This is a genomic window from Vibrio crassostreae (genome assembly GCF_024347415.1).
In the GTDB taxonomy this organism is placed as follows: domain Bacteria; phylum Pseudomonadota; class Gammaproteobacteria; order Enterobacterales; family Vibrionaceae; genus Vibrio; species Vibrio crassostreae.
Genome location: NZ_AP025476.1, coordinates 1,268,774 through 1,730,146, shown reverse-complemented (window position 1 = coordinate 1,730,146; position 461,373 = coordinate 1,268,774). Strand labels below are relative to the sequence as shown.

The window sequence follows — 461,373 nt, the reverse complement described above, 5'->3', positions numbered from 1 at the left end:
CTTAATAGCTAAGGCATAGAACGCCTCTTGGATATCCGCGACTAAGATTCCAGAACCGATCACCCAGTTCCATTCTGGAAACAACTGAACGTATGAGATCTTGTCTTTGAGTTCACCTTGCGGGCTCATCCATTGGTAATCAAGAAAGCCTTTCTCTTCAGGAGTGCGAGAAATGGTGACCATCTCGCGCCAGTGATGCTTACCTGCGCCATCTCTAAGGTTTCCGGCATTGGTGCCATCAAGCTCTGGTTTTAACGGATGACTAATGATGTTGAGCTGCTGGTTTAGAATCCAGAAGTAATTAGTGTTGTCATAACGAAGCGTTTTGATGGCTTGTAGCGCACGATCCTTTGCGACCTCTTCACCCAGCACACTGCGTTGGCTGTAATAGTAGTTTGCCAAACTTACCGCGGTTTCAACTTGAGCGCTGAGTTTATCTTGCCGCTCTTCCATCGAACTAGCACGCTGTTGCATTAAATTAAAGGTGGATGCCATTACCAGTAGAACGACCGATAAAATGACGATGGAGACGAGTTTTAATTTGATAGATAGGTTACTTAATTTCATAGCTGACTGACTTTATTATTTGTTTTGATTATGGATTTTCGACCAAGTTATCAAAAATTCGTACAGTTCAGATGATATGCATCAAGATCGAAAGATATACACCGTGTTACATAACTAAAAAGAGGTGTACGTCAAACAGGCGGAGGTTGAGATTTGGCTGGCGATAGATTAGTAGTGCGGAATCTTCGTGCTTGGGCTAAAACGTTCGTGTAATAGCCCAAGCGCGTTAGAAATATTATCGGGTGATAATATCGGTGAATTGGCTGTTAGAGCTTATAGATTTGATACTAGCAATTGAGGCGTGGCTTTTTGTTGAAGGTAGATACTAAATCGACTTCCTTTACCTACTTCGGATTCAACACGTATCTCACCGCCCGTTTGGCTCAAGATACTTTGAGAAACGGATAAGCCTAAGCCTGTACCATCTCGCTTGGTCGTGTAGAAAGGCGAGAAAATGCGTTTCAGCTGCTCTTCCTTGATACCGCAACCTTCATCTTCCACATGAACAATCGCCCCATGAGACACGCCATTCTCTATCCAGTCTTCACTTGAGATCGTCAATGTGCCCTGTCCTTCCATCGCATGAATCGCGTTCATTTGTAGGTTAACCAGAATCTGTAGCAATTGGTTGCGGTTCACTTCGACCGAGGTTTTAGCATTCAATTTTAAGACATACACAATGCCTTTCTTTTTCGCCCCTGTTTTTACGAGCGTAATACTTTCATCGACAATTGGATTGATATGTTGCCACGTAATTTCATCTTGCACGCCGCCGTGACGGCTGTATTGAAGCAGGCTTCGCGTTATGTTTCGAATTCGGTCTATCTGCTCCATGATGGCGTGGACTTCTTCGTCTACACGGCTCACGTCATCGCCTAGTTCAAACTTCATCAATTCTACGTTGCCAAGAATCACTGCAGTTGGGTTATTGATCTCATGAGCAATGCCTGCGGTTAATTCACCTAATGCGGCTAATTTCTCATTGACCACCAGCTTATCTCTGGCTTGATTAAGTAGTTTGATGTGCAATTCGAGCTCTTCAGTTTTCTCTTTTAAACTCGCGGTACGAGAGTGAACCTTACACTCAAGTTCAGACGCAGCTTGTTGAATCTCTTGATTACGTTCGTGGAGCAAATCTAGCATCTTGTCGAACTGTTTAGCGAGCAGTGTAAGTTCGTGTTGATCATCCAAACCTAACGTGCCAATGCGCTTGTCTTGCCCCATCTGGACTAGCTTGACGACCTTGTGGATGCGTTCTATTGGATTGAAAAGATCACGCGCACCACGGTGAACGATCAAACCTGATACCAATAACAGCAACACAATGGTAATGCTAATTTCACCAAGGTTGGTCAGGTACGTTTCTATCAGCGGCCAAATCAAATAACCGGTGTAAAGCATACCAATCACGTTATCGAACTGGTCATGGATTGGTTGATAAGCCGTGATGTACCAAGCATCGTAAACATACGCTCGATCTAGCCACTCTTTACCTTCATTTAAAACTTTTGAGTGAACCTCATTAGAAACACGAGTACCAATTGCACGCCCAGCTTGTTCTTCACTGCTTAAAGGTACATTGGTACTGACGCGAAGGTCATCGAGGAAGACCGTGACCGTACCTATATGACGATTAAAGCCTTCTCTTTTTGGGTAGATAAGATTACTAATTTGGTCGACTAGTTGAGTACTGTTATTAAGTAAGATCCCGCCATCCAGAAAACCAATCACATGATCACGTTCATCTTTTATGGATACAACGGTTCGGCTTACCAGTCCGCGAGTCTCAACTTCTTGCCCATTGAGCATCGGAACTTCCGCTTTTTTAGCGAGGTCACTATCGAGGTAGTTGAGTTCGTTACGGCTTAACACGCTGAAAAACGAAGACTTGTGAGTCAAATTTAGATATTCGAGTTTCTTAGCCATACTCTCGACACTGCGCCAGCGTAGAAAGTCGAGTTCATAACGAGATTTGTTTTCAGACACCCATCTCGTTAGCTCTTCGTGTGAAAGATCGCTCGCCAGTTTGGTTTGAAAGTTATAAGACTCGGCAAACGCTCGAACGTTGTATGCTTGCTGATTTTGAATTAGATGGATACTGTTGTCGGCAACATCTAAACGCTCATCGACATCAATCAAAGCGCCCTGCCACGTGTAATGAACAGACCAATACAATGTGATAGCTACAAGTGCACATAAAGTCAGAATGATCGGAGCAGATGTTAGGAACAATAAGCGGTAACGCACCATGGTTTTGAATCGGAACGTCCACTTTGACCACCAATGACGTCTAATCGGCATATTCAGAGCCTTCTGTGTTCCAATCTTTGTATTTACGCTCTAGCGTTTTACGTGCCACGCCAAGATCTCTCGCAGCAGCCGACTTATTACCATCATGGAAACTAACAAGCTGTTCTATATGAGATTTTTCCACTTCTTTAAGTGTCCAAGTGTTTGGATAACCCTCGGCAACATCTGCATTATTCAAGTTTGGCATTTCTGCTCCATGTGACACCGTCACTGAAATGTTAGCCGGTACAGGATCGCCATTAATCTCTCGCCAGTAGTGTGCTGGTGGCTTGTCTAAAAGAATGCATCGTTCGACTAAGTTTTTAAGCTCACGAATATTCCCTGGCCATTCGTATTCGTTCATGGCCAATATATCTTCATGAGCCCAATTTGGAACAGGCATCCCAAGCTCGCTTGATAAAAGACGAGTAAAATATGGAACAAGCTCAATTAAATCTGATGGACGCTCTCTCAACGGCACAACATCAATCTTAAGTACATTAAGTCGGTAGAATAGATCGCGACGGAAGTGCCCTTTATCGACCTCTTCCTGAAGGTTTCGGTTGGTCGCCGCTACAACGCGTACATCCACAGAGATCTCTTTCTCACTACCAACAGGACGAATGGTTCTTTGTTCTAACACACGTAGTAGCGCTGCTTGCATTGGCAGCGGCATTTCACCGATTTCATCAAGGAACAAGGTGCCACCACTTGCGACTCGGAAAAGGCCTTCACGGTTTTTCTTCGCACCGGTAAATGCGCCAGAGGTGTGTCCAAACAGTTCACTTTCTAGAAGCTCTGGAGCAATCGCGCCACAGTTAATTGGCACAAATGGACCAGTACGTTTACTGGCTTCATGTACACCACGCGCAACCAACTCTTTACCTGTACCCGACTCGCCTTCTATCAAAACGGAAGCTCGAGATGGTGCAAATTGACTGATAAGCAGTTTAAGCTGTTTGGTTTTGTCTGAATTGCCGATTAATTCGGTCTTGATATGACGGCTAACATCACGCTTCAACGCGTACTGCATTCTTTGGTCAAGCCGCTTGTCCATACAACGCAGAACGGCTTGTATCATCTGTTCTAGGTTGAAGGGCTTAAGAATAAAGTCTGAAGCACCAAGCTTAAGTGCAGATATGGTCATCTCTAGATCGGCGTAACCCGTCATGAAAATCACATCGGCGCGTTTGTCGTTGTCGTTAAACGCCTCTTCCCACTCAATACCAGAGCGACCTGGTAAGTTGATATCAAGAACAATCAGATCAAAATGTTCACTCGAGCGCAGCGTTTCAGCCTCTTCAACCGACCCTGCACTCGACACCTTGCCAAAGAACTTACCTAGTGCTTTCTTTAAGATAGCCTGCATACCCAACTCATCATCGACGACCAAAACGGAAAACGCCTGATACTGAGTCAATGTGTTCGGGTTGAGATTGGATGCAGATGAACTAGGTAAAGACATAATGATTAGCCGGTGAGGAAAGTTGGGACAGAGTGTACCAATTAACCTTTTGTCCAACAGGGACAATGTGCGACATTTTGTCCTAGCTCATGTTTTGATTCATTTTAACGGGGTAAATGGCGCAGTTTTGTCCGAAATAACAGCAATTTAATGAGATCTGATGCATGATTTATTGGCATTAAGATTGCTTGTAAGGTGTAGATTTCTAATTACAACAATTAGCGTCTTATGCACATGCCCTTCTTTGAGCCCTTTAAATCTGAAGGCATGTCATTCATTTATAACAGAATGGACATAATAATAATGAAAGCAATTCCCTTAACTATTGCAGCTCTATCTATCGTCAGTTACACGGCTAGCAGTGCGGAAGACACCACTCATATCAAGTTGGCGACAACCACAAGCACTTATCACTCTGGTCTACTGGACTACCTACTGCCTGAGTTCGAAAAAGATTCTGGCATCAAAGTAGATGTTCTGGCTGCGGGTACAGGTAAATCACTTCGCATGGGTGAAAATGGTGACGTGGATTTGGTGATGACTCACGCACCAAAGGCTGAAGCGAATTTCGTAGAAAAAGGTTACGGCGTTTTACCTCGTAAGCTGATGTATAACGACTTTGTCATCGTTGGCCCACAAAGCGACCCTGCAAAAATTGAATCTCAAAAAGCAGTGGTAGATGTGTTCAAAGCGATCGCGACTAATAACGTGACGTTTGTGTCTCGTGGCGACGACTCTGGTACTCATAAGAAAGAGATGGGTATTTGGGCGCAAACTAAAATCGAACCAAACTTTGGTGGCTACCGCAGTGTTGGTCAAGGTATGGGCCCAACTCTGAACATGGCGTCTGAAATGCAAGGCTACACCATGACAGACCGTGGTACGTGGTTGGCTTACCAAAACAAACTGGATCTTAAAATCCTTTTCCAAGGTGATAAGAACCTATTTAACCCTTACCAAGTGATTCTTGTTAACCCTGAACGCTACCCAAGCATCAATTACCAAGCTGCGAAAGTATTCAGTGATTGGCTAGTTAACCCTAAAGGCCAGAAACTGATTAACGACTTTAAACTGCATGGCAAACAACTGTTCGTTGCAAGTGCAGAATAGTTTGTTCTAAGTCGTGAGTCGTTGGCTGTAAGTAAAGAGTAGTGTTGAAGAGGTGGTCCAAACCAACAAACACTACACTTAACGAATCAGTTATGATCACGCTTAAAAACAATAGCTGACCAATACAGGCTCAAATATATTGTGTCAGCTATGATTAACATCAGTCATTACCGATAAAAACCTATTATCGATTCACACGAGATACTTCATGACCCTATGGCAAACAACGATTGATGCAATGAATCTACTAGTGAGTTTTGACCACGAATTGTGGCAAATCGTTGCGGTATCCTTCAGCGTGTCTTTGTCCGCCATCTCATTAGTGATTGTTCCTGCAATCCTTATGGCTTTCTTATTGGCTTATACCGAGTTCCCCGGGAAATGGGCTCTGCTTTCAGTGATCAACACCCTGCAAGCGATCCCTACCGTGGTTATCGGTTTGTTGATGTACATGATGCTTTCTCGCTCTGGCCCGTTAGGTGATTGGCAATTACTGTTCACCCAAAAGGCGATGATTTTAGGTCAGATGCTGATCTGTTTCCCTATTCTAGTTGCGATGATGCATGGTGCTCTGCAGGCCAGTGACCGCCGAGCGGTAGAAACAGCGCGCACACTTGGCGTATCAACAACACGCGTTGCGTGTACCTTGATTTGGGAAACACGTTTTCCTCTATTGGCTGCAACCATTGCTGCCTTTTCTCGTATCGTAACAGAAGTAGGTTGTTCAATGATGGTCGGTGGCAACATTATGGGGATGACAAGAAACATCCCAACGGCTATCGCCATGGAAAGCCACAAAGGCGCATTCGCTCAAGGTGTCGCCCTCGGTATGGTGTTATTAGCATTGGCATTAGCCCTTAACTTTTTCCTTTCCAGTGTGAGAGGAAAAGGCTATCTAAGAACTTAGGAACGCTGTCATGAGTATAAAAATAACAACGCAGCAAATTTCAATGCGCTACAAAGAGCGTGTTTTGTTCCACATTCCCGAATTGTCGATCGGCCCCAACGATGCCATTTATCTCAAAGGAGACAACGGTGTTGGCAAAACGACCCTACTTAAAATCTTGTCAGGTTTGATCAAACCAAGCTCTGGTCGTATTCAATGTCCGACACAAAGTTGGCAACATAACCTGTTTCCTAGACTAAAATTCAAAGACATCATCTATCTACATCAAACCCCTTACCTATTTGATGGCTCTGTGTACCAAAATGTCGCTTATGGCATTCGCTTTAACAAAGAGAGCCAAAAAGATAAGCGAGCTCAAATAATTAATGCATTGAGAATGGTAGGTTTAGAAACCCTGGCAGATGAGCACATCTCTGTGTTGTCTGGGGGGGAGCGTCAACGCGTAGCAATGGCTCGAGCTTGGATTCTTAAGCCTTCAATCTTGCTTATGGATGAACCAAGTGCTTCTTTAGACAAAGAATCTATTGAAAGATTGGTGATTATGGCCGAAGATCTTCTTCAGAGAGGCGCGAGTTTAGTCATCACCAGTCACCAAACTAACGCGTTAACCGATTTATGTAAGAAGCAGTGGTGGATTAAAGACAATACTTTGACCGAATCCCCGCTTCTGCAAGTTATTCAGAAAGATAAAGCACAAGAGAATATTTATGCTGCTTCCAACGCAAACTAGTTGGGTTATTTTGGCTGGCGGACAGGCCAGCCGTATGGGCGGAAAAGATAAAGGACTCGTTGAGCTCAACGGTTCTCCGCTTATTCAATATGTTATAAACAAGCTGTCACAACAAGATGTCAGCATCACTATCAATGCCAATCGTAACTTAGACAGTTACCAAGCATTTGCTCCGGTTGTTTCCGATTCTTTCCCTGACTACCCTGGTCCGCTGGGTGGCATACATGCAGGCCTTAAAAACGCTAGCACCGACTGGGTTGGCTTTGTTCCTTGCGACAGCCCACAAATCAGTGACGACCTTGTTGAGCGCTTTTGTTCTGCGGTTAAAGAAGACAGTGACATTCTTGTCGCTCATGATGGCGAATTTAAGCAACCTGTATTCACCCTATTCCACAAACGTGTTCTGCCAAAGTTAGAAGCGTTTTTAGAACGTGGTGATCGTAAAATCATCTTGCTATACAAAGAGTGTGTTACCGAATACGTTGATTTTAGCGATTCTCCTAACTGCTTTGTCAATCTCAACACGCCAGAAGAACTCACCCAATTCGGAACGCTTCAATAATGAAAGATTCAAAACAACGCCCTAACCTTCCTCTATTGGGCTTTGCTGCTTATAGCGGTACAGGCAAAACGACCGTACTTGAAGCCTTGTTACCTTTGTTAACCGACGCAGGTTTAAAAGTTGGCGTTCTTAAACACGCTCACCATGATTTCGATGTCGATAAGCCGGGTAAAGACAGCTATCGCCTACGCAAAGCAGGCGCGAATCAAATGTTGATCAGCTCTCGTAACCGTCATGTCATGATGACAGAAACGCCAGAAGCCGAAGCGGACTTTGATTACCTGCTTACACGTTTCAATACCAACACGTTGGACTTAATTCTGGTTGAAGGCTGCAAGAACATCGCCTTCCCTAAGATTGAGCTTCACCGCGACGAAGTGGGTAAACCTTGGCTTTATCCAAACGATGACAACATTATTGCTATCGCCGCAGACAGCAAAGTTGAATCTGAACTGCCGCAAATGGCGATCAGCGACTTAGAAGCAATTCGTGATTTCATCATTGAATACGCTCAATCGTTCGACTCTACTTCGAAAAAAGATAAAGTCGCTTCATGTGCATCTTCAAAAGACAACACGCCAGTTGTGTGTTGCGACTCTTTCTCTCCAGCCGGCCTAACGGTTACTCAGGGTCAGCAAAAAATTGTTGATAGCATTGATGCTCTAGAATTGACGGAATCTGTTTCCTTAGAGCAAGGCTATGGCCGTGTTCTGGCTGAAGATGTTATCTCGCCAATCAACGTGCCTCAGAACACCAACTCTGCAATGGACGGCTATGCCATTCGTAGTGAAGACCTAGAATTGGACAGCTACAACATTGTTGCTGAAGTCATGGCGGGTCACAGCTACGAGCACACCGTGCAACAAGGTGAAGCCGTTAAGATCATGACAGGTGCGCCAATGCCAGAAGGCGTTGATGTTGTTGTGATGCGTGAGCAAGCTGTTCAGGAAGGTGACAAGGTTAGCTTCCCTGACGCGAAAATCTCGGTTGGACAAAATGTCCGTATGGCGGGTGAAGATCTAGAAATTGGCCAACCTGTCTTTACGCGAGGCACACGAATCGAAGCGCCAGAAATGGGCATGATGGCATCGTTAGGTTTTGGTACATGCCCTGTTCTGCGTAAAGTTAAAGTCGGTGTGTTCTCTACGGGTGATGAAGTTCAAGCACCGGGTAGTGAGCAGAAGCCGAACTCTATCTATGACTCGAACCGTTTTACTATTATCGGTATGCTTCAAAAGCTAGGTTGCGACATCGTTGATTACGGCATTATCGAAGATGACGAACAAAAGATGATGGATGTACTTCATGCTGCGTCGTTAGAGACCGACATGGTTCTGACTTCTGGTGGTGTGTCTGTTGGTGATGCTGACTACATCAAACTCGCGTTAGATAAGTTGGGTGAGATTAACTTCTGGCGTATCAACATGCGTCCAGGCCGCCCTCTTGCTTACGGAAAAATTGAAGATAAACCTTTCTTCGGTTTACCTGGCAACCCAGTAGCCGTGATGGTGTCGTTCATTAACTTTGTAGAACCAGCAATCCGCAAGCTACAAGGTCAAACTAACTGGACACCAGTGAAAGCGAACGCGATAGCAACTGAGCAATTACGTTCTCGTCAAGGTCGTACTGAGTTCAGCCGTGGAGTGTTCTCAATGAACGAATCAGGTGTACTTGAAGTGAAAACAACCGGTAAGCAAGGTTCAGGTATTTTACGTTCAATGAGCGAAGCGAACTGCTTAATCGAAATCTCGCCAGCGGTTGATACCGTGAAAGTCGGCGAAACAGTGACGATCATACCTCTGCAAGGTCGTGTTTAACTCAAAGCAATTACCTAAATTGACTTAGCTGCTTTTTAGTTGATTTGGAAGATCTTCGCCAAGACATAGACTAAGCCCCTATATTGATTTTTCAATGTTAAGGGGCTTTTTGTTATTTTCGTTTGGTGAAAAACAACTTGTTCGTTTCCTAAAAGGCAAATAGCTTAAATTACGCTAAACGTTTAGAACGATAATCTTAAGATTTATTACCATTACCTTGAGCCACGTACGGTTTTTATGTAGAGTGCGCGCAAAGTAATAATTCTATTGGAGAGCACCATGGCTCGTACCATTCTGTACACTTACAAAGACGAAGACAAAGAATTACTGTTTTCAAAACAAGAACACCGCACGATCCAAGAAGCTGTTGCTGCAGCGGAAGGCATCGACATCTCTGAGTATCTAAAAACTGAGCAACAGCTTGAGTTGATTTCTGATACTAAAGCGGTTCGTAACTACCAAGACAACTACTTCCGCAAGCTTGGCTTTACTAAGCTTACGTTGAAGCAAAAAGACAACCTTGGTGTTGGTAAAAAGAAGAAGTAAGCCCTCTGGCTCTTTTCTTGATAGGTCGCTTTTCGTTTGTAGTTAGAGCTAAGAGCTAACTAAACGAAAACACCAAACAATAAAGAATGCCGCAACCTCTTTCGAGATTGCGGCATTTTTATTAACTATCTAACCTTAGCTAGCTTAACGTTAAGTCGCGATTACTTAATGTTAAGGAATGCAGCACCACGAACGCCGCCTGAATCACCGTGTTTTGCTTTAATGATTTTAGGACACTTCGCTACAGACAGCAGGTACTTAGGCACACGCTTTGGCATCTCTTCGTAGATCAGTTCAAAGTTTGAAAGACCGCCGCCCAGTGCAACAACATGTGGGTCAAGACCTGTAAACAGGTTCGCGAAACAGATAGCCAATAGCTCCATGAAGCGATCAACGTGCTCTGCAGCTTTTGCTTCACCTTCATTGTATGCTTGGATGATCTCAATCGCTTTCTTCTTCTCACCGAAGTAGTGCTCGTAAATCAACTCAAAGCCACGACCAGATAGGTAGCTGTCAAGACAACCTTTCTTGCCACAACCACAGCCTAGTAGCGGTGCGTTCTCGCCAAGGTGGAACCATGCATCGATAGGAAGGCGCATATGGCCAAGCTCACCTGCAACGTGGTTACGACCAGAGAACACTTTACCTTCGTAAACTAAACCACCACCGAAGCCAGTACCTAAAATTAGGCCTGCAACTGATGGTTCATCTTTAAGCTCATCATCCCACGCTTCTGAAAGCGCAAAACAGTTTGCGTCGTTCTCAATTTTTACACTACGACCAATAAGCGCTTCTAAATCTTTACGTAGTGGCTTACCTGTTGAAGCTGGTACGTTAACAACAAGCATTGTGCCGTCGTCTGCGTTTTCCATGCCAGGAAGACCAAGGCCAATTTTGCCTTCGCAAGAGAATTCGCTATCGTACTTTTTTACCAAACCAGCAATTGTATCAAGCAGTAACTGATAATCGTCCGTTGGTGTTGGAACACGCTCTGTTGCTACTCGCTCAAGTTTCTCATTGAATGCACCAAATTCAATTTTTGTGCCGCCAACATCGAAGCCGTAATACATGAAATCTCTCCAATTTTTCCCTAAATTCGGGCAAATAAATTCTTTAAATAAAACAACTGAGGAACATTATCCATAACACTCCCCCTACAAACCGTGATAGATAACAAACTTATCTTGTGTTCGAGTCTGTTTGAACAACAAGTCAGCACAAAGCGGTTAAAGGTTAGAGTGAAGTCTCACTTTTAGTGTGCTCTATGAAAGCGTTCAGGCTAGGTTTGGTCGGATCCGACTTATAACGCGTCTTACTTAGCATGTAGCTTTCGCGAAATGCTTCGAACCAAAGTTGTAAAGTCTTCGCGCCCTGCTCTTCACCAGCTTGCTTTAATACCAAGCTCGCTACTTCTGCCGTTGAAAGGTGTTGGTCGTTGTCTGACTTACGCATCATGTATTGAGAAACCGATTCAGGCTCAATCGATAACACAGGTAGATCTTGAAGGTATTCCGAGCGTCTGAAAATACGTCTTGCTTCACGCCAGCTACCGTCGATGAAAATCAACAACAGCTTTTTATTTGGATCACGCATTTGTGGCAGATCTTGAACCACTCGCGATTTGTCATCGGTATAGTCTTCCGGGAACACAATCACAGGCTGGTATTTCTCGTCTTTCAGAACATCCAACATCTCTACATTGGGCTCAGTTCGATGCCAAAGATAAACATGGCTGTCTTTCACTGTGTCCACAATCAAACGGCCGGTGTTACTTGGCTTTAAGATTTCGTTGTCTGACAAGATCAACATGGTCGCGACGTTCGTATCTATGTTCGGTTGGTGCTCACAGATACAGCTGTCTTGTTTGATTTTGCAGTACTCACACCGAACCACTTTACATCCGCGCGCGTTAAACGGTTTGGTGGAAAGAGATAAACGGTGTTGGTATAAACGGTGGAAAGCGTGAATTCTCATGGACAATAACGACAGATAGAACTAGAAAAGTGGCACGATTGTACTTACAGTGGCTTGATAATGATAGAAGGAATTCTTATGCAGGACCCATCGCTACTTCGCCTTGTTTGTTTTATCACCGCTTTCATCTTGTGTGCGCTGTGGGAGTACCGTGCTCCTAGAAAAGCACTTACTCAAAACAAGTGGTTTCGTTGGGGAAATAACTTCTCATTGATGGCGGTTAATAGCATTTTGTTGGCAACATTAATCCCCGTTGCAGCGTTTGAAGCGGCGCTGATTGCTGAACAAAATCAATGGGGTCTGTTTAATAACATCATGCTTCCTTTTGAAGTCACCGTGTTTCTCTGTGTCGTGTTGTTAGACCTTGCCATTTACACGCAACATCTCGTGTTCCACCGTATTCCCCTGCTTTGGAAACTTCATCGTGTTCATCATGCAGACTTGGATATTGATGTAACGACAGGCACACGCTTCCACCCGATTGAAATGATCTTATCGATGCTGATTAAAGTGGCGTTGATTTTTGTACTGGGCGTACCGGCTTTAGCGGTCGTGATCTTCGAAGTGGTGTTGAATGTGAGTGCGATGTTCAATCATAGCAATGGTCGTTTGCCATTATGGTTCGATAAGCAATTACGCAAAGTGATTGTGACGCCTGACATGCATCGAGTTCATCACTCTATAATCATCAAAGAAACGCATTCGAATTTTGGTTTCTTTTTATCGGTGTGGGACATTTGGTTCAAAACCTATCGCGCTCAACCTAAGCTTGGTCACGACAAGGTAACCATTGGCGTCCCTGAGATACGCGATGGGAAAGAACAAAGGCTAGATTTGATGCTGCGTCAGCCATTTGCACGATTCCCGACAACGAAAGACTAAGTTCTAATTCAGTTGAGTCTCAAACTTGTATTGAGATGAACTTATCTTAATACCAAAGTTATCTTAATCCGAAAACAAAACGCCCTTAGATTCTTGTGAGAATTTAAGGGCGTTTGTGTATCGATAGGGATATAAGCGCAGGTAGTGCTTCAACTCTTGTGTTGTAAGGCTTAACTCAGCACGCTTGTTTACTTCAACCAGCTCGTTTATTTCATTACGTATTTATGAAGCATAGCTTGTTGGTGCCCTGCTATCTCTCCGACTTGCTCTGAGCTTTCAATCATGGATTCAAGCTGTAATTTAGTATTCTCACCCTGTTCCGAAACCCGAGTGATGGAATGCGTCACATCTACTGTTGCACGTGCTTGTTGCTCTGTCGCCACCATGATTTGTTCAACACGTCCTTTAATCTGGCTAACCGCAACCTCAATCTTTTCAAAAGCTTGCTTCACATCGCCACTGGTTTGCAGTGCATTGACCATTTCACTTCGAGATTCAGTAACAGACGTTCGAGAGCGATCAGCCGCAGCCACCAGCTCATTCATCATATTGCGAATGTTGGTGGTTTGTTGAGACGTGCCACTCGCTAATTTGCGTACTTCGTCGGCAACGACAGCAAAGCCTCGTCCTTGCTCTCCTGCTCGCGCTGCTTCAATTGCCGCATTCAGTGCTAACAAGTTGGTGTTTTCTGCAATGCCACTGATCATATCGACCATTTCACGAATCTGTTTTACACGGCCATCAAGGTCGGCCATTGATTCTTCGTTCATGCTTAGTGAATGTTCTAACGCATGCAAACGTTGCTGGTTCAGCCCAACGACTTGGCTGCCATTGACTGACTCATCTTCTGCTATTTGTGCATCATCGTTAGATGCGTTAGAGATACGAGCAATCTCACCAATGGATGCTTCCAGTTCAGTAATCGTGGTGATCATGTTCTGAAGTGATTCGTTCTGTTCGTTCAAGCTCGAATTGGTTTGCTCCGCAGCGTCGTGACTTACTTCAGCCGTCTGGTAAAGTGTTTCACAGTTACGAGTCACCAAGCGAACCGAGTCGGCGGTCGAATCGACAACGGTATTCAGTTTCGAAGCAATCACTTGTAACTCTAATGGCCCTACCAATGCACTGTGCTTAGAGAAATCGTGCTCTGCAAGCAAGCTCAATTGTTGAGTAATGTTTTTCAGTCCTTTGTTTACCCAGCGGCGCAGTACTAACCATGAGATCACAATGATCACAGCAATCACTAGTCCACTAATAAACAACACACGATCAATGTTGGTGATGGTTTGATTTACGACCAGTTCGCTTTCATCAATCAGGTGTGCAGCAGTCGAAGATAATTGGTTAAGGGTGCTAATTACGGTATTCGCCAAGGTAATCACTTCGGCTAGGTTGTGCTCTTGCTGTTTAACCAGTTCCAATTTAAGCAATATTTGTCTAATCACACCTTCTTCTGTGAAGCCCTCTTTTACCATCTCATAAGGTGCGGTAAGGCTTGCGAACTCCGCGATGTCTGGATGCCAATCAGCAAAGTCGCTATAAGCCAAGTTAAGGCCCGCGATTCGGTTTCTTAATTGGCGATATTCGTCTTGTGCTTTTTCGATGTCAGACTGCATCATTAGCATCAAGAAGGTGTTCGCCATTGCCGACGCGCTCGATGTAAAACGATTTGCGGCATCGCTCGCTTCTGGGTTGTCTTCGACTAAGAATGAGCTGATACGGTTCATTTCTGGTCCGATAGATCCAACGCCATAACGGAACTCGCCCATTTTACTATCGATCAAATTTTGCTTACTTTGAATCTCTATTTGCGCCAGCAGTACCGTGTTGGTCATAGCTTGCAGTTGTGCCATGTCATCGACAAGGTTTTGTTGTTGCTCTAAAGAGATCGCTTCAGGAAAAGACTGGGAGATAAAAAGGAGTTCCTCTAGCGTGGTATTACTCTCTGTGGCAAGTTGGTCAATTGAGCCCCTTGTGGCATTCAGTGTATCTAAGTCGGTTGATTGGGTGCTGTATGTGAGAAGTTTTACTTGTTCTAAAACGCTTTGCGTTAATTCGGCATTATGTAGAGCAAGGGGTAATGCTTGTTCCGAGAGTGCGTCAAAGTGTCCCCCGACCCGTTCAACGCCCCGAATGCTAACCATTGATAAAAAACTAACAAGTAAAAGAATGGAAATAAATACAGCAGTGACGGTTTGAATGAGCGAGAATGTATAACATGAGGGTTTTATTGATAAATTTGTGTCGGGCATGTGCAATCCAGTTTGACTACGAAAAGAGATATCCTTAAGTTATTCCGTATACTAGAAGTCCTTGATGACGTTTTTATTTCAGTTTTTTGTCAGAAGAGTTACATATGAAAATCAAAAAAATGGCTGTAGTTACAATAACTTTAGCAACATTGGCTGCTTGTAGCTCGTCACCATCGCCTTCTCAGCTTAGTCAAACAGCACAGAATCCTCTGTCAAAATCAGAACAATTGACTACAAACGCTTATATGAGCGTGTATGAACAGTGGAAAGGCGTGCCATACCATTTCGGGGGGACCTCATTTAGAGGTATAGATTGCTCTGCTTTTGTACAGATAGCCGTCCAAAATGCGACTCAACAAGCCCTGCCAAGAACCACAATAGACCAGAGTAAAAAGGGAAAAGAAATAGCGTATGGGCAGGCAACGAGTGGCGACTTGGTGTTTTTTAAGACATCGATGACAGTGCGACACGTTGGAGTTTACTTAGGAAATAATCAATTCCTACATGCTTCTACATCGAAAGGTGTGATTATATCGAGGCTGGACAACCCTTATTGGGCTTCCAAGTTTTGGCACTTTAGGCGTTTATAGCGATTCAAAAGATTCACCGCTGAACGACATAACATGAAACGTTACGGCTTAAACGCCTTTTACTATTTTAGAGTGATACGCGAATAGCTAGTCGTATTTAGCAACAGCCGTATCAAACAGGTTCTTCACTAACGCGATATATTCATCAAGAAATACAATTTGTTCGTTGGTCGCTTTCTTAGCCCAAACACCCGCTAATACTTCACCAAGGTCAGCTACTACGGCATCTGCTTCTTTCAATAGCTGAAAACGAACGCTCGAATGCAACTCTGGGTTTTGCTCGAAAATAGCCATGATGTTCGTTGAAATCATGTCTGTGATGATGTCTTCAACACTCTCGTTACCTGTATCGCCATTACTATTGGTAAAGACGTCCAGATTAAATGATAGGTGCTCGATCAAAGCCAAATAGCCATCGGTTTCTACAACCACAATAATTCTCCGTTTTAAGCTCTAAAGCAGATTAATACGTACTTGCCTAATACTATGTAAATGACGCTATTTGTCATCACTTTATTGCCCAAAACCGCATTAAAATGATCCTAGTTAGTATTTCAGCTTAAATTTAAATCGATATAGCTCTATGCGGTGTACCTGCCCACTTAAACCAAAAGTAAATTCACGCCTAACAAAGTTTAAGACAAACTTTGAAGTAAAGTATTGCGCCAGTTAACAATAGCCCTTTCAGCTTACTCTAAAAGTTCATCTAAATTGGTGGGGAGACAATAACAAGCTCAAACCACTTTTCCAGTTTGTGGCGATTAAAACGGTTTCGATTGTGAGACCACTTCCAAACTGTTTCACCACGTCAGGGTTTCAATTTATGTTTGTATTTCAACGAGCTTGTATCAGCTCGAGTTCACAATTCGGCCAATTGATTCTGCATAAGCTGAAGAAGAGCTAAGAACATTGACGAGTGCGTCTATAAATTGCTCAGATTTATCCTAAACTATTGCTATTAAACAAACAGTATTTCTAACCTTCAATCTTTTTAACTTTCAGTCTTTGAGGATTTCCTATGTGGCAGGCCATTTCTCAACAACTTTCAGATACTCTTCTATTTAACTTTCAGATTACTGAGCGTACCAAGGTTTCTGGTGGCGACATTAACGATTGCTATATGATCAGCGATGGTAATGAACGTTACTTTGTGAAAGTGAATCAGCGAGAATTTTTACCTAAGTTTGAAATTGAAGCTGAGAACTTGCGCTTGTTGAGAGAAACCTCCACCGTTTACGTACCTGAATTAGTGCTTATTGGCAAAACCAAGGAGTGCTCGTTCATTATTCTCAATTACTTGCCAACCAAGCCGCTGGAGACGGGCAACAATAGCTTCGATTTCGGCGTACAGCTTGCACAGCTTCATCAATGGGGCGAGCAAAAAGAGTTTGGTTGCGATCAAGATAACTACATCGGCAGTACGCTTCAACCTAACCCTTGGCATAAGAAATGGGGTCGTTTTTTCTCTGAGCAGCGTATTGGTTTCCAGTTACAACTGCTAAAAGAAAAAGGCATCGAATTCGGTGATATTGATGACATCGTTGATGTGGTGAATATGCGTCTTGCTGGCCACAACCCTCGCCCGTCTTTGCTTCATGGTGATCTTTGGAATGGCAACGTTGCAAACTCAGCCTTTGGACCAATCTGTTACGACCCGGCTTGTTATTGGGGCGATCATGAATGTGACTTAGCTTTAACGGAATTGTTTGAAGGGTTTCCAAAAGAGTTTTATGACGGTTACCAGAGCGTAAATCCACTAGACGTTGGCTATACTGATCGCAAAGACATTTATAACTTGTACCATCTTCTCAACCACTGCAATCAATTTGGCGGCGAGTATTTAGCTCAAACTGAGGCATGCATTCAGAAGATACAGGCCGTTTAATACCAATCGCAGCTAGCTAAGTCGTTCTATAAAGCTACTACGAACTATACAAGCTATTGCGATCTATAAAGCTACTAGGATTGGGACGAGTTACAGTGAGGAGAATTTGCTATGCATAAATACACAGAAAAACATGTCTCCTGCCCCCACTGTGGGCATGCAATCAGCATAACGCTAGATGCTTCAAATGGAAGCCAAGATTTTTATGACGATTGCCCAGCGTGTTGCAATGCTATTCATCTCGACATGCAAGTAGACGAAGTAAGAGACAGAATCAACCTCTCGATTGATGCAGACGACGAACAAGTCTTCTAACACACTTACTCTCTTGTCGAGTTAGATCTACTCTCGATTTCTAGGCTAACCTAGAAATACACAAAAATAGAAAAAGAGCACTAAATGTGCTCTTTTTTAATGTCTTCGACGTTTGCTTAGTCAGCGCTTTTGAGGCAAACGCTGTTGATAAACTGCTACCACTATTTTTGGTTTGCTAGTACGCGTTCAACAGTATCAACAATTGCTTGTGTTTGAGGATCAAACTCAATGTTTACTTGGTCGCCTACTTCACGGCCGCCAAACAGAGTACGATTCAGCGTTTCTGGGATTAGATGGACAGAGAAACGGCTCTCTTCCACTTCACCAATGGTCAATGAACAACCATCAACGCCAATGTAACCCTTGCTTAACACATACTTCATTGATTCTTGCGGCAGCTCGAACCAAAGCGTGCGGTTGTTTTCTGTCTTAATCACATCAACGAGATTAGCCATCAGAGTAATGTGGCCAGACATGCTATGCCCGCCAATTTCGTCACCAAACTTTGCTGCACGCTCAACATTCACTTTGTCACCAACATTCAATTGGCCTAAGTTCGTCAATCGCAATGTCGCTTGCATTAAATCAAAAGCAATCTGGTTACCTGAAATTTCCGTTACCGTTAAGCAACAACCGTTATGAGCTACTGAAGCACCAATGGCTAATCCTTCAACCATTTCGTCACTTAACTCAATGGTATGCGTTTGAAACGACTCTTTTTTGTTGATAGCAACGAGTGTTGCCATGCCTTGAACGATACCTGTAAACATAAGATTCCTATTTATCATTCTAATAACAGTTTTTCATAGCAGTTATTGTGACATTTCTTTATGATTCGTCCAGTGGAAGCTTAAGATCATTGTCTCTGATTCCTTCAGAATGTCCTTTCCTACACTATTATTCTAATTTTCCCTTTTGTTTGGAGTTGTTTGTGCATCGTTACAAAGAAGAATCCTCGAATCTAATCAAGCTTGCGACCCCAGTATTAATCGCATCCGTTGCACAAACTGGAATGGGTTTTGTTGATACCGTAATGGCCGGTGGCGTAAGTGCTATAGATATGGCGGCGGTTTCAATTGCAGCAAGTATCTGGCTACCATCAATATTATTTGGTGTTGGTTTATTGATGGCGTTGGTTCCTGTCGTTGCACAACTGAATGGTTCTGGTCGACAAGTAAAAATACCATTTGAGATTCAACAAGGTGCGTTTTTAGCGCTCGTCATCTCCCTTCCTATCATTGGCGTGCTGTTCCAGACGCAATTGATATTGGAGTGGATGGACATTGAACACCTCATGGCAGAAAAGACCATCGGCTATATGAATGCGGTGATGTTTGCTGTCCCTGCATTTTTGTTGTTCCAAACATTGAGAAGCTTTACTGATGGTATGTCTTTAACTAAGCCTGCAATGGTGATTGGTTTTATTGGCTTGCTATTGAACATCCCGCTTAACTGGATGTTCGTATACGGAAAACTTGGTGCTCCTGCGCTGGGTGGTGTTGGCTGTGGCGTTGCAACGGCTATCGTATATTGGGTGATGTTTGCACTGCTGTTTGCTTACGTTTTAACATCAAAACGTTTAGCGAAAATCAACATCTTCGGCACATTCCATAAGCCTCAGCTCAAAGCGCAAATCCGCCTGTTTAGACTTGGTTTCCCTGTCGCTGCCGCTATCTTCTTCGAGGTAACCTTGTTCGCAGTGGTTTCTCTGTTGGTTGCTCCGCTCGGCTCATTGATAGTTGCCGCGCACCAAGTCGCGATCAACTTCTCTTCGCTAGTCTTCATGATTCCAATGAGTATCGGTGCGGCTGTGAGTATTCGTGTTGGCCATAAGTTGGGTGAAAACAACACCGAAGGAGCAAAAATCGCGACACACGTAGGTATCATTGTTGGTTTAGTCACAGCCTTAATGACGGCGGCATTAACTGTATTGTTCAGAGAGCAGGTGTCATTACTCTACACAGAGAACACCGCGGTAATTACCGTTGCAATGCAATTACTTTTGTTCGCTGCGGTTTATCAGTGCACCGACGCCATCCAAGTTATCGCAGCAGGTGCTCTACGTGGCTACAAAGACATGCGCTCGATCTTCAACATTACCTTCGTGGCTTACTGGTTGCTTGGTCTTCCTATCGGCTACATTTTAGGAATGAAAGATTGGATTGTTGAACCTATGGGCGCGCACGGTTTCTGGATTGGTTTCATTGTCGGTCTAACATCGGCCGCGATTATGCTGGGTATGCGCCTACACTGGATGCATAAACAAAGTGATGAAGTGCAACTAGAGTTCAGTTCTCGATAATCTAGCTAGCAACAATTGTGATAACTAGCATTCGTGTACCTCGCTAAGACGTCAAAAAAGAGCTCTGATTTTCAGGGCTCTTTTGCTTTCTAAATTATTAAAATCACACTATCGAACGACTCAATAGTCACTCTTCTCTCTGACAAACCTTGCGAACTTTGGTTTTCCGTTTTGAGTGAGGCCGTTGTAGCGAAAAGTAATACGGCTGCCAATCTCGGGTGGCGATAATCTCATTTTGTCAGTAAACCCGCTGCCAATGTAAAACTCTACGCCCTGTTCGTTGTGAACTAAGATGGAACCCATCATTCCTTTGTATTTGCCCGTTCCGGTTTTATAACCAATCACTGTGGCTTCAGCATCATGGTGCCTTTTGAGTTTTAATAAGTCATTGCTGCGACCTGCTTGATAGCGGCTAGTGATCTTGCGAAGCATCAAACCCTCGCCATGTCGCTCATCTACGTTGTCGAGTTGGTGAAACAACGCTTCTTCATTCTTAATTGGTGAATGTTCAACATAACCGACGTGTGACTCATCGATTACGCTCACCCAATGCAAGATGTTGTAATAACGCTTTTGGTAATCTCCGGCTGCACCTGGCATATCGAAGAGCATGAAGTCGATCTGTCGCCAAGCGGTATCGCTAGGAGTGTGGTCTAACACCGTAGATTGAACAAGATGGAACTTCCCTCGTCCAGCCCACAACTCTCCTTCTAAGTGCACTTCTGGCAAGCTCTCTGTAAACCACCTTGGTGCGTAAATTCGATTACCATTTCTTGTATAAAGATGCTTTCCATCCCATAAGGCTCGAATACCATCGAGTTTCTCACTTGTCCAATACTCAGAAACGTCTATCCCTTGTTTATAGGTATTGGCTAATACTAACTGTTCAGGCGGTAAATAAGATGAGTGAGATGGCAAGGAGAATGCCCAGAGTGTTGCAACCGCCAATTTGGTTAATCTCATCATCTAATCCTTATCCGCTTTCTGTTTTGATCTGCTATTTACTCGAGTACTTTTTCCTTCAAGTATTTTTATCCTATGTGGTCTCGAATTACGGTACATGAGATTTCCTTAGAGATGCGATCCAATCTTCAGTCTTATTTAACTTAACGTTTCATTCGCAATATCAATCAATTGTGACTCTCAAAAATCCATTCATTTTTACTTCTCATATTGAGAAGTGGCGTTTCTCAATATGACACCCACCCAAAGAAAAACTCTAACTCATTGAAAATAAACAACATAAAAGTTGGCACATTCAGTGCAATTCTAAACTCATGCATTCAAGGAGATATCATTATGGAATTACGCAAAATTGACCTAAACACAACAACGCTGACTCTTTCTATTTTCGGTGATTTAGACGCAGCGGGTAGCCGCGATGCACAGACAGACATTGACGATGTGATTTCAAATGATGGTCACCAAGAGATCGAAGTCGATTTCAGTGAAGTGCAGTTTTTGGACTCTTCAGGTGTAGGCGCGATTGTTTATATGTTCAAACGCCTAACTGAACGTGAAAGAAATATGCGCTTGGAAAACGTATCAGGTCAGCCACTAGAAATTATGAATCTACTGCGTATTGGCCACGCTATCCCGGTTAACTCAAAAAATCCTACCAATTCATGAAGATCCACTAAGCTAGAAGTAACTAAAAATAATAATAAAAAGAAAAACAAAGGACGTTGGCATGAAAAAACTTAAAAACTACATAGCCCTTTCTCTGTCTGTCCTAGTTCTGGGTTGCACAAGTTACCCAGAACAAGGCACCGGAGGTTTAGCGGAAAGTTATGATTCCATCAACTATCAGAACTCTGACTTCTCTCCTGTCATGCCCGATGAGCCGCTTGGTCCTGAACACGGACTACGTTTTGATTGGCAACTAGCAAAACTACATTTAGATGCCCTAATCCAAGAAGGTGCGCGCTGGTGCTTCCCTGCTGCCGTTGTTCAAGCCATTGAAAAGCAAAATCGTATTGCACGAGAACTGCAAGGTGGTCTGTTGCTCGATGCCGCCAACGACCTTGTTATCCAAAGAAAACGCCTTAATGAACTTGAATTCCAACTCGACTACGTTACCTCGCAAGCTCGCTGTGAACCGCCTCAAAATGAAAACCAGTTCCGTATGCGGTTATCTGTGATTGAACAGCTGTATGACCTGTTAAATGTTGATAACCAATTCGCGCAAGACTCTACCGAAGTAAACCCTAAGTACATGGGAAAACTGGCTGAAGCGTCTTACATTCTAAAAGAAAACAAATCGTTAGATTTAATTGTTACTGGGCACGCAGACGCGACAGGCTCAGAAGAGTACAACGACAAGCTAGCACTTGGACGAGCAAAACAGGTCGAACGTTACCTCACCATCTTTGGCCTTAGCCCACAACGAATCAAGGCTGTGTCTGTTGGTGAAACGGTACCGCTTTTTGAGGGTGAAACCGCAGGCACTCTATTAACGAACCGCCGAGTGAGCATTGAAATTATCTCGCCTAAGAACGCAGCGAAGATGGGAGGTGCACTATGAAAACACTGATCACATTGTTCATCACATTCTCACTTTTCTCTGCGAATTTTGTTCAAGCTAATGACGAGTTTTCAGACGCTGTGCAAGTCGGTGACCTTATCCAAGTTAATGTTCCCGGCGAAAGCAGCCTAAACACAGGCTTTCAAGTCGATAAACGTGGTCGTATCACCCTTCCAGAAGTCGGAACGGTATTCGTTGCTGGATACGACACTGAGCAGCTGAACAAAGTTGTCCTAGAGGCTCTGGCTACGGCTTATAAAGATCTTTCTAACGCATCTGTGTATGTGAAAGAACAACAAATCATTATTTATGTTCAAGGCTATGTAGAACAGCCGGGCGAATACACGCTTGCATTGGGTTCTAGTATCCAAATGGCATTGTATGCAGCGGGCGGTTTACGTCCGGGCGCACAGCTCGACAAACTGATCTTAAAACGTGGTGCCGACAAAAAAGAGTTCAATTACAAACGTTTTCTAGATTCCGGTGACGAAGCTAACCTACCGACACTGCAATCGCTAGACTCTCTGTTTGTTCCAGCTTCCCCACTTGTGGGGAATATCGAACAAGAGTTTGATGCAGCAAAGCTTGCAAATTCTGGCGACAGTGCAGATTCTCGCAACGCCATCAAGGTGTTTGGTGAGGTGAACGCACCCGGCTCGTTTACTTACAAAGAAAACACTGACCTAGTTGATGTGCTGATGCGCTCTGGAGGCGTAACCCGTTATGCCAGTGTCGAGCAAATTCGCGTAATTTCAAACAACACACCTACTCTGTTCAACCTTAAGCGCTACCTGGATTCTGGCGATGAAAGCTTGTTGCCAACTCTGCAACCCGGCTCAACCATTTTTGTTCCGAAACAAGAAGAAGAGATTAAATCGGGGGCGAACATGGTTTACGTAATGGGTGAAGTTGCTGCTCCCGGCGCTTTCGAAGGCAAACGCGATGCGACCTTCATGGACATCCTTGCGAACGCAGGCGGCCCAACTCGATTCGCAGAGTCACGACAAATCCGAGTAATTAAAGCGGATGGCAGAGTGCTTAAGTTTGACTTAGCGGCTTACACAGAAGGCCTACCGAACTCTAACCCACCGAGCATAAAAGCGGGTGACGCGATTTTCGTTCCTGAGAAAACCGACATGAATGAGAAGTCTTGGTTGAAGATTACCCCAGACAGAGCGGTTAATGTTATTGGTGAGGTAAACCGACCTGGTCGTATTGAATGGTCAGATGAAATGAACTTTATGGGATTACTCGCTCACGTTGGTGGCCCTACGCTGCGTGCTGATACATCAAAAATTGAAGTTGTGACGGGTAGAAAGCTAGTCGTATTTAACCTAGATGATTTTATCCGTAATGGTGCGCCACGAGACCAAATGCCTCAAATCCGAGCTGGTTCTATTGTGCGTGTTCACGACTTACCACAAGATCCTTCAGACAATAAATCACAATGGGTTCGTCAAAGCTCAGATGCTTCGATCTACATCTTCGGGCAAGTGAATGCACCTGGTCGTTACCGCTTCACTAAAGATATGCACTTTCTAGATATCTTGTCTGCAGCCGATGGCCCAACTAAAGATGCCGACATACACAATGTACGTGTGACTCACCGTGATAAAACCTACTCTCAAGTCAGTAAGTTAAACCTATCACTATACTTCGAAACGGGTGATGAATCATTGCTGCCAAACGTTACCACTGGCGACACCATCTACATCCCTGAGAAAGGTAAAAACTGGTTAGATACGCCAAAAGAAGAAACGGTTCGAGTACTGGGCGCGATCAATAACCCGGGTCGTTACGTGTTTAACGACAACATGACTATCTTAGATATCTTGGCAGAAGCGGCAGGCCCTACTGACAATGCTTATGTGGAGAAGATTACTATTGTGAACATGTCTTGTTGCCAAGGCCAAGCTCGTACCTTCGACCTTGTTGAGTTCAGTAAAACGGCGAACATCTACAACCTACCAGTGCTGCGTGCAGGTGATACGATTTACATTCCAGACCGTCGTGAAAGCTTTATTGAGAAAGCCCGTGTTGGCTTAGATGACATCCTACGTATTACCACCACTATCGTGTTAATAGGAGCGTTATAATGACTATTTCAGCAACGCATGCCGAAGTTGAACAACTGTACTTAGCTTCCGAATTGAATGGACAACGCTCTATCTGTGTGACGGCTTGCCATTCAGGTGACGGCGTAACATCTATCGCAACAGCATTGGCCGAACGCTTCTTGTTAGCGGGTCACTCTACCTTGTATGTTGACCTCAACCTTTTCAACTCTGCGTTTAAGAACTTGCATATGCTTGAAGAAGAACACACAGCGCAGCTTATTGAGCACGTAGAGTCTCAACGAACGTTTATTGGTGTCCCTGCTCCACAAGTTGCATCAACTCAGTTAGCTTACAAAGATCCAGCGACGCTTAAAAAAGCGGTGACCCAGTGGTTAAGTAAATACGACCGTGTAGTCATTGATACGTCGCCACTACTTAATATCAACAAAGGTAATATTCCTGCTCAATCTGTGGCGAGCGCGTGTGATTGTGCGTTACTTGTCGTTGCTTATGGTGAAACGTCGAGTCATCACCTAGAGCAAGCCAAGAAGCTTCTCGATGCACAAAGCATTTCATTGATGGGTTGTGTAATGAACATGAAGAGTAATCCAAGCTTCGCCCAAGAACTGATTAGACAAATCAATCGAATGAAGTTTCTTCCGTCTAAGCTTCGCGACCGCCTAGCCAACAAGCTTTATCAAAATGAGTTTTTGAACCTACCTATGTAGCATCTCCTATTAGGTATGTCCGCTCTCATTTTAAAAGTGACAGACTCCACTCAGGTTGGCGTTAGAAGCACCTTCCTCTCTGCCCGAACAAATCTTAGTTTGTTATTTTTGACGAAATTAATGCTAAAAATAAGATTTTCAAGAACATTCAACGCATTTCACACACGCCAATTATGGTCTTACCACCTTCAATTCCACTCAAAGATCAACAGCCCCTAGCCTAACTTTCGCGGTAATGTGACACAGACTGTTAAAGCGCCATGTAAATCGCATCAAAGATGGAATTCGTACGATTATTCCCTAAGATTATAAATAGAGGTGGTTTTTGACGAATTTGTAATAGTTTGACAAAGTTATCCGATGGCTGTGAAACACAGTGGATAAATCAAGCAAATCACACTTTATGCTTTGTTGGTTTACCTACTCATCTCCCGCTATCCCTCCTTCTGCTCAAATGGTTCAAGTACACGGAAAGGATCACCATCGAGCAATTTAGTTAGTCAACAGACCTTGATTAGCTTGGTTGTATTATTAAAGAGAAAGGAAACTCAATATGAAATACAAGTTAAGCTCCGTATTTTTGTTAGTTGCAGCAGCCAGTGGTCATGCTAACGCTGGAGAATGTGGCAGCGTAACAATCGCAGACATGAACTGGAACTCTGCAACTTTAATCGCCAACATTGACCAATTTATCCTAGAACACGGATACGGTTGTGATGCTGAACTTATCCCTGGCGACACAATGCCAACTGGCACGTCGATGATTGAGAAAGGCCAACCGGATGTTGCACCAGAACTTTGGAGTAACAGCCTGAAAGATGCCCTTGATAAAGGTGTTGAAGAAAAACGTCTTCGCTACGCAGGTAAAGCACTTGTGAATGGTGGTGAAGAAGGTTTTTGGGTTCCAGCCTACCTCGTTAAACAAAACCCAGAAATGGCAACCATTGAAGGTGTACGTAAAAACGCATCTTTGTTTAAGCACCCTGAAGACCCAGATACATCCGCATTTTACAGCTGCCCAGCAGGTTGGAACTGTCAAATCAGTGCCGCTAACTTGTTTGACGCACTTAACCTAGAAGACAGTGGTTTTACCATTGTTGACCCAGGCTCGAGTGCCGGTTTATCTGGTTCTATCGCGAAAGCTTACGAACGTGAAGAAGCTTGGTTTGGTTACTACTGGGCACCGACTGCGGTTCTTGGTAAGTACGACATGGTGAAAGTCGACTTTGGCAGTGGCGTTGATAAAGAAGAATTCATCAACTGTACGACTCAAGAAGGCTGTGAATCACCTAAAGCGACCATGTACCCGCCTTCACCTGTCCACACTATTACCACTGAAAGTTTTGCGTCACGCGCACCGGAAGCGTATGACTACTTTACAAAACGTGGTTTCACTAACGACAAAATGAACGCACTTCTTGCTTGGATGGAAGACAACCAAGCTGATGGTGAAGAAGCGAGTATACATTTCTTAAGCGAATTCCCAGAAGTATGGCACCCATGGGTTTCAGACGAAGTCGCTAAGAAAATTGAAGCTGAGCTGTAACTGCTAGATTTTAAAACTAGCTATATTTCAGCAAAAACTAGACTTCATTAAAACGGAAATAACGTCGCTATACTTGATGTTATTCATAATTCGGAGCCTTGTTCTTACTCATATTCAACGAATGGTAAGGACAAGTTACTCCGAACTATAAGGATATAAAATGGCCGACAGCAATTGGTTATCAAGCTTTCCAGAGATGGAACGCTCTGATTTACGAGCAATAAAAAAAGCGCTAGATGGTGCTTACCGCGAATTTTCCCGTGAATACGGCGAAACGATTGAATCATTATTTGACCCTCTTCTCTCTTTCCTTGTTTGGTTTGAAAAACTCCTCATTTCTACTCCATGGCTGATCGTTCTTGGTGTGTGTACTGCCTTAGTGTACGCCGCGAGTCGATCATGGAAACTGGCATTAGGTTGTGTCGTTTCACTGCTTCTCATTGGTTATTTTGGAATGTGGGAAGATACAATGCGGACACTCAGTATCATTACTGTGTGTACCTTAGTCTCGATTTTCCTCGGTATCCCGATTGGTATTGCGATGGCACGTTCTAATCGTGTGCAATCCGTCGTGACCCCGTTACTCGATATCATGCAGACCATGCCTGCATTCGTTTACTTGATCCCAGTGGTTATGCTGCTTGGTATTGGTAAAATCCCAGGTCTAATCGCTGTAGTTATCTACGCAATCCCTCCTGTTATTCGCCTAACTAACCTAGGCATCCGCTTGGTTGATAAAGAAGTGTTAGAAGCGGCAACCGCATTTGGTGCGAGCAAGAAACAGCGTTTGTGGGGTGTTCAATTGCCGCTAGCTATGCCAACGATTATGGCAGGCATCAACCAAACCATTATGATGGCACTGTCGATGGTGGTTATTGCGTCTATGATTGGTGTTAAAGGCTTAGGCCAACCGGTTCTTAAATCGATTACCAACCAATACTTCACTTTGGGCTTAATGAACGGCTTTGCCATCGTTGCCCTCGCGATTCTATTTGACCGAGCTTCACAGGCTTATGCGCGAAGAACCAATGCGCACCTAGGAGGATTCAAACATGACTAAACCATTAATCGAAATTAGTGGCCTGTTTAAAGTGTTTGGCCCTAAGCCGCAGTCGGTGATGAACCGAGTTAAAAACGGTGAACACAAAGACGAGATTCTTGCAGATACTGGCCATACCGTTGGTTTGAAAGAGATTAACCTCGAAATCAATCGTGGCGAAATCTTCGTTATCATGGGTCTTTCAGGCTCTGGTAAGTCGACTTTGATTCGACACTTCAACCGTTTGATTGACCCAACTGAAGGCAAAATCACGGTTGAAGGCATAGATGTAATGAGCCTTAACACGAAAGAGCTGGAAGAGTTCCGCCGTCATAAAATGTCGATGGTATTCCAGCGCTTTGGCCTAATGCCTCACCGAACTGTGGTTGAAAACGTTGCATACGGATTGGAAGTTCAAGGCATCAAGAAAGAAGATCGTTTAGCGAAAGCCAACGAGTGGTTAGAAACTGTGGGTTTGAAAGGCTACGGTAATCAGTACCCTGCCCAACTTTCTGGTGGTCAGCAACAACGTGTCGGCTTATCACGCGCTCTGTGTACCAACGCTGAAATCTTGCTGATGGATGAAGCCTTCTCGGCTCTCGATCCTTTAATTCGTAGCGAAATGCAGGATCAACTTATCGAGCTTCAAGAAAAGCTTCATAAGACGATTGTTTTTATCACCCATGACTTGGACGAAGCTCTACGTTTAGGTGACCGAATCGCAATTTTGAAAGACGGTGAGCTGGTACAACAAGGCACGCCACATGAGATTCTTTTGAATCCTGCCGACGATTATGTTGAAGCGTTCGTAAAAGACGTTAACCGAGCTCGAGCATTGACTGTAGAAACAGTGATGCAGCCTCCTCTATACCGAATCACAGCAGAAACCATTGAAGGCGCATTAGCGCAAATGAAGATGCTTAAACACGATTACGCATACCACGTAACCGATGATGGTTATCAAGGGCTTGTGACCAAAGAGAGCCTGCAAGATGCGGTAGAAGATTCAACGGTGCACGACTTCAGCGACGAGATATATGAAGAAGTGCCAGCGGTTCTACCCGATGCTGTGATTGAAGAAGTACTGCCAGACACCATGTCTTGTGACTACTCGCTCCCTGTTGTCGATGAGGAAGGTAACCTTAAAGGTGAACTTGAGAGAAGTGCTGTAGCGGATATCTTCTCTGAAAATAGCGAGGAAGATGTAGAACCTTCCCCAAAGCCAAAGATTGATAAAGCCTCTTAGCTTAACAAGGTACTACTTACAAACTTAACCTAGGCCACTGTATTGATTTGATGCAGTGGCCTTTTGTTTTGTTCAGCCTTTCCGTTATGTCGGCTCTCTATACGAATCGCTCATTAGACACTTAAGTGCATATTTCATGAGTAAAAACACATGAAATCAACTCGTTACATCCATAGCTTGAGTGCGCAAAAACGTCTATCAGCACGATTCAATGCGATAGTTTTTAAGGCAAGCAGTTGAAATTATTCTAGAAAATGACTAAAACTTAATAGTACCTATGGATATTAAGCTCAAGCAGACGTATTGGATTACGACTTAACAAAAGGACTTCGTTTGATGAATTCGACTTTAACGTCAGACACACCTCAAAATGTAACAAACCAAGTAGACCTCGAGCTTGTTGATGAAAGCGTTCTGGAGCAAATGATTCGGGACACCAGTGCGGACATCATCCCCATATTAATCGACCATTACGTGACGGAATCACAAACTCGTTTATTAGCGATCAGAGAAGCAACAAGTAATCGAGACGCTCAAACACTAGAGTTTGAGGTACATACCCTCGGCAGCACTGCGCTTTCGTTAGGTAACCGTCCATTGGGCGAGTTATCACGTGCTTTAGAGCAACAATGTTTAGAGCAGGAACATGACGAAGCGTTTCTTCGAATTGATGAGTTGCTCGAACTTGCAGACCGCTCAATCAAAGCCCTACTTGAACGAAAAGAAGTGGGATTCAGCTGATCGTTTTCTCACAGCTCATGTATCTATTTACAGCGCACTCCCACAACACAAAGTGATATTAAGAGATTGCATGCGGTAGATAACAATTACATTCGAATCGTATTGATGGTTACATGTCACTATGTTATTGATTGGTTAGGATAAAGTTTCAAAAGGAATACACAATGCGCCCTAAAGTATTGTTAGTTGAAGACTCCACCTCCCTCGCCGTACTGTACAAACAGTACGTTAAAGACGAGCCCTACGACATATTCCATGTCGAGACAGGTGCGGAAGCCAAAACATTTATTGAAAGACATTCTCCACAGCTGGTTATTCTAGATTTGAAACTGCCCGACATGCCGGGAGAAGAAGTTTTGGATTGGATCAGCGAAAATGATATTCCAACGGCCGTTATCATCGCAACGGCGCACGGCTCGGTGAATATCGCCGTAGACCTCATTCAGCGCGGTGCGGAAGACTTTTTAGAAAAGCCCATTCAAGCCGACCGTTTAAAAACGTCTGTGAGTTTGCATCTACGTAGAGCCAAGCTCGAAAACCTTGTCGACAACATTCAAAGCAAATTCGACCGCGACCGTTTTCATAACTTCATTGGTTCATGTTTACCAATGCAAGCCGTCTACAAGATTATTGATTCCGTCGCCCCTACTACTGCTAGTGTATTCATCAATGGCGAAAGTGGTACTGGTAAAGAAGTGTGTGCTGAAGCCATCCACCAAGAGAGCCAACGTGGTGACAAGCCTTTCATTGCCATTAACTGTGGTGCTATTCCTCGTGACTTGATGGAAAGTGAAATTTTCGGCCACGTTAAAGGTGCGTTTACCGGAGCGACAACAGACCGTAAAGGCGCAGCAATGCAAGCACACGGTGGCACACTGTTTCTCGATGAACTTTGTGAAATGGAATTGGAGATGCAGAAAAAGCTTCTTAGATTCCTACAAACCGGTACTTTCACGCCACTGGGCGGTAACCGTGAGATTAAAGTCGATGTCAGAATTATCTGTGCGACAAACCGAGATCCATTAGTCGAAGTGGAAGAAGGTCGATTCCGTGAAGATCTCTACTACCGCGTACATGTAGTGCCTATCGAGATGCCACCATTACGTGAAAGAGGAAGTGACATTGTCACTCTGTCAAATCACTTCTTGAAGCTGTACGCGAAACAAGACAAGAAGAAATTCAAATCTATCGACAAAGAAACTCAAGCGCTTCTTAAACGCTACACGTGGCCAGGTAATGTTCGTCAATTGCAAAACATCATTCGTAACATCGTGGTGTTGAACAATGAAACGAGCGTAACCAAAGAGATGCTGCCTCCGCCGATTAATAAAGCAGAAAGCACAAAACCAAAGAGTGTCACACCGATACGAAACGTCGCGCCAGTAGCTGCTAACACCCCTGCTCCTGTAGCCGAAACTAAACTGCCACCTATCACACCTGAAGAGTTGGAACAGACATCAGCACCTCAAGCTCAAAGCGAACCGATGACACCTGCGTTTACTACTACGGAAGGTGCTATTCGTCCAATGTGGCAGATTGAACGTGAGGCCATTCAACATGCTATTAATCATTGCGATGGCAACGTGTTGAATGCGGCCGTGTTATTGGAGCTCAGCCCTTCTACGGTTTATCGTAAGAAACAGGCTTGGGAATCGGAAGATGAGTACAATCAAGCCTAACCTTGAAGGGCTTAACCAAGTCCATTCTGTTCAAGCTCAGGAGGTTACAACCCCTGAGCCACAAGAGATTTGGCTGTTAATCGACAGCCAAACCTTTGGAGGAATCGAAACTCATGTTATTGAGTTAGCATCAGGCTTGATTGAGCATCAATGTAAAGCACGAGTGATACTGCTTACCAAGTTCGAACCTCTTCCTCCTATCATCACTCGTTTGACTCAACTTAAACTTCCTTTTTGTCATCTCAGCGACATCGCACCAAGTCAGGGTAATGCATTGTCACAGCTGAAACTGGCTATTACTGAATTCCAACCATCACACATCCATGCTCATGGCTACAAAGCGAGTATTGTCGCTAAGCTGGCCAAGTTAACGATGAGTAGTTCCGATAAAACACGTCAAATATCAACCTATCACGCAGGCGAAACTCCAACTGGAAAAGTGTGGCTCTATGACTTTTTAGATCGATACACGAGCGTGATTTCTGATCATTCATTGGTGGTAAGCGATAAAATTAAAGAAAAGCTCCCTTCGAAAACCACGCTACTCAACAATTTCATCGCGATTCCTGAACGTCCACGCTCACCTCATGTTTCTGACGAGACTCAGATTGCAGATTCGACTTATCACGTTGGATTCGTAGGTCGCTTAAGTCATGAAAAAGCACCAGACCGATTTGTTACGCTTGCTCAAGCTAACCCTGCTCACCATTTTCATCTATTTGGTGATGGTCCGGAAAGACAAGCGTTAGAAACCAGTAACTGCAAAAATCTCACGTTTCATGGTCATCAAACCAACATGAGTAGTGCATGGCAAACCATTGATGTTTTGGTTATTCCATCCAGATACGAAGGGTTACCCATGGCAGCGCTCGAGGCCATGGCGCGTGGAATACCTGTTATCGCAACAAACGTTGGTAATCTTCCACAGTTGATTGAACATCAAACCAACGGCTATATCGCACAAAGCGAAACACAACTCCAAACATGCTTAATTGAATGGCTTGGTCTTTCTAGCCAAGAGAAATACGTCATGAGCCAAAAGGCTAGAAACACGATTATTGAACAGTACTCCCCGCAAGCTGTCATTCCACAAATATTGGCGTGCTACGGTAACTAAACACCTTAAACTCCGCATGCCTCTGTGAATAATCTTTGACTCATACCGCTGCCAATTTGATTCTCATTTTGAATTACGCTCAAATAGGTGATTCCGTTACCTAAAATAGCCATTAAATACAGATAGTTAAATATAAAACATATTTGGCATTCACCTTGCTATAACTTTATTTAGTTGGAATTTAGCTAGGTGAAGGAAAATACAATGCGAGACCAAGTGAATCGAACACCGTTGATTGTCGGGCTCTCCTTCTTGAGCCTTATTATTGGCGTTGCTTGGTATCTGGTCCCTCACCCAGTAGTAGTGATTGTCCTTGCTTTCATTCCTTTGGGTGCTCTTTTCGTTATCAACAAAGCGTTTTGGTTTGTACTTTTGTTTGTGGTGTTTTCCTTCTTCCGTATTCATGAGGCGTTACCACAACTTTATCCGCTTAAAATACCTCTACTGTTATCGATGGGCGCTCTGTCAGCCCTTTTATGGCATTCACTGGTCAGCAGAGAACTGAAGATCTTTTGGCACCATTCATTCAATTGGCTGGCGATATTCTGGGCTTTAACCACCATAGGGGTTGTCTTTGCCTCTAATAGACCTATCGCATTAGCAGAATTCACGGGCGTTTATTGGAAGATAATAGTCATGACCCTAGCGATTGCTTGGCTCGTGAATACCACAGAGAATTTGGCGAAAACGGCGATGACTATCATTTACGCCGGCGCCTTAGTAAGCGCGATTGCGGTCTACAACTCCATAAACGGTATTGGGTTGGTTGAAGGTTCAAGGGTCACCATAGGACGAGATTTTGGTTCTATGCTCGGCGACCCGAACGATCTGTCGCTCGTACTTATGTTCCCACTCGCCTTCACAATCAGCCAAGCGAGTACACCGGGTATTTCCTATTTCAAACGAATTATCAGTGCTTTAGTTTGTGTTTTGTTGCTTGCAGCAATCATAGCAACTCAAAGCCGTGGTGGATTATTGGGGTGCATCGCTGTAATTGGTATCTTTGCCTGGAAGTTGGTTCGTTCTAAAGTCTTGTTGATTTCGTTAGGTTCAGTTGCCGCCGTTGTGCTTTATCTGGTTGCGGGAATCTCTGATCGCGCGTCTGGCGGCGCAGCAGAGCAAGGCATCGATGAATCCGCCATGGGTAGGATATATGCGTGGGAAGCGGCGATAAAAATGGCGATAGACAACCCGCTGACTGGCGTTGGGCTAAACAACTTCTTCTCTAACTACTTCTTTTACAGCTCTCATTGGGACGGTCTGAACCACGCTGTTCACAGTACTTGGTTTGGCGTATTGGCCGAAACGGGCTTCATCGGCCTGATTGTTTTTGTCATTCTGATTGTCTCATTGATCAAAACTTCGCGCGTAACTCTCGAAAGGCTTTCAAATTCTACGACACACGTGCCACCAGAACTTAACGCGGTAGCTTACGCTGTTTACGCCGGCCTTATCGGTACTATTGTGTCGGGAACCTTCCTAACTCAGGGTTTCAACTGGCCCATTTACATACTCGCTGCACTCACTGTATGTGTTTCCAACGTATCCCAAACTGCTTGTCAAAATGAGAAAATCTAAAGGCCTTATTTTAACCCATTGAAAAATAGTGAGTTAGTTTGTGGCACAGTATATGAAAGTACTCCTATATAACAATACATAAGGAGTTTCATTATGACGTCAGCATCTATCCACCAATTCAAACATTGGCTTAAGTTCCACCCGAATTCTCGAATTCGGAATGTGTTTTTCATTTTGAAAAATATCAGAAGTGCCGAATTACCGACCCCACAAATTTTCAATCGCGCTCTATACCAAGTACACAAACTTATTGTGAACATCATCGGCGGGGTTACGCGCTTTTGTTATTGGACGCCTGCATTCAAAGGTCGAGTAGCCCAAAGTGGTAAACGTTTATATCTGTATGGCGGTCTTCCGTTCGTCAGCGGCCCACTACAAATTTCTATCGGCGATGATTGTCGAGTGTCTGGCCACACAACATTTTCTGGGTGTACCCAGCCACTAGAAGGTTTAGAGCACCCGCTGTTGTCTATTGGTAACAATGTCGACATCGGTTGGCAGTCAACGATTGCAGTTGGTAAGCGCGTCATCATCTCAGATAACGTTCGTATTGCAGGTGGCGCATTCCTGTTTGGTTATTCTGGTCACCCTCTTGATGCAAAACGCAGAGCACTAGGTGAAGGCGACGACCCACAACAAATCGGCGATATCATTCTTGAACAAGATGTATGGCTAGGCACAAATGTTACGGTAAAAGGCGGAGTGACCATTGGTGAAGGCGCTGTGATTGCTGCCGGCAGTGTCGTAACGAAAAGTATCCCTGCTTTTGCTATTGCTGCGGGTAACCCCGCACGAGTGGTAGGACAGATAAAGTCAGTAGAAGTGACAGAGTCAGACGTATTTGATTCATTAGAAACTCATGGAGGTGACCATGCGTGATCTCATTGTATTCGGAGAAGACTTCGGTGGCCTTCCATCATCAACACAACATCTCGTGCGTCATTTGGCACTGCGTCATAAAGTGTTATGGGTTAACTCGATTGGTTTAAGACAACCGAAGCTGTCAGCTAAAGATGCTACACGAGCGTTCAACAAGTTGTTTGGCAAGACTAAAGCGGTAACGCAGAACATGCTTGATTCTGAGGGGCACGACAACATTACAGTCGTTAACTTAAAAACAATACCCGCACCAGACTCCGCAATCTCAAGAAAGCTAGCCAAGTTTATGATGTTACATCAGTTAAAACCGATCATTGCTGAACTCAAACTGGAAGCGCCGATTCTATGGACCTCCCTTCCGACAGCGGTTGATTTGTGTGGACACTTAGGTGAGTCATCGGTGGTTTATTACTGTGGTGACGATTTTAGTGCGTTAGCTGGTGTCGATCATGACACGGTAGCCAAGCATGAATCTGAGCTGATAGAAAAAGCAGACCTGATCTTTGCGGCTAGCGATAAGTTGATGACTAAGTTCCCAGAAGACAAAACACAGCTTTTGCCACATGGTGTTGATGTGAGTCTTTTTTCAACTCCCGCACCTCGAGCAACAGATCTACCAAGCAGCCATCGCCCTGTTGCTGGTTTCTACGGCAGTCTTTCAAAGTGGCTCGATTACGACATGATAGAACGCGTCGCCAGTGCAGCGCCTGAATGGGACTTTGTATTCATTGGCCCAAACGAGCTTGATACGCTAATGCTGCCAAAGTTGAGTAATGTGCATTACTTAGGCCCTCGCCCACACCACACTCTGCCAAGCTATTCGCAGCACTGGGATGTGAGCTTATTACCCTTCGTTGATAACGAGCAGATCCGAGCTTGCAGTCCACTCAAATTAATGGAATACCTTGCGGCTGGTACACCAATTATCGCAACACCGTTCCCTGCTTTGCTTCCATACCAAGAGCACGTAACCACGGTTGGCAGTGCCAACCAAATGATTTGGGCGCTTGATCATGCGCGCCAGCTAAGCAATTCACCTATCTCTGTCGTCGAACAAGACAGCTGGCAGAACCGTGGTAACTTCGTACATTGGATGTTGGAGCTATTATGAATAACCTAAAACTACGACTGTTGGTTCTATTAAACGCAGCTTGGCGTCAACGTTACGTTATCTTGGTGCCGATTCTAATTCTTCCTTTCGTCGGGTTTGGCGTGAGTAAGTTAGCACCAACCAAATACGACGCGCACACCAGTATGTTGATTCAAGAAACCGCTAAGATGAACCCTTTTCTTGAAGACATCGCGGTATCCACCATGCTGAAAGACCGCATGAGTGCACTTCGCACCTTATTGCACAGTCGACATGTACTTTATTCTGTGGCGCAAGAACTTGAACTAACGACACCTGATATGTCGGACATCGAAAAACAAGAGATCATTACTGACTTATCTCAACGTTTGTCCGTCACACAACTAGGGAAAGACTTCCTAAAGATAAGCCTAAGTTCGGATACGCCAGTTGGTATGGAGGCAACGCTGCGTTCGGTTAGTGAACATTTCATTGAGCAGTTGTTGGCACCAGAACGTTCTTCTATCCAAGACTCAAGCAGTTTCCTTAAAATTCACATAGATGAACGAAGCGCTGAGCTCGCTCAAGCAGAAGAAGCACTCGCGGTATATGTGAACGAAAACGTGCATTCAACTCCAGAAGTTCAGAGCCAAAGTTTGAATCGATTGGCCTCGTTGAAACAAACACTGGCTGAAAAAGAAGCCGAACTATCAGGCGTTCAAAAAAGCTTAGGTTCAATAGACCAACAACTTTCAAAAACGAATCCTGTTATCGGACGATTAGAAGATCAGATCATCGATATCCGTAGCGCTTTGACTTTGCTACAAGCCAAATACACTGACCAACACAGCGCAGTGCAGGCAAAAGTTCGCGAGTTAGAACGACTTGAAAATGAAAGAAAAGTGTTATTAGAACTAAAACAACCAAGCATGAATAATGACCAGTTGTGGGACATAGCAAGTAGTACAACATTGAACAAGCTTTCTGACACGCAACCCTTGTTAGTAACACAGCTTCACAGCTTGCAATTGGTTCGCGCACGTTTTGAATCATTAAAAGAAGAAACAAAAAGCCTTCGCACCATGATTTTTGAACTGGAAAACAAAGCCAATAACTTTGGTGAAAACGCCAAAGAAATGTATCGATTGCAACGTGATGTGAATATCAAACGTCAACTTTATGATGAACTGACTGAGCGTTACGAAATGGCGCAGTTAACGGGATCTCTCGGTGTATTTGAGGAAAACAAACGTGTGAAGATCATTGATTTACCCTTTACGCCGAGCATCAAATCTAACATGCCGACTTTCATATTTATCCTTGCTGGTTTAATTGCGGGTATTGGCTTAGGTGCAGGGTTAGCAATCCTGTTCGAACTTTTCGACTCTTCAATCAAACGTAAAAGCGAAATTGAAGATATTTTGGGTGTTTCTGTTATAACCGTTATTCCCAAAATGAGTTAAATCTTTGAGTCCTAGTTAACCTGCTAATCACGTATGCGAAAACACCAACAACACGTTGGTGTTTTCGTTTCTGATATGGCTTATTAAGGTCAGGCTCCTCCTAAGGTTTCACACCCTTCAACCTTCTTTCCACAGCTCCATATTTACCTTCTGTTTTGATTCCCATTTTGAGAATTGATCACCACGTAACGACCGGCAATCGTAACCCATTGAAAAATAGAAACTAATTATTTGGCACGCCGCGTGCAATGTTAACTTCAGAACAATTTTGGAAGCTGAAAAGAAACATTAGAACGTTAGCGTAAGGGACGAAATTATGGGAAAGCAACTCACAAAGAATGGCAAAAAGATAATACATGTTGTTCAGCACCTTGCACCGGGCGGCTTGGAGACTCTGACCCTAGACCTACTGCGCCTTGCTAAACCAACAGACCAAGTGTTGATTGTCAGTCTAGAAGGAACAAAACAAGACTCGATCAACAACTGGCCTAAGTTAGAGCAGTACCAAAATCAGATCGTCTTTTTGGATAAGTCCCCAGGTGTGCAATTCAATATCATCATCAAATTGATTAAAGCATTTAATGGTATTCAACCTGATGTGGTTCATACCCATCACATCGGCCCCCTGCTTTATGCTGGATATGCCGCACGCGTAACGGGTGTTCCAACTCGAATTCATACTGAACATGATGCTTGGCACCTAAACAATAGTAAACGTCGTCGTTTACAAGCGCTTGCTTTAAAAGCTGCTCAGCCAACGTTGGTTGCCGACGCGACACGTGTTTACAACCAGCTCCACACCGCTTTTTCTTACGAGAACATCATTACCATCAAAAATGGTGTGGATTGTGAGAAATTTAAGCCAATGTCGAAAGAGCATGCAAGAGCAAACCTGAACCTACCAACAGACAAACACATCATCGGCTGTGCAGGTCGATTAGAACACGTCAAAGGCCAAGACCAACTCATCAAAGCGTTGACTCTTCTACCTGAAAACATGGTTGTTGCATTTGCTGGCGGCGGTACGAAACGCAATCAACTAGAGCAACTCACTAGCCGATTGAATCTCAGTGACCGAGTCATCTTCCTCGGCCTAGTCGACGACATGACCACGTTTTACGGAGCGTTGGATACTTTCTGCCTTCCTTCTCGCCACGAGGGGTTGCCTCTTTCAACACTCGAAGCTCAAGCGTGCAATATTCCAACCGTCGCAATGGACGTTGGCGCTGTCGATGAAACCTTATGCCCAGTCAGTGGAACACTCGTTAAAAAAGGCAGTATTACAGGATTAGCCAATGCGTTGTTAGAGAATCAAAATGAACGCTTTTTATCACCTCGACGCTACGTGCTTGAGAACTTCGACATCATCGAAATGGTTTCGTCTTACAACGACATCTCAGAAGGAGCTTACGCATGATAGATTGGTTACTTGCCGGACTTTGTTTATTTTCAGGTGCGTTGATTGTCTATCATCACGCAGCCTACCCTTTATTGCTGCGCTGGTACGCGAAAAACCACCCTGCACGTCAAGTTCAAGAGAGTCATCGTTGTTATAAAGAGGCACAACAAGACTGCACACTTCCTACTATCACCATTCTTGTTCCCGCTTTTAATGAGGAGCAATGGATAGCAGACAAGATTCGTAATCTCGCTTCGTTAGATTACCCAAAGAAGAAGTTGGAAGTGATCATCGCTTGTGATGGCTGTACCGATAAAACCGTCGACATTGCTCAGATGACCATCCAAGAGGCGATGTGTAGCGACATTCATTTTGAGATACACGACCACACACAAAACAGAGGTAAAGTGGCCGTAGTTAACGAAGAAGTGACAAATATTAATAGCGACATTACAGCGCTTAGTGATGTTTCAGCATTGATTTCATTGGATGCGTTGTTAATTGCAGCTGCTCACTTTGAAAGTGACGCGGTGGGTGTAGTAAATGCAACATACCAATTATGCCCAACAGGTAACGAGGGAGAAAACACCTACTGGGAATATCAAACAGCCGTTAAACAGTGTGAGGCATCACTGGGGTCTAGCTTAGGTTCTCATGGCGCCTTCTACTTGTTCAGAACACACCTCTTTGAACTACTTCCATTAAATACCATCAATGATGATTTCATTTTACCTATGCAAATCGTAAAACAAGGTTACATTGCTGAGTATGAAACCCAAATGGTGGCACTAGAGCTAGAAGAATCGAACCTAGAAACAGACTTCAAAAGAAGACTTCGTATTTCAGCGGGCAACATGCAACAAGCGATTCGATTGTTTGGCTTGTTCAGCCCGAAGTTCAAAGGCATCGCGTTTGCGTTCTTCTCAGGCAAAGGACTTCGCCTACTAACACCATATTTAATGATTGTGTGCTTAGTGTGTTCAATTTTACTTAAAGAATACCTGCTATTTGAAGTTCTGCTTTGGGCGCAAGTGGTTGTATACAGCATCGGTTTATTGGGATGTATTCTGCCGAAAAGCCTAATAATCAAACCTATTTCGTTAATTTCATACTTAGTCGTTGGTCATTACGCCAACTTTATTGGTGGCTTACGTTACCTATTTGGACTAGAAAACTCACCTTGGACTCGAGCTAATCGTTAAGGACTGACCATGATAAACATTGACCAATTATCAAACCAAAACCTATACCAAAACAAAATCTCTCGTGCGAAACGTACGTTCGACTTTGTCAGCTCTTTGCTAGCACTGATTATCTTGTCTCCGGTGTTTCCATTTATTGCGCTGGCCATTGTCCTTACGTCACGAGGCCCAATCTTTTATCGTCAACTTCGTGTGGGTAAATCAACACCGGAGAAAATGGAGATATTTGAAATCATGAAGTTCCGCAGCATGTATCAAGATGCAGAGTCTCGTTCTGGTGCGGTTTGGGCTACACAAAATGACCCACGAATCACACCCGTTGGCCGCTTTTTGAGAAAGACTCGTCTTGATGAACTGCCACAACTGATCAATGTATTGAAAGGTGAAATGTCTCTAATTGGCCCACGCCCTGAACGCCCTACTTTTTACACCAAACTAGAGAACGAAATTCCTTACTTCGCTGACCGTACATATGGCGTAATGCCTGGTATCACTGGGCTTGCACAAGTGAATCAAGGTTACGACACCTGCATTGATGATGTACGTCGTAAAGTTGGCTTCGATCATAGCTATGCATTAAGCCTGTGTTCAATGAAATCTTGGATTGCGGCTGACCTAAGCATCATCACTAAGACGATTGTTGTGATGGTCGATGGTCGAGGCCGTTAAAACTAGACTTTGCAGCCAATTGTCAGTTTCCGTTCGCCTTAGTCCCACGGTTTTTGATTCAAGTCCTATTAAAACCAATGAGTCGTTAATTACTCATTGGTTTTTTTCGATTTTATATACCATTTGATATACGATACCGCGAAACATTCTTAGCCTGTGTTCGAAGGACCTTTCAATGAAAATCGAAGATCTTAAATTGTTCACCACCGTGGTTGAGCTGGGTAGCTTTACCGCTGCTGCGAATGCATTAGACCTGCCAAGAGCGAACGTTAGTCGCCGCATCAATGACTTAGAGAAGTCTTTGAACATTCAGTTGTTCTTTCGTACAACACGCAGTTTGTCAGTCACAAAATCTGGCGAACTCTATTACAACGAGCTATTGAAAGCCTTAAGCGCACTTGAAAAGGCCAATCACATGGCTTCCAACTTGTTGGAAGTACCACATGGTCGAGTCAAAATAGGTTTGCTGCCTGAAACCGGTGACATCGTTCAAGCCACCCTATTCAAATTCCAAGACCTTTACCCAGAGATTGAACTTGATATTCGCAGCATCAGTAACGGTTTTATCGACATGTATCGACAAGGGTTAGACCTTGCAATGCATGGAGGTCGTCTGAGTGACTCTAATGTTGTCGCGCGTAAGGTAATGGATTTGCAGCGTATTTTCGTTGCTAGCCCTGAATACATTGCTAAATCAGGTAAACCTACAACGCTTGAAGAGCTGTCTAAATTTCCGTTTGTCTGTTTCCGTTGGCCAAGTGGTGATGTTGATAAGGAATGGGAAATATCAGGCCAAGTTGTAAAGGTAGAACCGTCTATCGTTAGTGACAGTATTGGTTTTGTGAAAGGTGCGTCTACCCGTCATCGAGGTATCGCGTTATTGCCTCAATTGATGGTGAGACAAGAACTTAAAGAAGGCTCACTGATCAATCTTTTTCCTGATCACACCATGCAACAAGAAGAAGCTTGGTTATTGTATCCACAACGCAAAGCTCTCAGCCACGCTAGCCAATTATTGATTGATTTCTTATTACAAGAATTACCAAATCTCTAATTATTGTCATGAATAGTGTGACAGTGTTATACCGTTAGCACTGATTATCTCTAGACTTCATCTCGATAGAATTGCTCCATCAATATTTAGGAGCAATTCATGATGTCCATCTATCGCTACTCTCTACTCGCAGCCACTCTTCTCCCTCTTATCGGTTGCAACCAGTCTGTTTCTACGGAACCAACTGCAGATTCATCTAAAGTAACGGAAGAGCGTCCAATTCAAGTCGTACAACTCGAATCTAAACCTCAACAAGCCAGCAAAGCCTTCACAGGCAAACTTCAGTCGGTTGAAACGGCAGGTGTGGCTTTTCGTGTTCCCGGCACCATTCAAGAATTGTTAGTCAAAACTGGCGATAGCGTGAAAAAGGGTCAAGCGATTGCTCAGTTAGACCCACACGATTACCAAGTGGCGTTAGAAGAATTACAAGCCCGCGCGTTAGAAGCCAAATCAGCACATAAACTCGCAAGAGCCGAATTAGCTCGCGTAAAACAAGCGATTGATGACAATGCAATTGCGGACGTGAACTTAGACCGAGCGATCAGCGGCTACGAACGCAGTGAAGCCGCCGTAAAAGTGGTTGAACAAAACATACGCCGAGCAAAAGACTCGGTTCGCTACACTCGCCTGCTTGCCCCATTCGATGGTGTGGTTGCCTCTTCTAATTTTGACCAATACGAACAAGTGCTGCCGGGTGTCTCGGTTTTCACTATCCACAAGCCAGAACAGCTTGAGGTGACCATTGATGTGCCTGAAAACCTGATTCATCAATTCGAAGCCGAACAGCAAGCCACCATCAGTTGGTATCACGCAAAGAAGTCTATTACTGGTCATGCGACTGAGATTTCTACACTCCCTCACCCAATCAAACAAACCTATTCGGTCACCTATCGTCTAGACGATTTGGCAAATGACGACACACTCAGTCTGTTGCCAGGTAAAGCAGTTACCCTCACCACACAACTGGGGGAAAGCAGCGACAATTTCTGCCTGCCTTATTCCTCCATCGTTAACCAATCAGGCAACGAACAGGTCTTCACCATCAAAAACTCACAAGCCATCTCTGTGCCCGTCAATGTAGCGTCATTCGGTAAGAATACCGCGTGTGTCGAATCAGAACTTCGAAATGGCGACTATGTGGTGGTGAGTAGCGCGCAGTACGTGCAAGAAGGTCAACATTTCTCATCAATCCAAGTAAAAGATCTGTAGGTACGCACCATGAACTTAGCTGATTTTGCTATAAAGCAACGAACCTTCGTCCTGTTCTTCACTGTGTTGAGTGTCATCGCTGGTCTGTACTCATATTTTGATCTCGGTAAGCTCGAAGACCCTAGCTTCACTGTCAAAACGGCCGTTGTTGTTACGCTCTACCCCGGCGCCTCAGCCGAAGAAGTGGAACAACAGGTAACAGATACGGTAGAAACCAAGCTTCAAGAAATGGCGAACTTAAACCGCCTGCGCTCTTTGTCTCGTCCGGGCATGTCGATGGTGTTTGTCGATTTAAAAGAGTCTTTGAACTCAAAAGAACTGCCACAAGATTGGGATTTACTGCGCCGTAAAGTATCAGACATGAAAATGCTTCTACCGAGCACAGCACAAATCAGCATTGTGCAAGATGAGTTTTCTGAAGTGTACGGCATGCTTTTCTCTGTGTACGGTGAAGACGCTTCTCCTTCAGAACTACGCACTTATGCAGAAGAGTTACAACGTCGCATTAAAACCGTCGACGGCATTAAAAAAGTAGAGCTGCATGGCGTTCAACCTCGCGTAGTGCATATCGATATTCCGGACGAACGTTTAGCGCAATATGGTTTGTCGATGGCTCAGGTTTGGAGTCAACTCAATACACAAAACGCAACATTTGATGCGGGTAAATTTGCTGCGGGCAGTGAGCGTATTCGTGTTCAGCAATCTAGCCAATTCACTTCACTCGCTGATATTAACAACCTTATGATCAAAGGTGGTGTCAGTGATTTGGGGACAGGTCTAATTCGACTTGGTGACATTGCTGATGTGACTATGGGTTACCAAGAACCAATGATGACGGAAAACCGCTACAACGGCGTACCAGCCGTAACTCTTGCAATGAGCCCTGTCTCTGGCGTGAACGTTGTATCTTTGGGTGACGATATCAATCGAGTGGTTGACGAGTTCCAAGCATCACTGCCCTTAGGTGTTGAAGTCGCGACCGTTGCTAACCAACCTGAAGAAGTTCAGAAATCGATAGATAACTTCGTAAGCAACTTGCTTGAAAGTGTCGCGATTGTGTTTGTTGTGTTGTCGATTTTCATGGGTCTAAAGAGTGCAACGATTGTTGGTTCAAGCCTGCTATTGACGATTCTACTCACGCTTATCTACATGAACATTGCGGCGATCGATTTGCATCGTGTGTCTCTGGGTACGTTTATCCTTGCGCTCGGCATGTTAGTTGATAACGCAATTGTGATTACCGATATGATGATCGTGAAGATCAACAAAGGTATCGACCGAACTGCAGCAGCCATTGATTCTGTGAAAGAGACAGCGACACCCTTGTTTGGTGCAACAGTAATCGCGATTATGGGTGCGAGTCCGGTTATCTTCTCTCAGACCGATGCCGCTGAATTTGCCAGTTCAGTATTCTTAATCATTGCCTCTTCGCTACTGTTGTCTTGGTTTGTAGCAATGACCTTCACCGCTCTTATGTGCTGGATGTTCATCAAACCAACCAAACAAAAAACCGACTCTAAAGTGAGCTTATACCGCAAAAGCGTGAACTGGACGGTCGATAATCCAATCAAAGCGTTGACTGCCCTCGTCCCACTTATTCTGGTCACCGCGTTGGCGATTCCGAACATAGCGATTAACTTCATCCCGCAAGCGGATCGCCCTATCTTGTTCCTTGATTACTGGCTTCCGAATGGCGCGAAGATAGAGCAAACCTCACAAGACATGGAACGCATTGAAGCATGGTTACTTGAACAGCCAGAAGTGACCAATATTTCAACCTATGTGGGCGCTGGCGCACCGCGTTTCTCGGTAACCATTGAGCCTGAACCGTTCGACCCTGCTTATGGTCAGATCTTGATTAACGCTGTTGATTACCCATCGCTCAGCACACTGATTGCTCGTGGTGACAAATGGCTAGCGAAAGAGTTTCCTGACGCCGATCCGCGATTCCGAGGTTTAAAACTGGCGACCTCAGATAAATTCAGTGTCGAAGCTCGCTTTTCAGGCCCAGATGTAGCCGTGCTGCATGACCTGTCGAATCAAGCGAAAGCCATCTTAAAAGCGCACCCTGATACCAAATACGTGCGTGACGATTGGCGACAAAAAAGCAAAGTGCTTGAGCCAATCATCAACCAAGACAAGATTCGTCTGGCTGGTATCAACCGAGCAGACATCGCATTCGCAATGAAGCGCGCCTCTGAAGGCATGCCACTGGGTCGAATGAACCTAAACGATGAGCTGATCACCATTCAGCTTCGAGGCACATATAACAACCTAGAATCACTAGAAACATTGCCTGTTCGTTCGCTATTGGGCTTACACAGCGTGCCTTTAGGGCAAGTGGTGGATGGTTTTGAACTAACAAGCGAAGAAACTATGATTTGGCGTCGTGACCGAGTGAAAACCATTACTGCACAAGCCGGTGTTGGCCGTTATACCACTCCTGCTGCTGTTAGAAACTCAGTAATCGATGACATTGAAGCCATCGCACTTCCACCGGGCTACAGCCTTGAATGGGGTGGCGAATACTACGACGAGCATAAGGCGGTGAGTGACATCCTAAAACAACTGCCTAAAGCGATGCTGTTGATGGTGATTATTCTGGTCGCGATGTTTAACGGCTTTAAACAACCAGTGATTATTCTGACCACTCTACCGCTTGCGGCGACGGGGGCGACGTTCAGCTTGTTGTTATTGGATAAACCGTTCGGCTTTATGGCATTGATCGGCGCAGTAACCCTGACAGGCATGATCATCAAAAACGGTATTGTACTGATGGACCAGATTGAACTTGAACGTAAAGACGGTCGCACACTGTCGGATGCCATCAAAGAAGCGACGGTAAACCGTACTATGGCAATCTCAATGGGCGCACTCACCACAGCACTTGGCATGATCCCGCTACTTACGGATCTCCTGTTCGACCAAATGGCCGCAACGATTATCGGTGGCTTGGCGGCTGCAACCGTGTTGTCTCTGTTCGTTATGCCTGCGTTGTACAAACTCTTCTACCGAGGAGAAGAAAAGGTAAGCGTGTCAGACGCGATTAAAGATGCGGTGGTCATGCTTGATACAACGCCTAGCAATACAGACAACCAGCGAACCAACATCACTCAATAAGGAGCAGTAAACATGTATCTATTACCTAAGTTTAAAGTGGCTCCTATTGCCCTAGCCTTGTTACTTACTGGCTGTGCGGTTGGTCCTGATTACGAAGAGCCGAAAACCACCATTGCAGAAACCTTCTTGTATAGCCAAGACAGTGAAAGCCATAGTGAGACAAACCAACAACATAATCATTGGTGGACGCAGTTCAATGATCTAACGCTTAACCAATTGGTGACCGATGTTCAAAACCAGAACATCCCGCTCAAACTGGCAGCTGAGCGAATCAACATTGCCAACTCATATAAGAGTGTCGTTGAATCTTTCAAAGTGCCGACTGTGAATGTTGGCGGTGGTTACTACAACTATCAATTGAGTGAGAACGACTCCCTACTCGGCCCTGTATTTGGCGCGTCAGACGCGGTTGAATCAGCCACAGGTATGTCGTTGCTTGAAGCACAACACGATGGTGGCTTTTTAGGCGCGAGCATTGCGTGGGAAATGGACTTGTTTGGACGTATCGACAGACAATCCAACGCAGCAACAATTCGAGTAGAACAAGCTGAGATATTCCAATCGGGTTTGAACACTTTAATTACCGCAGACGTGATTCACAACTACCTGCAATACCGCGGCGCGCAAGAACGCAAAGCGATAGCAATGGAAAACATCCAAGACCAACAACGCACACTTGAGTTGGTAACCAAAGTGGTTCGCAGCGGTTATGGCTCTGAGTTAGATCTCGCTCAAGCCAAAGCGATGCTCGCAGCCACAGAGTCGATAGTTCCGCAGTTAGAAATTGCCGAACAAGTTCACAAGCAGCGTATGGCGGTGTTGTTGGGGGAATCGCTAGCGAACGTCAACCAACGTTTAGCGGGCGAATTTACCTTGCCAAGAATGAAAGATGTGATCCCAACAGGCATACCTTCAGATTTGTTAGAGCAACGCCCAGACATCAGAATCGCCGAACGTGAAATGGCTGCGATTAACGAAGAGCTTGGGGCGAGTATTGCCAATCGCTATCCAAAGTTCTTCCTAACTGGCACACCAGGCGTAACAGCGGGAAGCTTTGATGACTTGTTCAGTAGCGACTCATTTGGTTGGGCTGCGTCTGTAGGCATCAGTTGGAATGTGTTTGATGGTGGCCGAGGTGAAGCTTTGGTAGATATGAACGAGGCAAGATTTCGCTCGGCAGCACTCAACTACCAACATTCGGTAGACAGCGCATTCGCTGAAGTAGATTCAAGCTTGTTCGCGTACGGTCGCAGCCAAGAGAACCAAAAGCGCATCGATGAAGCCACCCTCGCCGTCGATAACGCGGTGAGCAAGGCAAAGTCGCTCTACAAAGCGGGCCTAGTCGATTACTTGTCGGTATTGGATGCTCAAAGGCAACAAAAGATGATGCAAGATCGCCAAGTGGCCGCTAAATTGCAAACAGCCAATACCACGATTGCAGTGTATAAAGCGTTAGGTGGCGATTGGAAAGTCGCTAATGAAACACAGAGTGTCGAATTAGCCCACGTTAACTAATCTTTCTGTTCTCAGCTGAACGATGCAATAAGCCTAATAAAAAATACCGCCGATATCGTCGGCGGTATTTTTGTTACTGAAAGTCGCTGTGGCAATTGTGCACCCATGTTTAACGGATACGTACCTTTCCTATTGGGTTTAAACGACTAAATCGGTATTTAGGGTAATAGACCCAAAACAGTTCTTCGTTCTTAGAGTCTTGAGCTATCAATAACTCAACCTCGCCAGAGTTAATAACAATACGAACTTTACTTTTTGACAAAGGTTTCGTTCTATTCATCGTTACGTAGTTACTACTTCTCAAAGAATCTAACAATTTAGATTCCTCAAACTCCTCATGAGCCTCCACAACGAAACTCGACACGCTCAGCTCTTGAGCGAGGATCTTTCGGATTTGATACTTCTGAGAGAGAAACAGAACGATACTGATTGCTGCGACTCCACTTAATAGAATCAACGCTTTTATATTTTTACGCCAGACCCCAACAAAAAGAGCTGAAAGTAAGCTTACAATAAAAACTAAGGAGGTAACCGTAAACCAAATATCTAAATAATCGCCCATAATTACCCTATTCACCTCAACCTAGTTTAAGTACCCCTGTTCATGTCTTCCATGACGAAAGTGAACTATTTACGCAACAACCAGTGACTAGGAATTAGACGCATCGTTGCTGTCTGTATCTACGGTTTTGATCAGAGGACCTGCGCACTCGACAAAATCACCGATATCAAAAGTATCTGGCGCATCCGCTCCCCCCGTCACACCAAAACTGCCTTTCACCGTTGGATCCTTCTCAGTCTTATCTACGTCTAAAATGATCTCTACTTTATACGTGTGACCGTCAGGAAGAAGTTTGGCACACTCTTCCAGTGTTGAAGCGGTAGCACTCATGCTGAAACCGAATAAACACATCGTAAGTACACTACTTTTCATTTTCAACATCATAAAACCTCTCGAATACTATAGATACATCATACCAATAACCGGCTCATCTTCACGGGAATTACCATAAAACGTCTAAAAACATAATGTTGGTTATCTATGAACGCTATTTTGGCGCTTCTGACTCTGTAAAATTGGTTTTAAAAGTGAAGGTATACGGCGTATCACCGATTTCTCTGAGGTGTTCAAGTCGCTCTATCGCTTCTTCGAGTGTGGGAATATGGTCTTCTTCGATCCACCAAAGAACATAAGTATCTTCAGGTAAACGATGAAACCAGTCCCCCTTTCGGCGCATGAAATCACGGTGATGTGTGCGGAACATGAAGTCCTTTAACGAATCCACAGAATCCCACACCGACATGTTCACAATCATATTAGGATCATCAAAAGCTTGGATGTTGGTGGCGTCACCAGATTCATCTTTCAGACGCCAAACGAACCCTTCACTGCTTTCTGCGATTCCGTTAACCAACTCTAAGTTATCGACAAACTCTTTGATTTCCGGCGCATCTAACGGGTATTTAGCCAGAGCGATATTTAACTGAGCTAATTTCATAATGTTCCTTCCTTGATAAATTATGAGTAGAAAATTTCAAACGCACCGACTGATACTAAGACAACTAAAGAACAGCCACGCCTTCAACTTCAATCACTGAGTTCACATTAGCGCGCTCGATTATCTTGAGTAACGTCGTTTGGATTAGTTCATTATGTCGGATTTCGGTTTCACAAGAAAAACGCTCTTCTTGGACACCATCGCCCTCACTCAGCATAAATTGAACTGCGACTTCCGTTGCGAGATCTTTGGTCGTTCCGTAGTACGCTAACGTGATTTTAGGGTATCCGTGGTCGCCTTTTTTAACCTGCTTTGCGATACGTTTCTTGGCTTTATCTAAATTCATACAACTTCCTTTTAAGTCTGAAATACAAGGTGACTAGAACAACTTTTTAAACGGTAAGCAATACAATCAGCGTTGGTTATAGAGCTTCCCTAGCCTCTTGATACTAATCAAGATGGTACAGTCTTAACGCTTTAAAGAGTGATAGCTAGAACACAGATAACCAGTTTAAGAAATATAATGACAGCGCGTAAGAATTACGCGCCAAGAAGCGGTAGATGTTTTCGTTGTTGATAAGTTAAGGCTAACTCTAAGCACTGCTTGATTGGTGCTTTAGGAAGTGGTTCAGTTAGGTTCAAGATGATTGCCCGATTACCTTGAAATGCCAATGTGCCATCGTGCAATTCTCTGAATGTGTCGATTAGCTTCGTTTGACAGTTAAAGAACAAGTAATAGTTATTTGGCGATTTTAATTTCCAATCGATTCGAATTGGACTGCCCGTCTTAACGCTGTAACTCGGCTCGCCCCATTTCAGAGACTCTTCGACTTCACCTAATTCCAAATCAGAGCAAAGCTCAAAGATTAACGAACGCAACTCTTCAAGCCGAGATAGAACATCATCTGGATACTCGTCGAAATGTGTTTTGAGTGCTCTGTCCATTCAATCTCCGATTCACTTATTGCGATATTAAGATGCAGCCAACTTAAAACATAGCGCCTTAAACATTAGTCCAATTTTAAATGAAAAGTGCCAAGCGTAGTAAATCATTTTTCAGTTATCTGTTCGTTAGCGGTTTTCAAGGCCAGCTTTAAACCGTCCGTATCCTTACAACCAATGTAAACATGCTTTCCATTGCTCAAGCTTAACTTCAGCGCTGAACCTATCGATGCATTATACAACCAGCCATCGCTCAGCATTCGGATGCCAATACCTTGATACCACTTGCTTTGATAGAACGATGTCTCTGCAATGTCTGATACTTCTACATTCTTACGCCAAAAGCCAAAACCAAAATACCAGCTTAGTACATTGTCTTTGACCTCAATTGTCATCGAGAAAAAGAGCAAAGCGATTAAACCGTTGATGACGTGAGCGACTAATGTCCCGGGGTTATTCTCAGAGGTAACGACAACGAAAGCACTTATCGCAACAAGGATGAGCAGCAATCCCTTGTTGAATTCCTTACTATAAAACACAGCGACAACTCCTATAGAAAACGAAACAACCCATTAACTAGCCAACAGCTATCTTACTGCGGCCTTTCTAAATAATCGTAACAAGTAATACAGGCATACTCCCACAACCAAACCAAGTAGCATCGCCTTGATACTACCAACCCAAAGTATCAAACCAGAATAACCTTGTCCCGGACCTAAGCCTTGTTTATTAATCACATCGACAAACATAAAACCGTTCCACAGCAGATGCAGTGAGGCTGTAAATGCATGCACACAAATGGCGACGGTTCCAAGTAACTTGTACCTGTTAGTGATTGGTGCGCCACAAAAAATGACAACAAGCGCAAAAGTGAAAATTAGAGGGCCCGACAGTACTAAAGTGAGTGTTATTACTTCAACGTGGCTCTCTGTCCCATAACTGTATGTACAAAATACCATTGTCATTGAAAACAAAAGCGAAATGAGTGCGAACCATAGCGTTCTATTCATTGGGGCTCCCTGCCTTATAGTGGGTTTAGGACAAATTCGATAATCGACAGGAAGAACTAATTACCAAAAATACGGCATGAGAAATGCCCTTGTTACACGACTATTCGATGGACGACTCAGACTTTCATAAACCCAATGTAACGTGAGACTTAGAACACAAGCTAGATAACAAAAACGCCACTCACCTTCGCGCCTGACTACATACGTTATCGAGCTTCCTATTAAACCCAAACAACATTTTCATTTGAAGTGGGAACCTCAAACCAAGACCAAAACAGATCTAACATTTCAGGTGTCATTTCATAAGACTTACCATTCAATTCCGAGTTACGGTTAAATGCTCTCTGCTTACAAGTCTCAAAGGGAACATCAAGGTAGTGAACTTCGCTGTCCACACCTAGTTTTGATGCCCAGCTTGTAAAAGAATCTCGCTCAGACTCACGCCAAAAACCGAAGTCAAAAATTACCGGAATCCCCAAGGAAAACAGCTGCATTGCGGAGTCTTTGAATAAACCTTGTAGCGTAGCCACCCGGCGATCAAAAACCTCACGCTCCATATGCTCGCCATACAAAGGAATCATCCACTCATCAATCGAGAAACGAAAGGCGCCATGCTTTTCTGCAAGCGCTTTAGAGTAAGTCGTTTTACCTGAACCTATAAAGCCACACACGAAATAGATTTTAGTCATGATGCCCCTTTAGTCTCCTTGTTACGCATGATTCTATCTTTCAGAAGTGTACCAATACTGCTAACGACAAACGTAAACCCAAGCGCCACAATTGGTCGATAGAAATCAAACGCACTATCCGTGATAAAAAGTACTGATGAATGGCGACACCCAAACCAACACCTAATGCCAGCTTCAGATTCTTGAAAATCCCTTGATTCATGTTCAATCCCTCTTAGAAAGCAAAACTATGTATAGGTGTAAGTGACGTTACGACCAGACCTTAAACCAAGGCGGTCGAGCGCAAGTACGCACAGTGTTATATATGGCAATGATGTCGGCTATGCAACCCCGTATTCGAGGCAACTTATGTTCTACTTTTAGCTGCCAGGAAGCCTAAGAAAGTCGCAATAATCGCGTGTGTACGAAAGATGGTTGTGACCCTTAATTCTATGTTGAGAGGTGACGCCATGTGGGATAAAAATACAGCCAAAACTAATCATTGACGTCAAAGTCGTTTGTTAGCCTAAGTAAACTGAAATTCCCCACCATGCTCTTCCATCATAAATGAAAGGTCTTGTGCGGCATTTTGGAATATTTCTTGGATGATTCCTTGAATCCCATACCACTGCTGAGACAGCTGATAATCAGAATGTATTGTGTCATCAGAAAAATCGACGCCGCCCAAATGAGCAACTTTGGCTAAACCAAAGATTAAATCAAAAGTAATGGGCTCACCTAAACGATGCGCTAACCTGTTTCTAATACGATTCATTTCGATCAAGAAATCAGCCATTGATTGACCAATTAAACCGCGATTTAGCGCTAACTTAACCTTATTAGGAAAACTCATGTTAAATGGGTTTATCTTCTCACTATCGTCAAGCTTCAACTCTATTAATTGAACAAGTACTGACTCAAGCAATAAATGACCTGTTAGATATGCACCCAACTCAGCGTTGTTGAATAATTCGAGAATGTGCTCAAGATCTGGTGTTTCTCTATCTTCCCAAATGTTATCTGTCATATAGACTCACTTACTATTGGATTAGGCTAACAGCTATTAGACTGAAAAATTCTGCATCTAAATACAGAATCATTCCCATCCAGTTTCATATGAGAGGAACTCTACCACAATTAATTTCATAATTTCAGTGACTTAAAGCACAGATAAACACGCAAAATAATGGGTAGCAAGATATTCATGTACCGTATGGACCTGACAAAGCCCCTCCTAAACTGGATATAAACACAGCACCCCTACACATCCCCCAAAACACAAAAAAGCCTGCCATCTATGGGACATAAATGGCAGGCTTTACACGTTAGTTAAGCTTGTGGGTGGCTAGCTTACGCCGCTTCGAATGCGAGGGCCTTCTTCTCTACCTGACGGAAGATCAACGTTAGTATGCCGTTTACTGCTAAGTAGAATGCGCCAGCAATACCGAACACGGTAAGTGTGTCGTAGGTTTGGCCGTTGATACGCTGAGCGTAGCCCATCAAATCCATGATGGTAATGGTGCTGGCCAGTGACGTACCTTTGAAGACTAGAATCACTTCGTTCGAATAAGCTGGAACAGCGCGGCGCAAAGCGTATGGCAGTAACACTTTAAGCGTTGCTACTTTGTCCATGCCAAGTGCGCGACATGCTTCCCACTGCCCTGCTGGAATCGCGTTGAATGCGCCTCTGAACAGTAGCGTGCTGTATGCGGCAGTGTTCAAAGCTAATGCTAGCATCGCACAGAACCATGGTTGGCTTAACCAAGTCCACATGAAGCTTTCACGAACCCAATCGAACTGACCCGGGCCGTAATACACCAAGAAGATCTGCACCAATAATGGTGTGCCGGTGAACAGCGTGATGATGCCACGAGTGAACCAGTGAATCGCAGGTATTCTTAGGATTAGCGTTACCGTCATCAGCAGTGACAAGATACAGCCAACAAGTAATGAAGCACCTGTGAGTTGTAGACTGGTTACTAAGCCTTCAAGCATTTGAGAGAGGTATTGTTGATTCATGCCATTGCCCCTTTGTTACCCAAACCTTGAATAGAGAACTTACCATCAATCACTTTTACCAATCTTTGTGTGATTAAAGTGATGACCAAGTAGATTGCTGCTGCTGTCGCGTACCAAGTAAATGCTTCGTGCGTTGCCGCTGATGTTAGTTGTGCTTGTTTCAGCAAATCTGTTACACCAATCAGCGAAACTAATGCAGTGTCTTTCAGTAACACTAACCATTGGTTGGTTAACCCTGGTAGTGCGTGTCTTACCGCTTGAGGTAACACGATACGAAAGAATGCACGAGACTGAGAAATACCAAGCGCGCTTGATGCTTCTCTCTGCCCTTTGCTTACTGCTTTTAATGCACCACGCAAGGTTTGCGAAGCGTAAGAAGCAAAAATAAGTGACAGTGCAACAACACCAGATAAGAACGGGCTCACTTCTATGAAATCGCCAGTGATCATGAACAGAACTTGTGTCGAACCAAAGTAGATAAACAGTACGACCAGAATTTCTGGTAAACCACGAACAATCGTCACAAATGCAGTCGTTGGCCATTTGATTGCAATACGACGAGACATCTCACCACTTGCAAACAAAACTGCTAGAACCAATCCAACCAATAGGCTTACGAACGCAAGCTGAACAGTCATCCAGCTTGCTTCGACGAGCCCTAAAGAGTAACCCGTTAATTCCATAAATTACTTACCGAAGTACTTGTTGAAGATCTTGTCGTATTCGCCGTTCGCTTTCACTGCTGCAAGTGCAACGTTAAGCTGGTCTACAAGTTCTTGGTTGCTCTTGTTTACTGCGATACCAAAGCCGTTACCGAAGTACTCTTGGTTTGTTACTTGGTCGCCAACGTACGTTAGGTTGTCTTCTTTCTTGAACCATTCTGCTACAACGGCTGTGTCACCGAATACAGAATCGATACGACCGTTCTTCATGTCGATGAATGCATCTTGGTAGCTTGAGTAAGGTACTGCTGTTACGCCAGTCATTTGCTCAAGTAGGTAGCTCTGGTGAGTCGAACCATTTTGAACACCAACACGCTTGCCTTCTAGAGCGGCTTGGTCTGCTACTTTGCCTTCGAAAGAGATGAATGCTGCAGAGTTATCGTAGTAAGCGTTAGAGAAGTTTACTTGTTGAAGACGCGCTTCAGTGATGTCCATTGCTGAGATAGCGGCATCGTAACGTTTGAATTTAAGTGCAGGGATCAAGCTATCGAACGCTTGGTTGTGGAAAGTACATGTCGCTTTCATCTCTTCACAAAGTGCGTTTGCTAGATCTACATCAAAACCTTGGATTTGGTTGTTCTCATCCATGTATTCGAATGGTGCGTAAGTTGCTTCCATTGCGAATTTGATTTCTTCTTGAGCTGCTGCGTTGAAAGAAGCAAGGCCGATAAGTGAAGCTAGTAGAATCTTTTTCATTTTGTTACTCCGAATACTGTGTAATAGCGGCCTGTGGCCATTCTTATAATTTGATTGTTTTAATTGATGTTGTGTTTAGCTAAATCTAGTGAGTCAACTTTCTTTAATAACTGACTTACTTAATGAGTAAGATACTCAGCAAACTCTGGAGTCTGCGGGTTAATAAATGCGTCGCTGGTGCCGTGTTCCACGATGTACCCTTTCTCTAGGTACAGAACGTGGCTAGCAATTTTCTTCGCGAAATCGACTTCGTGCGTTACGACCACTTGGGTAATGCCCGTTCCGCTCAATTCTTTAATAATGCTCACGACTTGGTTGGTGATCTCAGGATCAAGCGCCGCTGTTGGTTCATCAAACAACAACACATCCGGTTTCATCATCAGCGCACGTGCAATCGCAACACGCTGTTGTTGACCGCCAGACAGTTGAAGTGGCCAAGCGTCTGCTTTGTCAGCAAGTTGAAGTGTCTTTAGTACTTCTTGAGCTTGCTTAATCGCTTCTTGCTTATCCAAACCCGCCACTTTGGTTGGTGCTTCAATCAAGTTCTCCATCACCGTCATGTGTGGCCATAAGTTGTATTGCTGGAACACCATGCCGACTTTACGACGAAGTTTAAGCCCCTGCTTCTCTTGGATTTGGCTTGAAAAGTCGAATTGCTCGTTCGCAATGTCTAACTCGCCGTTGTCCGCGATTTCTAGCAGGTTCAATACACGCAGTAATGAACTCTTGCCCGCGCCGCTTGGGCCAAGCAATACCAAGGTTTCGCCACTCTCACAGTCGAAACTGATGTCGTGAAGAACTTGGGTATCACCGTATGATTTGTTGATGCTCTTTACTTGAATACTCATGCCACAATACTGCATTAATTGTCATTTGTTGGTTATTCTATTCAATCCGAGGTTTTATGCAAGAAAAATGTATAAAAAACTACTTTGTTGAATTTTTGTAACAAATATTGCACAAAAAACAGTCGCTATAACTGGTCTTACAACCAAAAGTTGCAAGTCATTGATAAAGTTAATATCGAGACAAAAAGCAATCGTTTCGCTATCAATTTATAAATCATCGTTCGATTGGTAACTTATGAGTTCACTCTCCTATAAACGCCAATTTACTTGCATAAAAATTAGGGGTAACTCCCCTACTTTAGTATCGAACTGACTGAATCAGAATGCTTAGTTTTCCTTTCAGGTCGTTTCGAATTATTCATTTATAGGTGAGGAAATATTGGAAATTGAGTTTCCTAGGGAGCGTCACAGCGCAATAAATGCTTTAATGGGTTCTATTCTCAACAGCAATTACTTCCCAGCGAACAACGCGCAGTACAGGCAATAAGTCATAAGCAATAAGTAACAAGTAACAAGTAACAAGCCATCTATTTTAAAGCGACAACACATTAAGGCAGTCATATGCAAAACGATGTCTCTTCTACGCTCGACTCAAACCAGCGACAGACTCAACGATCGACTCAACAAGCGCCAGAACCCAAACCTGAGAAGAAAAGCCTCAGTATTCTGTTCGAGCTCAGTAAATTCATTCAGCCTTATAAAGGTCGTGTTATTGCTGCGTTGATCGCGTTGATCTTCACAGCTAGCTTAACCCTTTCAGTCGGACACGGTATTCGCCTTCTCATCGACCAAGGTTTTAGCCAACAATCACTCTCAGATTTAGGCAGCGCAATTCAATTCATCATGGTCGTGGTCGTGTTGATTTCGATTGGTACCTTCTTCCGCTTCTACTTGGTGTCTTCTGTTGGGGAACGTGTGAGTGCGGATATTCGTTTATCAGTATTCAATCACGTTGTGACACTGCACCCGAGTTACTTTGAAACCAATGGCAGTGGCGACATCATGTCACGCATAACAACAGACACGACTCTGCTCCAAAGCATTATTGGTTCATCGTTCTCTATGGCGATGCGCAGCGCGCTGATGTGTGCTGGTGCAATCATCATGTTGTTCGCGACCAACATTAAGCTAACGCTGATCGTGTTGGCCTCTGTTCCGTTTATCTTGATTCCGATTTTGGTATACGGACGACGTGTAAGAGCGCTCTCTCGTCAAAGCCAAGATTCAATGTCTGATGTGGGTTCTTACGCTGGTGAAGCTATTGAGCATATCAAAACGGTGCAAAGCTACAGTCGAGAAGCACAAGAGAAAGCATCGTTCGCGATTGAAGTAGAAAAGGCTTATGAGATTGGTCGTCAACGTGTAAAACAGCGCGCGATCCTTATTTCTGGCGTGATTGTTATCGTGTTCAGTGCGATTGCTGGCATGCTTTGGGTTGGCGGTAGCGATGTGATTAACGGCACGATGTCGGCGGGCGATCTGGCAGCGTTTGTGTTCTACGCGATTATGGTCGCTTCATCGCTAGGAACGATCTCTGAAGTGATGGGCGAACTGCAACGAGCGGCAGGTGCGACCGAGCGATTAATCGAGATCCTACAAGTTGAAAGCCATATTGTTGCGCCAGTTGCGAATCCAACTTCGCTTGCTAACGTAACGCCAGAGGTCGCATTTGATGATGTGACCTTCTGTTACCCATCAAGACCGGACCAGCCCGCAACAAGCAACCTCACGCTCACTGCCCATGAAGGCAAAGTATTGGCACTGGTTGGCCCATCTGGCGCAGGTAAAACTACCCTATTCGAGCTGCTGCAACGTTTCTACGACCCACAAGTGGGTAAAGTGACGTTAGGCGGCGTTGAACTAAATCAGTTTGATCCTAACGAGCTAAGACAGCAGATGGCATTGGTGCCGCAGCAACCTGCTCTGTTCAGTAATGATGTGTTCCATAACATTCGCTACGGCAACCCGCAGGCAACAGACGAGCAAGTTATCGAAGCGGCTAAGAAAGCACACGCGCACGAGTTTATTCAGAACCTACCAGATGGCTACAACAGCTTTCTTGGTGAGCGTGGTGTAAGGCTTTCTGGCGGACAGAGACAGCGTATTGCTATCGCACGTGCCATCTTGAAAGATCCGAATATTCTATTGTTGGATGAAGCAACCAGTGCACTAGACAGCGAAAGTGAGCATCACGTACAACAAGCGTTAGAAGAGTTAATGCGTGGCAGAACGACGATCATTATCGCCCATCGATTATCAACAATTAAACACGCCGACCAGATTGCGGTGCTCGATAAAGGACAGCTAGTAGACATCGGCGACCACCAGTCTCTCATCAATAGCTGCGAATTGTACCAACGCTTGGTTGAGCTGCAATTCAAACACCTTAGTGCCTAACCATTGCGTGCAGGTGTAACTAAGTGACTGACATTGTGTGGTTTCGAGCTTCAAAAACTTGAATCACACGTGTTGCAGTTTTGTTAATTTGGCGGTAGGGTTTTTATTCCAATAACAACTTATCCCGATGAAGGGTAAGTCGATAACGTTAATTACACAGATAAGCATAAGAGAGTTCGCATGGAAGCACTATTATCTGACTACCCGGTAGTAACAGAAATCCCTGTCGCTTGGGGAGAAATGGACGCACTCAATCACGTTAACAACGCCGTATATTTTCGCTATTTCGAAACCGCTCGCTTAGATTTTTTCAAACACGTCGAGCTAATGGAAGAGATGGCGATTACCAAAGTTGGTCCTGTTCTAGGTGACACTTACTGTAAGTATTTCCGCCCAGTCACGTATCCAGATACCTTGATGGTTGGCTCACGTGTTACCGACATTCAAGATGACCGGTTCACTATGGAATACGCGATTGTCAGTAAGGCTCAGCAGAAACTGACGACCATCGGCACCGCAACTATCGTGATGTTTGATTTTGCTTCAAACCAAAAAGCCCTGCTCTCGTTACGCTTAACCAATGAAATCGAAAAGATGAACACGTTGAAAAGCCCATGCTTCAAACAAGAAGCCGTGACAGAATAACGTATTCGCTGATTGAGAAAGACTCAGAAAGTTTCAGACATTAAAAAGGCCACTCGATTGAGTGGCCTTTTGTTTATTGGTTCAGAATGCTTATCAGCGGTTAAGACTTATAGACCTTGAGTGCTCTCGACCTTGGAAGCTATAAACCTTGAACCCTATAGACCTTGGACGTACTGAGCGTTAGTTCGAACTTCAACCATCTGCTCTAGGTTCTGTTGTGAACCTTCTACGCCGTTCAGTAGCGCTTCGAAATGCTTGATAAGCTCGACTTTATCTTTCACTTCTTTAGAACCTGCACCGATGTTGGTTAGGTCAATGAAGAACTCGTCGAACAGACCAGAGAAATCTGTCACTGCATCATGGTTTAAGAACTGTTCGTGGTTGTAAATGCTTGGGTAGCCACCCTTCTGTTTATCAACCGCGAAAGAGATGCCCTTCACGTTAGTAATCGTGGTCGCTTTCTCACACTTCAGCATACAACCTGCTTCAATGCTTGGTTTGTTACAGCCTACCGTTCTTTGGAAGAAACACTGACGGCTGGTCATCATCAAGATTGGGTGGTAGATGCTGTAGAACAGTTTGAAGTTCTCTGGGCGGCGAATATGACGAATCTGACCTTTGTTGATCTCGTTCGAAATGAATGCACCTGCACAGTTAAGTTCTTCTTTCAGCGTCACTAATGCGTGAGAGTTGGTCGTGTTCATGAATGGACCAGCAACCCACTCGATACCCATCTCGTAAGCCTTGTACGCAATACCCGTGTTGTTGGTCACGATGCGCGCCGGCTTGATCTCTTCAAGGATACGAACCGCTTCGTCGTAATCTTTGCCGATCAATACCGCTGGGAACCAAGGAATCAAACGTGGGTTTGCTGCCAAGATGTCGATGTATTTGTTACAACGCTTCTTGAAGCTTTCTGGCAGTTTGAAGTAAACATCCGCGTCAGTCACATCACATAGGTGTAAGTCTTCAACGTCAGCGATAAGCATCGACATAGTCGGCTTCTCGTTCACTTTAGGGTGTTGAGGCAGTGCAGGCACTTCAACGTGCTTAATCACTTCCACAGAGCCGTTCAGAATGAAGTCGATCTCGTCTTTCAGGTCCGAAACCTCTTTAAGAGGAATCAGCAAGTCCGCATCCAATTCACTAAAATCGTGGCTTTCTAGTGTGTGAACCGCGCTCTTCACGTTTTTGAATCGCTTCTCAAGCAGTTCTTGAGTGATCGCCTTCTCTTCAACCGCTTTCAATAGCGATTTAGATTGAAGAGTAAAGTTCTCTTTAGGCGTATTCACAGTCACCGTAAATAGTTGACCCACTTTTGCGCCGAACGACAGTACTACTGGTGTTTTGCGAATATCAAGGAACTCGATCTTGTCACGCATTTCGTTACCAAGAACGTCTTTCGCTTGGTGAAGTTCGTTGGTCACTTCTTGAATTTGTACTACTGAGATTTCGTTGTTCTGCTCCGTCGCTTTCTCAACAGCGTAGTTCATGCTGTTGTCGCGCGGGTTATCGATGAACATGTCTTTCGTTAGGTTGCCCTTTAGAAAAGAGTTGGTGAAATCACGGTTGAATACTTTGTGCAGGTTCGAATCGTCTTCTATCAACAAACCACTTTCCACAAAGCTATCAATCTGTTTACGCCATGTGTCTACCACGGTGTAAACGTAGTGTGCGCCTTTAATGCGGCCTTCTACTTTCAGTGAGTCGACTTTCGCGTCAACTAATTCAGGTAGGTCGTAGTATGCTGAGTTATCTTTCAGGTTGAGTGGGAACTTGTTGCCCGCGTTGGTAATTTCGTACTCATCACGACACGCTTGGCTACAACGACCACGGTTACCTGAGTTACCCACACTTACTGAGCTTGAGTAACATTGACCAGAGAATGCGATACACAGAGCGCCGTGTACGAACACTTCGGTTAATACGTCGTGATCGTGTGCCACTTCCGTCAGCATCTTGATTTCAGGCAGGTTCAATTCACGAGATAAGTTAACGCGTGTCGCGCCAATCTTAGACAAGAACTTAATCTGGCCTTCGTTGTGCGTTGTTAACTGAGTCGATGCGTGAACGTCTAACGATGGGAAATGCTTCTTCACTAGGTTGAACAAACCTAAGTCTTGAACGATGATGCCGTCGACTTTGGTGTTCACAAGCTGGTTCAGCAGCTTGGTGATGCTCTTTGTCTCATGCTCCAATAGCACAACGTTAAGAGTCAGGAACACTTCACAGCCGTATTCATGAGCAAGGCGAATCACACCATTCAATTCGTCTAACGATAGGTTAGAGGCTCTGTTACGAGCGTTGAAGGTGTCTAAACCACAATAAACTGCATTAGCACCCGCTACGATGGCGGCTTTTATCGCTTCTACATCGCCACCTGGGGCTAATAACTCAATTTTTCTGCTCATTTTTGAAGTCGCTCACTTACTTATAATTTTTAAGCCGCGTATTCTACCCACATCACGATCTCTTTACCACCGTACAACACTTTTCAAACTAAATGACCTCAATAATGCCGAACGAATCCGATCTACCTATCCTTTATTCTTTGCGCCGTTGCCCTTATGCAATGCGCGGACGAATGGGCATCGCACTATCACAGCAAAAAGTGTTACTTCGAGAAATCATTACCAAAGACAAGCCTAGCGAACTATTAGCCAGTTCGCCAAAAGGGACAGTACCGGTATTGGTGTTACCCAACGGACAAGTCATTGAACAAAGCTTGGATGTGATGAACTGGGCACTTCAACAGAACGATCCTCAAGATCTTCTGCGTTCAAGTGAGCCAATACTTAGCGAACAAGTGCAACAACTCATTAAAACCAACGATGAAGAATTTATTGGCTATTTAGAAAAGTATCGTGCATCGGTTCGTTACCGAAACATCGATGTTGAACAACGCCGACAAGCCTGCGAAACCTTCATTAGTCAGCTGGAAGCGCGACTCACCGATCAGCCCTACTTTTTTGGAGAAACCCCAAGCTTGGCCGATTTTGCGGTGATGCCTTTTGTCAGCCAGTTTGTGCGAGTCGAAAAGAAGTGGTTTGTGAAATCGGAATATCAAAACGTAGGACGTTGGTTAAGAGCGCATCTCGAAAGTAAGCTCTACACCCAAGTAATGAAGCAATACCCTTTGTGGAATGAAACTAAGCAAGATTGTCTTTTTGGTGGATAAGGGTAATTCAAGGATAGAGACAGCATGGCAACCAAGGTAATTACGTGACACTGTATCTTCTTTGTAATGAGCAGATATTCAAAGGCTTAACTGGGGTTCCGTTGTCTCTTTACCGGTAACTACTGTCTCTTAACTAGCGACCACAGTCTAAGCTAAGCCTTTTGTTCATTTTAAACCAATCACTTAATCGCAATCGAAATCTCGACTTCAGTTTCACCTTTGTAGAATTCGAAATCTGTTGTGTAAGCTCGAACATGTGGGCAGTCTGCTGCGTTGAAATACGCCCACACTTCACCCCATAGGTCGATCACAGCTTGCGGTAATTCACCCTCAGCAGAAAACGTTAAGTACTTGCCTGCTTCGATATTGGTTTCAACTAGATTATCTAAACTATTATCGGTAAGCGCATTGGTACACGCGATAACATCAAACTCGCCCGTAAAATCTGACTCGTAGTTGGTGTAAACGCCGTAGACCTTTGAGTCTGGGGTCAGCTTAGGAAAAGCTTGTTCGAAAAAGCCTTGCCACAATTGCCCAATTTGCGCCTTAGCCGGATCAACCTCATCGGTATTGTTGGTTCTTACCGAGAAACCATATGCTTTTACCGCTTCTAATATTTGTTCTTTCATTCTTCTATTTCCTAAGCCATTTTCTTAAACCAGAAGGTTCAGTACGCGTTGAATCGAATTCTAATCTTGAATCTCTTTGTGTCCGCACTTTTCACACACAACATGACGAGAAAACTCATCCATAGAGGCGATAAAAGGCCCAAAAAACCACCCTTTAATTACGCCTGCGATAAATTCATGTCGCTTTTGGTTTGGCTTGCCTGCAAATGCACTTTCCTTTCTCACCAAAACAACAACATGTTGCGTACGTTCACGACAAGATGTGCAGTAGCCTTGCTCTATTGAATTATTCATATGTCACCCTATGACGTTTTGAAAGATATTTGCTTAAAATGAGGGTTGTCGACACACACTTCTAATTCGATAATTTCAGTCAACACAACAAGTTGTTCTCGACCTTCAACACTTAGCTTGATGCACTCTTCTCGGTCTTGGTTACGCTTAGTATCTAAAGCAACACCTTCAATCCATTCACCAGAATTCAAAGTCAGCTTAATTGGGTACCGGTGCATACACACAATTTCAATATAATCGTAATCACTGCAACTAATCATAATGCCTCCCATTCATCCATCACGCTAATGCGGCACGCTGTACTATGCAAACTGTTTATAATCAATCATTTACTTAGATCACATTGCTTACCTTTAATCACATAAGCGAATTTAAGTTAAGTTTAGTTTAGTCTCGCTGTAGTCATTCACGTTTCTTTTACTCACGCTTATTTATTCTTGCACCGTTAAATAACAATCGAGAATAAAACAATGAAATACATCAACCAGTTACACGTGTTAGCTTTCTTGGGTTTAGTCGCTTCAATGATGGCGTTTAGTGCGAGTGCTGCCTCAGAAGTCGATGCGAGCCACTTCGCCAATGGCAAAACCAAATATCGACAACTTTGTCAGGTGTGTCATGGCGACAAAGGTCACGGAGACGGGCCTACAGCCGCTTCATTGCCACACAAGCCCGCTAACATCGCTAATAAATTGAGCGGCTTTTTTACCAGTCCAAGTTCTTTGGCGGATGACATTTTAGAAGGCGATGTAGAGCAAGGCAGGCCAGCGTGGCAAGGTGTAATCACAAAGCAAGATACTCTGGATATTCTGACGTACGTAGAAGCAATTCAGTAAGTTTTCACTTGTTTGAGTATTCTTGTATAAACATCATGTGGGAATATATTTTCACGCGAAGCTATATCGGGAAGGCGACTACTTGAGTGCCTTCCAATATTGGTAAAGTCCACCGATATCTGAAGAACACATCAGCGACATTGCACCTTTGATTTGCTCTTCGCTCCACTCCCACCATTTCATTTCTAGTAGCTGTGTAATTTCCGCTTCGCTAAAGCGGTATCGAATGTGGCGTGCTGGGTTCGAACCGACAATCGAGTATGGTGCAACGTCTTTAGTCACAACCGCTCGACTTGCAATGATAGCCCCATCACCGACCTTAACACCGCTCATAATCATGGCCTCTGTGCCAATCCACACATCGTTACCAATCACAGTGTCGCCTGAGCGTTCAAAGCCGTCTATCGCACCTTCAAACTTCTCATCCTCTTGATAGAAAAACGGGAATGTACTCACCCACTGGTTTTGATGCCCTTGGTTGCCCGCCATCATGAACACGGCACCAGAGCCAATCGAGCAATAACTGCCGATGATTAACTTATCGATGTCTGTTCTATCAGGTAAAAGATATCGCGCACAATCATCAAAGCTGTGGTTGTGGTAATAACCTGAGTAATAGCTGTGTTCGCCCACAATGATGTTTGGGTTAGTCACTTGTTCTTTGAGTGACTTGCCAACAAACGGGCTTTCAAAATAGTTTTTCATGTTTGTACTCTTAGTTTCGTTCTTTTAGTTAGGTACTTTTGTTGCGTGGTTCTTCACAAGCGTTTTTTAGAGCCTACGTTCTCTTAATTTTAGAGCCCCTAGGCCCTATCGACCGCCCGCAATATCAATAAATGAGCCAGTGACATATGAAGCTTCATCTGATAACAACCAAGCGATAGAGTTCGCGACTTCTTCTGGTGTGCCACCTCGTTGTAACGGTAGCTGCGAAGCTAGTCTGTCTACGCGATCAGGCTCTCCGCCGTCTGCGTGCATCTCAGTATAAATACAACCTGGCCTTACGCCATTCACTCGGATGTTACGCGCTGCAAGCTCAAGTGATAGTCCTTTGGTCAGTGAATCCATCGCACCTTTCGATGCTGCGTAATCCACATACTCAAACGGTGCACCTGTGCGAGAAGCGGCAGACGATACATTCACAATCGACCCTGCACCATCGGCTTGTTTGATAAAGGCTTTACTGCATAAGAAACAGCTTGAGACATTCGATTTCATGACCTTTTCAAAGCGATCAATTTCGATGTCTTCTAGTGCAGATTGGGTAAACAAGATCCCGGCGTTATTGACCAAGTGGGTAATTGGCCCAAGCTTATGACGTGCAATTTCGAACAGAGATTTTACGTCCGACTCTACTGACACATCGGCACGCACACAGATAGCAGTACCGCCCTGCTCGCGTATCTCATTCACCAGTTCATCAGCTTTTGATTCATTGTGTATGAAATTGACACACACCGCATAGCCTTGTTTTGCTAATAGCTTCGATGTAGCGGCACCAATACCTCGGCTTCCGCCTGTAACGATTACGACCTTGTTCATGAAATCTCCTAACTCGCTGACTTTTAATTTATCTCATTGTTGTTATGCACATACTCTATTGTGAGCTTCGAGTTATTTTATTTGGTGTTCTGCATTTGGCCTTGTTACTTGAGTGATTCAGGGCTCGCTATCTGAACCCACTTTGCACGCCACTCTTGTGCAGCAAAGCCATCTGGCCAAAACTCAGTTTGCTTTTGGATTAAACCATCAACAACCGTGTGAAAGGTAATCACGCGATCGTTTAATACGCTGTCCGTCACTGATACATCTGTCACGACAGTATCACCTTCGCAAACAATCGAGTTCAGCTCAAACTTCCAAATCCCATTCGCTGGGTATTCAGAGTTGATCGCTGTGAAGTTATCACGCCCTACCGTCAATTCAGACGACTGAGGCCAATACCCTTGAAAATCTTCCGCTAGCCATTCGGCCGCTTTGGCAAAGTCGTTGGTGCGCATTGCATCCCAATATCCTAATACCACTTGTTTTGGTGTCATTATTCTTCCTTAAAGCCATTCAGGTGTGGTGATTTGTAAACGTCTGCTTCGTTATGCGGACTTAGCTTTCTATGCGTACTTACCGATGATCGTTAAAAGGTCATCGACACTGTTAGCGATGTAATCGGGCTTGGTTTGCCAATTTTCAGGTTCCGATCGGCTATAACCTGCGGCTACGGCAATCACTTTTGCATTGTTACCCAGCGCGGCTTCAATATTGCGAGCAAACTGTGTGTCTGCTTCATGGTCACCGATATACATCAAACAATGCTCGTTAGTCTGATTAACGCCAAATATGTTCTCGACACATTTCACACCACCAAATGGATGGGGTTTTTGGTTGCCGTTCGAGACATCGTCATAACCCACGACCGATTTAAACAAATCGCCGATGCCATAACTGTCGAGCACACCACGAATATTCAATTGAGAGTTTTGAGAGCAGATCCCATGTGGAAGATGAGCGAACTGACTAACCACGGTTTCCATTCCTTCAAACAAGGCAACGGCTGTTTGGTTTTTCTCTTGATGCTCAGCCCACATTCCACCAGCGACCAACATTTCGTCATGGGATAAGCCGTAATAGTCGACATATAAGGCTTGCCAGTTTTTAGCCCCGTGGTTGGCTTCATGATAAAGCGCTTCGCTAAGCAAATATTTAGGTAAGTTGTCACCTGACAAGTGTGGCGCGACTAAAGAGATGATGTCTTTTGTGATTGCGATATTCTTTGGAACGGAATTAACTAAGGTTCCATCGTAATCCCACAGGATGGCATCTAACTTCATACATTATCTCTTTGTTTAAATTAACAATTTGAATTTATCATTCAAAAGCGTATTAAGGGAAATCTTATTGTCTTGAATTTCAAAATTTATCTAATCAGAGCAAAGCTAGATAACAATCCGTTGCTCGCGAGCAAAAACCAAACAGCCTTTACTCACATCACTGCTTTATCAATTGCAATATATGCGTATAATCCCCGCTCCATTGCGCTATCGCCATTAAAAATAGCGCCTTTCAACATTTTTAATGAGTACCCAATGTCGAAACTATTTTTCAAAGGCCGTATCGAAACAAGACAGAACCACGTTCTTGCAGGCTACAACGTAAACCGCGATGTGAAAGCGGGTACTGAAGAATCTCCAATTGCTGTAATGGTTCAAACTGACGCACGCAAAGCAGAAGTCGAAGCACTAGCTGCTGAAAATACTATCTTCGTTACCGTTACAGTAAACGCGGACAAAGAAGAGAACACCATCGAGCTTGATACTCTACTAAACAAGCCAAAAACGATGACGTTTGAAAAGACCCCTAACCGTAATGATCCATGCTCTTGCGGTAGCGGTAAGAAATACAAGAAGTGTTGCGCATAAGGCTTCTCACTAAAACTACCAATAGCGCGATGAATTAAGTAATACCTAACGGGAAGATCATTGAGGTCTTCCCGTTTTTATTTGTATAAGCCAAACTCAGTCTAAGTTGTCTGGTGTACGTAAATTGGTTCCACACTTTGTACATTTATAGTCACCGTTTCCGCCACTTGAAGATAGCGACGATAAAATCATTCCAAGCAACCCTGGCTTCTTTTCATGTTGTGGCGCTTTTTCGGCTTGGTTACTGAACATAGTGTACTTGTGGAGTGTCAGTTCCTTACAGTTACAGCAGAACGCTCTCGTCTTCTCACTTCCATACATAATATCTATCGCCTTAATTCAAAGCACAAACCACATATATGACAAATATGCTACACGTTGAATTAAATCTAAACATATTCATGAAGTTATGAGCAAACCAAAACGTTGAAAGCAACGCGCGGCATTAATGACCATTACACGTGTCGATGAACAAAGTTATTCAATTCACTCACGCTTCTGATTATGTGAACCTCTTTCTCTTTTGCGTGAAATTCTAATCGCGCTCTAAAGTCATCATTCCAAAATTTTGGGCAGAGTTTTAGTGTCTTATAACTTTGTATCGTACCTTTTATAACTGAACTTCCATCAGGCCAGCCTTCAGGTTTAACGAACATCCCTTTTAGCATTCGCTTTGTGACGAACCAGTAACTAATGGGATAAGGAAGGTCGATATAAACCAAAGTATCAGCGGCATCTAAACGTGCGTTGAATGAACCTAATGGGCCAAATCCATCAATGATCCAGCTTTCTGACTTAAGTATACTCTCATGGGCCTGCTCGAATACTTCACGTTCAACAAACTCTCCACTGGCCTTATAAACAATAGAGTCCAACTGGTGAAGCTCTATACCTGTAGCTAGCGCTAACGCTTTGCTGACTGTGGACTTTCCACTCCCAGGCTTGCCAAAAACCGCGATCTTTTTCATATGACTTCCTCTCTATTCAGATAAAACCCATAAGACAGATACAAAAAACCCACCTTACGGGTGGGTTCGATAAACAAAGCGCATCAACAATCCCACCATTCCTATGGAATGATGATAATTCGTTGGTTAGATGGCGCTAAGTTCAGTTTCATAGAACCACTTTTATATATTGCGCTTATATTGTCAACGACACAGAGAGACAATCGAGTAAGTTCTCTAAGGCGTATGGCACTTAATCAAGATTTCGTTTTAGCAACCGTCGCTTCCGATAACTTACTAAGCACACCTGAAATCTTCTTAATCACTTCATCACAGCCATTAATCGCATGACGATTTACCAAGTAATTAGGATCGTTGTAAGATAACCATACCTTCTTACTAGAATCTTCAGTGACTAACACCTTCTGCGGTAAATCTATCGCGACTTCTTGAGCACATTGCATTAATGGTGTCCCTACTTTCGGGTTACCAAAGATGATGACTTCGGTTGGTCTCAATTCAAGATCGACCTTACTCGCGTTTTTCTGATGGTCGATTCTCGCAAACAAGGTCAAGCCTTTGCTTTTGGCGATTTCTTCAAAGCGGTCAGCAGTCTCTTTCACTGAGTAATTACTTTGGTATTTAATCAAACCATCAGAAGCCGCAGCTGAAAATGATGCCGAGAGTAAAATGGCGCATAGTGGTAGTAATTTTTTCATCGTCACCTCTGAGATTTAACCTAATCAAACTTACATTCATAGCGCCACCTCTAAAATCAGCGACGTAACCCATGTCAGTATAGACGCGTTTCCATTCTCAGTTTGCAGAGAGGATCACTTTTCTAATGCGTCTTATTATCATCAGTTTAGCTAAGCGTTCTTCCATTCGTTAGCTCATGGAGTCACTTCAAAGAAGAGAGCTAATACATATAGCCAAGCCAATCAACATCCCCTAAACACCATTGCTTTCCGTTCAATGACTTTACATATAGGTCATTAATCTCTTCAACAGCGACGCCATAACTAAGGTGCTCATGAAGCCTTAACCAAGAGTTAGTACTTGGAGTTTGGACATAGCCTTGTGAGGAATAGAAATCATGAAGGTCTGATATCAAAATAATGAAATCGACATCCCTATTCTTTGCATACTCATCCAATTCAGACAGCATAGATGTACCAACACCTTGCCCTCGGACATTCTCAGCAACACAAAAATCAATAACACCTAATACTTTGTACGCACTGTCACCAACACTGATCATACGGTAATCAAGACCAAGATAACCTGCGAGTCGTCCTTCACGGTATTCTAGAGCTCGCATATGAGGGAGCTGTTTATAATAAGAACGCTCTACCTGATGATCGGGGAAGGCGCTATTTCTCAGGTCAGTAATGGCTTGATGTTGCTCTTTAGACACTTCAATTTCGGATATGATTTCCATACAGTCCCTTGTGGTTTCTGACTCATATTTATTGTTGTCAGGAGATTTACATCAAATTTTCATACCCAATTAATGCCACGATTTAGTCCCACATTTTTCACACTGGTATTCGTAATCACTGTCGACATAAATACCGGGAACATTATGGTCACCTTTAAACAATAACGTCATCAGGTACTCCATCAACACACCTAACTTCCATTGGTTCTTTTCAGATTCAGCTTCCGCTTTAGATTGAGCATCGGAAGCGTTAACAGCAAGGTGCGGGGTAAGTGCGTTACACTGTTCACAGTGATAAGGGTGTTTAATATACTTATTATCAAGCATTTATATAAACCAACTAATATTTATAAAGTTGATGCATACTAACAACTTATCACTCGGTTCTCGAACTTATTGTGGTCCAATAGCGTTTTATTAGAAAGAAATGAGACGTACGAGAAGTGCCATACATCTTGAATCAGTTACCATCGTGATTTCCCTCATTGAACCACTAAAGCTAATCTTACGCTAAGGTATGAAATTAACTTTTACTTTAATAACCCCTTGTCCGCAGCCCCTTCAAGTTGCACTTCTAGTTCTTTCCATAGAGCACGACTGCCTTTAGAAATACGCTCGCCATTGAAACTCAGTACTTTGTCTTTGGATATGTTGTGCTTCTTCCAGCTGTGGCCACCACCATGGATGTTATGAAGCAAAGGCGGCACTCTATCCATCGCCTTACCAAATCGAGCTTCCGCTGACTCGCCCGCTTCGAACTCAAGCCATAATTCTAAATACTCGCTTCTTGAATGGCTCGGCAATGATTTCAACAGGCGCTCGACGCAGTTTCTCTCTTTGAGCTTGTTTTCTTCGGTTTCACTGGCATAAATAATAGTGTCTCCGGCATCGATTTCCCCAAGGTCATGAATCAGCAGCATCTTCATCACTCGCGTAATATCGATTTCTTCATTGGCATAGTCTTTCAACATGAGCGCGCTCAAACAGACGTGCCAACTGTGCTCTGTCGAGTTTTCATATCGGTCCAATCCAACCGGCTTTGTCTGTCGATGAACATCCTTTAATTGTTCAATTTCGACCATGAATTGCAGAATGCCTTTGATTTCTTCCACGATGAGCTTCCTTAACTTAAGTTGATGATTTATCGGAGCTGAGGGTTAAAAGAGCGACAAAGGGTCGTTACTCCCAATGAACCGACATTTTGTAATACGCAACGCCCGATTTTTCAAATTCAGAGCCTTCTACAGCCATCCCAAACTTTTGATAAAAACCTAAAGCCGTTGTACGCGCATCACACCAAAAATATTGGATGTTTGAATCTTTGAGGTTAGAGGTTGCATGCTCAATCACGTTTGAACCGATTCCCTGCCCTTGGAATTCAGGCAGCGTGGCAAACTTTCTCAGCCTCGCTTCATTGCCTTGGATATAGATAGACGCGACACAAACCAACTGCTCACCAACAAACGCGCCGTAATGCGTTGCTTGTTCGTCATTTGCCACCATACAAAACGACATCGGTTTATCAGGCCAAAGCACTTGATGCCTAACCGGAAGTACCTCCGTCGCTGAAAGCTGTTTTATTTCCATATTCTTGGTTTAACTCCCGACTTGATGACCCTTGTTGTAATTGCAGCGCTTGTGATTGCCATGATTGTTATTACTAAGCTTATTATTACTAAAATTGGTAAGTCATTAAGTGATAACGCTCTAATCCCTCTCCCTTTGTGGATGAGATAACAAAGCCTTGCGACTGATAAAAGCCAATGGCGTTTTCATTAGCAGTCAAGCACTTCAAAGTCAGATCAGAGTAATGTTGTTTGCAGGTATTGAGTAAAGCAGAGCCTGCCCCAGAACGTAGCGTTCGCGGGCAAACATAGAGGTGATGGATGAAGCTTTCAGGTTTCCAAATAGAGGCAAAACCTAAAACCTTATTGCCAGAAACGGCGACCCATATTTCTTCACCTTTTGTATCTAAATCGAAATCGGATAACTTAAAAGCGTCAGTATCAGCCCAATGAAAGGTGTCCTGTCTTGATTCTAGATAGAGCGTCTGTAAAGCGGTTAAATACTTGGGTTGATACCTTGTAACTTCCATGTCGCTCCTGCCAATCCATATGACTAGAATTAAGGTTGTGGGTTAAGCTTTTCTACCTATTAGCCATAGGGTGTTCAGGGTTTAACTGAAGCAGATCCCACAAGTTGCCGTAAAGATCTTCAAACACAGCAACGGTGCCGTAGCCTTGCTCTTTTGGCTCTCGGACAAAGTTAATGCCCAAAGACGTCATACGTTCGTAATCACGCCAGAAATCATCGGTGTTTAAGAATAGGAATACGCGTCCACCAGCTTGGTTACCGATAAAATCAAGCTGCTCTGGCTTGGAAGCTCTAGCAAGTAATAGGCTTACACCGGTTGAATTTGGTGGAGCAACAACAACCCAACGCTTATCTTCTTCTGGTAAATACGTATCTTCAATGAGCTCAAACTTGAGCTTGTTTACGTAGAAATCAAGCGCTTCATCGTAGTCTTTTACCACGAGTGCAATGTGGACAATATTCTGTTTCATAACATATCTTGTTGGGGTTTTAACTGCGTGGAATGATGCCACGAAGCAGGAAAAGACACTAGGTGTCGCATCGTCAATCGTCGTAGCCGCCCTTAATAATCTAAAAGCTACGCATCACCTATAACTGCCAGAATCCGAGCTCGACGCCACCCTGAATAACAATAGCACACATGCCGTGACGTGGTAACTCCATTGGCGGCACCGCAACTTCGGCGCCTAGTTTCACGGCTGCATTTACTGCAGACTGAATGTCCTCAACCAGTGTGTAATGACGAACAGTTGGTTCTTCAGTTTCACGAAGCGGTGCTCGAATGCCTATTACCCCACCATTAGATAGCTTTGCAGTGCGCGCCCCACCAAGGTTAACATCAGCACCACTGAACTTCACGTTATAGAGCTGAGCGTATGTAGCACAAACGACATCGACTTCTGAGGTAACCACTTCAAGATATTGAACCTTCATCAAATTTCCTTCTCGTGTTCTTTAAGACTCTCAATCTGCATACAGCTGTGCAGGTGTTTCTCATCAACAATTAATCGGTTTCATATTACTAAGCAATTCGACCGCGCATGATAAATTGCGGGCCTGCTGCGCCACCTAGATACTGTTCATTGGTATCTTCGAAGCCGCCTTTCTTATAACAGTTAAATGCTGCGGGATTTTTACAATTCACAGTTAAGTAAATGGACTCATACGCTGAGTAATTCGCTTTTAAATACGGAAACAAAGCCTTCACCGTGCCTGTTCCTAAACCTTTACCTTGCTGGTTTTTATCAAGCACAAAAGCTCTTAACCCAATGCTTCCTTCAGGGCAAAACTCATAAAAATCTGGGTAAGCGATATCCAGCTTAAAGAAGCCAACGACTTCGTTATCAGACTTAATCACGTGCAAGTGCGTCGTTTCACTGCCGTCTAATAAAAACTCCGCAGCGGTACCTGCGAACTTAACCTGTTCATCGGCGAGTTGGATAGCCTGAACTAACGCCACATGTGATTCTTCAAGCCTTTCGATAGTTATCATTGTTGTTCCTTCTGTATAACACGCACGAAAAAGCACTAAAGCTCATCGCTGGTGTCTCGAGAACCGTAGTTTGGGAAGTTGATATTAAGAACGTTATCGTCCTCAAGAGTGAATAGAACACTTCCATTCTCTACACCGGTTTCGTTCCTATCCGAACAACCTAGAAACAACTCCCAATCAAACGAATATTGAAGTCGGTATTGATTCGCATTGATGTATAGAACGTCTTTGATTTTAATGCCGTTCACTACATGCGCCATATCATCGATATATGACAGATCAGGGATTAACTTTTCTTCGAAATCACTCTTATGCTCGGTTAAGAAATTGAGCAGTTCAGGACATAACTCGGAGCCATGAACCAATGGTTTAGACAGACGAGAAAACAACATTTCTAAATACTCCAAGTATTGGGCAGCCACGCGCGAGTCTGTTACATATTCAAGCACAGCCAGCACGAACCGTTAAGGCTAAACGTTACTATTATCCGAGCTATTAAACGAGTACATTCGAACTTCATCTCGAGGAAACCAACCCAACTTTTCGTAAAACTGTTGAGCGTTGATGTTGTCGTTATAGACAAACAAGTGGGTCTTCGGGATGCCTAACTCTGCAAGTGCGTTGACCGCCTCTGCGACAAGTTTACAACCTAACTTTTGCCCTCTAAAGTTGGCCGAGACAGCTAGGTGCTGTAAATACCCACGACGTCCATCCGTTCCGACCAACACAGCACCAATGATCTCGTTGTTTCTCACAGCCACAAAACTCAAACCAGGGTTACGTTCTAAATAGCTCGCAATACTTTCTTTTGAATCAGCATCGCGAATACTCATGCCTTCTGTCTGGCACCACAACACGATCACTGAGTCATAGTCTGAAATAGCCATTTCTCGAATATTGACCACTGTACTCTCCTTGTATATACGGGTATTTAGTTAGCCGTGTGTCTCATAAGAATTGAATAGCCAATAAGGTTTATGTGTTAAAGAATATCTTGGCAGAACCTAAACAAATAGCCGTCTGGAGTTTGAACGATGAACTGCTTCTGAGTCGCAATCGAATCACCACACTGATAAGACTTCGACTCTAACGCTAAGTAAATAGAATCAGCGGCGCTTTCGTTAACTCTCTGATAAAGAGGTTCGATGTCGATAACATCCCATTGGAAGTTAACACCACGCCCTAACGGAAACACTAGGTCACCTGAAAGCCATTTTCGACTTTTGCCCGCAATCCCTTCAAGCATCACATCAACACCATCAAGCGTTAGATAAGCAAACTCCTCATCTGGGCGCTCGTATTTAACTTCAAACCCTAACACATCGACAAAGAAGGATTTGCTCACATTAATATCGAAACAATAAAGCTCCGGAACTACTCGTAACGTCATGATTTACCTGTCTCATTATTTTATTACTGATTAGTCCTCTTCTTTTAATGCTAGAGGGCTATTGCGTTACTTTCTTTATTGGCTGACACACAAACAACACGTAAAACAATGTAAAACTAAGCACCATGGCACCAAAAGTGCTAAACCCAGCATAATTCATTGAAGTCGAAACCGTAAAAGGAGCAACAAAAAAGAGTGAGTAGTAATAAATAGTAAAAGGCTTCAATACTTGAGCGCATTGTCTACATGGTATGTGCTTGGAAGGATGCAACTTTGATTTCTCTTTAATAGAAACCGACGCCCCACAATTTGGACACTTGAACATCGAACATCTCCTTAATACGACCAAACCTACCGTTTCAATACTGCAAGGCGCAGTGAGAGTACCTTGTTAGTTGACTTAGTACGTTGCGCCATTGATCTTACGAACTGGGATACTTGCAAGCACTTCATTTTCGGCCATTCTCATGTTCACGGCCAAAATATCTGCGGAGCATTTCTCTGTCGTTACATAGTGCGTCAAACATCCACATGACTTACAACGATGAAATTCGACTTCTTTATCACCCCAACAATAAAACTCAGTTTTCTCGCTCAAGTTGATCAGAACTTGCTCTGGAGAAAAATACGCCCAAGCGGCAGCATAACGACGACAGATAGAACAATTACACTCCCCGACTTCGTCTGGAAGCGAGCTCAGTTCTAAGCTCACATTTCCACAGTGACACTTTAATTCCATTTGATTATTCCCTGTATTCACATAGCAACGAACTAACAATTTGTATTACTGCGCTAGCTTCCCAAGGATGACCTGATCGCTCAACAGATTCGTCAGAGGAAGAAACAATGGCTCAGGTAACTCATCTAGCTTAAACCATTTCCATTGCTTACATTTATCTGGCTCTGTCACCTCTGGTTCGCCGCTAGCGTCAGAAGTAACAACAAACAGCGTTATATAGTGCTTGTTCTCATTCTCAAAAATATCATTGGTAAAAGAGAGCTTCTCAAATGCACTAACGACTAAGCCCGTCTCTTCAAGTGTTTCGCGTTTGGCACACTCTTCAATGCTTTCCCCCCATTCAAGGTGTCCGCCCGGCGTTGCCCAAGTATGAGCCCCATGAGAACCAATTCGTTCTCCAAGTAACACTCGCCCTTCACGTAGAATAACCGCAGCGACACCTACTCTTACTTCCTGACTCACTTAAAACTCCTTAATTCTTACTAAAAGACAAACGAACAGCTAAGTGACTAACAATTCTGAGATTGCGTTCAAATTTACCACTAACGCCGAGCCGAGTTAAATACCAAATGTTGAGAATCATCTCGTAAAGCTCTATCGATCAATCCCAAAGGAATACTTTTACTTGCTGCCATCGGGCCTTATAACCAGCCGTCATTTTGTTGTAGTTCGCTTCTGTCATTGCTCGCTTATTCGGTTTAATCAGCATATCAAACGCATCCTCTACACCGTATGGTGAAAACACCTTGATGCCGCCTGAATCATCCAAAGTAAACCCGATAGCAAATGCAGAAAGCCAAGACTCGATACCTTGTTCAACACGATCGTATGGTTGAATGAAGCAACCGAACTTCTTAGCGTAATGCTCATGAATGGTCGCTTGGTTCTTTACGTCCACGTCGACACAATGGCTTAACCGCGAACGAATGCGGTTTTTGAATTCGTCCTCAGTGAGGGCTGAAGCATTATTGAAATAGACAACATCGAAGTCTTTAACTTGGTCTAGAAGCGGTTTGTTTTCGATATCATTCCAGATGATTTGAGTGATAGCACCGCCTGCAATATAGAAGTTTGGCAAGCCCACCTCACGACATACTTTTGCTGTTTCGATTAGCTCAGGAACTTGTTGAATGAGGTTCTTTAGTTTTTTTTTATTCATCGTGACCTAACTAACATCCATCTAAGGTTTGACCAACGCTACACATGAATACGCCGACCTGTCGGCATTGCTTCCAGACGCTCGCCTAATACTTCTTTCAACAAGCCATAAACTTTCTTGCCTGTGCAGTGCCCTGTATACAGTTTATTAATGGGGTATTGAGACAACGTCAATCCAAGATCTCTAATGTCTTGCTTTGTGCCACCAATACTATTGAACAATGGTAACCCCACTAGATGGAAGCCCCCGACAACGGCTTTTATTCTCTCTCCTGGGAACAGAGTAACCGCTGTATCAATCATATTGAGAACGCCACTATGAGCACAACCGGTAAATATAACTAAACCGTCTGACTCTTTAATCACTAACAGTAATTCATGATCAAATGAGTCACGCTTTCGTTGATTTTTCGACTGCGTATATAGGTATTTATTGCCCTTAGGTTGTTCGTGTTTCGCGCTAATATCAGTAATAGCAAAGACATTGGGAGCGATCTCGGTCGTACGATTGACGAAGACTAACCGTTCATTGCTGTTTTCTAATAAACCCGTATTGATCCCGACGTCACTTTTTAAACCGAAAGCCCGGAAATGATAGCTTTTCTGTTCGCAATTTTTCAGAAACACTTTGGCTTTAGAGTTATGAGCAACAAAATCGGCAGCACCATTACAATGGTCATGGTGCCTGTGTGATATGACGGCGAGGTCTACATCTTTGATATCAATCCCCAATAACGGTGCGTTTTGACAAAACGTATTGCCACTTCCCATATCGAATAAAATCTTTAGCGATTCAGTTTCAATATGCAATGATAGCCCGCGCTCAACGGCTAAGTCTTTCCTGTTATCCAGTCGAGAGTTATCAACCAGCGTCGTTATTTTCATAGTTCTCTTTTTATTTGATCACGAGTCGTACATTACCCAACGGAAATAAGGTCTTTGACCATCAATTCGCTCAACCTCTGCACCCAACCTTTTGTAAAAATCATGCGCTTTCTTATTGTACGGACTTGCCGTCCATGAGATGTGAGAGGCAGACGATGACTCCGCTTGTGACTTTAAAGCCAACATAAGTTCACGGCCATACCCTTTTGACCTTTGATTTCCTATAACCAGTAGGTCGTCAAGCCAGATTGATGGCTCTCCACTGAAGGATGAATATCGATAGTGATACAGTGCGAAGCCAAGAGGGTCACTATTCCGTTCCAATATTAAAGCATGGGCAAATGCGTAATCACTAAATAGTGTGCGTTCGATTCTCTCTATAGTTGTCGAGATTTCACCGCTAAACCCTTTCATACTTCGGTCAAAGTCAGCTTTTTGTTCAATAAACTCTAACAAGACACTTGAGTCTTCTTTCGTCGCAGTCCGTACGATCACTCTCTTCTCCATGGGTGAATTTATTCGTTATTGTCTAACGCTTGTTAATAGATAGAAATGCCGCGCATTGCGAATCAGCTTAAAGTGCTTTCAGATTTTTGTTTCGCAGACGTTATTGCTTGGGCTATTTTAGCCCTGTGACTTTCTTCCCACTCAGAGAGTGTTAGTGACGCCTCTTTACTTGCTTTCTTTGAAGCAATTAAAAACACTTCGTCTTTTCTGGATCTAGGAATAACGACAATACCTTCTGCATCAGCAACAATGATATCTCCCGTAGAGACCTTTGCTCCCCCGCAAGTGATTGGAGCGCCCAATTCAGAATAAACCTCTTTCTTTCCCGGAACTGGATGAACACCTTTCGCAAAAACTGGAAACTTCATATCTGAAATTTCACTCAAATCTCGAATGACACCATCAATAATAAAGCCTTTGATACCTCGACTCTTCGCGACTGCGCATACATTACCACCAGCTACTGCATATTCGCTATCAGCTCCATCCACTACAATGATGGAACCTTCTGGTGCTTCGTATATGGCTGAATGAAGCATTAAATTATCACCAGACGTTAACTGGACAGTAAACGCTTCTCCACAAATTCGCGGCATTCCTCGCCAAAGAGGACCAATGCTAAAGTTAATAAAGTGGTCGTTACTTAGTATGTTGCCGTACTCGGTTGTCGCTAGTTTAGAAAAATCTGTCTTCATATTTACTCTCCACTTTCAAAGTGGGCAAATACTTCTGCACCAGTCATATTTTGTGTTTCATTTTTAAATTCGTAGTATTCGGGCTTTTCATCGATGAATATCTGATGAGTTAACTTGTAGTCATCCCCAGGCATCAATAAACCGACAGGAAGATGATATTGATTATTTGGCACCAAAAAGTAAAACAAGTGCGTACCACATTTACCGCAGAATCCTCTTTCCGCCCAATCTGATGACTTATATCTCACTACATTTGATTCACCTGATATTTTAACTGAGTCAGCGCAATCAATGGCTAACATAGGGCCGCCAGACCAATTTCTACACATACTACAATGACAAGTCCCCAATTCATTACTGGCGTACTCAACTTCCAACTCAACCGAGCCACATAGGCACTTTCCTTTACCTTTCATGAAACCTCCAATCTTTGCAATGTGTGTAAAATGAATAGCAGATAACGCTTTTTATACCGATGACTTAATAAGAAAGGTTATTTTTTGTTTTCCTTCTCCGACAGAAACGCGGCATACTTCTTAGAGATCCAATTATGAATATGAAGCCCTGTTTTACGAACAAGATACCAATCTATAGCAGCTAAAATCACCAAACCGGTTACAGTTCCCATTACAAAACCTCTATGCTCATTGAAATCTCACTCTAGCAAATGGTTCAGAAAAGCACCGTGAACCTAAACAAACTATTAAGACTAGATATGGATAGTTACTTTAATTCAGGAAGTATGATGCGCGCTTAAGTGTTGAACGTGATACCACCTTCAACACTTGAACCTACGCATAGTGCGAATGCCAAGCATTGTGAATTTTATTAAGCTGTATTGGTTCATGTTGATACTAAGTTTTTTAGTAAACTATTCAGGCGTTCACAATGAAATGATATTTACAATTTTAGGAGTGTCTCTTTTCACATCTGCGGTCATTACTTGGTTTTTACCACTCATAATCGTACTAGCTAACAATGAAGTTCAGAGAAAAGGACTGATACTATTCTTATAATTAGGCTTCCCCGTCTTCGGTGGAATCATTAGCTATTTGATTCTAAGTAAACAGGTAAGAACGACGACAATGTAAGGGCGAACCACTTGTGCATATAACACCAACACCTTACCTAAACCAATGTGCTATAAAAACTAAGCCGGCTTGAAGTAAAAGTGCCGAGCATTGTGTATCACTATTAAATTTGTTGTTATAGCTTTAACTTTGCATAAAAGCTTTAAGGATATTATCTGCTACGGAGTTACTTTCTAAATAGTACTCTAACGAAACGTATGGGGATTTTTCATAAACTGAGCATGAAGCACCAACTCGCAAATCTCCAACCGTTTTCGAGTAGTTCGACTTACCTGCCTCAAACTGAAATACTGGATAGTGAACCTGTAGCTTCTTGACCAAGGTGCCTAGTGCAGCAATACACTCGCTCTTAGTAACAAAACCTCGCTCGATTTTAACTCGCCCCACCAAGCCAGACTCGTTATCTATTGTAACTTCGAAGTCTGTTAGAAAACTAAGCTGAGGGTCGCTTTCTATCGCTAAAGGAACTCGAAAGGTAGTAATTGGACTATCAGTTGTAATATTGAATTTTTCCAGAGGTTTTACAGGGAAATGGCTGGCAACTTTGACTTCAAATAAAGGGAAACCTTCACCTTGAATCCTTGTGTGTCGTTCACCAGAGTAGAAGCCAGCCCCCAACATAAAACCGAGAGCAATCATGCAGACCATGACTAAAACTATTGGTATTTTGTTCATCTGATTCCTTTAATTATGGATATGCTATAACACCTTGTTATGTGCAATTTTCACCTGTTACTCTAACGTTTGTTACTGTTTTGTTACTGTTAGCTATAACATCTATCGAAATCCATTTTCCACTTTTCAGCCAATCTCTAAGGCCTGCGCTGCTACATACCCTCTTAGGAAAAACTCGATGTGAGTTCTGAGAAAACTTGGTTTTCATTGATTCAGTCAACAAGACATTGTGAATATTGATTTTCAATGAAATTACATTTTCATATATGGATACCGAACTGACGGATGCATTATTGTCATCTCCCCCCAGTAAAAGTTCTTGGAATTGTTCTTTCTGGTTTTCGTTACTTCTTTTAGCTGCGAAATCGGGGTAGTAGATTTTTGCCAGCATTACTAACGGTATTAATACCATTAAAGCTACTCTTAGTTTCTTCAAAGTGCCTCCATGCACATAACAGCTATCAGACAGAAAAATTCTGCACTTAAACCCAGAATAATTCTGACTAGTTTCTAAGATGCACAAGTAATATTCAACTAAACCATTGCATAACAATGGCTTATGTCACAGCTGATTTCAGATAAGTGAAAAATCGCTTACTTTAGTTCATCAGGAATGCGGCGATCTTTGTGGTAATACTCTCGGTCGCGTTCGTTGATTTCGCGAACCACACGGCATGGGTTGCCGACTGCGACGACATTGGCTGGGATGTCTTTGGTGACGATGCTCCCTGCGCCTATTACTGAGTTTTCACCAATGGTGACACCGGGAAGCACGACGGTGTGCGCGCCAAGCCATACGTTGTTGCCAATACGAACGGGAACATTGAACTGCGCTGCTTTTAGCCTGAGTTCTGGGCTGATGGGATGTGTGCCAGTGGCAATGGTCACGTTCGGCGCAATCATCACGTTGTCGCCGATGAATACGTCTGTGTCGTCAACCAGAGTTAGATTGAAGTTCACGTATACGTTATTGCCTAGGTGCGTGTGACGCCCCCAGTTCGCATGTAATGGTGGTTCAATGTAGCAGCCCTCACCGACTTCGGCGAACAACTGCTTCATGATCTGCTGGCGTTTATCACCTTCGCTCGGGCGAGTGTGGTTGAAGTCGTATAGCACTTCTAAGCATTGAGTTTGCTCAGCAACCAAATCAACGTCGTCACAGTAGTAAACGTCTTGGCTGTGCATTTTAGCCTTTATATCCATGTTTGAACCTATTTGATCATTGCCTTATGTCGGCATAAATAAAGAAACAGATGGATAATTTGAAGTTTTCACTGGCCTTAATGCAAGTTGGATGAATTAACGCGGCCTAATGTTTTCAGCCACACGCCACAACACACCACTTGGGTCAGTGATACAAAACTCAAGCATTCCCCAAGGCTGTTCAACAACCTCGGAAATGCTAACTTCAAATTCCGACACTACATTAGAGTTTTGGATGTGTTGATACCAACTTTTTACGTCTTCAACCAGCAAGTGCATCATGTAATTGTGACAGTGCGCAGGTTCATAAAAGTTTTGCAGAAGAAACGCACAACCGCCGTAACGCAGATAGGCGATATCGTGAAATTCAGACATCACTTCGAAGCCGATTGACTGGTAAAAACGCTTGGATAAATCGAAGTCTTTCGCGGGTACGAAAGACTTAATTTCTGAGACTTTTAGGTTTTCCATCCTACATCCTTATAGTACTGATACTCCGGTGCTGACACCCTTAACGCTTTAAGTGGTTACGGCGCTTATTCAGAGCTCTTATTCAGAGCCTTGTTGAAATGAGTCGACTTCGGCTTTAGTTAGATAACGCCACTGGCCTGCTTCAACATCCAAACGAACGTCACCAATCTGTTCACGGTGTAGGCCAACAACTCGATTCCCTACTGCAGCAAACATTCGTTTCACTTGATGAAACTTACCTTCTGTAATGGTCAACAGCACTTCTTTACTGGTAATCACTTCGAGCTCTGCTGGACGCGTCGGTTTTTGCTCGCCCTGCAATTGAATGCCCGCTTTGAACTTGTCAGCGACATCGTCTTTGACATCTCGTGACAATGTCACGCGATACGCCTTCTTACACGACTTGGTTGGCAGCGTAATGTTGAATGACCAGCGCCCATCATCGGTAATCAAAACTAAGCCTGTGGTGTCGGCATCTAAGCGGCCTGCGATGTGCAGTTCTGATGCTTTGTCTATCTCGATGTAGTTGAACAATGAAGGATAAACTTCATCGATATTGGAGCAAATAGTACCCGCTGGCTTGTGCATCAAAAGGTATCGAAATTCACGCAACTTAAGCGGTGTGCCATTCAACAAGATGGCGTTGCTTTCATGAACCTGAGTCGATTCATCGGTGACTGTTTCACTGTTTACGTTCACTTCGCCATTATGGATGCGTTCAATCGCTTCAGGCTTGGTTAGGTCAGTGCTTTTACATAGGTATTTATCAAGGCGCATTAATCGTCGGCACCACATTTAGCACAAGGCTTGTAAGTTCGTTCACCTTGCTCGATAACCACATAGCCACCAACACACTTGTCACATAGCGCCAACTTTGGGTAAGCGTCTTTCTGTTTCTTTGCGTTGATGTTGCCTTCGGTGGTGTATACGGTTCTCATTTTGATGCCTTTGCTTGAATTACGTGAGAGACGCAAATTGTATCACTTTTTACAGCTTTTATTGGAGTGGTGGTACATAGATAAATTGACTTTAAGCGCCGTAATTCCAAGCTCCCGCCCCGTAACGGCTTAACCATGAACAACAAAGTCAACGTGCCACGCCTATCAGTGGTAAAATGATAAAAGCTCACCAACTTATGAAGTCGATAATGAAAGATTGTAATCAATGCGGAAAATGCTGTATCAAATACGGAGATGGCGACCTTGCCGCGACTCAAGAAGAGATCGATTTGTGGGAGCTGTTCAACCCAGCCATCTTTGAATATGTTCGAGGAAGCGAGATATGGTTTGACCCTGAATCTGGCGAACGTTTATCTCGCTGCCCTTTTCTGGAACTGGTTCCGACGAAAGACACCATGGCTCAAGCCAAGTACACATGCAGTATTTACTTAGACCGACCAGAAGATTGCCGACACTACCCAAGCCGAATTAATGAGATGGTACGAGATGAGTGTGAAATGATTGAGGTGGTGGATTTACAAGACACGAAGAAAGCCCAAAGAAAACTCGACCTGCTGATGAAAGACAGCCGCCCTTCAAGCTATTCGTAATCGATGATCTTTTGAAGATCAATCTTCAGCATTAACTAATATGTAATAATACAGCTAATAGCAGCTAAAACCTTAAGCCAAATACTGGTTCGCTTCTAACCAATCAAGCGCAACCAGTGCTGCCAATGAACATACCGCTCTATCGTTGCCATCAATAAACTTAAGCTCTTCGATTTCAGCATCTGGAGACAGTTCGCCCGTATAATCAGCAAGGTAACAAGTCAATTGCACCGATACGCCTTCCGCTTTGCCATCAGCTTGTCCTGTAAACGTCTCGATGTATTTGATGGAATCAGGCACTAAGTCAACTGAGATCTCTTCTTTGATTTCGCGAAGCAGTGCTTGTTCATCACTTTCGCCAGCTTCACGCTTACCACCCGGTAGGTAGAACAGTTCTTTGCCTTTGGATCTCACCATCAACAGCTTGCCGTCTTTGATGAATATCCAAGCCAGCTTATCAATTACCTTATGCATGTCGTTAGACCTTATTTCTGTTTTAGTTCTCGTTATTACTGAATCTAGCCACACCATTAGTCGCGACCAAACAAAGCCTGGGTATGTTACACGCTGCAATGAATATACTCTATTGAATCGAATAGGAAATATCATTGCCAAACCGAAAAATGACAGCGTTCGAGACAATGCTCGTCAACTGTCATTGGCGTTGTTTACGGATTGCTTTCTAGTTGTTCGTAGATAGAATCAATCGACTAACCACTTAAGCGCAGAGGCATGGTCTTCGAATGACTTAATCTCACCAGACACAAACCAGCTCCCTACTTTTGAAGCGAATTCTTGCCAGCTTTTATCACCATAAATCGCGATTTTGTCTATCTTCGAATTGAGCTCTAATCCCAGTTTGAAATCATCCCAAGCAGCACGTAACTCCCAACCCGTTAAGGTGGAGATATCGACCAGCATCTTGAGTTTAGATGAATCGAGCTCTTCTAGCGTGGTTTTTAGAATTGGCATCATTGCTTGATAGTCATCGTGTGTGAGTTTGCCTTTCGCTTTGAACACAACAATGGTTTCACCGCTAACACGTTCAATTCCAACCGATATTCCGTGACGTTCGATACTCATAACCTAGCCCTCATAGTGGAAACTAGACTTAGCTTAGAGGATTAGACAGCAAAGAGATGAGAGATTGGCGTCAAAACAGACAAGCGCTTTATCTGAACTTAATATCAGAGAATTAATCGCGCTTCTCCAACAGTTCGCTTAGGCTTTTAACTTGCACGATACGTGGATGCTGTGACTTAACCTCAACTCCTTCCGTGTTCAACCACACCGCTTGCAAACCCGCTTCAAGTGCTGGGTAAATGTCTTTTTCTAAGGTGTCGCCAACCATGGTGATGTCTTGTGGTGCAACACCGAGCTTAGAAATAATGGCAGGATAGAACCCCGACTCGAACTTAGAAAAGCCAATGCTCGCCTTACAAAAGTAACCCAAGATATATTGAGATAGGCCAACGCGCTCAAAGGCACGAATGATGTCGTCTTTACTGGAGTCACCGGCATTGGTAGCAACATAAACTTGGTGAGTTTTCGATAGTTCAGCCAGTAATGCGCGAGCACCACTCACTTCTTGTACGGTTTCCCAGTCACACATCTTCCCTTGTGCGTCTGGGAAATCGACCATCAGCGTATTGCCCCAGTCGAATAGGACTATTTCTGTTAATTCGATTAGCTTTGTCATCTTGCCTCCTGCATACGATGAGTTCTCTAGTGTTTAAGCGAGCCTATAAAAACTTCTCGATAAGGATCTCGTCAAAGTACTGGTCGCCAATCTTACCGTGTTTCTTAGCCGTTCCGACGATTTCAAAACCTTGCTTAAGGTATACCGCTAACGCGCGCTCGTTGTCTGCTCTTACATAGGCGAATAGCTTTTCGTAACCTTTCGCTTTGGCTGCTTTAAATGTGTAATCAAACAACTGTTTTGCAACGCCTTGCCCACGGCTATTTGCATCAACATAAGTGCCAATAATACCAACGTGGTCAAAGGCCTTAGTGTAAGTAGCAAATGGTTCGACATTCTGAAAACCAAGTAACTGGTTGGTCGTTTCGTTGACTGCAACGCTAAACACACCACGTTTTGGGAACGACTCAATGAATCCCTTTTCTTCAACAACAGTAAAAGTCTGATCCAAGATCGTATAACGCGCTTCGATAATGATTGGATTCAATACATCAATAATGCCTTGTGCATCTTCTACCGCGACTTCTCTGATTGTTAAGCTCATACTTCTCTGCCTTTTTATTTCTTTGGGCGGATTCTATCGCTATATGCCACCCTTTTGATAGGACAGAATGTTGTCGAAGGCGATATCGAAGTAGAGTTGGTAGCTATTTTGTTCAACATAGCCCAAATGTGGAGTTGCAGTGATGTTTGCCAAGGACAGTAGCGGTTCGGAGTCTAGCTATCTTGATTTAGTCAAAGATAGCTAAAGTGCCACGCCTTGAGATTCAACATGATACTCACTGGGACTTCACTATTGATGAACCACTTTGAAACGCTCAAGTACCAGCATCATGTCTTCACTTGGGTTTATATTGAGTTCTTCACACTCACGAGAGAAGAAATTCCAGTGCGCTTCTCGCCACCATTCGAGTGTTTTATCGCCCTCTCCTTCGGCGGCAGCAAACTCCGCAGTCACTTCGTTGTATTTGCACTGTGAGACTGAAGTGATCTCTACAATGCAAACCGGTTTGCCATCCCAATCGGTGACGACTTGTAAATGCCCTACGACAGGCATCGCTTCTCCTTCGTGGCTATACCAATATTCAAGGCTACAAGATGCTTGCTTCTCACCTTTGAGTATCAGCTGCGCGCATAGGTTGGCGTTGTATTCGTCGGCGCAATAATAGTCTGTACTAAAGGAGGTGTATTGCGAGGCAACGTCTGCTGACAATGTATTGAGGTAGCTATCGAGATAAGCTTTGCTTCTTTCTTCCATGATCTTTCCAAATTCAATATAAGGTCGAGTCGATAAATACTTATAGATTAAGCATTTGACTGCATTGGAAGTAACCTATCAAGTCAGGTTATCGCTGTAAACCGAGTGAATATCAAAATGTGGGCTGAGAAAGAAGAACATGGATTGGATTTTAAGGCTTATACAGAAAGAGCTAAAAGCGTCTTTAGGCTGTGCTTTTAGCTCTGAATATCTCGTTACTAGTCGCTCGTAATTGGCAGGATACTAACGGTTCAAGAAGTCGACCGCTTTGTCTGGGAAATCGGTAAACACACCATCGACTTTGACTTGGTTGTAAAAGACATCCAACATGCCATCAAAGTTATCAGCATAAGCTGGGATTCTTCCTGGGTCGGCACGGAACGTGTACGGGTGAACATCTAAGCCCGCGTCTTTTGCTGACTTCATTAACGGTTTAATAATGATGTTATCTTTGGTCGATGCATCGTCTACCAACATTGGCTTCCAAGGACCAATTCCTTCCGCATAAGTCGCCACTTTTTCCATGCCACCAGCTTCAAACATCCAGTCGTAACTGTAAGGCGTTTCTTTGTCACCTTGGTACGTCATGGTTTCATTCCAATCTGTATAGGCCATCAACTGAACGAGCTTGAGATCCATTTCCATCGCTGGCATGAGCTCATCGTTAATGCGCTGAAGTTCATTGGCGTCGAAACACTGCAAATACACTTTGTCGTCTTTCGATAGGTAACCATATTGATGCAAGGTCGCAAGCACAGCTTTAGAGATGTCTTTGCCTTCGTGGCGATGGAACCAAGGTGCTTTGATTTCTGGGTAGATACCCACGTTATAACCAAGGGTCTTATTCAAGCCTTGGATCAGCTCGATTTCTTCAGCAAAGGTAGCGACACGGAAATCAGACTGCCACATTGGGAAGCGCGTTGGATACCCTGCCACTCTGTTACCTTGCTCATCAAGGTTAAAACCTTCAGTCACCTTTAATGATTTGATCTCAGCAAGCGTAAAATCTATCGCGTAGTAACGGCCATCTGCACGAGCGCGTGTTGGAAAGCGATCCGCGACATCGGTGACTCGGTCTAGATAGTGATCATGCAAAACCACCAATTGGTCGTCTTTGGTCATCACGACATCTTGTTCGATGTAGTCAGGTTTCATCGCATAAGCGAGCGCTTTAGCGGGCAATGTGTGTTCAGGCAAATAACCAGAAGCACCGCGATGCGCAATCACTAAAGGATCGGCGAATACATTTGCAGATAAGCTTAGTGCTAATAAGGTCAGAGACAGTGACGTTGTTTTCATTATTGTTTTCCTTGATAAAACAGAAGCAGGATATACCTGCCTCTGTTGTTATTTATAGATGTGATTCAGTAAATACACTACTGAGCTAGCGCTTCTTTCTCTCGTTCGAGATCTTTTTGTTTATGGTGCGCACGCTCACCTAAGAAGGCGTAAAGCAGACAGATGATTGAAGCCACACAAGCGCCGACCAAAATAATGAAGCCGCCATCCCAACCGTAATGGTCAACCATAAAGCCGAGTATTGCGTTCGCAGCAACCGCGCCACCTAAGTAACCAAACAAACCAGTTAGACCAGCAGCTGTACCTGCTGCTTTCTTAGGTGCAAGTTCCAGTGCATACAAGCCGATCAGCATTACAGGGCCATAGATAAGGAAACCAATCGCAACCAATGCCAACATATCAACCGTTGGGTTACCCGCTGGATTTAACCAATATACCAACACAGCGACTGTCACTAGAACCATGAACAAGATTCCTGCAGGTGCGCGTCGGCCTTTGAATAACTTATCTGAAATCCAACCACATAATAACGTGCCAGGAATACCAGCCCACTCATACAGGAAGTAAGCCCATGATGATTTATCTACTGAGAAGTCTTTTGCTTCTTTTAAATAAACCGGAGCCCAATCGAGTACGCCATAACGGATAAGGTAAACAAACGCGTTAGCAATCGCGATTGACCACAACAACTTATTATTGAATACATACTTAAAGAAGATCTCTTTAGCCGTCATCTCTGTCTCGTGAGACTTATCGTAATCATCTGGGTAATCGTCTTTGTGTTCTTCAATCGGTGGTAACCCACAAGATTGAGGCGTATCTCTTACGGTAAACCAAACAAAGATAGCAACGAGAGTGGCAAAAAATGCAGGAACATAAAAAGCGGTTCGCCAATCGTCGTTAAAAGCCCACAGCCCCAACAAGAACATTGGACCAATCAAACCGCCACCCACGTTGTGAGCAACGTTCCATACCGACACGATCTCACCACGTTCTTTACGTGACCACCAGTGAACCATGGTTCGCCCACAAGCTGGCCAACCCATACCTTGGAACCAACCATTCAAGAACAGCAGAATAAACATCGCAGTGATGCTGCCTGTTGCCCAAGGCATAAAGCCAAAGCAGAACATCACCAGTGCCGACATTAACAAGCCACCGCTGAGGAAGTAACGAGGATTAGAACGGTCAGAAACACTGCCCATTAAGAACTTAGATAAGCCGTAAGCGATAGATACCGCCGCTAATGCAACCCCTAGCTCTCCGCGGCTAAAACCTTGTTCAATGAGATAAGGCATCGCCAAACTAAAGTTTTTACGGACTAAGTAGTACCCCGCATAGCCAACGAAGATACCGAGAAACAGCTGCCATCGTAGTCGTGTGTAGGTGCTATCAATCTTATCTGATGACAAGCGATCGATATGCGCCATAGGTTTGAATATTCCAAACATAGGAACCTCATGTTATTGGGCGAAGGAAGAATAAAACGCTCGAACGAAAAAATTTACGCTCATTCGAAAACAGGAGGGATTGTATGTGCTTCAGGGATAATTTCTGTGATGCATATAGCCATTAACAATAAAATTGTTTAAATACAGCAAATTAGTTTCATTTAATTAGACCACGCTTCATATTTTTGACGTTCCGTTTACTATTCAACCAATCGTTAACCGAACAATGGCTAGCCCAAATTGAGCAATCGAGCACAAAACAAGCACAACACGTCGTATTATTGTTCTGGCTGCATATTGAGTGCTGAGTTTTGTGGGTTATTACCGCGAACAACAGACCGCAGTCTCCTACTCTCCATATACAACTCATCCCCACTAGCGTTCTTTTAGCCAGGTAAAACATAACTAATCGTGATGTCATAACTATGATTCAGTTTATTTATTGAACACTCATGTTTGCGTATCGTTCACTTCAAGCGATGTAGCAGAGCAACTAAGTCAAACTTATTGGCATTCGAGACACACTTTCTGCGCATCAACTGTTTAGAACAAACCCAACGATAGGAAACATCATGAACAAATCACTTATCGCGCTTGTCCTTACTGCCGTTCTTGCGGGTTGCTCATCTGGCGGAACCTCAGATCCCGCACAACCACAATTCGATGGGGATCACGGCTATGAAAATATCGACCCTGGCTTTGGAGACACAGACGTTGATGGCGGATACGAGAATCCTGAATCTGACCCAGGTTACGGTGCTGATGCCCCGACATTGAAAGATAAAATCGATCAAGCGGATCTCGGGTTTGTACACATCCCAGAGTTAGGTGATATTCCTTTCTTCAATCGTGACAACGGAAATGCGCATATTTCAGCAACAAAGCTCAGGTCAGATGAAAATGAAACCTTATATGGTATTCATGTGAATGACCGCTTTGTCGGAGAAATCTTGGTTAAAGGTGACGAAGTTACCGTCTCGGTTGGCGATAAAGAAATTAAGGGTAGCAAAGAGAATTACCAAGATACTGAATACACGTTTTGGACAGTGAGAGACACCAACGGCGACGTGGTTGGAGACTTTAAACGATTAGACGATGGTGTTTGGGTGTTCCGTGAAGAGATGAATCGAGAGACATTTGTGGTTAAGTATCACGACGGTCAGTGGAACTTCATCCCAGTCGCTGATATTAAGAACAAGGTAAAAGATAACTTACCTTCGCAAGCAGAAGTTACCAAAGTTCGTGCAAAGATGCAGGTCAATAAGCTACGTACTTTGAAGTAACAATTACCCCCATTCCCATATCAAAAAGGCATCCTCAAATCCAAGAGGATGCCGCTCAAGCATCAACCAAGAATACATAACTAAAAAGCTCAAGGAAGATCCGGACTAGGTTACTAATTTACTGGCATTCAATACTTTGAATTCGCCGATATTTTGTATACACAAGCGAGAGATCCAATGACCATCAAAAAGCTTCCCCTTCTGACATTAACCGCTGTCTTGCTGTTCACTGTGGCTAACGCTCAAGCCTATGAACAAAACCAAGAAGAAACTGCGATTACATTTGGTCTATCGGCTGAACGTGGGTGGAGAGATTGGTCTGCTTCTTACATCAAATATCGCGGCCCGGGAAGCATAGGTTATGGCATTGAGTTTACCCGATCAGCTTATAACGAAGATGAAGGCTCGTACGAATACAAACAACGCGATAACGAATATCAGTTTCACGCCCCTATTGGTATCACCGAAAACTTATACATCACCCCAGGTTACGGGATTAAGCGTACCCACACGGACGTAACTTTAGATAGCCGTGAGTTCTCTGATAGCTCAACCAAACAAGTGGGTGGCTTAGATGCAACCTACATTATGGACAGTGGCTTTGTTGTGACCGCAGGTTTCGATAAAGCAGAAGGTGAAGACTTGGAGTTCTCAATTGGTGCAGGTATCGCTTGGTAACAGTAATAGCCCAATGGATTTGAAAAACAAAAAGGGTCTAGATTTCTCTAGACCCTTTTAGGTAATAACGCTTGGTGGTTTTGTATTGACTAATTAGACCAACATTAGCTAATTACACGAAGTATTAGCTCACCACACGAAATGATTATGCGTCGATGTAAAAAGCTTCTACAGTGCCTTTTAGAGTAATAAGCATTGGCTGACCAAAACGATCTAGCGCTTTTGGAGAAGGGATCTTAACCCAACCTTCGCTGATGCAGTATTCTTCAACATCAGTACGCTCTTTACCATTTAGACGAATGCCAATTGGGTATTCGAAACACTCAGCAACGTGGTGTGGGCTGCGTGGGTTACCTGCAAGATGATCTGGTAAAGCTGGTCTTGAATTAGTATCGCTCATGTTCATTACCTGTATGTACGTAAATAAAAAAAGTGCGTCATTCTAGTCAATATAGGCTTTGTGCTCAACAACTGCTGCAATAAATCGTATTGATCGTTTTATTCAGCATCTAGTTGTCTGATTTAGCAGCGATAGTTGCTCTGTTTGAATGCGAAATGTCCTGTGAGGAAAATGAATACATCAAATTCCCCATTCGCTTAACACAGCGCTGATATTGACTTGATACCAATGCTCAGTGAAGCGTATGCTGTTAAACGTATTTAACGCATAAAGCCCCTTTTCAAATTTTCATATTGGGAACATTTCAATGAAGAGCCACACGAGTGAAGCCATTGTTATCAGCCCTTTGTTCGCTAAACCGATTATCAACCATGCTCGTAAAATTGGGCTAGGTCTCGAACGTCATTTTCAAGAGAAGGGCTTTGAAGACTACTTACAACTGGTATTCGCTCCGCATTGCAAAACCGTTCCTGCCTTTCCTGTTCGTTCCATTATGGGGTTAGCCGAAGAGAATAATATAGCCGAGTTCGGTTTTCATACGGCCATTGAATCTGGAAAGCCCCTGCTCGCAGAAGATCTGGATGATTTATTCTGTGGCAGCCGGAGCTTATATGAATTCATTACCCGATTTTGTCACTTTGCCAATCAACACCTTTCTCTTTTCAATTACTTTGATTTAGAAAGTGATTCTGATGGCCTGTTCATTCGCCGCAATCATCACTATCAAACCACACTTGCGAACGATGCCATGGATACGTACGTGCTGACTTTATTTATTGAACTTATCGGACACTATCTACAAAAAAATTGGAGGCCAAAGCTCATCTGGCTGGCTTCAAAAAGTAAACCAGAGCCGGAATTTGCCAAATATTTAGGTGATCAGCACGTATTTTCTGGTCGCGCCGTCAGTAAGATATTCGTACAAAATGACACGTTATCGCAAGTGAGCCCGCTATTTCGAAGCAAAACCAACGACGCCAAGCATCCTTCCCAAACCATGAGATCTCAAACGTTCGGGTCCTCGGCAGCTATCAGCGACAATCAGCCTGACAACACTAGGGAGGTCATTGAACTGGCTCTAACTCCCTATGCGCTCGATAAACTGCCCACTTTAGAGACCTTAAGCAACCTACTTGGCATCCATCCGAAGCAGATACAGTTGAAATTAGCCAAAGAACACACCCACTATCGCGACTTGATACTCGCGATCAAGGCTAAGAGAGCGGAAGAACTAATGCTGCATACCGACTTCGACATGAACCGAATCGCCATTGAAGTCGGATATCAGAACTCCACCCATTTCGCACGAGCAATGAAAAAGCTTTGGGGTATGACGCCGTTAAAGTATTCGAAACAGCTCACGTTATAACGACCGACTCTTAAATTAATCGTGCCAAAATGCTCACTGTAGAATGAATTACTTTAATAAGAACGAACAATTAAACCTTCCAGTTAGCTTGATACACTCGCATCAAGTTTTCGCCCAAAAAACCTAGTACCTCTTTTTCGTTCCAGCCGTATTTGTCTTCAAGAATCGCTGCAACATCCCAGATATTTTCAGCCGCAATATTACTAATAGGTGCACCAAAACCTAACTCTGGTGGATAAACGTCGGTATTAGCGATGTCACGCTTGTAATAGTCCAAGATATTGTGCACGTAATCCGTTGAGAAGCAGACTTTGTCCTTGCCAATCATATCTGCGATATAAACGACGTGTTCAACGTAACGTTCTGGTGAAGCATCAGCCTCTTTATTTAAGAACATGCCGACGCCTGTCGGACAGATCGCACCACCCGTTGAACCAATGGCTCTAATGGCTTCGTCTGAAATGTTACGTGATACATCCCACAAACCTTTCGCGTTAGAGTGCGATGCTATGATCGGTTTTGTCGCGACTTTAGCGGCTTCAATCGCAGCTTGATTAGATGAGTGAGATACATCCACAACAATATTATTACTTTGCGCTGTCGTCACCCACTCTTGACCAAGTTCAGTTAAACCAAGGTTTTGCTCGGTGCCGCCGCCTGCCAACATGTTGTTATTGTTGTATGTGAAATTCATGGTGCGGATGCCCTTTTCATAGGCATGGTGCGCGTGGTAATCCATGTCTTCCGCAACAAAGTCAGCACCTTGCGTGTTATACATCACCGCCATGTTGCCTTCTTGCTTCGCACTTCGAATGTCATCTGCCGTGTCGACTTTCTTCATATTTTGTTCTGCAACAACTTCATCTGAAGCAGCAATCACATCGTAAGCCGTGATACCTTCATCTAGCGAACCTGGAAACGCATAAACGGTTGCAGACGCCAGTGTGATGCCTGCATCCCGATTACGTTTTACTGCCTTGGTGAAGTTGTCATGTGTATTACCAATGATTCCAACAGATGATGGCAGAATAGAGTTGATAGCGATGGCCTTTTCATATTTTCTTCGAGCCTTGTTCGCTCTCGCCACTTGTTCAGGGGTGCGTTTTAAGTCGTATTTTTCCGCGAGCCAAATCGAACGCTTGATAATGGTTTCTTCATCTTTACCACGGGTGTTAAACAGGTTTGCCTGATAATCGACATCCGAAACGAACCCGGCTTTGCTATTCCAGCCACCGTCAACGTGTTCATGCTCGTGACCAATATCGTGAGCGAACACGCTCATTGATAGAGAAGCCGTTAGTGCGATTGTGATTTGACTCAATTTCATGTCTTTACCTCTAAGTGCTTTGCGTTGGATCCAATATATATGGGACAACCAACAAAAATGACCACTTTATGAATCCAAGGGGGAGTAGTTTGTAATGGCGGGGCCTATTTCGAGTAAGCGTGGAATTAAGCTAAATTGATCACCGTAGAGGCGGTAAGAATCAAACTTCGCCGTTAACTATAGATTGTTCTTGGTTCTTGGTTCTTAGAACTTGGATCTTGAATCTAAAACGAAACGCTCATTACATGATGATTGGGGTCGGTTGCAATCTCGACAATTGACCAACCGAGAGATAGGTACAAAGGCGCAATATTGGTGTAGGCGTATAAGTTAGGCGTTGAATCTTTCAAGGATTGAGGTTGAGATCGATAGTATTCTGGCATTTGCGCGACTGCACGCTTAATCAATTCACTCGCAATACCTTGGCCACGCCACTGGGAATCCACATAAACAGCATTAACCCACACCACATCCCGAACTTTATGAGGTTCCTGAAAATAGGAATACGCCAAACCACCAATGACCACATTATCGCGAAGTACTGTGATTACCGGAGGGAGATTTACGTTTTCTTCATAGGTGTCTTTAAACTTGAAATCCGACCATTCGCTTTGAAATAAGTCTTCTAATTCACTCCAATAAGGAGAGCTTTCATCGCAATTTCTAAAGATTACTTTCTGCATTTTTTCCGTCCTTTGAAAAGGGTGATTTAGCCATCCTAGCCTTAGTTTATATCAGAGTCGATAAAGCTACTCTTCTTCGTCATAGTCGTCTGCAGGGTCTTGATTGATCTCTTCGCCACACCCTAAACACTCACCTTGTAGATCCGTAGGCATCACAATAATCAAACCACAATGCGGGCAAAGATCGCCTTGTTGAAACATCCTGTATTCCTTCTACTTCATAGCTATTGCTTAGGATACTGTTGCTTACTCGCTTCTAACCAGTCGTGAATAACTTGGCGAGCGGATTCCGACGGCGGTGCATTTCGTTTCCCACAGATCTGGTCAATCTCAAACGGAAAGGCTTTGCTTGGAACACGGCGTAGGCCAATGGTTAAGCGCTGAGGCTTAAACATTCGAAACACCACATAACGGTCGCTCATGATCCGATTGTGATAAACGCCAATACAATGTTTTTGTTCCACGCCCTCTTGTTCAAGGTCGTAGTAATCAGATAGCGGATGAATGTTGTCATTACCGAGTAAAGGAACTGGATAAGGGATGTCCATGTCAACAGGGCGATTTCCCTCTAGACGACGTAATTGACGCTGTTCTGTCCATCTATCGTGCAATTGCTCAAACATAGCAAAGGAATTTTGACTCGTGATAGCGCGCAATGGATCGTCCATCTCCAAATCTTGCCCCAGTAAAATCGCATCTTGGAACATAGCCATCTTTGAAGGTGCATTGAGCCTGCCCTCTTCAACCATCGCAATGCCTAATCGACTGCCGGTTAAAAACGGATGAACCTGATCCAAACGCAGCGCTGTGTAACCTACTTTAGAGTAATGTTTGAATTTGAGCACACGCCTTTGCAGCGGTTCAAGAATTCGCACAATATGGTCAAGCTCATCACCGACGTTGTAATGCAGCTCTAACTTGTCGATAAACTTGAGCGTCGCTTTACTGCCGTCTAAGCCCAGTTTGGCTAAGATTCTCTTTTGTCCTAGGCGACTCAGTTCCAATGCTTTCTGATTATCGACGCTGTATTTCATACAGATCAACGCAAGAATAACAGGCCTTAATTCAAGTAGCTGTGCAGCTTCGTAAGTGTTCGCAGCTAACCACAACATTTGGTATTGATACTCAGGAAAGTCATCGGTGATTTCACGATAACGAGCAGGCAACGAATCTAACCAGCGACCATTCACATCAAACTGCTCAACGAGGTTTAGGCTAAGCCCAATGCCCCCATCAAGTGGTCGTCTACCATCTTCGAACACATGAAAGCCGACGAGTTTTTGAGACCAATCTCGGATCTCAATATCGTAGTCGAAACCTAATGTTCGAGTGGGAATGGTTAGTAGTGCTGTCATTGATGCCTCTTCGTTATTGGCGCATTGAACTATCAAGCCTATCTAAGAGCATAAGCTAACGCTTGAACCACTATATCAACCTTTTGTAAATTTCTTATCAATCAAAGCGATATAAATACGATAGTGCTTAGAAGAACATTGAATGATAATTTTACGCAATATGAGATCTCTTCGATATCATTTGCTCTAACAAAAACTATGCTTATTACATAACTCACAACAAGAGGCTTTAATTATGGATTACCGACATATTCTGGTCGCACTTGAACTGTCTGACGACACCAAGATTCTCATTGATAGAGCGACTTTCTTCGCAGACAAGCTCGAGGCTGGCATTTCGTTTGTTTATATCGATGGTACACATGGAGAAATTTACCCAGAACTCGTTGACATTCAAGCAAATGATGGTGATTTACCGATCAATGAAGATGCCGTTAAGCATTTGAAAGAGTTTGAGGCCTACGCCAAGCACCCAATCAAGCACATTTTCGTGGGAACCGGCGATTTGAACGATAAGCTCAAAAATGTCATCGAAGCAAACGGCATCGACCTATTGCTATGTGGTCATCACCATGATTTCTGGCATAAGCTCATATCCCATTCTAAACAGATCATCGATACGTCTCCTATCGATATTCTCGTTATTCCTATGGAATAGAAGCTGCAGTTAGAAACTCAAAAATAGCCTGCATTGCCAACCTCTATCGGTATTATTGGTTGGCTTGATACCCTCTTAAACTCCCTTATCCTGGCCGAAACCTGCTATTACCCACTCAGAGTGTTCATTTGTGATCTTGTCAGCCTATCAACTCGTAAGCGTCTAATAATTAACAAAACACGAGTGTAGGCAATGAAAAAGATTGGTCTCTATCTTTTTACCAACGACTTAAGAATTAACGACAACACACTACTTAATCAAGCAAGCCAGATCGTCGATGAGCTTGTTTGTGTCGCTGTCGAACCAGTTCTGTCTCACTATTCTTCACAATTCGCTCAAGAAGAACAATATGGCGCTCGCCGCGCGGCTTTCATTTCACAGTCGATAAGCGACCTTGCAATTAATCTCAACGCGCTAGAACAAACACTCATCGTCCTAACACAAGGCCGAGACAACAGCGATAACGTAAAAGAATCGCTAATCGAAATGATCTCTGAACTAAACGTGACTCACTTATTTGCGAATGCTCACTGTGGCTATGACGAGCAAAAGCTAATGCAGTCAACGCTGACTTGCTGCCCCAACTTAACTGCGATTCAATCTCATAACTCGCCTCTGTTTGAACTCGATGACTTCCCTTTCACGTTAGAGAAACTCCCCCGCTCGTTTACCAAATTCAGAAAGCTCATTGAGCCTCTGGCTATAGATACACAAAGTTTGACCATAACCGATTTACCACCGGCACCAGACCTAACAAAAATGTCACACTGTCACTCCAAAGAAACCCTTTTCAAGATTGGCAACGTGGCACGAGACCACAGCTTCAAAGGCGGTGAAACATCGGGATTACTGCATCTCGAACACTACTTCTCACAGGATTACGCGAGCTGCTATAAACAGACAAGAAATGCACTGGACGGTATCGAAAACTCGACCAAGTTTTCACCGTGGCTCGCATTAGGTTGTGTCTCACCTAAAACAATATGCAGGCACCTCACGCGATTTGAGTCGCATCATGGGCCCAACGATTCAACCTATTGGATCTATTTCGAGCTGTTGTGGCGTGAGTATTTTTATTGGAAGAGCATGTCGTTGAAGGCATCTCTATTTACGGGCTCATACACAAAACCCGTTACAGCAGAAAATATCACTCAATCAGCAAGCCTTAATTTTGCCAAATGGAAGAGCGCTAACACCAACTATCCGATTGTCGATGCATGTATGCGCCAGCTTAATGAAACAGGCTACATGTCTAATCGCGGAAGGCAGTTAGCCGCAAGCTGTTTGATTTACGAGTTGGGCGTCGACTGGCAACACGGCGCAGCCTATTTTGAGAGCCAACTTATCGACTATGACGTGGGCTCAAACTGGGGTAACTGGGCGTATATTGCAGGAGAGCTAAGACCTCAGGTAAGCGCTCAAACCAACAAGCAAAAGAATGCCAACCAAGCACAACCGAAATCGCACCATTTCGACTTGGCTAGGCAGACCGATATGTATGACCCAGACCATGTGTTTATCAACAAGTGGAATACGTTCAACAAAGAACCTGTCTTAACCAACAATCAGGATGTGTTATGAACTTCAAAACCGTGCGCCTTGTCTTAGGCGACCAACTCAATATCCAGCACTCTTGGTTTCAACAGGTTGATGATGACGTCATTTATATCATTGCCGAACTTAAACAAGAGACTGACTACGTTGCATCACACATCCAAAAGGTGGCGGCTTTTTTCTCTGCAATGGGCTACTTTGCCAACGAACTCAAACAACAAGGCCATCAAGTACTTCACTTGACCTTAGATGACACAGCCCAATTTGAAAACCTAGATACACTTCTAAAGCACTATGTACATGAATTCGGCGCAGAGAAGTTTGAATATCAAAGGCCAGATGAATATCGCCTCTTAGAGCAGATGAACAAGCTCAAACTCACCAATGCAGCCAAAGGCTGTTGTGATACTGAACACTTCCTCTTTCCATTCGAAGAGATCGAACAACAGTTTCCGAAAGATAAGCGCATCATGATGGAACACTTCTATCGCCGAATGAGAAAGCGTTTCGACATTTTGCTAGAAGACGGAAAGCCCGTTGGTGGCAAATGGAATTACGACGCGAGCAATCGAAAGAAGCTCAGGAAGCAAGACATTGAAAAACTGCCTCAACCTCTGATGTTTACCAATGACATAACCGACATTTTGCAGCGAATAGAACGCCACCACGTACAAACCATTGGTCAAGTCGGCAACCAATTATTATGGCCAGTTAACCGCGCACAAAGTTTGTCTCTGCTCGCGCATTTCTGCCAAGTCTGCTTACCGTTATTTGGGCACTTTCAAGATGCGATGACCACAGAACACGACTCTAAATGGAGCTTGTATCACAGCCGTATTTCGTTCTCTCTGAACAGTAAACTTGTTAGCCCCAAAGAAGTCATTGATGCTGCACTCTCCGCCTACCAAGCCTCTTCTAAGTCAAACGCTCCAACTATCGATATTGCACAAGTCGAAGGCTTCGTTCGTCAAATTCTGGGGTGGCGTGAATACATACGTGCGGTGTATTGGGCGAACATGCCTGCGTACGCTAACAAAAACCACTACGCCGCCGATCGCCAATTGCCGCATTACTTTTGGGATGGCCAAACCAAAATGAATTGCATGAAGCACGCGATTGGTCAGTCATTAGAGTTTGCTTACGCGCATCATATTCAAAGGCTCATGGTCACTGGCAATTTCTGCTTAATCACAGGGATTGCGCCCGACCAAGTCGACAGTTGGTACCTTGGCATTTACGTTGACGCGATTGAATGGGTTGAAATGCCAAATACGCGAGGTATGGCACTGTTTGCGGATGGCGGGATCGTAGGAACCAAACCATACTCTGCCAGCGGTTCGTACATTAATCGCATGAGTGACTACTGCAAAGGCTGTCATTATCAGATCAAAGAACGCAGTGGCGAAAGCTCGTGTCCATTCAATAGCTTGTACTGGCGTTTTATGAATCAACACCGTGACGCATTAAATCGTAACCCACGAATGGGGATGTTGTATCGCTCTTGGGACAACATGGATGAACAAGACCAGCAAGCAATACTTGATACAGCAGAACAACGACTGACTAACTTGGAGGACTTATAATGGTGGAGCAACTCAGATTACACATATTGGTTATTGGTGGAAGCGGCGGCATCGGTTTTGCCGTGGTTAAGCACCTATTGTCTGAGCTGTCTCGCTTTGATTTTCTCGATGTGCATGTCGACGCCACTTATCACTCGCAACAACCTGATCTAGAAGATCACAGGCTACATTGGCACCAAGTCGATGCGACTAGCGAAGTAGATATAAAAGAGCTCAGCACTCAATTTGAAAGGTTGGATTGGTTAATAAACTGCGTCGGTATGCTGCATACGCCAGACTCAGGGCCAGAAAAGAATCTGTCGTCTATCGACCCAGAGTTCTTTTTGAAAAATATCTCCGTCAATACCCTACCTAGCTTACTATTGGCTAAGCACTTCACTCCAATCCTTAAAGCCAGCGACAATCCAAAATTTGCCGTGATATCAGCTAAAGTAGGCAGCATTTCAGATAACAGATTAGGCGGTTGGTACAGCTATCGCTCATCTAAAGCGGCGCTTAACATGTTCATAAAAACTATGTCGATTGAATGGCAACGAACACTCAAGAAAGGTACCGTGTTAGCACTGCACCCCGGTACAACCGACACCGCTCTATCGAAACCTTTCCAAAACAATGTGCCGCAAGGAAAGCTGTTTGAGTCGAGTTATGTCGCCCATCAATTGGTTGATATTATTCGCACTGCGACGCCTGAACAAACCGGACATTTATACGCATACGATGGTGAACAACTGACTTGGTAAGAACGAATAAAAGAAAACCCAACAGAGCAGTTGTTCTGTTGGGTTAATTCGTTTTAAGAAGAGATGGTTCGGAACAAAGAATAGCGCAAAGGCTTAAGATTCAGCCCAATTGAACTTACTCTCGTCCACTCCGTCTTTCTCTTCCTTAGCACGTTCACGTCGGTGTTGCTCTTCAATTCTGGCCGCGTCTATCTCATGCATAATCGCATCGATATCTGCCAAAGCATCACTTTCTGTAAACTCACCAGTTAACTTGTTGTCTGGCTTAAGGTCGCCTTTTTCGTAGAGCGCCCACATTTCCTTGGCGTACTCTGTTTTCGCCAGTTCAGGGGCAAACTGCGCGTAATAGTCACGAATGTTATTGATATCACGAGTCAGCATCCACTCGGCATTGTTATTCGCCGAAGCATCAACCGCTTGTGGCAGATCGATAATCACCGGACCGTATTCATCAACCAAGACGTTGAATTCAGACAAATCTCCATGGATCAAACCGACACACAACATCTTAACCACGTAGGTCATCATCACTGCGTGATCTTCGATGGCTTGCTCAGGTGACATAACAACATCATTAAGTCGTGGGGCAACGTAACCTTCGTCGTCCGTAACCAATTCCATCAGCAATACGCCGTCAAAACAGCCATAAGGGACAGGCACACGAACACCCGCTTCTGCCAGTTTATACAAGGCATCCACTTCAGCGCTTTGCCAAACCTTTTCTTGTTGCTCACGGCCAAAACCAGAACCTTTTTCCATCGCTCTAGCACGGCGGCTGTTTCGTACTTTTCGGCCTTCACGATACGCAGTCGCTTTTTTGAAACTACGTTGGCTAATTTCCTTATATACCTTGGCACAACGGATCGTATCGCCGCAGCGCACAATGTACACCGATGCTTCTTTGCCACTCATGAGTTGGCTTGTCACCTCGTCGACCAAACCATCGTCAACTAAAGGCTGTATTCTTTTAGGTATCTTCATGCCGCCTTTATACATCACTTATCTTACAGATAGAAATATTAACTTAAGAAATGAATGACCAAACGATTAAAGGAACATCAAAATGATAACAAAGGAAGGAAATATCGGTTTACCGGACTTGGCTGATAGAGAATAGAGTGTATGAAGACTAAGACTTGTTGCGACGACAACGTTCTGAACAGTAAATAACACCGTCCCAACAACGCTGCCACTTTTTACGCCATGCAAAAGGCTTTTGGCAAACGGGACATGTCTTGGTCGGTAAATGAGGCTTCTTGTGCATGGTCGTTTCCTTTTGGATGAGTCCACTTCCTGCGTTTACTGGAGATTCCCTATTACGCTCGTTTCTCATTTTAGGGAGTGACGGCTACTTTTTGAACGCTCCTGACTTTAAGGAGTGGCGGCGGAATGATTGATAACAGCCCCCGACTCCGTCATCCTCGAGAAGGAGGAAAGACTGAGTCGGGGGATCTGCTTCATCTAGCTATGTTTCTATTTCTGCACTGATGAATATAGCAAGAACCTAAGCGACAACTTTGTACTGCTTCTCCATCTCACTCACACCTAAGCCAGAGTGTTTTGTCACTTTAAGCTGAACGGGCACTCGCTCCTTCAGTGCTTCAACGTGGCTAATAACACCAATCATCTTTCCAGACGCATTCAGGTTATCGAGAGCGTTTAGGGCAATGTCCAATGTGTCACTATCAAGGGTGCCGAAACCTTCATCCAAGAACAAAGAATCAATACTGGTTTTGTAGCTGACAAGATCAGAAAGCGCTAATGCCAACGCTAAACTCACCAAGAAGCTTTCGCCACCTGATAACGTCTTCGTGTCACGCATCACATCGCCCTGCCATGTGTCCAGCACTTGCAGTTCTAACCCATCGTCGGCTTTACGTTTAAGTTCGTAACGACCATGCAAACGCTGCAACTGCTTATTCGCAAGGTACACCAAATTTTCCAGCGTTAGACCTTGGGCAAACTTACGGAATTTGTCGCCGTTCTTAGAACCAATAAGCGAGTTAAGACGTGAGATATCATCAAACTCGACTTGTTGCTCATCGATTTGCTTGAACAGATCTTGCTGATTGCTGCGGTTCTGGCTATCAGTTTCAAGATTGGCAGAAATCGCGCCGATCTTTGTTGCATGACTTTGTTGTGCGTTTTGGCATTCAGTCGTCGCAAGTTCAACTTGTTGTTGGTCTTGCTCTTGCCATGTTTTAGCATTTTCGTGGTTTTGTAGCTCCACCTCCGTCGCCTTGACAGTGTTCAACCTAGCTTGTGCACTGACAATCGCTTCATCTATAGACTTCTTGAGGCTTTGAAGCTGAGTTCTAACCTCTTCGTCTAATAATGCTGCTTCAAAATCAGCCTCTCCTTCAAATGGGCTAGTTTTCAGCGCTTCTAGCCAAGCATTCGACACTTGTGTGTGATTTGACTGCTTGCTGGTCAGCTCTTCAGAGAAGCTGGTATGTTTAGTTTGCTCGGTTCGATGTTCAAGTTCGCAACGGTTAAGCACCAACTGAGCGGCATCAAATACACTAACCGCTTCAGTGACTTTTTGCTTCATCGCATTACTGGTGGTTTGAATGTCTTTGTCACCAAATAACTTTGTTCTTTCGGCAGTTACACGAGTGAGCTCTGACACTAGAGACTCACTCTCTTGCGTCAATGTCGCGAGCTCTTTCTCTGCGCTACTTAGCTTGTCATCTAAGGTTTTCAATTCGGCATTTTGAGTAATCAGTTGCTTCTCAATATCGGCCTGTTGCTGTTTGGTTTGCTGCCATGTGCTTGATGCTTGTGATTTCGCAGTAAACCAATCATCGATATGTTCAAGTTCAGGTGCTTCGATAGCGGTTTGAACAATGCTCTCTTTCAACGAATGCCATTGCTGATCTTTCGCTTGAGCTGTCTTAGCTACTTGTTCGTTTGTAATGTGGTTTTGTTTATTCAGATCAGCTAAGCGTTGCTCAGCCAACTCAAGGTTAGATTGCGCCTTGTCAGCCATAACACTTACAGACAAGCGTTGTTTCTCAGCTTCCGCATAGTGCGCTTTGGCATCACCCAATGCCTTCAGTTGCTGCGAGATCTGACTTAGTTGAAGTTCACACTGCTGAGCAAAGGTCGCGACCGTAGCTTCATTGCCTAAATCGTTAATCGTTAGCAGAGCTAGCTCTGGAGCCGTGCCAGCGAAATCTGATAAGCCCTGTTGAAGCTTACCAACAATGCCTTGCCAATTCAGTTGGGCTTGTTGAATATCCGCTTGTGCACGCAGGATGTCATCGTTAAGCGCTGCAATCATAGGGGCAAGAGAATCTAATTGCTGACGATGCTCTTGGCCTTCTTTCTTAATGGCTGCCAACTCTAGGTTTTCCCGATCTTTTTGCGAGACCAGATTTGCAATATCTTGCGACTGCTCGATCGAATGGTCTGTTGAACCACACAGTGGGCACTCAGATCCAGATTCTAAAGCTGCACGGTATTTCGCTAATTCGCCTTCTTGATCAATCAAACGCGTTAATCGCTCAAGAGACGTCTCTTTCTCTTTATATCGATCCACCAGCACTTCACGTTCTTTCGAAAGTTTGTCGACCAACTGATTGTTAGTTTGATGTGCCTGTGTTTTCGCGTGCAACTGTTGTTGAGCATTTAGGAAGCCACGATTAATTTCCAATAACGAGTGCGTATTGCGATTCCAGAACTCCAGCAGGTCTTTTTGCGCATTCAACACTTGTTCGCTAGTGTTGCCTTGTAAGGCTTCCCATTGCTGCTTGGTATTATTTTCTGTCACAACCGATTCTGCTAATGCTTTGTCTTGCGTTACTTTTACTTCTTGAGCAGTTTTGATAGTCGCTTGCTGAGCATCCACTGCGGACAAAGCTTGCTTCGCTGAGTTTAGTAGTTCTGAATGCTGACGCTCTAGGATACGAACTTGTTCAACTTTGGCTTGCCACTGACCTAAGTATTTTTCTAAATATTGGTCAGCTTGATGTGTATTTAGGTACTCAGTGCTGAGTTGGTCCTGTTGCTTCAGTACCTCTGTTTTTTGGACTATAACAGCCTGTTGATTGCGCTGCTGAGTATGTTGCTCGTTCAGCGTATTCGCTGCATTAACGGCCACAGTTTGTTTATCTTTAAGCACGGCAATTTGGTTATCTAGCGGACGCACGAGATCAATGATCTTCTCTTGATCTTGTTGCTCGCGTTTAACCTGTTCGACAATCACACCGCTTTGCGTCAGTTTCGTTTGCGCATCTTGCTTTTCTTCATCACGAACAATAAGTAACTTGATGCTGTTATCTAAGTGAGCTTGAGTAGTGCTCACCTCTTGTTCGCAACGCTTTAAATCTTTGTGCATTGGGCGCAGCTTTTCAGCCGGTTCACTGTTTGCTAAACGCTCGAGTGAAGGTTGATTACGGTCTAGTTCATCTTGAGCTGTTTTAAGATCGTGCTCACTGGTCGCAATAGTTTGCTCAGCTTTGGTCATATCTTTCCACCAGCTTAGATGCGCTTGCCACTCTTTTAACTGCTCAGACAAACGCTTCTGCTCGGCTTCTAACGTTTCTCGATCTGCGGTTAGCTCTTGGATTTGCTCTTCAGACAGTAAGCTCACACCTTCGGCTTTCGCTTTAAGGTGATTAAGCGACTCTTCACTCGACTTAAAATGATCGTAGATACGCTCTGAAATCAGGCTATAAACTTCGGTTCCCGTCAGCTCTTCAAGTAGCTCTGCACGGTCGTTAGCATTGGCATTTAAGAACGCCGCAAACTCACCCTGAGACAACATGATGGATTTAGTGAAGCGTGAAAAATCGAGACCTGTTACCTGCTCCACCAATTTGGTTTTCTTGGTCAGCATGGTCTCTAAGACTTTGTCGGTGTCCGCATCCGCAAATTCACACGTTGGCGTTTGTAATGCGCCATCGTGTTTTCCACGCGCTCGCTTTTGGTGGAAGTTCGAGCGGTAAGTTTTGCCCTGTACTTCAAATTCCAGTTCAGCGAAACACTCACCCGTACCACGCGTCATTAATTCGTTGTTGCCTTTAGCGATACTTTTCAAACGCGGTGTGCGGTGGAACAGTGCCAAACAAATCGCATCAAGAATGGTGGTTTTACCCGCACCTGTTGGGCCAGTAATCGCGAACAGGCCATTTTCTGCAAACGGTGATTGGGTGAAGTCGAGCTTCCAACGTCCTTTCAAAGAGTTCAGGTTTTCAAATTCTAGGCTTAAAATCTTCATACTGGTTACTCTTCTACTTTGTTTGGCGCTTGAGCGCTCTCAGACACTTCAACCATCACTTGTTTAAACTTCACTGTCATTCGCTCTAAACGCGCTTTTTCAGAATCCGTTTCAAACTCTTCTAAGGCAATACGCTTGCTAAACACGTCCATCGGGCTCAGTTCAGATAAGGTCTCTGCCGACTCTTGCTCTAATGCTTGATTACGACGCTCTCTTGCTCGGCGCAGTTGAAGTACTTCCACATTCAAACCGTCAGTTAATGAACGCATGCGCTCTTGTAGATCCGACAAGTAATCTTGCGCTTGCACTTCTATCGATAACCACACGCTTTGGTCGCTATCTAAACCTATGTATTGGTTAAGCTGAGATTCAATCTCGCTCAAGTCACCTTTGATTTCAGCTAGAGGTTGGAATGTAGGAACGGGCAATTGAGAAATGGTGCGCTCACCCTCAACAAACTCAACCACACATACCTGCTTTTGAGATTTAAGTTCATCAAAGCTTAGTGGGATTGGAGAGCCTGAATAACGAATGTATTCACGCTTTGCCACCACTTGTGGGCGGTGGATATGTCCAAGTGCAATATAGTCTGCGTCTGGGAAGCCATCAGCGGCGAAACCATCAAGATTGCCGACATAGATATCACGTACCGAATCCGATTGTTGGACACCCATAGCCGTTAAATGACCGGTAGCGATAATCGGCATGTGCTCGCTGTTTTCAAACGTCGCGCGCTTAGCAACCGCCGCATCATAAACATTTTGGTAGTGCTGTTTAATCGCATCACCAAGTTGCTTCTGACGCTCAACGCCTGTGACACCTGCCTGACTGGTCAACACATCGCGAGGGCGAATAAAAGGAATGGCACAAACCAGCGCTTCTACATCGCCGCTCTTGCCTTTTAGTTCGACAACCTGAGTCGCATGATCTTCATTGGTGTTTGGGATCACGTCTGCACCCATGTATTTGAGCAGCTGTTGGGTCTCTTTAAGCACAGAGACTGAATCGTGATTTCCACCTAATAACACCAATTGGCAGCCGATCTTGTTCGAATCGACCACAAACTTGTTATACATCTCACGAGCGTAACTCGGTGGTGTACTGGTATCGAAAATGTCGCCAGCAACAATGATCGCGTCAATGTCGTGCTCTGTAACTTGCTCAAGTAACCATTGTAAAAACCGTTCATGTTCATTCTTACGGCTTTTATTGTAGAAGTTTTGGCCAAGGTGCCAATCGGACGTGTGAAGAATCTTCATTGCTGCTCACTGGAAGTCTGTAATACTTTTAATCTACCAAAATAGTCGAGATAATTCCCTTTTATAAGCTTGTGAAAACCAACTAATTTCAGGCTTTGGACCAACTCCGCCCATAGCGTGAGCAATCGTTATTTTTGACATAAAAAAACCGCTCAACGTTAGAGCGGTTTTAGGTGTCAGTGGCCATACGCATAAATTACTTAATTCGTTATTTCTAGAAATAATTAAATACTGAAGTAACTAAAGGTAGTCACTTTAAGTAGTCACTTTAGATAATATGTTTGAATGCCTAATTACGCGCAGCTAGACGATCAAAGATATTGCAATAGACACCATGATCACGCCAACGACAAATTCCAACACCTTCCACACTCTCGGGTTCTTAAACATTGGAGCCAAGAAGCGTGCGCCATATCCAAGTGAAAAGAAGAACACAAACGACGCAGATACGGCACCAGCACCAAACAACATTTGATTAGGTTGATATTGAGTTGAGATAGAACCCAGCAATACCACAGTATCCAAATACACATGCGGATTAAGCCAAGTGAACGCCAAACACATCGCAATCGCTTTAGTTAATGAGTCTTTGGTTTTTACACTTGCTTCTAAAGCGTGATTTTCAGTGAATGCCGACCGAAAACTTAAGAAAGAGTACATACCTAAAAAGATCGCTCCGCCAAAACGAGCAAATTGCTCTATTAGAGGAAACTGCTTAACGATGGAGCCAAAGCCTGTTACACCAAAACTAATGAGTAAGGCATCAGAAATTGCACATACAGCGCAAACTGCCAATACGTGTTGATTCTTGAGACCTTGTTTTAAAACAAACGCATTTTGAGAACCAATCGCAAGGATCAGCGAAAGTCCAAGGGAGAAACCTGCAAAGTAAGTCGACATCTAAGGCTATCCTCTTAACGCAACTCAATACTCATAAACTGGCTGTGCGGGTCCAATATATAATCTGCAAATGGTTCACAGTATCCAAAGCCAAACTTTTCATACAGGTTACGCGCTGCCTTAAAGTAGTCTTCTGAACCTGTCTCTAAACTGATTGTTTGATACTTGCGAATGGCTGCGGTATCCAATACATGTTGTAAAAGTTGGCTAGCAACACCTGACTTTCGAGCAAACTGTGAGGTTCTCATCGATTTGAGTTCAGCGTGTTGGGTATCAAGCTCTTTAATCGCGACACATCCAAGCAATTGACTGTCTTTCCAAGCACTAAAAAAGGTAATCTCTGGCGACTTGAGCCCATCCAGATCCAGGGCATGAACGCTTTCGGGTGGTGATGTTGCGTACATATCAGCGAGGTGCTCTTCTAGTAAGCCTATTACTTCCCCACCCGATAAATCATCAAGCTTGATGATTATTGAAGTGCCGATTTCCACAGAGTCCTTTGCGTTTGGTGCTGATTCCATTGTCTTAACTTTCCTTGTTTAGCTCGCTTATTTAGCTTTAATTACGGACCTACTTTCCTGAATTGTTTCCTTTTCAAGAACTGGGTTAAAACCAGTAAAATTACTGATTTATCATAAAATTGTAAATGTCACACTTAGTTTACCTAGATACCATAATTTTCCAATCTAGTCTCGTCATAAAGCGCTCCCAAAGCCCTTGGGGTCGCAACATCGAGGGAGAAAAACCTATTTCAGTTAACGAATAAGTAGTCAGAGCAAAGGGAATAGCGATGACACGCGTACTGATGTTGTTGGCAGCTTAAACGTCCCTTTAATCGGTCCCATTTAAAACGACCATAAGTTAGAAAATAAAACGCTTTCATTGATCTAATATTTGATTGCGATTTTCCAATTTCGATATATGATGCGCCACCCCAATTTTTTCAGCAAATGCTGCAGGCAAACATGTCCGCCAACGCGCTCTATACCGACCTATCTGGTTACTATGATTTAATGTGTGTTGATATTGACTACCAAGCGCAAAGTCACTGCGTTCGTAGGCTACATCAGATTTTTGGAAATGAAGGAAAAACTCACCTAGACCTCGGTTGTGGTACTGGACCACACGTTCGTCACTTTATTGATTATGGTTATCAAAGTAACGGGCTTGACTTAAACCAACCCATGTTAGATATCGCTCAACTACGCTGCCCTGAAGCTAGCTTTTCTGTGCAGAACATGAGTAATTTTGAAGTCTCTGAGCCGTTCGACCTTATTACTTGTTTCTTGTATTCGATCCACTACAACGATGGCATCGAGAAGTTAAAAGAGTGCATTGCTAGCGTTCACAAAGCGCTAAAACAAGGCGGTGTGTTCTGCTTTAACGTTGTCGATAAAGATAAGATCAGCAATGATCTGTTTGTTCGACACACCACAAACCAAGAACAAGATGATTTTACCTTCCGATCGGGTTGGTATTACTCTGGTGAGGGTGATAAGCAAGCGCTAATGCTTAGTATCGAAAAAACGACTGCAGGTGAAACTCAAGTTTGGAATGATGAACACCCGATGGTGGCATTCTCGTTTAAGGAGTTAATCGAGATATTGAAGCCATACTTTGAGGTTAATATCTTCGAGCACGATTACGACAAGCTGATTCCTTGGGATACTCAGTCCGGCAATGCTCTTGTCACTTGTGTAAAAATCTAACACTCTTCGATACCTATGTGCACTCAATTACGAGCGCCCAAATCAAAAGAACCCACACGACGTTAAGTCATGTGGGTTCTTTGTTTTATATGTATCTACCTACCGAATCAAACACAGATTGATTAGAAGTCAGCGGTCATACCTATGTAGTAGGTACGTGGCTCTTCAACATAACCAATGTACTCTAACTCATCTGATACTGACTCATCCGTTAGGTTTGAGATACCTGCACGTAGTCGTACTGAGTCATTCACATTGTAAACCGTACCGATGTTCAATGTTGTGTAAGCGTCTTGCGTTAGGTCGCTGTCAATCTGGCGCTCGCCACGGTAACGTGCACTCACGAAAGTGCTTAGATCGTAAGTTGGGTTCCAGTTAAGTTTCACAAAGCCTGAATGCTTGTAACGCTCAAGTAGCTCTTCACCTGTCGACTTGTCTTCTGTATCTAGGTAAGTGTAGTTACCAGAAACGGCCCACTCGTCAGAGATTTGGTACATACCGCCAAGCTCAACACCTTGAATGATAGCTTCAGACACGTTTTGGTACGTCTTCGCGCCCAAATCTCCCGTTGGTGTACCGTCAGGGTTTTCACATTGAAGAGCACTTTCGTTCCAATCACCACCTTGCGGGCAGTAACCTTGTGTTCTTTCGATAAGGTCATTAATCTCATTGCGGAATAACGCCGCTTCTACATTCCAACGTGGCTGTGTGTATACCGTCGCAAGTTCGTAGTTAATGCTTGTCTCTGGATTTAGATCTTCATTACCCACCAACGCACAACCACCCTTGCAGCTTGAAACTGTGTAGTCAGATTGGTTTTGAGTCAATGTTGGGGCCTTGAATGCCTTGCCTACACCACCTTTAATGATTAGGTCGTTCGTTGTTTGGTGAACCAAGTACACACGTGGGCTGAACTCTTCGCCGTACAGTTCGTGTTTATCCAAACGACCACCGAACGTTGCGGTTAGGCTGTCTGTCATGACCCATTGGTCTTGCACAAACAATGCGCCTTGATATGCTTCCGACGTTCCGCTCGATAGGTTTTCTTTGTTAGTTAGTTCACTTAACTGGTAGTCCATTCCAAATGTCAGCGTGTGGCTGTCACCAAGGTAAGTGGTAGCAGATGCTTCAACAATTTGAGTGAGCTCTTCGATATCGCTGCTGAAGTTATTGCCTAGATCGGCTGCATCGTTATCAGTCACGTTCTCGCGCGAATAACGAACTTGAGTATCACCCCAGCTCCAGAAACCACTGTGTGTAATTGCTTGGCTGTGACGCACGACACGAGTGTCTGACTCAATAACCGATTTCGCACTTTCTGCCGCTGATTCACGTTCGTCATCGCTGTAACCAAAATCAAAATCGATGGTTTGGTTATCTGTCATGTGCCATGTCAGGCTTGCAAGCATGCTTAGCGTGTCGCGTTCTTCTAGAGCTGTTACGTCTGAACGGTCGTAGCCAGAACTGTGTGTACCAGAATATGGTTGCCATGCATTACGGCTTGTTTGATTAACAGAAAGTCGAGCGAACAACTCATCTTCAATCAATGCACCAGACGTTGTGAAGCCCATTGAGTACTCTTCGCCCCCATCACCATCAAGCGGCGATGAAGTGTCCATACTCAATGTAGAGCTCCAATCGTTTTCCGGAGCCTTAGTGATGATGTTGATTGTACCGCCCATACCATCTGAACCATAAAGTGCAGACATTGGGCCACGGATGATTTCAACACGTTCGATGGAATCAGCAGGGATAGTAGAAAGGTCGAAGTCATTACCACGGATGATGGCACTTGCCGAGCTGAGACGACGGCCATTTACCATGATAAGCGTATAATCAGAATCCATACCACGAATAGAGATCATCTGACGACCAGCTCGTGTGCTATCGAAGTCAGACTCAACACTGGTTGATTCAGCAACGATGTCAGCCAAGGTAATACCAGGGCTGTCTTCAATGTCTTGTGCAGTGATAACCGACATTGAAGCTGGCGCTTGTTTTAGTGCCATTTCGGTACGAGTTGCCGTAACTACCATTTGCTCATCTGTTGCTTGCGCTTCTTCCTGCGCTAACACGTTAGCTGAAAGCGAGGTACAAATAACAGCGACTGCGATCGAAAGGGGTTTGCGAATCAAAAGAGATCTCTCAGACATGATATTTATTCTTATATGTGATTGGTAATGATAATGGTTTGCATTAAACAACCGGTCACCATTCTTATCAACGAAAGTTTCATACCAAAAATCGATTCTCGCTATTCACCATTCAAATAACAAAAGAGATCTATATTCAATTCGATAAGTACCTATAACTTCCATTCACCTTGTGGATGGAAGTTATGTATAGAGCTCTTTAAATATATTGCGAACCCAGCGACACATAGGGTCGTTATGAAAGCGCTTATGCCAGTATAAGTAGACATCTTCTGATGGGTGGCGCAACGCTTTAGGCACTCGTTTACAAACAAGATCTCTTTGCTTAGCGGCTTGTTGAGCAAAAGGTGTCGGTAAATGGAAAATGATGTCGGTTGCTTCAGCCATATCCGGTGCAACGTTAAAATTGGAAAGCTGAATTGGAATGGACAACTGGCGTTGCTTATCAATTAAGCCAAGATCTTTAAATCGACTTTCGATCGAGAGCTTCTTATCCCCTTGCAGTGAGATTTGACCAAGTTGACTATTCAACAGGTCATCAACTGTGATCTCTTTATCTGCCAACGGATGGTCTTTGCTCATCAATAAACGGTAATCACGGCTTATCACGAACATTCGATACAAGTTTTGCTCTGAACTTAAAGGTTCATGGGTCGACAATACAAAATGCGCATCCCCCGACAACAAAGGTTCGAAATGTCGTTTCGGAATAGAATCGATATCAACGACCATGTTTGGCGCTTGCTTGCGGATCTCCGCCACTACCTTTGGCAATAAATGCGAAACCTGAGGAACCAAACCGAAGAAACGAACAGTACTGTCACTCGTTTGTGGTTCGAACACATCGCCATGAACCAACTTTTCTAAGCGTGTAAGGACAGAATTGAGGTCTTGCTTAATGGCTTCTGCTTTTGGTGTTAGCTCATAGCCGTAAGCCGCTCGCACCAATAGGTCATCATTGAAAACGGTACGCAGTTTTTGAAGTGATCGGCTCACCGTAGGTTGGCTCATATCCAGTGCCAATGCCGTGTTGGAAACGTGCTTCTCTTCAAGAAGGTGTTTAAGAATAACGAGTAGATTGAGGTCGACTTGAGCAAGATTCATTTTGCAAATATTAATAATATAGAAAATTCAATGAGCGCATAGTGCAACTTACTAACAAGTAATACAATTGATAATCACTCTTATTTTGATCTAGAGCAATATGCAGAGCCGAGTTTAAGATTAGGTAAGGTTTTGAAGTTCTCAGTGAAAAAGCATTAAACAAAAAAAGAGAGGCACAATGGCCTCTCTTTGATCGTCTACTTTATATTGCTAGCGTTGAGCTACAAGACTAAAGCTTTGTCCAAGCATCTTGCCAATATTGACTGTCTGCTGGAGCGTAAGATGCGCTTGCGCACCATGCTGTGTATGGCCAAGGCTTACATTCGTATAAGCCATTATCGCTGCCTACTACAATATCGCCCGCTTCGTAATTCGTTCCGGCTTCATACGGAGGGTAATCACCTGGAGGTGGTGTTGTACCGCCCTCTTCTTTTACCGAGAACGAGTTATCTACCATCACCATTTCGCCGTCTTTCGCAGTACCAACCACTTCAAGTTTATACTGACCTTCTGCTACGTCGTACAAATCCATGGTAACGGTACGATTATCAGTCAGATTCACTTTTGTCTGTTCAACAACAGTGCCTGCGTTATTGATTACCATTGCAGTGACATCAAGTGCTTCATTTGACGTTAGTGTGAACTCTAAATGTACATTGCCATTATCTAGAATGTATTCAGACTGAAGGCCAGTTACGTTTAGCTCTAGATCGCCGCCTGGGTCTGGGTTGCCACCACATGAACTGTCTGACGCTTTTTTCCAAACGCCCCATTCACCTGTTGTTCCCGGCTCTTCGCCACGAGTATACCAACCCGCACCCCACGTTGCGCCGTCGTGTGACACTTGGTCACCTTCAACATAAACGGTGTCAGCATCCCATGCTGCTGCACAGTTAGAACCATCAGTCACAGACACTTTACGTTCAGCAGTGATAGTTTGATGTGCACTGTCAGTAACACTATATACAAGCGTGTAGTTGCCCATTTCATTCACATCGACACTGCCCGTGTGTGTAATAGAACTCGTTAGGTCACCATCTTCAGCATCATTGGCAGTCACACCCGCCATTGGGTCAAATGCGTTACCTAGCACAACAGTAGTATCAGATACGCCATCGAAGACTGGTTTCTGGCTGTAAACTTCTACCGTTCTTGCTTTAGTGGTTTCGTTGTTATCGCTATCTTTTACTCGGTAGGTTAGAACATAAGTACCGATAACACTGGTTTCAACGTAACCTTCAACATCAATTGATGATGTTAAGTCGCCATCTTCTTTATCTGTTGCCGTTACGCCTTCCATTGGGTCGAAAGCCGTTCCATGCAGAATGCGCGAGTTCTCAACACCTTTCAGTACGGGTTCACCTTCAACTGGTGGGGGTGTCACTTGACCATGAACAAACGGGCCGTAGTCTTTAATAAACTGTTCGTTGTATTGCTGACCGTTCTTGTTAGTGCCCATGTCCCAGTTGATAGACCACGTCATCACACCACGCAAAGGCTGACCTTGCGCCGTTAGGCTATCGAACGCGTCGTACAAATCTTGTGGCTCTTGAACAAAACCGGTTGCTGCTGCATCGATACTTGAAGGGATACCAAACACAAGTTTGTCGTGTGGGATCTTGTGGAAGCCACGCGTACCGTTGATTAGAGAATCAGAAATGTAGTAGATGAACTCTTCTTTTAGCGCATCATTGTTTTGAGCGATCCAACCGACACCTTCAACCCAGATGCCGTCGCCACCTTGGTTGTAAAACTGCGGGTTAATCCAGTCGTAGTAACCTTCTAGGTTGTCGATGTAGGGAACGTACTTACCGCCCGTCGTTAGATAAGGGAACTCAGGCGCCATAGTAATAAGGAAGTTTTTGCCTTCAGCACGGTAGTGATCTTTCACTAGCTTAAGTGCATCAGGAATTACCGTTTGGTTGTTTGCTGCAGTTACCGCGGCTTGTTCAAGGTCGATATCTAGACCATCGAAGCCATAGCGCTCCGTAAGACGAATGATCTCATCAGCAAAGGCTCTTTCATCACCGGTTTCTAGCTCTACGTGTGCATCTGCACCACCCAGCGCTATCAGTACAGAGCGACCTTGCTTGTTGAGTTCAGAGATTTGGTCAATAAATTGTTCTTCTGAAAGCCCAATGGTTGGGTCCAGTTTAAAAGTTGGGATTCGACCATCAGCCACATCGTAAACCTTCATGAATGATACATTCACGATGTTGTACATTGGGTTCACTTCATCCAGCGTCACACATGGCGCATTACCACCTTGGTAGCCACCGCCGTCACACCAGTTATGCCAATAGCCAACCACGACGCCAGAGTCTGGATTCGTCATATCTGAACCATTCGCATAAACAGCGCCAGACATGGCCGCCATGCCGACCGATACTGCTAATTGTAGAGCTTTACGTTTCAACATTAGTCCCACTTCCTTACTTAACAGCTGTGCCAATCACAACCGAACCAATTCATTGTAATCATGAATATTTATAGAGAAGTAATAGAATTTATAGGAAAAGATGACCTTTGATTTAACTTGTGATTTTAAGTCACGGATTGAATATTAGAATCAATATGATTTTGACTTTTCATTCAAATTAAAATGTTAAAAGCAGATATTTATAGCAAAAGACATTTACCTGGAGAATAAGTAAAACAACTTAATTCACCAAGGTAATTAAGTGATATCTAAATTAATAAAATTAGAAAAAATGTTTAGCTAACTAATGAACATTAACCCTCGCACACTCCGTTACCATTGGCTCTATGAGGTTTCACATTGCGAGTGATATCACTAAAAACAATGAGAACTAATAACTAGAAATATGCTAGTGAATTAAATCGGAAATTGAAAATTAAGATAATAATGCATGCTTTCTGGCGGGTTAAATCTTAAACTTTTAGTCTATTTACTCGCCAGGTGGTGAATAATAAGTCTCAATTTTAGAAATAAAATTCATCTTGTCGAGTTCACTAAGTTGATTAATACCAGCCGCTGCTTTGCGTCCTCCACCAGTTGCAAAGCTTGAGCAAATTTGGTCAGCACCCGTCCTATTGGATAACGGCGCTCGCAAACTCACGGTATAAGATTCGTCATCTTGGTTTTTCGTTAATACGGCTTGCGCTCGATTTGGATCTTGATTAACAATTTCATTGCCAAATACACCACTGATGCGCCTTGCCCAAGTCTCACCAGGCAATTCAAACACACGTGCGACTTCACTTTCATAAACAGGAACAAGGTTTGATAGCTGCTGGCGATCATTTTGATAAGCAGCGCGTAGTCGGTAAAACACAGAGTTTTTATCATCAAAAAGATCAAACGGATTCGGGTATTGGTAAAGAGTTTGGTAGAGCTCAATGGGTGTGAAGTGTAAATCACTCAATGACGAGCCATATCCGTTGTAGTTAACCAAGATACCTAACTCTTCTAAGAACTCTGTTTGAGGTTGATCGAATCCACTTTCATTCGCTAGCTGTACGGCCACAGTTTTTAGATTATCACCAAAGGCAGCCGCGATTGCCCAGGCCACATACGCACCATTTAGCTTTTGGTTAATCAGTAAGCTCGTGCAACTCTCTGGCGCGGTATCAATCAGAGTATCCAAATGGCTAGAGTCCGGTATTTCCCCAGTTCGATGATGGTCGCAATAAAATACATTGATGTTGGCGTCTAGCAGTGAGTGTAATGCAGGTAGGTTTTTTTCCATCGATACATCTAAAACGGTAACGGAAGAAACGTCACCTTGCTTACCCGGTTCCATAATTTGAGTAACAACTTGAGAGACCAACTTAATATCACGCTTTACACCAGTAATGAGTACGGTCTCTCTTGGCTCACTTAATCGCAGTTGTAACAACGCGATTATGCCGTCTGCGTCTCCGTTGAATACGTCGTAGTGCATGTTATCCCTCTTCCTATAGATTTAACCGTTTGTCAGAAACGCGCCAGTACGTTCGTTCATTCATTCATTCATTCATTCGATAGTCTGTCATTATTTTACTTATATATCACAGATACTTAAGTCTATTTTGGAATGCCTTATTCTTATTTCTATCTGTTCATGAACTTGCCTATCCATTAGGTACAAAAAAGCGCAGATAATCCGCGCCTTTCGCTTGAGTTGTTTGGCTGCACTTCTTTAATGCAACTAGGTTGATTCTAAGATGTCTTAAACTGCGCGACCGCTTGGTCCATATCGTTTGCTTGCTCAGCGACTTTATCCACTTCGACTAAACAGTGCTGCGCCGAAGCGTTATTATCATTCGAGATAGTGTTCAGCTCAGTGATTGAGTCGCTTACTTGTGTCATCACTGCGCCCTGCTCTTCAATTGCAGAAGCAATACGTTCAGAGTTACCTTGAATACTCTCCATATCACTTAGGATGAGCTGTAGGCTTGCATCAAGCTCTTCTGAATCTTTCAGAGTCAATTGGCCTTGCTGGTTACACTCGCCAATCTCAGTCATAGAAGCGTTCATTTGGCTTTGGATTGCGGTAACAACGCTGGTGATTTCAGTGGTTGATTGATGAGTCCGGCTTGCTAGTGCACGTACTTCGTCTGCTACAACGGCAAAGCCTCGGCCTTGTTCACCCGCACGTGCCGCTTCAATCGCCGCGTTCAATGCCAATAGGTTGGTTTGTTCTGCAATGCCTTGGATGATGTTTACTGCATCGCCAATTTGATCAACATGATGGTTCAGTGAGCTAATCGAATCTTGGCTGCTTGAAAGGCGTTCAGACAACTGAGTAATATTATCGATGGTCGCGACAACCACTTCGCGGCCCTTGTCAGCATTCACTTTTGCTTGATGAACACCTTCTGCAGCAACCGATGTGCTTTCAGAAATCTCACCAATCGTCAGTACCATCTCTTGTACTGACGTTGTCATTGTTGAGGTGTGATTAGCTTGAACTTCGAACTGTTTAATCACCGATTCAAGCTCATCATGCATGTTAGATGTGCTTTGAGTTAGCTGCAGAGATTTTGACTGAGACGCCGCAATCAAGCCTTCAAGTTGATCCAACAGTTGATTAAAGTACTCGCCTAGTGTACCAAGTTCATCTTTGCCATTTTCGGTTGAACGGATAGACACATCGTTAGAGTCAACAATGTTACGAATCACTGATAGCAGCGACTCAATTTTACCGATGATAGAACGGACAATTAACCAGCTGAACAGAATGATCGACACAAGCAACGTGACGCAAAGGATGTTGTTGATCAGCGATAGTTTGTCCATCTCTTGCTGCGTTTGTTGGTCTAGCACCGCCGAGAATTCTTTAAACTGACTTTCGATAGCGTGTGAACCAGAGCGGGCTTCACCTAGCAGGCCTTCGTTATGTTTTAAACCGATCACTCGCTTCTGTTCAACCACTTGACGCGCAGCATCTATCAAAGCACTTGAGCTTCCAGCGTTAGAAGTAATAGAAAGAACACTCGGATCGAACTCACCCTTTTCAATTAAGTCATTGAACAGGTAAAGCTCGATTTTTTGTTCAGCACTGGCTGTCGCACTGATGTTATCTAGCAAAACATGAAACTCCCCTAACAGGCCTTTGTCACGTGCTAGCCCATAAACTTCGCTCGCTTTTACTAGGTTAACAAAGCTGGTGTGGTAGGTTTCGATGTCTTCACGTAGGTGTGTACTGTTGGCTAAGCCCAAATCTTTCAGCACGACGTCGAGCTCAGATTCAGACGCTAAGAATTTGTTGTAGTTTACGTCAAACTTGTCGAGGTATTTCATATCGCTACGCAGTAAGAAATCTTTCTCGTTACGGCGAAGGTTGAGCAGTCGTACTTCAAGTTCTTTGGTGAGTTGTTTGGCTTCGCTCATTTGAGCGGTGGTGTCTGCAAATTGTGATGTAGTAAACAGCAGTGAAATCATACCGACGATGGAGAACATCCCCAACGAATAAAGCTTTTTCTTTATATTCATATACATGGCTCGTCTTTACTAATTAACTATGAGTATCTAAATGAGTCGCATCAAAGAATGGATATTCAACTCGTGCGATCTGGTTATTGTTATGGTTTTTATATCGATAATGAGCGTCTAAAACTGTGGCTTCTAAGTCCACTAGCGATGACGTTCTCAATTACATTTAAACAGCAAATGAAATAGCCAACTAAAGTTAATTTTATCAATAACACAAATCGATTACATGTACATTAGTTGAATGATAAAAGTGAGAGACAGCTATTTGACGGAGTGTGAAGCCCTGAATGGCTTGCTATGTAAGACTTTGAATTAAAACACTTTGTACCATTATTGACCTTGAGGTTAGAAGTGACAATTTTTTGGCTCACCAGAGGAGCACGAGCGAAGAGTAATATTAGAGGTTTTGACTTGTTTTTTTAAACGGGAAACCCATCGATTGGTGATTGTAACGTTGAGCGTAAACGGCGAAAAAAATGGACCTACTCAATTCGAGTCTGGTCCATTTTTGGATTTCTTAATCAATCGCTTTGCGGCTAATAAGTTATGCTGCGAACTTAAGGCCGACTAAAACGCTTTCACCATCTTGGTTAGGCACTTCAATAACACCGCTTTCTCGTCTTCTTCGATGTCTTGCGTCAGCTCATTAACCAAATTCAAGTGAAGTTGGTTGTGGTGAACATGGATCTTCTGACCTTCATCGGTCAAAGCCACCACAATCGCACGACGATCCGTTGGGTGTTCATGGCGTTCAATCAATTCTGCCTTAACCAACTTCTCAATTTGAACAGTAAGTGTGCCAGTAGTAATGCCAAGCTTTTCTGCCAATTCTTTCATTCTTAACGCACCATGCATACCAAGCACTTCGATGGTATGTACTTGCGCTAGGGAGTAACCCGTTTCTTTGACAACAGATTGCTCCCACGAAGACATTTTATCGTAGAACTCAGTCAGTATTTGATTAAGCTGTTCTATATTTCGCATGGCCGTTTGAGTGCACTTCAAGAGTAAGATGGTTAATCTTATCAAACTTGGCGAGCATTTGTTTATATTCAGAGACGCTTTTATCACTGTTTGATTCAAGAGTAATCGCCGCTGAGTAGTGATGCCCGCTCACCTTCCACATGTGTAAGTCGGTTACGGCGGCATAAGGAGCTAAGGCTTCAGTTATGCCGTTGCGGTACTCATCGTCAATATTCTGATCGAGTAAGATTGGACTTGTCTGTTTCATGAGGTTCATTGTCCATTTGGCAATCACAACCGCACCAACCATACCCATTGCGGCATCCAACCAGTTCCAACCGTAAAACTTACCAAATAGTAGAGCAACAATCGCCAACAGAGAAGTCAATGTATCGGCCAAGACGTGCATGTAGGCCGCACGCAAGTTGTGATCGTGATGATGTCCTTTGTGAGCTGCGTGTTCTTGATGTTCACCATGTTGATGGCTATGGTCGTGGCTGTGTCCCTTATGTTCAGAATGAGAGTGGTCGTGTCCATGATCGTGTCCGTGGTCATGATGATGATCCCCTAGCAAAAACATACTCACGACATTTACCGTCAAACCAATACACGCAACGATAATTGCTTCATTAAATTGAATCGCTTGTGGGTTAAACAAGCGATGTACTGACTCCACCAGCATCAATAACGCAACAATACCCAATGCAATCGCGCTGGTGTAGCCCCCTAGCACACTGACTTTGCCAGTACCGAAAGAGAAACGTTCACTGTCAGCATGCTTCTTGGCGTAACGGTATGCGAACAAGGTGATACCAAACGCTGCAGCATGCGTTCCCATGTGCCAACCATCGGCAAGTAACGCCATAGAACCGTAAATGGTACCTGCAACGATCTCGACAACCATGGTGATGATAGTTAACAAGAGAACATAGAAAGTACGTTTTTCACCTTTTTGATTATGTGAAGAAAAGTTGTGTTGATGTCGTGTTGGAAAACTCAAAATGGCGTCCTTAGATTGTGTTAGTAGTTAGACGATCTTTCTCAATAAGAGAACTTTGATTGACAAGTAGTTTGACAATCAAAGCAATTGATTGAAATTTAGTTTGATAATCAAACTTTGTCAACGATGAATTTTAAGGCTCTGATTTACAGAAGGAATGGATGATGAGAGATTTAAGTTATTTCTGTAGCCTATTGCTTTGAGCAAGAACGGTGATTTACCGACACAGAAAAGCCCACGCTAGGTAGGCTTAGATAGATCTGACTTGGCGATGGAATTATTGGTTTTGCAACAGGTTAATCTCATCATTCACCCATCCTAACAACTGCTTGGTCGCTTTCGACAAGACTTGATTCTGCCTCACAATATAGCCAAGGCTCGTACTAGAAAAGTTCGCCAATGGTGTGACTTTTGATTTCAGATGTTGCTTGGTTGATATTGCAAATTCAGGGACAATCGCCACACCAAAACCGGCTTCTGCCCAATCGATTTGAGCGTCTACGCTCCCTACTTCCATGACTCTGTGATTGGGTAGGTTTAAACTTGGTAAACCTTCATCGATGAAGTCACGTGTTCTCGTATCATGGCCTAGTAGAATCAAAGTGAGCTCTGCATCAGAATCTTGGATATCAAACCCATCGCCAAGTGCACACCAAGAAAGCTCTTGAAGCTTAGTGAAATATAATGACTCGTTGTGCTGTTCTTTGGCGATAACAAAGCCAATATCCGCCTGAGCATTTTTAACTAAACTCGATGCTTGAGATGACGTGGTATTCAATAGCGTAAGATCAATACCGGGATACTGCGCTTTAAACTTCTGGAACGGGCGAATCAACAAAAATCGAGAAATGATGTCACTCACGGCAATAGTTAACGTCCCGATTTTAAGGTCGTTAATGGCATTGAGATCGGCCTGACAAATTTGCAGTTCAAGTAACGTTCTTTGACTTGTTTCCAATAGTCGCTCACCCGCTTGAGTCAATTGAAATGGGCTTCTCTCAATCAACTTTATACGTGTTTGTTGTTCTAGTTGTTTTAGGTGCAAACTTACGTTGGGTTGCGTCATATGAAGTGCATTGGCCGCTTTCCCAAAATGCTTGTACTCCGCAAGCGTCACAAACGTCTTCAACAAATTAATATCGAGCATCATGTCTCTCCCTCGTGTTACTTACACCAATCCCCAAAATAAGGGACTACCCCAACCCGTCATTCCCTACAGTGAGGGACGAACGTGATAGGGAATCTCGCTTGTGGTTTAAGATCTTAGGGTTATATGGAATCCTTATCAAGATAATAAAGATAATTAATTTCTCTTATCCACTTTGTAGGCCTAACATGATTTCTCAATCAGTCAGGAGAAAAATTATGCCATCTATTGTTGTTGTAGGCGCAAACTGGGGCGACGAAGGCAAAGGCCGTATCGTTGATTTTTTAGCAGACCAAGCTTCTGCTAGCATTCGCTTTCAAGGCGGAAACAATGCTGGCCATACCGTAGTAAACGACTTCGGTACATTCAAACTGCATCAACTACCGAGTGGTATTTTTAATCCTGATTGTACGGCGGTTCTTGGCCCGGGCATGGTGATCAGCCCTGCTGCGTTAACTGAAGAGATCGCAGAAGTACAAGCGGCTGGCATCAAAGTGAAAATGGCGATTTCAGACCGTGCGACATTGTGTCTACCTTTACACGCCCTTGAAGATACGCTTGAAGAAGAGCGTTTAGGCGATGGTGCTTATGGCTCGACACGTCAAGGTATTGCACCAGCGTACGGCGATCGCGTGATGAAGAAAGGCATTCTTGTGGGTTGGTTAAATCAACCTGAGATTTTAGAGCAGCGCATTCAATTCCTGCTTGATTGGAAGATGCCTCAACTTAAAGCGCTATACCCTCAATGTGATTTCACTCAGACAGCTTCTGAAATGACAGAATGGCTACTTGAAGTGACTAAAGCTTGGCGCCCATTCATCTGCAACGTAACTGAGCCGCTTAAAGCACTGCAATCTCAAGACGCCAACTTACTGTTTGAAGCTCAATTAGGCGCAGGTCGCGATCTTGTCTACGGTGAATATCCTTGGACAACATCTTCAAATGTAACCGCAGCTTATGCAGGCATTGGTAGTGGTTTACCTGCCCTTCGCCCTGAGCGTGTTATTGCCGTTGCTAAATCGTTCAGTTCGTCTGTTGGTACTGGCACGCTAGTAACTGCAATGGAAGAGCAAGACAGCTTCCGCGAAAGCTCTAACGAATACGGCGCAACAACAGGTCGCCCACGTGATATGGGTTACTTTGATGCAGTGGCAACTCGTAACGGCGTTGACCTGCAAGCTGCAACGGAAATCGCACTAACTAAGATTGATTGCCTGTCTGGTTTGTCTGAACTTAAGATCTGTACTGCTTACTCAGGTGAGCACACTGAGAACCCGATTTGGCCACAAACGGCTGAGCTAAAACCTGTGTATGAAGATATGGCAGGTTGGAATGAAGACATCACGGGCTGTCGAACCTTTGAAAGCCTTCCTCAAGCGGCACAAGATTACGTTACTCGTATCGAAGAACTGATGGGCGTGCCAATTGTAATGGTATCAGTCGGTCCAGAGCGTGAGCAAATGATCATTAGAGGCTAGGATTCACTTCCAAAGAAAGCTTCTTTAGACAGTATTTTAGCTCACCTAAGACAGTCACTTAGCTCACCCAAAAGCCTCGTAAACGCGAGGCTTTTTTACGAGCGTTTCAAATGAACCACCAATACTGAAGAAGATAAGTGCCTTAATTGCACAGGAATGCACCACCTCATAAACCATTGAGTCGTTTCTGTACTTTTGGGGTCATACATCCCTCATGAAATCATCAGACATTAACAGTCGTAACGTTAGATTAAAGTAAACCTAGCGAGTGGTCGTCATGCTGACACATTTTCGAGCAAAAATGAGTTTGCGTCATTCGCGTTGAACACTACAATGAAAGACTCTCAATAGTTAAGAGCTGACGATGAAAGAACTTCGCGATTTAGATTTAAACCTACTGAAACTATTGCAAGCGGTCGTAGAGACACGCAATACACACCTAGCCGCAGACAAATTAGGGATATCTCAAACCAGTGTCAGCCGCGGTCTGGCTAAGCTAAGAGAAACGTTTGGTGATCAACTTTTTATTCGTAAAGCTCATGGTGTCGAGCCTTCTGAGCTTGCTGAAAAACTAGCTGAAGCAGCCGACCAAATGTTCACGCCATTATTAAAAGTTGTTGAGTCGTATAATAATTTTGAACCACTGCAATTTACCGGCGAAATTACTATTGCGATGAACATTAATTTACTCGAACAATACGGCGATGGCATTTTTAGTGCATTAAGAGAAGCACTACCTACTGCCAGCTTTAAACTGGTTTACTGGCAAGAACAAAGCTTGAGTGAAATACTGAGTGGTCAAATAGATTACATGCTCCATTTTTCTGAGTTTCCGTTGCCACAAGAAATTTATCAACACAGTTTAAAAGAAATCAAACTCAGTATCGTGGCTCGTAAAAACCATCCGATACTTAGCACGAGTAGCGCCTTAGAAGATATCCATCACCTCCCTATTACTCGTATAGTCGCGGATGGAATCAACTCCAAACGAGCTCCCGCTGAAGACTTTTATTTAACAAAAGGTTTTAAGGCCAATATTGTTTTGACTACCCACAGTATTCGAGTTTTACTCAACAAGTTGAAGAACTCTGATGCGATTTTATTTGGTAGTTCATTTCTGACGAAGGGGGACCCAGAACTAAGCTGTTACCCTCTTCCTACTCTTCCAAAAGAGATGAGAACGATACAAATCAATGGTGGTTACTTACAATCAAAACGTGGTTTTCCATTGAACCAACTGTTACACCAAACCATGCAAAGTTTTTTCGATAACGTTGTTCAGCCTGAGATATAACAATTTAGTCCATAGCGTAATTTAGTTTATGGAATAGCTTAGCTCATAGACTAACTTAACCCATTGAATAATAGCGCGACTATAGAGTGACCCCATCACTACGGAGTCACTCGACATCACATCTGCTGTCGGTCGTTTTTCAGGCGTGCCCGTTATACATCCATTAATATAACCTCCATGACACAGACCATCTGCATAGGATGGTTCCCCCTACATCAGCCTTGTGCGGTAAAGACTGTATTCCAACGGTTCTCCACCAGCATATAAGTCAAACGTTCCACTTCTGATTTCGTAAATTCAACATCAAACATATTGAAAACAAACTGAATGGCCAACGACCTTAAGCCAATATTGAAACCTAAAAACTAGAACTCGCCGAATTAGAGAAATTCAGCGTTGGGGTAGATATAAACGCATTTATGAATTTCTCAAATTCATACTCAGGCTTTCCGAACCACCATAAACTGCGAGTCGATCACTACCTTATGGAGGACGTAGTGAACATTCGCGAATTAACAAAGTCAATGGGAACTGACGATGTTGGTGCCAACGAAAAGCTCAAAATGTATAAGACTTTGAAGCAAGAAAAAACACTGCTCCTCGGTATTTTGACTGTTATATTTTTCAAGACTTTTGGTGAAAGCATGCTGACCTCAAGTCTCTCAATCTTCTCTTATGTCATCACTACTGCCGTACTCTTTTATATCACAATGACCGCAATTTTCGCGGTTGTACGTCACTCAGACTCCCTAGCAATCAAGCTAGGAGACCCATTTGGTACACTCATTCTGACATTGTCGGTAATCTCATTAGAAGTGATTATGATCTCTTCCGTGATGCTGACTGGCGATCCAAATCCTGTCCTTGCCCGAGATACGATGTTCGCTGTGATCATGGCGGTATTGAATGGATTTGTCGGTATTACTTTATTAGTGGGTGGGATGAAGTATCACACTCAGTCCTATAATTTGGATGGCATTAAAGCGTATTTGGTTGCCATTATTCCACTCGCAATGCTTTGTTTGATCTTGCCAAACTTTACCAGCAGCAGTGAGAACGGAAACATGTCATTGAGCTTAATGGGCACACTGGTTCTCGCATCCATTGCGTTGTATGGCGTATTTCTGTTCGTACAAACACGTAGCCATATTCACTTCTTCATTGATGCCGACAATAAAAGTGGACACGACCACCACGGCCCGGTAAGTAGCAATCTATTTCACACCATGATGTTGATTGGCTACTTGATCATCGTGATACTTCTTGCAAAAAGCTTAGCCATACCAATTAACGACAGCATTAGCGTTATGGGCGCCCCGCCAGCGCTTGGCGGCCTTATCGTTGCGCTTATTATTCTTGCACCAGAGGCCGTCGGAGCCGTCAAAGCAGCCCTCACAAACCAACTGCAGCGTGCTATCAACCTGTTCTTTGGTTCGGTATTAGCAACGATTGCGCTGACCGTACCGGCCGTTTTACTCATCTCAGGAGTATTGGACCAACCCATTAAATTAGGCCTAAAGCCTGCAGAAATGGTGTTACTGGCCGCCACACTTCTCATGACAAGCGTTAGCTTTAGTAGCGGCAGGACAAACTCACTTAATGGCGCGACCCACCTTGTTCTCTTTTTCGCCTATTTGATTTTGATGTTCGATTAATACCACACGTACCAGCCAAACCATTCGATTTGGCTGGTACGTTGTTTTATGCCACTAAGGAAAGAGTATGAATGAAATATTATCCGCCATTTGGGTACAAGATTTTGACACGCTACTCGAGATCAACTCACTCCATATCTTGCTGCTACTGCTTGCGATGGTGTTATTTCTAGAATCGAGTTTTGTATTTTTACCTCTCCCAGGTGATGGGCTCGTGTTATTTGTTGGAGGGCTGGTTGGATTAGGTGCTGTGGATTTCTATACCGCCCTTACTATTCTAAGCCTATCTGCTTGCTTAGGTACGATTGTCGGTTATCTACAAGGGCGTTGGTTAGAAGGTTCACGCTGGATGGACAAAGTTGAAGTCGTATTACCCGACGAATCATTACCGAGAGCAAGGCACCTTCTCAATAAATTTGGGTTCCTATCGTTGTTCGTATCTCGCTTTGTTCCATTCGTTCGTGTGTTAACCCCTATGCTGATGGGCATTGCACGCCTGAGTTTTATCCGCACAGTCATGATCAGCATGACCAGTTCAATCGTGTGGGCGTTAACACTGCTTTATGCAGGAAAATCCATTATGCGTCATCCATTTCTAAACCAATATCAAGAGCTAATCACTAGGTGGTTTCTCTTCACCAGCTTGTCACTGATGGCAATTGCTTTCATCACCCTATTTATCCGACTTATCCGTAAACGAAACCACATTGCAATGTAGCCAATTACTATGACCTTGATAGCCGTACCACTACCTAACACTGAAGCCGAACGACTGTATTCCAAGTTGATCACAGCGATACAATCCACCAATAGCACTGACATTATCAAGCAGATCGACAATGCTAACCTTACCGATCTTCCATTCGTTATTCGAAAATTCAGCGACCAGCAGCGAGAACAATTTTGGGTATTAATCTGCTCTCAAAAGCCTAAACTTGCTGCTGACTTTCTGGATTACTTAACAGAACCAGAACGTGAACTGTTATTTACAAAACTACCTATCGACAGTGCAAAAGATATTCTTTTGCACATGCGATCTGACGTTCGCCGCTCATTATTACGTGGCTTACCTAAACAGCTTCATCAAGCCCTCGAAGCTTCACTGCCTGAGACTTGGGAGAATGAAGAGAAAGCGTCAATGTCTTTTCCTAGCGGATCCGTTGGGCGTATTTGCAAGAATGAAATCATTAAATTAGAAAGTTGGGCCACCATTTCAGACTTGGAGGCCATTTTACGTGAAGGTGAGCAAAGCTCTGAGCTAATTGAATGGCGCTACATTTACCTGCACGACAAACGTGGTAACTACTTAGGTACGGTCAAAACTCGTAAATTGTTTCTCGCCCAATCTTGGGAAAAGGTGGTTGACCATATCGATAACAGCATCCCAACAGTGCGTGCAGATTTTGACCTTCGATCATTAAAAAGCATTCTCGATTCCACATCACACGCAACTGTGCCTGTTATCAACGAACATGGGTTTCAAATAGGCATTGTTGGCTACACTCAATTGAATAAAGCGTTATACGAAAAATCCAAACAACAACAACGCGAAGCAAGCGGTATATTTGGTGGCGACGAGTTTCGTACCATGCCACTACTGCAGCGTAATATCCGACGCCTTACCTTTTTGTTGCCATCAGTCATATTGAGCTATGCCGCCGTATCGATCATAGCTTCTTTCGAACACATTATTGAACAAATTGCGGTTTTGGCAGCCATTTTACCCTTAGTCGCCAACTTATCAGGTGCTGCTGGGAATCAATCCGTCGCAGTTTCTATTCGAGAGTTATCTACAGAACATATTTCGGCCAAAGATTGGTTGTTTGTTGTCATAAAAGAGCTCCCGATAGGTGTACTCAATGGCATCGCTATTGGTTTGGTCATCGCCCTTCTTATGTTACTCACTCATGGCCAGCAAAGTCACTTGTTACCAGTTATTGTCGCCATTGCCTATACGGTATCGTCAACGCTAGCAGTAATGATCGGTGGCGCTTTACCCCTAGCCCTCAAACGCGCAAACCTCGATCCAGCTATGTTATCGAGTCCGTTACTCACCACATTAACCGATGCAATTTCGTTCTTTAGTGTTCTGTATCTTGCTCAACTAATGCTTCTCTAGCTTGGTCATTTGGTCATTTGGTCATTTGGTCATTTGGTCATTTGGTCATTTGGTCATTTGGTCATTATTTTGATTCTAGATTAAGTCATTACCTAATTATTTAGCCGCCGCTCAAATACACATAAACCCCAAAATATAAAAGGGAACCGTATGCATTTAGAAACGTTATTCACTTATTTGACTCTCACCGTTCTTGGCTTATTGCCGATGATGAACCCTCCAGCCGCCGCTACTGTTCTTCTTGGTTTAAGTAAAGGACGAGACAAAAGTTACATCGTTTCACAAGCGAAAACTGTTGGGATTTACCTGTTCATTGCTATGTGTGTCACCTTCTTCATTGGTGCTTCCGTTTTAGAACTGTTTAGTATTTCAATTCCGAGCTTACGCTTAGGTGGCGGGATTATCATTTGTGCTATTGGCTTTAACATGCTGTTTCCAAAACCAGAAAGCATGGATGGCAGTGTCGGGCAAGATTCCATCGCATTGGTGCCGCTTACCATTCCATCGTTGTGTGGCCCCGGAACAATGGCACTGATCATTAGCCTTGCCGCTGAAATCGCGTCTAGCGAGGAAGAGTTAGAAAAGATAAGTATTTATACAGGGGTAATTGGAGGGTTTGGTGTCGTTAGCTTAGTCGCCGCTTTTATTCTGAGTATGGCTTACCCGTTACTTAAAGCTTTGGGACAGAATGGTATTAACGCCTTTACTCGTATTATGGGCTTTCTGCTTATCTGCATGGGTGTGCAGTTCTTTACTATCGGTATCACTGAAATCGTACAAGACATCAGCGTATTGCTGTAATTTTCGTATCCCCCACACTGTAGGTTAGCGATCTGTGTGGGGTTTTCTGTTTAAATAAAAGCATCCAGTTTCCACTCCAGCAGATCACAATGCTATCCCCTCAAGATACACACTCAATCTTCTAATCACCCCATGACTTTTTGTTCTCACATTTAAAGCCCCTGTCTACCCGGTAAAGGCTTACACCTTCAACGAAATCTGCCTAGGTTTTCCTCACAAAGATTCGATAGCAAGGTATGGACGTTTTAAGGCTGTCACACAGGTAGCTTTCTAACTGATTCAGTTGATACATTGATGACAGCATGTATCTTCAATCGAGTTTGAATACTAAATCGTTCATTTTTCCTAGCTAATACAAACGAAAAAGCTGATACCAACATTGTTAGCATCAGCTTTATATTGAACAACTCTGGACGTTCTTTCCTAATGAGAGGTATTGAACATTGAGGTGTTAACGATAGCTTACTCGGTACAGCAAGGCGTAAATCACAGGCAATACGATTAATGTTAATAAAGTAGCAAACCCTAGCCCAAATATAATGGTCACCGCCATCGACTGGAAGAAGGCATCAAAAACCAATGGAACCATACCAAGCATGGTGGTAATTGCTGCCATACAGACAGGTCGAACACGACTTACACTGGCATCCACAATCGCATGGCTAAGGTTCGAACCTTGGTCGGTTTCGATATTGATTTGCTCTACCAACACAATGCCATTCTTCACAATCATGCCTGATAAACTTAACAACCCTAGTAATGCCGTGAACGAGAACGGGATATTCATTAACAGTAAGCCCGCACTCACACCAATCAATGCTAACGGTACGGTTAGCCAAATCGCCAAAGGCTGGCGAATGGTGTTAAACAATAATACCGTAATCAAGAACATGATCAGATAGCCCATTGGCAATGAACCCATTAGGTTATTGGTGGCCTTTTGCTGACTTTCGTATTCACCGCCCCACTCAAAATGATAACCTTGAGGGAGTTTAATCGCTTCGATCTTTGGTGCGACCAAACGGCGTAAAGACTCAGCCGTATCATCACCAAATGGTGTCACATCTGCCATAACAGAAATCACGCGTTTAAAGTTTCGGCGAACAATTAATGAGTCTTCCGTCGTCAGGTTAAAGTCGGAAACCACCTGTGTTATTGGGATATAACGGCTTTGGTCTTGGCTCCAAACTTGTAGCTCAGGTAATCTGTCAATATCAAAACGTTCTCCATCTGGCGCACGCATAACAATCGGCATGATATGGCTACCATCTCTGAACAGCCCTATTTGCTCTCCATCTAAATTGCGTAACAAGGTTCTATCAAGATCACTCTTGGTTATCCCTACCCGCCTTGCCGCGGCACCATCAAGTTGCGGTTCAAGCACCTGAGTCTTTTCTCGCCACGAGTGACGAACTGCGGTTGCTTTTGGCTCATTGCGCATAATCTCATTCGCTTGGGCAGCAAGTTTTCTCAATACTTGTGGATCTGAACCATAAAAACGCGCTTCAACCTTAGCGGCGGGGGCTGGCCCTAAGTCCATTAACTTAAACTTAAAATCACTGTCTGGATGTAGACTTTCAAGTTTTGATCTCATCTGGGGCAACATACTTTCGATCGCGGCTAAATCTTTAGCTTCAACAATCAATTGCCCGTAACTGCTGTATGACTTTTCAGGTGCATAAGTCAGAATGAATCGCTGTGCACCGGTTCCTATGACGGTCGTGACATTATGAACATCATTAAACTCACTCACGGTATGTTCAATCTGTTCTAGGCGTTGTTCGGTTTCACGAATGTCAGTGCCTTGTTGCAGCCACACATCTACATAAAAAATGGGGGTATTCGATGGTGGGAAAAAAGCTTGTTTTACAGAGCCAAAACCAATCACAGCGGAGATGAGCAATGTCAGAGTGATGAGCATAGTCGCAATACGGTTTTTCAATGCGGTATTGAGAACCGTGCGATACAAGGTAAATATCAATCCTCGATAAGGGTCGACCTGCTCTGAGTCCCCTTTGGCTATTTCTTCTTTAAACATCAGCTCGCAGAAGAAAGGCGTTAACGTGATCGCCAGTACCCAACTTAACACCAACGAGATCGCTAATACTTGGAATAAAGACCCTAAGAAATCTCCCGTTGCGTCGGCAGACAATCCAATCGGAGCAAACGCGATAATACCGATCAGTGTCGCGCCAAGCAGTGGCCACTGCGTTTGTTTAACTACAGATTCAATTGCTTGACGTTTGGTAAGCCCACGCTTAAGACCAATCAATACGCCTTCCGTTATCACTATTGCATTATCAACGAGCATTCCGAGTGCAATGATCAAAGCACCAAGCGAAATGATTTGAATCTCAACGCCTAGAATACTCATTCCAATGAAGGTACCGAGGATAGTCAGTAATAAAATAGCCCCCATTAAAATCCCTGAACGCAAACCCATTGCAAATAACAACACGACAATAACAATCAATACCGCTTCCACTAAGCTCATCACAAAGTCAGACACCGATTTATCAACCGCATCGCCTTGGTCGTACACTTTGTTCAATTCAATGCCGATTGGGCGAGCAAAGTCGAGTTCAGACAATTTATTACTGACACGTTCACTCACATCAACCACATTGACGCTGTTCGCAAACGAGATCCCAAGAGAAATGGCTTGTTCACCATTGTTACGATACAAGGTATAAGCTTTATCCTGAAACTGACGGCTTACCTCTGCGATATCACCTAATTGGATCAGATCATTGCTTCCCGGCGGGCTAAATTTAAATGACTTTAACGCTTCAACTTCATTAAACTCACCAGAGGAATGGATTCGGATCGATTGTCCATCAAGTAGTAAATCACCACCATTGGACACCATGTTCTGATTTTGAATCAAACGAGAAAGCCAAGCAGGATCGAGATTCAACGTATTAAGATCTTGCTGGGCAATCTCAATCACAATATGTTCAGAGACTAGCCCGGCCAAGTTAACTTTCTTTACCCCTTTAATGGCAAGAAGCTCACGTTGAAGGTATTCACCGTAATTTTGCAGCTCGCGATAAGTGTATTCATTACTCGTAATGTTGTAGAGAATGCCATACACATCGCTAAAATCATCAATGACTTGCGATGGATTCACTCCCGGGGACATTCTAGGCTGAATATCATTCACCTTACGGCGCAATTCATCCCATACCTGAGGTTGTTGTTCTGCTTGTATGGTCTCTTTTAATATCACCGCAATCTGAGAAAGTCCCGCAGTCGTAAAAGATTCAACATCTCTAACGTATTCAAGCTGAGAAATCGCACGTTCAAGCGGTAAGGTGACTTCCTCCTCAACTTGCATTGCAGAGGCACCAGGGTACGTGGTGTTGACCATGGCTTGTGGAATAGGGAATGCTGGAAATTCCAATTGCCCTAAACCACGAAAAGAAAGTACACCGCCCACTAATAGGATGACAACCACTAGCCAACTTATGACTTTGTTTTTAATTGCGTAATTAGTCAGGTTCATTATAAACCTCGCTCACGAACAATAGGCGTAACTCTCATACCCTGTGACAATTGACTCACACCGGCACTCACCACATAACTGTTCTGAGATAAATCTCCAGAAACCACTGCACCACGCGACGACACGCCTTGAATTTTGATATCTAACGGAAAGACTTGTCCATCCTTGTATACCCAAACTTGCGATTGCCCCAAAAGGTCATTATCCAAAATGGCACTGGCAGGAATGACAAAACGTTGCGTACCTTGCTTATCGGCAATGATTTTATCGATATCAAGATGAAGCGTCGCTCCCATACCTGGGTACACTGTGTGATTATCTTTTGGTGTGTCCAGTGTAAAGGTCACCTCATAGCTTTGTGTGCCTGCTGTTGCTTGCGTTTTGTGCTGCTTATAAGCGACAGGATAGGAAACCGCCGATCCATTAAAGGTCGCTAATGGCTTGTAAGATGGGTCGATTCTCTTTGCATCCATCTGGCTGAGTACGTTCTCCGGTAACTGGATAGTAAGATCAATCATTTCATGATCTTGCAAAAGAACGATACCTTGGTGAGCTTGCACTTGTTGATGATTTTCAATGTGAGTCGTTGCTATTCGACCACTGTAAGGTGCAGTAATGACAGTATCTTTCAGCCTATCTTCAGCTAGTTGTAGAGAACCTTGTGCAACTTGAAGGCGAGCATGAATGCCATCAAATTCAGCTTGAGCCAATAGATTTTTATTCATCATTTGCGTTGCGCGATCTAATTCTCTTTTGACTAAATCAAACTCCGACTTTTTTAACGCAACTTCCGTTTTAAAATCTCGCTGATCAAGTCGAGCAATGATCTCTCCTTTTGTTACTCGTTGAGATGGCTTTAAGTTAAATTCCACCACTTCACCACCCACTCGGAAAGCAAGCTCAACTTCCTTAGACGCAGAGACTTGGGCTGGAAAACGTCTTATTTCTTGATGACCCACGGTTTGGACTTCAGTCAAACGAACAGGGCGAGGAGTATCGCCTATGAGTGGTGAATCTTCGGTCGAACATCCTGTTGACATAAGTAAAACAGATAAAGAAAGAAGTATGCGCGAAGGACGAACACGAGGCATAGATATCTCCAAAGTAGCTTAAATATTTGACGCTACTTTGGAGTAAATAGAAGGTAAACACGATGAATTAGAGAAATTCAAATTAGCGATAATAGCCTTAGGTAAAGCGTGTTTTTCTAGCCATTAGCGTGTTCTTCTAGCCATTAGCATTTGCTCGAACTGCTGAACTCTTGGCTGGATACATAATGCTGTCTTTAATCCCATCTTTAAATTCATAACTAAAGTCAGGAAACGGATAGTTATTATTATCTTGCCATTGCTTAACTGTTTCGCTCGCTTTCTCTTTTAGTTCCTCATCAATGGGTTTAAGTCCCTGCGTAAGTTGGTATTGATTGGAGAACGCCAACTGGGCACCGACGGCTTCAATTTGCTGCATCACCGAAAACATCACGTCCTCTTGAACAGCAAGAAACTCGTCATGGTCTTTGCATATAATATAAGCGAGTAAATCGATATGTATCGCAAACTCACCGACACCTACAAACCTTGCCCTCACCGGATCTTCATCGAGTTTAGGATGTTGTAATAGCAGCCGCCTTATACCAACAACAAGGAGTTTCAGTTGATCTTGAGTCAGCTCAGAACGTAACCTCAAACGGTGATTCATCCGGCGCTTGTCACGGCGTTCTAGATTATCAATTTCCATGTTGGCAAACTCGGAATTGGGAATAGTGATTAAAGAGCGTTCTAATGTTCTGATTCGCGTAGAACGTAGCCCTATGCTCTCAATCGTTCCTAAATTGTCACCATAGCGACACAGCTCACCAATTTTAATTCCACCGTCAGCATACAAAGTCAGTCCATTAATCACGTTTTCCAATACCGGGCGAATAGCGAGCGCCACCGCTAAACCACCAACGCCTAAGCCCGTAACAATTGGAGAAATTGAAAAGCCCATGAAATCGACCACGTAAATGCCCAAAATGGCAATCGTAAGGCCACCAAAAATACGCGCGAGTACCGTAATTAAAGAGGAATCAACATACTTGCCTTCGTGTTTATTAAATACATACAGCTCAGCAAAGTAATTGAAGATGGTCATAATCAACCACGAAACGAAGAAAAACTGCCCAATTAGAAAAGAGGTAGACAAAAACTGGTAGATACCTCCAGTGATCCAGATTCCGTCATCAATCACTTTTCGGGTAATAAACAGTATAAAGACAACCCCAACGAGAGATAACTGGCGGCCAATTTGCCATTTCAACCCATTTCGATACCAATGTAAGTTCCAGCGTTCACCAAAAGAAAAACTTAACTTAATCATAAATCGACATAGTAAAAATACGCTTACTAAAGCGAACCACTGCCAAAGAGGAATCGATGCGTACAAGGTATTAAAGCTTTCTGGTAAAGACTGAATCACTGAGATTGAAAACAGCGGGCCAGGGAGAATTAGAAACTCATGGTATAGATCAATGTCATGTTCATTTTTCTCAGTGGACATTGATATCAAACGATACCATTTAGATAAGCTGTTAACGGATGTGGCCGTAAATAGATATTGGCCGACTTTCTCACCACTCATCTGCTTAGCGATTAAGATGTCGGTGTTCGCAAGACGCCACTGGCTCCCAGACTCACCTTCTGTCGACGTAGTTTCTGAAGGGTGTAATTGAACGTCTTGCCCTAACCTATTTAGAATTTCGTGGAGCAAAATGATTCTTTCCATCACGACTACGGTTCTACTGCGATTAGGAAGATGTGACAGATCCATGGTACGAATTACTTGAGCATAAGCATGTTGGGCTTCAGGTAAATGGAGTTGTTCAAGCTGCCAATAATGGAGCACGTGCTCAGAATACGTAATAAAACCAGACAAGGTGCTATTGGGCGTTGAGGTATCTACAAAGCCGAGCTTGTCTTGACCGTGAACCAATGAACTAAGCAAAAGAATTTGGGTTGAAAAGAAAAGAGTTACAAGTCGAGTGACCATAATTGACCTTTGATTTAGTAGAGAGGCTCTATCTGGGTTCATACAGTTTCACTGATGGCGCCAATAATAATTAACATAAATCAAGAACGGTTCTTTGCGACTTGAGTAATAATGAATTTCTCTAATTCATGTTTCACTCGAAGAAATCATGCGATAAATAGTCATCAGAAAATTGATGGAGATAATCCATGAAATACTTTCCACTTATTGCCATTATTCTTGGTTATTTGATTTTCATGTCATTTTTAACGTTACGGATATAATCATAAATAGATTTAATTAACCTTCGCATAGTGGCTTACTTCACTATGCGATTAAACGTCACAGTACGATTCAACGTCTCTATTTGGTACAAATCGTTTCAACTCATTCCCCCTATCACAAACAAGAACCCACACATAACCACCACATAAGAAGACAACCAAAAGTAGATGTATTTAAAGGGTACTTTCCCGTAGAGAATTAATGGTTGATCGGTTATTATTTTCATGCATGAAAACCTTTATTCTTTAAATATTTAATAAAAATTCATTGATGGACAGAATTCGCGTTAACTATTAACTATTAACTATTAACTATTAACTATTAACTATTAACTATTAACTATTAAACAGCGACTATTAAACAGCGACTAGTTAAGAGACTGTACACTTCATCAATGAAATAAATACAGCAACTTAACAATGGAGGCTTGTCTGTTAAAATCTCATGTTGTAGCGGATACCTGTATAATGATCATTATTTTCATCGTAGCGGTATGTTGTTTCAACAAACTGATTCGGTGTCACTTTGAAGCCTAGATTGGTTTCAATGGATGAATCTCGGTAACTATCTTTACCGCCGACTTTCTGTTTTTGATCATTAAAGCTGTAAGTATATTCTGGTGTAATATCAAGCCAAACGACACGATTAAATGCGTAGGTCATGGTCAGTGCCGCACTCGCTAGATAACTTGTATTTTTTGATAGGTCATTGTTATTTAAACCTAAACCTAATTTTGGAGAGATGCTGAAATTAGAGTCAATCGATGTTGTATTTATCGCATTAATAAAAACCGTACGTGAATTTTTGCTTGTATCGCGATAATCCGTATCCCAAAGATAATCCAGTTGCAATGCTGCATCACGATTGCTATTCGCTAATGTCGCAATAAAGTTATGTTGATAAAAATCATTCGCTCCAATGTACTCAAGCATGGCTGAACCATTGCTAAAATCCTGACTTGCAGCAATACCTGCGGTAAACCCATCACTATCATAACCTAGGTTTGCATAAGAATACGTCGACACTGGGTTTGAAAAATCGATGTCCTGATTTGCATTTGCAGCAACTGAAAGAGTTAAAGGTAAAATAGCAGAGATAGTTAATACGATTTTTTTCACAATGTATTCCTTAATATTTAATGTCGAGGTAATTGTACTCAATCGCATCTTGTTTACGACGAATTACAGAAATTCAAAATAGAGGTCACTGTAAATCATTACTAATACAAAATTAATGATAGAGACATACTATTATCTTTACTTTATATTTAAATCCAACAGCATTATTATTAGATAATATTAAATGTAATGACGACAATAACATTTAGACACTGATTAAATTTTCTTAGGCAAAAGAAAGGCTCCAATATAGGAGCCATAAAGCTTAAATTTGCTATTAGTTATTAGTTATTGACTATTAGTTATTGGCTATGAATAGGGTGACCGCCTTCATCTAACAAAGGAGCTTTGGGCTTATAATGATCAGCTGACAAACCAATCCTTTCCGGTATTGCGGTTCCAATCACCAGCGAAGACCAAGTACCCACAATAATCCCGGCAAACAATGCAAACGCAAAGCCACTTAATGTGCCACCTGCGATAAGGCCGATACTGCTTACTGTCAATAACGTCGTTCCAGATGTCACTAAAGTCCTAAACAACGACGCCCTTATCGCCTGATCCGTTGACTCACTGGTACTTTGATTCGGTCTACGGGTCAGGTACTCACGGATTCGATCTCCGATCACAATAGAGTCATTGAGTGAATACCCCACGACCGCAAGCAATGCCGCCAGTGCCGTCAGATTAAATTCAATCGAAAACAAGACAAACAACGCTAAAACCACCAGCACATCATGTAACAGAGCAACAATCGCTCCCAAGGCTAATCGCCATTCAAACCGCACGGTTAAATAAAACATAATAGCGATAGATGCAACGAGCAGAGCCAAACCACCTTGTTCAAATAATTGCTCACCGACTTGCGCACCAACAACCGAGCTAGACACTAGATTAAGGGGATGACCTAGTTCCAATTCCACGGCTCTCAACCACTGCAACAACTCCAACTCACCCGTTCCGCCGATAGGAAACTGTAACTGCCAAGTTTGGTAGGTAACATCGGGCACTAGATTGGGTAATTCATCAAATACCGTATTCAAAGCTGACTGCATCGCTTCCAAAGTCACTGGAATATCTGTATTGACAACATGAGAGATACCACCGGTAAACTCAAGCCCAAGCGTGAAACTTTTGGTCGATATCAGGACAATTGATATAAACATCAACCCAAGTGAAACCAATAAACCGTTCCACCTTACTTTTGACCACTGAATATCAGCGACCAACTGGTCAAACTTTGTCATTCTCATACCCCCAAAGTTTTGTCATCCACATTTGGCTATAAAATAATCCCGTAAACATACTGGTCAACAGTCCAATCCCGAGTGTTATGGCAAAGCCCTTCACGGCACCATAACCAATCGCAAACAGAATAATCGCAGTGATCAACGACGTAAGGTTTGCGTCAATAATCGTACTTCTAGCCTCTTTATAACCTCTCGGTATCGCACTCGATAGCGATCTTCCTGAACGCATTTCTTCTTTGATTCGTTCAAACACCAGAACGTTAGTATCAACCGCCATGCCCATGGTGAGTACAAGGCCCGCAATACCCGGCAAAGTAAGCGTTGCTCCCGGTATCAATGATAAGAAACCCACAATCATGACAATATTGGTGATAAGCGCGGCACAAGCAATAACGCCAAATCTTCGGTACAAAACAAGCATCGACAAAAATGTCAGAGCTAAACCAACCAATACAGCAAGTAGACCTTTTTGAATGTTTTCTTCACCTAGGCTTGGACCAATCACTTGCTCATCAATAATGGTTACAGGTACGGTCAATGAGCCAGAACGTAAAATTAGCGCCAAGTCTTGAGCGTCAGAAATCTGCCCGATCCCCGTAATTCTAAAACGACTTCCTAATTGGCTTTGGATGGTAGCGATGTTGATCACTTCATGCCGTTGAACAAGTTGGTTGTTGTGATCTTGATGATATTCGCTGTATAAGGTCACCATAGGTTTACCGATGTTGCTCCGTGAGAAGTCAGACATTTTGCTGCCTCCCGCACTGCTCAACACTAGGTTCACTTCAGGTTGTCCAAACTCGCCAACCGATGCGGATGCACCAATAATGTACTCTCCCGTTAACACCGGCTGCCTAGACAGACGTACAGGTTCTCCATCACGCGTGTCATGAACCTGTGCAGCTTGGCTTGAATCTACAACCGTATGAAAAGAGATTGTCGCCGTCGCACCAATAACACGCTTTGCAATTTGCGGGTCTTGAACTCCAGGAAGCTCAATCAATATACGGTCAGCGCCCTGACGTTGGGTTACAGCTTCAGTGATGCCTAAACTTTCAATACGCTGACGCATGATATTTAAGGTTTGCTGCATAGCGAGGCTTGCTTGCTCCTCCTGGACACTTTCTTCAAGCGTAAAACGCAATACATTCTCATTTACGCTGACTTTCCATTCGGGAAACTGCGAACGCATTTGATCGGTTAAGCTTTGAGTATTGTTGGAATCCTTTCTATTCGAGTTGGTAAGAATTACCGAAAATCCATTGTTATCGATATCAGTAATTCGACTACGTATTCCTTGTGCACTAGCCAAATGTCGGACATTGGTAGACGTCGCTTCGACCAAACTTCTCGCACTTTCATTGACTTCTACTTGCAACATAAACTGCACGCCACCACGCAGATCCAACCCAAGATTGATCGGCGTTAGCCCTATGTGACTGAAGAGTTGAGGAGCGGCACTGACGAATGAAAAATGAGAATGAGCCAAAGGAAACGCCAATGACAATGCCTGTTGCGCTTCTCGTTGTTCTGCTTTGCTTTCAAAGATTAACGTAGTTTCGTCTTGTCGATTATCAATACCTAACGGAGTTATCTGATTTTCAACTAACGTGCTTAGTAAAGGCTCAATGGATAAGGTGCTGTCAGCGTGATTTAGAACCAAAGCAGGCTTTTCGCCAAAAAAGCTCGGTATTGCGCTAATCAGTAAGAGAATCAGCAAGAAATAAGCAAATATTCTTTTCATTTCTCTATCCTATAAGTACACATACTTCACAAGGTAAAAACTGCCTTCTGGTGCCTTTAACCAGTTCGTCGTATTTACATCGCCTGGTCGGTGCTTCGATATTTTGATGAGTAAGCTGCCGTCAAGTTCTCGATGAAAATTCATGTTGTCGATATTGGTAAGTAATTTCTGACCACCGTCTGCCATCTCATCACTTTGTCCATCAATAATAACGATCGACCACAAATCGCTTTCCGCTTCTTCCTTTGTAATTCGGTACGTCAGAGATTGATTATTCTTGATTTGTTTAACGTCGCTCGTTGCTTGAACTTGAGGGTCACTGTCATAAATAAGCTTCGCTATTGCCGAAATATCATCCAACATTACGCTCGAAGACCATGCAAGGCTTGAGAAGAAACCGCTGACTAGAAGAGTGAATGGCAAAAGGTTTGTTCTGAATTTTTTCATTAGGTTAACAACTGTGACTTGATGCTAATTAGGCTCTTATTTGAACCTATCTCCTTTGCTGCATTAGGTTTCCTTTCCTAGAAAACCATGAATGCGGTGATCATAAATAGCCAACAGTATTCTGAATACGGTTTACAGAAATTCAAATATGACTTGAGAGGTCCACATTTGAATTTCTCTAATTCTTTGAGTCATTCAGTCAAGTAGAGCAAACTCAATTCAAACGACATTGAGTTAAAAATTAACGTCTAATCCCAACTCAACATTTTTATTTTGGCGGATTATTTAAATCCCGAGGAATCGATAACATGAAATTCAATATTATTTACCTCAATGATCGACGTTATAAAATCTACGATATCGGAGAGGGGCAAAGTGTGATGATTATTTTCCATCGAGAGAAAAGCATGGCCGATTTGGAAGATATTGTAAAACGGAAGCTAAAAAAGCACGAACGAGTAATAATTGTCGATCTCAGTGATGACTTCCCTAGTGATATTTCAGAAGTTACTGAAGACAATGGCCAAGCATTGATTGAAGATCTTCATCTTCTTGCTGATATATACTGGCTTGACAACATAGCCGTAGAAAGCGGGTAGCAGGTGCGTGGCTTTGACGACGCTCTAGTTACTTTGACTACTCTATAGCTATATAGACCAATATTTAACTATATAGACCAATATCTAGCTATATAGACCAGCATCTAGATATAACGGGCACTTGGCCTCTACATTTCGGCCGTTATTCACATCCGGTAGAGGCGTTAAATGTAGAAGACGTATAGAAAATAGATAATTCGAAAAATAGACTACGTCTTATTCTTCTTATTGAGATACATATTTTCATCGGACGACTTTATTAAATTAATAATGTTGAAACTTCGAGAATCCGCCGTACCGAAACCATATGAAAAACCTAGAGAAACCTCATCATCGCAGCGAAAACCTTCAATGAAGTCATCGAATTCAGCGTGAATTTTATTGACCAACTTAGAAGCATAACCCGTCTCTTCTGAATGTATGACGACAATGAACTCATCACCGCCGACCCTAGCCGATATAATGTTGTACTTTGAATTATTTTTTATGCATGACGCAAAGCCAGAGATATAGTCATCGCCTTTGAAGTGACCATAGGTGTCATTGATATATTTCAAATTATCCAAATCAAAATATAAACAAACGATCTCGCCATCACTGATGTTTGCTTTGTTGAATTCATGGAAGAATCCCCTTCTATTGAGAAGCGTAGTCATGATATCAAAATGACTGTTTTTGTATAAAATCCTGCTCTCTTCTTTTAATAGGATTTCAGAACGCAATAGAGTCGATATGTTCTCAATCAAGTTAACTTGGCTTTCGGTATATGTTGTTGGGCTTAAATCAAACACTAAGAGCACCGCAAACACTTCTTCATCTATATCCCTAACAGGAACGCCGCAAAAAGACTTATAGGCATCTATTCCTGTTGCAGAGGCGGATTCGCCACCAGCATAACCACTCAAATAGACCGTGCGATTTTCGTTATGCACATACTCACAAAAACAGCTAATTCTGCTCTTATGTTGGTTACACGATATGTTTGAGGAGCTCCACACACTCTCAGAACCAGAGCAACTCAAATCAGAGATCATGATGATGCCCGCATTCGATGCGTCCATTATGTCTCGTATGTTATCCAATATAGATACCCAAGTATCGACATCGATATTTCTTTGCATCCCTTCAGAAGAGAACTTATCAAAAAGCATTAATATTTCTTTAGTATCAGACGGTTAAACTTAATCGAATATTCATTAGTATACGTTGTAACAAAAATCCCAAGAGCGACAATCTAGGCCGGTTATTACCTAGTACTAAGCAGCAACCAAGCACTAAGCACTAAGCAACAACCAAGCCCTACATCCTAATTTTCTAAGTCAGCGGCATCGTTCACAGAGGCCCAAATTTCTGAGCGTCGATTCTTGGCTCTACCCTCTGCGGTTGAGTTAGAGGCGATAGGTTCACTTTCACCAAATGAACGAATAACAAGACGGTTTTTCTCGACACCATCGGCAATTAAGCCATCCGACGTAGTCAGCGCTCTTTGTAGGCCTAGAGCTTGGTTATAACCTTCTTCGCCTGTGCTGTCGGTGTGGCCATCCACCGTAATTGAACTGCCGTTAGTCTTTAACTCACCAGCTAATTGACTCAATGCTTTGCTGCCCATCGGCGTTAAGTTGTGTTGATCAAAACCAAAATGAAGACGGGCCAACAACCCTTGACGCTCTTGATTACTGATCCAAGTCTTACATCCCGATTGATTCATCCCCAGATTAGATTGACTGGCCAAAGTTTGCTTCAACTCGTTGCTATCAGAAGGCTGCTCTATTTGTAGAAAGCTCTGTCTATGCTGTGCGATGCCGACGACATCATCAACTCTTACACTATGCTGATATTCACTGGATGCCGTGTCGCAATAAACGTTGATACCTTCTTCCGCATTAGCGATAAAACTAAGTTGCAATGTCGATAGGACGATTGAACTGATCATTAACTTTTTCATATTTTCCTCTAGTACAACTTAGTGATTCCGCTTGTTTTTGAGCCTTTACGGATGAGTTCTTCTATCTTTTCAATCAATTCATCTAGGTTAGATACATCGATAATGTCTTCATTTGGATCGACAACACAGTCTTGAAATCCACTCTGTTGGGACGCTCGAAAATCGATACCAATAACACCTATGTATAAGCCCGGTATCTCTTCTCTTGCTTTGTCACACATACCTCTGTCGACTAACCCTCTGAGGATGCCGTTATCAGGACTTTCCTGCCCATCACTTAAAATGAGCAGCATCTTGATTTTTTTGTTGTAAGCCTGTTGTTCTTCTTGATCGGAACTGTTCGGGTCACCGTCATGGAGAACTTGAGAACCTCTCAAAATGCCTTGAAAAGCAGCCGTACCACCATCTGCCCACATCGAATTAATCGGATTCAAGTCTGAAAGCTTGTTCGATAGGCGAATGTTGGAAAACTGCGATGAATCGGAAGAACCATGCGCGTTAAATAGACGAGTTCCACTCACACCATAGAAATCAGGCTGTAACCCCGACTTATCAGTAAACATCGTCGACACTGATGTCGATAAATCTACATAGTTGTATACGTCAGCAACTCGGTAATTATCTTGATTAATCACATCCTTGATACGTTTGGCGTACTTTTGATTGTCCGATTTTGGGTTTGGGCAATATGATTTCCAGTACGCACAATCAAGCACATAATCTTGCGAATAGGTACGCCAGTAATCCCAGTTAACATCGTTGTAAGAATAAGGCGATACGTTGGTTTTATAGTTATCTTTGTAGCTCAATTGGCTTGTCGCGTTGGCTCTATTACCCGAGACAATTTCCCTCGTTCGAACGTTAAATGGCACAAAGCCAACTCGGTTAAGCAGCTTGTCTCCGGTGGTATCTTCTCCGGGCTCATCACAAACGTATTTCCACTCTCCATCGACATAGTCCTGTTTAATCGATGTGCAAAGAATTTTGCTGGATATTTCATCGATGGCGGTTTTCAAATCGTCGATTTTTCTGTTTCGATTTGAACCCCATCTGTCGTTCATTGAACCGGAAAAGTCCGACACAAAAACAATGTCGATGTTGTTATCACCAAGATACACCGGGTACTTTCTCGCTAACGAACGGCCCGCCAGGTCTTGCTGCTCATCAAAAGACGGGATAAAGCTACTCGCAAACCAAGAGTCGTGTGTCGTCTTGGCATTCACTGTGTATTGGATGTATTCAAGAACCCCAGCACCCTCGTCTTCCGCTTGGTGGAAACGGTCTGCAGAAAGGTTGGTTGATTTGATGTCTCGAACATAGTTTTCGACATACTTGGTCGCCAATCCACGGGCCTGATCCGGTTGATCTTCAATAGTCACTGCTATGGCTGCAGCCTCTGCGGAATCTCGTAATCGACTGGTCTCTTGAACATAACGTGTGCCTTCAACCGCCCAAAAGGTCATGCCCATGATTGGAACAAGCAATAAGCCCATCCACACCGCGGCAACCCCTTGTTGTCTTTGGAGCCTGATATGCTGGCGATTGATATGACGCCCATACTGCCTTTTCATTTCATTATCTCCCTGGCATTATTGAAGAAGAGCCAATCTTAACGGTGGTACTCGTGCCACCGTTGAAGAAGGGTTTGAACCAAGAGCTTTCCTCTTCACAAAGACTGATTCGGTACAATGGATACACAACCCCCTTCTCTACAGGCGCTAGATCCGCATGATCGAGAATCGAATCGGTTTGGCAATTTAAGCTTCGATACTTGCTGGTTGAGAATTCAGCGACATTCGTTTTATTGGTCAACGCTTCAATCTTGATGGCCACATTGTCTACTGGTGTATTGAGCATTCGGCTTGCTACTTTCGTCATGTCTTCTAACTCTGCGTTGGTCACAGATAGGTTCGTTCCTGCCAACACATCGGCTTCAAAATAACGAGTACGCTCTTTGATAACATTGACTAAGGCAAAGCTGGATCGATCAAGCTTGGCACGTGCGAGCAATTGATAGCTCAAGTCAGCCCCAAACAGATAAACGCCCCATAAGGCCACAAGAATGAAAACTAACTCAATGGTGTACGAGCCTTGCTGGCGTCTTTTGGAAAGCACGCATTGCTTACGGAGCATCATCTTTCCACCCCTCGTGCTCTAAGTTCAAAACCATGGTGCGTGAGATATCTCTGTCAACGGCACCGGTCAGTTTAATTACGGGTGTGTAGCGGTAAGTCACTGTAATTTCTGCCAAGTCATAGTTGAAGTTCAAGCCTTGATCTGAGTGTCCCCTGTTCGCGATAAAGTCGTCATAGGTTTTGAAGTACTGACCCGCGATAGAAAAACGAGAGCTATCAATTAAGAAACTCCACAGGTTGTCATCGTCTTCAATTAACGACCTAAACTTATTCTCGTACTGTTCGTTGATCCCTTTACCTTCATAGATTTTGGTATTCCTGATAGTTTCTCTCAGCGAATACTCGGTCATGTTCACAACGTAGATTTGGTAACTCGATTCGAAGATCGCAAAGGTGGCAAAAAACAGAACAAGCGCACCTAATACAAACTCAATCGCCGTCACGCCCTTCTGCTTGTTAAGACGCTTCATCATTAACTCCCAATTGAGTCAATTCAGCAGCGATGTTCTGAATCTCTTCTGCTGAGAAGTCACCTTTGAGCAACTTTTTGGCCGAGTCAATTTGCTGAGTTTTCATCAGAGCAATAGCCAGATTAGCTTTAACGGTTTTATTCGCTGGGTCTTCTTTTAAAACCGGAGCCAATGTTTGAATCGCTTGTTGGTACTCGCCATTAGCCATTTGAATCATTGCGATGTTGTTCTTAACGACGACATCGTCATAACCGCGTAAACGTGCTTGGTTGAGCTCTTGTTGTGCTTCATCGTATTTCCCAACTTTGGTGTAAGACACACCAAGCAAGACGTGAATTTGCCCTGCTCTATTTCCTGCCTCGATAGAAGTTACATATGCAGCAATCGCACTTTCAATGTCATTTTTTGCATCAAACACTTGCCCTTCTAACTGGTACAAGTTGGGATTTTTAACCCCCTCTTTTTGCAAGTGTTGAACATAGAAGTCAGCCGATTCGATATCTCCTTTGTGAAAATATGCCCAAGCCAGTTTTTCTTTCACCTCTGGATCTTCGAAGCCTTGCTCTAGCTGGGATTTGTAATAACTAATCAAGCCATCATAGTTCTTCACTTTTTCCATACTAGTGACATCGGCAAGCTGTAAGTCTTGTTGTGACGGTGCCGATTGACACCCCGTCAACACACTCAACGTGAGCAAAATGAAGCCGATACGTTTTCCAATCATTCTTAATTCTCCCTAGATGCTCAATGTCATTTGCATGATGCTCGGCGCGAGAATCAGGATAACGATCGGGAACATGATGAAGAGGATCAAAGGCACACTCATCTTCGCAGAGAGCTTACCCACCTTCTCCTCAACAGTAAGAATTTGCACTTTTCGCATGTCTTCAGCGAGATCACTTAACACACTCGCCACAGATGTTCCGTATTGCAGGTTTTGGATAATCGTCAACACAAAGCTTCGTACTGGTGGCGTTGGGATGCGTTCACTCAGATCATTGAGCGCTTTCTCAAGTCCGTGTATTTTCGCCGAATCGGATGTACGCTTGATTTGGTAACAAAGGTCTGAGTCAAACTCAGCAAGCTCTTTTCCCAAATAGACCAATGCGGCTTCAATCGTCATACCGGTTTGCACACATACCGACATCATGTCGAGTAAATACGGCAGTTGAGCTGAGGTTCTACTGATCAACATCTTGCGTCGCATTTGCAGCAAGGTATCTGGCACGACGATGACGGCAATCAGCGAGAAAATAACGACGAGCAACTTGTTAGTTGATGTCATATCCCCCAACAGCACCAACCCTGAAATCAACGCCAATACCAATAACTTGGCAGGGAAATAAAATTTCGCCCATTCGGTGTTGTAATAGCCCGCCTCAATCATCTTTTGCTCGAGCTCGTGTCGATGCTCTTTACCAAAACGAACAAAAAATCGGTTTACACGCGAAGGTGCACGAACAGCATCGTCTCCAATATAGAGCGCAACTTTCTTATGTCGTTGCTCTTTACGAATCGAATCGACAATTAAAAAGAGTAACGAAAAGAACAGCACAATAAGGGAGGCCAGTAACATCATGCGCGTACTCCTCTTACTAATAACCAAACAATGAACAAACCAAAAAGCTCACTACCCAACACGTAAAACAATATGATTCTTCCCTCTGGGTCATAGAGAACAAAATCCACATTAGCGGGATTAACGTAGTTGAGAATAATCATAAAAATCAAAGGAATGGCTGCAACGATTTTGGCTGAAATTCGGGCTTCCGACGTCATCGCCATCTTCTTTTTCTCAAGTGTTCGAGAGTCAACCAAAACCCTAATCAGACGAGCTAACACGCCCTTTAGTTGCCCCCCGCGAGCGATGTTTGCCCTGATCGTCACGGTAAAGAACAGAAACTCTGGGTACGGGTAGTTTTTGCATGAGCGTTGAAGCACCACTTCTGGAGACTCACCTAGCTTCAGTCGCTCTCCCATTAGCTTGAACTCGCGCCCAATGGGGTTGTGCATCACATCACCCACATAACTAATGGCTTGCATTAAACTGTCACCCGCAGTAACCGCACTCATTAGGATATTCAACGCATCAGGGAACGTATTCTCAAAGTCTCGACGCCTTCTTGTGACCAGAAAACGATAGCCGAAAAAGGTAAACATCAAAGATGAACCCAGTACCAGCCAAGAATTGGTGATGGATAGTAGATCAGTAACGATGTACCAAGACGCGATAAGACTGCCCGTTATATATAAGGCGATGTACAACGACGATCTCGGGCCCAACACCATTAATGTTGGTGAGATGGAATCTTTGAATTTTTGCCAGCCTTGCTTGCGTACCAATGACTTCACGTTAATCGCATTAAAGTTTTCAGCTTCCGCTTCTTCGATATTGAAAAATTGGTAGACCTTTTTGACCTTTGAATCTCGGATCAAAAGCAGCACAAACGCAAATAGGATTAATGAAATCCAAAGCATGCTATGCCCCCTTAAACGCGGCGATGAGCTCATCATAGAGCCCGAAAAATTGCGCTTTTTTCACAAGCTCAGATCGTTGCATAATGCCGTCGGTGACGAATTCGCCTTTAACAGTTTCTCCGTAATGCGCATCGTCATAACGAAAGCGATAAATCTCTTCCATCACTACGCTCTCACCTTCAAGACCCACGATTTCAGAGATGCTCGTGATCTTGCGAGACCCATCGCGCAGCCTGTTAACCTGAACAATCATTTGCACGGCACTGACGATCGTTCTTCTGATCGCATCAAGAGGCTGATTTAGGTTAGCCATCATCACCATCGATTCAACACGAGCAATCGCATCGCGCGGCGTGTTGGCGTGCAACGTAGACATCGAACCATCGTGCCCGGTGTTCATGGCTTGCAGCATTTCGAACGCTTCAGAGCCACGACACTCACCAAGAATAATGCGGTCTGGACGCATACGAAGTGCATTGATCACTAGCTCACGCTGAGTCACCGCTCCAGTTTGTTCAACACTCGATGTACGTGTTTCGAGTCGAACCAAGTTAGGTTGTTGCAGACGCAGTTCAGCCGCATCTTCAATGGTGACAATACGTTCATCTTCGGCAATGTATTGAGATAACGCGTTAAGCAATGTCGTTTTACCTGAGCCAGTACCGCCAGATATCAGTACATTGATGCGGCAGCGAGAAGCGATCATCAGCACTCGCGCCATGTCTGGAGACATAGACCCGAAACCAATCAAATCTTCAAAGCCAATCTTCTGCTCTCTGAACTTACGAATAGAGATAGATGTGCCATCCAATGAAATAGGCGGAATCACAATATTCACACGGCTGCCATCTTCAAGCCTGGCATCGACTGTTGGAGAAAGCTCATCCACTCGTCTTCCAACACGTGAAGCAATACGTTTTGCTATGGCTAACAACTGCTCTTCATTCACAAACGAAACTTCGGATTTTTTGACCTTGCCGTGTCGTTCGAAAAAGATGTTGTTTGGCCCATTCACCATGATGTCGGAAATGGACTGATCTTCGACCAAAGGCTGCAAAGGCCCCAAACCAAACAGTTCATCGATTAAGCTTTTCACCAAGCCTGACTTCATCATCGAAGTGATCGGCCTTTGGTAGCTGTTCGCGAGCAAATCTACCGCTGCTTGTATCTGGGATTCGAGGTCTCGGCGGCTCATTTTCTGAACCGCTTCTGCATCTAGGGCTTCAAAGATTTGGCCACGAAACGCGAGGTATAAGTCTTTATTAGAACTCATTTAGCACGCACCTTTTTCAGCCAAGAATTCATGCCCTTCTGATCCATAGGTTGACCATTAATCAGCTTCACCAGCTGCTCCATAGAACGACTGATATGGCGGTCGTGCTTGTGCCCGCGTTTACCATCAATAATGATGTGCGCTAACGCTTTGCAGTAATCCACTTCTAGATCGACATTGGCGCCCAAATACTTGGTAAGGTCGGGCTTTTGTAAAACGTAAGCATTTTCCGGGCGGTGATAGTTCACCACTGTTATCACGCGCGTGCGGGAAGATAACGAAAGCTGTAAGTTGGACACTTTCTCAAACAATCGCTTCGCACTTCTTACCGAAGACACCGACGCATCTAAAACCAGTACCACCACATCAAAGTTTTCTACCAAGAGTTGAGGTTCAACTTTGAAATCCACACCACCTGAAAAGTCTTCAATAATGAAGTTAGCGTTACGCGCTAACAACTCACACAAAGTTTGGTTGTAATTAAGAACATCGGTTTGACTCATGTCGCCATCAATCGCCAACAGACGTAAATTCTTGCGAGCGTTAATTAAGTAACTCAGCGCTCCTTCTTCATCCATTTCATGCAATGGCGCAGTAAACTCATCAATGGTTCTCGGCTTAAAGTCTTTTAGCCCAAGCAAAACGTCAATATTGGTATCGGCATATTGATGGTCGACAAGAATCGTGTCCGAGCCTTGAGTCGACAACAGTGAACCCAACTCAGTAGTGATAAACGACGCACCTACGCCACCTTTAGCGCCGACAATCGCTACTCGCTTAGCTTTACGTTTTTGGCTCACACCAGAGAAAGTCTTAAGGTTCTTGCTCACGTGAGTTAAGAAGTCCGCAAACTCCTGCTTGTTCACCGGCCAGAAAACGTAGTAAAAACCCATGTCTTTGAGCGAACGCAGCGTAGAAATGGCGTCCTCTTTGCCAATCACCACGACCCCTTTGTGTGTAGGCAGTTTGCTAGCAAAGGATTTAGCATCTTCAACAACATTGGTTGATTCGTTTAGCTCTAGAATCACAATGTGGCTGCTTTGTTGCTCTGTCAGTTTGGTTAAACCGGCTTTGGCTTTGACACAAGCAGGATCATTCCATCCTTCAAATCGAAAGACTTCTTGAACAAGGTCTAAACACTCTTGAGATTGATAGAACAATGTACATCCGGCAACACCTGTCGCTCCGGTCTGAACTGGCTTGGCCTTGGTTGTTAATGCTTTCGTTAGGTCAAACATTATTGCTCTCCTACCAAACGAGACTTGTAAGCCACTTGCTTCAAACGCATCGATTCAGCAAAGCAATCTTGCTGCCTCAACCGAACGTGAATCTGCGCTGGTTTGCATTCTTGAGTCTTCAAACGCGTTAACGTCACCTGAATATTGAGATCAGTAGGCAACAATTGAGCGCTTCGATACGTCACTCTTTGTGGCGCGATAAGGTGTGAAGGATATTGTTTAAAGATCGCCTGCAACATCTGTTTGGTGCGGGGAGATTTGTAATCCACGACATAGGTCGCTTCTTTGTCCATCGACTCAATATCTTGAATTAAAGCAGTAATCTGTTTGGTCGTTTCAGCGCGGTTTTTCATCGCAAACTCAAAACTGTGGTGCTCTTTGTACACCAAGGCTTCAGAACCCTGTCCGACAAAGTATTGCTCAGAGGCGCAGCCGAAAAGTGACGTGGTAAATAACGCCATCAATAATAATTTCTTCATTGGATAAACCCTCCTTGCGACAACAGGCGAATCGTTGCATCAGATGACGTCACCGACTTGCCATCCCATTCGACGTTAAGCCAACGCGCCAATGTAGAGGTCTTTTTGATGTAAGGCAGCTGAATGTCTTTCGGCTTAATTGGCTCGACGAGATTCACGGTAGCAACGATGATCAGCTCAGTTCGCTTTCTTTCTGTGGTTGCTTTTCTGAATGCAGCACCAAGTACAGGAATATCGCCAACGAAAGGGATTTTTTGCATTTTTTCCAAATCAGCACTGCTCATCAAGCCACCAAGAACGAAGCTGTCGCCATCGGCCAGTTCAACGGTTGTCATGGCACGTCGTGAAGCCAATTGTGGGACTTTGATTCCTGCCGCTTCAACATAACCTTCGACTTCGCTCACTTCAGGCGCTAATTGCATGCGGATCTTGTCTTGACTAAGCACTTTCGCCGTTAGGTCGAGTTTGATGCCGAACTCTTTGAATGAAATGTTGACGTTGCTGCTGGTAGAAACGATAACGGGCACTTCGCCACCCACAAGAAAGCTTGCAGATTCACCAGATAACACGGTTAAGTTAGGCTCAGCCAATACCTCTGCAATCTGATCATTGCCTAACGCTGTGATTAACGTGCTCAGGTTTGCCGCATCGAACTGGTCGAAAACAAATTCACCAACACTTGAGCCCACAGAACTCCAATCAACACCAACGGTTTGTCCAAACGATTCCGTTACCTGAGCAACTGAGATTTTGACGTTCACCTGTTGAGTGGTCGCAACTTCAATACGTTCGATGATCCCTTCCCACGTCATATTGCGGGCAAATACCATGCTTTCGGGTTCTTCGTAATTTGAGCTGTCAGATTTAAATTCTAGCTTCTGAGTTTTTTCCCATTTCTCGGTTTTTTCTCGTCCCAATAGAGTCGCTACCAAACGATAGATGTCGTCACGAGTCGCTTCGGAATCAACAAGGCCACTGACAGCGACTTGCTCTCCTACAGACTGAACCTTGACCTTAGCGTCAGGGAAATGAAATTTGAGTTGGCGTCTAATATCCGTCAGATCCAAATCGACAATAATACGATCGGACAGCAACACCTCATCGTCAATTCCATAGACAATTAAACGTGATTGCCCAATGCTATTGGCGAAGACTACCAAGGTGTTGTCGTTGATCACTTTGTAGTCAACGATATCAGGGTTATTGATGAACACTTGACCAATCGGGCTTTTGAATTTGATGTGCTGACCATCGTTGAGCGTGATTGAGCGATCAGCGGCAAAAGCGTTTGTTATAGAAAGTAAGCCAATCAGCGGCACTAGAATGGAAGCAAACAGTACTTGCTTGATTCGATGGTGAATCATCATCACAAAGCCTCTCTCGGGTTGCTCTCGTTACCACGTAACTCAGCAATCCCGGTATAGTTATCGATAATATTGCGCACCTCTGCATACTCAGGTTGCGTGTAGGTTTGGCTTCGGTAAATTTCGATGTGCATTGTTCGTTGCGCTAATGCAAGTTTTGGTAACTCGTCGGGGCTAACTTCGATGACCACCGTAGTCAGTCCATCCTCTTTACTCGGAGCGCGAGCGGTAATTGAACTGTCGCCAGTTTCGTCATTTCCGATGTTGAGGACTTTGACATTTTTAAGAAACATCGAGGCCTTCACCCCTCGAAAGCGCTTTGGCTTATCGATATTTCCAGCCAAGTTGGCATTAGGAGAACTCACTGTGAGAATATCGATGTACGAACCTGGTCGGATGTAATCGTTGATTAGGTTTTTATCACTGACTTTAAGTGGGTATAACGTCATGCCTTCTGTTATCAAAAGATCTACATATCCTGGCTGTCCTGGTGTCACTTGATATTCAGGCAGTACCACCTCACTGGCGTTAAGGTCGCGATTTAACAAAGTGGAAGGAGCAAAGCTGATTTGAGCGTCTTCTCTAACACCCAGCGTTAAAGCTTCACTTAAAGGAAGCTGTTGTTTGACGACACCTTGTGCGTCGATTGCACGCCCTTTTTCGTAGGCTTTGGTGGTCATCCAAACGGCAACATGTTTTTCATTTTTTTCAATGATCGTTTCAGCCGCTACTTTCGGTTGGGGCTCACTCTTGAACAGGTCGATAACGCCTAGCGCACCCACGATTAAGGCAGCAATGGCCACAAGTAATACCAGTCGGGATCTCATAATGTGCTCATTTTTTGGAGGTTCATATATGTGGCGTAGATTGAGTTAAAATTACTAAGTAAAATCCAATGCTAATTGCTATTCCATATGGAATACCCTCTTGGTTATGGGCATTTCCTCTTATTAATTTTTTACTTATTAGATAAGTAAGCGCTAAAATACCACCAGCAAAAGCCGTCAGAATATACGCCAATAATAAGTCATCAACAGGGATGGCAAGAGACAAAATAACGACGTATTTAATATCACCCGCTCCAATCCAAATCAGCTTATAAAGAATAAGTCCTCCACCTAACATCAGTAAAAAACTCATAATTTGGATATCTAATGGGGATATGAAACACTGCAAGAAGAGTAGTACGAGCAAGGCGTAATTTTGTATCTTACGATAGAGAAAATCAGTAGCCGACGCATATATACTCAATATTGCCAAAGTCACTAAATACAATTCATGACTAAAAATTGGAAATACCACCTAAGTTTGGTTAAAACAAATCTTATTTTACACCGTAAATTAACCAAGCCAGACCAATGTAAACACAGGTCTGGCATGAATATCTCTCGATATCTTCTACATTAGCCAATAAGGCTTGATGTTAGCTGCTAGCAGTATCAATAGCCGTAGCTACATCTTCAAAAGCACCTTCTAGCTTACCAATGAAGCCATCAGCACCTACCGCTGTAGTTACTAGCACAGCCATTGCAACAGCAATAAGACCATATTCAATCGCAGTTACGCCGCGCTCATCGTTCTTGAATTGTGATAAAAACATGCTTGTTTTCACGTATAGCTTAGTAATCATTATTTGTTCCTATAAGGGCTGTTGAAAATTCGTCGCCATTATAATTAGCCCACCCACTCTGGGGAAAATACCCCCTATCGACTTTATCAATAGGTAGAGCGAAAATTGATCAAAATAAAAACACTAAAATTAAAAGAAAACGTAACAAATCTTTTATCAACAATGAGTTACAGTTAAAATCACTGTCAGAAATCTATATTAATTTAAATTTATAAACTTGAAAAAGTAAGATGTAGCTCAATCTTTTTTGTTATATACAACTTATATAACCTTTAGACATAACCCAATTGATAATTTATTAGGCTTTATTATTCATTATAAAACCTGTTGAAATACAAGTATCATCACGCTATTGTTCTTCGAATCAACAAACAATAATAAATATAATTTCTTTGTGTCAAAGGTTAGTCGAATCATGAAACTACATTTCGAAAATATTGTTTCGTTCATAGCAGTAGTTGAAGAAGGTTCATTTAGCTCTGCTGCACGCAAGCTTGGAAAATCACAGTCAACAGTTAGCACAGCTGTTCAAAATCTTGAGTCAGACTTAGGTTTCAACGTATTTAATAGAGAGCACTCTAAAGTCTGGTTAACAAAGAAAGGGGAACGCCTATTCCAATTATCTTTACCTGTGGTATCAAAATATCGGGAATTAATCACCGTTGCCCAGCAGATGAATATATCTGACCAGATAGTTTACCGCGTGGGTATCGATCCATTGGTGTTCAATAAAAACGTAAAGAAGACACTACTAGCATTCTCGGAAGCATTCCCGAATGTAGACTTACTTGTAGTGACGAAACCCAGCTTCGTGTTAGGTAACTATATAAACGAAGGGAAGATAGACCTAGCGTTGGGTAATCCTTACCACAAGACCAATTACGACTTCAACATCGAGGAGCTATTCCACGTTAACTGCTGGTGGGTGGCTCATGAAGACTTAGTCACCTTAAAGTCTCACGCACCGTCACAGCGAGTGCTATTAATGGACGGTTGTGAAGAGCTGCTTAACTTGTCTAACATCGCAGCATATAACCTATGGCGGCTCGATGATTTAGGAACCATCATCGATTTATGTAAAGCTCAAAAAGGCATTGCTTTTGTACCGGGGTTTCTTATTGAAGGTAATATCAAAGAACATAAACTTAAGGTTATTACCGATCACCCTGACTTTTTTGGTAAACGAGTTATTGCTTCCCTTTTCTGGCAAATACATTCTGACTTTAGCTTGTTTAATCAGTGGATCAAAAAGGAGCTACAAACCAGTACTCAATATAAACAAACATTTGTTGCTGATTTAGCTCAATAACGTTCTCGTAAAATCTGGCAATTACATTCTGTGTACATTAGCCAGCTTCGGGGTTAATACAAGTAAAGCTATACATCTTGATATAGTTCCGAAACGATCCATAGATAATAAATATGATTGGCGTCGTTATATTTTGTTTATTCTATAGCTCATCAATCAAAACTTAACGACAGCTATAACCTTTCATTGCTTCGATTTAATTGATAGAAACAACTTCAGAGTATTTATCGCTTTACTCGTCATTTGTTGATCGCGAAATCTAGATTTAAGTGCTTGGTAGTAAATCTACGAGAGTGATTGTCGATTGGTCGTCTACAAGCTCACTACGGGGTTATTTAGGATAATACCCGCATCTTGCCACTCTGGGGCGACTTAGCTTTCGCTTAACCTCATACAAGCGATTTAGACAGGCAAAAGATAGGTTGATGAAAGAGACTACACTCCCCTAGATACAAGCCTAATTAGGTCTACAACGCCAGCTAGCAAGAGACACAGGGAATCACAAGAACTGGAAGCCTGTATATGAAATATGAGAGGAATTATAGGCACAAAAAAGCCCACACTAGGTGGGCTTTTTGCTTGTTCATAAAGAACGAATTTGGTGCCCGCTACTGGACTCGAACCAGTGACACCTTGCATGTCATGCAAGTACTCTAACCAACTGAGCTAAGCGGGCGATGTTCTAATTTTTTATTACTACCATTGTGACAAACTCAATAGTTATGCAATAAAAACTAAAGAAGGAATGGTGCGTCCGAGTGAACTCGAATCACCGACCCCCGCCATGTCAAGGCGGTACTCTAACCAACTGAGCTACGGACGCATTCCTTTAGAACGAGGAAGATATTAACGACTGATTTATTGCGGCGCAAGTAGAAATTACACTTGAATCAACCGTTTGCTCTTATTCGCACCAATACGTTGAATTTTTAGACGTGAAACGTAAATAAAGTTGAGTTACATCACACTAAGTATTGAGTGTTGCTTTACGTTATTCCTCATCTACATCGAATACAACGTTGTAGTTTTCGGTATAGGTACAGTTGGGCTGGCGGCTACAAGTGAAGAATCGTCGACCTTTGTAATCGCCTTGGCTTGCCAGTTTGATGATCATCGGGCTACCACATTTCTTACAAAATCGAACTTCTTTGGATGGTTCGATTAAATCAATGTGCGCTGCCAGTAACCTCTTCAAACGGCTTACTTGGTAGCTGTGTTTAATCGAAGCACCAATCAAAGGTAAACCTGCCGATTTACAGACGTGAATCAGTAGCTTTTCGCGGTCGACCTTCCCTTTATTGAGCTCTTTACCGTTATCGAGTTCGATGATCACACGGGGTTCTAACGTTCGTGGGTCGCAGACGACAAAATCAAAGTAACTACGAGAGATCTTGTTGTTGGCGATAAACCAATTCTTCTTGTTGTTCGTCTTAGCAGGAACAAGTACGTTCGACATGCTGACTTTGGCAAACACTTCCCCATGGTTACCCACAGCGGATTTAAGCGCATTATAGAATGTCGCCTGTTGCGCCGACATCAACGCCCCTTTCTTCTGATAAGCATGGTCTTTGGTGTCATCATGTTTCACCACATACTTTTGAATAAAGTAAAAGAATACAACCAGAACAATTACAACGATAAAGATATTAGTCATTTTCCAACACAATCAAGTCTGCATAGGGATTAAGAGATTGGCTAGCGTATGTAGAAAAGCATCACCTGGCAAGCAAAAGAGCGAGAGTTACCAACCAGAATCACGACCTTTGAGCGCTGCAATCACCGAGAGCTCGCTCCCACGCTAGACACATCTCTCCTATTTGATATTCAAATCATCAATTACACTCTAGATTGATTTAGATCAATTTACCTTAACTTGTGATCAACTAGTCTGAAAAACGTTAGGCAAATGTTAATAAGGAAATTGATATGGAACTCAAACAAGACCCAAGATGTTATACCGATGTATGTGTAGACGGTAAGTGGTTCCACTATGACCACTGCGGAACTCGAGCTTACATGTTAAAAGGTGGCGCTTCCGCTGTTATTGAACTAGCAAGAGAACCTTCTACAGAGGGCGAACTGGTTGAAATGCTGCAAGGCGTCGCTAAATAACTCATATAGATAAACTCGATATACCGCTAAGTAAACCACACCTTTAACTCAAACTTTGATATTAGCGTTTTCAGAGTATCCCAGAAGCCATTCTTATCTCTCGAAGATCAGAATGGTTTTTTGTTTCCTGATGAGCGATTAATTTTCAACGATGATAACTTGGTTCCTACCCGACTCCTTCGCTTGATATAATGCATCATCCGCGGCTTTGAGGTACTTCTTGCAAGTATCATGGTTGAGTTGCTCTTGAGTAATACCAATCGACGCCCCTATCGATGTGGTGAGGTTTAAAAAGCCGGAGTGTGTATCAATTGGCGTTTCAGAAATAGCTAAACGGATAACGTTCAACTGTTGCTCAGGCTCAATGGAACCAGACAACAGCATTACAAATTCTTCACCACCCCAGCGAGCCACGACGTCATTCGGGGATAAATGTTGTTTTACTCGCCTTGCTACTTCCACTAAAACCTCATCACCAATATCATGGCCAAAAGTGTCATTAACGCGTTTAAAATGGTCAAGATCTAGAATAACCAGACTGATTCCAAACTGTGAAGTATTAAATGACATTGGTTGTGTTAGAAGTTGTTCCAAGTAACGTCGGTTATATAAGCCTGTCAGTTCGCATCTTGTAGATTGCTTGAGTAACTCTTTGTTGGTCTTCTGGATCGAGCGCAACCTTATCAAAAGTAATGTGGCACTTATCATCACCATGATACCCAAGGCGACAACAATTCGATTCCGTAGCTGCTGCTTATCTAATGTCAGCTCACCAAGCTCCTTCTCTGCATTTAGCAGTTCATTCTCTTTAGCTAAAGATGCCGTTGCAAAATCTTGTTCGAGCAAGAAAATATCGCTCTGTCGCTTGTCAAACAACAGTGCCTTGTTACCCTTGTAGTAGAGCTTAAAGTAGCGAAGCGCGTTCTCGCTGTCGCCTCTCGAGTCATAATATTCTGCGAGTGTTCTTAAACCGAGGACTTTCCAGCTGCGAGAGCCAACAATATCGAACATTGCATGCGACCGCTTAAGATCAGCAAAGACAAAATTGTCTCGATTCAAACCAATGTTAGCTAAGGCTCTGTTTAAATAACACTGACCCAGTTGAAGTGTGTATTTGTCCACTCCCGGATATCTAAGGCACAGGTTTGCGACTTGCCGTGCTGACTCAAAGTTCTTTTCCGCCAACAACACATCACTCTCTGCTTTTAACAAGATAATTTTGTATCGCTCGCTGACGTTATCGCCATTGAGTTTGGCGGCACTTTGATACGCCTCTCGGCCTTTAACTAACTCACCACTTCGCAGATAGGCAAAAGACTCATTCACATGTAACACACCGATGGTAGAAGCTTCGAGGAGCCCGCTGTTGTAATAGAGTTTTTTGGCTTTTTGAATCAGCTCGAGCGCTTTAGGCCAATCTTCCAAATAGATATAAAGTAATGCCATGTTAGACACTAACTTGCTGTTGTAGATGTGATGAGGGTACTTCTTGCCCAGATCTAAGCCTTTATGGAAAAAGTATTGAGCCTCAGGAAAGTCATTGCGGATATTGTTGATGACACCAGCCGTATTATAGGCCTTAATCAACAACTCTTCATAGTGGAGCGATTCCGCGATATCTATCGCTGCTCTGATTTGGATTTCAGATTCCGCTAGCTCCCCTTTACTGATGTATTCGATCGCCAATTCAACCAATGATTGGGCCTTTAGCCAACCCATGTGTTCGTGTTGTGCGAGTGCTTTAATCTGTCTGACGTATTCTGAAACCGCTTCGGTATCCAACTTATGTTGCGCGAGGTTTGACAGAATCATCAATTCGTAAGCACGATAGATGGCTTTATCTTGGTCTGGAAACTTGGCTTGGAGAGCCTCAAGTTGTTGGGAAGCTAAATTAGGGTCACCACGAGATACATCGAGAATATCAATCAATGTAGATCCATACTGAGAGAGTAATAACTCTTTCTCGGGACTATACACACTCGGATTTTCAGGGCGAATATGCTTTAAATCGTCATCATAAGTTGGGTAGAGCAAATACAACCCAAGTACAACGCTCATAAGCACGACTAGAAGGAATGAACCTAACACATTGTTTCTATTCATTTATAAGTGCCATTATTGATTGCATTCCAATTTTATCGACGGGTTTTCAAAGCGGTTAAACATTATACCCGACAGATATACAGATTAAAATCCTGCGCATCGGTGGATCTGAGTTGGGTTTTTCTCATTAATTAGAATAATCAGGCGACTTTCTTGATTTAACTCAGACAATCATCTATCTCATTGGCGTTATAGTGATTTTCCTGTTCCTACCTCCGCGGCTTCTTTTCGAACAAGCGGAAGCATAATGAGAATTAACAATGACCCAAATTAATGAACAACGTCTAGTCAACCATTTCTGTGATCTTGTGAAAATCGATAGTGAATCACGCAACGAAAAAGCTATCGCTGAAGCGCTGGCTGAGCAGCTAGGCGAACTAGGCTTTGACGTACACAAACTGGCAGTTCCGGAAGAAGTATCGAACGGTTTCAACATCTACGCACGTTTAGATGGCACACTTCCAGGTAGCACAGTATTCAGCTGCCACATGGACACAGTAACGCCAGGTATCGGCATTGAGCCAATCATCGAAGACGGTATCATCCGTTCAAAAGGCAACACGATCCTAGGCGGTGACGATAAGTCTGGTATTGCGGCTATCATGGAAGCGGTTCGCGTAATCCAAGCTGAAGGCCAAGCACACAAAACGATTGAAATCGCATTCACCGTATTCGAAGAAGGCGGTCTATTCGGTTCTCTGAACTTCGATATGTCTTACATCCAATCTGAGCACGCTATTGTGCTAGATACAGGCGGTCCGATCGGTACTATCGTAAATGCAGCACCTGGCCAACAAAAAGTCGTTGCGAAGATCAAAGGTCGCCCTGCTCACGCTGGTTTAGCACCAGAAGAAGGCATCAGTGCGATTCAAGTGGCAGCAGACGCTATCACTAAGATGAACCTGCTTCGTATCGATGAAGAAACAACAGCAAACGTGGGTATTGTTGAAGGCGGTCAAGCAACTAACATCGTAATGCCAGAGCTTAAAGTCGTGGCTGAGGCTCGCTCTCTAAACGGTGAAAAACTAACAGCACAAGTTGAACACATGATCTCGACATTCCAAGAGAGTGCAAAACAGTTCGGCGCTGAAGTAGAAATCGAATCAACGCGCGCTTACGATGCATTCGTTATTGCAGACGATCACCCGCACATTCTTTCTATCAAATCAGCGTTTGAGAAGCTTGGCGTAACAGCGAACACTAAACGCACTGGCGGCGGTAGTGATGCAAACAACTTCAACGCGAAAGGCCTAACAACAGTTAACCTTTCTACTGGTATGGCGAAAGTTCACACCACTGAAGAGTACATTGCAGTGAAAGACATGGTCGCTATAACTGAGTTTGTTGTGGCTTATGTAACGCAATAATCGAATCCATTAGTTAGGTAGTCACTTCTATCTAGCACAATGAAAAAAGCCGAGACATCATCACGATGCTCGGCTTTTTGCTGTTTAGGTGAACATGGAAGGTCGAACCTAAAACCCCCTACGCTTCCAGAATTGGCCTTCGTCTTTTGCTACTAGGTCGAATGTCTTGTCGGCGATGATGTTGCCTTTTAGCTCAACCGTCATACGCCATTTTCCTAGTTTGTTCGAGACAGGTGCCCAGATAGTGTCACCTAAGTAGAAATCCCAATCATTGTTGCCGACATACTCTTCACCATCGAACGGTTCGAGCACTTCACCTTTGTCTGTGGTGATGTTCGGGTGATAAATGCAGTAACGAATCTTCTCACCTTTGGCTTTTTTTATATTCAGGATATAGCCAAACTCCACGTCGATTTCAGCATCAACGATGGTGGTGAACTCTTGGATTTTTGGAAGATCTTTAGATTTGGAATCCCATGTAGAATAGATACCATAAGAAGTCATGTCGACCACAACAGAGCGCTTTGCCATTTCAATCGTTACCTTGGAGTTGTTCTATTAATTTAATTCTATTTACCATACAGCCATGCAAGCAGAGGAAGAACGAGGCTATTCTTGCCAATCTTTCGACATACGCTTAATCACAGACGGTTCGATGTCGTGAATAGTGCCATATTGCTCTCGGCAGACTTCGATAATCAATTCTGCTTTATATTTGCGTGCTAGTTGGCGGTAAGCCTTCATTTCCCAGTGCTTAATAAAGGTATTTGAGACCACGACATCAAGACCTTGCTTTAGACCATTTTCAGCCGTGTTTTGGCACCACTCATGTGCCTGTTGCAGCTGTCTAGGGTCAAAGTGATATTCACCTTGCTCATTCACATAATACATATCGGCTTCAACGTGTAACGCATCGTAGGTTTTGGCTTTTGTTGACTTGCCCGAACCAGGCAACCCTCGAATGAGTATTAACTTCATCTGTCACTTTACAGGCTAATTCGAAAGCTCAAGTTTATCTCAAATACTAACGAGTTTCTCTGATAACTGCCTTTGCTCAATATCCGAAAACCAAGTACTTACACTCGACTCAGACAATCACTGAATGCTATGAGACTCCCCTCTATGCCCGTGGATTGCTTCTGATAGAAAACACAAATAATTTACATCTATCCATTTTGCATATCGACAAGCGTATCAAACTACTATAGATTTAGATGTATAGACGTCTACATATCTAGCTTAGGGAGAAAGCTGTGCCTATTCGCATTCCAGACCAATTGCCAGCATCCGATGTTCTTCGTGAAGAAAACATCTTCGTTATGCCGTTATCAAGAGCATCGACACAGGAAATTCGTCCACTTCGAGTCTTGATCCTCAACCTAATGCCGAAGAAGATTGAAACCGAAACTCAATTCTTACGCCTACTATCAAACAGCCCATTGCAAGTGGACGTAGAGCTGCTGCGCATTGATGACCGACCGAGCAAAAACACACCGACTGAACACCTTGATAACTTCTACCGCCAATTTGAAATGGTCAAAGGAAGAAACTTTGATGGATTGATCATCACTGGCGCGCCGCTTGGCTTGGTTCAATTTGAAGATGTTATCTACTGGGATCACCTGAAAACCATCATGGAATGGGCAAACAAGCACGTTACTTCAACGCTATACGTATGTTGGGCGGCTCAGGCTGGTTTGAAGTTATTGTATGATTTGCCAAAACGCACTCGTAAAGAGAAGCTGTCTGGTGTTTATAACCACGAGATACATAACCCATACCATCCTATTCTGCGTGGCTTCGACGATACATTTTTGGCACCGCACTCTCGCTATGCGGACTTCTCTCAAGAGTACTTAGCTGAACATACCGACCTTGATGTTCTTGCGACTTCTGATGTTGCGGGTGTATATCTAGCAGCAACCAAAGATAAGCGAAACGTGTTTGTAACGGGTCACCCTGAATACGACTCCCATACACTTCACAATGAATACATTCGTGATTTAGGTGAAGGCATGGAGCCTGTTATTCCAATCAACTATTACCCGAACAACAATCCAGACAACAAGCCTGTTGCAAGCTGGCGTAGTCATGGCCACTTGTTATTCTCTAACTGGCTAAACTACTGCGTTTACCAACAAACGCCTTACGATCTGGAGCATTTCAGCGAAGACAACTTTACCAAAGACGATTAAGTTCTCTCTTCCGATTCACAAACACATAAAGCCGTGTTCAATAGGTTGTTGATAAGACTCCAAATTGGACGCGGTTTTTTTATGGTGGTTGAGTCGCATTCCATAATAGATTTACCACTTCAATGGGTTTGATTTCATATGATGGGTTGGTGTTCATAAGGAGCTTCACATGCCTGCCAAGCCGTCATTCTCAAATCCGATTTCGTTGCACCGCCCCCTTTCGTTATCAAGTTTGGTACTACTCACCTCGCTTTCGTTGGTCGGTTGCGTCTCTGTCACTGAAGGACCACCAAAAATTGAAAGCGATCCTATTGCGATGTCTGAATCTCGAATCGAATTAGGTTTGGGCTATATGGGACAAGGCAATATGGTAAGAGCGCGTGAAAATCTTGAGCTGGCTATCAAGCACGCACCTAGCTACTACCGTGCTCGACTTTCAATGGCGCATTACTACGAACAAGTGGGCGAAGTAGACGAAGCGAGAACCACTTACCGCAAAGCACTCAGTCTCGATTCTAGAAACGGTAATGTATTGAACAACTACGGTACATTTTTGTGTAAACAGGGCGAATACGAACAAGCCGACAAGTACTTCAATCGAGCCATCGACCAACCCTACTACTACTTGGTGTCTGCAAGTTATGAAAACGCGGCATTTTGCGCATTTAAGGCTGGCAATACTGACCAAGCGAAGTACTACTTCACTCGCGCCATTGACCATGACCCAAATCGAGTAAAGTCGATATTACAGCTTTCTAAAATCGAAGTAAGTGAAGCCGATTACAATGAAGCTCGACTTCGTTTATTCAAATTCCACCAGCGTTATGGCTATCAAATTCCATCACTTCAAATCTTGGTCGATCTCGAAAACAAAGCCGGGAACAAAGCCCTAGAGCAGAAATATCAGAGTAAGTTAGATGAGTTGCTTTCTGCTTAGCGAATATGCAAAACACAAAAAACGGGCTTGTTGCGTTAACAACAAGCCCGTTCATAATTTCGACTTAATATCTTAATTAAGTGCAGTCGTTACTTAAGCGCGATCCACTCTTGTCTTTGTTCATCGTCCATAAAGGTCCATGCGATAAAACGACTCACCTTCTGGCCTTGCGACATCTCGACAACTTTCACTTGTTTAGCTCGTAGCTTACCCAGCTCTGAACGAACCATATCGACGTTATCTTTCTTAGAGATCAATGTCGTAAACCACAAAACTTGAGTAGCAAAAAGCTGGCTCTCTCTCGCCATTTTCATGATGAAAGCAGCTTCGCCACCCGGGCACCAAAGCTCGGCTTTTTGACCACCAAAGTTTAAGGTTGGTTTATCTTGCTTAGTTGATTTATTTTGCTTGGCTGGCTTCTTGTTCATTTCTGGCTTAAATGACTGACCTGCCTTCTTAGCACGGTTCGCCGCTAGGTTATCCAGTTTACGTTGTGACCCCTTTTCCGCTTCTTCAAGGGAGCTATGGAATGGAGGGTTACAAATAGTGACATCGTAACGTTCATTACCCTTAATCACGCCCTTAAAGATAGATTCAGAGTCAGCTTGTAGGCGAACTCGGATCTTACCTTTTAGATTAACGTTGCTTTCCGCAATGAAGTTCGCTGTTTTGATGGAAACAGGATCAACATCTGTACCTGTGCAACGCCATTTGTATTCCGTGGTGCCAATGATCGGGTAGATACAGTTTGCACCAACCCCAATATCTAATGCTTTCACAGACGCGTGGTTATATGGTTCGCCTTGGCCATCGCTATTAAGGATGTCGGCCACTCTGTGAATGTAGTCTGCACGGCCAGGAATTGGCGGGCACAAGTAACCAGCAGGAATATCCCAATGTTTAACGCCGTAGTGGTGTGCTAACAAAGCTTTGTTGAGTAGCTTAACGGCCAATGGATCAGAGAAGTTAATGGTGTCTTCTCCTACTGGGTTCTTGATCAGGTGCTCTTTTAGCTCAGGCAACGAGGCAACCAACAACTCAAAGTCATAACGACCAGTGTGCTGGTTTCTTGGGTGTAATCCACCTTGAGGTTTTTCAGAAGAACGTCTTTTCTGAGCTGCGTTCTTGTTAAAAGCCGTTTTATTAAAAGAACCCTTATTTGATGATCCTTTATTCGCGCCCTGCTTCCCTTTGCTATCTTTTGCAAAAGGTCGCTTTGCTTTGTTATTGCCCGTACCTTTCGGTGCACTACTCTTGCGGCTTTTATCTGATGTGTTCTTTGTAGAAATACGCTTGTCGCTGCTTGGCTTAGCTGTACTTGGCTTAACATCAGCTTGATTGTCTTTTGTTTTTGCTGATGAAGTACTGTTTTTCGACAGGCTTAGCGTCTTTCTATTTTGTGATTGGCTCATTGGGCTACTTCTTTAAATCTAAATACATCATGAATAAACGGGCATCCAACTCAAGTTGATGATATTCCGGTTCCATGTGACAGCATAGTTGGTAAAAGGCTTTGTCGTGCTCTTTCTCTTTGATATGCGCCAGTTCGTGTACCACCAGCATTCTAAGTAAAGGTTCTGGTGCATTTTTAAAAACACTGGCAATACGAATTTCATTCTTTGATTTGATCTTTCCACCGTGATTCTTCGCAACGTAAGAATGAAGACCTAACGCATTATTGATTAGGTGTATCTTGCCGTCGTAAATCACTTTGCTGATCGGTGGTGTTTTTTTCATGTAGCGATTTTTTATCTCAATCGCATAGTCAAACAGGGCTTTCTCGCTTTTTATTTCATGATTCTTTGGGTAGCGAGCTTCAAACCAAGGCACCAATTTACCCGACTCGACAAGTTGAGTCACAGGATCAAGAATGTGCTTAGGATAGCCTTGAATATAGCGTAAAGAAGGATGCATGCTGAAAGACCGTACAAGTTACACCACGACAATACGTTGTGGTCTTGAAAATTGAGCCGCATAGTGTAACTGATCACACTTTTCTAATCACCTAGGATTCGTTACACTTTAACGAGATTCACCAAGAGAATGAAAAAATGAAACGTGTTGTATTGTACGTCGCAGACAAATGCCCGCACTGTAAAGATGCCCAAAGGTATTTAGACTCTAAGAAAATTGTTTACCGCCTGACGAATGCAAAGATGCAGCGTGGCCGTAAAGAATTGCAAGCGATGGGTGCTCGTTCTATCCCCGTGCTTAAGATCGGCGATCAGGTGATGGTCGGCTGGAATCAGAAGAACTTCGATAAGATGTATAACTCTAAGAACACTTAACGTGCTCTAGAGACTTATATTTCTACAAACAAAGCCCGAATGTCCAACCAAGGATGTTCGGGCTTTGTTTATTTATATCTGACTTAATCACACATACTGCTTCACGAAATCAATAAAGGTTCTATCTGCTTTTGATAAGTAACCTTCTTTTCTCCAAGCTAGAGACAAATTCAATTTAACCGGATCTTTAAATGGTAGCCCCACCACATCTGACTCATATTCTGTAACTAAGCTAAGCAGCGCAGTAATGGCAAACTCTCGCTTCACGATAGAAAGGATCATCGGCAATAAATTGGTTTCGAACGCGATGGTCATATCGAGGTTGTACTTCTTACAAGTCGCATCGATAAAATCACGGTGGAAGTAGCCTGATTTGAACATGATCAGCTCTTGAGCAAAAAACTCTTCAAAGGTGATGGATGGTTGCGTTGCCAGTGGGTGATCTTTGCCAACGACCGCTAACATTTCTGAGCTTAACAGGTGGTCAGTTTCAAGGTCATCTGGCACATTTTCATGGTTGATTACACCAATATCCAGTTCGCCGTTTAACAACATTTCTCGAATAGATGCGGTGCCAGCATCAATCAAGGTCAACTTTAGGTTTGGGTATTGGCTTTTAAATGCCATCACGACTTGCGGGAAAAAGTAACTGCCCATCATGCTTGGAGCGCCTAACCGCACTTCTCCTTTCTCCAACCCCTTTAACTCGTTCATTGCGAGTTGAGCATCATCGAACTGTTGAGCAATCCTCTTGGCGTGTTCGAACAATACTTTTCCCTCTTCCGTTAATGTTACGTATTTATCTCCTCGACGGAAGAGAATCAACTCAAGCGTCTGTTCGAGTTTTTTAATAGAAATACTCAATGCAGGCTGTGCGATATGCAGCGCTTTGGCGGCCTGGGTGAAGTTACCAAACTGCGCAACAGCCAGAAAATGTCGAAGTGGTTTTGATTCAAGCATGGCGATATATTAAATATATAGAGGTGATATTTTTAATATATTTCTTTAATTACACTTGTACTGATAACTTGTTCACAAATAGCTTACTAACTCGTGCAGGCACAACGTAAATGTTTGATAAAGGCAGTCCTCAATACAAACGCATCACCCAATCATTGGCGATTGGCTCGTTTATCATTTTCTGTAACCTTTACCTCTTTCAGCCAATCTTGCCGCACATGGCGGAGCACTTCCAAGTATCTGAAACTCAAATCAACTGGCTGTTTGCCGCGACAACACTTGGGCTTTCCATCAGCTTGGTGCCTTGGGCGATCGCTTCTGAAACCTTCGGTCGAAAACCCATCATTCTGTTCAGCTTATTTGCTATCCCGCTAATCGGGCTGAGCATGGTGTTCACAACCACTCTACTGCAACTTGTTATTGCCCGAGCATTCATGGGAATCGCAGTCGCTGCTTTTGCGGGCGTGGCGGTTGCCTATATGGTCGAAGAGTTATCACCCAAAGCATTCGCAGTCGCGATTGGAGGATATATTGCGGCTAATTCTTTAGGTGGCATCTTCGGGCGTGTATTGGGTGGCTTGATTACGGATTATTTCGACTGGCACGCAACGGTTTTGTTTTTCGTTGTCGGATCTTTGCTTGGCGCGCTCTATATCGCCTTTAGATTGCCTGATCAACAAAACTTCAAACCACAGAAAGGGTTGTTCTTTCATCATAACCGCTCGGTTGTGATGCACTTAAGAAACCGTACCTTGTGGCTCGCGATGTTGATTGGTGGTGCTAACTTCGCGTTGTTCGTTAACCTGTATTCGGTAATGGGCTTTAGGCTAGTATCTGCGCCTCACTCTGTGCCAGTGGGTTTAGCTTCGCTTATATTCCTATGTTACTTGGCCGGAACGGTAAGCTCTAAGCTCTCCAACAAATGGACACTTCGCTTTGATCCGTTAAACGGTATATTAATGGGCGTGTGTATTAGCCTGATTGGGATGCTAATTTCTGCCGTCGATAAAGTCCCGTTCATGTTAGCTGGCTTGTTATTGATTAGTGGCGGTGCATTCTTCGCCCACACTCTTGCCTACTCTTGGGTGAGCCAAAAAGCACCGAGCGCCAAAGCGACAGCAACGGCACTTTACTTAGTACACTACTACATAGGTGGCAGTTTAGGAGGCTTCTTACTCCTATATTGCTGGCAACTGTTCGGTTGGAATGGCGTGATTGCAGGCGGCTCGATCTTCTATGTCGCAATATTTGCTTGGGTCTACCAGTTAAAACAGCAGCAAGTATCGGCGTCCAAACTCGCACAAGCATAAGTACGACTGAGGTTGTAACTCAATTATTGCTTTTGATTAACGACCGTTCTGATATCCTACGAAAAATTTCATTTCGGAACCTGTTATGTCGAACACTCAAAGCACAGATCTTCAAATCATCCACGACCAAGTAAAGCAGTGGTTAGACGATGTCGTTATTGGCCTAAACCTGTGTCCATTCGCAGCCAAGCCACAACGTAATAAACAGATTAAGATCTTTGTGAGTGAAGCAAATACGGAAGAAGTGTTGTTGCAAGACATCATGACGCATTTCGTAGAGTTAGATAACACACCAGTCGCGGAATTAGAGACGACTTTGGTGGTTGTACCTAACATGCTGCAAGATTTTTTCGACTACAACATGTTCATTGATTGGATTGAAGCGCTGATCAAGCAAGAAGATTGGGAAGGTGTTTACCAAGTTGCAACCTTCCACCCAGACTATTGCTTTGGTGGTGCAGCTCCAGAAGACGATGAAAACCTAACCAACCGCTCTCCGTATCCGGTTTATCATTTAATTCGTGAAGCGAGTATGGAAAAGGTGCTGAAGCACTACCCTAACCCTGAAGCGATTCCTGATACCAACATCGCAAGAGTTGAGTCGTTAACACCTGAAGAACGCCGTAAATTATTCCCTTACCTGTTCAGTTAATCGCTAACATGCTGGCTCATATTCCTGAGCGCTCTTGATGATATGGACGAGAAATGAACTGATCTCGTCCATTTTGTTTCGCAATGTACAGACATTCATCGGCAACTTTGATTAGCTTATCTAACGCCGACATCCTTTCCCCTTTGGTATCCCCTGTACTCAACTCAAAATGACACGCACCGATTGATATAGTAACAGGCTTTCTATCCAGCGTGATTTTCTTCATCTCTTGCAAAAGAGTCATGAACTTATCTTCTACACAACTTGGTGTTTTATTTGGGTACCAAAGAATAAACTCTTCACCACCAAAACGCGCCACAAACTCACCCTCTTGAGTGTTATTACTTAGCACGTTCGCCACTTTCTTTAAGACAACATCACCCATTTGGTGGCCATAAGTGTCATTGACCTGTTTAAAGAAATCGATGTCGACAATTGCCAAGGTTCCTTTTCCTAAAGAGCCTTTTAACTGCTCGACTTCCGCATTCAACGTTTTGAACAAGCAACGTCTATTTGGTAAATGTGTCAAAGGATCGTACATAGCTTGGTACTCTAACTTCTCATTGAGCTCTTTGAGTTTTCGTTCTTGTTGTCTTCTAACCAGCTCTACTTCGATCCATGAGGCCATTAGCCTCATCACGTCGATATCGAACTCTTTGAACTCACGATGATAAGGCTCTGGGCTTGAAAAGTTTAAGGTGCCATAAAGCTCATCATTAACGAAAATGGGAATACCAATGTATGACTCCAAACCAAAAGACTGATAGGCAGGATGAGTCGCATACTTATCGTGCTTACCACAATGCTCAATGCAGATAGGACCAATCGATTTACAAGTAATTTCGCAATAAGTCGAACGATAATCGAAGGTGTCACCGCTATTGAGTGCTACCCCTTCAGGTGTAACGCAGTGCTCAACTAAATAAGAATTACCATCGACTTTCGATAAGATACCAATATCAAGGTTGAAGCGTTCAAGCCCCATAATAAGCAGCTGAGCGATCTGAATATCGAAGCCCTTTCGATAATCATTGGTGATTTGATACAAACGGCGTATAACAATTTCGCTTTCACTGGCTTGGTACATAACGGAGATCCCACTGCTGACGAGATAAATGACAACACCAATATTGAGTTTATTACTAATAAAGGGCAGAAAACATAATAATCAATCGGTTTGTATGCAAAATACCTCATTGGTCCAATGAATAAAAGTCGACTTCTTCGACTTTGCGTTAGCACCCTATTCCGAGCTTTGATAAAATAATCCATTAACGAAACAGAATGGATAGGAAAATGAACCTTTCTCAACTAAGCCAAGAAATCTACGATCACCTTTACCGCGACATTGAAGAGTTCCGCAGTACTTTTGATCTGCCTGTTGCTGCTCCTGAAACAATGGACGAAAAAGGCGATACGCTACATACCTCTCTAGCGATCGAAGAACTAACAGAACTTGCAGAAGCTGACTCTAAAATCGAACAAGCGGACGCTATTGTAGACAGCGTTTATGTTTTGATGGGACGTTTAGTCCACCTTGGTCAGTCGAAAGTAGAAGACAACCTAGCAATCAGCTACCTGATCGACCTACTGTTGAATGTTTCTAAAAACCGTTCAATCGACTTTCTACCTTGTTGGGACGAAGTACACTCAAGCAACATGAGCAAAGTGTGTCGTAACGAAACAGAATACGCAGAAACGGAAGCTTTCTATGCTGAGCAGAGCATCAAACTGATGGCGGTTCAAAAAGGCGAATACATCATCGCGAAGTGTGCGGAAGATTTCGTATCTGAAGGCAAGACAGTTCGCCAAGGTAAAGTACTAAAATCGGTACACTACCGCCCTGCGAACCTTGAGCCACTAACGGCTTAACTAAGTTTACGGCTGAACTTAGGTTATGGCTGTAGCGGTTTGAAGTACTAGCGAACCAAAATAGCAAACGCCACGTTTAAATAACGTGGCGTTTTATTATCTGTCAATGATTTGTAACTGTGTAAATTGCAGCTGTGTATTAATTGTAGCCGAGTGTCAGTTGTAGCCGAGTGCTATACCAGTCGCGCCATGTGGTAAGCCGCCACATATTCGCCATTTCTGAAAGCGAACCCTGCAGACTCTCCTTCAATCACGAATCCAAACTTCTTATACAGGCTGATGGCTCTTTCGTTATCGGTATAGACGGTGAGTTCCATTCGCTTGATGTTAATCCAGTTATCACACAAATCGATTGCTGTTGCGAGCAGTTGGCTACCAACACCTTTGCCTAGTACATCATCTTTAACACCCATACCAAATGAAGCGACATGTCGTCTCCTTGGGTTCACACACACTTCCATTCCCAAGTTGCCAACAATCTCATCGTCAATCATTGCGACATACGAGTATACGTTGTCGGGAATATTAGAGATTCGTTTCTGCCAGCTTTCCAGAGATGGATTTGGGAGTTGCAGCGTACCGGTATAAGCATTAGTGCATTCGTAAACTTCTTTTATTCCCTTTGCATCTGACGGTTCAGACCGTCTCACTATAATACTCATCGCAACTCCTACTATTATTCTTCGCTAAATGTGATGCACATCCTCAATGTGCAACTAGACACATTACCAAATAGTAAATATTTAACAATAGGTTAGATGAAATTGTTTTTATTGGGGCTGACGTGAGGAATGTATCTGGATGTTCTGAAGAAATAAATTCGTGGAATCAAGGTTAGTTAAACTCGAGGTCATTAGATATGGGCACCTCAGGTGTGCCCATATCGTGAAACCTATGGAGTTATTGAGCTGGACGCCAAACGCCCCATTTTTCATTTTCGTAGGTCGCTTTAGGGTTTGTACCACCTTGAACCCACCATTGCGCTTTCCATGACTGGTTCGAGTAAGTCACGACTTCGCCACCAAGGTAAGTCGCTGATGAGTCCCAAGTGCCATTGTCTGGGTCAGGAGTCGGATCAGGATCCGGCGTTGGATCGGGGTCTGGTGTTACACCACCGTCATCAGCAATCACTTCGAACGTGAAGGTTTCAACACTGTCGTTTTCAATTGAGCTAGCCATAAACGATAAAGTTTCGTTTGCAGTGATGCTAGCGGTATCAACTACGATAGAAGCCGTGCCGTTATTCTGGATACTTACTGAAGAACCTTGAGTTTGAGTCAATGTCGCCGCTTCGCTTGTTGCAATCACAACTTTATCGCCAGCATTCACAACATTGTCACTCTTCACTAGCTCGTAGATGTCACCTTTCAGTGGTTCAACACCACCGTCGCCACCATCAATCAGCGTTAACTGACCAGAAGCACGGCTATCTTTTGAGTTGAAGAAGTTACGTGAAGGATCGTTTTGGAAGTACATGTAGTGCTGCATTTCAGCGTGCCAGTCACCAATGAAGATCGCGCCATCTTTAAACTCTTCATGCCAACCATTGATTTCTGAAGCCAACAAACGAGCCCAATCGTTAATGTTTGAAGCATCGATGACGATGTCGAAGCTACGCGCTACTTCACCATACTTGTTGATGATGTCGTACTTAACTGTATCACCAACTTCTGGCGTTCCAAATTGGTCTGAAACAAACAGATCACCACGCACTAGATCGGGCTCTGGACCCGGCTCTGGTGGAGGGGTTGTGCCACCCGCGATAGTGATGTCTGAACAGTTGTAGAAGCCTTCGCCCGCAGCATCATCACGTTGCCAGCGAACGAATAGAATCGCATCGCCAGAACGGTCTGAAGGGATAGTGACGTTAATGCGGTACTTACCACCATTAACCGGAACGTTACCCTCTTCTTGGATAAGCTCTAAGTCTCCCCACGCTAAGCCTTTGCTTAGGTCTGCGTTTGGTTTCGTTAGGTAGAACTCCCAAAAAGAAGGGTTGTGTGGCGCAGTCGCATTGAATACATATTCAAACGTACCAGTATTTAGTTCAGTACGAGTCCAACCAGTATGAGGCGCACCCATACCGCGTTTTTGCGAATCATTGGCGTAACATAACGTGCCGTCAGGAATCGCCGCTTTTACAGCATTGATATTATTGAAATCCTGAACATTTTTAGCGTATTCGTTACGTTGAACAAACGGATATGAACCAGAAATGTCTTTTGCTTGAGCACACGCAGCATTAGGTGGTGTACCCGACCAGATTCCGCCTTGCTCGTAACACGTGTTCTGACGCGCACTTGGAAATTCAGACCAACCATGAGCATTTGCCACTGAAGGCACACTCGATAGCATAGCCATACCTACTGCTACTTTTAGAATATTATTATTTATTGTTGTCACTTTCCCACTCTCTATTATTTTACCCTGCACATCACATCAATTGGTCACTTACCAATCAAAATTGCACTTCGAGGGTTTATAGTTTTTATTTGAAGAACAACGAAAAATATATACGTCAATTTTATCAATAACAGCGGGTTTTATATTGATAGGAATCAGAGTCACACAACTCAAAGAAATGCGTTGTCGATAGATGATGTTGCTTCGAATTATCGGATCTCAGTATTCCGTCTTGATTGACGCAACATTATTCAAAGTGAATAAAAAAGCGGCTTAATGATTAAGCCGCTTCCAATATATACATTAAGTATGCTGCACGAGTTGTACACAAGTTGAGTAATGATAAGGCAATTAATAACGGCTATTCATGCCCATACGATGCGACATGTCATCGTCCATACGACCGCCCTTCCAACCGCCGCCACCCAATAGATTGAGTACATCTCGCGCTGTGTACTCTTCTCCACCGAAGAAGTCATTCGACACATCATTACGTAACAGCTAGATAGTGGGAGCCAATTCAACAGCAAGGTCTTTTGGATCCGCAAACAAGGCTAAAGCAATCTGTTGTTGGCGCTTGCTCAGTTCATTAGAGCTCGTCTCAACCTGTCCAATCGAGAAGAAATCACGGCTTCCGTAGCTCTTCACCATCTTTGCAGACAATGACTTAATCACCTTTTTGATTCTTCTTCTTTGGATGTATCTAAACATATTCGCTTCCTTTACTAACTCGTCTTGAACCCAAGAATCCGCTTAACCAAATAACCTTTTAGCAAATACTCTTTCTAGACAAACGCCCTATCTAACCAAACAGCAGATAGGTTTGATTATCGACTGAGATACTTTTGACTTCAGTGTTGAACACGGACTCTAGTTGTTCTGGAATAAGCACTGCTGTAGCGGTACCTGATGCTTGCAGTACGCCCTTATCGAGCAGCAACACTTGGTCTGCGTGTCTTAGGGTTCTGTTCAAATCATGGTTAGCCATGATAACTGCGATCCCCTTCTCTGCTACTCGTTCAATGAGCTTGTACAACAAGGCTTCTTGTGCAATATCCAACGGAGCGGCAGGTTCGTCGAGGATCAGCAGCTTCGCGTAGGGGTTAAGTGTCGGCCAGATTTGCAGACACATGCCCGCCAAGCGAACGCGTTGCCATTCACCACCAGACAGTGTCTGAATTGAACGATGAAGTTTGTCTGCAATGTCTAACATATGGCTGATTTCTTCCAAAGCTGCGTTGATTTCAGCCTCAAGGCCATGCGATGAACTTGGCAATGACAACGCAAGGTATTGGAATACTTCCAAGTTGAAGGCTGGCCTTGCGCTTTGGCATAAATAAGCACGATGTAATGATAAATCTTGTAGCGACAGTTGTGACAAATCCTGCCCGTCGAACTTTATATCACCTTTATAGCCATCACCAATGCCAGATATCGCTTCGAGTAAGGTACTTTTACCGCTGCCATTCGGGCCGATAACATGAGTCACCTGCCCTTGCTTGAGCTCAAATGATAGTGGTAATAAACGAGCGCCGACGCTCAGGCTCTTAATTTGAATCATGATTTTTAATTAACATCCAAATGAAGATAGGCGCACCAATACTGGTGGTCATCACACCCAAAGGCAGCTCTGCGGAATCTAATAAGGTTCTTGCACAGATATCAGCAAATACAAGCAATGCAGCACCAGCAACGGCAGACAAAGGAAGCAGATATTTGTTATCAGTACCAATCGCTAAACGCAATAAGTGTGGCACAACCAAGCCAACAAAGCTGATCACGCCGCCTAATGCCACGGCACAACCGACTAAAATTGAGACAGCAAAGATTAAACGCCAACGTAATCTCGGAACATTCACGCCTAACTGTGCGGCATGCGTTTCGCCTATCATCAGTTTGTCTAGTTTGCTGCCTTGCAAACACAACCAGATAATAACGGGGATCATCACTAACGTGAGCGAGTGTTGGTACCAAGTTACACCACCCAAGCTACCCATCAGCCAATACATCAACAAGCGTAGACTTAAGTCATCACTAAAATAGAACGCCCATGTCACCATCGCGCCAGAAAGAATGCCTAATGCAACACCCACCAGCAGTAATTTAGCCGTGGTGAGTCGCATCGTTTTTACCATGCTCACCAGTATCACGGTGAAACAGAGCGAGCCTAAAACCGCAGCAATCATGAACAGTTCTGGGGTCGGCGCAAACGGCAAGAAGAACAGCACAATCACCATGGCGAGGCTTGCGCCCCCAGAAATGCCGAGCACTCCTGGCTCTGCTAATACGTTGCCTAATAAGACTTGCAAGCTAGCGCCAGATACAGCTAGCCCTGCCCCGATCGCAATCGCTGCTAATAATCGAGGTAAGCGTAAATCAATCAGTAGTTTTTGTTCTAACGTGGATAAGGTGTCCAGAGGGGAAATGAAGAGATCGCCAACCATTAGGTAAATCGCACTCAGCGTGACAAGCAGTGCTGTCATCAGATAAATGGCTCTGTTCCATTTGCGCTGTTTTTGGTGAAGAAGTTGTTGGAAATCCATATCAAGCTACTTTGAAATTGTTCGCGTAACCTTACCTGTATCCCTAAATAAACTCAAGGCTCACACCGTAATGTGAACCTTGATATTTCAACCAGTTGAGAGGTTGTTTTCGTTGCTATAACTCGACTCGGTATTAATCGTACACAAGCTGACCGTGGTCGAATCGTGTTTCAACTTCACACACCATTAAGGCCGCTCGTTGACCGATAGCCACGTTACGATTTGGGAATACCACTGCTTCGTTTTCATTCTTCGCCATCAATGGCTTATCACCATCATGACCAAACACTTCTCCGTGCTTGAACGCGGTAAAGTTCTCCACGTCATCAGAGAACATGAAATCAAAGTCATCGTGCAAACGAACAATCGTTCGGCTTACGCGATATGTAATGGTTTTCTTCGGCAAATGCTCTGGTTCTATTTCAGCAATCAGATTGCGCATTGCCAAATCGAAAGCAGTTAGCTTATCAAGTTGGTTCTCACCAATTCTTGCTACCTGCCCTAGCTCCATTGTCAGTGCTTGGGCTTCGAAGTTTTCAGCACTGTACCAACTGAAAGTGCTCGTTGGCGCATTCGATAACAACACAGCTTCAACGTGAGCACTGTTGATGAAGTCGAACAAAGCTTTGCTGCGAACTTCGTGGCGAACCTTAGGGCTTACGGCGAAAGAGTAATGCTTAGACAAACGGATCGCACAGTGCAGATCTAAGTGCCAACGAGTGGCAGGTACCGTTTCTTTGTAAAACTCAGTCACCAAGTACTTAAGGTTCTTCGCGATATCCACTTCTCGGTTGCTTTCGTGCTGTTTTTCATCAAACAGACGGTTCATATTCACATCAAGAAAACGAGTATGCGCATTGGTTGCTTCCGGGTGAGCAATGATGAATAAACATCTTGCTGTCACTACTTGGAAGCCTGTTTCAATATCCTCAATGAGCTTATCAATCAGCTCCATTGGTGAAGTTTCGTCGCCATGAACACCTGTTGAAAAGATGATATTCTTGGTTTCAGAATTGTACTCTGCGGGAATCACTTCCAATACACCGCGTTGATGAAGCTTAATTTGAACACCGTTACTCAGTACGGTCTGTCCTGCAACCACTTCTTGCTCAAGATCTAGGCTGTCAAAAAGAAATGATTGGCGAAAGAGGGTCTTCGTCATGCGCTACTCCTTAATTGCACGGCCGTATGTTAATAAATTGTACATAGAAATTGTGTTGCTAGGATCGCACTTATCAATAGAAACTCCGTTATCACTCACAAATACTACCCATATATTTTTGTATTACCTGCTGATTTTACTAACCGACATCTGTTCCAAATAACTTTCGCTATTTAGAGCAGCTTTTGGTTGTCTCAGGTCATCTCAGCAAGATAAGAGCCACGTAAGCTAACACAGCTCTTACCTGCCATGAACAGATTGAGATCAATTAATCTTCCTGATCGAGTAATCTTTCAAATTCATCGATTTGAACTTTGACCATGTCGATGCTTTGTTGCCAAAAATCCGCTTGAGTCAGATCCATACCAAGGTGCTTTTGAACGACTTCTTCCGCCATCATGCTGCCTGTATCACGAAGCAACGACACGTAATCGCCGTAAAATTGCTCGCCTTTCGCATCTCGCTGAGCATAAACACCTTTACTGAATAGGTAACCAAACAAGTATGGGTAGTTGTAGAAGCTTACTTGAGAGATGCTGAAGTGCAGCTTGCTCGCCCAGAAGTAAGGGTCGGCTTCTGTCATTGCATCGCCGTACCACTCTTTCCAAGTCGTTTCCATCAAGTCACACAGCTGCTGAGCCGTTAGCTCACCTTTTTCACGCTGCTCGTAGAAAGCTTTTTCAAACTCAAAACGCACAGGAATGTTCACCATTAATGCCAAAGAAGAAGAAAGCTCTTCCCATAGCATTTCAAGTTTCTCATTGCGTGTTTTTGCTTGCTTCAATAGATGGTCACGAACGATGTTTTCAGCAAAGATCGAAGCCGTTTCTGCTAGCGTCATTGGGTAGCGTGTTTGACACAACGGCATGTCTTTCATCACCCAGTTGTGGAACGCGTGGCCTAGTTCGTGCGCCAATGTCATTAAGTTTGAGCGGCTGCCACTCCATGTCATGAACACAAGTGGTGTGCGTGTCGCTGCAAACTTGGTGCAGTACGCACCTAGACGTTTGTTCGCAGCTGGAGCTGCATCAATCCAACCGTTCTCAACCATCAAAGCGACGAAATCAGCCATCTCTGGATTTACTTCAGCGAACGCAGTTTTGATCACTTCGATCGCTTCATCAAATGGGTAGATCTTAGATTCAGCGTCACCGAGTGGTAGCATTGCTGCTAAATGATTCCAAGGCTTCATTTCATCTAAACCGTGAACTCTTGCCATCAACAAACCCGCTTTCTGGCCAACCGTTCGATTAGCTTTCGCAACAGACATCATGGTGTCTAACGTTTCAGGTACGATGCGGCTGCCGTGTAGGCTTGGATCTAAGAAATGCACATCGCTAATCTTCGAGCGCTTTTTGTTTTCAGTCAGTCGCCAACCCGCCAATGCATTTAGGATCGAAGCAAAAGACTCTTGATGCGTTTTCATCGCACCTTGAACGGCGCGCCATGCCGGTTCTTGTTTGTCGAATTCGCTGCCATACAACAAGCTCGCCGCTTGAGAAAAGCCCAGAGCTTCCTCTTCACCGTCCAGCTTTAGTGACAGCTTTAAAGAACCGGTTAGGTTGTCGTATAAACGCCCCCACCCATCACGGCCATCAACCTTCATAGCCGCTAACAACTGCTCTTCAGCAACACTGAGTCGGCTGCTTGCTAATTTACGTGAGCTCTCAATCGCGAAGCGTTGGCCTGCAACATCGGCACTCTCGTGTTCTAAAACCGCATCAATAAACTCTGGTTCAGCGTGAATCAGGGTGTCTTCATAAGGGCTGAACGCTTGAGACATTTCAGAGTTCAGCTTCGCAACACGACCAAGCAGTGCTTTCGCTTCTGTGTGTGTCGCGTCAACCGATGCGTGGCAATTAGCGAAAGTGTTGATCGTGCTGAGTAACGTGCCTGCCGCTTCTGAAGTCTGAATCGCGTTTTGCATCGCTAAAATTATGTGACGCTTTTCAACGTGTAAGTTCAACAGCTCAATACACTGCTGAATGAGTTCAATGTCCTGTTCGATTTTTGCATCATTAAGATCGCTGTAAGCAATGCTTAGATCCCAACTCGGTGTTGTCATGACTAAATTCCTTTCACGTAGGTAGTAATACCAATCAGGTATAACGGCTGTGAGCGCCGCTTTATATTTCGATCTATTAGATCTGTGTCTATTTACAGATCTAATAGATTGTTAATTCTTAAACTGTGTTTTTTGAACACTCAGAGAACAGGCAGCCCTATCGATTTAACGCTGATAACACTCTGTGCAAACTGAGTGATTTGAATATGAGTTATCGACGCGTTTTCTATCGATAACTTCGAGTACAAACTCGGATTTTTCCAATCGATATCAAGGCATTCCGCTAACAGAATACGAATCACACCACCATGAGTAACCAACAATATATTGTCACTTGGATTGTTCAAAAGTTGCGACCAAGCTTGAGTTACTCTGTCGTGGAAGCTCTGTAAACTTTCTGCGCCAGTCAATTGATGATTTGCTGGGTTTTGCCAAAAGGTTTCTAGCATTCCCCACTTGTCTTCAAGTTCATCAAATGGGACACCATCGACTTCACCGAAGTTCATTTCCTGAAAGCCAGGTGCAACCGACAAAGGCACAGACATACGCTCTGCATACAAGCTCGCGAGACCACCACATCGTCTTAATGGCGAGGTAACCACGCTATCAAAGGTAATGTCTTGTGTAGCAAGCGCCTGACATATCTGTTCTTGAAGCTCAGGGCTCACCAATACATCAGATAAACCATTGAGTGCAGCTTTTCCTTCGACTTTGCCATGTCTTAGCAGATAGATGTTTTTGGTTGTTCCATTGACCATGTGCGTGACCTAGGCTTGAGTATCAAGCAAGTGATTGGATGGTTTTAAGCTTAGTGGTAACCCTGCTGCGACCAGAGTGACTCGTTCAACAACGCGAGCTAGCGCTTGGTTCATTCGCCCAGCATTGTCAACAAACAAGCGCGACACTTTACCCAGTGGCACCACACCTAAACCGACCTCATTAGACACCATGATAATTTGTGCCGGACTTTGCTCGACGCTTTTTACCAAAACTTCAACCACGGCTTCAATCTGCTCATTGGTTGCATCATCACCCAGTTCAAAGATGACGTTGTTCAACCACAATGTTAGGCAGTCAATCAACACCACATCTTCTTTCTCAAAAGACTGCAGTTTTTCGGCTAACTCAACGGGTACTTCATGCTCGATCCACTGTTCTCCACGACGTTGTTGATGGTGCGAGATTCGTTCTCGCATTTCGTCATCAAGATACGTCGCTGTCGCAATATAATTGAGGCGTCCATTTGAACATGCTTCAAACGCACATAATGCTTGTTGCTCTGCAAAACTCGACTTACCTGAACGAGCCCCGCCCAATACCAGATAGCTGTTTCGCTGTCTTGTTTGACTAATTTGATTCGTGTTTGTCATAGGAAACCGTTATAGAAAGCCATTGTAAAATGCAGTAATGAATACCAGGTAAATCAATAACTCCATCAACTGCTGTGCTGCCCCCAAGCAGTCGCCAGTAAAGCCACCGATTCGAGCCGTTAACCACTTTTTGAAACCTGCTCTGAACAGATAGGCGACGACCGATAAAACCATTGCGAATTCAAGACCAAACCACAGGCTAGGCAGTACGCCCACAAACAATAAAAAGACAAGTTCACCTTTAGTTTGCTTGTTGGCCAATGGCTTACTCTTGCTCGTGTCCAAATCACTGACATAAGGCATGTCGTAAATCAGCGATGCTGCGATCGCTCGGCTAAAGGTGTAGCTCGTCACGATGACCATAAACACCCCAGTCAAGCTGACGAGCTCTTGCAGCAGAACCCACTTACCAAGCAATGCCATGATCAGCGCAGACGCACCATATGTACCAATTCGGCTGTCTTTCATGATGTTCAAGCGGCGTTCAAGTGTCATACCGCCACCGATGCCATCCGCCATGTCAGTCAAGCCGTCTTCATGGAAAGCGCCGGTGAGCATTAAGCTGAAACTCATCATCAAGAAGATGGCAATCGAACTCGGTAATACCGTATTAAGCAACAAGAACACACCGCCACACAACACACCAAGTAACAAACCAACCGTTGAAAAGTAGCGACCAGAACGATTCATTCGCTCTGTTGAATAAGGCGTGTTCTTTGGCATTGGCAATCGAGAAAAGAAACCCATCGCCAGCGCAAACAGCTCCCATTGATAAGTGACTCGATCTTTCAACGATCCTTCTGGAGTATCACTCATTAAACCGTGACTCCAGCGCTTTCGAAGCTCGCCATGTTGTTATAAAACTCGGCTGCCGCACGAATAATTGGCATCGCCAGAGCTGCACCAGTGCCCTCGCCCAATCTCAATCCAAGATCGAGCAGAGGCTCAGCTCTTAGCAGCTCTAACAGAATTTTGTGCCCTGACTCTTCAGAGCGATGTGCAAAGATCATATAGTCACGGCAGTTCGGTTCAATTAAGGTCGCGACATACGCCGCAACCGACACGATAAAGCCATCGACTAATACTGGTGTTCTGTTTTGGTAAGCACCAAGGAAACCACCGACCATTTGAACGATTTCATAACCGCCGACTTGTGCTAGTACCTCTTTAATATCTTTAACTTCAGTCGCATCTAAACCTTTGCAACGCGCAACACCTTGCTCAACCACAGCCACTTTACGTGCAAGCTGTTCATTGTTGATGCCTGTTCCTAGGCCAACACACTCCGCTGCAGCACGATTCGCTAATGCACTTAAGATCGCTGATGCGCTGCTGGTATTTCCGATGCCCATTTCACCAAACATGATGATATTGGTGCCATTAGAAATGGTTCTAGATACAAGCTCGCTACCTAGGTCAATCCCACGTTCCACCGTTTCTAAACTCATTGCCGCTTCATTGGCAAAGTTATTGGTTCGCGTACCTAAACGCTGAGAGATCAGCATTGGGCTATCAGATTCGACTGGTAACAAAATCCCAGTATCTACAACCGTAATATCGATGTGGTTCACAGCACAAAAACAGTTAATCGCCGCTCCGCCGTTTAAGAAGTTCAACACCATCTGCTGTGTTACCGCGCTTGGAGCAATACTCACACCTTCATCTGCTATGCCATGGTCGCCAGCAAATATAATGATACTTGGCGTATTCAATTCGATGTGTTCAACCGCAGCTTGTTTGCCTTGGCTCTGAATCAATGCCAGTTGATGCGCGACTTTTTCTAGTAAGCCAAGCGCGCCATGTGGCTTGGTTTTTTGGTCAATACGGTGTTGGATGTACTGCGAGTATTGGGTATCTAACATAGTTTTTATAAACGCTTATTCTGGGTACGGTTTAGTTAGGAAAGCTATTTAGGGCGTGCTACAGAGAACACATTAGAAAGCGTCGCGTATTCACCGCCGCCCAGTCGAGATAAAGGATCAAGTGCTAGTGCATCAATCTTCAAGCGCTCGCTCTCTTTATCGATCACACCTCCAGAGATATACACCTGTTCAACTTGAGCAAAGATAAGGCATTGCGGTACTTCACCGACTTCTTTAACTTCATACAATGTGCAGCCAAAAGCCACGGCGCACTCTTTAACTCTCGGTAAAGAAAAGCCCTCAAATTCAACCAGCTCAATATTATTCGCGGTTACTTCAGAATCACCATGATCGAGAGTGGCAGCTGTTGCCGTCATTATTTCTGCAGAACTTGAAGACGCGATATGGATCACCAGCTTACCCGTTTCAAGGGCGTTACGTGTGGTATCTTTGATTTCGCCCGATGGCTTCTTCCCGACCGACAACATCAGTAGCGGTGGATTGCTGGAAACGGGTGTGAAATAAGAGAAAGGCGCTAGGTTGTACTCTTGGTCAGAAGATTCCGTCAATGCCCACGCAATAGGGCGAGGAACAACGGTTTGTGTCATCAGGTGATAAATCTGAGTGGGAGCAAGAGTATCAAGCTTGAAGTTCATAGCACGTCCTTGGTCTATGTGAATTACGACTCAGTTTACGTGTTAAGAAGAGTCGTATCTATGGCTAAGTACTAGAAACCGCAGAGAGTGTTCTTAATTTAGACAGATCACGTTGGTTTTTTCTCAAATTGACAATCAAATTGACGAACCCTATAACGCCAACAATTCTGATAACAGATTTATCAATAACTTACATTTTGGCATCGTTTATGCTTTATCTTAAGCACTTGTTAATCTCTCCATTGATAAGTACCCATACAGTGAATTCCCACAACACTGACGCTACACAAAGAAACACAAGCGATAGAAATACTCAACAGAACAGCGATTTGGGAGGTGTAATGATTCCGAACTCAAGTAAAAGAAAGCCAAATAAATCAAGTAAGAAAACCAGCAAAAAGGTAAGGAAAATCCCACTGTCCTTCACCTAGTAAGCAGCAAAGCAAGTAACAAAGCCCGTCGCCCAGCGGGCTTTGTTATGTTTGAGACTCAACCAATACCGGATTCAGATCCCTTCTATATTAAATACGTCATTAGCCACTCAGCATTCGCCCCTCATTTATCAAACTTTTATTCGCTTAAAATTCAAACACTGTTTATATTAAACAAGCACTTGTGAAGCGAGTAAGGGGTTAGGATGAGCATTTCTGGAGACAAAACATCGGTCGTTGTGGCTGGTGCTACTGGGCTAATTGGCCAACATGTGATGAAACTGCTCACCGACGAACCTGCCGTCGATCATATCTATGCCCTATCTCGAAGAGCACTAAATTCACAGTTTGACTCCAACAAGCTCCACACGCTTATTCACAGCGACCTGCAAGTCACCAGTTGGGACGATACCCAAGCCACGCCAAATCTTGGCGTTATCTGCTTAGGTACGACTAAGAAAAAGGCAGGATCAAAAGAAGCACTGCGCAAAATCGATGTGGAGCTGGTTAGCCAAGTCGCTCAGTCGATGAAATTTCTTGGGGTTCAACGCGTCGCGGTCGTTTCTAGCTATGGCGCTTCACCAGATTCCTATTCGCACTACCTTCGTTGCAAGGGGCAAATGGAGCAAAACTTAAAACGTATTGGCTTCAAGCAACTTTTCATCGCACGCCCCGGGCCACTGGTGGGTGAACGAGAAGAACCAAGAGTCGATGAAAAACTGCTACAGAGCATCTTTCCTCTGCTGTCACCATTTATGTTCGGCAAGTTCAAAAACCTGCGCCCGATTCAGTCGAAAGACGTCGCACAAGCCATGTTGTTTCGATTGTTCGAAAATAATTTCCAAAATATCGAAATTTACTCGTCAAGCGACATGCTTAATTTATTGGCAAAATATCGCTAAAAAGCTCATCTATTCACCACAATGTTGGATATCCACTCATTCCATTCAGTGGATATTACCTATCGTTCTATTTAATTACTTTTCCTTATTTTACGTTTTGTTACAGGTCGCTACTGTAGCTAACAGTATTTGCGCCCATATATCTAAGCGCCCTATCGATCCAAAGAAATTCATAAGGAAAACAAATGACATTTTCAGCTATCGCTGCCTTAGCGGTATTCACTGGTATCCTCTTCTTTCTCTACGGACAGCAGAAAAAAGAAAACACGTTATCGCGCTTAGTTCTATTAGGTTTAGTTTTTGGTAGTGCTTTCGGCCTAGGTCTTCAGCTGCTATTTGGTGAAGGCAACCCTGTTATTAAAGAAACGCTAGACTGGGTAAACATTGTTGGTCGTGGTTACGTTGGCCTACTGAAAATGGTGATCATGCCATTAGTATTGATTTCAATGATTGCTGCGGTAGTGAAGCTTGAAAAAGGCGGCTCACTGGGCAAAATCTCTGGCATCACAATCTCTGTATTGCTAGCAACCACAGCGATTTCTGCGATTGTCGGTATTATTGTGACTCAAGCGTTCGGCCTATCTGCTGAAGGTTTAACAGAAGGTGCTCGCGAAACAGCACGTATCGCAACGCTAGAAAGCCGCATTGGCAGCGTTTCAGACCTAACAATTCCGCAGATGCTGGTTAGCTTCATTCCAACCAACCCATTTGCAGACCTAACGGGCGCTCGCTCTACGTCTATCATCGCGGTTGTTATCTTTGGTGTGCTAACGGGTATTGCTGCACGCAAAGTAATGGCAGAGAAAGAAGAGCTAGAATCTCCAATTCGTACGTTCGTTGAAGCGGCTCAATCTATCGTGATGCGCTTAGTTAAGATGATCATGGCACTAACGCCATACGGCATCGCAGCATTAATGGCGAAAGTAGTTGCAACATCAAGCGCTTCTGACATCTTAAGCCTACTCGGTTTCATCGTAGCGTCTTACGTTGCAATTCTATTGATGTTCGTTGTTCACGGTGTGTTGGTTTCTTTTGTTGGTGTAAACCCGAAAGAATACTTCCAAAAAATCTGGCCTGTTCTAACGTTCGCTTTCACTTCGCGTAGTTCTGCAGCAACGATTCCACTGAACGTTGAAGCTCAAATCACGAAGCTAAACGTGCCACCAGCAATTGCTAACCTATCAGCCTCTTTCGGCGCGACAATTGGTCAAAACGGCTGTGCGGGTATCTACCCTGCAATGCTAGCAGTTATGGTTGCACCTACGGTTGGTATCGACCCAATGGACATTAACTTCATTCTGTCTCTAATTGCAATTATCACGGTTAGCTCTTTTGGTATCGCAGGTGTGGGTGGCGGTGCAACGTTCGCAGCACTTATCGTACTGCCAGCTATGGGCCTTCCAGTAACGATTGCAGCACTGCTTATCTCTATCGAACCACTTATCGATATGGCTCGTACAGCGCTTAACGTATCTGGTGCGATGACAGCCGGTACAATCACAAGTCGCCTATTAGGTAAGAAAGACAAGCAACAAGATTTGGAACAAGCAAACGCTTAATTCTGAATCGAACAGCTCGACCAACAAAAAAACCGATGCATGTGCATCGGTTTTTTATTGTCTGTCTTATGTCAGAGCCACTTTGTAAACAGTGGTACTTAAAGCACCAATCGAATTACTTTCTCAGCTAATGCTTCATCGTCGTCTTCACTCAATCCGCTGATACCAATAGCGCCAATCACCTGCCCTTGATGTTCAATTGGAACACCACCTTTGAAGCCAGTGATCTTTGAATCGGTCCAGTAACTGAGGTCTTTGCCTGTTTCTCTTGCCCAAGCGCCCAAGTTACCACTCGGTTGTCTGTCTCTAGCAGAGGTATAAGCCTTATTCTGAGCCAACAAACCCGCTTGAACGCTGACGTTGTCCATTCGGGAGAACGCTAGCAGTTCACCATGTGTATCACATACACTCACCGCGATGGCCTGGTCGTTGTGCCCTGCAATGTCGAGTGCGCTGTACACGAGTTGCTGTACGATTTTTTGATTCAACATGTTCATCCCCTATGGCAACGCCTGACCACGTGAGTACACGTATAAGTTGTACCACTCTTCACGAGTGAGATTAATCTGAGTCGCAACCGCAGACGCCTTGATTCGATTTAGATTCGTAGTGCCGATGACAGGCTGAATACCTGCTGAATGACGAAGTAAAAACGCCAACACAATCGCTTCACTTTCTACGCCATATTGATTCGCTAACTGCGCGACATAATGCGCGGTCTTTTTCACGTCCTCTTGTTCTGAATACAGCCCTTGCTCTGCAAAACGACCTTGTGCCAAGCAGCCCCAAGCTTGCAATTGAATGCCCTTCATTTGGCAATGTTCAAGCGTGCCTGCAGCAAAATCAGATTGATGATGCCCTTGCGAGTTAATCATCACGCCATCATTAAGCCAATCAAGCTTTGCCAAGCTCATTTCAATTTGGTTCGCGACAATAGGCTGACCGAGCGCCGACTGTAGATACTGGATTTGGTGACTGTTCATGTTAGATACACCAAAGAAATCCACCTTGCCTTGAGCTTTCAGGTTCTCAAGCGTTCTTGCCAGTTCATCCAACTCCATCAACGGATCAGGACGATGCAAAAGCAACACGTCGAGCTTTTCTGCATTTAAACGGTTCAGAATGCCTTCTACCGATTGGCTTACCCAATTTGCCGAAAAATCATAACGGCCAACGTTGCCCTCACCTTCAAAGCGAATACCACACTTGGATTGAATGAACATCTGGTCACGCAGTTCGGGGGCTTGCTGTAATGCTTGACCAAAAGCTTGCTCTGCCTTACTGAAGGTATAAATATCAGCATGGTCAAACAGGTTGATTCCCGACTCAAGTGCTGTGTCGATTACGCTACGTGTTTGAGCTACATCAGACGCCGTTACCGGGTTGTCGTTCCAGCCACCTCCAAGCCCCATACATCCATAGGCGATTTGCCCAACACCCTCTAGATGGTTTGATAGTGGGATGTTCTTTTGATTATCGTTCTTGTTTGTTGAATCAATGCTGTTCGTCATACCTGCTCTCGCTTAGAAGGTTTGATGCCAATAAATATGCCTCTATCATATTGTTCTTTTAAAAAAACAGAATATGCTAGTTACGAAATGATTGTTTGGTATAGCGAACAATATAAATAGGCAGCTTTGAAGGAATACGCGAATGAACGAGCACAAAAGAATAGAACGATTGATCCTATTTGTAGAACTTGCTCAACAACTTAACTTTACCAAGGCAGCGGAAAAGCTTGGTATATCCAAGAGCTACCTTTCAGAGCAAATCAAACGACTAGAAAGCGACTTGCAGTGCCCTCTTCTTGTAAGAACCACGCGCAGTGTTCGACTAACCCAAGAAGGCGAACGTGCCCTACAGCAAGGCTTAACCATTCGCTCGCAAGTATTGCAGCTTGAGCGCAGTGTTTCGGAGCAGCACGACATCGTAAAAGGCACTTTACGCCTTACGGCACCCAAGATGTTTACAGAGGTGTTCTTGTTCGATATCTGCCAGCAGTTTAGACAGCAATACCCTGAGGTTCGCTTTGAGATTAATAGTAGTTACACCAACTTTAATCTCAACCAAGATGATATCGATATCGCCTTTCGTGCCACTAATACCCCGCCAGACAACATGATCGCGAAACGATTGATTACCTACCAACACGATTTGGTTGCAACTCCCAGCTATCTTAATCAATTTGGTCGCCCCACCAGCGTGAGTGATTTAAGCAACCATCAATGTTTAGCGACACTGCATCAAACCGAGTGGCCTTTAAAATCGGCGAATATCGATGTGTCAGGCTGGCTCTCAAGCAATGACAATCACTTACTCAAGCAACAAGCCATGGTAGGAAGCGGTATTATTCGTATCGCAAGTTATTACGTTGACAAAGAAGTTGAACGTGGCGAGTTAGAGCGAGTATTACCTGACGAGTGCTTACAACAAGGGAACAGTATTTATCTGTTCTATCCACAAGTCATCTACCCTGCTAAAAAGCATCAAGTGTTTATTAAGTTTGTTCAGAATTACTTTGAAAATTTGAGTCGATAAATGATGAGTTAGTGATTTAAGGCAAGCGAAAGTAACTAAATTAAATAACACGAAATAGGGTTAAAATAATCCCCTCAGTTTATATACCTATATTTTAATAGGGGTTATTGGACAATAATAAAGCGCTTTTACTCGTGCTCCGATTAGTGATCGTATTTAATCGCAATAAATCGTGCATTTGTTCAATAATACAATGAGTTAACTATGAAGCATCATCATGATTGATATATGATGCAACACCTCAATATGCTGCATCAAATTGACACCAGTTCGGTAACGGGATCACCATGAGCTTTATTATACTTTTACTTCTTCTACTCTTCGTTTTGATAACACGCTTACTTCAATGGCGAGCAACTTCCACCTTTTTGTCTCTTGTTCTTATATCGTCATTTGTGTTGATTGGTTCAGGTTTTATCCCTAGCTATTTATTAGACGACCTGCAAGCGAATTACGAAAGTAAGCCTGAGATCCAGTGGTCGGATAATAATGCAATTGTTCTTTTGGGTGCAGGAACGCAGCTAATTAAAAGTACACAAGAGTTCGAACCCGCTTTTTTCTCTTATGGCCGAATCAGTGAAACGGCAAGCCAATATAAAGACTGTGCAAAAACGCAAACTGCATGCAAAGTGATCATCAGTGGTGGTGACGCTCAGAACAATGGTGTCACAGAGGCTGAAATTTACGAGCAACAACTGCTTAGGCTTGGCGTTCCAATGGGAGACCTTATCCAAGAGCCGAACAGCGTGAACACTTGGAAAAATGCGCAACTGACCAGCGACCTGATGAAACATCACCAATTCGACAACATTGTGCTGGTTTCATCTGGCCTACACATTCGCCGTAGTGAACTTTACTTCAACCACTTTGGATTGAACGTGATTCCAGTAAGAGCCGATTACATGGCGGCTCAAATTTCATGGCTGCCACTGTGGTATAACTTTGCGGTAACAGACTTTGCTCTGCACGAACAAATCGGGTTTGCTCGTTACAACATCTACAACCTTATAGGTTGGAACAGCAAACGGGAAAAGCCTGGGGATGCTTAATCGCGTCCAATTAAGTTAATTCGCTCGATACACACAAAAAGCAGCAATAATCGAAAGGTTGTTTGCTGCTTTTTTGATCCTACCTATCACAATATTCTTTCTTATTTAGGCTTACGTCTCCACTCCCCAATCCGTAAGCAATAATTCTTTCTAATCAATCTTGCTGACTTATTTTTCCAAATCCATTTCCTAAATAACAAAGTTACAGAAACACAAACGTTCAACAATTAACCGCCCATTAATTGGATGGCTGAAAGTATTTGAAATCAATCAAGATAAGTCTTTATCAAACGACAAGTTGATCAGTACAACCCTCTGATATCTATAAGTATTTATTTTCAATTCATTTCAGTACTTTTGGCTTTGTTTTATATGACAGAGTACACCCCGCTAGAGTCCCTCGGCTGTAAAAAACACTCATAAAAACACATATAAATCGCATCTAAAAACAATAGCCAAATAATGGCACCTAGGAATTAATTCATGCTCAACGTCAGTAAAACCATTCTATTTAGCACTGCCCTATCGTTAATACCTTTGACGGCTCATTCAAAAATATACTCAGACCAAATTGTCTTGGACAAACTTGGGGAAGATGTGTGTCGCTCCGACTATCGCCCACTAACTCATACCGAAGCACAAGAACACAAAACAGCGCTTATCTCTCGCATGAACGTGTGGGATATAGCAGGCCTTCAAGATGATTGGGTAATCATGGGCTCAGGCTATCACGGCCTCATTAAACGAGACCAAGACAGTGACGACACATGGTGTTATCCCAACCGCCCAGACGCAGGTTTGCCTTACTATCAGGAACAAGCCATTGAAGAGCACAACAACGTTGAGGTTCAACGAGCCTTAGTCAGCGATAATGCGAGCTTTATTCGCCCATTAAGTTACTTAGCACACAACCTTGGTTACGCTTGGGTTGGCGGCGACAATGGACGCTACGTCGGCCAAGATATGGGGATCAAACAGCTTAACGATGGTTGGGAGATAAAGGGTAACAGCGATGGTTCATGCTCTGGTGAACGCTGTGACGAAAAGACAACAATCACGGTCGATAACTTCTCTTACACACTTGATAGCACGGCATTTTCTCATGGTGAGGTTAGCGAACCAGAACAAGCGCTGATTAATACAGTGTCGGCTTACGCGATTAATGACGACGATGAACCAAAGCAGATCATCGTTGACCTTCATTTTGAGCAATCTACCCAGTGGCGTAAAACCAACAGCTTTGACCTCTCAGAATCAGTAGTGATCAACGAGAACTTTACTTGGCCTCAGGTTGGGAAAACAGATGTAACCGTAGTGCTTGAACAAGACCAACGTTTCTCTGACACCAACAATGGTTCTCGCTCTGAACCAACAGAGCGACAAGCCATCATCACAGTGCCAGCTAATTCTGTATTACCTTTTAGAGTCGAGTTTTATCGCTCAAGTATCTCTTATCCGTACCGCATCAAAGCGAACATGAGTTACGACGTCAACTTCACCGGCTTCTTACGCTATAGCGGCAATGCACTAAGTTCGCACCCAACAAACCGTCCAACAATCTCACACACCTTCACCATGGGTGCTAACAGCGAAGAACAAGCGAACATTCGCTATCAATGGGATCACCGTTATATTCCTGGTGAGATGAAATGGTGGGATTGGAGTTGGGCGATTAACGCGAATGGCTTAAGCAGCATGCAATATGCCGCGGGAGCAAGTGTTCGTCCCTTCTACACTCACATAACGGGCCAGTTTAGCGCTGAGTCTCAATATTCAGGCATGATCGATATTGGAGAACAGCACCCTGTGGACTCATTTGATGTTATAGCAACGCTTGGTGACCACACAACCTACCACGCAGGTGAGATTGAGGTCGTGACTGACTTCGACCCAGAAGCTTTAGCACAACTTGGGTACCAAGAGGCTCAGCTGATGATTAATCCTGTTCAACACTAGTTGGGTCAAGCTTTAAGTTCCTTGTCTGACTCAATAATTGCTAGCACGCGTCTAATCATCACGTTTTTGAATTGGTCAACGCTGACTTAAAAGTGCAATCACAACGACACAAAAGTTTGAGTTAATGAAGCCGGCTAAAGACAGAGACCCCTAACAGGAGGAGCTATGAAATACTGTCCATGTTGCTCAACAGAGCTCATCTCACGAGATGATGTACACATTTGTCCACGTAACGAAATCGGTGACTGCTATTTTGACGGGTATGAGCAATCTCATATTGAATATCATCAGCTCAAAGACTACCCACAAGATTCAGCGTTAGATATTGCCGAGATTATTGCTGATTAACGCTTAATACGTGAGAAAGTTTAAAGCACATCTCAATTAAAGAGCGTAAGCACACTGACATGTCGGCTAAAATTAAAAGGCCCTGATGGTAGTACCATCAGGGCCTTTTATGATCTTTCTACGCCATAAAGTACAGCGGATCCAGAAGTAATTAGTTAACCATTACCACATTAGATCATCTGGGATCACGAAGTCTTTGTACGGGTCATCTTCGTCGATTTCATCTGTGCTACCTGCCTGCGTATCAACGATAGATTCTTCGTCGCGCATAGCAATCTTGTTCGCTACTGCTGTTGGAATAACCACATAGCTTTCGCCCTGACGCGCAATACTTAAGATACCTTTACTTAGTTGCTTTTGAGTCAGCTCTTCTACGTAAAGGTATTTAACTAGCGTACCGTCGGTGAAGTTGTATTTGATCTCACCGTTCTTCTGTTCGAGCTTGTTCATCTCAATCAGTTGCTTCACTTGAGCTTTAATTTCTTTGCTCAATTGCTGTTCTTTGAGCTGTTGGTTTAGCTCTTTGTCTTTCGCTTGCTGCGCCAGTTTAGTTTCTTCAGCTGCCGCTTTTGCTTCACGAGACTGAACGCGAGACTTTTTAGAGCCTTTCTTCGCCTTCTTTAATTTTTTCTCATTTACCAAGCCAGCTTTAAGCATTTGCTCTTGGAGTGTTAACTTTGCCATGACTTTCCCAGTTCAGGATTAAAAACGACACTATCATACCTGTTTTTGAGGAATCTGTTTACTGAACAATGGCAAAATTTATGCTGATAGAGCAAGGCGGTTAGCGTTTTCCCTTATCGTGATTCACAGCATCCATTTCTGGTTATTTACCGACCTATGATTTCCACGAAAACAACCAATAGTGACTTACCCTCAAACCCAAATCGTTCCTCTATTTTTTAGCGTGCGCGCGTATCACTTATCATTCAGGCAAAGCAATATGTTAATTTTCAATGAGTAATCTAATTTATAAAACCATGGCATATATCTAATATTTGGATAATTCCCATAGAGCTATAACTCCAATGTCACAACTCTTTACTACGTTATTCTTTAAACCAATCAGTAAGGATAACGTGAAAATGAAAACTCAATGGACTTGCCTGAGTGCAATACTTGCATCAGCTTCATTCATTTCAACCTCGGCTATTGCAGACACCGATGTGTACCTGACCAATAACACTAGCCAAGTAATGACGATTCAAACCAATCACACGGGTACCGACCAGCTTCAATTCGGTGATGAGTGGCAGCAACATGTTGAACAGATTGGCCCTTGGGAGACGAAGAAGCTGATCAGTTTCAATCGCTGGACTGGTGTGAAATCTGGGAAGACCTATGAGTTTGACACTGTGGTATCGAACGCTGTGGGTGAGAGTGTCACGCTCAACCAAACCATGAAGGGACATTGGTACAACTCGACACTGCAACATGGCTTGAGTGCCGCAGACGTCAACTTAACGTTGCATGACGATCGTAATATTCATCGCAGCACAACCGATGCATTCGGGGTCAATGCAGAGCTAGCACTTAAAGCCGATTCTACGGCGCGCTACGATGATATTTATTACACCATCACTCCACCAAAAGTGGATGAGCAACCAGAGCCAGATGCCAATACACTCAAAGTCATGACTTATAACATCTGGGCGCTGCCTGCCATCGCTTCGCATATTGGTGACCGCTATGACCTGATCCCTCAATACGTAAAGGGCTATGACGTGTTGGCGCTACAAGAGGTGTTTGCTAACGGCAGAGATGAATTCTTGCGTGAACTTGCAAAAGAGTATCCTTATCAGACCAAAATGCTCGATAAAGACGGGATTAACATCTATGACGGCGGCGTGATCATTGTCAGCCGCTACCCTATCGTCAACGAAGCGCAATACGTGTTCCCTGATTGTACAGGCACAGATTGTTTCGCTGATAAGGGCGTGAATTACGCCGAGGTCATCAAGAATGGTCAGGCTTACCATGTGTTTGGCACTCACACCGCATCATTCGATACGGACACAGCGCGTGACTATCGTCAGCGTCAATTTAGACAGATGCGTGAACTTGCTCAATCACTGAATATACCAACCTCAGAAACGGTGATTTACAGCGGCGATTTCAACGTGAACAAGCTGAAGTTCCCAGGCGACTACCAAGAGATGTTCGCTAACCTGCAAGCTGAAGAGCCACAATATTCAGGTTACACCGCGTCTACTTTTGACCCTCGCATCAACAACTTTGCAGGCGAACCTATGTCGGGTGGCGAGAATGTTGAGTATCTCGATTATGTAGTGGTGAGTTCAGAGTATGCTGCTAAAGCTCATAACGACAATCGTGTGGATGTCCCAAGATCAACAAGCAGTGAGTTATGGAAGCACTACAACCTTTCAGACCACTTCCCTGTTAGCGCCCTCATTAAGTAACTCGGTGAACCCATAATGCATCGAGTCATCTTAATCCTAATGCTCGTCTTAACGACGGGCATTATTGGCTATTCTTGGTCATCAAAATCCACTGAAACACCGCTATCTTCTGCTCAACACACAGAAGCAAAACAACGGGTTTCTACGACAACTGCTGACGACAATTCCACGCCAACTGCAACCGCCCGTTCGGAAAATGCAGCATCGCAGAACAAACAAGCCGAAGCAGAATCATCGGGCGGAGAAACGCATGTTAAAAACTTAAGCGAACTTGAAGGTAAAGCTCTATTCGATGAACTCAATGAGTTTTGGACGCTTTGCCAACAAACAGGAAATTGCACTGAACAACTCGCACAGTTGAAATCTGAGTTACCGATGGAATGGTTTGAGCTATTAAGTAATTACCCAAAGCTCTCGGCCGATTGGCAAGTAAGAGAAAGCACAATACCACTCGAATCCATCGACTCTTTGGAAGCACGTGTTGAACTGTTTAAGCAGGCTGCACAAGAGATTTGGGGAGAGTTAGCCAACCAGTTATTTGCCGATCAATTTGCGCATTTGGATTTTACGCTTAGCACAAACACATTTGAGGAAGTCGTAGCGACTGAGTTTGTCTCACACTATCAAGCTTTGCTCTCGGAATGGGAAGGTACAACGGGAACGATAAACGCCGAAACTCCGGCTCAACAATACGAGCTTGCTGTCTCGCTGCTGCCAAACAACTACAGTTCTGCCGAGCTGGCGACTATTAAGGCTGAACTTCAAGAGACATATCTAGATGCAGAACAAGCCGATAATATCGCCGCGCGTGAACAACAAGTGGAGCAACAACAGCAGACGGTGATGAGTTATCACGAGCAACTTGAGCAACTCAAAGCGACCTTAGACTCTCAGCGAACCTCAAGTTATGCCACTTGGACTCAGCAAGATTGGGACAGTTACTATCAGCAGCAAGTCACCGATTTCAGAGAGCAGTTTTTTAGTAAGTAACGCTTTAACTTAAGCCATCCCGAAACTGCGCGGGCGTTTTACTCAGCCACCCTTTAAACGCCCTTCTGAAGTTTGCAGGATCGCTATAACCAAGCCTTTCACCGATGTCATCAATACTCATGCTTGTACCGAGTAATAGCTCTTTGGCTAATTCGACTCGGACTTCAGTAAGTAAGGCTTGATAACTGGAATTATGAGAGACCAGTTCTCGCCTGAGTGTGCGAGAACTGCAACCAAACTCTAGTGCGAGTTGCTCTATAGTCGGAAAGCTACCTGCGGTTTGATAAAAGATCGTTTTGATTTGGTTAGTCAGCAGATGCTCAGAGTCCAGCGTCTCGACTATCGACTGGCAAGACGTAAGATAGCGCTTCAGTGTCGCGGCATCATGAGTCAATAAGGTTTGTGACAAAACCGAGACATCAAAACGCAGTTCACAATGGCTTTGTTCAAAAATCACCGGACACTGGAAACGCTCGTCATAAAGCTTGGCGTAATTGGGGCGAGCATAAGGCAAAGCCAAAGTGTGAATATCCAACTCATGACCAGTCAGTTCTTTGAACAAAGAGACGATTGAACTCAAGAAATACTCACTGCAGAAAGGCAGGAGATCGCCCACTTCCAAGGTGTTCTCAATCTGAATCACTGCTTGCTCGGAATCTAGAAACAATTTAACCGAGAAAATAGGCCCGTTCAGGCGCAGATATTTAAAGCCCGACTTGATGGCCTCCCCGACATTTTGACTGGTCGATAGCGCATAACCCAACACACCAAAGTGGCTCAAGCTAGCGTGGTCCCCCAGCCAAAGCCCTAAGCCATCGTGAGGAAAGCTCTGATTCGCCACGCTAAATAACGCAAGTTTATCCGCGTAAGTCAGCTTCCCATTTGGGTCTCGCCAATCCATGTTCGGCAAACCCACATCATTGAGTAGCCTTTCAATATCGAGACCTCGTTGCTCTAACGTATTCAACAGCAGCGCGATATCTAATGTACCCAACTGATGCCGATGTCCGGTCGGCTTATACTCCGCGATAATCTCCAATCGTCTCTCCTTATATCGAGCCCATTCCCATAAACATGACTACTCAGCTTCAACAACACTACTGACAAAATCGTGATTGATAACCTGCTCTTGTCCGATTATGACCTCCCAATTTTACGTTACTCATTGCACAATGCTGTTAATTGTTAAATTTATGTGAACCATCGCAATGATAAAAACAACCCCTGCTCCACACAGTTTGATTGGTTCTAATGGTCAGCCGACGGTTGGGCATTTCGATGGCATCCCAAAACACCTGAACATCGAGAACTTTGACTACCGAAACTCGATGGATTCAAAAGCAGCTCCTTGGCAGAAGCACTTCCACTACAAACAATTCCAATTTGTCAGCATCGTCACCGACACACACATTATTGGTGTCGCTATCGCGGATATTCGCTACTTGGGCTCGGCATTTTGTTATCTGTACGATATTGAAAACAACCACCTGGAAGAGTCGTCTTGGTTGAGGCCGTTTGGGTTTGATAAACAAGTAACGCCTTCACCATACGAAGGAACAACAAGCATCGCAAGCCAAAGCATTGCTTTCGATATCGAAGGCGGACAATGGCGAGTTCGTTTGAATACCAAACTCATCAAGGCCGATATCGTTTTAGAGCCTGAAGCCGACAGCTTGCCCATGTCGATGTGCAGCCCAACGGGTTATTCAGGTTGGACTTACACCCAAAAGCACAATGCTTTGCGCATCAGCGGCGACATCCAAGTCAAGGGAACATCATTAAAGCTCACGCAAGCTCGTGCCGGGTATGACTTTTCAGCGGGTTACATGAGGCGTGAAACCAGTTGGCGCTGGGCAAGCATCAACGCGCAATCCAATGGCACTGATATTGGCCTGAACCTCGCAGCGGGCGTCAATGAAACCGGAGGCTGCGAAAACGTTTTATGGGTGAATGGAAGCAGACACTTACTTCATCCGGTGCAGTTTACGTTTAATCGCCAAGACACGAATTTACCTTGGCAGATAACATCACAAGATGGACGTATAAACCTGACCTTTACGCCCTTAAATAATCGCAGCGAAAAGCTCAATTTATGGCTGTTAAAAAGTAACTTTCGTCAGTTCGTTGGTCACTTTTCTGGCTCGATTGAAGACAACAATGGAGTGACACATCAACTCGATGATGTTCTTGGTCTAACAGAAGATCACTTTGCTCGCTGGTAGCGAAATTCTGCTGACTGAATCTCAGACGATCAAGTCTAAGTAAGCTTGATACTAAGAACGCGTATGGCGTCTCAACAAGGATAAAACATGAATATCGACGCATTAATCAATCACCCAGAATGGCTACTGCTGGTATTAGCGCCCTTATTCGTGGTGTGCATGTTGGCTGAGTATTTTATCGGTCAGAAGCAAGGTCGACTACCAGATAATTCCAGCTATAAACTTTCAGAAGTGATGTGTAACTTCACGCTTGCGGGAATGCATCAACTCTCCGATTTGCTCACCGGGTTATTGGTCGTGCAGTTGTATCTCTTGATGTTTGGTTGGCGTTTAATGGACATTGAAATGGGCGTGCTGAGTTTCATTGTGTTGATGGTGTTGCAAGACTTTTGCTATTACTGGTTCCATAGAGCAAGCCATCGTGTTCGCTGGATGTGGGCAGCACACGTCGCGCACCACAGCTCAGAACAGATGAACTTCAGTACGGCTTTCCGTCAAAGCTTAATGTACCCACTTGCTGGGATGTGGCTATTCTGGGTACCGTTGGTCATCATAGGTTTTGACCCTAAATGGGTCATCTTTGTGGTGCTTCTGAATCTAGGTTTGCAGTTCTTTGTACATACTCAATGGATACGAAGCTTAGGACCACTTGAATACATCTTTAACACCCCATCACACCACCGTGTGCATCACGGCAAAAACCCGCAATACATAGATAAGAACTACGCCGGTGTTTTGATCATTTGGGATAAGTTGTTTGGTACGTTCGAACCTGAAGTTGAAACCGTACGTTACGGCGTCACCAAGCCTGTAAACAGTTTTAACCCGATAGTGGTCACCTTTCAAGAATGGAAGGCCATATTCAAAGATTTGAAGAACCGAGAGTTAACCATGAAACAGAAAGTGCGATTGATACTCTCACCTCCATCAGACTAATCAAAGCGATCGGATCTAGTACACCTTATGAAAATCAATGAGGTTGAATGTGAGGTCGCTTACCCAGAAATCGCCGTCCAAGTCGGCACCTTGCACGTATCGCTTGTCTCCCATTTCTAAAGTCACAATGTATTTGCCCGCGATGAGCCCCTCTACCATGTAAAAGCCATCGCTCTCAATCTCGCTCGAATACTCGGTGCCTTTCTGGATATGTTTAAAGTGCAGATAAGCACTGTTTTCTAGGTCACCTTCTACCGTGCCATCAACGCCAAACGACACTACCATTTCGATATGCGCGTGGGTCAGTCCTACCTGTTTGGTATTTACAAACACAGGGTTTTGAATCGGTGTAAGGTTAAGGTCGAGTGCCCCTTCATCAATATAGATAGGCAGATTATCTCGAGCCGGAACACTTGAGAATTCAAATCGGCCTTTTGCATCACTGACCGCTCGTTGATCCAAGATTTGTAGGCTTACACCTTGTATGGGCTGTTTGTGGTGATCGTAAACAATGCCCGTCAGCTTAGAATGGTTGTATCGATTCCACTCAACAAACTCACCAATGCTTTCATCAAAGTAAGTCTTCGCGCCGAATTCGGTCGTCATCTCGACACCGTATCGGTCTTCAGTTCCTTCCAATTTAAAGAGCAAATAAGGATTCACTCGAGCTTCCAAAGAAGCCGTAAACGAAACCTCCTGCTTTTGATAGCGAGCTGATACATTAGTGGTGAGCTCTTGAAAAACCTCCAACGGATCTAACAGGCACTCTTTGCACGCATTCCTTAGGGATAATTCCGTTCGTTCATGATGACCCGAGCCATCAACAGTTCCAGAGATATTCCACGATGTATCCGAAAACCCACTTTTTGCCAAGCCAATAGTGTGTAGATAATCATCTTGGTGAGAAGCTTTGGTATATCGATAATCACCGGCGTATGAGACAAACAAATTACGAGCCACTTTCGAGTTGAGCTTAGGTTCAACGTTCAATTCGTCGTCATCATCTCTCACCGTCAAAAAGGCCGTTAGGTTTGAAAGCGACAAGTTATATTTGAAAACGTCGTACTCCATCGACTCTAAGTCCAATTCATCGGTTTTATTGAGCTCTATCGATGCCGACTGATCGCCGTTGATCAAGATATCAAACTCCATTGGAAAGCGATTGAACTCCGGCAACCAACCGATATCGCCCGCAAACCAGTGCGCTGGTAAATATCGTCCTTGAAAGCCAATCAGATCTTTGCCGTGTTGCCTCATAAAGGCGCTACCCACGGTGAAGTAATCGGCGAGCCCATATTCAAGTGACACTGCGCCCGCTCGGTCTGCGCCTTCATTACCGACCACTTGCACGCCCCACTCGTTGCGTGGCAGAAACGCATCTTCTAAACCGGCGACGGTGATCTCTTCTTCCTGCCAAACCCCTTTCGACAAGTAGTAGCGAAACTTGATGGTGTCACCGGGGGAAATATTGTCTTCTTCAACAACGAAGCGTCCAAACTCATCAGAGCGATAAGTGGTTTGATAGATGCCATTAACCAAAACATCGATGCTGATGTTAGGTTGAGTGGTTCGTTCGAGTTGAAGGTTGCCGAACTCTGTCTGTCGCTTTCGATTGGTGTAATAGAGCCCGTCTTCGAGGGTTTGATTCACGGTAAAGACGCTGCCATCTAATAACACATGGCCGACTTCCAGAGAGCCTTCACCGTCATGAGCTTCTACCGCAATGTTGTAATAAACGATGGGGTTATCTTCTCGTGAATCAATCGACAAGCGAGACAAGAAGTGTTCAGAGCTTAATATGGTGTCTGAAATTGCGTAAATATCACCGCCAGTTTCACTGTCGTGATAAACCGAAGTCGCTAACCGAGTCGCCAAACCCACGGCGGCAACAGGTTCGAAAGCTGGCGTGTTTTCAGCTCGCTTGAGATCCTCGGCCTTCTTACGTGATTCATTTTTCATCTTAGAAATAGCCGCTTCCAACTCAGTCAATGAGCTAAATTCTGGAGAAACGGTGAGTCGGTAATCATCAATATCCCAACGCACTTTAGCCGGGATACAAGCTTGTAAGCTGTACCAGTGGATGTAAGTTTCTGAGTCGATGACTTGATATTTGATCGACTGGATATTGTTGTCATCGCGATAGCAGGCGGCTTGCTCAGTATCAACGATATAAGGGGGAGACTCTCGCCCAACGTCTTGTGGCAAGTAGATTTCGCAATAGCCGTTCTCATCGCACTGCCCATTCATCTCTAGCAGAGAAAACGCGGCATTTGATATCGAAATAAACGGCTCTTCGTAATCATCCATCATGACACGATAGAAACTATCACCGACTTGCCCTACTCGAACTTCGATATGAGCAGGATAAAGCTCAATCGCCTCACTTTCCCCTTCTGACTGTGAAAGAGCGACAAATGGAAACAGTGAACAAAGCAAGGCAACTCGACAAGCCAAATGTTGAAACATGGATCTTGTCGTCACTCAGTTGAGCGCACAATCACTGGCAACACACAGTTCAAGCTACAGAACACATTCGTACAAAGGCTGGTCGTTCTGCACCAATGAAACCTTTGAGCCCTTCGGTAGCGGTTTGGTTAACTCTGCATTACGAAGTAACACCACCTTTTCACTGTGTTCATCGACATTCAGTTTAGCGCTGAACTGGAAATTGCCGTCATTCGTGATCTTTAGGTTCTGACCATCACATTGAAACTTCACATCTTGTACCTGCTCACCTTTTTGCACGTAAACCGGTACATAACTGTTGATATGAAAGTTAAGTTGAAACGCAGAACCGTTGTTAGAACGAACCTTTCTGGATAAATCAGGCGGTGAGGCTTCAACAGCCTTCGCGATAGGCGAAAACCATAGGTAAGCTCGATATTCGCCATCTGGCATGTCGTCTGGCAATGCGTTCATGCGTAAGCGAACAGTGCGTCTTTGGTTGGGTTTCAATTCACGAATTATTGGTGGTGACACTTTAATCCAACTCGCGATATCTTCTGATTGCGAGATATTAGCGTCAGTTCGAACTAAGCCACTCGCCTTTACCGGGCGATAAATCGGTTTTATCTCCAAGCGAATCGGTTGATCTGAATTGTTTTCGACGACGATTTTTTCAGTCACTGAAGTGTCGGCATCCAGCACAAAACGAGTCGGTGCGATGAGTAACTGAGCATAGGCTTGTGTTGTGAAGATTAAGCCGAGAACACATGAGATAAACAACTTCATTTATAATTAACCTCAAAAGGGATTGTACTGGTGTAAAGGCCTGCTGGGTGGTTAGCGCCGATTTTCACTTTGGCACCAATACACAATAATTTGCTTCTTCCATTCCCTTTGATTTTGGCTCTACCACGCTTTGATAAGCCACAACCAAAATAGAACTTTCTAATACGCAGGCGTTTGGATTTACGAGAATGGTTTAGATATTGCTTGGAAGGGAGAGAAACCACGATTTTTTTACCAGGCTCACCTTCAACATAAAAACGAACCACATAAACCTGACTATTGGATGGGTTTGAATCCGCATTCTGGCCCGACCCAGAGATATACATGCCCGGAAATTTCACTTCCATATTCTCAGGAATAATTTCTAGCGCATGAAAAGGGCTGGAGTAAATCATCAGACCAATATAAATCGCGTATTTGAATAGAACACTCATAGTAAAAGCGGCTGCTTTATAGCAGCCACAATATTACACTGGTTTCATTTAATTACTGGTAAGTTACATCTACTGCAACGTTAGCAGTATATGTACCAGCAACTAATGTCGCACTTGAAGTACGTGCAGTACCACCAATATTAAGGTTCGCATTACCCCCCGTAAGAGTAATAGCGTTATTAAAGTCGAATTCAGCTGCAATCGTATTTACGCCGTTTACCAAGTTAGTATCAGAAATACTTACTGTTACTGCATCACCAGATTCTCCAGAAAGAGTAAATGCCGCAGCTCCAGCATCACCTTGAGCGATAACAACGTCCGTTGTGTTGTCTGAAGTGATGATACCGAAGTCAAGATCACTTGTTTTTGTCATTGTAATTGCTTGTTTTACTTCTAGTGTTGCATCAAAAGTGTCACTCACAGCGAAAACGTTCGCTGAAGAGATAGAAAGTGCAGATACAGCAACAACCTTAAAGACTTTGTTCATTTCTTTAATCCTTTATATAAAATCGGCTTTATTATTAGGGTTACCTAATAGTTAATCAGAGTTAACAATTAAGTAACAGCAATCCTATTTATAAAATATATACATTGACACTAATTTATAAAGAAATGAGGCGCAGTGAGAATAAGATCACGCAAATTGATATAAATAACACTAACAAAAATAGTGGTATTTAGGTGTTTTTATTAATTATATATAAAACTGGTTTTACACTTAATCCCTTTAATTTTATACGTCATTATTTTTATAAAACACGTTTTATTTAAAATGTCTGCACAATAAACAAAAGTAATAACCAAGCATTTTATTTAAATGAATCACTATATAGATCACCGTGTTGCAATATAGTCTCACAAATGAAACAAACCAGTATTAACATTGTTCTGTAATAAAAATGAAATAATAAGTTTCTGTATTAGCCAGTTTAAACATAAGTTTTAAACAGTATTAAAAATGAGACACGTAGAACTATCCAACATGATTACCCCTACACTCATTAATAATCAATAAATCGTCAAAGCTAAGTGAATTATATTGCCGAAAGACAACTAAATTGGGGAGAGCATTAGGCATGAAGATGTAACGGTTTAAACGGTCGTCTGATAGCTTAAACATCTGTACCTTGATAGTGACCCTGACTCTCCACCACCGCCGCTCATCTGAACCGTAAACAGGCAGAACCGTTACGAAGAAATCGCCACAATTCGATTCAAAAGCTTCCCTGTTGACTCGATTGAATAGTAAAGCACCGTTTTCCGGCAATTTATTTGTGATCTGGGTTGCACGCGTACCGCATACTATCAGATACTGAACAAAACTAACCTTCAGCCACAGTAAACGTCGTCCGCTTACTGTTCAGGAAATTCAATGAGTTCAGATAATCAGCCAACCTACTTCTTTTTCGATTACGAAACATGGGGCGTGAGCCCAGCGAAAGATCGTCCGAGTCAATTCGCAGGTGTTCGTACCGACCAAGATTTCAATGTTATCGGAGAACCTTTGGTTATCTACTGCCAACCTCCTGCTGATTATCTTCCTGCACCTGAAGCTGCGCTGATCACTCGCATCACACCACAAAAAGCCATGTCTCAAGGCTTACCTGAGCCTGAGTTTATCGCCAAGATTCATGCAGAGCTGGCAAAACCAAACACCACAAGCCTTGGCTACAACAGCATTCGATTCGATGACGAAGTAACGCGTTACACCTGTTACCGTAACTTCATCGACCCATATGCGTGGAGCTGGCAGAACGGCAACTCACGTTGGGATCTACTGGATGTAATGCGCGCTGTTCACGCACTGCGTCCTGAAGGCATTGTTTGGCCAGAGAATGAAGAAGGTTACCCAAGTTTTAAACTGGAACACCTATCTGTGGCAAATGGCATTGAACATGAGAACGCGCACGATGCAATGGCCGATGTTATCGCAACTATCGAACTCGCGAAAAAGCTGAAAGCCGCACAACCTAAGATGTTTGATTACCTCTACAACATGCGCCACAAGCGTAAGTTGAATGAGCTTGTCGACATCGTCAACATGACACCGTTAATGCACGTGTCAGGCATGTTTGGTCGTGATTGTAATTACACAAGCTGGGTGGTGCCTATGGCGTGGCATCCGACTAACCAAAACGCGGTTATTGTGGTCGACCTAGCGAAAGACCCAAGCCCTTTACTGGAAATGGATGCGGATGAACTAAGAGAAAGGCTTTATACCAAGCGCAGCGAGCTTGCTGAAGACGAACTGCCAGTACCAATCAAACTGGTACAACTCAACAAGTGCCCTATTCTCGCGCCAGCAAAAACGCTCACCGCTGAAAATGCTGAAACGATCGGTATCGATCGTCAACAGTGTTTGAAGAATCTAGCCCTATTACGTGAACATCCAGAGATTCGTGAAAAGTTGATTGGCTTGTACTCACAAGAGCGTGAATACGAAAAAAGCGATGATGTAGACACACACCTTTACGATGGCTTCTTCTCTCCAGCAGATAAGACCGCGATGAACATCATTCGTGAAACTGACCCGAACAACTTGGCCGCTTTAGACATCACTTTCAGTGACGAGCGTATTAAGCCGTTGTTGTTCCGTTACCGCGCTCGTCATTTCCCATGGACACTTGATGAAGCTGAGCAGCTGAAATGGGCGAACCATTGTCGTGAGTTTTACGAGAGTCGCTTAGAAGAGTACATGCTGAATCTAGAAAACCTCGCGCATGAACATGAAAGCGACGAGAAGAAAATGGCTATCTTGAAAGCGGTTTATCAATACGTAGAAAAGCTAGCTAGTTAATTCATTATCAAGAGATGTGACACTTTGAAAGAAAGATTGATCAAACTCGTTTACTGCTTAATCTCCTTCACCTTAATCATAGGTGCTCTCACTGCAGGCAACGCGTTACAACAATATCTAGAGACCTCAATTCCAGGCAGTATTTTTGGCATGTTGATTCTGTTTACCGCCATGGTGATAGGTATTGTTCCATCACACTGGGTACAACCCGGTGCCAGTCTGATTATTCGTTTGATGATCTTATTGTTCGTCCCAATCAGTGTTGGGTTAATGGATCACTTCGACATGCTTATTGCCAATGCATTGCCAATCATGGCCAGTGCCGTTGGCGGTACGCTCATCGTATTGGTGTCTTTATCATGGTTCTTAGACCGCTTACTTTCGAGAGGTAAATAATCATGTGGATTCTACTCACTATTGTAGTGTTCCTGTTTGCTCGCTGGGTAAGCCAAAAAGTGAACTCACCACTGTGTAACCCGTTATTGATCAGCATTGGCATCATTATTCCAATTCTGTTGTTCTTCAAAGTCCCTTTCGAGACCTACTACGCAGACAACACTTGGATTACTTACATGCTTCAGCCTGCGGTTGTGGCGCTTGCTTATCCGCTATATGAACAGTTACCTCAAATTCGAGCGAACTGGCGCATCATCACCTTTGCTTGCACGCTGGGCAGTGTGATGTCGATGACAACAACAGCACTGATTGCGGTCGCCTTTAAAGCAGATCTGAGCCTAATTGCCAGCCTACTAGGTAAATCGGTCACTACACCTATAGCAATGGAAGTCTCAAGTCATTTAGGTGGTGAAGCGGCTATTGCTGCGATTCTGGTTTTGATTGTTGGTCTGTTTGGGGCAATTTTTGCTTACCCAATCTATAACCTGATTGGTATTAAGAGCCCAATCGCCAGAGGGTTAACAATGGGAACGGTATCTCACGCATTAGGTACTGCGACATGTGCTGAAAAGAATCAAGAAGATGCGGCATTCAGTTCTCTAGCGCTTGTTCTCTGTGGCGTCATTACCTCGATTATCGCACCGAGTATATTTTCGCTTGTAGTTTGGTTCTATTCTTAATCGAAACAATCACTACGCGATTCAGCCCAACCAGAATGCTGTTACTTACAGTGTCTGTTTGGGCTTTTTATTCGCATTTATTCAGCAAGAGCAGTCAAGTCACGGTCTTTTACGAGCAATAAGTGCGATATCAACTGTATAAATGGCTCTTGTAATCGATTTCAAGTGTGACCTCACTCTAATTATGCAAACCAATGTAACAACAACAATTCAATAGTGATCCTTGTCACAGAAAATTCCTGAGTATTGCATAAACTTAAAGCCTAAGGTCAATTAAGGATTCAACATGAACAGTCGTATTACCCTGGCGCTGGAAAGTGCTCCAACAGAAATCAAAGCACTTTTGAGTGACATCGTATTAGCAGACAACTTTGACGCGACATTGTCTCCAGAACAATTTGCTAGCTTACTGCAAGCAAGTGGTTTAGCGGATGACGAGCTACGTATTGCGCTACTTCCTTTTGCCGCAGCGTATTCTTACGCTCCGTTATCTGACTTTTATGTTGGTGCAATCGTGCGCGGTTTGTCTGGTACTCTGTATTTTGGTGCAAACCTTGAAATCGCCGGAGCTCAACTTGGTCAAACGGTTCACGCAGAGCAATCTGCAATCAGCCACGCTTGGATGAAAGGCGAACAAGGTATCTCAGATATCACGATCAACTTCAGTCCTTGTGGTCACTGTCGTCAATTCATGAACGAACTGACAACAGCAAAAGAACTTAAAGTTCAGCTTCCACAGCGTGATGAAATGTCTCTGCAGGAGTACCTGCCAGACTCGTTCGGCCCTGCAGACTTAGGTGTAACAACTGGCCTAATGACTAAGCTTGATCATAAGTACACGACCGAAGAAACAACGCCTATTGTTGTAGAAGCGCTAGCAGCACTAAACCGCAGCCATGCTCCTTACACCAAAAACCTAAGCGGTGTTTCACTACAACTAACGTCAGGTGAGATCTTCACGGGTGCTTACGCAGAAAATGCTGCGTTTAACCCGAGCCTGCCCCCTCTGCAAGTGGCATTGATTCAACTTAAACTGGCGGGCTTCGATTTTGAACAAATTGAAAGTGCTGCTTTGGTTGAAATCGCAGAAGGTAGCATCAGCCACCTAGCGGATACGCAATCTACATTAGAAGCGATTAATCCCGACATTCCAGTGACTTACTTAGCAATCTAAGTACATCTAATTAACAAAAATTTAAATAAGCAGCCCTATTTAACAGGGCTGCTTTTTTTATATCTGTAATTAACGCAACAACTTGCGCAAACGTTTGCTTTTGTCATTGAAATAAGTATGATCACCCCGTTTTCAATCAATCGTTCAAAAGATCGGAAGGAATTTCTATGTTTGGTACTGCTACTCGTGAAAATGCTACTCGTGTACTTCTATTAGGTTCAGGTGAACTCGGAAAAGAAGTTGCTATCGAGTGCCAACGTTTAGGTTTGGAAGTTATTGCTTGTGACCGTTATGCAGACGCACCAGCAATGCAAGTTGCGCATCGTAGCCATGTATTAGACATGTTAGACGGCGATGCACTGCAAGCTATCATAGAGCTAGAAAAGCCAGATTATGTGGTTCCTGAAATTGAAGCTATCGCGACCAGCAAGTTGGTAGAGCTAGAAGCGCAAGGCTTAAATGTCGTTCCAACGGCCAATGCAACCAAGCTAACGATGAACCGTGAAGGTATTCGCCGTTTAGCCGCTGAAGAGTTGAAACTAAGCACTTCGCCTTACCGCTTTGCCGACACCTTTGAAGATTTCGCCGCTGCCGTTGAGTTCGTAGGTATGCCTTGCGTTGTTAAGCCAGTAATGAGTTCTTCAGGTAAAGGCCAAAGCGTTATCAAAACCGAAGAAGATATCCAAAAATCTTGGGACTACGCGCAAGAAGGTGGTCGTACTGGCGCGGGTCGTGTGATCGTCGAAGGCTTCATCGACTTTGATTACGAAATCACACTACTTACCGTTCGTGCAGTCGACGGTGTGCACTTCTGCGCCCCTATCGGCCACCGCCAAGAAGACGGTGATTACCGTGAATCATGGCAGCCACAGATCATGTCAGACAACGCACTGAAAGCCGCGCAATACACGGCAGAGCAAGTGGTTAACGCGCTAGGCGGTCACGGCATCTTTGGTGTTGAACTGTTCGTTAAAGGCGACCACGTGATCTTCAATGAAGTGTCCCCTCGCCCACACGACACTGGCTTGGTTACTTTGATGTCTCAAGACTCGTCGGAATTCGCACTACACGTTCGTGCCTTTACAGGTATGCCAATTAAGTCAATTACTCAATACGGCCCATGTGCATCAGCGGTTATCTTAGGCCAAGGCACATCAACGAATATCCGTTTTGAAGGCCTTGCAGAGGCGCTAGACGCACCACAAACGCAAGTCCGTCTGTTTGGTAAGCCTGACATTGATGGTCGCCGTCGTCTTGGTGTGGCGTTAACTCGTCGCAACAGCACAGAAACAGCGATCGAAGATGCCATTGAAAGCGCGGCAAAAGTAAAAGTGATTTACTAACCAGCTATTCAATTCTGAACAATCACAACTTCAAATCTGAACAATAAAAAAGACGGGCTATCGAGCCCGTCTTTTTGTTCGTTTTAGCTGTTGGCTTAAAAGAAAACTCAGCTTAAGCGTCAGACTCAATCAAATACACTTCTTCACTGAATCGAGACAAGCCTTTCTTCGCAATCTTAGGATGTTCATCATCTGCAATATCTTGATTCAACAAAGTGATGTTATAACCTGCAAATAACTGATCGATCTCTAGCTTAGGCACGCTAAACGGAGGCCCTGCCATTTCGCTTTGGTCGTAATCCAATGTCACCAATAAGATCTTGCCGCCTGGCTTTAACAGTTGCTTCAAACGTTCCACATATTGCACGCGCATCTCAGCAGGTAAAGCCACCAAAGAAGCTCGATCATAAATGGTATCGACAGGCTGGATTGGCGCTGTGAAGTAGTCGCCTGTATAGATGTTCAATTCATCGAATTGGTACAGCTCGTGCTGACCGCTAATTTGAGTCACAGTCGGCGTGTAAAGGTGCTCGGCAAAAAATGCGCGAACTGCGATCTGGCTTAATTCGACACCTTGAACTTCTTCATGTTTGGTCGCTAACCAAATCAAATCTTCACTCTTACCACAAAGAGGCACGAAGACACTCTTGTCGTAACTAGGGTTAGTCTTTTGCCAAAATTCGATAAGAAGCGGATTTACATCTTCAAGGTGGAAACCAATTTGGTTGGCTGCCCATTTATTGTGCCAAAATTCAGGATTATTCATCTTTCGTTCATGTTAAACAGTCATAATGCAAGGGTACAGTATAGAGAAGTAAGAGCAACCTTCGCTTGATTCAAACTTGAAAACGACATGAGTCAGAGTAGAAAACAACGCGAGTTAGCAAAGAAGATTGCCGAGGTTCAAAGTTCTCAAAATTTGGGAACAAACGCTTAAATGATTTGTCTATATCTTCACATTTTAAAGCAATATTAAACGTTAGAGTTGGTTTCGGTCTTAACTAGCCCCATCTAATATATAGCGAGATTGGTTAGTGTAGTTAAGCTGTTTTTACTCTTATGCGTTACTGGTTACCCCTTTTGATTTACCCGTTTTTGTAACCTTGTATTTTGGAGTTTGAATGAGTGTATTTCTCCGTACGACGGCCCTAATGCTTCTAGTATTGAGCCGAGCGCCTGCATTCGCAGCAGCACCTGTTTCAACAAGTTCAACTGATCAATCGCGCACTCCTGCGCAAAACCAAGTTTCATCAAACGTATTCCGCCACAGCCTTAGCGGCTTATACGGCATCAAAGCATTCGACTCACGTCCGACTCAGCCTTATACCGACTTCGATATTCTGTACAGCAAAGCTCACCAAGCACAGGCTGAACTAGAAACCATCTGTAAAAGTACTGCCCTACTGACTAACTCAGACGCACTCTTCGCTGGCGTTAAATCTCAAGCTCGAGCAGAAGAGAAAATTGAACTTGAGTTAGATGGCGATGTATCAAGAATTACCGACTTAGCCCGTGCAACCATCATCGCTAACGATGTAGAAAGCTTGGTCGAAGTTTACGAAGCCCTAAGCCGCGAAGCGGATGTGGTAAAAGTGAAAAACAAATTCAAATCACCGGCTGATTCTGGCTATCGTGATTTGAACCTTTTGGTTCGTTTACCTAAAACTAATGTTATTGCTGAAGTTCAACTTCACTTGAGAGCCATCGCTGATGTGAAAAGTGGCCCTGAACACGAGCTTTACGAAATTATCCAAGGCATTGAGCGTCACGCTATTGCAGAAAAACGCCCAATCAACGATATCGAAGCGGCGCAAATCAATAGCCTAAGACGTCAATCTTTAGAGCTTTACCAACAAGCATGGCAACCGTACATTACAACGCACATCAAAGCAGCTTAGTCACTGACGAAGCAATTATCATAAACAAGAACGACAAAGGGCTGCATAATCGCAGCCTTTTCTTGTTATTGGCGTTCTCGATTTGCTTTCCTTACTCCATTCCTATCAGACAGCAAAATATAGAGATGTCACTAATGGTGATTAACGAGGAGAGCAACTAAGAAAAAAGAGTAAGGTCATACTACTAAGGGGAACTAGCGACAAGAAAGTCAACAGACGATGTATGAACCACAAAAACAAAAAGACCACGCTTGGCGTGGTCTATTGCTTGGCTACTTCTCGATTTTAATATTCTCGACTCGGGCCTTTAATTTTTGTCCCGGTCTAAAAGTAACAACACGTCGAGCAGAAATTGGAATGTCTTCACCAGTTTTCGGGTTACGACCAGGTCGCTCGTTTTTCTCGCGAAGATCAAAGTTACCAAAACCAGACAGTTTTACCTGTTCGCCATTTTCGAGTGCTTTACGAACTTCTTCGAAAAACACTTCCACCGTTTCCTTGGCATCCCGCTTGCTGTATCCGAGTGTCTCAAACAGGTTCTCAGCCAAATCGGCCTTCGTGAGTGCCATAAAACTTTCCTCAAAGCTATGTTAAACATTGCTACTATCGCCAGTAGCGCCAAAGCATTTACCCTATTCAATCAATGAGATAAGGTCATTTACAAGGAAAGTGTATGCCAAGCTTCTGATTTTCGCCAACTTTTTTATCTGAACTATTGAATTATTCTTTCAAATCAGAAAGATAACTCGCTCCTAAATTCACACATATAGCTGAAAAACCTCTACTTCCCGGCCATCAAACAGAGTTATACTCCAGCCAAATCAAATTAACCAATATTTAAAACTTTAGTTTTCTAAATATTAATTTCTGAGACTTTTCTCCGATACCCAATAAAATCAGCCACTTGATTTGATATCGAACTCAACAGAGGTTACTAAATAAGCGTTATTAAATATGAGATTCGTATCATTTCAGCATTTAATTCGATTGGGTCAATATCGGAATGCAGATATGCGTCACGCTCGTTGACGTTTTAAAACGGTATTACCCAACGGAACCTCCGCATCCAACCTAAAAACGTCGCATTTCCTTACTTCATTTAAAACTAATAATAGTCACACTTAGTACTAACAAAACCAAAAGTACGTTTCACCACTTAAATTGTTATGTTATAACATCTCTATATTATTTTTAATTTAGTGGATTGAATGCGAGACGTCGAAGCGATCATTAAGCATGTAAAACACGGCTGCAAAACCAATGGCAAACAGTTTACGGCAAAGAGACTGTTGATATTGCGTGCGTTGGTACACGCTGACAAAGCGCTGTCTGCCTATGAAATTGTCGATTACTGTAAAGAGCACTTTGATCAGAATGTTCAGGCGATGTCGGTTTATCGAGTGTTGGAGTTCTTAGAAGAGCACCACTTGGCGCATAAACTGAAAGTCTCCAATAAATTCATACTTTGCGACCATATTCTTTGTGAACATGAACATGGCATCCCCCAATTTTTGATCTGCTCCAAATGCGACAAGATCAGCGAGCAAACCATCCACCCTGCCATTATTCGCGACCTTCAATCTCACGCTAAGCAAGAAGGCTTCACCGTTGTTAGCCCTCAGTTAGAGATAAGTTGTGTGTGCGATGAATGCGCTAACCAAGATGCGACCGCTTCCACTTAATGATGCTCCTACTCTCTTAACCATTCCCAATAGTATTTGCCCCATCAACAAGGAGAAAGTGAAACGTTATGTCTGCAACGCTCATAAAGAATGCCCGCGTGGTTAACGAAGGCATCGTCACCGAAACGGATGTATTGGTCGTCGACCAGCGAATCGAAAAGATCGCAAACCACATTTCACCGAGCCCAAACGATGAGGTCATCGATGCTCAAGGCTGTTACTTAATCCCTGGAATGATTGACGACCAAGTTCACTTTCGTGAGCCGGGTTTAACACACAAAGGCTCAATCGCCACTGAGTCACGAGCTGCGGTTGCAGGCGGTATTACCAGCTATATGGAGATGCCAAACGTAAACCCTGCCACAACGACCATTGAAGCCTTAGAAAAAAAATTCGATATTGCAGCACAAAGCTCGCTGGCAAATTACTCGTTTTATCTCGGAGCAACCGAAGACAACCTAGAACAAATCAAGCAACTCGACCCAACCAAGCACTGTGGTGTAAAGGTGTTTATGGGCGCTTCAACAGGTAACCTGTTGGTTGAAGATCCTCAAGCACTCGATGCCATATTTCGTGATTCTCCCGTCCTGATTGTCACCCATTGTGAAAGCGGGCCTGTTATCGCGAAAAACCAAGAACAATTAAGAAAAGAGAAAGCAGTTTTCACGATTGAAGATCACCCTATTCTAAGAGACGACAACGCCTGCTATGCCTCTTCTTCTTATGCGATTGAGCTAGCTACAAAACACAATAGCCAACTTCATGTGTTGCATATCACGACAGAAAAAGAACTCGCTCAGTTTGAAGCCGGACCCATTCAGGGAAAACGTATTACCGCAGAAGCTTGTGTCCATCACTTATGGTTTAGCAATAAAGATTACACAACGCTCGGTAACCAAATTAAGTGTAATCCAGCCGTCAAATACCCTAGTGATAGAGACGCTCTATTAACAGCGTTGAGCACGGGCCAAATCGACATCATCGCAACAGACCACGCGCCACATACATGGGAAGAGAAACAAGTTCCTTACGAACAAGCACCAGCAGGGTTACCTCTGGTACAGCACGCCTTGTTGAGCCTATTTGACCACGTACATGCTGGAACCTTGACTGTCGATCAGGTAGTCGAGAAAACCGCACATAACCCAGCGACCCGTTATGCGATACAGGAACGCGGCTATATCCGTGAGGGCTACTTCGCCGATTTAGTATTAGTCGACCCACAGACACCAACTCTAGTCAGCAATGAAAATAGTTTGTATCAATGTGGATGGTCACCGTTCGCAGGGCACGAATTCTCTGCTCAGATCAAGCACACCTGGGTCAATGGCGCCAAGGTATATAGCAATCCAGAATCCCCTGAGAACCAAGATACGCATACCGCTGATACATCAAAACAAATATCGAGTGACATGGTCACTCCTGCAATGAGGCTCTCATTTGAGCGTTAGTTCAGCAGTTATTACCATCAATAAAAAGAAATCAATATGTTAAGAAGAAATCCAAGCGGTCACATGCCAGAAGTATCGGAGACCGCTTTCATTGACCCGACTGCCATTATTTGTGGCAAGGTAATCATTGAAGACAACGTGTTTATTGGCCCTTACGCTGTGATTCGAGCTGACGAGGTCAACGAACACGGTGACATGGAAGCCATCGTGATTAAGCGCGACACCAACATTCAAGATGGTGTGGTTATTCATTCAAAAGCTGGCGCAGCCGTCACTATTGGTGAACGCTCATCCATCGCTCACCGAACGATCATTCATGGTCCTTGTCAGGTCTGTGACGACGTATTTATTGGCTTCAACTCAGTAGTCTTTAATGCGGTGATTGGCAAAGGTTGTGTAATTCGCCATAACTGTGTGGTGGACGGGAACGACTTACCTGAAAGCTTCCATGTACCACCAATGACCAACATCGGTTCAGGGTTTGATTTGAACAATATCTCAAAGGTACCACCTGAGTATTCTGCGTTTTCAGAGTCTGTTGTTTCGGCCAACCATACCCTTGTGCAAGGTTATAGGAGAATTGCCAATGAGCTCTGATAACAAACCTCTCTTGGGTATTCCAACCAATATCATTACCGGTTTTCTCGGCGTAGGTAAAACTACCGCGATTCTCAACCTAATGAAGAACAAACCCGAAGATGAAAACTGGGCTATTTTGGTAAATGAATTTGGAGAAATTGGCGTCGATAGAAGCTTATTCGAAGGCAATCAAACCAAACAGCAGCGAGTTTTTATTCGTGAAGTACCCGGTGGCTGCATGTGTTGTGCCGCAGGGCTACCGATGCAGATAGCACTCAATCAATTGCTTTCTGAGGCGAAACCAGACCGCTTACTGATTGAACCTACTGGACTCGGCCACCCAAAAGAAGTGTTAGAAGTATTATCTTCAGAGCATTATCGTAAAGTGCTGTCACTACAAAAGAACATCACCTTGGTCGATGCTCGTAAACTGTCTGATACAAGTTATTCAGAGAATGATACTTTCAACCAACAAATTACCATTGCCGATACGATTATCGGTAATAAAGTAGACCTATATAACAATGGCGATGCAGAAAAGCTGGCCGAGTACATTGCTCAGGTTTGTCACCCTGACACTAAGCTGATCTTTGCTCATCATGGTAAGATCCCATACGACGAGTTTGATGGAAACAGTAATTTCTATCACCACCAAGCTCATGGGCACCATCACCACCATCATAAGCAAGATAAGCCACTCGCTTCAGAATTACCGATGCCAGAGAGCGGTATGATAAAGGCGAGTAACCAAGGTGAAGGGTTTGAAAGTATTGGTTGGCGATTCGCGGCTGACAAACTGTTCGACCACCAGCGTTTACGACGATTTCTAGTCGGCTTGAAAGTCAAACGCATGAAAGCAGTGTTCATTACTCCAAATGGTATCTTTGGCTACAACTTAACAGAGGATGGTTTGACCGAATCAGAACTCGATGAGTGTGCCGAAACTAGAATTGAAGTGATCGGGCACCAAATGGATGAAGAACTAGAGTGCCAATTACTCAAGTGTATGGTGACTTGATCGCTTAGTTAATAGAGTTATTAATTAAGAGCTAGTTCATTGAGAGCAAGTGAATAGAGTGCTGTTAATTAATTCTTTAAGTAACTTCACTTCTTCGACATAGAGTAAGACCTCGCAAGTGCGAGGCCTTATTGTTATTCAAAGCATTTGAACTCTATCCGTTTCATTGAATACTGTCCGATTATCAATCACTTTTGTTCTGCGAGTTTCGTTGTAGCTTGAGAATTAGAAGCCTTCGCAGGCTTCACTATCAAACCAATCCCGACTAAAAACAGCACCGATGCAACCACTTGAGCGACTGACAATACTTCGTCATACATAAAGTAACCGCTGATCAATGCAAAGATTGGTACTAGTAAGGTTAACGGTGCCGTTGTGCTTAAAGGATATTGGATTAACAACTTATTCCACACCCAGTAACCAAACAAGGTGGTCGGGTAAGCCTGAAACAGAACAGCAATCGTCGTATTCCAATCCCATTGTTCGATGCCCTGCCAGATAATTTGATCACCGTGTAGCATCACTGCAAATAACACTAATGGTACTGGAGCAAACAACATCCCCCAGACATTGAACGCAAAAGCTTGAGTGGTTTTAGATGCCTTAACAATCACGCCCATTAGCGTCCAACTACACGCTGCAATCATAATCAAGATCACGCCATTAACGGTGATATTACCCTGTGCCGCCGAGACTAAGACTGCGAGTGCAAACATGGCTAACATCGCACCAACTAACTTACGAACCGACGTACTTTCTTTGAAAACCCATACCCCAACGGCCATACCAATTAATACGTTGGTAGAAAGCAATACAGACGACAACCCTGATGAGAGCCCCGCTGTGATTGACCATGAAGCCATGCCCCAAATACCCACACCGAACACAAAGCCATAACTGACTAAATAGCGCCAAGCGACATTCGGTCTCGCCACAAAAAATATCACTGGAATCACCGCTAGCGAGAAACGCGCAGCCGTTGCCAACAAAGGGTGCACATTGGTCACGCCCATTTTGATCATCGAGAAATTGAATCCCCAAATTGCCATGACGAACACCGCTAACAACAAATCATTTCTTTTCATACTGACCCCTCCTTTGTTTTAAAAGAGTATCCCTTGAACAATAAAACCGGTACAGATACAATTTTTACAATAAAAACCAGTACAGTTAATAACGGTCGTGACAATGAGCATCTACAGAAAACTTGCCAATCAGTTTATTAATGAGATTGAAAGTGGGAAAAGACCTGAAGGTGGGCGTATGCCTTCGCTTCGTCAATTGGCTAAGCAACAAACCGTCAGCATGTCGACTGTAGTGAGCTGTTACCAAGAGTTAGAATCACAGGGTTGGATTCATTCTCGCCCGCAAGCGGGGTATTTTGTCTCGCCTCACAAGCCTGTTCATTCAACACCTGAGTGGGCGCAGTTTGAAAGTAAGATTTCCAAAGTTAAGCAAACTTCATCGACTCACAACTCAATCAATGGGCCTTTAGGGGTCTCTAGCACCACTAATGATGAACAATCGATTGTTGAACTAGAACGCAGTTTCCGCCGTTCTATCAAACGTATGGGCGACAGGCTTAATCACTACCCTGATACGCAGGGCGAGCCGATGTTAAGACAAGCTTTGTCCACCCACTTTGCCAAGCTTGATGTCCACTTTGGACCTGACGAAATGGTGATCACGGCAGGCTGTATGTCGGCGATTAAAGCCGCTCTCGAATCCTGCACCAAAGAAGGTGACACCATTGCCATCAGCTCTCCTTGCTTCAACGGTATTCTGGAGTTGCTCGGCAAGATGTCACGCCAGATCATCGAGATCCCGTCTTTGGATGACGGTGTCGACCTAAAACAGCTAGAAACACATCTGAAAAACAAACGTGTGGATGCAGCAATCTTCTGTACCTCCCATATGAATCCTCAAGGGATCAATATGTCTGCCAGTCAAAAGCAAAAACTGGCTGAATTAGCGAACCACTATCGAGTACCCATCATTGAAGACGATGTGTATTTGGAGCTGTCATACTCATCACACACGCCTCTGCCAGCAAAATACTATGACAAAGGCGGATACGTGATGTGGTGTGGGTCGGTATCGAAAAGCCTTTCACCCAGTTATCGTTTAGGCTGGTGTTTGCCTGGCAGATACATAGACGAGTACAAGGCTCAGTTTTCTGCTGCTAGCTATGGCGTCGCCCTGCCGACTCAACTCGCGGTTGCTGACTTTATCGAATCAGGCCAATACGCCAAACACGTTAGAAGAAGATGCTCTCAAATCCTCTCTTTGCGCCAACAATACCTCAGCTATTTAACTCAACACCTTCCTCAAGATGTGAAGATCAGTAACCCACAAGGTGGCATGGTGCTTTGGTTACAAATACCCAATCTAAATCAACAAGCATTTACTCAAGCGGTCGCCGAACAAAACCTTGATATCAGGCTTGGGCATCTGTTCAGCACTCTTGATCTCTACAGCAACTGTCTACGCATCAATTTTGGTTATTCGTTAGAGGGAGAAGCCAAACAGCAGTTGGATGACTTGATTAAACTTATCCATCAATGTGTCAGTGGTTAGCCTTTTCTAAGAGCTTTCTCTCACGGCTTTGACTCTTAGTCCCTTCATCGCTATTTGTTATAAAAGAGGCGGTTATTATTCTGATTGGAATTGGGTTAAAGCTCGTTACCGTAAGGAAATCCATTCGCCTCAAAACCCTTAAATGCTGAGTTTGCAAGCACCCACAAAATTATGCAACTTGGCTAATGACACACCACTTTTTATCTTCAATATACAGCCGTCAGCGCTGGCGTTTTCCTATATTTGAAGAGAACTATTATGAGTGATAAAACCAAAAACAAAACATTACCTTCCTTTATTGAAGAACGCTTGAGCTTCTATATTCAAGACCTAATCACCCAGAACCAAAGCCAAAAACACTTGGTGTTGGGTAAACGTCCATCGCGCGACTCCGTTGTCATGCAGAGCAATGATTATTTGTCTTTGTCACATAACAAAGCAATCCAACAAGCTCACCAAGCGGCGATCAGCGACCACGACGACAATGTGGTAATGTCTGCGATTTTCTTACAAGATGCAGAGTCTAAACCTGCGTTTGAAACCGAACTCGCCAACTATGTTGGAATGGAAACCTGCCTGCTTTCTCAGTCTGGTTGGGCAGCCAATATTGGGTTGCTTCAAACGATCTGTCCGCCAAATACGCCGGTGTATATCGACTTCTTTGCACATATGTCGCTATGGGAAGGTATTCGCGCAGCAGGCGCGGCAGCTCATCCATTTATGCATAACAATATGAGTCACTTACGTAAGCAACTGGGACGTCATGGTTCTGGTGTGATTGTTGTCGACTCGATTTACAGCACCATTGGTACCATTGCCCCGCTCCGCGACATCTACGAAATGGCGCAAGAGTTTGATTGCGCTGTTATCGTCGATGAATCGCACTCATTAGGGACACACGGTGAAAAAGGTGCAGGCTTAGTGCAAGCTCTCGGGCTCACTGACCAAGTCGACTTTATCACGGTCAGCTTAGCCAAAACCTTCGCTTATCGTGCAGGCGCGATCCTTGGGCCCAAACAGCTCTCTGATACTTTGCCGTTTGTTGCTTATCCTGCCATTTTTAGCTCAACCGTATTGCCGCAAGAAGTGATTCGTTTAGAGAAAACATTGGAGGTGATTAAAGGTGCAGATGACAAACGACAAGCCCTGTTTAAGCGAGCACAGTCGCTCATTACGGGTCTAAAACGGATTGGCTTTAACATCCGTAGTGAATCTCAAATCGTCTCGCTAGAGTGTGGTAATGAAAGAAATACAGAGCGAGTGCGCGATTTCCTTGAAGAACGTGATGTGTTCGGTGCAGTGTTCTGCCGCCCAGCGACAGGGAAGAATAAGAACATCATCCGATTTTCAGTGAATGCCGACATGACTCCACGAGACATTGACCATGTGCTCACGGTTTGTCATGAGGCGTACCATCACCCAGAGTTAGAATTCGTATAGCTCTGAACACACTAATTCTTTAACTAAAAACGGCAGGACTGAATGGACGCTACCATGTCGCTAAACAAAAAGAGCCCAGCAATTCGCTGAGCTCTTTCTTGCATTTGAGTCGCCGACACGATGGTCGTGTAGCTCAAACTATGACATTCACTAGATCCAGTGAGCAATCTTATCGAACAGTCGGTTTTTATCTGCGGGTTTGACGATGAAATCAGACATGCCTGATGATTCCATTTTTTCCAAAGTGACGGGCGAACTATCACCGGTATGGGCAATAATCGGCACTGAAGAGTATGCCTTGTTGGCACTTCGAATTCGGCGAGACGCTTCCACACCATCCATGATTGGCATTTCGATATCCATGAGAATCAGGTCAATATCGTCGCTATCCAACGCATCTAACGCTTGCTGACCATCTTCTTTCTGCACCACATCAAAGCCCTGCTTTTCCAATAACATAGCAGTAAAACGGCGCAAAGATTCATTGTCATCCACCACCATAATCGTACGTTTGTTCGCAGCCTCTAACGGTTTTACTGGCACAGACGGCATCACGTAATTGGAATCGAACAGTAAACGGTCGATGGTCGCTTTGGTATTGAGTAGCCAAACTTGTGTTTCCACCCAAATAGGCTCGAAAGTGACGTTACATACACGCCTAATCGGATGATGCTCATAGAGGTAAATGATTCGAGCTTCGGTAAACGAAAGCAGTGATTCAATCCTCTCCAAGCAGCTAGCTCGTAGATCCAAGCTCTCCATATCAACGAAAACCAAATCAAATTCGAACTGATATTCCTTATTTTTAAGCGCAGAAGCGACATCCATAATAGTGAGGTCAAAGCCCATAAAACGCGACATCTCGGTCATTTTACTGGTCAGAACCTTCTGATCACTGATCATCACCACGCCCTTTAACTTAGTCAGTTCGCTCTTAATCTCTTTCACTGAGTTGGATGTCAGAGCTGGAAACGTCATCGTGAATTGCGTCCATTGCTCCACTTCCGACTGACATTTGATTTCGCCACCAAACGAGCGCATTACCTTCTGACAAAATGGCAAGCCTAAACCGTAGTTACCTGATTGGCCTGTGGTGTAGAAGTCTTGGAAGATACGGCGAATCACATCACTTGATATGCCAGAGCCGTTATCCGTCACCATGATTTGATTGGTTACTTCATCACTGCACATCGTGACATGAATATGGAAATCTTCAGGGCTGCGATGATGGAATGCGTTCTTGAACAGGTTATACATCACGTACTTCAACAAGGTATCGCTTCCTAAGAAGTCAAAGTCGCTTTGTACGTCTAAAGAAATTGCAGATTTATCGGCTGCGCGCTTGTAATTAAAGCTGGCAATCGAACCCTCCACGACCGCTTGCGCCGAATGCTTTTTAAAGGTCGAGCGAGAGACTCGGTTTTCGTCAATTGAAGTCAATAACAGATCAATCGTTTCGTTACCTGAGTGAATGATCTCCATCGCTTCATCACCCACTTCTCGCAACTGGATAACGTCTTCATTACTCAGCGCATATTGCCCTTTGTGGTCGCCACTTTTAGGGTTCGGTAGTATGGATTGCATGACATCAATAGAGGTCAACAAACCACTTAATGGGTTTCGCATTTCGTGGGCAATACCGGCACCAAAAGACTTCGCCAGTGACACTTTGTTCTCGTGTTCCACCTGATTACGGAAGTAGAACAAGTTACCGAACAAGTAGATAAACAAGAAGATGGGCACATGCGTCCAGTCCATTGTAATTTCTAGGTAGAAACCTTGTGCCACCCAAGCGCATAACGTCGCAATTCCGATTCCGGCAAAAGTTTGAGCGAACATGACTTTAGTGACGTGCACCAACAAAATATGCAGGAATATAGCTGACATGAAAGACATGACCCAAACATTGGACCAATTGTTCATCAGCAGCATGTAAAAGAAGAAACACGGCAAGCAGAGGGTTACCGCAACTTGGTAATAAGCCGGAAGGTATTTGCGCCATTCAAATGGCACACGATTACGGAAAATGATGCCTAAGAACAGTACCGAACACGTTAGACGCAGCGGTAGGTTTTCATAAGGTTGTGGGAACAAAAATTCCCACACAATGTAGTAAATGGGAAAGCCGACAAAGCCCATCCAACCTACAAGGGTGAGATTAGGTTCTGCGTATTGATAAACTTTGCGAATAGCGTTCATACGAAATACTTTGTTCTCTAAGCCCTAACGTTTACTGGTTCTATGGTTTAATTTTTATTCTTATATTTAGGCGCCGATTATATTACACATCACCTCCGAGCAGTGAGGTTTGAATCAAATATATATCAAGGTTTTTGCTTTTAAACTTGAATTTGGAGTCAGTATAAATACTGACAAAAGTAACAAAAGCCTTTAGCGGATTCAGAATAACTAAAGAGCCTTTGGCCGACTCTGAATAAACGAAGAGTCTTTGGTCATGCGTGCTCAGCGATCACAGCCGAGCACACACAACTCATCAATGTTATATCGAGTCAACTGGCGAGCGCAGCTAACCAAGATTTTTAGCAAACTAACACGCGCAGCTAATTGAAATTTACAACTAATTGATATGTAGAACTAACTGATATGTAAAGCTAACGAAGCTCCAATTTCATATTGATAGTTTCTATTTCTTGCTGCCATTTATGTTGAAGATCTGGCTTTTGATGTTTTGCTTTTCGAGACTGGTCTTGTGTCAGTAACTCTTCCAACTCCAACAGCCTTTCCAAAAGCAACTCTTCATCGTTTTGTGTCGTATTTGAGTGGTGATTTTCGATAAACTCAGATTTGGATAACAACACCGAGCTTGGCGCTGTGTCATTCGCCTCTAAGCTAACGACCTGATTACCGACAGACATCGCCTCATACACCGCATCTAAGTAAGTCATTTCCACAAGTTGACCATCATTGATGTACCAGAATCGATTGCATGATTTTTCAATCAACTCTCGATCATGGCTGACCAACAGTAGCCCCCCTTCGAATTGAGTTAAGCAGTTCACCAACTCTTCCTTACCTTCAATATCCAGGTGGTTCGTTGGTTCATCAAGCAACAAGAAGTGATACTTAGCCAAAGATAGCCCGACAAACAGTAGCCGGGAACGTTCACCACCACTCAGTTCAGCGATCTTTTGATCGTGTCTTTCATAAGAAAAACCCGCGCTGATCAAAGCCATTTTTCTAGCTTCCTGAGAAACAGGATAAAACGGGTACAACGAATCTATCAAAGAATGTTCATCGCACAGTTGGTTCAAGCTTTGGTCGTAATAACCCACTTCAGCTTGAGGATGGAAGTAACCATTATCTTCAAGTTGAGAGGCTTGATAGCTTGCCCATAGCACTTTCAACAATGAAGATTTCCCTGCGCCGTTCTTACCTAAGATAGCGACTCGATCACCACTCTTAATCTGCTGGAACAGAACTTCGAACAATGGCGCTTGATCTTGTGCGGCGGCGATTGGCACCGAAGCTAGTTCAAGTAAGCGATTAGCCTTCATTGACTCACCTGACAGGCTTAGTGTCCATGGTTCAATCGTATCCAAACGCGTCATGGTCGTTCGTAAACCCGCGGCACGTTTCTCCATGCTTTTGGCTTTGCGTGCGAGGCCTTCGTTATCGAAATCCCTACCCCAAATAGCTAATCGCTGCGCACTCTTTTCAATGCGGTTAATCTCCTTTTGTTCCGCCTCTTGCCTTTCAGCATCAGCTCGGTCCTTCTCCTCTAAAGCCTTCCTTGCTTGTGTGCAGGTTTGACTAAAGGTTTGCAGTTTTTTATCACGCAGTACCCAAGTACAGTTGGTTACATGATCGAGTAACCTTTGGTCATGTGACACCATCACAAAAGTGCCCTTCCAATCCATCAGAAACTGCTCTAACCAAAGCAAGGTTGGCAAATCTAAGTGGTTACTCGGTTCGTCCAGTAGTAGAACGTCGGGTTCGACAATTAGGGCTCTTGCCACCAGTACTCGTGCGTATTGACCGCCACTTAAGGTGCCAATCGGCTGATCCCAATAGCTTTCGTCAAAGCCTAAATTAGACAAGATGATTTGAGCACGCCATTGCTCGGATAATTGGATCTCTGGTGGCAGGTTATCGACAACGGCATCAAGCATCGACATAGTCAGCAGTCGTTTAGGGAGATGTTGCTCAATAAGCGCGACTTCAGCATACGAGGCGAATGAAACACTACCAACATAGTCTGGTAAATCTTTGTTTAATAGACGTAGTAAGGTGCTTTTGCCACAGCCATTACTGCCAATAAGGCCAATGCGGTCACCTTTCTTAATGGTAAAGGAAAGCCCATCAAATAATCGGCATGATGTTAGATCGTAAGAAATGGATGATGTAGATATTAATGTAGTCATTTGTTTACTCAAGTTTCAAGCGCAAAAAAGCGCTGTCGTCATTCGCTGACAACAACCAAGTAAACTAGAGTGAAGAAACTCTATTGAAGGTTATATTGAAATGCTTCGCTCAAGTTTTGGTTATCGCAGCACGATAGTGTTAAAACTTGAGTTTTGGTCGTACCAAAAAATATGCGCGAAGTTAAATTCACACACTTTCATAAAAATCCTCCTTATGTTTGTCTTGAGTTGAACATTAGCGCTAAAAATAAATCACATTAACCGATGAGTCAAAATATTTAGGCGCTTCGACTTGTACTTGATTTACAACCTTAGGTCACTGTTACTCGGTGCATTTTTCTTGGCGTATCACCGTAATCAATCACAGCATAATGCTGAGTGACCCTGTTGTCCCATATCGCCATTGAGCCCCTGTTCCATTTGAAACGCACTTGATACTCTGGTCGTCGTGCAATTTCAAAAAGCTGGCGAAGTAGTGAATCACTCTCTTCACGCTTGAGTTCATTGATGTAACGGGTAAATTGCTCGTTGATATATAGCGTCTCTTTGCCCGTTTCTGGATGAACTTGTACTAAAGGATGTTCTACTGGCGGATTTTCTTGCGCGGTTTTCAGCAACGACTTATGCCAATCTAGCTCAATTTGGTCCGATTCAATACCCTCAAACGCGACTAACGAATGCGTTGCCGATAAGCCTCTTAGCTTTTCTTTCATGCTTTCATCTAATGAATCGAACACTGAGGTCATCGAACACCAAATCGTGTCGCCACCGACATCCGGTACATGTTGAGCATGCAATAGAGAGGCTTTAGATGGTAGCTCCCGCCAGGTTAAGTCGGTATGCCAATAACTTTCCATCGGGGCATTACCACGTGTTGTTTCTATCACACAGACCTGAGGCACATGTTCGACGCGAGGAAAAAACGGATGCGCTGGTTCGAGTTGCCCAAACCGCTTTGCAATCATCAAATGCTGTTGTGGCGAAAGGGTTTGAGCATCGAGAAAAATCACTTCATGGGTTAGAAGCGCCTGATAAACCTCATCAAGTTCAGTCGCACTGCATGTAGCGAGATCGACGCCGTGGATACGAGCACCGATGTGAGGGGTAATAGATTCGATTTTCAACATAAACTCGCTTATTGATGATGTGACATTTCAGAGTCAATTTAGATACTGACTATTAAACCGGATAATGGCGAGTTTTCTTTCCACACGCTGCTAAAACATCAAAAAAAAGAGCTCCTAAATAGGCGCTCTTTTTGTTTTTTGATACTTCCTGTATCCGTAGACAAGTCCAATCTGTAGTACTTTCACCGAAAGCCAGATCATCGATATCTCCAGTTGTGTATCACCAATAAATCTAGCACACAATCTTCAGGCTTTTCTGAGACACAACCGAGATATTCAACTTAGTGCCATTCCATCTCACCGCTTAGCACTTTGGCACCCAGTTCTAGATCGCCTTCCGTCGCCTTAAATTGTGGGTATGCTTTCTTCATGTAATCACTGATATCAACAGACGTTGGCTTACTTGTACTTACCAACGCATCTTCAATGTCAGCTACGTAATCCAATGTAAATTGCACGCCATTTGTACCCGTTGGCATTTCACCTAAGTAGTGACCCGGAATCACCACCTCAGGCTCAAGTGCTTTCATGCGTTCCAAAGATTGTGACCACTGGCTACGAATCTCTTTCGATGCGGTATCTGCCATCCATACATGCACGCCGCTATACACCGACACACCACCAAACACAGTTTTCTCAGACGGAATCCATAAGTAAGCCTGGTGTGTGTTGATTTCTCTCACCTCTATAGTTTCACCTTCAATGCTTAGCGTAGTGTCGTTAAGAACGGTTGGCACAATGACTTTAGACGGTGCGTTGTCTTCTAAGATTGGCCCCCAGTATTCGAGCTTGGCATCTTTGGTGCGCTTGATATGTGCAACAACTGCTTCACTGGCAACGATCTCTACGTGTGGAAATGCCGCCACAATCGGTTCTAAGCCAAAGTAAAAATCTGGGTCACCGCTGCTGATGTAAATCATCGATAGTTCTTTGCCAGTCGCTTTGATTTGATCCACCAGATTTTGCCCGTCTGCGACACTAAATTGTGCATCAAACAGAATCACTTCCCTCTCTCCCGAAACCAGCACAGAGGTTGCTGGGAATATTGCATTTTCGCCCGGATTGTAATGAGTGATGTTTAACTCCGCTGCAGAGACAACACTCGATTCAGCTAGCATAGCTCCTAAACTCATTGTTCCTAAAAGCGCGGTTCTTGATAAAAGGTTTTTAGATAACTTCTTCATAGTTTTATTCCATTATTCGGAGCTGAACGCCTGCCAACTCATTGAGTGTGCAAATATCTTATTTGATTGAATTTAGATGAAATAGACATCAAATTGACTTTCACTGTTGCAGTTTTCGGACATATACTTATTTTCTGGCAGCGATTAGATTCAAAAAACATTTGGGTAATAAGAACAATGGATAAACTCGAGGCAATGAATGTCTTTGTCACCATCGTTGAGCGCGGCAGTTTGAGTGCGGCAGCCGAACACCTTGAGCTTTCTCGAACCAAAGTCACGCGCTATTTGGGTGAGCTCGAGAACTGGATGGACACGCGCCTGCTTCATAGAACCACTCGAAGCTTGAGCTTAACCAGTGCGGGTAAAGAGACGCTTGAAGTCGCGCGAGAACTGCTTGCCCTTGAAGCATCTTTAGCAGGTATCAGAAACCAGAGCCGAGAACACTTGAAGGGCCAACTGCGTATTACCGCGAGTTATTCGATTGTCGACAGTTTCTTGATGGACGTGATCAGCCGCTTCATCGGCAAGTGGCCAAAGGTCTCAATTGATATCGTCTCTACCGATCAAACCGTCAACCTTGTTGAATCACGCATCGATTTAGCCATTCGCATAACCAACGAACTAACACCCAATATTGTCGCGAAGCAGCTCGGTGAATGTCGTTCAGTGATTTGTGCGTCGCCTCAATATCTAAAAGAGAAAGGCACACCCAAAGACGCGCAAGATCTAGCTCACCACAACTGTTTGTCATTCAGTTATTTTGGTAAAACCGCATGGACGTTTAATGGCCCGAATGGATTGGAATCAGTGCCGATTAAAGGGAACATCAGTGCGAATACGTCTGAGGTTCTGCTTTCTGCCACACTCAAAGGCAACGGTATCTGCTTACTGCCGCTTCCTTCGGTGGAAGGCTTAATTGAAAACGGGCTATTGGTTCCTCTACTCTCTGAATGGAAACCGAAAACGCTAGGTGTGCACGCGGTTTATGGAACACGTAAACAAGTCACACCGCTGTTAAGAGCCTTTATCGATCACCTATCTAACGAGATGGAACAATCGACAAGTTGGTAGGTAAGCCTTGTCATTAACAAAGCTGATGCGGAATAAGGATTATTCATTTTACTTATCTTCCACCCGACTCTATCGTGGTTAGATTATCCAATCCGCATCAACGAGTGCGTTAATACTATTAGGGAAATATTTATGGCTGCCATTACCGATTTAGATGTTCTTCTCAAATCGATGTCACCTGAGCTCATCGAAGGTAATTATGTTTTCTGTACTGTCGACGGAGCGTTGGCAGATTATATTCAACTCGACCCAATCGCGACCTTTCGTGAAAAAGAAGGCTTAACCTTGGTGCTCGCTGAGGATGCAGCACACCAAGCTCAACTCGATTTCGATGGCGTGTTTAGCTTGATTACTTTGTCGGTACACTCAAGCCTTGAAGCGGTGGGGTTAACTGCTGCTTTTGCTACCAAGCTAGGCTCATACGACATTAGCGCCAATGTGATTGCTGGCTATTACCATGACCATATCTTCGTTCAAAAAGACAAAGCAGACGAAGCAATGAGCGCGCTTAGAGAGTTTTCAAAAGCGAGCTAAAAAAGCGTTCACCAGATACAAAAAAAGCGACGTAATCTACGTCGCTTTGGCTTATTGCTTACTGTTCATTCACTGATCAGGCATCAGAGAACAAGACCGTTAAGCAAGCTTAAAAGTCGCCACTTTGTCACTTAAACCAGCGGCTTGGCTCTTAAGTTCGTTCGACTCAGTTAAGCTGTCCTGCGCGCCCACAACCAAGTGGTCAGTGACATCTTTAATGGTCGTAATGTTTTGGGTAATTTCACCCGTCACGTGCGTTTGCTCTTCAGCGGCAGTCGCGATTTGAGTCGCCATATCACTGATCAAAGCAACTGCCGTATTGATCTCTTCAAGCGCATGCGAAGCTCTGTCGGCATCTTCTACTGAATGTATTGCCAGTTTAGAACTGCTCTCCATCAGCTCAACGGCTTGGGTCGTTGTGCGCTGTAGGATATCAATCGTTGATTTGATCTCTTCTGTTGAAGAGTGAGTACGCTGCGAAAGCACACGTACTTCATCAGCAACCACAGCAAAGCCACGACCTTGTTCGCCAGCACGAGCCGCCTCAATTGCAGCATTCAAAGCAAGCAAGTTGGTTTGCTCTGCAATGCCTTGAATCGTTGCGAGTACAGTCGAGATCTCTTGAGCATGCTTGTTAAGTTCGCTAATCACACTACCCGCTTCGTTCACTTCATTGGCTAGATTATTGATTGAACCTTTGGTATCTACAACCAGTGCGTGACCGCTGTTAGTGCTTGTCGCTGAATCTTGCGCCGCTTTTGCTGTTTGCTCGGCATGCGATGCGATCTCTTGCGTTGCGCTCGCCATTTCAGTTACAGCCGTCGCGACCATAGTGATTTCTTGCTGCTGATGATTAAGCTCACCCACAGAACGGTTCGCACGCTGAGCACTTTGCTCTGACTGGCTGTTTAGCTGCTCTGACTGCCCACGGATATGGCCAATCAACTGCTGTAAACTTCCAACAAAAGTATTGAAGTTATGAGCCAACTCGCCCACTTCATCTTGGTTTTCAACATGAATGCGTTGAGTTAAATCACCACTACCATTCGCGATTTGCGCCAGTGCTTGAGATACGTGGTTCAACGGACGGAATAGAATCGTACACAACAGGTTAAACAGTATGGTACATACGATTACCACAAGTAGCGTCACCAACACTTGACCAATCACTGCATCAAATAGTGGCGCAACCAATGAATCATGGTTAACAACGCTCACAGTAATCAGGCTCGTTCCATCAATCGCACGTGCGTACAGAACATAGTCGCTGCCGTTCAACTCGATAGAAGTGTCTTTACCGCTAGTCAGCGCCTTTTGTACATCCGCAAAATCTAACCCAAGTGAGCTGATATTTTTGTTCAGTAACTTGGTGTCAGGGTGCGTATAAACCGTGCCTTTATTGGTCGCGATGAACATGTAACCTTCACCCGGAAGAATCACTTGCTCTAGGCTATTAAGAATGTCGGTAATTTCAACATCCGCGCCTAACACAACCTGTTGACCATGTAATTGCATGGCAGTACCCAACGACACAACATTCGCCCCAGTTGCAGCTGCAACCGTTGGGTTGTCCATAAACACTTTACTTGGGTTTGCTACCGCATTGGTGTACCAACCCCATAAACGTGGGTCATCATTACCCGGCGGCAGTACCACTCCGTTCGCATTCTTTTGCGAACCGTCAGGAAACGCTAAGAAGACATTATCAAAAGACGCAGAATCACGAACCTGTTTTAGGTGAGTCACCAAGCTTTCTTGTTTGGATTCTTTCGAAAGAGAAGTAAGCGCACGCTCTTTGGATAAGATCCAATCCGATACATATTGATTGTAAGAAGCCGATGCGCCCTCTAAGCGCTGCTCAACTTCAGTATCCAACCTTTGCAGTGAAGCACGAAAAGACAATGCCTCGACCAAAATCCCCCCCAGGATAATGGCCATACTGGCTGAGATCGCCAGTTTATTTTTAAGCGAGAGTTTCTTGAACATAGGAAACCTATAATGTGGAAGTAAAGAACCGTGGCGAACAAATTGGTTGCCAAAGCGGTTTGCAAGCGCGATATATTTTACGCTTTAAAATAAATTAAGAAACCGATGAGGAACTGAAATATTGATATATGTGAGTAAGTGCACGCATCGTAACCCATTGATTTAGAGAATGGTAAACTCTAAATTTTGAATTAATGTATTAAACAGAGTCAGTTGGTGGTGTCTTTCTTTGGGAAGAATAACGGCACAGGTTGATCAACCAAAGTCCAACGTTAACAGCAAACTCAGGAGCACAAAGCCATAAATCAAATATCAAATAAGTTCAGAGGTGTCGTTGATGTCACATGTCGTTACACAGCATGGTGTCTTAAGGCTTTACATCTTGCGCAAGGTAAACAACAATCCCTGAGAATAAATCCATAACATAATGTATTTAGAAATTATGAGTAGCACAGAAAACAAAAAATCGAGTCCTCTTTTCGAAGTTGTATTTAACGTCCTTCTTCCTTCATTCATTTTAATGAAGTTCAGTGGAGATGAGCATCTCGGAACAGGCTTAGCATTACTTGTCGCACTAGCCTTCCCTATTGCTTACGGTGGCATGGAGTTGATCCGCAACAAGAAGTTCAACTTCATAGCAGCGCTTGGCTTTGTCAGTGTACTTTTAACAGGTGGCATTGGTTTCTTTGAGCTAGACACTCGTTGGTTAGCGCTAAAAGAAGCATTAATCCCAGGTCTAATTGGTTTAGCGGTCCTTGGCTCAACCTTCACCCGCTATCCGTTTATTCAGAAAGTTATCTTCACACCAGCTCTGTTAAATATCTCTCTTATCGAAGAGCGTTTAAAGCAGTTTGGTAAGCAGGCGCAGTTCGACCGTTGCTTAATGACATCAAACTACCTATTCGCGAGTACTTTCGCATTTTCTTCTGCGATGAACTACTTCCTAGCAACTTGGATTGTGACTAGCCCTGCTGGCACCGCTGCCTTCAATGAAGAACTTGGCAAGCTGACACTTTACAGCTACCCAGCAATCGCCATCCCAAGCATGTTGATGATGTTGGGTATTTTCTACTACATTTGGCGTCAAGTTCGCTCTATGACTTCGCTAGAAACAGAACAAATTTTTATTACTAAATAGTTCTGAATTAACAAATCTCTCTGACAACACAACAAGAAGCCCAGCAATTAAGCTGGGCTTCTTTGTTTTTACTCTTTCGTTTGTAAACATGACAGATGACAGTTTCGACTTGGATTATGAACCTCACGGACAATCCGAATGACTTTTCTCAAGTTAATTTGGGCGACATGTCTATAAACCAATAATAATCAATGAATTGCATTGATTGAACCGACAGATGCTTTTATAGTCAATCCTGTTGGTTACTTTACAAAGCTCTACCGAACCACTGACAATATTTCAGTTGCCGTTGATAAGATCGCATAAGCTAGGTGCTAAAGGTAGACGCCAGCCGTACTCAATAAGGAATATAGATTATGAACAAATCTCAATTAGTTGAACACATCGCGACTTCTGCAGACATCTCAAAAGACCAAGCTGGCACAGCGCTCAATGCGCTAGTTGAAGGTATATCTTCTTCGCTTGCTAACGGTGATGACGTATCGATCCTTGGATTTGGTAGCTTTAAAGTTAACTCTCGTGCCGCTCGAACTGGTCGCAACCCGCGTACCGGAGAAGAGATTCAGATTGCAGCATCAAAGACGCCAGCATTTAAAGCAGGCAAAGCACTAAAAGAGACGTGCAACCTGTAACACAGAAAAACACAAGGAAGATTACGATGACGACTAAGGAAAAAGCGAAAACGAGCCGAAGCAAAAAAGCTGGCAAGTCGACTAAAGCACAAGCCGAAACACCTAAGACTCGTCAACGCATTGAAGAGCTTCTTGAAGAGCGTGAATTGGCCAAACTGTTAGAACTATAGTTTATGTAAGAACTAAAGTTTAAGTTTAAGCAAAGTGATAGTTTGTTATCGTTCTAATGCCACTTCAGATTTGTAGTGGCATTTTTGGTTTTAGAAACAGGTTCCTATAGCAAACAATCGCTTCCTAGCTCTTCTACCCACTAAAACACGACCCCAACCGTCCAAAATATGAACACTAAGTAACTGGCTTAGTTACATTGTCATACATACCCATACATACCCAAATCGCATTTTTCACTATCATCATTTTCTTGTTATTGGTGAGATTATTGGAAGGGTTCGTAACACAACTGTGTTCGAACAATACTTCTTCTTTGAGGTGATTATGAATGTCGTTCGCATGGGGATTGAAGCCAATACCCATAAAAATAAGGGTAAATACAAAGCCATAATTAAGTTTACCATTCGAGCTCTGTTTTATTATTCAGCCACTCGAAAAATGAGTGATAACTTCAACTCTGAAGAGAGAAAGTTGTTATTTATCAAGCAGCCCAACTTCTTGTCTAAATTTGTGACTCCCTACCTATGTACTGGCTTTAGCAATAAAGAAAAGATCGACATCTTGTCCAAGCACTACGACTGGTTTGAAAACACCTTCGCAACAGAAGCACGTCAACAAATCTACAATGAAAGACTCAATCTTCTAAAACTAGACATCGATGACCGCATCTATCTAGTTAATCTCAGCTTTGAAAGAAACGCGAGAAAAGAAGGTGAACTCACAGTTTCATTGACCAATTCTCAACTCGAAAAAATGTATACCATTTCATTTACTGTTTTCGACAACAACATCTACATCGGCGGTATTCAGGGTGGAGCCAATGACAATGGATTTAGCCGCACATTCACCAAAGCTTTTTACGGTTTAAGACCTAAATCCTTCATGGTAGAAACACTACGATTGCTCGCTATTAACTTGGGTCTCGACAATATCTATGCGGTAAAAGAGTCTGGCCATGTGTCGAACTCATTGCGCTACGGCAAGAAAAACAAAGATATCAGCCTTAAATACGACAGTCTGTGGGAAGAACACGATGGACAGGTGCATGATGACTATTTTTATCGTCTACCGACAAACCCAAACAGGAAAGATCTTGAGGGGCTAAAACGTCAAAAGCGTAAGCTATATCGCGAGCGTTATGCTTGGCTAGATCAGTATGAACAAGACCTCAAAAATGAAATGAACCACTATACCCATGGTTCTGTTAATTATGCTCATTCGAGTTAATTTGGCTAACCTGTACTCAACTAGCTAACGCGTATTACCTTCACTAGCGTGCTTTAGTCTAATCACTGCTCTTAGACCAAACGCTCAAACCCGAGGTGACAGCTTCAAACTAAACCTCTCCCCTCACCGACTAAGGCGTCTTTCAATAGAATAGAGTCGTCTTAGTCGGCAATGCATTTTCAAATAATCCTAATTTAATGCGCGCCAAAGTAATCACCTTAATTAGGTTTACAGCCTTATAAATTAGAAAAAACTAATAAAACAAACATTAGACAATGCTAATTTACGTCTTTATAGTATCTAGGTATTTCGAAAACTACTCAATCGCCGGCGACTAACCAGTCCTGATCATTAGGAAGATACAAGCTCTATGCTCGGCAATTTGTATAGTTAAACTTAGAGACAGTAATAGGTAAACGTATGACTAAAATTGTAATCATCGGAGGCGTAGCTGGAGGTGCTTCAGCTGCTGCACGCGCTCGTCGCCTTAGTGAAGATGCAGAAATCATCATGTTCGAAAGAGGAAGTTTCGTCTCGTTCGCCAATTGCGGCTTGCCATACCGGCGACATTAAGGATAGAAGTAAACTCCTCTTGCAAACTCCAGAAAGCTTCTTAGCTCGATTTAACGTTGATGTTCGTGTTATGAACGAAGTCATATCCATTGATCGACACAACAAGCAGGTTACTGTTAAGAATCTATTGGATAATAGCGAGTATACTGAAAGCTACGACTTCTTGCTCCTTAGCCCAGGCGCAGGCCCTATCGTACCGCCAATCCCTGGTATTGATAACCCACTAACCCATTCGCTGCGTAACATCCCAGACATGGATCGTATCATTCAAACGATCCAGATGAACAAGCCAGAGCACGCAACGGTTGTCGGTGGTGGATTCATCGGTCTAGAAATGATGGAAGCCTTCCACCAATTGGGAGTTAAAACCACGCTAATTGAGATGGCAGATCAGGTGATGACACCTGTCGACCGTGAAATGGCGGGCTTTGCTCACTCTGAAATTCGCGTGAAAGGTATTGACCTTAAACTAGGCGTTGCGCTTCAAGCTATCGAGTACGTACCGAACGAACATATAGCCAGCATCGGTTCTGGTGAAGATACCGAACACCAGCATATTGAAGGGGAACTAAACCTTACTCTCAGCAATGGTGAGTCACTAACCACTGACATCTTAATCATGGCTATCGGTGTGCGCCCTGAGACTAAGTTGGCAAAAGAAGCAGGACTTCAAATTGGTGAACTCGGTGGTATCTACACCAATGAAATGATGCAGACTAGCGATCCTAGCATCTACGCTGTGGGTGATGCAGTCGAAGAAAAAGACTTTGTTACGGGTGCACAAACTCTCGTTCCACTTGCTGGCCCTGCAAACCGTCAAGGTCGTATGGCTGCCGACAACATGCTAGGCCGCAGTGAAACCTATCAAGGTACACAAGGCACCGCTATCTGTAAGATTTTTGACCTCGCGGTTGCTTCAACGGGCAAAAACGAGAAACAACTTAAACGTGATGGTGTTGAGTACGAAAAGGTCTACGTTCATACTGCAAGCCACGCGAGCTACTACCCCGGCGCACAAGTTGTCTCGTTCAAGATGTTATTCGATCCTAAGACAGGGAAAATACTGGGTGCGCAAGCCGTCGGTAAAGATGGCGTTGATAAGCGCATTGATATTATGGCAGTAGCTCAACGTGCAGGTATGACCGTTGATCAACTTCAACACCTAGAATTAACCTATGCACCACCTTACGGGAGTGCCAAGGACGTGATTAACCAAGCCGCATTTGTTGCCAACAATATTATTACAGGTGACGCGACACCTATTCATTTCAATGAGATTGAAACATTAAGCGACAACCAACTCCTACTCGATGTTCGTAACCCTGGCGAACTAGAAAGTGGTGGTTTTATTGAAGGAGCAATCAACATTCCAGTCGACCAACTACGTCATCGAATGAGTGAGCTTCCAATAGACAAAGAGATTGTAATCTACTGCCAAGTCGGGTTACGTGGTAACGTGGCTTATCGCCAACTCGTCAACAACGGCTTTAAAGCACGTAACTTAATCGGTGGTTATAGAACACTCATGTATGCAAAAGCTTAAGGATTAATACTTAGTCGCCGGTAATGGTTCGCGGACACTTACCGGCTAGTTGCTAGTTGCTAGTTGCTAGTAGTAAGTCGCTCATAAATAGATATGAGTAGTTAATAGTAAACATTGAAAACAGAGCTTGGCATTTGAGTAAGTGCCAAGCTCTTTTATTATTCGTAGGAGCCAATAAAGGCTTGCAGTGCTTGCTGGTCGATAATCTCCAACCCTTGTTGCCCTTTCTTGATGAAACCTCTATCGAGTAAGTCTTTGACTGCTCTGCGGTACACCCTGCTTGATGTGCCAAAGCGTTCCGCTTCTTGGTTCACTTTATCGAAGCCGCCTAACACGGTATTGGTCTGGCTTTGCACCAGTAAATCGTAGGCAATGTTGTAGGTAATCGAATGTAAAAGACGATTGGTGTAAATGCCCATCGAGTCTTGATAATCTTCGGCTAGTGCTGAGGCGAAAAAGAACATCATCTCCGGCTTATCATGCAATGCTTCTGATAGTTTCTGGATACAAATAACATCAACCTGCATATGTTCATCTGCCACTACATTCCATTGGCAAGGTGTTTGAGTGAAGAACTCCATCTCGCCAAAGATATGATAGTCGCAGCTCACCTCCCCTAACTGAAAGCGTCGCCCGTTAGCTGCAGAGATACTCATGGAGACTTTCCCAGCAGGCACAACATAGAGGTGTTGAAGCTGTTCACCTTGGCGCAGAATTTCATCATTCTTATCAAAATAGCGCGAACTGACTTGGTGTTGGTAAATGAGAGCTTTGAATTCAGAGCTTTTCTGTTCTAGGTAGTTTTTAAAACGTCCGCTTGAATATGGTTCGATCTTCATACTAACTGTCTCTCATTGCATGAACTGCTGTTGATGTTATAGCGATTGTAGCGGCTTAAACCAATGGAGAGAACAATAAAAAAGCGACGGTCTCCCATCGCTTTTATCTTCAGTTTATTGCAGCTCTTACTGAGCGGTTAACGCTTCCAAAGCGGCTAGTGATGCAAGTCGTTCACCGTCCATCATCACTTTTGCTTCATCAACATACTGTCCAACACCGTCTTTTACATCTTGTTCGTACAAGACAACATTGTTCAAGATGGAAGCTACGTTAACCCCTCTCAAGCGACCGACAGTAAACAGTGCCGATGTTTCCATGTCTGCACCTAATATACCTTTGCCGTTCCAGTACTGACAAAGCACCTGTTCGTCATCCGTATAAAAGCTGTCGTGTGAGCGAACCGTTCCTAAATAGTAAGGTGTCGATTGCTGCTGCAAGAACCCATCTAACTCTTTCAGCAGAGAGAAGCTCGCATAAGCCGGATACGACGGTTTAACGTAAGCTGCAGAGCCCCCCTCATCGCGCACCGCACCTTCTGCGACAATCAATTCCCCAAGCCCGATGTGTGATTGCATCGCACCCGCAGAGCCGACTCTTACGATATGAGTCACGCCACAAAATTTAAGCTCTTCGACTGCAATAATCATCGAAGGAGCACCAATGCCAGTACTACAAACCGATATTGCTTTGTCTTGGTAAGTACCAGTGAAAATTCGATATTCACGGTTTTCAGACACCAGTTCAGCATGCTCAAGTAAATTCGCAATGCGATTCGCTCTATCTGGCTCGCCACAAACAATGACTAACGGAGCAATTTGCGTTTCATCAACACCAATATGAGGTTGCTTTGCCATTTTAACTCCTAAGAAGCCGTTGCTTGAGTCAGTGATTTATCACTGTTACGTTTAGCTGTACGAGCCCACTCACGAGTACCGTTCGCCGCAATAAACATCAAAATAGCGTATTGGACAGACATTGCGTAAACGCCCTGCGTCGCGTAAATACCAACACTGATAATATTAATCACAATCCAAAGGATCCAGTTTTCAACATACTTACGTGTCATAAGAACTTGAGCAACAATCGATAGAATGGTCATGGTCGCATCCCAGAATGGGAACGCATCCGGTTCAAGCACTGGCTCCGCTAAATCCGCACCAAATAGGTTCAGACTATCAACCGCGATGTTTGCTAGCGCAAAAAAGAATGGGTCGATGTACATAGTTAGCAAAGCAATCGAAATCGCACACGCTGCAGCCGTTGCTACGAGCTTATTTTGGCTCAACCAACGAACTTCTAATGTTTCACCTTGCTCATTAGGTCGTGTCCATGCGTACCAACCGTAAATGTTGGCACAGAAGAAAAAGAGTTGAAGAAGTAAAAGTCCGTATAACTGAATTTGGAAAAAGATAACCGCAAATAAGGTGACATTCAGTAATCCGAACAAGTAGTTAATGGTTTTCTCTTGGCTTGCAAACCAAATACACAACAGGCCAAATACTGTGCCGAACGCTTCGATCCAGCTCATTGCATAGCCACCCCCTATTGGGATATTGACTAGAGTATTGTTGATATCAAGTAGGGCGAATAGGTCCATAGGGATGTCCTTTATTATTTATTTTTTTAGTAGCACCTATCTTATTGCGCCGACAGAAACAAACAGGAGGACATTTGTCCCCCTAAGATTGCATACGATCATAAATCAGAATAATAAACAAAGAAAAACAAATCTCTCATCATCAAGATCGCTCCCTTTTAGCTGTCTATTTGCGTAGCTATTCATTTAAACGAGCATCTTCGAAAAGCAACCCTAATTACCTACTCTAGGCTTGAAGAATGTATAACCAAAACCAGCTAACCACTTGCTCAATTAAGTTTAAAATCGAGCCACTCCTTTTCTTAGCTCATTCAAACTAAGTACACTTTGCTCATACTGCTTTTTACTGTCTTCCATAAGGTCGTGAGAAGCTTCAGCTTTACTGTGTATGGAAAGAATATTCTGGTTAATCTCCTCTGAGACATTAACTTGCTCTTCAATAGCGACCGCTATTTGATTATTCCTATCAACTACTCCTTGAACCTTTTCACTCAATAATGTGAGGCTTTCTAGAGTCGATTGAATCGTCGTTTGAGTGCGTTTCGCTTTTTCAGTACCGTTTTTAACGGCCGTTACTGACTGACCACTGCCTGTGCACAGCTTTTCGATAACCGCTTGAATCTCTGTTGTTGCTTCTTGTGTTTTCTGAGCAAGCACTCTTACTTCATCTGCCACAACCGAAAACCCTCTTCCTGAATCACCAGCTCGTGCAGCTTCTATCGCAGCATTCAGTGCTAATAGGTTGGTTTGATCGGCAATCGCGTTGATCATCTCGATGACGGAGCTTATTTGTTGTGTCTCCCTCTCCACAGATAGCGATATTGTCGATATGTTGTCTAATTCATTGGTGAGCTCAACGAAGTTCTCTTCGACTTGATTTAGCTCGTTCTGACAAGATAAAAGCTCCTGTTGAGTGCTAAAGGTAGAATCGAGAGTTCCTTGCGCATTTTGAGAAATTTCACTTGAAGCCGCCTGCATTTCGTTGATGGCGGTTGCTGCCATATCGATTTCTGTTTTTTGATTTTCAAGGTTTTCAGACACGGTTGCGTTCGATTCAGCGGTTTTATTCGCCTGCTTTAGGGTCATTTCACATGAATCACTCACCGAAATTCGAATTCTGCCTAATAACGCTTTGGCATATTGTTTCCGAACTTTCATTCCCAGAGCAATTTCGGAGATATCGTCCACCTTGCCAAAATAAATATGTTCCATTAAAGGGTTGTTGAATTCATCTTTTGCTATTTTACAAATGCTCTCCAAGCGACGCGTAAGGATATAAATTGATATCGAACTACCCATAAAAATTAACAACAAAATTTGCGGTAAGGTTACGAATTGATTAACGTGAAGCGCATAAACGAGCCCGATTAACAATATTGAAATGAACGTCTGACGTTGCCAAAGTCTTGTTTTCGGTAACATGAGCTTGAATGGTGTTTTTCCTCTATTTAAAGTTCCATACGCTTTTTCTGCTCGTTCAACGTATTCTCTTTTGGGTTTAAACCGAACAGACTGGTACTCGACAATTTCGTTATCTTCTTTTAACGGAGAAGCAAAAGCATCAACCCAATAATAACCACCACCTTTCCGTTGATTTTTCACCATACCCATCCAGTTACTTCCTGACTGAATATGGCCCCATAGGTCTTTAAATGCGGCTTTAGGCATATCACTATGACGAACTACGTTGTGATACTCACCTACGAGCTCTCCTTCTTGATAGCCTGCTACTTCATTAAAATGGGGACTTGCATACTTGATTTTACTGGAAGGGTCTGTCACTGAAATTAGATTGTACGACTCTGGGTAATCATACTCTTGCTCTGTCATAATATTTCCCTATTTAAACTAGATAACAATCAACTTGTTGTGTGGGTCATCCATGCCACACCGCGCTGAAAAGGAAGACACTTGATCCTTTTCTCATTCAAAAACCAACCATTAGCCATTGATTCAATTGGATTTTAATGTAAGTAAAACGAACATCAGACCTACCCAATGGTTAGATAAACAAATCCAAGAGCAAGCACAACGCATAAATGCAGTCAATTTCATATCAACATAAAATAATACTAGCCTATCAAAAATAAAGAGGGAGAAATCAACATTAAAAGCATTAAGGCTATAGCGTATTTATCTAAGAACGCCTTTACATTCAAACTTTATAACCAAAAACTAATATACTTATATAATTAATCCCTAATATATCGTTGAAATAAAAATATTCCTTTGTAAGCAAGCCCTCTATTCTCACGTGTACTGGTCAATCACCCTTTCAGGTTCACCGAAAAAAGTTCGTCATACCTTCACAATAGTTGGTTTGTTTTTTGCTATTAATTGATGGTTTTCAAGATAGGTAAAATACAAAGCACAATATAGTAGATGTTCAGATTTTATTATGATTAAGAAGTATAGAGACACGTGATTTATACGAAAAATATTCTTTCGCTTTCCTTGATAATGACGGGAACCTGTTCTTTAATATGCATCTGCAACCACATTGTATTTAGGAAAACTTATGAATGTATTAGACAAGGATTGCTTATTACAGTTAGTCATTGATAATTTTCAAGAAGATGTCGCAAAATCCGTTGATTTCAACACGGGAGAAGTTGGTATTAAGTATACCTGCCTTGAACATAACCTTATATTTTGCATGGCCTTATCGGTAGTCGAAAAGATATATCCGACACGGTAAGATCCGAATAATCTGATCTCGTTAAGCAATATTATCTTTGAAGTTGATAATTCTAAATGAGTTGTAAATTTCAAAGATAATAACTTGACAAATACTCAGCGTACTGCTTTGGCTACGTTAGTAATAAACCAATACATTGACATAACTATTGTAGATTCCTTAACTCCTTTAATGGTCCCGTGCTCTAACTGCATCTGACAGAACAACCCTCTTCCAAAAACGAAATTTTAGCTTACTGGCTTTAGACCGATATCGCGTTGACGGTGACGTTTGAGAAGCGCATGCTTTTATTTCCAAGCAGAACCGTTCTTGGTCGCGTTGATAACCTAACCCGCCGATAATTTGTTCTGTGTAACGTATCTCATTGAAAGGCAGGTCACATGAATAAAGTTATTATGTTAGTTATGGGGCTGCTGTTCACCAGTCGGTTGTTTGCGAGTATTGTTCCTCACGTTAGCCAACTTGAACATGATGCGCCTATTCTCCTTCGCTCTGCATTGATTGTGGGCGTTGCGGCTTATGTCGTTTGGACAGCGTTCAAATACTTCAAGAAAAACAAAGTCTCTAATTCTGACCAGCTGTAACGATAAATACCCAGAAAGCTCAAAGCTTGTCACTGGTGTCGATTACTTATCCGCAAAATATTCGACTAAGATTTTACGCCACTTCCTAGATTCCCGAATTTGCAGCAGTGCGCGGTTAATCTCTTCTTCATACGGGTTATTTTCCGTGATGATGAATCCATAGTTTTGTTTCTCTAGTTGATACGGTAACACCTCTAAGTCTTCAAACTGCCCGCTCATTCTGCCGTTACCTATCATATATTTGAGCACTACATCATCGGCTACAATTGCATCTACCTCCCCTTCCTCTAGAGCAACCAAAAGCCTTGGCATATCGATGTAGTTCTCGTGTCTGATGCCAAAGCTAGTCAATAACAGAGAGGATGTGGTCGCGACCTTGACGCCCACTTTGACATTGGCAAGATCATTAATACCTTTAATCTGTGAAGAGCCCTGGCTAAGCGTGAGTTTGCTCGCTAACACAGCGGTAATACTGGCGATAAAAAGCATGCTGAATACACCAATGAACACTGTCGCAATTCGGCCAGTTAAGCTCTTAAATTCAAAATAATTGAAGGGACCGCGGGTAATAAAAAGCAAACCTAAGATAAAGCTTTCTAGCCAACGCCCCGTACGGCTTTTCATGGAATAGAGCTTTTCGTTTTCTCCATGTTCCAATGCATAGAAAAATGCGCCAATAGCCCCAGCGACAAACACGATCACTCCAATAATGAGCCACAACGCAGGGTTCAAGAATATCGAATGTAAAGTCTCTAGGTAGCCTTTCTTCTTCACTGCGATAGCAAGGTGGGTTTCGTAGAATGAGTGTGAGAAATCGGCGAACAGTTCACGTTCTGGCGTGATTGAAATACAAGAGACACCAATATCGATTTGCCCCGCTTCAATGGAGCTGAGTAAATCATCGAGAGGATGATTTTCTACTGTGAACTCAACGTCCATGTCTTGGGCTATCTTTTCCCACAGCTCAATGCTGAGTCCATCCCACTCATTATCCATAGAGCCAATAACAAAAGGCGGACAAGGGTAAACACCAACTTTAAGCGAAGCAGATGAAGCAAAAGTGCTGAAGAATGGAAAAAGTAAAACGATTGAAAGAGCACAGTATCGAAGTGTCGATTTGAAGAATTTTTGCATCAGCAGCCCTCCAGAAAAAGGCAGCGATGAATTGAATCGAGTGCAAAGGCTCGCCTAACGAACACACCTTAGCGTCCTCAGAAGTGAAAAGAGTTTGTGATAAATTCAATGCTGCCCTAGCTTTAATAGTTGTTACTTTAACTATAGAGAACCCTAATTATTCTGCAAAATATTGGGCTGTAAACCTAAGACATAAACTGACTTTGTGCCGATGAACACAGCTTCCCATTCTGAGTGATTTTGCTCTCTAAGAAGTGAATGTTGCGTCTGCTTTTGACCCATTGAGCGCGAATTTCTAACTCTTGACCAATAGCTATTGGATGATGAAAGCGAGACGTTAAACTCACCGTCATTGCATTGATACTATTTTGGAACAAACAATGCAGCATAGCGCTGTCGTGTAATGTGGTAACAATACCGCCCTGCATGATGCCATCGTAGCCCTCAACTTTATCTGTTGGTACAATCTTGGCAAAAGCTTCATATTTTATTAAAGTTTCATACTTAATTGAAGCTTCATGATTGGCCAAGGCTTTATGATTGACTAAAGTCTCGCGCTCGCCAACGGCTTCAAAACAAATGGGGCTGTCTGCGAAAAAACCTTGGCTGCATACTTGGCAGCGCCGATGGTTGTGAGGAATGAAAACCTTCATACTTACCCTTATTCCTTTTTACCCTTAGATTCCTAGAGATTGATATGGCTCGACCAAAAAAACATCGCCAGTTATGTACCCGTGCGGCTTACTCTTGTTTTAAGCCTAATGGCATTCCTATGGACGAGCTTCATAAAGAAGAACTGTTATTAGAAGAGTTAGAAGCCTTACGCTTGGCTGATCAAGAAGGATTGAGCCAGCTTGAAGCCGCCGAACAAATGCAGGTGTCTCGCCAAACGTTCGGCAATATCATTAAGCGAGCACGAGCCAAAGTCGCCAAATGCATCGTCAACGGCCATGCGTTGGTCATTCAAGGCGCTTAACTCGTGTCCTAACCAGAAATGATTTAGCGTAAGACCACTGATTCCCAAGACTTAACTTGATGGCTCAGTGATCTGATACAACGTTCGGCTATGCTCTTCGCACACATCCTTGCAATTGCATTCGCGCTCGATGTCTAACTGCGCGAGCCCTCCACAACTCCCTTTGATTGGCTTACGTGAAAAAATCACGCCTATTGCCATTAATGCCACAACACCAACAAAAGCCATGAGTGTAAGTAAGAAGGTCATTTCCTGATACCTCGAATAACACTGAATCTGTTCAACTGGGGCGTGAGAATCGACGTTTCTTTCTTGTGTCCTTTCTCGACGCACGTTTTTTTGCTACACCCGCTATTTCTCGACTCTCGACCATAATCAAGCTCGGTCACTTCTTGCAGATTGTTGAAGTCCAAAGTAACCAGTTCCGCCTTTCCTTTAGACGCAAAGACACGAATATCGTTGTTGAACAAGTGCGCCAACATCTTCTTCCCTATGTGTCGAACCACCACAGCCTTCACATCGTAAGATTTAACAACAGACATCCATTGTTTCTTCTTATTGCACGGGCTATCTAACTCAACCAAAGGGATAAGATGCTTGATTTGTTGTCGCTCATCGACAATAGCTATCTCCGGAGAACGAGCAAAGTGATTGCCGACATGAAGGTCGCGGCAAGGTACTGCATATAACATGGTAACTCCCTGTTATTGATGGTCAGGAGCTCAGAATACGCCTAGTTATTAGCATATGCCAATAACTATCGTGTGAAAAATTAGATTTACGGAATCGATAAGTACGCTCTGAAATCAAGAATCGAAGGCATCTCACAACGAATGCTCACTCAAACCCTAAGAGATTTAGAACGAGATGGTTATGTGAGTAGAACGGTATATCCAGAAGTACCTGTTCGAGTTGAATACGAGCTAACATCATTAGGCAGCGATATTGTGAAGCCGCTCTACGCGCTAGTATGTTGGGCTGACACACACAAGCAACAAGTCGAACAAGCAAGACAAGCGTACGACGATAGAAATAAAAATTAGTTGCTAGATTAATTAAGCCGTTTACACGAATGGGCAGCTGATTAAACCCTAGGCAGAGTCAATATTGCCAGTAGTATTGATTTACAAAAGAGCCTCAAAACCGCTAAAGAAAAATACCGAGAAGCGATACAATGCTCAAGTTGCAAGAGCGCAGCATGGAATGCCTAATTGAAAGAAAGTCCACTCACAGAGAACCTTAAAGTAACCACACATGTCAAAAGAATCCGGTTTCACCACAGAATATACCCTCGACAAGACGTTTTTCGCAGAGTGTTATGATCAAACAAGCCTTCCGACTCAATTTCCAAAAGCCTACTTAAAAGGAATACTGTTTCTTATTTTTGGTGTGGCTCTACTGGAGTTTGAACTATTACCTAACGGCTATGTTGGCTGGTTCTTTATTGTTTTGAGTGTGATTGAAGCATTCAGCGTGTACTGCAAAAGAACCTGGTGGCTGTGGAGACAAAGAATCAGCTCTGGCGCTGGTAGCAAAATAGTCTTTCAAGGTGATGCTAACGGGGTGAGTTACAAAAACCACAAAGCCACCAACACTATCGCGTGGAGTGACATCGACCAACTTGAGCAGACCGATCTCGGCTTTATCCTTCATATTGGAAAACAGCGCCAATATGTGAGTAAATCTTGTTTAAGCGATGAAGCCATTGCGTTCATGATTGAACAGCACGAAGCTTCCAAAGCAAGCTAACGTGAGTAATTAGCAAGGACACTCTGTCGTCCTTGCTATTCGTTGACGATGCGACTCCCTATTTCAATCATCATATCTTTCATCCAGTTATAGAAAGGGTCGTCACTAAGCCCGATAGACCAGCACATAGAAATGGGAATGGGTTTTAACATTGGCAATGGGATGCTGCTGTAGCAGTTTTTGTCATCAATGCTTTCAATAAATTTGCTGGGCCCAACCAGATAAGCGTCCGTTGATTTGACGGTTTCCAGAGCTAACCAGAGTGTCGCTTCGTCAAGCAGTACCGGGCTCTCGCCGATCAGCTCATCATATATGTTCTGATATCGGTGCGAGCCTCGAATTTTAACAATCGGGAAGCTTGAAAGAGACTGTTCTAATTGGTCGTTAATAGAAAAAATCGCGTGCTCACGTCTCGCAATCAGTGAACTAGAGCTCTCTCCGATTTCATGAGTCTCGAACCCAGAAAGGCCTTCTGGCAGAGACCCTAACGCAAAATTGATCTCACCCAAGGTCAGTTTCTTTATATTCTCATAGCTCCAACTCTTGCAGGTCACCGTCACATTAGGGGCATGCGTTGATACATCTTTAATGATTTGCGCCATCCAATGAGGGCTTGCGTAATCTGAAAGCATGATAGTGACATTCTGTGTCACCTCACTTAAATCAAGCTCTTCTGAATCGACTAAGTTTTTGAACTGATTACATAGCAGATCGACTTTGGGATATAACTGAATCGCTTTTTGCGTGAGCACCAATTGATTCCCAACTCTCACCAAAAGAGGATCATCAAACATCTCTCGAAGCTTTGATAACTGCTTGCTAACAGCAGGTTGAGTAATAAACAGCAGCTCTGAACTTTTAGATATATGCTTTTGCTCTAATAGAACAAGCAATGTTTTTAGTAAGTTGAGATCAAGCGATCTAATCTTTGAAAACTCACTATTCCTCATAGTTATACCCTTCATAAATATCCATCACTTCAAATTCTAAGCCCAGGCGTTATTCTTTTCAAAAGAAATCAATTAGAAATGTTCATTGGAGCAAATATGATGAGAAAAAGCGTGTTAGCTACCGTTTTAGCCGGTGTACTGCCTTCCCTATCAGCAACGGCAACAGAGCAACCCAATGTGGTCATTATGATGGTCGACAACTTGGGCTTTGGAGAGCTTCAGTCGTATGGCAGTACGCGAGGCGTCGCGACACCAAACCTAGATAAATTAGCAGAAGAAGGCATCAGGCTGACAAACTTTAATGTTGAGCCTCAATGCACTCCTACTCGTTCGGCATTTATGACTGGTAGACGCCCATTGAGAACGGCAACAACAGAGGTTGTTTGGGGCATGGATTACGGCATGGTGAACTGGGAGGTAACCATGGCCAATAAATTAAAGGAACAAGGTTACAACACCGCCATGTATGGTAAATGGCACCTTGGAGATACTGAAGGTCGCACACCTTTGGATCAAGGATTCGATGATTTCTTTGGGGTGCTTAATACTTCAGATGAATCGCTCTATTCATCACAACTCCACTTTGAAAACGAAGATGGGTACGTCCCAAAAATCCAAGACACCGTCGATGGAAAGACAAAAGATGTCATGGACTTTAATTTAGAGACTCGCCGAACTATTGATGAGCAAGTCACTCAACGAGCGATTACACACATCAGTCAACAATTAGAAGAAGGCAGTCCTTTCTTTACTTTTGTCTCCTTCACTCAGCCTCACCTGCCTACGATTCCTCACCCAGATTTTGCAGGAGTGACAGGCAAAGGAGATTATGCCGATGTTTTACATGAAATTGATTTTCGTGCAGGGCAAATCATCGACACCATTGATAAAGCCGATGCAAGAAAAGACACATTGATTATCTTTATGTCAGACAACGGTCCAGAGTGGCACTACCCTCACCATGGCATAGCGGCGCCATGGAGAGGCAATTATTTTACAGCGCTTGAAGGTTCAATACGTGTGCCATTTATCGCTTCTATGCCAGGCACTGTGAAGGAGAAAAACGTCAGTAATGAAATTGTGCATGTTGTTGATGTCATGCCATCAATTGGCGAACTTGTCGGCTATGAGATGCCATCTGATCGTCATATCGATGGTATTAGCCAGTGGGCTCATCTGAAAGGCGACATAGAGCAATCTAATCGTGATGGTTTTTATATCAGTAATGGACAAATCATTCAGGCATACAAATGGAATGATTGGAAACTGCATTTCTACGATCAAGATATTATGCCAGAAGCCCCTGTTAAACGTCAGATCCCAGCTGTCTATGATCTGTCTAGCGATCCTCAAGAAATGTATGACATGCGAGCTGATGGCGTCCGTATTTTCCCTACAGTCGTTAAACGAAACGTCGCGATTCAACAAAATCTTGCGGCAAGTTGTGACACCATTCCTTTCCCTGCACCTATGGGGTACAAACCGGACTGCAAAGGCGTTGATTTCACTCAGTATATACCTGACGGTTTTAGAAAAGCTGAAAAGTAACAACGATTTGCACGACTGTCATTAACGTTAGGCAGGTAGGACATAAAATCCTACCTGCACAATCTGAGGAATAAATATGGAAGTATCTAAGTCTGTTCATATTATGAGTAAACCAACAGGTTCTGTGTGTAACCTAGATTGTGACTATTGCTTTTATCTTGAGAAAGAAAAGCTATACCCCGAGCGTAATACTAACTGGAAAATGTCGGATGAAACGTTAGAAGTTTATATTGAGCAACACATATTGGCTCAACATACTGACCATGTGACTTTTGCTTGGCAAGGCGGCGAACCTTTGATGATGAGGATTGAGTTCTATAAAAAAGCAGTCCAATTGCAAAACAAATATGCGAAAGGGAAATCCATAGAGAATACGCTGCAAACTAACGGCCTATTACTCAATAATGAATGGTGTCAGTTTTTCAAAACAAACCACTTTTTGATTGGCATTTCAATTGATGGACCAGAGCATCTTCACGACAAATATCGAACGAGTCGCTCTGGCAAAGGTTCCTACCGCAAGGTAGTACAAGCCATCGATTTATTGCGTGCACATCACGTTCAGTTCAATACTTTAACGGTCATTGGCAGCCACAATGTTGACCATGCATTGGAGGTATATCAACATTTAAAAGCTTTGGGTAGCGAAGTACATCAATATATTCCCTTAGTCGAAAGAACAGCAACCAAGCCGACATTTGAAGGCTTATATTTAGTTGACCCAGAGCATGATAGCTCGGCTAAGTTGACGAAATGGAGTGTACCTTCTTTAAAGTTTGGGCAGTTCCTCGCAACCATCTTTGACTATTGGGTGAAGCATGATGTTGGTCAGATATTCGTGCCTTATTTCGATAACACTCTCGCAGGTTGGGCGGGTGAACAAGGCAATATGTGCACAATGGCTCCGCGGTGTGGCAGTGCTTTTGCGATGGAAGCAAATGGAGACATCTACAATTGCGACCATTATGTTTATCCGGAGCATAAACTAGGGAACATTCATTCAAAAACGATTAATGAAATGAACTTCAGTACCCAGAACTACGAGTTTGGTATCAAGAAGAAAGATCTCAGCGAAAAGTGTAAGCAGTGCCCATATATAAAACTCTGCAACGGAGGTTGCCCAAAACAACGCTTTATTCCTAGAGCTAATAGCTCCCACGACAACTACCTTTGCGCAGGCTATGAGCATTTTTTCCGTAGTAGTGAAGCAAAGATGAAAGCAATGTGTGACTTATGGTTTGCTGGCCGATCTCCAGCAGAAGTGATGAAGCTATAAATATCCAATTGAAGGCCATGATTCTGGGAATATTGAATGGTGTGGTGGAACAAATAATTAATCAGAATATAGAAAAGTAAACTCCCAGATACTTTCCCCAACTCTTGCAATAGTTGATAGTCCATTTCCCCCTTCCCTACCATCACAAACAGATTGACGATGTAAATGACCGATCTGACATTTACAGAGAATATAAATCACCATCAAACTCCAAGCATTAGAGTAAAAACTCATTTGAGAGCACTCAGATTAAAATGTTAGCGTGATGTTACAAACACAAACATCAGGCGCGACATGCAGCAAATGAAACTCTTAAACCGCGCCACTTTCGCAGGGCTTGCGGCAACATTAGTCGGCAATGGCATTGGCCGCTTTGCCTACATTGCTTTGATGCCTGTGCTCATACAGAGCGGATGGTTCTCAAGTGAAGATGCGTCAACCCTTGGCGCTGCCACGCTCATTGGCTATATCTTTGGGGCTCCCGCTTCAAGCTTTCTACAGCGATACTATTCAAGCGGTACACTCATACGCACCTCTCTTTTATTGAGCAGCTTTAGTTATCTTGGTTGTGCCTTAAAGACTGCCCCCTTTGAATGGTTTTTAACATTGAGAACCATTGCAGGAATATCGGGAGCCATTCTTATGGTGCTCGCACCACCCATGATTGCTAGCCTTCATCCACAAGAGATGAAAGCAAGAATCAGTGGCGTCGTATTCTCAGGGATCGGGCTTGGTGCCATGCTCTCAGGAACGATCATACCTCTGCTTATCTATCAAAGTGTGGAAAGCGCATGGTTAGGTATGGGAGCCATCGCTTTTCTAGCAACTGTTCTGACATGGAAAACATGGAGTCTTGAGGCTAAACAGAGTGATTGTGCGATGAGCCCAGCTTCGTTTAGGGACTTGTCTAAGCGTAAACGTGTCAGTATTCGACTTGTACTTTTAGCCTATACCTTTAGCGCTATTGGTTACTTACCTCATACTCTTTTTTGGGTCGACTATATTGTTCGTGAGCTGGGGATGAGTTTTGCTAGCGGCGGCTTTTATTGGGCCGTATTTGGTATCGGATCGGCGCTCGGGCCAATAGTGACCGGTATATTGGGTGATAAGGTTGGGCTCAAAAAAGCGCTATTAGCTGCCTTTATTTGTAAGGCGACTGGCGTTGCGCTTCCGTTAATAAACACAGGTGAAGTTGCGCTTTTTGTTTCGTCGCTACTCGTCGGTATGTTCACTCCGGGTATCGTAACACTCGTCTCAACTTACACCTTAGAACTCGTTGGCACGCAGCTCCACACTAAATCTTGGGGAGCAATGACAATGGCCTTTGCTGTTTCGCAAGGCGTGGTTGGCTTTGTTATGGCTCAGTACGCTCCGCAACTCACCAGCTACAACGTCCTATTTATGCTCAGTGCGAGTGCGCTGATTTTATCAATACTCTGCATTGCATTTACATCAACCAAACAGCAGGGACTAAACACTGCTCAAATAAGTTCTTAGCAAAGGAATCGCTCATGAAACTGTATTTAAATGATACCTCACCATTCTCACGAGCGGTGGTGGCCACTGCCTATCTATGTAATGCACCCCTTGAACTTGAATGGGTCGATCCATGGCAGACACCCCAAGCATTAGTCACAATCAATCCATTTAGTACCATTCCGGTTCTAGAAACCAGTGATGGTATTGCACTCACCGAGAGCTTAATGATTTGTGAGTTTCTATTACAAACTTACCCAACTACGACACTCACAACAACCAAGACGAGTGACGATGAACGCATGTCGTTATTAGGAATGAGTAAGACTCTCATGGAAGTAGCATTTCGCTGCGCTGCATTGAGCCGCTTTGACGCTGAGCAAAATGTGCTGACAGTTAGAGGAAAGGAAGGTATTCAAAGAAGTGTTCAATCACTTGTCAAACAACTGAATAACACCCATGATTTACTTCAGCCAGATTTCTCAACGTTATATCTACACGTTGCATTAGATTACGTTCTGTTTAGGCACGCCAGTTTGCTCTCGACTAAGGAAGTTGACACCCTCTCCACCGCCTTACAAAACTCCCCTTTCAAAGAAACATTGGCAACGTTAAGCCTTGATTCACTCTCCAATCAACCAAGCTATTGCGAGCTATGCCAATAGAAGAGTGTTACAGCGCTTCAATTTATCAATCTGTGATTGAAACCAGTACATACAGCGACTGGTGCCGTTTCCTGAACGGGCGCAGGGGCAGCAATTGAGTAAGCTGCTGTCATAGCTAAAGAAGCGGCAATCAGTGTTTTCTTGAACATAAAACACTCTCTTAGTTAGTAGTGGTGCTCTGAAATCTGACGCCATATTACCCACCAGTAGTAAGCGTTAATTGCCATTTGATGACACGCGATCACGTTCAGTTAAGCAAAAGTATTGAGATTGACTTCTTGGTATCTGATTACTGTATTTGCACTAGCTTCTTATAGTTAAAATGCCGTATGGTACAAACCATAGAATTATAAAGACTTGCGGCCTTTGCCACAGAGACTCTCCATTTAAACGAAAAGACTGACTATGAATTTTGATATCAATGCACTGAAACACCACCAACTGGTCGAAGATGGTCAACTAGAAGGGTGCTACATTCATCAGCCTGTACAGGGTAGTCTGCCAGACGATAAAGCGGTTTTAGCAGAGCGCCAAGCACTGGAAAAGCTAGGTTATAAAGTCGTTCAAGTTAAAGCGAAAGGCGGGACAACAACCTTTGCTGAGGCTATGCAAAAGTTCGCCAAGAAGACTGGTCATCAGACCAAGGACTAAGAAATTGGTTAGAGATAAGCACCCTGCCGATTAATAAGTCAGCAGGGTGTTTTTTTATTTACTGAGTGAGCTGACTAAACTTCGGCAAGTTCTTCACAAACCTCTGGTGTACATCCATATAAGTTTGCATATAGATTTCATCGATACGGTCGTTACTCGGGAAGCTCGATGAGAAATCAGCGTGTTTGCGGTCAATCGATAACTTCGCTGCTTCGATAATATGAGCAATGAACATGCGAGGATCTTCTAAGCCAATAGAGATACGCATTGTGGTTGGTCTGATGCCGGCTTCATTGAGAGCCTCGTCGCTCAGCTCTGAGTGCGTGGTCAGTGCCGGACATAACGCGACTGTATTGGTTTGCCCTAGGCTCACTTGCATACCGATTGCGGGCTCAAGCATATCGAAGAACTGTTTAAACCCATCTCGATTGATTGGTGCACGATGGCCGTTCCCTTCCATATCGATAGTAAACAGCGCCGCGGGTAATCCTAAGTACATGTTGTTCTGGCAATGCTCATAGTTATCACAGTCTGGCAAAGCAGGACACGACACATTGATGTCCGGGTGAGCATCAAAGATCTTTGCGAGAGTCAGTGTATTAATCGTTTTTTGCACCACACGCATCTCATAGGTTTTCATGCCATTGAGCACTTCAAACGCTTTGTCTGCATCTAAGAAAGCGCCTTTGATGTAATACACATTCCAAAACAGCGTTTCGTTCCATGGAATGGTTGCCTTATCGCCGTTAGGTTTGGTGAAAGTGACCTCCTCTCCTTTCGGCACAAACATAGTCTCATTGCGGCCAATCACAACCCCAGCCGTTGTGGTGCCAGAACCCGCCAGTTCTTTGGTGTAGGAATGAACGACATAGTCTGGCCTTTCCATCACATCGTCGCGTTTGAGTACTGGGTGCAGCAATGGGGTGCCTACTGTCGAGTCAACAATCACATCCCAACCACGAACGTGACCAGCTTTGCTTATACTCGCAACATCCAACACGTATCCATGCGGGTTACACGGTGACTCAAGGTAAACGTAGATCTTCTTACCCGCGGCGAGGCGATCAGAGTATTTTTCGGCAACCTCATCAAGGCGAGTCGCAAACTCATCACCTGAGTAACCATCCACCCACTCTACCGCGATATTCAGATTCGAAGGCTTACCAAACCAATCTTCCAACAGCTGGTAAGAACCGCCATAGATGTTACGTGAAGCCAATACAATGTCCTCATGGCCGAGCAAGTGACTCAACAACCCATCAATGGCCGCCATGCCAGAATTAAAGTTCCACGCGAGGTATTCGTTGGCTCTAGAGCCTGCCTCAATATCAACCATGTGGTTAGCCAGTGAAATCGATGTTGGGTTAAGCAGTCGAGAATAGATATCGTGCAGCGGCTCTTTACCGTTGAACGCATCTTCAATCCATTCTGTGCACGCAAACAAATACGTGGCAGTGCGCGTAATAACCGGGCTTGCCGAGAAGATAGCAGCCACATTATCGAAAATTGGATACGCACCTTTAGACGCAAAATGACCATTATTGGTGGCAATGGATTGGTAAGTGGCACGCATCGGATTTTGTAGGTTATCGAGGATTTTAGCTATCTGGAATGACAAGAAGCGTTTGGCGTTAAACCAAGCGATTCGGTCACTTTTATCGAGTTCTGAAAGTCCATCAACGGTCAATGCCCAAAGGTCGTGAGTCTTGGTATTGGCTTTGTACAGTGTCGTCGCCAGTTCGATAAGCGTGATGCCGTAATCACTGTTTGGGTCGATACCAAAGTGCTTTGCTTGCTCAATGGCTAGGGCTTCTGCTTGTTCATGTTTGGTTGTTTTACGCAGCGGGCTAAGTTGAGTTGATGTATTCATAATTCCTAAGTCATTCCATGCTTATTGTTCCTCCTTTAATTTTAGTTTTGCACAGATGCTAAAAATTGCTATTTGCGAAGTAAGACATACACTTTGAGCAATAATATTGCCAAATAAACTTCAATATTGATGGGATATGCCAATGGATGAGATCGACAAGAAAATACTGGCTGAACTGCAAAGCAACGCTCGGCTGACTAATCAAGAGTTAGCCGATCGCGTGGCACTGTCACCCTCTCCATGCTTGCGCCGAGTTCGCGCATTAGAGAAACAAGGGATTATTCGCGGCTATCACGCCAGTGTCGACCAAGAAGCATGTGGCTTGCCTGTGAATGTGTTTGTGTTGGTGAAACTTGAAAAACCCACTGAAGAGAACATGCGCGACTTTGAACAGCACATCGAAATGATTGACGAGGTGTTAGAGTGCTTTCTGATGACGGGCAATCACGACTACCTATTGCATGTAGTGAGTGAATCGCTCAAAAGCTACGAGCAGTTCATCCGCAAGCAATTAACTCGCCTGCCCAATATTGCTTCTATTGAATCCAGCTTTGCCTTCGGTCAGGTAAAAACAAAGACCAAGCTGCCTGTGAGGTAAATGCAGGGCGCAGCTGTTTTGGGTTTATGGGGCGCTAGAAACTGCTCTTCATCATCCCTGAACTGCACCAACAAATATTTAGCCCCATTCCGCATTAACGTAATTACTCCGTGGAAGATCGAGCTACTGGAATTTCAGTACTTTTTCTCAAAGTAAACTGACGACGTCGAGTTGCAAGTTGGTGATGTTGTAGTTGTAGTTGTAGTTGTAGTTGTAAAGAACATGCTCCGATTTGATCCAATATGAAAAATAACGTTTAACGGTGTTTTACACTTTCAATTCTCTATGTCGACTCTAGTCCCACAAATCAACTATTTGCACGATCCCTAATATACATCTCACTAATATATTGAAGAATGAGGTACAATTACGTCTATATTTGATAAATAAGACCAAAACCAACGTTATGGTTAAACTCCAGTGAAAACAATTAGTAATAGGTATCTGATGCGTTTCATAACTTGTTTTGCTTTAACTTTTTCTATTTTTTTGTCAGCACAGAGTTTTGCTGAAGAGCTAAAAATTTTCACGTGGGAAGACTATATCTCTGACACTCTGATAGAAGAGTTTGAAGAACGGTACGGTCATACCGTTTCTCAAGTTTATTTTGAAAATGAAATGCTGCGTGATGCCGTGGTGTACTCTGGCAAAGCCCTAGCCTATGATTTGTTTATCATTGACGGGCAAACCATTGGTGAACTGGGCAGAGCAAGCATTTTAGGCGATTTATCTAATACTTTGAAGGAAGGTAATTCAAACTTTACTGAGGTATCTCGCAGAGCTTGCGGGGGCATTGGAATCCCGTACTCTAACGGTACCATGGGGGTCGCATTTCGGTCTTCAAAAGTCGCCGAAGGTATAACCTCTTGGATGGACGTTTTCGACTACGCATTAAAACACCCTCAAACGGTTGTGATTCCTGATGACGATGTAGATACCATTGCAATCGCATTATTGGCGTTAGGGTTCGATCCTATGACCGAAAATGAAGTCGAATTGGCACAAGCGTACAAACTGTTAATGAAGGTCCGTGAACAGCTATTAGTAATAAGAGCGGCTATTGGCTACGCTCTAGATAAAAAATCTGGCTCTAAAATGGAAGTTGCCGTTATCTATTCAGGAGAAAAAGAACAAATAGCGTCGTATACAGAGCAAGATGATTGGATCTATACCATTCCTCAAGAAGGTACTTTGATGTGGCATGAATGCTTTAGTGTCCATAAAGACAGGCCTATTAGCAAAGCGTCGATAGAGTTCCTTAACTTTATTAACACACCTGAAAGATCGGCATTAAATGCAGAAGAGATGTGGTTCGCAAGCTCGAACAGACACGTTTTGGGCTTAGCATCTGATGATTATCTGTTAGATGAAGAGTTGTTCCCAACGGGATTAGACAGCGGTTCATCGTTTACCTATAAGACACTAAGCAAAGAAGCTTCAGACCTGAGAAGCCAAATACTCTTTGTTATTCATAACCAAAGATATAAAACAAAAAAATGAAACTGTCGCTAAAGATCAATTATATTCTGCTCCCTGTTATGGTGGTAATTTTCTCCATCGCCGGAGTGTTTTCGTATACCAGTCAAAAAATGCAACTGAACTCGTCGCTATCGGAACAATTACAAAGTGAACTTACTCATATCTCTCATGAGCTTAATGAAGCGCTTAGAGAGCTCGATTCTGCGATTAGAATGAGTCTAGAGAACTACTACATTCAAAAGTATCTTATTGAAATATATGATGACACTGCTCAATATTACACGGAGAAAGAGCTAACGGCTTATATCAATCAATTAAAGCTCAATCACAGCTCGATCGAGAGCTTTGCTCTAGTGGATATTAATGGCAAAGAGCTTATCTACTTTAATACGTCGGATCCATTTGCAAAATACTCTGCTGATACGGTTGTGACGGATCACCTTGTTACGATTCAACAAGCATTAGATTTGAAAGGTGTGGCTCACGTTAACGCTGCTACCTACAAACTGAACGATGGTGTTGAAGGCCCTGAATTTTTGGTTGTAAAAACATTTACACCTGAGCAGAGTTTTACTGTCCCAACCTTTTCTTATGGACAGACGTTACTTACTGCAGTGGTTCGCTCTAAGGTTAGGCACTACGATGAATTTCAAGAATCTGTGAAAAGTAAGCTTGGTCCCGATGCTCAACTAATACTTAAACCTAATGCTACTTCGCATTCGCTGGGGAACGAAGAACAGATAGAAGATATTACCCTGCCAGGTTATGAATTGGGTTTTCAGTTAATACATAACTTATGGTCTATCAAGGTTTGCCTATCTCAAATACACCTTAATGAGTTGTATAAACCCTTTCAACCTCTTTACGCTGTTATTGTTTTGTCAGTAACTGCTGTCACTTTCTTACTACTAAAGTGGCTTATCGTAAAACAAATCATTAAGCCAGTGGAGAGACTGACTAAGAAAGTAGAGTCCGTAAATCATAATGACTTAGTCTACATAGAGCGTTCCAAAAGTAACGACGAAGTCTCCATCCTTACCAATAAGTACATTAATTTGATTACTGATCTCGATGATCTGGCAAAAAGAGACTCTCTGACGGGCTTACCAAATAGGAAAAAATTCAATCTAGATATCACGCGTATAATGAGTAACTGCACCGAAACAGATACAAAGTGCGCCGTTATCTACTTTGATATTGATAACTTTAAACACGTAAATGACAAGTACGGACATCATGTTGGTGACCACTTATTCGTAGTGTTTGCAGAACGCCTTGTCGAGAGCTTTGTTGATTTTGAGTGGGGAAATCTAACTATCTCTGAGCTTGAGTTCGCCAGGCTATCTGGGGATGAGTTTGCCATCATAGTTGGTGGATTGGACGACTTAGATATACTTACCGAATTTGCCCATCGAATTCTCTCTCTCTTTGAGGACGGCTTCGAGGTGGATGGTACTCAATTTGATATTGGGGTCAGTGTCGGTATTTCCGTTTACCCTGATGATGCTAGCTCTGTCACCGAACTGGTTAACAATGCTGATTCAGCGATGTATGCCTGCAAAAATGTCGCGGGAAGAAACCATTATCAATTCTACTCAAAAGAGATGGATAGAGAAATAAAGCGTCATACTCAAATTAATGAAGACTTGAAAGAGGCGATTAAATCTAACGAGTTCTATCTAACCTATATGCCAGTTTATGATATCGAAAAAGGTAAAATAAAAGGTGCAGAAGTTCTAATCCGTACAAGCCACGAGGCTCTTCTCTCCTACGGGCCAGCGGATTTTATACCTGTAGCAGAATCGTCAGGTTTAATTAAACATATTGATTATTGGGTTTTTGAAAATGCTCTGCAAACGCTGTCCGGCTGGATAGAAGAGCTGAATTTTGATGGTACATTAGCGATTAACTTCTCATCTTGGCAGCTCCATAATTCCGACTTTGTTAATGTACTTTCTGGGTTACTGACGCGCTATGAGATTCCAGCCCACATGGTTGAAATGGAAATCACCGAAACCTGCTTTATACCCGGTGATGAACAAAATATTGAGAGACTTAAGGCATTGAAAGAACTCGGAGTGAAAGTTTCTCTTGACGATTTTGGTACCGGCTATACGGCCTTTAGCCAACTAATAAATTATCCTATTGATACGCTTAAGATCGACCGTATGTTCGTCAACGCAATTGACTCTGAATCAACAGACAAACAGCTTATCGAAGTGATCATAGAAATGGCCAAAATTTATGATCTCAATATCATTGCAGAAGGCGTAGAAACCGTGAGTCAGTTAGATTATGTTCGAAACAAAGGATGCCAGGAAGTACAAGGGTTCTTACTATCTAAGCCCTTAAAAGAAGATGATTTTATCGCAGCGTGGAAGAAAGGGAGTTTGCCTGAATACAGTTAAAATATGTGGCACCAGAGAATAGGTCTAGTTCTGAGCTTTGGAATGACACATCGCTTTGCCCGTTCGATTGATGGCTGTATGTTGTGGCCTGATTAATCTAACCTCCTGATTAGAATTGTTGTCATGAGCTTTGACATGGGTAACGATAAAAAGCCAGATGCACCTCTATTTGAGGCGAGCCAACTTCAGTAAAGCGGTGTTTTCGATGCTATAACTAATCCGTATTCTATTAACTTAGCAAAACCACTGACAAAATAGTTATCCAATACCTTCATAGGCCGAGTTTTGACTCGTGGCACTTTCTAGCTCACAGGTGCCCTTTTTTCGGGCTCAAAACGGGCAAAACTTGTAACAGAACCGTATTTTTCTTTTGTCTTCCTACCTTTAAGAGGATGCATTGCTGATCTTGATCGCGAGTTGGACGTATAGGCTGATTAAAAGGAAGGAAAACTATGGCCACCGTCTATGTCAGCATCGGAAGCAACATTAACCGCGAACATCACGTCACAGAATCTCTCAAAGCATTGCATGATCGCTTTGCGCCCCTACACATTTCTAAATTCTACGATTGCGAGCCTGTCGGTTTTAAAGGGGATAACTTTCTTAACCTAGTTGTTGGGTTCGAATGTGACCTCCCAGTCGCAGAGCTGGTTAAGGTTCTACATCAAATCGAAGCAGAGAATGATCGCAAACGCCAAACCAAAGCCTATGCTTCACGGACGATGGATATCGACATCCTTCTTTATGGTAATCAAGTGGGTGTTATCGATAGCGTAGAGCTGCCTAGAAGCGAAATCACCGAGTACGCTTTTGTGCTTCGACCATTAGCTGATATTGCTGCGCAAGAACGTCACCCTACTCTAGACATCTCATATCAGCAGCTCTGGGAAAACTTCGATCAGTTAAGTCAGAAAACCAAACCCATCCCTTTCGAGCTTAATTTTACTTAGCCTTCACATGACTGCAGAAAGAACAACTGAACTCTTAATCGCGTGAGCTTTACTGATCTTTTCTTAAAACAAGCACGTACCAGACTTCACTCTCTAAGGATTGGAAACTGTTATGAATCACAACGCCATTATCACCATTACAAACCTGAGACTAAGAACCTTCATCGGCTTCAACGAAGAAGAAAAGTCTAAGCAGCAAGACATCGTTATCAATGCAGAGATTCACTACCCTGCCAACAACCTTTGTCTGTCTGATGACGTGGACAACGCACTGAACTACAAAAACATCTGCAAGAAGATCATTCAACATGTCGAATCCGGAAGATTTCTGCTTTTAGAAAAGTTAACCAGCGACGTACTCGGCATCTGTATCGATCATCCATGGGTACGATACGCTCAAGTGAGAATTGATAAGCCTCATGCCCTACGTTTTGCCGACTCCGTTTCACTCACGCTTAGCTATGAAGCAGAGCTCGAAAATTAACTCAAAAGGAGAGAGTCATGCTGAATACAGAAGCCGAAAAAGTAAGAGAAGCTTTGCTCGAAAAGGGACTAGAAACCCCGATGACACCGAGCGAAATGAACCCCAACCAGAAGTACAACCGCATCAAAGGACTTTTGACGGAAGTTGTCAGTACGCTTGGACTGGATTTAACCGATGACAGCCTCGCTGAAACACCTCATCGCATTGCAAAGATGTACGTTCACGAGATATTTTCAGGGCTCGATTACGATAACTTCCCAAAAATCAGCGTTATAGAAAACAAAATGTTGGTTGATGAAATGGTCAAGGTATCGAACATAGATTTAACGTCGACGTGCGAACATCACTTCATTACCATCGATGGTTTAGCAGAAGTGGCCTACATCCCTGAAAACAAGATATTGGGGCTGTCTAAAATCAACCGTATTGTTCGATTCTTCGCCCAGCGCCCTCAAGTGCAAGAACGCCTTACTCAGCAAATCCTAGTCGCGATACAGACTCTAGTCGAAACAGAAAATGTGGCCGTGACGATTAAAGCCACTCATTATTGCGTTAAATCTAGAGGCGTCATGGATGCAAACTCTGAAACCTCAACAACCGCTCTCGGTGGAATTTTCAAAACTAACCCTCAAACCAGAGCTGAGTTTTTACGATGAGTGAAACGATTCTAATAACCGGCGTTGGAAAAAGACTCGGCTTCGCACTGGCGCAACAACTTTTAGCGGATGGATACAACGTGGTCGGCACCTACCGCAGCGACTATCCTCAACTGCAATTGTTGCGCGATAGTGGAGCCGACTTGCAGCAGGTAGACTTTTATCAACAAAGCAGCCTAGAGGGCTTTCTTCATTACGTTGGTCAAGAATATAAGACACTTCGAGCCGTCATACACAACGCTTCAGACTGGAAGCCTGAGAACAAGAAGAACCCCAGTGAAAATGCATCTCAAATCATGCACCAGATGATAACGATTCACGCCACCGTACCTTATCTGTTCAATTTAACGCTCAAAGACCAATTGATGTCTGGCGATAAAACGTCAGACATCATCCACATCAGTGATTACGTTGCAGAAAAAGGCAGTAAAAAACACATCGCTTACGCGGCCAGTAAAGCGGCGCTCAACAACCTAACGCTGTCGTTTTCAGCAATGCTGGCTCCCAAGGTCAAAGTAAATACCCTCTCTCCAGCCATGATTAAGTTTAATGAACATGACGATGAGGCATACAAAACCAAAGCGCTGAAGAAAGCTCTGATTCCCACAGAAGCGGGCTTTGAGGAAATAATAGATGGCATCAAGTTCGTGTTGGCCAGTCACTACATGACTGGAAGAACTTTACACCTTGATGGCGGCAGACATTTGAAGTGATGGTGTGCATTGTCTGCTACCTAAAACGGCTGCTACATAGCGAATGCTGTTAACTAGAAACCGCTATAAGCTAGAAACTGCTATAAGAATGAGGAAGGCGATTTTCTTCATCCCAGCCTAACAACTCAATATTGATCAGTGATTTTCGCTGCTCATTACACAGCGAAGCGATGTTGATGATAGGGAGCTGGCTACGAAACTGTGCGGTAAGGATAACCTTTTTACTTTCACTCAGGCTGTCTCGGCATTGCGCCAAAACCGCTTCAGTATCTAGTTGATGTGCGTTCTCGATAACCTGAATATCAGCGTTCTCTTGATAGCACCCTATCAGCCAAGATACGGCAGCTGCTTCTGAGCTAGTGAGTACGATGACATCTTTTGTTGCCATAAGCTCGTGGAGTTCAAGCTCTTTTAGTTCAGTTTCCATAAATACTCTCATTCAGCAGCAAATACATTAAAGTCGGTTGCCTAATTTAGCCTGTGCCAAATGGTAGCCTCTATCTATCATCTCTTGTGAGCGATCAAACTCTAAGGTGCCACAGGCATTACGAGGGATCTCAAGCGTAATATCGGCAGGATAAGCGGCCAGTTTTTGACGAGCAATGGTCGATTGCATCGCATCAAACGCTTGGTTGGCAATGTCGTAGGCTGCAAAATTGAAGCTCATTTTGCTTTTTACACTGCTACCGAGATTATCGATAAAATGAACAACCTTCTCATGCAGGTTACTCTCTTTTGTGGGCAGGGAAACCGGTATCACTTCCTGTTGAAGCATCTCAGGTTCACCACCTAAGTTCACAGCTAGCGTAAAGTCTGTGTTATCACTAAAGGTAGGTGCAATCGGTACGGGATTGAGCACTCCTCCATCAATCAGCACTTCACCATTAATGACATGTGGAGTGAAGAACAGTGGCAAAGAGATGGAGGCGCGAATGGCATCAAACAGAGAGCCTGATTGCAGCCAAACCTCTTTTTCATCGGCGACGTTGGCAGCGACAGCGGTATAAGGGATGGGCAGATCTTCAATTGAAATCTCGCCGATCAATTCACGTAGTGTGTCGATGATCTTGTCCCCTTTGAACATCCCGCTCGATTGCCATGAAAAGTCCAACATCATCGCCATATCCGATTGGTCGATACTGGTGACCCACTCTTCAAATTCATCCAACTTGCCCGCAGCGTAGACACCACCGATAAGTGCGCCAATTGAACAGCCAGAGATGGATTTTATCTGATAGCCATGCTCGATTAACCAACGGATGATTCCAACGTGAACCAAGCCTCTTGCGCCACCACTGCCAAGTACCAATGAGACCGTTTTTACCATCGTATTAATCCTTTAGTTTTTAATTCTAGGGGAGCTAACTCGCCGATTTACCAATTCGCAGATCTCAACTCACTGAGTCACTATCAGTCCATACGGGTAATGAAGGTTTGCTCGTCATCCACAAAAGCCACATAGTCGCCGTGATAGATAAACACCCGACCACGCCCTTCCACTATACACGCTAGCTGTGGGTTCAAATCTTCTTCAAGATTTTCACTTTGATACGTGCCGGTATCAGTGATCACACCGCGGAGTTTAGGCAAAAATCCATAGCTACGCTTGGCTTGATCAATCAGGCTCAATTCACTGGTGGTAGAGAAGTAAGCTGGGATGGGACCAGCATCTTCGATAAACATCGGTTTCAGTTCTTCAAAAGCTGTAATCACCAGCCAGTCGATGCCGTTTACGTGATGGATAAACATTGTTTATAAATACCTAGTTTCTCGATAATTCTGATGCGGAGATTCTAACACTATCAGGGGCCAAACGTAGGAGAAATTGAGTTACTAGAGGCAATCCCTACCCCTGTTTATCGCCCCATTATATCCAGTATAAAACCGGACCAGATGTCACTATCAAATCACACCACAACGCAACCAAGCATGCAGCCAAATGTAAGTCGTTGGACTTTTTTCTGGGCCTTTAGAGTCGAACCATTTGTTGTTGAAAGTGACTTTGTTATTCCTGAAATTAAGAGTCTACCAATAAACAGACACATACTATCTACAGGGTCTAATACTAGTCGTCCGACTCTACGACTAATGTCTAACCGACTGAGTCTATTTGTTTTTTTGGGTTTGGTATAAGGTACTAACAACTGAATGTTAATGATTTTTTAATGATAAGTTGACGCATTGTTTACACTTCATGCCGTGAGTCAACAACGTTTGTTGGAATAACACACCTCAGAGTGTGAACGAAAGGAATCAAAATGAGCACTACTTTAGAGTCCGCACATATACAAACAGAGAAGCCTCAAGCCAATGAGGATGAACTCACCTATGAACAACAACATAAACCAAGATCGGAATTTGATTCCCGAGAACAGTATCTAGAACACGAATTACAAATCATGTCGCCTAAGCGCTGGCGTCCAAATTTGCCGTTTAAAGATTATCGATTTGAGATAGAAGACACCATCCCAGCGATGGCGGCGACCATTGGTAAAGTGGTTATGGTGGGCGCGATTGCTGCCACCTTTGCCGGAGCGCTCGGGTTAAATGAAGATTTTATTCTAGAAAACGTGCGTTATGAACTCCTCATCGCCTCTGTTTTCATTATTATTTTCTCTGGTTTCCTATTGCCGACCGCTAACCTCGCCGGTACACACGGCCCGCTTATCCCTTTAATCCCGATTGTGGTTGCAGCGGGCGGACACCCAATGGCCTTTGGCTTGTTGATTGGCGCTTTTGGCTTGTTGTTAGCCATCAGTAAAGGCGGCAGTATGTTGGCTAACCTCACCAGTAAAGGCGTGTGTGGTGGCTTGCTGCTTTACCTTGGCTTTGTGGGAACCGCTTCTCAAGTGAAAAAGCTATTCGCTTGGGCTGAAGGAATCGGCATGAGCCACATCGCTTTTGTTGTGATCTTTTGCACCATCATTCTGTACGCGCTCTTGGAGCACTTCCGTAAGCGTTGGTTAGCTGTACCTCTTAGCTGTTTGCTGGGTGGTACGATTGCATTTGCCATGGGTGCCCCATTCGCTTTCCACACTGAGCCAGGCTTACCTAACATGAACCCTATGTATTGGTGGGGAGAAGATACAGGCTGGATGCTAGGTCTACCAACGATTGAGCACTTCATGGTGGTATTGCCGTTTGCGATTCTAGCGGTAGCGATGTGGTCTCCAGATTTCTTAGGGCATCAAGTATTCCAAAAGATCAGCTACCCAGAACGTACTGAAAAAGTACACATGAACATTGACGACACCATGACTACAGCGTCTATTCGTCAAACGTTTGGTTCTCTGCTTGGTGGTACTAACTTTACGTCTTCATGGGGTACTTACATCGTACCAGCTGCTATTGCTAAACGCCCTATTCCTGCGGGTGCTTTGCTAACGGCTCTGTTCTGTATCATCGCCGCAGTTTGGGGCTACCCGATGGATTTAGCTATCTGGCAACCTGTGCTTTGTGTAGCGCTGATTGTTGGTGTATTCGTTCCATTGTTAGAAGCTGGAATGGAAATGACGCGTGAAGGGAAAACCACCCAATCAGCAGCGATTGTTGTATTTTCCTCAGCGCTCGTTAACCCTGCATTTGGTTGGGCTCTCACTATGCTGTTAGATAACTTAGGCTTAGTTGGTTGTAAAGAACGTAGTAGCGAACTGAGCAAGATGAGCCGTTGGGTGCTGCCAGGCATTATGTTCGTTGTGCTAACAAGTGTGATGGCGCTGGTTGGCCTTCTACCGGGAATTCCGGCGATTATCCCGAGTTTTCGTTAAGCTCGATTAAGCTTTATTTTTGTCGGAGCACAAAAGGCCTCACACACGCGAGGCCTTGTTTTATCAATCAAACCAGTGAGATAAATGATTGTCGCTATTGTTTCTGTAGCTTATCGAATCCATTAATTCGCTGATGAAGCTGCGTACCCATAGTCAACGAAACCAACAGACTAATCAAAGCAATCACGGCCCCAGAAACAAACACCCATTGATAACCAGACATCCAGATGATTCCCAACAGAAATGGTAGGAACACCGCTGCAATATGGTTGATGGTGAATGATAAACTCGCCGTTGAAGCCACTTCATCTTCCCGAATTGTCTTTTTAAAGTAGGTGTTCAAAGCTATCGCAAAACTAAAAATGATACTGTCGATAACATACAACCCCGCAGCAGCATAATGATCATCCACAAATGCGTAAGCTAGAAACACCAACACTAACGCGGCATACTCAATGATCAAAGCTTGCCTTTCCCCTACTCGGTCGATAAATCTCCCAACATAAGGCAGAGCAAGCGTTGCAGCTAAGCTGGATACCATAAATAAAGCGGCCATCATCGCAATCGTATAATGAAATTTAGTCACCATCAGTAAGCCAGCAAATGCCACAAAGATCTGTCTTCTTGCCCCACTCAAAAAGGTAAGAATGTAATAGGTCGTGTATTCACGTCGGACAATGAGTTTGGTGTGTTGTTTAACCTCTGTATGAGTATTTTTAAACGTGACCAAGTAAACTGCCAGCCAAAAACATATTGCTCCACACGTAAAGAAAATCGCCTTATCTGAAACGTCAAAAAGATAGCTAGCGACCATAATGCACAGAAAAGTCACCATCGAGAAGAAAGAGGCAGCAGATCGAATTTTCCCCATTGATTCACTGAAGTTCTCAGTCGCCAACAACTGTGTTGAGAGTGATTTGTTCACCGCTTCTAAATAATGGAAACCAATAGACATGATCGTCGTGCTGAAATAGAAGCCATAGATCGAAGGCAAATACCCCGTCAATGCTACTCCGAGCCCTAATGTTGCAACCGAAAATACCGCGACTCTTTGTTCTGAAGCGATGAACAACAGAAACAAAACAGTAAATGAGAGCAAGCCTGGGATTTCCCTAACACTCTGCAATACCCCCACATCAGCACCCGTCATACCAACAGTATCTACGGCGAAGTTATTCATCACGACTCGCCACCCCGTATTCGCTATCACTGACGCGATGGCGATGAAAACCAACATCGCGAATGAGCTTCGCGATGTTAAAATCCTAAGCCAGAGAGTCATTTAAGCCGCCGATTCTAAGAGAAAATCTTGAATATGATCGCGCATGAATAAAGCCATCGAAGAGAGGTCTTCCCATGTTTCTTTATTCGTGTGGGTAATGCACTCAACAAAAACTTTGCTTAAATGTGGTTCAGCATGTAACCAACGACTGACATATTGCCCGGTGTAACACACATGCTGCATTTCATCTTCTAAGATTTTTTGAATCGTTGGACGCATTTTTTTCATGTAATCATCGTCAGACTCATCGATGATCGCCAAATGCAGTAACAGTAAACGCCACGAACGTATTTCAATAGAGTGAACCCTAAAAAGGAATGCCTTAAGCTCATCGTCAAAGTTCATGACTTTATCTAACTCATATTGAACTTCATGTTCATGCGTTTCTGTCTCGTACCCGGTAAAAGGGATAAGGCTGGCAAACAACGTAGAATGATTCATCTCATCGTTATAATGACGCAACATCAGCGGCCTTAACTCATCATCAGCATACCGCTCTGCGATCATTCGTAACCTTGCCGCACCTTTAGCTTCATCGATTGCATTATGCAAAAGGTAGTAAGCCATCATCTTTTTATTTTGAAAAATAGTTCGAGCCAAACCATTCATCATCTCAGAAGTGAAAGACAAATCAGATACTAAATATTTCTCGATGCAATCCTTGTACTCTTTGGAAAGACTCACACCTTGAGTATCAAATAAACCATAGAGACTGTTTTGTATATTATTCATAAACCATTCCTTTCCTCAGCATACATCTTCAATAAAGCACTCTCTCGAGTGCCTTATCGAGAGGGAGCAAGCTAGTTAGCGAGACTCTTTCTTGTGGTGTTCTGACGGGGCTGGATTCGGCTCAAAAGCAGCATTTGAGCGTACCAGTCTTGGAGGTTGACTAGAGATATCTTGCTTCTTAAGTTTTAACGATAAAGCCGTTCTTAGTTTTCCGTTCATATTCAGATCCTCAAAATAATGGTATGTTCTGAGCTTGGTAACGATATGCAACTAAGACAAAGAACACAGAAACAATACAACTCGTTAACAAATTGTTACACGATCATTTTTAGAATGTTATTTCTTGGGATTGGTAAGTATTCAGAGAGCTTTTACTTCTTTGAGAAATTCATTGGAGATTATTATTTGTCGCGGAACATATAGTTGCACTTGTCACGATCGGTATTCAGTTCCTCCCCTTTCCCATTACAAGAGATAAGAGACATAAACCAAGGGGAGGTTAGGATAGGATTGTCGGTGAAGTCTCCTATACATCTGATTTACAAGCAATAACGCAACTTGTTACAATACCCACAACCAAAGGGTGGTCTTATTTCGCTATACTCCGCGCCTATTTCCAGAAACAGATCTACCCCCAATGAATATCTTTAAAACCTTAGCTCTTTCTATCACGCTATTTTTAGTTGGCTGTGCATCTGGTTCAGCAATATTAGTCGGAGAAGCAAGAGACCCAATTACACCTCAAGAGGTTACGCTTTATCTTGAAGCGCCTGAGAACTATGAAAAAATAGCTTTAGTTGACGCATCTAGTGATGCAGGCATGACAAAACAAGGCTCCATCGACTATGCAATCGAAGAGTTAAAAAAGCAGGCGGCTAAACTAGGAGCTAATGGTGTTTTGCTTCAAGCGACAGGAAGCAACAACTCTGTAGTATTGGGAGGCGTCGGCACAGACTACCAATACTTAATCCCTATTTCGGAACAGACGGTTAATGGAATAGCGATCTACACAGAGTAGTTAATATTGTTCAAGCTAGCTGTCTCGTCAGCACAAACAACAAGGCCTCGCACGCGCGAGGCTTTGTTTTATCTAAGTTTCAACGAACGAACACCGATGCAATTGGCGATGGTAAATCAAATCAACTAGAGAGCCATTCATCCAATACTGCAATAAACTTGGGATTAATGAGGTAACCGATGGAAGCGTGCGGATTGCTTTTTCCGTTGCGAATATTGAGGTTATAAACTGGGTGGATGTCTTTCATTCCACCGGGTATCAAACCCAGTTTGAGCATATCCTTGAAGTCATTTCTAATTTTGCTGTCATGAGAGATAAAATCATCTTCTGCCGATATGTTTATCCATTGCTGAATGTTTAAAGGGTACTTTTTCTCATCTTCCAAACGGCTCCCTTTAAGCCTATCTTTTACGTTTTCATCTCCTAACGGTGACCCGAGCGTCAGCCATAAGTTAACCTTCTTGTCCGCACCATAGTCGTGTCTATACTCTCCGTAATGAGACAATTTCCATAACACGTCATAACTGATCATCGACCCGAGACTGTGCGATACAATCATCACATCATCTTGATTATCAAGCGCTTCCTTCAGTTCAACCATTAACCTATGCCTGACATCGCTACCAAAATAGGTATCTTCATACCAATAATGTGCCATGTCCGGCGCGACCTTCGTTATGAGTGTCTCAGCCACACCCAGTTTTCCAAATAGCGATGAAAAAGTATCTGCTAACGCCTCTTTTAGAAAACCAATTTTAGATACCTTGTTATACGTTGTTTTATTGAACTGGCTTGTCTTGTACTTTTTGAGTTCAGACAACGCTTGCTGTCGACTTGCAGGGTCTTCCGTTGGTTTATCTAACAATGTGTTTGATAGTTCACCGTAATAGACAAACCGTTTATCGACATCTTTAAAAGCTTGTACTGAACTTGAGCCTTCACAATCTCGCTGCAAGCCATGCTCTATAGCCTCATACCAGAGTGCTTGAAGGTGAGCTTTATCGGGCTTTTGAGCGCGACCATGAATGAATATTATTTTCTTAGCCATAGCAGGACGTCCTAAACACATAGTTAAAATTATTATCAGTAGAAAGCACCACTAGATTCGTTCAGCCCTTACCAAGAACAGCAGCGCTAATGACGTATCTAGAGGTGGTTGATAGAGCATTTATATAACTATGAGGCCGTCGTTTAAGGACCATAAACGAGTGAAAGACGCGGGTATGACTCGCAAATTGAAATGAATGTAGCTAGCAAAACCTCCAACGAACAAAAAGGCCTCACACACGCGAGGCCTTCGTTTTATCTGTCTAACGGGTACAAACATCCTTTAATAACTACAGCGCCCTACTTCACTGATTTCACCGCTTTCATCAACGTTGTGTTGAACTGCTGTGGTTGCTCTAGCATTGGGAAGTGGCCTGAGTCTTCAATGTAGTAAATGCTGTAATCCTTGATGTGTTTCTTGTTCGCTTCTGAATCGGTTGGCCATAAGCGAGCGTTAACCAATATTACTGGCACGTTCACGTTCTCATACGCACGGCGTGCTTCGCCTGTTACATATTGGCCTAGATAATGGCGGAACTGGTTTATCGCGATAGCTGGCGGCGCTGATGCCATGTCTTGCGTTACCCAGTAAAGTAAATCCGCATCTACGTCTTTTGGTAGCGAGTCCTTCACGAACATAGTAATGCCCGCTTGGAAGTCTTCTTCAAACGGTTTGGTCATTGCATCTAGGTCGCTTTGTGAAACCGCTAACGCCACGTTTTGCGATGTGTCGACACCAATAATGCCCTTCACTCTTTTCGGCATTAGTTTAGCGGCTTCTGCAATTACGCCACCAGCCATGGAATGCCCAACTAAGATGACGGATTCGACTTGTTCTTTCTCGATTACGGCTTTGATGTCTTCAGCAAATGCAACCATGCTGTACTCTTCGCGGTTGAACGAAGAGTTACCGTGCCCCGCTAAGTCCATGGTGATCACTTGGTACTGCTTTGAAAACTCACTCACTTGGTTTTGCCATAGCCTGCTGTCTAAGCTCCAACCGTGAATGAAGATCAGTGCCGTATTCCCGCTCCCACTTTTGCCATACGCAATTTGCTCACCATCGTGAGATATCGCAATACCGTACTTAACCGTTGAATCATGAGCCATGGTATTCATGCTACCAAGTGCCATGAATACCAAGAGTGTGATGTTTAAAATTAAGCGTTTCATAGTGTCTCTCTACTTACTTTTAAGGGAACACAAAAAGCGTCCCTCTCAATCAATATAGCCACTATAAAGTGTGAAGTTGTAGACAGGTCAATAAAGATTTAGACAAAGAGCTCTTTTGAAGTGGTAACTTAACCAACTTATTTCTGCCCCAAACCAAGTCAGCGGGTTCCAGTTTGTTAAGTTAATATCTAACAATCGGCCCAAACTCTACTAATGTGTCAAACATATTGATGGCGATCCAATGCGCATGTAGGTGATAAAACGGAGTGGATGGTTTTTTCAACAAATAATGATTTATTTGTGTTTACATTATCGAGGCAATGGATACCAATCTTTCTATCTGTAAAATATGAATGACGACAAGAGATGTTTGTGAAAGGTGTAGAGAAATTAACGATAGCTCCACGGGGGATTTATGCGGTCAGTAGCACATTATATTGCCGTATATGACTGTAGAAAATAGGAGTATCAAGTTCATCATTTGCGTCAGGACATGAGTTTTTAAACATAAGTGTGGAAGATGCCCCTAGACTGTCAATCCCATTTTAAAATGTCTTGTTGAAGAGAGGCGCGGGCTTATTATGAGTGTTCTGAGCTATTTTGAAAACCGAGTTAACGTCATCGCCTCTGTCGGAAAAAGTCTAGTCAGCCCATTCTCATAGTTTCAGGATTGGTTACTGAGTTAAATAAAGAAGCATACCAAGATTGAGTATCACTGATTGGCATTCAGAAAATGAACGATGTTATAAATATCAATAATAGCGACGTATTCGTCTGAGTCGTTAATCACTACCCATGGGAACGGATTTTTATTGCGTATCTTTTCATGTATCTCCTCGCCATGGATGGTTTCGTGCACTCTTGTGATTGTTGAGTTCATCATAGCACTAGCCACTTTAAACATAGATTGATACTCATGCGTCGTTTCTCTGTCTGTTCCCATTGCCGGAGTGGCATGCAAGTTAAACTGCTCTTTAGTAATCACTCCTACACACCTTCTGTCTATAACGACTGGAAATGCAGTGAACTGAGTTGTTTCTAAGAGCTCCTTAATTTCACGCAGGGTATGCTGGGGAGTTAATATTGGTGGGTAAGACATCAGCTCTGCCTCCTCGGTATTGGGCTCTTCGAGAGCGTTAATACCATCGACATTCACGGTTTTACGCGAAAGCTTATTGATAGGTTGAGGTCGTTCAAAGTAGTAACCCTGCATATAGTTTACTTTCAGATCGTTAAGAATTTTAACCTCTTGAAGCGTTTCAACGCCTTCTGCAACCACCTCCACATTCAATGTATGAGCAAGCTGTGTGATCATTCTTACGATGTAATAATTATGAGAGCCAACGGTAAGGTCTGACACAAACTCTTTGTCAATTTTAAGTAAGTCAAAGTTACCCCCCCTTAAGTAGAAAAAAGAAGAATATCCGGTACCAAAGTCATCAATGGCAACTTTTAGTCCCTTTTTTCTCAAATCAAACAGTAAGTTGCAGTCCTTCTGCTCGCTGTCAAAATACGCAGATTCAGTTAACTCAACGGTGATATAAGGCAGGTGTTGGATATGCTTTTTAAACAGATTGAATAAATCACGGAAAAGCGCTTTCATTGGCTTGTCTGAGTTTAGTGAAATGTTAATAGTCAACTCTACACCTGTCCCATAAAGCTCAACGAGCTCATTACGGGAGCTTATAGCCATATCTGCGATAGCTAAATCCAAATCAGAAACTAACTTCATGTCCTCAGCGACTTTTATCATCTCTTGGGTGTTTAACAAATTACCGTTGTAATCCCGAAATCTACACAAAGCTTCTAACTTGGTTACCTTCCAGTTTGATGTATTGACAATGGGCTGGAAGAAAACCTCCATCTCCTTGTTCAAGACTGACTGATTAACAATATCTTCTAGGATTTCACGGCGCTTGATTTTTTCATGTAAGGCGCTGTTGAAAAAGCAGATATTTCTGCTTCCTGAAGTATGCCTTTCATACATTGCTTGTAGTGAGTGTGAAAGAAGTTTGGTTTCATTGTTTGCATCTAACCCAAGTACAGAGCAACCAATGGTACACTCGGTGATAGCTGTGTATATCGCAGGGTCAACTCGTTGCCTAAGAGTCTTAAACCGCACTTTTATGGCATCAAATATGGAGAGCGAATGGGGTTTGTCTTGGTTGCGTTCGTATACAATGGCGATTGAAAACACGGTTTTTTTAATAAAGCCTGCGGAACAATCTTTTTCATAGTAGGCCAAAGCACTTGCAAGTTGCTTTTTGCTCTCGAATTCGAACTCTTTATCAAAACAAGGAATAAATGAAATCACCACTAGGCCTTGATTATCATTTAGAGCGATTGCTGTATCTTTCACTTTTAAGAAAAACTCATCTTCACCAGGTAACTGTGTTAATAGCTCTATACCACCATGTTCTATACCCGCTACTCGATACAACTTGTTTGATAAGTCCTGAGTCATTCCAAGGTAATAAAAACCACCTCTGATAGACTCTAGACGTTGAATTTTCAGCTCTTGCGGTTTTACTGTCCCCGTTTTACCTTCGCTAAGAATGAGACCATTCCAATAGCCGTCTTTGGTAAGTTTACTCCACATCTCTTTAAAGAAAACATCGCCATGTTTCCTCGCATTGAATATGGACGTTTTTTGTCCTAACAACTCATCTATTTTGTACCCGGACGAGTTCTCAAAGTAGGTATTGCACGCGATAATTCGTGTCTGTTCGTCGGTGATGACTATACCGTGGCTTTTGTTTTCAAAAATTTGGTAGAAAAACGAAGAGATGTCTTCCGAGATCGGTGTGATAAAAAGAGGAATAACAACACCAGAAATAAGGTGCCCTGTCATTTTTTTAGCTGCCACTACACATAAAACAATACTGTTATTGTGTGTAGCAATACATGCCTTGATTGGTTCGGGCGTGTCACCTTCTGCAGCTCGCCGAAAATGTTCCATGACGAGCTTTTGATCTCTTTTAGAAAACAGCTCCCAAAAGTCATCAATACTATTGATAGCGACCTTAGAATTAAGGCTATCAGTCAATCCCGCAATATCAATTTGAAATTGGTCGGTGTTTGTTTTCCATGAAAAAGGCATTTCCGAATATTTGAAATTGCCCATGAGATCTTTTTTGACTGCTTTCATTTTCCCTGCCAAACGTTGTATTTGAGTAAAGCGTTCATTCTAAGTATGTACAAGGTGTTCAATTTAAAGATAGAACAAAAAAATCTTTTTTCTTTTTTTAGTTCATGTAGATATAAACTTATTTGGGTTAACGAATTTTATGATGAGGAGCTTTATTGCTACAGACTCGTTTTTTCTGTCCAAATTTCAAGATTGAACCTAAACGTGGCTTTGTTACTGAAATCGATGGAACTTAATCAAGAAACTACGATCTGATCGGCTACCCCCATTAATCGTCGTAGCCTCATGCCTAAACCTCGTTACAAAACAACTAACTGGCAACAGTACATAAAGCCTTAATAAACCGTGGCTCTTTGACCTTTTGGATTGATGAGGAAACGATAGCCGAGTGGAAGCAAAACAAACAAGGCAAGCGTGGTAGACCACGCCGATTCAGTGACTTAGCCATTACTACCGCACTGATGGTGAAACGCGTTTTCTCTATGCCATTGAGAGTGTTGCAAGGTTTTCTAGACTCAGTATTTAAACTAGCTAACATCCCGCTTGTTTGTCCACACTACACCTGTATAAGTCGTCGAGCTAAAGAAGTTGAGGTTTCATTTAAAAACAAAACCAGAGGAGCAATACAACACCTGGCCATTGATGCTACTGGCCTCAAAGTTTATGGCGAAGGTGAATGGAAGGTCAAGAAGCTGGTACTGACGGGAAGCGAAGAGTGTGGCGTAAGCTGCATATCGCTGTAGATACCAGTACCCACGAAATAATCGCAGCAGAGTTAAGTTTATCTAACGTAACCGATGGCGAAGTGCTCCCCAACTTACTTAAGCAGACACGTCGTAAAATCGTTGAGATATCAGGCGATGGCGCTTATGACACAAGGAATTGCCATGATGCTATACAGAGCAAACAAGCGGTTCCGCTCATCCCGCCACGCGAAGGGGCAGCCTTCTGGGAGCAAGGGCATCCTCGCAACTTAGCAGTAGGTTGCCAAAAGCTCTACGGCTCTAACAAGGAGTGGAAAAATCGGTATGGCTATCATAAGCGCTCACTATCAGAGACAGCAATGTATCGAATGAAACAGTTGTTAGGCGGAAAATTAAGCTTGAGGAACTACAACGCTCAGGTTGGTGAGACTTACGCAATGATCAAAGCACTGAACAAGCTTACGGGGCTAGGTATGCCTGAAACTCAGTATATCGTTTAGGAATTAAGCACAACGGGGCAGACATACCTTCTCTCTGAATGATGTGCACCATCAATACTGGACAGTGAGCTTAGTGACTTTCCATACTTATGCTAATTCGTGATTTGCTAATACTTGGTTCTCCGAAACTCATTTCTGTCCAAAAGCTTCATAAACCCAGTATATGTCGCTACATTTCCACAGCGCCAAAGAAAAAGCCCTCATTGCAACGCAACAAGGGCTTAAGTCCAATTCCAATAATCAAACCGCAGTTTAATTCACAGCGTAGTGTTTTCTTGCTGCCTCAAGGATCTTGTTGGCTTCCACATCATCGCCCCAGTCTTGCAGTTCCATGCCACCGTCTGGGCCTTTGTAGTTTTCAAACCAAAGGCCAACGATGTCTTGAACACCTGGGTAGGTATTGTTTAGCTCGTTTAGAGAAGAAACATCTTTAAATGGTGAATCGTTAGTGAGAACGGCCACGAGTTTGTCGTCTTGCTCGCCATCATCTAGCATTTTCATCACACCGATCAGACGTACAGGAACAACTTCACCACGTGGTACAGACTGACCAAGAACAATCACATCTAATGGGTCGCCATCACCACCAAACTCTTTTGGTAGTGCAGTACGTGGGATAGAGCCGTAGTTACCTGGGTAACCAAGGTAGTTAACCACGCGTGGAGCGCCTTTTTTGTGTTCCCAGATAACTTGCTTGTCATTGTCTTTGCTTAGTTCCCACTTAGCGGAAGTACCTGTTGGGATCTCTACAATTGCATTGACGATGCCATCAGCAGAAGCTGCTGGGTAATCATTAAAGCTTGAGTTTGCTTCAAGGGTAAATGAGTCTAATTGTTTTAGTGCAGGAGCTGACGCCGCTGCTAAGTCATAGCTTAAACCGTTGGCGGTCGATGTTGTTTTGTAACGCAGCATGTAGTCAACCTTACCACGCTCTTTGAACAGTTTATCGAAGCCTTTTTGGTTGTATGCGCTAAACTGCCCCATCTGTTTAACCGAAAGATTTGAGCCACCAACGTTGTTCGTATCCATAGATAGGATATGGTTGCTGACCGCATTGACTGCCTTTGCGTAACCTTCGGTAGAATTCAGATCAAAGTCTGCCGCATCAATCGCTTTACGTACTTCTTTAGACCAGTAAAACTCTAAGAACGGGACTGGCTGACTTGGCTTGTTCCAGCCCACACCACGAGAAAAGTACATCAGTGAGCGGTATTGATCGTTAGCGAAGTTGGTTAGCCCAAGAGAGGTTGGAAGTTGTTGATAGCTAATCGCTTCACCGTTGTTATCAAACAGCCATGTATTGCCGTCTTTTGCCATTTGGTTCCAGAACGCGTCCATGTTTTTGAGGTTGCGGTAATCTTTATCAACCACCACATTCACATTGAACGATGCGCCACCTTGCGGCATGCGGTAGAACACATTGAACGTATGGTGACCGTCTGTCAGGTAGTATTCACCGCTGGGTGCGATAACCACAGTCTTCATGTCTTTTTTACGCGCACCTGTTTCCATTTCACAGGTGAAAGTCGAAGGAATATTCGGGTGTGCTTGGTCTTTGATGCTCACTACGCCTTTTTGACCGTTGGCTTCACAGATTTCATCAAACATCTTTTCTTGGTCAAATTGGTAACGACCCAACTTGTACATAATTTGATCGTAACCCACAGATGGTTGAGTTGGTTTTAACTCATGGAGACCAAGATTAATAACATCGCCTTCAGAGACATTACTTGCGTGAGTTGGTAAAGCGAAGATAGCCAGAGCGCCAATCGTGGCAAAAATCCCAATTTTTTTCATAAGTCCTTCTATATACGGAATAAAAATTCATACGCTAAATTAATATGCTACCGTGACATTAATATTTCACTTTAATAAAGAAGATGTTGCACTCGTTCTGTGATGGTTTAACAACGAGTTACCGTGCCCTGCTAAGTCCATGGTTATCATTTGATACTGCTTTGAAAACTCACTCACTTGGTTTTGCCAAAGCCTGCTGTCTAAGCTCCAACCGTGAATAAAGATCAGCGCCGTCTCCCCGCTCCCACTTTTGCCATACGCAATTTGCTCACCATCGTGAGATATCGCAATACCGTACTTAACTGTTGAGTCATGAGCCATGGCATTCATGCTACCAAGTGCCATGAATACCAAGAATGTGATGTTTAGAATTAAACGTTTCATAGTGTCTCTCTACTTACTTTGGAGGGAACGCAGAAAGCGCCCCTCTCAATCAATATAGCCACTATAAAGTGTGAAGCATTAAACAGGTCAAGACCATGGATCTAAAAGTTTAGTTTTTAGATTATGAGAGCAAAGCCATCCGATTTTGATGTTATCGCAAAGGGGGTGTATATATGCAGCTGGTTCAACATAACAAATTTTAAAATTATCTAATGAGCTAGCGCACACAAACCTGATTTCATAGTTATGTTCAATCTGATGAATAATTATAGTGAATGCTAAACAAAATCAATCAGTGACAGATTATGAGAGCATTAATCAGCAGCTTATGCGAACAAGACGAACAAGTTTACTTAGAGTTTAAGTCGGAGTGGTACTGGTCAGGTCGATCAGTTGACGAGCGGAAATGGGGAGAGTTCCTCAAAGACTTTTCTGCGTTAGTCAACTGTACATCAGATCATGTAGATGATCATAAATATCTAATTATAGGTGTGGATGAGACAAAGGAAAACCTAGATAGGTTTAAAAACATTAGCATAAAAAATATTGGATTTGAAACCGTTGATGATCTAAAGGATAAAATAGATGAGAAACTAAAAACGTATTTTTGTTTTGAAGATGAAAAGCAGGTTAAAGATTGCTATCAACTCACGGAAGAAAAGTTTAACGGTAAAAATATATTATACTTTAATATAAAACCTACAAGAAGTTTATTGGTTTTATATAAAGATCTCAAAGACAAGAACAGAACAGAAAAACTAGGTAATGTTTTCGTTAGAGCGCTGAAAGATAACGGTGAACCAGAAGTAAAAAATGCATGCCCTACAACTATTAGATTATTGAACGAAAAATTTACTGAACGTACTCCAAGAGTAAAGAAAGAGAGTAACATTGGTAGGAGTGTCCAAAAGACGGTACGACTTTTCTTGAATAAAAATTCTGTTTTTAAAGAAGTCGGATATAAATCCGAAAAAAAATGGAAAGAACGAATATTATTTGAGGTTTACAACTTAGAATCAGACTTTCTAGGTAAGTTTGACATTATATATCTATTTAAGAACGCCAATCAAATCAAGACAAGAGAACACCTTATTTCTAACGAGATAATAAGTCAAAGTTCTAAGAAATATATTCTCGTCGATGATGGTATAAACATTGATTTCGAAGGTGTAAAATCTAAATTCTCAGCGGAGCAAGTATATACTCTGGGAGGCTTTGCTAGAGAACATTTATATAGTGACTTACTAGGCGAAGACTCTTATCACGATGGGCAATTTAAAAAACAACGTCAAATAAAGAACTTTATTGAACCCAGCACAGTTGGTTGTAATGACAAAAACGCGATCCTGCTACTAAACGAATGGTTCTCAACCAGTTCTAATCCGTTAATGGTCGTAAAAGGCTATGGTGGTGTAGGAAAAACCACACTGGTAAAATACTTCCTTGATAAAGTACATTTATTCAACAGAGGCATTTCCGATGGGTATCGTGTAGTATTTATAGATTCAAAAAGAATCATTGATGAAATATCTACAGAGGGTATGATCGATAATTTATTTTATTTCTACAATGCTCATGCAAAAGTAAATGACTTTGAAAACAAATTCAACCAAGAATTATTAGAACTATCTATAGATAATGGCAACATATTAATTGTCGTTGATGGGATAGACGAAGTAATAGCAAAATTAAACAACAGGTTCGACGTTAATTCATTTATAGAGAGTATTTTTGAAAGTTATTTAATAGGCAATGAAAAAACCAAGATAATATTAACATGCAGGGATTATTTTTGGGATTTAAACACTGATGATAATTATAATATCAGCAAACTTGAGTTAAGCCCTTTTACTAGAGAGTTAACAGAAAGTTTTTTTACCAAAGAATACAGTCGAGAATCATCAGAATTTAGAAAGTGTATGGAATATGCAGACGAATTTAAATTCGATACTGGTAATTCAGATAAAAACAGATATGTTTACATTCCATACACATTAGATTTAATATCAGATATGATAAAACAAAAAAGAGAATTTGGGGTAGTAAACCGCGATGACATAGAAACTCAATTATTAAAGAAAGAACTCACCGACGATTATTTCATAGGACGAATATGTAATCGAGAGATCCAAAAATTAAAGAATGTTGATGTTGACTCTCAGATTCAGTTTTTCATGAAATTATCAATTTTCCACAATGGACTAATTCATGAGTCAAATGTAGCAAATCTTTTATCTCACATTGAACTTAGAAATAAAAACGACATTGGAGAGTTATTCAAAGGTCACACTCTAGTAAATTTTGATAATTCTTCAAAATTGCTCTCATTCAAATATGATTTCTTTAAAGAATTCTTTTTAAATCTTTACATATGTAGCTTCTTAAATAGAAAAGACTCTGCTAAGAATAGTGACGAACTAATTAGTGCCATATCTGAGTTTGTTAAATACAATACTGCATTTACTAATAGGATATCCAAAAGAGTTAATTTTGATGAAGATTTAGAAATATTTATTATAGATCTTATAGAAATCAGCATAAAAGAACTGAAAGAAAATGAAAAAATACTACATAGAAGAGTTATATCAAGCCTCATTTGCATATTACTATCCTGTCATCAAAATACATACGGAAAGTTAGGCATTGAAGATTGTACAAATATAATAAAAGATGTATTTGGTGAAAACTTCGAGTATTTCTCTATAATAAACTTATTTGGTAAGGATAGTGATAAACTTATTTTCGACTTTAGAAATAGAGAGATAAAAAATGTATGGATGGAGAACTACCCATTTTTCTGGGAGTGTAAAATAGATGAAAGAACAACATTTAAATCCAGTAAATTCAAACACTTAGAGCCTAGGAATAACGTAACGATCCCTAAAATTCATGACAATATGTTTATTAACTCTGACACATCAGGAATACATGACTTAATTGTAAGCAGCAATAACCAACAAGATCAAAAAAACAAAAGTCTCGTAGATGATGTCAAGAAAATATTCAAACTTTTTGATACTGGAGGTACTCTAAAAGAACAAAAAACTGAGCGAATAGAAAAACATGCTAACTCTATTGTTTTGAAAGAATTGAAGAAAAATAAAGTAATTACTCCTTATGTGAACCCAAAAAAACCACGAATTAAACAATATAAAGTTCATGATGATTATGTGGATATCATTAGTGTACTAGACCAAAACGGGTCAAGTTACGAACTAGAACGAGTAATGAAGCTAATCAGCTCCTAGGCTCGTGCCATTTTTCACCCCTTAACTTTATAACGTCTTCATTCTTATATCTTATTGAGTGGGCGTTCTTCTTACAAAAAAGGCCTCGCAATGCGAGGCCTTTAGTTTTCTATCTATCAGAAGAGATTAGTCGCGAAGTGCTGCGCCGAATTTCTCTGAGATTGAAGCTACGATAGCATCTACTGAACCAGCGATGTCTGCATCTTCTAGTGTGCGCTCTACAGACTGTAGGCTAAGTGCGATAGCTAGGCTCTTCTTACCTTCTTCAACGCCTTGACCAACGTATACGTCGAACAGTTTAGCGCCTGTTAGGAATTCGCCACCAGCAGCGATACACGCTTCTACGATGTCGCCAGAAGCTACTGCTTCGTCAACAACAACGGCGATATCACGACGGTTTGCAGGGAACTTAGATACGGCTACTGCTTCTGGAAGCACACGAGTGTTGATAGCTGCCCATTCGATTTCGAATACGATAGTGCGGCCGTTAAGACCAAACTTACGCTCTAGTTCTGGGTGAACAGTACCAATGATACCCACTTCTTTGCCGTCTACTACGATAGCCGCAGTTTGACCTGGGTGAAGTGCTGGGTGCTTAGCTGCTTTGAAGCTGTATGCAATTTCGTTTGCAGAAAGCTCAAGAACGGCTTCTAGGTCACCTTTAAGATCGAAGAAATCTACAGTGTTAGTTGCAATGTCCCAGTGCTCTTCGCCACGAGTACCAGAGATAACGCCCGCAAGCATCATTTCTTGGCGCATGCCGTTTTCAGCAGTTGCTTCAGGGATGAAACGTAGGCCTGATTCGAATAGACGAACGCGAGACTGTTGACGCTTCTGGTTGTGAACAACTGTGTTTAGTAGACCTTGGATTAGGCCAAGACGCATAGCTGACATGTCCGCAGAGATTGGGAATGGCAGGATTAGCGGCTCAACACCAGGTACAACAAGTTTTTGCTGTTCTGGTTCTACGAAGCTGTATGTGATTGCTTCGTGGTAGCCACGGTCTACAAGAAGGTCACGAACGCGCTTAAGCGGTTGGTTAGCTTCTTTGTGGTCATTCATTTTAAGTGCCGCTTTAGGCGCTTGGTTTGGAATGTTATCGTAACCGTAGATACGACCTACTTCTTCAATTAGGTCTTGCTCGATTGCGATATCGAAACGCCAAGATGGAGACGTCGCCGTCCAACCTGCGTCTGTAGTCTCAACTTCACAACCTAGGCGAGTAAGAATTTCCACTACATCTGTAGATGGGATTTCGTGACCTAGTAGGCTGTCTAGCTTAGCGCGACGTAGAGCAACTACGTTTGCTTTAGGAAGATCAGCTTCAGATTCGCTGCCGTTTACTGGCGCAACTTCACCACCGCAGATTTCAACTAGAAGCTGTGTTGCACGCTCCATTGCTGCTGCTTGAAGTGTTGAATCAACACCACGCTCGAAACGTAGTGAAGAATCAGTGTGAAGGCCGTAAGCACGTGCGCGACCACGGATGTGATCCGGTGCGAAGAATGCAGCTTCAAGAAGTACGTCTGTTGTTTCAGTAGTCACACCTGAATCTTGACCGCCAAAGATACCCGCGATTGCTAGTGCTTTGTTGTGGTCAGCGATAACAAGAGTGTTGCTGTTTAGTTTAGCTTCGTTACCATCTAGAAGTGTTAGCTTTTCGCCCTGCTCTGCTAGACGAACCACGATACCGCCTTCGATCTTAGCTAGATCAAATGCGTGCATTGGTTGGCCTTGCTCTAGCATCACGTAGTTTGTGATGTCTACAACTGGGTCGATTGAACGGATACCACAACGACGCAGTTTTTCTTGCATCCAGATTGGTGATTCCGCTTTCACGTTTACGTTCTTAACCACTCGGCCAAGGTAACGTGGACAAGCATCAGTTGCTTTGATTTCAACAGATACTGTGTCTTCAATGCTTGTTGCAACAGCTTCAACTGTTGGCTCTGTAACGTCTGCGCGGTTTAGTACGCCAACTTCACGAGCAAGGCCACGGATGCTGAAGCAGTCTGCGCGGTTTGCTGTTAGGTCTACGTCGATAGTTACGTCGTTAAGCTCAAGAAGCTCACGTACGTCCATACCTAGCGTTGTACCTTCAGGCAGCTCAAGGATGCCGTCTGACTCTACGTCGATACCTAGCTCAGAGAAAGAACAAAGCATGCCGTGCGATGGAACGCCACGTAGTTTTGCTTTCTTGATTTTGAAGTCACCAGGAAGTACTGCGCCAACTGTTGCTACTGCTACAGTTAGGCCAAGACGACAGTTAGATGCACCACATACGATGTCTAAAAGTTCTTCTTCGCCGATATCAATTTTTGTAACTTGTAGTTTGTCTGCGTCTGGGTGCTGACCGCACTCAACCACTTTACCTACTTTAACGCCGGTGAATTCACCAGCAACAGGTTCTACATCGTCAACTTCCAAACCAGCCATAGTGATTTGGTGAGCTAGCTCTTCGCTGTTAATTGCAGGTTTAACCCACTCGCGTAGCCAAGATTCACTGAATTTCATAGTTTTGACTGCCCCGGATTACTTGAATTGTTTAAGGAAACGAAGGTCGTTCTCGAAGAACGCACGAAGGTCATTTACGCCGTAACGAAGCATCGTTAGACGCTCTACACCCATACCGAATGCAAAACCAGAGTATTTCTCAGGGTCGATGCCAACAGAGCGAAGTACGTTAGGGTGAACCATGCCACAACCTAGAACTTCTAGCCATTTGCCATCTTTACGTTTCACGTCAACTTCAGCTGAAGGCTCTGTGAACGGGAAGAATGAAGGACGGAAACGCACTTCAACTTCTTCTTCAAAGAAGTTACAAAGGAAATCGTTAAGAATGCCTTTAAGTTGTGCAAAGTTTACGTTCTCATCAACTAACATACCTTCCACTTGGTGGAACATTGGCGTGTGAGTTTGATCGTAGTCGTTACGGTAAACACGACCCGGAGCAATGAAGCGGAATGGCGGTTTGCCGTTTTCCATCGTACGGATTTGAACACCAGAAGTGTGCGTACGTAGCATTAGATCAGGGTTGAAGAAGAAAGTATCGTGATCAGTACGAGCTGGGTGATCGTCTGCGATGTTTAGTGCATCAAAGTTGTGGAATGCATCTTCGATCTCAGGGCCAGACTCAGTGCTAAAGCCAAGCTCACCAAAGAACTGTTCGATACGCTCAACTGTGCGAGTAACTGGGTGAAGACCACCGTTCTCAATGCGACGACCTGGTAGGCTCACATCGATAGTTTCTTCAGCTAGTTTCGCTTCAAGCTCTGCACGCTGTAGTGCGTCTTTGCGAGCTGCGATCGCTTGTTGAACAGCACCTTTCGCTTTGTTGATCTCTTGACCAGCAGTGCGACGCTCTTCAGGTGGAAGTTTACCTAGGCTTTGTAGTTGAAGAGTTAGTTCACCCTTCTTACCTAAATACTGAACTCGCACTTCATCAAGTGCGACTAACGAATCTGCTGTATCAATAGCAGTCGTTGCATTAGCAATGATCTCTTCTAGATGTTGCATCATTTCCTCATCTACCAGTTGGTAGTGTCCGTATCGGATGATTAGTTTTTTTAGATAGCTACACATAGTAATCAAACACGCATCCAATGCCAAATTGAATCGCTAAAAGAACAAGTTATTGACTAAAAACACGGCAAATTTAACAGGATATTAATGAGGAGTAGGAAGAAGTGGAACAATTACAGGTTCCACTCCTTAATTTGGAAATGACCTGAACGCTAAATCTGAATCGAACAAACGCTGTTCTTCCCCGCGTTTTTCGCTAAATAGACGGACTCATCGGCGGCTTTAATCAAATCGTTCATTGAGCCGAATTCTTCGGTTATTTCAGCGACACCAACACTAATGCTGCCAATCCAAACTTGATTACTGGTTTCAACCTCTAATTCAGACACTTTCTGTCGAGCGGTTTCCGCTATGTACATCCCACCTTTAAGGTCGGTGTCTGGGCAGATAACCAAAAACTCATCGCCACCTAACCGGCAAACAATATCATCATTACGGAACGTGTTTTTCAGTTCACGCGAGAGGGTTTTTAGCACCAAGTCGCCTGCATCATGACCGCTAGTGTCATTAATGCGCTTGAAGTGGTCGGCATCAATCATAATGCACACTAAAGGCATGCCAAGTTCTTTAGAGTCTTGCCAATGCAGCGCTAACTGTTTAAAAGCACTACGACGGTTATGCAAATTAGTGAGAGAGTCGGTTAATGACAGCTCTTCAAGTCTCTTGTTCGCTCTTTTTAATTCAGCCGTGCGTTCCTCAACTTTATCTTCGAGTAACTGGTTGAAGCGTAACAACTGCTTATTGCGTTCAGAGACTTGTTCAAATAAGCCTTTAAGAGCCGCCAACAAAGGCACAGTCGAAGGGTCTTGCTGCTTTTCCTCCGCTTCAAAGGCTTGCAGAGGTGTCGCGCCCTCTTCTATGGCGGTCATTTGTCGCGCCATGTTTTGGTCGATGCCGAGGATGTGATAAGCAAGCCAGTGGATTAAGAAATCAAGTAACTGCCGTGCGGACACCTGATCTTCTTCCAAGATGAAAGCTTGCATGCTGTAGATATCTTGCATGAATACACGATGCACTTTGATGTGCTCTTCAATGTGTAACTCATACACACCGCAATCCCTCATCAAAGATTCTTCCTCTTTAAAGTGAAATTCGGCATAGCGTGTGAGATCGAGTAAAGCGACGTTAATGTCGTCAATAGAGATAGCATTCTCTGACAACAGGTTTCCGTAGTGGTTGATAAAACCAACAAGATATTGATGCTGTTCATCTACAACACCAATGCCTGTTTCAAAGTTTTTATCCCAATTAAATGAATTCATAAATCCCTTAAGGCCGATACCACCAGCACGATTTACATGCATATTCGGAGGTTATAGATATTCGAAAAAATATAACCATCTTACCTGTGGGTCTATTAGATTGTTTGATCCATTTTATAAAAAGAAGATATTGAACACTCTAAATATAACTCATCTTAAATTTGAGACGCCCCTTATAACAAGAGCGCCTCACGAAGCTAACACTAGAAATAATATTCCAACGCCATCTCAACAAAGTCATCCTTGCGCGCGAAGAACAGCAAGTCTTCTGGGGTTTCGTTCTCAAACAACCAAGCATTCAACCGCCACTTAAGGTTGTTGTTGATGCGGCTCGAGGCTTCTAACTTCGCACTGTAGACATCACTGTTATCTAAGTCTTGAGTGATGCCTGTAAGCACCTCAGTCCCATCTTCATCGTTCAAGGCGAAACGAGCTCCAAGGAACACATCGTTTTGACCGATGGTTTGGGCGTTATTGCCTCGGCTGTCATACAGGTATTCAGCAATGAAGCCGATATCCCAATACGATTCAAGCGCGCCAACCCAGGTGTATTCAAAGCCTGTTGCTACGCCTGTATGGTTATCGTAACTGTCGCGATAAATGCTTTCCAGCTTCCATAACCAGTCTCCGATAATGCCTTGCACATCAAGTCCAAAGTGCTGCATTTGTGCGTAATACGGCTTGAGCTCATTACTTTCAACACGGTAATAAGGGTCACGGTTCGTACCTCCTAAATAGCTTAAGCCGACATCCCAATCGCCGTACATTTGGCTATAGCGCAGCGCCACATCAACGTGCTTTTCTTCTCGTGAGGATTCGTAAAGCGCATCATCCGATACTGGCACCGTTGGTCTTAAGCGTCCATCTTCGCCCGCAAAGGTACGCTCACGAAAATACGGCAGTAACATGGCGTCTATGGTGCCCCAATCTTTGATCGAGGTGAAGTGCACCATTGGCTGACCTAACTTAGATTCACCATCGACCGATTCAATAGCATCGGTTTGGTTTACCACATCCACCAAGTGCGCCGATTCGGTCACACCCCAGAACACTTTGCCAACACCCGCTCGCAGTTCGTAATCATCCCAATAGGTTAGATACAGAGCTTCACGAACGTCGCCATGGGTTCGCTCATCGTCTTCGCTGTCTAACCGATAAAACGGCGTGAAGGTAAAGCTGCCATTGCCCTCTTGTTGCTCCCAGTAGAACTCTGGCTGTAACACCAGTGAACTTTGCCCTTTGTCTTGCCCCTGTAAGCCTTCACTAAAGAACTGCCTGTGTTCAAGGTTAAACTGCCCTGCGAGCTCCGGGGTGATCTGTTCTACGAATTCAGAGCTAAAGCCTGCCGCCACACATGGCAACGACACCTGCATAAGCCCGACGGTCGCTGCCAAAGTTAAGGATAACTGGGTTCCTGTTGCCACAATCCTTTTCATATTCCTGCCTTATTTTGCACGTTTTAGTGTGTTCTTTTGGAAATCCTTGTCTTTAAGACCGGTCTGGAAGGCTAAATCTGTCGTAGTTAATACCGTACTTTTGCCTGTTTGGTGGTTTTGCATCGACATGGTGTGTGCGCGCCAGTATTGGTTTAGGTATTGTTTGTAGTCTTGGAACGATAGAGTTTTCAGCAATGCGCCTTTACGGTCGTAAAACTCCACTTGAACGGGGCGGTAGTATTGTTGGTCTAGCCATACTTTTTGCATGGTGTAGCCAGAGTTTTTGTCGGTCGGTACTTGCTCTAAAACAAAGGTATCGACACCTTCGATTTTGGCGTCTTCAATGTAGTTAAAGGTGTACTTTTCTAGCTCAAACGAGCTCAAGTCTTCGTAAGCAAATTCACTGCCCATAAACGGGCCCGATTTGTTGCGTGAAGAGATACGCTTCACACGTTTCAATGCAGGCAGATACAGCCACTGGTCATCGGATTTGGTGATGTGTGAATGGTTTAGGAAAGCCGTACCTTTTACATCACGTGGCTCATCAAAAATGGTTAAGCCTTTGTCGCCATCGTCATCGACTTCCAAAGATTTCAATCGCATTAGGCGTGTGCTGCTTTCACCTTGTTTATTACGAAGTAGCATTTCCATGGTCGCGACAGAATCGCCCCACCCCATATCAACGGCTTTGCGTTGCTCAGCAATTTCTAAACCTTTCGCCGGGTCTGCTAACGCTGGGAAAGCGGCGAATGTGCCAATTGTTAACGTACCGACGCTCAATGAGCTGACAGCAAATAGTGTAGTAACGAATGATTGTTTAACGCTTTTCATAAATATCTCCTTGAATCAGCCCACCGCAGCAGGCTGACAATTCCCTATTTGGTCGATGTAGTCAGTTCGGCAGTCGAGTTAGGCTGCGTTGTTCTAGATAACTCGGCATTAGATGGTTGCGATTCGTGCTGAGGTTTATCTGCATAGTGCGTCTGTTTGTCGAAGATCATCAGTAAGCTCGGTAGCAAGATGAAGTCGACCACCAGCGCAATGAAAATCACAATCGCGCTGAGTAAGCCCATGTCGGAGTTGAGTCTGAAGCTCGACATTGCCAGTACAGAGAAACCAGCCACAAGCACCACCGTGGTGATCCACAACGCACGGCCAACAGTGTGGAAGGCGTAACGAACGGCTTCTTCTGCTGATTTCCCTTCCATTCTGGCGCGTTGGTATTTACTTAAGAAGTGCACTGCATCATCGACCACGATACCCAATGTGAGCGTGACCACGACTGACAAACCAAGGTTGATTTCACCAGAGATAAGCGCCCATAAACCAAAGCCAATGATCGCAGGCGCAATGTTTGGCACTAGGCTGATCATGCCTAAGCGAACTGAGCGCAACGCAAAGATCATCAAGCCAGAGATAAGCACTAAGGTAATAGGCAGAGTCGAGAGCATGCTCGCCATGTTGGTTTCGCCAATGTGGGCAAACATCAGTGATGGGCTCGACGCGACTACTTCATACTGAGGCGCATTTGCCGCAAACCATGAGTAAATGCGCTCTTCGAGTTCCACTAGCTCAACGCTGCCGAGGTTATCGACGGTAAGTACCATTTTGATCGATGACTTATCGACGTTGATCTGGTTGTTCAAGTCCAAGCCATAAGGCAGAGACATCTCATAAAGCAGTAAGTATTGCGCGGCAAGTTCACGGTTAAGCGGCAGCTTGTAGTAGCTTTCGTCGTCGCCATGCATGTTCTTGTTCAAACGCATATACACATCAGAAAGCGTTGCCACGTGGTCAGTTTCTGGTTGAACACGTAGCCAATCAGTAAAGTCGCCAATTGCTTGCAAGAACACAGGATCGGCAATCGCTTGAGACTCATTGGTTTTCACAGCGATGCTAAGGGTCGTCATGCCGCTTACGGTCTCTTCCATAAAGTCGGCCGCTTGTCTGAATTCACTTGAAGTATCGAAATACTTCACCGATTCATCGTTCACTTTGTTGAGTGGAATTAACGCGGCGGCACCCACAATCACTAGCGTAGAAATAGGCAGCAGTGCTTTACGATTAGTTACGACAAAATCGCCCAGCTTATCCATGAAGGTGACTTTGTTTGCCGCCTCAGGGTTAGCAGGTAGTCGTTTCACAGGCAGCAGTTTTAGCAGTGCAGGCAGCATAGTCACAGAGAGGAAGCACGCGATAAGTACGCCTAGTGCCGATAAGTTACCGAAATCACGCAGCACTGGTGAATCCGACATGTTCATCATCAAGAAACCAATCGCAGTAGTGACTGAGGTGATCAGAATTGGCATAGCATTGAGCTTAATGCTGTATTGAATGGCTTGTGCTTTCTCCATCCCGCGTTGCATCGCTTGTCTCATGGTCACGATTACGTGAACACAATCAGCAACCGCCAAAGTTAACACTAAGGTAGGAACATTGACGGTTGCGGTACTCAAGAACATCCCTGCCCAACCAGATAAACCCATGGTGGCAACAATCGAAGAGATAATCACAATAAGCGTCGCCACCACACTAAAGAACGAGCGCAGCATAAAGGTCAGGAACACTAGTACCACTAGCAGCATTAACGGCACGAGCGTTGAGCTGTCTTGTTGAGCCGAAGTCATAAATGCGTTGTTCATGGCGATGATGCCCGCTTTATGGAATTCCACATTCGGATGCTGAGCTTGGTACTTGCCGATCATGGCATTAATCGCCGCAATCACCTCTTGTACTTCTGCTGTTTTATCTATTTCTGGCAGTTGTACGGTCACGTTAACAATCGTCACATCGCCAGAAGCCGACACCAAGGCATTCTTGAGCAACGGCTCGTTGAGGGCGATCTGTTTTACTTTGGCTATGCGCTCTGGTGTGTGTTCGTACTCTTCATACAGCAAGTCTTCTACCAAGAGGTCATCTTCAATGGCTTCGGTGTGCTGATAATTGGCAAGAGAATCCACACGGCTTGAATACGGGATCTGCCACGCGTCAACCGTGAGGTTTTGAATTAGGGTGAGGGTTTCAGGAGTGAAGACATTGCCATCTTCAGGGGCGACAACAATCGCAAGGTTGTCGGTTTTTGCAAAGGTGGTTTGGATTTCATCGAACGCCATCAACTGTTTGTTGGTGCCTTCGAAGAAGATGTTGTAGTCCCCTCTAAAGTAGAGGTTCTTAGCCCCTAATGCAGAGAGAATGATGATTGAAAACACCACCAGCAGAACGATAAACGAACGTTTGGTAGGTATTGAGTGCCAACTGTTATTTAGATCTGCGTTTACGCTATCGGCATTAGGGTTATCTCGATTTTGCTGATCGAAAGCGGGCTTCTGGCTGTCATGTTTCATCACAGTCTCCATTTGTGACGATTCGTCATATTTGTGTCATAAAAAGCCAGCCGAAGCTGACAAAAGACACAATTCTTAGTCAAACACTCAAGAAAACAGCAACCACAGTCGGTTAATCTCAAGTTGTGACGAATCGTCAAAAATGGTTATTAATAAACCCACATGTGTGGGCTTAATGGAAGCTATCGACCTACAGATTCTAAGTAAGCGATCTCTTCACTGAACAGTTCTTGTTCTACACGACGCCAAGTTTTACGGTAATCCCAGTCGGTAGAAAGGGGCTGCCAATTGAGGCCGTCTAGTAGCATGTTCGCGTTGTGTAATACTGAATACGGGTCTTGTAACCGCTTAATACAGTGACTGTTTGATGCGTTCTGTGACAAGGCATTTGAACCAAATGCGATTGACCAGTTAGCAAACACGATGGCATCAGAACCCACACCAGAAGAGAACTTAAGATCACCGGCTTCTACGGCTTGATTAACCATAGTGTCGGCTTGTTCAATCACCAGCTCTTCCAGTTCATTCATCTCGGCTACGCGTGCACTAGACGCTTTCTCTAGTACCCACGGGCTTTTTGCCATGATCGCACAGGTTGATAATACCGGTTCCATGCGCGCATAGATTCGGTAAGCAACGTGCAGTGCGACTATCTTTTCGCGTGTGTTGCCTTCAAACTCTCCAGAACGAGCAAACATCAATGCCTCGGTCTTTAAAGAGTGAATACACAAGGCTAAAACCACGTCTTCTTTGCTGCAAAAGTGATTGTATATCGTACCTTTAGAATAAGAACTTGCTGCCGTTAGCCTGTCCATCGTGAGGTTCCCGAACCCTTGTTCTCGAACCAGATCTTTTGCTAACAACATCAACTCTACTTCTCGGTCTGCAATAGACTGCTGCTTTTTAGACAACACGCCTTTGCAACCAAAGATACCTTGTTTATCGCCTTTACAACCAAAGCCAAACATAATTTCTCAGTCCGTATATGAGCTTAGCCATTACCTAAGCTTCGCCAGTATTTAAAACGCTCCTATCCAATATATTAACACGAATAGTAAATTCATGTAGTTAACCATTTTGTGACGCTTCGTCATTTCTGACTTATCGTCATAATAGCGCAAATATTGATCATATCAAGGTGTTTTATAAATTAAATTCAGGATTTGAATGGATAGGTGGATTGGGAGTCGATAAGACAATCATCAATAGTCGACCTTAAGAGAAGACCCGTATTTTGACCTACAGATTGCGAAAGTGAATTGGTCATTCTTAACCTAACAAAGAATGTCGTCACTTTAAGCTGCTATGCGCATTCATGCCCAATGATTCCTAGCGCTAACCACAAGAATGAATGACTGTAGGCTTACTTTTTAGGGCAGATGTCTCCTTATGGTCAATATTTGGCTTACTAATGCCGTTTTCTGTTAAGTTGCTATAAATTCGGTAAGGGGTGACTTACAATAGTGACAACGACTTACCTTTTTTGAGAACACGATATTGAGCGCCAAATATTCTTATTTAGCTTGGCAAGTGAATACTTCTAGCCCAGCAGAAAAGCTAGTTTTATTGATGCTTGCAGACGGTGCTGACGAATTCGGCTACACCAATGTGTGCCTACAGACAGCAGGTCAACTTTGTGCTCTCTCTACGTTTGGTTTAGCCGACTGTCTTAAGTGTTTAGTCGACCAAGGTTTTCTCGATAAGGTGAAAGTAGATTATCGAGATCAAAAAGAGATTCACGTTTTCAAAATGCTCATTGAGCAAGAGCAAGCTGCAGCGCACGTTGAGGCTCAACCGGCCAATAGTATTCCGGTCTACTCTACAGCACCTGCACCTGCACCTGCACCTGCACCTGCACCTAAGTTTCAGCCTGCTCCGGCGCCAATGCAACACATGCAACATGCCCCTCGCCCACAAGGCAGAGGCTCAATGAACAGCAACACCGTTTCAACGCATGATTTGGATGAAGAGATCATTCCAACATGGGCGGAACGTGCGTTTAAATTCTCCGGCCTTGCTGGTGACCATAGTTTAGTATGGAAAAAATTTGTCCTCTGGTATAAAGCCAAAGCCAATGAACTAATGCCAATATCACGCATCGAATCCAAGTTGCAGTACTGGTTAGTTAACGAGAAGCAAAATGAAAGACAACAACAGCAGAAGACCTCTCAATATTCAGGAAATGCAGGACAAGCTCAAGGAAATGGGTATCGACAAAAGCTTAGCCCATCTGAACGCTTCAGGCAGCAGCTCATTCAAAAAGGCAAAAAGCCAACCTTCTGAGCAAGCTCAACCTGTTGTTCCGGAAGTGCTGCCTAAAGATCCCGCAGTACCTGACGTTATTGAAGCACAGAGTACGGAAGTAGCGACACCTAATGCTGCTAGCACTGGTGCGTCTCAACAAGTGCCAGTTGTTGATCAGGATGCCGCAGAATTAGAACTAACCGATTGGTGTATCCATGTGTTCGGCTCTTTCTTGAGCGTATACGAAACGCAGTGGGAATATCAGTACGGTAGCGAGCCAAGTGGCAAGTTCATTGAGTTTGCTAACTCTGTTGATTCAGACGGCCTAAACCGAGTGCTAATGCACTGTCATGAGCGCATTCAGCTTGGCAACAGTTGGCCGCCGCAAATGGGTGAGCTATGGATCCTGAAAGATTCTTTGACGGAAGAAGAGTTGTTGGATAGCCGTATCCGTGTGTTGTCGCGCACAGCGGTGAACAAGATTGAGAAATGGCTGATTCAAAACAAGCTGTATGACTTGAAGCGCACTGCGGAAAACAAGCTTGATGGCCTGTTTAAGAAGTACTACTTGGAAGCAAAACGTTTAGATGAGAAAGGCATGCTAGAAACGGAGTTACCGCAATTCCTTCTTGCCGCTAACTCAGTGAAGAACCTAAACGACTTGAAACGCGAAGAGTATGAAAGCCAACACGGTAAAGCGATTAACCCAAGAATCCAGAAGATTCTAAACAGCAAAAAATAGCGCTGCTCGCTTAACTCATACCGCTTAAGTAATACCGCTTAAGTCAGCCACATTACTATTGAACAGATACAAAAATGCCAGCTATCAAGCTGGCATTTTTTATGAATTCTAACGAACTCTTTAACGACTATCCGACCGTTATTTACGATCGTCTTACTGATTGATTACAGTAGGTGGATAGTTGCGTTTAGCGTGAATACGCCTGAGTCGTCATCTTTCATTTTGAAGTTTTGGTAGCTAGCGCCGACAGATAGTGGACCAAAGATGAAGTATTCTGCGCCTACACCGTACATTACATCTTCACCTGATTGCTTGAAGCCATCAGATTTAAGATCGTAGGAATGGATACCAGCCTTCGCGTAAACGTGAAGAGGGCCGAAGTCGATGCTTGGTTTGATCGCTAGGTAAGCTGTGCTTGCATCTAGGTTTGTAAGGTCACGGTTGCCGTACTTAACGCTGTCGAAAGAACCTAGATCCCAGTAACCCGCTTCAATACCGATTAGTGGCAGGATGCCTGTACCTACGTGGATACCCATCGCTGTTTCTTCTTCGTTGCCTAATGAGTTTTGACCACCCATAACACCGCCGTACAACCAAGAATCAGCCATAGCTGTTGAAGATGCACCTAGCAGTGCTAGTGCCAATAACGTTTTTTTCATATTCGACCTTTTCGTCCTAGTGGCAGGCCTTGCGTGGTAATAAATTGCCACCAAGTCGCCCTTTTTGTAGTAACTATTTAATTAGTAATGCAATAAGCAAGATTTATACCCAAACCTTGCTATTGCGTCTAGCTTTATTCCTTTAGCAAGCATCAATCGCGTTTTTAACACGCTTATCTGATACTGGGTAAGGCGTACCGAGCTGCTGTGCGAAGAAGCTTACACGAAGCTCTTCTATCATCCAACGCACCTCTTTTACATTTTCTGGAACCGCGATCCCTTTTGGAATTTTATTCAGCAGTTCTTTGTAATCATTCATTACTGACTCAACTTTGATCATATGAAGACGATCTTTATTCGGGTCAATTGGCAGTTTTTCCATGCGGCGTTCAATCGCTCTCATATAGCGTAGAATATCCGGCAGGCGTTTCCACCCACATTCTGTGGCAAAACCCTTAAAAATCAAACCTTCTACTTGAGCTTTTATGTCAGAAAGTGCGAATGCCATAGAAAGATCGACACGGCCTTTTAGCTTCTTACTGATGCTGAATGCCGTGGTTAAGATGGTTTCAACTTGTTGAGCAATCTCAACTACCGTATCACCCAACTCTGCACGTACGTGCTCTTTCAGTGCTTCAAACTGCTCTGGTTCCCAAACCAAACCGCCCTTCTCTTCAATCAGCTTATCAATACCACAAGCGATACAGTCATCGATTAAATCAAGTACCTGTCCGTACGGGTTGAAGTACAAGCCAAGTTTCGATTTGTTCGGCAAGTTAGAGTGCAAGTATTTGATCGGCGACGGCACGTTCAATAAGATCAAACGACGTTGACCCGATTTCATTGCCGAGATCTGCTCTTGCTCGGTTTCGAACAGTTTGATCTCTACGCTGTCTTTGGTATCCACCAGCGCAGGGAAGGCTTTAACATCGTAGCCACCGCGTTTCTGTTGGTAGACTTTTGGTAATTCACCAAAGCTCCACGTGTGCAGGTTCTGCTGCTCGATGTCATCGTCTGCTACTTTAGAAAGCGTTTCTTGAACCTTGTCTTTCAGGCTCTCTTTCAACTCATGCAAATCTTTCTGTTCTTTCAGCTTACGCTTGCGATGATCGACAGCGCGGAATGTTACCTTTAAGTGCTCTGGAATCTGGTCTAACTTCCAGTCATCACGTACCACTTCTACACCCGTCATGCGGCGTAGCTCTTTCTCAAGAGAGTCTAACAGCGGCGCTTCTAACGGTGTAACACGAGCCAAGAATGCATCGGCGTAGTTTGGCGCAGGCACAAAGTTACGGCGTAGCGTTTTAGGTAATGACTTGATTAGGCTAATCACCAATTCCTGACGTAGTCCTGGGATCTGCCAATCGAATCCGTTCTGGTCGATCTGGTTCAAGATAGGCAGCGGAATGTGTACCGTTACACCATCGTTGTCATCGCCAGGCTCAAATTGGTAACTCAGCTTGAGCTTGATACCGTTTTGGTGCCAAAAGTTCGGGTAATCCAAGTCAGTAACGTGGCTAGCATCACCTCGGAACAGCATCGACTTTTCAAAGTTCAGCAGTTCAGGGGTTTTCTGGCTGGTCTTCTTCCACCATGTATCGAAGTGACGGCCTGAAACTGCCTCTTCGCCAACACGCTGGTCATAGAAATCGAACAGTTCATCATCGTCGATCAAGATGTCACGACGACGCGATTTATGCTCAAGCTCTTCCACTTCTTGCAGTAGCTTGCGGTTTTGCTTGAAGAAGGTGTGTTTGGTTTCCCACTCACCTTCTACTAATGCACTACGTACAAACAACTCACGGCTGACAGTTGCATCAATCGCTCCGTAGTTCACAAGACGTTTAGGGACAATCGGGATTCCGTAAAGCATCACTTTTTCGTGTGCCATTACCGCCGCTTGCTTCTTCGACCAATGTGGTTCGCTGTAGCTGCGTTTAATCAGGTGTTTCGCTAGCGGTTCAATCCATTCCGGTTGAATCTTGGCGATAACACGACCCCAAAGCTTTGAGGTTTCCACCAGCTCAGCAGACATGATCCACTTAGGCTGTTTCTTAAATAGGCCAGACGCAGGGAAGATATGGAAGCGCGCATTACGAGCACCTTGATATTCATTCTTCTCTTGGTCTTTCATACCGATGTGTGAAAGCAGACCTGATAGCAGTGACATGTGAATGCCATCGTAACTGCCCGGTTCTGTGTTCAGTTTGGTATCCAATTCACGCATCGCTTGGTGAATTTGGAAGTACACATCTTGCCATTCACGAATACGTAAATAGTTCAGGTAATCCTGCTTACACTGTTTGCGGAACTGGTTACTCGACAGCGCTTTTTGCTGCTGCTTGATGTAATCCCATAGGTTCACAAACGTGATGAAATCAGACTCTTTATCGAAGAAGCGCTTGTGCTTGTCGTCAGACGATTGTTGTTTGTCTGACGGGCGCTCTCGCGGGTCTTGAATCGACAGTGCAGACGCAATAACCATCACTTCATGTAGACAGCGGTTGCGTGGCGCTTCGATGACCATACGTGCTAGACGCGGATCGATAGGCAACTTCGCTAGCTTACGACCAATCGCCGTGAGCTTCTTCTTATCGTCGCCTTGATTCTTATTTTTGTTCGCAGACGGTTCAACAGTCGCAATCGCACCAAGCTCTTCAAGCAGCCTTACACCATCTTGAATGTTGCGCTTATCTGGCGCTTCAACAAATGGGAATGCTTGAATGTCGCCTAGGCCAAGCGCTGTCATCTGAAGGATAACCGACGCTAGGTTAGTACGCAGGATCTCTGGATCCGTGAACTCTGGGCGTGACTCGAAATCTTCCTCAGAGTACAGACGAATACAGATACCTTCCGCAACACGACCACAACGACCTTTACGCTGGTTTGCGCTCGCTTGAGACACGGGCTCAATCGGTAGGCGCTGTACTTTGGTGCGGTAGCTGTAACGGCTAATACGCGCCGTACCCGGGTCGATAACATACTTGATGCCCGGAACGGTTAATGAGGTTTCTGCCACGTTGGTTGCCAGAACGATGCGTCGTCCCGTGTGAGACTGGAAGATTCGGTTCTGCTCTCCCGCGGACAGACGCGCGTATAGCGGAACAATCTCAGTATCACGAAGGTTGCGTTTACTTAATGCATCTGCGGTATCACGAATCTCTCGCTCACCGTTCATGAAGATCAAGATATCGCCAAGCCCTTCATCACACAGTTCATCAACCGCTTCAAAGATGCCTTCAATTTGGTCGCGATCTGAGTCACTTTCATCACCACCTAATGGGCGGTAACGCGTGTCTACTGGGTAAGTACGGCCAGACACTTCAATGATTGGCGCATTATTGAAGTGTTTAGAGAAACGCTCTGGATCGATGGTTGCCGACGTGATGATCACTTTCAGATCAGGACGCTTTGGTAGCAACTCTTTCAGGTAACCCATGATGAAATCGATGTTCAGGCTACGTTCGTGCGCTTCATCGATGATGATGGTGTCGTACTGGTTTAAAAAACGGTCGTGTTGAATCTCCGCCAGTAGAATACCGTCGGTCATCAATTTGATCTGTGTGTTGTCAGAAATCTGGTCGTTGAATCGAACCTTATAACCAACAAACTCACCTAGCTGCGTTTCCATCTCTTCAGCAATACGGTTCGCAACCGAACGCGCAGCAAGACGACGAGGCTGAGTGTGACCAATTAGGCCAAAGCGACCACGGCCAAGCTCAGAGCAGATTTTTGGTAGCTGAGTGGTTTTACCCGAACCCGTTTCACCCGCCACGATAACCACTTGGTTTTCAGCAATGGCTTTCGCGATGTCGTCGCGTTTTTGGCTAACAGGGAGAATTTCTGGGTATTCAATCGTTGGTTTTTGCGCAGCACGCTGAGTTGCCGTCATCATTGACTTAGCAATGTCTAACGCAATCTCATCAAAGACAGCGTGCTTAGCTTGTTCGTTCTTAATTTTACTCGCACCAGCAATTCGCTTACTCAAACGGAAGCGATCGCGCATCATGCATTCGTTGAGTGCTTTACGAAGAGAGGCTGGACTATTCTGAGATGATTTGTTGTTTGTCGCTGATTGTTCAGCTTTTTTGGCATTTGATTGTTCAGCAGACTTATTCGATGCAGTGTTGTTCTTTGAGGAACTCGATTGGGCTGCATTCTTGTTGTTATCTGCTTTTTCCGGAGACGAAGTCAAAGCGTGTCCTATTCTTATACTTATTAAACTCGCGCGATTATATCACAAGTCTCAAACAAAAAAGCCTGACAGCAAAGGGAAAACCTTTTGCTATCAGGCTGATTAATCTCACTAACACTCGCAGGAGCTATGAAAGCGAGGTCAAATGTAAGTCGTACTTAGTAAACTACGGCTCAAAACTAACCTTAAAACTCGTATTGGAAGTAAACCGTGTTGTAGTTACTGCCACCTTTGATACGTCCAAACTGGGACGCATTTTCAAAGATCGCCGAGCGGTGATGTAATGAGTAACCAAACCATAAATTGTTGAGGTCATTCTTACCGATAAGGTCACCGACGTTCACATCAAATGAGAAGTCCAAGTAGTTTAACAGGTGGCTTGCCGTGTAGCCCTTACGATCCATTTCAGAGCCTTCGATATAAGTAATCGAATCTATATAAGACATACCCTCTGCGACACCGAATCGCCACTGAGTTGGCCAGTTGAAGGTGTAGTACGCTTTAATTGCAATGATGTATTCCGTGCTACTGGATTGAACGTCTGAACTCCAGTGATGCGCAATACCCGGCGTTAGATAGATATCCAACGGGAAACCAAAGATCTCATCCGTTAAAGGGTGACCGTAAAAGAACGATGTGAGTTGGTTGTTGTATTCGTCTTTCTCTGTGTTGAACTTCATGATGTCGCCGATATTCGACGGTGTTGCCCAGCCATGTGCGACACGTAAATACGGCGCATTGCTCAACTTAGGTTTCGGCGCTTTCTCTTTATCGTTAAAGAAACCAAAGCCAAGGTACAGTTCACCTTGATAACGATCTTCGACAATCGACGAATCGTAAGCGTTATCGTCCAATCGAGTGACACTGGTTGAACCCAATAAGTATAAGTTTGAAACTACATGGTAACGCGCTTCAACACCGACATTTAAGTCAACACCAGCCCCAATGCTTTCACTCGCTGCAGAGTAATACTCACTGTTGAAGTCAGCACTTTTATAACGCAGTGTCGCACTTGGGTAGAACTCCCAATCGCCTGTTTCATACTTCGCTTTAGCACGCAAGTTACCGTGGAGGTTAAACTCACTGTCACTCATGATTTCTGTTTCAACAGCCCACTGCTCGTCCAACTGGTACGCAAGTTGCCCACCGAAGTCAGCTGTATCACCCTCAATCGCGTTCTGCTCAGATGCTGGGATATCAATAAACCGCATGCGAGAAATAGCATTAAAAGACCATTTCTCGTCATCTGTTTGGTAGAGGTAAGCCCCCATTTCAGTACCGTCAATGAACACATAGTCGTTTTTAAAGAACAACATTGGGACAAACGAGCTGACGGTCTTATCACCACCTGACGTGTCATAAGGGATACTAGCAGTACGGAACATTGCTGCAATGCCCCACTCTTGCTCTTCAGCGGCCCACACATTAGTGCTTAGGAACGCGCTACCAAGTAGAATCGCACCCGATGAAGTGAGAGTCGGTAAATATTTGAGCTTCATTCTTATGTAATTACTCTTTGTAATAAATATTGTGTTACTGAATAGACATTTATTAACCGTGATGGCTAACTATTTTTAGGTTTGCTCGGCATTGACCGTTACAATGTAGGATATTCTCGGTTAAATGAAAGTATTGTGAAAGTCTCAGAATTACAAAACATTATAGACCACTTACCCAATGATTCCGACCCAGATATCGTTATGGGTGAGGAATGGTTGCCAGAGCGACTGGTTAACACAAAGTTAGACGGTGAGTTGCTGTTTATGGAGTTCGATAACGCCCCTGAAGAAAACCAAGGGGATGACGAAGGCCGTGGTTTTGTTGAACACGAAATCGCCATGATTCGTGAAAAATTAGAGCAGGTTTTAGACGACACTTCCGATACCAAGACCAAAGCCGATGCTCTATTGGCAATATTTCTAATGGGCCATGAACTTTCTAGCTCGGAAGTTATCGAAATACTTGAATCAACTGAATCTGAAATGGCAGAGCTGGAAGCAACCCAGCCTGAGATTGCAGAGAATAAAACAACAGAATTTGACTCAGTAGAACTTGAAGCATCAAAGCTTGAAACCACAAAGCCAGACACGAACAAGCTCTAAACAAAAGAACACCACGACGACTAGCCACTAACGATTTTAGGTACCGTATTGAAACCCTCTACGACATCATCTCTTCCCCTGTTACTCGCCGGACCCATTTTAAGAAAAACCACCGCGACTGAAGTGGTAATTTGGTTAGCCACCAGCTCGCCTCTCATAGGCAGGGCTGAGCTGTATGTTAACGAAACAGATCTCGTTGAAGAAATCGGCCAGTCCAACGTAGAGCAAGACCAACCGTTTTATACCTCTTCGCTTGAAGAGCATGATTCGATTCAAGTCGGCACACATGCGTGGGTGACACTCATCCGCTTACAAGGTCAGTTTCCGACTAATACGCTTCTTGAGTATGACATTCACACAGACTCAGGTTCACTAAAAGAGCTCGCCCCTCACCTTGTTTACAATGGCAAATCTCACGTTGAGTTTAAGATATCGACCTCGGCTGATTACATTCTTCATGGATCTTGCCGTAACCCGCATCATCCAAGCAAAGACAGCCTAGTCGCAGCCGATAACAAGATTGCCGAGCAAACCGTTGCAGAAAGACCCGATATGCTGATGATGAGCGGCGATCAGATCTACGCCGATCATGTGGCAGGCCCAACGCTTGATGCTATTCAACAAGTGATTCAACTGCTTGGTCTGATTGGTGAAGAGTTACCAACCGATTCACAGGTTAACCAAATCAACAGTAGTAATGCCTTGTTTGAGAGTGAATATCACCTCTATCAACGCCATCACCTACTGCCACACCACAACACTTCGGATTCGCTGCTCGATAAGTTATTCCCTAAACGCGGGATTCCTATCTTCAGCTCGACTGATTGTGAGAACCACTTGGTCACATTGTCTGAATTCATCGCAATGTACCTGCTGGTTTGGTCTCCTACCTTGTGGCAATGCATCAACCGTGAGCGATTAATTGAAAATGATTTCAAGCAGGCTGGTCGTCAATTAACACCTGCAGAGCAGCAACAGTGGCGTGATGAAAGCGTCATCATCGATGATTTCATTGCTGGCTTACCGCAAGTACAACGTCTGTTCGCGCATATCCCAACATACATGATCTTCGACGATCACGATGTTACTGATGATTGGAACCTTACAGTGGGTTGGGAATACGCCGTCGACCAAAATCAGTTCGCCACTCAAGTGATTGGTAATGGCCTTGCCGCCTACTGGATGTGTCAGGGTTGGGGTAACAAGCCTGAGAGCTTCGACGAAGCGTTCATCGAGCAAGCAAAACAGCTTTTTGTCGATCATCCGCGCATTACTGAACAAACGCATAATGAAGCCGGTAATCCTGCGACTACTCACTCTGTTGGCAACATCGAGCCAGACAAGCATCAAGCCTTCATTGAGATGCTGAATCGCTTTGAAGAGTGGCATTACACAATAGATACCTCACCTAAAGTCATTGTGTTAGATACTCGAACCCGCCGTTGGCGTTCAGAGTCACGCATGAATAAGCCTTCAGGTTTAATGGACTGGGAAGCCTTGATTGAGTTTCAGCATCAGTTAATGAATCAAGATAAAGTGGTGATCGTTTCTGCTGCACCGATGTTTGGCGTGAAGTTTATTGAAACACTGCAAAAGATGGCGACCACAATCGGCAAGCCATTAGTGATTGACGCTGAAAACTGGATGGCACACCCGGGCAGTGCGAATACGCTGATCAGCATCTTTACCCATACCAAAACACCGACCAACTTCGTGGTGCTTTCTGGCGATGTTCACTACTCCTTTGCTTATGACATCAAGCTTAGGTATCGTCGCAACAGCCCGAACATCTATCAGATTACCTGTAGTGGCATTAAAAACCAGTTCCCTGCTCCGCTGCTTAAATTCTGCGATGTATGGGACCGTCTGTTGTACAGCCCTCGCTCAATTTTGAACTACTTCACTAAGCGTAAACGCTTGAAGATCGAAAAGCGAAGCCCTGACAATCAGACCTTCTATCGCCTTTCAAACCGCAGTGCGATTGGTGAATTGAGGCTAGATACCGATGGGAAACCGCAATCGATCACGACACTCAGTGGCGATGGCAAGGTCACCCGCTTTCCAAAACCGGACTAGGAAGTGCTCCTTATCGCTCGCGTATCCGTAATGTCAGTTTTTAGTAAAGACGCTTGCGATCACACTCTGTAGACCCAATAGTTATAGTTATACTTGTAGTTTTAGCTATCAGCGTTACGGAACCCGATACAAATTTTAACTGGAGCTCGTTATGTTCAATTCTCTCACATCAATGTTTAAACAATTGATTGAAGGCCAGGACCTAAGCAAAAACCAAGGCACATCACCGAACATCGCCATCGCGAGTTTGTTGTGTGAAGTCGCGGGAGCCGACCATCAGATCAATGAATCAGAAAGAGTCGCTAAGCTACAGCTTCTTCAACGCTTGCTGGATTTAGATGAAGAACAAGCGAAGGTGCTGCTAGCGCAAGCAGAGCCGAAAGTAGAGCAATCAGTATCGCTGTATGACTTTACATCTCAACTTAGAGATCTTTCTCAACCAGTGAGAATCGATTTAATCAAAGCGATGTGGGAAGTGGCGCACGCCGACGGGGAAATTGACCCTATCGAAGACTCTGTGATCCGTAAAACAGCAGAACTGCTCTACGTTGACCACAGTGACTTTATCAAGACTAAGTTGAACGTCCTCGGTAAAAGCTAATCAAGCGATCTCTACTCACGTTAAACCTCTGTATTAGCGTAATCGATCGCCATGCATGATGCCTTTGAGCTCTAACGGCGTGCCCTTTTTAGTCACATAAAGGCCGCGCTGATTTGATACCAAAACGCTACGCTTGCCTTGTGTTTGTTGAATATATAAGTGCTTGATATTGAAAACCTGTTTATCTTGGGCTTGGTCTTGGTCCAATTGGTAAAGGTAGTAGTGATTCCCCCAACGTAAGAACACACCAAACATCTGCTTGGTTTGAACAACATTCCCATCGATGTCGTATCCAATGTACTGCATTTTAACTCGACCATTTTCCAATCGCAGTGAGATTTTTTCCCAACCTACCATTGGATACTCTGCTGAGAATTTATAGGTACTTTTGGTTACGATCCCAGAGATTAAACCTACATTTAGAATCACAAAAAACGTTAATAAGATGGGCATCCAGAACTTACGATTCATATCGATTGTCCTCGCTCATCGTCTTCATCACATGAGAGCGATTTAAACTGATGGCTCATCTCTTTCCAACGCCCGTTTATCAAAGCAACGGCTTGAATGTTCTGACATCCAACGCCAATGCGATGTAAGTAGAGAGAATCAACACCGAGTTCTGACACGCTATTCAGCTCGGTTAACAGTTCTTGATCAAAATTCAAACTGTCGTGATAAACATCCATGCCGCGATAGCTGGTCTTATCCATAAAAAAAGCAAATTGATAAAACAGCATAAGAAGAAACGCGCTGACTAATATTCCTGCGATACGAGAGCGATGACGCGCGATAAAGTACTGCACCTGACGTTGTTTATAAGAGTACGGTTGCTTCGTTAAGACAGGCTCATGTTCATTGTTGCCGCGTTCAGTACTCGAGCTCTTTGAAGCAGAGGTTTCGTCAATCACTTCAACTTGAATAGCTGAAGTGGGTGTTAATAGGTAACCACCGAGCTGTTGAGGTCGGCTAAAACTGTACCCTTCCTTTTGCACCGTTAAGATTTTGCAATCACACTCAAACGAATTTAATGCCGTGCGAAGATTCTTCACCGCGACATTAAGTGAACTGCCCGTCACAACCCTGCCCGGCCAGCAATGCTCAAGTAAAAAGTCTCGACCAACGGCTTTTGGGCTGTTCTTAACTAGATGTTCAAGAATCAGGCCTTCTGAGGGGGATAAGGTGACCCGCTTACCAGATTCCGAATCAATGAGTGTGTTGTTAACCAACTCGATACCCGAGGCGTCTAAGATGATTTTTTCAGGGCTACTGGCGTTCATTTCGGCGAGGTGTTCATAAATAAAAAGGTCATCAAAAAGGTGTTGGTTTGGTCGAGCTAATGCCAAACCATACATAGAAAAGAATGGTGATAAGTTTAGCCAATAATTAAGCCAAATATAAGTTCAGCAAGTAACAAGAAAAACAACGATAAGGTGAGTCAGTCATGCAGACTCACTCACCTTAGTACGAGGCCTAACTCTTAGTTCAACTAACCAGGCCTATGGAAACGAAGTTACATCGAATGATATCTATAACGCTCGTTTCTACGTCTCTCATTTTTTATAATTCTTATTTTCTATAGATCTAGTTTAAAGCCCAGCTCACTGACCATGACTTCAGCAAAGCCTAGCTTTACTGCATTCAACTGATTGGCAACTTTGCGTGCTTGTGCTTCGTTTTTAGCCAATATTGCCATTGAGTAGATTGGCCTAATCATCGCTTTTTGGTTTGGTTTCTCTTGTGCTATTTCTTGATGTTTTAAATAAGCAGAAGTAATCACGCCTTGAGCGCTCCAATCGACAACCATTTGTAAATCTTGGCTAATAATCTCGTCGACAATGAATTGATTCTCTGGCTCTTTCCAAGCGAGTTCAACTGCGTAGTTTTTGAAAGCGACTTCAGTGTTTAACCACTTATTACCGATGTCTCTAATTTCAGTCACCTCTACAAGATCTTTAAATTGGAATGGTAAGTTACCAATCAACTCTCGAACGTGTTGTTCGCTATCCGCTTCAATCACAAACTTGATGATCGGAAATTTCTTATCTCCGATAAAGCTTTCAGATACGAACATGTCGTGGACTAAGCCCGCATCAATTAAGTTAGCAAATGCTTTTTTCTGATGCGGCATTGCCTCAAATACCGCTTGAGCGTCATCGGTTTTCCAAGCTACTGACACACCGTATGCCGCAGCATGGCTATAACTAGAAAATAGAAGGGCTGAAAATAGAAAGCTAAAAATAGCTAAAAAGGTTCCTAGCGTTGTTTTCATTATGTGGTTTCCTAATTAGTCGCGAACAATTTCATACAAGTTAGGGTCAGCAGAAACCCCTTCGATTTTTAAAGGTGGTAACTCTTTTCTCATCGCCTGTATCGCATCATGGAATTGCTTCTTACTTTCCCATTCAGCGACATTGATGAAGCGGTAAGTTGCGTCCGAGCTTAAAGAACGGTGTAACTTGGTCGATAAGTACCCAGGTTGCTGCTCTAATACGTCTCTTGCGCTTTCCCAATACGCTAACGTTGCGGCTTCATGGGCTGGCTCGACTGAAAAAGTGTTTATCAATACAACGGGGGTTGCCGAAACTAGCGCGCTGACGCTTAGCGCCCCCAGTGCCAATCCATACTTAATAATGTGCTTCATCCTATTCTCCTTGTTTTGGGTGAGCTAACGCTATCATCTAGCCCTACCCAATCAAGGCTGCAACCTGCGATTTAATATTAATTAAAAAGCTAAATTTCAAACCAATATTATTCACTCATTAAATAAGCGATGTAGCCATTCACTATTGATAAGCCACTCACTGAAATTAGGTTTTTTGGATAGTAATCACCCTCAAATAGCAGATAGAAAAAAACCACCTGATAACTAGGTGGCTTTGATTTGGATAACTCACAAGAATCTGGCTGGTTTTATGTATTTAACCAAGCGCCCGTTTAATGCAAATGACTACAGCATAGTCAGCGTTAGCTTAGCTAAGTTATACGCATCAACATAACCCGAGTGTTGACGACCTTCCCACTCAATGTTTTTCGCTTCTTGAGCAGCGCGGTGACCAATGCGTTTGTCTTTCAATCGATTCTGAACTCGATAAAGCGTTGCGATATTCAAGAACTCGCTAAACGGCGGTTCGATGCCTTTTTCAATACACTCTTTGTGTAAGATAAGATCGTCACGCCCCCACGCTGCATAGATTTTTTTGGGACCACCGAAGTTCTTAATCATCGACTTGATGACAGACTCTAGAGGGCGACCCTGTTTTTCGATCTTGCGCGGTGTAATGCCCGTGAGTTCGGCGCAGAACAGAGAGACTTCGTCTTTCTCTGGCTTAACGTAATACTGTGCGCGCTTCACGATAGTACCGGATGCGAGATCAATCTCAGCAAGACCAACTTCAATGATCTCACCTGTTGTCCCTACACCGTCTTCGCTCCAACAGCACATTTCCAAATCGAAACACACCACTCGATTGTGATTCATACGTCGCCTAATTCTCTCGTCAAAAATTTCGTGAAATTGTACATGAGCCCAATAAAGAACTCGACCCCAGTTGCATCAAGTGCTCATTTAGCCTGCAATTGTGACTCTATTTCGGCCATTTGACTTACTTTGGTAGAGCATGCTGTCCGCTTTTTGCATGATCTCTTCAGAGTCCTCACCACTACGAATGGCAGCACCAATACTCAGGGTACAACTAAGTTGTCGACCTTTGTGTTCACAATGAGAGTGACTCACGGTATTCAGGATGCACTCTAAATAACGATTCAAAGCTTCATGATTCGAGATGCTAGAGATAATGCAGAACTCATCACCACCTAAACGAAACAGGTCGTCCCCTTGTTTCAGGTTCACAGAAATCAACTTGATGACATGAATCAGCAAAGCGTCACCTGCCGGGTGCCCAAACTCATCGTTAATGCCTTTGAACTTGTCGATATCAAACCCAATCAAACTAAAAGGTTGGTCTCGCTCAATCGCCTTATCCAGCTTCTTATTGAAAGCGCGTCGGTTATAAATCTCCGTCAGACTATCGTGGTCAGCTAAGAAGCGAAGCTCCTCTGTTCGTTTGTCTAGCATTCGATACAAGCGCTCTTTTTCTCTGATTTGCATGTTAACGATGTACGCCAGCAGCAAAGAGATGGTTGTACCAACCAAAGCGATTCCGGTTAATACAAGGTAACCATAGAAAGAGATGCATGAATCAATCTTGTAGTCGATCTTCCAGTCACGATTAGTCAGTGCGATTGTCTTGGTAATGTGGTGCCCAGATACCGCTTCATAACCTTCGGTTTCAAATAAGATTGGCGAATCCTCCGCCTCGAACCCGGTATCGGTAACACGGATATAGACATCCATATCACCCACCGCTGATGCCAAAAGGTTTTCGAAATAATATGTGGTGCGAACCACACCAATCACAACACCGAGCAAATTGTCGCTTTCGCCTTCAAATACTGGGTGGTAAACCAACATGCCGCTCTTTGGGGTATCTTGATCTAGGCCGTCTTGTATCAGACGTACCTTGTCTGAAATATTCGCTTCGCGGGTCTGTTTGATGTTTTCTAAGACACGCTTGAATCGCTCACGAGAAGAGTAAAAGCCAAGAACCTTGTCGTTAGCAGCAGTATTGGGATACAAGTCAGTCGCGATAAAAGCTGGCTCGCCATCTAAGACGTAGCCATAGGTTTTAGCTTCATGTTTTGGGATTGTATACAGCTCGTAAGACGGGTATTTTGCTTTCATCTTATCGGTATGCTCGGCAATCTCGTCTGCCGGCACTTTTTGCATCCACTGCAAGCCGATTAAGCTTTTTGAGTCATTAATGGTTTGCTGGGCAAAACGATCAAATTTATCCCAGTTTTCAGGGTCGTTAGAATAGAAAAAATTAGCACCGGAACCAATATAAGCCACATCATTAGCGATAAACGCTTCCAAGCTCAATGTCTGGTGAGTAGCAAAGCTATCCAGATTCATATTTAATGCGCGGTTTTGATTGAGCGCGACTAATATAAAACACAACACAGTAATCAAAAAACTGACCGAAAATACGACCAATGGGAGAGTTCGTCTCTTCAACCCTGTTAGTGGGTCGGTTGTGTGGGGCATGTGGCTTCCAAATAGGCTCTAATGAGTTAAAAGTATATAACGGAAGGGAATCATGCTCCATTTATGTTTGGTCTAAAAACTAACATAAAACAGGCATTGTTTACCTCCCCCTCACATCAGAGGCCAATATTCAGGCAAATCTCGACTAAATTTCAAGCTAACACACTAAAAACCCACTTGATTGAAAGCATTAAATACCACTCTTAAGCCTTGAATATGCTAGTATCCACCCATATTTATAGCTTGAAAGTGACCAATTCGGCTTCACGCCACTGAGTTTCTTTCCAACCTGTATATTCCTTTGAACCGACGAATATACCGTTAAATCAATTTTAAAGAGAAATCACTATGATCGTTGATTTGAACCTAATCCCACAAACGTTTGATATGCTTCACGCAGGCCTAACTGCATCAAGCGTTTTACTACTGCTAATTGCCGTTTCTCGTAAAACCAAAGTGGTAGAGAAAGTCGTAGAAAAACCAGTAGAGAAGATAGTTGAAGTTGAAAAGCCAGTTGAAAAAATTGTCGAAGTAGAGAAAGTTGTTGAAGTTGAACGTGTTATCGAAAAAGTAGTAGAAGTTGAATCTAAGCTGGCAACAGCCCCAACTGATTCAGCGATGCAGCTACTGTCTATCATGCAGCAAGAAGCGCGTTTAATTGACTTCCTAAAAGAAGACCTAACGTCATTCTCTGATGAAGAAGTTGGCGCAGCAGCTCGTGTTATTCACACTGGCGGCCAAAAAGTATTAGCAGACTACGTAACGCTTTCTCATATCCGCAGCGAAGATGAAGAAACACGTATCACTATCGCTGAAGGTTTCAACCCTCAAGAAATTCGCCTAACAGGCAACGTAACAGGCAATGCGCCATTCAACGGCACACTGGTTCACAAAGGTTGGAAAGCAACTGACATGAATCTGCCTAAGCTTGCTGAAAACTACGATGCATCTGTAATTGCACCGGCAGAGGTGGAGCTATAATGGAACACCAAAGTCATTCAGCTCAAGAGCATTCACAAGAGCATTCACAAGAGCATCAGGCACCTAAATTCAGTGTCGGTATCGATTTAGGTACCACACACTGCGTTTTGTCTTTCATCGATACAACCAATGAAGACGCTCGCGTTGAGGTGATGCCAATCCCTCAGCTTACGGCGCCAGGTACAGTAGAAACTCGCAGCCAACTTGGCTCGTTCCTATACCAGCCGCACGAACATGAAATGAATGCGGGATCTCGCGTTCTTCCTTGGTCTTCAGAGCCGAAAGCACTAGTGGGTGCGATTGCTCGTAACCTTGGCTCTAAAACCCCTATCCGTTTGGTAGCAAGTGCAAAATCTTGGCTATGCCACGGTGGTGTAAACCGTCGCGATGCTTTCCTTCCTGCAGGCAGCCCTGAAGAAGTAGAAAAAGTATCTCCGCTTAAGACAACTGAACTGTACCTTGAGCACCTTAAAGACGCATGGAACCACGCTAACCCAGAACACAAACTGGCAGACCAAGACGTAACGATCACGGTTCCTGCTTCGTTTGATCCTGCGGCTCGTGACCTAACAGCAGAAGCTGCACGTAATGTTGGTTTCACTCACCTAACGCTTCTTGAAGAGCCACAAGCGGCTCTTTACAGCTGGATTGATAACAGCAACGACACATGGCGTGATGAAGTAAACGTTGGTGACATCGTTCTTGTTGTCGATATTGGTGGTGGTACAACCGACCTTTCGCTAGTTGAAGTAACACAAGACGACGGTAACTTAAGCCTGAATCGTATCGCTGTAGGTGAACACATCCTACTTGGCGGCGACAACATGGACTTAGCACTGGCTTACCGCCTGAAAATGAAACTGGCTCAAGAAGGCAAAGAATTGGCTCCTTGGCAGGTTCAAGCCATGACTCACGCATGTCGTGATGCGAAAGAAGCACTGCTTAACGATGCTGAACTGCAATCTGTGCCTATCGTTGTACCAAGCCGTGGTTCTAAACTACTTGGCGCGACACTGAAAACAGAACTGACTCAGCAAGAAGTACAACAAACATTAGTGGACGGCTTCTTCCCTAAAGTTGCTGTGACTGAGCACCCAGTACAAAAGACGCGTGGCGCACTGACTCAAATGGGTCTGCCTTACGCTCAAGACGCAGGGATTACTCGTCACATTGCCGCATTCCTTTCTAAGCAAGCAAACGCGCTTTCTGGAAATAGCGAAACGGCTCAGCAAGATTTCAACCCGTTTGCAAACATGCCCGGTATGCCAGGTGCAGAAGCGGCGCCAGCAGCAGACTTCATCAAACCAACAGCAATCCTGTTCAATGGTGGTGTTCTAAAATCAAACCTACTTGCTGATCGTCTTACAGATACGATCAACGAATGGCTGATCAATGCTGACGAAGAGTTCGCTAAACAACTTTCAGGTCTAGATCTGGACCTAGCGGTTGCAAGCGGTGCTTCTTACTACGGCGCAGTTCGTCGTGGCCAAGGCGTTCGTATCCGTGGCGGTATCGCTTCTTCTTACTACGTAGGAATTGAAAGCGCGATGCCAGCAATCCCAGGTATGGCTCCTCCAATGGAAGCACTGTGTGTTGCACCATTTGGTATGGAAGAAGGTTCAAGCGTTCAAGTACCTAGCCAAGAGTTCGGCCTAGTGATTGGCCAGCCGGTTCACTTCCAATTCTTCGGTTCAACGACACGCCGTGAAGATCAAGCAGGTACTCACCTTGATCACTGGGCGCCTGAAGAACTAGACGAACTTCCTGAAATTCAAGTGACACTGCCGGTTTCAGAAGGCCGTCGCGAAGGTGAAGTGGTTCCAGTTACTCTGGCTTCTCGCGTTACTGAGCTAGGTACCTTATACCTAGAAGCGATTGCTACTGATAATGGTCAGAAATGGCATGTTGAGTTTGACGTTCGTGAAGATACGAATAGCGACTCAAACGAACAAGCATAATGAATCAACGGCACCTTAGCGGGTGCCGTTACTTTATCAATGCAGTTCTCAACCTAGTCCTACCTGTTTTTCAGGAATGGCGTTTACGAATAACAACAATAAGACCAAAGCTATCAAAAAACTGGTCATCACTCTGGAAGAATAAGGTTTTGTATGGCAACTCCTCGTTTTTTAGTCGGCATTGACTTAGGCACAACGAATACGGTTGTCGCTTACTGTGAAATCAACGACGACCTACAACATGCTCCCGTTTCTCTTTTCGATATTGACCAACTCATCGGCCCCGGTGAAGTGGTTCGCAAGCCTCTACTACCATCATTTCGTTACCACCCTGCACAAGGTCAAATCTCCCCTTCTGACCTGACTATGCCCTGGGAACCAAGCCCAGTTGAAGGCGATATTAAGAACGTTATCGTTGGAGAATGGGCCCGTGAATTGGGTGCTAAGGTTGAAGGCCGCCAAGTGTCGAGTGCTAAAAGCTGGTTATCACACCAAGCGGTGGATCGTAACTCCGACATTCTGCCTTGGGCAGGCGCAGCTGATGTTGATAAAGTCTCGCCAGTTGTCGCAAGTGCAAGCTACCTGAATCACATTCGCCAAGCATGGAACTACCGCAACCCAAGCAACAAACTTGAAGACCAAGATGTTGTAGTGACGGTTCCGGCTTCATTCGATGAGACAGCACGTAAGCTGACACTTGAAGCCGCAGAACTCGCAGGCTTAGGCAAGATTCTATTACTCGAAGAGCCTCAAGCGGTATGTTACGACTGGTACGCTCGTCATCAACAAACTGCTGCGAAAGAGCTTCAACAGATCCCATTGATCTTAGTGTGTGATGTCGGCGGTGGTACTACCGACTTGAGCTTAATTGAAGCCAAATTCGATGCTAATAGCAATTCGGACATGCAAGGCCACAACGAGCTAGCACTCGACCGTATTGGCGTTGGCGAACACTTGATGCTGGGTGGTGATAACCTCGATTTAGCCCTTGCTCACCTTGCTGAGCAACGCTTCAATCAAAACAAAAAGCTGAATGCCTCTAGCCTAACCAAACTGATTCAACAAACTCGCGCCGCAAAAGAGAGCCTGCTTTCTGCCAATGCACCCGATGATGTGAAAATCACTATGCTGGGCAGCGGTTCAAAGCTACTTGGCGGTACCAAGAGTATTGGTTTAACCAAACAAGAAGTTCATCAAATCGCATTGGAAGGTTTCTTCCCGCTTTCTGAGTTTACTGAAACACCAGACAAACGCCGCAGTGCCGTGGTTGAATTCGGCCTGCCTTACGTTGCCGATCCTGCGGTCAGCAAACATGTTGCAGAGTTCCTAACGACACATCAACAAGTGTCAAAAGCTGCGCTGGAAAACTCAGACTCGATTGAGTTCGATGACACTAAGCCTGCTATCCCTGTTGGTGTGCTGCTTAACGGCGGTGTGTTCAACAGTGAACTTGTCACAGAGCGTATTACTCAGCTACTAGGTAACTGGAACGGCGCTCCAATCACAGTATTAGATAACCCTCACCCAGACTGGTCTGTGGCGCTAGGCGCAGTTGCCTTTGGTAAAGCTCGTCGTGGCGCGCAACTGAAAATCGGTGGTGGTGCTGCTCGTTCGTACTTCTTGCATCTACAAGAGAAGAACAAGATGGGCAAAGCGCTTTGTCTGCTTGCCAAAGGTACTGAAGAAGGCCAAGAGATACGCTTAAACAGCCGTCGTTTCTCGCTGACTTTAGGTGAGCCAGTACGATTTAATCTACTGACTTCAACACACGATCAAATTGCTCACGACACCGCCATTCAAAACGGTGTGATGGTCAATGTGGATGCGGACTTGTTTTCTCCTCTTCCACCGTATATTTCTACATTGGAAGGCTCAGGTACTGCAGAACTTCAAGCCAACCAAAAAGAACGAGTCGAAGTTTTACTCGCTTGTCAGTTAACGGAAGTCGGCACATTGAAAATGGAGTGTGTGAGTACAGAAGATGACACCAAGCGTTGGTTGCTTGAGTTCGAAGTCAGAAACAAGCAAGGCGATGAATCCGACAACTCTAAACTTCATCCAAGATTGGATGAGTGTAAGGAGTTGATTTCTCGTCTGTACAGCGGCAACAAAAAGAGTGCTGAATCGAAAGAGATCAAAACACTATCTAAAGATCTTGAGAAGCGATTGGGTAAACGCGATGAATGGGACTTCACGACCCTTCGTCACCTGTTCGATACCTTCTCATTAGGTCGTAAGCGTCGTCGCCGCTCAGAAGCACACGAGAAGAACTGGCTACGTTTGGCTGGTTACTCGCTGCGTCCTGGCTTTGGTGATCCAACGGATTCATGGCGTATTGAGCAAATTTGGGGACTTTATCAACAGAACATTCAGTTCCAGAACCATCAAGGCTGGACAGACTGGTGGGTGTTCTGGCGTCGTGTTGCCGGTGGTTTAAACCAAGAGCAGCAAGAGACCATCTTGGCTGATATCGCGAAGTACCTTCACCCAGGTGCAATGAAAAACCCTAAAACGGCCAAAGATGCACAAGACAATGGCTATGAAGCCATGGTGCGATTGGCAGCGTCACTTGAACAACTGGAAGTGGAAGACAAGGTTCTATTAGCGACTTGGTTCTTAAGCAAAGCGATTAATCATAACCAATTTGAACAAGCGCACTGGTGGGCGCTAGGTCGATTAGCATCAAGAACACCTTTGTATGGTAGCCAACACAGCGTGATTCCTAGAGAGCAAGCTGAACAGTGGTTACCGAAACTGCTTGAACAGAACTGGCATAAAGAGCAGATGATCGCCTTCGCTGCTGTGATGATTTGTCGTAAGACCGGCGACCGTCAGTTTGATATCTCTGACGACTATCGTAATCAAGTGATTGAGAAGCTCAAGCAAAGCAAGGTGCCAGAGTCTTGGCTAACGCTAGTAAGTGAAGTTACTGAGCTTTCTGAGAGCGAGTCTAAGCGCGTGTTTGGTGACGCATTACCAAGCGGCTTAAGCCTGATCAATAGCTAGCATTTAAAACGATTAGCTTTAGTTGTTAACGAGTAAAGAAGCTAACGAGAAAAGAAAAAGCCACTTTCGGTTCGTTGAAAGTGGCTTTTTTATGGGTGGCTTAAGGCTGGTATGTTTAATCGACTTATCGCTTTTTGGTTAAGAGCCTTAGCCGTGTTGCAGTTCATCATTGTTAATGTTTCGTTCCAGTTGGGTTGATAGGAAAATCCGTGTTTTCATAAATGTCAGATAGCTTTTTCGGTTTCTTCTCTTTTGCTCCTTTGTTTGATTGATTATGAGTTTCGCTTAAAAGCCATTCCTCATGCATTTTTGCTGAATCCAAAAACTCTGGATCCTCCATTGCTTCCTTGCGAAGTTTATTTACACGTTCGAGAGTATCCCAAATCATAATACTTCACCTCCACTAAGGCAGTACTATAAAGATAGCCCAACACCATAAAACTTCAACTAAGCCAATGAGATAGCGATCTCAATTTCATAAATTTCCGTTTTTAAACGAGTAGGAATTCGATTCAATTTTTAGGTTCAAACAGTGGGCGTTTCGCAACGATCTTCAAAGATCCACAGGCACAAAAAAAGCGAGCGCTATGCTCGCTTTTCTACCGCTTAAAATTCTTTGTCGGCTTATGCTCGGTTACCGATTTTCACAGTACCATTAGTCGCAAACCAAAGTGCTTCAGAGCGACGACGACCTAATAGAATTGGACCATCATCGTAGAACAAAAAGTTTTTCCAATGCTTCTTGAAAATCGCCCATTTGGTTTCAAGAACATTGTATTTTTCGTAACAAAAATAAACAGTTACGTCATCTTGCCAATCGATAAAATTAAGGATCTCTTCTGGCATTTCAGGCTCATCCGCTTCCCAATGCGCCATCCAGCTGATCTCTTCATTCCAGTTCGATGCTTTGCTTGGCCAGTCTTGCGAGCTTAGTCGTTCTGCGTCTGGGCTTTGAGGACTCACGTTCTCTTTCCAGAACTGAGATGCTCTTGCCTGTGTCATTGGCTTAATCTTTTCCAAGTCCTCTGCTGGAAGCGGCATTGACTGGTGGGTGAAAATCCATTTTCTTTGGTATTCGTCCAAAGTTGTGTATGACATCAAAATTCCTCAAATATCTTCTCAGGCTGATGGATTTACCATGCCTATCTGTTCTTTTTGATACAGCGGCGATTAGAGATCGCTTGATATTCGCTGCCTTTAAATTCGTTGTTAGCCTGTTTACTTAAATACGCGCGTTGTTAACTACAACTGCGTCTAAACAGTGCGTCTGTCTTCCCAATTTGGGTTAACTAACGCGGTCAGCACATGGTCTTCCCATTTACCGTTAATCTGTAGGTAATCTTTGGCAAAGCCTTCTCGAACAAAACCAAGATGCTCTAATACACCCGCACTGCGTTCGTTGTGAGGCATGTAGCCCGCCATTAAGCGGTGCATGTTCTGCACATCAAACATGTAGTCCTTCGCCATGCTCAAGCCTCTGCGCATGTAACCGTGCCCCTGTGCACTTTGAGCCAATGAGTAACCGACATTACAAGCGTAGAACGGAAAACGCGACAAATTACTGAACGATATGGTGCCTAACATTTCATTAGAGTCAGCGTTAATCAGTAAACAGTAATAGCCTAGCCCCATTTTATGAAGCTCGTTTAACTTGATCAGTCGCTGCGCCCAACTCGCTCTATCAAAGAACGCATCTTCGCGAATCGGTTCCCAAGGTTTCAGGTACTCTCTGTTAACCTGAAAGTACTCGCTGATCATGCCAGCGTCATCAATTTCAGCCGTGCGTAGAATCAGATTACCATCATGCTTATAAATGCGCTCTGGTGTACTCAAATCTTCCATAATCTTGTTCTTATTCGATCAGTTCTTTCTGATACCGTAATCACGAAGCTTATTCGCAATTGAGGTGTGAGATACATTCAAACGCTTTGCAAGCTTACGGCTTGATGGGAAAGACTGATAAAGCTTCTCTAGAATCTGAGATTCATAGTCTTTCATGATCTCATCCAGAGAACCATCTAAGCTTAAGTTCGCCATTCCTGCTGTCATGGTTTCAAGCTTTGGCAAGTGGAATTGCTCAACCGTTAGCGTGTCTGAATCCAACTCTGTTAATGCGCGTAGAACCATGTTGTCTAACTGACGAATGTTGCCCGGCCATTGGTAATTACCAAGCTGGTCGATTAGTTCTTGAGTCAGTTTTGGTTTTAACATACCTAATTGCTGCGCGTACTTTGCAACGAACAGTTCCAACAGTGGCGCTACGTCGTTTGAGCGTTCACGCAATGCAGGGATAGACAGAGTCAGTACATTCAAGCGGTAGAACAAGTCTTCACGGAACGAGCCGGAGTCTGCTAATTCAGAAAGGCGATGGCGCGTTGATGCTATAATACGAACATCCGCGTGCATCTCTTCTTCTTCACCCACACGACGGAATGAACCATCTTGTAGGAAACGCAGCAGTTTGATTTGTAGATGTGGGCTCATTTCGCCAATTTCATCTAAAAAGACCGTTCCGCCATTCGCTTGCTCGAAAATGCCTTTATGTCCTTGTTCATGGTTAAACGAACCCGGTGCATGACCAAACAATTCCGTTTCCGCTACGTCATCAGGCATTGATGCACAGCTTAGAATCAAGAATGGGAAAGAAGAACGATTTGAACGGTTATGACACGCTTTTGCTAGCATCTCTTTACCCGTACCCGTATCGCCTTCAATTAATAGAGGCTGATCCAGCATAGCCAATTTCTTAGCTTGGCTGATCAAAGCTTTATGGCGATTAGAGACACCAACAAAGTGTTCGAAACCTAGGTTGTTCTGTTCTGGAATTGAATCTGGCGAGTTCATCTCTTGATTACAAGAACGAATCGTCATTACTGCACTTGCCAGTACCGCTTCGTTGACATCACCACCAAGGTAAATTGGTAGGATTTCAATCGAGAAATCTAAACCATCCAACACGACAACTTCACGATGGCGCGTTACATCGCCTTCAATCCAACGAGCAAAGTTAAAGCTAGGAACGAACGTCGCTAACGGTTCACCGATGACTTCGTCTTCTTGCTTGTTGAAGAGGTTCAGTGCAGCGTGGTTCGCCATGTCGACTGAGCCTTTAAGGTCAATCGCAATCACAGGGTCAGGTAGGTTTGCCAGCAGAGCAATCAGCTCTGTGTTATGCCTTTCGCTTGGCATAAATTGGATTTTACGTACATCCTTCACACCTGAAATTCGGCGAATTTCAGCCATAAGTTCACTAAAAGCATCAAAATCGATATCAGGGCAGTTTAGGTAAATAATGCCTTTAACATCAATTTCGATTCCTCTTAAATCAATGCTTTTTGAGGCCAAGATATCGAGCAACTCACGCGTTAAGCCGAGTCTGTCTTCACACAATACTTCAAGACGCACAAATAGTCCTATTATAGGTGTCAGGATAAGTTGACAGTAGTGTGGATTAAGCTCTGAGTTCAGTCAAGAAGAAGAGTAAACATATGTTTACTCTTCTTCTCAAACTATTGAGCTTTCAATGCTTTATTTGAGAGTAATACGCTTTATTTCTGAAAGGACAGCTTTGCGGAGGTCTGCCAGTTTTACTTTTCGTTCGTTATGCCAAGGCATAGGACGCAGCAATGTCATGGCTTTTAAGCCCAGTCTCGCCGTAAGGATACCGACACCTAGCCCCTGCCCTGCTCGAGCTGAGACTTTGCCTGCAAGATCCATCGAGACGAGATCCATGCTCGCATCAATCGCGAGTTCACTGGCTCCTGCAGCGGCCATGTTGATTAACACCAGTTTAAATAGCTTAATACGAGACCAGTAGCCAAGCTCGATGCCATACACATCAGCAAGCTTGTCTATCATGGTGAAATTACGCCACGCCACCAGCAACATATCAGCAGCAGCCAATGGACTCACTGCAACCAAAGCCGCCGATTCGGTCGAGAACTTAGTGACGATTTGAGTAGCCACTTTATCCTGCTGAGCAACAACCAACGCATCGTACATATCCAACACTTCTGCATCACTGTGTGCTGGGTTAATGCTGTTTCGCCACTTATCGTACGAAGGTGACTCAGCAATAATACCGCCTTGCTTGGCGATGTTTTCACAGAACGCTTTACCCTTGCCGACACTTTGGCTTTGCAAGAGCTCTTCACTCTGCTCTTGCACACTAAAGTGGTCTTTAAGCGAGCGCAGTTTCCATAGCTCTTTGCCTATTGCGCCTAAACCCAATGAAGCAATGGCAGCAATAAAGCCTGCCCAACCTAATGCAAGCCAGTCAGCAGTTTGAATCGCGGTAATGACCGAATCAATTGCTTGCCATCCAACGAGGCCAGAAAAAGCGATCAATAGACCCGTTCCAAACCACTTCTTCTTTTTACTCGGTCGAATCACTTGTTCCAATTGCTGTTCAGCTTCACCATCAAGATCGGCTTCCACTTGCGGTGCAACTGGGACAAATTTCTCTTGCTCTGTGAACAGTTGTTGAGCGCCTAAATCCGGGCCAACTTCGCTCTTGTCTCGCTCATCAAAAGAGGTCTTCAACGGTTCATCAAAGACCTGCTTTGTTTTTAATTCACTCATTTTGATTGCCTCAATTACTTCAACTTGTCGCCAATGAGATACTCTAAAACCTTGTCGACTCTTAGATGTTGGCAAGGCTCATCAGAATGTTGCTCCATCGGTCTAAAGCTCGTGAAATCAAACTGGTTGGTTTCCCAATACTGTTTATTGGGCAACTTACGCGGCACTTCTCCCGGATACATGGTTTGAGGGACATTATCCAAAGTCACACCTTGCAACGCCGGAACATTGTCGGATCCCGACGAGATATAACCCGCGCTGGTCGCTTGAATAGACGCAATGCTCATACAACTCATGTCGATGTGTTCAAATGCCGCCTGCTGCCAAGCCGGATGAACCATCTGTTGTAACAGTGACACCAAGTTCGGATGTTGATCCGGTGTCACATGGTCAGCTTTAGTGGCTGCAAACAAGATCTTGTCGATCTTCGGCGCGAATAAGCGTCTTAAGATATTGCTTCGACCGTACTTAAAGCTCTTCAATAACTGTTCAAGTGCACCACGCATATCCATGAAAGAGTCATAACCCGCATTGAGTGGCTGCAAGCAATCCACCAACACGATTTGTCTGTCGAACGTCGCGAAGTGATTCTTGTAGAACGCTTTCACTACCTTCTGTTGATACTCTTCATAACGCGCTTTCAGTACCGCATAGTTACTTGTTTTTGAGAACTTACCCTCAGGTGCGATACACGGGAAGAATTGCAGCACAGGCGCGCCTTCAAGCTCACCGGGTAATACGAATCGACCCGGCTGTACCCAATGCAGTCCGTTACTTTTACAAGTATGAAGGTACTGGGTGTAGCTATCGGCAATCGCGACCAGTTTCTTTTCGTCCGCTTCTGCTAGCAAGTCGATATCACCACGCATTACGTTCCACTCTTGCGAATAGGTTTCTCTATCCCCTTTCAACGCAGCGAATTGAGACTGACTCCAGGTTTCAAAATCCATATCCAGTAAGGGTAAATCAAGCAGCCATTCGCCTGGGTAATCGACAATATCGAGATAAAGGGTGCTGTTTTTACTCAGTAGTTTTTTTGCGCCCTTCGCTGGCTTATATTTGATAGCTAGACGAATCTCACTGACATCACGCGTTGGCACCGGCCATTCTGGTGGCTGTGCATTCAACGACTCCATCGCTTCATCATATGAGAAACGTGGAATCATCATGTTGTGTTGAGGGATCCGCTTTGCACCAATAATTCTTCCATCTCTCGCCGATGCAAGCAGTGGTAGGTTTTTATGGGTAGACGTATGAAGAAGCTGATTGACCAGCGAAGTAATGAATGCTGTCTTACCCGCACGAGAGAGCCCCGTGACCGCTACTCGAATATGAGAATCCGTTCCTCTGCTTATAAAGTCACTCATTTCTTGAGTTAGGTGTTTCATTTGAACGACTCCGTGATAATTAGGCTAGCTGATTATGATAATAGCGAGGCAAGCCTATGTTCTTTCCCAGATGGGATAGATTGTATGCTTATGCTTATGGTGATTAGTATGCAATACACATTCTTAATGCTAGATGAATAAAAGCCCCTGACTACATTCATAATCAGGGGCTTTAAAATTTTTGCACGATATCCGACGTTTAATCGTCTTCAATCAACTTGTAGATAACAAACAGTGCAATCTCTGCGATTAGCCAAAGTGCACAGGTAATCGTCACGTATTTATTATCAAAGATACTGATCCCTTTCAAGATCAGGTCGTAGCCAACAAAAGCACCAATCACCACTGCCAAGATAATCTGTAGGATCTGAATAAAACGAGGCATTCCTCTCTCCTATATTCTTATATCAAACTATGTGTTTATCACTATATCATTGATAATATGACAAAAGTGCAGATAATGCTGCACTTTTGTCTTTAACTTTCTGTCAAAAATTGCAATTCAAACGCTGAAGCTAGCGCCTGTTACGACTTTTGACTTCGGTAAATTATGCTTTTTCAGCTTCAGCAATTTTCACTTTCCACGTGTCAGGGCCGATCTGGTGCGCGTTCACGCCGTTCGAGTCAACAGCAACCGTTACCGGCATGTCTTCAACTTCAAACTCGTAGATCGCTTCCATACCGAGATCTTCAAACGCAACCACACGTGCTTTTTTAATTGCTTTAGCCACTAAATAAGCTGCACCACCAACCGCCATCAGGTAAACCGATTTATGTTGTTTGATTGACTCAACCGTTGCAGGGCCGCGCTCTGCTTTACCAATCATGCCCATAATGCCGGTTTCTTCTAACATCATGTCGGTGAACTTATCCATACGAGTAGACGTTGTTGGGCCAGCAGGACCTACCGCTTCATCGCCTACTGCATCAACTGGGCCTACGTAGTAAATGAACTTACCTTTCAGGTCGACGCCTTCTGGTAAACCTTCACCACTTTCAAGCATCCCTTGAATACGCTTATGCGCTGCATCACGACCGGTTAAGATCTTGCCTGATAGAAGAACCGTTTCGCCAGTCTTCCACTCTTGAACGTCTTCTTTAGTAATCTCATCAAGGTTAACACGGCGTGTATTCGCGCCTGCTTCCCAAGTAATATCTGGCCACTCTTCTAACTTAGGTGGTGTTAGCTCTGCAGGGCCGCTGCCGTCTAATGTGAAATGTACGTGACGTGTTGCTGCACAGTTCGGGATCAAGCAAACAGGCTTAGAGGCTGCGTGCGTTGGCGCTGTTTTGATTTTCACGTCAACCACAGTCGTTAGACCGCCAAGACCTTGTGCGCCAATACCCAGTTTGTTTACACGGTTGAAGATATCTAAACGAAGCTCTTCTTCAGCGTTCTCTGGACCTTTGTCGATAAGCTCTTGAATATCGATGTGTTCCATCAGAGATTCTTTTGCTAGTACCGCTGCTTTTTCAGCCGTACCACCAATGCCTATGCCTAGCATGCCCGGTGGACACCAGCCCGCGCCCATTGTTGGTAGCGTCTTCTCTACCCATTCTGCAATATCATCAGAAGGGTTAAGCATAACCATCTTGGTTTTGTTCTCAGAACCGCCGCCTTTTGCTGCGATTTGAATTTCAACTTTGTTGCCAGGAACCATATTAATGTGAACAACCGCTGGTGTGTTGTCTTTGGTATTAATACGCTTACCTGCAGGATCCATTAGGACAGATGCACGCAATGGGTTATCTGGGTTGTTGTAAGCTTGACGAACGCCTTCATCAACCATCTGTTGTACTGTTTGATCCGTTTCCCACCTAACATCCATACCGATGTTCACGAAACAAGTAACAATACCCGTATCCTGACAAATTGGACGATGGCCTTCCGCAGACATACGCGAGTTGATAAGAATCTGAGCGATCGCATCTTTAGCTGCTTGGCTCTCTTCTTTCTCGTACGCTTTTTCTAGGGCTTGGACAAAGTCTAAAGGGTGATAATAAGAAATGTACTGAAGTGCGTCAGCGACACTGCTGATCACATCTTGCTTACGAATAACCGTCATTGCATGCCTCTTTATTGTTCTGGTTCCATGTGGGTTCTTGGTTTGACTGTTTTGTCTAACCGGACTAGTTGGCTTAGCTTTTTATTATGTTGAGCTGTATTTAGTTGCTTTAGCAATCGCTTGCATAGCTTTAAACTAAACCATGTGGTTTGCACCGTTCTAATCAAGAACCCATTTTATTTTCAATTTATGATACTCTTGCTTCCTCTCACACGCCATGCAGTGATCGAACTCTTTGTCACAAATTAAACAAATGAATAACAACGAATTTCGCTCTATCCAAATCAAGCCGCTTGAATATCAATCAACTTTAGCTAAACAGCTGTTTTCCCATGTTGAAAATCTGCCGTGGGCAATGCTATTACGCTCCGCTTCAGAAAGCCACGTTGATAGTCGATACGATATTTTAGTTGCTCAACCCATCGCCACCTTCGAGACAATCGGTGCAAAAACGACCGTTAATGTTAATGAGACGTGCGAGGTTTCAGACTCTGATCCTTTCGAGCTACTCGACCAATATCAGCAACAATTATTGCCTGTGACTAAAGATCATGCTGAGTTGCCATTCGTTGGCGGCGCTTTAGGCTACTTTAGTTATGATTTAGGCCGCAGAGTCGAGACCCTGCCTTCACGCGCAAAGCGCGATATTGAAGCACCAGACATGGCGGTTGGCTTGTATGAATGGGCTGTAGTGGTTGACCATCAATTAAAGACAGCTTGTATTGTCGGCAATAATATCGAACAACATCATGATTGGCTGATGCAGCAATTGGTTCAATCAAAGCCAACACACGCAGCCTTTGGATTAACCACACCATGGCAATCCAATATGAGCGAAGAGAGCTACGCCACCAAGTTCGATAGTGTTCAAGAATATCTGTTATCCGGTGACTGTTATCAGATTAATTTGGCTCAGCGCTTCAATGCCCAATACCAAGGCAGTGAATGGTTGGCTTATGACAAGTTAGAGCAGTACAACTCAGCGCCCTTTTCTGGCTTTATCCGTTTGGCCAACTGCGCAATCATCAGTGTTTCGCCAGAACGTTTCTTAGAACTCAAAGACAACGTAATTGAAACCAAGCCAATCAAAGGCACACGCCCGCGTTCTGACGACCACGTGATTGATGATGCTAACGCGCAGGACCTAGCAAGCGCCGATAAAGATCAGGCGGAAAACCTAATGATTGTCGACCTACTTCGTAATGACATTGGCCGAGTAGCAAAGCCAGGCACAGTTCATGTACCAAAGTTGTTCGATATCGAAAGCTTCCCTGCGGTGCACCACTTGGTAAGCACGATACGAGCAGACCTTGATGACCAATATTCTGCGACGGACCTCCTGAGAGCGTGTTTCCCTGGCGGTTCGATTACTGGCGCACCAAAAGTTCGCGCCATGCAGATCATTGAAGAGTTAGAACCACATCGACGTTCAGCGTACTGCGGCAGTATTGGTTACATCAGCCGAAATGGCAGAATGGACACCAGCATTACCATTCGTACCTTGGTCGCAGAGAACAACACGCTTTATGCATGGGCTGGCGGTGGTGTAGTATTTGATAGTGATTGTGCTTCTGAATACCAAGAAACACTGGATAAGCTAAGTCGAATTCTACCGGTACTTGAAGATTGCTAAACCTAGTGTCATTAACTGCTAGTTCCGCGACTTAATGACGAGTTCCGCAGCTTAACGGCCAGCAAAAGCTCTATATAAGAAGAAACCGAAGGATCGCAAGATCACTTCGGTTTTTTGTCTTTAAACTATCGTACATAACTCACAACGCTTTATTGGCCCGTTTACGCAACCTTCACCGCAGAGACACCCCACTTCTTAAGCATCTCTTTAAGATCATTGGCGGTGTAAGGCTTACTCAAAATGTCATCCATTCCACACTGAATACAGCGTTCCCGCTCTTCAAGCGTCGTTCCGGCAGTGAGAGCAACTATAGACTTAGAATACCCTTTCTTTCTTAGCTTCTCTGTCGCTTCAAAGCCGTCCATAACGGGCATTCTGCAATCCATGAACACAATGTCGTATTCGTTGTCAGAAGCAAGCTCTAGCCCTTCGATTCCATTAGTGGCAATAGCAGGCTCTATCTCGTATTTGCGTAGCATTTGCTGGATGATGATCTGGTTCATCTTAATATCATCAACCACCAGCACTTTAAGCAGTGACAATTCCGCCTCTGACTCAAAGCCTTTAGTGACACTGTCATTCTCTGCTGGCACATCGACAACTTGAAGAGGAATCGAGATGGTAAAAGTCGTGCCTGAGCCAACAACACTGGTCACGCTAATATCACCGTGCATCAAACCTACTAGCTTACGACAGATGGCGAGACCAAGCCCAGTCCCTTCGTAGTTTCGGCTACTTGAATTATCCGCCTGAGTAAAAGGTTCAAACAGTGTCTTATGAGAGGATTGAGCGATCCCAACTCCAGTGTCCTCTACGGAAAAAATAAATTGGTCTCTCAACCATTTAATCTCAACGCTCACATGTCCTTTATCCGTGAACTTGATGGCGTTTCCAATCAAGTTTACGAACAGTTGAGTAATACGCTCTAAGTCACCATAGAAATGGCTCGGTACACCTTTGTCTACATCAACATCAAACTTAAGCTGCTTTTCAAGTGCTCGATTGGTAAAGATACTATCGATAGTATTTCTCAAATCATGAAGCGCGAACTTTTTCGGTATTAACTCCAACATTCCCGCGTTGATTTTACTGTAATCCAATAGGTCATTAATGATGGTTCTGAGAAACTCTCCAGATTGACTTAAGTTGTTCACTATTTCACGTTGAGAGCTATTCAGTTCGGTATCGCTGATCAATTCGGCACTACCTAGTAGGCCATTAAGCGGGGTTCTTAATTCGTGGTTGATCATTGCGACAAAGTCACGCGTTGCTCTTTCAGATTCTTCTGCTCGTTTACGTGATTCAATGTTTCGATTGATAGCAAGCTGGTGGGTTAAGGCACTACAAATAAGGTCGGTAACTAACAACAGTTGGCTTTGGATGAATTCGAAATCTTGGTCTAACACCCTGACCTTCACAATTAACGCGCCGACTATGACCTTTTCAACCTCTAATGGCACGGTAAGGTGGTTGCCTTGCCAATGAGGCTCTTGAATATCTTGCTCTATCACCTCGACGGTTTCATCACCATAGTCATAAGTGTGTAATTGAGGGAGCAGCTTGGGAGGCAAAATCAAACGACTGGCTTCAATCAGATAACTGTTGGTCACACTTGTCGTCAATTGTGACAACATGACGTCATCAAGATCATTACTCAGAAAAGCGCGTCCGAAATCAATCAACAGGTTGTCGATTTGTTCTTGGAATTCAATGCGACGTATGTTTGCATTGGAACGCTTCTCTAACTGACGCAGTGCAAGCTCGAGTTGTTGGTTGGCCTCAAAAAGTTCAAGGCTCTTTTGTTCCAACAAAGCTTCTGCTGCTTTTCGCGCAGCAATCTGGCGTTTAAGTTTTTTCTCTAGGGCTGAGGCCGGATCCATATCACTTTTCTACTTTGAGATTAAACCTAACCACGCTCTGGTCATCATTTTGTGGCGTCATCTCCACCGCAATAGATTCACCGTGGTATTCAGCGCACCCTTCGATAAGCCCTAAACAAACATGAGACATACATCTTGCGCTTTTGTAGTCAAAAACAAGTTGTGCTTCGGTCGTGGTGATAAAACTGAATTCAGGTGGCTCAGCATCTGGATAAAGCTTCTTCACTTCAACGTGAATGTAGCGCTCTACGTGCTGAATAAATTGAAAGGTGGTATTGCTGTGAGCAAGGCTCGCTTTATTCGGCAATGAGGCTAATAAGTTCTTAAATACGGACTGCCCGAAAACGCGTTGCAAGCTTGCTGCATCTATATCGGTTTTTTTGCTCAGATTAATGATGAGTTTAACCAGATCTTTGTGGTCGTAACTTCCGACAGATGTGTAGATCCCTTCATCTTCTGACATCTCTAGAACTTCTTCCAAAAGCTCTAACCCAAACTTGTCTTCAACAAGCTCTAAAAATTCGGTGAATATGATTCCTTTCATCTCATACCTTTTCTTCTATTTCTTTTTAGAATGGTTCACTAAGTCATTGTTATCAAATTCTTAAACGCAAAATCTACGCTTCGTAACCCAATTTTATGACATGGGTAACGCTTACTCGCAGATGTGTACATATTGAATATAGCAAAAACCGGCATTTTAAGGATGTCAGTCACTACGTGGCCCTTAATTACGCCTAGTTAATCGCTAAACTAAAGGTAAGTAAATGAAGACACACTCAAAATTGGTAATCAGCCCACGGTTATGTCTATACTTAAAATCATAATAATCAATATATTGGCTTGATATGAATAAAGAAAACTTCCTTCAACAATTCCAACTAAACCCTACCGTTGGCTATCACCCAGAGTCAGTAGAGCGTGTTTCGCATATCAGTGGCGATCAATTACGTAAAGCGGCAGTGGTGGTAGGTTTAGTTGAAAGAGAAGATGGTTTACATGTCATTTTTACTAAAAGAGCGTCTCATTTAAAGCATCATCCTGGCCAAGTCAGTTTTCCTGGCGGTAAACACGAACTCTCAGACCCTTCTATGCAATTTACTGCACTTAGAGAGCTCCATGAAGAAGTAGGAATTCGATCGGATCAAGTTAAAATTGTTGGGCAATTACCCGCTTTGAGTACTATTAGTAAATTTTCTGTGACACCGATTGTTGCTCTGGTCGATCCTGACTATGAAGCCATCATCGATGAGAATGAAGTTGCCTCTATTTTTGAGGTGCCAGCCACCTATGTTTTAGACCAAGCCAAGCTACACAGCCACACTATTAACTTCAAACAAATCAAGCATCGTGTTTTTGCGATGCCCTTCCAAGAGCACCTAATTTGGGGCGTTACGGCGCAAATTATCCAATCGATGCAGCAGCATGTAGTGCAACAAATTACATAGCAACTACGTTTTGTTTAATCTCTGTTAACAAATCGCAAGCTTTGTATGGAACAGAATTATTAATGCAATTTTACGCAAACGTTTACTTGCTATAGATCTATACAACCCGCCCTTTCGCATAAAAAAAACTAATACCAAGCATAAACATAAATCACCTGTGGCACGCTATTTTCGTGATCAAAAATCCGTTTTTCGCATATCATGTGACACGCCGTTTCATTACATGATTTAGATCTATTTTTTGTAGAAGAAAATTCTGCAGAATTAGCCCCGACTTATTTCCTGTTCCCAAAAAATGAGTAATTTAACATGAACACAACAACTTCTTCGGCAAATGCCGTTAAAGATTCAAGCAAGTTTAACTATAAAGATTTTACCTGGTGTTTATCACTATTCGGTACAGCAGTTGGTGCTGGCGTACTATTTCTTCCAATCAAAGCTGGTGCGGGTGGTTTTTGGCCATTAGTTATCCTAGCTCTAATCGCGGCACCGATGACTTGGTTCGCACACAAATCTCTAGCTCGCTTCGTACTGTCAGCTAAAAACCCTGAAGCAGATATTACAGACACAGTTGAAGAGCACTTCGGTAAGACTGGCGCAAACATTATTACTTTTGCTTACTTCTTCGCTATCTACCCAATCGTTCTTATCTACGGTGTTGGTATCACAAACACGGTTGATTCTTTCCTAGTAAACCAAATGGGTATGGAATCTATTCCACGTCCTCTTCTTTCTGGTGCACTTATCCTTGCTATGACAGCAGGTGTTGTATTCGGTAAAGAGCTGATGCTTAAAGCAACGTCAGCGATGGTTTACCCACTAGTATTCATCCTACTAGCACTATCTTTCTACCTAGTTCCTGATTGGAACACTTCAATGATGGACGTAAGCCCAGAATGGTCAACAATGCCTTCTATTATCTGGCTTGCTATTCCAATCATCGTGTTCTCTTTCAACCACAGCCCAATCATTTCACAGTTCTCTAAAGAGCAACGTCGTGTATACGGTGAAGACGCAGTTAAGAAAACTGACCAAATCACTGGCGGCGCAGCAATGATGCTTATGGGCTTTGTAATGTTCTTCGTATTCTCTGTAGTGCTTTCTCTATCTCCAGAGCAACTAGCAACAGCACAAGCACAGAACATCTCTGTTCTTTCTTACCTAGCTAACGTACATGAGTCTCCACTTATCTCTTACATGGGTCCTCTAGTAGCGTTCGCAGCGATTACTTCAAGCTACTTCGGTCACTTCCTAGGTGCTCACGAAGGTCTTGTTGGTCTAATCAAGTCTCGCTCTGGTTCTTCAATCTCTAAGATTGAGAAAGCTTCTCTAGCGTTCATCGTTGTTACAACTTGGATTGTTGCGGTAGTTAACCCAAGCATCCTAGGTATGATTGAAACAATGGGTGCTCCAATGATTGCAGCTATCCTGTTCCTAATGCCTGTATTCGCAATGAACAAAGTACCAGCAATGGCTAAGTACAAAACTTCAGCACCTGTACAAATCTTTACAGCTTTATGTGGTCTAGCGGCTATTAGTTCTGTAATCTACGGCGCTCTTTAATCTCAAGCCCTTTTTATAAGATGACATCCATCTTATATCGCGAGATTAAACAAAAAATATAATGATAATAAATGAGCCTCCCTACTCCCCTTGGGAGGCTCTCTTTTTGAGGTAATCGCTATGATTAGTGTATTTGATATCTATAAAATCGGTGTTGGTCCATCGAGCTCACACACAGTTGGACCAATGAAAGCGGGTAAAGAGTTTATTGATGACCTACGTTCAATGGGAAAATTGCGCGACATCACTAAAATCACCGTGGACGTATATGGATCACTATCACTGACAGGGAAAGGTCACCACACAGATATCGCAATCATCATGGGTCTTGCTGGCAATACTCCTGAGCGTGTTGATATCGATTCTATTGCAGGCTTCATTGCTCGCGTAGAAGAAACTGAGCGCCTTCCTGTTGGCATGCACTGTCATACAGTATCGTTCCCACGTGATGGCGGTATGAACTTCCACACTAGCAACCTTTCTCTACACGAGAACGGCATGAGCATCCATGCATGGGTTGGTGACGAAGTTGCATACTCAAAAACGTACTACTCAATTGGTGGCGGTTTCATCGTTGACGAAGAGAACTTCGGCAAAGAAGAAGAAAACCCAATCAAAGCACCTTACGAATTCACTACAGCTGAAGAGCTGGTTAATCAGTGTAAAGAAAGCGGTCTTTCTATCAGTACACTGGTTATGAAAAACCAAGCAGCATTCCACTCAGACGAAGAGTCTCGCACTTACTTCGCTAACATCTGGAAAACGATGCGTGAGTGTATGGATCGCGGTATGAATACTGAAGGTATCCTGCCTGGTCCACTGCGTGTACCTCGTCGTGCAGCAGCACTTCGCCAACAGCTAATGACTTCAGAAAAAACAACTAACGACCCAATGTCGGTTGTTGACTGGGTAAACATGTTTGCTTTCGCAGTAAATGAAGAAAACGCAGCTGGCGGTCGTGTAGTAACGGCACCAACAAACGGCGCATGTGGCATCATCCCTGCGGTATTGGCTTACTACGATAAGTTCATCCAAACAGTGACAGAGAAAGATTACATCCGTTACTTCGCTGCTTCTGGCGCGATCGGTGGTCTTTACAAGCGTAACGCTTCTATCTCTGGTGCTGAAGTTGGCTGTCAGGGTGAAGTTGGTGTGGCATGTTCTATGGCTGCTGCTGGTCTTGCTGAGCTTATGGGTGGTAGCCCTGAGCAAGTATGTATGGCTGCAGAAATCGGCATGGAGCACAACCTAGGTCTAACGTGTGACCCAGTTGCTGGCCAAGTACAAGTACCATGTATCGAGCGTAACGGTATTGCAGCAGTTAAAGCAATTAACTCGACTCGTATGGCACTTCGTCGTTCTTCTGCTCCTACTGTTTCTCTAGATAAAGTTATCGAAACGATGCTAGAAACAGGTAAAGACATGAACGCTAAATACCGTGAGACATCTCAAGGTGGTTTGGCTGTTAAGGTCGTTTGTTAATCACTCTGAATTAATAAACCGATAATAAAAAAGGAACGCCGATGCGTTCCTTTTTTTGTAACTAAAGCTTTTGGAGCTAAAGCTTGGTGACTGATTTATTCACCCAACCAAATTGTTTTATTAAATCACTTGTGAGATAAGCAAGAAGCAACCAAACAACAATGAGAAAAGCATCATTGGCTTGCCACCTTCCGCGCTGTATCTATCTTCTGCTACTTTCATGAAGCGTTGCTTGTGAACCATCACCAGAGGAACGAACACAGCTAAGAACACTAAGATGATACCTGCGTAGTTCAACACTTGTAGGAACTTGTCTGCAGCAAGCAGTGAACCTGCCAACGGTAAGATAAAGCTAATACAGTACGTTACTGCCGTATTTTGGTTGAACATGTCTTTGTTCTGGTTGAACAACGCCATCGCCACGCCAAAGAAAGAGGTCAACAACGCCAACCCAGTGAAGGTAGACAGAACATTACCCACCCAAGGAGATTGAGCCTCAAACGCCGCCATCAAATCGGATACGTTCTTAAAGCTTCTGAATTGCTCTTCACTCAAGTTACCCACTACCGCAAACAACCAGCACAAGTAACACACTAATGGGATCAGAGAACCGACGATCACCATGTTACGCAGCTGTTTGTCTGTCGCTTCGTGGTTGTAAGAAACTAAAGTTGGAATCACAACCATAAAGCCAAAGCTTGTAAACAGGATTGCACTGGTTTTGATTAAATCAACGTGGTCATGGCTGGTTACCTGCATCAAGTTTTCTTGAGTCATGCTCGGTGCCAAGAACGCCATGGTTGCAAACAAACTTGCAAGCATCACGAAGAACAATGCGCGGTTGAGTTTATCAATCACGCCAGTACCACTTGCGACTACAGCGCCAGCAAGCAAGGTAAACACTATTTGGCTGGTAGTAGCGGTAATTTCGACGCCAAAGTTAGACAGTAACTTACTCAGCAAGTCACCTGCGCCCAGAATGTAAGCCATTAATAGACAAATTAATAACGCGTATAGCAAACCGTTGGTAAGCAACTGGCCTTGTTTACCCAAGGTTTTTCGGGCAATAGAGTTTAATCCTAGACCGCCACCCGCTTTGATGGTCGCTTCTAGAAGTAATAATGCTGCGTAAGTCGTACCGAAGCAGATCAGTACCATCAGCAGTGTGCCATAAAGCAATCCAAATTGAGCTAATACCATTGGGATCGCGAGCATACCAGCACCGAGAGCGGTACCAGCGATAATTAGGGAGCTACCCATCATTTTAATATTCATTATTTTTAACTTATTTGTTTAGTTTTTATAGGTGTGAGTCTTCGTGCATCAAGTGGATGACAAAGGAATTCAGATAGAAATAAAGTTATAAAACGAATAACAATAGGAGCGATAAGCGGTAAAGAAGCGTGCAGAGACGTTGTCGAACAGGGCGTTCAAAGGGGAGCTTGTCTTAAGAGAGGTAAAACGAGAAGCGTGAGTAAGCGTTAACTGATGTGGTGAACCTTCCGTAGGTTCAATAATCGGCGATGTAATCTTGAATTTCATGTATGTGTCCAATAATTGATTCACATTCCATAGTATTTGAAGCAGCGTATCCGTTGCTGCCCTACCTCTAGCATTAGAGATCTTCTCATCTTATCGAATGAGACTCGAAACACAACGCTATAACCACACTTTTTGCTATTAAATTGAACAAAATAGCTATCTGGATATAAGTTGACCACCAAACCTTCTAATACAATAATTTTCATTGATAAAAGACAAGCTGATAAATACATCTAGCCCATGGAACCCGAGACTCTCTCCTCTAACTAGAATCAAATTCACAACTCAACGTTATATTTTGACATAAGACATAACACAAACTTGCTACATCACAGAAACATAACCACAACCGGAGTATGGTCACACAATTCGCCATACCCCATAGGTGGTAGTGACTCTTACACGTACAGTATGCGCGTCATTAAAAAATAAAAAATTAATACCTTATGCGCTCAACTATAACCTTCAAAATTCTAGTGGCCCTAGCTATTGTGTTCACTTTTTTGCTAGCAATATCGACCTACTTTCAATATTCGCAGCAAAAACAACTTGTTAATTCTGTATTGAGTGAACAGCTTCACGATAAGGCAAGTAACTATTTCGATAGCCTCAATATGATGATGCTGACTGGCACAATGGCGCAAAAAGAGACCTTGCGTCAAAAAGCGTTAGCACAAGAAGGCATTGAAGACGTTCGTGTTTTGCGCGCTGACGCTGTAAGTAAGTTATACGGTCCCGGTAATGACAATCAAAGACCTGTTGATGATATCGACAAGCGAGCACTAGCAGGTGAAACGGTTATCGAACCCTTTTCTGCCGATTGGGGTAAAGGCTTAGTCATTGCCCTACCAATGAAATCCAGTGAAAACTACCGTGGCACCAATTGCGTGGCATGCCATATGGCGCCTGAAGGCGAAATATTAGGTGCGATTCGCCTCGAATATAACCTTAGTCATGTCAATTCGTTAATCAACACTCAAACCATAACCGCTATTGGCATTATGGCGGTGATCTCGTTTGCAGGATTCGTTCTTACAATGGGGCTCATTCGTAAGATTATCGTTCGTCCGCTGCAACAAACTTCTCGCTTTATGACCCAAGTCAGCAACGATAAAAACCTATCCACTCGGCTGCCTGAGCAAAGTAAAGATGAGATCGGTACGCTCGCGAACTCCATCAACTCATTCATGGGTACCGTTTCTCACAGCTTAGAGAAGGTACAAGACACCTCTCACAAATTGAATGCGTCTGCCAACCAGCTGACCAGCGTTGCACAAATTACCGAGCAAGCCGCCAGCGATCAGCAAAATGAAACCGCTGAAGTACAACACAATGTTGAAGGTATCCAAGCGCAACAAGTCAATGTAGAGCAAGCCACTTTAACCGCGTCGGAGCTCATTAATCACACCGCCGATGTGGCGTGCAAGAGTGCTAACCAAGCACATGAGGCAAGCGGTGAGATAAAAAACCTAGTCAGCAGTATAGAAGAAGTGAAACACAAAATACTGACACTCAACGAGCAGACTGGAGAAGTCTCTTCAATATTGAGCGTGATTCGTGGTATTGCCGACCAAACCAACCTTCTGGCCTTGAATGCAGCAATTGAAGCGGCACGTGCGGGAGAACAAGGGCGTGGGTTTGCGGTAGTGGCTGATGAAGTTCGTCATCTTGCATCACGAACCGCAGAAGCAACAGGCAGCATTGAGTCAATCATTCATCAATTCCAGCAAGGCAGTGAAGAATCGCTAGCTTCTGCTGATCGCGTTTGCGAACAAGCGCATCAAAGCTCAACAGATATCGATGCACTTTCAATTGAAATGAATGGTGTTGTAAAAGAGATGAAACAAGTGCTAGCTCATGCACAAAATATTCAACAACAGACACAATCGACCACACACGCTACCCAAGATGTGCAGCAAAAAGTTGAGACCATTACCTCTCATGCCGATAATACGTCGCGCTCTGCTGGTGAAACTCGTGGGATCAGTAATGACTTGGAAGAACTGTCCGATCACCTTGAGTCACTGATTAATCAATTTACTTTGTCGAGTACAAAGAAGAACCCATAGGTCTTCTACAACAAAAAAGCGCTCAACAATGAGCGCTTTATCTTCCTAACAATGTCTAGTTCAGGCTTTCAAACAACCTTATACAATGATTAATGCGTAATGGAAACCGCGGTTAAGTCTTTATGCTTGTGGTACATCGCGTGTTTGAATATCAGATTCGCACTCACGGTATCCATTCCAGAAACCTCCACATAAGCCCCCTTTTTGCGGAACTTGAACACAACCTTATCAAGCGCCTCAACCGAAGTGTTATCTAGGAACGAAGCATCCGATATATCGATCGTCACTAAAGAGGTCGCGTTGTCATAATCAAATAGGTCGACAAACGCATCAGACGAAGCAAAGAAGACATGGCCTTTCACTCGGTGAATGGTGTGCATTTCGTTGGTCACCACTTCATCGGATATAAACACCATGGATTTGCTGGCATGTGCATAAAACAGAGCCGATAACACCACGCCAACCGCAACACCTATCGCTAAGTTATGAGTAAACACCACCACCGCCACGGTCGCTAACATGGTTACATTAGTTGGAAGTGTGTGGTCTTTTAGCTCAACAATAGAACGCCACGAGAATGTGCCGATAGAAACCATGATCATCACAGACACTAATGCTGCCATCGGTATCAGCTTCAACCAATCAGAAACAAACACTACCATTAATAACAAAACAACCCCGGCAATCATGCTGGACAATCGGGTTAAGCCGCCTGATTTGATGTTAATGATTGACTGACCGATCATTGCACACCCCGCCATACCACCAAAAAGGGAGGCCACTATATTGGCAACGCCCTGCCCTTTACACTCATTGTTTTTATTGCTTTCAGTATCGGTCAGGTCATCCACTATTGTCGCTGTCATCAAGGATTCCAACAAGCCAACCAGAGATAGAGCAATCGAATATGGCAGGATGGTTGCAAGCGTCTCAAACGTGAATGGAATATTAGGAATCAAGAACACAGGCAGTGAATCTGGAAGCTTACCCATATCACCAATCGTTCTCACATCTAATCCGAACAACAAACTAATGACTGTCAGGGCAACAATCGCGACTAATGGAGAAGGTATTGCACGACCAAACTTGGGGAAATAAGGAAGCAGATAAATGATCGCCAAACCCAAAGCGACTAATACATAAACGCTCGAAGGGACGTTGACCAATTCAGGGAGCTGGGCCATGAAGATTAGGATGGCGAGCGCGTTAACAAATCCAGTAATCACCGATTTAGAAACGAAATTCATCAGGTTACCAAGCTTGAGATACCCAGCTGCGATTTGAATGACGCCAGCTAAAAATGAAGCAGCGAGTAGATATTCTAGTCCGTGCTCTCTCACTAAGGTAACCATTAATAGCGCCATAGCGCCTGTTGCACCGGAAATCATTCCCGGACGACTGCCAACCAAAGCGGTTACGACACAAATACAGAACGAAGCATAGAGCCCTACTTTAGGGTCAACGCCTGCAATAATTGAAAATGCGATGGCTTCAGGGATCAATGCGAGTGCAACCACAATCCCAGATAATGAATCTCCTTTAACGTTTGATAACCAGTGTTTTTTTAAATAATTAAGCATGTAATTCTCTTTTACTTGTACAGCCAGTCCTGCCTTGTTGAGACATAATCTGATCGACTGTTTTTCTTGAATGAGCGAGCGCTCGAAAAGTGCGGGTGTAGAGAGAATGCAGGGGTTAAGGCGGCGTAATTAACACGTAGATATTAAACTCCTCTTGTTGCTTTAATGGGAAATTAAGAAGGTGATCAAGTCCAATATGACTGAATCCGCGCCAATATAGAGCGAGTTTCAACACAATCACACTCCCATTATTGAAAACAAAGGTTTCGATTACGCCTTGCTCGTTCAACAGCTCACATAGGGTGACAGGTAAGGCTGACGCTAAGATCGAACAAAAAACACACCCTCAAACCTATTTATCGTCAGTAGACACAATATTTCTTTCACCAAGCAAGAATAAAGGTTGAAGCTGTCGGTATGACAGGTAATATGTTCAATCGATTTAAAAAGTTTATACAACTTAATGTTTCGGCTAATTATTGTGCAAATGTATGTTTATTTGCAGCAATGCCAGAGACTTTGAGTTGAATTTGTCCCTCAATGGAGAATGAAATCAACATGACTTACGCGCCTGTAACAGACGTACTTGGCGGCAAGCTAGCGGTAGACAGTGAAGTAACTGTTCGCGGCTGGATCCGTTCACGTCGTGATTCCAAAGCTGGAATCTCTTTCCTTGCCATTTATGACGGCTCTTGTTTCGACCCGATTCAGGCCGTGGTTCCTAATAATCTTAATAATTACGAAAACGAAGTATTAAAGCTAACAACTGGCTGCTCTGTTGAAGTAACAGGTAAGATTGTTGAGTCTCCTGCGAAAGGTCAAGACTTCGAACTAGCAGCAACTGACGTTAAAGTTGTGGGTTGGGTTGAAGATGCTGACACTTACCCAATGGCTAAGACACGTCACTCTATCGAATACCTTCGTGAAGTTGCTCACCTACGTCCACGTACAAACGTGATTGGCGCAGTAGCACGTGTACGTAACTGTCTATCTCAAGCGATTCACCGTTTCTACCACGAGCAAGGCTTCTTCTGGACTTCTGCTCCGCTTATCACTGCATCTGATGCAGAAGGTGCTGGTGAAATGTTCCGTGTTTCTACGCTAGACATGGAAAACCTACCACGCACTGAAAAAGGCGACGTAGACTTCAACGAAGATTTCTTCGGTAAAGAGACGTTCCTAACAGTATCTGGCCAACTTAATGCTGAAGCTTACGCTTGTGCACTAAGCAAGGTTTACACGTTCGGTCCTACGTTCCGTGCTGAAAACTCAAACACAAGCCGCCACCTAGCTGAGTTCTGGATGGTTGAGCCTGAAGTTGCGTTTGCAGACCTTAACGACGTAGCGAAACTGGCTGAAGACATGCTTAAGTACGTTTTCGCTGCTGTTCTTGAAGAGCGCCGCGACGACCTTGAGTTCTTCGCTTCTCGCATCGACAAGCAAGCAATTACTCGTCTAGAGCAATTCGTTGACGCTGACTTCGCACAAGTTGACTACACTGACGCAATCCAAATCCTACTAGACTCTGGTAAGAAATTTGAGTTTGACGTTGAGTGGGGCATCGACATGTCTTCTGAGCATGAGCGTTACCTAGCTGAAGAGCACTTCAAAGCGCCTGTTATCGTTAAGAACTACCCGAAAGACATCAAAGCTTTCTACATGCGCTTAAACGACGACGGCAAAACAGTTGCAGCAATGGACGTACTTGCACCAGGCATCGGTGAAATCATCGGTGGTGCACAACGTGAAGAGCGTCTAGACATTCTAGACGAGCGTATGATTGCTATGGGTATCGACCCTGAGCACATGAGCTGGTACCGCGACCTACGTAAATACGGCACAGTGCCGCACGCTGGCTTTGGTCTTGGTTTCGAGCGTCTAGTATCTTACGTAACAGGTATGGGCAACGTTCGTGACGTGATTCCATTCCCACGTACGCCACGCTCTGCAAACTTCTAATTCGAAAACCTATTCGATTTATAAGTTAAGAACAAATAAAACCTCCGCAATCGCGGAGGTTTTTTTATGTTCTGAATAAAACAAGGCGACGGCTGCTTCTGCTTCTGCTTCTGCTTATCACCATCAGAGACTAGTTATTCAAAAACTAATCAACATCTTGGTCGATAGCGTATTTTATTGCGAGACCGCAGATTGCCATCATAACGAACGGGATAGCCGCAGTGGTGTATTCCGCCCACGCCATATCAGCGAACGCTTTTGCTAGCAGTACGTGGCCGAGAATAAGCAGAAGCGCACACACAATCGCGACGATAATCAGCTTAACTTCATTTCCCATAGTCATTTTCAACATAACGGTATCTCCAATATTTGGTCTACCGTTATTGAATCATAACTCTCTTGCCAATTAGGCGTACAGTTACGCCACAAACAACCCGTACAGTTGGAATGATTGTCTTTTTTATGAGGGACTTAAGGTTTTACGAGTTCGTGAGTTGATGTGCAAGTTTACCAAGCAAGATAAGCGCTTGTTCTTTCTCTTCTGTCAATTCATAAGAGAAGTTCAATCGTATCGCGTTATCCACTCTGCCCTGCTCACTGAACAGGTCGCCAGATGCGACGCTAATACCTTGCTCAATAGCCAGTTGATGAAATTGTTGGCTGTCGAATTTTTCAGAGAAACGAATCCATATAAAGTAGCCACCAGCTGGTTCTTCAATCTCGATTGAATGCGGGAAGTACTGCTTAATGACGTCTATAAATCGCTCTTTCCTGACTAACAGGTTTTTACGTAGTTTACGAAGGTGATTGTCGTAGCTTTCATGCGTTAAAAAATGGGTGACACCAAGTTGAACGGGAGCGCTACTCGATAACGTAGAAAGAAGCTGCAACTTTTGAATCGCATCGTTAAAAGGCGTGTTCACAACCCAACCTATTCGATAGCCCGGACATAAGCTTTTTGAATACGACCCACACAACAAAACAGAATCGGTCTTATCGAAAGCCTTAAGTGGTTTCGGTTTATGCCCTTCGTAATAAAGGTCGCCATACACGTCATCTTCAATAATGTAGGTTTCATGTTGTTCTGCAATCTCTACCACACGGCGCTTCGCCTGTTCCGACAAACTGGTTCCCGTCGGGTTCTGAAAAGTCGTCATCAGCCAACACGCTTTGACATCTTGGTTTTGTAGTGCGTTTTCAAACTGATCTATGTTCAATCCATTAATTGGGCAAACATCCACTTCGATAGGGTTAAGCCCTAGCCTTTCGACAGCCTGCAGAGCACCATAGAATGCGGGAGATTCGATCACTACGTTATCACCCGGCTTAGTGACCGTTTGCAGGCTCAAGTTGAGCGCTTCCATTGCACCTGACGTAATCACGATGTCTTGATGATTAACTGTAATGCCTTGCTGCAGATAACGCTGTGCGATTTGCCTTCTTAAAGACTCACTTCCAGGAGGCAGATTGTTAATCACACTGGCACCCGTCATCTTCCTGCCGGCACTGGCTAGATTTCGAGTCAAGGTAGGTAATGGGAAAAGATCGGGATCTGGAAATGCAGAACCGAAAGGAATCACACCCTCGGCTGAACTCGACTTCAAAAAATCAAATAAGCGGTCATTAATGGCTTTCTTTTCACGAGGCTCTACGTAATCAACGCCGTCCAGTCTCGGCGCGACAAAGTAGCCCGACTGAGGTTTAGCGATGATCCACCCTTCGCTTTCTAGCAACTGGTAGGCTTGTAAGACAGTACTATTGCTGACGTTGTAATTACGACAACTCATGCGTACCGAAGGGATCTTCTCTCCGGAACGCCACGTATTGTTCGCTATCTGAGTTCGAATGTCCTTTGCAAGCTCTTCATAACGCGCCATCTAATTGTACTACCTAGAAAAATTCTGTGAGCCGGTGATTTTATCACTTACGCCACCAACTATTGCTGCTATCCATATGATCGTGCCTAATTTCCACAATAGTGTGAATTAGTTCACAGATAACTTTGTAAGCTTTGCTAAGTTTGTACCCACGGTAGGAGCTGTGTTGGCTTTGCTACCTCAATAATTTGATGTAACCCAAAAACATGCGAGATAACAATGAAAAAAATAGAAGCAGACCAATTAAGTTATAAAGGAGAGTCAAACGGTGTTCACAGTTGGACAACACCGAGCGGCCAGCCATATTACTGGCACCCAGATTGGCTCCATATTGCTGAAGATGCGACAGGCTCACATCCAAAGCAAAAGATCGATGTAGAACAAGACCAAGCACCAACAGAAAAACACGCAGTGTCTGCTATTCTGAAACACATCAACCAATGGGCTGCAGACAAACTAGCATCTCACCCTGAGATTGAAACAGGCTCTATTGAAGCTGAAATCAATCTGAAAAAGTAATTTGATTTAAAGTAGGTCGCGAACTCAATCACTCGCGACTTGAGTCAAATATACCGACTGAATAGCCTCGAACCTCGACCGAGGCTATTCAAGTATCTTCATAAAAATGCGGTAATAACCCTCACCTAGCTAACAAATCTCTAACACAAACCAGTTTCTTGTATCAATCCACGAAAGCTATCGATAGAATTTCCGGTCTTATTCACGTCAGTTATACTAATCATTCGTAATTCTAAAGTCGTGAATCTAATAAGAATGAGAACAAAGGCTTTTCGATGGATACTTCAAATTACAATCAATCGCTAACGACTAAGTTATACGTCATTGCTGGCGTACTGTTTGGCACCTACGGCAGCCGGGTATGCCCTATGCTCGAGAGCTTAACGACGTTAGAGATTTTCACACAAGTCAGTATTGTTTTTGCCTTAGTATGGATCGCGCGTCGTTATTTATTAGCGCAACATACATTAGTTAAACAAGGTCGATTCGCGCAGCTTGATACCCTTCTATTTTTTGCCGCAAGTGTCCCGTTCGCGCTCTACTACAACTTAAGCTACGAATTCACTATAGATAGCAATTTGAAGGTGTTGTTTGGCATGAGTCTATTCGGCTTCTTTACCGGAACCATTCTCCAATTGAACGCTAAGCTCAGCCAAATGGATAAAATGGAGACGACTGGACAATTTGACTTCCAACTGGTTGGTGAAAGGCGTTCGCTGGTTAAGCAAATGATTGGTTTAGTTATCGTGCTTCTGGTAACACTAACCACCATGCTAACTATGATTGCCGTCAAGGACATCTTTTGGCTAGAACACAACCCAGATCGCTTATTGGATGGCACAGGGAAGATCAGCGTAATCAAAGAGTTTATTTATTTGGCGGTGGTGCTGGGTGGATATGCGATTACCATCATGACGCTTTGGAGCAAACTAATTAAGCGCATTCTCCTAAGCCAAGAGTGTGCATTAAACAAGGTGACCAATGGCGAGCAAGGCGTTCGCTTACCTATTTTCGGCTACAACGAGCTTGGTTCAATGGCCTCAATGACCAACACTATGCTTGATAGCCTCGAAACCGCGCAAAACGAAGTTAAAACCACACGTGACGTTGCGATTGTTAGCCTATCTGCGCTCGCCGAATCGAGAGACAATGAAACGGGCGCACACATCCTTAGAACTCAAGAATACGTTAAGGTGCTCGCACAAGAACTCAGCAAATCAGAAATCCACTCAAGCTTGTTAACACCAAACTACATCGAGTTGCTCTACAAATCTGCGCCTTTGCACGACGTAGGCAAAGTGGGTGTGCCTGATAGCGTGTTATTGAAACCGGGTAAATTGACGGACGAAGAGTTTGAGATAATGAAAGGTCACCCTGCTATTGGCGCCGAAGCGTTATCTATTGCAGAAAAGCAGTTGGGAAGTAGCTCTTTCTTAAGAGTCGCAAAGGAGATATCTCTGACTCACCACGAGAAATGGAATGGCAGTGGTTATCCCAATCAGTTGTCTGGTGAAGATATCCCGTTATCTGGCCGTTTAATGGCATTGGCCGATGTTTATGATGCTCTCATTTCGAAGCGAGTCTATAAACCAGCCTTTACTCATGAACAAGCTAAACAGATCATTTTAGAAGGCAATGGGACGCATTTTGATCCGCAAGTTGTTGACGCATTTCTAGCGGTTGAACAAGCGTTTGTTTCGATCGCTGCAACCTACAAAGATGGCAAAAATATCGCTAGTGAACTCGAACGCGAAAGCCTTGTTGCTCAGCCCGCATAATCTGTTCAAAAACCACTAACTTCTTGCACCCTATAGGTTAATCCGTAGGGTGTTTTGTTATCAAATACCCTCTTTAGTCAATAAATCTGATTGAAATGGATTTTTTTTAGCCTTTCTGTTCACTTCGTATTGTCTTAAAAATTCCATACAGGTATAACTACCCATAGATACTATCCCCTCTCAATTGACATGGATGAAGATTATGTTTGAAAAAGTGTTAGCTGCTCCCGCCGATCCTATCCTCGGCCTTACTGAAGAGTTTAAAAAAGACTCTCGTGCAGAGAAAATCAACCTTGGTGTTGGCATCTACAAAAATGAAGATGGTCAAACGCCTGTACTTAAAACAGTAAAGAAAGCAGAAGCTGCACTTCTTGAAAACGAAAAAACCAAATCTTACCTAACGATTGAAGGTACCGCTGAATACGGTCTAGCGGTTCAGAAACTGCTTTTCGGTTCAGATGCAGAGATCGTAACGTCTCAACGTGCTAAAACAGCACAAGCGCCAGGTGGTACAGGTGCACTTCGCGTAGCGGGTGAATTCATCAAGCGCCAACTGGGTGACGTAAAAATCTGGATCAGTAACCCAACTTGGGCTAACCACAACGGCGTTTTCGCTGCTGCGGGTATCGAGACGGCTCAATACAGCTACTACAACGCTGAAACAAAAGATAAAGACTTCGCAGGCATGGTTGCTGACCTAGAGAAAGCTTCTGCAGGCGACATCGTACTTCTTCACGGCTGCTGTCATAACCCAACAGGTATCGACCCAACAGCTGAAGAGTGGGAAGTACTGGCTAAGCTTGTTGCTGAAAAGAAACTACTTCCTCTATTCGACTTTGCTTACCAAGGTTTTGCGAAAGGCGTTGAAGAAGATGCTGCTGGCCTACGTGTTTTTGCTAAGTACAACAAAGAAATCCTTGTTGCTAGCTCATTCTCTAAGAACTTCGGCTTGTACAACGAGCGTGTTGGTGCATTCACTCTGGTTGCAGAATCTGCAGACGTAGCAACAACAGCGTTCTCTCAAGTTAAGAGCATTATCCGCTCTATCTACTCTAACCCACCAGCGCACGGTAGCGCTGTCGTTACTCACATCCTTGGTGATGCTGATCTACGTGCTGAATGGGAAGCAGAAGTGGCAGAAATGCGTGACCGTATCCAAGAGATGCGCGAGCTATTCGTAACAACACTAAAATCAGAAGGTGTTGATGCAGACTTCACATTCATCGAACGTCAAAACGGTATGTTCTCTTTCTCTGGCCTAAGCAAAGAGCAAGTAACTCGCCTAAAAGACGAATTCGCGATCTACATTGTTGGTTCTGGCCGTATCAGTGTTGCTGGTATGACTAAATCAAACATGGGTCCTCTATGTAAAGGCATCGCTGCGGTTCTTTAATCGTAAAGTGAAACCTGTATTTGCAGACCAGAAACCTGCACTTACAGACCGATAGATATGCAAAAGCCAGCGATTAAGCTGGCTTTTTCGTGTCTCGACTTTCAGTTTTAGATACTTTGTAAGTTAATACTCTAAGAAAAACTCCACGCCCAGCTCATTGGTTCGTTCGCTACGAATCTTACCTTCACCATCTCGATGTTGGTATGAGCCACCAATCGCAAACTTGTTGGTCACGAGATAACGTAAACCTAAGTGATAAATCTCTTCATCAAACAGATCACTTCGATTCACTTGCACACTACCGTTGGCAATCCAACGTTTAGCAAAACCATAGTTAAGCTCAGCTTTTACCCCTTGGATGAACTCAGTATCTGAAGATTCAGTTCGGTTGGTGTCATTATCTTCAACCTTACCTTTAGTGATACCAAGCAGGTAGTAAGCCACTATATCTAAATCTTTCTTGATGCTGTAACGGTAACCAACACCCGGCATAAGTGTATCAATTCGAGTCGTGGTGTCATCAGGGTGAATGAAGCGTGCACTGTAGTCGCCCAGCAACAACCAATCATCCGTCATCGCGTAACTGACGCCTAATCCATACGACGAGGCATTGTTATTACTGCCTGCATCTTCATTTAAACTGCCCGAATGCGCCGTGGCATAAACGTGGTCATAATCAAGAATATCCACCGCGTTAGTGTCCGCCCACAAACTTGGAGAAAACGCTAAAACCGCAGAGACAAAACTAAGCTTCCACTTCGACATTCCTATCATCCTTAAACTGTCACTCCATTAATTGAAAGGTTAGTCTATCCATAAGACTTTAAAAAGGTTTTAGCTCACAGATTGATTTGTGACGGCAAAATATTATCAAATGTTGTACCATGAAATCATACAAACCAATGGATGATCATTATGGATGCTGAGTTATTAGAGATTCAAAACTTTCTGGCACAATACCCCCCTTTCACAGAACTCCCTGAAGAGATGTTGGCGAAAGTGACCAGTAGCGTGGAAATTTCTTATTACCGCCAAGATACCCCTATAATTCACTTTGGTGACCAAATTCATGATCTTTATATGGTTCGAAGCGGCGAAGTCGAAGTCTATCGTCGTAAAGGTGAACTGTATAACCGCCTTGATGAAGGCCATCTTTTTGGTCAAATGGGCCTACTGACCAACAACAAGGTGCGTTTCCCAGTCAAAGCGACTGAAGACACCCTGCTCTACTGCATTCCTGAACCTATCTTCCAAGAGCTTTACGACAACTACGACTCATTCGCCGACTTTGTCGAAGTAGAAGATAATGCGCGACTGCGCCAAGCCAATTCAGACAGCAACGACGCTAACGACCTGACCACATCAAAAGTAAAAACGCTGCTGACCAGCGAAGCGCCAATGATCGAAAAAACGCGTACGATTCAACAAGCCGCGACCATGATGGCAGAAGACAACGTCTCGTCCCTACTGATTATCGATCCAGATATTGTTGAAGATGATGAAGATGATTCAACGCCAGTTATTGGCATCATTACCGACCGAGATTTATGTACACGTGTACTCGCCGAAGGTCTCGACCCATCGGATGAAGTGTCTAGCGTGATGACACCCGAGGTTATCTCACTCGATCACAACGCCTATGTATATGAAGCCATGATGACCATGCTTCGCTACAACGTGCACCACTTACCTGTGCTTAAAGATAAGAAGCCTATCGGTATTATCGAAGCGACTGATATTGTCCGTTACGAATCTCAAAACTCGCTGTTGCTTGTAAGTAGTATCTTCCAGCAACAAAGCATTGAAGATCTAAAGGTGCTTTCTGAGCAAGTAAAAGACAGCTTTGTACGCTTAGTTAACGAAGACGCCAACGCCCACATGGTGGGTACTGCAATGTCGGTAATTGGCCGTAGCTTTAAGCAACGTATTATTGAACTGGGTGAAGAGAAATTGGGTAAGGCGCCTATTCCTTACTGTTTCCTCGCACTTGGCTCGATGGGGCGTGATGAGCAGCTGCTCGTTACTGACCAAGATAACGCCATTATTCTTGATGATACTTACGACGAGAAAAAACACGGTAAATACTTTGAAGAGCTATCGACCTTCATTTGTGATGGCTTAGACCAATGTGGCTATGTGTACTGTACTGGCGACATCATGGCGACTAACCCAACGTGGCGTATGACTCGTCGCCAGTGGGAAGAGTGCTTTGCCGATTGGATTGATGATCCAAACCCGAAAGCACTGTTGAATGCTTCAATCTTCTTCGACTTAGATGGCGTTTATGGTCGTCTGAAATGGGCTGAGCAATTGAACAGCTTTATTGTTCGACGCGCACGCAAGAACAACCGCTTCTTGGCGTGTCTTGCACGTAACGCACTCAACCGCACACCGCCGCTCGGTTTCTTCAAAGATTTCGTGATGGAGAAAGATGGCCGTCACAACAACTCAATCAACCTTAAGCGTCGTGGTACTGCGCCTCTGGCCGATTTGATTCGTGTTCACTCGTTGGCGGTTGGCTCTCGCTCTAAGAACTCATTCGAACGTTTGGATGACATTATCGACGCAGGTATTCTGCCAAAAGGCCGAGCTCAAGATTTGAAAGATGCGATGGAGTTTATCTCTCTAGTTCGTATTCGCCACCAAGCACACGATGTCGACAACAACATCGAGCCTGATAACAACATCGAGCCTGAGAACCTGTCTGACTTCGAGCGACGTAACCTAAAGGATGCATTCCAAATATTAAGTAATGCGCAAAACTTCCTTAAGTTCCGTTATCAAGCCAGCAACAAGTTTAAGTAGGGCCTATGAACAAACTATTCAGATCACCTGCGGTCGATTGGCCATTTAAGTTTGCTCAGAAGCTAGAACGAGCGAAAGACGAGCGCTTAAAGCACTTTTATAGCCAGCCTCTTCCAGCGCCTGATACGCCACTTTCAGAAGTGATGTTCTTGGCTGTCGACTTTGAGACAACGGGATTAAACCCAAACAAAGACGGCATTATTACTATTGGTTTAGTGCCATTTACGCTCAATCGCATCTACTTGCGACAAGCCAAACACTGGACTCTAAGACCAAAACAGAAGCTCGAAGAAGAGTCTGTCGTGATTCATGGTATCACTCACAATGACATCATTGATGCGCCAGACCTTAGCGAAGTGTTGGGTGAGATCTTAGAATCAATAGCAGGGCATATCCCAGTGGTTCACTATCGTCGAATCGAGCGTGACTTCTTGGACAATGCATTGAAGGTGCGACTCGGAGAAGGCATTGAGTTCCCAGTTCTCGATACGCTCGAGATTGAATCCCAGATCCAGAACAAACTGGCCGGTGGCCTATGGAATAAGCTAAAAGGCAAAAAACCAGCATCAGTGAGGCTTGGTCAGAGCCGTCGTCGATACCACCTACCCGACTACACGCCGCATCATGCATTAACTGACGCGATTGCGACCGCTGAGCTTCTCCAAGCGCAGATTGCTCATCACTTTGACGCAGAGATGCCTTTGAAGAATTTCTGGCTCTAATTGAGTTTCGTAAGCTAAACATAAACACAAAGCCCACTAACTTCCATTAGTGGGCTTTGTTATTTTTTATCATCTAAGTTTATGCTGCTGTTGGCCCAACCAATCGCATTTCCCAATCTTCAACTTCACCCGTTTCTAGGCGTCGTTCAACCAACTTGCCCCAAGATTCTACGAGTGGCAGTTCAGCCATCTGGCTCAGTTCTTCTCGATCCAGGCTTCCCGTAAAAACGGCACTCATAATGCGCGCGAGCGACCAGTCTGGGTATGGTCTTTCACACAGAGTAATATCGTCGCCTTCACCAATGTCACCTTCCTCTAATACACGGAAGTACCAACCCGTTCGAAGCGTGTCTTGCAACCTTCTCGCCATGTCATTTTGGTCGAATCGTACGTTAAGCTTCCAACAAGGCATGCGTCCCTGTGAGACTTCCAACAATGTTGAGCCGATACGAATCTTATCTTTCAAGCAAATCGATTCTTCGGTTATGCCCATTGAGCTAATGTTCTCACCAAAGGCGCCTGCAGATTGGAAGATCGCTTTGTCGCCCAGTTCTTGTTTCCAAATTGGGTAGTGCTCACTTGGATAGATATGAAGCGCTTTTTGAATGCCACCATGAAAGCGAGGGTCGCCTTGTTCATCATTTGTGAAACCTAGCTCTGTGGCGTGCTGACGCTCTGAGAAAACCTGCTTATCAATGGCACTTTTTGCTCCATGTGCAAAAGCTACGGTCTTACCTGCCAAGACACTGTTTACTAAGCCTAACTTCTTCATATCCCTTCCTTATTAATGGAAACTTTCTTACTGAAAATATACTTGCTGAACTGTATGAGGTAAGACGGCATCACACTCGACTTCATTCACTATGCCGAGCATGATAGCCTAACAAGCCAATGTCAGAGTAGAGATGTAAGGACAATTAACAATGCCAACCCGCCAAATAGATTCTCACTCCGATGTCATGACCTCCAACGAGATGATGGCTGCTAACCCGAGCTCACCAGCGCTAGTAAAGACCATCGACATGCCTAAAGGTTTCATCGATGCAATGCACCAACATACTTGGCATCAAGTGATCTTTCCAATCAGAGGTTTATTGCAAACTAAGACCGATCACTACCAGCATCTTGTCCCGCACACTTCTGCGCTGTTGGTACCTGCGGGTATTCAACATGAATCCATCGCATTGAGCCATACGACGTTTGTCGGCATCTACCTTAACCCTGCCTTTGGCAGTGAATATGAGCCTGAAGTGCGAACCATTACCCTCACGCCATTTCTAAATGAACTATTGCAAGAGATCCGAAGGCAGTGCGAAGGGTTGGTGGGTAATGGTGAGGTATCGCGTTTGCTCGCGGTTCTGCACGACCAAATAATGAAAGATAATGTGCAAACCTTTCAATTATTGCTACCCGAAGACAGGCGCTTGAAGCTGATATTCGAAGCGCTGACAGACACACCAAGATTAGATTATTCGCTAAAAGATTGGGGAGAAAAAGTCGGCGCATCGGAGCGAACGTTATCGCGCTTGTTCTCAAAAGAGTTCAACACGTCATTTCAGTTGTGGAGACAACAAATCCGACTGATTTATTCGTTATCTTTGCTTGATGAAGAGCTCTCGATCCAACGTATTGCTGACCAAGTTGGCTATCAAAACGACTCTTCGTACATCAAAGCGTTTAAAGCATATTTTAATGTCACGCCGCAGCAGTTCCGCTCTAATGGGCGTCGAAAATCGTGATAGCTATTTGTCAGCGTGATTAGCGTTATTTTCCCACCACAGACAACGCTTGGTAGTAACGACGCTTTTGCTGGTACATATTCTCATCAGCGACCGAGAACAATTGCTCAACGTCTGTTGAGTCACTAGAGGCGACACCAACAGAGAACCTGACAGGAATAGAGATACCCGCTTTAGTCTCGATTGTCTGTTGCTCCTGAGCGATGTACAACTGCTCAGCCATCTCTGCGACATTGAGCAAGTTCGACTCACCAGACGTTAAAGTAAGCACAGCAAACTCATCTCCACCTAAACGATATAGATTACTGGCAGGTGTCAATTCGTGGCTAATTACGCCTACACAGCGCTGTATCAGCTCATCCCCAACTTCATGTCCATGAACATCATTCGTCGTTTTTAAGCCATTGATATCAATAATGAGCAAAGAAAGCTGATTCTGATTGTCGCTAATGTTTCGTTTACTGAATTCGAGATCTTCGTTAAAAGCTTTACGATTCAAGCAACCTGTCGGCATGTTGATCCGCGTAATATTTTCGAGTTCAATCCAACCTGCTAGCTGTTTTTGGTATAAGTCAAAAATCAGAAGATCTTCTTCACTGAGTAGATCAAAGGAGCTTGAACCAAAATATCCAATTGCCGTCCCCTGTAAGTCGCAGAGAATCAAGTCAGCCTCACTCTTCCGGTTAAAATGAAACTGAATCGAATGTTGAGCAAGTAATGTCTTTAACTCTTGATCGACCATTTGAGGAATCAACCGATATTCAGCCGTCTGTCTCGACGATGCAAACTGCACTATTTTCAAAATACGATGCTTCTGGGATTCTTCACGTGCGAGCGAATACGTTAACTTGCTGGTTTTCTCTTCAACTAAATCCTCTAGCTGAACGTTAAATCTTTCGAGTTTATCGTTGCTTTCAGTCAGCTCACGGACTTGGTGCTGTATACGCCCCCACATTGTTTCTAACAAACGACTCAATGTTACGAACTCTGTAAAACGATGTTCATCCACACTATGAGTCGGTGATTGGTTATGTGAATAAGACTTAACAGATTCAGCCAACAGGTTTAACTGCCCTGAAAACCAGCGACTTAGGAATAGAGCAAACACAATAGCGATGGCAAGCGTCGCCATCAAAATTCTGACAAAGACCACCTGAGCTTGTTGCATCTCTAATAAGCGCGCGCTGTCAGAAATATGATGTTTGACGTTTAGCACCAACTGATCGGTAAAAAATTTACTGTCTATGGAGATAAGGTTCGCACTTTGTTCTGAAGATTGAGTGTCGGTTGAGTCAACATAGTTAAACTCAACCGACTCATTTTGATACAGGAAAGGCGTAACTTTGGTGTTAAGCCTGTCATACCCCATAAGAACGACAAGATACCCCTGCGGCGTGTATGTAGAACCTTCGATCAAGCGATAAGGTAAAATCGGCGCAACAAAAGCGATACCTGCAGTGGCATTGTCCGCCAACTCAGTTTCGGTAAACTCGGTGTGGAACAATTTCCCTTGCCCATAAACCGATTGAGGGCGCTTCAAATTTTCTAGTAATTGGCTCTGTTCAAAGTGGTACAAGCTGCCTTTACTGTCATAAATGGGCTTCCAGTTTTGGTCCAGAATATAAGTCGCGGACACACTCTCAGCTAGCGCATTGAAACTATCCATTTTGTCCCACACGACACTCGAGAAAAAGATATTACCACCCGCTTTAATCAGTGAACGGTCTTGCGAATACCATTGAGTTAGGCTCGCTGTCAGTTTGATTTGCTCTTGTACGGTTTGACGAATACCTGCTGTTGAGTTATCCAGTTTGGTTTCTTTTTGCTCTAAAGAACTTTGATTTTGCTTATTGAGTATCAGTTGGCCCGCTAGGTAAACAGGTAACATTGAACAAGCCAACAATACCAAACCCATGGTGTATTTTAGTGATAGCTTCAATCTCTTGCCCTCATATTCTCCGAGTAATATTGAACAAAATCATTGTAAAATTTATGCAATTCACTCTTTGGCATCCCTGACTTGTAACGCTGATACGCCCGAGCCGACGCCTCCCAAACGATCGCCATCTTGTAGTCACTCGACATCATTTGCGACGCTTGAAACTCATCATACATATTTGAAAAGGTCTGGTTGCCTTCCTGAACACGGCGCTGATTAACCTCATAAAACGGTGAAACCATGGCACTCGAGTGAGCTAAATAGGTGAAACTGTTTGATTGCAAATATTGAATTACTTCTTTCAAAGCCAATTTTTTATCTGGGTTTTGCATGCCTTTTTCCGTGACAGCAAAAATCTTAGCGCCACTAAATGAAGACATACTTTCACCACGGTAGGTCGGCAACGAATTGATGTATAAATCTCGACCAAACGCTGCATCGAGTTCGCTGAACGCCCAGTCGCCGTCAATCAAAAACTCGACTTCCCCATTGATGAATCTCTGCCTCGCGCAAATGTCACTACACGATGATTCGATGACATTTTTCTGTTGCAACATGTCGATGAAATCAAAAATAGCAACTAGTCCTTCACCGTTAACATTCTTTGACGATAATAAGTCTTCAGAAAAAAGCTGATAGAAAGCTAAATAGAAGTACATGTTTGGGTTGGGAAAAAGCACACTCACTTGATCGGACTTAGCAGAGCGTTCAATTAGGCTCTCCCATGTAACAACTTGCGCTTGTGGCTTGCTCGAATACAAAACGACCTGGTTTCCAATACCAACCGGCAACGCCTTAAGCTCACCGTTAATAACGACCGCATCGAGCGCTTTTTTCTCATATCGTTGAGTATCGACCCAAGCCTTAGGAAGCGTCGCTAATTCGATATACTCAGTAAGACCTAAAAAGTCAGAAGGAACCCAAATGGCATCGGGAAAGGTATTATCTCTAGGATCGGCGACAAGAAGTTCAGAACGAATACTGTTGACGTCAAATGAACGAATTTCCACGCGATGGTCAGTCATCGTTTCGATATGTTCTTTTACGTAATCGGCTGTTTCATAATTAATACCAGCCCATATTTCAAGTGTGGACGAACAAACAACGGCTGGAAATAGCATCGCGAATAGACTCAGTAACCTCACACTTGGTTCCTTATGGTAAAAATTAGACGTTTGATTTTAAAATTGCCCATCAATGAACCAGTGGCTGCGGCTTACTATTCATGACTCATGATTAGAGGCTCAGCTTTGGGCGACACGTTATATAGCAAAAAATGCCTAAAAAACAGTTGATACTTTCGCTTTAAGAGAAAGATCAGCTCATTCCGATACATTCGTCATATCCCTGAATAACTGTCCTTACAATAAATCAACATATCATACCCTTTATTATTAACGACAAAAAAAATGCCGCAAAAGCGGCATTTATCTCGTTCGGTGCGTTCGACACAATAAAAATCACATAAGCAATTTATCAGTCAAAGCCCTGTCATCGATTAAGCGTACTTCTCTTCGAAGTCTTTCATGAAGCTAACTAGCGCCTGAACGCCTTCCAGAGACATCGCATTGTAAAGTGAAGCTCTCATTCCACCCACCGCTCGGTGACCTTTTAACGATTTCAGACCAGCAGCATCAGCCAACTCTAAAAACTTAGCATCTAGCTCTGGTTTCGCTAATTGGAATGGTACGTTCATTCTTGAACGGTTTGCTGTATGAACGTCGTTTTTGTAGAAAGCAGAACTATCAATCGCATGATATAGCAACGCCGCTTTCTCTTTGTTCACAAGCTCCATCGCTTCAACGCCACCTTGAGCTTTCAGCCACTTGAACACAAGGCCTGATAGGTACCAAGCGTACGTTGGCGGTGTGTTGAACATTGAGTCTTTTTCAGCAAGTACTTTGTAGTTGAGAATACTCGGCAACACATCGTTTGCGAGTTCAAGTAGGTCATCGCGCACGATGGCAATACAGATACCAGCCGGGCCGATATTCTTTTGCGCACCCGCGTAGATAACACCGTACTGAGACACATCAATCTTACGAGACAGAATGTTAGATGACATATCCGCTACGATTGGCTTATCTGTTTGAGGAAGCTCGCTGATTTCAATGCCATCGATGGTTTCGTTTGGACAGAAATGTACATACGCTGCTTCTGGGTCAATTTTCCAATCTTTAGCCGGAACAACAGCCGCTTTGCCATCAACTGACGTCTTCGCGTTGAATACATCAATTTCGCAATATTTGCTCGCTTCAGTCACTGCGCTTTCTGCCCAGTAACCCGCATCGATGTAAGTCGCTTTTGTCGCGTCACCTAAAAGGTTTAGAGGAACAGCTGCGAATTGAGCACGAGCGCCCCCCTGACAAAAAAGAACTTTGTAGTTGTCTGGGATGTTCAGAAGATCACGTAAGTCCTGTTCGGACTCGTCAGCAACTTGAATAAATTCCTTACTGCGATGGCTGATTTCCATCACGGAAGTCCCTAAACCATTCCAATCAATGAAGTCCGCTTGAGCTTGTTTCATTACTGGTTTAGGCAGCGCAGCTGGGCCTGCACTGAAGTTGAATACGTTATCTAATGTAAGTTCCATGGGGATGATTGCTCCTGCTAAATAATAACTATGCAAGTAATACCATGTTTTACCCAACATAAAAACAACAAAAGAGGTCTTAAGACCTCTTTTGTTTTGTACCGTATAAAATGTTTAAGCTTAACCTGCTAAATCACCCTATCAGTATTCAAGCTTGCTCTGTTTATTGAACAAAAACCGGCATAAGTAGAGCGATTAATGGAATTTCTTGTCCATTTTCGAACACTAGGTTTCCATTTTCTAAGTCAGCGCTGATTTCATAACCACTTTCTGTTTCCTTGATCATTTCCATCACAAGCAATTCATCGATTCCTTCACGGATGAATGGGTACTCTTCAACAAGCTCATTTGAAAAGCTAGAGTGAACGTTGCCCGTTAATGCAGGCATGATCATCGAAGGGTTGCTGCTGATATTTTCTGTCCCTTCCGGTACGCTCACCAACCACTTAGATTCGAATTGGCCCTTACCCAGTTCTAGCGACATGTTGTTCATTGAAAGATCAAAGCCTTTAGCAAACAGGATATCGATAAATGGAATGATCTCTGCGACGTCTTCTTGCGTCAACACTGGATTAGTTTGGTAAATCTCAAAGACTTTCTCGAACGATTCGCTATCTAATTTCGATATTTCAAAATCAACGTTTAAGTTGTTCAACTGACCTTCATTAGTCTCGATATTTGCGATATCCAATTTGAGATTGCTGCGCAGACGCTTAGTCGCTTCATCTAGGTGCGATTCAAAATCGTACTTAGAGTTTTCAATGGTCATGAAAGGCTGCATTGCAGAATCTGAAACCAAGAAGCTATCGATAGTAAAATTCTGGGTTCCTAACCAGTAGCCTTTCGCTTGTTGGCCTGAACCAACACCTTTCAAGTTAGACAGCGTTACCTCTTCACCGGTTTCGAAATCAATTTGAACAGAAGGAATAGAAAGCTCGTAATCAACCTGCCCTAAAACAGTAGCATGGCCAGAAAGATTCGATTTAGTGATAGATACCGAAGTACCATTCTCATCAGAGCCTTGATGATTGAACTGGCTTAACTCGAAGTTGAAATCCGTGTTGCCGTTCAGCTCAGTGCTAGTCGTCAGAGTTAGAGGCAGAATATCGGTATTTTCAAACGTCGACAGAGCATTTAGGCTCACCAAGCCATGGCTAACCGCACTATTAATCACAAACTCACTCGGCAGTCCATCAATCGCAAGTTGCTCTTTCAGATTTTCATCCGTCACAGTCACACGAGTGGTTACGTTGGAAGAGAGGTAACCTCTATCGTATTCCACGATCTCAGCTTGAATGCTTGAATTGTTAAGCTTTGCAACGCCATCAGTAATCGCATTTTGTCCAATCTGCCCTACCGCTAACGGCCAACAAAGCGCCAATGAGATTGCTCCGCCAATTGCACCAATTTTTCTTAACTGTTCCATGAGTTCTCTTTCTACACGAGTCTATTTTTTTAGTCTAACCCATCAGTAGCAAACAAGAAACATTGAGTTAAATCAGTCTATTGCTCGATACTTCGATTGCCTCAACAAATTAACGGCTAGCTCTCATCCTTATTCAGCGGTTCTTGCTAGGCTAGAAGCGTCGCTACTATTAAGGTTAAGCTGTGAATCAATACGCTGTTATCTGTTTGGACAATAATCCGGTTAGCATTGAAAGAATACGTTCGGAGCTGGCTCCGTTGGCTTCTGTATTCGATATTTATACTGCCGAGAACATAGAAGACGCCCATCACGCATTAGAAGATATCCATGATCACCACCAAACTGTTGCCTTGGTGATCACTCATCATCATTCTCAATTTAATGGTGTGCAATTTCTAATTGAACTTGAACAGCTGCCCCATAGTAATACCGCAAGAACGATATTAGTCAGCGCTTCGTCAGACATTCAATCCATTCTCACCGCAGTGAATGAAGGTCGACTCAATCACTGCCTAACCAAACCAGTTCAAGATCAGGTTCTATTCAAGTCAGCGCAAAAAGAGCTAACGTCTTTTGTCATTCAATACGACTCAGAAAACCTACTCTATTACAGTGATGCATTGGATCAACAGCGCTTACTCAGAGCACACATCGAGCAAAAGATTCATTCGTTCCAGTCTGGTTTCATTCATGATTACCATCAGCTTTCTGATAATGCTCTTGCCGAGCGTGTCGTCAGTGCATTGCAGGAGGTATTCTCTAAAGATGACAAATCCAAGGCCATTCGAGATTACTCGCCAGAACACTTACTAACGGTTGAAGGTGAAGACAATCGCTTCCTATGGTTAATCATTGAAGGCGAAGTAGCACTCTACAAAAAGGATGAATTGGGGCAACAAAGAGAGGTAGTGCGTCACTCTAAAGGAAACATTGTTGGTGGGATGTCATTCGTAACAGGCGAACCTTCATTCTCTACTGGCATCACTCTTACCCAAACGCGAGTGATTAAGCTTGATAAAGACAGTTTTGCGCAGGTAATGCATTCCAACAATACCTTGCTGCCGCTATTCACCAATCTACTGCTCCGTCATTTCAATCGACGTTTGCAACGTAGCATCACCAATAAGATCAAACTTCAGCAAACACTCGAGTCACTGGAATCAGCCCACCAGCAATTGATCGAAAAAGAAAAGATGGCGATGTTAGGTCAGCTGGTAGCCGGCGTTGCTCACGAACTGAATAATCCGATTGCAGCTATATTGCGTAGTATTGAAACTCTATCTGAACACCTAGACCAGATACTTGAGAACTCTTCGCTCCCTGAATCAAACAAAGGGACTGACGTATTAGCGCATTCAAAACTAGCGAAGCCGCTATCCACGGCACAAGAAAGACAGCTGGTAAAACACCTTACATCGACCATCGATGATCGCGCTCTGGCCAAAAAAGCCGTGAGGCTCAACCTAAGCCAAGACGCTGCGGTTTTAGATACCTTAAAAGACTCCCCTGTCGCAGGCAAAGAGCTGCTCAATGACTTAGAGCATTACCATTATGTGGGGAACTCTATCCGCTCAATTCAAGTGTGCAGCAAGCGTATTGCCGATATGGTCAAAAGCCTAAAAAGCTATGCCCGAGAAGATGAAGAAGTTCGCCACTACACAGATATCCACGAAGGGCTTGAAGATACTTTAGTGATCTTTGAAAACAGACTCAAACATCACCAACTCGAGAAGCATTACGACACCAACTTACCGCCTTTATTGTGCCAGTCACTCTCTCTGCAACAAGTGTGGACCAATCTTCTTTCCAATGCGCTCGATGCCCTTTCTGAACGAGGCAAAGTGTCCATTACTACCTCTCAACATACAAAAGGTGACGACACGTTTCTTGTGGTGCAAATCTCCGATACTGGCCATGGCATTGCCAAAGAAGACATCAACACCATTTTCAACCCAAATTTCACGACCAAAAAAGAAGGTAACTTTGGTTTAGGGATTGGGCTATCCATTTCTCAACAAATCGTTTCGGCTCATCAAGGATTTATTTTGGTGGAGTCAGAGGTAGGCAGTCATACAAACATGCAAGTGTGGCTTCCATTCAAACAAGAAGGAGCACCTCATGAATAAGTACCTAATTTTATGTGTCGATGATGAACCTGAAGTTCTCAATAGTGTCCTTCAGGACTTGGCGATATTTGAAGAGAACTTTCTGGTTGAAGGTGCTGAATCGGTCGATGAAGCCATGCAAGTAATCAAAGAAATGGGACAAGATGGTATTAAGCTCGCGTTAATCTTGTGCGACCACATCATGCCAGAAAAAACCGGCATCGATTTTCTGATCGAACTCAACCAACACGACGCGACCAAGCCAACGCGTAAACTGCTACTCACAGGGCAAGCTGGGCTTGAAGATACCGTAACGGCCATTAACAACGCTGCACTTGATTTCTATATTTCAAAACCTTGGCAAGGCGACCAACTGAGAGACACGATTACTCAACAATTGACTGACTATGTCATTGCCAACGACAAACAATTGCTTAACTGGACTTCCATCTTAGATACCGAGCGTATACTGACTTCCATGGCGGATAAACGCACCAGTTTTGGTGAATAGCACTAATTGGTGAATAGATACTGAGAAAAGCGGCATCCGATATAAGAACCGCCCGAATACATACAAATTTTGGATAATTCGTTCGTCTATTTTTCTCATTCGCTCTAAAACATGAGATCTCCGTTACAGACTGATCCTTAATTTGCTTGTTTTTTAACTAAATGAGTAAGGTTTTACATTTTAAAGGATTACTTTTCCGTGAGTTAGATTAAACTGTCTCAATGTTTATGGTTTGCCGATTTGTCTCAAACCAAAGGAATTAACACTAATATAGGTTTACGGTCGTTATGCGCAAAATTCTACTTACTACCGCTATGCTATTGGCTTCTGGTCAAGCACTAGCTGTTGATGAACAACCACAGGTAATGAGCAACTTTAACTATGATTACTTTGAAGCACGCATCGGTGCTAGCCCAGTAACATTTGGTGGTGCGTTCAGTAAGTCAATTCACCCGAACGCTCATGCTGTAGCACGTATCGATTCAGAATTTGAAGGCGATTACGACTCAGCTGTAGGTCTTGGTTTCCACGCTCCATTAAACAACTGGGCAGACCTAACAGGTGAAATGCTAGCTCGTATCGTTCAGCCAGAGAACTCAAGCTCTACTGATATCGGTATGGAAATCAACGTTGGTGTTCGCCAATGGCTTGGTCCACAACTAGAAGTTGGTGGTAAAGGTGGTTACGTTTCTATCGATGACAACGATGATTGGACAGGTTCTGTTTACGCGCGTTTCCACTCTACAGAGCTTTTCTCTCTAGGTGCTGAAGCTCGTATTAACGACTTCTACGGTGACCAACTTATGTTCACTGCTCGTTTCAAGTACTAGTACTTAACGTTAAAGCCCGAACAGATAAGCTCTTAGCCTCTCAAACTTGCTAAGACAAAAACAAAAAAACCGAGGACATTCCTCGGTTTTTATTTATTAACAGTAATCTTAAGCATATAAGGCAAACTTCTTTAGTGGCAGCTCTTTAGTAATTGCTGCTTGCGTGGCTCTTGTAATAGTTTCCAGTGAATACCATCAATTGCACCCGCAAATTTCCAAAGTAGTTTTAGGTCAACATCGTTTCCGTACGCTTCGCGAACCTTATTAAACACTTCAGGCGCGCCCAACTGCATAAACATTGAAACATCATCCACACCCGCCTTTTTAACCATGCGTTCTAACGTAAGTTGCATGTTTGGTAGATCTCTTAATCTGCGGCTAGCTGATGATTTCTTGAAGCTACGTTGCTGAATTGAGTTATCGATTGAAGTACGAATAATACTATCCAATTCAGGATGTTCACATGTAAACAGATCCGTAATATCGTAGTAATTTACGGTAGCTGTTGTCTGTTTTTTTACATGACGATACTTTTCACAATCAAGATCGGTCAGTTTTTTATCTAATGATTTTCCACCTCTAATGAATAAACAACCTTCACTCAATAAAGCGAACATAGCGTCATTTTGAAAGAGGCCAATACCTCCGAACATAGAACGTTTTTGATGCTCACCAAATTGATTCACGTAATTAATAAATGCTGTCTCGGTCATATCCGTTGATCCTTAATCAAATTACCCCGATTAGGTTGATCACCAGACAAGCAGCTTGTTATGCGAAAAATTTTAAATCTATTTTGTTATTCTATAGGTGAATATTATGGTTTCGTTTTCCACCTTTAAATAAATCATACTTCGAAAAGAAAAATAAGTCTGGACATAGTTCACATCAATCAATTGAGTATTCTGGTTTTTCATGATTGACGTCACAGTAAACTATCAAACCATGCTTGAATTTGGACACCTAGTGATACACCGGTTCAAATTATTAAAGGTTATGTGGACGGATGAGTATTGCCTCGCAGCATCGTGGCTTGTAAAATGGCAGGACATACATGTTTTTACTTTTTATATGAATCATTTATCGTTTTTCTGGCTACCACAAAATAAGACTCTTCTCTTAAAGGGTCTAGAATCAGAGTTTGCCCAACTTGTTGGCCATTCTATCTCAGCGGGAAAAATAACACTTCCTCCTATCCCTAACGTTGTACTGAAAATTCAAAAGCTCTGTACCCTTGAGTCAACCGGGATTGCCGAAGTTGCCGAGTGCCTACTCGAAGATCCAGGCCTCACTGCTATCGTCATTCGTGTGGCTAACTCTGTCGTCTTTAACCGACGTAATATTACTTGTGTTGATATCATGACAGCCGTGTCCCGCCTTGGCATATTAAGAGTTCGTGACATCGTGACAGCTCAAGCCATAGAGCAACTCAAACATTCAGTGAACCTAAGCAGAGAATGTAATGAGTTATTGGTTAATAGCGCTTCTGTATCCAAAGAACTGGGCGCCACTATGGTATTGGTTACCAACGGCTTCAAAGAGCTCTCTCCTATTGAATACCGCTACCTTGAACATGAAAAATCACTGCTTGTTGGATTGCTGGCTGATATTGGCTTGTTCTGTTTGGTTAGCGAATACCACCTCTACCTCGAAAATGGCAATTACCTAGACCACGACATTGCTCTACAAATCTTCCAAGGCCAATGTTCTGCTACCAGTAAATTGGTGCTTAACCGTTGGGGCTTTGACAGCGACTTTATTGATGTATGCAGCAATACCATCAACAACCACGAACAACGTGAAGTGTCTTACTTAGATATTGCTCGAATCGCTAACCACCTGCTGATGTTCAGAAACAAGGATGAGAACATCGATGATCACGAAGTTGAGCTTAACGTGACAGGTGCAGAGGTGCTTTATAAATTAAGCAACTTGAGCAAACATGATTTTAATGCAAAGCTAAGCGACGTGATCAATACTAGCGGCTTCTAAGTTACTGTTAAGTGACAAGTAAATGTAATATGAAGTAAATGCAATGGGGAAAGCATGTTTACAGGGATGATCTTTATATTTGCGCCACTCGTCGTGGGGTATCTTTTTTCAATTTCGAACGCTCATACGCTAGACTTCATCAACCGCTCAACATCGCGGTTGATCTACGTGATTCTGGCGTTAATGGGACTCAGCTTAGCCGCTCTCGATAACTTAGGCAGTAATCTACAGACAATCCTTCTTTACACCGCCACTTTCTTCGTCTGCTTAAGCGTTTGTAACCTGATGGCGCTGCCCGCTATTGATAAGTTACTGCCACTCAAGACTGACAGCAGTAACAAAAAGCTTCCCCTCTCTTCTATGGCAATGGAGTCTGCCAAGCTGATCCTAGTGGTGGGTTCAGGCCTTATCGCTGGCTTAGTACTGCCTATTGGCCTCGATTGGGTTGATACCGCAAGCGAATGGATTCTGTTTGTTCTTCTCTTCTTTATCGGTATTCAACTGCGTAATAGCGGGCTGACACTTCGTCAGATCCTGCTCAACAAGCACGGCATGGTTATCGCAATCACGATCATCATGACCTCAATGTTAGGCGGTGTGATCGCTGCTTACATCCTTGATATCCCTCTTTTCAAAGCCCTAGCTATGTCTTCTGGATTTGGCTGGTACTCTCTGGCAGGTATCTTGATGGGTGACGCCTTTGGCCCTGTCTATGGCGGCGCATCGTTCATGCTTGAGCTATTAAGAGAGTTGGTTGCTTTGGTACTGATTCCAGTGCTGATCCGCAGCTATCCATGTACCTCTATTGGTTATGCTGGTGCTACTGCGATGGACTTCACCTTACCGGTTATTCAAACAACAGGCGGCGTTCGATGTGTGCCTATCGCTATCGTCAGTGGCTTTATCCTAAGCTTGCTTGTTCCGATATTGATGTTGTTCTTTGTATCTCTTGCTAACTAGATCGCAGGAATAGCGTTTGTTTTAGATTAGAATGCAACTCGAATACCAATGCCCAAGACACCGATACAGTTACCGAAATAAAAAGACACTAAGTGTCATTGCTCAACAAATAACGATCACGGTAACCTGTAACGACAAAGTTATAAAAAGAATAAACTTACAAAAGGAACCACTATGAAACGCCTTTGCGTCGCATTACTGCTAGCTACAACTTCTACTTTCTCTTTTGCAGCAGATTCAATGTCTGAGACAAACCAGTGCCAAGCAAAAAAATATGATGCGTACATCGACGCTTCTTTAGGTTGGTATACTGACCTTACTGCATTAACTTCTGAGCAATATCCAGAGCTAACAGAAGTAAGTGAGTGGTTCCTAGAAGGTCGTAAGCACCACTTTGAGCTAAATCGTGCAGCCGTTCACTACTACTTAGTAAACGACTCAAGCAAAGTGGCAACAGAGCAACCAGTTGAAGGTTGGCTGCAACTTGAGCAACACGACATTAAGACGCTTTCACAGCGCGATGACGAATTAGGTAAAGTAGCAAAAACCACGTTCGACGACCGCCAATCAAAGCCTCATGCTCAAAACTACGAGCTACGTTCAGCGTTTGCAGAACTGCTTAGCCACCCTAAGCAAATCGACACAGCGCTTCAACGCTACAACCAGTCGATTGCTAAACTTGAAGCGATTAAGTGTAAATAACCACTCATTTAATACGCTTTTTTGAGAAGTTGGATTTCATAATTAAGACGGGACATTGTTCCCGTTTTCGTTTAGATTGTCCCGCTCGCGTCAATATTAGAAAAATAACTCGCTTGCTATGGTTACGGAACAAAAAACAGCAGATGTTAGCTTCGACAGTCTTCTACGTATCTTCACGGTACCGGAAGGCCCAGATTCAACACTCACTCAAATTGAAGACAAACTTTCACGAAACCTGAATCAATTCTTACGTGAACATATTGTGGCTGAAGAAAAGCCGCTGCGTGAAATTGAGAAAGATTTTTCAAATGCTCATATCCCAGAGCAACCTGAGTTTGTTTCTGAACATACTGAGCATCTCCTCGATTCGCTCGTGTCTCATTCGGTACATACGTCTTCGCCAAGTTTTATTGGTCACATGACGTCTGCGTTGCCGTACTTCCTGATGCCGCTTTCTAAAATCATGATTGCGCTGAATCAGAACCTAGTAAAAATTGAGACCTCCAAAGCTTTCACTCCCCTAGAGCGCCAAGTTCTGGGCATGTTACATCGCTTAATCTATCAAGATAATGACCAGTTCTATTCTCGTTGGATGCACAGTGCAAACCACTCTTTGGGTGCGTTTTGTTCTGGCGGTACCATCGCGAACATTACGGCGCTTTGGGTTGCACGTAACAATGCACTGAAAGCACAAGGTTCGTTCAAAGGTGTAGAGAAAGAAGGCTTATTCAAAGCCATGAAGCACTACGACTATGAAGGCCTCGCCATCTTAGTCTCTGAACGTGGTCACTACTCTCTTAAGAAAGCCGCAGATGTGCTTGGTATTGGCCAAGAAGGTTTGGTATCGGTTAAGACGGATAACGACAACCGTATTTGCACTGACGACCTAAGACTTAAGATTGAGCAACTAAAACAGAACAAGATTAAGCCTTTTGCCGTGATCGGTGTGGCTGGCACGACCGAAACTGGCAATATCGACCCACTTAAAGATATTGCTGAGGTGTGTGCAGAATCAGATTGTCACTTCCATGTGGATGCTGCTTGGGGCGGTGCGACCTTGATGTCTAACAATCATCGTCACCTGCTTGATGGTATCGAATTGGCTGACTCCGTCACCATCGATGCGCATAAACAGCTTTACATCCCTATGGGCGCAGGCATGGTTCTGTTTAAGAAACCAGATGCGATGACAGCGATTGAGCATCACGCTCAATACATCCTTCGTAAAGGCTCAAAAGATTTAGGCAGTCATACTCTTGAAGGCTCTCGTTCAGGCATGGCAATGCTGGTTTACGCAGCTATGCACATAATTAGCCGCCCAGGTTATGAGCTGTTGATCGACCAAAGTATCAACAAGGCACGTTACTTCGCCGATCTGATTAAAGAACAAAGCGATTTTGAGTTGGTATCAGAGCCAGAGCTTTGCCTGCTGACTTACCGCTATGTTCCTGAATCAGTTAAAGCTGCGCTGCTTAAAGCGGAGCCTGAACAACGCGTACAGCTGAACGAGTTACTTAATGAACTGACTAAGTTTATTCAGAAGAAGCAGCGTGAGACCGGCAAGTCTTTTGTGTCACGTACTCGTTTAAATCCTGAAGCTTGGGCACACCAGCCAATCATTGTTTTCCGCGTCGTGTTAGCTAACCCACTAACGGGTAATGAGATTCTTTCTTCAGTGCTTGAAGAACAACGCGAGATCTCTAAACTAGCGCCTAACTTGATGGGTAAAATCACCAAGTTGGTTACGCAAATCAACGCATAGCCATTCAATTTTAGTTGCATCAAATTGAAAATTTCTTTCTTTTTGATGTAACTAAGCTGTCAGTTCATACTCAATTTGCATTCTTTTTGCTCAAACCCTCTTCCAATTCTGTACTTTTCTAAAATTTTGTTGAGGTTTGTCATATTCTTAAGCATTCATGCCGTGTTTTTGTATTAGTAAATAGTATGTTGGGTTTATACTGACTCTATGGTGCTAGTTAGCTTGATATCTATTTGATGCAGCAGTATTTACGATACCCAATCTAAGTTTGGTTTTGTACTTATTGATATTTGTTTCAGCCATACCCCCTGGTAAAAGATATTAACTAGCAAGTTGTTCTCTATACCCTTGTGAACACTATGAATACATTAGAAAAAATACAAAAAAACCTGGAAAATTTCAGCAAGTCTGAGCGTAAGGTAGCCGAAGTAATCATGGCTTCCCCTCAAACTGCAATTCATTCTAGCATTGCTACCTTAGCTAAAATGGCTGACGTGAGTGAGCCTACAGTTAACCGCTTCTGTCGTCGTTTAGACACAAAGGGCTTTCCTGACTTCAAACTTCACCTAGCTCAAAGCTTGGCGAACGGTACACCTTACGTGAACCGTAATGTTGAAGAAGATGATGGTCCGGATGCTTATACGCATAAGATTTTCGAATCAACTATGGCTTGTCTAGACGTTGCTAAAAACAGTCTAGATGCGATGCAAGTAAACCGTGCGGTTGACTTGCTGACTCAAGCAAAACGCATTTCATTCTTCGGACTAGGTGCCTCTTCAGCTGTCGCCAAAGACGCTCAAAACAAGTTTATTCGTTTTAATATCCCAATCACGTGTTTCGAAGACATTGTGATGCAACGAATGAGCTGCATTAACTGCAGTGATAATGACGTTATTGTTCTTATCTCTCACACTGGTCGCACTAAGAGCCAAGTAGAGATTGCAAACCTAGCCCGTGAAAACGGCGCAACGGTTATCGCTATCACAGCAAAAGACTCTCCACTAGATAAAGCAAGTTCGCTTTCTATCTCATTGGATGTACCGGAAGACACAGACGTTTATATGCCAATGGCAAGCCGAGTTGTTCAAATGACGGTTATTGATGTGTTAGCGACAGGCTTTACGCTTCGTCGTGGTTCTGGTTTCAGAGAGAACCTGAAGCGCGTTAAAGAGTCTCTTCGTGATTCACGTTACGAGAAATACTCTCAGTTCTAACCTTCTAGGGTTCGAGAAAAGAGCCTCTAAGGTAAGAACAAAAAGATAGCTATTAAAAAACGGAGCCTAAAAGCTCCGTTTTTATTTGTCTGTTTAAAATAGTTTATATTGATTTATATAGCAGACAGATCGAAGGCCGTTAAATAGTCCAACTGTTGCCTTTCTCTACCACGCTGTTCTCGGACGCATAAGAGTTGATAATGGTAAAGCTAGACTCTACTGCAGATTCTTCAAATTGGTTCATTGAAGCCGCCTCATGATCCCCTTCTCCACAACTGCACTCCTCGCAAACCTGTTTCAGAATATGCACTAGCCTCTCTTGGTTTAACGGCAAAGGGTTTCCTTTGATAGCCACTGACTTGAGCGCATCGGCAGAAACCTCATCAAACTGAGCTTCACAGACGTCAAATTCCTGCAAATTGGGTAACTTAAGCGTATCCAGCACTTCAGATAACCAAGAAATCGCCTCTTCTTCTTTTGCTTCGGAGTTACCTATCACTATCTGAGCGATTCGCTGATAACGCGCTAAAATGTCTAATCTTTTCTCTTCTCTCGCAACCGCAATATTTTCCAGCATCACGAACGGAGCTAAGCGCGCGGTAATCACACTGTGAGGCGCTGAAATCTTGCCTCCTAATGCAGAAGCTAAACCATGGGCAGCACCAAGCTTGGCGTTTGTTATCGCCATACCACCAAGCATAGAAGCAAAAGCAAGATCAGAACGTGCTTGAGGCTCGTCATAAACACACGCCCGAACCACAGAACTACTCAACTTACGCAGCCCTTCTTCACAGATCATATCGGTTAACGGGTTGGGTTCACCACACACGTAGGCTTCCATTAGATGAGTAAATGCATCCATCGCACCTCGTCCAGATAAATACAGATTAGTTCCATGAGTTAGGGTTGGGTCGACAATCGCAACGTCAGCCAGCATGTCTGGGCTTCTAAGGCTTACTTTCACTTGGTCTTGCCCTGATTTCAGCACCGCGTTTTTAGTGACCTCCGCGCCGGTGCTCGCAGTGGTTGGAATAGCAATAAATGGCAGAGGTTTAGTTTTAAGAGGTACATTACGCCCGACGACTTCAACATAGTCGTATAAATTGCCTTGATTAGGTAAAACCGCAGCTAACGCTTTTCCCATATCGATGGCACTGCCTCCACCCATCGCGACTACCATATCTGGCTTAAATCGACGGGCAGAAATAGCGGCCTCTTCGACCATTTTAATATTAGGTTCTCCGGAAACGGCAATGTGTTGATAACGCATACTCTGCGCATCGAGATAGTCAGTAACAACTGAAGTGCGCTCTAATGTATTGCCTGTAACCAATAGCACGCTATAGCCGTATTGATTAAAGAGAGACAATGAAGCGGAAAGTGCTCCATCACCAAAGATGATCTTTGTAGATGTCATAAATTGAAACATGGTGCCTCCTGCGCCTATGACTGAACAAAACTGCGAACTCTTGGTTGTTGGAATTTAGTCTTTGTATCGTGCATCAGTATTAAGATGCCTCGTTCTGTATGAGCTTTTTTTGACGAGGTGCAACTTGTCGCATTAAAGATGGATTAAAGTCGTATTCTTAGGGGTAATTCACACTCTTAAATTAAGGGTAATCAATCTAGATACCTATCAGAAATCAACATGGATCCTTTTTGTGACCATTATTTGCTCTGATAGACAAAACCTATTGTATTAAGAGGTAATTCCATCTTTATTTCCCCATGGCATTGAGGCATAGTTGGTTTTAAGAAATTTTGAGTGGCATTCACTAAAGAATAGTTAACATAATCGAGTTAACGAGCCTCATCCCGTATTTAGGAGAAATTAAATGTTTGTAGTTATTTTTGGTCGCCCTGCTTGCCCATTCTGTGTTCGTGCAAAAGAGCATGCTGAAACTCTTAAAGCTAAACGCGATGACTTCAACTACCGTTACGTTGACATCCACGCTGAAGGCATCAGCAAAGCTGACCTAGAAAAGACTGTTGGTAAGCCTGTAGACACAGTGCCACAAATCTTCATCGACCAAGACCACATCGGCGGCTGCACAGAATTTGAAGCATACGCAAAAGAAAACCTAGGTCTTTTCGACTAAGCTAGGATTTCTCACAAGAGAATCGAGGCTAAGACCTTAAACAACTGACCAATTTATGCGTTGGACTGTACGATTTATAGAAAGCCCGCTCATTGTAGCGGGCTTTTTTTATGACCAGTTTTCATACGGAATAAGAATAAGGTCAAAATCAAGTAAATTAGCAAAATATCGCTTATAATTTATTTATATTTAGATACAATTCACCTCTCAAACTTACCCTGTGTTTCACGCCAATTATTGAGCGACCACTGTGAATATCGACGTTGTTTTTCTGTTAGAACAAAACCCCATTCTCCTCATCTTTGTTGTTTTATCGATTGGATTAGCCATTGGTAAAATTCGTTTCGGTAGTCTCCAACTCGGCAATTCAATCGGTGTTCTGATTACTTCCCTCGTTATGGGACATCTTGGCTTCTCTTTTAATGCAGATGCACTCACCATTGGCTTCATGCTGTTTATTTACTGTGTTGGCATTGAAGCGGGTCCAAACTTCTTCGGTATCTTCTTCAGAGACGGTAAGCACTACCTCATTCTGAGCCTTGTGGTACTTTCTACAGCGATTGCCCTAACCTATTTCAGTAGTCATTACCTTGGTTTAGGCTTTGGCTTGTCTGCCGGCATGATGGCGGGTGCGCTTACAGCAACACCAATTTTGGTAGGCGCACAAGACGCGCTCAACTCAGGCTTAGCAGAAGTACCAAGAAACATGGATTTGAGCCTGATTATCGAAAACCTATCGGTGGGTTACGCGATGGCTTACTTGGTTGGCTTAATCAGCATGATCATGTTCGCTCGCCTGATTCCAAAACTGCAGAAAGTAAATCTACACGATTCGGCAGAGCAGATAGCTCAAGAGCGTGGTTTAGGTGCTTCTGGTCAGCGTAAGGTTTATCTTCCTATCATTCGTGCTTATCGTGTGGGACCAGAGCTTATCTCTTGGACTGACGGTAAGAACCTGCGTGAATTAGGTATCTATCGCCAAACGGGTTGTTACATAGAGCGTATTCGTCGTAATGGTATTCTTGCCCACCCAGATGGTGATGCAATTCTGCAAGAAGGTGACGAAATCGCATTGGTAGGTTTCCCTGACAGCCACGCACGTCTTGACCCGAGCTTCCGTAACGGTAAAGAGGTTTTCGACCGTAACCTTCTCGATCTACGTATCGTGGAAGAAGAGATCGTCGTTAAGAGTGACAGCATCGCAGGTAAGCGCCTTTCAGACCTAAATCTATCCGAATACGGCTGTTTCCTTAACCGCGTAGTACGTGCTCAGATTGAAATGCCGATGGACTTAAACATCGTGCTTTCTAAAGGTGACGTACTGCAGGTGAGTGGCGAAAAGAGTCGTGTTCACGGCCTAGCAGAGAAAATTGGTTTCATCTCGATCCATAGTCAAATGGCGGATTTGATGGCCTTCTGTAGCTTCTTCATTCTGGGTATTTTGTTTGGTTTGATCACCATGACGTTCGGTCAGGTGTCATTTGGACTAGGCAACGCGGTTGGCCTTCTTCTATCAGGCATCATGCTTGGCTTCTTACGAGCGAACCACCCTACTTTCGGTTATGTTCCTCAGGGTGCGTTGAACATGGTCAAAGACCTCGGTTTGATGTTCTTTATGGTCGGTATCGGCTTAAGCGCCGGTGGTAAGATATTTGAGCACTTAACCCAAGTTGGCCCACAGGTCATTGGTATTGCTCTGGTGGTGAGTGTGCTGCCGGTATTCTTCGCTTACTTGGTTGGTGCTTATGTGTTGAAGATGAACCGAGCGCTGCTATTTGGTGCGATCATCGGTGCGCGAACCTGTGCTCCGGCAATGGACATCGTAAACGACCACGCTCGCTCAACCATTCCGGCTCTGGGTTACGCAGGTACTTATGCGATAGCCAATATATTGATGACCTTAGCAGGTACTTTCATCATCATCATTAGCTAGCACCTACTGCATTAAATGTAACCAAGCTTAGATATTTCGAATGCACTAATTCACTTTGGGTTAGTGCATTTTTTATGGTCTGTTTTAAGCAGCTCAAGCCTCGCCCCCAGCTTTTAACCTCTACGTCCCTTATTTGCTACTCTTGTCCCCCTTCGAATCGCTGTAGCCGTATCCGCTCTTAAATCTCTTCGTATCTCGCCACTCGTACCCCGTATCTGCTCTTAGCCTCTTCGCATCCCACCAGTCGAATCCCGTATTTGCTCTTAATCTGTTTACTCAAATAGCAGACAAAAAAATAGGCGCTCAATGAGCGCCTATTCGTTTAGATTCGATAGTTTGAATTAGATGTCAGCAACATCAAATTCAACAGCTGGGTTAACGTCAGCTTCGTAATCAACGCCTTCAACACCGAAACCGAATAGCTTCAAGAACTCTTCTTTGTACTCTACGTAGTCAGTCAGTTCTTTTAGGTTCTCAGTTGTGATTTGAGGCCATAGGTTACGACAGTGATCTTGGATGTCTTCACGAAGCTCAAGATCATCTAGACGTAGACGGTTCACTTCATCTACTTCTGGCGCGCTGCCGTCTTCTTTGTATAGACGTTGGCTGAACATACGGAAAATCTGTTCCATACAACCTTCGTGAATACCTTCTTCACGCATCTTCTTGAACACCATAGCGATGTAAAGAGGCATAACTGGGATTGCAGAACTTGCTTGAGTCACAACAGACTTAAGAACAGCAACGTTTGCAGTGCCGCCAGTTTGGCCTAGTTTCTCGTTCAGCGCTGATGCTGCACGATCTAGGTCCATCTTAGCTTTACCTAACGCGCCATCCCAGTAGATTGGCCACGTTAGTTCAGTACCGATGTAACTGTAAGCAACAGTCTTACAACCGTCAGCTAGAACACCCGCTTCAGAAAGAGCGTTGATCCAAAGTTCCCAATCTTCACCGCCCATTACTGTCACAGTGTCTTTAATTTCTTCTTCAGATGCAGGCTCAACACTTGCTTCGATGATAGTGTCTTTGTTCGTATCAACAGCTGTTGATGTGTACGTTTCACCGATAGGTTTTAGAGCTGAACGAATCACTTCGCCAGTCTCTGGCATTTTACGCACTGGAGACGCCAGTGAGTACACAACCATATCGATTTGACCTAGATCTTCTTTGATCAGATCAATTGTTTTCTGTTTCGCTTCGTTAGAGAAAGCATCGCCGTTCAGGCTTTTTGAATACAGGCCTTCTTCTTTAGCTAGCTTGTCGAACGCTGCTGAGTTGTAGAAACCAGCTGTGCCCGGCTTTTTCTCAGTACCGGCTTTCTCGAAGAAAACACCGATAGTTGAAGCGCCGCCACCAAATGCAGCCGCAATACGTGAAGACAAGCCGTAGCCACTTGAAGAGCCAACAACTAGTACACGTTTAGGTGCGTTTGCGATTGGGCCTTGAGCTTTTGTGTAAGCAATTTGTTCTTTTACATTAGCTTCACAACCGACTGGATGTGTTGTAGTACAGATGAATCCGCGAATTCGAGGTTTGATGATCATATTCAACTTCCTTAAAAAATCAGGTTAAGGATAAAAGTTTCGTACGCAAATGGCATCTAATTTCTGTAAAAATGTGGTGAAAATGCAAGTGGTTGGAGCACTCAGCGAATATTTGCTGACTAAGTCACCATTTGTTAACGCGTCTATTGCGACTTCTACGACAAAAACAAAAAAAGGCACCTGATTAGGTGCCTTTTGTCATTTCTTTATCTAAGCAACGCTATTTAGCTTAGGTTTTAACTCTTTTCGCGTCAAAGTTTCACTATAGTCATGACTGAAGTGGTCAACTTGAATCGCTGCGTAGCGTAGTTTGTCTGCTGCAATGATTTGGTCAACTTCGTCTTGAGTAAGAACGCCTGCCGCCAGTGCTTGAGCAAGTTTATCTTGCAATAGACCTTTACGAGCCACTTTACCCTCTTTCACTGCTTTGAAGATCTTACGCTCAAGAGGCTTAATACTATACATCGCATCGAACGCATTTTCCATTAGGCCAACGCTATCCTCTTCTTCTTTACCGATGTAGCAAAGATGAGTCAGACGTTCACGGTGTGCACCCGGAGTCATCAAACTTTCAGCCAGCTGTACTGTTAGGTTATCACTTGGTTTTTCAAAATGGTTACCTACCGGGAAAACGAGACCTTTAAGTACTTTACCAACCATCTTGTTCGGGAAGTTTCTGTACGCTTCTTGTAGAGATTTAGCCGCGTTATGGAAACAGTGTTGAACCGCGTAATGTACGTAGTCTAGGTCAGCTTGTTGACGACCTTCGTCTTCATACTTCTTAAGAGCTGCAGACGCCATGTATAGGTAACTTAGACCATCACCTAGACGTGCAGAGATAAGCTCTTTACGTTTCAGTTCGCCACCTAGCGTTAGCATTGCGAAATCCGCACTTACCGCAAGCGCACGGCTCAAGCGAGTTAAGTCTTGGTAGTAAGGCTTCGTTGGGCCGCTCATATCTGCTTTAATGAACTTAGAGCCTGTTAATGCCGCACCGAACGCGCCAAACGTGTTCTTAGTCGCGTGACCAATATGCTTGAACAACAAGTTATCGAAGTCCTTCGCACCTTGCTTCTCGTCTGGGTTTGCTGCCGCTTCCATTTCGCTTAGGACGTATGGGTGACAACGTGTCGCACCTTGACCAAAGATCATAAGGTTACGAGTTAAGATGTTCGCACCTTCTACTGTGATAGCAACGGGAATACCTAGGTAAGGCGCAGCCAAGTAGTTCATTGGGCCATCTTGAATTGCGCGACCTGAGTGGATATCCATTGAATCATTCAGAATCGTACGCGCCATCTCTGTCATGTGGTACTTCGCGATAGCCGTTACGATACCCGGTTTCTCTTTCATATCGAGTGAAGTAGTTGTCAGCGTACGAGTGGCTTCTAGTAGATACGTTAAACCACCAATACGGCCAAGGCTCTCAGCAACACCTTCGAACTTACCAATCGACATACCGAACTGCTTACGAACATAAGCGTATGCGCCAGTTGTTCTCGCAGTTAAGTGGCCCATTGCTGTACCTAGTGCTGGTAGTGAAATACCACGACCTGCAGAAAGACATTCCACAAGCATACGCCAGCCTTTACCTGCGTAATCTGCACCACCGATTAACCATTCCATAGGGATGAATACATCATGACCGCGTGTTGGACCGTTCATAAATGCAAGGCCAAGTGGATCATGACGCTCACCAATCACAACACCTTCGTGGTCAGCTGGGATTAGTGCACAAGTGATACCGATGTCTTCTTTGTCGCCAAGCAGTTTCTCTGGATCGTGCAGTTTGAAAGCCAAACCAAGTACAGTCGCCACTGGTGCCAGCGTAATGTAACGCTTGTTCCAGTTAAGCTTGATACCTAGTGTCTCTTTGCCTTCGTGCATGCCCATACACACAGTGCCGACATCAGGGATACCACCCGCATCAGAACCCGCTTCAGGGCCTGTTAACGCGAAACATGGGATATCTGTGCCGTCAGCAAGACGTGGTAGCCAGTAGTCTTTTTGATCTTGAGTACCGTAGTGAGACAGAAGTTCACCTGGACCAAGAGAATTTGGAACCATGACTGAAACCGCAGTACTGATACTGCGAGTCGCAATCTTAGTTACGATATTTGAGTTCGCGTGTGCTGAAAATTCACGACCGCCGTACTCTTTCGCAATAATTAGCGAGAAGAAACGTTCTTTACGCAAGAAGTTCCAAACCTCTTCAGGAAGGTCTCGGTCTTCTTTTACGATTTGGTGGTCATCAAGCATAGCAAGCAAAGTTTCAAGTTCATTATCCATGAACGATTGCTCTTCTGCTGTCAGCTGAGGTTTTGGATATTGGTGCAGCTTAGTGAAATCTGGTTTACCAGAAAACAGCTCTCCGTCCCACCAAACACTACCGGCTTCCATCGCTTCTTTCTCGGTACTAGATAGTGGTGGTAGTACTTTTTTAAAGAGTTTAAAAGCTGGGTCACTTACCCATTTTTGTCTTAGAGAGCTCATAGTTCAGATCCTTTTGTTCACTATTTTGGTTGTGAATGTTTCGCTTTTTATTGTTTTATTCTTCTGCTGACATGCCAGCGGCCAAGTATGGAATAAGAATATCGACCACTGCTTTGGCATCTATTCGCTTACCGTAATCATTCTCTGCAATTTCAACGAGAGCCTGACTGGAAGCCATGGTGAAAACACAAGTCCCTAGGGTGAAGTGCAATCGCCAAAATAATTGTTCTTGGGTGAGGTTTGGATTAGCTTTCATGACTGAGCTGGTAAACAGAGTCAGTACTTCGCTATAGCGAGTTGTAATGAACCAACGCAAGTGACCTTGCACATCTGTATAACCTCGACCAATGAGTAACATAAATCGGCTCGTGCCATTTGGCCTTACATCGTTAAGTGCTCTTAGTGGCTGTCTTAAAGACTCAAACACGTCACTCATTGAATACGTTTCGTTCAAGTTTAAGTTCACTAAAGCGTCTTGCAGTGCAGGCATAAATGCTTCTAAGTATCGATTTAATACGGCACGAACCAGAGTCTTCTTATCGCCAAAGTGGTAGTTCACTGAAGCAAGATTGACATTGGCTTTACCCGTGATAGTGCGTAAAGAGGTGTCATTAAAACCGTGCTCAGCAAATAAGCCTTCAGCCACATCTAAGATTTTGTCTTTGGTTGTACTTCTTGGTGCCATTTCAATCACTCGTATTAAACAACTGTTTGAAATATACGCTTAGTACATTTATTTAACAAGCAAGCAACATCACATTTTCACAAATTGGTCGTACCAGTTAATAAAAGTCTGCACTAACCGATTGAATCGACGTGTGTTTGCAAAAAAAGAAAAAATTAATGAATTTTCTGGGAACTGAAATTGAAAAGGAGGGTCATAAAATATGTAGAAAACAGAGTATTTAGAAGTTTAACAGGCCGTCAAACTTGTTTTTCTCCCTGCTTTCTTAATTACTGCATTTTCCTTATTAACTCCTATACTTGTATCCGCCCAAACCACGTTGGTTTGGGCTTTTTTTGTGTGTTATTCCGATACCTTTTCTTTGGCTGGTATTCGATACAAAAAAAGCCCCCGAAAAATCGAGGGCTTTGCTTACATTGAGTGCTAGAACCTTTCACTTTATCTAATTAAGCTGCGTCATTTTTTATCAGCTCTCCCAGCACTGCTAGGTCATTACCTAGGTCAACCGAACCACCCAGTTCAGTCGCAATCCCCTCAACAACGATAGTTTGAACATCATCCCCTCCATTGATTGGAATGGACAACGCGATATCTTCTCCGTCGACAGAGACCTCTATCGCATCAAGTAACTCTGCCATTTGAGTCTCGTCTTGAGGATCTTCGACCAAATCATTGAGATCAATCAGGTCCCCAGAACCAGCAGTATAAAGCTCGAAATCTTTAATAATATCAGTACCGTTGTCGAGCGCGGAGTCTAGCCAAGTGAAGATATTATCTCCGCTATCTCCAATCAGCAGATCGTTACCTGACTGTGCATACAAGGGTTCATTACTCGCCGCACTAACAACGTTATATTGCTGCGGATCTTCGATATCTATCGTGACCGTCTCTACCGTGCTTTCTGCACCATTAGAATCGACTGCGACGTAATCAAACTGCGGGTCTTCGGTTACTGCCTCGTTACCTTGGACATAGCGTAACTCCCAACTGCCCCCTGTCGATGACAGCTCCATCCCAACAATCGGATTGTCTGGTGAAGAATAACTAAAATCATACAGAATTTGGCTATTCCCCGTATCCCCTGGATCTTTTTGATATTGCTCCGTCTGAGTCGTGCCATCAGCAAAGGTATAGAGCACTTCAACATAAACATTACTATCAGTGTTAAATGAACCACCCAAACCATCTAAACCAAAATCAACAACCTCTAATGGATTATTAGTAAAGTCGAGGACCAAGGTCTCCTGGCTGTTCATACCTCTACCATCAGTATCACCAATACCAAAACCAACATGAGATTGTTCGCCTTGATACTGTTTCAACGGTTTATCATTGTTATCTTCGATCGTTACTGTAATCGTATTACCGTTATCTAGCGTAATAAGTCTCTCTGTTGGTGAAACTTCTTCCCCCCAATTATAGAAACCATCAACAAGTTCTGGCATATCCTCAGGATCACCACTGAAGCCCATTTCAAACATCTCTCCAGGTCCAGCAACAAAACTGATATTGTTCGGAACAAACAACACACCGTTATCAACATCAGACTGAACGATTTCTCTCGTGACGCCATTTTCGTCGGTATACAAAAGGCTGCCGTTGGTTGGCAAGCTTTCTATCCTAATATTAAGTGGAATGTCATCATGGTCATCTTCTATATCTGAGATGTAATCAGGCATACCACCATCTTCAGAATCGAAAAGGATTGGTATGACCGCGTCCTCATCATTGACGACCGTAAAGCTCGTCGCTTCAGGTGCATCATTGACACCATTGATTGTTATCTCGATAACATGTTCAACACCATCGATAGCGGTTACGACATATCGCTCTATAACTACGTCATCATCGTTCAAGTATTGAACCGCATCGTTATCAACGACATAACTCCATGCCCCCTCCGGAGTAATCGTTAACATACCCAGAGCAAGAGCATAAGTAGACCCAATCGGGGTAAACACACCATTAGGTTTAAAGGCTGGCATGTCACTCGTGTCGACATCAGTAATCGTTAAAGTACCTGACGCTGAAAGTTCGTTGGTATCAGGATCAACGTCGACATCTTCCGTCACCTCACCCATATCAGAGTCACCTTCTCCTACGGTAATCTCGGACGGATCATCGGCACCGTTAATAGTAATGGTCACTTCGCTGGTGGTTCCGTCTATTGCAGTAACCGTGTAAACCTCGGTAACGAACTCATTGTCGTCAAGGTATTGCACATCATCGTTATCTACGACGTACGTCCATTCGCCATCATCGGTTATGGTCAACATACCTAACGCGGTATCATTGGTTGAGCCTTCAGGATTAAACACACCGTTTGGTTGAAAAGCAGCGACATCGTTATCGTCGACATCGGTGATGGTCAGTGTCCCGGAAGTTATTAAGTTGTTGCTCTCTAGGTCAACATCCACATCCTCAGTCACTTCACCTGTGTCTGAATCACCTTCGCCAACGGTTATATCAGATGGATCATCTGCACCGTTAATAGTAATGGTCACTTCGCTCGTGGTACCGTCACTTGCTGTCACGGTATAAACCTCGGTTACGAACTCATCGTCATCCAAGTACTGAACATCATCGTTGTTAACTACGTAAGTCCACGCACCGTCGGGGTCGATGCTCAATATGCCTAGCTGTGAGTCGTTTGTTGAACCTACGAGGTTAAACTCACCATCAGCTGAAAAGGTGGGAGTGTCGCTGTCTACATCTGTAATCACGATCTGACCAGACGTCACCAATTGATTGGTGATGTCATCTACATCGATGTCCTCGGTCACACTGCCTGAGTCATCAGTGGCTACAGCCGCATCATCAGTACCGATTATCGTTACAGTGATGACTTGTTCGCCTCCATCGGAGGTTTGTACTGTTGTCGTGTCTTGAATTTGTTCGCCATCGGCAAGCTCATCATAAGGACTGTTGGCCACGAAAGTCCAAGTACCATCTTCGTTTACAACAAAGGTACCGAGAGCATTATCTCCAACAACCTCTTTGCCAATAAAGGTAACGTCCGGATCATCGCTGATTAAGGCGCCGCCTGTCTCGATTGGTTCATCCTGCTCAAACTCAATAGCGTTAGTGTCACCTGAAATAAGCGCAAAAGCGATGATATCAAAAAGAGCAATACTTTGAGTTTCTGACAATCCTTGAGACTCAAACCCTTCAGTTTCAAAATTCGTGGCGGCTTGAGTTTCAGCTCCAGTACGTTCAATCCTACCGCTGTTGGTCAAACTCGAGCCTTCTTCACCAGCAGCAGTATCAAACTCATCTCCTAGTTCTGTTGGATCAAATCCTTCTTCAATAGCACGCTGAACTTGAGCGATCGCATCATCAGTGTCTAGCACATTTTGTTGGCCCTGGTTATCTACAAAACGTGCAGAAACACTTGGCACACTCTCTTCACTAGTATCAAAACTGATAATTACGTCGCTAGCGGATGGTTGTTCGCCCGGAGACAAACGTCTAACTTGACCTTGAGCGTCGAGCACTACACTCCCGCTAACAAGGCCTAGTATATTTAGGTTGATGTTTCCCATATCCATATTCCCACTTCTACCCAGAACACACCAAACGCGGATTCAATCCCACTCTGCGCTGTGGCTATTTCCTACAATAAATTTAGTAGTGGCACTATTGATAATCAACTCACCAAAGTGGTTCAGATAAAGCACTTTGAAAATTAGTCAATAGCAATAGCGACTTACATTCAAAAAAAAAACCAACAAACTTCGCATTTTTTTGCAAATGTCCTAAGCTTCGTTTAATACCCTTCTCTCAATTCAGCGGTAAACGTAGGTTGGGAAACGGATGAGACATTGAAAGTAGAAGGAGAGCTACTTTGAAATTGTTTAAATTATCCATCATGTGCTGCTTAGTTACTGCAACACCGCTCACCGCTCAAACTCTGGAACAGTCTGTAGCTATTACTTTGGCAACGAATCCAGAGATAAAAAGCATCTTTAATGAATATGTGAGCGTGAAAAAACGTAATGATGCCTCTGGAGGCGCATACAAGCCCAGCATCGATCTTGATGCTGGTATTGGATACGAAGGTATAAACCCTGCACCAAATAACGGCCCCGATACCGATCTAACAAGAAAGGAAGCGACGATTTCTCTCACTCAATTGCTGTGGGATGGTTCCGCGACACTGTACGACATTGATCGTACTGCCGCAGAAGCCGAGTCGGTACGTTTGCAATTGATCGCGGATGCCGAAGACAAAGCGCTTGAGGTAACACAAATTTATCTAGACGCAGTAAAAGCCACTGAAGTGCTGGCACTGTCAGAAAGTAACCTTTCAATACACAAGAAAATCTATAAAGATATAAAGAAACGAGCGAATTCAGGCATAGGTTCAACAGCGGATGTATCTCAGGTAGAAGCTAGGATTGCAAAAGCTCATGGTAACTTGTTGGCCGCACAGAATAATTTGATCGATACCCACACCCAGTTTAGACGAGTAGTTGGTCAAGAACCCCTAGGCTTAATCTACCCAAGAGCCGATATTTCTAGAATTCCTTTGTCATTAACCGACGCCATTGTTGATGCATTAGACCAGCACCCTGTAATCAAAGTCGCAAACGCAGATGTCGATTCAGCCCACTTCCAATACAAACAATCAAAGGGCGTGAACTACCCTACCTTCTCCATCGAGGCTTCTCAGTCGTGGCGTGATGATGCAGGTGGCGATGAAGGCTCAAGTCAAGAGACCCTCGCGATGCTACGCATGCGATATAACTTGTACAACGGCGGAACAGACAGTGCTAATTCAGAAGCTGCGGCATACCAATTGAACAAAGCCAAAGACCTGAGAGATCGCGCTTATCGACAAGTGGAAGAAGGTCTTCGCCTCTCATGGAGTGCATTGGATCTAACGTTACAACAAAAGAACTTTCTATCCGACCATGTTGATTCAGCTTCGGAAACTGTTATCGCATATGAAAAACAATACCGAATAGGCAAACGTACTCTGCTTGACTTACTCAACACTGAGAACGAACTATTTGAAGCCCGTAAAGATTACCTAGATGCCCACTATTCAGAGCAGTACGCTAAGTACCGTGTGATGAACGCGACAGGTTCTTTATTGAATGCTCTACTGGTCGACATTCCAGAAGAGTGGACTACGCCCGTGGAGTATTAATGATGAAAATACCTTACTTATTACTTCCCGTGTTAACGATGACTTTACTTGCCTGTTCGAACCAGCAGGAAGAGGCCTATATCGAGACACCTGAAGCTGAGCAGATTGCAGACCTGCAAGACGATGATAAAGATGGTGTGGTAAACGCTCGTGATATCTGCCCTGGTACGCCTGAAACGTCACAAGTCGACAATGATGGTTGTGGAGAAACGATTCGTGCGGAAGAAGTCAGACAGCTAAAAATACTCTTTGCTCATGACTCATTTGAAGTGAATCCAATCTTCTCAGACCAGATCAGCACGATGGCAGAGTTTCTTGCAACCTACAAAAGTGCATCGATTGAAATACAAGGCTATGCGAGTAAAGTGGGTTCCAACGAGTACAACTTAGACCTTTCAAAAAAACGAGCAAACAATGTTCAAGACGAGTTACTGTCGAATGGTATCGAACCAGAGCGTGTGAGAATTGTCGGCTATGGTGAAGAACGATTAGAAAACGATGGTGATGACCCTACTTCACACGCACTGAACCGTAAGGTAACAGCGACAGTAGTTGGGTTAAGTGAGCAGATCGTAGAAGAATGGACCATTTTTACCACGCTAGAAAAATAGCGTGACATTGTCACTGAAAGTGTAACGTGGGTTATCTTACAAAGACTGCTTAGCGACAAGATCAATAAAGCCGTGATAGGGTTGCCTATCACGGCTTTTTGTTCTTTGTAACCACTGAATCTCGGGAATGACTCAGTGGCTCTTCTTGCTACACAGGAATCGGCTCGATCGTTAACCTAACCAATTACCGGTTATAGTTTTACTTCTTGGTGCTTAGTTTTCGGTAGAGAAATACTTAGCAGGAAGTAACCTAAGATAGCTGCTGTCGTAGATCCCATCAGGATGCCTAATCGAGCTAGCGTATCAAAATCTGCATTCGTTGGACCAAATGCCAATGAAGAGATAAAGATAGACATCGTAAAGCCAATACCACACAACACAGATACCGCGAAGATGTTCATGAAGTTCACACCTTCAGGAAGCTTAGCTACGCCCGTTTTCACAGCACCCCAGCTGAATAGGAATATACCCAGTGGCTTACCAACCAATAGACCCATAGCAATACCAAGCGGTAGCATGCCTGTAAGATTTGAAATTGAGATGCCTTCTAGTGAGATGCCTGCGTTTGCAAATGCGAAGATTGGCAAAATTGCAAAAGCTACGTATGGGTGCAAAGCATGCTCTAGGTGTTTCAGCGGAGAATGCTCTCCCTTATTGCCTTTTAGTGGGATAGCAAAACCAATTACTACACCAGCTAATGTTGCGTGAACACCAGATTTCAATACAGCGAACCACAGGATCGCACCAACAATTAAGTACACACTCAGCTTAGTTACGTGCTTGTTATTTAGCATGAACAACACACCAGTCGCGATAAAGCCAACCGTCAGTGCAAGCGTTGATAGGTCACCTGAGTAGAACAGTGCAATGATAACAACAACACCTAGGTCATCGATAATTGCCAATGCTAGTAAGAATACCTTCAGGCTTACCGGTACACGGTTACCAAGAAGAGCCATGATACCCAGTGCGAATGCGATATCTGTTGCAGCCGGGATAGCCCAACCTTGAAGCGCTTCAGGGTTACTTGAGTTAAATAGCACGTAAATAAGTGCAGGAGCTAACATACCACCCACAGCTGCGATAGCTGGGAAGATTGCTGTCTCTTTAGACTTTAATGCGCCTTCCAAAAGTTCGCGCTTAACTTCTAAGCCGATTAGAAGGAAGAAGACAGCCATTAAGCCATCGTTAATCCAGTGAGACACAGACATACCAAGAACGTAACTGTGAAGTACACCTTGGTACATTTCGTTCAGTGGTGAGTTTGCTACAAACATTGCGATCGCCGCAGCGATTACTAGGATGATGCCGCCAGCAGATTCCATTTTAAAGAAGTCACGGATGACGTCGGTCATGATTTCGCCCTTATATTTATTATTTAAATAAACGAATAACAAAGAATAACCACGAGTTTATATCCAAGTCTAATTGATAGATAATCACTTCTTCGGATGTTTAACTTCGGTTTTTCCTACAAATACTAAACAATACGTCGTATATTCCATAATGTTGTTCTGCGCCATGAATTAAGTATAGATGAGATCATCGAACCTGTATGCACAATTCATTGGGGTTGGATAAAAGTCTCAGACATAAAAAAAGGCTATCAAATGATAGCCTTAGGTGTTTTTTAGTAGCCGGTTAATTGCATAAAGCCTGTCGCTTCATGACTCCCGCTCGCCTTAATCGGCCCTTCCCAATATGGTATGACAAAAGGAAGCCACATATCCCTGCGTATAATACGCGTCGTGAGGTTGATATCATGCTTAGGGACATTAATGATCCACTGCAGAGGCATCCGCCTTCCATTCATCAACGTTGTATTTTGCAATGGTTGAATTGAAATATCGGATTCCGTCAATTGGTAAACTTTGCCAGAGCGCGTTGCTAATGTACCAAATACGTAAGGCAACTGTTGGTTATGACGATAACGGTTAATACTTAACGCAGTGCCGTCATCGAGATTAAACACAAACCAATCCCAACCTTGTTGACCCACTCCAAGTAAGCCACTACCCCACTCTTTATGTACCCACGCAGTTCCTTCCACTTCCTTGGTAACGCCGTCTAAGTTCAACACACCACTCAAAGATAAAAATGGAGCGCTGAAGTTATAAGACGCGACAGGTAATAAGTCGTGTTTTTTCTGATAGCCATTATCGCCGTTGAGTACATATGGCCCTTTTGCAATAGTGTCGAGCTCAAGTCCAAAAGTGTCAGTTTGCACTTGAAGACGGCCTGGAAATGGTGTGTTGCCGAGTGCACGCCAGTTCCAGTTATCAATCCAAAGTCTGAATGGACGGTTAGTCATCCCCGCTTGGCCAATGCCGCCACGAGCCATGCGCTGTTCTTTCCATACTTTGGACTTAGAAGAGACCACTACATTTGAGATATAGACTTGAGGGCTTTGCCACCCAGGAGTTTCACGTTCGTCCGTTGCAATACGGAAAAAACTCCACTGAACCGAATAGTCTTTGCCATCATCGCCTTTCAAAGACGCAAAGTAATGCCACCACTCATGTTGAAACTCTGGGTGGAACTTAAAATCTTGTGGTAGCGAAACATTGCGGTCTGGTAACACTGGCTCAAACACATTGAAATGTTCACTAACCAATACCGAGTTAACTTCATTCTCGCCCTTTTCACCGGGATCGATGAAATAGGAGTAATAGCCCCAAACACTTAAAAAGATGCTGAAGAAACTGGTTAATAGAAGAGAAGACAGGATTCGATGTCTTAACTTAGTTGAGCTATTCCGTAAAAACATACTAAAGCGCATCCCTCAGTGACTTCATCGGAGTGTTCCGAATCATTCTCATCACTGGTAAAGCACCAGCGAGCATCAATGCTGCCATGGCCCACGCAAATGTCTGCAAATAATCCCAAGGAATCACTTGTAACTCGAGTGACCACCCAAAAGACTGCTTTATCACGATATCAACAATTAAGCTCGCTAGCGCCAAGCCAAGCGGAATCGCAATCAAGGAGGAAATAAGCCCAAATACAAACAGCTGCAAGCTACCTGTCAGAATCAGCTCTTTCGCCGAGACACCCAAACAGCGCTGCAAGGATATATGTCTTTGTCGAGACACTTCACCCGCTACAGTAGCAAAGAAGATACCGAAGACTGCAATAACCAAGGTGATGTTGCCTAATGTATCTGCAATCGCGAACGTTCTATCAAACACACGCATCGCTTGACTGTGAATATTGTTGTTATCGAATACACGCTCAGAGCCAAGCCTGAATACGCTTTCTAATCGGCTGCGAAGGCCTACCGAATTAACATCATCTTTGAGTATTACGCCAAGGCCTACATTACCCCGCCCTGCAAACCCATACAGCCAGTTTCGATGTGACATCATGACTTGATGGTAAGGGTTACCATAATCGTAATAAACTCCAACAACCTGCCAACCAGAGCCGAGGCTATCATAGAGGTCAATGTAGTCACCAGGGCGAATCCCCAACTTGAGAGACATCGATTCGCTGATCAACACACCTTTAGAGTGGTGTAAGTGGTACCAGTAATTCGGAATACCTAATTTGATTGTCAGCGCTTCTAGTTCGCCTTCAGAAGGACCCGTACTGACAACCTGAATACTGCCGACTGGAGAAGCAACATCTTTCTCCCAACGCCACCAAACCGAATCTACTTCAGGTTGTTCTGACAGCCAGTTACTCATACGAGCAGCGGCATTGTTGGTTGGGTAGATATAAAGATCGGCGGCCAGGCGCTGTGTTAACCATTTATCAGTAGTATCTCTAAAGCTACCCACCATGGTTTCTACCCCAATATTGGCTGTTAATGCCAACATAAAGGCCATCGTCGCCACGCCACGGTAGCTCATGCTTGAAGCGGCGTCCGCGAAGAACCAACGAGCACGAACCCAGCGCAATGAATAAGATAAGCTGTTAAATAACTTCCACATCAAGAACGGTGTAAACAAAGCCACACTAATTAGCATCAGTGCGATAATCGCAAAACCCGTTTCTTGAGTCTGAGGGGCTTGATACACAGCGACAGCTGCAACCAAGAAGCCACAGCCAATCAAAGCTTGCCAAGTAAACTCAGTACCCGCAAAACGCATCAAAGACAATCGAGAGGTCAAACGAATCGGTTGTGATCTAAGCAAACGTACCAATGGCCAAGCGCAGGCTAAGAACGCACCAAGTAACGCCATCAATAAGCTGTAGCCGCTCCAGCGCCAATTCCAGTCAATCGTTAAACCAACGTTGGCATCGTATAAATCACCTAAGCTTGAAGATACCGCAGGTAACAATTGATTGGCTAACATGACACCAAAAATATTACCGCAGATCCAGCTCAGTCCGACCAATAGCAGTAGCTCTAAGCAAAGTGCTTTAGCCAGTTGCCAGCCCGACACACCTGTTTGTCTTAAGATACCGACTAACGGTTGACGCTGAATAAACGACAGCGACATCGCTTGATAGAAAATGAATAAACCAACCACAAACGACAGCATACCCATCGCTTTAAGATTTAAGTGAAAAGCGCTAGTCAGTGACTCTAATTCCGCTTTAGAGCTGCGTGAGATTGTCAAACCATTGGGTAGCATGTTTTTAAGACGCTCAAACTTCTCAGGCGACATGTCTGAGCATGCAATCACCGAGAGGCCTGCGCTGCGTTTCAGCATTCTCAGTAGCGAGATATCAGCAATCAGCCTTGTACCATCAATGATGTTGTTTTGATCAACCATTAATGGACCAAGCTCAGAGCCATCCATAAGGTGGATATAGTCACCGTTTTTCCACTCCATGTGTTCGGCGAGATCGTCGCTCACAAGGATCGGATATGGCGGTTTCATTAGATTTAACGTATTGAGATCTTTTAACGCAACGCCCGGCTGCAGTTGAAGCATAGAGACTGGATCTATGCCAATCAGCATGAAATTTGAACCATTTTCATCAGTGATACGGTGGTGATCAAAAGGAGAACACTGCTGAAAGCCTTCACGTCGAAGATGGATATAAAAGCCTTGCGGAATTTTATTGGCGTTGTGTTTTGGTCGAATACGGTAAGGAAGAGGATTCGAAAAGAGTTTTTCGCCATGTGCATAGCTTTGCTTGGCGTGTTGGTTAATGGCAGTAACACCAACCAAAAGTGATACGCCTAGGGTTAAACCAAGCCATACCAAGATAATCTGAAGTGGGTAACGTCGATAATGACCGAGTAGTGCCTTAACTACGGGCCATAACATGCAGTTGCCCTCCTTGTAGGCGGATCCTGCCATCCATATGCAGCGCTACTTTCTCACTGTGTGTTACCAACAGTAATGTACATTCTAATTGGCGAGCCAAAGAGGTCAGCAAACGCATTACCGCTTCAGCGTTGCGCTCATCTAAGCTACCTGTCGGCTCATCGGCCAGTAAGATTTTTGGTTCCATATACAGCGCACGAGCAATTGCCGCACGTTGTTGCTGACCACCAGACGCCTCTTCAGGATAACGACCAAGCAAAGGCATCAGATCTAAAGCAGAAAGGATCTGTCGCCAGAGCCCCTTGTCTTCGGGTAAGCCTTTTAATTGGCGGCAAAAACGAATGTTATCGGCAATGTTCAATGTCGGCAGTAAGTTGAACTGCTGAAAGATATGGCCGATGTTGTTTCTGCGATAAGCGGTGCGGTCACGCTCGGTAGAGTCGTGCATATTGAAGTGAGGGAAAGCAATTTCACCTGAATCAGCTAGGTCTAACCCCGCAATAAGGTTCAGTAAAGTACTTTTACCTGAACCACTTTCTCCCATTAATGCTAGCTGGTCACCTTGGTTTAATGTTAATTCAGCACCTTGCAAAACAGGGTGAAACTCCCCCCCATCGACGTAGCCTTTACATAGGTCTGACAGCTTTAACATTAAACAGCTCACATTAGTTAGAATTTGGAAGGAGAATCTACACTAATTCCCTGTTAGGAGGAAGTATTTTGAAAGATAGATCACACACCAACGATAAAGTGATGTGATTGGTGCGTCCTACTTCAACTTCCTATCAAGTTTTTAATCCATTTTCTTGTTTTCATGCGATAGAGCGCCCCGCCCCACTTAATCACTTCTTCAGTAAGGAACAGTAGGTAAACCCACTCAGGTGGAAGCTTAAAGTAAATAGCGGCGATGGCTGCCAAAGGAATACCTATCACCCACTGAGCAATCAGATCTTGGTATAGACAAAACTTCACGTCACCACCCGCTCTGAGTACACCAACGATCACTGTCATTGGAATAGAGCGGATGACAATACCCACACTCAGAATCACAATAAACTTCTCTGAAAGCGCTCGGGTTTCTTCTGTCAAAGCACTAAAGGCATTCAATATTGGCGTTTGTATAAAGTAGAGGAAAATTGCCACCACAATACTGGTTAAGAAGCACAAAATCGTTAAGCCGAGAGCTTGGTAGTAAACCGCTTCATTGTTCTTCGCACCGAGTTGGTTACCCACTAAAACCGCGGCAGCATTCGACATGCCAATCAATAAACTCAACGAGATAGACTCAACGGGCGTCATCACCGAAAGCGCAGCTAAACCTTGCACGCCCGATTGCCCCATGATGGCGTGATAAGCGAATAAGCCACCAGCCCAAGCTAAAAAGTTGAAGGTTGTCGGCAGAGACAATTTCAAGAAGCGAACGACTTTCTCCACCGTTGCCGCAGCTTTGATATCACAAAGTTTGAAGGCTAATAAATGTTTAGAGAAATAGAGGTAACCAAACAAGGTCGCCACTTCAATTGCGCCACTCAGTACGGTCGCAATCGCCGCACCTTTGATGCCAAGAGCCGGAAATCCTAAGTTACCGAAAATCAGTACCCAGTTTAAGAACACGTTAGACAGGATACCAATACCACTGAAGAAGGTACTCAATCCAGGTTTGTGCATCGCTCTTAGGCCAACGGCCATACTGCTGACACACGATACGGCTAACATGCTAAATGAGGTGATAACGATGTATTCAACGCCCAAGCTGATGACTTCTTGAGAGTCAGTCGTCACGCCCATGATTTGTGCCGGGAAAGAGACAAAGGACACGATGGTCAACAGCGCAAACAACGTCGAAACCAGCCAGGTTAGTGCTGTGCTTTCTCTCACCCCTTGTCTATTGCCCGCTCCCCAATATTGAGCAGTAAGAAGAGCGCCGCCGGTGGTGACACCCACCAGCATAATGGTCGTCACGAACATCGCACGACTCGCCACACCCACAGCCGCAATGTCTGCTTCGCCAAGCTGACCTAGCATCAACACATCCACTAAGCCTCGACTCGAGAACATGATGCTCTGCAAGGTGATTGGCAAAGCTATGGCAATCAACCTGCGAACAAAATCACCGCGTGTGTGATGAATAATTGAAGAGAGCAACATAGAGAGACCTAAACGGAACGTATTGATGAATAAAGATAAATATCGCGCTATTATATCAATGTTCGGTTTTTAACCACAGATATAAATGGAGTAGTAATGAAGAAAGTACTGGTTTTAGGCGCTTCTGGATACGTAGGCTCACAACTCCTCCCTCTCCTGCTTGAGCAAGGCTATCAAGTCACGGCAGCAGCAAGGCATATCGACTATTTAAAGGCACGGACCGAGCCTCACGAAAACTTATCACTTGAGTATCTTGATTTGGCCGATCAAGCTGCGACACAAGCCTTAGTCCCCGATTTTGATCTTATCTTCTTCCTTGTCCATGGAATGGCAGAAGGCCACGACTTTATTGATTACGAGTTAAACCTAGCTCGCAACTTTGTCTCTGCACTTGGCCCTAAAAACCAGCACGTTATCTATCTAAGCTCGCTGCAGCCTCAAACTGGTGACTCAGAGCACCTTCAAGCGAGAAAGAAAACCGGTGAACTACTTCGTAAAGGGCCGGTACCGATAACCGAACTTCAAGCAGGCGTGATCATAGGCCCAGGCTCTGCGGCATTCGAGATCATGCGAGACTTTGTGTACAACTTGCCGATTATGATTGCGCCAAAGTGGGTCGATTCTAAAGCAAACCCTATCGCATTGCAGAACCTGAACCACTATCTGCTGAAGCTAGCACAAGACACGCCTATAGAAAGCCAAATATTCGAAGTTGGGGGGCCGGATATTGTCTCTTATCGAAACCAATTTGCTCATATTGCCAAAACGGCCGATCGTCCACTCCGGCTGTGGGCTACATCACTGCTCACACCCAAGATTGCTTCATATTGGCTAGGCGTAGTGACATCTGTACCGTCCAACATAGGCAGAGCACTGCTTGCTGGCTTAAAGCATGACTTTATTGCCAGTTCGACCACTATCAGAGAAAAGTACCCTCAGAGGCTTATCTCGTTCGAGAATATGGTTGAGCAAGCTATTCATTCTGAAGGAAACTTCGTAAAGAGTAATGTGTGGGGCTTCGATAAAACTGCCTTCAAACGCTGGCAAGCGGGATACGGTTATTACCCGAAGAAAACAGGCGCAAGCATCATGTCTACTGCCTCACTAGAGTCTCTTTGGCAAGTCGCTCAACAGATAGGAAGCCCGAAGCAAGGTTACTTCTTCGCTAACGCTTTATGGCGCACACGCGAATGGTTGGACCTTCTTTTCGGCGGCGGCGTACCTGTGCGACAAATGCCTGAAGGCCCAAAGCTAAAAGTGGGTGACAAAATCGATTCATGGAAAGTGATTCGCTGTGAGGAAAATCAGTTTCTCTCCCTGCTTTTCGGAATGAAAGGCCCCGGGTTAGGACGATTGGAGATTACTGTGTCTGACCATGGAGAGTCTCGCGAATTGAACATATCAGCTTGGTGGCACCCAAAAGGCTTTCTAGGTCTACTCTATTGGTTCGCAATGATGCCTGCTCACCTGTTTATCTTTAAAGGCATGGTGAAGGCAATTGAGAAGCAGGCTAAAGAGCAGATACGAGATTCGAGTGGCGGGATGCGAAAAGACTAAAAGCAGATGCGAGATTCGGGTAACGGGATGCGAAAAGACCTTAACAGCAAATTAGCGACATGCGCTGTGAGAGGCGATAAAGAGCGGATAATTCCGCTCTTCGTATCTCTCATCTCGTATCCCGAATCCGCTACTAGCCGATAACGCTAATTGGGATCTCAGCCAGTTGGTTGCCTTGGTTAGCAGGGTATACGATGTATTCACCGTGGTACTTCACAGCAGACTTGTAGTCCGTCACTTTGTGAAGCATAAAGCCCGCTTCCATCGCCGCTTGAATAAACTCAGCGTGGTTACCACGTACAAACCAGTTCATTGGCTTAACCATCAACTCACCGTCGAAAGAGTCGTCACACTGTTTACCACACAAGGCAAATGAGTGCTCACCATCGGTAAAGAATTGAATTTTGCCACCAGTGGTTAGCTCGTCTTCGCTTGATACGCTCCAACCCATCTCGTACATCTTGTCCATAAACGCTTCAACATCGCTGTCTTTTAGCGCTTTAGGCTCTTCTCCTTCTGGGAAGAACTGACCGTAAAACGCAGAGATACGTTTGAAGGTAAAGGTTAAATCAGAGTTGTTACCCTTTGAGCGGCCCTGCTTCTGCCAACGAACTAAGTCAGGCACAATCACGCGATCATACGCTTGAGATTTAATCGCTTTTGTTACCCAACGAACAAGATAAAGGTTGTTCGCGATAGGCGCGTCGATCGCTTTGCCAGATTTATGCAGAGCATATAGCTCGCCTAACGCATCGTTCACTAACTTCTGAATTTCAATATAGTATTTTGACATTATGCCTTCTTTCCTAATGTCCAATATAGTAATGCTGACAGTACTGCACACGCAGCCATTACCATAGCCATAGACCCTGCACTGTCACTTGGTAGCATCGCAACGATCGCACCAACGACAGAACCAGTACCAAATCTTAATGTTCCTGCAAGCGATGAAGCCGTTCCTGCCATGTTCGGATAACCACTCAACAGCAGCCCCATAGAATTACTGCCAATAGTAGAAATGGTCCCAATAAATAGCATCACAAACGGCACAATTCCCCAAAGCCCGAGATCCAATGCCCAACCGACAAGTAAACCTACGCCAGCCAGTAATTGGATGACCAGCGCTGCCCTCAACATTGTATGAGAACCGACCTTCTTAACGATTCGACCATTGATTGTCGTCATCAGAATCATCGCAACAATGTTCAGACCAAATAGGTAACCAAACAGGTCAGGACGTACGCCATAGACATCAATGTAGACAAAAGAGCCTGCTGTTAAGAATGCGAACATCCCAGAGAACGAGAACGCACCAGAGAAAATCAGCCCCATAGCGGTCGGGTTTCTACATAAACGAGCGTAATTACGAATCGTGGTTTTAAAGCGCAATGGTTGACGATTGTCGACAGGCAGTGTCTCAGGAATTTTGACTATCACCGCGAGAATCACAATCACTGCAAAAATCGCCAATACCCAAAAAATTGAACGCCAACCGAACCACAACGCTAAATAACCACCAATCATAGGCGCGATAAGCGGTGCAACCGTCATTACTAAGGTAACGAACGACATGGTTCTTGCGAAATCTTCACGGTCAAACATGTCACGTACAACGGCTTGAATTATTACCGCTGCCGCTGCACCTGCGAAGCCTTGAGCGGTACGAACTAGTGTTAGTGCTTCAATACCATGAGTAGTGGCACTCACAACAGACGCGATCGCAAAGAAGAATACACCAATCAATAGAACAGGCTTGCGACCATAACTGTCGGCTAACGGACCATGTAACAACTGACCGAGTGCAAAACCTGCGGTATACGCTGTAAGTGTGATCTGCACTTCACCCGCTGTCACGCCAAGATCTTTGGCGATCGTTGGCATAGCGGGCAGGTACATATCAATGGCGAGTGGTGTCAGTGCACCAATCGCACCCAGAACCAAAAATAGCATCCAACCTAACTGAGGAGTTTGTGGTTGTGAGCTTGGTGTCTGTTGGGTAGATGTTTGCATAACTCTCCGACTAAGTACTAGGTTCTATGTGAGCACGAGCATCCACACAGTGATACACGAATACGCACAGTGATACACAAACATGCGTACAGCAATAATGGCTGAAACTGTCCTAGTACCAGTCAAAATAATCAGCCGACGCTATCCTTGGTCGGCTACATCTTCGATAGAAAGGGTTACTTCCAGATCGAGTCGACTTCTTCTTGTGTTAGGTAACGGTATTCACCTAACTCTAAAGATTCGTCCATCTCAATTTCGCCAATACGTTCACGGTGCAGTGCTTCTACTTTGTTACCAAGTGCTGCAAACATACGTTTAACTTGGTGGTATTTGCCTTCGTGAATCGTTAGCAGCACTTCACGCTCTGCACGAACTTCTAGGTGTGCAGGAAGTGTTAGGCCATCTTCGCTCTTAAGCTGGATGCCCTCTTTGAATTTGTCAACGTAATCGTCTTCAACAGGTTCAACCAACCACACACGGTACGTCTTCTCGCACTTGTGCTTTGGTGAAGTGATACGGTGAGACCACTTACCATCGTCGGTAATCAACACAAGACCTGTTGTATCGATATCTAAACGGCCAGCAAAGTGCAGCTTGTCCATTTTGATTTCATCGAGTAGTTCAAACGCGATACGATTTGCGCCATCTTCATGCGAGCAAACAAAGCCTTCTGGCTTATAAAGCATGATGTAACGTGGGCCATGAACATTCAATTCATTGCCTTGCCATTCCACGACACACTCTTCAGTTACTTTGAGTGAACCGCTTTTTTGAATGACATCATTAACTGTCACTGCCTTGGATTTTAATAAGTGTGTTGCTTCTCTTCGAGTGACGCCTAATGCATCGCACAGAAATTTATCTAAACGCATGAATACCTCAACTAATCTAAGTCGGGTATTATAGTCACCTTTGCTCAATTAGTTGAGCTATTTCACACTATTTGTTTTCCTTCTTACAAGACACGATATGTATACACTCCGCCCGTACCAAGCTGATTCTGTAAAATCAGTGATTCATTACTTCAGAAAACACCAAACTCCGGCTGTGCTCGTGCTTCCGACTGGTGCAGGAAAAAGCCTTGTGATTGCAGAGTTGGCAAGGCTTGCGAAAGGTCGAGTGTTGGTACTTGCTCACGTAAAAGAGTTGGTAGAACAGAACCATGAAAAGTATGAAGGCTATGGGTTAAAAGGCTCCATTTTCTCTGCAGGATTAGGCCGTAAAGAGACAGACCAACAAGTGGTCTTCGCATCCGTTCAATCTGTGGTTCGAAATCTCGATTCATTCTCTAACCAATTTTCACTGTTGGTGATCGATGAATGTCACCGTGTTCCCGATGAAAAGACCAGTAGCTATCAAAAAGTCATCACTCACTTGCGCGAGAATAATTCGGGTATCAAGGTGCTTGGCCTAACCGCGACCCCTTATCGTCTTGGTATGGGTTGGCTTTACCAGTATCACACCCGCGGCCAAGTACGATCTGAAGAACCCAGGTTTTTCAGAGATTGTATTTTCGAACTGCCGATTCGTTACCTACTCGACGAAGGTTTCTTAACTCCAGCGCGCATGATAGATGCGCCCGTATTGAGCTACGACTTTTCACAGTTAAAGCCAGCGAGCACTGGTCGCTACAAAGAAGCAGAGCTTGATATGGTGATCGAGCAGTCGAAACGCGCGACCCCGCAGATTGTCGACCAGATAATTGAACTGGCCCAAGACAAGCTAGGCATCATGGTATTTGCCGCCACAGTTCGACACGCGCAAGAGATTCTCGGCTTATTACCAGAAGGTGAAGCATCGATTGTGATTGGCGATACGCCAACACTCGAACGTGACCAAATCATCAATGATTTCAAAGAGCGTAAAATCAAATTCTTGGTCAACGTATCGGTATTAACCACAGGCTTTGATGCGCCACATGTAGATTTAATCGCAATTTTACGCCCTACCGAATCCATCAGTTTGTATCAACAAATCGTCGGCCGTGGCTTACGCCTATCCCCAGGTAAGAAAGAGTGTCTGGTGCTCGACTATGCGGGTAATAGTTACGACCTTTACCAACCTGAGGTCGGCGATCCAAAACCCGATTCAGACAGTGAAATCATCACCATCCCTTGCCCGGCGTGCGGCTTCAATAATAACTTTTGGGGCAAACTAGACAGCAATGGCTTCTTGCTTGAGCACTTTGGTCGTAAATGCCAAGGCTACTTTACCGATGAAGACACGGGCGAACGCGAACACTGTAACTATCGTTTCCGAGCGAAATACTGCGGTGAATGCGGCGCTGACAACGACATTGCCGCACGCATTTGTCATGAGTGTGATGCAACTTTAGTCGACCCAGACAAAAAGCTTAAGGAAGCGTTAAACCTAAAAGATGCGTTGGTGTTTGAGTGTTTAGAAATGGACTTGAACGTACTTAAGGACGACAAAGGTAAATCACAACTTAAAGTCACCTATCGCGGTGAAAACCAAGCGCAAGTGCATGAGTTTTGGTCATTAACCACCAAGAAACAGAAACAGAACTTCAAAGACCAGTTTGTTCGCCCTCACCTAGCAGACAGACATCGCCCTTTTGAAGAAGCATCACCATCGAAAGTGGTTGCTCACCAACATAGGTTCCGCCCACCTCAGTTCGTGATTGCACGTAAAGTCGGACGCTTTTGGAAAATGAGAGACAAGATATTCGAAGACGAATTACAGCAGCGTTAAGGTTAAGAATAAAGGTAAGTATTACGTTCTTAACACTCGGCGGTTAGTGTTATGTATTAAAGCCTTCGCCATTTAATCGCTAAGTTTTTCGGTATCAAATTCTCATTATTAATCAGGTTCACTTTCTGTTCAGAATTACTTTTTTATACTGAACGCTATCAACCTTCTCTAGGATTCGCTATGTTTAGTAAAGCTATGATTTCTTTGTTTTCTATAAGCTTAGGCTTATTTGTTTCTGCTGGCGCATGGGCTGACTCACATCATAATGGTCACGACCTAGTACAAGACGTTCACAAAGCAGGAACCCGAATCGAATTCGAAGAAGATCAAGACGAAGTCTATGAAGCGGTTCGAGAAGGCTATATTCGCCCTTTCTCTGAAATGTATGCCGCGGTAGAAAACGATCTTCATGGCCGAATCATAAAAGTCGAGCTAGAAGAAGATGATGATATTTGGGTGTATGAGCTAAAGATTAACTTCCAAAACAACATCATCAAAGTTGAATACAACGCCGAAACGTTGGACATGCTAAAAATTGAAGGCCGCAACTTTAAAGACGCAATTAAACACGGCGACTAATTAAGTACGACGAATAGTTAAGCACGACGAACAGTCATTACAAGAATTAAGAAGAACAATTATGAAAATTTTAGTCGTTGAAGACGAACCTCGTTTGGGCCAACAAATTATTGAAACACTTGAGGGAGCCGACTGGGTTCCGGAGCTTTCTCAAGATGGTATTGACGCTCTGTACCGTGCTACCTCCGAAGAGTGGGACGCGATTGTTCTCGATTTAGGACTGCCTAAGCTTGATGGCCTGACCGTTTTAAAAGGCATTCGAGACGAAAACATTAACACGCCCGTGATTATCTTGAGTGCTCGTGACACCCTAACCCAGCGTGTTGAAGGCTTGAATGCAGGTGCAGATGATTACCTGACTAAACCATTCGAAATGGTCGAGTTGATTGCTCGTATTCGTGCTCAACTGCGCAGAGCTTCAGGCAGCGCAGCACCAGTACTTCAGATTGGCGATTTAAGCCTAGACACTCGCAGCTCTAAAGTTTTATGGCAAGGCCAAGCCGTAAGCCTAACGGCATTGGAATATAAGGTTGTCGCGTACTTCATGCATAACCAAAACAAGGTTATCTCGCGCACCGAGCTGGTTGAGCACATCTACAAACAAGATTTCGACCGCGACTCAAACACGGTTGAGGTGTTTATTGGTCGAATCCGTAAGAAAATTGCACCAAAGATCATCAAAACGGTGCGTGGCCTTGGCTACCAATTGAATGCTGAATAGCACCCTATCTAATTACACGGTAAGCAATCGTCAACGAAACTCAGTGTAATAGCCAATTAAATGGACAGCCTGTACTGATCATCGAAATACAATTCAGTAACGATGAGCAAAGGCAGACTGGAAATGCATGAATCTAAAGAAACGAACTCTTAAAAACATCAGTTTAAAAAGCCGCTTGCTCCTCGCTGCGGCTTTTTGGCTTGGTGCGATGATATTAGCGGCAGGTGTCGGAATACCGAAACTGGTAAACGACTATTTAGTCGATGATATGAAGCAGCAGCTTTCCCTAACCATGGACGAGCTCACTGCCAATATCGAAACCAACGACAATGGCAACCTTATCATGGCGGAACGCCTGTCTGACCCAAGGTTCAACCAACCTTATAGTGGTATCTATTGGCGCGCCTCAACCCAAGATCAAATCATTCGTTCTCGCTCTCTTTGGGACAAGGACCTCACCATCAAGCGTTCTCCTATTCACACCTCCATCAAAGGACCTGAAAAAGAGAAGCTGATTTACATCGAACAAGACATCTACCTACCGTCACTCAGCGATCCTATTACCATCACCATTGGTATTGATGAAGATCCATTAGAGTCGACGCTTGCAGAACTAACAGGTCAGGTATGGTTGATTCTGATGTTGTTGTTTGTCGGCGTACTGATGTTGATTGGTATTCAAGTTAGCTGGTCTCTATTACCTCTTAGTAAGATGCAGCGCGAGTTGGTGATGCTCAGAAAGGGTGAACAGCAAGGGCTAAGCGATAACTACCCGAAAGAGGTCTCTCCGTTAGTTTCGGATCTCAATGCCCTACTCTTTCATTACCAAGAATTACTAGAACGTGCACGTAACCACGCAGGAAACCTCTCTCATGCATTGAAAACGCCGCTATCGGTGATGAAAAATGAAATAGAGCTGCTGCCTGACAACGAGAAGAAACTATTACAGCAACCCATTCAGCAGATCCAAAGCCAGATAGATTATCACCTTGGTCGTGCTCGTATGGCGGGGGCAATGAACATCCTTTCGGTGAAGTCGTCGCCTTGTGAACGTGTTGAAGCAATCTCAATGGCATTTGATAAAGTTTATGCAGCCAGTGAAGTCACCATGATCAATGAACTGGACTCTGAACTTGAAGTCGCTGTAGAAAAAACCGACCTCGATGAGATGGTCGGCAACCTACTCGAAAACAGTTACAAGTGGGCGGGCAGTATTATTCGAGTTCACGCTAATGAACTGGCCGACGGCAATGTCGAATTGATCATTGAGGATGACGGACAAGGCATCCCCGAAGAGAAACTCGAACAAGTGACCAAGCGAGGCGTAAGGCTCGATGAAACCACACCTGGAACAGGCTTGGGGCTTAACATCGTGAATGAAATGGCACACAGCTACCGAGGCAGCCTAACGCTCAGCAAAAGCTCAATGGGCGGCTTAAAAGCTTCTCTGGTGTTTAAACTAAGCAAAGGCTAACCACGTTCAGTAAAAGTTAAACGCAATAAGCCCTAGCGCAATGCTAGGGCTTAGTTCAATCGACCTTATATACGACCCTATATATCGTTCACAGCAACATCCAAAGCTTGCGAATCATCACTCAGGGTCGTTGATCCAATCATTAAAATCCTACCATCTGTATAATAGTCATGATCTTCATTAATCACTTCCACCGTTGCCAATGGGTACTTGTCTAGCTCGATGTCAGGTAGTGACATTCGTATCTGATTAGCGAGCCTATCTCGCTCTTCATCAACATTAGGGTCAATGTTATGAAGTACGGTCACAATGCCTGAGTAAGGCGTGACTTTAAGGCCATCGTCATAGCTAATTGCGCCTAACCACTGAGGCTGGTTAGTTTTAATATCAACACCTGCACGCCACCAGCGAATATGGCTGCGCTTCATCAGGTTACCCGGCAATTGAAACGCCATATCTTGTGGCTTATCTCGCCAATATAAATCAGACACAGGTGGCGTTTTGTCTCTAAGCAATGCGAGATAACCAGCCCATTCAATCTCATTTCGAGAGAATGTTTGATTCTCTATCCAGCCTAATTGCTTCATTAAGTCTCTTGGGGTTGCGCCAACATAAATGACGTTGATCGCTTGCGCTGAATAGAATGACGATTTGCCTGGGAATGCTTTATAGGTAACCGAATTCCAGTCGACTTTGTTTATTTGAGCCGTCTCTGGTTGATTCTGAAAGTCATCCGCTTTCCAAAAAAAGTGAGCGTAGTTTGCAAACAATACCCATGCCAATAACAGCGCACTCGACTTAAGTACCAAACGTCGCCACTTCATTCGATAACCAATAATGGTGAAAACCAATACCGCTAATACCCCGACGATCAAACTATGATGCTCAGAGATAAATACCTTAAGGCTATTAAGCCACGGAAAGTTTTCAACGCCGTGTGCCAGTAACATACCCCAAGCAACAAACTGCCCACCACCAAGGGCTAAGCCGATAACGGCTAATGCACTGAAGTTGCGCCACGGTACACGATGCGAGCCAGCTATAAATGGCACAACCCAAGCAATAGGCCCTAACAAACGAGCAAAAAGAATGATGTACGTGCCTTTGCGAGCAACCAGATAGCGGCAGCGCGCAATTAATCTTTTGGTTTTAGGACGAAACTTAATGAGCCTTCGTTGCGCCTTAGCACCGTATTTATAACCAATGAAATAACTGAGTTGGTCACCAAGCAACCCACCTAGCATCACTAAAACCAACGCCATCCATGCACCTGAATACAGCTGAAAGCCCGCTGCGATAAAGAAGGGCTCTCCCGGTACAAATAGGTTTGGGCCAATGAGAGCATCACCCAATGCTCCCAGAAAAAGCCCTAGTCCATCAAACATAACAACCTCAATGCTTACTGTTCTTTGTAGTGACCAAACTTGTAGTTCATCTCGTTGTTACGCATTTCGCCTTTAAAAAAGCGTCTTACATTGGCTTTAAGATAAGTAGAGCCTGTCTTCACAACGCCATCTTGGTCTAAACGACGTGGGTCAAAGCCAAAAGTCATATTTAGGAATCTAAATCGCCATGTTCTGCTCGCTCGTTTTACATAGTCACAATCTTCACACAGTACGATCTCTTCATCGAACCCACCGATCTCCTCATGCGCTCGTTTCGTCGAGAAAATACACGCACCAATCGCCGTCGGGAAAAAGAACTGGGTAGTAAACAAACCTGCGTTAAATAGCCCGTAACCAAGCTTGTGCACAAGCGGCAGACCTTTCGAACTCATGTACACTCCGGCCACTTCAAGCTTCTTCTCTTCTAGCTCGTAAAGCGCTTTCGCAAGGAAATTTCGAGGCAAGCTCACATCGGCATCTAAGAAAAGGATCCTGTTGTATTGCGCCAATGACGCACCTGTGTTTCGGCCAAGGCTCACACCACGATTTTCCATATGATGAACAGTTAATTTTGGCAACGCGTTTTCATAAGCTTGTGCCACTTCTCTTGTGTTATCTTCACTGTTCGAGTCGACAACAATTACTTCAAACTCCTGGTGGGTTTGCACGCTCAGCTCTTCCATTAAGCGGCTAATGCGTTTCTCTTCGTTTAGCGTAATTACGACAATGCTTACCGGTTCCATATGTTCACCTATTCATTCTGCTGTTTAATTAACACTAAGATTAACGAACCAAGCCTTAACCAAGTCTTAGGCAAACATTCATTTTCCGTTCATTAACTTGATGATTTAGCAGTGATATAAATAGATGAGAGTGGTGCTGTAAAAGGGGTTAAAATACGCGAAACAAGCGTTAGCGAACGTTTTATCTCCAAATGAACCCATTATCTAAGGAAATTCACTTTGAGATGGGCTTCTTACTTGCTCATATTGGAATGTGATGTTAGTATCCGCGCTCGCTTAAGCATGAACTCGTTTGTGTCTAAGCATTACCACACACTCAAGGTCGCATTGAGGTGTGAAGTTAATTTTTACTAATTTGAGAGTAAAACTATGAAATTTGAAGCAGTAGTACGTACTGAACTAGGTAAAGGTGCGAGCCGCCGCCTACGTCACGCTGGTAAATTCCCAGCTGTAATCTACGGTGGCGAAGCTGAAGCTGTAGCTATCGAACTTGTTCACGCTGACGTGATCAACCAAATGGACAAGCCTGAATTCTACGAAGCAATCACTCTACTGATTGACGGCGCAGAAGTTAAGGTTAAGCCACAAGACGTTCAACGTCACGCGTTCAAGCCAAAAGTTGAGCACATGGACTTCATCCGTATCTAATTCCCTACCAAGGAATAAGATTGGATTAATCCAGCCTTCTGCATAGAAAAGATAATCGATCTTACCAGTCGAGAAATCTAGAAATTCGAAACCCCGATGCTACCAACATCGGGGTTTCACCGTTTTTGAGCCCTCAAAAACGTCGTAAATCTCGCGCAATACACTGAAACTAATAAACTTTCCTCTCCCCCACTTTATGTATAAATAAAATCAAACACCTAAATCCCACTAAAACCTTCATTTAATTTCAAACATCTATTCATATGAATAATGCATTACAAGAGCATAAAAAATTCACCTTTCCAATAGCTTCAATTTTGAATTTCTCTAATTCATACCTTCCCTACTTTTCGATATATAAGATACCCAAGAACCAGTAGCTTATTGGTGTGTGCTTAATATTTCAGATCAAATTTTCTTGTAGTAAAACACACTCCTGGTCATCAACGAGAAAATCCAAATGTATAAAATATTAATACAAGAAAAAGTACTTACTTTCGGAATATTAACCGTGATTTTTTATGTTCAGCATGAGTGTTCTGTTTTTAAAAATTGACATTACGGAGATAATTCAAAACATCCACTAACAATAAATGATTAGTAACCAAACATGCCAATTAATATCTTAAAATAAATAAGGGATATTTTATGACACATAAAATAAAAGAGTTCATTAACAACATTTCATCAATTAAAACTAAAATACTAGCGCATGAAAATCAATACTTAGAGGACATTGAGGTGATTTTTTTTGAAGACACTACGAATAATAGGTACCAGATAAAGGTAAGATTAAAAGTTGAAGCGAGGTTAATAAAATTCAATTATAGTTTTCATTTTGAAAAAACTAATTTCCATCATAATCAGGGCATAATTGTAAAAAATGGAAAAGATGATTATATCGACTTTCACGCCATCGATTGGTTCGGGCCTATTTACACAAAAGAGTCTTTTTTGGCAAAAATAAAACAAGATTTTTCACTAATAAACCTAGAAAAAACCCATGAAGAATACATTTCATCGATGAAAAGCCAGTACATTTATACACAAAGAAACCTTAGTAAAATGAAAGGTTTAACCCATAAGCAAACTAACGTCAATTTACTGACCACTGAGGTTAACAATGAGAATTTTTTTTAAACTATCTATGGTTACTATCGGTATGTTACCATTTTTTGCATTGAGTATAATGATATCGCTATTCGTATTACGATTAGCTGAAGTTATCATTCAATCTTGATTCCACAATGTCTGGTTCCTCATTATGACTATAAACCTATTCACAATATACAGACAATGTGCCGCCTCACAACTGCACTTTGTCTATTTGACACCTTACACGCATAAGACTAATAAAAATATACCACTCAAAAATCATTTACACTTTTCCCTGCCGTCATAAATACCATATTATTTAATTCAACTAAGACTGGTATTTCACTCTAAAACATAAATCGACACAAACAAAGCCACCGCACAATGATGACACTTTGCACCTGAGACATCGCAACAAAGGCACACTCGTCTTCGAGATCCATATCTCGAAGAATCAACCTGTCAGTTTCCAGCTTAAACATCAAAATTCCTTTTTATCTTATAGCCTGAAAGGAAAAGTCTCGGAGGTGTTTACTCGTATACTTTCCCGTTATGCTTCAACCAACCATGAGTGTGATGATTACGAGGGTCTTTGTGCGTCCAGTGCATTACGCCACCTTTCTTGTTCCATTCATATTCACCATAAAATTCAACTCGATCGCCCTTTGCCAGATCCTGAACACGAGGCGCTAAGTCAATATTATGTGCGACTAACAATGTTTGTCCGCTATCAAGTCGTAAAATGAATTTCTGATGCCGAGAACCTTTATTATCATCTGGCATTACTCGATACACCGTACCCGATCCGCGCACCTGAACGTCGCTGTGGTGATTTTCGTAAGCTTGCTTAAGTCGCGTATCATTCGCTTGAACATGACTGATGCCGAAGCTAAGCAGCACTAAAAGTAGAGCACAAAATTGTTTCATTACCTTCATTTCTTTCATTCCCCATATCTGAGTATTGATTTGGGATACTGACTTGGCATCCCCTCTTTTAACGATGCTTGTACTGAGTTGGACAATAACCTCTCGACACTTCAGAGCTACGAAGTTTTACATGTTTTGTCGCACGACCTGCGACGCGAGCGCGCCACAATTTGAAGCTACCCGGCTTCATATGGCTACGCATAAAACGAATCACCTGTGATTCATTCAAACCAAATTGCAGCTCTATGGCCTCAAACGGGGTTCTATCTTCCCACGCCATTTCTATAATTCTTGATTCATTCTCTTTAGATAACTTCATTACATACTCACCATCAATTAACTGATAGAAATACGCTCGCTCTTGCTTTTTAGATCAGGGTGTTACCACTGAATCGATAGGGAACCGTCAAGCAGAAAAACAGATATTTGTCGCTATCCTCTCTCCATCCACTCGCTACGCAGCACCCCATACTTCACCGAGTCATAATACTCGCCTTGGTAATATCGCACCTTTCTCAGCTTCGCCTCTTGCTGGAAACCTAGCTTCAAAGCAAGAGACATCATGCGCGGGTTACCTGACCAAGTAGTTAGCCCCACACGCTCAATCTGTTTGTTGTCGAATAGGTAAGTAATCCAGAGCGGAAGTGCTAATGCTGCGATCCCCTTCCCCCAATAATCAGAGTTATAAATCACCACTCCGGCTTCGAGCCAGCGTGTCTCTTCGCATTCCCAGTAGCAACTCACGGTTCCAACAGGTACACCGTCGACAACCACCAGCTGTAGATCATCGCCCTCGATCAGTCGTTTGAACGAATGCGCTTCAAAACTTTCTAATGACGGATGAGAATACGAAAAATAAGGGCCATTAAACTTAGTCCACTCATCGTTTGAGATAACCAAAGCATAAATGGTAGCCAATTCGCTCGGCATTGCTGGTCTTATCGTTATGTCCATTCACTTTCCTTATCCTGTTTTCAAACGCCATCGTACTATTTGATTATTCTCGGCATTAGCTCGACTAATTTTTGTTGGAGTCTATTAGCTTTAAATGAGTATTTGCGAACTCTCTAAGCACTCTCGCATTATTGTGATGCGCGTTATCTCCACATTGCTGTCCGTTCACTCTAATTTCAGGGCTAGAGTAGGCAGGAATAATATCACGCTCATAAGACATTACAGTGCCTCTCTCTGCACATGTAGCACCGAATGAATATGCGGGCGCTTTCGGGTACCTGTCAGCGATAAAATGTTCGATAGTCGCGTAATCTTTTAACACCGTTTTATAGTCATGGTTAGCACCACTCAAATGACCAACTTCATGTTCCATTGTCGAGTCTGGGCAGTTTATCGCTAAAGAGAAAAAATAGGATACTGGAGATGAGGTACCACAATATCGAGACTCGAACGCAGAATGATAATTAGAAAACACAACCCCTGAAAAAACAGGATGACCGTCTTCTGTGATTTCTTTAATTGGCTCTTCCATCGATAATTTGAGTAGCCTCTCTGCTGCGCTCAAGTCTTGAAACCAGAGGCTATCGATTGCCGAGGTATAAGTCACCTTGGTTACTTTTCGCGTCATAGGAATGCAGGAGTTCTTCAACACTAGATTCGAATAGCTTTCCCATGTCGCTATTTTAGAGGCTATAAATGCTTTGGAATATTCGGCTAACACAGATTCATCAACATAAAGGTGGACCTCTGTATTCAAAATCTCGCTCTGTGCACAAGTAGGAAACTCGATACTTTGAGCATTGGTAAGTCGACTATAGCTCAACATTATCATCAGAACATAACCAATTAGCCGGATGAGCTTTTTGACGAAACTCTTATTTACTCGTGTATTCACCGCCACTCTCTCCCTATGTTCAAAGTCCAAATAACATTATAAATACCGTTACTTAAAATTCATAAAGATCACAGTTGCCAATATCGTCGTTGACGTATAAAAGTAACCTGCTCTATCTATGTTTTTCAGAAAATAAAAAGCTCGCCAACGAGTGACGAGCCTTGTTTATTATTGAACCTAACTTATTACGACACTCTGCTTACTAAGAAACTTGGTCTCGTAACGTCAATTCGACGTTTTTCAAAATTTTGAACTCTTCACGAGTACAACCACGAGCCACTGATACCCAATGATCACCGGTTTCGTCTGCCCCTTTGAACTCTGCACGCAACTCGTATTTTCGCCATGAGACAAAAGCCAAAATAAAAGTCAGCGCAAGCATAGGCAGTCCAAACTGAGGAACAAACGCCCAAGTCGCAGCGGAGAGTACTAAAGCCAGTGAAACAATATTGATAGCGTTTTCTTTGAAGCCCAATTGACGAATTTCTAACTGTTTAATTTTACGCAAGCTATAAACATCTTTCTTAACTCGTAGTTCATTAGAACTGACAAGGAAGTCTGTTGCCTTATATGGTTTACGAAATCGCATTAAATTCGCTAACCCGTTGCGTGTTTGGTTCTTATTCATCGCCTTTCTCCATGTTATTTAAAGGTTAGTAAAAACTAATATAATCATGAAGTTATTGATGCGCAGAGAATTTATAAATCAAAGGAATGTTAAAATCAAGCTTATGCAATTAATAACACTTATTACAATACCCACCTAACATTGACAACCCCGATAGATACTACCGGTCGTGAAGCTTAGATTTCACCTCGAACGATAAGTTCTAAGTAGTTCGCTCCATTGATTACGAGAAAGAAGCAAAGCAAAAAATTAAGTAATGCCTAGCCGTTTTGTAACCACTTATTTCAATCCAATTTGGGTAAGAAATAACTATCGTAAAAGTTGTTGAAGCCTTGTCACAGAACACCGCCGTAATCATAACCACTGTAATGACAGGCTTTCTCGTCCATTAGCTATTTGAATGATCAAATCATTCATCCAGAGGCATTAACGCGGCTTATGAATTAAGCAATTGATCTCATAATGTAGAGTCTGTACGCTTACACTATGCACACGGTTACCTAATGGAGATCACGATGAACGAACTACTGACATGCGCAATGGAACAGAAACAACGAACAACGGTGACGAGTCTGTTCGCAAGGAATGGATTTAAGATAGCAGCTACTGACTTTGATGATGTGACTTTCGAACGTGAAAGTGTGTTGGTCAACGTTCGATTTGATTCCTCTTCTAACGTCGAATCGATTTCGGTTTTGAACGAATAACGTTGATAGACATCGACGCTAGATTACAAGCAGGTCACAGGACTCAATAGAAGGTGTGACTATCAGCACCTTCTACTATGACGAAGTACAATCACACGATAAAGCCGGTCGCCTGATCGTTCGCCCATCCCCTCAAACAATTGAGTTACAAACTCTGAAATAGCCTGAATTGGTGTACCTAACGCCTTTTCTTAGCTTGATCCTCATTCTTACTTCGCCAAAATAATATCGTTAGTGATATTTTTACCAATAATTAGCAATTCCATGAGCTTGGCTTATATTTATTAATACCTTTTGAACAAAATTCGAAGTGATGCCTATGCGCCTAACTCGGTTAATTTATGTCAGTACGCTTTGTGAAAGCTGCGACTCGAAGGCTTTAGATGAAATTTTCAAGATCTCACACGATCGTAATAAGCAGAGCCACTTAACTGGCCTTCTTAGCCACAACGATAAGTATTTCCTACAATGTATTGAAGGTTCACGAACTGCGGTTAACCATACCTATAATCATATTCTGAATGATAAGCGGCACAAAAAAGTCATGATTTTATATTTCAAAGAGATCGATTGCCGGGAATTTGGTGACTGGTCGATGGGTGATATTCCACAATCAAGCCTGACTGAACTGGTTAACTTACAGTTTTCAACATCTGATCAATTCAATCCTTATGAGATGTCTGGAGAAAGTGCTTATCGAATGCTTCTGGAATTGAAGCAAAACTTACCGTCTCAATAGATATTTTACCTTAGTTAGCCCATAGAGCAGGCAACAAAAAGCCCCAATGCATGGGGCCTTTTTGTATTTAAATCCAATGCTAACTATTGATTATCAGTCGAAGTTTCCTGCTCGCTCTCGATGCTCATTACTTCCTGTTCATTTCCAGAAAGCGCCTGCTCGCTGCCAAAAAAAGCTTGCTGTTCCGCGTTAATATCAGACTCTTTAAACACAATAAAAGCACGTCGGTTTAACGCATCAGCTTTCTCAGTGCGCTCATTAATCGCTGGCTGTAGCTTACCAAACGACTTCACTTCCCAAATGAACTGCTTAGGGTCGAGCTTAGTTTTGAGATACTCAACCACAGTTTCGGCACGGCGCTCCGCCAATTTCTCGTTATAAGAAACCGAACCGGCTTGGTCAGTATGCCCTGCCACCATGATGTTGCCTTGTAATCCACTCAATTGAGACGCAAAGTCATCCAACTGAGTTAAGTCCTCTGGCTTTAGCACTGACTTATCAAAATCAAAGTGCGGTGTGATTGCCATGTACACCTTACGCTCAGGCTTTGGTGGTTCACAGAAAGGCATCTCTTCGTATTTCTGCGCCTCTTCAAAAACGATAAATGCACGGCGGTTCTCCGCTCGGTCTTTATCGGTTTTACCCAGCAATAGAGGCTGAGTTTCACCAAGGTGCTTCACTTCCCAGTCGTAATTCGTTGGGTCAAGGTGCGCTTTCAGATAGTCTGCGACCGACTTAGCACGGCGTTGTGAAAGGCGCTGATTGTAATCCAACGAGCCTTTGTAATCCGTGTGCCCGACAATCGTGATACGCCCTTTTAAGCCCCTGATCTCTTTAACAAAGCTATCTAGATTGATCTTGTCGAGGTCACGTAGCTTGTACTTATCAAATGCAAAGTGTTCAGCAATCGCAATATGTACTTCGCGCTCCGGTGCTAAACATTCACTAATCAGAAACTTAGAGACATCTAAGCCAGCAAACTTGTCGCGATTTTCCTGACTCACGTAGGTGTCGGTCGCACAGCCAGCAAGAAGCAAAGCGCTCATTACGCCGCTGACTAGGCCAATTGTTATTTTCATCTTACTTTTCGTTCTCAACTTACTTTTCGTTTTCAATTTTTAAGTCTCTAATTTCACCCTCTTTGGGCTGGCTTAAATCTTACCGACTAAGTTAATGAACACGCCTGAAGCGTCATAATCATCATCGTTGGTTAAATCACTATCAAACGCAGAGAAGTTATAACCAATACCCATTTTTAGGTTTTCACCGATGTGCTTGTTCACCGAAACTAATGCGCCGTGTTCTAACTCATCATTGAGTGTGTCTGTTTTCCAGTGATACTCACCCGTCACATCCCACTCCTTCATCACGCGATAAGAAGCACTCAGTCCGTATAAGTCGATGTCGCTCTTAACCATCTCATTCGCACCAGATGCACGTTCAAAGGCCTGTTCTTTGTCTTTGTGCGCGTATTTAGTGCCAACGTCCCAGTGTTGGTCGATCGAGTAGATCGCTTCGACCTCAATGATCTGGCTGGTTTCGTCTTGATAATCCACATCGCGATCCAGTTGATCGAAGTCCGCAATGTAGGTGTAGCGGCTAAGTAGGTTCAATCGATCGTTGTAGATCGGTCGATACGCTAGTCCACCCGTCGCCTCGGTAAACCGCGCCATGGTTTCGCCAGTGGTTTCGCTCTCTGTGATTGAGTAGTTGTACTTACCAAACAGCGTGTATTCTTCCGTTAAGTGATGCGTATAACGGTTGGTCGTCACGATTTGTTGCAGCTCACGCTGTGCTATCTCTGGGTCGTCTTCACTCTTATCCACTCGGTATTCAAATTTGTGATTTAAGGTGATGTCATCTAGATCGATAGAGGCATTGAAACTGATGGACTCACGCTCTGTGGTGATATTCTCGTCATCTTCAATTTCACCAAGCTGATAACCGATGCCCATCTCGACATCTTCCGTCACGTCGTAGCCAAAGCCATACGAATCGATGCGACCGTGACCATCATTTTCATCAACGAACTGGTTCTCTTGGTAGAAATCGACACTGTTGGTGAGATCTGCACGCTGACCGACAATCACGTTGTTTTCACCTTCATAGTTATCATCAACGTAAGTCACGTACGTGGAGTGGTCATCAGACACATCGTAAGTCACGGTGGCTTCAGCAACTTGCCCGCGATCACCATCGGTATATTCACCACCTAATGACAAATCTTCCAACACTTGGAATTCAGCACCAATCGAGGCGCTATCATTCTCGTCGTAGTCATCCGATTGAGAGACTGTGGTTTGTCCTTTGATGTAGACACTGTTGTCGCTGTCCCACATGTATTCCAAACGCACACCGGCTAGGGTCGCATCGCTTTGCTCATCGTTTTGGTTCAACTCTTCGGTTTGTTGCCCTGCTGCAGACACCTTAATGTGCTCAGTGATTTTCACTTGAGTCTCGACCTCAATCGTTTCAGTATCCGCTTCTAAGTTGCCGTCGATATCGCGCTCTTCGTTTGTCGAAAAACGAGACAGCACCGCCAAACGATCGGTCGCTTGCAAGCGAAGCTCGGCACCGTAGGCTTCTTGTTCTAGGTCGTCGCTGCTGCTCGCGTAGCTGTATCCAGCGTCTTTGTCTCGATACCAAAGCTTCAGGTCATTGCCTACTGCACCAAAGATAGTTGGGGCAAGGTCATAAAGGCTGGTCACTGCGGTGATTTGGATGCTGTCACCTTCACGATCTTCTAACGTGTCGCCAATCGGCGTAAAGGTTAAACCACCATCTATAGAGACAAAGTTAGACTCGGTTTGAGTACCTTCGCTGTGGGCAAACTCGGCCTTGATGTAAGTGCCTTCCGTCGCACGCAACGTTAAGTCAGTGCCGTAAGACTCGTAGTCTTGGTTATCTTTTTCTTGAGTCGCATACGTCACACCCACACCAACGTAATCGTTGATCCAGCCTTTGGCACGACCACCGTAAGACATCGCGTCCAGCGAGTCTGAACCTTGTGGGACATACTCATAATCGACAACCAGAAAGTTTTCGTAGTCGTCTCCGTTTTCAATCACGCTACCGAAACTGTCAGGCAAGATATTGTCGAGTGGCTTGGTCAGAATAATTCGACCTTGGTACGGGTCGAAGTCATAGTCGACACCCGGCTCAAGCGGAATTTCGTTTTGTACTAGGCCAGATTCATCTTTTACTTTTACGTAAACCTTGTCGCTTCCCGGTACCGCTTCGCCGTTGCGAAGGAAATACAGAGAACCACCTGTACCTAAGAACTCATCGTGCGCATACAAGGAGTCAGCTTCAGCCGTAAAACCGACCACGTTCAAGCGATCTTCACCATATTGTGTGGTATCGCGAGTGCGGTAATCAGCCTTAAAACCATAGAGGCTACGGTTGTAATCGTTGTTCTCAGTACCAGTTAACCCTGTGTTGTAGTTACCCCATAAATACTGTGATTTATCGTATTCCACATTGAGGTAGACTTTACCCTTGGTATTGACCACTTTTTCGATGTTTGAGCTGTCACCATAGTTGCCGTAATACAGTTCATCGTCGTCTTCGAGAATATCGAACACATCCGAATCGTCTGATGCGAATGGATGTTTGAACATGTCTTTTATCTCACTTTCTCGAGTATCGAAGTGAGTGGTCACGCGAAGCTTGTCACCAAATTTCCCCTGACCAAAGTACGCTAAACGACCTTGGTTATAGATATCATCTTGATACTGGTCATCGACACTCAATGCATCGCTGTTGCCAGACACATTGTTCTTACCAACATAAAGATCAGCCAAACCCGTTTGTGCGTAGTACGTGTCTGGGATACGAACGTAAAGCTTGTAGCGGCGTTCATCACCGTTATCAAACACAACCTTGGTTGGAAAAATGTAGGAGTCTGTTGGTAAGTACTGCTCTGCGTATAAGTTGCCGTCTTCAACGTCAAATTCATCTTCACCGATGATGACTTTATCGACGCCTTTCAAACCGGTACCAATGAACTTGGCTAAGCCTGCATTGGTCGGAATGTTGTGGCGCATCAGCTTAGCTTGTCCGTAACTTTTGTCTTTGCTCTCTTCATCGTCGTTATCGTTGCGATCGATATCGACCTCAGAGTCTGGCTTCACCAAGTCCGTCACACCAACCGTGGTCACGTCCATATTGCCATCTTTGTCCCACGCTTTTAGGCGGAACATCAACTGTTCACCGACCTCAAACTGGTAGTCAACATCGGTTTGACCATCCCAATTGATGTCAGAATCGTTTGCCAGTTTATCGCCATCAAGCACAGCGATTGGCTCAGACAAACCAAAATCACCGACACGGTACACCTCTAACTGGTATTTTTTGATGTAGTAACCATAGTTGGTGGTAATGGTGAATCCGACACTGTCTCGCAGTGTGCCCTGCTCAACTTCCAACTCATCGCTGACACTGACATCTAATACTGGGTCAAAGCGAGTGATGTCACGGCTTGCCCAAATAGCACCTTGCTCTAGGTATATGCGCGAGCTGTCTTGGTCTTGGTTCGGCTTAGTGATTTCAATGCCAGTCGTCTCAGAAGCGAGTTTTTCAAGCTTACCTGTGTCTTTCGCTACCGCCATCACAGGGATGGCAGCTAACACACACGTTGCTAAACGAGACTTACTAAATACTTTCATACAATTTCCAGATACGGTTCCAATGGCTTACTTCTGTTCACTTTCTTGGTCTTTGCGATGAACACTAAAGTTGAACTTGGTGAGCTTGTTCGGGGTAATTCGCAACACTTTCGGGTTTTCACTCACCACTTCCATAGAGGTGGATAGCGAATCAGTGTCCAACTTCACGAGGAAGTTCTTACCTTTCTTATTGAGTACCCATTGGTCGGGCACGTGGTAACGACCGTACTGGTCTGTGTAAATAACGATTCCCTCAACCGTCATTAACTTAACGCCCGGAATACCATCTTCGTAAATACCTTTGTTCTCGATAACGATTTCCCATAGGTAATCCTCGCCATCGCGATATAGGTTTCTGGTTACGTTGAGGTTTTCCGCGCTCAGTCCCTTCTTCTTATCGGATTCATGCTTAAACTGAATCTGACCTTGTGCATCAAACTCGATACGAGAGCCCGCATCGGTCGTGACAAAGAAATCAAAGCTCTGCTGTGTGCGAGTTTTAAATTGAATCACCACTTTGCTGGTTTCTGGCAGTGTTCGGTTCACTGAGTGACCCCAAAGATCGCCAAGCTCCAAACCTTGCTCAAGCCCAGTGGTTATTGCACCATCTTCGACAGCAACATCTTGTCCATCACGGATGATGTGTGTCGAATCAGCGATGTAGCCTTGCGTTGCTAGGTTCGCCGTTAACTCAACATCAAAAGCGGTTGCGTCTGCTTGGAATCCATCTTTGTTGTGATCTTCAAAGACTTTGCCGATGATCGATGAGGTATCGAACACCTTGTCCGGTTCTACGGTTACTTTGGCGGTGTCTTCATTGGAAACCGCTGAACCATCCACTTTCGCGACTGCGGTGTTGATGTAGTCACCAAAGGTGGCAGCTACCGAGACACGCAATAGATAGCGGATACGCAGCTTCTCGCCCGGGTCAAAGTTCAACGAAGTAAACATAAGCTTGCCTGTGTCTGATGGCTCTTGAGAAAGAACCTGATCGTCTTCCGTACCAAACTCACCATCAATACCGCTCAACACGATTTCCGAGGTGTCTACGATGTATTTCAAGCCGCCTGGGTAACGGTCTTCTACCGTCACGTTCTTAAAGTAAGATTCATTGTTGTTCTCAACGATGATCTCGTATTCGACCGCATCGCCGACTTGCGCGGTGTCTTGCAGCGCCGACTTGGTCAGCTCCAATTCCCCAGAGTTATCAGGAATCTTCTTGATGTGAGTGGTTACGCTGTCGCTGGTTTCGGTACCGTCAGATTCGGTCGCCGTAAAGGTATTGGTGATGTCGTCATCCAAACCTTTGCCTAATGTACCCACCACTTCAAACGCGAACGCATTTCGTTTTTGAGATTTCAGATTAACGGTGGTGTCTAGGTCTTTATTCAACGGGAAGCTATGACGCTGAATTACTGCGCCCGTGTCATCAACTTCAACACCTTCAATCGTCCAATCAGTAAACACTTTATTACCAACGCTATTTTGCAGTTCGCTGATCTCATCAGTGAGTCGCACGTTCGCTGCATTACCTAGACCATTGTTGGTCACAGCTAAGTAATAAGTGACACTGTCGTCGTCTTCAGTGTATTCAGGTTTGTCCGAACGCTTTTCGACAACCAGATCTGCACCCACTGGCGGTAAATCCAAAGCTGATACTTGATCGGCGACTGCCTGCATCGACGTTTCAGACGCCAACATGCCTTTAGAACGAGCACGCATCGTTGGACTACCCGTTAAATCAAGGTAGTAGCCAAGTACATCGATGTTGGTCAACATGTCTTCGTTGACGGTCAATGTGAAGGTGTAATCAATCTTGCCGCCCGGCGCGATGTCGACCAAGGTGAAGAGGTCTTTATCGTTATCAAACGTACCCGGCTGTGTTTCAGCCCCTTCCGATGAGGCTGTTAGCGTCCAATCATCAAAAGCATTGCTGCGAGAACCGTCGATGTAGTCGCCCATTGACTCAGAGAACTGGGTGTAAAGCGCGACATCTTTAGCGATGCCACGACCAATGTTTTGTACCACTAAGTGATACTCAACTTGGTCACCCGGTACGTAATAAGGCGCGTCTGTATAGAGCTCTGCTTGAACAACCGCCGCCACAGTGTTAACTGGAGGGCTAACCACATCGCCGCCGTCGACTTGCGCTGTATTGATGATACGTCCAGTCGCGGTATCGACTACTGTGCCTTTTGAGCGGAACACAACCGTACCACGCGGTGCAATATCCACACTGTATTCAATCGGGCTAATTTGCTCGGTCGTCGTTCCTACCGTGGTTGAGTCAACAACCAGAGAAGTGGTTCCGGCAACAAAGGCAGGCCCAGTGGTGCCATCGTAATAGCCCACCTCTATCGTGCTCATGTCATCAACAACACTTAAATCGCTGATGTAGTTGTTAGAGGTGTTTTCAATAGTGATCAAGAACTCCAGCTCACCACCCGGCTCATACTCAGTTTGTACGTTAGTTTTCGTCGCAATAAACTCAGAGTCCTTCGGTGTCATGACTACCGTTGAATCTTGTGGTGTACCGTTGTAAGTGATGGTTGCCGTGTTACTGATATCGCCAATCGCCGTAGTACGAATCAACGCCTTAACATGGAAAGTCACCGTACTTTGTGGCGCAACATCCATATTGACGTCGATATCTTCACTCAAAACAAAAGTCTTCGGAGTCACTACAGTACGGTCATCTGAAGCTTCAAAACTCACTTCCCACATCAGGAATGCCGACTCTTTTTTATCTGCAGTAGTATCCACGTCAATATCACTGATGATGTCTTGCAGTTGAACGTCAGAGGCAAACGCATCAGAACTATTGGTTACCGTTACCTCGTAGTTAACCAGTTTGGTCACTTCATAAGATGGTGTGTCGACTGTCTTATCGATAGAAACCGTCGCCAACACAGGTGTGCTGGTTGCCGAATCATCAAAGGTCGTGCCGTCAAACGTTGCTGATGCCATGTTGGTGATATCACCGGTCGCAAGCGCATTCGTCGTGACTTGAATCGTGAACACAATGCTGTCTTCCGGTGCGATATCGAGCGTCTCGTTGAGGTCTTCGCCACTGGTTGCATCTGGTACTGGCGTTTCACCCGTTGTCGAAACGGCCGAGATTTGAATTGAAGCTGGATCAAAGGCTTGCTTCGTTTCACCACCAGCAATCGTGGTTTCTACCGACTTCAACGCATCTTCAATCACAACGTCTTCAGCCCAACCTAAACCGTTATTTTTAACGGTCACGGTGTACTGAAGTGTTTCTCCCGGAAGGTATTCCGCTTTATCAACGTCTTTTGTGATCTCAACTTGTGCGTCTTCTGGAATGTAGGTCGCGTCTGCGGTGTATTCACCATCATCGCTAGCCACTTTAACAACGTTAGTGATCTCGCCTTTGGCTTTGTCATTCACGGTATTGGTGACAACAAACGAATAGCTATCGCCGGGGTGAATGCTGTAAGTGGCGCTGTAACCTTGATTGGTATTGGACACATCTTTGCGAGCATTCAGTGTTGGGTCACCACTACCATCAATCTGTTCATCACTGATGATCCAGTTGCCAGTAAGTGCTTGTTCTTGATCTGGGCTGTTCGCCACTTCTGTCATGATGGTATCGATACGCTCCGTCAGGACTTGATCCACAAGGTAACCTTCACCTGTGTTAGCCACGGTGATCTTGTAGGAGATAGGTTGACCCGGTTGGTACTTAGCATCAGGCTCGGCAATCGGGGTGGCTTCTTTGGTTAATACCAACTGTCCCTGTTTAGGCGTGATGTAGCCCTCTCTTAAGCGAGCTATTTTCGAATCGTCTAAGCCATGTCGTAGGTATGCGGTATTAGTAAAGCGACCAATTGCGTCATCACGGACCTTGCCTTCAACATGGATTCGAACAACCGTGTACTTGTCACCACCGCCAGTGCCCGCATCATCACGCCCTGCCATCTTGACTGACTCAGCAGGTAAATCGATGTCTGGGCTGCTTTGCCCAACGAGCTTGTCTAACTCTGAGAAATCATTCGCGTTAGGATCAGATGGTGCAGAGTTGTATAAAACATCGTAATCGACGCTCCACTCCGTCAGTGCGGTTTGCATTGAACCGTCGACCGTTTCGACTTCGAAGCCACTGATGATGTCGCGGATTGAGAACAAACCAGAATCCACATCGTCATTGGTGATGTCGATGTAGTAATTCACCGTTCCACCGGGTACGTATGTAGGTGTATCTGTCCACTTGTCGATTAGGATATTAGAGCGACCAGGATCAAGTACGATGTCGTTGGTGTCGTCACCGTTTACTTGTGCCGTATTGGTAATGGTGCCAGTTGCCGATGTTGAAACTGTGCCTTTGACATCGAACACGATACGTTCACCAGGACGAAGATCGACAGTCGCATTCAACGGCACACTGCCATTGTAGTTACCTTGCACGTCATAAGTTCCAACCGGTTCAACCGCAATCGCTGTTGCCCAGTCAGAGAACGCATCATCGCCGTCTTCGGTTTTGATGGTATGGATGGCATCGATAACACGCACATCATTGGCAATGCTATCGCCCGTGTTATCTAACGTCACTTGATATTCAACATCACCACGTGGTGCGTAGGTACAGGTGCTGCCATCATTTGAAGGAACTGAACAGCCCGCAGATTCGCCATCGGTGTAAATCAAGGTTTTGAAGTAGTCGAGTTCAGCCGCTTGTGGCGGAATCGTTTCTGATGTTGCAGATTCATTTTCTGCCGTCACTCGGTTGGCTTCGATAGTTCCCAAAGCGTCATCACGGATAACACCCGTTAAGTTAAACGTCAGTATTTCACCTGCGGCAATATCGGTTTCGATATTCAGGTTGTTGTTTGAGTTATAGCTCGGAACATAGGTATCGACGTTGGCATCAATACCATTGCTAACTTCATGAGTGATATCGCCCGAAACAAAAGCTGATTCCATTGTTCCACCAATAACCTCAACTTGAATAGCCTTTACCGTGTCTTTGATTTGAATATCATCCGCCCAACCGTTTTCAGGGTTAGTGACTACGAATTCATACTCAACTTCGTCACCCGGCAAATAGGTATCCCCATCATTGAACGGGTTGCCGTTAATCGACACCACGCGTTTTTCAACGCTGATATTATTGCCAAGCGGTGTCAGGTTCGCACTGCGTATACTGCCGTCATAACTTGCTTTATTGAGGATCTCACCCAATGCATCCTCACGAATTTCAGCATGGATTGTGAACGTTAGGCTTTCTTGAGGCGCAATAACAATGTCGTTATCAATATTGACCTCGTTACCAGAAACAAAGTCAACCGCGTCCGTAATCGAACCTACCGCTGCCGTTTTTTCTAGCTGCACTTCCCAACCAGACAAAAATGGTTGCCCAACAGGGTCAGTGCCAGACGTCGAGGCATCTTCTGCAATGCGAGTCTGAATTGCTGAAATGGTATCTTCGAGATGAGAGCCATATTCAATGCCGTTGCCAGTGTTCTTAATTTGAACGCGGTAATAAACCTCACTCTCACCAGCGGCTTGAGAATACTCTGTCTTTGCCGAAGAGAAGCCTGCATCATAGAACGCCTTTTTCGAGAATGTTATCTCTGGTTCTGACATCGACGTTGGTGGAGAAACAGCAATGAACTGGTTGCCATCATCTTCATCGATATACGCTCGGTTAGTGAATGAACCCACTGCTTTCGGACTGATTTTGGCCTTGATGACGTAACGCACAAACGGTGACGATACTGCACGGCCAAAGTTGTCTGCCGATATATCAAAGTGCGTATCAATCGGTTGATTGTCTTTGATCGAGTTATCGACATCAGGATCAGAGATCCCTGAACTGTCTGCAGACGTTTCAATGGTCCAGCTATCAAACGCCGGACCGCGAGTTCCGTCGTAGTATTGAGTCGTTATCTGGTCGATATCATCACGAAGGCTAATATCATCAACGTGCGCTGTTGCGATATTTTCGATATAGATTTCATACTCGATGTAGCCACCGGGCATGTAGCTCGTTGCTCCCGGAATCTTGTTCCCATCGGTATCGTAGTAGTCCAGAATATTTTTTTCGTAATCAATTTGACGAACGGTTTGCGATATATCGTGAGAGATAGTATCTCCATCGACAGTCAGCACATTGATAATATCGCCATTGGCTTTATCGTTGATGGTTGCAACCACTTGGTATTCAAGCTTGGCGCCCATCGGAATATCGGCTTCTTCGTTAAGGTTGCTGTCTGTTGATGTATAAACGTTGCCCGCGCCCGCGCCTGCATCGACATACTCAGAATCAGTGCCCGTTGCGATAGAGGTAATAGTCCACGTTGAATACGCAGGTCCAGTCGTGCCGTCTACGAGATCAACGGTAATATCTTTGAGGTTATCAACAATAGGAATGTTATGAGCATTACCTTTACCGTCATTCTCAATCACCAAGTGATAAGTTACCGTCTGAGCAGGCTCATACACCACTTCATCGGTGGTTTTATCAAAATCTAAGTGGTAATCATCAGGGATGACCACGGTATCTCGATAGTGAATATCACCGACAGCGTCAGGCCTAACAGTACCGGTTACCGTGTAAGTTACGTCTTCGCCAGCATCGATATCAATAGAGGTCACGATATTGGTGTCATCCACAACCTCACCGTCTTTTGTACCATCGGTTGTGCCTGCGTTTGCTGGGTCACTCTTAGCCACCGCAACCGTAAATTTGTTTTCGCCTACTGAATCATCGAAAAATGGATTGCCTGTTGTGCCGTCTTGTAACTCAACAGAGATATCATTGATCAGTTCATTAACGTCAACGTTGTTGCGATAGCCGTGTCCATCTTGAGAGTTGTATTTGATGGTGTAAGTCAGTTCATCACCCGGAGAGTAACGGTTGATGTTGGTTGTGCGAACCACTGTACCGTTGTTGTGAACTTGATGGTTTTCTGCCACGGCACGTTTTGCGAATTCACAATCTTCGGTACAACCTGCATCGTCATCATGAATCAACACCGCTTCGTTGCGGATGATACCGCCGTCTCGATCTGCGACACCATTCGATACAGCATTGTCCTTTACGTGCGCTTTAATGCGTACAGTCACGAAATCTTTAGCGTCAATTGAGATTGGGATCTCTACATCATCAGTGGTATTCGGGCCGAAACCCGAACCAGTATCAACCGACCAGTATTCAAATGGATTTTGGTCAAGAAGATCTTCTACTTGACCATCTTTATCATTGGCAAGCGTGGTGATGATCTCACTCAATCGATCCATGAAGATAAGATCAGTTTCATTGGTATCACCGTTGTTACCAATGACGATGGTGTAAGTGAGATCTTCACCCGGCGTATAACGAACCACATCGGTTGTTTTAGACAAAGACACATTGATGTCGTAAGCACTGTTCGAGTTATCTATCTGCGCAGAAGAGCTGTGGTCACGGTCTGTGATTGGGTCATAAACATCAACGCGGTTAGAAACTTGATCTTCTTCATAGTCAGACTTAACAACACCTGTCACCTCGTAATGTACCCAGCCTCCTGGGGTGATATCCACATCAGTATCGATGTCTGTATTGTCTGCGATATCACCGTAGCGAGAGCCCGGTTTATCCGTGTTGGTTGAACCGACAACAGTCCAGCTATCAAAGAAGTTAAGTGCTGAAATGCTGTCTTTTACCGTTGCGTCATTCGCGTAGCCAACACCTCGGTTATAAATATAGATATCGAAGGTAGAGCGCTCACCGACCACAAAGTCGGTATTTTGAGCGGTCTTAGCAACCACGAGGTTTGGTTCGCTAGGATAGGTGCGAACGGTATCTGATAGGTTGGTTTCTGGGCCTGTCACTGTTGCCGTGTTGGTGAACGTGCCCCAGAGAATTTCACTGTCTACGTCACGATCGAGTGTGCCAACAATGGTATAGGTAATGGTTGCACCCGGTGGGATTTGTGCCGTGACATTCAGGTCGGTGTTATCTGAAAATTCTCCAGGATCGGTGACCGCTTTTACCCAAGGAGAAGCCGCATCTCTGTCAGCCATGATCGTCCAAGATTTAAACACAGGCTTAGTTTCACCCGGCTCATGCAGTAACTCAGCCTCTATCGTGCTGATTTCATCTTTAATATTGATATTAGACGCGAAACCATTCCCTTCTGGGTTGGTAACACTGATTGTATAAGTGACTTCCTTGGTCGTATCGGTATAAGCATTTTGCTCATTGTTGCCATCGACACGCTTATCCAAGACGAGGTAGTAGTCCCTCGGGTATGAACCTCTGTCGGAATAAAGCACGCTATCTACCGTCACATCATTTCGAATCTCATCATCAGCAATCGGGTTTACCACCGCAGCAATGCTATAGATGATTTTGTCATGCGGGGCTAGCTTCGCCTTCACATCTAAGATGTTCTTATTACTCTGATTACCTGAAATTTCATCGCTAAAGCCAGGGTCGCTGTTCGTTGAAATAGCCCCGTCAGAGGCATAAGATTTCGCCGTAACAACCCAGCTCAAGTACGCTTTGGTTGGCTCATCCGTGATTGATTTGGTCATGATTGATGCAATGTCATCGTATACTGGTACATCGATCGCGTAGCCATCACCGTTGTTTTCTACCGTGATTTCATAATTGAGCGTGCCACCTGCAGAGTAGTAGCGAGAGTCCACTTCCTTCTGTACTTTCAACTTGGAATTTGGCATTTGCACGCCAGAACCCGCCTCACCCAGGTTATCTCCCAAACACAAACCGGCATCGGTACCATCATCAACAATTTGACCCACACTGGTGTCTGCTACTTTGGCTGTTAGCTTGTAGTGAACAAAGCCCTCAGGTGCTAGATCGACTTTCAGGTTGATGTCGTTCGTAGTCCAAGCCCCATAATTAAATGAACCATAGTTAGAACCTGCCCCGCTGCTTTCATCTACTTCCAACTTCCACTCAGAAAACGCGGAAGCAGTGCTACCATCGGCTTGCTCTGTCACGATACAAGCGAACTTGTCGATCACTTCAACATCGTTAGCGAAAAAGTCAGTGTCTTTGTTGGAGATAACAATGTCGTAGACCACTTCATTTTCACCCGATATTCCAGGCACATAAGTGGTATCCGTTGTGTTCTTGTTACGGGTAATTTGGCTTGATGAGGAATTCAGAAGTTCTTGCGTATCTAGAGGGTTAGTCACTACATCAGCAGAATCTGCCGTGCCTTCAGCATCCACTATACGCGCGATAACTTTAGGTATTTCGCCAATTGAAACAGGGCTTACATCGACTTCAACCGAGTAAAGGATCTCCTCACCCGGGTAAATAGAGACTACATCATCCAGTGAATGGTTAGATTCTACGCCGCTATCAGCCAGTTCAGAGGTACTGTTAGGCCCAATAGTAATAACTTTATTGGTCCAAGATTCGTAAGGATTACCCTTGGTATCGGTAGCATTTTTATCGTTGCTGACATCGTTACCTAAGTCGGTCTCTAAATCGGCAAGTAGCTGCTGAACAGAATAGTGATACGCAATACCAGAGTTTTCTTGGTTGGTTACCGTAACCGTGTAAGAGAACTCATCGTCAACAAGATAGTTCTCTGTTTGGTTCAAGGTATGTTTAAGAGTGACATTAGGTGCTGTGGGTGGCGTTGTGATTGTGTCACCCGTTACCAGCGCATCTCGTGTTTCTGCCGTTATGTTGTCGTTAACAATTTCGCCGACGATTTTGTCGGCAACGGTCGTTCGAATTGTGTAGGTGATAGATCCGCCAATATCTATCGACGCATCAGTGACTGACAAATCCCCCGAAGAGCTAAAAGTACCGGCATCACTTTCGCCACCTTCAACCTTGGCAGAGTTCACATTGTTAGTGAAGGCCTGTTGAAGAACGCCATCAATGTCGAGTGTCTTGATATCTGAAATAACATCTTGAACATCAAGCATTTGAATCACCGTATCGCCAGTATTCGACACCTTGATTGAGTATGTAAGCTCATTCTTCAGTTGGTAATTTGTCTTGTCTACTGACACCACAACATCGTGTTCGTACAAACCTCGTTGAATGGATTCTGTATTTGATGCCACAGAATCGAGAGGCCCAGTACTCGCACTTGCGACGTTATCAATCGTACCCGCAGCATCACTAGAAACCGTCGCAGTCATCGTGTAGGTCACCGAACCGCCCGCCGCGATACGGACTTCAGTCGCCTCTAAATTGCCAAAACGGTTGTAAGTCCCTGGTGATGAAAGAAACGTCGACTGTGCTTGGATTGACGCTTGAGTAAAGGCGTTAACCTCATTCCCTTCATCATCTGTCGTTAAGATATCTAACAGCTCATCTTTAACGTCCAACTCAGCGATGGTTTTATCCGACTCATTCGCTAAAACAAGCGTATAAACCACCTTTTGGTCATTGTCGTAAGACGAACTATCAACAGACAGGTCCATTGCTAGGCCCGCCGTGTCCGCATAGGAGGCGAATGGAAACAACAGAATGGATAAGAAAAAGGCAAGATTGTATCTGAACATTAACGCGCACTTCACAGTAGATTGACAAGTCTCTAGGCCGAATGCCATAGATTTGACGTCACTACTTTGGCACATTGCCTTTGTAGAGACATGCGCAACATACAGTTCAAACAATCCGAACAATTAACATCCGTAAAAAACAAATTACTGAAGATGTTAAATAGCGAGTCGGATGTCTAAATTAGAATCAACTGTATTAATTTAATTATCAAAAGGTTAGTGTTTTAAGATGAGTGATTTTTCGCAGTTGCTACGTAACTTAAGAAAGGAGCTTAAATTTACACAAACGGAATTTGCAACCTACTTAAACCACCTAGATGATGAGTTTAATGCGGTTGATGTTGTCACGATAAATCGTTGGGAAAACAATAAGGTAAAGCCTAACGCTTACAAAGCACTCAAGATCTTACAGTGCCTTGGGGGGGACTTGTTTGAGACAATAAAGAGCTTTAAGTCCGAACAAGAAGATACGTTAATCGATCTGTTTTTAAACGAATCCTATGGCTCATTTCAAAGTAGAATTTCAGCTGTATCAGGCCTGAATGAACAACAGAGCAACCGCAACTTTAAGTCACTGCCGTTAATATCAGAGCAGTGTGACACTGACGTAATTGACAGAATCAAACTACTTTCTAAATTCACAAAAGTCGATATTTCGCCACTGGACCAGATTGATTTATATCTCTATTACTGTGAGAAAAAGGCGCATGGTCACAAGCTCATCAATACAGATGGCGACATTGTGAGTCACAACGTAGGCTTTTTCTTTGAAGACCATCAATTTGAGACATTAAAAACTCAAGAGCTAGATCTAAGAATGGCCTGCTCTTTAAATTCAAGCAAAAGCATAAATTATTTTAATATAAGCTCACACTCAGAGACAAAAGATCATGTTATTGAGCATATAGTTTCAGATATACAGTTACTTTCTCAGAACAAAAACATTAAAAAGTATTCTGTTTTAGTAAAAGACCCCAACATGATGAAACTCTTGAGGGGCGTGGGGTTTGAAGTATTTAAATTTTCAGAACCTTCTGCTAAAAAATGTAATATCACATTCAAAAATAAACATTATAGCTACTGTATATTAACGATTGATAAAATAGACTATCTGACGAATCGGAACGTAATGTCACTAATCAAAGATGAATATTCTACCATGATGAAATTTCCGCAATTACTGCGCGAAGCGCGCAAGAAATTGAAGTTAACGCAAAAGGATTTTGCGGCATACATTAATCACTTAGATGATGAATTCAGCTCTGTAGATGTCGTAACGATAAATCGATGGGAAAATAGCAAAGTAAAGCCAAGTAATTACAAAGCCCTAAAGCTATTGGACTGCCTTGGTCTGGACTTGTATACAACGTTGAAATCCTTTGATTCAGAAGATAACGAAGACAGTGCACTACTTGAAGACTTCCTTCGTGAGAGGTTCTTTTCGTTTCAAAGCCGAATATCATCTATCACTAAAGGGGAGATAGAAGAAGGCTGCGACTGTCAGATCATGCCATTGATGACAGATCAGAATGACAAAGCAGTAATGGATAGAATAAAGCTGATTTCACAATATACAAAGGTGGATCCTTCAGCTCTTGATACTATCGACCTGTTTCTCTATTGCAGTGAAAAAAAGGCGCATGGCAGAAAAATGGTCGATGTTAATGGCGATATTGTTAGTCATAGCCTAGGTTTTTTTTTCAACGAAGAGGTATTCGAGCAATACCAAAATAAGCACCTACATATTAAGCAAGCCTGCTCTTTAGATTCTAATCATAACTTAAATTACATTGTGGTTAGCGGTCATTCCGAGAAGCGCGAACAATCTATTGCGAACCTGATTTCCGATATGAAGCTTCTTGCAAGAAATACTAAGATTAAAAAGTATTCCATGATCATTAAGAACCCAAGTGCATTAGAACTTATGAAGAACATCGGATTTGAAATATGGAAGTTTTCAGAACCAACAGAACAAAAGTCGAACATCACCTTCAAAAACAAATCATACCGATACTGCATATTAACCATCGATAAAATAGAATTGCTTAGTAATAAGCATGTTATATCGTTCATTAATAAATACGGTTGATTTTTTAGATAAGCAATAATTATAAATAAGCCACCATATAAATGGTGGCTTATACAATCTACGAATAGAAACATTCAAATTACTAGGATATTTCTATTTAATAGTTAGTAAAATATGCATCAGTAACATAGGTATCGATCCCAACAGCAACATTATGCCCAGAGTCAAGTCTACTACCTATTTGTATCCAGTACGTCTGGTTAGGGTTTATACCCGACCAGTTCATATCACCTTTGTAAATCGGATTTTCAGGCTTATCTGATGTAGCAGCATTGTATATTTCTAGCATACCGTCGTTCACTTGAATCCATAAGTGACGCTCAGGTGTTGAAAGGTCCATATTCGTTTGGTCATACAGCTCCCAACCAGATACTACTTTTGCATTTTGGTACCAGTAATCATTCACGACCTCAAAAGATTTACTTGTTTTAGGAGAAGATGGCCAGTTTGTATTTCCCCACTCAATAGATGGTTGGGATGACTCTTGCTGTACCGCGAAAGAAAAACGGCCATTCTGAGGCGCCAGTCCCCCTGCATCTTCGACCTTCATATAGACAACAAAGTTTTCACCAACATAATCTTGCTGATAAACATTGATTGTACGTAAATTGCTACCACCATTGCGACCTTCTAATATTGGCATGCCAAAATCAGTTAAAGGCTTTAATGCCTCTTGCTCAGCAGCAAGTCGTTGCCATTTATCACTATCAGTTAAATCCAACTGAGAATCTGCTGCTTCAGATTTAAAGACTATAGAGTCGACTTTCGAAGCACTCGAATGACCTGAAAGTACCGCATTATTGAATGAAGTATCGGTATAAGAGTCGCTTAACGATCCAGTAGCATCAGTCACTAGTTCCAATTCCGATTGGTAATTTGAAAATACACCCTTATTTCGTTCAGAGACTAATTTCACATTTTGAAAAGGTGCTAGGTTGCCATCTGGATCTGTAATAACACCATCTAGATTAAACTTAACACCATTGATAAAACTATATTCTAAAGTTGTCGTAAAATCTTGCACGGCTTCGCTGTCTAATATCACACAAGTGGCGAAACCTACATCTTCATCCTTAGAAAATTCAGACGTAATTCCATTAGTAGCACCAAAGCTAGTACCTGATACTTCAGAGGCCATGTCCGCACTCCAAAATAGAGTCCCTGCTGGCCAGTTTTGAGACTCGAATAAGTTTCCTTGATTCGCCAAAAGTAATTCCCATTCACGCCTTATCGGCAGACGTCCATTTCGAGATGCACAATAGGCTTGCGCTTGTTCTAAATTCATTGTCACAACTTCTGAAGATTTAGGGCCAGAAATCCCATCTTGAGTTTGGTAACTTGTATAAGCGGTATTCGTGTAGTCCGCTAATACCTTACTTGCAGGTGCTGTAAAGGTAAGATCGGCACCTACCGTTGAATCATAGATTATAATATCTTCCCAATCTTGAACCAGACTAAAATCAGGCTCCACTTCGATATAGACTTGTCCAACCGCATAGCCACCGCGTCCGTCAGTTACCGTATAAGCAACTTCGTGTGGCCCCGCTTCTGGTGATTGAAACGTAAAAGTGTGGTCTGTTGCTGAGGTGATTTCCGTTTCTGCGTTGTAAGCGCGTACAGAATCTAAGATCACGCTGTCTTCAGCGTCTGATACATGGTCGGTTAAATCGATCTCAACCGACATATCTTTGGCGAGCTTGCCTTCCCGAATATAGTCAGTTGCGACCGGGGGCGTATTTCCAGTATCAGACACCGCTACGTCAATATTTCCTAGCTTGGTTGCCGTACCGTCAGTCATTGAGTACATAATTCGAGTAACACCAATATCTGTTGGTGTATAAATAATCGTATTGCCCAATGAGTCCACTTCAACTGAACCAGAACCTAACAACGTAATCTCGTCGGACACCGTATAAATAGAAGTATCTAGTTCGCTTTCTAGCTCTTCAGACAAATCAATTATGATTGTTGATTCAACGTTAGTCGTCTCAGACAAATTTGGTAGCGTATTGTTTTCTGCCGTTTCAGAAACAGACACCCTCGCAAGCGATGACGCTTGACCAACGTAAATATCTTGCGCAACAGGTTCAGCTTTATATTCAAATTGGCATTCGCCAATCTGATCCGACAAAGTTGTGAATGTCATACCATCAATCGAAGTTACCTCACAATCAACACCGTTACCGACTTGCTCGACGGAAGTTAAGCGAAAATCGATATCTGAACTAACATGAACAGTGGTATCAGATTCCATATTGACGAGTGCTTTTGATTGAACGACAGAGGCTTCAATCGACACAACTGATGGCGAAGTTGGCTGCATCGGTTGTGAAGCAGAGTCAGAATCACCAGACCCTCCACCGCAGCCAAATAGCATTGAAGTTCCGACCGTCAATAACATTTCTCTATATAATTTCAACACAAACACTCCTAAAAAATATGCGGCAAAGTTAGCTGTTACAACATAGGCTTCAACATCTTCATAATTTGTTGAGCCTCCAGCCCCAACCCAATAAGGCTTGTTTGGATCAATCGCCCCCCAATCAAAAGGAGCGATAAAGTCAGGTTCCGCAGGTCTTACAGCTGTATGTGATGAATAGTGATAGAGATGGTCTCCTTTCTTTTGAAACCATAAATATCTATCGACATATTGAACATCAGTATCTATGGCCCCCACAAAATTGTTAAACCCCAAGTAAAAATTGAATTCATTCCTAGCAAAGTGAGTAACAATATTAAATGTGTCATCAGTCAAAGGCGCTCCCGGCTGTGCTCGAGTTACGTCATACCAACTCGTATCAGGCATATTTCCTTGCTGCTGTATGAAAAAAGAAGTAGCACCATAAATAACGTTTCCAAGATTTCGGATGTGCAACGACATAATGAAATCGTTGCCATTGAAGCTCTCTTTATAAACCGAACTACTGCCCATTCCTTCAGGTGAGTTATATGAAAACAGAACCGGGAGGCCATTTTCTCCAATTTCAGGTAATGAAAGACCATATCGAATATCAACATGATTCCACTTAGTCGGTTCTTTGGTATCAAGAGAGGATGCACCCTCGTCCGGTAAGAATGGGTACAACTCGTTAATAGAGCTGACTTTTAGCGATATCACAGACTTATTGAAGGCGGTATCAAAGTAACTCACTTGTGCCAGACCACTTTCATTTAAAGTGAGATGCTCGGAAGATAGCCCCGAATCAAAAACACCGTTTTCATCCATAGCTTCTAACTCTATGTCTTGAAAGGCACCCATTCCACCATCAGGATGGGTTACAGCAATGTGGTATTTATACTCATTTCCAGAAGCTGAGATTAATTCTACGACGGATGAAAAATCACTCACACTCGAGTTACTCAAATCAACACAAGTCGTGTACATATCAACAGTTTTAGATTGGTTGCCAATTGTTCCATCATTCAAGTGAACCGTAGCTGCGTTTGTTTCACTGACATTTTCCGCAGTCCAATATTTCTTACTTGTTGGCCAGTTATGATTGGTAAACGCACTGGTTTCGTTGGTGACGAGCGTTTCAAGTTCTCGTTGCAGAGGCAGACGTCCCCCTCGTACTTTGCAATACTGGCGTGCTTGGCTCAGTGTTTGAGTCACGATTTCAGCGTCTTGCAACCCTTGCGTGCCATTCTCAACATACGTACCTGTATAAGAGACATTGACGTAGTCGGCATACACTTTTGTCATTGGCGCGAAAAAGCGGATGTCTGAACTGATCACAGGATCATGAGTGACAATATCTTCCCAGTCCTGAATCAAAGAGAAATCGGGTTCGACTTCTATGCGTGCCAGTCCAGTGGTGTACCCACCCATGTGATCGCTTACTGTGTACGCCACATCGTGCGCGCCTGGTTGTGTAGACGAGAACTCAAACTTGGTGTTAGAGATATTGGCCGGATCGTAAAGTAATGTTGTTGAGTTGAAGTCCTGCACGCCGACAAGCTGTACATCATCGAGATCCACATCTGAGATATAATCAGTTACATCCACCACAATGTTTTCACCCAATAACGCTAACTCACTAAAGGCGAAATCTTCCGCTGTGGGTGCGGTATTGTAAGTATCTTCTGAAGTCGCAATCGACAGTGAGCCTTGTTGAATCGACTCACCGTTTTGGTAGCTGTAATACACCTCGGTTTGACCTTTGGCCGTTGGCGTAAATTCAATCTGATGTGCACCAGAGACACGAGCTGTACCTGAACCTAGGCTGATAACACTATCTTGCAGGACAAAGTCATCACTCGGTAACGATGAACCTAGCTCGCTCTCTAGATCTACCACCACCACCTGTGATTCGATGGCTGATGCTGTAATACGAGGAAGTGTGGTAGACGAGTAATTCTGCCCCATAGCAACACGAGCGTATGAGGTTGCCATTGAAGTGCGAGCTGAAGTCGTTACTTCATACTCAAACAAACAGTCGTTAACATCAGACGAATAAACATTGAAACTACCTTCATTAATACCTTGAACTTGGCAAGTATTACCAGATAGAGAGCGAGCATTGGTTACGACAAAATCTTGGTTATTCGATGTATGAACATGCTCAGTCAGATCAATAGTGAAGCTTTGTTCTACCAGCGAGTTATCTTGAATATCTTGCGCACTAATCGAGGCTGATTCTGTTGGAGATGCAGTAACACCTTGGTCTCCGTCGGAGTTAGATTCACCACCACAGCCTGTTAGCAATACCGCTAAACTGATTGAGGTAAACACATTTAGTGTTGAATTCCGTTTCAACAAACCACTGTTGAATAGATACATTAAAAGCACTCTGATTAATGAAGTAGAACTGTATTGTGAACTTTGTCTCACTTCTACTCCATTAAATAGCTATGATTCATTATTAAAAATTAAACCATTGAAAATTAACGCTATTAATTCAAAATTCATTACCTTTCAAACTTCTAAATTTTTCTAAACCTCGCTATGAATTTCGAGAAAGACTGTTTAATAAACATTTAATCACATTAAGTTAACTCCTCTACTCATCCTCTCCATACTGCCCGACTCATTCACATAGACACGGCAAACTGCTATGAACCAAACCAAGATTGACCGCGTGTACACACTCGCTCTACAACACAAACATTCACTCGATGCACTCAGGTTGTTACAACCCATGCGTCAACATTCTATGGAAACCTACGAGCACACATTAAGGGTGTGTTTACTCTCTTATTCATTTGGCGAGTACTTAGAATTTAATGAAGAACAGTTAGAATTAATTTTCGATTCTGCTCTTGTTCACGATCTAGGAAAGCTGGGGACGCCCGGAGCTGTGCTTCATAAAGCAGGTAAGTTAACGCCTGTAGAACGCCAAGTAATGAATAAGCACGTTGAAGAGTCTTACTCAATGACGTTAGAAGTTCCTGAGCTGGAATTGGCGTCTATTTTAGGTTCTTTACATCATGAACGATGGGATGGAAACGGATACCCGTTGCGCCTAAGAGGTTCTGAAAATCCTTTGATTGGACAAGTTATTGCACTGGTCGACACTTGGGACGCCATGACCTCAACCAGAGCTTACCGCACAGGCATGCCCGCTGATAAAGCATTACGTATTCTGTTTGATGAAAGATTGAAAGGACAATTTAACCCACTTCTGGTCGACAAATTTATCGCCTTTATCGTTAATACGCCACTGTCAGAAGCTGCGTAGCTGAACAAACAATAACGTAGATGCTTATGCGTAACATGGAAACGAAGTACAGGCTAGAATTCCAGATTCAAAAGAGCTAACGACAGTATTCCCAACCATTACAAAATAAGGTTATCAGTGTTTAAACAAATCCATATTCGAGCTTCTCTTCTAATGCTTGAACGCAAAGTTGGATGGCGATAGGCGTATTTGAAGCGAATGGGTTTAGCGCATAAACCGTGTTAGTCGGTAGTTGGAAGCTTGGCATCATGTCGACGACTTCATTGGATAACTGAGAGAGGTAGAAATTTGGAATCACACCGATACCAGCGCCAGATTTGATCAAAGCAAGACAACTGTGAAACGAATTGGTGACGCAGTTAGCTTGTTGTTGATAGACAAAGCCCTCTTCAGTTTGGGAACTAAAATGGTGAGTCACCTGCTTTCCCTGCCAAGAGTTTGCAATATAAGGAATTGACTCAAGGTCGCGTTCCCGCATGCTTGTGACGCCACACAACACATCTTTAAACTCACCTAATCGCTTCTGTTTTAGATTACTGTCACGTGAACTGCCAACTCGTACCGCAAGATCAATATCATGCTCCATGAAATCTAAGTGTTGATCATCACTGATCAATTCCGGCTTTAATTTTGGATACTGTTTCATCAGATCGGCAATAACAGGCGCAACCAGCAAATCCATCAACGCATTAGGAGCCGTGATGCGAATCCGTCCCTGTGGCTCTTCCAACTCCGATTTCGCCATATCCCATGCCGATTCAGCGATCACGTTAATATCCTTACAACTTAGATAGAAGCGCTCTCCCATACTAGTCAAGGTTTGTCTTCGCGTTGTTCGTTTAAGAAGCGAAGCACCAAGCTCTTGTTCCAGAATTTTTAGGTGCTGACTGACGACAGATTTAGACAACTCTAACTTTTCAGCCGCAGCCGATACTGAGCCTTGCTCTACAATATGAGCGAAAATCGACATCTGCTTTAGCTTACTCATTTTATTGTTCTCTTTTTACAAACAGTATTTTCTATTATCTCTGTTTTTCAAATTAATTTCCAAGACTAAACTGAATCCAACTTATCGAGATACCTAATCAAAGAAACAGTGTTTGAAAGAAGACTGCTATGGAGAGAAAACAATGTTAAACAACCAAGTATTAGAAGCATGTAAGCAAGGCATTAACGCGTGGCAAAAAGCATTCAATAGCCAAGATGCTAAAGGTTGTGCCGACCAATACACAGAGGCTTGTGTGATGGAAGCTCGTCCATTCGGCACTTTTGAAGGCCGTGAAGCGATTCAAGCGTTTTGGCAAAACATCATTGACCAAGGCTTCAAAGACGTTGATTACACAGATGTTAAGTGGGAAGAGCACCCAGAAGGTGGTTACATTCTTACAGCTAGCTGGACAATGAACAAAGCGTTTGGTGTCGTGCACCGTGAACACTGGGCATTAGAAGCGGATGGCTGTGCTCGCCTAGTAAGTGATGACTTTGAAGTTCAAGGCGAACGCTAGAAGCTAGAAGCTAGAAGCTAGAACTGCAGCATAAAGCATAGAAACAGAAAAAAAAGCCAGCAATCCGAATGGACTGCTGGCTTTTTAATGTTCACTCTGTCGCCATTTCACTTGATTTGAAGGTGATTCAGTGACTCTACACAGTCACTCAAAATGTCTGGTAAGACAGAGCAAATACAAGTCAAAGTTACAGTGCTGCTTTCTTCGCTTCTGTAATCCAACCATCGAACGTGCTTTGGTTCGCTTTGATCCAACCGTTTACGTGCGCTTCGATATCCGCAGAGCTGTTCTTACCTTTACTCATCATCATGTTCTGAGCACTTACATCATTGATGTTAAGTTTGATGATCTCGAAAAGCTTCGCTGCTGATGGGTTATTCTTAGCAAACTCTTTGTTCGCAATAATGCGCATTGAGTTCATTTCGAAGCCGTAGTTTTTGCCGTTAGATAACGTCGTATCCACATTCGAACGCTCGCCAGGAAGTGCTGAGAAAGGTACTTCTAACCAAACTACATCTTCGTTAGGCACCAATACGCCACTTACCCAGTAAGGTGTCCACGTGTAGTAAAGGATTGATTCGCCCTTTTGGTAACGAGAAATCGTGTCTGCAATGATTGCAGCGTAGTTACCTTGGTTGTGAGTTACCGTATCGTCCAGTTTGAACGCTGAAAGTTGATGTTCAATCACCATCTCACAACCCCAACCTGGGTTACAGCCTGTTAGATCTGCTTTGCCATCACCGTCAGCATCAAACAACTTCGCGATTTTTGGGTCGGTTAGCTGACCAATATTAGTGATGTTGTACTTTTCTGCCGTTTTCTTATCAATCAGGTAGCCTTGCGCCGCGCCACTTACATATTGGCCTTCACGGTAGAATTTGTCATCGCCACCCGCCATTGTGTATTTGTCTGCATGAAGCGGGAACCAACCTACTGTTAGGAACGTTGCGTCACCTTTTGCTATCGAGGTGTAGCCTACGTTGTAATCCACTTCTTGCGTAGATTTCACGTCGTAGCCAAGCTCTTCTAGAGCACGGTTAACAATCAACGTTTGGAATGTTTCTTCTGCTACCGACGATTGAACAGGCTGAACTGATACGCCCTCACCCGGTAGGCTTGCTGCCCACACGTTAGTTGATACGGCCAGTGTAGAAACGATGCTCACTGCAAGTTTGCTCTTCCATGAATTATTCATTGATGTTTTTCCTTAATTGAAGTTCTGATTTGTTACCGCGATTTAAAGCATTAAGTACTAGGGAAACAGGTCCCATGCGGTACCAGCGTAATTTTGTATTGCCCGCATTCACACCCAACACTTGGGTGATGCGATCCAATAAGATGGCGAGAATAACGATACCAAGACCACCGACTGCGGCCAGTCCCATATCTAAACGGCCGATACCTCTCAGTACCATTTGACCGAGACCACCGACCGCAATCATTGATGCGATAACCACCATCGACAGTGACAGCATCAGTGTTTGGTTTACGCCCGCCATGATGGTTGGCAGTGCTAATGGCAATTGAATTCGATAAAGCATCTGCTTTTTGCTTGCGCCGAATGAGTGACCGGCTTCGATCAACTCTTCTGGTACTTGCTGAATACCTAAGATGGTTAAACGTACCACTGGCGGCAGTGCGAATATGATGGTTACAACAACACCCGGAACGTTACCGATACCAAACAACATAACGATTGGTACGAGATAAACAAAGGCAGGCGTGGTTTGCATGGCATCCAGAATTGGACGAACGAATTTAGCCGCCGTGTTGCTGCGGGCGAGCCATATCCCCATGGGTAAGCCAATCAACAGACAGAAGAAGACCGATGTCATCACCAACGAAAGCGTAGTCATGGCTTCAGACCAAGCGCCAATCAAGCCAATGAACGTCAAGGATACTGCGGTAGCAACACCAAGCTTCAAGTTTGAAAACTGCCATGCGACTAAAAACAAGATGATCAACATGAATGGTGCTGGCGTAGAAACCAGTGCTGTTTCAAATGAGCTTAGGATGAAATCGATAGGCACACGTATCGCCTGAAACAGTGGGCGTCCATGTTCAACCAACCAATTAAGACCAGACTCAACCCAAGTATCGACTGGTAGTACAGCTTCAGCAAAAGGGTTCAGTGGGTCAAAAGGCGTAACCTCAACGGTTTCACTGCTTAGCCAATCCGCTGATGGTGCGGTCTCAGTTGTTTGGCCCCAAGGATCACTTGCCGGCTGAGTAGACGGAGCTGCTTGCGACCATGGGTCATTATTTGTTTGTTCCGACGACATGATCTATCCCTTATCTAATGTTTGTAGCAGTCGTGACTTAGTCACAACGCCAAAGTAATTACCTTGCTCGTCCACAACAGGAACGGAATAAGGCACACCGCCAACAAGGCCAAGCACATCATTGATTGGTAAATCTGGATTCAGAGTTAAGCCATCACTTAGCTGAGCGCTAACCAATGATTTGTTCTCTTTGTGGGCTTTGCGAAGGGAGTCGATAGAAACAATGCCTGAGTAGTGACTGCTCTTCTCAACAACGATGCCATATTCACGGTCGTTATCCATCAAGATTTGCAGAGCCGAAGCTGGACCATCGTGCTCAGATTTCTTAAATACTGCAGCAGGTTTCTTGCGTGCGATGTCTTTAACCGTAAGAACACTTGCTACATTCACACCACGGAAGAAGGCTTCAACATAGTCATTCGCAGGGCTATTCAAGATTTCATCAGGAGTACCCACTTGAACCACTTCGCCATTTTGCATAATCGCGATTCGGTCACCTATACGCATCGCTTCATCCAAATCATGCGAGATGAAAACAATGGTTCGTTTATCGTCATTTTGCAGACGAATAAGCTCATCTTGCATTTCAGTACGAATCAAAGGATCGAGTGCAGAGAACGCTTCGTCCATTAACAGAATGTCCGGGTCACATGCTAAAGCACGAGCCAAACCAACACGCTGCTTCATACCACCAGACAGTTCATCTGGGTAAGACTCCGAATACGCGCCAAGGCCTACTCGCTCTAAGGCAGCCATTGCTGACTCTTTTCGTTTATCAACATCGACACCCGCAAGCTCAAGGCCAAACGCTGCGTTTTCGATCACAGTCATATGCGGCATCAATGCGAAATTTTGGAAAACCATGGAAATGTTGTTGCGACGGACTTCGCGGAGTTCATCTTCTGAGATGTGGGCTATGTCTTTGCCTCGTAGAAGCACATTGCCTTTGGTAGGTTCAATCAAGCGGTTAAGAAGGCGTACTAGGGTTGATTTGCCAGATCCTGACAGTCCCATTATTACGAAAATCTCGCCTTCTTGAATACTAAGAGAAACATCGTTAACGCCGATCGTTAGACCTGTTTCTTCGAAAACTTTGTCTTTGTCCGCACCTTGATTAATCATCGTAAAAGCGCGGTCGGTGTCTTCACCAAACACCTTGTACAGTCCCTTAACTTCCAGTATGGGATCCATGTAGTCTAATCCTTTCTTAGTTATCTAAACTTATAGTTACTTAAGCTTAAAAACTGTTATTTAAACTTAAAAATGGTTATTTAAATTTAAAAAATTACTTATTTAAACTCAAAAAACGATTAGCACTCTAAGTAAATAACCAGTGTAAATCAAGGGGTTTCGTACTGTAACTCACCCACAAAACCACCAATACCCTAGAAAAATTAATGATTAAAAACAAAGCAGCAAACACCCAACACACTGAAAACAAAAGACATTAAAGCAACAGGGCCGCTTGCAACATTATGTGTTACTTACTGATAGATTATTGAATAATTATTTTACATTTGAGCAATTAATACGCGAAACAGACCAAGAATAGCATCAAATAGTTCGTGCACAAATAATTCGAATACAAACTATTTAATAAGATTTAATGACGTTTCAGAGTTGAGCATCCACCCTGCTACAGGGATAAAATCCACACTCGGCATCGACATAAAATCCAAAGGTGAACTGGCTAAAGTCAGCGAGATAAAATCGATCTTTTCAACCAAGAGTTTCAAAACATCACACCAACTGTGACACTTGCTGCAAACTATTAAACGTCGATTATCCAAGCTAAAAGACAACTTGTAGAGTCCTCACTGCTGAGCCATTCTTTATAAAAGAAATTGACATTTCCCCGCGATGAATGAGAGAAAAAGACAAGGAATTCGAATGATAAAAATGCTGGTGTGTGACTTTGACGGGACGCTGGATGGAGGCTCTTCTCATGGGGTGAATCAGTTATTTGACTACCTAACCGAGCAACCTGATATCCGTTTTATCATCGCAACAGGAAGGACTCTACCTTCTATTCGAGTGGGTTTGGCATCAGATAACTACCCGAAACCACACAGTATTATCAGTGATGTGGGCACGAGAATTCATCACGTTCACTCCCAAAAGCCCGATCATGTTTGGCACAACCAGTTAGAAGCGTCGTGGAACAAATCCAAAGTCGAGACAGCACTCGCACCACTCGACTTTATGGGTGAACGCTTTGAAAACCATCAAGGTGATTACAAGATGACTTTTGAAGGGAAGCTATCTGAGCCTCAACATGAATTGATCGAATCAAGCTTGGAGTCGCACGGGGTGGATGTACACCTGACCTACTCTCACGATTGGTACTTGGACATCACACCAAAGGGCGTCAATAAGGCAACAGCTATTCATCACCTGCTCAAACAGCATAATTTAAGTGTAGAAGAAGTGTGTGTCGCCGGTGACTCTGCCAACGACACCTCAATGCTCACAATTGAAGGCGTAAACTCGATATTGGTGGCTAACCATTACCCTGAGGTTGCTCACCTATCCGACAGAGACAATGTGTACACCAGCACAGCAACGCACGCTGAAGGTGTGTTAGAGGGGCTCAAATACTGGCAAAAGCGAGCGTCGAGCATCCGATAAACGCTAGTTAGCCATTAACAACAAATTCTAATCAAACAGGCTTCCGGTCCTACTTCCAACCTGGGAGCCAATTTTGATTATCTGTAAGCTCTCGCCAATTGATGTCTTCTTCTCGTTTGGTCATTACCGCCTCTATCATGCAGCGCACTACCTCCCCTTCATCAAATTCGACTTCTGTGACCATAAAGTGCTTTTCTTTCTTCACGGGGCTAACGGCTGTCCATTTGCTACGAAATAACTTCTTTGGGTTGATCCGATTCATGGGCTTCTCTCTTGCTTTGACGTCGTTGATTATCATGAGTTGTCTACTCGACACAAAGTAATAGTCTTTCCATCGCAAAAAAGATCATAAAAAAGCCAGCGGTTAGGCTGGCTTCATTCGATTAGCTATTTCTCGTTAGAGATTAGCCATTTTTAGGTGGATCAAATGCCGTCAGTTCTAATACTGGGCCTGTGTATTTTTCAATTTTCACAAGCGCAGAGTTCGCTGCACAACCATTTGCCAAACGAGAGGTTGGAATATCCAACGTAAGCACGTTACAGCCACCGTTTTTACATAGACCTGTATCTTTATCCAAATCAGGCCAACCGCCTTCATGAATACATACAGCGCCCTGTTTGATGCCATCAGTCACTAATGCACCAACCAGTACTTGTCCACGATCGTTGTATGCACGAACCAAATCACCGGTTTTGATGCCACGTGCTTTCGCGTCTTCTACGTTAATAGAGATAGGCTCACGGTTACCAATCGCATACTCTTCGCGGATCTTCGCGTAGTTGAACTGACTGTGTAGACGGTGCGCGGCGTGCGCTGTCATCAGTTGCAGTTCATCACTTTTCGCTTTACCGAAGAACTCAGTAGGCTCAATCCATGTTGGGTGAGCAGGGCAATCAGCAAGCTTGTAGCCTTCAATGGTTTTAGAGAAGATCTCAATTTTACCACTTGGCGTACCTAGCGGGTTCATCACTGGATCCTTACGGAAGTCAGCATGACGAACAAACTGTGCCGCCTTCTTGTTGTACTTCATTTCAATAAGCTGGTTATCATCCCAGAACTTACCAAATTTAGGCATACGAACACGTGCAGATTTACCTGCTTTTTGTGCCGCATCGTAGAAGCCTTTCAACCATGCCATTTCGTCTTTGCCTTCAGTGAAGACATCACGGCCACCCGCTTTGATCATCTCAGACATGTCTGCAAATACATCGAAGTCATTACGCGCTTCACCTTGAGGTTCAACCGCTTTCTTCATTGGCACTAAGTGTTGATTACTGTAGTCACCCGTCATCGTCATATCATTACGTTCAAATGACGTAGTAATTGGCAACACAATATCGGCGTGCTTGGCAGCGGCTGTCCAGTAGATCTCAGAAATAACCACTAGCTCAGGTTTTTGCCACGCTTTGATCAAACGGTTGGTGTCTTGATGGTGAGTGAAGTTACCACCGCCCGCCCACCAGATCATTTTCAGGTCAGGGAACGTCAGCTCATGACCATTATGCATGTATGTTTTTCCTGGGTTTTCCAGAGCTTCTGTAATACGAGCAACAGGGAAACTGTTCACCGCACCTGAAACAGCCCAGTCATTACCAGCAGAAGAACCGCCACCAATTGAAGCTGAGATTGCTGGTAATACACCCGCATCACGAGTTGGGTTACCGCCATTCGAGTAGTGGTAAGAAAGACCGAAACCACCACCTGGAAGGCCAATCTGACCAAGCATTGCTGCGAGAGTCACTACCATCCAGTGGCGTTGCTCACCGTATTGTTGACGCTGAATGCCCCAACCAGCCATAAGCATGGTGCGATTCTGACTAAAGATATCAGCAAGTAGCTCAAGTTGTTTCGCAGGAACGCCTGTGATCTCTTCAGCCCATGCTGGCGTCTTTTCAATACCGTCCTCTTTACCCATTAGGTACGCTTCAAACTTATCGTAACCACTGGTGTACTTATTTAGGAACTCTACGTCATGCTTACCCTTCTTAACTAAAGAGTGTGCGATACCCATCATCATTGCGACATCGGTCATTGGGCGCGGTGCAATCCACTGAACTGCATCACCAAAGAAATCGATCGTTTCTGAGCGCATTGGGTCGATAGCGATGATTGTCTTGCCAGACTTCTTAAGTTTATGAAAGAACTCTAGGCCTGAACAGTCGGTTGAACTCCATGCAATCTTAAGCGTGTTCATTGGGTTCATACCCCACAACACAACAACGTCTGAGCTCTCTAGTACCACAGGGTGAGTGGTTTGTTGTTCATAAACTTCGATCGATCCCATTACGTGCGGCATGATCACTTGAGCAGCACCAGTTGAGTAGTCACCTAAGTGACCTGAGTAACCACCAGCCAAGCTCATGTAACGTTGTAGTAGCGTTTGTGCTTTGTGCAATACACCACTTGAACGCCAACCGTAAGAACCCGCGAATACAGATTCAGGGCCATTCTCTTTACGAATACGCATGTGTTGTTCGTGGATCAGCTTATAGGCTTCATCCCAAGACACTCGAACGTATTCATCTCCGCCACGAGTTCCTGTTGGATCGGATGGGTTATCTAGGAAGCCTTTACGTACCATTGGGTATTTGATACGAGCTTTGGTATGGACCTGATCAGGACCTGTCGTTTGTAAACTATTTGGCACTGTTTGTGCCAGTGCATTAGTAGTCGACACTAACTTGCCATCTTTTACTTCACACAGCATAGGTCCCATACGACCCGCTGTTAATACACCTTTACCACGCTTGTTTGCAGCCGACGCTGTCATTGGCGTTAGCGACGTAAATGCCAGCGCACCAGCAGCCATGCTTGTTCCTTTGAGGAATCCGCGACGAGTAATATCTGCCATAATTATTTCCCTTTTGTTTCTTAGTGGCCAGCCACATCTTTTGCGTGGTTCTGGAAGTATTTAGTAAGAAGTTCTAAATCTTGGTCTGAAATGTCAGTTCTTTCGCCCATGCCTTTTGCAACGGGGCCCCAAGCATTAACGGTGAAGTGGTTCGCGCCAATTTTTGCGTGGCATGTCGAGCAGTAAACGTTGTCGAGTTCTTCAGCGTAATCCCAGATTGGCTCGAGTGAATCCAGTACAGGAGCATCAACGTTCGCGGTTAGCACCGCCGTTCGCCATTCATTGCCGTACGCATCCGTTTTAAAATCACCAACTTCAAGGCTCTGTTGCCCTTGGTCTGTCAGCATCGCAACGATTGAGCGTTGACCTTCGCCGTAGTAAAGCACCTGTTCTGCACCCTTCATTTGGTAAGCATGCAACTCGATTTTGCGCTCAGTACCTTCAACACTTTTCACATCTAGGCGTGCCGTTGGATTGATAGTGCCAAGGTCGCCAATACTGATAGTTTGAGCTGAGTACACGACGTTAGCATTTGGGTCTGTTTTCTCAGTGAATGCCATCAAGTTGTCGAACGCTTCACTGTCCATCTCTGGCTCTGGTGCAAAGTGAGCAACACCTTTGTGGCAGTCGATACACGTCTGATTATTCTCTTGCCCGTACTCATGCATTTTCGCAGCATCTGCAGATTGCTCGTAGCTATCCATCGCATCGAAGGTATGGCAAGAGCGACAAGTAGCAGAATCACTTTCACGTAGTTGAGCCCAAACGGTTTCAGCCATCGCCATACGGTGTTCTTCGTACTTGTCTTCGGTATCAATTTTGCCAGTCACAAACTCATGATAAATGTCTTTGGAGGCACGAATTTTAGTGATTACGTAATCAACTGGGTCGGAGGGAATATGGCAGTCTGCACATTCAGCACGAATGCCTTTAGCATTACTGAAGTGGATTGAACCTTCATATTCTTCGTAAGGTATTTGCATAGTGTGGCAAGAAGTACAGAACTCAGTACTCGATGTGTAGTGCATAACAGCAGCAGTGCCGCCCAGCGTTAACCAGCCAATACCTATACCCACTGCGGCAATAAGAGCGATATATCGTTTTTTAATAGACATATTTAGAAATCATCTTCAACAATTAGTAACAATTGCGATCAGAATAATACTTTAGGGGTAGTCACTATTGATTCACGTCATAAATTGTCTTTATTGATAATAAAGAAAGCAAGCAATGAGACCTAAATACAAATCACTTATAACCATGACTGCGCAACCATTTTGTTTTATATTCACAAAACAAATAAGGCCATATTGATTTATAAAATCCACACAAAATAACCGTGTGCTTCCCCACGTAAAAACGTACTAAAATCAAAATAAGGACTAGCGAACACATCTATAATGCTTGCAAATTTACGGCACTAAATTAGAGATGAGCCAAACAGAATTCCAGCAAAAAATAGCGAGTTTCACCTCCATCGAACAAGCGCTTGATTACTTTGAAATTGGGTTTGATAGCAAGTTCATCGAGCAAAACAGAATCGAGCTCGTTAAACGATTTAATGGTTATCTGATTCTTGCGAAACCCGATGATTGGTTTTCTGGACGAAGAGCATTGAAAAACGCTTACTGCAAGGTGCAACGTAGCAAGTTAGATCGCCACACACGTTCTGCCTGCCGTGGGTGTACCACTTGCCAGCGCCGATAGTTGGAAAGTGGGTTGTTCAAAAATAGGCAACTAAAAAGTAGATAGTTGAAATAACATCTCATTACGATTTAGTTAGTGGTTTGCTCGAAAAAAAGTGTGCTAGTCTTACGGCAACTCAACTACGAGATAAAAACTACAATGAAAATTTTCAGCAATTTCGAAAGCGGCAACATTCACGTCGTTTCAGCAGATTCACCACAAAACATTCAACTGACTATCCCAGCAGACAACCAGACTGAAATCTCTCAGTGGTTTCACTTCCGCTTAGAAAGCGATGCTCAACAAGCACACCACTTAGAAATCGGTCAACTGGCAACATCGGCGTATCCTGAAGGCTGGAAAGATTATGATGTGGTTGCATCGTACGACCGTGAAGAGTGGTTCCGTATCCCATCTCAATTCGATGGCGACACACTAAGCTTCGACATCATTCCAGAGCACGATTCAATGTACTTCGCGTACTTCGCGCCTTACTCATACGATCGTCACCAAGATCTTCTGCACAGTGCTCAAACGCACCCGGCTTGTAAGCTTGAAACTCTGGGCCACACGCTAGACAACAATGACATCACTTTGCTAACCATTGGTGAGCCAAGTGAAGAGAAGAAAAACATTTGGGTTATAGGTCGCCAACACCCTGGCGAGACTATGGCTGAATGGTTGATCGAAGGTCTACTTCAACGTCTGCTTGATGAAACAGATACAGTAGGTCGTTCTCTACTAGACAGCGTTGTTTTCCGCGTGGTTCCTAACATGAACCCAGATGGCAGCATCCGCGGTCACCTTCGTACTAATGCGATTGGCGTTAACCTGAACCGTGAATGGCAATCGCCTTCTATGGAACGTAGCCCAGAAGTATTCCTTGTTCGTGAGCGCATGCTAGAAACGGGCGTTGATCTGTGTCTAGACATTCACGGCGACGAAGCGATCCCATATAACTTTGTAGCAGGTAGCGAAGGCACGCCTTCATACAACGAGCGCATTGCTAAACTAGAAAATCACTTCAAGCAAGCACTGCTGACTATCACGCCAGAGTTCCAAGATGAGTTTGGTTACGATAAAGACGAACCGGGCAAAGCGAATATGACGGTTGGCACAAACTGGATTGGTGAGCAGTTCAAGTGTTTAGCTTACACAGTCGAGATGCCATTTAAAGATCACATCAGCCACGCAGACGAACTTTACGGTTGGTCTCCAGAACGCAGCGTTGCATTTGGTCACGACATGTTAGCCGCGGTTTGGGCGACAGTAGACGAGCTATAAAACGAACTATAGGCAGACTAAACTCCTTAGTCTGTCCGTATCGTTAGTTTGCTTACATATATAGTAAAGCCCAGCACTTGAAAAAGTGCTGGGCTTTTTAATATCGGTTTGAATGAGTGGATCTAACTTTAAAAGCTTTCTATGCCACTCTGAGGCTAGCAAAAAATACTGGGTATCGCTGTCTGATGTGGCGTTGTTCAGACACCATATCTTTAAAGCTCGGGCCTTGTGATAACTGAACGATCACTTCGTCACCTTCTTGTCGCAATACAGCACCGCTAATATCAACACTGTTGTTGTCATGTAACCTTAAAGTGCCTGCCATTGAAAAGCCGCGGTAAACCGGAATAATATTACGCATCATCAGGCGTACGCCCTTTTCAGAAACTTCACTGACATGAAAAAGCTCATCCTTAATTCGCATCACCGGACGTGCCTTTTGAGGGTACTTTAAGCGGTAATATTTGCGTTTCTGGGTGAATGAATCTTCACGCATTAGTGACTCCCTGTCTCTGTTATTCGGTCAAGCAATAGACTTTGGCTTCAATTGGTCTCAAACAAACACATTCACCAAATTGATAGCTAATTATTATATCGACTTTATAACCTAATGCTTTAGGCATTTATGCAGAGAGACAAGGATTCCCTAAGATTCAGTAAAAAGTGAGATATGAGTCGTATCGGTTAACGCTTCTATCAAGCTCTAAACCTAAAGCTGAAACAACGCCAACTGAATGCTGAAGCCCACAAATAGAACCCCACACACGATGTTCATCATTTGCGAGGTACGCTTTTGAACCAACAAGCGCTTAAACGTATCCGCCATTAAGATCACAACCAAAAACCACATCGACACCACTATCGCTTGAATCCCACCAAGCATTAGGCTGTCTGACACAATCGTATCTTTTGACACAAATTGAGGGAATATAGAAAGATAAAATAGGACGATTTTAGGATTCAGTAGATTAGTAAGGAGCCCTTTGAAAAATTGGTTATAAAGCTTACTTCCCGATGCGCCTACCACTGAAAGTACGCCCTCTTGAGCGCGCAGCGCCGCACGAAAATGGTTATACCCAAGCCAGACAAGGTACAAAACCCCAGCCCACTTTAGCCCTTCAAAGGCCATGGGAGTGTTCGACAATAACAGGCTTATGCCGTTGGCCGAGATAAAGGCGTGAAAAAAGAAACCACATGACACGCCCAACACGTTCACAAATGCGAACAGCTTCCTTTGAGTTAATGCTGTGCTTAATACCAACAGCGCATTAGGGCCCGGAATAATGGCAATAAAAAACACGATAACAATAAACAGCCAGATACTGTCCAAACTCATTTCGATCTCATTTCATGAACATTTTTAGGGCGAACATTGTACGTCCATTCAGTGCCATTACAATATGATAAACGTTTAATTATCACGTCTGGCTAACATACATAATTCGCACGTATAATGAATACGTTTATCGTGTAACGTACAAAACTGATTCTCTAACATTTACAGCCCTGTTAGACTCCACCTCCCTTTTGATACTTGGTTCATTTATGTCATTTGCTAGCCTAACCCTTAACGCAAAAACCGTCGCGGCGATCCCATCTCAATTCAATAAGCCGACAGAGATACAGCAAGCGGTAATTCCTACAATTATTGCGGAGAAAGATGTGCTTGCATTAGCTCAAACAGGCAGCGGTAAAACATTGGCATTCGGCTTACCTTTGCTAAATAACATCAATCAAGATGTAAATGAACTCCAAGCTCTGATCATTGTTCCAACACGCGAGCTTGCGTCTCAAGTCGCTGAGTCATTAGAACCGGTCGCAACAGCGCTCGATATCAAATTGGTAACGCTAACGGGTGGTGTGAACGCGGATGACCAACAACAGCAATTACTAACGAAACCACAGCTTGCCATTGCTACACCGGGGCGCTTGCTTGGTGTCATCAAGAGTGGCGAATTAGAGTTAACTCAATGTGTGTCATTGGTTCTTGATGAGGCTGATCGCCTGATCGACATGGGTTTTTGGCCAGATATTCAAGCGATTACCGCTGCACTGCCAGCGAAACGACAATCACTACTATTCTCAGCAACACTTCCGTCGGAATTAGTAGGTCAAGCTGAAGAGCTTCTTTCAAATCCAGTTAAAGTCACGACACACCAAGAAAACAGCGTGGTCGCGACTATTGAAGAAACTCTGTACTTAGTGAACAAAGGCAGTAAAGCTCAAGCGCTCATCGCCCTACTCAATCAGCACATATGGCCGCAGGTATTAGTATTTATTGGCGCGAAAGATAATGCTGATGCATTAACCAAGCGATTGAGTAAAGCCAAGATCAGTGTGAGTGCGTTACATGGAAATAAGAGCCAAGAAGAACGAGAGCAAACATTAGAAAGCTTCAAAAATGGCGAAACTCGCGTACTTATCGCAACCGATGTGATGGCTCGTGGCATCCATATTGATCAATTACCTGTCGTGATCAACTTTGAGTTACCACCTCACTCAGCAACTTATGTACATCGCGTAGGAAGAACGGCGAGAGCAGGAAGCGCAGGCTGTGCTATCTCACTGGTTAGCCATAGTGAAAGCGAACACCTCAATGCGATTCGAACTCTGACCAATAAGCCGCTAGCGCTGCAATCGTTGGAAGGTTTCCCTGTTACAGACAAACCTGCATCTGAAGCGACAGCTCGCAAGCGTCCACCTAAAGACAAAATGGCAAATCGAAGAACAGCCAAAAAGAAGAGCATTAAACAATTTAAAAGCAAACCGAATAGCTCAAAGTAACCCGAAATAGCACAAAGTAACCAGAAATAGAATAATTAGCTCAGTTTTTACTGGGCTTTTTTTATATGCAATCAAACATAAAATTACACCCAAAAACTGCTCTCAACACGCCAACTTAAATGACACTTTTGTGAATTATGATGCCAACGTATTGATTCTTGGTTGCTCAAAAAAAATACTCTCAAATCACGTTGACGCCCCTATATCTGGCAACTAGATTTTTCTATTAGTGTCTAAAACAGGAGGTCATTGAAATGAAACGTGCTAGCTCTACATATCGATTACAACTGATTAAGGAAGTGGCAACCCGCCGAGATCGTCAACGTTGCAATGACCCGATGGCAAACTACATACAAACCCTAATAGATAACAAAGATGACTGCGATACTTCGGTTGAACGTAATCAGAGATTCAGTGGCAGCCATTTTGATGAGCACATAGGTGGTTGGGTTAGCGACCACTGGGGTAGCAAGTAGTCAAATGAGCTAATAAGCTAATAAGCTGCCAGCTTAACCGCTGTAGAATTTATCTCCGCATTAACCTATCATCTGCAACAATTCCCTATCCTAGAGTAAGCAGAAAGTGTCTGAGTTAAAAAGAGAAAAAGAAGTGATGGTTGCCTTCCAAGTGATACCTCGCGTTAAAGAAGGCAACAACTTCGAAGTGGTTGATAAAGCCATTGAAGTTGTGAAAGCTGCTGATGTGCCTTTCCAAGTCGGTGCGATGGAAACCACGATGAAAGGTGAACTCAACCAATTACTCGATATCGTTAAAAAAGCAGAACAAGCTTGCTACGATGCAGGGGCTGTAGAAGTGATCACAAACATTAAGATTCACAGTAAAACCACCGAGGCCGATGATACATTTTGCACGTACCATCGTGGTGTAACGAAAGCGAATCACATGTTTGTTTAATCACATTTTTGTGAAAACTGAGCTTTAAGAAAGACGCTGAAGAAACAGTGGTGTTATTGAAAAGGCATGTCTGAAAGGTGAGATAGGATTTCCATTCGTTCTTCTTCTGACATCGAATGCCAATCTCGCGGAGTCTCTTCAGGGTCATCTTTCGCCCCGATCGGTTTACGATCCAGTGCTTTGACAGGCTCTTTTTTGAGTTTTAAGTTCTTTTTATTCATACCGACACCACTCCTTCAGGTACAAAGGTACCTATCTTAATATTACACCCCAACCATTATGTAAAGTAATAGTTACTTCGGAGTTAAATAAAATCTTAATACTTCCTCTTTAGCCGAAAAGATCTCTCTGGGGACTTGTATTTCCCTCTTCGTCGACCGACTTACCAACCAAGTTTTTTTGTTTCATTATTTTTCTTCTATAGCGCTGACGACACAGCTTTATCACGTGCAATTGTTCTGACGGTGTCATCGACATCCAATTGAAGCGCTCTTCTCTTTTGCGCATACAACCATTGCAATAGCCTTTGTCATCGCTTGAACAAACCCCAACGCAAGGGCTTGGAACTTGGAAAAACTCTAACTGCTCCACCGTGCCTCCTTACACATTCAAAATTACGCTTACTATCTCAAAAATAAGCGATTAATTTGTCGCCTAGCTCATGAAATCCATACTAAACTATGACCTTATACTGACACATATAGTGTTTTGTAAACTATACTTTGAACCCATCAAGTTACACTTATTCGGTAACTTCGTTCTTTCCTTTGGAGCCTTATAATATGAAGTTTAGTTCAAAAAAATTACTAGCAGTAGCCGCTTTACCTATGATGTTAGCAGCATGCACAACAACAGGTGACAACGCGACGCAAGTAACACCAACCGATCTACAGCACCATAATTGGGAACTTGCGCAAATTGATGGCAAGGACATTGTGAAAAGCGAAGACCAAGCAGCTCCTCGTCTAGAGATCGGCGAAAAGATGACTGCAAACGGCATGGCTGGTTGTAACAACTTCTTCGGTCAAGGTGAGCTGAAAGACGGTCAATTCCGTATCAAACAAATGGGCATGACAATGAAAATGTGTCAGGGCTCAGCGATGGAAATCGAACAATCGGTTTCAGCTACTCTGAGCGAGTGGAGCGACGTAACGCTAACAAACGATACGCTAGTACTGAAAAACGATGTACACACACTAACGTACACAATTCGTGACTGGGTAAACTAACCCATCATCGACACCAGATATTGATTTAAGGAGCCTTCACGGCTCCTTTTTTATTGCTTGCTCAAAACCTAATCATTAAAAACGCTACTTCTCACCTTCTTTTCGTACCAACCTCCAATAAATATCAAAAAAACCTCATTTAGGTGCAATTAATTCACCGCTTTAACGGTCTGTAGCTAGGATGGCAGAGGCTCCTAGTAATTGATTGAATTTACTGTTGAATTAGAATTTATTTCAGAAACAGATAGAATAACTATTAGGGAGTTCGAAAACACAATGCTCTTGCCCGTTCACTACCAAATGGAAAAGTTTATGAACAAGATAGTAAGTACGTTAGGAATCATGGCAACCGTTGCATACAGCGCAACCATTTATGCTGATGAAGCAACATCCACAGAGAGTTGGAACCAAATAGAACAGCAGGCAGAGGGAGAAACTGTCTACTTTCACGCTTGGGGCGGAAGCCAAGAGATCAACCGCTACCTACAATGGGCAGGCAAGAAATTACAAAGTGACTATGGTGTCACGTTGAAGCATGTGAAAGTAACCGATATTGCGGAAACCACCACTCGACTGCTCGCAGAAAAAGCGGCAGGCAAGAACAGTGAAGGCAGTGTTGATATCGTTTGGATCAATGGCGAAAACTTCCGTTCGATGAAAGACAACGAGCTGTTGTTTGGGCCATTCACTGAATCACTTCCAAACTGGCAATATGTCGATAAGTCTCTGCCGATTGATGTCGACTTCTCTGAACCAACAGAAGGCCTTGAAGCACCTTGGGGCGTTGGACAATTGGTGTTTATTCATGACCAAGAGACACTAAACAACCCGCCACAATCATTCTCAGAGATGTTGAGCTACGCTCAAGCTTTCCCGAACCGATTAAGCTACCCTCGACCACCAGAGTTTCATGGTACGAGCTTCATTAAGTCTCTACTGATTGAACTAACCAACAACAGCCCAGAACTCGCTAAGCCTGTTTCAGAAGACAACTTCCAAGAAGTTACAGCACCACTATGGGCTTACTTAGATAAATTCCATAAAGTAGCGTGGCGCGGTGGCAAACAATTCCCAGCAGGCACATCAGAAAGTATCCAACTTTTGGATGATGGACAGCTCGATCTCGCGATTACGTTCAACCCAAACTCTGTTTATTCAGCACAAGCAAGTGGTCGCCTAGCCGAAACCACTAAGGCCTATGCTCTAGAAAGCGGCGCTTTATCTAACATTCACTTCCTTGCTATTCCTTGGAATGCCAATGCAACCGCAGGAGCTCAAGTGACCATTAACTTCTTGCTGAGCCCAGAAGCGCAATCTCGTAAAGGTGACCTCAATGTTTGGGGCGACCCTTCGGTACTGAGCAGCAAGTACCTCACTGGCAGTGCTAAAAACACCCAACAATTTAAATCGGTTGATGAACCACACCCTAGCTGGCAAAACGCGCTCGAGAAAGAGTGGCTGAAGCGATACGGTAACTAATCTTTATGCTACGCGCTCTATATTTTGTTGTTATAGCTGTGTGCATTATCCCAACCATTCCTGGGGTGGCGGGAGTCGTGGCTTCGTCACTGAGTTTCATCCCGCCCCTAGGTTTAGAGGAACCAACACTCAACGGTTTTAGCCAAGTCTTTCAATGGGAAGGAGCTTGGCACTCTATTGGCTTGAGCCTAGGTTCAGCGATTGCAAGTAGCTATATAGCCTGCTTCCTAACCTTTTGTATTCTTCAAGCCTCTTGGGGAAACAAGTTTTGGAGAAAGATAGAGTTAACGCTATCGCCAATGCTTGCTATTCCGCATGTGGCTTTCGCTATCGGCTTTGCTTTCCTATTCAGCCCGACAGGGCTTGGAGCCAGAGCCGTGCATCACTTGCTTGGCGAATCGGCGACGAGCTCAGAATTGGCGTTATTGGTGAAAGACCCATACGCGTTCGGCTTGATCATTATGCTCGCACTCAAAGAAGTACCTTTCTTGTTGCTGATGAGCATTTCGATACTGCAGCAAATTGATGTAGAACGTATCACTAAGGTCAGTGCATCTCTGGGTTATAGCCGTGCTCAGATTTGGTGGAAATGTATTTTCCCACAATGGTTTACTAAGCTTCGCTTCCCAATGCTGGCGGTACTCGCTTACAGTGTCTCGGTTGTCGATATTGCTTTGATCATTGGCCCGACAAACCCGCCAACCTTTGCGGTATTAGTATGGCAATGGTTTAACGATCCAGATCTTAACCTACTGCCGCGAGCAGCAGCCGGAGCTATTGTTCTATTTGGTTTAGCGTCGTTAATCATCGCCTTAGCACGTTTCGTTGAATGGGCGATCCTTAAATACTTTCGAATTTGGCAATATTCAGGCAGAACAGGCGCGAACCTTCCTGGGAAAACCGTGTTTACTGTGCTTGCTGCGTTATCACTGCTTATCATTCCATTGATGGTGATTTGGAGTGTTGCCCAACGTTGGCGTTTCCCAGACCTACTCCCTAGCCGATATAGCATGCGTTTCTGGGAGTTTGAGTGGGATGGCATCATGAGTACCGTCGGACAAAGCTCGTGGATTGGTTTGATTGCCGCTTCAGTCGCTTTGTTGCTTGCGCTGGTTGCTCACGAATACAGAATCAAATACAAGTGGCAAGTTCCGGGCTTCATTATCGCCATTCCGATGTTGATACCTCAACTCTCGGTGTTGTTTGGTATGCAAGTCACGACCCTCTACGTTGGCAGTAGTGCCTATGAGTTCTGGGTGATTTGGGCGCATGTTTTCTTTGCTTTCCCGTTTGTATATCTCTCTTTGGACGGCCCATGGAAAAGCTTTAACGATGGGTTGATTAAAGCCTCGCTTAGCCTGGGTAAATCGCCATTTCAGAGTTGGTATTCAATCAAACTGCCAATCTTGCTTCCTGCTATTACCTTTGCTTGGGCGGTCGGGATCAGTGTGAGTTTGGCCCAGTACCTTCCAACATTGATGCTAGGTGCGGGCCGTATTAGCACCATCACCACAGAAGCGGTTGCCCTAACCAGTGGTTTCGACCGCAGGGTGACAGCAATCTATGCCATTTGGCAGGCCTTATTGCCTCTGTTCTTTTTCTCTTTAGCGATATTGGTCAGCCGACTTCAACTTAGATATCGCCGTCTTACTTTTAAAGGTTTCCTAAGTAATGAGTCTGTACCTCAACGACCTCGCCATCCGTAAAACCGATGGGGATTCGCTGTTCTCAGCGCTAAACGTAACATTAGAATCTGGCCAAATACTGGCTTTAATGGGGCCGAGTGGCTGCGGAAAGTCGACCTTACTGGATGCGATTGCTGGTCACTTAAGTGAAGAGTTTTCGTATTCTGGCAGCGTTGTGTTGCACGATATTCAGCTAGATGACCTGCCTTCACATCAGCGTGAAGTCGGCATTTTGTTTCAAGATGACTTGTTGTTTCCGCACCTAAAAGTATGGGAGAACTTAGCCTTTTCATTACCTAATTCGGTTAAGGGTTCCGCTCGTCAACAGCAAGCCATGGCTGCACTAAAAGACATAGAGCTGACTCACTTGGCAGAGTCTTTTCCTGATCAAATATCTGGTGGTCAACGCGCAAGAATAAGCTTAACTCGTATGTTACTAGCCAAGCCGAAACTCGCCCTACTCGACGAACCGTTCAGTAAGTTAGACCAAGAATTAAGAGCACAATTTCGCGATTGGGTGTTTGAACAATTGACCAAAGCTAATATCCCGACGTTAATGGTCACGCACGACGAAGCCGATGTGCCTCAAGGGGCAGAAGTACTGTCTTGGCCATGGAGAAGTCACAATGCTGGATAAGTACTCCATTAAGGTCATTAAATGGCCATTGAATCAGTCGGCTAAGTTACTGAACCAATTGGGTATCACAGCCAATCAAACCACGTTATTCGGATTTCTGGTTGGGTGTTTAGCATTTCCAGCATTAGCATTTCAGCAATACGAATTGGCATTGGGGTTTATTGTATTTAACAGGGTTTGCGACGGACTTGATGGCGCTTTGGCTCGAATCCAAGGCATCAGTGATGCTGGTGGCTTCCTCGATATCAGCCTAGATTTCCTATTCTACTCGTTGATCCCTTTTGGATTTGTAATTGCCAATTCAGAACACAACGCCATTGCCGGTGCATTTTTGATCTTCTCTTTTATCGGCACAGGCAGTAGCTTTTTAGCGTTTGCGGTAATGGCGGGCAAGCGAGGTATCGAGAACCCCGTTTATAAGCACAAGTCGCTCTACTACATGTCTGGATTAACTGAAGGCACAGAGACCATCGCCTGTTTCATTGCCTTTTGTATTTGGCCACAACACTTTGCTGTTATCGCCTATACCTTTGGCGCAGCGTGTTGGCTGACTACATTTATGCGTATCTATTTTGGGTTCCAAACTCTTAAGACTCAGCAAGAGAGCTAGTGATCTAACGGCAAAAACAAGATACAAAAACGCCGCTCAATATGAGCGGCGTTTTTTCTAACTGATGTTTAGAATCAATTAAGCGTCAGCAGAAGCGCCTATCTTAAACCTCAGAACTTTGAGGCTCGAATCAAGGTCGACATCGACAAACTCAGGCGGGTTGTCTAGGCGTTCAATAAACTCAACGCTTGGTGCTTCTTCTACCATCGTCTCAATCAGGAAGTTTGGTGATACAGCAGGTGAATTCACACAGGCAATCACTTCACCACCTTCTGTTAGAAGCTCAGGCAAACGGCGTAAGATTTTTTTATAATCTTTAGTTAGAGCAAAGCTGCCTTTTTGGAACGAAGGTGGATCGATGATAACCAACTCGTAAGGGCCGCCCTTCTTGATTTTCCCCCACGACTTAAAGATATCGTAGCCAAGGAAGTTAACCGAGCGCATATCGTGATCGTTCAGACGGTGATTATCGCGGCCTTTGTTTAGCGAGCCACGAGACATGTCCACGTTCATGCATTGACGAGCACCACCAGCGATAGCCGCTACTGAGAAGCCACAAGTGTATGCGAACAGGTTAAGAACGTTCTTATCCTTAGCATTATCTTGTACCCATTGGCGACCATTACGCATGTCTAAGAACAAACCGAAGTTCTGATTACGGCCAATGTCTAATTGATACTTAAGACCGTGCTCAACCACAACCGGAGAGTCATTCAACTCACCCCAGAGAACCTCAGACGGCGCGCCATCGGCATAACGGTGTTGCAGAACAATACTTGTGCCCTGCTTTGCTTGCCAGATATCTTTGTTGGTGAGTTCAACCAATCCAGCTTTGAGAGATGACAAGAATTCGTCGTCTACTTCTTTGAATACGTTAACCAGTAGCTGCCCATCAACCCAATCACATGTCAGTTGATCTAGACCTGGCCAAAACTTACCGCGACCGTGAAAAATACGGCGTAGTTCATTCGGCACTTCATTAAGTTGCTGTTCAATATGACTAAAAAACAGAGGTAAAGCTGATGCTTCCATTATTTCACTCACTTAGTATTTAGCTTCGGCCAAGTTAATGACCAAGGTTCAAGCCAACTGTCTAAACCAGCAGACACGGTCTCTTGATGCCACTTCTCACCTAAGGAATCTAGGTTCCTTGGGTCACAGACATATTCGTAGGCTTGTGATTGATAGGTAAATCGAATCGCGAATGCATGCAGATATCCTCTGTCAGCCTCACTCGATGGATTATAAATAGGGTCACCAACAATGGCTGAGCCGATCGACTTCATCGCAACACGGATCTGGTGTGTACGCCCCGTATAGGGTTTACACAAAAGTAGACGCTCACCGGGTTCAGCGGTTGCAGACAAAAACTGGGTAATCGCTGGGTTTTCTTTGCTTGTCAGTAGTTTCCAGCTTGAACGTCGTGAACGCTCCATATCACCTGAGATCAACCCCTGCTTTTTCTTTGGCTTCTTCGAACCAATCGCAAGGTAGTACTTCTCGACTTCACGCTTTGCGAACAGCTGTGAAAGCTCACTCGCTGCCGAGGCATTCTTTGCTAACAGTAGAATACCTGAGGTCATTTTATCGAGGCGGTGAACGAGATATAACTTCGGCTCATTAAGCGCATTAGCGACTTCTTGTAGCAGCATGGTGTCACCATCGTCTTTGTGGACGCTGACTCCAGGGTGCTTATTAATGAGTAAAAAATCTGAATGGTTCAGAAGAATGTCGAACATGTAAAAGCTAGCTCCATTGTAGAGCGTGGAGTATACCGTGTCTGAACCCAGATTCCAGCTACGAAAAAGCCCAACTAACTCAATAAACATTGAATCATTGGGCTTCTTTTCAACCTGTACCAGTTAGTGCCTAGTATTTGCTCGATTAGATTTAAGTAATTCGCACAAAGCAACTCGCCCTATGCAAGATTTTATTTTTCGTCGAAAATCAAATTTCAGCGATAAAAAAACGGAAGCCAATGACCCCCGTTTCTTAATTTACTTTAGCTCGCGATTGTAGCTTCTAAGAATTATGGTTTCTAAGAACTATAGCTTCTTAGAGATTACCGCAGAGCCAGCAATGATACCAATACCTAGTAGCATAATTGCACCTTTACCGCTGTCGAAGCCAGAAGAGATACCCATAAACGCAACGATAGCGATAGCTACTGGGATGATGTACTTAACTAGTGTGTACCATAAACCGAATAGTGGGAAAGATACTTCACCGTCGTTAGTGATCTCTTTCTCTAGGTCAGCGCGGTTTAATCTCCAACCAGCGAAGATACATACCAACATACCGCCAACTGCTAGGAAGATCTTATCAGTTAGTAAGTCGAAGATATCGAACGCACCAGTACCGAACAATGTTGGACCGAAGCCACCAAGTGATAGAGAAGCGAAGATACATAGAATCGCCATTACGACACTCGCAGACAGTACAGCTGTTACACGCTTCATGCCTTTCTCATCGATTAGGTACGAAACCACAACTTCAAGTAGAGATACTGAAGATGTCAGTGCCGCAACACTCAGACCAACGAAGAACATAAGAGCAAATAGAAGACCCACTACGCCGCCCATTTCAGCGAATAGCTGAGGAACAACAACGAATACCAGACCAGGACCCGCTGCAGGCTCCATACCGAATGCGAACATTGCTGGGAACATTGCAACACCAGCTAGGATAGCAACACCTGTATCCATTGCCGTAACCATAGCGGTAGTTTGAACTAGGTTCTCTTTCTTCTTCAGGTAAGAACCGTAAGTCAACATACAACCCATACCAAGAGATAGTGAGAAGAATGCTTGACCTAGTGCAGCTAGGATTACACCGCTGTCTACTTTAGAGAAGTCAGGGCTGAATAGGAATTCAAGACCAGCCATCGCGCCCGGAAGCATGATGCCTTTGATTGATACCACGATAAGGATAATGAAAAGAAGTGGCATTAAGATCTTACCCGCTTTCTCAATACCGCCAGAAATACCTTTCATAACGATGACAACGTTAAGCAGTAGGTATAAGCCCATCCACATAAGTGGCTGAACTGGGTTTGAGATAAAGCCACCAAAGCTGTCACCGATTGCTTCAGGTGCGTCTAGTAGACCACCAGCAATTTTACCGATGTATGCGATAGACCAGCCACCTACTACAGGGTAGAAACCCATGATTAGCAGACCACTTACTACACCGATAACACCAGCGAACGTCCAGCGACGGTCAGTTGATTTAAATGCACCTACTGCTGATCTCTGCGTATGACGGCCAATCGCAAATTCAGTCAGCATCACACTGAAACCGATGAAGATTACAAAAAACAGGTAAATTGCAACGAATGCACCGCCGCCACTTTCGCCTGCTGTGTATGGGAATTTCCAGATGTTACCTAGACCAACAGCAGAACCTGCTGCAGCCATTACGAATCCTAACTTCGAACCCCAGGTATCGCGGGGTGTTGTGGTTGTATTACTAGTAGCCACGTGTACTCCAAACTTTTGTGTTATGTGATGTTGTGTTTTGCTTTGAGTGGCGTCTTTAAAAGATAAGGCGTATAAAAAAATTTACACGCCTAAAAGATTTGATTGACGCTCGTATATAGCAAGTAAACCAGTTTAAGAATAAAATTGGAAGCCCGAACCGTATATATTTCGTTACCAATGTAAATTTTTATGGTTAAATGCCGCCTTTTCATACAAAACAATCGTTTTCGTCTTAAGTTAACCAAAACTTAACAACTATAACCTGTTTACAGCTTTAGCTCTAATTTGTAAATAGTTGATTCCTTAAATTCCCATATCCGTAAAATAGCATTACTATCTAAGTGTCTCTTTTTTCGAGTATTCAATGTGGAAAAGCTCTACCATTTTTTAACTTTAGCTTCTGTCGCTTTATACTGGGTACTTGTAGCCGGTGTGACTTTCCGTGTCGTACTAAAACGACGCTCTGTCAGCGTTTCTCTCGCGTGGTTGATGGTTATCTACATTATCCCAATTGTAGGTGTCGCTTGTTACTTCCTTTTCGGAGAGCTAAACCTAGGTAGAAAGAGGGCTGAGCGCGCACATCGCATGTTTACTCCATTTGGTGATTGGTTCCGAAAACTAGATGATTGTCAGCTCCACCTTCCAGGAAAGGTCGGCTCCCCTATCCACAAGATTGATGAACTTTGTAACAATCGGATGGGCATTCCTGCACTCAGCGGAAACACACTTTCACTGCAAGCTTCTCCCAATGAGATCTTACACGCAATTATCGAAGATATAGAAAATGCCCAAACCAGTATTAAGATGGTTTTCTATATTTGGCACCCTGGAGGATTAACTGATTCGGTTGCTTCCGCTCTCATTCGAGCTGCGAAACGTGGTGTGGATGTTAAAGTTTTGCTTGATTCTGCAGGTAGCCCGCGCTTTTTTAAAAGTCACTGGCGCTTAATGATGAAAGACGCCGGTGTGCAAGTTGTACAAGCATTGGAAGTAAGCCCTTGGCGTATTTTCTTACGTCGTCTAGATCTAAGACAACACCGTAAAATCATCGTGATTGATGAAACCATCGCCTACACTGGCTCAATGAACATGGTTGACCCCGCTCACTTCAAGCAAAATTCAGGTGTTGGCCAGTGGATTGATGTAATGGTACGCGTAACGGGGCCAACCGTTAATGTACTGTCGGCAATTCATGGTTGGGATTGGGAAGTGGAAACGGGCGAGCGCATCCTTCCTGATTTACCTGAATGTCCGATTGAAGAGGTAATGACGCATCACCCTGTGCAAGTCGTGCCATCTGGTCCAGGCATGCCGGAGTATTTGATCCTGCAAGTTCTAACCATTGCGATTAATCAGGCAAACCATTCTGTTCGTATCACAACACCCTACTTTGTACCGAGTGCCGATTTATTAGAAACACTCAAAATGACAGCGCAACGCGGTGTCAATGTAGAACTGGTCATCCCACACAACAACGACTCATTAATGGTTAAGTGGGCTTCGCGCGCTTTCTATACCGAGTTACTTGAAGCCGGCGTTAAGATTTACGAGTTTTACGGTGGGCTTCTTCACACCAAATCGGTAGTGATCGATGAAGAATTTTGTTTGATCGGAACGGTCAATATTGACATGCGCAGCCTATGGCTCAACTTCGAAGTGACGCTAGCCGTAGATGACGTGCACTTCACTCAGCAGCTCTCTGAACTACAACAGTCTTATATAGAATCATCTCACCCAGTAGTACTAGAACAGTGGGAACAGAGAAACTTGCGAAATCGCTTCTTTGAAAGGTTGTTCTATTTGTTCAACCCTCTTCTGTAATACATATGATGAGTCGATTGCGGCTCATCACTTCCTCCCGTAAGTTTTTAACCTTTCACCATTGATTAAGTAAAAGGTTAAAAAGCGAAAGAAAAGCGTAAAAACTCCTGCTCCCCTCTTGCTTTGAAGGCTATTGGCATGTTTTAAATAGAAGATAACCGATTGATAAGGAATTCACAGCATGTCCGAGAACAAAACCACTAAGCTGATCACTGCAGGTCGTGATAAGAAGTGGACCAATGGCGTCGTTAACCCACCAGTACAGCGCGCTTCAACTGTCGTATTCAACTCAGTAGAAGAGAAGCGTAAAGCTACAATTAACCGCGCTAACAAAACACTTTTTTACGGACGTCGTGGAACCAACACTCATTTCGCCTTCCAAGATGCCATGGTGGAAGTGGAAGGCGGCGCAGGCTGTGCACTCTACCCTTGTGGTACGGCAGCAATCTCTAACGCCATTCTCTCTTTTGTAGAAACAGGCGACCATATTCTGATGGTCGACACCTGTTACGAACCGACGCGTGATTTCTGTGACACCATCATGAAGAAGATGGGTGTAGAAACAACTTACTACGAACCAACGCTTGGTGAAGGCATCCAAGACCTTATTAAGTCAAACACTAAGATACTGTTTACCGAATCTCCGGGTTCTGTCACCATGGAAGTTCAAGACATTCCAACGCTCGCACGTATTGCTCATGAACATGACATCATTGTTATGTTAGACAACACTTGGGCTGCTGGTGTTAACTTCTCACCGTTTGATTTCGGTGTTGATATCTCGATTCAAGCAGCAACCAAATACATCGTTGGTCACTCTGATGTGATGCTAGGGACTGCGGTAGCCAATGAAAAATGTTGGGACCAGTTAAGAGAACAGAGCTACCTGATGGGGCAATGTGTTTCGCCAGATGACGCTTACCTCGGCCTTCGTGGTATTCGTACTCTTGATGTTCGCCTACGCCAACACGCAGAAAGCAGCTTGAAAGTGGCAAAATGGTTAGAGACTCGCCCTGAGGTTGACCACGTTCGTCACCCTGCGCTTGAATCTTGTCCTGGTCATGAGTTCTTTAAACGAGATTTTACTGGCGGGAATGGCTTGTTCTCTTTCGTGCTGAAGAACTCAAATACCAAAGCGACCACAGCGCTACTTGATGGTATGACGCACTTTAGTATGGGTTACTCATGGGGTGGTTTCGAAAGCTTGATTCTAGCGAATGAACCAAGCAGCTTTAACAGCCTAAGAACAGTAGCGAATCCGAACTTCGAAGGGACTTTGATTCGTGTTCATATCGGCTTAGAAGATGTCGATGATCTGATTGCAGACCTAGAGGCAGGATTAGAGCGTTACAACGCGTTCGTTTAATTAAAATCGTTAACAGACTCAGACCAAAAAGGCAGGATATTCCTGCCTTTTTCAATTCAGCGAATCAGTAGCCTGTAATTCCAATACTGCCACAAAGTGCTTTATAAGCCGTTAACGAACGTTAAAACACGCCCAATTGAATATTTCAATTCGATGTTCATTGAACATATACAAAGACTGATCCTTCACTGCAATCGCGTAGTCAATCGTCACCCCTTTATACTCACTGTAATCATTGTTAATAATAGGATCATGAAAAGGCGTTGCCGTTCTCACATCAAGAATACTCATCGACAGATTGTTTCCATCAAGTCCGTAGTATCCGGAATAAAGGTTTTCCATCGTACTCTCGTTACCGTCTTGCTCAGTAATCGTCACAAACTCTCTAATACTAAAAGTATGGTCTGACTGAAAAGTAAGGCTTATGCGCTCGTACAGTGCTTGATATGGTTGGAATGCCTGAGATAAAAAATCCGTTTTGATCGTTTTACAGTGCCATCGAGTGCCTGCTAATACGTTTTGCTCTAACAAGAAGCTCGAAGCGGCGATCGCACAAAGAATGAGTAAGCCAATTAGTCGCAAAAGTCACTCCTCTTTTCCATGTACTGAGTAAGCGAATCAAAAGACGACTCAATATTGAAAATAGAAGCACTATAGTTCAAAGCTTCACCATCCTTCCTTTGAATCAACATGTATAGCGCATCATCTTCGGGTTGGTCTACTGATGGGTAGATACGAACAAAAACATCAACATTGCAGTAGCTAGGTATCACATCCGTTAGCTTTTGAGTGATCGCAGGCAACGAATAGGATTCATTGTGCGCAACATGGAAAAAGTAGTGATTAGCATTATCTATGTAGCTGTCGGGGTATTCGGCTTTATCAACAAAATAAGGCAGTGGCGTATAATAGGTTTGGAAAAGATTGAACGCCGTTACGACGATACAAATCAATGCGACTAAGTAGCCCGCTTTAATTAAGTGCGCATTACCTTTTGAATCTGAAGGTTCTAATTCAGTTGCAGCCAACATTTCTTGAGCGACAGGTGAAGAGTTTAATTTAGATGCCTTCGCAGTCATTTGAGAAGGCACAGTTTCAGTTTTACTAGGTTTTATCGATTCATCGATTACAAGTGAATAACCCGTTTTACTGACCGTACGAATCGTTGCACAGCCACAAGTCACTCGCGATAGCGTTTTTCTAATCTTAGATATCACGTTAGTGAGCGCTTGCTCTGAGACAATCACATTGCCCCAGCACCTATCAAATATTAGGCCTCGTTCAACACACTCACCAGCATTTTCAAGTAAGAACAGAAACACCTTACCTTCTATCGGCGCGATAGTTTGTACGTGGCCATCGTCACGCACAAACTGCCGAAGCAAGGGATCATAACTAACATCACAGATTTGGTAGCTTTGTTGTTTCACTATCGTCTTCTAGGTTTGAATTTGGTCGCATATGATATTGAATAGTTTATAAATGACCAGTGAATTTCCCTATATTAACGCAATTATTTTTCGACGATAAATAACACCTTTATTTGTGCGGACAACCTACGATATGGTCATTAACCATGCCTGTCGCTTGCATGAACGCGTAACAGATTGTTTCCCCTACAAACTTAAAGCCTCTCTTCTTCAAAAACTTACTCATCGCTTTAGATTGCTCGGTAGAAGCGGGAACTTGAGACATCTCGGTCCATTGATTCACAATCACCTCATTATCAACAAACTGCCATAAAGCATTTGAAAGAGAGCCGAACTCTTTCTGTAATTCAAGCGTAGCTCGCGCATTGTTGTATACCGAAGCAATCTTGCCCTTGTGTTTAACGACATCGAAGTTTTCAATGATGTGCGGCACGTTGTCTTCATTCAACTCAGCTAACTTGTTTAACTCGTAATTATCGAATGCAGCACGATAGCCTTCGCGTTTTTTGAGTATCGTAATCCAACTCAGGCCAGCTTGAGCACCTTCTAACGTAATGAACTCAAATAACACTTGGTCATCATAAACAGGCACGCCCCACTCTGCATCGTGATACTCCCTTTCAAGCTCATGTTTCAGTGCCCACGCACATGTTCTGTCCACTGTATTTGCTTCCATCTCGATGGTCTCTTTTTAGTAATCGTACATAAAAATAATGCCCCAGAAAGGGGCATTATTTCAAAGGTTAGTTGACGTTAAGCAACTTCAATTTTATGGAATAGACGATACAGCACAGGTACTACGATTAGCGTGAGTACAGTCGCAAAGCCCAAACCAAACATAATGGTTACCGCCATTGGTTTGAAGAAGATATCTGGTAGTAGAGGGATCATACCAAGAATGGTTGTGATCGCCGCCATACATACCGGACGAACACGACTCAGTGCCGCATCAACAACCGCTACATATGGATCTTTACCTGACTTCATCTCAATCTCAATTTGATCAAGCAGTACGATACCGTTCTTCAGAAGCATCCCAGATAGACTCAAGAAGCCCAACAGCGCCATAAAGCCGAATGGTGTGTTCAAGGCTAACAAGCCTGTCGTAACCCCTATCAAGGCGAGTGGTACTGTTAACCAAACTATCAGAGGCTCTTTCACCGAGTTAAACAAGAACACAGTGATTAAGAACATGAACAAGTAACCCAAAGGCATGGTTGTGAACAGTGACGCTTGTGCGTCTGCCGACGACTCATATTCACCGCCCCACTCCAATGAATAACCCGGTGGCATCTCAATCGCTTCAATTTGTGGTTGTAAGCGTTTCTGTAAAGTTGATGCTGTCTCTTCACCCAGTAGATCGGGATCCGCCATTACCGTCAGCATACGCTTACGGTTCTTACGGATGATCAGTGGATCTTCCCATTCCAGTTCGTAACCTAGCGTTACTTGTTGAAGTGGGATGTACTCACTTAGTGCTGGGCTCCAAATCTTCATGCCTTCGATGTTACGGATATCAACACGCTCATCTTCAGGCAAACGAGCCACGATAGGCATCAGCGTAGTACCATCACGGTACACACCAATCGATTTACCAGAGAAAGACATCGCAAGGAAATCATCGACATCAGACTTGGTGATGCCATAACGACGCGCTTGACTTTCGTTGAACTGAGGCTCTAACACCTTAGTTCTATCACGCCAATCATGACGAATATTAAATGCTCCAGAATCAGCTCGCATGATATCCATCACTTGAGCGGCAATTGAACGTAATACTGTTGGATCAGAACCAACAATTCGCGCTTCAATCTTCGCACCACCACCAGGGCCTAATTCAATCTGCTTGAGCTTATAGTCGATCTCAGGGAACTGACCATTTACGTGCTCACGAAAGCGTTTCATCAGCCCTTCAAGCACTTCGTAGCTCTTCACACGGACCGTTATTTCGCCATACGCGCTATAACTTTTCTCTGGTGCGTAAGTCAGCATGAAACGTTGCAGGCCTTTACCCGCAGTCGTCGTGATGTGCTCAACTTCGTCCTGATCAGCTAACCAACTCTCAAGCACTTTAAGCTTGGTATTGGTCGCTCGAATATCAGTACCTTCCGGCATCCAGACGTCAACTTGGAACATCGGTGTTGTCGAGGATGGGAAGAAGGCTTGTTTTACAAAACCAAAGCCGTAAACGCTTGCGCCCAAACCAATAATCAGAACAAACATGGTTAACCAAGCACGCTTCATACAGAACTCAAGGAAGTTTTTGTAGATCACAAAAACCATCCCGTTGTATGGGTCTTTACCTTCGTTCTCTGAGTCGACCTTTTGACCTTTAAAGAACATGTCAGCAAAGAACGGCGTGAGCGAGATGGCAGTAAACCAACTCAGCATCAAAGAAATCAGTAGCACCGTGAACAAGGTGCCACAGTACTCACCTGTTGAGTCCTCGGATAAACCGATAGGCGCAAAAGCAGTCACCGCAATAACGGTTGCCCCCAACAGCGGCCATTTGGTTTGGGTAACGATATCGGTGGCGGCCTGCATCCGGGTTCGCCCCTTCTGCGTGCCGATCAATATCCCTTCCACCACCACAATGGCATTATCCACCAGCATCCCCAGAGCGATAACCAACGCGCCTAATGAGATACGTTGAAGGTCAATCTTGAAGTACTGCATGAAAATAAAAGTACCGAAAACGGTCAACAACAAGATCAAACCGATCAACAGACCAGAGCGTAGCCCCATGAAGAACAGCAGAACCACGATTACAATCGCAACCGCCTGCCCCAAACTCACCACAAATCCACTTACTGACTTATCTACCTCTTTGGGTTGGTTATAAACCTCAGAGATATCGATACCGATGGGCTGCTGATATTTCAGCTCGGCAAGTCGTCGGTCAAAGGCTTCACCCACAGCAACCACGTTGACACCTTGCGCAAAAGAGACACCAAGGTTGAGTGCAAGCTTACCGTTGTAGCCAATGATATTACTTGGTACTTCAACATAGCCACGAGTGACGTCAGCTACGTCTTTCAAATAGATAAGACCTTGAGCACCACCTTCTGTCAGAATCAAATCGCCGAGCTGTTCAACATTCTGGAACTCACCCGTAGGGTGGATACGAATGTATTCATCACCAATTCTCACTGCACCAGCACTTGATACAATGTTTTGAGTCGATAAAAGATTAAATACCGTGCTTGGAGACAGACCTAAGGAGCTTATCCGCTTCATTGATATTTCAATGAAAACTTGCTCTTGTTGCTGACCAGAAACAGAGACCTTACTGACCCCATCAACCAACTCCAGCTCTCGCCTTAGATAATCGATGTAATCTAGAAGCTCTTTGTAACTGTAGCCATCGCCCGTTACCGCGAGCAAAATACCGTAAACGTCACCGAAGTCATCGATAACTTGAGGGTCATTCACGCCTGGCGGCAGTTCGACCTTCAAATCATTCACTTTTCGACGAAGTTCATCCCATATTTGCGGAAGATCATCAGGCCCGTAGTTATTCTTCATCGTTACCGTTACCTGAGACAGGCCACGGCTTGAGATAGAGTTAACTTCATCCACATAAGTAAGCTGCTGAATCGCTTTCTCTAGTGGATAGGTCACTTCCTCTTCCACTTGCTGAGGGGTCGCCCCAGGGTAAGAGGTCACGACCATTGCATCTTTAATGGTGAAGGCAGGATCTTCCAGACGACCCAAACCAAAGAATGCAGAAACACCACCAATAAGAAAAATCAGAGATAGCATCCAGCTGATGACTTTGTTGCGTATAAAGTAAGAAGCAACACCTGTGATCTGATCATCACCCTGTTGATCGTCATTTTGAGGCTTGTTATTCACTTCACTCATTGTTCGTCTCCTGAGACAATACTTCCACTGTCATCCCATCTCGCAATCGCGATACGCCTGCAACAACGACATGCTGCCCCATTTCTAATCCTTTCATTATCTGCAATGTTTTCTGGTTTGCTTTTCCTAACACGACTTGTTGTTTCGAGACTGTTTTGTCGTCGTTAAGAACCCACACATAAGAGTTTTTACGATCCAGTTCATCACCGTCGGCATTGAATACCGCTTCGATCGGGATAAGTACGCCAGCTTTTAGCTCCAAACCGATATCTCGTCCGTTTGAGGTCACATCAACGGCCATACCATCAAGAATTAAATCGTCTTCTGGCATCGGCAAAGCTAGTGTCACCGTGAACGTACCCGTACTTGGATCCGGCTCAGTGGTGAACTCTTTAATACCTGCGGTGTATTCATTACCGCTTGGCACTCGCACCACAGCTTCCACGTTCGAGAGCAGCGTTTCATTGGGCTGATTCACATAGATTTGGTCAGGGAGCTGAATGACAACTTCGACATCCTCGACACTGTGAATGTTCACAATCTGTTGGCCTACCTGAATATTTTCATATTGGTCGACACTCACACGAGAGATAATCCCATCAACTGGGGCTCGAAGATTAGTGAAAGACAGACGCAGTTTCGCTAGCTCTAATTCGGCATAAGCGATCTGACGTTGAGCGGCGATTTCATCAAACTGCGATTTCGCCAATAGCCCTTTCTTCACCAACGGACTTGAACGTCTGTATTGGCTGTTGATTACCGTGTAACGCGCCTGAGCGTTGTCCACATCCAATTGATAATCGGTTGGGTCGAGCTCTGCAATGATGTCACCGGCTGAAACTCGTTCGCCTTCTTTCACATCAAGCTTGTAGATCTCACCCGCTACTCGGAAACTAAGATGAGCTTTCTCAGCCGCGTTTGCGACCGCTGGGAAATAAAGCTTGTCGCTAAAATCGATGACTGAAATCTCGACAGCTTTAACTAAGGGTGTGTTGTCCACTTCTACAACTTGTTTATCTTCACAAGCAGTTAGTAAGGCTAAACACGACAGCCCTGCGGCCACTTTAAGTGTTTTCATGTTATAGCCCCCTTTCCTTGATCCACTCTCGAACTTTAACGCCCGGCTCAAGTCCATTAACGCCAGAAGTGACAATGCGGTCTCCATCATTCAGCCCAGAGACGATATGGCGTTTTTCATCAATGACGATTGCTACGTTCTCAACAATTCCGTCGTTGTTTACGCGCCATACAGACACATCATCGCCGTCAGTTATCATGGCTGACGTAGGGATTTTGGTCGCAGCAGCTTGCGCAGAAACAAGTCTTACCGTGCCAGACATTCCCGGTAAAATACCGATATCCGTTGGCCTTTCCATTACCATGGTTACCTTGTATGAACCCGTTTTTGGATCCGCTTCGGTATCAACTTCTTGGAAAGTCAAAACGTAAGGGTTCTCAGGAAACGCATCAAATACCATGGTTGCATCGGTTTCAAACCCTGAAGAAAAGCGCGTGATAAGTTGGTCGGGTAATAAGAAAACGACTTTAAGAATCTGATTGGTTTGAATATTCATCACACCTTGTTTCGCGGCGATGTATTCATGGTTTTCAGCAGGAATGATGGAAATCGTTCCATCGTAAGGCGCAACCAGAGTGGTGTAACGTAGATTTGCCTTAGCTTGGTTTAGGACAGCTTTAGCCGAATTGTGGTTAGCTTTCGCTTGGTCGAAATCTTGCTCTGAAACTACTCTATCTTTACGCAGCTTGATCGAACGTTGGTATTGAACATCAGCAAGCT

Annotated in this window: 408 protein-coding genes, 2 tRNA genes and 9 pseudogenes (2 of these 419 only partly in view); 169 read left to right on the top strand and 250 right to left on the bottom strand. The window is 43.9% G+C overall.

Going from position 1 to position 461,373, the window contains the following annotated elements:
* The 3 genes from OC193_RS07995 to OC193_RS07985 form a co-directional block, all read right to left on the bottom strand.
* Positions 1-567, bottom strand: partial view of a methyl-accepting chemotaxis protein gene (locus OC193_RS07995; RefSeq protein WP_048665025.1) — the 5' end (the start) only. 1,053 nt of this gene lie to the left of the window's left edge; 567 of the gene's 1,620 nt are visible here — the first part of the coding sequence; the start codon lies at positions 565-567; its stop codon lies off the left edge, out of view.
* Positions 568-840: 273 nt separating this feature from the next.
* Positions 841-2,868 (bottom strand): sensor histidine kinase, encoded by a 2,028-nt coding sequence (locus OC193_RS07990; RefSeq protein WP_048665024.1) that lies wholly within the window; start codon positions 2,866-2,868, stop codon positions 841-843.
* Entirely contained in the window at positions 2,858-4,321 is a 1,464-nt protein-coding gene (locus OC193_RS07985; protein WP_048665023.1) for a sigma-54-dependent transcriptional regulator, read from the bottom strand. Before OC193_RS07985 ends, OC193_RS07990 begins: the two co-directional genes overlap by 11 nt.
* A 303-nt stretch (positions 4,322-4,624) precedes the next feature.
* Here OC193_RS07985 and OC193_RS07980 point away from each other — a divergent pair, with 303 nt between their 5' ends.
* From OC193_RS07980 to OC193_RS07955, 6 genes are all read left to right on the top strand, one after another.
* Positions 4,625-5,431 carry a substrate-binding domain-containing protein gene (locus tag OC193_RS07980; RefSeq protein ID WP_048665022.1) on the top strand — a complete coding sequence of 269 codons (807 nt, stop codon included), beginning with the start codon at positions 4,625-4,627 and terminating at the stop codon, positions 5,429-5,431.
* A gap of 208 nt (positions 5,432-5,639) precedes the next feature.
* The gene (locus OC193_RS07975; RefSeq protein WP_009846742.1) at positions 5,640-6,338 is read left to right on the top strand and encodes an ABC transporter permease; all 699 of its coding nucleotides are present in this window, start codon (positions 5,640-5,642) and stop codon (positions 6,336-6,338) included.
* 10 nt (positions 6,339-6,348) lie between these two features.
* Positions 6,349-7,068: an energy-coupling factor ABC transporter ATP-binding protein gene (locus OC193_RS07970; RefSeq protein WP_048658723.1), complete on the top strand. Its 720-nt coding sequence runs from the start codon at positions 6,349-6,351 to the stop codon at positions 7,066-7,068.
* On the top strand, positions 7,046-7,630 hold the full coding sequence (gene mobA, locus OC193_RS07965; RefSeq protein WP_004733776.1) for a molybdenum cofactor guanylyltransferase MobA: 585 nt from the start codon (positions 7,046-7,048) through the stop codon (positions 7,628-7,630). Before OC193_RS07970 ends, mobA begins: the two co-directional genes overlap by 23 nt.
* The gene (locus tag OC193_RS07960; RefSeq protein WP_048658722.1) at positions 7,630-9,447 is read left to right on the top strand and encodes a bifunctional molybdopterin-guanine dinucleotide biosynthesis adaptor protein MobB/molybdopterin molybdotransferase MoeA; all 1,818 of its coding nucleotides are present in this window, start codon (positions 7,630-7,632) and stop codon (positions 9,445-9,447) included. Before mobA ends, OC193_RS07960 begins: the two co-directional genes overlap by 1 nt.
* A gap of 279 nt (positions 9,448-9,726) precedes the next feature.
* The gene (locus OC193_RS07955; RefSeq protein ID WP_017063882.1) at positions 9,727-9,993 is read left to right on the top strand and encodes a DUF2960 family protein; all 267 of its coding nucleotides are present in this window, start codon (positions 9,727-9,729) and stop codon (positions 9,991-9,993) included.
* Positions 9,994-10,154: 161 nt separating this feature from the next.
* Here OC193_RS07955 and nagK read toward each other — a convergent pair whose 3' ends face one another.
* Together nagK and OC193_RS07945 are read right to left on the bottom strand one after the other, a co-directional pair.
* Positions 10,155-11,063, bottom strand: a complete 909-nt coding sequence (gene nagK, locus OC193_RS07950; protein ID WP_048665021.1) for an N-acetylglucosamine kinase — start codon at positions 11,061-11,063, stop codon at positions 10,155-10,157.
* Between the two features lie 163 nt (positions 11,064-11,226).
* Positions 11,227-11,973 (bottom strand): tRNA-uridine aminocarboxypropyltransferase, encoded by a 747-nt coding sequence (locus OC193_RS07945; protein WP_080967361.1) that lies wholly within the window; start codon positions 11,971-11,973, stop codon positions 11,227-11,229.
* Between the two features lie 72 nt (positions 11,974-12,045).
* Between OC193_RS07945 and OC193_RS07940 the strand changes: the two genes are divergently transcribed.
* Positions 12,046-12,849 (top strand): sterol desaturase family protein, encoded by an 804-nt coding sequence (locus OC193_RS07940; RefSeq protein WP_048665019.1) that lies wholly within the window; start codon positions 12,046-12,048, stop codon positions 12,847-12,849.
* Between the two features lie 206 nt (positions 12,850-13,055).
* On the opposite strand, the gene OC193_RS07935 is transcribed toward OC193_RS07940, so the two are convergent.
* Entirely contained in the window at positions 13,056-15,101 is a 2,046-nt protein-coding gene (locus OC193_RS07935; RefSeq protein ID WP_048665018.1) for a methyl-accepting chemotaxis protein, read from the bottom strand.
* A gap of 104 nt (positions 15,102-15,205) precedes the next feature.
* Between OC193_RS07935 and OC193_RS07930 the strand changes: the two genes are divergently transcribed.
* Positions 15,206-15,691: a C40 family peptidase gene (locus OC193_RS07930; protein ID WP_048665017.1), complete on the top strand. Its 486-nt coding sequence runs from the start codon at positions 15,206-15,208 to the stop codon at positions 15,689-15,691.
* An 87-nt stretch (positions 15,692-15,778) separates the two neighbouring features.
* Here OC193_RS07930 and OC193_RS07925 read toward each other — a convergent pair whose 3' ends face one another.
* Positions 15,779-16,123 (bottom strand): DUF3802 family protein, encoded by a 345-nt coding sequence (locus OC193_RS07925; RefSeq protein WP_048665016.1) that lies wholly within the window; start codon positions 16,121-16,123, stop codon positions 15,779-15,781.
* A 586-nt stretch (positions 16,124-16,709) separates the two neighbouring features.
* Here OC193_RS07925 and OC193_RS07920 point away from each other — a divergent pair.
* Both OC193_RS07920 and OC193_RS07915 read left to right on the top strand, forming a co-directional pair.
* Complete coding sequence (locus OC193_RS07920; protein WP_048611040.1) at positions 16,710-17,576, top strand: fructosamine kinase family protein; 867 nt, start codon at positions 16,710-16,712, stop codon at positions 17,574-17,576.
* Between the two features lie 111 nt (positions 17,577-17,687).
* Positions 17,688-17,891, top strand: coding sequence for a CPXCG motif-containing cysteine-rich protein (locus OC193_RS07915; protein WP_004733789.1), 204 nt, complete (start codon positions 17,688-17,690; stop codon positions 17,889-17,891).
* A 161-nt stretch (positions 17,892-18,052) separates the two neighbouring features.
* On the opposite strand, the gene OC193_RS07910 is transcribed toward OC193_RS07915, so the two are convergent.
* Positions 18,053-18,661 (bottom strand): riboflavin synthase, encoded by a 609-nt coding sequence (locus tag OC193_RS07910; RefSeq protein WP_048665015.1) that lies wholly within the window; start codon positions 18,659-18,661, stop codon positions 18,053-18,055.
* A gap of 161 nt (positions 18,662-18,822) precedes the next feature.
* On the opposite strand from OC193_RS07910, the gene OC193_RS07905 reads away from it, so the two are divergent.
* Positions 18,823-20,193 carry an MATE family efflux transporter gene (locus OC193_RS07905; protein ID WP_048665014.1) on the top strand — a complete coding sequence of 457 codons (1,371 nt, stop codon included), beginning with the start codon at positions 18,823-18,825 and terminating at the stop codon, positions 20,191-20,193.
* A gap of 120 nt (positions 20,194-20,313) precedes the next feature.
* Here OC193_RS07905 and OC193_RS07900 read toward each other — a convergent pair whose 3' ends face one another.
* Complete coding sequence (locus OC193_RS07900; protein WP_307862878.1) at positions 20,314-21,159, bottom strand: DNA ligase; 846 nt, start codon at positions 21,157-21,159, stop codon at positions 20,314-20,316.
* A gap of 333 nt (positions 21,160-21,492) precedes the next feature.
* Between OC193_RS07900 and OC193_RS07895 the strand changes: the two genes are divergently transcribed.
* The 21 genes from OC193_RS07895 (at position 21,493) to OC193_RS07795 (ending at position 48,027) form a co-directional block, all read left to right on the top strand.
* The gene (locus tag OC193_RS07895) at positions 21,493-21,822 is read left to right on the top strand and encodes an STAS domain-containing protein (RefSeq protein ID WP_019823092.1); all 330 of its coding nucleotides are present in this window, start codon (positions 21,493-21,495) and stop codon (positions 21,820-21,822) included.
* Between the two features lie 61 nt (positions 21,823-21,883).
* Positions 21,884-22,717: an OmpA family protein gene (locus OC193_RS07890; RefSeq protein WP_048665012.1), complete on the top strand. Its 834-nt coding sequence runs from the start codon at positions 21,884-21,886 to the stop codon at positions 22,715-22,717.
* Positions 22,714-24,813: an SLBB domain-containing protein gene (locus OC193_RS07885; protein ID WP_048665011.1), complete on the top strand. Its 2,100-nt coding sequence runs from the start codon at positions 22,714-22,716 to the stop codon at positions 24,811-24,813. Before OC193_RS07890 ends, OC193_RS07885 begins: the two co-directional genes overlap by 4 nt.
* Entirely contained in the window at positions 24,813-25,502 is a 690-nt protein-coding gene (locus OC193_RS07880) for a P-loop NTPase family protein (RefSeq protein WP_048658709.1), read from the top strand. The genes OC193_RS07885 and OC193_RS07880 overlap by 1 nt, the downstream gene beginning before the upstream one ends.
* Before the next feature lie 553 nt (positions 25,503-26,055).
* Complete coding sequence (locus tag OC193_RS07875) at positions 26,056-27,048, top strand: ABC transporter substrate-binding protein (protein WP_048658708.1); 993 nt, start codon at positions 26,056-26,058, stop codon at positions 27,046-27,048.
* 160 nt (positions 27,049-27,208) lie between these two features.
* Positions 27,209-28,108 (top strand): ABC transporter permease, encoded by a 900-nt coding sequence (locus tag OC193_RS07870; protein ID WP_048658707.1) that lies wholly within the window; start codon positions 27,209-27,211, stop codon positions 28,106-28,108.
* On the top strand, positions 28,101-29,333 hold the full coding sequence (locus OC193_RS07865) for a quaternary amine ABC transporter ATP-binding protein (protein ID WP_048665010.1): 1,233 nt from the start codon (positions 28,101-28,103) through the stop codon (positions 29,331-29,333). The genes OC193_RS07870 and OC193_RS07865 overlap by 8 nt, the downstream gene beginning before the upstream one ends.
* A gap of 336 nt (positions 29,334-29,669) precedes the next feature.
* A complete protein-coding gene (locus tag OC193_RS07860) occupies positions 29,670-30,074 on the top strand; it encodes an Hpt domain-containing protein (protein ID WP_048658705.1) in 405 nt (134 codons plus the stop codon).
* 164 nt (positions 30,075-30,238) lie between these two features.
* Positions 30,239-31,753 (top strand): sigma-54-dependent transcriptional regulator, encoded by a 1,515-nt coding sequence (locus OC193_RS07855; protein WP_048666381.1) that lies wholly within the window; start codon positions 30,239-30,241, stop codon positions 31,751-31,753.
* The gene (locus OC193_RS07850) at positions 31,734-32,870 is read left to right on the top strand and encodes a glycosyltransferase family 4 protein (RefSeq protein ID WP_048665008.1); all 1,137 of its coding nucleotides are present in this window, start codon (positions 31,734-31,736) and stop codon (positions 32,868-32,870) included. The genes OC193_RS07855 and OC193_RS07850 overlap by 20 nt, the downstream gene beginning before the upstream one ends.
* A gap of 204 nt (positions 32,871-33,074) precedes the next feature.
* Complete coding sequence (locus OC193_RS07845; protein WP_048665007.1) at positions 33,075-34,448, top strand: O-antigen ligase family protein; 1,374 nt, start codon at positions 33,075-33,077, stop codon at positions 34,446-34,448.
* A gap of 93 nt (positions 34,449-34,541) precedes the next feature.
* Positions 34,542-35,327 carry an acyltransferase gene (locus OC193_RS07840; protein WP_048665006.1) on the top strand — a complete coding sequence of 262 codons (786 nt, stop codon included), beginning with the start codon at positions 34,542-34,544 and terminating at the stop codon, positions 35,325-35,327.
* Positions 35,320-36,438 carry a glycosyltransferase gene (locus tag OC193_RS07835; RefSeq protein WP_048665005.1) on the top strand — a complete coding sequence of 373 codons (1,119 nt, stop codon included), beginning with the start codon at positions 35,320-35,322 and terminating at the stop codon, positions 36,436-36,438. Before OC193_RS07840 ends, OC193_RS07835 begins: the two co-directional genes overlap by 8 nt.
* The gene (locus OC193_RS07830; RefSeq protein ID WP_048665004.1) at positions 36,435-37,859 is read left to right on the top strand and encodes a GumC family protein; all 1,425 of its coding nucleotides are present in this window, start codon (positions 36,435-36,437) and stop codon (positions 37,857-37,859) included. Before OC193_RS07835 ends, OC193_RS07830 begins: the two co-directional genes overlap by 4 nt.
* A gap of 316 nt (positions 37,860-38,175) precedes the next feature.
* Positions 38,176-39,276 (top strand): glycosyltransferase, encoded by a 1,101-nt coding sequence (locus tag OC193_RS07825; RefSeq protein ID WP_048665003.1) that lies wholly within the window; start codon positions 38,176-38,178, stop codon positions 39,274-39,276.
* Entirely contained in the window at positions 39,273-40,460 is a 1,188-nt protein-coding gene (locus OC193_RS07820; RefSeq protein WP_048665002.1) for a glycosyltransferase family 2 protein, read from the top strand. Before OC193_RS07825 ends, OC193_RS07820 begins: the two co-directional genes overlap by 4 nt.
* A gap of 9 nt (positions 40,461-40,469) precedes the next feature.
* A complete protein-coding gene (locus tag OC193_RS07815; RefSeq protein WP_048665001.1) occupies positions 40,470-41,129 on the top strand; it encodes a sugar transferase in 660 nt (219 codons plus the stop codon).
* Positions 41,130-41,304: 175 nt separating this feature from the next.
* Positions 41,305-42,183: a LysR family transcriptional regulator gene (locus OC193_RS07810; RefSeq protein ID WP_048658695.1), complete on the top strand. Its 879-nt coding sequence runs from the start codon at positions 41,305-41,307 to the stop codon at positions 42,181-42,183.
* A gap of 99 nt (positions 42,184-42,282) precedes the next feature.
* Positions 42,283-43,392 carry an efflux RND transporter periplasmic adaptor subunit gene (locus OC193_RS07805; protein ID WP_048665000.1) on the top strand — a complete coding sequence of 370 codons (1,110 nt, stop codon included), beginning with the start codon at positions 42,283-42,285 and terminating at the stop codon, positions 43,390-43,392.
* A 9-nt stretch (positions 43,393-43,401) separates the two neighbouring features.
* Complete coding sequence (locus tag OC193_RS07800; RefSeq protein ID WP_048664999.1) at positions 43,402-46,512, top strand: efflux RND transporter permease subunit; 3,111 nt, start codon at positions 43,402-43,404, stop codon at positions 46,510-46,512.
* Positions 46,513-46,524: 12 nt separating this feature from the next.
* On the top strand, positions 46,525-48,027 hold the full coding sequence (locus OC193_RS07795) for an efflux transporter outer membrane subunit (protein WP_048664998.1): 1,503 nt from the start codon (positions 46,525-46,527) through the stop codon (positions 48,025-48,027).
* 109 nt (positions 48,028-48,136) lie between these two features.
* On the opposite strand, the gene OC193_RS07790 is transcribed toward OC193_RS07795, so the two are convergent.
* From OC193_RS07790 to OC193_RS07750, 9 genes and pseudogenes are all read right to left on the bottom strand, one after another.
* Positions 48,137-48,589: a hypothetical protein gene (locus OC193_RS07790; RefSeq protein WP_048658691.1), complete on the bottom strand. Its 453-nt coding sequence runs from the start codon at positions 48,587-48,589 to the stop codon at positions 48,137-48,139.
* Between the two features lie 87 nt (positions 48,590-48,676).
* Positions 48,677-48,973, bottom strand: a complete 297-nt coding sequence (locus OC193_RS07785) for a hypothetical protein (protein WP_048658690.1) — start codon at positions 48,971-48,973, stop codon at positions 48,677-48,679.
* A gap of 103 nt (positions 48,974-49,076) precedes the next feature.
* Positions 49,077-49,526 (bottom strand): DUF3291 domain-containing protein, encoded by a 450-nt coding sequence (locus OC193_RS07780; protein WP_048664997.1) that lies wholly within the window; start codon positions 49,524-49,526, stop codon positions 49,077-49,079.
* Between the two features lie 64 nt (positions 49,527-49,590).
* On the bottom strand, positions 49,591-49,872 hold the full coding sequence (locus OC193_RS07775; RefSeq protein ID WP_048664996.1) for a hypothetical protein: 282 nt from the start codon (positions 49,870-49,872) through the stop codon (positions 49,591-49,593).
* A gap of 194 nt (positions 49,873-50,066) precedes the next feature.
* Complete coding sequence (locus OC193_RS07770; RefSeq protein ID WP_048664995.1) at positions 50,067-50,471, bottom strand: DUF1801 domain-containing protein; 405 nt, start codon at positions 50,469-50,471, stop codon at positions 50,067-50,069.
* 104 nt (positions 50,472-50,575) lie between these two features.
* A complete protein-coding gene (locus tag OC193_RS07765) occupies positions 50,576-51,007 on the bottom strand; it encodes a hypothetical protein (protein ID WP_048664994.1) in 432 nt (143 codons plus the stop codon).
* A gap of 48 nt (positions 51,008-51,055) precedes the next feature.
* Positions 51,056-51,478: a hypothetical protein gene (locus tag OC193_RS07760; protein WP_048664993.1), complete on the bottom strand. Its 423-nt coding sequence runs from the start codon at positions 51,476-51,478 to the stop codon at positions 51,056-51,058.
* Between the two features lie 221 nt (positions 51,479-51,699).
* Positions 51,700-52,167 carry an AAA family ATPase gene (locus OC193_RS07755; RefSeq protein ID WP_048664992.1) on the bottom strand — a complete coding sequence of 156 codons (468 nt, stop codon included), beginning with the start codon at positions 52,165-52,167 and terminating at the stop codon, positions 51,700-51,702.
* Positions 52,164-52,369, bottom strand: a pseudogene (locus OC193_RS07750) (hypothetical protein). The gene OC193_RS07755 and the pseudogene OC193_RS07750 overlap by 4 nt, the downstream one beginning before the upstream one ends.
* Before the next feature lie 66 nt (positions 52,370-52,435).
* Here OC193_RS07750 and OC193_RS07745 point away from each other — a divergent pair.
* Positions 52,436-52,652 (top strand): annotated as a pseudogene (locus tag OC193_RS07745) (IS110 family transposase); the annotation flags it as partial.
* A 20-nt stretch (positions 52,653-52,672) separates the two neighbouring features.
* On the opposite strand, the gene OC193_RS07740 reads toward OC193_RS07745, so the two are convergent.
* The 5 genes from OC193_RS07740 to artP all read right to left on the bottom strand — a co-directional run bounded on the left by OC193_RS07740 (position 52,673) and on the right by artP (position 56,431).
* Positions 52,673-53,173, bottom strand: a complete 501-nt coding sequence (locus tag OC193_RS07740; RefSeq protein ID WP_080967360.1) for a hypothetical protein — start codon at positions 53,171-53,173, stop codon at positions 52,673-52,675.
* 323 nt (positions 53,174-53,496) lie between these two features.
* Positions 53,497-54,165, bottom strand: a complete 669-nt coding sequence (gene artM, locus OC193_RS07735; RefSeq protein WP_048658685.1) for an arginine ABC transporter permease ArtM — start codon at positions 54,163-54,165, stop codon at positions 53,497-53,499.
* Positions 54,162-54,848, bottom strand: a complete 687-nt coding sequence (artQ, locus tag OC193_RS07730; RefSeq protein WP_048664991.1) for an arginine ABC transporter permease ArtQ — start codon at positions 54,846-54,848, stop codon at positions 54,162-54,164. Before artQ ends, artM begins: the two co-directional genes overlap by 4 nt.
* A 3-nt stretch (positions 54,849-54,851) precedes the next feature.
* Positions 54,852-55,583 (bottom strand): arginine ABC transporter substrate-binding protein, encoded by a 732-nt coding sequence (locus OC193_RS07725; protein WP_019820795.1) that lies wholly within the window; start codon positions 55,581-55,583, stop codon positions 54,852-54,854.
* A 119-nt stretch (positions 55,584-55,702) separates the two neighbouring features.
* The gene (gene artP, locus OC193_RS07720; RefSeq protein ID WP_048665039.1) at positions 55,703-56,431 is read right to left on the bottom strand and encodes an arginine ABC transporter ATP-binding protein ArtP; all 729 of its coding nucleotides are present in this window, start codon (positions 56,429-56,431) and stop codon (positions 55,703-55,705) included.
* Between the two features lie 561 nt (positions 56,432-56,992).
* Here artP and OC193_RS07715 point away from each other — a divergent pair.
* On the top strand, positions 56,993-58,828 hold the full coding sequence (locus tag OC193_RS07715) for an ABC transporter ATP-binding protein/permease (RefSeq protein ID WP_048664990.1): 1,836 nt from the start codon (positions 56,993-56,995) through the stop codon (positions 58,826-58,828).
* Between the two features lie 180 nt (positions 58,829-59,008).
* Positions 59,009-59,473: an acyl-CoA thioesterase gene (locus OC193_RS07710; RefSeq protein WP_048664989.1), complete on the top strand. Its 465-nt coding sequence runs from the start codon at positions 59,009-59,011 to the stop codon at positions 59,471-59,473.
* A 155-nt stretch (positions 59,474-59,628) separates the two neighbouring features.
* Here the strand turns inward: OC193_RS07710 and OC193_RS07705 are convergent, their stop codons facing one another.
* Entirely contained in the window at positions 59,629-61,884 is a 2,256-nt protein-coding gene (locus OC193_RS07705; protein ID WP_048664988.1) for a peptidase U32 family protein, read from the bottom strand.
* 104 nt (positions 61,885-61,988) lie between these two features.
* On the opposite strand from OC193_RS07705, the gene OC193_RS07700 reads away from it, so the two are divergent.
* Positions 61,989-62,651, top strand: coding sequence for a glutathione S-transferase (locus OC193_RS07700; RefSeq protein ID WP_080967358.1), 663 nt, complete (start codon positions 61,989-61,991; stop codon positions 62,649-62,651).
* 179 nt (positions 62,652-62,830) lie between these two features.
* Here the strand turns inward: OC193_RS07700 and OC193_RS07695 are convergent, their stop codons facing one another.
* From OC193_RS07695 to OC193_RS07685, 3 genes are read right to left on the bottom strand one after another with little or no spacing between them, the layout of a single operon-like run.
* Positions 62,831-63,280 carry a GyrI-like domain-containing protein gene (locus OC193_RS07695; protein WP_048664986.1) on the bottom strand — a complete coding sequence of 150 codons (450 nt, stop codon included), beginning with the start codon at positions 63,278-63,280 and terminating at the stop codon, positions 62,831-62,833.
* A gap of 60 nt (positions 63,281-63,340) precedes the next feature.
* Positions 63,341-63,574: a hypothetical protein gene (locus tag OC193_RS07690; RefSeq protein WP_048664985.1), complete on the bottom strand. Its 234-nt coding sequence runs from the start codon at positions 63,572-63,574 to the stop codon at positions 63,341-63,343.
* 8 nt (positions 63,575-63,582) lie between these two features.
* The gene (locus OC193_RS07685) at positions 63,583-63,834 is read right to left on the bottom strand and encodes a Rho-binding antiterminator (RefSeq protein ID WP_048664984.1); all 252 of its coding nucleotides are present in this window, start codon (positions 63,832-63,834) and stop codon (positions 63,583-63,585) included.
* A gap of 210 nt (positions 63,835-64,044) precedes the next feature.
* Between OC193_RS07685 and OC193_RS07680 the strand changes: the two genes are divergently transcribed.
* Positions 64,045-64,410, top strand: coding sequence for a c-type cytochrome (locus OC193_RS07680; RefSeq protein WP_048664983.1), 366 nt, complete (start codon positions 64,045-64,047; stop codon positions 64,408-64,410).
* Positions 64,411-64,488: 78 nt separating this feature from the next.
* Here OC193_RS07680 and catB read toward each other — a convergent pair whose 3' ends face one another.
* From catB to OC193_RS07660, 4 genes are all read right to left on the bottom strand, one after another.
* Positions 64,489-65,115: a type B chloramphenicol O-acetyltransferase gene (catB, locus tag OC193_RS07675; protein ID WP_048664982.1), complete on the bottom strand. Its 627-nt coding sequence runs from the start codon at positions 65,113-65,115 to the stop codon at positions 64,489-64,491.
* Positions 65,116-65,220: 105 nt separating this feature from the next.
* Positions 65,221-65,952 carry an SDR family oxidoreductase gene (locus tag OC193_RS07670; protein WP_048658675.1) on the bottom strand — a complete coding sequence of 244 codons (732 nt, stop codon included), beginning with the start codon at positions 65,950-65,952 and terminating at the stop codon, positions 65,221-65,223.
* A 104-nt stretch (positions 65,953-66,056) separates the two neighbouring features.
* On the bottom strand, positions 66,057-66,449 hold the full coding sequence (locus tag OC193_RS07665; protein ID WP_048664979.1) for a nuclear transport factor 2 family protein: 393 nt from the start codon (positions 66,447-66,449) through the stop codon (positions 66,057-66,059).
* Between the two features lie 69 nt (positions 66,450-66,518).
* Positions 66,519-67,235 carry an HAD family hydrolase gene (locus OC193_RS07660; protein WP_048664978.1) on the bottom strand — a complete coding sequence of 239 codons (717 nt, stop codon included), beginning with the start codon at positions 67,233-67,235 and terminating at the stop codon, positions 66,519-66,521.
* 255 nt (positions 67,236-67,490) lie between these two features.
* On the opposite strand from OC193_RS07660, the gene OC193_RS07655 reads away from it, so the two are divergent.
* The gene (locus tag OC193_RS07655; RefSeq protein WP_048658672.1) at positions 67,491-67,823 is read left to right on the top strand and encodes a PBPRA1643 family SWIM/SEC-C metal-binding motif protein; all 333 of its coding nucleotides are present in this window, start codon (positions 67,491-67,493) and stop codon (positions 67,821-67,823) included.
* Positions 67,824-67,919: 96 nt separating this feature from the next.
* On the opposite strand, the gene OC193_RS07650 is transcribed toward OC193_RS07655, so the two are convergent.
* The 27 genes from OC193_RS07650 to OC193_RS07520 form a co-directional block, all read right to left on the bottom strand.
* On the bottom strand, positions 67,920-68,144 hold the full coding sequence (locus OC193_RS07650; RefSeq protein WP_048658671.1) for a hypothetical protein: 225 nt from the start codon (positions 68,142-68,144) through the stop codon (positions 67,920-67,922).
* 134 nt (positions 68,145-68,278) lie between these two features.
* Positions 68,279-68,791: a P-loop NTPase family protein gene (locus tag OC193_RS07645; protein ID WP_048664976.1), complete on the bottom strand. Its 513-nt coding sequence runs from the start codon at positions 68,789-68,791 to the stop codon at positions 68,279-68,281.
* Between the two features lie 236 nt (positions 68,792-69,027).
* Positions 69,028-69,489 (bottom strand): DUF302 domain-containing protein, encoded by a 462-nt coding sequence (locus OC193_RS07640; protein WP_048658669.1) that lies wholly within the window; start codon positions 69,487-69,489, stop codon positions 69,028-69,030.
* 200 nt (positions 69,490-69,689) lie between these two features.
* Positions 69,690-70,211: a GNAT family N-acetyltransferase gene (locus tag OC193_RS07635; protein ID WP_048664975.1), complete on the bottom strand. Its 522-nt coding sequence runs from the start codon at positions 70,209-70,211 to the stop codon at positions 69,690-69,692.
* 69 nt (positions 70,212-70,280) lie between these two features.
* On the bottom strand, positions 70,281-70,538 hold the full coding sequence (locus tag OC193_RS07630) for a hypothetical protein (protein WP_048658667.1): 258 nt from the start codon (positions 70,536-70,538) through the stop codon (positions 70,281-70,283).
* Between the two features lie 203 nt (positions 70,539-70,741).
* Complete coding sequence (locus OC193_RS07625; RefSeq protein WP_048664972.1) at positions 70,742-71,323, bottom strand: HD domain-containing protein; 582 nt, start codon at positions 71,321-71,323, stop codon at positions 70,742-70,744.
* A 67-nt stretch (positions 71,324-71,390) separates the two neighbouring features.
* Positions 71,391-71,798: a GNAT family N-acetyltransferase gene (locus tag OC193_RS07620; protein WP_048658665.1), complete on the bottom strand. Its 408-nt coding sequence runs from the start codon at positions 71,796-71,798 to the stop codon at positions 71,391-71,393.
* An 88-nt stretch (positions 71,799-71,886) separates the two neighbouring features.
* A complete protein-coding gene (locus OC193_RS07615) occupies positions 71,887-72,306 on the bottom strand; it encodes a GNAT family N-acetyltransferase (RefSeq protein ID WP_048658664.1) in 420 nt (139 codons plus the stop codon).
* A 52-nt stretch (positions 72,307-72,358) separates the two neighbouring features.
* The gene (locus OC193_RS07610; protein WP_029405534.1) at positions 72,359-72,775 is read right to left on the bottom strand and encodes a VOC family protein; all 417 of its coding nucleotides are present in this window, start codon (positions 72,773-72,775) and stop codon (positions 72,359-72,361) included.
* A gap of 118 nt (positions 72,776-72,893) precedes the next feature.
* Complete coding sequence (locus tag OC193_RS07605; RefSeq protein ID WP_019823503.1) at positions 72,894-73,238, bottom strand: VOC family protein; 345 nt, start codon at positions 73,236-73,238, stop codon at positions 72,894-72,896.
* 88 nt (positions 73,239-73,326) lie between these two features.
* Positions 73,327-73,797 (bottom strand): GNAT family N-acetyltransferase, encoded by a 471-nt coding sequence (locus OC193_RS07600; protein ID WP_019823501.1) that lies wholly within the window; start codon positions 73,795-73,797, stop codon positions 73,327-73,329.
* Positions 73,798-73,832: 35 nt separating this feature from the next.
* Positions 73,833-74,189 carry a hypothetical protein gene (locus OC193_RS07595; RefSeq protein WP_029405533.1) on the bottom strand — a complete coding sequence of 119 codons (357 nt, stop codon included), beginning with the start codon at positions 74,187-74,189 and terminating at the stop codon, positions 73,833-73,835.
* A 78-nt stretch (positions 74,190-74,267) separates the two neighbouring features.
* The gene (locus OC193_RS07590) at positions 74,268-74,702 is read right to left on the bottom strand and encodes a GNAT family N-acetyltransferase (protein WP_048664970.1); all 435 of its coding nucleotides are present in this window, start codon (positions 74,700-74,702) and stop codon (positions 74,268-74,270) included.
* Positions 74,703-74,779: 77 nt separating this feature from the next.
* A complete protein-coding gene (locus OC193_RS07585) occupies positions 74,780-75,187 on the bottom strand; it encodes a bleomycin resistance protein (RefSeq protein ID WP_048664969.1) in 408 nt (135 codons plus the stop codon).
* Between the two features lie 400 nt (positions 75,188-75,587).
* Positions 75,588-75,926 (bottom strand): GFA family protein, encoded by a 339-nt coding sequence (locus tag OC193_RS07580; protein ID WP_048664966.1) that lies wholly within the window; start codon positions 75,924-75,926, stop codon positions 75,588-75,590.
* Positions 75,927-75,971: 45 nt separating this feature from the next.
* The gene (locus OC193_RS07575) at positions 75,972-76,388 is read right to left on the bottom strand and encodes a nucleotide triphosphate diphosphatase NUDT15 (RefSeq protein ID WP_048664965.1); all 417 of its coding nucleotides are present in this window, start codon (positions 76,386-76,388) and stop codon (positions 75,972-75,974) included.
* Between the two features lie 139 nt (positions 76,389-76,527).
* Positions 76,528-77,085, bottom strand: coding sequence for a nucleotidyltransferase family protein (locus OC193_RS07570; RefSeq protein WP_048664963.1), 558 nt, complete (start codon positions 77,083-77,085; stop codon positions 76,528-76,530).
* Between the two features lie 38 nt (positions 77,086-77,123).
* A complete protein-coding gene (locus OC193_RS07565; RefSeq protein WP_048664962.1) occupies positions 77,124-77,969 on the bottom strand; it encodes an MBL fold metallo-hydrolase in 846 nt (281 codons plus the stop codon).
* An 18-nt stretch (positions 77,970-77,987) separates the two neighbouring features.
* Positions 77,988-78,476, bottom strand: coding sequence for a GNAT family N-acetyltransferase (locus tag OC193_RS07560; protein WP_048664961.1), 489 nt, complete (start codon positions 78,474-78,476; stop codon positions 77,988-77,990).
* Between the two features lie 62 nt (positions 78,477-78,538).
* Positions 78,539-79,171, bottom strand: coding sequence for an RraA family protein (locus OC193_RS07555; RefSeq protein ID WP_048664959.1), 633 nt, complete (start codon positions 79,169-79,171; stop codon positions 78,539-78,541).
* Between the two features lie 2 nt (positions 79,172-79,173).
* Positions 79,174-79,587 (bottom strand): GFA family protein, encoded by a 414-nt coding sequence (locus OC193_RS07550; protein WP_048664958.1) that lies wholly within the window; start codon positions 79,585-79,587, stop codon positions 79,174-79,176.
* A 798-nt stretch (positions 79,588-80,385) separates the two neighbouring features.
* Positions 80,386-80,937 (bottom strand): hypothetical protein, encoded by a 552-nt coding sequence (locus OC193_RS07545; RefSeq protein ID WP_048664957.1) that lies wholly within the window; start codon positions 80,935-80,937, stop codon positions 80,386-80,388.
* Between the two features lie 37 nt (positions 80,938-80,974).
* A complete protein-coding gene (locus OC193_RS07540; protein WP_230682713.1) occupies positions 80,975-81,373 on the bottom strand; it encodes a hypothetical protein in 399 nt (132 codons plus the stop codon).
* Between the two features lie 158 nt (positions 81,374-81,531).
* The gene (locus OC193_RS07535; RefSeq protein WP_048664954.1) at positions 81,532-82,140 is read right to left on the bottom strand and encodes a sugar O-acetyltransferase; all 609 of its coding nucleotides are present in this window, start codon (positions 82,138-82,140) and stop codon (positions 81,532-81,534) included.
* Between the two features lie 96 nt (positions 82,141-82,236).
* On the bottom strand, positions 82,237-82,611 hold the full coding sequence (locus tag OC193_RS07530) for a VOC family protein (RefSeq protein ID WP_048664952.1): 375 nt from the start codon (positions 82,609-82,611) through the stop codon (positions 82,237-82,239).
* Positions 82,612-82,689: 78 nt separating this feature from the next.
* On the bottom strand, positions 82,690-83,388 hold the full coding sequence (locus tag OC193_RS07525; RefSeq protein ID WP_048664950.1) for a pseudouridine synthase: 699 nt from the start codon (positions 83,386-83,388) through the stop codon (positions 82,690-82,692).
* Positions 83,388-83,549: a hypothetical protein gene (locus OC193_RS07520; protein WP_048664948.1), complete on the bottom strand. Its 162-nt coding sequence runs from the start codon at positions 83,547-83,549 to the stop codon at positions 83,388-83,390. The genes OC193_RS07525 and OC193_RS07520 overlap by 1 nt, the downstream gene beginning before the upstream one ends.
* A 209-nt stretch (positions 83,550-83,758) precedes the next feature.
* On the opposite strand from OC193_RS07520, the gene OC193_RS07515 reads away from it, so the two are divergent.
* Positions 83,759-84,160 carry a YkgJ family cysteine cluster protein gene (locus OC193_RS07515; RefSeq protein ID WP_048664947.1) on the top strand — a complete coding sequence of 134 codons (402 nt, stop codon included), beginning with the start codon at positions 83,759-83,761 and terminating at the stop codon, positions 84,158-84,160.
* A 72-nt stretch (positions 84,161-84,232) separates the two neighbouring features.
* On the opposite strand, the gene OC193_RS07510 is transcribed toward OC193_RS07515, so the two are convergent.
* From OC193_RS07510 to glpT, 8 genes and pseudogenes are all read right to left on the bottom strand, one after another.
* A complete protein-coding gene (locus OC193_RS07510) occupies positions 84,233-84,634 on the bottom strand; it encodes an NUDIX hydrolase (protein WP_048664946.1) in 402 nt (133 codons plus the stop codon).
* 228 nt (positions 84,635-84,862) lie between these two features.
* On the bottom strand, positions 84,863-85,243 hold the full coding sequence (locus OC193_RS07505) for a SpoIIAA family protein (RefSeq protein ID WP_048664945.1): 381 nt from the start codon (positions 85,241-85,243) through the stop codon (positions 84,863-84,865).
* Positions 85,244-85,355: 112 nt separating this feature from the next.
* Positions 85,356-85,859, bottom strand: coding sequence for an HAD family hydrolase (locus OC193_RS07500; protein ID WP_048664943.1), 504 nt, complete (start codon positions 85,857-85,859; stop codon positions 85,356-85,358).
* A gap of 43 nt (positions 85,860-85,902) precedes the next feature.
* Positions 85,903-86,403 carry a GNAT family N-acetyltransferase gene (locus OC193_RS07495; protein WP_048664942.1) on the bottom strand — a complete coding sequence of 167 codons (501 nt, stop codon included), beginning with the start codon at positions 86,401-86,403 and terminating at the stop codon, positions 85,903-85,905.
* Positions 86,404-86,442: 39 nt separating this feature from the next.
* Positions 86,443-86,577 (bottom strand): annotated as a pseudogene (locus OC193_RS07490) (NAD(P)-dependent oxidoreductase); the annotation flags it as partial.
* A 75-nt stretch (positions 86,578-86,652) separates the two neighbouring features.
* Positions 86,653-87,117, bottom strand: coding sequence for an ASCH domain-containing protein (locus OC193_RS07485; RefSeq protein WP_048664940.1), 465 nt, complete (start codon positions 87,115-87,117; stop codon positions 86,653-86,655).
* A gap of 243 nt (positions 87,118-87,360) precedes the next feature.
* Positions 87,361-88,416 carry a glycerophosphodiester phosphodiesterase gene (glpQ, locus tag OC193_RS07480; RefSeq protein WP_048664938.1) on the bottom strand — a complete coding sequence of 352 codons (1,056 nt, stop codon included), beginning with the start codon at positions 88,414-88,416 and terminating at the stop codon, positions 87,361-87,363.
* 77 nt (positions 88,417-88,493) lie between these two features.
* Positions 88,494-89,867 carry a glycerol-3-phosphate transporter gene (gene glpT, locus OC193_RS07475; RefSeq protein WP_048664937.1) on the bottom strand — a complete coding sequence of 458 codons (1,374 nt, stop codon included), beginning with the start codon at positions 89,865-89,867 and terminating at the stop codon, positions 88,494-88,496.
* Between the two features lie 572 nt (positions 89,868-90,439).
* On the opposite strand from glpT, the gene OC193_RS07470 reads away from it, so the two are divergent.
* Together OC193_RS07470 and OC193_RS07465 are read left to right on the top strand one after the other, a co-directional pair.
* Entirely contained in the window at positions 90,440-91,150 is a 711-nt protein-coding gene (locus OC193_RS07470) for a membrane lipoprotein lipid attachment site-containing protein (protein WP_048658639.1), read from the top strand.
* A gap of 177 nt (positions 91,151-91,327) precedes the next feature.
* Positions 91,328-91,828, top strand: a complete 501-nt coding sequence (locus OC193_RS07465; RefSeq protein ID WP_048658638.1) for a hypothetical protein — start codon at positions 91,328-91,330, stop codon at positions 91,826-91,828.
* 145 nt (positions 91,829-91,973) lie between these two features.
* Here the strand turns inward: OC193_RS07465 and OC193_RS07460 are convergent, their stop codons facing one another.
* Positions 91,974-92,228 carry a DUF3297 family protein gene (locus tag OC193_RS07460; protein WP_017059204.1) on the bottom strand — a complete coding sequence of 85 codons (255 nt, stop codon included), beginning with the start codon at positions 92,226-92,228 and terminating at the stop codon, positions 91,974-91,976.
* Positions 92,229-92,535: 307 nt separating this feature from the next.
* On the opposite strand from OC193_RS07460, the gene OC193_RS07455 reads away from it, so the two are divergent.
* On the top strand, positions 92,536-93,597 hold the full coding sequence (locus tag OC193_RS07455; RefSeq protein WP_048658637.1) for a helix-turn-helix transcriptional regulator: 1,062 nt from the start codon (positions 92,536-92,538) through the stop codon (positions 93,595-93,597).
* A gap of 70 nt (positions 93,598-93,667) precedes the next feature.
* On the opposite strand, the gene OC193_RS07450 is transcribed toward OC193_RS07455, so the two are convergent.
* The 4 genes from OC193_RS07450 to OC193_RS07435 all read right to left on the bottom strand — a co-directional run bounded on the left by OC193_RS07450 (position 93,668) and on the right by OC193_RS07435 (position 96,962).
* The gene (locus OC193_RS07450; RefSeq protein ID WP_048664936.1) at positions 93,668-94,924 is read right to left on the bottom strand and encodes a dipeptidase; all 1,257 of its coding nucleotides are present in this window, start codon (positions 94,922-94,924) and stop codon (positions 93,668-93,670) included.
* 224 nt (positions 94,925-95,148) lie between these two features.
* Positions 95,149-95,607, bottom strand: coding sequence for a GNAT family N-acetyltransferase (locus OC193_RS07445; RefSeq protein ID WP_048664935.1), 459 nt, complete (start codon positions 95,605-95,607; stop codon positions 95,149-95,151).
* Positions 95,608-95,673: 66 nt separating this feature from the next.
* Positions 95,674-95,808, bottom strand: coding sequence for a hypothetical protein (locus OC193_RS07440; RefSeq protein WP_017059202.1), 135 nt, complete (start codon positions 95,806-95,808; stop codon positions 95,674-95,676).
* Positions 95,809-95,831: 23 nt separating this feature from the next.
* Positions 95,832-96,962, bottom strand: coding sequence for a PcfJ domain-containing protein (locus OC193_RS07435; RefSeq protein ID WP_048664933.1), 1,131 nt, complete (start codon positions 96,960-96,962; stop codon positions 95,832-95,834).
* 235 nt (positions 96,963-97,197) lie between these two features.
* On the opposite strand from OC193_RS07435, the gene OC193_RS07430 reads away from it, so the two are divergent.
* The 4 genes from OC193_RS07430 (at position 97,198) to OC193_RS07415 (ending at position 101,497) form a co-directional block, all read left to right on the top strand.
* A complete protein-coding gene (locus OC193_RS07430) occupies positions 97,198-97,620 on the top strand; it encodes a universal stress protein (protein WP_048658633.1) in 423 nt (140 codons plus the stop codon).
* Between the two features lie 192 nt (positions 97,621-97,812).
* Positions 97,813-99,201, top strand: a complete 1,389-nt coding sequence (locus OC193_RS07425) for a DASH family cryptochrome (protein WP_048664931.1) — start codon at positions 97,813-97,815, stop codon at positions 99,199-99,201.
* Positions 99,198-100,757 (top strand): cryptochrome/photolyase family protein, encoded by a 1,560-nt coding sequence (locus OC193_RS07420; protein ID WP_048664929.1) that lies wholly within the window; start codon positions 99,198-99,200, stop codon positions 100,755-100,757. The genes OC193_RS07425 and OC193_RS07420 overlap by 4 nt, the downstream gene beginning before the upstream one ends.
* Positions 100,757-101,497 (top strand): SDR family oxidoreductase, encoded by a 741-nt coding sequence (locus OC193_RS07415; RefSeq protein ID WP_048664928.1) that lies wholly within the window; start codon positions 100,757-100,759, stop codon positions 101,495-101,497. The genes OC193_RS07420 and OC193_RS07415 overlap by 1 nt, the downstream gene beginning before the upstream one ends.
* A gap of 93 nt (positions 101,498-101,590) precedes the next feature.
* Here OC193_RS07415 and OC193_RS07410 read toward each other — a convergent pair whose 3' ends face one another.
* From OC193_RS07410 to OC193_RS07385, 6 genes are all read right to left on the bottom strand, one after another.
* Positions 101,591-102,478: a PA4780 family RIO1-like protein kinase gene (locus tag OC193_RS07410; protein ID WP_080967363.1), complete on the bottom strand. Its 888-nt coding sequence runs from the start codon at positions 102,476-102,478 to the stop codon at positions 101,591-101,593.
* A gap of 148 nt (positions 102,479-102,626) precedes the next feature.
* Complete coding sequence (locus OC193_RS07405) at positions 102,627-102,761, bottom strand: DUF2256 domain-containing protein (RefSeq protein WP_080967357.1); 135 nt, start codon at positions 102,759-102,761, stop codon at positions 102,627-102,629.
* A 240-nt stretch (positions 102,762-103,001) separates the two neighbouring features.
* On the bottom strand, positions 103,002-106,718 hold the full coding sequence (locus tag OC193_RS07400) for an AAA family ATPase (RefSeq protein ID WP_048664926.1): 3,717 nt from the start codon (positions 106,716-106,718) through the stop codon (positions 103,002-103,004).
* 5 nt (positions 106,719-106,723) lie between these two features.
* Positions 106,724-107,977, bottom strand: coding sequence for an exonuclease subunit SbcD (gene sbcD, locus OC193_RS07395; RefSeq protein ID WP_048664925.1), 1,254 nt, complete (start codon positions 107,975-107,977; stop codon positions 106,724-106,726).
* A 303-nt stretch (positions 107,978-108,280) separates the two neighbouring features.
* Positions 108,281-108,877 carry a LysE/ArgO family amino acid transporter gene (locus OC193_RS07390; RefSeq protein WP_048664923.1) on the bottom strand — a complete coding sequence of 199 codons (597 nt, stop codon included), beginning with the start codon at positions 108,875-108,877 and terminating at the stop codon, positions 108,281-108,283.
* Between the two features lie 14 nt (positions 108,878-108,891).
* Positions 108,892-109,398, bottom strand: coding sequence for a GNAT family N-acetyltransferase (locus OC193_RS07385; protein WP_048664922.1), 507 nt, complete (start codon positions 109,396-109,398; stop codon positions 108,892-108,894).
* Positions 109,399-109,842: 444 nt separating this feature from the next.
* Between OC193_RS07385 and OC193_RS07380 the strand changes: the two genes are divergently transcribed.
* Positions 109,843-110,586: a class I SAM-dependent DNA methyltransferase gene (locus OC193_RS07380; protein WP_048664921.1), complete on the top strand. Its 744-nt coding sequence runs from the start codon at positions 109,843-109,845 to the stop codon at positions 110,584-110,586.
* Positions 110,587-110,708: 122 nt separating this feature from the next.
* Here OC193_RS07380 and OC193_RS07375 read toward each other — a convergent pair whose 3' ends face one another.
* From OC193_RS07375 to OC193_RS07340, 8 genes are all read right to left on the bottom strand, one after another.
* Positions 110,709-112,739, bottom strand: a complete 2,031-nt coding sequence (locus OC193_RS07375; RefSeq protein ID WP_048664920.1) for a TonB-dependent receptor domain-containing protein — start codon at positions 112,737-112,739, stop codon at positions 110,709-110,711.
* 183 nt (positions 112,740-112,922) lie between these two features.
* Entirely contained in the window at positions 112,923-113,843 is a 921-nt protein-coding gene (locus OC193_RS07370) for a LysR family transcriptional regulator (protein WP_048664919.1), read from the bottom strand.
* 229 nt (positions 113,844-114,072) lie between these two features.
* A complete protein-coding gene (locus OC193_RS07365; RefSeq protein WP_048658620.1) occupies positions 114,073-116,262 on the bottom strand; it encodes an immunoglobulin-like domain-containing protein in 2,190 nt (729 codons plus the stop codon).
* Positions 116,263-116,752: 490 nt separating this feature from the next.
* Positions 116,753-117,748, bottom strand: coding sequence for a hypothetical protein (locus tag OC193_RS07360; RefSeq protein ID WP_048664918.1), 996 nt, complete (start codon positions 117,746-117,748; stop codon positions 116,753-116,755).
* Positions 117,749-118,005: 257 nt separating this feature from the next.
* Positions 118,006-119,730 carry a methyl-accepting chemotaxis protein gene (locus OC193_RS07355; protein ID WP_048658772.1) on the bottom strand — a complete coding sequence of 575 codons (1,725 nt, stop codon included), beginning with the start codon at positions 119,728-119,730 and terminating at the stop codon, positions 118,006-118,008.
* Positions 119,731-120,348: 618 nt separating this feature from the next.
* The gene (locus OC193_RS07350) at positions 120,349-120,765 is read right to left on the bottom strand and encodes a MarR family winged helix-turn-helix transcriptional regulator (RefSeq protein WP_017059185.1); all 417 of its coding nucleotides are present in this window, start codon (positions 120,763-120,765) and stop codon (positions 120,349-120,351) included.
* A complete protein-coding gene (gene dmeF / locus OC193_RS07345; protein WP_048658617.1) occupies positions 120,743-121,744 on the bottom strand; it encodes a CDF family Co(II)/Ni(II) efflux transporter DmeF in 1,002 nt (333 codons plus the stop codon). The genes OC193_RS07350 and dmeF overlap by 23 nt, the downstream gene beginning before the upstream one ends.
* Before the next feature lie 277 nt (positions 121,745-122,021).
* Positions 122,022-122,894, bottom strand: a complete 873-nt coding sequence (locus OC193_RS07340) for a LysR family transcriptional regulator (protein WP_048658616.1) — start codon at positions 122,892-122,894, stop codon at positions 122,022-122,024.
* Between the two features lie 215 nt (positions 122,895-123,109).
* Between OC193_RS07340 and OC193_RS07335 the strand changes: the two genes are divergently transcribed.
* The 6 genes from OC193_RS07335 (at position 123,110) to OC193_RS07310 (ending at position 130,238) form a co-directional block, all read left to right on the top strand.
* Complete coding sequence (locus OC193_RS07335) at positions 123,110-124,369, top strand: adenylosuccinate synthase (protein WP_048658615.1); 1,260 nt, start codon at positions 123,110-123,112, stop codon at positions 124,367-124,369.
* 364 nt (positions 124,370-124,733) lie between these two features.
* Positions 124,734-125,663, top strand: a complete 930-nt coding sequence (locus OC193_RS07330; RefSeq protein ID WP_048658613.1) for a LysR family transcriptional regulator — start codon at positions 124,734-124,736, stop codon at positions 125,661-125,663.
* A 563-nt stretch (positions 125,664-126,226) separates the two neighbouring features.
* On the top strand, positions 126,227-127,318 hold the full coding sequence (locus OC193_RS07325; RefSeq protein WP_048658770.1) for a calcium:proton antiporter: 1,092 nt from the start codon (positions 126,227-126,229) through the stop codon (positions 127,316-127,318).
* 67 nt (positions 127,319-127,385) lie between these two features.
* A complete protein-coding gene (locus OC193_RS07320) occupies positions 127,386-128,036 on the top strand; it encodes a DedA family protein (protein ID WP_048664917.1) in 651 nt (216 codons plus the stop codon).
* A 9-nt stretch (positions 128,037-128,045) separates the two neighbouring features.
* Positions 128,046-129,437, top strand: a complete 1,392-nt coding sequence (locus OC193_RS07315; protein ID WP_048664916.1) for a magnesium transporter — start codon at positions 128,046-128,048, stop codon at positions 129,435-129,437.
* Between the two features lie 150 nt (positions 129,438-129,587).
* Complete coding sequence (locus OC193_RS07310) at positions 129,588-130,238, top strand: MarC family NAAT transporter (protein ID WP_048664915.1); 651 nt, start codon at positions 129,588-129,590, stop codon at positions 130,236-130,238.
* A gap of 451 nt (positions 130,239-130,689) precedes the next feature.
* Here the strand turns inward: OC193_RS07310 and OC193_RS07305 are convergent, their stop codons facing one another.
* The 7 genes from OC193_RS07305 to OC193_RS07275 all read right to left on the bottom strand — a co-directional run bounded on the left by OC193_RS07305 (position 130,690) and on the right by OC193_RS07275 (position 141,593).
* Positions 130,690-133,743, bottom strand: a complete 3,054-nt coding sequence (locus OC193_RS07305; RefSeq protein WP_048664914.1) for an efflux RND transporter permease subunit — start codon at positions 133,741-133,743, stop codon at positions 130,690-130,692.
* Positions 133,743-134,834, bottom strand: coding sequence for an efflux RND transporter periplasmic adaptor subunit (locus OC193_RS07300; protein WP_048664913.1), 1,092 nt, complete (start codon positions 134,832-134,834; stop codon positions 133,743-133,745). Before OC193_RS07300 ends, OC193_RS07305 begins: the two co-directional genes overlap by 1 nt.
* A 136-nt stretch (positions 134,835-134,970) precedes the next feature.
* On the bottom strand, positions 134,971-136,770 hold the full coding sequence (locus tag OC193_RS07295) for a mechanosensitive ion channel family protein (protein ID WP_080967356.1): 1,800 nt from the start codon (positions 136,768-136,770) through the stop codon (positions 134,971-134,973).
* A 698-nt stretch (positions 136,771-137,468) separates the two neighbouring features.
* Entirely contained in the window at positions 137,469-138,152 is a 684-nt protein-coding gene (locus tag OC193_RS07290; RefSeq protein WP_048664904.1) for a hypothetical protein, read from the bottom strand.
* A 302-nt stretch (positions 138,153-138,454) separates the two neighbouring features.
* On the bottom strand, positions 138,455-139,399 hold the full coding sequence (secF, locus tag OC193_RS07285; protein WP_048664903.1) for a protein translocase subunit SecF: 945 nt from the start codon (positions 139,397-139,399) through the stop codon (positions 138,455-138,457).
* Complete coding sequence (gene secD / locus OC193_RS07280) at positions 139,386-141,146, bottom strand: protein translocase subunit SecD (RefSeq protein WP_048664902.1); 1,761 nt, start codon at positions 141,144-141,146, stop codon at positions 139,386-139,388. The genes secF and secD overlap by 14 nt, the downstream gene beginning before the upstream one ends.
* A 9-nt stretch (positions 141,147-141,155) precedes the next feature.
* Positions 141,156-141,593: a DUF1214 domain-containing protein gene (locus OC193_RS07275; RefSeq protein ID WP_048664901.1), complete on the bottom strand. Its 438-nt coding sequence runs from the start codon at positions 141,591-141,593 to the stop codon at positions 141,156-141,158.
* Positions 141,594-141,901: 308 nt separating this feature from the next.
* On the opposite strand from OC193_RS07275, the gene OC193_RS07270 reads away from it, so the two are divergent.
* The gene (locus OC193_RS07270) at positions 141,902-142,192 is read left to right on the top strand and encodes a hypothetical protein (RefSeq protein WP_048664900.1); all 291 of its coding nucleotides are present in this window, start codon (positions 141,902-141,904) and stop codon (positions 142,190-142,192) included.
* A gap of 209 nt (positions 142,193-142,401) precedes the next feature.
* Here the strand turns inward: OC193_RS07270 and OC193_RS07265 are convergent, their stop codons facing one another.
* The 15 genes from OC193_RS07265 to OC193_RS07195 all read right to left on the bottom strand — a co-directional run bounded on the left by OC193_RS07265 (position 142,402) and on the right by OC193_RS07195 (position 155,204).
* Positions 142,402-143,343, bottom strand: a complete 942-nt coding sequence (locus OC193_RS07265) for a GGDEF domain-containing protein (protein WP_048664899.1) — start codon at positions 143,341-143,343, stop codon at positions 142,402-142,404.
* A 155-nt stretch (positions 143,344-143,498) separates the two neighbouring features.
* Positions 143,499-144,137, bottom strand: a complete 639-nt coding sequence (locus OC193_RS07260) for an OmpA family protein (protein ID WP_048658597.1) — start codon at positions 144,135-144,137, stop codon at positions 143,499-143,501.
* Positions 144,138-144,145: 8 nt separating this feature from the next.
* Complete coding sequence (locus OC193_RS07255) at positions 144,146-145,708, bottom strand: TadE/TadG family type IV pilus assembly protein (RefSeq protein ID WP_048664898.1); 1,563 nt, start codon at positions 145,706-145,708, stop codon at positions 144,146-144,148.
* A gap of 4 nt (positions 145,709-145,712) precedes the next feature.
* Positions 145,713-146,270, bottom strand: coding sequence for a tight adherence pilus pseudopilin TadF (gene tadF, locus OC193_RS07250; protein WP_048664897.1), 558 nt, complete (start codon positions 146,268-146,270; stop codon positions 145,713-145,715).
* A complete protein-coding gene (locus OC193_RS07245) occupies positions 146,260-146,742 on the bottom strand; it encodes a TadE family protein (RefSeq protein WP_048664896.1) in 483 nt (160 codons plus the stop codon). The genes tadF and OC193_RS07245 overlap by 11 nt, the downstream gene beginning before the upstream one ends.
* Entirely contained in the window at positions 146,729-147,466 is a 738-nt protein-coding gene (locus OC193_RS07240; RefSeq protein ID WP_048664895.1) for a tetratricopeptide repeat protein, read from the bottom strand. The genes OC193_RS07245 and OC193_RS07240 overlap by 14 nt, the downstream gene beginning before the upstream one ends.
* Positions 147,467-147,478: 12 nt before the next feature.
* Positions 147,479-148,321 (bottom strand): type II secretion system F family protein, encoded by an 843-nt coding sequence (locus tag OC193_RS07235; RefSeq protein ID WP_048658592.1) that lies wholly within the window; start codon positions 148,319-148,321, stop codon positions 147,479-147,481.
* Entirely contained in the window at positions 148,318-149,220 is a 903-nt protein-coding gene (locus tag OC193_RS07230; RefSeq protein ID WP_048658591.1) for a type II secretion system F family protein, read from the bottom strand. Before OC193_RS07230 ends, OC193_RS07235 begins: the two co-directional genes overlap by 4 nt.
* 1 nt (position 149,221) lies before the next feature.
* Positions 149,222-150,493 carry a CpaF family protein gene (locus OC193_RS07225; RefSeq protein WP_048664894.1) on the bottom strand — a complete coding sequence of 424 codons (1,272 nt, stop codon included), beginning with the start codon at positions 150,491-150,493 and terminating at the stop codon, positions 149,222-149,224.
* Positions 150,490-151,731, bottom strand: coding sequence for an AAA family ATPase (locus OC193_RS07220; RefSeq protein WP_048658589.1), 1,242 nt, complete (start codon positions 151,729-151,731; stop codon positions 150,490-150,492). The genes OC193_RS07225 and OC193_RS07220 overlap by 4 nt, the downstream gene beginning before the upstream one ends.
* Positions 151,731-152,210, bottom strand: a complete 480-nt coding sequence (locus tag OC193_RS07215) for a hypothetical protein (protein WP_048664893.1) — start codon at positions 152,208-152,210, stop codon at positions 151,731-151,733. The genes OC193_RS07220 and OC193_RS07215 overlap by 1 nt, the downstream gene beginning before the upstream one ends.
* Complete coding sequence (locus tag OC193_RS07210; RefSeq protein WP_048664892.1) at positions 152,207-153,577, bottom strand: type II and III secretion system protein family protein; 1,371 nt, start codon at positions 153,575-153,577, stop codon at positions 152,207-152,209. The genes OC193_RS07215 and OC193_RS07210 overlap by 4 nt, the downstream gene beginning before the upstream one ends.
* On the bottom strand, positions 153,577-154,401 hold the full coding sequence (gene cpaB / locus OC193_RS07205) for a Flp pilus assembly protein CpaB (protein ID WP_048664891.1): 825 nt from the start codon (positions 154,399-154,401) through the stop codon (positions 153,577-153,579). Before cpaB ends, OC193_RS07210 begins: the two co-directional genes overlap by 1 nt.
* Positions 154,402-154,423: 22 nt before the next feature.
* Complete coding sequence (locus OC193_RS07200) at positions 154,424-154,849, bottom strand: prepilin peptidase (RefSeq protein WP_048664912.1); 426 nt, start codon at positions 154,847-154,849, stop codon at positions 154,424-154,426.
* A 148-nt stretch (positions 154,850-154,997) separates the two neighbouring features.
* Positions 154,998-155,204 (bottom strand): Flp family type IVb pilin, encoded by a 207-nt coding sequence (locus OC193_RS07195; RefSeq protein ID WP_017080668.1) that lies wholly within the window; start codon positions 155,202-155,204, stop codon positions 154,998-155,000.
* Between the two features lie 415 nt (positions 155,205-155,619).
* Here OC193_RS07195 and OC193_RS07190 point away from each other — a divergent pair, with 415 nt between their 5' ends.
* Positions 155,620-156,513, top strand: coding sequence for a LysR family transcriptional regulator (locus tag OC193_RS07190; protein WP_048664890.1), 894 nt, complete (start codon positions 155,620-155,622; stop codon positions 156,511-156,513).
* Between the two features lie 599 nt (positions 156,514-157,112).
* On the opposite strand, the gene OC193_RS07185 is transcribed toward OC193_RS07190, so the two are convergent.
* The 3 genes from OC193_RS07185 to OC193_RS07175 all read right to left on the bottom strand — a co-directional run bounded on the left by OC193_RS07185 (position 157,113) and on the right by OC193_RS07175 (position 158,167).
* Positions 157,113-157,189: transfer RNA gene (locus OC193_RS07185), tRNA-Val, on the bottom strand.
* 70 nt (positions 157,190-157,259) lie between these two features.
* A tRNA-Val gene (locus OC193_RS07180) sits at positions 157,260-157,336 on the bottom strand.
* A gap of 168 nt (positions 157,337-157,504) precedes the next feature.
* Complete coding sequence (locus OC193_RS07175; protein ID WP_048658548.1) at positions 157,505-158,167, bottom strand: DUF2726 domain-containing protein; 663 nt, start codon at positions 158,165-158,167, stop codon at positions 157,505-157,507.
* A 272-nt stretch (positions 158,168-158,439) separates the two neighbouring features.
* On the opposite strand from OC193_RS07175, the gene OC193_RS07170 reads away from it, so the two are divergent.
* Positions 158,440-158,625 (top strand): hypothetical protein, encoded by a 186-nt coding sequence (locus OC193_RS07170; RefSeq protein WP_048658547.1) that lies wholly within the window; start codon positions 158,440-158,442, stop codon positions 158,623-158,625.
* A gap of 138 nt (positions 158,626-158,763) precedes the next feature.
* Here OC193_RS07170 and OC193_RS07165 read toward each other — a convergent pair whose 3' ends face one another.
* Entirely contained in the window at positions 158,764-160,728 is a 1,965-nt protein-coding gene (locus tag OC193_RS07165) for a tetratricopeptide repeat-containing diguanylate cyclase (RefSeq protein ID WP_048664889.1), read from the bottom strand.
* Positions 160,729-160,988: 260 nt separating this feature from the next.
* On the opposite strand from OC193_RS07165, the gene OC193_RS07160 reads away from it, so the two are divergent.
* The gene (locus tag OC193_RS07160) at positions 160,989-162,095 is read left to right on the top strand and encodes a M20/M25/M40 family metallo-hydrolase (RefSeq protein WP_048664888.1); all 1,107 of its coding nucleotides are present in this window, start codon (positions 160,989-160,991) and stop codon (positions 162,093-162,095) included.
* 108 nt (positions 162,096-162,203) lie between these two features.
* Here the strand turns inward: OC193_RS07160 and OC193_RS07155 are convergent, their stop codons facing one another.
* The gene (locus OC193_RS07155; protein ID WP_048611912.1) at positions 162,204-162,626 is read right to left on the bottom strand and encodes a DUF3859 domain-containing protein; all 423 of its coding nucleotides are present in this window, start codon (positions 162,624-162,626) and stop codon (positions 162,204-162,206) included.
* A 78-nt stretch (positions 162,627-162,704) separates the two neighbouring features.
* Positions 162,705-163,073: an ATP-binding protein gene (locus tag OC193_RS07150; protein WP_048658544.1), complete on the bottom strand. Its 369-nt coding sequence runs from the start codon at positions 163,071-163,073 to the stop codon at positions 162,705-162,707.
* Positions 163,074-163,348: 275 nt separating this feature from the next.
* On the opposite strand from OC193_RS07150, the gene metA reads away from it, so the two are divergent.
* Both metA and pilW read left to right on the top strand, forming a co-directional pair.
* Complete coding sequence (gene metA / locus OC193_RS07145) at positions 163,349-164,290, top strand: homoserine O-acetyltransferase MetA (protein ID WP_048658543.1); 942 nt, start codon at positions 163,349-163,351, stop codon at positions 164,288-164,290.
* Positions 164,291-164,459: 169 nt separating this feature from the next.
* Entirely contained in the window at positions 164,460-165,227 is a 768-nt protein-coding gene (pilW, locus tag OC193_RS07140; protein ID WP_048664887.1) for a type IV pilus biogenesis/stability protein PilW, read from the top strand.
* A gap of 89 nt (positions 165,228-165,316) precedes the next feature.
* Here pilW and rlmF read toward each other — a convergent pair whose 3' ends face one another.
* Both rlmF and OC193_RS07130 read right to left on the bottom strand, forming a co-directional pair.
* On the bottom strand, positions 165,317-166,639 hold the full coding sequence (rlmF, locus tag OC193_RS07135; RefSeq protein WP_048664886.1) for a 23S rRNA (adenine(1618)-N(6))-methyltransferase RlmF: 1,323 nt from the start codon (positions 166,637-166,639) through the stop codon (positions 165,317-165,319).
* Between the two features lie 4 nt (positions 166,640-166,643).
* Positions 166,644-167,141, bottom strand: coding sequence for a YgjP-like metallopeptidase domain-containing protein (locus OC193_RS07130; protein WP_004734935.1), 498 nt, complete (start codon positions 167,139-167,141; stop codon positions 166,644-166,646).
* 137 nt (positions 167,142-167,278) lie between these two features.
* Between OC193_RS07130 and OC193_RS07125 the strand changes: the two genes are divergently transcribed.
* Complete coding sequence (locus OC193_RS07125) at positions 167,279-167,515, top strand: glutaredoxin family protein (RefSeq protein WP_016786183.1); 237 nt, start codon at positions 167,279-167,281, stop codon at positions 167,513-167,515.
* Between the two features lie 87 nt (positions 167,516-167,602).
* Here the strand turns inward: OC193_RS07125 and OC193_RS07120 are convergent, their stop codons facing one another.
* Complete coding sequence (locus OC193_RS07120; protein ID WP_048664885.1) at positions 167,603-168,475, bottom strand: LysR family transcriptional regulator; 873 nt, start codon at positions 168,473-168,475, stop codon at positions 167,603-167,605.
* 110 nt (positions 168,476-168,585) lie between these two features.
* Here OC193_RS07120 and OC193_RS07115 point away from each other — a divergent pair, with 110 nt between their 5' ends.
* Together OC193_RS07115 and OC193_RS07110 are read left to right on the top strand one after the other, a co-directional pair.
* On the top strand, positions 168,586-169,785 hold the full coding sequence (locus OC193_RS07115; RefSeq protein ID WP_048664884.1) for an MFS transporter: 1,200 nt from the start codon (positions 168,586-168,588) through the stop codon (positions 169,783-169,785).
* An 85-nt stretch (positions 169,786-169,870) separates the two neighbouring features.
* Entirely contained in the window at positions 169,871-170,437 is a 567-nt protein-coding gene (locus OC193_RS07110) for a DUF1415 domain-containing protein (RefSeq protein ID WP_048664883.1), read from the top strand.
* Positions 170,438-170,453: 16 nt separating this feature from the next.
* Here OC193_RS07110 and OC193_RS07105 read toward each other — a convergent pair whose 3' ends face one another.
* The gene (locus OC193_RS07105) at positions 170,454-171,524 is read right to left on the bottom strand and encodes a sensor domain-containing diguanylate cyclase (protein WP_048664882.1); all 1,071 of its coding nucleotides are present in this window, start codon (positions 171,522-171,524) and stop codon (positions 170,454-170,456) included.
* Positions 171,525-171,733: 209 nt separating this feature from the next.
* Between OC193_RS07105 and OC193_RS07100 the strand changes: the two genes are divergently transcribed.
* Positions 171,734-172,309 carry a nucleoside triphosphate pyrophosphohydrolase family protein gene (locus OC193_RS07100; RefSeq protein WP_048664881.1) on the top strand — a complete coding sequence of 192 codons (576 nt, stop codon included), beginning with the start codon at positions 171,734-171,736 and terminating at the stop codon, positions 172,307-172,309.
* 173 nt (positions 172,310-172,482) lie between these two features.
* Here OC193_RS07100 and OC193_RS07095 read toward each other — a convergent pair whose 3' ends face one another.
* The 12 genes and pseudogenes from OC193_RS07095 to OC193_RS07040 all read right to left on the bottom strand — a co-directional run bounded on the left by OC193_RS07095 (position 172,483) and on the right by OC193_RS07040 (position 184,370).
* On the bottom strand, positions 172,483-172,971 hold the full coding sequence (locus OC193_RS07095; RefSeq protein ID WP_048658534.1) for a GNAT family N-acetyltransferase: 489 nt from the start codon (positions 172,969-172,971) through the stop codon (positions 172,483-172,485).
* Positions 172,972-173,209: 238 nt separating this feature from the next.
* Complete coding sequence (locus OC193_RS07090) at positions 173,210-174,664, bottom strand: lytic polysaccharide monooxygenase (RefSeq protein WP_048664880.1); 1,455 nt, start codon at positions 174,662-174,664, stop codon at positions 173,210-173,212.
* Positions 174,665-175,063: 399 nt separating this feature from the next.
* Positions 175,064-175,423 (bottom strand): annotated as a pseudogene (locus tag OC193_RS07085) (DUF6559 family protein).
* 91 nt (positions 175,424-175,514) lie between these two features.
* A complete protein-coding gene (gene btuD, locus OC193_RS07080) occupies positions 175,515-176,273 on the bottom strand; it encodes a vitamin B12 ABC transporter ATP-binding protein BtuD (RefSeq protein WP_048664879.1) in 759 nt (252 codons plus the stop codon).
* Positions 176,260-177,255 carry a vitamin B12 ABC transporter permease BtuC gene (btuC, locus tag OC193_RS07075; RefSeq protein ID WP_048664878.1) on the bottom strand — a complete coding sequence of 332 codons (996 nt, stop codon included), beginning with the start codon at positions 177,253-177,255 and terminating at the stop codon, positions 176,260-176,262. The genes btuD and btuC overlap by 14 nt, the downstream gene beginning before the upstream one ends.
* A 133-nt stretch (positions 177,256-177,388) precedes the next feature.
* A complete protein-coding gene (locus OC193_RS07070) occupies positions 177,389-178,417 on the bottom strand; it encodes a succinylglutamate desuccinylase (protein WP_017057427.1) in 1,029 nt (342 codons plus the stop codon).
* Between the two features lie 268 nt (positions 178,418-178,685).
* Complete coding sequence (locus tag OC193_RS07065) at positions 178,686-180,482, bottom strand: M3 family oligoendopeptidase (protein ID WP_048664877.1); 1,797 nt, start codon at positions 180,480-180,482, stop codon at positions 178,686-178,688.
* 140 nt (positions 180,483-180,622) lie between these two features.
* Positions 180,623-181,240 carry a histidine phosphatase family protein gene (locus OC193_RS07060; protein WP_048664876.1) on the bottom strand — a complete coding sequence of 206 codons (618 nt, stop codon included), beginning with the start codon at positions 181,238-181,240 and terminating at the stop codon, positions 180,623-180,625.
* Between the two features lie 9 nt (positions 181,241-181,249).
* Positions 181,250-181,852 (bottom strand): bifunctional adenosylcobinamide kinase/adenosylcobinamide-phosphate guanylyltransferase, encoded by a 603-nt coding sequence (cobU, locus tag OC193_RS07055; protein ID WP_048658526.1) that lies wholly within the window; start codon positions 181,850-181,852, stop codon positions 181,250-181,252.
* A gap of 9 nt (positions 181,853-181,861) precedes the next feature.
* Positions 181,862-182,668: an adenosylcobinamide-GDP ribazoletransferase gene (locus OC193_RS07050; protein WP_048658525.1), complete on the bottom strand. Its 807-nt coding sequence runs from the start codon at positions 182,666-182,668 to the stop codon at positions 181,862-181,864.
* Positions 182,668-183,714, bottom strand: coding sequence for a nicotinate-nucleotide--dimethylbenzimidazole phosphoribosyltransferase (gene cobT / locus OC193_RS07045; RefSeq protein ID WP_048658524.1), 1,047 nt, complete (start codon positions 183,712-183,714; stop codon positions 182,668-182,670). The genes OC193_RS07050 and cobT overlap by 1 nt, the downstream gene beginning before the upstream one ends.
* Before the next feature lie 44 nt (positions 183,715-183,758).
* Entirely contained in the window at positions 183,759-184,370 is a 612-nt protein-coding gene (locus tag OC193_RS07040; RefSeq protein ID WP_048664875.1) for a flavin reductase family protein, read from the bottom strand.
* Between the two features lie 637 nt (positions 184,371-185,007).
* Between OC193_RS07040 and OC193_RS07035 the strand changes: the two genes are divergently transcribed.
* Together OC193_RS07035 and OC193_RS07030 are read left to right on the top strand one after the other, a co-directional pair.
* Positions 185,008-185,703 (top strand): NAD-dependent epimerase/dehydratase family protein, encoded by a 696-nt coding sequence (locus OC193_RS07035; RefSeq protein ID WP_048664874.1) that lies wholly within the window; start codon positions 185,008-185,010, stop codon positions 185,701-185,703.
* 185 nt (positions 185,704-185,888) lie between these two features.
* Complete coding sequence (locus OC193_RS07030) at positions 185,889-187,262, top strand: L-cystine transporter (RefSeq protein ID WP_048664873.1); 1,374 nt, start codon at positions 185,889-185,891, stop codon at positions 187,260-187,262.
* A 98-nt stretch (positions 187,263-187,360) separates the two neighbouring features.
* Here the strand turns inward: OC193_RS07030 and OC193_RS07025 are convergent, their stop codons facing one another.
* Positions 187,361-187,753 (bottom strand): GlcG/HbpS family heme-binding protein, encoded by a 393-nt coding sequence (locus OC193_RS07025; protein ID WP_048664872.1) that lies wholly within the window; start codon positions 187,751-187,753, stop codon positions 187,361-187,363.
* A gap of 9 nt (positions 187,754-187,762) precedes the next feature.
* A complete protein-coding gene (locus tag OC193_RS07020) occupies positions 187,763-188,773 on the bottom strand; it encodes an aldo/keto reductase (protein ID WP_048664871.1) in 1,011 nt (336 codons plus the stop codon).
* Between the two features lie 142 nt (positions 188,774-188,915).
* Here OC193_RS07020 and OC193_RS07015 point away from each other — a divergent pair, with 142 nt between their 5' ends.
* The 4 genes from OC193_RS07015 (at position 188,916) to OC193_RS07000 (ending at position 193,153) form a co-directional block, all read left to right on the top strand.
* Entirely contained in the window at positions 188,916-189,800 is an 885-nt protein-coding gene (locus OC193_RS07015) for a LysR family transcriptional regulator (protein ID WP_048664870.1), read from the top strand.
* Positions 189,801-190,087: 287 nt separating this feature from the next.
* Positions 190,088-190,849: a YdcF family protein gene (locus OC193_RS07010; protein ID WP_048664869.1), complete on the top strand. Its 762-nt coding sequence runs from the start codon at positions 190,088-190,090 to the stop codon at positions 190,847-190,849.
* Between the two features lie 483 nt (positions 190,850-191,332).
* A complete protein-coding gene (locus OC193_RS07005; RefSeq protein WP_048658514.1) occupies positions 191,333-192,805 on the top strand; it encodes an aerolysin family beta-barrel pore-forming toxin in 1,473 nt (490 codons plus the stop codon).
* Between the two features lie 165 nt (positions 192,806-192,970).
* A complete protein-coding gene (locus tag OC193_RS07000; protein ID WP_048658513.1) occupies positions 192,971-193,153 on the top strand; it encodes a hypothetical protein in 183 nt (60 codons plus the stop codon).
* Positions 193,154-193,315: 162 nt separating this feature from the next.
* On the opposite strand, the gene OC193_RS06995 is transcribed toward OC193_RS07000, so the two are convergent.
* Positions 193,316-193,837 carry a DUF2058 domain-containing protein gene (locus OC193_RS06995; RefSeq protein WP_048664868.1) on the bottom strand — a complete coding sequence of 174 codons (522 nt, stop codon included), beginning with the start codon at positions 193,835-193,837 and terminating at the stop codon, positions 193,316-193,318.
* Positions 193,838-194,238: 401 nt separating this feature from the next.
* On the opposite strand from OC193_RS06995, the gene OC193_RS06990 reads away from it, so the two are divergent.
* Both OC193_RS06990 and OC193_RS06985 read left to right on the top strand, forming a co-directional pair.
* Positions 194,239-195,573 (top strand): sphingomyelin phosphodiesterase, encoded by a 1,335-nt coding sequence (locus tag OC193_RS06990; protein WP_048664867.1) that lies wholly within the window; start codon positions 194,239-194,241, stop codon positions 195,571-195,573.
* A gap of 39 nt (positions 195,574-195,612) precedes the next feature.
* Complete coding sequence (locus OC193_RS06985) at positions 195,613-196,563, top strand: hypothetical protein (RefSeq protein WP_048664911.1); 951 nt, start codon at positions 195,613-195,615, stop codon at positions 196,561-196,563.
* A gap of 4 nt (positions 196,564-196,567) precedes the next feature.
* Here the strand turns inward: OC193_RS06985 and OC193_RS06980 are convergent, their stop codons facing one another.
* A complete protein-coding gene (locus OC193_RS06980; protein WP_048658510.1) occupies positions 196,568-197,602 on the bottom strand; it encodes an AraC family transcriptional regulator in 1,035 nt (344 codons plus the stop codon).
* A gap of 169 nt (positions 197,603-197,771) precedes the next feature.
* Here OC193_RS06980 and OC193_RS06975 point away from each other — a divergent pair, with 169 nt between their 5' ends.
* Positions 197,772-198,785, top strand: a complete 1,014-nt coding sequence (locus OC193_RS06975) for a DUF2804 domain-containing protein (protein WP_048664866.1) — start codon at positions 197,772-197,774, stop codon at positions 198,783-198,785.
* Between the two features lie 87 nt (positions 198,786-198,872).
* Complete coding sequence (locus OC193_RS06970; protein WP_004734875.1) at positions 198,873-199,721, top strand: sterol desaturase family protein; 849 nt, start codon at positions 198,873-198,875, stop codon at positions 199,719-199,721.
* A gap of 15 nt (positions 199,722-199,736) precedes the next feature.
* On the opposite strand, the gene OC193_RS06965 is transcribed toward OC193_RS06970, so the two are convergent.
* The 4 genes from OC193_RS06965 to OC193_RS06950 are packed head-to-tail and all read right to left on the bottom strand — an operon-like array spanning position 199,737 to position 203,873.
* Positions 199,737-202,187, bottom strand: a complete 2,451-nt coding sequence (locus OC193_RS06965) for a carboxypeptidase-like regulatory domain-containing protein (RefSeq protein ID WP_048664865.1) — start codon at positions 202,185-202,187, stop codon at positions 199,737-199,739.
* A gap of 54 nt (positions 202,188-202,241) precedes the next feature.
* Complete coding sequence (locus OC193_RS06960) at positions 202,242-202,952, bottom strand: fimbrial biogenesis chaperone (protein WP_048664864.1); 711 nt, start codon at positions 202,950-202,952, stop codon at positions 202,242-202,244.
* Positions 202,949-203,386 carry a DUF4402 domain-containing protein gene (locus tag OC193_RS06955; protein ID WP_004734872.1) on the bottom strand — a complete coding sequence of 146 codons (438 nt, stop codon included), beginning with the start codon at positions 203,384-203,386 and terminating at the stop codon, positions 202,949-202,951. Before OC193_RS06955 ends, OC193_RS06960 begins: the two co-directional genes overlap by 4 nt.
* A gap of 52 nt (positions 203,387-203,438) precedes the next feature.
* The gene (locus OC193_RS06950; RefSeq protein WP_048664863.1) at positions 203,439-203,873 is read right to left on the bottom strand and encodes a DUF4402 domain-containing protein; all 435 of its coding nucleotides are present in this window, start codon (positions 203,871-203,873) and stop codon (positions 203,439-203,441) included.
* 885 nt (positions 203,874-204,758) lie between these two features.
* Here OC193_RS06950 and sbcB point away from each other — a divergent pair.
* The 5 genes from sbcB to purT all read left to right on the top strand — a co-directional run bounded on the left by sbcB (position 204,759) and on the right by purT (position 209,776).
* Entirely contained in the window at positions 204,759-206,183 is a 1,425-nt protein-coding gene (gene sbcB / locus OC193_RS06945; RefSeq protein WP_048658505.1) for an exodeoxyribonuclease I, read from the top strand.
* A 24-nt stretch (positions 206,184-206,207) separates the two neighbouring features.
* Positions 206,208-206,579 carry a CidA/LrgA family protein gene (locus tag OC193_RS06940; protein WP_017080643.1) on the top strand — a complete coding sequence of 124 codons (372 nt, stop codon included), beginning with the start codon at positions 206,208-206,210 and terminating at the stop codon, positions 206,577-206,579.
* Between the two features lie 2 nt (positions 206,580-206,581).
* Positions 206,582-207,259, top strand: a complete 678-nt coding sequence (locus tag OC193_RS06935; protein WP_017104495.1) for an LrgB family protein — start codon at positions 206,582-206,584, stop codon at positions 207,257-207,259.
* A gap of 286 nt (positions 207,260-207,545) precedes the next feature.
* On the top strand, positions 207,546-208,433 hold the full coding sequence (cdd, locus tag OC193_RS06930; RefSeq protein ID WP_048664862.1) for a cytidine deaminase: 888 nt from the start codon (positions 207,546-207,548) through the stop codon (positions 208,431-208,433).
* 167 nt (positions 208,434-208,600) lie between these two features.
* Positions 208,601-209,776 (top strand): formate-dependent phosphoribosylglycinamide formyltransferase, encoded by a 1,176-nt coding sequence (purT, locus tag OC193_RS06925; protein WP_048664861.1) that lies wholly within the window; start codon positions 208,601-208,603, stop codon positions 209,774-209,776.
* Between the two features lie 112 nt (positions 209,777-209,888).
* Here purT and OC193_RS06920 read toward each other — a convergent pair whose 3' ends face one another.
* Entirely contained in the window at positions 209,889-210,542 is a 654-nt protein-coding gene (locus OC193_RS06920; protein WP_048664860.1) for a thiopurine S-methyltransferase, read from the bottom strand.
* Between the two features lie 355 nt (positions 210,543-210,897).
* Between OC193_RS06920 and OC193_RS06915 the strand changes: the two genes are divergently transcribed.
* Positions 210,898-211,674 (top strand): RelA/SpoT domain-containing protein, encoded by a 777-nt coding sequence (locus tag OC193_RS06915; protein ID WP_048658501.1) that lies wholly within the window; start codon positions 210,898-210,900, stop codon positions 211,672-211,674.
* A gap of 272 nt (positions 211,675-211,946) precedes the next feature.
* On the opposite strand, the gene ihfA is transcribed toward OC193_RS06915, so the two are convergent.
* Positions 211,947-212,243, bottom strand: coding sequence for an integration host factor subunit alpha (gene ihfA, locus OC193_RS06910; protein WP_004734853.1), 297 nt, complete (start codon positions 212,241-212,243; stop codon positions 211,947-211,949).
* A 639-nt stretch (positions 212,244-212,882) separates the two neighbouring features.
* On the opposite strand from ihfA, the gene OC193_RS06905 reads away from it, so the two are divergent.
* The 4 genes from OC193_RS06905 to OC193_RS06890 all read left to right on the top strand — a co-directional run bounded on the left by OC193_RS06905 (position 212,883) and on the right by OC193_RS06890 (position 216,404).
* Entirely contained in the window at positions 212,883-213,356 is a 474-nt protein-coding gene (locus tag OC193_RS06905; protein WP_048664859.1) for a Fur family transcriptional regulator, read from the top strand.
* A 68-nt stretch (positions 213,357-213,424) separates the two neighbouring features.
* Complete coding sequence (locus tag OC193_RS06900) at positions 213,425-214,807, top strand: dihydroorotase (protein WP_048664858.1); 1,383 nt, start codon at positions 213,425-213,427, stop codon at positions 214,805-214,807.
* A 36-nt stretch (positions 214,808-214,843) separates the two neighbouring features.
* Positions 214,844-215,404, top strand: a complete 561-nt coding sequence (locus tag OC193_RS06895) for an LbetaH domain-containing protein (protein WP_048664857.1) — start codon at positions 214,844-214,846, stop codon at positions 215,402-215,404.
* Positions 215,394-216,404, top strand: a complete 1,011-nt coding sequence (locus OC193_RS06890; RefSeq protein ID WP_048664856.1) for a CobW family GTP-binding protein — start codon at positions 215,394-215,396, stop codon at positions 216,402-216,404. Before OC193_RS06895 ends, OC193_RS06890 begins: the two co-directional genes overlap by 11 nt.
* A 188-nt stretch (positions 216,405-216,592) precedes the next feature.
* On the opposite strand, the gene OC193_RS06885 is transcribed toward OC193_RS06890, so the two are convergent.
* A complete protein-coding gene (locus OC193_RS06885; protein WP_048658495.1) occupies positions 216,593-217,489 on the bottom strand; it encodes an EamA family transporter in 897 nt (298 codons plus the stop codon).
* 103 nt (positions 217,490-217,592) lie between these two features.
* Here OC193_RS06885 and OC193_RS06880 point away from each other — a divergent pair, with 103 nt between their 5' ends.
* A complete protein-coding gene (locus OC193_RS06880; protein WP_048664855.1) occupies positions 217,593-218,981 on the top strand; it encodes an aminotransferase-like domain-containing protein in 1,389 nt (462 codons plus the stop codon).
* Positions 218,982-219,239: 258 nt separating this feature from the next.
* Positions 219,240-220,421 (top strand): alpha-hydroxyketone-type quorum-sensing autoinducer synthase, encoded by a 1,182-nt coding sequence (gene cqsA, locus OC193_RS06875; protein WP_048664854.1) that lies wholly within the window; start codon positions 219,240-219,242, stop codon positions 220,419-220,421.
* 150 nt (positions 220,422-220,571) lie between these two features.
* On the opposite strand, the gene OC193_RS06870 is transcribed toward cqsA, so the two are convergent.
* From OC193_RS06870 to OC193_RS06855, 4 genes are all read right to left on the bottom strand, one after another.
* Positions 220,572-222,620, bottom strand: a complete 2,049-nt coding sequence (locus OC193_RS06870; protein WP_048664853.1) for an ATP-binding response regulator — start codon at positions 222,618-222,620, stop codon at positions 220,572-220,574.
* Between the two features lie 413 nt (positions 222,621-223,033).
* Entirely contained in the window at positions 223,034-224,803 is a 1,770-nt protein-coding gene (locus OC193_RS06865) for an ABC-F family ATP-binding cassette domain-containing protein (RefSeq protein ID WP_048664852.1), read from the bottom strand.
* A 311-nt stretch (positions 224,804-225,114) separates the two neighbouring features.
* Positions 225,115-225,930 (bottom strand): TauD/TfdA dioxygenase family protein, encoded by an 816-nt coding sequence (locus tag OC193_RS06860; RefSeq protein ID WP_048664851.1) that lies wholly within the window; start codon positions 225,928-225,930, stop codon positions 225,115-225,117.
* Positions 225,931-226,211: 281 nt separating this feature from the next.
* Positions 226,212-227,114, bottom strand: a complete 903-nt coding sequence (locus OC193_RS06855) for a Vmh family MBL fold metallo-hydrolase (RefSeq protein ID WP_048658489.1) — start codon at positions 227,112-227,114, stop codon at positions 226,212-226,214.
* Positions 227,115-227,291: 177 nt separating this feature from the next.
* Between OC193_RS06855 and OC193_RS06850 the strand changes: the two genes are divergently transcribed.
* Positions 227,292-228,185, top strand: a complete 894-nt coding sequence (locus OC193_RS06850) for a LysR family transcriptional regulator (RefSeq protein ID WP_048664850.1) — start codon at positions 227,292-227,294, stop codon at positions 228,183-228,185.
* A 132-nt stretch (positions 228,186-228,317) separates the two neighbouring features.
* Positions 228,318-228,719, top strand: coding sequence for an ACT domain-containing protein (locus OC193_RS06845; protein ID WP_048658486.1), 402 nt, complete (start codon positions 228,318-228,320; stop codon positions 228,717-228,719).
* 99 nt (positions 228,720-228,818) lie between these two features.
* Here OC193_RS06845 and OC193_RS06840 read toward each other — a convergent pair whose 3' ends face one another.
* Positions 228,819-230,705: a methyl-accepting chemotaxis protein gene (locus OC193_RS06840; protein WP_048658485.1), complete on the bottom strand. Its 1,887-nt coding sequence runs from the start codon at positions 230,703-230,705 to the stop codon at positions 228,819-228,821.
* A 442-nt stretch (positions 230,706-231,147) separates the two neighbouring features.
* Here OC193_RS06840 and OC193_RS06835 point away from each other — a divergent pair, with 442 nt between their 5' ends.
* The 5 genes and pseudogenes from OC193_RS06835 (at position 231,148) to OC193_RS06815 (ending at position 235,989) form a co-directional block, all read left to right on the top strand.
* The gene (locus OC193_RS06835; RefSeq protein WP_048658763.1) at positions 231,148-231,843 is read left to right on the top strand and encodes a VC0807 family protein; all 696 of its coding nucleotides are present in this window, start codon (positions 231,148-231,150) and stop codon (positions 231,841-231,843) included.
* Positions 231,844-232,199: 356 nt separating this feature from the next.
* On the top strand, positions 232,200-232,475 hold the full coding sequence (locus OC193_RS06830; protein WP_048658484.1) for an HU family DNA-binding protein: 276 nt from the start codon (positions 232,200-232,202) through the stop codon (positions 232,473-232,475).
* Between the two features lie 26 nt (positions 232,476-232,501).
* The gene (locus OC193_RS06825) at positions 232,502-232,645 is read left to right on the top strand and encodes a hypothetical protein (protein ID WP_017059112.1); all 144 of its coding nucleotides are present in this window, start codon (positions 232,502-232,504) and stop codon (positions 232,643-232,645) included.
* Positions 232,646-232,970: 325 nt separating this feature from the next.
* Positions 232,971-233,873 (top strand): VirK/YbjX family protein, encoded by a 903-nt coding sequence (locus OC193_RS06820; RefSeq protein WP_132940229.1) that lies wholly within the window; start codon positions 232,971-232,973, stop codon positions 233,871-233,873.
* 420 nt (positions 233,874-234,293) lie between these two features.
* Positions 234,294-235,989, top strand: a pseudogene (locus OC193_RS06815) (FAD-dependent oxidoreductase).
* Between the two features lie 158 nt (positions 235,990-236,147).
* Here the strand turns inward: OC193_RS06815 and OC193_RS06810 are convergent.
* The 4 genes from OC193_RS06810 to OC193_RS06795 form a co-directional block, all read right to left on the bottom strand.
* Positions 236,148-236,828 (bottom strand): Crp/Fnr family transcriptional regulator, encoded by a 681-nt coding sequence (locus OC193_RS06810; RefSeq protein WP_048658481.1) that lies wholly within the window; start codon positions 236,826-236,828, stop codon positions 236,148-236,150.
* Positions 236,829-236,954: 126 nt separating this feature from the next.
* Complete coding sequence (locus OC193_RS06805) at positions 236,955-237,683, bottom strand: nucleoside phosphorylase (protein WP_048664848.1); 729 nt, start codon at positions 237,681-237,683, stop codon at positions 236,955-236,957.
* A gap of 8 nt (positions 237,684-237,691) precedes the next feature.
* Positions 237,692-238,426 (bottom strand): nicotinamide riboside transporter PnuC, encoded by a 735-nt coding sequence (gene pnuC, locus OC193_RS06800; RefSeq protein WP_048664847.1) that lies wholly within the window; start codon positions 238,424-238,426, stop codon positions 237,692-237,694.
* A 279-nt stretch (positions 238,427-238,705) separates the two neighbouring features.
* The gene (locus OC193_RS06795) at positions 238,706-240,256 is read right to left on the bottom strand and encodes a methyl-accepting chemotaxis protein (protein ID WP_048658478.1); all 1,551 of its coding nucleotides are present in this window, start codon (positions 240,254-240,256) and stop codon (positions 238,706-238,708) included.
* 1,248 nt (positions 240,257-241,504) lie between these two features.
* Here OC193_RS06795 and OC193_RS06790 point away from each other — a divergent pair.
* On the top strand, positions 241,505-241,708 hold the full coding sequence (locus tag OC193_RS06790; RefSeq protein ID WP_048658476.1) for a hypothetical protein: 204 nt from the start codon (positions 241,505-241,507) through the stop codon (positions 241,706-241,708).
* Between the two features lie 42 nt (positions 241,709-241,750).
* Here the strand turns inward: OC193_RS06790 and OC193_RS06785 are convergent, their stop codons facing one another.
* A complete protein-coding gene (locus OC193_RS06785; RefSeq protein ID WP_048664846.1) occupies positions 241,751-242,842 on the bottom strand; it encodes a transporter substrate-binding domain-containing protein in 1,092 nt (363 codons plus the stop codon).
* Positions 242,843-243,027: 185 nt separating this feature from the next.
* Positions 243,028-243,495, bottom strand: coding sequence for a PaaI family thioesterase (locus OC193_RS06780; RefSeq protein WP_048664845.1), 468 nt, complete (start codon positions 243,493-243,495; stop codon positions 243,028-243,030).
* Between the two features lie 44 nt (positions 243,496-243,539).
* Between OC193_RS06780 and OC193_RS06775 the strand changes: the two genes are divergently transcribed.
* On the top strand, positions 243,540-243,818 hold the full coding sequence (locus OC193_RS06775) for a DUF134 domain-containing protein (RefSeq protein ID WP_048664844.1): 279 nt from the start codon (positions 243,540-243,542) through the stop codon (positions 243,816-243,818).
* Between the two features lie 51 nt (positions 243,819-243,869).
* Here OC193_RS06775 and nqrM read toward each other — a convergent pair whose 3' ends face one another.
* Positions 243,870-244,067, bottom strand: coding sequence for a (Na+)-NQR maturation NqrM (nqrM, locus tag OC193_RS06770; RefSeq protein WP_048664843.1), 198 nt, complete (start codon positions 244,065-244,067; stop codon positions 243,870-243,872).
* A complete protein-coding gene (locus tag OC193_RS06765) occupies positions 244,064-244,510 on the bottom strand; it encodes a NifB/NifX family molybdenum-iron cluster-binding protein (RefSeq protein ID WP_048658471.1) in 447 nt (148 codons plus the stop codon). Before OC193_RS06765 ends, nqrM begins: the two co-directional genes overlap by 4 nt.
* A gap of 105 nt (positions 244,511-244,615) precedes the next feature.
* On the opposite strand from OC193_RS06765, the pseudogene OC193_RS06760 reads away from it, so the two are divergent.
* Positions 244,616-244,861 (top strand): annotated as a pseudogene (locus OC193_RS06760) (winged helix-turn-helix transcriptional regulator); the annotation flags it as partial.
* A gap of 211 nt (positions 244,862-245,072) precedes the next feature.
* A complete protein-coding gene (locus OC193_RS06755) occupies positions 245,073-245,567 on the top strand; it encodes a YcxB family protein (RefSeq protein ID WP_048664842.1) in 495 nt (164 codons plus the stop codon).
* A 35-nt stretch (positions 245,568-245,602) separates the two neighbouring features.
* Here the strand turns inward: OC193_RS06755 and OC193_RS06750 are convergent, their stop codons facing one another.
* Positions 245,603-246,532: a LysR family transcriptional regulator gene (locus OC193_RS06750; RefSeq protein ID WP_080967352.1), complete on the bottom strand. Its 930-nt coding sequence runs from the start codon at positions 246,530-246,532 to the stop codon at positions 245,603-245,605.
* An 81-nt stretch (positions 246,533-246,613) separates the two neighbouring features.
* Here OC193_RS06750 and OC193_RS06745 point away from each other — a divergent pair, with 81 nt between their 5' ends.
* From OC193_RS06745 to OC193_RS06730, 4 genes are all read left to right on the top strand, one after another.
* Positions 246,614-248,065, top strand: coding sequence for a sulfatase-like hydrolase/transferase (locus tag OC193_RS06745; protein ID WP_048664840.1), 1,452 nt, complete (start codon positions 246,614-246,616; stop codon positions 248,063-248,065).
* A gap of 76 nt (positions 248,066-248,141) precedes the next feature.
* Entirely contained in the window at positions 248,142-249,341 is a 1,200-nt protein-coding gene (locus tag OC193_RS06740) for an anaerobic sulfatase maturase (RefSeq protein WP_048664839.1), read from the top strand.
* 294 nt (positions 249,342-249,635) lie between these two features.
* Positions 249,636-250,838, top strand: a complete 1,203-nt coding sequence (locus OC193_RS06735) for a YbfB/YjiJ family MFS transporter (protein WP_048664838.1) — start codon at positions 249,636-249,638, stop codon at positions 250,836-250,838.
* A gap of 14 nt (positions 250,839-250,852) precedes the next feature.
* Positions 250,853-251,482 carry a glutathione S-transferase N-terminal domain-containing protein gene (locus tag OC193_RS06730; RefSeq protein ID WP_048664837.1) on the top strand — a complete coding sequence of 210 codons (630 nt, stop codon included), beginning with the start codon at positions 250,853-250,855 and terminating at the stop codon, positions 251,480-251,482.
* A gap of 17 nt (positions 251,483-251,499) precedes the next feature.
* Here OC193_RS06730 and OC193_RS06725 read toward each other — a convergent pair whose 3' ends face one another.
* A complete protein-coding gene (locus OC193_RS06725) occupies positions 251,500-251,631 on the bottom strand; it encodes a hypothetical protein (RefSeq protein WP_259739745.1) in 132 nt (43 codons plus the stop codon).
* 256 nt (positions 251,632-251,887) lie between these two features.
* Here OC193_RS06725 and OC193_RS06720 point away from each other — a divergent pair, with 256 nt between their 5' ends.
* Positions 251,888-252,133, top strand: coding sequence for a hypothetical protein (locus OC193_RS06720; RefSeq protein ID WP_048658464.1), 246 nt, complete (start codon positions 251,888-251,890; stop codon positions 252,131-252,133).
* A gap of 58 nt (positions 252,134-252,191) precedes the next feature.
* Here the strand turns inward: OC193_RS06720 and OC193_RS06715 are convergent, their stop codons facing one another.
* Positions 252,192-254,003: a PLP-dependent transferase gene (locus OC193_RS06715; RefSeq protein WP_048664836.1), complete on the bottom strand. Its 1,812-nt coding sequence runs from the start codon at positions 254,001-254,003 to the stop codon at positions 252,192-252,194.
* A gap of 142 nt (positions 254,004-254,145) precedes the next feature.
* On the opposite strand from OC193_RS06715, the gene OC193_RS06710 reads away from it, so the two are divergent.
* The 7 genes from OC193_RS06710 (at position 254,146) to folM (ending at position 261,291) form a co-directional block, all read left to right on the top strand.
* Positions 254,146-254,601, top strand: coding sequence for an Lrp/AsnC family transcriptional regulator (locus tag OC193_RS06710; protein ID WP_048658462.1), 456 nt, complete (start codon positions 254,146-254,148; stop codon positions 254,599-254,601).
* Between the two features lie 447 nt (positions 254,602-255,048).
* Positions 255,049-256,101 carry a polyamine ABC transporter substrate-binding protein gene (locus OC193_RS06705; protein WP_048658461.1) on the top strand — a complete coding sequence of 351 codons (1,053 nt, stop codon included), beginning with the start codon at positions 255,049-255,051 and terminating at the stop codon, positions 256,099-256,101.
* Positions 256,098-258,488, top strand: a complete 2,391-nt coding sequence (locus OC193_RS06700; protein WP_048666380.1) for a putative bifunctional diguanylate cyclase/phosphodiesterase — start codon at positions 256,098-256,100, stop codon at positions 258,486-258,488. The genes OC193_RS06705 and OC193_RS06700 overlap by 4 nt, the downstream gene beginning before the upstream one ends.
* A gap of 452 nt (positions 258,489-258,940) precedes the next feature.
* Positions 258,941-259,438, top strand: coding sequence for a 2-amino-4-hydroxy-6-hydroxymethyldihydropteridine diphosphokinase (folK, locus tag OC193_RS06695; RefSeq protein WP_048664834.1), 498 nt, complete (start codon positions 258,941-258,943; stop codon positions 259,436-259,438).
* A gap of 112 nt (positions 259,439-259,550) precedes the next feature.
* A complete protein-coding gene (folX, locus tag OC193_RS06690) occupies positions 259,551-259,922 on the top strand; it encodes a dihydroneopterin triphosphate 2'-epimerase (protein ID WP_048664833.1) in 372 nt (123 codons plus the stop codon).
* Between the two features lie 17 nt (positions 259,923-259,939).
* Positions 259,940-260,578 (top strand): GTP cyclohydrolase I FolE, encoded by a 639-nt coding sequence (gene folE, locus OC193_RS06685; RefSeq protein ID WP_048664832.1) that lies wholly within the window; start codon positions 259,940-259,942, stop codon positions 260,576-260,578.
* Positions 260,575-261,291 (top strand): dihydromonapterin reductase, encoded by a 717-nt coding sequence (folM, locus tag OC193_RS06680; protein WP_048664831.1) that lies wholly within the window; start codon positions 260,575-260,577, stop codon positions 261,289-261,291. The genes folE and folM overlap by 4 nt, the downstream gene beginning before the upstream one ends.
* 70 nt (positions 261,292-261,361) lie before the next feature.
* Here the strand turns inward: folM and OC193_RS06675 are convergent, their stop codons facing one another.
* From OC193_RS06675 to OC193_RS06665, 3 genes are all read right to left on the bottom strand, one after another.
* Complete coding sequence (locus OC193_RS06675; protein WP_080967351.1) at positions 261,362-261,730, bottom strand: hypothetical protein; 369 nt, start codon at positions 261,728-261,730, stop codon at positions 261,362-261,364.
* A 15-nt stretch (positions 261,731-261,745) separates the two neighbouring features.
* Positions 261,746-262,618, bottom strand: a complete 873-nt coding sequence (locus OC193_RS06670) for a patatin-like phospholipase family protein (RefSeq protein ID WP_048658453.1) — start codon at positions 262,616-262,618, stop codon at positions 261,746-261,748.
* Between the two features lie 83 nt (positions 262,619-262,701).
* Complete coding sequence (locus tag OC193_RS06665) at positions 262,702-263,040, bottom strand: hypothetical protein (RefSeq protein ID WP_004734781.1); 339 nt, start codon at positions 263,038-263,040, stop codon at positions 262,702-262,704.
* A gap of 509 nt (positions 263,041-263,549) precedes the next feature.
* Here OC193_RS06665 and OC193_RS06660 point away from each other — a divergent pair.
* Complete coding sequence (locus OC193_RS06660) at positions 263,550-265,058, top strand: DUF3360 domain-containing protein (RefSeq protein WP_048664830.1); 1,509 nt, start codon at positions 263,550-263,552, stop codon at positions 265,056-265,058.
* A gap of 94 nt (positions 265,059-265,152) precedes the next feature.
* Here the strand turns inward: OC193_RS06660 and OC193_RS06655 are convergent, their stop codons facing one another.
* The 3 genes from OC193_RS06655 to OC193_RS06645 all read right to left on the bottom strand — a co-directional run bounded on the left by OC193_RS06655 (position 265,153) and on the right by OC193_RS06645 (position 267,291).
* Positions 265,153-266,295 (bottom strand): MFS transporter, encoded by a 1,143-nt coding sequence (locus OC193_RS06655; RefSeq protein ID WP_048664910.1) that lies wholly within the window; start codon positions 266,293-266,295, stop codon positions 265,153-265,155.
* 45 nt (positions 266,296-266,340) lie between these two features.
* Positions 266,341-267,072: a GTPase gene (locus tag OC193_RS06650; RefSeq protein ID WP_048664829.1), complete on the bottom strand. Its 732-nt coding sequence runs from the start codon at positions 267,070-267,072 to the stop codon at positions 266,341-266,343.
* 75 nt (positions 267,073-267,147) lie between these two features.
* Positions 267,148-267,291: a hypothetical protein gene (locus OC193_RS06645; protein WP_155410746.1), complete on the bottom strand. Its 144-nt coding sequence runs from the start codon at positions 267,289-267,291 to the stop codon at positions 267,148-267,150.
* Positions 267,292-267,709: 418 nt separating this feature from the next.
* On the opposite strand from OC193_RS06645, the gene OC193_RS06640 reads away from it, so the two are divergent.
* Entirely contained in the window at positions 267,710-268,090 is a 381-nt protein-coding gene (locus tag OC193_RS06640) for a hypothetical protein (protein ID WP_048664828.1), read from the top strand.
* A 121-nt stretch (positions 268,091-268,211) separates the two neighbouring features.
* On the opposite strand, the gene OC193_RS06635 is transcribed toward OC193_RS06640, so the two are convergent.
* The 3 genes from OC193_RS06635 to OC193_RS06625 form a co-directional block, all read right to left on the bottom strand.
* Complete coding sequence (locus OC193_RS06635; protein ID WP_048658451.1) at positions 268,212-269,138, bottom strand: hypothetical protein; 927 nt, start codon at positions 269,136-269,138, stop codon at positions 268,212-268,214.
* Between the two features lie 299 nt (positions 269,139-269,437).
* Positions 269,438-270,310, bottom strand: coding sequence for an alpha/beta fold hydrolase (locus tag OC193_RS06630; RefSeq protein WP_048664827.1), 873 nt, complete (start codon positions 270,308-270,310; stop codon positions 269,438-269,440).
* A 712-nt stretch (positions 270,311-271,022) separates the two neighbouring features.
* Positions 271,023-273,458 (bottom strand): sensor domain-containing phosphodiesterase, encoded by a 2,436-nt coding sequence (locus tag OC193_RS06625; RefSeq protein ID WP_048664826.1) that lies wholly within the window; start codon positions 273,456-273,458, stop codon positions 271,023-271,025.
* Between the two features lie 285 nt (positions 273,459-273,743).
* Between OC193_RS06625 and OC193_RS06620 the strand changes: the two are divergent.
* A pseudogene (locus OC193_RS06620) lies at positions 273,744-274,662 on the top strand (IS5 family transposase).
* A 252-nt stretch (positions 274,663-274,914) separates the two neighbouring features.
* Here OC193_RS06620 and OC193_RS06615 read toward each other — a convergent pair.
* Complete coding sequence (locus OC193_RS06615; RefSeq protein ID WP_230682710.1) at positions 274,915-276,459, bottom strand: ParB-like protein; 1,545 nt, start codon at positions 276,457-276,459, stop codon at positions 274,915-274,917.
* Between the two features lie 105 nt (positions 276,460-276,564).
* Positions 276,565-276,843 (bottom strand): annotated as a pseudogene (locus tag OC193_RS06610) (alpha/beta fold hydrolase); the annotation flags it as partial.
* A gap of 305 nt (positions 276,844-277,148) precedes the next feature.
* On the opposite strand from OC193_RS06610, the gene OC193_RS06605 reads away from it, so the two are divergent.
* Positions 277,149-280,091 (top strand): NACHT domain-containing protein, encoded by a 2,943-nt coding sequence (locus OC193_RS06605; protein ID WP_048664825.1) that lies wholly within the window; start codon positions 277,149-277,151, stop codon positions 280,089-280,091.
* Between the two features lie 126 nt (positions 280,092-280,217).
* On the opposite strand, the gene pheT is transcribed toward OC193_RS06605, so the two are convergent.
* The 7 genes from pheT to OC193_RS06570 all read right to left on the bottom strand — a co-directional run bounded on the left by pheT (position 280,218) and on the right by OC193_RS06570 (position 290,683).
* Positions 280,218-282,605: a phenylalanine--tRNA ligase subunit beta gene (pheT, locus tag OC193_RS06600; protein WP_048664824.1), complete on the bottom strand. Its 2,388-nt coding sequence runs from the start codon at positions 282,603-282,605 to the stop codon at positions 280,218-280,220.
* Positions 282,606-282,623: 18 nt separating this feature from the next.
* The gene (pheS, locus tag OC193_RS06595; RefSeq protein WP_004734764.1) at positions 282,624-283,607 is read right to left on the bottom strand and encodes a phenylalanine--tRNA ligase subunit alpha; all 984 of its coding nucleotides are present in this window, start codon (positions 283,605-283,607) and stop codon (positions 282,624-282,626) included.
* 218 nt (positions 283,608-283,825) lie between these two features.
* Positions 283,826-284,935 (bottom strand): GGDEF domain-containing protein, encoded by a 1,110-nt coding sequence (locus OC193_RS06590; protein ID WP_048658759.1) that lies wholly within the window; start codon positions 284,933-284,935, stop codon positions 283,826-283,828.
* 203 nt (positions 284,936-285,138) lie between these two features.
* Positions 285,139-286,371: a hypothetical protein gene (locus OC193_RS06585; protein WP_048664823.1), complete on the bottom strand. Its 1,233-nt coding sequence runs from the start codon at positions 286,369-286,371 to the stop codon at positions 285,139-285,141.
* A 9-nt stretch (positions 286,372-286,380) separates the two neighbouring features.
* Entirely contained in the window at positions 286,381-287,202 is an 822-nt protein-coding gene (locus tag OC193_RS06580; protein WP_048664822.1) for an outer membrane lipoprotein-sorting protein, read from the bottom strand.
* 44 nt (positions 287,203-287,246) lie between these two features.
* Positions 287,247-289,727 (bottom strand): efflux RND transporter permease subunit, encoded by a 2,481-nt coding sequence (locus tag OC193_RS06575; protein WP_230682709.1) that lies wholly within the window; start codon positions 289,725-289,727, stop codon positions 287,247-287,249.
* Positions 289,728-289,897: 170 nt separating this feature from the next.
* Complete coding sequence (locus OC193_RS06570) at positions 289,898-290,683, bottom strand: TetR/AcrR family transcriptional regulator (RefSeq protein ID WP_048664820.1); 786 nt, start codon at positions 290,681-290,683, stop codon at positions 289,898-289,900.
* Positions 290,684-291,212: 529 nt separating this feature from the next.
* Between OC193_RS06570 and OC193_RS06565 the strand changes: the two genes are divergently transcribed.
* Together OC193_RS06565 and OC193_RS06560 are read left to right on the top strand one after the other, a co-directional pair.
* Positions 291,213-291,998, top strand: a complete 786-nt coding sequence (locus OC193_RS06565) for a hypothetical protein (RefSeq protein ID WP_048666379.1) — start codon at positions 291,213-291,215, stop codon at positions 291,996-291,998.
* Positions 291,919-292,701: a hypothetical protein gene (locus OC193_RS06560; RefSeq protein WP_048664818.1), complete on the top strand. Its 783-nt coding sequence runs from the start codon at positions 291,919-291,921 to the stop codon at positions 292,699-292,701. The genes OC193_RS06565 and OC193_RS06560 overlap by 80 nt, the downstream gene beginning before the upstream one ends.
* Positions 292,702-292,865: 164 nt before the next feature.
* Here OC193_RS06560 and OC193_RS06555 read toward each other — a convergent pair whose 3' ends face one another.
* The 3 genes from OC193_RS06555 to OC193_RS06545 form a co-directional block, all read right to left on the bottom strand.
* Positions 292,866-293,360 carry an outer membrane beta-barrel protein gene (locus OC193_RS06555; RefSeq protein WP_048658439.1) on the bottom strand — a complete coding sequence of 165 codons (495 nt, stop codon included), beginning with the start codon at positions 293,358-293,360 and terminating at the stop codon, positions 292,866-292,868.
* A gap of 142 nt (positions 293,361-293,502) precedes the next feature.
* On the bottom strand, positions 293,503-297,555 hold the full coding sequence (hrpA, locus tag OC193_RS06550; RefSeq protein WP_048664817.1) for an ATP-dependent RNA helicase HrpA: 4,053 nt from the start codon (positions 297,553-297,555) through the stop codon (positions 293,503-293,505).
* Positions 297,556-297,740: 185 nt separating this feature from the next.
* A complete protein-coding gene (locus OC193_RS06545) occupies positions 297,741-299,054 on the bottom strand; it encodes a MipA/OmpV family protein (RefSeq protein WP_048664816.1) in 1,314 nt (437 codons plus the stop codon).
* 81 nt (positions 299,055-299,135) lie between these two features.
* Here OC193_RS06545 and OC193_RS06540 point away from each other — a divergent pair, with 81 nt between their 5' ends.
* From OC193_RS06540 to OC193_RS06530, 3 genes are all read left to right on the top strand, one after another.
* Positions 299,136-299,657, top strand: a complete 522-nt coding sequence (locus OC193_RS06540; RefSeq protein WP_080967348.1) for a VC1380 family protein — start codon at positions 299,136-299,138, stop codon at positions 299,655-299,657.
* 48 nt (positions 299,658-299,705) lie between these two features.
* Complete coding sequence (locus OC193_RS06535; RefSeq protein WP_048664814.1) at positions 299,706-301,733, top strand: metallophosphoesterase family protein; 2,028 nt, start codon at positions 299,706-299,708, stop codon at positions 301,731-301,733.
* A gap of 151 nt (positions 301,734-301,884) precedes the next feature.
* Positions 301,885-302,334: a tellurite resistance TerB family protein gene (locus OC193_RS06530; RefSeq protein WP_048609171.1), complete on the top strand. Its 450-nt coding sequence runs from the start codon at positions 301,885-301,887 to the stop codon at positions 302,332-302,334.
* Positions 302,335-302,367: 33 nt separating this feature from the next.
* On the opposite strand, the gene OC193_RS06525 is transcribed toward OC193_RS06530, so the two are convergent.
* The 6 genes from OC193_RS06525 to OC193_RS06500 all read right to left on the bottom strand — a co-directional run bounded on the left by OC193_RS06525 (position 302,368) and on the right by OC193_RS06500 (position 307,441).
* On the bottom strand, positions 302,368-302,805 hold the full coding sequence (locus tag OC193_RS06525) for a hypothetical protein (RefSeq protein WP_048658434.1): 438 nt from the start codon (positions 302,803-302,805) through the stop codon (positions 302,368-302,370).
* Positions 302,802-303,614: a winged helix-turn-helix domain-containing protein gene (locus tag OC193_RS06520; RefSeq protein WP_080967355.1), complete on the bottom strand. Its 813-nt coding sequence runs from the start codon at positions 303,612-303,614 to the stop codon at positions 302,802-302,804. The genes OC193_RS06525 and OC193_RS06520 overlap by 4 nt, the downstream gene beginning before the upstream one ends.
* Before the next feature lie 296 nt (positions 303,615-303,910).
* Complete coding sequence (locus OC193_RS06515) at positions 303,911-304,606, bottom strand: hypothetical protein (RefSeq protein ID WP_048664813.1); 696 nt, start codon at positions 304,604-304,606, stop codon at positions 303,911-303,913.
* 15 nt (positions 304,607-304,621) lie between these two features.
* Positions 304,622-304,978, bottom strand: a complete 357-nt coding sequence (locus OC193_RS06510; RefSeq protein ID WP_048658432.1) for an antibiotic biosynthesis monooxygenase family protein — start codon at positions 304,976-304,978, stop codon at positions 304,622-304,624.
* Between the two features lie 306 nt (positions 304,979-305,284).
* Positions 305,285-305,815: a 3'-5' exonuclease gene (locus OC193_RS06505; RefSeq protein WP_017068784.1), complete on the bottom strand. Its 531-nt coding sequence runs from the start codon at positions 305,813-305,815 to the stop codon at positions 305,285-305,287.
* A gap of 87 nt (positions 305,816-305,902) precedes the next feature.
* Positions 305,903-307,441 carry a sensor domain-containing diguanylate cyclase gene (locus OC193_RS06500; protein WP_048664812.1) on the bottom strand — a complete coding sequence of 513 codons (1,539 nt, stop codon included), beginning with the start codon at positions 307,439-307,441 and terminating at the stop codon, positions 305,903-305,905.
* A gap of 348 nt (positions 307,442-307,789) precedes the next feature.
* Here OC193_RS06500 and OC193_RS06495 point away from each other — a divergent pair, with 348 nt between their 5' ends.
* The 3 genes from OC193_RS06495 to OC193_RS06485 all read left to right on the top strand — a co-directional run bounded on the left by OC193_RS06495 (position 307,790) and on the right by OC193_RS06485 (position 313,386).
* A complete protein-coding gene (locus tag OC193_RS06495; RefSeq protein WP_048658430.1) occupies positions 307,790-308,422 on the top strand; it encodes a DUF2760 domain-containing protein in 633 nt (210 codons plus the stop codon).
* Positions 308,422-310,380 (top strand): Hsp70 family protein, encoded by a 1,959-nt coding sequence (locus OC193_RS06490; protein WP_048664811.1) that lies wholly within the window; start codon positions 308,422-308,424, stop codon positions 310,378-310,380. Before OC193_RS06495 ends, OC193_RS06490 begins: the two co-directional genes overlap by 1 nt.
* A gap of 153 nt (positions 310,381-310,533) precedes the next feature.
* Entirely contained in the window at positions 310,534-313,386 is a 2,853-nt protein-coding gene (locus OC193_RS06485; RefSeq protein ID WP_048664810.1) for an Hsp70 family protein, read from the top strand.
* A gap of 172 nt (positions 313,387-313,558) precedes the next feature.
* Here OC193_RS06485 and OC193_RS06480 read toward each other — a convergent pair whose 3' ends face one another.
* The 8 genes from OC193_RS06480 to OC193_RS06445 all read right to left on the bottom strand — a co-directional run bounded on the left by OC193_RS06480 (position 313,559) and on the right by OC193_RS06445 (position 321,421).
* Positions 313,559-313,774, bottom strand: coding sequence for a hypothetical protein (locus tag OC193_RS06480; protein WP_012604204.1), 216 nt, complete (start codon positions 313,772-313,774; stop codon positions 313,559-313,561).
* Between the two features lie 236 nt (positions 313,775-314,010).
* Complete coding sequence (locus tag OC193_RS06475; protein ID WP_048664809.1) at positions 314,011-314,484, bottom strand: DUF2947 domain-containing protein; 474 nt, start codon at positions 314,482-314,484, stop codon at positions 314,011-314,013.
* Positions 314,485-314,640: 156 nt separating this feature from the next.
* On the bottom strand, positions 314,641-315,228 hold the full coding sequence (rimJ, locus tag OC193_RS06470) for a ribosomal protein S5-alanine N-acetyltransferase (protein ID WP_048658426.1): 588 nt from the start codon (positions 315,226-315,228) through the stop codon (positions 314,641-314,643).
* 18 nt (positions 315,229-315,246) lie between these two features.
* Positions 315,247-316,791 (bottom strand): transcriptional regulator TyrR, encoded by a 1,545-nt coding sequence (tyrR, locus tag OC193_RS06465; RefSeq protein ID WP_048658425.1) that lies wholly within the window; start codon positions 316,789-316,791, stop codon positions 315,247-315,249.
* Between the two features lie 123 nt (positions 316,792-316,914).
* On the bottom strand, positions 316,915-317,967 hold the full coding sequence (locus tag OC193_RS06460; protein ID WP_048664808.1) for a YcjF family protein: 1,053 nt from the start codon (positions 317,965-317,967) through the stop codon (positions 316,915-316,917).
* 14 nt (positions 317,968-317,981) lie between these two features.
* Positions 317,982-319,355 (bottom strand): YcjX family GTP-binding protein, encoded by a 1,374-nt coding sequence (locus OC193_RS06455; RefSeq protein ID WP_048664807.1) that lies wholly within the window; start codon positions 319,353-319,355, stop codon positions 317,982-317,984.
* A 199-nt stretch (positions 319,356-319,554) separates the two neighbouring features.
* Positions 319,555-319,740: a hypothetical protein gene (locus OC193_RS06450; RefSeq protein WP_004734731.1), complete on the bottom strand. Its 186-nt coding sequence runs from the start codon at positions 319,738-319,740 to the stop codon at positions 319,555-319,557.
* Between the two features lie 163 nt (positions 319,741-319,903).
* On the bottom strand, positions 319,904-321,421 hold the full coding sequence (locus OC193_RS06445) for a fumarate hydratase (protein WP_009847029.1): 1,518 nt from the start codon (positions 321,419-321,421) through the stop codon (positions 319,904-319,906).
* A gap of 253 nt (positions 321,422-321,674) precedes the next feature.
* Between OC193_RS06445 and pabB the strand changes: the two genes are divergently transcribed.
* Positions 321,675-323,054, top strand: a complete 1,380-nt coding sequence (pabB, locus tag OC193_RS06440; RefSeq protein ID WP_048658421.1) for an aminodeoxychorismate synthase component I — start codon at positions 321,675-321,677, stop codon at positions 323,052-323,054.
* 161 nt (positions 323,055-323,215) lie between these two features.
* Here the strand turns inward: pabB and OC193_RS06435 are convergent, their stop codons facing one another.
* Both OC193_RS06435 and OC193_RS06430 read right to left on the bottom strand, forming a co-directional pair.
* Positions 323,216-324,934, bottom strand: a complete 1,719-nt coding sequence (locus tag OC193_RS06435) for an ATP-binding protein (protein ID WP_048664806.1) — start codon at positions 324,932-324,934, stop codon at positions 323,216-323,218.
* Between the two features lies 1 nt (position 324,935).
* Complete coding sequence (locus OC193_RS06430) at positions 324,936-325,478, bottom strand: heme NO-binding domain-containing protein (RefSeq protein ID WP_017065424.1); 543 nt, start codon at positions 325,476-325,478, stop codon at positions 324,936-324,938.
* A gap of 304 nt (positions 325,479-325,782) precedes the next feature.
* Here OC193_RS06430 and OC193_RS06425 point away from each other — a divergent pair, with 304 nt between their 5' ends.
* From OC193_RS06425 to OC193_RS06415, 3 genes are all read left to right on the top strand, one after another.
* Complete coding sequence (locus OC193_RS06425; protein WP_048666377.1) at positions 325,783-326,382, top strand: CoA pyrophosphatase; 600 nt, start codon at positions 325,783-325,785, stop codon at positions 326,380-326,382.
* Between the two features lie 309 nt (positions 326,383-326,691).
* Positions 326,692-327,945: an aromatic amino acid transport family protein gene (locus OC193_RS06420; protein WP_048658418.1), complete on the top strand. Its 1,254-nt coding sequence runs from the start codon at positions 326,692-326,694 to the stop codon at positions 327,943-327,945.
* A gap of 120 nt (positions 327,946-328,065) precedes the next feature.
* A complete protein-coding gene (locus tag OC193_RS06415; protein WP_017060420.1) occupies positions 328,066-329,427 on the top strand; it encodes an L-serine ammonia-lyase in 1,362 nt (453 codons plus the stop codon).
* Between the two features lie 120 nt (positions 329,428-329,547).
* Here the strand turns inward: OC193_RS06415 and OC193_RS06410 are convergent, their stop codons facing one another.
* A complete protein-coding gene (locus tag OC193_RS06410) occupies positions 329,548-330,690 on the bottom strand; it encodes an amino acid permease (RefSeq protein ID WP_102432745.1) in 1,143 nt (380 codons plus the stop codon).
* A gap of 81 nt (positions 330,691-330,771) precedes the next feature.
* Positions 330,772-330,969 (bottom strand): hypothetical protein, encoded by a 198-nt coding sequence (locus OC193_RS06405; protein ID WP_123923953.1) that lies wholly within the window; start codon positions 330,967-330,969, stop codon positions 330,772-330,774.
* Between the two features lie 446 nt (positions 330,970-331,415).
* Between OC193_RS06405 and OC193_RS06400 the strand changes: the two genes are divergently transcribed.
* Positions 331,416-333,038, top strand: coding sequence for a methyl-accepting chemotaxis protein (locus OC193_RS06400; protein ID WP_048664804.1), 1,623 nt, complete (start codon positions 331,416-331,418; stop codon positions 333,036-333,038).
* An 89-nt stretch (positions 333,039-333,127) separates the two neighbouring features.
* On the opposite strand, the gene OC193_RS06395 is transcribed toward OC193_RS06400, so the two are convergent.
* On the bottom strand, positions 333,128-334,618 hold the full coding sequence (locus OC193_RS06395) for a SulP family inorganic anion transporter (protein WP_048658415.1): 1,491 nt from the start codon (positions 334,616-334,618) through the stop codon (positions 333,128-333,130).
* A gap of 558 nt (positions 334,619-335,176) precedes the next feature.
* Here OC193_RS06395 and asnS point away from each other — a divergent pair.
* On the top strand, positions 335,177-336,577 hold the full coding sequence (asnS, locus tag OC193_RS06390) for an asparagine--tRNA ligase (protein ID WP_017060416.1): 1,401 nt from the start codon (positions 335,177-335,179) through the stop codon (positions 336,575-336,577).
* A 145-nt stretch (positions 336,578-336,722) separates the two neighbouring features.
* Here asnS and OC193_RS06385 read toward each other — a convergent pair whose 3' ends face one another.
* On the bottom strand, positions 336,723-336,929 hold the full coding sequence (locus tag OC193_RS06385; RefSeq protein ID WP_004734707.1) for a hypothetical protein: 207 nt from the start codon (positions 336,927-336,929) through the stop codon (positions 336,723-336,725).
* A 127-nt stretch (positions 336,930-337,056) separates the two neighbouring features.
* The gene (locus OC193_RS06380) at positions 337,057-338,454 is read right to left on the bottom strand and encodes an aminotransferase-like domain-containing protein (protein WP_048664803.1); all 1,398 of its coding nucleotides are present in this window, start codon (positions 338,452-338,454) and stop codon (positions 337,057-337,059) included.
* Between the two features lie 219 nt (positions 338,455-338,673).
* Here OC193_RS06380 and OC193_RS06375 point away from each other — a divergent pair, with 219 nt between their 5' ends.
* The 3 genes from OC193_RS06375 (at position 338,674) to OC193_RS06365 (ending at position 342,144) form a co-directional block, all read left to right on the top strand.
* Positions 338,674-338,973: a hypothetical protein gene (locus tag OC193_RS06375; RefSeq protein WP_017060414.1), complete on the top strand. Its 300-nt coding sequence runs from the start codon at positions 338,674-338,676 to the stop codon at positions 338,971-338,973.
* Between the two features lie 275 nt (positions 338,974-339,248).
* Complete coding sequence (locus tag OC193_RS06370) at positions 339,249-340,751, top strand: HD-GYP domain-containing protein (protein ID WP_048664802.1); 1,503 nt, start codon at positions 339,249-339,251, stop codon at positions 340,749-340,751.
* Between the two features lie 202 nt (positions 340,752-340,953).
* Positions 340,954-342,144, top strand: a complete 1,191-nt coding sequence (locus tag OC193_RS06365; RefSeq protein WP_048658412.1) for an amino acid aminotransferase — start codon at positions 340,954-340,956, stop codon at positions 342,142-342,144.
* Between the two features lie 123 nt (positions 342,145-342,267).
* Here the strand turns inward: OC193_RS06365 and OC193_RS06360 are convergent, their stop codons facing one another.
* Positions 342,268-342,909: an outer membrane beta-barrel protein gene (locus OC193_RS06360; protein WP_048664801.1), complete on the bottom strand. Its 642-nt coding sequence runs from the start codon at positions 342,907-342,909 to the stop codon at positions 342,268-342,270.
* Positions 342,910-343,059: 150 nt separating this feature from the next.
* Between OC193_RS06360 and OC193_RS06355 the strand changes: the two genes are divergently transcribed.
* Together OC193_RS06355 and OC193_RS06350 are read left to right on the top strand one after the other, a co-directional pair.
* A complete protein-coding gene (locus OC193_RS06355) occupies positions 343,060-344,949 on the top strand; it encodes a DUF294 nucleotidyltransferase-like domain-containing protein (protein WP_048658410.1) in 1,890 nt (629 codons plus the stop codon).
* Positions 344,950-344,954: 5 nt separating this feature from the next.
* Positions 344,955-345,671: a 3'-5' exonuclease gene (locus tag OC193_RS06350; protein WP_048664800.1), complete on the top strand. Its 717-nt coding sequence runs from the start codon at positions 344,955-344,957 to the stop codon at positions 345,669-345,671.
* Positions 345,672-345,750: 79 nt separating this feature from the next.
* Here OC193_RS06350 and OC193_RS06345 read toward each other — a convergent pair whose 3' ends face one another.
* Positions 345,751-346,443, bottom strand: coding sequence for an MOSC domain-containing protein (locus OC193_RS06345; protein WP_048664799.1), 693 nt, complete (start codon positions 346,441-346,443; stop codon positions 345,751-345,753).
* 151 nt (positions 346,444-346,594) lie between these two features.
* On the opposite strand from OC193_RS06345, the gene OC193_RS06340 reads away from it, so the two are divergent.
* Entirely contained in the window at positions 346,595-347,410 is an 816-nt protein-coding gene (locus tag OC193_RS06340) for an AraC family transcriptional regulator (RefSeq protein WP_048664798.1), read from the top strand.
* Positions 347,411-347,435: 25 nt separating this feature from the next.
* On the opposite strand, the gene OC193_RS06335 is transcribed toward OC193_RS06340, so the two are convergent.
* From OC193_RS06335 to OC193_RS06320, 4 genes are all read right to left on the bottom strand, one after another.
* Positions 347,436-349,325: a GGDEF domain-containing protein gene (locus OC193_RS06335; RefSeq protein ID WP_048664905.1), complete on the bottom strand. Its 1,890-nt coding sequence runs from the start codon at positions 349,323-349,325 to the stop codon at positions 347,436-347,438.
* Positions 349,326-349,345: 20 nt separating this feature from the next.
* Positions 349,346-350,494 carry a sugar ABC transporter substrate-binding protein gene (locus OC193_RS06330; RefSeq protein WP_048664797.1) on the bottom strand — a complete coding sequence of 383 codons (1,149 nt, stop codon included), beginning with the start codon at positions 350,492-350,494 and terminating at the stop codon, positions 349,346-349,348.
* Positions 350,495-350,847: 353 nt separating this feature from the next.
* Entirely contained in the window at positions 350,848-351,942 is a 1,095-nt protein-coding gene (serC, locus tag OC193_RS06325; protein ID WP_048658406.1) for a 3-phosphoserine/phosphohydroxythreonine transaminase, read from the bottom strand.
* Positions 351,943-352,105: 163 nt separating this feature from the next.
* Positions 352,106-353,368 carry a DUF945 family protein gene (locus OC193_RS06320; RefSeq protein ID WP_048658405.1) on the bottom strand — a complete coding sequence of 421 codons (1,263 nt, stop codon included), beginning with the start codon at positions 353,366-353,368 and terminating at the stop codon, positions 352,106-352,108.
* Positions 353,369-353,550: 182 nt separating this feature from the next.
* Here OC193_RS06320 and OC193_RS06315 point away from each other — a divergent pair, with 182 nt between their 5' ends.
* From OC193_RS06315 to OC193_RS06305, 3 genes are all read left to right on the top strand, one after another.
* Positions 353,551-355,494, top strand: a complete 1,944-nt coding sequence (locus OC193_RS06315; RefSeq protein WP_048664796.1) for an ATP-binding protein — start codon at positions 353,551-353,553, stop codon at positions 355,492-355,494.
* Positions 355,487-355,984 carry a response regulator gene (locus tag OC193_RS06310; RefSeq protein WP_048664795.1) on the top strand — a complete coding sequence of 166 codons (498 nt, stop codon included), beginning with the start codon at positions 355,487-355,489 and terminating at the stop codon, positions 355,982-355,984. Before OC193_RS06315 ends, OC193_RS06310 begins: the two co-directional genes overlap by 8 nt.
* Before the next feature lie 287 nt (positions 355,985-356,271).
* Positions 356,272-356,814 (top strand): hypothetical protein, encoded by a 543-nt coding sequence (locus OC193_RS06305; RefSeq protein ID WP_019822601.1) that lies wholly within the window; start codon positions 356,272-356,274, stop codon positions 356,812-356,814.
* Between the two features lie 131 nt (positions 356,815-356,945).
* Here the strand turns inward: OC193_RS06305 and OC193_RS06300 are convergent, their stop codons facing one another.
* Entirely contained in the window at positions 356,946-357,527 is a 582-nt protein-coding gene (locus OC193_RS06300; protein WP_017060401.1) for a TfoX/Sxy family DNA transformation protein, read from the bottom strand.
* Positions 357,528-357,885: 358 nt separating this feature from the next.
* Between OC193_RS06300 and OC193_RS06295 the strand changes: the two genes are divergently transcribed.
* From OC193_RS06295 to OC193_RS06275, 5 genes are all read left to right on the top strand, one after another.
* Positions 357,886-358,806, top strand: coding sequence for an HDOD domain-containing protein (locus OC193_RS06295; RefSeq protein WP_048664794.1), 921 nt, complete (start codon positions 357,886-357,888; stop codon positions 358,804-358,806).
* Between the two features lie 54 nt (positions 358,807-358,860).
* A complete protein-coding gene (locus OC193_RS06290; protein WP_048664793.1) occupies positions 358,861-359,766 on the top strand; it encodes a lysine exporter LysO family protein in 906 nt (301 codons plus the stop codon).
* A gap of 174 nt (positions 359,767-359,940) precedes the next feature.
* On the top strand, positions 359,941-360,468 hold the full coding sequence (locus OC193_RS06285; protein ID WP_048664792.1) for a hypothetical protein: 528 nt from the start codon (positions 359,941-359,943) through the stop codon (positions 360,466-360,468).
* A gap of 118 nt (positions 360,469-360,586) precedes the next feature.
* Positions 360,587-362,230 (top strand): pyridoxal-dependent aspartate 1-decarboxylase PanP, encoded by a 1,644-nt coding sequence (gene panP / locus OC193_RS06280; RefSeq protein ID WP_048664791.1) that lies wholly within the window; start codon positions 360,587-360,589, stop codon positions 362,228-362,230.
* A gap of 359 nt (positions 362,231-362,589) precedes the next feature.
* Positions 362,590-363,444 (top strand): MurR/RpiR family transcriptional regulator, encoded by an 855-nt coding sequence (locus OC193_RS06275; protein WP_004734686.1) that lies wholly within the window; start codon positions 362,590-362,592, stop codon positions 363,442-363,444.
* Between the two features lie 139 nt (positions 363,445-363,583).
* Here OC193_RS06275 and OC193_RS06270 read toward each other — a convergent pair whose 3' ends face one another.
* Positions 363,584-364,873, bottom strand: coding sequence for an iron-containing alcohol dehydrogenase (locus OC193_RS06270; RefSeq protein ID WP_048664790.1), 1,290 nt, complete (start codon positions 364,871-364,873; stop codon positions 363,584-363,586).
* Between the two features lie 406 nt (positions 364,874-365,279).
* Between OC193_RS06270 and OC193_RS06265 the strand changes: the two genes are divergently transcribed.
* Both OC193_RS06265 and OC193_RS06260 read left to right on the top strand, forming a co-directional pair.
* Positions 365,280-365,543 carry a GrxA family glutaredoxin gene (locus OC193_RS06265; RefSeq protein ID WP_009847069.1) on the top strand — a complete coding sequence of 88 codons (264 nt, stop codon included), beginning with the start codon at positions 365,280-365,282 and terminating at the stop codon, positions 365,541-365,543.
* Positions 365,544-365,793: 250 nt separating this feature from the next.
* Positions 365,794-367,476, top strand: a complete 1,683-nt coding sequence (locus tag OC193_RS06260) for an aspartate:alanine antiporter (RefSeq protein WP_017630384.1) — start codon at positions 365,794-365,796, stop codon at positions 367,474-367,476.
* 341 nt (positions 367,477-367,817) lie between these two features.
* Here the strand turns inward: OC193_RS06260 and fabV are convergent, their stop codons facing one another.
* The 4 genes from fabV to OC193_RS06240 form a co-directional block, all read right to left on the bottom strand.
* Positions 367,818-369,020: an enoyl-ACP reductase FabV gene (fabV, locus tag OC193_RS06255; protein ID WP_048664789.1), complete on the bottom strand. Its 1,203-nt coding sequence runs from the start codon at positions 369,018-369,020 to the stop codon at positions 367,818-367,820.
* 210 nt (positions 369,021-369,230) lie between these two features.
* Positions 369,231-371,513, bottom strand: coding sequence for an acyl-CoA dehydrogenase (locus OC193_RS06250; RefSeq protein ID WP_048664788.1), 2,283 nt, complete (start codon positions 371,511-371,513; stop codon positions 369,231-369,233).
* Positions 371,514-371,568: 55 nt separating this feature from the next.
* Positions 371,569-372,198 carry a TetR/AcrR family transcriptional regulator gene (locus OC193_RS06245; protein WP_017631427.1) on the bottom strand — a complete coding sequence of 210 codons (630 nt, stop codon included), beginning with the start codon at positions 372,196-372,198 and terminating at the stop codon, positions 371,569-371,571.
* A gap of 446 nt (positions 372,199-372,644) precedes the next feature.
* Positions 372,645-375,740 (bottom strand): VCBS domain-containing protein, encoded by a 3,096-nt coding sequence (locus OC193_RS06240; protein ID WP_048664787.1) that lies wholly within the window; start codon positions 375,738-375,740, stop codon positions 372,645-372,647.
* A 302-nt stretch (positions 375,741-376,042) separates the two neighbouring features.
* On the opposite strand from OC193_RS06240, the gene OC193_RS06235 reads away from it, so the two are divergent.
* A complete protein-coding gene (locus tag OC193_RS06235) occupies positions 376,043-377,350 on the top strand; it encodes a TolC family outer membrane protein (RefSeq protein WP_048664786.1) in 1,308 nt (435 codons plus the stop codon).
* On the top strand, positions 377,350-377,961 hold the full coding sequence (locus OC193_RS06230; RefSeq protein WP_048658395.1) for an OmpA family protein: 612 nt from the start codon (positions 377,350-377,352) through the stop codon (positions 377,959-377,961). The genes OC193_RS06235 and OC193_RS06230 overlap by 1 nt, the downstream gene beginning before the upstream one ends.
* A gap of 191 nt (positions 377,962-378,152) precedes the next feature.
* On the opposite strand, the gene nhaA is transcribed toward OC193_RS06230, so the two are convergent.
* From nhaA to OC193_RS06205, 5 genes are all read right to left on the bottom strand, one after another.
* Entirely contained in the window at positions 378,153-379,316 is a 1,164-nt protein-coding gene (gene nhaA / locus OC193_RS06225) for a Na+/H+ antiporter NhaA (RefSeq protein WP_048664785.1), read from the bottom strand.
* Between the two features lie 275 nt (positions 379,317-379,591).
* Positions 379,592-380,740, bottom strand: coding sequence for a lipocalin-like domain-containing protein (locus OC193_RS06220; RefSeq protein WP_048664784.1), 1,149 nt, complete (start codon positions 380,738-380,740; stop codon positions 379,592-379,594).
* Positions 380,730-383,183 (bottom strand): ABC transporter permease, encoded by a 2,454-nt coding sequence (locus OC193_RS06215; RefSeq protein ID WP_048664783.1) that lies wholly within the window; start codon positions 383,181-383,183, stop codon positions 380,730-380,732. The genes OC193_RS06220 and OC193_RS06215 overlap by 11 nt, the downstream gene beginning before the upstream one ends.
* On the bottom strand, positions 383,164-383,835 hold the full coding sequence (locus OC193_RS06210) for an ABC transporter ATP-binding protein (protein ID WP_017060385.1): 672 nt from the start codon (positions 383,833-383,835) through the stop codon (positions 383,164-383,166). The genes OC193_RS06215 and OC193_RS06210 overlap by 20 nt, the downstream gene beginning before the upstream one ends.
* A 122-nt stretch (positions 383,836-383,957) precedes the next feature.
* Positions 383,958-385,331 carry an MATE family efflux transporter gene (locus tag OC193_RS06205; protein WP_048664782.1) on the bottom strand — a complete coding sequence of 458 codons (1,374 nt, stop codon included), beginning with the start codon at positions 385,329-385,331 and terminating at the stop codon, positions 383,958-383,960.
* Positions 385,332-385,427: 96 nt separating this feature from the next.
* On the opposite strand from OC193_RS06205, the gene OC193_RS06200 reads away from it, so the two are divergent.
* Positions 385,428-386,888, top strand: a complete 1,461-nt coding sequence (locus OC193_RS06200) for a DUF2867 domain-containing protein (protein ID WP_048664781.1) — start codon at positions 385,428-385,430, stop codon at positions 386,886-386,888.
* Between the two features lie 133 nt (positions 386,889-387,021).
* On the opposite strand, the gene OC193_RS06195 is transcribed toward OC193_RS06200, so the two are convergent.
* The 3 genes from OC193_RS06195 to rsuA all read right to left on the bottom strand — a co-directional run bounded on the left by OC193_RS06195 (position 387,022) and on the right by rsuA (position 389,770).
* Entirely contained in the window at positions 387,022-387,681 is a 660-nt protein-coding gene (locus tag OC193_RS06195) for a DUF2913 family protein (RefSeq protein ID WP_048664780.1), read from the bottom strand.
* Positions 387,681-388,898 carry a Bcr/CflA family multidrug efflux MFS transporter gene (locus tag OC193_RS06190; RefSeq protein WP_048664779.1) on the bottom strand — a complete coding sequence of 406 codons (1,218 nt, stop codon included), beginning with the start codon at positions 388,896-388,898 and terminating at the stop codon, positions 387,681-387,683. The genes OC193_RS06195 and OC193_RS06190 overlap by 1 nt, the downstream gene beginning before the upstream one ends.
* Before the next feature lie 176 nt (positions 388,899-389,074).
* Positions 389,075-389,770 (bottom strand): 16S rRNA pseudouridine(516) synthase RsuA, encoded by a 696-nt coding sequence (gene rsuA / locus OC193_RS06185; protein WP_048664778.1) that lies wholly within the window; start codon positions 389,768-389,770, stop codon positions 389,075-389,077.
* 97 nt (positions 389,771-389,867) lie between these two features.
* On the opposite strand from rsuA, the gene OC193_RS06180 reads away from it, so the two are divergent.
* The 4 genes from OC193_RS06180 (at position 389,868) to OC193_RS06165 (ending at position 394,384) form a co-directional block, all read left to right on the top strand.
* Complete coding sequence (locus OC193_RS06180) at positions 389,868-391,610, top strand: DEAD/DEAH box helicase (RefSeq protein ID WP_048658388.1); 1,743 nt, start codon at positions 389,868-389,870, stop codon at positions 391,608-391,610.
* A gap of 180 nt (positions 391,611-391,790) precedes the next feature.
* Positions 391,791-392,189 (top strand): PepSY domain-containing protein, encoded by a 399-nt coding sequence (locus OC193_RS06175; RefSeq protein WP_017633291.1) that lies wholly within the window; start codon positions 391,791-391,793, stop codon positions 392,187-392,189.
* A gap of 61 nt (positions 392,190-392,250) precedes the next feature.
* Positions 392,251-392,910: a response regulator transcription factor gene (locus tag OC193_RS06170; protein ID WP_004741316.1), complete on the top strand. Its 660-nt coding sequence runs from the start codon at positions 392,251-392,253 to the stop codon at positions 392,908-392,910.
* A gap of 127 nt (positions 392,911-393,037) precedes the next feature.
* A complete protein-coding gene (locus tag OC193_RS06165) occupies positions 393,038-394,384 on the top strand; it encodes an ATP-binding protein (protein ID WP_048664777.1) in 1,347 nt (448 codons plus the stop codon).
* A 77-nt stretch (positions 394,385-394,461) separates the two neighbouring features.
* Here OC193_RS06165 and OC193_RS06160 read toward each other — a convergent pair whose 3' ends face one another.
* Together OC193_RS06160 and OC193_RS06155 are read right to left on the bottom strand one after the other, a co-directional pair.
* A complete protein-coding gene (locus tag OC193_RS06160; RefSeq protein WP_048664776.1) occupies positions 394,462-395,769 on the bottom strand; it encodes an LssY C-terminal domain-containing protein in 1,308 nt (435 codons plus the stop codon).
* A gap of 14 nt (positions 395,770-395,783) precedes the next feature.
* Positions 395,784-396,512, bottom strand: a complete 729-nt coding sequence (locus OC193_RS06155) for a glycosyltransferase family 2 protein (RefSeq protein ID WP_048664775.1) — start codon at positions 396,510-396,512, stop codon at positions 395,784-395,786.
* Positions 396,513-396,881: 369 nt separating this feature from the next.
* Between OC193_RS06155 and rplY the strand changes: the two genes are divergently transcribed.
* Both rplY and OC193_RS06145 read left to right on the top strand, forming a co-directional pair.
* Positions 396,882-397,160, top strand: coding sequence for a 50S ribosomal protein L25 (gene rplY / locus OC193_RS06150; RefSeq protein WP_017060373.1), 279 nt, complete (start codon positions 396,882-396,884; stop codon positions 397,158-397,160).
* A gap of 648 nt (positions 397,161-397,808) precedes the next feature.
* Positions 397,809-398,300, top strand: a complete 492-nt coding sequence (locus OC193_RS06145) for a hypothetical protein (protein WP_048664036.1) — start codon at positions 397,809-397,811, stop codon at positions 398,298-398,300.
* A 356-nt stretch (positions 398,301-398,656) separates the two neighbouring features.
* Here OC193_RS06145 and OC193_RS06140 read toward each other — a convergent pair.
* The 6 genes and pseudogenes from OC193_RS06140 to OC193_RS06115 form a co-directional block, all read right to left on the bottom strand.
* Positions 398,657-398,737, bottom strand: a pseudogene (locus tag OC193_RS06140) (GNAT family N-acetyltransferase); the annotation flags it as partial.
* A gap of 49 nt (positions 398,738-398,786) precedes the next feature.
* The gene (locus OC193_RS06135) at positions 398,787-399,182 is read right to left on the bottom strand and encodes a DUF3465 domain-containing protein (RefSeq protein ID WP_048658369.1); all 396 of its coding nucleotides are present in this window, start codon (positions 399,180-399,182) and stop codon (positions 398,787-398,789) included.
* 67 nt (positions 399,183-399,249) lie between these two features.
* Positions 399,250-399,501 (bottom strand): TIGR03643 family protein, encoded by a 252-nt coding sequence (locus OC193_RS06130; RefSeq protein WP_048664038.1) that lies wholly within the window; start codon positions 399,499-399,501, stop codon positions 399,250-399,252.
* 113 nt (positions 399,502-399,614) lie between these two features.
* A complete protein-coding gene (locus OC193_RS06125) occupies positions 399,615-400,136 on the bottom strand; it encodes a GNAT family N-acetyltransferase (protein ID WP_048658367.1) in 522 nt (173 codons plus the stop codon).
* A gap of 64 nt (positions 400,137-400,200) precedes the next feature.
* Positions 400,201-401,031, bottom strand: coding sequence for a hypothetical protein (locus OC193_RS06120; protein WP_048664040.1), 831 nt, complete (start codon positions 401,029-401,031; stop codon positions 400,201-400,203).
* A gap of 202 nt (positions 401,032-401,233) precedes the next feature.
* Positions 401,234-401,659, bottom strand: coding sequence for a hypothetical protein (locus tag OC193_RS06115; RefSeq protein ID WP_048658365.1), 426 nt, complete (start codon positions 401,657-401,659; stop codon positions 401,234-401,236).
* A 515-nt stretch (positions 401,660-402,174) separates the two neighbouring features.
* Here OC193_RS06115 and OC193_RS06110 point away from each other — a divergent pair.
* A complete protein-coding gene (locus OC193_RS06110; protein WP_029405569.1) occupies positions 402,175-402,366 on the top strand; it encodes a hypothetical protein in 192 nt (63 codons plus the stop codon).
* A gap of 319 nt (positions 402,367-402,685) precedes the next feature.
* Positions 402,686-403,105, top strand: a complete 420-nt coding sequence (locus OC193_RS06105) for a BLUF domain-containing protein (RefSeq protein WP_048658364.1) — start codon at positions 402,686-402,688, stop codon at positions 403,103-403,105.
* 83 nt (positions 403,106-403,188) lie between these two features.
* Here OC193_RS06105 and OC193_RS06100 read toward each other — a convergent pair whose 3' ends face one another.
* The 3 genes from OC193_RS06100 to OC193_RS06090 form a co-directional block, all read right to left on the bottom strand.
* The gene (locus tag OC193_RS06100; protein WP_048664041.1) at positions 403,189-404,184 is read right to left on the bottom strand and encodes an OmpA family protein; all 996 of its coding nucleotides are present in this window, start codon (positions 404,182-404,184) and stop codon (positions 403,189-403,191) included.
* A gap of 72 nt (positions 404,185-404,256) precedes the next feature.
* The gene (locus tag OC193_RS06095; RefSeq protein WP_048664042.1) at positions 404,257-407,772 is read right to left on the bottom strand and encodes a hypothetical protein; all 3,516 of its coding nucleotides are present in this window, start codon (positions 407,770-407,772) and stop codon (positions 404,257-404,259) included.
* Between the two features lie 27 nt (positions 407,773-407,799).
* Positions 407,800-418,191, bottom strand: a complete 10,392-nt coding sequence (locus tag OC193_RS06090) for a DUF11 domain-containing protein (RefSeq protein WP_048664114.1) — start codon at positions 418,189-418,191, stop codon at positions 407,800-407,802.
* 310 nt (positions 418,192-418,501) lie between these two features.
* Here OC193_RS06090 and OC193_RS06085 point away from each other — a divergent pair, with 310 nt between their 5' ends.
* On the top strand, positions 418,502-420,361 hold the full coding sequence (locus tag OC193_RS06085; RefSeq protein ID WP_048664044.1) for a helix-turn-helix domain-containing protein: 1,860 nt from the start codon (positions 418,502-418,504) through the stop codon (positions 420,359-420,361).
* 97 nt (positions 420,362-420,458) lie between these two features.
* On the opposite strand, the gene OC193_RS06080 is transcribed toward OC193_RS06085, so the two are convergent.
* Positions 420,459-425,141, bottom strand: a complete 4,683-nt coding sequence (locus OC193_RS06080; RefSeq protein ID WP_230682673.1) for an Ig-like domain-containing protein — start codon at positions 425,139-425,141, stop codon at positions 420,459-420,461.
* Between the two features lie 274 nt (positions 425,142-425,415).
* Here OC193_RS06080 and OC193_RS06075 point away from each other — a divergent pair, with 274 nt between their 5' ends.
* Positions 425,416-426,039, top strand: coding sequence for an HD-GYP domain-containing protein (locus OC193_RS06075; protein ID WP_048664046.1), 624 nt, complete (start codon positions 425,416-425,418; stop codon positions 426,037-426,039).
* A gap of 121 nt (positions 426,040-426,160) precedes the next feature.
* Here the strand turns inward: OC193_RS06075 and OC193_RS06070 are convergent, their stop codons facing one another.
* On the bottom strand, positions 426,161-427,027 hold the full coding sequence (locus tag OC193_RS06070; RefSeq protein ID WP_048664047.1) for a LysR family transcriptional regulator: 867 nt from the start codon (positions 427,025-427,027) through the stop codon (positions 426,161-426,163).
* A gap of 142 nt (positions 427,028-427,169) precedes the next feature.
* Here OC193_RS06070 and OC193_RS06065 point away from each other — a divergent pair, with 142 nt between their 5' ends.
* Entirely contained in the window at positions 427,170-427,544 is a 375-nt protein-coding gene (locus tag OC193_RS06065; protein WP_017633307.1) for a YybH family protein, read from the top strand.
* Positions 427,545-427,731: 187 nt separating this feature from the next.
* Here the strand turns inward: OC193_RS06065 and proX are convergent, their stop codons facing one another.
* Genes proX through proV form a run of 3 tightly spaced genes read right to left on the bottom strand, consistent with a single transcriptional unit; the run spans position 427,732 to position 431,017 of the window.
* Positions 427,732-428,739: a glycine betaine/L-proline ABC transporter substrate-binding protein ProX gene (gene proX, locus OC193_RS06060; protein WP_048664049.1), complete on the bottom strand. Its 1,008-nt coding sequence runs from the start codon at positions 428,737-428,739 to the stop codon at positions 427,732-427,734.
* Complete coding sequence (gene proW, locus OC193_RS06055; RefSeq protein WP_048664050.1) at positions 428,732-429,826, bottom strand: glycine betaine/L-proline ABC transporter permease ProW; 1,095 nt, start codon at positions 429,824-429,826, stop codon at positions 428,732-428,734. Before proW ends, proX begins: the two co-directional genes overlap by 8 nt.
* A gap of 3 nt (positions 429,827-429,829) precedes the next feature.
* Positions 429,830-431,017 carry a glycine betaine/L-proline ABC transporter ATP-binding protein ProV gene (gene proV, locus OC193_RS06050; protein ID WP_048664051.1) on the bottom strand — a complete coding sequence of 396 codons (1,188 nt, stop codon included), beginning with the start codon at positions 431,015-431,017 and terminating at the stop codon, positions 429,830-429,832.
* Positions 431,018-431,716: 699 nt separating this feature from the next.
* On the opposite strand from proV, the gene OC193_RS06045 reads away from it, so the two are divergent.
* A complete protein-coding gene (locus tag OC193_RS06045; protein WP_048664052.1) occupies positions 431,717-432,454 on the top strand; it encodes an HAD-IIB family hydrolase in 738 nt (245 codons plus the stop codon).
* A gap of 49 nt (positions 432,455-432,503) precedes the next feature.
* On the opposite strand, the gene OC193_RS06040 is transcribed toward OC193_RS06045, so the two are convergent.
* From OC193_RS06040 to OC193_RS06030, 3 genes are all read right to left on the bottom strand, one after another.
* Positions 432,504-432,716, bottom strand: a complete 213-nt coding sequence (locus tag OC193_RS06040) for a TIGR02450 family Trp-rich protein (protein ID WP_026084164.1) — start codon at positions 432,714-432,716, stop codon at positions 432,504-432,506.
* Positions 432,717-432,858: 142 nt separating this feature from the next.
* Complete coding sequence (locus tag OC193_RS06035) at positions 432,859-435,306, bottom strand: molybdopterin guanine dinucleotide-containing S/N-oxide reductase (RefSeq protein ID WP_048658355.1); 2,448 nt, start codon at positions 435,304-435,306, stop codon at positions 432,859-432,861.
* Positions 435,307-435,326: 20 nt separating this feature from the next.
* Positions 435,327-436,421: a NapC/NirT family cytochrome c gene (locus OC193_RS06030; protein ID WP_048658354.1), complete on the bottom strand. Its 1,095-nt coding sequence runs from the start codon at positions 436,419-436,421 to the stop codon at positions 435,327-435,329.
* A 316-nt stretch (positions 436,422-436,737) separates the two neighbouring features.
* Here OC193_RS06030 and OC193_RS06025 point away from each other — a divergent pair, with 316 nt between their 5' ends.
* Positions 436,738-437,013 (top strand): nitrogenase-stabilizing/protective protein NifW, encoded by a 276-nt coding sequence (locus tag OC193_RS06025; protein ID WP_048658756.1) that lies wholly within the window; start codon positions 436,738-436,740, stop codon positions 437,011-437,013.
* Positions 437,014-437,151: 138 nt separating this feature from the next.
* Positions 437,152-438,276, top strand: a complete 1,125-nt coding sequence (locus OC193_RS06020; RefSeq protein WP_048664053.1) for a M14 family metallopeptidase — start codon at positions 437,152-437,154, stop codon at positions 438,274-438,276.
* 139 nt (positions 438,277-438,415) lie between these two features.
* Here OC193_RS06020 and OC193_RS06015 read toward each other — a convergent pair whose 3' ends face one another.
* On the bottom strand, positions 438,416-438,772 hold the full coding sequence (locus tag OC193_RS06015) for a hypothetical protein (RefSeq protein ID WP_048658352.1): 357 nt from the start codon (positions 438,770-438,772) through the stop codon (positions 438,416-438,418).
* Positions 438,773-438,985: 213 nt separating this feature from the next.
* Positions 438,986-439,612 carry a LysE family translocator gene (locus OC193_RS06010; RefSeq protein WP_048658351.1) on the bottom strand — a complete coding sequence of 209 codons (627 nt, stop codon included), beginning with the start codon at positions 439,610-439,612 and terminating at the stop codon, positions 438,986-438,988.
* A gap of 209 nt (positions 439,613-439,821) precedes the next feature.
* Between OC193_RS06010 and OC193_RS06005 the strand changes: the two genes are divergently transcribed.
* From OC193_RS06005 to OC193_RS05995, 3 genes are all read left to right on the top strand, one after another.
* Complete coding sequence (locus OC193_RS06005) at positions 439,822-441,060, top strand: DEAD/DEAH box helicase (RefSeq protein ID WP_048658350.1); 1,239 nt, start codon at positions 439,822-439,824, stop codon at positions 441,058-441,060.
* A 254-nt stretch (positions 441,061-441,314) separates the two neighbouring features.
* On the top strand, positions 441,315-441,536 hold the full coding sequence (locus OC193_RS06000; protein ID WP_048658349.1) for a hypothetical protein: 222 nt from the start codon (positions 441,315-441,317) through the stop codon (positions 441,534-441,536).
* A gap of 136 nt (positions 441,537-441,672) precedes the next feature.
* On the top strand, positions 441,673-441,975 hold the full coding sequence (locus tag OC193_RS05995; protein ID WP_017065764.1) for a thiamine-binding protein: 303 nt from the start codon (positions 441,673-441,675) through the stop codon (positions 441,973-441,975).
* A gap of 53 nt (positions 441,976-442,028) precedes the next feature.
* On the opposite strand, the gene OC193_RS05990 is transcribed toward OC193_RS05995, so the two are convergent.
* Positions 442,029-442,196 (bottom strand): hypothetical protein, encoded by a 168-nt coding sequence (locus OC193_RS05990; protein WP_165901733.1) that lies wholly within the window; start codon positions 442,194-442,196, stop codon positions 442,029-442,031.
* Positions 442,197-442,305: 109 nt separating this feature from the next.
* On the bottom strand, positions 442,306-442,566 hold the full coding sequence (locus OC193_RS05985; protein WP_032545919.1) for a DUF1289 domain-containing protein: 261 nt from the start codon (positions 442,564-442,566) through the stop codon (positions 442,306-442,308).
* A gap of 191 nt (positions 442,567-442,757) precedes the next feature.
* Between OC193_RS05985 and OC193_RS05980 the strand changes: the two genes are divergently transcribed.
* From OC193_RS05980 to OC193_RS05960, 5 genes are all read left to right on the top strand, one after another.
* On the top strand, positions 442,758-443,204 hold the full coding sequence (locus tag OC193_RS05980; RefSeq protein ID WP_048658348.1) for an META domain-containing protein: 447 nt from the start codon (positions 442,758-442,760) through the stop codon (positions 443,202-443,204).
* Positions 443,205-443,516: 312 nt separating this feature from the next.
* Positions 443,517-444,683: an ABC transporter substrate-binding protein gene (locus tag OC193_RS05975; RefSeq protein WP_048658347.1), complete on the top strand. Its 1,167-nt coding sequence runs from the start codon at positions 443,517-443,519 to the stop codon at positions 444,681-444,683.
* Between the two features lie 5 nt (positions 444,684-444,688).
* Complete coding sequence (locus OC193_RS05970; protein WP_048666376.1) at positions 444,689-446,389, top strand: ABC transporter permease; 1,701 nt, start codon at positions 444,689-444,691, stop codon at positions 446,387-446,389.
* Positions 446,355-447,005 (top strand): ATP-binding cassette domain-containing protein, encoded by a 651-nt coding sequence (locus OC193_RS05965; RefSeq protein ID WP_048664055.1) that lies wholly within the window; start codon positions 446,355-446,357, stop codon positions 447,003-447,005. The genes OC193_RS05970 and OC193_RS05965 overlap by 35 nt, the downstream gene beginning before the upstream one ends.
* Positions 446,995-447,615, top strand: coding sequence for a CDP-alcohol phosphatidyltransferase family protein (locus OC193_RS05960; RefSeq protein WP_048664057.1), 621 nt, complete (start codon positions 446,995-446,997; stop codon positions 447,613-447,615). Before OC193_RS05965 ends, OC193_RS05960 begins: the two co-directional genes overlap by 11 nt.
* Before the next feature lie 78 nt (positions 447,616-447,693).
* Here OC193_RS05960 and OC193_RS05955 read toward each other — a convergent pair whose 3' ends face one another.
* From OC193_RS05955 to OC193_RS05945, 3 genes are all read right to left on the bottom strand, one after another.
* On the bottom strand, positions 447,694-448,647 hold the full coding sequence (locus OC193_RS05955) for a class I SAM-dependent methyltransferase (RefSeq protein WP_048664059.1): 954 nt from the start codon (positions 448,645-448,647) through the stop codon (positions 447,694-447,696).
* 8 nt (positions 448,648-448,655) lie between these two features.
* Positions 448,656-449,354 (bottom strand): TIGR01621 family pseudouridine synthase, encoded by a 699-nt coding sequence (locus tag OC193_RS05950; RefSeq protein ID WP_048664117.1) that lies wholly within the window; start codon positions 449,352-449,354, stop codon positions 448,656-448,658.
* Positions 449,355-449,660: 306 nt separating this feature from the next.
* The gene (locus OC193_RS05945; RefSeq protein ID WP_080967341.1) at positions 449,661-451,094 is read right to left on the bottom strand and encodes a sodium-dependent transporter; all 1,434 of its coding nucleotides are present in this window, start codon (positions 451,092-451,094) and stop codon (positions 449,661-449,663) included.
* A gap of 366 nt (positions 451,095-451,460) precedes the next feature.
* Between OC193_RS05945 and cls the strand changes: the two genes are divergently transcribed.
* Complete coding sequence (cls, locus tag OC193_RS05940) at positions 451,461-452,915, top strand: cardiolipin synthase (protein ID WP_048658340.1); 1,455 nt, start codon at positions 451,461-451,463, stop codon at positions 452,913-452,915.
* A gap of 181 nt (positions 452,916-453,096) precedes the next feature.
* Positions 453,097-454,281, top strand: a complete 1,185-nt coding sequence (locus tag OC193_RS05935; protein WP_048664060.1) for a cystathionine beta-lyase — start codon at positions 453,097-453,099, stop codon at positions 454,279-454,281.
* Positions 454,282-454,392: 111 nt separating this feature from the next.
* Here the strand turns inward: OC193_RS05935 and OC193_RS05930 are convergent, their stop codons facing one another.
* The 6 genes from OC193_RS05930 to OC193_RS05905 form a co-directional block, all read right to left on the bottom strand.
* On the bottom strand, positions 454,393-454,863 hold the full coding sequence (locus tag OC193_RS05930) for a hypothetical protein (protein ID WP_048664061.1): 471 nt from the start codon (positions 454,861-454,863) through the stop codon (positions 454,393-454,395).
* The gene (locus tag OC193_RS05925; RefSeq protein ID WP_048664063.1) at positions 454,854-455,711 is read right to left on the bottom strand and encodes a winged helix-turn-helix domain-containing protein; all 858 of its coding nucleotides are present in this window, start codon (positions 455,709-455,711) and stop codon (positions 454,854-454,856) included. The genes OC193_RS05930 and OC193_RS05925 overlap by 10 nt, the downstream gene beginning before the upstream one ends.
* Before the next feature lie 109 nt (positions 455,712-455,820).
* Positions 455,821-456,387 carry a DNA-3-methyladenine glycosylase I gene (locus OC193_RS05920; protein WP_048658336.1) on the bottom strand — a complete coding sequence of 189 codons (567 nt, stop codon included), beginning with the start codon at positions 456,385-456,387 and terminating at the stop codon, positions 455,821-455,823.
* A gap of 77 nt (positions 456,388-456,464) precedes the next feature.
* A complete protein-coding gene (locus OC193_RS05915; RefSeq protein ID WP_048664064.1) occupies positions 456,465-459,575 on the bottom strand; it encodes an efflux RND transporter permease subunit in 3,111 nt (1,036 codons plus the stop codon).
* Positions 459,568-460,653, bottom strand: a complete 1,086-nt coding sequence (locus OC193_RS05910; protein ID WP_048664065.1) for an efflux RND transporter periplasmic adaptor subunit — start codon at positions 460,651-460,653, stop codon at positions 459,568-459,570. The genes OC193_RS05915 and OC193_RS05910 overlap by 8 nt, the downstream gene beginning before the upstream one ends.
* Position 460,654: 1 nt before the next feature.
* Positions 460,655-461,373, bottom strand: partial view of an efflux RND transporter periplasmic adaptor subunit gene (locus OC193_RS05905; protein WP_048664066.1) — the 3' portion only. It continues 316 nt past the right edge of the window; only the last 719 of its 1,035 coding nucleotides appear in the window; the start codon falls outside the window, past its right edge — the gene reads right to left on this strand; its stop codon occupies positions 460,655-460,657.

Coding starts and splice junctions, on each gene's coding strand:
- OC193_RS07990 (WP_048665024.1), bottom strand. CDS start 2,868: ATGCCGATTAGACGTCATTGGTGGTCAAAGTGGACGTTCCGATTCAAA.
- OC193_RS07985 (WP_048665023.1), bottom strand. CDS start 4,321: ATGTCTTTACCTAGTTCATCTGCATCCAATCTCAACCCGAACACATTG.
- OC193_RS07980 (WP_048665022.1), top strand. CDS start 4,625: ATGAAAGCAATTCCCTTAACTATTGCAGCTCTATCTATCGTCAGTTAC.
- OC193_RS07975 (WP_009846742.1), top strand. CDS start 5,640: ATGACCCTATGGCAAACAACGATTGATGCAATGAATCTACTAGTGAGT.
- OC193_RS07970 (WP_048658723.1), top strand. CDS start 6,349: ATGAGTATAAAAATAACAACGCAGCAAATTTCAATGCGCTACAAAGAG.
- mobA (WP_004733776.1), top strand. CDS start 7,046: ATGCTGCTTCCAACGCAAACTAGTTGGGTTATTTTGGCTGGCGGACAG.
- OC193_RS07960 (WP_048658722.1), top strand. CDS start 7,630: ATGAAAGATTCAAAACAACGCCCTAACCTTCCTCTATTGGGCTTTGCT.
- OC193_RS07955 (WP_017063882.1), top strand. CDS start 9,727: ATGGCTCGTACCATTCTGTACACTTACAAAGACGAAGACAAAGAATTA.
- nagK (WP_048665021.1), bottom strand. CDS start 11,063: ATGTATTACGGCTTCGATGTTGGCGGCACAAAAATTGAATTTGGTGCA.
- OC193_RS07940 (WP_048665019.1), top strand. CDS start 12,046: ATGCAGGACCCATCGCTACTTCGCCTTGTTTGTTTTATCACCGCTTTC.
- OC193_RS07935 (WP_048665018.1), bottom strand. CDS start 15,101: ATGCCCGACACAAATTTATCAATAAAACCCTCATGTTATACATTCTCG.
- OC193_RS07930 (WP_048665017.1), top strand. CDS start 15,206: ATGAAAATCAAAAAAATGGCTGTAGTTACAATAACTTTAGCAACATTG.
- OC193_RS07920 (WP_048611040.1), top strand. CDS start 16,710: ATGTGGCAGGCCATTTCTCAACAACTTTCAGATACTCTTCTATTTAAC.
- OC193_RS07915 (WP_004733789.1), top strand. CDS start 17,688: ATGCATAAATACACAGAAAAACATGTCTCCTGCCCCCACTGTGGGCAT.
- OC193_RS07910 (WP_048665015.1), bottom strand. CDS start 18,661: ATGTTTACAGGTATCGTTCAAGGCATGGCAACACTCGTTGCTATCAAC.
- OC193_RS07900 (WP_307862878.1), bottom strand. CDS start 21,159: ATGATGAGATTAACCAAATTGGCGGTTGCAACACTCTGGGCATTCTCC.
- OC193_RS07895 (WP_019823092.1), top strand. CDS start 21,493: ATGGAATTACGCAAAATTGACCTAAACACAACAACGCTGACTCTTTCT.
- OC193_RS07890 (WP_048665012.1), top strand. CDS start 21,884: ATGAAAAAACTTAAAAACTACATAGCCCTTTCTCTGTCTGTCCTAGTT.
- OC193_RS07885 (WP_048665011.1), top strand. CDS start 22,714: ATGAAAACACTGATCACATTGTTCATCACATTCTCACTTTTCTCTGCG.
- OC193_RS07880 (WP_048658709.1), top strand. CDS start 24,813: ATGACTATTTCAGCAACGCATGCCGAAGTTGAACAACTGTACTTAGCT.
- OC193_RS07875 (WP_048658708.1), top strand. CDS start 26,056: ATGAAATACAAGTTAAGCTCCGTATTTTTGTTAGTTGCAGCAGCCAGT.
- OC193_RS07870 (WP_048658707.1), top strand. CDS start 27,209: ATGGCCGACAGCAATTGGTTATCAAGCTTTCCAGAGATGGAACGCTCT.
- OC193_RS07865 (WP_048665010.1), top strand. CDS start 28,101: ATGACTAAACCATTAATCGAAATTAGTGGCCTGTTTAAAGTGTTTGGC.
- OC193_RS07860 (WP_048658705.1), top strand. CDS start 29,670: ATGAATTCGACTTTAACGTCAGACACACCTCAAAATGTAACAAACCAA.
- OC193_RS07855 (WP_048666381.1), top strand. CDS start 30,239: ATGCGCCCTAAAGTATTGTTAGTTGAAGACTCCACCTCCCTCGCCGTA.
- OC193_RS07850 (WP_048665008.1), top strand. CDS start 31,734: ATGAGTACAATCAAGCCTAACCTTGAAGGGCTTAACCAAGTCCATTCT.
- OC193_RS07845 (WP_048665007.1), top strand. CDS start 33,075: ATGCGAGACCAAGTGAATCGAACACCGTTGATTGTCGGGCTCTCCTTC.
- OC193_RS07840 (WP_048665006.1), top strand. CDS start 34,542: ATGACGTCAGCATCTATCCACCAATTCAAACATTGGCTTAAGTTCCAC.
- OC193_RS07835 (WP_048665005.1), top strand. CDS start 35,320: ATGCGTGATCTCATTGTATTCGGAGAAGACTTCGGTGGCCTTCCATCA.
- OC193_RS07830 (WP_048665004.1), top strand. CDS start 36,435: ATGAATAACCTAAAACTACGACTGTTGGTTCTATTAAACGCAGCTTGG.
- OC193_RS07825 (WP_048665003.1), top strand. CDS start 38,176: ATGGGAAAGCAACTCACAAAGAATGGCAAAAAGATAATACATGTTGTT.
- OC193_RS07820 (WP_048665002.1), top strand. CDS start 39,273: ATGATAGATTGGTTACTTGCCGGACTTTGTTTATTTTCAGGTGCGTTG.
- OC193_RS07815 (WP_048665001.1), top strand. CDS start 40,470: ATGATAAACATTGACCAATTATCAAACCAAAACCTATACCAAAACAAA.
- OC193_RS07810 (WP_048658695.1), top strand. CDS start 41,305: ATGAAAATCGAAGATCTTAAATTGTTCACCACCGTGGTTGAGCTGGGT.
- OC193_RS07805 (WP_048665000.1), top strand. CDS start 42,283: ATGATGTCCATCTATCGCTACTCTCTACTCGCAGCCACTCTTCTCCCT.
- OC193_RS07800 (WP_048664999.1), top strand. CDS start 43,402: ATGAACTTAGCTGATTTTGCTATAAAGCAACGAACCTTCGTCCTGTTC.
- OC193_RS07795 (WP_048664998.1), top strand. CDS start 46,525: ATGTATCTATTACCTAAGTTTAAAGTGGCTCCTATTGCCCTAGCCTTG.
- OC193_RS07790 (WP_048658691.1), bottom strand. CDS start 48,589: ATGGGCGATTATTTAGATATTTGGTTTACGGTTACCTCCTTAGTTTTT.
- OC193_RS07785 (WP_048658690.1), bottom strand. CDS start 48,973: ATGATGTTGAAAATGAAAAGTAGTGTACTTACGATGTGTTTATTCGGT.
- OC193_RS07780 (WP_048664997.1), bottom strand. CDS start 49,526: ATGAAATTAGCTCAGTTAAATATCGCTCTGGCTAAATACCCGTTAGAT.
- OC193_RS07775 (WP_048664996.1), bottom strand. CDS start 49,872: ATGAATTTAGATAAAGCCAAGAAACGTATCGCAAAGCAGGTTAAAAAA.
- OC193_RS07770 (WP_048664995.1), bottom strand. CDS start 50,471: ATGGACAGAGCACTCAAAACACATTTCGACGAGTATCCAGATGATGTT.
- OC193_RS07760 (WP_048664993.1), bottom strand. CDS start 51,478: ATGAATAGAACGCTATGGTTCGCACTCATTTCGCTTTTGTTTTCAATG.
- OC193_RS07755 (WP_048664992.1), bottom strand. CDS start 52,167: ATGACTAAAATCTATTTCGTGTGTGGCTTTATAGGTTCAGGTAAAACG.
- OC193_RS07740 (WP_080967360.1), bottom strand. CDS start 53,173: ATGACAGATAACATTTGGGAAGATAGAGAAACACCAGATCTTGAGCAC.
- artM (WP_048658685.1), bottom strand. CDS start 54,165: ATGAATCAACAATACCTCTCTCAAATGCTTGAAGGCTTAGTAACCAGT.
- artQ (WP_048664991.1), bottom strand. CDS start 54,848: ATGGAATTAACGGGTTACTCTTTAGGGCTCGTCGAAGCAAGCTGGATG.
- OC193_RS07725 (WP_019820795.1), bottom strand. CDS start 55,583: ATGAAAAAGATTCTACTAGCTTCACTTATCGGCCTTGCTTCTTTCAAC.
- artP (WP_048665039.1), bottom strand. CDS start 56,431: ATGAGTATTCAAGTAAAGAGCATCAACAAATCATACGGTGATACCCAA.
- OC193_RS07715 (WP_048664990.1), top strand. CDS start 56,993: ATGCAAAACGATGTCTCTTCTACGCTCGACTCAAACCAGCGACAGACT.
- OC193_RS07710 (WP_048664989.1), top strand. CDS start 59,009: ATGGAAGCACTATTATCTGACTACCCGGTAGTAACAGAAATCCCTGTC.
- OC193_RS07705 (WP_048664988.1), bottom strand. CDS start 61,884: ATGAGCAGAAAAATTGAGTTATTAGCCCCAGGTGGCGATGTAGAAGCG.
- OC193_RS07700 (WP_080967358.1), top strand. CDS start 61,989: ATGCCGAACGAATCCGATCTACCTATCCTTTATTCTTTGCGCCGTTGC.
- OC193_RS07695 (WP_048664986.1), bottom strand. CDS start 63,280: ATGAAAGAACAAATATTAGAAGCGGTAAAAGCATATGGTTTCTCGGTA.
- OC193_RS07690 (WP_048664985.1), bottom strand. CDS start 63,574: ATGAATAATTCAATAGAGCAAGGCTACTGCACATCTTGTCGTGAACGT.
- OC193_RS07685 (WP_048664984.1), bottom strand. CDS start 63,834: ATGATTAGTTGCAGTGATTACGATTATATTGAAATTGTGTGTATGCAC.
- OC193_RS07680 (WP_048664983.1), top strand. CDS start 64,045: ATGAAATACATCAACCAGTTACACGTGTTAGCTTTCTTGGGTTTAGTC.
- catB (WP_048664982.1), bottom strand. CDS start 65,115: ATGAAAAACTATTTTGAAAGCCCGTTTGTTGGCAAGTCACTCAAAGAA.
- OC193_RS07670 (WP_048658675.1), bottom strand. CDS start 65,952: ATGAACAAGGTCGTAATCGTTACAGGCGGAAGCCGAGGTATTGGTGCC.
- OC193_RS07665 (WP_048664979.1), bottom strand. CDS start 66,449: ATGACACCAAAACAAGTGGTATTAGGATATTGGGATGCAATGCGCACC.
- OC193_RS07660 (WP_048664978.1), bottom strand. CDS start 67,235: ATGAAGTTAGATGCCATCCTGTGGGATTACGATGGAACCTTAGTTAAT.
- OC193_RS07655 (WP_048658672.1), top strand. CDS start 67,491: ATGTCGAAACTATTTTTCAAAGGCCGTATCGAAACAAGACAGAACCAC.
- OC193_RS07650 (WP_048658671.1), bottom strand. CDS start 68,144: ATGTATGGAAGTGAGAAGACGAGAGCGTTCTGCTGTAACTGTAAGGAA.
- OC193_RS07645 (WP_048664976.1), bottom strand. CDS start 68,791: ATGAAAAAGATCGCGGTTTTTGGCAAGCCTGGGAGTGGAAAGTCCACA.
- OC193_RS07640 (WP_048658669.1), bottom strand. CDS start 69,489: ATGAAAAAATTACTACCACTATGCGCCATTTTACTCTCGGCATCATTT.
- OC193_RS07635 (WP_048664975.1), bottom strand. CDS start 70,211: ATGGAAATCATATCCGAAATTGAAGTGTCTAAAGAGCAACATCAAGCC.
- OC193_RS07630 (WP_048658667.1), bottom strand. CDS start 70,538: ATGCTTGATAATAAGTATATTAAACACCCTTATCACTGTGAACAGTGT.
- OC193_RS07620 (WP_048658665.1), bottom strand. CDS start 71,798: ATGGAAATAAAACAGCTTTCAGCGACGGAGGTACTTCCGGTTAGGCAT.
- OC193_RS07615 (WP_048658664.1), bottom strand. CDS start 72,306: ATGGAAGTTACAAGGTATCAACCCAAGTATTTAACCGCTTTACAGACG.
- OC193_RS07610 (WP_029405534.1), bottom strand. CDS start 72,775: ATGAAACAGAATATTGTCCACATTGCACTCGTGGTAAAAGACTACGAT.
- OC193_RS07605 (WP_019823503.1), bottom strand. CDS start 73,238: ATGAAGGTTCAATATCTTGAAGTGGTTACCTCAGAAGTCGATGTCGTT.
- OC193_RS07600 (WP_019823501.1), bottom strand. CDS start 73,797: ATGATAACTATCGAAAGGCTTGAAGAATCACATGTGGCGTTAGTTCAG.
- OC193_RS07595 (WP_029405533.1), bottom strand. CDS start 74,189: ATGTTGTTTTCTCGTCTGTCTAAACCATTGGTTCATGGCTCCGAGTTA.
- OC193_RS07585 (WP_048664969.1), bottom strand. CDS start 75,187: ATGACGTTACGAGTAGTTCCGGAGCTTTATTGTTTCGATATTAATGTG.
- OC193_RS07580 (WP_048664966.1), bottom strand. CDS start 75,926: ATGGAATTAAAGTGTCACTGTGGAAATGTGAGCTTAGAACTGAGCTCG.
- OC193_RS07570 (WP_048664963.1), bottom strand. CDS start 77,085: ATGAATAAAAAAAAACTAAAGAACCTCATTCAACAAGTTCCTGAGCTA.
- OC193_RS07565 (WP_048664962.1), bottom strand. CDS start 77,969: ATGAAAATAACGACGCTGGTTGATAACTCTCGACTGGATAACAGGAAA.
- OC193_RS07560 (WP_048664961.1), bottom strand. CDS start 78,476: ATGGAGAAGAGAGTGATCGTACGGACTGCGACGAAAGAAGACTCAAGT.
- OC193_RS07555 (WP_048664959.1), bottom strand. CDS start 79,171: ATGAAGACAGATTTTTCTAAACTAGCGACAACCGAGTACGGCAACATA.
- OC193_RS07550 (WP_048664958.1), bottom strand. CDS start 79,587: ATGAAAGGTAAAGGAAAGTGCCTATGTGGCTCGGTTGAGTTGGAAGTT.
- OC193_RS07545 (WP_048664957.1), bottom strand. CDS start 80,937: ATGAACAAAATACCAATAGTTTTAGTCATGGTCTGCATGATTGCTCTC.
- OC193_RS07535 (WP_048664954.1), bottom strand. CDS start 82,140: ATGGATATAAAGGCTAAAATGCACAGCCAAGACGTTTACTACTGTGAC.
- OC193_RS07530 (WP_048664952.1), bottom strand. CDS start 82,611: ATGGAAAACCTAAAAGTCTCAGAAATTAAGTCTTTCGTACCCGCGAAA.
- OC193_RS07525 (WP_048664950.1), bottom strand. CDS start 83,388: ATGCGCCTTGATAAATACCTATGTAAAAGCACTGACCTAACCAAGCCT.
- OC193_RS07520 (WP_048664948.1), bottom strand. CDS start 83,549: ATGAGAACCGTATACACCACCGAAGGCAACATCAACGCAAAGAAACAG.
- OC193_RS07515 (WP_048664947.1), top strand. CDS start 83,759: ATGAAAGATTGTAATCAATGCGGAAAATGCTGTATCAAATACGGAGAT.
- OC193_RS07510 (WP_048664946.1), bottom strand. CDS start 84,634: ATGCATAAGGTAATTGATAAGCTGGCTTGGATATTCATCAAAGACGGC.
- OC193_RS07505 (WP_048664945.1), bottom strand. CDS start 85,243: ATGAGTATCGAACGTCACGGAATATCGGTTGGAATTGAACGTGTTAGC.
- OC193_RS07500 (WP_048664943.1), bottom strand. CDS start 85,859: ATGACAAAGCTAATCGAATTAACAGAAATAGTCCTATTCGACTGGGGC.
- OC193_RS07495 (WP_048664942.1), bottom strand. CDS start 86,403: ATGAGCTTAACAATCAGAGAAGTCGCGGTAGAAGATGCACAAGGCATT.
- OC193_RS07485 (WP_048664940.1), bottom strand. CDS start 87,117: ATGGAAGAAAGAAGCAAAGCTTATCTCGATAGCTACCTCAATACATTG.
- glpQ (WP_048664938.1), bottom strand. CDS start 88,416: ATGAAAACAACGTCACTGTCTCTGACCTTATTAGCACTAAGCTTATCT.
- glpT (WP_048664937.1), bottom strand. CDS start 89,867: ATGTTTGGAATATTCAAACCTATGGCGCATATCGATCGCTTGTCATCA.
- OC193_RS07470 (WP_048658639.1), top strand. CDS start 90,440: ATGAACAAATCACTTATCGCGCTTGTCCTTACTGCCGTTCTTGCGGGT.
- OC193_RS07465 (WP_048658638.1), top strand. CDS start 91,328: ATGACCATCAAAAAGCTTCCCCTTCTGACATTAACCGCTGTCTTGCTG.
- OC193_RS07460 (WP_017059204.1), bottom strand. CDS start 92,228: ATGAGCGATACTAATTCAAGACCAGCTTTACCAGATCATCTTGCAGGT.
- OC193_RS07455 (WP_048658637.1), top strand. CDS start 92,536: ATGAAGAGCCACACGAGTGAAGCCATTGTTATCAGCCCTTTGTTCGCT.
- OC193_RS07450 (WP_048664936.1), bottom strand. CDS start 94,924: ATGAAATTGAGTCAAATCACAATCGCACTAACGGCTTCTCTATCAATG.
- OC193_RS07445 (WP_048664935.1), bottom strand. CDS start 95,607: ATGCAGAAAGTAATCTTTAGAAATTGCGATGAAAGCTCTCCTTATTGG.
- OC193_RS07440 (WP_017059202.1), bottom strand. CDS start 95,808: ATGTTTCAACAAGGCGATCTTTGCCCGCATTGTGGTTTGATTATTGTG.
- OC193_RS07435 (WP_048664933.1), bottom strand. CDS start 96,962: ATGACAGCACTACTAACCATTCCCACTCGAACATTAGGTTTCGACTAC.
- OC193_RS07430 (WP_048658633.1), top strand. CDS start 97,198: ATGGATTACCGACATATTCTGGTCGCACTTGAACTGTCTGACGACACC.
- OC193_RS07425 (WP_048664931.1), top strand. CDS start 97,813: ATGAAAAAGATTGGTCTCTATCTTTTTACCAACGACTTAAGAATTAAC.
- OC193_RS07420 (WP_048664929.1), top strand. CDS start 99,198: ATGAACTTCAAAACCGTGCGCCTTGTCTTAGGCGACCAACTCAATATC.
- OC193_RS07415 (WP_048664928.1), top strand. CDS start 100,757: ATGGTGGAGCAACTCAGATTACACATATTGGTTATTGGTGGAAGCGGC.
- OC193_RS07410 (WP_080967363.1), bottom strand. CDS start 102,478: ATGAAGATACCTAAAAGAATACAGCCTTTAGTTGACGATGGTTTGGTC.
- OC193_RS07405 (WP_080967357.1), bottom strand. CDS start 102,761: ATGCACAAGAAGCCTCATTTACCGACCAAGACATGTCCCGTTTGCCAA.
- OC193_RS07400 (WP_048664926.1), bottom strand. CDS start 106,718: ATGAAGATTTTAAGCCTAGAATTTGAAAACCTGAACTCTTTGAAAGGA.
- sbcD (WP_048664925.1), bottom strand. CDS start 107,977: ATGAAGATTCTTCACACGTCCGATTGGCACCTTGGCCAAAACTTCTAC.
- OC193_RS07390 (WP_048664923.1), bottom strand. CDS start 108,877: ATGTCGACTTACTTTGCAGGTTTCTCCCTTGGACTTTCGCTGATCCTT.
- OC193_RS07385 (WP_048664922.1), bottom strand. CDS start 109,398: ATGGAATCAGCACCAAACGCAAAGGACTCTGTGGAAATCGGCACTTCA.
- OC193_RS07380 (WP_048664921.1), top strand. CDS start 109,843: ATGTCCGCCAACGCGCTCTATACCGACCTATCTGGTTACTATGATTTA.
- OC193_RS07375 (WP_048664920.1), bottom strand. CDS start 112,739: ATGTCTGAGAGATCTCTTTTGATTCGCAAACCCCTTTCGATCGCAGTC.
- OC193_RS07370 (WP_048664919.1), bottom strand. CDS start 113,843: ATGAATCTTGCTCAAGTCGACCTCAATCTACTCGTTATTCTTAAACAC.
- OC193_RS07365 (WP_048658620.1), bottom strand. CDS start 116,262: ATGTTGAAACGTAAAGCTCTACAATTAGCAGTATCGGTCGGCATGGCG.
- OC193_RS07360 (WP_048664918.1), bottom strand. CDS start 117,748: ATGCACTACGACGTATTCAACGGAGACGCAGACGGCATAATCGCGTTG.
- OC193_RS07355 (WP_048658772.1), bottom strand. CDS start 119,730: ATGATTTCACTGCTGTTTACTACATCACAATTTGCAGACACCACCGCT.
- OC193_RS07350 (WP_017059185.1), bottom strand. CDS start 120,765: ATGCGAAATATAGAACAGCTTAATCAAATACTGACTGAGTTCTACGAT.
- OC193_RS07340 (WP_048658616.1), bottom strand. CDS start 122,894: ATGATGCTCGATATTAATTTGTTGAAGACGTTTGTGACGCTTGCGGAG.
- OC193_RS07335 (WP_048658615.1), top strand. CDS start 123,110: ATGCCATCTATTGTTGTTGTAGGCGCAAACTGGGGCGACGAAGGCAAA.
- OC193_RS07330 (WP_048658613.1), top strand. CDS start 124,734: ATGAAAGAACTTCGCGATTTAGATTTAAACCTACTGAAACTATTGCAA.
- OC193_RS07325 (WP_048658770.1), top strand. CDS start 126,227: ATGTATAAGACTTTGAAGCAAGAAAAAACACTGCTCCTCGGTATTTTG.
- OC193_RS07320 (WP_048664917.1), top strand. CDS start 127,386: ATGAATGAAATATTATCCGCCATTTGGGTACAAGATTTTGACACGCTA.
- OC193_RS07315 (WP_048664916.1), top strand. CDS start 128,046: ATGACCTTGATAGCCGTACCACTACCTAACACTGAAGCCGAACGACTG.
- OC193_RS07310 (WP_048664915.1), top strand. CDS start 129,588: ATGCATTTAGAAACGTTATTCACTTATTTGACTCTCACCGTTCTTGGC.
- OC193_RS07305 (WP_048664914.1), bottom strand. CDS start 133,743: ATGAACCTGACTAATTACGCAATTAAAAACAAAGTCATAAGTTGGCTA.
- OC193_RS07300 (WP_048664913.1), bottom strand. CDS start 134,834: ATGCCTCGTGTTCGTCCTTCGCGCATACTTCTTTCTTTATCTGTTTTA.
- OC193_RS07295 (WP_080967356.1), bottom strand. CDS start 136,770: ATGGTCACTCGACTTGTAACTCTTTTCTTTTCAACCCAAATTCTTTTG.
- secF (WP_048664903.1), bottom strand. CDS start 139,399: ATGACAAAGTTTGACCAGTTGGTCGCTGATATTCAGTGGTCAAAAGTA.
- secD (WP_048664902.1), bottom strand. CDS start 141,146: ATGAAAAGAATATTTGCTTATTTCTTGCTGATTCTCTTACTGATTAGC.
- OC193_RS07275 (WP_048664901.1), bottom strand. CDS start 141,593: ATGAAAAAATTCAGAACAAACCTTTTGCCATTCACTCTTCTAGTCAGC.
- OC193_RS07270 (WP_048664900.1), top strand. CDS start 141,902: ATGAAATTCAATATTATTTACCTCAATGATCGACGTTATAAAATCTAC.
- OC193_RS07265 (WP_048664899.1), bottom strand. CDS start 143,343: ATGCTTTTTGATAAGTTCTCTTCTGAAGGGATGCAAAGAAATATCGAT.
- OC193_RS07260 (WP_048658597.1), bottom strand. CDS start 144,137: ATGAAAAAGTTAATGATCAGTTCAATCGTCCTATCGACATTGCAACTT.
- OC193_RS07255 (WP_048664898.1), bottom strand. CDS start 145,708: ATGAAAAGGCAGTATGGGCGTCATATCAATCGCCAGCATATCAGGCTC.
- tadF (WP_048664897.1), bottom strand. CDS start 146,270: ATGCTCCGTAAGCAATGCGTGCTTTCCAAAAGACGCCAGCAAGGCTCG.
- OC193_RS07245 (WP_048664896.1), bottom strand. CDS start 146,742: ATGAAGCGTCTTAACAAGCAGAAGGGCGTGACGGCGATTGAGTTTGTA.
- OC193_RS07240 (WP_048664895.1), bottom strand. CDS start 147,466: ATGATTGGAAAACGTATCGGCTTCATTTTGCTCACGTTGAGTGTGTTG.
- OC193_RS07235 (WP_048658592.1), bottom strand. CDS start 148,321: ATGATGTTACTGGCCTCCCTTATTGTGCTGTTCTTTTCGTTACTCTTT.
- OC193_RS07230 (WP_048658591.1), bottom strand. CDS start 149,220: ATGCTTTGGATTTCATTAATCCTATTTGCGTTTGTGCTGCTTTTGATC.
- OC193_RS07225 (WP_048664894.1), bottom strand. CDS start 150,493: ATGAGTTCTAATAAAGACTTATACCTCGCGTTTCGTGGCCAAATCTTT.
- OC193_RS07220 (WP_048658589.1), bottom strand. CDS start 151,731: ATGTTTGACCTAACGAAAGCATTAACAACCAAGGCCAAGCCAGTTCAG.
- OC193_RS07215 (WP_048664893.1), bottom strand. CDS start 152,210: ATGAAGAAATTATTATTGATGGCGTTATTTACCACGTCACTTTTCGGC.
- OC193_RS07210 (WP_048664892.1), bottom strand. CDS start 153,577: ATGATGATTCACCATCGAATCAAGCAAGTACTGTTTGCTTCCATTCTA.
- cpaB (WP_048664891.1), bottom strand. CDS start 154,401: ATGAGATCCCGACTGGTATTACTTGTGGCCATTGCTGCCTTAATCGTG.
- OC193_RS07195 (WP_017080668.1), bottom strand. CDS start 155,204: ATGATTACTAAGCTATACGTGAAAACAAGCATGTTTTTATCACAATTC.
- OC193_RS07190 (WP_048664890.1), top strand. CDS start 155,620: ATGAAACTACATTTCGAAAATATTGTTTCGTTCATAGCAGTAGTTGAA.
- OC193_RS07175 (WP_048658548.1), bottom strand. CDS start 158,167: ATGACTAATATCTTTATCGTTGTAATTGTTCTGGTTGTATTCTTTTAC.
- OC193_RS07170 (WP_048658547.1), top strand. CDS start 158,440: ATGGAACTCAAACAAGACCCAAGATGTTATACCGATGTATGTGTAGAC.
- OC193_RS07165 (WP_048664889.1), bottom strand. CDS start 160,728: ATGAATAGAAACAATGTGTTAGGTTCATTCCTTCTAGTCGTGCTTATG.
- OC193_RS07160 (WP_048664888.1), top strand. CDS start 160,989: ATGACCCAAATTAATGAACAACGTCTAGTCAACCATTTCTGTGATCTT.
- OC193_RS07155 (WP_048611912.1), bottom strand. CDS start 162,626: ATGGCAAAGCGCTCTGTTGTGGTCGACATGACTTCTTATGGTATCTAT.
- OC193_RS07150 (WP_048658544.1), bottom strand. CDS start 163,073: ATGAAGTTAATACTCATTCGAGGGTTGCCTGGTTCGGGCAAGTCAACA.
- pilW (WP_048664887.1), top strand. CDS start 164,460: ATGCCTGCCAAGCCGTCATTCTCAAATCCGATTTCGTTGCACCGCCCC.
- rlmF (WP_048664886.1), bottom strand. CDS start 166,639: ATGAGCCAATCACAAAATAGAAAGACGCTAAGCCTGTCGAAAAACAGT.
- OC193_RS07130 (WP_004734935.1), bottom strand. CDS start 167,141: ATGCATCCTTCTTTACGCTATATTCAAGGCTATCCTAAGCACATTCTT.
- OC193_RS07125 (WP_016786183.1), top strand. CDS start 167,279: ATGAAACGTGTTGTATTGTACGTCGCAGACAAATGCCCGCACTGTAAA.
- OC193_RS07120 (WP_048664885.1), bottom strand. CDS start 168,475: ATGCTTGAATCAAAACCACTTCGACATTTTCTGGCTGTTGCGCAGTTT.
- OC193_RS07115 (WP_048664884.1), top strand. CDS start 168,586: ATGTTTGATAAAGGCAGTCCTCAATACAAACGCATCACCCAATCATTG.
- OC193_RS07110 (WP_048664883.1), top strand. CDS start 169,871: ATGTCGAACACTCAAAGCACAGATCTTCAAATCATCCACGACCAAGTA.
- OC193_RS07105 (WP_048664882.1), bottom strand. CDS start 171,524: ATGTACCAAGCCAGTGAAAGCGAAATTGTTATACGCCGTTTGTATCAA.
- OC193_RS07100 (WP_048664881.1), top strand. CDS start 171,734: ATGAACCTTTCTCAACTAAGCCAAGAAATCTACGATCACCTTTACCGC.
- OC193_RS07095 (WP_048658534.1), bottom strand. CDS start 172,971: ATGAGTATTATAGTGAGACGGTCTGAACCGTCAGATGCAAAGGGAATA.
- OC193_RS07090 (WP_048664880.1), bottom strand. CDS start 174,664: ATGCTATCGAGTGTGCCTTCAGTGGCAAATGCTCATGGTTGGTCTGAA.
- btuD (WP_048664879.1), bottom strand. CDS start 176,273: ATGATTCAAATTAAGAGCCTGAGCGTCGGCGCTCGTTTATTACCACTA.
- btuC (WP_048664878.1), bottom strand. CDS start 177,255: ATGGATTTCCAACAACTTCTTCACCAAAAACAGCGCAAATGGAACAGA.
- OC193_RS07070 (WP_017057427.1), bottom strand. CDS start 178,417: ATGACGAAGACCCTCTTTCGCCAATCATTTCTTTTTGACAGCCTAGAT.
- OC193_RS07065 (WP_048664877.1), bottom strand. CDS start 180,482: ATGACAACACCGAGTTGGGATCTAAGCATTGCTTACAGCGATCTTAAT.
- OC193_RS07060 (WP_048664876.1), bottom strand. CDS start 181,240: ATGGTCAATGGAACAACCAAAAACATCTATCTGCTAAGACATGGCAAA.
- cobU (WP_048658526.1), bottom strand. CDS start 181,852: ATGACAAACACGAATCAAATTAGTCAAACAAGACAGCGAAACAGCTAT.
- OC193_RS07050 (WP_048658525.1), bottom strand. CDS start 182,668: ATGAGTGATACTCCAGAAGGATCGTTGAAAGATCGAGTCACTTATCAA.
- cobT (WP_048658524.1), bottom strand. CDS start 183,714: ATGTTAGATACCCAATACTCGCAGTACATCCAACACCGTATTGACCAA.
- OC193_RS07040 (WP_048664875.1), bottom strand. CDS start 184,370: ATGAACTTCAAGCTTGATACTCTTGCTCCCACTCAGATTTATCACCTG.
- OC193_RS07035 (WP_048664874.1), top strand. CDS start 185,008: ATGAGCATTTCTGGAGACAAAACATCGGTCGTTGTGGCTGGTGCTACT.
- OC193_RS07030 (WP_048664873.1), top strand. CDS start 185,889: ATGACATTTTCAGCTATCGCTGCCTTAGCGGTATTCACTGGTATCCTC.
- OC193_RS07025 (WP_048664872.1), bottom strand. CDS start 187,753: ATGTTGAATCAAAAAATCGTACAGCAACTCGTGTACAGCGCACTCGAC.
- OC193_RS07020 (WP_048664871.1), bottom strand. CDS start 188,773: ATGACGAACAGCATTGATTCAACAAACAAGAACGATAATCAAAAGAAC.
- OC193_RS07015 (WP_048664870.1), top strand. CDS start 188,916: ATGAACGAGCACAAAAGAATAGAACGATTGATCCTATTTGTAGAACTT.
- OC193_RS07010 (WP_048664869.1), top strand. CDS start 190,088: ATGAGCTTTATTATACTTTTACTTCTTCTACTCTTCGTTTTGATAACA.
- OC193_RS07005 (WP_048658514.1), top strand. CDS start 191,333: ATGCTCAACGTCAGTAAAACCATTCTATTTAGCACTGCCCTATCGTTA.
- OC193_RS07000 (WP_048658513.1), top strand. CDS start 192,971: ATGAAATACTGTCCATGTTGCTCAACAGAGCTCATCTCACGAGATGAT.
- OC193_RS06995 (WP_048664868.1), bottom strand. CDS start 193,837: ATGGCAAAGTTAACACTCCAAGAGCAAATGCTTAAAGCTGGCTTGGTA.
- OC193_RS06990 (WP_048664867.1), top strand. CDS start 194,239: ATGAAAACTCAATGGACTTGCCTGAGTGCAATACTTGCATCAGCTTCA.
- OC193_RS06985 (WP_048664911.1), top strand. CDS start 195,613: ATGCTCGTCTTAACGACGGGCATTATTGGCTATTCTTGGTCATCAAAA.
- OC193_RS06975 (WP_048664866.1), top strand. CDS start 197,772: ATGATAAAAACAACCCCTGCTCCACACAGTTTGATTGGTTCTAATGGT.
- OC193_RS06970 (WP_004734875.1), top strand. CDS start 198,873: ATGAATATCGACGCATTAATCAATCACCCAGAATGGCTACTGCTGGTA.
- OC193_RS06965 (WP_048664865.1), bottom strand. CDS start 202,187: ATGTTTCAACATTTGGCTTGTCGAGTTGCCTTGCTTTGTTCACTGTTT.
- OC193_RS06960 (WP_048664864.1), bottom strand. CDS start 202,952: ATGAAGTTGTTTATCTCATGTGTTCTCGGCTTAATCTTCACAACACAA.
- OC193_RS06955 (WP_004734872.1), bottom strand. CDS start 203,386: ATGAGTGTTCTATTCAAATACGCGATTTATATTGGTCTGATGATTTAC.
- OC193_RS06950 (WP_048664863.1), bottom strand. CDS start 203,873: ATGAACAAAGTCTTTAAGGTTGTTGCTGTATCTGCACTTTCTATCTCT.
- sbcB (WP_048658505.1), top strand. CDS start 204,759: ATGAGTTCAGATAATCAGCCAACCTACTTCTTTTTCGATTACGAAACA.
- OC193_RS06935 (WP_017104495.1), top strand. CDS start 206,582: ATGTGGATTCTACTCACTATTGTAGTGTTCCTGTTTGCTCGCTGGGTA.
- cdd (WP_048664862.1), top strand. CDS start 207,546: ATGAACAGTCGTATTACCCTGGCGCTGGAAAGTGCTCCAACAGAAATC.
- purT (WP_048664861.1), top strand. CDS start 208,601: ATGTTTGGTACTGCTACTCGTGAAAATGCTACTCGTGTACTTCTATTA.
- OC193_RS06920 (WP_048664860.1), bottom strand. CDS start 210,542: ATGAATAATCCTGAATTTTGGCACAATAAATGGGCAGCCAACCAAATT.
- OC193_RS06915 (WP_048658501.1), top strand. CDS start 210,898: ATGAGTGTATTTCTCCGTACGACGGCCCTAATGCTTCTAGTATTGAGC.
- ihfA (WP_004734853.1), bottom strand. CDS start 212,243: ATGGCACTCACGAAGGCCGATTTGGCTGAGAACCTGTTTGAGACACTC.
- OC193_RS06905 (WP_048664859.1), top strand. CDS start 212,883: ATGCGAGACGTCGAAGCGATCATTAAGCATGTAAAACACGGCTGCAAA.
- OC193_RS06900 (WP_048664858.1), top strand. CDS start 213,425: ATGTCTGCAACGCTCATAAAGAATGCCCGCGTGGTTAACGAAGGCATC.
- OC193_RS06895 (WP_048664857.1), top strand. CDS start 214,844: ATGTTAAGAAGAAATCCAAGCGGTCACATGCCAGAAGTATCGGAGACC.
- OC193_RS06890 (WP_048664856.1), top strand. CDS start 215,394: ATGAGCTCTGATAACAAACCTCTCTTGGGTATTCCAACCAATATCATT.
- OC193_RS06885 (WP_048658495.1), bottom strand. CDS start 217,489: ATGAAAAGAAATGATTTGTTGTTAGCGGTGTTCGTCATGGCAATTTGG.
- OC193_RS06880 (WP_048664855.1), top strand. CDS start 217,593: ATGAGCATCTACAGAAAACTTGCCAATCAGTTTATTAATGAGATTGAA.
- cqsA (WP_048664854.1), top strand. CDS start 219,240: ATGAGTGATAAAACCAAAAACAAAACATTACCTTCCTTTATTGAAGAA.
- OC193_RS06870 (WP_048664853.1), bottom strand. CDS start 222,620: ATGAACGCTATTCGCAAAGTTTATCAATACGCAGAACCTAATCTCACC.
- OC193_RS06865 (WP_048664852.1), bottom strand. CDS start 224,803: ATGACTACATTAATATCTACATCATCCATTTCTTACGATCTAACATCA.
- OC193_RS06860 (WP_048664851.1), bottom strand. CDS start 225,930: ATGTTGAAAATCGAATCTATTACCCCTCACATCGGTGCTCGTATCCAC.
- OC193_RS06855 (WP_048658489.1), bottom strand. CDS start 227,114: ATGAAGAAGTTATCTAAAAACCTTTTATCAAGAACCGCGCTTTTAGGA.
- OC193_RS06850 (WP_048664850.1), top strand. CDS start 227,292: ATGGATAAACTCGAGGCAATGAATGTCTTTGTCACCATCGTTGAGCGC.
- OC193_RS06845 (WP_048658486.1), top strand. CDS start 228,318: ATGGCTGCCATTACCGATTTAGATGTTCTTCTCAAATCGATGTCACCT.
- OC193_RS06840 (WP_048658485.1), bottom strand. CDS start 230,705: ATGTTCAAGAAACTCTCGCTTAAAAATAAACTGGCGATCTCAGCCAGT.
- OC193_RS06835 (WP_048658763.1), top strand. CDS start 231,148: ATGAGTAGCACAGAAAACAAAAAATCGAGTCCTCTTTTCGAAGTTGTA.
- OC193_RS06830 (WP_048658484.1), top strand. CDS start 232,200: ATGAACAAATCTCAATTAGTTGAACACATCGCGACTTCTGCAGACATC.
- OC193_RS06825 (WP_017059112.1), top strand. CDS start 232,502: ATGACGACTAAGGAAAAAGCGAAAACGAGCCGAAGCAAAAAAGCTGGC.
- OC193_RS06820 (WP_132940229.1), top strand. CDS start 232,971: ATGAATGTCGTTCGCATGGGGATTGAAGCCAATACCCATAAAAATAAG.
- OC193_RS06810 (WP_048658481.1), bottom strand. CDS start 236,828: ATGAAGATCGAACCATATTCAAGCGGACGTTTTAAAAACTACCTAGAA.
- OC193_RS06805 (WP_048664848.1), bottom strand. CDS start 237,683: ATGGCAAAGCAACCTCATATTGGTGTTGATGAAACGCAAATTGCTCCG.
- pnuC (WP_048664847.1), bottom strand. CDS start 238,426: ATGGACCTATTCGCCCTACTTGATATCAACAATACTCTAGTCAATATC.
- OC193_RS06795 (WP_048658478.1), bottom strand. CDS start 240,256: ATGACAGAGCAAGAGTATGATTACCCAGAGTCGTACAATCTAATTTCA.
- OC193_RS06790 (WP_048658476.1), top strand. CDS start 241,505: ATGAATAAAGTTATTATGTTAGTTATGGGGCTGCTGTTCACCAGTCGG.
- OC193_RS06785 (WP_048664846.1), bottom strand. CDS start 242,842: ATGCAAAAATTCTTCAAATCGACACTTCGATACTGTGCTCTTTCAATC.
- OC193_RS06780 (WP_048664845.1), bottom strand. CDS start 243,495: ATGAAGGTTTTCATTCCTCACAACCATCGGCGCTGCCAAGTATGCAGC.
- OC193_RS06775 (WP_048664844.1), top strand. CDS start 243,540: ATGGCTCGACCAAAAAAACATCGCCAGTTATGTACCCGTGCGGCTTAC.
- nqrM (WP_048664843.1), bottom strand. CDS start 244,067: ATGACCTTCTTACTTACACTCATGGCTTTTGTTGGTGTTGTGGCATTA.
- OC193_RS06765 (WP_048658471.1), bottom strand. CDS start 244,510: ATGTTATATGCAGTACCTTGCCGCGACCTTCATGTCGGCAATCACTTT.
- OC193_RS06755 (WP_048664842.1), top strand. CDS start 245,073: ATGTCAAAAGAATCCGGTTTCACCACAGAATATACCCTCGACAAGACG.
- OC193_RS06750 (WP_080967352.1), bottom strand. CDS start 246,532: ATGAAGGGTATAACTATGAGGAATAGTGAGTTTTCAAAGATTAGATCG.
- OC193_RS06745 (WP_048664840.1), top strand. CDS start 246,614: ATGATGAGAAAAAGCGTGTTAGCTACCGTTTTAGCCGGTGTACTGCCT.
- OC193_RS06740 (WP_048664839.1), top strand. CDS start 248,142: ATGGAAGTATCTAAGTCTGTTCATATTATGAGTAAACCAACAGGTTCT.
- OC193_RS06735 (WP_048664838.1), top strand. CDS start 249,636: ATGCAGCAAATGAAACTCTTAAACCGCGCCACTTTCGCAGGGCTTGCG.
- OC193_RS06730 (WP_048664837.1), top strand. CDS start 250,853: ATGAAACTGTATTTAAATGATACCTCACCATTCTCACGAGCGGTGGTG.
- OC193_RS06725 (WP_259739745.1), bottom strand. CDS start 251,631: ATGTTCAAGAAAACACTGATTGCCGCTTCTTTAGCTATGACAGCAGCT.
- OC193_RS06720 (WP_048658464.1), top strand. CDS start 251,888: ATGAATTTTGATATCAATGCACTGAAACACCACCAACTGGTCGAAGAT.
- OC193_RS06715 (WP_048664836.1), bottom strand. CDS start 254,003: ATGAATACATCAACTCAACTTAGCCCGCTGCGTAAAACAACCAAACAT.
- OC193_RS06710 (WP_048658462.1), top strand. CDS start 254,146: ATGGATGAGATCGACAAGAAAATACTGGCTGAACTGCAAAGCAACGCT.
- OC193_RS06705 (WP_048658461.1), top strand. CDS start 255,049: ATGCGTTTCATAACTTGTTTTGCTTTAACTTTTTCTATTTTTTTGTCA.
- OC193_RS06700 (WP_048666380.1), top strand. CDS start 256,098: ATGAAACTGTCGCTAAAGATCAATTATATTCTGCTCCCTGTTATGGTG.
- folK (WP_048664834.1), top strand. CDS start 258,941: ATGGCCACCGTCTATGTCAGCATCGGAAGCAACATTAACCGCGAACAT.
- folX (WP_048664833.1), top strand. CDS start 259,551: ATGAATCACAACGCCATTATCACCATTACAAACCTGAGACTAAGAACC.
- folE (WP_048664832.1), top strand. CDS start 259,940: ATGCTGAATACAGAAGCCGAAAAAGTAAGAGAAGCTTTGCTCGAAAAG.
- folM (WP_048664831.1), top strand. CDS start 260,575: ATGAGTGAAACGATTCTAATAACCGGCGTTGGAAAAAGACTCGGCTTC.
- OC193_RS06675 (WP_080967351.1), bottom strand. CDS start 261,730: ATGAGAGTATTTATGGAAACTGAACTAAAAGAGCTTGAACTCCACGAG.
- OC193_RS06670 (WP_048658453.1), bottom strand. CDS start 262,618: ATGGTAAAAACGGTCTCATTGGTACTTGGCAGTGGTGGCGCAAGAGGC.
- OC193_RS06665 (WP_004734781.1), bottom strand. CDS start 263,040: ATGTTTATCCATCACGTAAACGGCATCGACTGGCTGGTGATTACAGCT.
- OC193_RS06660 (WP_048664830.1), top strand. CDS start 263,550: ATGAGCACTACTTTAGAGTCCGCACATATACAAACAGAGAAGCCTCAA.
- OC193_RS06655 (WP_048664910.1), bottom strand. CDS start 266,295: ATGTTGGTTTTCATCGCCATCGCGTCAGTGATAGCGAATACGGGGTGG.
- OC193_RS06650 (WP_048664829.1), bottom strand. CDS start 267,072: ATGAATAATATACAAAACAGTCTCTATGGTTTATTTGATACTCAAGGT.
- OC193_RS06645 (WP_155410746.1), bottom strand. CDS start 267,291: ATGAACGGAAAACTAAGAACGGCTTTATCGTTAAAACTTAAGAAGCAA.
- OC193_RS06640 (WP_048664828.1), top strand. CDS start 267,710: ATGAATATCTTTAAAACCTTAGCTCTTTCTATCACGCTATTTTTAGTT.
- OC193_RS06635 (WP_048658451.1), bottom strand. CDS start 269,138: ATGGCTAAGAAAATAATATTCATTCATGGTCGCGCTCAAAAGCCCGAT.
- OC193_RS06630 (WP_048664827.1), bottom strand. CDS start 270,310: ATGAAACGCTTAATTTTAAACATCACACTCTTGGTATTCATGGCACTT.
- OC193_RS06625 (WP_048664826.1), bottom strand. CDS start 273,458: ATGAAAGCAGTCAAAAAAGATCTCATGGGCAATTTCAAATATTCGGAA.
- OC193_RS06615 (WP_230682710.1), bottom strand. CDS start 276,459: ATGAAAAAAATTGGGATTTTTGCCACGATTGGCGCTCTGGCTATCTTC.
- OC193_RS06605 (WP_048664825.1), top strand. CDS start 277,149: ATGAGAGCATTAATCAGCAGCTTATGCGAACAAGACGAACAAGTTTAC.
- pheT (WP_048664824.1), bottom strand. CDS start 282,605: ATGAAATTCAGTGAATCTTGGCTACGCGAGTGGGTTAAACCTGCAATT.
- pheS (WP_004734764.1), bottom strand. CDS start 283,607: ATGCAACATCTAGAAGAGATCATTGCTAATGCAACGACTGCTATTGAT.
- OC193_RS06590 (WP_048658759.1), bottom strand. CDS start 284,935: ATGAATTCATTTAATTGGGATAAAAACTTTGAAACAGGCATTGGTGTT.
- OC193_RS06585 (WP_048664823.1), bottom strand. CDS start 286,371: ATGAAAAGGATTGTGGCAACAGGAACCCAGTTATCCTTAACTTTGGCA.
- OC193_RS06580 (WP_048664822.1), bottom strand. CDS start 287,202: ATGAAAAGCGTTAAACAATCATTCGTTACTACACTATTTGCTGTCAGC.
- OC193_RS06575 (WP_230682709.1), bottom strand. CDS start 289,727: ATGGAGACTGTGATGAAACATGACAGCCAGAAGCCCGCTTTCGATCAG.
- OC193_RS06570 (WP_048664820.1), bottom strand. CDS start 290,683: ATGTTTGGCTTTGGTTGTAAAGGCGATAAACAAGGTATCTTTGGTTGC.
- OC193_RS06560 (WP_048664818.1), top strand. CDS start 291,919: ATGGGTATCGACAAAAGCTTAGCCCATCTGAACGCTTCAGGCAGCAGC.
- OC193_RS06555 (WP_048658439.1), bottom strand. CDS start 293,360: ATGAAAAAAACGTTATTGGCACTAGCACTGCTAGGTGCATCTTCAACA.
- OC193_RS06545 (WP_048664816.1), bottom strand. CDS start 299,054: ATGAAGCTCAAATATTTACCGACTCTCACTTCATCGGGTGCGATTCTA.
- OC193_RS06530 (WP_048609171.1), top strand. CDS start 301,885: ATGTTCAATTCTCTCACATCAATGTTTAAACAATTGATTGAAGGCCAG.
- OC193_RS06525 (WP_048658434.1), bottom strand. CDS start 302,805: ATGAATCGTAAGTTCTGGATGCCCATCTTATTAACGTTTTTTGTGATT.
- OC193_RS06520 (WP_080967355.1), bottom strand. CDS start 303,614: ATGAACGCCAGTAGCCCTGAAAAAATCATCTTAGACGCCTCGGGTATC.
- OC193_RS06515 (WP_048664813.1), bottom strand. CDS start 304,606: ATGAAAACAACGCTAGGAACCTTTTTAGCTATTTTTAGCTTTCTATTT.
- OC193_RS06510 (WP_048658432.1), bottom strand. CDS start 304,978: ATGAAGCACATTATTAAGTATGGATTGGCACTGGGGGCGCTAAGCGTC.
- OC193_RS06505 (WP_017068784.1), bottom strand. CDS start 305,815: ATGAATCACAATCGAGTGGTGTGTTTCGATTTGGAAATGTGCTGTTGG.
- OC193_RS06500 (WP_048664812.1), bottom strand. CDS start 307,441: ATGCCCCACACAACCGACCCACTAACAGGGTTGAAGAGACGAACTCTC.
- OC193_RS06495 (WP_048658430.1), top strand. CDS start 307,790: ATGATCGTTGATTTGAACCTAATCCCACAAACGTTTGATATGCTTCAC.
- OC193_RS06490 (WP_048664811.1), top strand. CDS start 308,422: ATGGAACACCAAAGTCATTCAGCTCAAGAGCATTCACAAGAGCATTCA.
- OC193_RS06485 (WP_048664810.1), top strand. CDS start 310,534: ATGGCAACTCCTCGTTTTTTAGTCGGCATTGACTTAGGCACAACGAAT.
- OC193_RS06480 (WP_012604204.1), bottom strand. CDS start 313,774: ATGATTTGGGATACTCTCGAACGTGTAAATAAACTTCGCAAGGAAGCA.
- OC193_RS06475 (WP_048664809.1), bottom strand. CDS start 314,484: ATGTCATACACAACTTTGGACGAATACCAAAGAAAATGGATTTTCACC.
- rimJ (WP_048658426.1), bottom strand. CDS start 315,228: ATGGAAGATTTGAGTACACCAGAGCGCATTTATAAGCATGATGGTAAT.
- OC193_RS06460 (WP_048664808.1), bottom strand. CDS start 317,967: ATGAGTGAATTAAAAACAAAGCAGGTCTTTGATGAACCGTTGAAGACC.
- OC193_RS06455 (WP_048664807.1), bottom strand. CDS start 319,355: ATGAAACACCTAACTCAAGAAATGAGTGACTTTATAAGCAGAGGAACG.
- OC193_RS06450 (WP_004734731.1), bottom strand. CDS start 319,740: ATGCCTCGTTTTATTCAGATCCTACAGATTATCTTGGCAGTGGTGATT.
- OC193_RS06445 (WP_009847029.1), bottom strand. CDS start 321,421: ATGACGGTTATTCGTAAGCAAGATGTGATCAGCAGTGTCGCTGACGCA.
- pabB (WP_048658421.1), top strand. CDS start 321,675: ATGAATAACAACGAATTTCGCTCTATCCAAATCAAGCCGCTTGAATAT.
- OC193_RS06435 (WP_048664806.1), bottom strand. CDS start 324,934: ATGGATCCGGCCTCAGCCCTAGAGAAAAAACTTAAACGCCAGATTGCT.
- OC193_RS06430 (WP_017065424.1), bottom strand. CDS start 325,478: ATGAAAGGAATCATATTCACCGAATTTTTAGAGCTTGTTGAAGACAAG.
- OC193_RS06425 (WP_048666377.1), top strand. CDS start 325,783: ATGAATAAAGAAAACTTCCTTCAACAATTCCAACTAAACCCTACCGTT.
- OC193_RS06420 (WP_048658418.1), top strand. CDS start 326,692: ATGAACACAACAACTTCTTCGGCAAATGCCGTTAAAGATTCAAGCAAG.
- OC193_RS06415 (WP_017060420.1), top strand. CDS start 328,066: ATGATTAGTGTATTTGATATCTATAAAATCGGTGTTGGTCCATCGAGC.
- OC193_RS06410 (WP_102432745.1), bottom strand. CDS start 330,690: ATGATGGGTAGCTCCCTAATTATCGCTGGTACCGCTCTCGGTGCTGGT.
- OC193_RS06405 (WP_123923953.1), bottom strand. CDS start 330,969: ATGAAATTCAAGATTACATCGCCGATTATTGAACCTACGGAAGGTTCA.
- OC193_RS06400 (WP_048664804.1), top strand. CDS start 331,416: ATGCGCTCAACTATAACCTTCAAAATTCTAGTGGCCCTAGCTATTGTG.
- OC193_RS06395 (WP_048658415.1), bottom strand. CDS start 334,618: ATGCTTAATTATTTAAAAAAACACTGGTTATCAAACGTTAAAGGAGAT.
- asnS (WP_017060416.1), top strand. CDS start 335,177: ATGACTTACGCGCCTGTAACAGACGTACTTGGCGGCAAGCTAGCGGTA.
- OC193_RS06385 (WP_004734707.1), bottom strand. CDS start 336,929: ATGTTGAAAATGACTATGGGAAATGAAGTTAAGCTGATTATCGTCGCG.
- OC193_RS06380 (WP_048664803.1), bottom strand. CDS start 338,454: ATGGCGCGTTATGAAGAGCTTGCAAAGGACATTCGAACTCAGATAGCG.
- OC193_RS06375 (WP_017060414.1), top strand. CDS start 338,674: ATGAAAAAAATAGAAGCAGACCAATTAAGTTATAAAGGAGAGTCAAAC.
- OC193_RS06370 (WP_048664802.1), top strand. CDS start 339,249: ATGGATACTTCAAATTACAATCAATCGCTAACGACTAAGTTATACGTC.
- OC193_RS06365 (WP_048658412.1), top strand. CDS start 340,954: ATGTTTGAAAAAGTGTTAGCTGCTCCCGCCGATCCTATCCTCGGCCTT.
- OC193_RS06360 (WP_048664801.1), bottom strand. CDS start 342,909: ATGTCGAAGTGGAAGCTTAGTTTTGTCTCTGCGGTTTTAGCGTTTTCT.
- OC193_RS06355 (WP_048658410.1), top strand. CDS start 343,060: ATGGATGCTGAGTTATTAGAGATTCAAAACTTTCTGGCACAATACCCC.
- OC193_RS06350 (WP_048664800.1), top strand. CDS start 344,955: ATGAACAAACTATTCAGATCACCTGCGGTCGATTGGCCATTTAAGTTT.
- OC193_RS06345 (WP_048664799.1), bottom strand. CDS start 346,443: ATGAAGAAGTTAGGCTTAGTAAACAGTGTCTTGGCAGGTAAGACCGTA.
- OC193_RS06340 (WP_048664798.1), top strand. CDS start 346,595: ATGCCAACCCGCCAAATAGATTCTCACTCCGATGTCATGACCTCCAAC.
- OC193_RS06335 (WP_048664905.1), bottom strand. CDS start 349,325: ATGGGTTTGGTATTGTTGGCTTGTTCAATGTTACCTGTTTACCTAGCG.
- serC (WP_048658406.1), bottom strand. CDS start 351,942: ATGGAACTTACATTAGATAACGTATTCAACTTCAGTGCAGGCCCAGCT.
- OC193_RS06320 (WP_048658405.1), bottom strand. CDS start 353,368: ATGGAACAGTTAAGAAAAATTGGTGCAATTGGCGGAGCAATCTCATTG.
- OC193_RS06310 (WP_048664795.1), top strand. CDS start 355,487: ATGAATAAGTACCTAATTTTATGTGTCGATGATGAACCTGAAGTTCTC.
- OC193_RS06305 (WP_019822601.1), top strand. CDS start 356,272: ATGCGCAAAATTCTACTTACTACCGCTATGCTATTGGCTTCTGGTCAA.
- OC193_RS06300 (WP_017060401.1), bottom strand. CDS start 357,527: ATGACCGAGACAGCATTTATTAATTACGTGAATCAATTTGGTGAGCAT.
- OC193_RS06295 (WP_048664794.1), top strand. CDS start 357,886: ATGAATCATTTATCGTTTTTCTGGCTACCACAAAATAAGACTCTTCTC.
- OC193_RS06290 (WP_048664793.1), top strand. CDS start 358,861: ATGTTTACAGGGATGATCTTTATATTTGCGCCACTCGTCGTGGGGTAT.
- OC193_RS06285 (WP_048664792.1), top strand. CDS start 359,941: ATGAAACGCCTTTGCGTCGCATTACTGCTAGCTACAACTTCTACTTTC.
- panP (WP_048664791.1), top strand. CDS start 360,587: ATGGTTACGGAACAAAAAACAGCAGATGTTAGCTTCGACAGTCTTCTA.
- OC193_RS06275 (WP_004734686.1), top strand. CDS start 362,590: ATGAATACATTAGAAAAAATACAAAAAAACCTGGAAAATTTCAGCAAG.
- OC193_RS06270 (WP_048664790.1), bottom strand. CDS start 364,873: ATGTTTCAATTTATGACATCTACAAAGATCATCTTTGGTGATGGAGCA.
- OC193_RS06265 (WP_009847069.1), top strand. CDS start 365,280: ATGTTTGTAGTTATTTTTGGTCGCCCTGCTTGCCCATTCTGTGTTCGT.
- fabV (WP_048664789.1), bottom strand. CDS start 369,020: ATGATCATCAAACCTCGAATTCGCGGATTCATCTGTACTACAACACAT.
- OC193_RS06250 (WP_048664788.1), bottom strand. CDS start 371,513: ATGAGCTCTCTAAGACAAAAATGGGTAAGTGACCCAGCTTTTAAACTC.
- OC193_RS06245 (WP_017631427.1), bottom strand. CDS start 372,198: ATGGCACCAAGAAGTACAACCAAAGACAAAATCTTAGATGTGGCTGAA.
- OC193_RS06240 (WP_048664787.1), bottom strand. CDS start 375,740: ATGGGAAACATCAACCTAAATATACTAGGCCTTGTTAGCGGGAGTGTA.
- OC193_RS06230 (WP_048658395.1), top strand. CDS start 377,350: ATGATGAAAATACCTTACTTATTACTTCCCGTGTTAACGATGACTTTA.
- nhaA (WP_048664785.1), bottom strand. CDS start 379,316: ATGACCGACGTCATCCGTGACTTCTTTAAAATGGAATCTGCTGGCGGC.
- OC193_RS06220 (WP_048664784.1), bottom strand. CDS start 380,740: ATGCGCTTTAGTATGTTTTTACGGAATAGCTCAACTAAGTTAAGACAT.
- OC193_RS06215 (WP_048664783.1), bottom strand. CDS start 383,183: ATGTTATGGCCCGTAGTTAAGGCACTACTCGGTCATTATCGACGTTAC.
- OC193_RS06210 (WP_017060385.1), bottom strand. CDS start 383,835: ATGTTAAAGCTGTCAGACCTATGTAAAGGCTACGTCGATGGGGGGGAG.
- OC193_RS06205 (WP_048664782.1), bottom strand. CDS start 385,331: ATGTTGCTCTCTTCAATTATTCATCACACACGCGGTGATTTTGTTCGC.
- OC193_RS06200 (WP_048664781.1), top strand. CDS start 385,428: ATGAAGAAAGTACTGGTTTTAGGCGCTTCTGGATACGTAGGCTCACAA.
- OC193_RS06195 (WP_048664780.1), bottom strand. CDS start 387,681: ATGTCAAAATACTATATTGAAATTCAGAAGTTAGTGAACGATGCGTTA.
- OC193_RS06190 (WP_048664779.1), bottom strand. CDS start 388,898: ATGCAAACATCTACCCAACAGACACCAAGCTCACAACCACAAACTCCT.
- rsuA (WP_048664778.1), bottom strand. CDS start 389,770: ATGCGTTTAGATAAATTTCTGTGCGATGCATTAGGCGTCACTCGAAGA.
- OC193_RS06180 (WP_048658388.1), top strand. CDS start 389,868: ATGTATACACTCCGCCCGTACCAAGCTGATTCTGTAAAATCAGTGATT.
- OC193_RS06175 (WP_017633291.1), top strand. CDS start 391,791: ATGTTTAGTAAAGCTATGATTTCTTTGTTTTCTATAAGCTTAGGCTTA.
- OC193_RS06170 (WP_004741316.1), top strand. CDS start 392,251: ATGAAAATTTTAGTCGTTGAAGACGAACCTCGTTTGGGCCAACAAATT.
- OC193_RS06165 (WP_048664777.1), top strand. CDS start 393,038: ATGAATCTAAAGAAACGAACTCTTAAAAACATCAGTTTAAAAAGCCGC.
- OC193_RS06160 (WP_048664776.1), bottom strand. CDS start 395,769: ATGTTTGATGGACTAGGGCTTTTTCTGGGAGCATTGGGTGATGCTCTC.
- OC193_RS06155 (WP_048664775.1), bottom strand. CDS start 396,512: ATGGAACCGGTAAGCATTGTCGTAATTACGCTAAACGAAGAGAAACGC.
- rplY (WP_017060373.1), top strand. CDS start 396,882: ATGAAATTTGAAGCAGTAGTACGTACTGAACTAGGTAAAGGTGCGAGC.
- OC193_RS06145 (WP_048664036.1), top strand. CDS start 397,809: ATGACACATAAAATAAAAGAGTTCATTAACAACATTTCATCAATTAAA.
- OC193_RS06135 (WP_048658369.1), bottom strand. CDS start 399,182: ATGAAACAATTTTGTGCTCTACTTTTAGTGCTGCTTAGCTTCGGCATC.
- OC193_RS06130 (WP_048664038.1), bottom strand. CDS start 399,501: ATGAAGTTATCTAAAGAGAATGAATCAAGAATTATAGAAATGGCGTGG.
- OC193_RS06125 (WP_048658367.1), bottom strand. CDS start 400,136: ATGGACATAACGATAAGACCAGCAATGCCGAGCGAATTGGCTACCATT.
- OC193_RS06115 (WP_048658365.1), bottom strand. CDS start 401,659: ATGAATAAGAACCAAACACGCAACGGGTTAGCGAATTTAATGCGATTT.
- OC193_RS06110 (WP_029405569.1), top strand. CDS start 402,175: ATGAACGAACTACTGACATGCGCAATGGAACAGAAACAACGAACAACG.
- OC193_RS06105 (WP_048658364.1), top strand. CDS start 402,686: ATGCGCCTAACTCGGTTAATTTATGTCAGTACGCTTTGTGAAAGCTGC.
- OC193_RS06100 (WP_048664041.1), bottom strand. CDS start 404,184: ATGAAAATAACAATTGGCCTAGTCAGCGGCGTAATGAGCGCTTTGCTT.
- OC193_RS06095 (WP_048664042.1), bottom strand. CDS start 407,772: ATGAAAGTATTTAGTAAGTCTCGTTTAGCAACGTGTGTGTTAGCTGCC.
- OC193_RS06090 (WP_048664114.1), bottom strand. CDS start 418,191: ATGGACCTGTCTGTTGATAGTTCGTCTTACGACAATGACCAAAAGGTG.
- OC193_RS06085 (WP_048664044.1), top strand. CDS start 418,502: ATGAGTGATTTTTCGCAGTTGCTACGTAACTTAAGAAAGGAGCTTAAA.
- OC193_RS06080 (WP_230682673.1), bottom strand. CDS start 425,141: ATGTATCTATTCAACAGTGGTTTGTTGAAACGGAATTCAACACTAAAT.
- OC193_RS06075 (WP_048664046.1), top strand. CDS start 425,416: ATGAACCAAACCAAGATTGACCGCGTGTACACACTCGCTCTACAACAC.
- OC193_RS06070 (WP_048664047.1), bottom strand. CDS start 427,027: ATGAGTAAGCTAAAGCAGATGTCGATTTTCGCTCATATTGTAGAGCAA.
- OC193_RS06065 (WP_017633307.1), top strand. CDS start 427,170: ATGTTAAACAACCAAGTATTAGAAGCATGTAAGCAAGGCATTAACGCG.
- proX (WP_048664049.1), bottom strand. CDS start 428,739: ATGAATAATTCATGGAAGAGCAAACTTGCAGTGAGCATCGTTTCTACA.
- proW (WP_048664050.1), bottom strand. CDS start 429,826: ATGTCGTCGGAACAAACAAATAATGACCCATGGTCGCAAGCAGCTCCG.
- proV (WP_048664051.1), bottom strand. CDS start 431,017: ATGGATCCCATACTGGAAGTTAAGGGACTGTACAAGGTGTTTGGTGAA.
- OC193_RS06045 (WP_048664052.1), top strand. CDS start 431,717: ATGATAAAAATGCTGGTGTGTGACTTTGACGGGACGCTGGATGGAGGC.
- OC193_RS06040 (WP_026084164.1), bottom strand. CDS start 432,716: ATGAATCGGATCAACCCAAAGAAGTTATTTCGTAGCAAATGGACAGCC.
- OC193_RS06035 (WP_048658355.1), bottom strand. CDS start 435,306: ATGGCAGATATTACTCGTCGCGGATTCCTCAAAGGAACAAGCATGGCT.
- OC193_RS06030 (WP_048658354.1), bottom strand. CDS start 436,421: ATGTCTATTAAAAAACGATATATCGCTCTTATTGCCGCAGTGGGTATA.
- OC193_RS06025 (WP_048658756.1), top strand. CDS start 436,738: ATGAGCCAAACAGAATTCCAGCAAAAAATAGCGAGTTTCACCTCCATC.
- OC193_RS06020 (WP_048664053.1), top strand. CDS start 437,152: ATGAAAATTTTCAGCAATTTCGAAAGCGGCAACATTCACGTCGTTTCA.
- OC193_RS06015 (WP_048658352.1), bottom strand. CDS start 438,772: ATGCGTGAAGATTCATTCACCCAGAAACGCAAATATTACCGCTTAAAG.
- OC193_RS06010 (WP_048658351.1), bottom strand. CDS start 439,612: ATGAGTTTGGACAGTATCTGGCTGTTTATTGTTATCGTGTTTTTTATT.
- OC193_RS06005 (WP_048658350.1), top strand. CDS start 439,822: ATGTCATTTGCTAGCCTAACCCTTAACGCAAAAACCGTCGCGGCGATC.
- OC193_RS06000 (WP_048658349.1), top strand. CDS start 441,315: ATGAAACGTGCTAGCTCTACATATCGATTACAACTGATTAAGGAAGTG.
- OC193_RS05995 (WP_017065764.1), top strand. CDS start 441,673: ATGGTTGCCTTCCAAGTGATACCTCGCGTTAAAGAAGGCAACAACTTC.
- OC193_RS05990 (WP_165901733.1), bottom strand. CDS start 442,196: ATGAATAAAAAGAACTTAAAACTCAAAAAAGAGCCTGTCAAAGCACTG.
- OC193_RS05980 (WP_048658348.1), top strand. CDS start 442,758: ATGAAGTTTAGTTCAAAAAAATTACTAGCAGTAGCCGCTTTACCTATG.
- OC193_RS05975 (WP_048658347.1), top strand. CDS start 443,517: ATGAACAAGATAGTAAGTACGTTAGGAATCATGGCAACCGTTGCATAC.
- OC193_RS05970 (WP_048666376.1), top strand. CDS start 444,689: ATGCTACGCGCTCTATATTTTGTTGTTATAGCTGTGTGCATTATCCCA.
- OC193_RS05965 (WP_048664055.1), top strand. CDS start 446,355: ATGAGTCTGTACCTCAACGACCTCGCCATCCGTAAAACCGATGGGGAT.
- OC193_RS05960 (WP_048664057.1), top strand. CDS start 446,995: ATGCTGGATAAGTACTCCATTAAGGTCATTAAATGGCCATTGAATCAG.
- OC193_RS05955 (WP_048664059.1), bottom strand. CDS start 448,647: ATGGAAGCATCAGCTTTACCTCTGTTTTTTAGTCATATTGAACAGCAA.
- OC193_RS05950 (WP_048664117.1), bottom strand. CDS start 449,354: ATGTTCGACATTCTTCTGAACCATTCAGATTTTTTACTCATTAATAAG.
- OC193_RS05935 (WP_048664060.1), top strand. CDS start 453,097: ATGTCCGAGAACAAAACCACTAAGCTGATCACTGCAGGTCGTGATAAG.
- OC193_RS05920 (WP_048658336.1), bottom strand. CDS start 456,387: ATGGAAGCAAATACAGTGGACAGAACATGTGCGTGGGCACTGAAACAT.
- OC193_RS05915 (WP_048664064.1), bottom strand. CDS start 459,575: ATGAGTGAAGTGAATAACAAGCCTCAAAATGACGATCAACAGGGTGAT.
- OC193_RS05910 (WP_048664065.1), bottom strand. CDS start 460,653: ATGAAAACACTTAAAGTGGCCGCAGGGCTGTCGTGTTTAGCCTTACTA.